This is a genomic window from Marinobacter sp. SS13-12, from assembly GCF_030227115.1.
In the GTDB taxonomy this organism is placed as follows: Bacteria; Pseudomonadota; Gammaproteobacteria; order Pseudomonadales; family Oleiphilaceae; genus Marinobacter.
Genome location: NZ_JASSUA010000001.1, coordinates 1 through 461,373, shown reverse-complemented (window position 1 = coordinate 461,373; position 461,373 = coordinate 1). Strand labels below are relative to the sequence as shown.

Sequence of the window (461,373 nt, the reverse complement as noted above, 5' to 3'; positions counted from 1 at the left end):
TCCAAACAGACCCTGAAAAGCGAACCCCGCGTTATTTTCTTCGATGTTGTGGAAACCGTTTTTTCCCTGACTCCGCTGAAAGATAAAATGGCAGAGCTCAATCTGCCTGCCGGTACGGACCGGCTATTCTTCGCCCAATTGCTGAGGGATGCCTTTGCGCTTTCGGCCAGCGGTGTTTTCCACCCCTTTCCGGACATCGCCAAAGGCACCCTGAAGGTGTTGCTACACAGCCTCGGTCACGAGACCGATGAAACCACGCTGAACGATATTCTTGGGGTTTTCACCCGCCTGCCCGCGCACGAGGATGTCAAACCCGCGCTGGAAAAGCTGAGAGATTCCGATTGTAAGGCCGTCATGCTCACCAATGGCTCCCGTGCCAACACCGAAAAACTGGTCCAGGATAATGGCATCGAAAACCTGGTTGACGACATCATATCGGTGGACGATTTCAACACCTGGAAACCGCAAACCGAACTTTACCGCCAGGCTGCGCTTAAACACTCCTGCGCCCCGGAGAATGCGCTGCTGGTCGCGGCACATGCCTGGGATATCCACGGCGCGATTCAGGCCGGGTTTCATGGCATCTGGATTCAACGCCATGAGTCGCTTTATCACCCCCTGATGGGTAGCCCTGATGAACAGGTTACCGACCTGGTCGATGCTGTGGATCTGGCCGTTCAGCGGCTCAGGTGAGCATGTCCAAAGAGAAAGTATCTAGCAGCCTGTCGGACTTGCACCTGACAGGTCTTATTTAAAGTTGTTTTACTTGCTCGGCTTCCCGAGTTTGACCGTTAGTGGACATAAGGGAGTCCAGGTTGGCCTCTATGGCACTTTGAGGTGCACCAGATAGGCCTTTGGGCGGGTAAAAAAGGCCCTAACTCCGCCATTTTCAACACGTTCATCCGCTTCACATTCCACGCCAGCGTGGCTAACGTCCACTCGCCCGCAACGTTCTCCAGTCCCCTCATCGAGAACTGTCCCAAGCCCATCACCTGTTTGATAATTCCGAACACCGGCTCCAACGTTTGTTTTCGCAGTGCATACAGTGCCCGTCCGGATTGGGTTGTTAACTGGTGTTTCATCTGTGTCACCGGGTCGTCCGTCACAGGTGCCGGATCATCGGGTGCGAACCGATCAAATACGGATAAGTGATGTTGATCGCGCGCCACCGCCAGTGACGGCTGGATGTTCTTCTCCCTGCACGCCTGGACATTGGCTTTGCTGAAGTACCCTGTATCGGCGAGCAGATCAGTAACGGTGCCGAGAGCCTGGGGCAACGCTCCTATCCGGGTGATGGCTGGCGTGATCTGTTGTTTGTCGCCTGGGTCATGTGCGTGCTGATAACCGGCATCGTCTCGGTATCCACCCCCGCCTGAGCGTTGTAACACTGCTCAAAGCCGCCTCCGGAGACGAGCATGATGCGCGATTCTTCATCGGTCAGATTCACCTGATCGGTATCCCGAGGGCCGAGCTGCGGTGGTTTAGCCGCCCGGCCCCGGGGCTTTTTTTCCGGCGTCTCCCTGGGACTGCCGGTTCTTATAGGCGGTGCTCAGACTGTCGGTGCGTAATTGTCGCGCGATAACCGGATAGCCAAGCCGCCCAGACGTTGGTCCTCGGAGAAGGCGTTTGTGAGGTATTGCATAACCAGCTTGATGCGTTCCACTTCGCGGAGATCGGGGTGGGTTAGCAGCCACAGGTTTGACGTCTTTCCCGGAGGGAAAGCAAACAGGGCTTCCAGCTCCGGTCGCTGCTGGTCGTTTGGTAGAATGGCCAGGCCATGACCATTCTGGGCTAACCAGGACATGGCCACCAGGTCGTCGCTGCGGGCAGCGATGCATTGCGCGAGTGAGCGCTCCAGCCAGGTAAATGCCGGTAGTCCCTGCATGCTGCCGCTGGCGCCGATAAATCGATGCTGCTGCAAGTCGTCCAGGCCGGTCGGGAAGCCATGTTTTTCCCGGTAGGTGGGGCTGCCGTAAACGCTCCAGCCAATGGAGCACACTTGTCGGCCAACCAGATGTTCTGGCGGCACATCCGTTACCCTGACGGCGATATCTGCTTGGCGGCTGTTCATGTTGACTTCCAGGTTGCTGACCAGCAATTCGACCGTGATCTCCGGATAATCCTGGTTCAACTCGGCCAGATAGTCGGGCAGGTATCGATAAGCAAGATTATTGGGCGCGGTAATCCGGACTTTCCCCTTTGGCTGCACATCACGACCCGCGATTCGACGCTCCATATCGTTCATGGCTCCGTCAACGCGATTGGCGATCTCCTTCAACTCCTCGCCCAGGGGCGTTAGCGCGTAACCGCTAGGCAGGCGTTCAAACAGGCGGCCACCCACATCTTTCTCGAAGGCGTTCAACCGCCGAAACACAGTCGAATGGTTCACGCCCAGTATTCGGGCTGCGCCAGCCAGGGAGCCAGTTTGTTCGATGGCGAGAAAGACTTTGAGTGAATTCCAGTCCATTTGATAACCCCATGAATTTGCATAATTGCAATTCTGCCTTTCCGATTTTGCGAATGTTACTCGCTCAGTGCAAGCGCGATACTGAACCTGATCTGAATCCAACAAGGAGAACCGTCTATGACTCACGAGTTCGAGTTAATCACTCATGTACTATGCCCATACGTTCAACGCTCAGTCATCGTCCTGAGTGAAAAACGAATTCCTTACCGGCGCACGGACATCGACCTGGCCAACAAACCAAAGTGGTTTCAGGAGATTTCCCCGCTGGGCAAGGTGCCGGTGCTTGTGGTGGGGAAACAACAATCCCTTTTTGAGTCAGCTGTGATCTGCGAATATCTCAATGAGGTGACACCTGGCTCGTTGCATCCGGAGGACCCACTGGAGCGTGCCGATCACCGCGCTTGGATAGAATTCGGGTCTGGCCTGTTGAGTGGCATTGCCCAGCTGTATAACGCACCAACCCAGGAGGAGTTTGATACCTCGCGGAAGATGTTACGGGTACGATTCGGGCAATTAGAAAAGCGGCTGGGCAGTGGTCCTTATTTTTCCGGGGAGAACTTGCACATTATTGATGCCGTCTACGGTCCGATTTTCAGGTATTTCGATGTCTTTGAGTCTGTGATGGACCTGGGCATTCTGGAGAATATGGATAAGGTTCATATGTGGCGGGGCCACTTACGGGCTCGCGAGTCAGTTCGCAAGGCGGTCACCTTTGACTACTCCGATCGTCTGTTGGCTTTTGTCAGGGGGAGGGGTAGTTATATGTCCAAGAAAATCAGCCATTGGGCCAGGTAGCGGGCATAAGAGTGGATAAGCAAATCGAGCTTTCACCAGAGCGGCCATCCTCAGTGCGGGTCAACGACGCCCGTAGCCAGATTCCAGGCCACCAAAATGAACATGGCCAACAATACCACGCATCCAAACAGAAACAGCCGCAATCTCAGGGGCACATAATTGGAGCCTACATGCACGTAGGCATGAGCGTAGCGACTCAGAGCGAACAACCATGCCAGGACGATGGCAACTGTGCCTGCCGCATTGATGCTGTAGATAACCAGGCAGAGAACGTAGAACAACACCGGAGCTTCAAACTGATTCGCAATGTTGTTAGAGACCCTGACCACATCCTCGGGCCATACCCGATTATCCAATGCCGCCTGCTGACGATTTACCTTACCGGTCTTTACTGCTTTAGCCTTCCTGACCCCAAGCATAATGAACAAAGTCAGAGTCAGAAAAATCTGGGCCAGAACAGGCCAAAAAACATCGCTTGAGTTCATTAGATTCCTCGCTATTAACACTTTAATTGAGCGTCTAGACCGAAGCTCTGGATCCACCTCTATATCGGGACTGGGCATCCAGCAAAAAAGCTGCGGCCAATAGCAGCAATCCAAGCCCGTACGCCGCCACGCCTATATTGACAAGCCCAAGCACCATTACTTCGCTACCATCGGTATGTTTCATCGACCCTTGGTAAACATCACGTAGTAAGTACGCGAGCATGAACCCACCCATAACCAGAGTACTCATTAAAACCGGCAGGCGAATTTCGTTCCTTGCCCACACCATCCAAAGACAGCTGACACCGATCAGAGAATTAGTAATGAGCTGCCAGACGTTGTGCAGCCGGGCGTGAGCGGGCCACTCCGTGTTGAATACATGGGTCTCATTCACTTCGAGGTAGGGGACGCCAGCGGCGTATAGCAAAATGCATATGGTGATCATTACGCGAGCAGTCATGACTGTACCCTCCTACGAACTGTTGTTCAGCCTCGCTACAAATGCACGCCGCTGCTAAAATGGACAGTGTCAATTTATGCTGATATATGGACGGTGTCAATTTGAAAATGCAACAGAAACGTACTGTGGGGCAAAAGCATGGTGATCTACGAATGGAACTGCTTCGTGAAGGAGTAATTCTGTTAGATAGCGAGGGGATTGGAGGTGTCACAATTCGTGCGGTAGCACGCAATGCAGGCGTCGCCCATTCAGCGCCAGCCAATCATTTCCCCTCCAGGCGATCTATGCTGACTGCCATAGCCGCAATGATCTTTGCCGACCTGGCTGATTCAATAGCAGAGGCGGTAGCTGATACGGTTGATGAACCCGAACAGTCCATACAGGCATTCGCTGAAACCTGCTTCCAATTTGCTCTTCACTCACCAAATCGCTATCAACTAATCTGGCAACGCCAGTTGGTCGATCATGACGATCCAGCATTAGCCCAGGAAATGGAGCGTGTGTATTCAACCCTGCTTTCACTACTGCGGCAAGGGCAGGTAAACCGCCGTGTGGACATTGAAACCAATGCAATTGCAATATGGTCAATGATTCACGGCTACATCAGTATGCGGCTGGATGGAAACCTGGTGGCTGCTGAAGACACTGTAACGAACCTTCCACGAAGCAAGGCAATTCTGCTGTCGCTCATTGATGGCATCTACTGCCGTGAAACTTGAACCCTATGACGTTCGACTTTCACGAATGTCAGTCGTGCATAATGCCACTGCCGCGCGCCAGTGTCGTTTTCCTTCGAGGTGATGCGGTTAGTCCGACATCTGCGAAGCCAGGGAATGGGTCAGCTTCCGGATTTCCTCTGAGCGATCCAGGCCGTCCAGGAATCGCTTAGGAATACCGGCAAGGCCCACTTGCGCGCCTACCAGTGCCCCGGCCAGCATGGCTCGTGACTGATTCTGGCCGCCGCCATTGATGGCGTGGAGTACGGCGCTTTCGAAATCATCGCTGAACCGCGCCGCCAGGTAATATGCGGCCGGTAACTGATGGTAGAAGGCGCAGGGCATGCCGTACAGATGTGAGACCTTCCAGGCAGGCTCAATGCGAATGGCCGGGTCCGTTGCGGTTGTCGCAATGTCTGAGGCGGCATGCAGTGCGTCACGAACAATGTGGCGCCTGGCCCTGAGGGGCATTTCCGGGTGATCTGGCGCTGGCTGGCGGGTGGTGACCGGCTCGAAAGCCATGGCGCTCTCCGCCAGCCACTTCAGGGGTTGCTGCGAAATCTGTGCGCCCAGGGCGTCGCCCTGAATCAGCCGGGCCAGAATGCAGCCGTAGCCAACGCCCATGGAAAGCATGGTTTCGCTGCTCTGGGTCAGCGCCGTGTTATCGGCGATGGCCTGGGACATTCGGGCGGGCTCGGCAGCGTAACGCACGGCAATGGCGAGGGTGCGTTCCATGGCTTCGGTAGTATCGGCGGCGCCGCCAATATCGTGCCAGGGGCGTTTCTCAACGACCCGTCGTTTCCAGGCGTGGCGGATGCACTCGTTGGTGTAGTGTCCAGGCCCGCTTCGGGGCGTGCCATCCAGCAGCGGGAACAGGTCGTTATCCAGGCGCTGGCAAAAATCGGCTTCGTCATAGCCGTCGCACTCAACCAGCGAACGCAGCATAAGTTCCAGAATAAAACCGGCCTGGCTGTTCTGGCCGGCCTTCAGCCCATGGTGGAAACGCCCGGGTGCTGGTGTTTTGTAGTCGTCAATCCAGTCGCCGTAGGTGCGCCGCAGGTCGTTCAGATCGTAATACCAGTGGGGGCCGACACCCAGGGCTTCGCCTACGAAAGCGCCCATAATGGCGCCCATGGCACGGTCTTGCAGGGTCTTGCTCATGTTGATTGATGCCTCTCTGCTTTTAGGAAAGCGGGAGTATTCATCCTGCACAACAGGATAATTGGCTTACGTCTTTGGTGAAGCTCTGTGCGCAAAGCTTGAGGCCTTCCACCATGGTCAGGTAGGGAAACAGTTCATCACCGATTTCCTGTACCGTCATACTGGCCCGTAGCGCCATAACCGCTGTCTGGATCAGCTCCCCGGCTTCTGCCGTGACAGCCTGCACCCCCAGCAGTCGTCCCGAATCGCGCTCAGCGACCATCCTGATAAAGCCATGGGTGTCGAAATTGACCAGTGCGCGCGGCACGTTCTCAAGTTCCAGCATACGGCTATCCACGCTGAAACCCCGCTTTAGCGCCTCCGCTTCCGTCAGACCAGCGGTGGCAACCTGTGGGTCAGTAAACATCACCCCCGGCATGGCACTGAGATCAAGGGTAGCCTCGCCTCCTGTCATGTTCACGGCCGCCCGACTGCCCCCGGCAGCGGCGACGTAGACAAATTGCGGCTGATCGGTACAGTCACCGGCCGCATAGACACCGGGGACGGTGGTTTGCAGATGCTCATCCACCTGAATCGCACCACGCGAGGTTTCCACGCCGATGCCTGCCAGGTTCAGGGCTTCGGTATTGGGTGCCCGGCCGGTCGCCACCAGCAGTTGATCCGCTCGCAATGAGCCCGAATTGGTGTCGACCGTGAACTCATTGTCGCTATAGTCCACGCGGCTAGACTGGGTCTGCCTGAGAACCTTGATTCCCTCTCGCTTGAATGCTGCTTCTATGGCCTCACCGATGGCGGGGTCTTCACTGGACAGCAATCGGCTTCGGGCCAAAACAGTGACGTCGCTGCCCAGCCTGGCGAAGGCCTGAGCCAACTCCAGGGCAACGAAACCGGCACCGATCACAATCAGCCGTTCGGGCACGGTATCCAGTACCAACGCGCTGGTGGAGGTCAGGTAGGGCGTATCGGCCAGCCCCGGTATCTGCGGTTCTGCCGGGCGGACGCCAGTGCCAATAAAGGCGCGGTCGAAGTGAACGGTCTGCTCACCGCCATCGTTCAGATTGACCTCCAGGTTATTGGCATCGACAAACCGGGCCTCACCTTTCAGGACGGTGATGGCTGTGTGGTCGCGCAGTATGCTTTCATACTTGTTGTCACGCAGCTCCTCGACACGTGCCTGCTGTTGCTGGAGCAGTTTTGACCGGTCTACCTTTGGAGCCTTGGCGCTTATCCCCTCGTCAAAGGGGCTTCCCTTGCGCAGGTGGGCGATATGAGCGGCGCGGATCATGATCTTCGAAGGGACACAGCCGGTGTTAACGCAGGTGCCGCCGATAGTGCCGCGTTCGATCAGGGTAATGCGGGCGCCGCGCTCGACCGCTTTCAGGGCGGCTGCCATGGCTGCGCCGCCGCTGCCAATGACGGCGATATGCAGGTTGGTGTCATTACTCATTCGGGGAACTCCTTGAATCTGTGGACGCTTTCTCACAGTAAGCGTCGTATTGCTTTTTGCGCCATACGGCGTAGGCGGTCAGACCAATGAATAAGGCCAGGGCTGGAAGCAGCACGTAGTCGAGATAACCGATCAGGGCTGCCAGGCCCACAGTGCTCAGCAGAATCACCAGAATCGGCGTGAAGCAGCACAACGCCACCAGGACAGTGCCAATCACGCTCACGCGTAGCAGGGTTTTCGGGTTCTTCATGGTCACTCCCGGTCCGGGTAGCTCACGTCGACTTGCGAAACTCCGTCTACCTTATTTAAAGCCAACTTGACGGTGATCGGGCAAGCAGCGCAATTCATACCTGGTACCGAGAGTGTCACGGTTTGCATCGCGGCCAGCGCAGGCATGCTGAACAGGGTCATGACCAATGTGAGGACAAAGCGCATTCTCATGGAAGATCTCCTATCAGTAGAAAAGGGGAAGAACATAAGGGAACACCAGAGCGATCAGCACCAGTACTGATATCCCCCAGAACATTACCTTGTAGGTCGTTCGCACCTGAGGTACCGCACATATTTCTCCTGGCCGGCACTGTTCCTCTGGCCGATAGATCCGGCGCCAGGCGAAGAACATGGCCACTAGTGCAACGCCGATGAAAAGCGGACGATAAGGTTCAAGAGCCGTGAGATTACTAATCCAGGCACCGGAAACCCCCAGCGTGATCAGTACCAGCGGCCCAAGGCAGCAGGCCGAGGCGAGAAGCGCCGCGACCCCGCCAGCAGCCAGGGGACCGCGCCCTGATCTGGAATTCGACATAACGCCTACACCTTTCATGACTTTGTTCGATCGGATAAGGTTACTTCCGTAGTCAGCTACGGAGTCAAGCCACATGTCGTATAACGCAAATTCACTGACCATCGGTGGTCTGGCCAGGGCAGCCAAGGTTCATATCGAGACGATCCGCTATTACCAGCGGCGAGGGTTATTACCGGAGCCCCAACGTCCTCCGGGTGGTATCCGGCGTTATGGCGATGCCGATATCGACCGGTTGACGTTCGTGAAAACGGCGCAGCAGTTGGGCTTCAGTCTCGACGAGATCGGCGACCTGCTCCGGCTTGAAGATGGCACCCACTGCCAGGAAGCCAGTGCACTTGCCGAGCACAAGCTGAGGGACGTGCGAGAGAAGATCGACAGGCTGAAGAAAATCGAGGTGGTACTGGGTGAAATGGTCAACCGATGCCACGCTCAACAGGGCAATATCAACTGCCCCCTCATTGAGTCTTTACATGGGGGGATCAAAAGGACAGGAGCTCATGGGGGTGACCCAATGGCAATCCCTGGCGATCAATCCGTCGAGTGATCTGCGCTCATGGGAGTTGATCCCGTAGTCAGGTACGGAAGTAAGATCAGTAGGCCGGTCCCAGTTGCACCATCTGGCAGGGTGGATGCAGCTTGACCTGGGACCAGGTACAGGGTTCTAGACTGGCTATACACTGACGAGGATATTGCCATGATCAAGAAACTTTCCCTGCTGGTAGCGACGTTGGTGTTCAGCATCGCCGCGCTGGCCGACGACAATGGCTATGTATTGGGTGTGGACGGCCTGGCCTGTCCATTCTGCGCCTATGGCATTGAAAAACGTCTGAACAGGATCGACGGTGTCACTGATGTGCAGGTCGATGTGGGCGAAAGCGTGGTCCATGTAACCATGCAGGAAGGTAAAACACTCACCGAGGCCAGGGCAAGTCAGGCGGTTGATGAGGCTGGCTTCACGTTGCGCTCATTCTCGGAAGCCGAAGTCGAAACAGGGGGCAATGATGCACAGTAACCGCCCCTCAGCTGGTGTGTCACTGCTGATTGGTGCCCTACTGCTGACTGTTGTGTCTTGGGTGCAGGCGGCCCCCAACACGTTCAACACCGCCCTGCCGGTGGCCGAAGGACAATACCTCTGGCGTGAGCAGCTTGTGTTGCGTGAACGCTCGGACAATGGGCCTATGGAACGCGACGTCTCGGTGCAGGCGCTGGGCAGCGTGCTGGGTTATGGCGTCACTTCCAGGTTCGCCGTGTTTGGCATAATCCCCTACTTCTTCAATAAAGAGCTGGACGTCACCACGCCCCTGGGCAGGGTTGAGCGTGACACCAGCGGCTTTGGTGACGTTTCACTGTTCGGCCGCTACACGCTCTACAAGAAGGATTATACGGGCAGCACCTTCCGCGTGGCACCGGTGTTCGGCCTCACCGCCCCTACCGGCGATGATAACGACAGCGATCGTTTCGGCGAACTGCCAAGACCTCTGCAGGCCGGAGACGGCGCCTGGGACGGTTTCGGCGGTGTGGTCACCAGCTATCAGACCCTCCAGTACCAGGTGGATGGGCAGTTGCTCTACCGCGAAAACGGGCGCCATGACGGTTTCGCACGAGGCGACGAGACGCGCTTCGACGCTTCACTGCAATACCGGATCTGGCCGCGAAGCCTGAAGGGCGTGCCTGGCACGCCGGGCTTCGTCTACGCCCTGCTGGAATCCAATGTCATCCATCGGGAACGCGACGAACTGCAGAGTGGCACCGACGCCGATTCCGGGGGCACCCAGTGGTTGCTCGCGCCGGGACTGCAATACGTCAGCCGAGGCTGGATCGTCGAAGGCACGGTACAGTTGCCTGTGGCCGAAGACTCGAACGGTGACGCCATAGAAGATGATTACATTGTGCGCGTCGGCTTTCGTCGTAATTTCTAGTTTCCGGGGCAGATTATGAAAGCAATCGGGAAATGGCCGGGTTACGTCGTTCTTGCTCTTGTGGCCATGCTGGCATTGCTTGCCTGGGTGGGCGGGGCCATCAACTGGAATCAGGAGCCGCCGTATGCTCCCGTTCATAGCTGGGGTGAAAAGGGCAGCGGCCCGGGACAGTTGGACGATCCTACCGGCATTGCCGTAACGGACACCGAAGTCTTCGTGTCCGACGCGCGCAACGGGCGAATCCAGGTTTTTGACCATGAAGGGCGGTTCAAAAGGGAATTCGGCACCACCGGCGATGGCATCGGCGAACTCGGGCGACCGATGAACCTGACGATCCACGGCCAAAAGCTCTACGTTCCCGAATACATGAACGACCGCATCCAGGTATTCAGCCTCGCGGGCGAGTCTCTTGCAGTAATCGGCAGCCCCGGTGAGGAACCGGGGCAGTTCGATGCACCGGGCGGTGTTGCCGTCGCGGAAAATGGCGACCTTTTCGTGGCTGACTTTTACAATCACCGTGTGCAGCACTTGCGGGCGGACGGTACCTTCGTCAAACAGTGGGGAACCACCGGGGAGAACGGAAAGGGCATTGGGGAATTTACCTACCCTACTGATGTAACGTTTGCCGATGATGGGACTCTCTATGTGGCAGATGGTTATGGAAATCGTGTCCAGGCTTTCGATACCGGGGGCGATTTCCTGTACAAGTGGGGAGGGCCGTTTGCGCTGGGCCTCTACGGGCCGTTCAAGGGCTGGCTCACCACCGCAACATCCATTGCCGTTGGTCCCGAAGGCAGTGTCTTTGTGGTCGATTTCTATAACGATCGTATACAGAAGTTCGCGGCGGACGGGGGCTACCTCACCGCATTCGGCAGCGAGCCGGAAAACCCCGGCCACACGGCCATAGCTGTCGCCATCGGGAATGACGGAACCGTGTGGAGCGTGAACTTTGCCGATAATCGGGTCGAGAAGTGGGAACCCGTGAAGTAAGGTGGCAAAGAGGGGATCGAAAGAAAGACAAGTCACTTACGCAGAAGATCGAGGAGACTCACCATGGGCAAAACCTATCAATCAGTTGTGGTCAATGCGCCGGCTGAAACAGTCTGGGCAAAGCTTCGCGACTTTCATGATCTGAGCTGGGCGCCGGATGTGGTAACCAGGGTTGATGTTGTCGGGGACAAGGCAGGCGACCAGCCGGGCGCCAAAAGAGTACTGAACGAGGCGTTTCACGAGACCCTGCATGCACTCGACGACAACAACCGGGAGCTTACTTACAGCATCGACGAAGGCCCTTCACCGGTTTCTTCCAATGAAGTTAGCAACTATGAAGGGCATGTCCAGGTTCGTCCGGTAACGGAAGGCGACGGCGGCACCTTTGTGGAATGGTATTCACACTGGAAAGGCAATGACGAGTCCGCCGCTGAATTCTGTCACGGCATCTATGCCGGACTGCTGGGGCAGCTCAAGAAAACGCTGGAGCATTAAGCAATCAAGACCGCTGCTGTGCGGCCCCAGTGTTGTGCTGTTCTCTCCGGTAACAATTGCCCTGTTTGTGTGTCCTGAGCATCAGGATACGGAGGCAGGGCGCTCATGTTTTCAGTTGTAATCGCATTGACCATTGCAGCGGTGATTGGTTACACCGCCCAGGTAACCGGCCTCTGTATGGTCCGTGGCGTCAGTGACTGGATCAGGGGCCGGCGTCTGCGCCTGACGGCCATTCTTATCGCCGGGTTCTGGATCTACCTGTTCACACCTCTGCTCGAATATCACGAGTATTCCTTCCTGGCGGTCTACCCCTTTCACTGGTCAATTCCCCTGGGTGGTTTCGTGTTCGGGGTTGGGGCGGCGATCAATGGCGCCTGTTCGATTTCCACGGCAACGCGTCTTTCCAGCGGCGACCTGCGCATGGTGCTGACCATGCTGGGCTGGCTGGCCGGATGGGTGCTGCTGATCATTGCGGACGTGGAGCCGGACCTGCGCAGAACAACCTACCAACTCGGGCTTCTGCCCTGGTTTGCCGTGGGCGCCCTGGTGCTGGCGTCGATACTGGTTTACTGGAAATTTCGCTACCGCTGGCGCATGTGGAGTGGGATCATGCTGGTGGGGATTTTTGCCGGCGTCCTCTTCCTGTATGAACCGGCCTGGTCACCCAGTGATTTTGTGCGGGACGCGGGGCTGAATCTGATGACTGGCGCCTCATCATCTCCTTCGCTTTCCCGGGCACTGATTCTGGTCGCCATGTTGCTGGGCATGACAGTCGGTGCCTGGCGTTTCGGACGCTTCCGCTGGGTGCTGCCTGGCGGCGGTGAAATCGGCAAACACCTTGGCAGTGGTCTCATGATGGGCATCGGCTCGGCGCTCGCGCTGGGGGGGAATGATTTCCAGTTGTTGCTGGCCCTGCCCGCGTTATCCCCTGCCAGCCTCTCTGCCCTTGCGGGTATGCTGGCGGGGATCTGGCTGGGTGCCTGGCTAACCATGGACCGGCCGAACCCTCACTTCACTCTCTGACGCTCAGCTTGGCCTTTTCGTGAGCAGGCCGGAAAGGCTGGATCAGCATCCGGTCCAGGCGCAGATCCTGCACCGTGCGAAAGTCCTCGATTCCAATGGTCATGCCCAGATGGCCCTTTTCCGGCTGGGCTCGGTAGGTGCCGAACAGCCGGTCCCACCAGGGCAGGTTGAAGCCGAAGTTGCTGTCGGTCTCCCGCACGATGACCGAGTGGTGGACCCGGTGCATGTCGGGTGTCACCACGAACAGCCGCATATACCGATCGAGCCAGAGGGGCATCCGGACGTTGCCATGGTTGAACATGGAGGTGGCATTCAGCAATACCTCGAAAATCACCACCGCCAGCGCCGGGGCACCCAATGCCAGCACCACGGTCAGTTTGATGGCCATGGACAGAACGATCTCGATGGGATGGAAGCGCAGGCCGGTGGTCACGTCAAATTCCAGATCTGCGTGGTGCATCCGGTGAAGGCGCCAGAGCCAGGGCACGGCATGGAACAGTCGGTGCTGGAAGTAGATGGCGGCGTCCAGCACCAGTACCGATACAATCACCGCAAACCAACCTGGCAGCGATACCAGATTCAGCAAACCCCAACCGTTTTCCGATGCCATAAAGGCAGTGCCGACGGCCGCCGCAGGGAATACCAGGCGTACGGCCAGTGTGTCCAGAACAACGATGAGAAGATTGTTGGGCCAGCGTGTCAGTCGCCCGATCTGCTGTGGCCTGCGTGCCGCAAACACTTCCCATAGGGCCATCATGGCCAGCACCGGGAGGAAAAAGCTGACCCGGATGAGGGGTTCGTTAGCAAGCAGAGTGTCGGTCACAGGAATGCCTCGGGTTAATGACCGGTAGTCCGGCGGCAGTAGGCAATGATCTCCCTGTCCCCGGGCCAGGGCGTTGAACGAACCCCGTCGGGGTGTCACTGCCGTCCCCTCAGGGTGACTCTATCATACTCGAACAGTCATAGAATGATGGTAAGAAGAGTGGGTCAGCAGGCGGAGTACTGGTGAAGATGTTTCCTCGCCGGTCAGATTGATGTGTGTCACCCACCCTCCCGGTTTATGGGTTCACAATGCAAAGATACTTACCTCACAGGAAAGGAGATCCTTTAATGGCCCGCTCGGATATCCCCGGAACAGCGCCCTCGAAACTCAAAGCCCATATCGACGCACTGGAGGCCCAGGGCGTTGATGTCACCCCCGACGCTTCCTCCCGGCATCTGCACAACGGTATTGATACGCCGCTGCCTCCGGCGGACCTGCACGGTGCCTATGTCAACAATCGCCCGCTTCCCACCGACGGTATCGTAGACCGGCGCGCCTGGATTGTGGGCAGTGGTATCGCCGGCCTGTCCGCCGCTTTCTTTCTGATCCGTGACGGCCATATGCCGGCTGGCAATATTACCTTCCTGGAAGAGCAGGACATTGAGGGCGGCTCCCTTGATGGCGCCGGTAACGCCGAAGACGGTTACATCGTGCGTGGCGGTCGGGAAATGGAAATGACCTACCAGAATTTCTGGGATGTGTTCTCGGAGATACCGGCTCTGGAGTTGCCGGAACCTTTCACCGTGCTGGATGAATACCGCATCGTAAACGATGCCGACAAGAACTGGTCAAAGGCAAGGTTGCTGGAGAAACAGGGCCAGATCAGGGACTTTTCGACCATGGAACTGACCAAACGGCAGCAGTTGGAAGTGGTCAGGCTTCTGCTGGCGCGCAAGGAGGACCTGGACGACATCACGGTGGAGGAGTGGTTCAGCGAAGGGTTTCTTAACAGCAATTTCTACACCTTCTGGCGGACGATGTTTGCCTTCCAGAACTGGCATTCCGTGCTTGAAATGAAACTCTACATGCACCGTTTCCTGCACCTGATGGACGGGCTCAACGACATGACCTCGCTCGTCTTTCCGAAATACAATCAATACGATGCTTTCGTGCGCCCGCTGATGAACTGGCTCAAGAACCAGGGTGTTAACATCCAGTACGACACCATTGTCGAGAACCTGGAGATGGAAACTTCTGGTGACGCCAGAACGGTCACGGCGATCCAGTGCCATGGCAGCGAAGGAGATAAGACCTTTAACGTCGGCGGGCGCGACCTGGTGTTCATCACCACCGGCTCAATGACCGAAGACACCGCTTACGGCGATGACGACACGGCGCCAGAACTGAAAGATTACGCTAAGGCAGGCCCGGGTTCCGGCTGGCAGTTGTGGACAAACCTGGCGCAGCAATCGGACGTGTTTGGCCGGCCGGAGAAGTTTTGCGGCGACATCCCCGGCTCAACCTGGGAGTCCGTCACCCTCACCTGCAGGCCCTCCCCTTTGATGGACAAGCTAATGGAGCTGTCGGTCAACGACCCCTATTCCGGATTCACGGCAACAGGCGGAATCATCACTTTTACCGATTCAGCCTGGCTGATGAGCTTCACCTGCAACCGCCAGCCACATTTTCCGGACCAGCCTGATGACGTGATTGTGCTGTGGACCTACGCTCTGTTGATGGACAAGCCCGGCGATTACGTGAAAAAGCCGATGCCCGAATGTACCGGCAAAGAGGTGCTGGCCGAGATGTGCTATCACCTGGGCCTGATCGATCAGCTCGACGAGGTGATGGCCGCCACTAGAACCCGGATTGCGCTGATGCCCTACATCACCGCGCAATTCATGCCACGCGCCAAAGGTGACCGGCCCTGGGTCGTGCCGGAAGGCTACAGCAACCTGGCCTGCATGGGCCAGTTTGTGGAGACCCACAACGATGTGGTGTTTACACTGGAAAGTTCGGTGCGCACAGCCCGGGTCGGCGTCTACAGCCTGTTGGGTATCAATAAACAGGTGCCGGACATCTATCCGGGCCAGTACGATATCCGCCGGCTGCTGCGGGCGACCCGTACCCTGAATAACGACGAGGCATTTCTGGGCGAAGGCTTCCTGCGTCGCATCCTCGGCGGCACCTATTTCGAACATATCCTGCCGCTGGGCCCGGATGAGAAGGCCGAGGAGCTGAGCCGGCCGGGTCTGTTCGAGCAGCAGGTCCAGGCGCTTCGAGGTCTTGTTGAAGACAACCACACACTCGAAGAAGCCAGGGACTGGGTTCAGGGTGTATTGAGCAAGTTGCGCGGGCGTCGCTGACGCCCTCCTCGGTTAATTTTTCAGATATTTGATCAGTGCCAGAACTCCCAGCACCAATAGAATGATCAGGAGCAGAGGCATGATCATCATGGGCAGCATCATCCAGCCCATGCCTGACATCATAGAATTGCAGAATTCCCAAAAACCTGTCTCCGGGGCCGCCAGTGCGGTTGCGGGGAACAGGGCAAGTATGGACAGAATTGCGAGTAATAGTTTCATGGTGGAGCCTCTTTCAGTTTGATAGTGCGTTGGTTGGCATGGGTGACAAGGCCTCGTAACGGGCCCTGGCGCTGAACAGGTCGCGGATGACCGCAGTCCGTGTGAGTTGTACTCCGGTGAGCTGTCGTGCGCTGGTGATGGCGTCTTCCAGCCGGTCGGCGCCGCTGGCCAGTTCGTTCAGGCTGGCTTCCCAGTGCGCACGCTGGTTGGGAATATGCCGCTCATCAAGAATTTCCAGGCGTCCGTGGCCGGCTTGCACAGCTGCCGTCATATCGCCAATGGAAGCGAGCAGGTCACGGTGGGCCTGGGTGGTTTGCCACTGGTGCCTCGATACTTCCGCCGCGGCCTTGCGAACGGCACTTTTCTGTCGCTGCCCACTCAAAGGAACCTGTACGCCAACGCCAACGATCCAGCGTTTGCTTTCGTCCGCCCAGAGGCCGTTGTAGCCAGCACTGGCGGTAAATACAGGTCTGCGGCTGACTTCTGCAGCGTCCAGTCGGGCGCGCGCTTCGGCCGTTCGGGCCTCGGCGGCCTGAACCAGTGGGTGATCGATTTCCGCCAGGCTGTCTGTGGCCATGGGTGTGCGAGGGGGTACGGTTAGCGCCAGTCCGGACGGTTGGGGGCGTCGGCCCAGCAATGGGATGAAGCTGGAGGAAATCCGGGCCTGTTCGCCCTTTAGTCCGACCAATTGCGTGTCCAGGGTGTCCAGCTCCGTTGCTATACGGAGTAAGTCGCTCTGCGAGCCCTCGCCATAATCCAGTCTCTGTCTGGCGATTTCGGTTAATTGTTCCACCAGGGCGCGGGTTTCGTGATGCAGCTCAATGGCCTGGTTCGAATACCACCAGCGGGCATAGGCTTCCTTGACGGAGGCGGTCAGTTTTCGGGTTTGCCAGAGGCTGTCGTGTCTGGCCGCAACTACGCCAGCTTCCGAGGCTTCGCGGGAGGCCGACAGCTGGTCCGGCCAGGGCAATTTCTGGCTGACCTCAAACCGGTGCCCGACCATGTTCGGGCCCTCCAGGGTTTCGGGAGCCAGGCCATACTTGACAACAGGGTCTGCCCAGGTGCCCGAGCCTTCCACTTCGGCTTCTGCCGCTTCGATGGTTGATTGTAAGGCGCCCAAGGTAGCGTTGTTGGCCAGTGCCTCATCAACCCATTGCTCCACTGTTTCAGGCGATTCGGCCATTGCCGGTGCAGATAGTGTGATAAAGACCGCCAGAACGGTCTGAATTCCGGTATGTCGGATCATTGGGTAGTTCCTTTTCTGGCGAGAGTTTTCAGACGCGCACGCTGCCAGAGATAGAAAATCACCGGAATCAGCAGCAGCGTCAGCATCAGGGTGGTGATCATGCCGCCGATCATCGGGCCGGCGATGCGTTGCATCACTTCCGAACCGGTGCCACTGCTGAGCATGATAGGAATCAGGCCGGCAACGATGGCGGCAAAGGTCATCATGATCGGGCGCACCCGCTGGGCGGCTCCGTCGCTGATGGCCTGGCGCAGGGCATCTGCCGACAACTCCCCTGGCTGATGATCCACGGTCTCCAGAGCGTTGTGCAGGGACTGGTTCAGGTACACCAGCATCAGTACGCCAATTTCAACGGCTACTCCGGCCAGGGCAATAAAGCCGACGGCCACGGCTACAGAAAGGTTGTAACCCAGCAGATACATCAGCCAGATACCGCCGATCATCCCGAATGGCAAGGTGCCCAGGATGATGCCCACCTCGGTCAGGTTACGAAAGTTCAGGTACAGCAGGATGATGATAACGGCCAGGGTCAGGGGCACCACCATGGTCAGGCGTTCCTTGGCGCGCTGCATGTATTCGTACTGGCCGGACCAGGTGAGTGAGTAGCCTGCGGGCAGCTCCACTGTGTTTCGCACCCGTTCCTGGGCTTCTTCGACCCAGCTGCCCAGGTCCCGGCCCTCTATATCCACCAGGGTCCAGCCGTTGATGCGGGCGTTTTCCGACTTGATCATCGGGGGGCCTTTGTCGATCCGGATATCGGCTACGTCCGCAAGGGCGATGCGTTGACCGTTGGGTGTCACCATGGGCAGCAGGCGCATCTGCTCCACCGAATCCCGGTAGCCCTGGGGATAACGCAGGTTGATGGGATAGCGTTCCAGGCCTTCCACGGTGCTGCCCACGTTCATGCCACCAATGGCGGTGCGGACCACGGCCTGGATGTCTTCAATGTTCAGGCCGAACCGGGCGGCAGCCTCCCGTTGTATGTCCACCTTGATGTAGCGCCCGCCCGCCACCCTCTCGGAAAAGACCGAGGCGGTACCGGGCAGATCGGCCAGTACCCGTTCCAGTTCCTCCCCGATCCCTTGAATCACGTCCAGATCTGGCCCGGCCACCTTGATGCCGACCGGGGTCTTGATGCCAGTGGAAAGCATGTCGATGCGGGTCTTGATGGGCATTACCCAGGCGTTGGTCAGGCCGGGCAGCCTGACGGTTTCGTCCAGTTCCCGGCGCAGGGATTCTGGCGTCACGCCTGGCCGCCACTGATCCCGGGGTTTGAACTGGATAAAGGTCTCGATCATGGTCAGCGGGGCTGGATCAGTGGCGGTTTCAGCGCGGCCGATCTTGCCGAACACGGTCTCCACTTCCGGAATAGTCGCGATCAGCTTGTCGGTCTGCTGCAGAATCTGCCGTGCCTTGCCGATGGAAATGCCGGGATAAGTAGTGGGCATGTACATCAGATCGCCCTCATCCAGGGGCGGCATGAATTCACTGCCCAGTTTGTTGGCGGGCCAGAAGCCAATCACCAGCACCACCAGGCCACCCGCCAGCATCAGCGCCGGCCGCCGCAGGGCCCAGCCGATCACCGGCCGGTACAGGGCGATCAGCAGCCGGTTGATGGGGTTGCGATGCTCGGGCAAGACCTTGCCACGGATGAAATATCCCATCAGCACCGGCACCAGGGTGATGGCCAGCCCTGCCGCCGCTGCCATGGCGTAGGTCTTGGTGAAGGCCAGGGGGGCGAAGAGTTTGCCTTCCTGGGCTTCAAGAGTGAACACCGGCAGAAAGCTCACGGTGATGATCATCAGCGAGAAAAACAGCGCCGGCCCGACCTCGCCAGCGGCCCGTGACATCACGGCCCACCGGTTTTCCGGTGTCAGCGGGGTTCGCTCCATGTGTTTATGGACGTTCTCCACCATCACGATGGCGCCGTCCACCATGGCGCCGATGGCAATGGCGATACCCCCGAGGGACATGATGTTGGCGTTGATGCCCTGGGCATGCATCACCACGAAGGCCGCGAGAATGCCCACCGGCAGGCTGACAATGACCACCAGTGAGGAACGCAGGTGGAACAGGAACACCGCGCAGATCACGATGACCACCAGGAATTCCTGCAACAGCTTGCCGTACAGGTTGTCCACCGCGTTGTTGATCAGGGTGGAGCGGTCGTAGGTGGGGACCACTTCCACTCCGTCTGGCAGGCTGGCCTTGATGTCCTCCAGGCGTTGTTTGACGCCTTCAATGGTTTCCAGGGCATTCTCCCCGAAGCGCATCACCACGATGCCACCGGCCACCTCGCCTTCCCCGTTCAGTTCTGCGATCCCCCGACGAATCTGGGGGCCAAGCTGCACATCCGCCACATCCTTCAGTAACAGGGGCTTGCCATTGTCGTTAACACCCAGGGGAACCTGCCGCAGATCCTCTTCGTTTTGCAGGTAGCCGGTGACCCGCACCATGTATTCCGCCTCGGCCATCTCCACCACCGAGGCGCCGGTTTCCTGGTTGGCGTTGTTGATGGCCGCGTGGATGCGCTGCAGGGTAATGTCGTGGGCCCGCAGCCGGTCCGGGTCCACCACCACCTGGTACTGTTTGACCATGCCGCCCACGCTGGCCACCTCGGATACGCCGGGTACGGTCTGCAGTTCAAACTTCAGGAACCAGTCCTGAATGGCCCGCAGTTCTGACAGGTCGTGCTGACCAGTGCGGTCCACCAGGGCGTAGGAATACACCCAGCCAACGCCAGTGGCGTCGGGCCCCAGTTCCGGTCTGGCGGCGTCGGGCAGGTCCCCGGACACCTGGCTCAGGTATTCCAGTACCCGGGAACGGGCCCAGTACAGGTCGGTGTCGTCATCGAAAATGACGTAAACGAAGGAATCACCGAAGAAGGAAAAACCCCGAACGGTCTTGGCCCCCGGCACCGACAGCATGGCGGTGGTGAGCGGGTAGGTCACCTGGTCTTCCACCACCTGAGGCGCCTGGCCCGGATAGGTGGTTTTGACGATCACCTGCACGTCCGACAGGTCCGGTATGGCGTCAATGGGCGTTTCCTTGACGGCATAGAGCCCCCACCCGGTCAGGATCAGGGTGGCAAGCAGCACAAAGAATCGGTTATGAAGCGACCACTGGATAATGGCGTTAATCATGAGCTGAATCCGGTCAGGTGGTGGCCGGGGCGCTTGTGATCGCGCCCCGGATGATCGCTATTGCTTGCTGATGTCGGTGATCGTCTGGCTCTTGCCTTCCGGCTTAAGAGAGAAGGTGACCTCGTCGCCTTTGGCCAGGCCTTCCAGATCAACCTCTGGTGCTACGGAAAATCCCATGGTCATCTGTGGCCAGCCCAGTTCGGGGATGGGCTCATGATTCAGGGTTATCTTCTGTTTGTCCGGATTGACGGCGGTCACAACGCCTTTGCTCTGGATGGGCTCGGCCATGGCCGATGCAGATGCAAGGGTGACTGCCAGAACAAGGGCGCTTATCAATGTTTTCAGCTTCATGGTTTTCTCCAGTAGTTATTGCGCGTCTTGCGCCGGTTCAATACGTTCAACGAGGTAGCCTTCCGGGGTCTCGCGGAATTCAAAGCGGACTGTCTGGTCCGGGGCCAGGGCACCGGTATCCACGGAATCGGCAAGAACAAACGCCATGGTCATGGCGGGCCAGTTCAGTTCCGGTATGGGGGTGTGATCGAGGGTGATTGAGGCGCCCTCGTTATCCAGTTCGGTGATTCGGCCGACGCCTTCAATCAATTCCGACGGTGAACTGTCTGACTGGGTGTCACTGCTGCTTTGCTCATTCGCTTCAAGTCTTAACATGGCGGCTTCAAGGCTGGTTTCGGAGTCGATCAGGAACTGGGCGGACACTACTACCTGCTGGCCTTCTTCCAGGCCCTCGGCAATCACGACCCGGTCGCCGGCTTCCTGGCCGGTTTTTACGGGCACCGGGCGGAAGTAGCCACCCTCTTCGGCCAATAGCACATGCTGGCTGTCGCTGAGCTGGATTAGTGCCGGGCGCGGAATGGTGAGCAGGTCATCGCCGATGGGTGCGTCCATGGTGAAGTTCACGAACATGTTGGGGCGCAGCCGGCCGTCGGCGTTTGGAACACGTACCCGTGCCCGCAGGGTTCGGGTTCTGGCATCCAGCTCCGGGTAGACATAGTCAATGCTGCCCTGCCAGTTGGTGCCAGGCATGGAGGGCGTGGTGAATGCCACTGACTGGCCTGCCACGACCAGGCCGGCTTGCCGCTCGAAGAACTCGGCGATCACCCAGACGGAATTGCGGCTGCCAATGGCCATGATTTCGGTATCCGGGCGCACGTACATGCCGGCACGGACTGGCAGGGCGGCCACATAGCCGGACCCGGGGGCAAACACGGTGATGCGTTCGCGGACCTTGCCGGTTTTTTTCAGGTTGGCGATCTGTGAGTCAGTCATGCCGAGAGACCGCAGTTTTCCGCCAGTTGCCGTAGCCTGGGAACCCCGGCTCAGTCGTTCTGACATCAGGAATTCCTGCTGGGCATTCACCAGCTCCGGCGAATAGATCTCGTACAGCGGCTCGCCCCGGCTGACTTCCTCTCCCAGCGAACGTAGGTGCAGAACCTCTACCCAGCCGGCAATGCGGCTGTGCACGTGGATCAGCTCGTCCTCGTCGTCGGTGACATAGCCGACCGTGCGGACCGGAATGGTGACCGGCCCACGGGAAACAGCCCGGGTTCTGACCCCCAGATTATTCCTGACGGCAGAGCTTATCTGCACTCCGCCATCGCCCCTGCCGGTGTCCTCTTCTTCATAAACCGGCACCAGATCCATTCCCATGGGGGACTTGCCGGGCTTGTCGCGGCGGTAGTCGGAATCCATGGGGGCAACCCAGTACAGGGGTTCTTTCTCTGCTGATTCAGCAGCCTGATTACCGGACCCGGCTGATCCGAACATTGGCATGATTTGCTGACTGGCCAGCCAGCCAAGACCAAAGGCCATGGCGATCACGATCGCCATCAGGGCAATGCGCATTGATGTTTCCTCATTCAAAGCTTGTTAACGCTCGCTCGTGGCCCGCAGGCCTAGATAAACGTGCGTACGAATCGAAAAGACCCGGGTCAGGCTTTGGAGGAGTTGGGGGGAGGTGTGAGGGTATCGAGGATGATGCTGAGATAGCCTTCCTGAGGCTGAAGGTGTTCCAGGCTGGCAACGGCTCGGGCAGTCACTTCTGCGTTTTCAGGTGCCAGTGCAGACACCGCAGAACCGCAGTTGCCAAGGCTGGCTGCGAGCGCACAATCGGCAGAGGTCAGGTCACCGCAGGCCATGGTCTGATCCGAACGGCTGGAAGGAGTGTGCAAGCCGCCTTTGCAACAAGCCATCAAGGTTGCCTGTTCCGCCCGCAGCGGCGTCCCCGCCGGATTCAACGTGACTTGCCCGAATGCCAGCACCGGCTGCATGACCATGACGATCAGCAGCAGATATTTAACAGCTTGGCGGAAGGCAATGTTTGGCAAGTCAGACTGCTCTCGTGAATTTCTGTGAATGATCAATAGTGGGCGGATGTTAGAACCTGTGTGCTACTCATAGGTCAAGCAAATATTGAATCTGTAACAGTGGCGGATCCCGCGTGTCTTAACTACCAATGAAAGGAAACAGTCAAACGGAAAGAAATTGTCGGAAATCTGTAACACCCGCTGATGTGGTGTGTCCATGCGGGTGTGCAACAGAAAACAAAGACAAGATCAGGGCGCAAGGGAGAACAGTTCGACATGACTCGACACTACTGGATGGGCGGCAACCGCACCTACGAGCAGGACCGCTTTTTCGAATCATCACTGGACAAAGACCGCTGGCAGAAAGGCGACAGCCCGGACGACTGGGATGCGTGCTGGTACACGGGCATGCCCGATCCGGAATTTTTCAGGTACGTTGGGCCTGAGCGCAAGATCAATCACATTCCCGGTAATAACGCCCTGACCGTCAAAAGCCGGCTCTATCAGAGCCTGTTGACGCTTCGTGATCGGGTGAGCCTGCAGGATAACGGACACGACGGGCTGGCCGAGCGCCTGCAGTTTTTCCCGCGGGTCTACTCCATGCCCGGGGACTATCATGCTTTCCAGCAGGAGGCCCTTGATGAACCCTCCAAACGCTGGATCCTGAAGCCCAAGAACGCGGCACGAGGCAAGGGCATCCAGCTGGTGAAAGACCCGGCTGATGTGCCCATGGATTCGTCGTGGATGGTGCAGGAGTACATCGAGAATCCTCATACCATGCACGGGCGCAAGTACGTCTTGCGGCTCTATGTTGCGGTCACCTCGATTGCGCCTCTGCGGGTGTACCTCTACCGCCAGGGCTTCGCCAAGCTGGCCTCTGCGCCTTACGATGAGGAAAACGCAGACAATCCCTACAGTTACCTCACCAATCCCGATGTTAACGCGCTGAACCTCGACGCGGATGTGCCGGTGGAGTTTGTGGATCTGGACCGTTACCGCGCCTGGTTGAGAGAGCAGGGGCATGATGACGAGGCCCTGTTTGCCCGCGTCGAGGACATGGTCGCCCTGACCTGCCTGTCGGCTGTGGAATCCATGCGCGAACGTTCAAGAGTGGTGGGAGCCGATACCCGTGGCTGTTATGAGCTGCTGGGCATTGACTGCCTGGTAGACAGCAAGCTCAAACCCTGGGTGCTGGAATGCAACCTCAGCCCTTCTCTGGAAGTATGCGCCGGACCTGAGAGCGGCGGTGATATTGAAGAAGGCGTCAAGGGATCGTTGGTGTCGGACCTGGTAAGCCTGGTGGGGCTGAATGGCAAGCGTGAAACCGTTCCCGGTGCGTCTGTGGAGCAACGGCTGATCCTGGAAACGGAAAACGAGCAGGCCCGGGCAGGTAACTTCAAGCGTCTGTTGCCTTCGGAAAACCCAGCGGCTTATCTGCCGTTCTATACACTGCCACGACTGGAGGACTGGGTTGTCGCCAAGGCCCTCTCTGGCAACGGTTTAACCCAGCCAACCCTGCAACGGCGACGTGCCGAGGATATGATCAGTGAGGACAGGGTGTATGTCTACGATACCCGGCTGGGGCATCTCAGTGTCCTGAACGAAACTGCATCGCTGATCTGGCTGATGGCCACCGATGGTATCCCGCCAGACGATATCGCCGATGCCCTGACCCAGTCAGCCAGGCAGAACTCTGTCGCAGAGCCCGATGCCTGGGCCATTCGGCGGGATGTCTGGAATTCGCTGGCGGACTGGGCCAACAACGGTTTTCTGGTCCACGCGAATGCTGGGGATACCTCCGCTTCTGATCTCACCTCTACAGGGAATATTCCGCTTCCACAGGTGTCTGAGCCCTATTCGTCCGTTCTCGAATGCGGTGGATTCCACGTGGAGCTTTTTACCGACAGCCCCGCGGTGGTGGGCCGGATCGGCTCGTTATTGGTTCCGCTTGAATCGAAAAGCAGCCCGGGTTCCCGCTCAAGACTTGAGGTCGTGCGAGACACCCCGGGCTACACCCTGATCCTCGACGGCAAGGTTATGCAGTCACGGCTCGCCCTGTCCCGGGTGGCGCCAGCGATTATGGTTTGCCTCACCGGGCACGCGGCAGACGAGGGCGACATCATCATTGACGCCGGCCTTGTTACCCGGCCGGAGGATCCATCCAGTGCCGTGCTGGTTGCCAACGGTGACCCCGGGCTTGGCGACGGGCCGGCATTGGCCCTGGCCAAACATCTTGATGCGAACTTTGGTCGGGCCCTGAGGATTCCTGCGGAGCCTGGCACGGCCATGTCTGCACTTGGTCTGCCAGCGCAGGTGCCTTCAGCCAAAGCCGGTGATCCTGAGGTGCCGGGCCGTTTTTCCCTGCATTCCCCGACGGAGGGTCACGAAATTGCGCTGCAACCAGCATCGCTGGGAGTGGCTGCACAGGAATACCGCATTACTACGGTTCTGATACCTGTTCCGACATCGGATCAACACGAGAACGGTCTGCAGGCGGTATCGGTGAGTGAGGCCCTGCGTTATCTCATCCCCGGCTGTTGTGGCCCTCAGGGCCGTCCGCTGGATACGGCCGGTTTCTCGCGGTTGGCCGAATGGCTCGAGACAGCAGACCGATACCTGGTGGCCACAGATAATCTTGATGCTGTGGTGCACCAGCTGTCGGGTGCGGACAGGTCAGAGGTAGATCAAGCATTCGGGCAATAGCCCGAAGTTCCGGGCATACCTGTGCCCGGTGTTAACCAGAGAAATGGAAAGGAGATTAAATACCATGTCCAGAGATACTCAGAAAAGACAGTTATTGCGCAAGCTTGCCAGGGGTATCACCTATACCGGGCCAATGCTGGCTGTTGTGGTTGGTGCTTCGGCTTTCGGCACGGCTACCGCTGCTGAAGTGAATGCCGAGAGCGAGTACATGATGCTTGCCGCAGGTGAAGCAGAAGCCGAGGGCGAGGCCAAAGGCGAAGCTGAGGGTGAAGCCAAGGGAGAAGCTGAAGGCGAAGCCGAGGGCGAAGGAGAAGGTGAAGGCGAAGGAGAAGGTGTAGGTGAAGCAGAGGGTAAAGCTGAAGGCTGAGCCGGAATCTGCGGCACCTGAACAAGGCAGTGGCCCGGCCAGGGGTGAACCGGATTCCTCCGTGACCCTGGTGCCGGGGCCAATCTGCCGCTTTCAGTGAACGAATCAACCCAGACGATACGGGTGAAGAACAATGCCAAATTCAAGTTCCGGGTCTTTTAATTGCGAAGAGCTCGTTGCCGAAAATGCCCACGCCATCAATCAGCTTGCAGAGCTGCTTTTTGTGGTGCCTGGACAGCTGTATCGGCAAACGTTCGGAGCGAAAAATCAGCATGTAATCGGCAAACACGTGCGCCACATCATTGATCATTACATGGCTCTTCTGACTGCCGCTCACAGACAATCCGCAGGGCCCCTTGATTATGAAAAAAGGGAGCGTGAGGAAAGGCTCGAGCTGGATAATCACGCTGCCTGCAACAAGCTTCTTGCGATCATCAATTCGCTGGGGCGCCTTGCTGAAGTGCCACAGAACACGCTACTGACGATGGAGCATCTCAGTGACGAGCAGCGGCGCACGGTTTCCACCAGCATTGACCGGGAACTGGTGTTCCTGGCCAGCCACACCATTCACCACATGGCGATCATTGCGATGCTGGCGGAGCAGGGTGGGGTTGAAGTCAGTGACGGGTTTGGCGTTCACCCTTCAACCCTGCGTCATCAGCAGCAGTTGCAAATGCAGATGGCGAGAATCGCGTGAACCCGAAGTTCACGCCAAAAAAAACAGGAATCAATGACGATCGGAGAGTGCTCATATGAATACTGACAGTCATCGTAAAGAACTCCTGCGTAAGCTTTCCCGAAATCTTATGGTGTCGGTGCCCGTGATGACGGTAGTGGCTATGGCGGGTATGTCAGCCGTATCGGAAAACGGACTGGGGCTGATTCCTTCGGCGGAAGCTGCCCAGGGTGAAGCGGAAGGTGAGGCAAAAGGAGAAGCGGAAGGTGAAGCAAAGGGAGAAGCTGAAGGTGAAGCTGAGGGCGAGGGTGAAGGTGAAGGCGAGGCCGAGGGCGAAGGGACTTCTGAAGCCATGAAAGAGGCGGTCCGCCGCCCCGAAGGTTACGAACCCTATGAGGGAGATGCCGAATCCCTGGCCAAAAAAGGGGAGGCCCTGTTCAGCAATACCTCATTGTCTTCCAATGGCCTGTCCTGTGCGACCTGCCATACTAACGGTGCCGGCTACGCTGATACCTTCTCCAACGAATACCCGCATTTTGTGGCCATGGGCAAGAGCGATTTCGGCATGGACAAGGTTCACCTGGATGAGATGGTGCAGATCTGCATGGTTGCTCCCATGGCAGCGGAGCCCTTGGAATGGGATTCCGAAGAGCTGGCTGCCCTGACGGAGTACATGCGCATTGAACAGGAGAAATTCAAGCAACGTTGAGGCCTGTTGGTCTGTAACAACCTGGTACCTCCAGTGTCCATAAAGTGTGGAACATAAAGCAGTTTAATGCCCTGGAGGTGCCCTATGAAATCTGTTTTTTCGTTCGCTTTTTTACTGATGGTTTCAGGTTCATTGTTGGCCAGTGAAGGAGGTCTTCGGGAAGAATCGCAGCCTGGATACGTCAATTACGACTATCCGGCAGAATCTTCCGGTGAGGCTTTCAGTATTCTTCGCACTGGCTCCGTGGATGGGGCCGGGATCTATGAACCGGCCTACCTAAACTATCGCACCGACGCCAGCAATGGCGACGGGGACGGAAAGGCTCACAGCGGAAAGTATCTGGCCTCTGGTGTGTTTGAGCCAACCTATGTGAATTATTGCGCCGGATCTGTGTGACTCTCTGCATTGTTGGTCGTCACGACCTCTTGGGTGGAGCTTGTCTCCACCCTTTTTTTGATTTCCTCCTCAATCAGCCATAAACGATCCTGGCCCCAGCAACCGATGTCTCCATAACGGAAGCTTGGAACGCCCCATAGCCCGAGATCATACATCGCCTTGCGGTTCTCTTCCGCCCACTCGCGCCAGCCCTGATCTTCCAACAGGGCCCGGGCTTTGGGCCAGTCCAGCCCGGCACGCTCTACGATGGTCCGCAGGCCCGAATCGGTTTCCGAGCGAATGCCCTCGGCATTGACGGCTCGCGCATAGGCGAGCATGTAGTCGATTTCGCGCCCACAGGAACGGGCGTGTTCAAAGAGCGCGTAACACCGCTCTACCCCCGGCCCCAGTGGGTCGGCGACAAAGCCATAGGGGATGCCGAGTTTGGTGGCCTCTCGCTTGGTGTCCTGGAAGATGTACCACTTTTTCGCATCGGGGACGGATTGACCGCGCATCAGCATGGGTAGCACCGGGCGCAGCCGGACTGGAATGTTCCAGGCGCGGGCGAGCAGGACAGCCCGCTCCAGGCCGAGGTAGGAGTAGGGGCTGCGTATGGAAAAGAACACTTCCAGGGTCTGGCCCGGGTTTTCCAGAGGCTGGGCATCCTGGCCGAGTGTTGCCCAGGTCCGGTCCCATATCGGGGCCTGCTCGGGTTGATGTGCCCGCCCTTCACGAATCAGCAGGCGTTCCAGGTGGTCCAGCCTGTCGACGCCCCAGAACCACTCACCCCGGAAATGCACCATGCTGCCCTGGCAATGGCCAAGGTCACCCAGCCGCTGCTCGTTTGCTCGCAGTCTTTCTGTCAGTTCGGTATTGGCCGTGGTGGTAATGTCGTCGCCCGACGTTACTTCGCCCTGCCAGACGCCTCTCATCGCCTCTGTCGCACAGGTAAGGTAACTGTCGCTGTCCTCAAGGGCGAGCAGCTGATCGCGGCAGCGTTCCAGAGCGTTTTCGGTAGGCAGACCGGATGACTTTGGCGGCGCCAATCCATAGAGACGCGCGATCTTGGCGGCATCGGTAATGGCCCAGTCAGTCCACATTGCGGGTTCTGGAAACATCTCCCGGGGCTGGTGCCAGACAGTGAAAAAGCGGAGCTGAACATCGTATCGGCAAGTCAGCTGGGGCAGGGCCTGCAAGAATACGAAACTGAAGGGGTCGCGGGGGTTGATAAAAACATCAACCACATTGCCCTCACCTTTCCTGATTGCCCGCAAACGGTGAATGGCCTGCCGGCAACGTCGTGTTGCAGGGCTCGATAGGGCTCTTGCCATCCAGGGCATGGTGTCGGCTTTTTCGGGCAATCGCATGGTGGCGACCTCGTGATGATTATTCTGTAACCGGGGCCCCGTGGGTTACTGGAATGTAACAATCCTCATTCCTGAGTGTCGATAGTACGTCGAATCTTTATTTACACCAAACAGGAGCGAAGGCGCATGAAGTCGCCGGCAGGGATTCATACAGATCTTGAAGGTGATGAGCAGCTCGCCGGTAGCCCCCGGGATTACTGGCAGTCGGTTTCCCAGTGGGGGCGGCAGCTAATGTCATGCCGTCTTTGCAGAAACCTTACCATGGCAGCGTTTGTGGCCATCCTGCTTATCGAATTTGTCATTCTAATACCTTCCTACCGCAATTACGAAGAGGATCTGTTAAGCCAGCACGCCGCTGTGGCGCGGCAGGCCATGACAACCTACCTTGCGACCAAACCGGACGATGTGACCGCTGAGTCGCTCCAGAAGTTGCTGGATAGCTCAAGGGTGACAGGCCTTGAGTTGATGGTGAATGACCGCTGGTTACGAGTCGGGGAGCCGGTGACCGACGTGGGGGATGCTTCAGGGCGCTTGCGGGACCTGCCGCGCCCTGCGAATCAACGGCTGGACCTGGTCTGGAATTCCGGCCAGTGGCTTGGTGACTATCCGGTCAGGGCCCGTGTCGATATTACCGGCGTTTCCGGGGAGCTGACGGCGTTTGTTGTGCGGATTCTCGGCCTCTCTCTGCTTATAGCTGTGTTTGTCACCATGGTAACTATGGCTGTTGTGGACCGCATGATGCTGTCGCCACTGTTGCGGCTGCGTTCCCGTATCGTGCAGGCGGGTGGTGATGCTGAGCATCCGCTGACGTATGTCCGCGAACCTGAGCGCTGTGACGAATTCGGTGAGGTGGAAGGCGCCTTCAACAGCATGCTTGAGCAGAATGCCTCCTACCTCAATCGATTACAGTCCCTGAATAAACGCCTTGATCAGTTGCTGATGGAGCGTACTCGCTCACTCAAGCAGACGGAACAGGAACTCCGGCTGCGTAGCCTCTATGATCAACTGACGGGTCTGGCTAACCGGAACCTGTTTGAAGAGCGGCTGACCAGATTTCTGGCGGAGGCTGGCAGCAGGGAAGCCATGCCATCGGCACTTGTGGTGCTTGGTCTCAATGATTTTCAGGCTCTGAACGGCCTGGCGGGCCATGAAACCGGAGATCGCGTGCTGCAGGAGATTGCCCGCCGACTGGCTGGGTTCAGTCGCGAGCCAGGATATGTTGCACGGCTGGGGGGTGACGTATTCGGACTGTTGCTGACACCCCATCAGGGCCTGAAGGAAGATCTGCTCGAGACCGACATCGCCGCTGTTATCAATGCCTGCATCGCCCCGGTTCAGGTAGCTGGCAAACAATACCAGTGTGATGTGAGTGCCGGCGTTGCATTGGCACCGCTGGACGGCAATGAGGCTGGTGCTTTGCTCAGTCATGCCGAAATCGCCATGCACCGGGCCAAGAAATCATCAGACTCCCAAGTACAGTTTTTTTCCTCGGACCTGGGTGAACAGATCCAGCGACGCCAGGATATGGTCAAGGATCTCCGTAGTGCCATCGAGAAGCAGCAGCTTGAACTTCATTACCAGCCCCAGTTTGACCGGTTACGGCGTTGTGTGGGTTATGAAGCACTGTTGCGCTGGCGCCACCCGGAATTTGGCATGGTGTCTCCCGACGAATTCGTACCGGTTGCGGAAGAAGCCGGGCTGATCGGCCCTATCGGGTTATGGGTGATTGAGCAGGCGGTCACCACCATGAAGCGTTGGGTGGATCAGGGCTTTTCAGGTCGCATGGCGATCAATATTTCTGCCCGACAGCTGGCGGATCCGTCGCTGGTGGGGCACATACGTGGCGTTCTGGGCAGCCACGATCTTGCGCCTGGTTACCTGGAACTGGAAATCACCGAAACTGCTCTGATGGAGGATGTCACAGCGGCACTGGAGGTTCTGGAAGGATTCCGTTCGCTGGGCGTGTTGCTGGCAGTAGACGACTTCGGCACCGGTTACTCCTCGCTGGCCTACCTCAAGGCGCTACCGGTGACACGCATCAAGATTGACCGTGCTTTTGTCACCGGATTGCCTGATAACGAGCAGGACGAGGTGTTGTGTCGAACGATGATTTCCATGGCCCACAGTCTTGGCTGTGAGGTGATTGCCGAAGGCGTGGAAACAGAAGCTCAGGCCAGTTGGCTGGCAACTTCGGGCTGCGATGAGCTTCAGGGATTCCTGTTGGGGCGGCCGGAGCCGGATGGTTACCGATTACCCCAGTCAATTGCCCGGTAATCAAAATTGTCTTCCAGCGTTGGCTTGATGATTCTGAAATAGGGTGAAGCGTCGAAATCCCGTGGTGTGAACAGGGAGTGATGCCGAACCCGGAACTGCTCGTAAACGCAGTCCTCACAGTCCGGGTCGTCACTGGGCAGGGTTTTGACAACTGGCAGGATTGGGTAGCGCAACTGCTGGAACCCCTCAGCAATGAACGTTGAACAGATCGCCCGTGTCGGGTCGCCGCTTCCGAACGCCAGCAGTTTGTGCCGGTACCGCACAGGAACCGGGGGTGTCGGAAACAGGTAGCGGGCCAGGTCGAACACGTTCTTCATGTCGTACTGATGCCCCAGCCGGGATTTCGAATAGTCGGCAAGCTGGCGGATATCTTCTTCACTGAGCCCGACCGGGCGGCAGACCCGGGTATGGGTGTGGCGATAAAACGATAAAGGGAGGGTTCGAATCCCCTCCTCAAGATCAGCCTCCACCAGCACATGCGGCTCGCCGTTCCCGGTTGCGCCCAGTCCGGCCTCCGGGCCCAGGTATAAGGCGGCATGGGACCAGGTAGACTGGGTCAGGAACTTGATGGCTGCACTGATCCGCGTATTACCCTCCACCAACAGAACATCGCCGGGCTGAAGCGACTTTTGCAGCGTTTCCCAGGTGGAGGTACGCACCGAATGCCGGGTGACCTGTTTCGACAGGTAGGCGGCCAGCCGCCGCGATAGCCAGTTCAGCAACATTACATCGTCCGGTTGTTATTGGAGTTTCAGTTGGAAACAAAGACAAACAACCGGGATGACTGTTACAGCGCCTGGCGGGTCAATCTACGCCGTTGCGGGTACCGGTTGCCTTGAAAGCGTCAGTGTATCGTAATCACGTAGCAGGAACAGTGCAGCGCATGCAGCAAGCATGGGCCAGGCCGCGAAGAACATCAGGTTGTCAAAGGGCTGCAGGTACTTGGCAAAGGCCGAGAGAGTCGAAATACCATGAAAGATCAGAATGGCGCCGTAAGTCCAGGTTTTCAGAAGACCAGCCACAAACAGCAGAATCAGCACCAGTTGTGCAATGCCCATTATGTAGAAGGCGGATTCGCCGAGGCCACCAAGACCGTAGAACGCACCGAACACCTTGGCGGCGTGTTCTGGCTGGACCAGTTTATCCAGAGTCCAGAACAGGAAGACAACAAAGATACCGAGTCGAAGTAGTAACAGGGCGAGGGGTAACTGCTTGGGCATTCCTTTTCTCCTTTTGAATTTTGAGTGAGCGTTCCAGAGACCGTGGGCCTGTGCAAGAGTTCCATGAAATTATTGAGGTTCTGTAACGTTGTTGCCCAGCGTGTGTCAGTGAGCAACCGGTTTCCCATCAGCCTTGCCAAGAGATGACGTACCAGGGTTCCATATTCTGATTAATACTTTTGTCCGTGGAGTATTCATGTCTTTTTCCCGGTCTGGACATTCTCTTCGCCGCTGCAAGGAAGCCTGTCAGTTAGCCGTCAGGGACGGTACTCCAGTACGTGCCGCCAAACTGGCCTTGGTGGTTGGCACCCTGCTTGTTCTGATCAACCAGTGGGAGGCCGTTGTAGGGGAGCCGGAGGTGAATTGGCTCAAAGTGTTGCTGACCTACTGTGTTCCTTATCTGGTATCCACCTATACCAGCGTGAGCAAGGATCTCCATCTGCTGCGCCAGTCCCGGATTGCGGAGCAGGAGGTGCATCAGGAGGCAGAGAAAGCAAGATTTCGGCGGTCCACGCTGTAACACTCGCGGTCATTGGGTGTCTCTGGTTTTAGAGCAAGGCTATTGCAGGCCCGGAAGAGGGGCAATGACTATGTCTTTACGACCAATCAGATCACCCGTTGTCATAGGCGCTTTTCTCGTGGCGATGTTACCGGCCCTTTCCGGTGCGGCTGAGGTCTACGAGAAACCACCAGATCGGGCTGTTCCACAGGTAGCGCTGTTTTCACAGCCTTTCTGTCCAGGCTGCGAGGCGGCGAAAGCCTATTTCCACAATAACGACATTCCCTATCTGGAGTTCGACATCACGGCTTCTACCCAAGCCAGAACGACATTTGAGCGCCTTGGAGGTCGTGGGACGCCTCTGCTACTGATTGATGGTCGTCGAGTGCATGGCTTTTCGATACCTGCGGTTGAGCAGCGATTACAGGAGGCAGGTTTCCTGGAGGAAAACTGATGAAGATGCAATATCAGCTCTTTTTCGTGTTGTCTGTATTACTTCTGGTGGCTGCCCGTCCGGGCCTGGCCCAGGAAAAAAACGGGTTTGACCTGAGCAATTCATTGATACCGGTGGATGAGATTCTCAGTGGCGGGCCACCCCGCGATGGCATTCCCTCCATCAATGACCCGAAGTTTGAACCTGCAGGGGATTCCCTGCCGTGGCGGGAAGACGACCTGTTAATGACCTATGACCAGGGACAGGCGCGGTATGCCTTCCCGATCGGTATTCTGAACTGGCATGAAATCGTCAATCACGAATCGGGCGGTGAGCCGGTGCTCATCACTTTTTGTCCGCTGTGCGGCACCGGTATGGCCTTTGACCCGGTGGCGGAGGGCCGTCATCTGACCTTCGGGGTTTCCGGACTGCTCTATAACAGTGACCTTCTGATGTACGATCACCAGACCGAATCCCTGTGGTCACAGATTGAAGGGCGTGCCATTTCAGGCCCTATGGCGGGCACAGAACTGGAGCCGGTGGCCATTCGCCATGAGCTGTGGCAGAAGTGGCGGGCCCGGGTTGGTGATAACGGCCAGGTACTTTCCACCGATACCGGCCATCGCAGGAATTACCGCCAGTCCCCTTACGGCGACTATGACCACTCGGAACGGCTGTACTTTCCGGTATCCAGCACCAGCCGGAAATACCATCCGAAAACCTGGGTATTGGGCTGGACTCATAACGGTGAGAGCAAGGCGTGGCCTTTCCCGGAGCTTGCAGAGCATGGTGACCGGGAGCTTGAGGACCGGGTAGGTGGAAAGGCAGTCAGCATTCATTATGATCCTGACGTGCCCTCCGCCGAGCTGCGCGATGAATCCGGCGAATTACTTCCCGCTACAAGGGCCTTCTGGTTTGCCTGGTATACCTTCCATCCGGAAACAAAGATATTTGAAGCGGATTAGCAGCAGGGCTCAGGACTGGAGGGGGATCACTCAGGATTGCGGTTTCCCGTGTTCCGCGCATTCAGTGACTCGCTAACGCGTTCTTCGATTCGGCGAAGGAACTCTTCGTCCAAGTTCTGGCTGGAGTGGGCTTGCATCAGGGTGGTGCTGGCGCGAAGGTTACCGATAAACGAGCGGCAGTCCTTGCACATCATCAGATGCATTTTTACCGACAGCTTTTGTGCTGTGCCCAGCTCGTCATCAATGTAGTCACTGGCGATCCTGGCCAGATCCCGGCACATCAGCATTCGCCCGTCTCCTGAAAGGTTTCCACCATAAGAAATATCTTCTGCCTGGCACGGTGTAAAAGTACACGAAGATTAGAGGCACTGACACCCAGAATGTTACACACGTCATCGGACTTATGCTGATGGGCTTCGTAAAGCATCAGGGCGGATCGTTGTGTTTCGGGAAGCCTGGCAAGATGTTGATCCAGGCAGTCGCTCAGGGCACCGTTTTCCATAAGTGATTCGGCGTCCTCATCGAATCTCAGGCTCGGCGGCGTTGCCCAGCGGCCGTTCGGGCGAAAGCGGTTAGCCAGTTCCGGATCCAGGGCTTCGGAAAAATCAGCGCTGACTTCCCGTTTGTGTTTTCTGAGGTGGTTTTTGGCCCGGTTAGCCACAATTCGGTGCAACCAGGTTTTCAGGCCTGACCGGCCTTCAAAATTCTGAATGGCATCAATAACTGTCACCCAGCAATCCTGCACGGTTTCCTCGGAAGAAGCCCTGTCAAGGTAATACCTGGCTACTGCCATCATGCCCGGCGTATAGAGGCGGACTGCTTTTTGAAAATCGGCCTCGCTGCCGGATTTCAGGCCCTGAATCAGGATATCTTCATCAGATTGATGCGTTGCGGTTTCCATTCCGTATACCCCCGGGAGACCTGCGTTAGAGCGTTGTTATAAAGATGTTATTGGACATCCAGAGCCGGCTGGACAATGGTATGTCCATGTTTGGCATGAATAGTTCCGGTCTAAGTGAGCAATTGCTCAAAAAATTCTAGCCGTACGCCGGTGTAACATCCAGCGTTTGGCCGTGTCTTTCTGGGCAACCTGTTTTATTTCTTAACTGATGGATTCTGACATGAACTCGAAAAAGCTCATTCTGATTGTCGCTATCGGTGCTGTGGTTGCACTGTTTATCGGCTTCGGCGGCCCGGAGATACTGACCCTGGAAAACCTGCAGAAGCACCAGTCAACCATTGAGCAATGGATCAGCCAGAATCTTTTGGTCGCAGTGCTCGGTTTTGCCACCGTTTATGTGGTTGTCACCGCGCTGTCCCTCCCTGGCGCAGCCATTATGACTCTTGCCGGCGGCGCCTTTTTTGGCAACATTTACGGTCTGATTGCGGTCTCTGTGGCGTCAACCATCGGTGCCTCTCTGGCGTTCCTGGTGGCCAGATTCCTGATGCGGGACACTCTGCGGAAAAAATACGCGGAAACCGTCGCCAGAATGGATCGAGGCATCGAAAAAGACGGTGCATTCTATCTGGCGACCCTGCGATTGGTTCCGGTGTTTCCGTTCTTCCTGATCAACCTGGCCATGGGCCTGACGGCCATGAAGCTGAAGACCTACGCGCTGGTGAGTTGGGTGGCCATGCTGCCCGGGACGTTTGTTTACGTGAACGCGGGCACGCAGCTGTCAAAAATCGAGTCCACTGGTGACATCCTTTCTGCCGATCTGTTGCTGTCATTCGCACTGCTGGGCCTGTTCCCGCTGATTGCCAAGTTTATTGTCGGTTTTATCCGCAAGCGCCGGGTGTATGCCGGCTGGCAGAAACCGGAGTCTTTTGATTACAACCTGCTGGTTGTTGGCGGCGGCTCTGCGGGCCTGGTGTCGGCCTACATTGCCGCGGCGGTCAAGGCCAAAGTGGCGCTGATCGAAAAAGACAAGATGGGCGGTGACTGCCTGAATACCGGCTGCGTGCCGTCCAAGGCACTGATCCGCAGCGCCAAGGCTGCAGACACCCTGCGCCACGCCAACCGTTACGGCCTGGAGTCCGTGCCGGTGACAGGTTCGTTCAGGAACATTATGAACCGTGTCCAGGACGTGATTGCCAAGGTGGAACCCCACGACTCGCCGGAGCGGTATCGGAAACTGGGCGTGGACTGCATCTCCGGCACGGCCAGCTTCGTATCGCCCTGGGAGCTGGAAGTAGTCCATAACGACGGGCGCACCGAGCGCCTGACCGCCCGCAGCATTGTTGTCGCTACCGGCGGCCGCCCGGCAGTGCCACCGATTCCCGGGCTGGCGGATATGGAGCCGCTGACCTCTGACAACCTGTGGTCGCTGGACATCCAGCCTGAGCGTTTACTGGTGCTTGGCGGTGGCCCCATCGGCTCGGAACTGGCCCATGCCTTTGCACGGCTTGGCAGCAAGGTAACCCAGGTGGAAATGGGTGACCGCCTGCTGGCGAAGGAAGACAGCGATGTCTCAGAGGTTGTCCGGAAACAGTTTGAACAGGATGGCATCGACCTGCGGCTGAACCATGCTGCCAAAGAATTTACCATCGAGGATGGCGAGAAAGTGGCTTACTGCGACCACAATGGCGAGCGTGTCAGGATTCCATTCGACCAGGTTCTGGTGGCCGTTGGCCGTGCCGCCAACACCACCGGTCTGGGTTTGGAGAAAATAGGTGTAGAAACCCTGCCCAATGGCACGGTTCCTGTGGAAGAAGACATGAGCATGCGCTTTCCCAACGTATTTGCCTGCGGCGATGTGGCGGGCCCCTATCAGTTTACTCATGCTGCTGCCCACCAGGCCTGGTACGCAGCGGTAAATGGTCTGTTCGGTCAGTTCAAGCGCTTCCGGGTGGATTACCGGGTGATGCCCTGGGTAACTTTCACCTCGCCGGAAGTGGCCAGGGTTGGGCTGAGTGAGGCGGAAGCCAGGGAAAAGGGCGTTGCTTATGAGGTCACCCGTTACGGCCTGGATGACCTGGATCGTGCCATTGCCGAAAGCGAGGACTATGGCTTCATCAAGGTGCTGACGCCTCCGGGTAAGGACAAGATACTGGGTGTTGTGGTGGTAGGCATGCATGCCGGCGAAATCCTGGCAGAGTTTACCCTGGCCATGAAGCACGGCCTGGGCCTGAACAAGATTCTGGGTACCATCCACCCCTACCCGACCTGGAATGAATCGGCCAAGTATGCCGCTGGTGAGTGGAAGCGTGAGCATGCACCACAGGGCATTCTCAGGTTGCTTGAGAAGCTTCATGGCTGGCGCCGTGGCAAGCAGCCCCGCGACAAGGCCGTAAAAGAAGCGACGACGTAAAACAAAGAAAGCGCACCGGGAATGTAACGCCAGTGCGCCAGGTTTGTCTGTACCAAGAGATTCACTGTATCAACACGGAGCAGCTATGCCCCTGACCGAAACCGCCGAAAGACGTATCCCCGCCGTGGAGGTGTTGGAACCCCGGGCCCGCGATAGCTGGACCCACACCCGCAACGGCGATCCGCGCGGCTTTATTGACTCGGATAAGCTCAAGGAGCTGTGGATTCATACCGGCACTGCCTGCAACCTGGCGTGCCCATTCTGCCTTGAGGGTTCACACCCTGGTGACGGTCGCATTCCGGGCATGAAGCTCAGCGACGTGAAACCGTTTATCCACGAAGCGCTGGACATGGGCGTCGAGCAGTTTTCCTTTACCGGCGGCGAGCCGTTTGTGATCCGCGACTTTATCAATATCCTGGATTATGCCAGCCATCACCGGCCGTGCTTCGTGCTCACCAACGCCACCGACCCGCTGCTGAAACGCCGCCATCAGGTGTTGCCGTTGCTGGATAACCCTTACCCGATCCATTTCCGTGTCAGCCTGGACTTCCCGGACCGCGCCCGCCACGACGTTGATCGGGGCGAGGGCAGTTTCGACAAGGCTCTGGAAGGTATCCGCTGGCTGGTGCACCAGGGCTTCAAGGTTTCCATCGCCCGCCAGACCGACCCGGATGAGATTGTCTCCAATGTGGAGTCCGCGTTTCGCGGCATCTTCCGTGAATGGGGCATTCCGGAAACCCTGGCGTTTACCGCATTCCCGGATCTGGGAACGCCGGGTTCGGAGGACGGCAGCCCGGAAATTACTGAAACCTGTATGGAGAAATACCCTACCAAAGAGGCCCGTTCCCACTTCATGTGCACTTATACGCGCATGCTGGTAAAGCGGGGCGACCAGGTGCGGGTGTATGCCTGTACGTTGGTGGATGACGATCCGCAGTATGACCTCGGGGGGACGCTTGCGGAGAGTATGGATGAGCGCATTATGTTGCGGCATCACCGGTGTTTTTCCTGTTATCGGTTTGGGGCTAGTTGTTCGGCGCCTGGGTGAGTTTTCTGGCTTTTTTTAAGACTGGTTGATGGATATTGGCGGCCTGGGGGTGGTGTTTTATTTCCTTGGGAAAAAGAACTCGCTTCGCTCAGACACCTTTTTCCTGGCGGAAATAAAACACCACCCCCAGACCGCGGTTGAATCACTGCAATTCGTTGGGTAAGGACAAGAACGTTTTTTGCTGTTGCTTTGCCTGCCAGCGAAACCGGGGAAGGCAAGACTGCATTTGGACAAGGGGGCGGTGGGTCGGGGTTCAAAAAATGTGGAGCGCCAGGGATGGCGCGACCAAGCCCCCCATGGATGGGTTCACGGGCGTTTTTTTGAACCCCGACCCACCGGCCCCGATAACTCCCGAACTTGAAGACACGGGGAAAAGCCCCGGACAACAAAGAACGAGGACAGAACAGACAATGAATTTCACGGAAGCCTCCCTGTTTTGGGGATTTTTGGTGGTTTATGGGGTGGTGATGTATGTGTTGTCGCCGAAGAGCAAGAACGCCAATTCTTTCTACAAGGGAGCGGATGACGAGGGCAACCCGGTAGGCCAGTGGTCGCTGACGGCGAGTATTTTTATCAGCTGGATTTTTGCCAAGTCGGTGACCAACGCCGCCAACCTGGGTGCCGCTTACGGGGTGACCGGCGGGCTTGCCTATGCCAGTTACTGGCTGTCGATTCCGGTGGCGGGTTACATCATTTACCTGATTCGTACCCAGACCGGGGCCCGCAGTCTGCAGGATTTTCTGACGTCCCGTTTTGGCCGGCTTGCCAGTCTGGCGTTTGCGGCGGCGATTCTGATTCGGTTGTACAACGAGGTCTGGAGCAATACCGCGGTGGTGGGTGGTTATTTCGGGCTGCCGGGTGAGTGGGAGTACTACGGCGCTGCCATGCTATTTACCATGTTTACCCTGGCCTACAGCCTCAAGGGCGGTTTGCGGTCGTCGATTTTTACCGATGTGATCCAGGCCTTTGTGTTTGTGTTCTTTGTTGGCGCAGTGCTGTTTCTCATTGTCCCGGCCAACGATACCAGTGCACTGCTGAGCAATGGTGAGTTCAAGCTCAACGCCGGATTTGACCTCTTGCTGGTGGCGTTGTTGCAGATGTTCAGTTATCCCTTTCATGATCCGGTACTGACTGACCGGGGCTTCGTGAACAAGGAGAAGACCATGCTCAAGAGCTTCGTGGTTGCCGGGCTTCTGGGTTTTGTGGCGGTGTTTATCTTCAGCCTGGTGGGTGTGCACGCCCGCCTCAACGGTATCGAGGCCATGGGCAATGCGCCGGCGGCGGTGGGTCAGTCGCTGGGGCTGGCGGCGCTGTTCTTCATGAGTGTGGTGATGATGACGTCGGCCGGCTCAACGCTGGATTCCACCTTCAGTTCACTGGCCAAATCCCTGGCGGTGGATCTGCCGCGGCTGGCGAGGCGGGCGAAGGACCGGTTGCCCAGCGTGCGCGTGGGTGCCGTGATCATGATTGTCTTTGCGCTCCTGGGTAACCTGCCGATGTTTGCGGGTACCGACATCCTCAAGGCTACGACTATTTCTGGCACCATGGTGATGGGGCTGGCGCCGGTATTCCTGTTCTACGGCTTTACCCGTTGGTCACCGTGGAGTTTTCATCTGAGTTTCTGGACTGGCCTGGGGCTGGGCGTGTTGCTTGCCCTGGGTCTGATTCCAGCGAGCTGGGCCATTGGTGACGGAGCCTACGCGATGCTCCTCGGGGTCAACGCCTACGGCTTCCTGTTCTGTACGGCCGGCTTCTTCCTGCCACTGGTGGCCCGCAGGCTGGCCGGTCGATCGCTTGCGGCCGGTGAGGCCTAGGAATTGGTATGAACGAAGGCAGAAGCTGCCCCCTGGCTTATCGATACAGACCTTCCGACTTGTGCCGGGAACCCCGGCAGGTCACCGAGGACGTGCTTTATATCATCGGCGGGCTCTACGGAAACCCATACGCTCTTGATGAAATAGAGCGGATGGCGCTTGAAGAGGAACGCCAGGGGCACCGGGTCAAGCTGATCTTCAATGGCGATTTCAACTGGTTCAATGCCAGCGATACCCTGTTCAGGGAAATCAATTGCCGGGTGCTGGATCATATGGTCAGCTTGGGGAATGTGGATTATGAGCTGGCCACCCCGAGTGACGGTGCAGGCTGTGGCTGTGCCTACCCGGACTTTGTTGACCAGGGCGTGGTCGAGCGCTCCAATGACATCATTGAGCGGCTGCAGGGAGTGGCTGGTGACCACCCGGACATCCAGAAACGACTCCGCCTGCTGCCACGCTATCGCTGCCTGTTATTTGGAGGCCTAAAGATTTTAGTGGTGCACGGCGATCCGGAGTCCCTGGCGGGATGGGGGTTGGCCCATGAGTCGTTTGGGGCGGGCAACGAATTGCAGCTGGCGGAATGGTTTGCCGAGTCCGGTGCTGATGTGATCGCCTCCACCCACACCTGCCTGCCGGTGCTCTGGTCAGGAACGGTGGAAGGGCGCAGTTGCGTCGTGGTTAATAACGGCTCCGCGGGTATGGGGAACCTGGAGCAGGACCCGCGGGGCCTGGTTACCCGCATTGGTCTGACAAGTCCGCAGTTTGAGGCCGTTGCCGGTCTTGAGCGGCGAGGGCTGAACGTATCCCTGGTGCCCGTTGCCTACGATCTGGGAGCGTGGCTACCGCGATTCGATCAGCTGTGGCCCGGTGGTTCGGCCGCTGCAGTGTCTTACCGGAGCCGCATCGTCGGCGGTACATCCCTGACGTCAGATCGTATTGTTTTCCCTCCTGCTGTTTAACAAATTTGTCACTGGCGCGCGCCACAATCCGGTCTATTCTTAGAGAGCAGGCCAGCATTCCTGGCAGGGTCGCCAGTAAGCCTGACTTGAAATATATTTTGTGGTCTATATAATTTAACGCTAACTTTTTGAGGCGAATCGATCACGTTATGACATCAGAAGGCTCGAATACCACCGCCATCAACCTCCGCACACCGGTCAAGGATGATGGCTACAGGCTCCACCAGCTGGTGGCACAGTGCCCGCCGCTGGACCCCAACTCGATCTACTGCAACCTCCTGCAGTGCAGCCACTTTGCCGAAACCGGCGTGGCGGCGGAGATAGACGGCGATCTGGTCGGCTTTATTTCCGGATATATTCCCCCCCAACAGCCCGAAACCGTGTTTGTCTGGCAAGTGGCCGTTCACGAGAAAGGTCGTGGTCAGGGTCTGGCCAAGCGAATGCTGAAGGCGATCGTGGCCCGGGACGCGTGCAAAAACGTGACCCATATGGAAACCACCATCACCGAAGACAACGAGGCTTCCTGGGCGCTGTTCCGGTCGTTTGCCCGTGACATGGGTGCCGAGCTCACCTATCACGAGCACTTTGAGAAAGACACCCACTTTGGCGGCAAGCACGACTCCGAGTTTCTGCTCCGCATCGGGCCTTTCACAAAGCCGGCGTAACAGCAGCCTTCCCGAACGATCGATACCCCTGTTTGGACTGGCCGGCAGATTGCTGAGGTGAATCTGTCACAACGGCCTCAACCAACGTGCCACCGCACAACTACCTCGAACCTGACATGCTAAGAGGCAAGACCATGGAACTTTTCAAGTCGACTGAATCCGAAGTACGTGTTTATTCCCGTGCCTTTCCGGTGATTTTCAACCGCGCCAAGAATGCGCACCTTTACACCGAAGATGGCAAGGAATACCTGGATTTTCTGGCTGGCGCCGGGTCACTGAACTATGGCCACAACAACGACATTCTCAAGAAAGCCCTGCTGGAGTACATTGAAAACGATGGTGTCAGTCAGGGCCTGGATATGTTCACCACCGCCAAGCATGATTTCATTGAGTCCTACAAGAATCGCATCCTGGACCCCCGTGGCCTGAACTACAAAATGCAGTTTACCGGCCCCACCGGCACCAACTGCGTGGAAGCAGCCTTGAAGCTGGCCCGCAAGGTGAAAGGTCGAAATGGCATCATTTCCTTTACCAACGGTTTCCATGGCGTGACCATGGGTGCAGTTGCCGCTACCGGTAACAAGCACCACCGTGGTGGTGTCGGTACCCCGCTGGGCAATGTGGACTTCATGTTCTACGACGGCTATCTGGGCGAGAACGTCGATACCCTGGAGATCATGGACAAGGTGCTGTCCGATGGTTCGTCCGGCTTTGAGCTGCCGGCTGCGGTGATTGTCGAGGCGGTCCAGGGTGAAGGCGGCCTTAACGCCGCCCGCGCCGAGTGGCTGCAAGGGCTTGAGAAGCTTTGCAGGAAGCACGATATCCTGCTGATTCTGGATGACATCCAGGCGGGTAACGGCCGTACCGGTGAGTTCTTCAGCTTTGAATTTGCCGGTATCAAGCCGGACATTGTCACCGTTTCCAAGTCGCTGAGTGGTTACGGCCTGCCCATGGCGCTGGTGCTGTTCAAGCCGGAGTTTGATATCTGGAGTTCGGGTGAGCACAACGGCACCTTCCGTGGCAACAACATGGCTTTCGTGACGGCTCGGGCAGCCGTCGAGACGTATTGGAAAGACGACGCTTTTGCCAACGAGGTGAAGGCCAAAACCGAGGTGCTGGGTGAAGGTCTGCAGGCCATCTGTGACAAGTATCCGGGCGAGTTCAAAATGAAGGGCCGCGGCCTGATGCGTGGCATCGAAGCGACCCACGCCGAGCTGACAGACAAGATTACCAGCCGTGCCTTTGAAAAGGGGCTGATTATTGAAACCAGTGGCCCCAACGACGAAGTGATCAAATGCCTGATGCCGCTGACCACCAGCGAGGATGATCTGCGCAAAGGTGCTAAACTTCTGGCACAGAGCGTGGACGAAATCATGCAGGAAGGGATGAGCAAGGCGTCCTGAGACGCCTGCCATTCCCCAACCATTCATTCTGCAGGATAACAACGGTAACACTATGACTAGCGAACGACATACCGTAGAGAAGATCGGCGGCACCTCGATGAGTAACTACGAGGCCGTGCGCGACAATATCATTCTCGGCGGGCGCGAAAAGGACGACCTCTACCAGCGCATATTCGTGGTCTCCGCCTATGGCGGTGTCACCGATGAACTGCTGGAGCACAAGAAAACCGGCGAGCCGGGCGTTTATGCCCTGTTTGCCGATGCGGAGTCCGACTGGGCCTGGGGTGACGACCTCACCAAGCTGATCAAGTTCCTGACCGACATCAACGGCGAACTGTTCGGGGACCCCATGCTCAAGCAGCAGGCGGACCAGTTCATTACTGATCGGATTGAAGGTGTTCGTGGTTGCCTGATCGATCTGCAGCGCCTGTGTTCCTACGGCCAGTTCCAACTGGAAGAACACCTGCTGACGGTGCGTGAAATGCTGGCTGGCATTGGCGAGGCACACAGCGCCTTCAACACCGCCCTCAAGCTTCAGCAGGAAGGTATCAACGCACGCTTTGTGGACCTGACAGGCTGGCGCGACAACGAGTTGTTGCCACTGGACGAAAAGCTCAAACAGGCCTTCGATGCCGTGGACCTGACCCGTGAGTTGCCCATCGTCACCGGGTATGCACAGTGCAAGGAAGGCCTGATGCGCACCTTTGACCGGGGCTATAGCGAGATGACCTTCAGCCGGGTGGCGGTCATCACCAACGCCCGAGAGGCTATCATCCACAAGGAATACCATCTCAGCTCTGCCGACCCCAACATTGTCGGCGCAGACAAGGTGGTGCCCCTTGGCCGTACCAATTACGACGTGGCGGACCAGCTGGCGAACCTGGGAATGGAAGCCATCCATCCCCGTGCCGGCAAAGGCATGCGCCAGAATGAAATTCCGCTGCGGGTGATGAATACCTTCGAGCCAGAGCATACCGGTACTCTGATCACCGGCGACTACGTCAGTGAGAAGCCGCAGGTGGAGATCATCGCCGGCAACAAAGGCGTGTTTGCCATTGAGGTATTTGACCAGGACATGCAGGGCGAGCCGGGCTCGGACCGTCGCATTCTGGAAGTGCTTGGCCGTTTCAAGGTGCGCTTTATCTCCAAGGACACCAACGCCAACACCATTACCCATTACGTCGACAGCACGCTCAAGCACGTCAAGCGGGTGGTACGGGCGTTGAAGGATGAGTTCCCCAACGCGGAAATCAGTACCCGCAAAGTGGCGATTGTTTCTGCCATTGGTAGTGATATCAAGATACCGGGCATCCTCGCAAAGTCCGTCAAGGCCCTGGCGGATGAGGAAATCAGTATTCTGGCCCTGCACCAGTGCATGCGCCAGGTCGACATCCAGTTTGTGGTGGATGAAGACGCCTACAAGAAGACCATCGTGGCGCTCCACGGCGTGCTGATTGAGCCCTACAATCACGAGTACGCTATCGTCGCAGCATAACCGGGCGGGATTCATCCCGTCCGTAATTGCCGCAAGTAGCTACTGAACCCCCGGTAGCCGGGGATCCACGGCACTGTTCCGCGCGTATCTTTTATAAACTTACGATCGGAACCTGTGCCATGACTGAAGTTCAGAGCCCGGGGCCATCTCCGACCATAGCCCACTCCGGCGAAACGGACTCCCTTGTAGGGCTGTACTTCAGGGATGCGTCCCGTTACGAATTGCTGACCAACGAAGGTGAGCGTCGCCTTTCCCGCAGATTATCTTTCTGTTATCGGGTCATCTCTGCGGAGATGGGCTTGCCGGAGGACACTCCCCAAACCTTTCGTGAAGTTATCGGAAGCCTGGGGGATGCCTGCGCCTTCTCTACCCGGTGCCGTCGCGCCTACCATCTTGCCACCGACAGCCGGCAGCGGCTGATCCGCAGTAACCTGCGGCTTGCCGTCCATATTGCGCGGCGTTACGCCAACCGCGGCATCCCGATGTCGGATGTGATCCAGGATGCCAATGTTGGCCTTATCAAGGCCGTTGAGCGATTCGATCCCACCAAAGGCTTCCGTTTCTCTACCTACGCCTACTGGTGGATAAGCGAAGAGGTCAAACGTTGCATGAAGCGGGGCACCCGTCTGGTGCACACCCCCGAGAACGTGGTGGATGAAATCCGTCTGCTTCAGAAAACCTCCCTGGCGCTTCACCAGACCCTGGGCCGTACGCCGTCACAGAGCGAGCTGGCACGGGAAATTGAGGTATCGCCATCGCGCATCGGAGAACTGCGGGCCCTGGCGAGCATGGAAGTGTCTGTGGATATGCCGGTGACCACCGAAGGTGGCATCACCCTTGGTGACAGCCTCAGTGCGGGTGAGCAGTCCGCGCCGGACCATGACATGCTCCATCGGGACCGCAAGCGCACACTGGCGGCGCTGCTGGCCGATCTGAGTTCACGGGAACAGGACGTACTGGCTCGGCGCTTCGGGCTTGGCCTGCCAGAGCCGGAGACCCTGCAGGTGATTTCCGACCATCTCGGTATCAGCCGCGAACGGGTAAGGCAGATTGAAAAGGGCGCCCTCAAGAAACTGAGAAATCTGGTTGAAAGCCCGGAAGCGGCACTCCGGAGCTAGGCTCCGGAGGTTCAGGCTGGTTCTCAGCCATGAGCGATAAAAAACCAGGTACCGGCCGCTACCTGACACAACAACACAACGGCGGTCAGTAACAATCTCAGTTTCAGGTACCAGTCCGGCCAATAGACCCTCATCCAGCGTGCATCAACCACATACAGTGCCATATAGGCGACGGTGTAAAGCACGATCTGCGCTGCAACGGGCAGCAAAAGCCCGATACCAGCCGAGACGAAGAAGACCTGGCTGAGCAGCATGGTCACCAGTGGTGAAATCGGGTAGCAGCGGTTCTCCAGTTGCATTGCCAGTGGCCAGTAGATACCCGCCATAAAGGCCAGGATACCGGCGCTGTAAAGGTAGAAGTAACTGATAATGGCCACACTTTTGGCGGGCATCATGAACAGGCCGAGTATGGCTGCAAGGAAAGGCAGTAACCCGGCAATGCCAACGACAATCGCCAGCCTGGCGACCGCAATCACGAGCCGCGCCCCTGCACCCGTATTCTCATGGGTTCGATGTCAGCCGGCTCCATACCAACCATTTCGTGGTAGGCAGACGGGTGAACCACGTCGGTGGAGATAATACTGAATGCCGCCAGGGTGTCCTGAATCTGCCAGCTACTGCGAAACAGTCGGGTCTGTCCCCCGGCGTCGGATAGCAGGTGGTATTTCTCATCGATTACCAGCCTTGCCATATACTGCTGGCCCTCCAGAGAGATGATTTCCAGCAGGTCTATGGTCAGGTCAGGTATGTGCCTGAGTTCTTCCAGGGTTAGTCTCACCGTTTTGCTCTCATTAGTGCTCGAGGGATGATGTGCTACCCACGGACTTACGAGCGACGGATGGTTTGGGATCATCTGGCGGCCTGGAAGCGGCAGGAAAAACGGGGGTTCACACCTTGTCGGCAAGCTCCCGGCATACTGCATGTTGGGGACAATAGGTCAGGTGGTCGTTCACCATTCCCACCGCCTGCATGAAGGCATAAACAATGGTGGGACCCACAAAATTGAACCCCCGCTGTTTCAGCGCTTTGGACATGGCCTCTGCTTCCGGGGTGTATATCGGGACCTGATCAAAGCTTTCCCAGTGATTCTGGATCGGCGCGTGGTCCACAAACGACCACAGGAAGTCGCTGAACGAGTGGCCCTGGTCCCGCAGTTCCAGATAACCCCTGGCGTTCCGGACTATGGAGTTTACCTTCAGGCGGTTGCGGACGATGCCCGGGTCCTGCAGCAACGATTCAATCTTGCTGTCGTCGTAAAGGACGATGCGTTGCGGGTCGAAGTGGTCGTAGGCTGCGCGGTAATTTTCCTGTTTTCTAAGGATAGTAATCCAGCTCAGCCCTGCCTGCTGGCCGTCGAGACACAGTTTTTCGAACAGCGCCAGATCATCGTATTCCGGCCGGCCCCAGACGTTATCGTGGTAATCCATGTAGAGAGGGTCGTCGCCGCACCAGGGGCAGCGTTGCGGATTTTCCATAATCACTCCTGCTCGCGAATGATGACGGGATTGTGGAACAGCCAGTCTACCGGAGCAATGGGCCGGGCCGGCTGGCTGGCCTGCAATTGCCCCGCCGGGGTCTGTAAAAGGGACCCCGAAGGTAACGAATGCCCGGATTGATGGTAGACCAGCGCCACCAGGAAATCGCCAGCCTGGCCTGCGGAGGCCATCCAGCGCTTGTCGCCGCGATCGCCGAACAGCTGGAAATCAGCGGTTACCTCCAGTGTCTGCAGATTGCCGGCAATACCACGCCCGGTTGCTTTCAGCCAGGCTTCCTTGAGAGTCCAGACTTTGAGGAAGTCTTCACAGCGGTTGGCGGCGAGCAGCCAGGCCTGCTCACCGGGTGTGAACCATCGCTGAACCACTTTCTGCCAGTGTGGATGCCGGTTGCGGGGCTCGATATCCAGCCCCAGGCCCGGCGTGGCGGACACGGCACAGGCTGATAGTCCGTGGCTGTGGCTGAGGGACAAATGCCATCCCGGGGGATGCTCCGAGCAAACCGGGCGACCGTTAACGGGGCGACACTCCCCGCCGGCGGTGCCGGAGGTGCCAGCCAGTGCCTGGCGAATCAGCCAGCGGCTGCACAGGTATTCCCGCCGCCGAAGGCCACTGAAGCCGGCAACTGTGGCCTGCTCGAAGGCGGTCAGCCATTGCGGTGCGGCCGGGCTCTGTGACTCCGGTTCCCGGCACAGCCAGACGGTGGGGGCGGTGTCAGGGTTGGAGCCGGTCAATGATCCACCCATCGTTCTGTTTCACGTATTCAAACCGGTCATGCAGCCGGCTCGGCCTGCCCTGCCAGAATTCTATGCGTTCAGGCACTACGCGGTAACCACCCCAGAAATCTGGCAGAGGAATCTCGCCGGCGCTGAAGCGACGCTTCATCTCCGCCACTTTCTGCTCCAACAGCCCCCGGGAGGTTATCGCCCGGCTTTGTTCCGATACCCAGGCACCGATCTGGCTGCCCCGTGGGCGGGAGGCAAAGTAACGTAGTGACTCGGACTTGCTCACCTTCTCCACCTTGCCCTGTATCCGTACCTGGCGATTAAGACCAATCCAGGGAAACAGCAGGGCCGCTTTCGGATTTTCTGCCAGCTCACGGGCCTTGCGGCTGCCATAATTGGTGTAGAACACAAAGCCGGATTCGTCGAAATATTTCAGCAATACCGTTCGTATGTCCGGCATGCCGTCGCTGCCGGTGGTGGCCAGTGACATCGCATTGGGTTCGAGAATACCTGCTTCACGGGCATCGCCGAACCAGGTCTGGAACTGTTTGACCGGGTTGCTATCGAGAGCGTCGCGATCCAGGCCTTCGCTCTCGAAGTCGCGGCGCATATCGCTAATGTCCATTCAGGTTTCCTGTATAGGGGATTCGCTGGTTAATACGGTCAGGACAGAATATCGGGTTCATCGGGCCTTGTCAGTCCGCCAGCGGTTCTGGCTGACAAAACCGTCACTTGCGGACTATCCTTGTTAAACTGGAATGGGTTGCGCTGGGCCCGTCACCGATAACCAACAAGGAGAACAGGGTGGTTGTAAACCGCACACGACGATTGTCCGCCAGAAATATCTCGGTAGTTGTACTGGTTCTGGTCGTGATCTATGCCCTTATCGGGTTTGTGGGTCTGCCCTGGTGGTTGGAGCGGGCCTTGCCAGAGCGGCTGGAACAGCACATGGGATGGCAGGCAGAGGTGGAAGACATCCAGGTGAACCCGTTCACCATGAGTGTTGAGATTCTGAACCTGACAGCGGATGACAGTGATGGTGAGCGTGTTGTCGCTTTTGATCGCCTTTTCACCAATCTCGGGCTCTGGCGGCTGGTTACCGGTGTGGTTGCGCTACAGAATATTGAGCTGGAAGAACCCTACATCCGCCTGGACCTGCTGGAAGACTACAGTGTGAATTATGCCAGGGACTGGCAGGCGAACAACCCGCCGGGTGAGGAAACCGGCAACGACGAGAGCGCATCCGCAGAGCCGGTTCGTCTGTACTTTGACCGTGTCAGGGTCGCCGGGGGTGAGCTGTTGTTCCGGGATTTCAGCCAGGAGGGTCAGGAAGAGTTCCGGGTGTCACCGCTGGATCTGGCGATCAACGATCTGGCCACCTGGCCCCGGGACGAAGCCGACAGCAACTATTACCTGTTGGCCGCGGTCGGCAGCCAGACCATCGAGTGGGAGGGGGACCTGAGCATTGCTCCGCTGTATTCGAAGGGGTTTATCAAGCTGGGCGGAGTGACTCACACCACGCTACAGCACTTCCTCAAACCCTATCTTCCCTATCAGCTCCGCAACGGTAGCGTCACTCTGAGCTCCGAGTACCAGCTGCAGTCTGTCGATGAGCTGTTCCTGAGCACCTCCAATGGACAGCTCATCATTGAAAACCTGGGTCTTGGCCTGGCGGATAGCGATGACGAACTGCTTACCACGCAGAGCATCCGGATCGGCGATATACGGTTCGGACTGAATAGCCGTGAAGCCGCCACCGGAACCGTCAATATCGACGGTGTAAACCTGTCACTGCATCGCGACCCGGATGGGTCAATCAACCTGCTCGAACCGTTTCAGCGAAGTGACGACGATGAGCCGACAGAGGACTCTGGAGACAGCGACATGCCTTTCCGCTGGTCGGTGGCTGGTGTGGAACTTGGCAACAGTACCGTGAACTGGCGGGATGAGCAGTTGCAGACCGAGGCGAATCTGTCGTTAAAGGATCTGAATATCCAGGTTGACGAGCTTTCCCATCACCTGGAAGACCCGGTTAACTATAAGGCTGAGTCCACTCTGGGCGATGGCGGCCGCCTGGTGTTCAACGGCCAGACCACACTGGTACCTTTTACTCTGGAAGCCGGAATTGCCGGTTCCGACATTGTCCTGGCCCAGTTCGGTGCCTATATCAGCGAAATGGCGAACCTGGATATCAGGGACGGGCGCCTGAGTGTGGACGGAAATCTGGATCTGGACCAACAGCAGGATCCGTTGACGGGCACCTTCAGCGGCACCGGTGAGGTGGTGTCGCTGGATGCTCGTCTCGGTGACAGCGATGAGAGGCTGATTGGCTGGCAGAACCTGCGCCTGGCACCGGTGGAGTACAATGTGGCCCCGGCACGGCTGGAAATCGGAACGGTCACTCTGGCGGGGCCCACGGTCAATGTGGTTCGTGCAGGGGACGGGGTTCACAATCTGCAGCGTATGGTGCGGTCGACGGCGACGGAAGACTCCGCCGGGAACTCTGTGGCGGATGACAGCGAGTCAGAGTTTATCTTCCGTATCGGTCAGGTCATGCTGGAAGAAGGCACTGTGTCCTATACTGACCGCACCATGGATCCGACTTTTGCCACCCGGTTTGATCAGCTGCGTGGCTCCGTAACCGGCCTGAGCAACATTGCACCGCAGCAGGGTAAGGTATCGATCCAGGGCCGCGTTGGGGACGTTGCCAGCATGACCCTTGATGGTTCCGTGGGGGCTCTGGGAACAGACGATACCAGTGAACTCAAGCTGAGTATGGAGAATGTTTCCCTGCCCATGTTATCGCCCTACTTCGGCCGCTATCTCGGTTATGGGGTCGACAGCGGCAAACTGAACCTCGACCTGGATTACACATTTACCGGTAGCACTATTGATGCCGGCAACAGTGTGATCCTGGATGGTCTTGAGCTCGGCGAAGCGGTAGCCAGTGACGACGCGGTCAGCGTGCCGGTCAAGCTAGGCCTGGCCCTGCTGAGAAACCGCGACGGGGTCATTGATATCAATCTTCCCGTCAGTGGTGATCTCGACAGCCCGGAGTTCAGTGTCAGCCAGGTGGTCATGAACGCCTTCGTCAACCTGGTTGCAAAAGCGGCAACATCACCCTTCAGCATGCTGGGTTCCATTGTGGATCTGGCCGGGTTGTCGGGAGAGGATCTGGGCGAAATCAGCTTCGAGCCCGGCCGGGTGGAACTGGCCGAAGGCGAAAACGTCAAACTGGAGGCATTGGGCGCAGCGCTGAACGATCGGCCAGCGCTGGTGTTGAAGGTTCGTGGTGCGGTTTCACCGGAGGCCGATGCCAGCGGACTGAGGCGGCAGCGGCTGTTCGATCAACTGGGTATCGCAGACACAGCACCCGCCGCCGAGCGTATCACCGGGCTGGAACAGGCCTACGGCCGCTCGGACAACCGTGCCTCGCTGGGGGCCTTCCGCGACAACGTTGCCGGTGAGGATGGCCGGGTCAGTGAGTCGGAATGGGAGCAGGCGCTGGTGGAAAGGCTGGTTACGGATATCGAGCTGCCGCCGGAGGCCCTTGGTAATCTGGCCTCCGCACGGGGGGTCTGGCTGCGCCGGCAAATGCTGGAGGATTACGAGGTGCCGGAAAGCCAGGTCTACCTGCTCGATCCCGTGCGTGATGCAAGTGCCGATGAGAATGGGAATGTCACCATCAGCTTTGAGCTGGATGCCCGCTGAGTTTCCGGGCTCAGCGCCCAGCCAGTTCGGGCGGTAACTGAAGCCCGTGACGCTCAACCATGCGCTGATAACGCCCGTCTTCGATCAATGGTAATAACAGCCGCTCCACAGTCGCGGCCGTTATCGGCCCGCCTTTGCGGGCCATGATACTGAGCTGATAGGTCTGGTCAGCCACTTCGGACACCAGGAATCGACCCCTGTCCTCCGGGTGTTGCTCCAGATACATCTGGATATAAGAGCGGTTGATGATAGCCACTTCCGCCAGCGACGGCCGGTCGGCCTTTATCAGATTCAGGTTGCGGTCGTGACTGTGGGAAAATTCGATCCGGAAGCGTTCTTCCAGATCGGCGTTGTCTGTGGAAAGGCCCGCAAAGCCATAGTGGTAACCGGAAATCGCCACAATAGCCCGGTCAGTAACATTATCGAAAAAGCTCTGATCCCGACCGGGCTTGTCGAGGGCTACGTAGACGTCTTCGTCCATCAATATCGGGCGCGTGGCAGAGACAGGCCGAGACTTCCAACCCCAGTCCAGGCTCTCAAAGAAGATGACGTCGTATAATCCCGCTTCAAAATCCAGGTGCCTGCGCTTGGGAGAGGTGTGTACGATGCGAAAGGTGATGTCCCGATCAGCAGTTTCAAGTTCGGTAAGGAGCTCGCCCAGCAAACCTTCTACCTTGGTGTTTTCATGCACGGCAGCCAGAGGTGGGAAATCATAGACGCCGACAGCGATCTCGGTCCCCGACGAGACGCCGGTTGCAAAACCCAGGACCACCGGCAGGCAGAGAAACGGAAGGGCGGTTTTAAGCAGGCGTCTGAAGTTCAAAATTGCAGTTCCGCATTGGTAAAAGTTGAACGTGTATTCAGATTAGCACTGTTAGTTCATTGTCATAAGGGGTCAATTATAAACTCATGCAAAACGGGAAATCTCTATGAGCCGCCCTCTCAGCCATTTTTTTGCCTACGTATCACGGCTTCGCTGGATCAGACGCTGGGGGTTGATGCGCAATGCCATCGAAGAGAACGTTGCCACCCATTCCTGGGAGGTAGCAACCCTGGCCCATGCCCTTGCTATTATCCGCAACCGGCACTTTGGAGGGCAAGTGGATGTTGACCGGATTGCGGCAGCCGCGCTCTATCACGATGCCACCGAAGTCATAACGGGTGATATGCCAACACCGGTCAAATACCACTCCAGGGTCATGCGGGAAGCTTTTGGGGACATAGAGCACAAAGCGGAGGGCGAATTGCTGGCTCTGTTACCCGACGATCTCCGTGATGAATTTGACCCCTACATCCGCGAATCCCGTTGGGCACCGGAAGAAAAGGAGCTGATCAAGGCAGCGGACCGGCTGTCGGCACTGTTGAAATGCCAGGCGGAAATGCAGGCGGGTAACAAGGAGTTCGAGCCAGCCGCAGGTCACATCCTGAAAAAGCTGGAAGACGAGGGCTTGGCGGAAGTGATGTACTTTCTGGAGGTGTTTGCGCCGGGTTACCAGCAGCCGCTCGACAGCCTTCTGGAATAAGGCTTTCGGCGGCTGCGTCAGTTACCCGGAAGGACGTCAGCTGTTACCGGCTGAAGCCACCATGCCACCGCGAAGGCCATCCTGCTTTACGCTCTGGCGTACGATATCCTCGGGGCTGCCGGCCAGTTCCCGGAACATGCCCATGGAGCCCAGCAGAGCGGAGGATTCGTATGGCACGAAGACGCGCTCGCCGTCCTTGGCCATATTGGGCAGCACCTTGATGTAGCTCTGACCCAGCAGGTAGCCGATAACGGTCTGCTTGTTGTCCTCGGTATCGCCTATGGCGCTGAGCACCAGGCGAATGGACTCCTGCTCACCCTGGGCGCGCAGGATCGCGGATTCCTTGTCACCCTCGGCATTGAGAATGGCCGATTCACGCTGGCCCTGGGCCATGGCAATGGCGGCGGACTTTTCACCCTCTGCCTCGGTGACCGTGGCACGGCGCTTTCGCTCGGCGGCCATCTGCAGGCGCATGGCCTCTTCCACCTCTTCGGGCATACTGATGTCCTGAACCTCAACGCGGGTCAGTTTTACACCCCATTTGGAAGCGGCTTCTTCCATCTCCGCCTGAATGGCGTTGTTTACTTCACTGCGGGATTCGAACAGCTTGTCCAGCTCCATCTTGCCCACTACGGAACGCAGTGTGGTTTTTGCCAGTACCTCCACGGCCTGGCTCATGTTGGCCACTTCATACACCGCACGGCGCGGGTCAATGATCTGGTAATACAGTGCGCCATTGATGTTCACGGTTACGTTATCGGTGGTCACTACCGGTTGGCCGGGAAAGTCCATGACCGTTTCGCGGCGATCAATCCGGGTCTCGAAGCTGCTGCTGGGATGGTACTCGTCGCCGATGCGGACGTAGCGGGTCATGATGATGGCGCGGGGGCGCTCAATGAACGGAATGATGATGTTCACGCCGCTTTCCAGGACCCGGTTGAATGAACCCAGCCGTTCGATAACCATCACCTCGGACTGGCGCACGATAACCAGGCCTTTGGCGATGATGAAAATGCCAATGACCACGAGAATGAGGCTGATAACCAGCCCGGGGGAAATAACCGATTCCATGTTTACTGTTCCTTGTGATTGATCGTGTGAACAACGGCGGTGGTGCCGTCAAAACGTTCGAAAATGACTTCGGTGCCTTGCGGCAACTCGGTCATGTCGGTATCGCTGGTGCGCAGGCGGTAAAAATCGCCGTTGACTTTAATGCCGCTGGCGCCGTCAAAATCCCGCTTCACCGTCCTGTAGGGCCTGCCCTGCTCGACACCCGTGCCGGTGGTCCCGTATGCCACGCCTTTGGGCGAAAATCGTGGCTTGATCCAGCGAATGGCGACGGGCACCAGAATGCCGGAAAACACGCCCATGCCCACCAGTTGCCACTCAAACGGAGCACCCAGAACAGTCAGCAGTGCCGTCAGCGCGGCCGCGATACCCAGAGCCAGCAGCACCAGTACGCCTGACGTCAGCTCCGCGAGGCTCAGCACGAGGGCGAGAATCAGCCAGAAATGCGTAAGACTCCATTCCATACAGAAACATCCGTTGGTGACAGACAAGTGATGAGAGGCGGCAATTGTACCCTGTCACCGGTGCGCGGGTCACAGAAAGTGGCTCTATTGCCCCCGGGGGGAGTGCATTATTGCCATATCCCCTGGCCCGACACCTGTTAGAGTAAGTCACCCATCGCATAACAAGAGGTCATCGACGATGAAGGATCTGAACAACAGGGTAGCTGTGGTAACCGGCGCGGGTTCCGGTATTGGTCGGGCACTGGCCGTGGCACTGGCGGCAAAGGGTTGTCGTCTGGCGATATCGGACGTCAACGAAGCTGGTCTTGCCGAAACGGCAGCCGAATGCAGCGCTGCCGAGGTCAGAACCTACCGTCTGGATGTGTCGGACCGTGATGCGATCTATGCCCACGCCGATCAGGTCGTGAGTGATTTCGGACAGGTCAATCTGGTGATCAACAATGCCGGGGTGGCCCTGTCGTCCAGTGTGCGGGAAATGACCGACGAGGACTTCAAGTGGATCATGGATATCGATTTCTGGGGCGTGGCCCACGGCACCCGGGCATTTCTGCCGCACCTGATTGCCTCCGGGGACGGCCACGTGGTTAACATTTCCAGTGTGTTTGGTCTGATTGGTGTACCCAAACAGAGCGCCTACAACGCAGCCAAGTTCGCTGTTCGCGGCTTCACCGAGTCCCTGCGCCAGGAAATGAAGCTGGAAGAGCAGCCGGTTGCAGTGAGTTGCGTACATCCCGGTGGTATCCGCACCAATATTGCCAATTCGGCCCGCATGGGCAAGTCCGAGAATGCCGACGCCCAGCGCAAGGGGTTCGACAAGATTGCCATGACCACGCCGGAAAAAGCGGCCACGACCATTGTGAAAGGCATTCTGAAGGATGAATCGCGCATTCTCGTGGGGCCGGATGCCTGGGGCATTGATGCCCTGAACCGGGTGCTCGGGTCAGCCTATCAACCTCTGGTGGAGCGGTTTTCCCGCAAAAATCTCTACATCTGACCTGCCAGGCAGTCATTGCCGAAGACCCTGGTTTGCAGTCCGGTTGCCGGAGTGATTGATGCCCGGTAACTGGCCCTGTATATTTTACGTACAGGGGGAGTTCCCGCCCGCTGTAATTCAGGGAAAGAGGCAGCATGAAAACACCACAGCACCCGGACCTTGGTGCGTCGCTTGAGCAAAGCCGCTCAGGGCTGCGGGACACCCATCGCCGCTCACTGATGCGGGCGCTGTTCCTGGTAACCGGGTCCGCCCTGGTTATTTTCGGCAGCCTGCAGATTCTCAACGGCTACCTCTGGCTCGCTGCCGGGGAGTTTGTTGCCAGTGGGGTGTTGTTCCTTGGAGTCGCCCGGATCAACCGGACGCCGCATCTGCAGGGCTGGATATACGGTTACCTGGTCACCGGATTTTCCTTCTTTCTGCTGATCATGCTGGTGCCCGACGCCTCGGTAACCGCCTTCGTCTGGGTGTTGATGATGCCGGTCCTGGCCTATCTCCTTCTCGGCAAGAAGGAAGGCTTCTTTCTCAGTGTGCCTTTCATGGTAGCGGGCTGTGTCGCCTTTTATTTCCACCTCGAATTCATTGCCAACGCACGTAGCATGATTGACCTGCTGAACATGGTGCTCTGCGCCGTGCTGATGCTGGGCTTCATCCATCTCTACGAAACCCGCCGCGAAGAAGCCGAACAGAAACTGTTCACCCTGGCGCAGACTGACGCACTCACCGGCCTGTCCAACCGCTCAAGCTTCCAGAGCACCCTGGGCCGGACCCTCGCCGAGTGCAAACGCAGCGGTTCCGGGTTTGCCCTGGTGATCATGGATATCGACTACTTCAAAGTCGTCAACGACACCATGGGGCATGACGCTGGCGACCAGGTGCTGCGTAACATAAGCCGCCGCCTGACCGAACGTCTGCGCACGACCGACTCCGTCGGGCGATTGGGTGGAGAGGAGTTCGGACTGATTTTGCGGGATGTAAAGCCGGAGGATTCGTTCGAACTGATGGACGAACTGCGCCAGCGCATTGCTGACAGCGAACTATGCTACGGCGAAGCCGTTATCCGGGTAACAGCGTCTTTCGGTATTGCCCACTACCCCGAGCACGGCAGCGACGCGGAAACACTGTTCCGAACTGCAGATCGCTGTCTTTTCAGCTGCAAACGCGCTGGACGCAACATGGTTGCCAGAGCTGGTATGTCTGCCGTCAAAGGGCCGCGTCTTGCGGGCGGACCTGTTTAATTCAAGAAGCTGAGCTTCTTTCAGTATCACTCCCAAATTCGGGTCGTAAGCGGGCACCTTCTGCCAAAACCGTGCGGAGCCATGGATGGCGGAGCCCGAGCCGCACAGGGACGTCTCGAGGCGTGTTTTGGCAGAAGGTGGCCGCTTGCGACTGCACGGACTTATAGATCACTGAATGGTCCGACGATTCCCCTTACGATACTCCGGCGCAATATACTCATTGATCTGTTCCTTGAACCGGGCAATCAGCTCACTGTTGTCGTGGTCCCAGGGGTGGAAGCCAGGCTTGAAGTACTCCAGCCAGGTCGGAATCAGGCTGGAAAAGGTTCCGTTCTTGCCCCACAGCTGCCACAGACCACGGGCGCTGTCCTTCAGTGAAAAGTTCTTACGGTCGTTCAGCATCATCCGCGTGGTGAAGTAACTGGCCATCATGCCCAGTGCCGCGGTGCTGAACGCCAGGTAGAAGGTGCGCTCGGCGTAGGTGCCACCGGCCTGGTTGAACACATCGTAGGCCACCGCCTTGTGCTCGGTTTCCTCAATGGCATGCCATACCCAGAGCGGGCGCATGGTCTCGTGCATGTCTTCGCGTACGTCATCCCGAGCCAGCAGCATGTCCGCCATCATCGCCGTCATGTGCTCCAGGGCACAGGTGATGGCCAGCTGGTGGCGTTCAGGCAGCTTTTTGGCAATGCCCAACACCACTTCCAGATGCTCTTCCAGCTCTTCCACCGGCATACCCTGATCCCGCACATGCTGGTTCATGGATTTGTGCTCCAGGGAATGCATGGCCTCCTGGCCGATAAAGCCCCGCACGTCCTTTTTCAGCTTGGGGTCCTTGATCTGGTCCTGGAAGTAGCGGACCGAATCCACGAAAAACTGTTCGCCCTGTGGAAACAGCACGGAAAGAGCGTTCATGGTGTGGCTCAGGGTGTAGCTGTTGTCCACCCAGTAGTGCGGCACTTTCTCCCCGAACTCGAAACCCATGCGTTGAGGCTTGATGGCGACGTTCTCCGGTGTGCGGGCAACCGGCCTGGACTCAGTGGTTTTGGTTCTCAGCATGTCTGTACTCCTGCGCTTGGCGCTATGGCTGATGTGATGATTCCAGTGTGGGTGAGTCAATGCAGCCTTTGAATGCGAAAAGGGGACGGCCATCGTGGAGTAGGGGCCAGCGCTGGCCTCAATTGACTGTGCTGACGTGCCTGCAGGTGCCTCCAGTCACAGTGCCGCTGTGTCGGGCTTCTGATAGCATCGGTAGCAATGAGTGCTCCCACAACAACAAAAGGATCCTGCATGGCGAACCCGGGCCCGGAAAAAGAACGGCAGATGCTGGGAGTGTTCCTGGTTCCCGGTGTGTATCTGCGGGTGCTGGCGGATGTGGTGCGACAACTGGGTTACAATGACCGCAGCCTTTACGAGGGCATGGACGTCGCCCCCCAGGACCTGAAGTCCAACGACAGCCGGGTGTTCGTCACCGACGCCATTGTGATGGTAGAGCGGGCCCTGGATCTGGCCGGTAAAGACGGCCTGAGCTTCATGCTGGCCCGCGAGCTGCGGGTCACCATTCACGGCACACTCGGGTTCGCCGCCCTGACCAGCCCCACCCTGGCAGGCGCGCTGGATTCGGTGCGGCGTTATCTGCAACTGCGGGTGCCTTTCCTGACCATGACCCTGACCGACACCGGTGACCACGTGCTGGTGCGGTTACGGTCCGAGTTCGACGTACCTACCCAGTACCGCTTCCTGTCAGAAACCGTAAGCGCGACCCTGATGATGCTGGCAGAGCAACTGATCGACCGCGAAGATGCGGAAAAACAGGGATTTGCGCTGGTGGATGGCAAACTTCCCGGTGTGAAAGTGCAACTGACATCACCGGAACCGGCTTACTACCGCAAATTCGCTCCCCAGCTGCCGGTGCCGTTCGAATACGGCCAGCCGGAAGAAACCATGGTGTTCCCCAAGGGCCTGCTGGACACCCGGATGCGGCTGGCAGACGCGGAAGCATCCCGGATGGCCCGGGACCAGTGCGAATTCGAGCTGCAAAAAGCCCTGAAAGACCAGGGCGACATCACCTACGCCATCCGCAACATGCTCCACATGATGCCGGGCCCACTGCCCTCCCTGGAGGCCATGGCTGAACGTTTCTGCGTATCGTCCCGAACCCTGAAGCGGCGGCTGGCGGAAAAGGACACGACTTACCGGGAGATAGTAGAAGCCGTACTGAAAGACCGCGCCATTCAGCTGTTGCGCTACACTAACCAGTCAGTCAGCGAGATCGCCTACGAGCTGGGGTACGCCGACCTGTCCAACTTCAGCCGCGCCTTTCGCAAGTGGACCGGCAAGTCCGCCAGCGAATTCCGCGAAGGCGGTCCCGACCCTGCTCCTGAAGTTGGGCCGTGACTTTGGTGCCCTGGCCTGCTGTGCCTCTGGCTTGGGAGCGTGGTTGCGGGGTGGGGGTATTTATTTTTTCGAAAAATGAACTCGCTTCGCTCAGACACCATTTTTTACGAGAAAAATAAATACCCCCACCCCACACCCAGTGACCGTGGGAGAAGGCTGTCTTTCGTTTCGTTCACTTGCTTTCAGCTTGTAATCGGGGACTATGCCCTAACTGTCTGACGGATGGGGGGCTGGATTATTTTTCCGCCAGGAAAAAGGTGTCTGAGCGCAGCGAGTTCTTTTTCCCAAGGAAAAATAAACCAGCCCCCCAGCCAGGCACCAGCACCAGCAGGCTAGGGCTAAAGATTCAGGCCAGCAAACCGCCAAAAGGAAACCAAATGGAAATCAATCAGGATACCCACAGCAAACTCATCGGCTACCTGCTCTGGATCTTCGGATTCCTGGGCGCACACCGGTTCTACTATGGCAAGCCGATTACCGGCACCATCTGGTTCTTGACGCTCGGGCTGCTGTTTATCGGCTGGTTCATCGACCTGTTCCTGATTCCCGCCATGGACCGGGAAGCCGACATACGGTATGAGTCCGGTGAAGTGAGTTACAACATTGGCTGGATTCTGCTGACCTTCCTGGGGGTGTTTGGGCTCCACCGGATGTACATGGGCAAGTGGATCACCGGGATCCTCTACCTGCTCACCGGTGGTTTGTTCCTGGTGGGCGTGCTCTATGACTTCTGGACGCTGAATGACCAGATTTCGCAGCGTAACCGGGAGGTAAGGTTCGGTTAAACCTCAAATCCCGGCTGCGCTTTCCAGTTCGGCCAGGCCCTCTTCCAGATAGTCCAGCATCCGCTGCAGGCTGGGGAGGGTGCGGCGGCAGCCGATCAGGCCGAACTCGATCTGGTCGCAGTAGCTGGTCAGGGTCATGTTCAGGGCGATCCGGTCCATGGCAATAGACACCGGATACATCCCCTCAAGCCTCGCTCCGTTCCAGTAGCTGGGTTCCTTTGGCCCGGGTATGTTGGAAATTACCACGTTGAAGGTCTGCCACTTCGGCGCCAGGCCGGTCAGCAGGTTGAAGCCTGCCGGTGCCAGCAACAAAGCGGTGTAGTTCAGGATTTCCTCTGCAGACATGTTGGCGTAGCGCTCTTTGGAGGCTTTCACGTCTTCATGGATATAGCGCAACCGCTCAGCCGCGTCGTTCAGATGAGTGCCCAGCGACGCCAGGATGATGCCCACCTGGTTCCCGCCCGAGCTGTCATCCTTGCGCAGGGAGACGGGCACCATCGCCACCAGTGGCTTCTCCGGCAGTGCATCCTGGTTCATCAGATAGGTTCGCAGTGCCGTGGCGCACATGGCCATGACCACGTCATTGACTGTTGTTTCGTAGGCCTTGCACACCGCCTTGATGCGCTTCAGGCAGTAGGACTGGGCCGCAAAGCGTCGGGAGCCGGTGATCTTGCCGTTGAGGACACATTGGGGGGCGTGGAAAATGGAGTCGTAGGCCGGGTCCTTTCGCGCGCGGTTGACGGTACTCAACAGTGCCTTGGACACAGCCGGCACCGTACCCAGCTGTTTACCGGACTCCCCCAGCAGATGGGCGACGTTGCGCCACATGGACGGGCCGTTGTCGCCATTGTTGTTGCGGCTGCGCAGCGGCAGTGCCCATATCGGGGGCATGTTCCGCTGTTCCGGGTCCTGGGACAGCATGCGCTGGAACAGCCGCATGGCGGAAACGCCGTCCACCAGGGAGTGGTGTATCTTGATATAGACGGCGAACTGTCGGTCTTTCAGGCCCTCAATGAGGTGGAACTCCCACATCGGCCGTTCCCGGTCCATCAGGTGGCTGTGTTCTGCGGAGACGAACGCCAGCAGTTCCCGGATACGGCCCGGGGTGGGCAGGGCTTCAAACCGGAAATGGTGCTCCAGGTCCAGGTGCTCGTCTTCCACCCAGAATGGTTGGCCGAACCGGTTGTTCAGGCGCCGGTCGAACGGCGGGGTCACCGTACACTGTTCCCGCAACTGGTCTGCCAGCTGTGCGACATAGTCGTCCGGTGCATCTTCAGGGAACGAGAACAGCTGCAGGCCACCAACGTGCATGGGTTGCTGGCGTTTTTCCAGCCACAGAAACACCTGGTCTATCGGGCTCAGTGGTTTCACGGTATGAATCTCGCATTGTTCTGGTTGTTGTCTGGCAGACAGTGTTGCAGCATTTAGGAGTCGGTGGAAGTACCGGTTGCTGGCCGAACAGGCCTGAAACTCCGACTTTGACAGGTCTGCCCGGGATTTCACGACGTAGGTTCATGGTGGCTTCAAGAGACAGAATTCAGCGCGGCAGCAGCGCAGGACAAAAGGGGACATTCAGTGAAACCACTCGTCATGCGACTGGGCTTTCTGGCCGGATTGTGGTGTTTTGCGCTATCGCAGGTCCAGGCGCAGGATCGCCCCGGGGTTGAACTGGAGCAGGTTGAAACATCCGATATCATCAGCGAAGTCAGCCTGAACGGTACCGTCAATGCCCTGCGTACCTCCCGGCTGTCCACGGCGGTGGCAGGGCTTGTTGACGGTGTGCGGGTCGAAACCGGGGGCAGGGTTGCCCGGGGCGATCTGTTGATGAGTCTGGACGATGAGCAGGCAGAGTTCGAGCTCGAAAGCGCCCGTGCGGAGGCGTCAGAAGCCCGTGTCCGGCTGGAGGAGGCGCAACGCCGGCTGGCCGAAGCCCGTTCGGTGGGGGCAGGCCGTAATATTGCGGCGACAGAAGTCAGCGCCCGCGAGAGCGAGGTTGCCGCCACGGAGGCCGCCCTTGCCCGTTTGCGTGCCGAAGAAAAGCGGCGCCAGGTTGTGCTGGACCGTCATCGCATTGAAGCGCCGTTCGATGGCGTTGTCAGCAACCGTGCCAGTGACCTGGGAGAGTGGGTGACGCCTGGTGACGAGTTGCTGACCCTGGTGGATATCACCAACCTCAGGCTGGATTTTCGGGTACCCCAGGATTACTACCAGCGCATCACTGACGCTTCCGAACTGCTGGTTCAGGCCAAAGGTGTGGACCAGAAACCGGTTCCGGTCACCATCGAATCCCTGGTGCCGGTCAGCGATACCCGGGCCAGAACGTTCCTGCTGCGGGCCACCGGGCCGGAAGCGCTGAAGGTACTGCCCGGCATGGCAGTACAGGCAACATTAAGGGTGTCCACGGGTGAGCAGGGACTAACCGTTTCCCGGGATGCCATTAACCGCTATCCCGACGGCCGCGTCACAGTGTGGATCGCCGATCCGGCAGATGAAGATCTCTACGAAGTGCGTGAAAAACGGGTGGAAGTGGGCGCCAGCTTCGATAACCGCATGGAGATTCTCAGTGGTCTCGATGGCGACGAGCGGGTGGTGATCCGCGGCAACGAATCCCTGGAGGATGGCGCCAGGGTGCGGCTGGCAGAGCGGGGATCGCGCTGATGTTTGCCGGAGTCATTCGCCACGGCACCCTGGTGACCGTGGTCACGCTGATTATTGCGGTTATCGGTGCTGCAGCGGCATTGCGCATTCCGGTGCAGATGATTCCGGACCTGGAAACCCGCACGGTCACCGTGGAAACCCAGTGGCCGGGGGCAACACCTCAGGACATCGAGAAGGAAATCCTGATTGAGCAGGAGCGGTATCTCCGCAACGTACCGAATCTCAGCGAGATGGCATCCTCTGCTTCCAGCGGCGCCGCTGAAATCGAGCTGGAGTTTCCCTTCGGTGTTGATATTACCGAGACCCTGATCCAGGTGAACAACGCCCTCAGCCAGGTTTCCAACTACCCCACCAACGTCGACGAGCCGCGTATTGTGGCGGCTTCGTTCTCCTCCAATGCCTTCATGTATTTCCGGGTTTCCACCTTGCCGGGCAATCCCCGGGAGCTGGATATTGACCTGATGCGCGATTTTGTGGAGGACCGTGTCCGCCCCCGCATGGAAAGCGTGCGCGGGGTTTCCGAAGTGTCCGTGGGTGGCGGCGCCGACCGGCAGATGCAGATCACCGTGGATGAAGCAAAGCTGGCTCAGCGTGGCCTTAGCCTGCTGGACCTGCGGGATGCCATCACCAGCCGCAACCAGGACGTGTCAGGGGGTGAAGTGGATGCCGGCAAACGCCGCTACCTGCTGCGTACCGTCGGGCGATTCCGCGACATCGAGGAGCTGCGTGCTCTGGTCGTCTCCCGTACCGGAGACAGTGTGGTCCGGCTGTCTGAGGTGGCGAGCGTGCGACAGGATCATTCCCGCATCCGAGAGCTGTCGTACATCAACGGCCAGAGGGTCTTGGGCCTGCAGGTGCGGCGGGAGAGCGGCTCCAACGTCATCGATATCAAGTGGGCGATGATGGAGGAGGTGGAGAACATCAACCGGGAAGTGCTGGAGCCGGAAGGAATGCGGCTGGCCCTGACCGCCGACGATGCCCGCTATGTGGAAGCGTCAGTTGCCAATGTCTGGACCAACCTGGGCATCGGTGCCGTGTTTGCCACCCTGGTGATGTTCCTGTTCTTGCGTTCATCCAGGGCAACCTTTGTGGGCGTGGTGGGTATTCCTTTGTGTGCCATCGCGGCGTTCCTCGGTCTGATGATCACCGGCCGTACCATCAACGTGATTTCCCTGGCCGGCGTTGCCTTTGCCATTGGCATGACGGTGGATAACAGTATCGTGGTGCTGGAGAACATCGAGCGGCATCGTCGCCTGGGGCTGGACAAGTTCGAGTCGGCGCTGAAAGGCGTGCAGGAGGTCTGGCCGGCCGTGCTCGCCTCCACCATGACCACCATCCTGGTGTTTCTGCCGATCCTGTTTATCGAGGAGGAAGCCGGGCAGCTGTATTCCGACGTGGCGATTGCCATTTCCTCAGCCATTTTCGCGTCGATGCTGGTGGCCGTCACCGTCATTCCGATGCTGAGTGCACGGCTTGATTTTGGCATCAGTGAAACCGACACCGACCAGTTCGGCAATACGGTATCTGGCGGATGGGCTGGCGCCATCGTGGGTGCCGTGCGGCGGATGGTCAGCGGGCCGTTCAGGCGCGCCGTGGTTATTCTGGGCACCATTGCGCTGAGTACCTGGATCATCCTGTTCCTCACCCCGCCGGCTGAATACCTGCCTGAAGGCGAAGAGCCAAAAACCTTTGCCTCCATGAATGCCCCGCCGGGTTACAACCTGGCCGAGATGGAGAGCATCGCCAAACAGGTGGAAGACCACTTCCTGCCCCATGTGCAGGCAGACCCGGAAGCCTATGAACGCGGCGACACCCCGATACCGCCCCTGGCCTATCTGAACATGCAGGTGAGCCCCACCAACGTGCGGATCATCGCGGAAACGGTTAACGCCCGACACATCGAAGTGCTGATGGACCAGATCACCGGTTTCTACGAGCAGTTTCCGGGAATGCGGGCTTTTGCCGCCAAGGGCTCCATTATCTCCAGCAACGACGGCGGTACCCGCAGCATTAACCTGGATATCTCCGGGCCTGACCTGGTATCCATCTACGAAGTGGCCAACACCGCATACGGCCGCGCCCGGGAGATTTTCGACAACCCCCGCATCCAGACCCAGCCCGTCACCCTTTCCCTGGCCCAGCCGTTGATCCAGGTGCGGCCAGACTGGGACCGGGCCGCAGAACTGGGCCTTGGCACCGAGGCCATCGGTTTCACCGTAGCGTCGCTGACGGAGGGATCCTATGTCGACGACTTCTTCCTGGATGACGACAAGATCGACATTTACATTTATGGCAGCGAGGGCAGGAACCCGAGCCTGGACGAGCTGCCGGATGTGATGGTGCACACGCCCCAGGGCGCCACCCTGCCGTTGTCGAGCCTGGCGACCATCGAGGAAACCGTGGACACCAGCACTGTGCGCCGGCTGGATGGCCGCCGTACCGTGACCCTCAACGTCATCCCGCCGGATGATGTGCCGCTGGAGGCCGGGGTTGAACGGGTGCGGACAGAACTTCTGGGTGCCATGCGCGACAGCGGCGAGTTGCCAACCGGTGTGTCCATAGACATCTCCGGCGCCAGCGACCAGCTCAACGCCACCCGTGATGCCCTGAGTGGCAATTTCATGATTGCGGTGGTGATCGTGTACCTGCTGCTGGTGGCCATCTTCGCCCACTGGGGCTTCCCGCTGCTGATCCTGACGGCCATTCCCCTGGGCATTGCTGGCGGCATCGTCGGCCTGGCGCTGATGAACCTGGTGGGCGGTCTGTTGCCAAAAATCGGCCTGCTGCCTCTGAGCCAGCCCTTCGACATGATCACCATGCTGGGCTTTCTGATTTTGATGGGAACGGTGGTCAACAACCCGATCCTGGTGGTGGAACAGGCAAGGCAGAATCTGCGGCACAAGGACGTGTCGGTGGTGGATGCAGTCATCGGCGCCGTGGAAACCCGCCTGAGACCCATCGCCATGACCACCCTGACCACCATCTGCGGCCTGTCCCCGCTGGTCTTCCTGCCGGGCGAAGGCACCGAGTTATACCGCGGCGTGGGTGCCATCGTGCTGTTCGGTCTGGCTGGTGCGGCTACGGTGACTGTTACCTTCTTGCCGGCGCTTACGGTGTTTGTCCTCGGGTGGCGTGCCAAGCGGCCCGTTCGGTAAAGGGGAGTCGCCGCTTCGGGGGTGGGGGTATTTTTTCTTTGGGGAAAAGAACTCGCTGCGCTCAGACACCTTTTCCCTGGCAGAAAAAATACCCCCACCCCCAAATCGGCTTTTCGGGCATTGTGCCGGGCCGCTTTCAGGACATGGTGATGAACGGTTACGCTGCGACTGATTCTTTGTTCGCTGCCGGGATTTCTACCCGGACGTTGGTGCCATCCAGCAGGACCGGGTAGGTTTTAACGGCTACCTCCTCATCTTCCAGGCATTGACCGGTCTGCAGGTTGAAGTGCTGTTTGTAAAGTGGTGAAGCCACCACCGGCTGTCCTTTCAGGTCGCCGGTAATACCCCGCGCCAGCAAATTCTTGCCGGTAAACGGATCGGTATGGCTGATGGCAAACAACGCCGGCAACCGATGCGGCAAGTAAAACACCGCCACCGGCCCATCCTCGGTCCAGACCGCCACACCGGACTCCGGCACAAGGTCCTCAACGGTACAAACAACATCCCAGGAAGTGCGTGCTTTCATAACATTCTCCAATTTCAATACGGTTTACTCAAAATGTTGGCTTGGGCCCGTTCGAGTCTGCGAGCAGCGATAACTCGTGACCCGATGAGTGTGGGGGTGCGTTGTATTTTTCCGCCAGGAAAAGGTGTCTGAGCGAAGCGAGTTCTTTTCCCAAGGAAAAATACAACGCACCCCCGCGCTCCACCCCGAGCTCTAAGTCTTAAGCAGGCTCCCCCTCAAGCAGAGGCCGACGCTGATCCCTCTCGGTGGTCCACTCCTGAACCGGATCCTTCTTCTCCGGAGCGTTAACAAACTCCCGGAACCGCTTCCTCTTCTCAGGATCCTCAACGGCCGTCTTCCACTCGCACTGATAGGTGTCCACCAGATCCGCCATGTGCTGCTCCAGCTCGTCACAGATGCCCAGGCTGTCCTCCAGAACCACCTGCTTCAGATAGTCCAGACCCCCTTCCAGGTTTTCCATCCACACACTGGTGCGCTGCAGGCGGTCCGCCGTGCGTACGTAGAACATCACCACCCGGTCAATGGTGCGGATCAGTTCCTCGTCCGACAGATCGGTGGCGAACAGGTCGCCATGGCGCGGGCGCATGCCACCGTTGCCGCAGACATACAGGTTCCAGCCGTTTTCCGTGGCAATCACGCCGAAGTCCTTGCTCTGGGCTTCCGCGCATTCACGGGTGCAGCCGGACACCGCCATTTTTACCTTGTGGGGCGCTCGCAGGCCCTTGTAGCGGTTCTCCAGGGTGATCGCCATGCCCACGCTGTCCTGTACGCCGTAGCGGCACCAGGTGTTGCCGACGCAGGACTTCACCGTGCGCAGGGACTTGCCGTAGGCGTGGCCGGTTTCGAAGCCGGCGGCGATGAGTTTCTCCCAGATTTCGGGAAGCTCGCTCAGGGTGGCGCCGAACAGGTCCACCCGCTGGCCGCCGGTGATCTTGGTGTACAGGTTGTATTCCTTGGCCACCTCGCCCAGCACGATCAGCTTGTCCGGGGTGATTTCGCCACCGGGAATGCGCGGCACGATGGAATAGGTGCCGTTCTTCTGCATGTTGGCCATGAAGGTGTCGTTGGTGTCCTGCAGGGGTACGTGGTCGGTGGCCAGAATGTGTTCGTTCCAGCAGGTGGCGAGAATGGAGCCCACCGCCGGCTTGCAGATGTCGCAGCCGTGACCCTTGCCGTGTTCGCGGATCAGCGTACGGAAGGTGCGGATGCCGTTGACCTTGACGATGTTGAACAGGTCCTGGCGGCTGTACGGGAAGTGCTCGCAGATGTCCTTGCTGACTTCCACGCCGCGTTTTTCCAGTTCGTTATCCACCACGTTCTTCAGTAACGCGGCACAACCGCCGCAGCCGGTGCTGGCCTTGGTTTCGGCCTTGACCGAACCCAGGTCGCTGCAGCCGGCATCGATCACGCCGCAGATATCGCCCTTGGAGACGTTGTGGCAGGAGCAGATCGAGGCCGTTTCCGGCAGCGCATCGGGGCCCAGGGCCGGAGCACCGCCCTGGCTTTCCGGCACGATCAGGGTTTCCGGCTGTTCCGGCAGTTCAATGCCGTTAAGGGCGTATTGCAGCAGAGTGTCGTAGTGGCTGTTGTCGCCCACCAGGATGGCACCCAGGAGGGTCTTGCCGTCTTCACTGATCACCATGCGGCGGTAGTGGCCGGCCTGCTCATCGTTGAAACGGATGTTGCGGGAACCCGGGGTCTGGGCGTGGGCATCGCCGATGGAGCCCACATCCACACCCAGCAACTTGAGTTTGGTACTCATGTCGGCGCCGGTGAAGGCCGCTTCCTCGTCACCGTTGAGCACGGAGGCCAGGGTGCGGGCCATGGTGTAGCCGGGGGCCACCAGGCCAAAAATCTTCTCACTCCACAGGGCGCATTCACCAATGGCGTGGATGTGCGGGTCCGAGGTGGTGCACTGGTCGTTGATGACAATGCCGCCGCGCTCGCCCATGGCCAGGTCACTACTGCGGGCCAGGGCATCCTGGGGCCGGATGCCGGCGGAGAAAACGATCAGATCGGTTTCCAGGTGAGAGTCGTCACTGAAGTTCATCCGCAGGCGGGCGTCTTCGCCTTCGATGATCTCGGTGGTGGCTTTCTCGGTGTGCACCTGCACCCCCAGTTCCTCGATCTTGTGCTTGAGCAGGGCGCCGCCATCGCTGTCGAGCTGCACCGGCATCAGGCGGGGTGCAAATTCCACCACGTGGGCATCCAGCCCCAGAGTCTTGAGGGCATTGGCCGCCTCCAGACCCAGCAGGCCGCCACCCACCACAACGCCGGTTTTCGCGCCGTCAGCGCTGGCGCGGATGCTGTCCAGGTCTTCCAGGGTTCGGTACACCAGGCAGTGGGGGTGCTCGTTGCCCTTGATCGGGGGGACAAACGGGTAGGAGCCGGTGGCCAGCACCAGTTCGTCGTAGCTGTACTCGCCCATCGGTGTGGTGATGGTCTGGTTGTCGCGGTCGATGCCGGTGACTTGTTCGCCCAGGCGCAGGTCGATATTGTTTTCCGCGTACCAGTCGGCGGTGCCCATGGCCAGGTCGGCGTGGGTGGAACCGCCGAAATATTCGGACAGGTGAACCCGGTCATACGCCAGCAGCTTCTCTTCGCCAAATACCTTGATGTCGAAGTCCGCTGCAGCGGGCGTTGCCACCAGTTGCTCCAGGAAATGGTGGCCGACCATGCCGTTGCCAATCACGATCAGGGTTTTTTTGCTCATGGTAATTCCTCTCTCTGTTCCCGGCCGCCTTACGCGGCTTCGCAGTAGTGCTTGCCAAAGGCCAGATGGGCCCGGTAAGGGCTGATGTCATCGGCCTGTTGAATACGTTCGCTGTACCAGGGGCCGTCGCTGGTTTCGCCGAACAGCACGGCGCCAGTCAGGCGCTGGTTGCGAACCAGCAGCCGGCAGTAACGATTGGTTTCATAGTCCTGCCAGACCACGGATTCGGTATCCGCGTCCGCTTCAGTCTGGCCGCAGGAAAAAATGGGAATGCCGCTGATTTTCAGGCGTGTGGCAATAATGGATGGCTCAAAGGCAGCCTGGCTGTCCGGATCGCACAACACCTGGGCCAGCACTTCCGCCTGTTGATAGCCTGGCTCTACCAGTCCAAAGGTCTGGCTTTCGACCTGGCAGCATTCGCCCAGCGCATGGATGTGGGGATCACTGGTTTGCAGTTGCGCGTTCACCCGGATGGCCCTGTCGCAGTCCAGGCCGGCCCCCCGGGCCAGTTCTGCGTTCGGGGTGATACCGGCTGCTGTCACCACCAGGTCGGTGCTTATCAGGGTTTCGTCATCCAGTTGCACCGCGCGCACCAGATTGCGGCCAAGCAGGGCCACGGGGCAGGTGTTGGTGCGAACCGACAGTCCGCGGTCAGTCAGGGCATCTTCCAGCAGCGCCCCGCTGGCGCGATCCAGTTGCCGGTTCAGCAGGTGGCTGCTGCGGTGCAGAACCGTGACCGCCATGCCGCGGCTTCGAAGCCCCTCGGCGGCCTCCAGGCCCAGGAATCCGCCACCGATGACCACAGCCCGGCGCTGGCGCTGGCTGATGCTGATGAGCTGGCGGGTGTCCTGCAGGTCCCGGAAGCCCATCACGCCTTCCAGGTGCTCGCCCTCCAGGCCCAGGCTGGCCGGGCGGGAACCGGTGGCCAGAACCAGGCGGGAGTACGGCTGAACCACCCCGCTCTCGGTGCTGACGGTTTTCTTCGCGCGGTTGATGGCAATAACCGGATCGCCCTGGTGCACCTCAATATTGTGCTTCCGGTACCAATCGGGTTGCTGCAGTTGCAGGCTGTCCTCACTGGCATCGCCCGCCAGTACGGCCGAAAGCTGGATGCGGTTGTAGGCCGGCGTTGCTTCACCGTTAAACACCACGATCTGCTCGAAAGGGTTCTGCGGCTGCTCAACCAGCTTTTCGAGCAGACGCTGGGCCACCATGCCGTGCCCGCAGATAACGAGAGTCTGTCCTGTTGCTGCTCTCACGATCGTCATCCCCTTCTCTGCCCAAACAAAAAAAGCCGGAGCATCTGATCCCCGAAGGGACTCGATGGTCCGGCGCCAATGCCAACAACAATGATCTGATGGTCCGGCCGATCCGTGGCCGGGACGTTCTTCCCTATGTTTGTAATAGCGAAGGCCGTGCCAACATAATAATTCTAGTATTTACAGCTAGTTATGCCGGAAGGCTTTGAGGCTGGCACGGAATTCATGCGCTTTGACAGGGCGACGTGCACCGGATGAGTGCTTTGAACCGGCGCGAGAGCCCGCGATGCCCCAATGAGCTCAGGCGATGCGGCGAACCGGGATTTCCGGCTGGCTGCTTTCCACCTCCGGCGTTTCTTCAGCTTGAGCCGGGGCAGTCTCCTCGGTGCGTGCCTCTCCCTGTTCTTCCTGGCCTTTGCCGGGGAAGCGCTGCTTCTCATAAAGGAAGGACAGCACGGCCTGCCGATAACGCACGTACTCGGGGTGATCGGCCAGGGTGACCCGGTTGCGGGGCCTCTCCAGTTCAATGTGCAATTCCTCGCCGATGGTGGCAGCCGGTCCGTTGGTCATCATCACAATCCGGTCCGACAACAGCACCGCTTCGTCCACGTCGTGGGTGATCATGATCACCGTGCTGTTCAGGTCCTGCTGGATTTTCATCAGCGAATCCTGAAGGTGGGCCCGAGTCAACGCATCCAGTGCCCCGAAAGGCTCGTCCATCAACAGCACACTGGGCTTCATCGCCAGTGCCCGGGCAATACCCACCCGCTGCGCCATACCTCCGGAAATTTCACCGGGGCGCTTGTCGAGCGCGTGGTCCATATTGACCAGCTTGAGATTGTGCAGAATCCAGTCCCGTCGCTCGGTCTTAGTCATGGTTTTACGGAATACCTGCTGTACGGCCAGCTCCACGTTCTCGTACACCGTCAGCCAAGGCATCAGCGAATGATTCTGGAACACCACAGCTCGCTCCGGCCCCGGCGTATTCACCTCATGCCCGTCCAGCACACAGCCTCCACGGGTGGCCTGTAAGAGCCCAGCGACGATATTGAGCACAGTGGATTTACCGCAACCGGAATGCCCGATTAGCGATACAAACTCGCCTTTACGAATTTTAAGATCGATATTCTCCAGTGCTACGAAAGGCCCTCCAGGCGTGTCGAAGGCCATCTGTACATTGGTCAATTCGAGGTGTGACTTACTCATGTTCTTTCTCCTCTTGTTTCGGAGTACGAGCTGGCAGGGAGGGTGGTCCGGGGCACGCTGTGAATACGTCCCTGTACGCTGGACAAAAACATCCCTGTTTTTGACGTCCCCGGACCACCCTCCCTGCCAGCTCTATGCCGAGTCCTATTCGTTCCAGGCTACTTTTTTCTGAATCAGTAGCATGATTCGGTCCAGTAAAAATCCGATAAAGCCGATAGCGAGAACGGCGACCATAATGCGGCTCAGGGATTCACTGCTGCCGTTCTGGAACTCGTCCCAGACGAATTTGCCGAGTCCCGGGCTTTGGGCCAGCATTTCGGCGGCGATAAGGACCATCCAGGCAATACCGAGAGACACCCTCAGACCAGTAAAGATCATGGGGACCGAAGATGGCAGCACCACTTTTCGGACATGGGTCCAGAAAGACAGTTGCAGCACTTTGGACACGTTCAGCAGATCCGGATTGACTGCTGAAACACCCACACTGGTGTTGATCAACGTGGGCCAGAGGCTGCACAAAGTGACGGTGATCATCGAGGTCAGGAACGACTTCTCGAACATCGGGTCGTCGCTGACGTAGGTGGCCGAGACCACCATGGTGACCAGTGGCAGCCAGGCCAGCGGTGATACCGGTTTGAAGATCTGGATCAGCGGGTTCACGGCCGCTGAGAAGTGGCGGTTCAGGCCGATGATGACACCAAGTGGTACGGCGATGATGGTGGCCAGAACAAAACCGGCCAGTACGGTACCCAGGCTGGTGACGACCTGGTCGATAAACGTTGGCGCACCGGGGTAGTCGCGGATCTTTACTTCCGCGTCCGGGTTCTCCGCCAGGATGCGTTCATTGCGTTGTTCCTGCATGGTGACGAACTGGGCGGCCCGGTCCCGCTGGTTGCTGTGTTCCTGCCAGAGCTGACCGGTTTGCTCCAGTACCTGGGCCGGGCCCGGAAATGCACCCAGGGAAGTCTGCACCTGGGGTGCGGCGAGGTGCCAGAAACCCAGGAACAGCGCGATACCGATGGCCGGCAGCAGCAGCTGGCGGCCGGTTTCGGCCAGGTTCTGGCCGGACAGTTTTTCAGTCAGCGCACGAAGCCATCGTTGGCCTTGTGATAACGAGTCGGTCTGGCTGAGCGTGGTCATGTGATGTCTCCTGACACTCAATGCTTAAGGGGTTTGCGAGCCTTTGAGGCCAATCTCGAAACTGTCGATGTAGGCGTTAGGCTCCCTCGGAGTGAAGGCCACGCCGTCGATCAGCTCACCCTGGTGTGGGCGGGTGAAGTTTTCGCCGTCCAGGTCAGGAAAGTCGTCGGCACTCAGGGTGCCATCTTCAATCAGCGAGCGGGCGGCTTCCTTGTAGATGTCGGCGCGGTAGACCCTGGCGGCCGTTTCCATGTACCAGTCGTCGGATTTCGGCTCCGGGATCTGGCCCCAGCGGCGCATCTGGCTCAGGTACCAGATGGCATCGGAGGGGTAGGGGTAGGTGGCGTAATAGCGGAAGAAGACATTGAAGTCAGGTACTTTCCGCACATCGCCTTTCTCGTACTCGAAGGTGCCGGTCATGGAGTTGGCAATCACTTCCTCGTCAGCGCCAACGTAGCTGGAGCGGGACAGGATTTTCACTGCTTCCTCGCGGTTGGCGTTGTCGTTCTCGTCCAGCCAGTGGGCAGCACGAATCAATGCCCGCAGCAGTCGAAGGTGGGTGTTGGGGTTCTCTTCGGCCCAGGCTTCCGTAACCCCGAACACCTTCTCCGGGTTATTGGGCCAGATCTCGTAATCCGTGATGACTGGCACTCCGATGCCCTTGAAAACCGCTTGCTGGTTCCAGGGTTCGCCCACGCAATAGCCCTGGATGGTGCCGGCCTCCATAGTGGCCGGCATTTGCGGTGGCGGGGTGACGGACAGGTGCACATCGGCGCCTATGTTGCCGCTGGTGTCACCCCGTTGCGGGGCATAGAAACCCGGGTTCAGGCCGCCGGCCGCCAGCCAGTAACGCAACTCGTAATTGTGGGTGGAGACCGGGAACACCATCCCCATGCGAAAGCGTTCACCCTCGTCACGGTACTGTTCGATTACCGGTTTCAGGGCGGCAGCACCGATGGGGTGGACGGGCTTACCTTGTTCATTCTTGTCGATGTGTGGGGTCATCTGTTCCCAGACGTCGTCAGAGACGGTGATTCCGTTGCCGTTCAGATCCATGCTGAACGCGGTGATGATGTCTGCCTGGGTGCCGTAGCCGATGGTGGCCCCCAATGGCTGGCCGGCGAGCATGTGGGCGCCGTCGAGAGTGCCGGTCACCACGCCGTCCAGCAGCACTTTCCAGTTGGCCTGGGCTTCCAGTTCCACAAACAGGCCCTCATCCATAAAGAAACCTTGCTCCCAGGCGATGGCCAGTGGCGCCATGTCGGTCAGTTTGATGAAACCGAGCCTCAGGTCCGGCTTCTCCGCAGGGCCGATTTCGGCCTGTGCCGTGCCGGTTCCTGTCAGGATCAATAATGTGGCTGCCAGTGTTTTCAGTTGCATGGTGCTCTCCCGGTGTTATTTCAGGCAAAAAAAAGCCTGCCCTCCGTTTCCGGAGCGCAGGCGCCAATGCCTGATGATTTTCAGTTTCTCTCACTGCCGATTAACCGTGCAGTGGATGCAAGATCGTCTGTAGTCTATTAAGCAGACGTCGTGCCAGTTCTCCAATACGTTGAAATTTATAGATTTATACAGACTTCCGGTTTCAGTTTCCCTGTTCCGGCCCGGTTCTGGTGGCCGTTTTAGTGCGCAGCGCCTCATTGTTGGGCGGGCTGGTATGGTCCTGGTTGTCCGCCCTCCAGTCGTGAAGCCGTTCTCCCAGTAGTCTGTCACTGGCCACGGCAACGGGGCCGTAACGCCCCGACAGAGTAAACGGCAGCTGGTGTCGCCCCTCCATCTTGCTGTCGATAACCGGCGTGTCTATACCCATGGAGGCCGCAGCATCCCGGAACAGGTCAGGCCGGATTACCTGGCGCACCATGGCACCGCTGACGGGGCCCAGTTGTCCCCGGAGTGTCAGCCGTGAGGCCAGCCAGTGCGCCTGGGAGAGCCAGGGAAAGTTGGCGGAATGACGGAAGAAGTGTTGTTCCAGCCGTGGATGGAACAGGCTGTAGGGATGGTCATCCAGTACGTTGATCTGCTCGCCGAGGTATTCCGGTTTCGCCAGAATCTCACGCAGCAGGCGATGATTGTGGCGGTTGTCCAGCCACCGGCAGCCAGCGAGCAGGGCGCGCACCAGGTGTCGGTACATCACGCCGTGCTGCGACATCCAGTCTGCCCGCATGCCCAGGACTTTTTCCGGCGCGTTCTGCCATATCTGGTGGCCGGAATGAAGGATGCGCCCCAGATTTTCGTACTCAAGCAGGCTGTTCCAGGGTTCGCCAACGCAACAGCCTTCAATGGCATTCGAGCGGAAGGCATCGACCATCTGAATCGGGGACACCGGGATAATCTGGATATGATGTTCCGCATCCGGGCCGGCGGATGCCAGCCAGTCACGAAGCTGGAGGTCGTGGCTGGACCAGGGAGCGACAGAGGCCAGGCGTATTGGTTCCCCTCTGTGTCTTGCCAGGCTGATCAGTTCGCGAGCAGTGGCGATGGGATTGTCCAGATTCGTTGCCGAGCGCTGCAGCTCGCCAAACAGTCTGTTACCCAGGGTGATGCCATTGCCATTGCGGCTCAGCACCATGCCCACCACGACCGGTACTTTCGGCCGGTCAATAGCCAGGGACATGCTCAGCGGCATGGGTGCCAGCATGTGGCCGCCATCGATAAGCCCGAAGGTGACCTTGTCCCGCAGAGAAGCCCAGGAGCCCTCCCGCACCAGTTCTACGTCGAGCCCCTCAGCATCAAACAGACCCAGTTCGCGGGCCACAATCAGTGGAGCGCTGTCCAGCAGTGGCACAAAGCCAAGCCGGACATGGAATCCGGGGTGTCTGTGAAGCGGGGTGGGGTGAACCATTGCGACTCCGTCCGGGGCAGTTACGAGGCTTTCTGGATTGGTCTGCCCGATTTCTGGCTGCGGCTTTCGATCAGGGTAATAACGCGGCGCGCCATAACCGCCAGGCGTTCGCTGTGCTCCATGGCGGAACTGCGCAGCATGCGATAGGCCGTTTCCTCGTCACAGCGCTCATGCCGCATGATCATGCCCTTGGCCTTCTCGATCGTCTTGCGATCTTCCAGTGCCGAGCGGGTTTCCTCTAACTCGGTCCGCAACGCCTGAAAGGACTCGAACTGAGCAACCGCCGAATCAATAATCGAGCGAACCCGTTCCGGCTGTATGCCGTCCACAACGTAGGCGCTGACGCCTGCCTTTACTGCTGCATGAATGGTGGCACGGTCGCCAGGCTGGTCGGCAAAAAAGACGATGGGCCTGGGTGCGTGGGCATTGAGGGTGCTCATGTTTTCCAGGGTGTCCCGGTCTGGCGAGTCCATATCAATGATCACCATGTCCGGCTGGTCACGGGCCACCGCTGCAGTCAGGCCAGTGGCATCCGGGCGCTGGCGGATTACCTCATGGCCCTCGTGCCTGAGTGCGGCACAAACCTGGCTTGCCCGTTCGGGGTCCTTGTCGATCAGAAGGATGCGAAGGGGTTCTGGCGAATTCATGGTGGTTTCCTTAACTGAACAGTCGTTGACTGCGAATGGCTAATCATTCGGCAAAGCGTTTTCTGCCTCGTACAGAGGTGAAAGCAATAAATCTGCCAGGGTGTTGGAGGGCCCTTGTTATCGGGACGTCAGCCGAATTCACCATTCTTTTTCAGTCCTTCACGGATGAAAACCTGCGCGGTCGTTGGGCATTTCCTGCGGTTTTGCACTGTTTTGAGTCCGGATTGCCCGGTAAATCCCCCGCTCACAGGGGCGGAAGTGCTGTCGGCGATACGTTCTGCCGATGATGGCCCTGGAATTGCAAGGCCCTGGAATTGCAAATAAGCGAGAACACCTCGTGAAAACACCGGGCAAGATGCAGGCCCGGTGCTTAATTGTGGCAAAGAAGCCCGCATGCCCAGTCTGTTCCGCAACAGATCGGGCATCGCGGGCTTTTTTGTGTGTTAGTGATGCTCAGGAGATATCGTGGATTCGCAGAAAGCCAGCAACCCATCTGTTCACACCACCTGCCCCTATTGCGGGGTCGGGTGTGGCGTTATGGCAAACCCTGACGCCCGCAAGCCGGTAGCCGGAGACGCCAACCATCCCGCGAACTATGGGCGCTTGTGCGTCAAGGGTGCCAGCCTGCACGAGACCACCGGGCAGGAAGGGCGATTGCTGTATCCGCTGGTCAGGGGGCGGAAGTCTGACTGGAACCATGCGCTTGACGAAGTGGCGGGCGCTATCCGCAACAGCATTGAAACTTACGGGCCGCAGTCTGTGGCCTTCTACCTGTCGGGCCAGTTGTTGACGGAAGACTATTACGTGGCCAATAAACTGGCCAAGGGCTTTCTGCGCACGGCCAATGTAGACACCAACTCCCGGCTTTGCATGTCGTCTGCGGTTGCGGCCCACAAGCGGGCGTTTGGTGCCGATGTGGTGCCCGGCTGTTATGAAGACCTGGAGCTGGCGGATCTGCTGGTGCTGGCGGGCAGTAATGCGGCCTGGGCACACCCGGTGCTATACCAACGCATGAAAGCCGCGGCCCGGGAGGGGCGCCGGGTAGTGGTCATCGACCCCCGTCGCACCGCAACCAGCGAGCTGGCGGACCTGCACCTGGCCCTGCGCCCCGGTACTGACACGGTATTGTTTAACGGCTTACTGAGCTGGCTGTCTGATCAGGGTGGGCTGGACGAGCCCTATATTGATGCCCATTGCCAGGCATTCGATGAAGCTCTGGTGAGCGCGCGGGCTGCAGCCCCGGATGTCGGGTCAGTGGCCGAGCAGTGTGACCTGTCGCCGGAAGATGTGGAAACCTTCTATCGCTGGTTTGCATCGACGCCACGCACGGTCACCGGCTTCTCCCAGGGGGTTAACCAGTCCGTCGCCGGCACCGACAAGGGCAATGCCATCATCAACTGCCACCTGGCCACCGGCCGTGTTGGCAAGCCTGGTGCCGGGCCCTTTTCGCTGACTGGCCAACCCAACGCCATGGGTGGCCGGGAGGTGGGCGGTCTGGCCAACACACTGGCGGCCCACATGGATTACGACAGCCCCGGGGCAAGATCGCGGGTGGCAGAGTTCTGGGGAACCAACCAGGTGGCTGATGGTCCTGGCCTGAAGGCCGTGGACATGTTTGAAGCGGTTCACCGGGGCGATATCCGGGTGATCTGGATCATGGGCACCAATCCGGCGGTCAGCCTGCCGGATTCTGCACGGGTCCGGGTCGCTCTGGCACGTTGTCCGACGGTGATTGTGTCTGATTGCGTGGCTCATACCGATACCACCGCCCTGGCGGACATCCTGCTTCCTGCCGCAGGCTGGGGTGAGAAAGACGGCACGGTAACCAACTCGGAACGGCGGATTTCCCGCCAGCGACGCTTCCTGCCCCTGCCAGCCGAGGTGAAACCGGACTGGTGGATAATCAGCGCGGTGGCGGGAAAGCTGGGCTTCGGAGGTGCCTTTGATTACGGCAAGCCTGCTGACATATTCCGTGAACACGCCGCCCTGTCGGCCCATGAAAACCGTGGCGAGCGCATCCTCAATCTCGCCGGCCTGGTAGGCCTGACTGACAATGACTACGACGCTCTGGAGCCGGTGCAATGGCCCGTACTGGCGGGCTCTGGTGCCACCGACTCGACACGGCTTTTTGCGGACGGTCGTTTTGTTACCGACAACCATCGCGCCCGCTTCATTGCCATCAACACCGTACTGCCCGAACAGAAAATCTGTGACGACTACCCCATGGTGGTCAATACCGGTCGTATCCGGGACCAGTGGCACACCATGACCCGAACCGCCAATGCACCGCGATTACTAGCTCACCGTTCAGAGCCATTTGTTGAAATTCATCATCACGACATGGCCAGGCTGAACCTGGTGGAAGGCCATCTTGCACGGCTGACCCTGAACAATGAGCAATTCGTGGGGCGTGTGCGTCAGAGTGGTGGGCAGCGACCGGGGGAAGTCTTCATTCCCATCCACTGGAACCGCCAGTTTGCCTCCAGCGGCGTGGCTACCGTGTTGACTGAACCGGTAACGGATCCCGTCTCCGGCCAGCCCGAAGCAAAACACGGTCGCGCTGCCATAACGCCATTCCGTGCCCGCTGGCACGGGCGGCTACTGGTTCGATGTGAACGCCCCCGGCGCTGGACGTCGGATTACTGGTGTCATGTACCGTTGAACCACTGTGAAAGTTGGTGGATTGCCGGCCGCCAGCCCATCAAGTGGCTGGATGCGATGCATGACTGGCTTGGCGGGACGGCCCATGTGGTTATGTCCGACCCGGCACAGGGGTGCTTCCGTGCAGCCCGTATCGTCAATGGCCAGCTGGAGGCCGTGTTGATGGTGGATAAGGACCCCGCCAGAATTCCCGACGCAGGCTGGCTGGATGACTGTTTTTCCGAGCCGACGCTGTCGGAATCCAGCCGGCGAGCCCTGTTGGCGGCCCGGGATGTGGATGTGGAAGACCCGGGAGCCATTATCTGCAGTTGTTTTCAGGTGGGTGAACACCAGATCGGAGCCGCCATTGCCGGCGGTGTTGGATCCGTGGCAGCGCTGGGAGAACAGCTTCGCTGCGGGACCAACTGCGGCTCCTGCATTCCGGAGCTGCGACACCTGATTGAAGCCTCAGTCGGCGAGAGCGCGTAACAGAACCACCGGCACCCGGTACCTTAATCCCCGGCACGCCCCGGTACCCTCCACCGTGCAGGTCTTGCGGTTCACCCGGATAATCGTGCCTTGCAGTTGGCGCCTGCCGGCACCAAAGCCAACCGCGTCCCCTACCGCCCACTTCAACATTAACTGGCGAGTATCCGGAGCTTGGATGGTCTCGTCGGGTACCGGAATGCCGGCACTCTCTGCCTGCTCTGCCAGATGGCGCCTGGCGGCGTCGGCCCCGCCGCTGCCGTGGAGTTCATCCAGTATCCGGTAGAAGTGCGTGTTGTGCACGGAGCCACGATAGCGCTGGCCGGATACATGCTGGAGCAGGTGGGCAAATTCGTGGCAACAGGTGTGCGCCAGCAGGTTCAGTGTGGTGACCTCGCCGTCAAAATACTTGCGCTGCCGTATCTCACGCCCGGAAAGCCAGCCGGCCACCGCGTCAGGCTGGTGCTTGGCCATGATCATGCGTTTGCCGTAGGTGATCTGGTGCTGTTTCAGGCGCGGGTCAAATCGATGATAGGTAGCCTGGCCGGAGCCGACCCGGCATAGCAGGGTTGTGGCCGGGGCCTGTTTGCGGACCCAGTCTTTTGCGGGGGGCCAGAGAATGGCACTGGTCGTTTCGCACATAAGCTGGCCCAACCTGTGGGCTTTGGAAGGTTCAATAGTCATGGGCCAGACGCGTGCAGAAGGAGGGGAAAGCAACCATCCCCTGATAATACCTTGTACTGGGCTTCCCGTAAAAACAACAACGGCCAGCAAGGGCTGGCCGTTGTGACTGACTGGACCGGAGGGCTTAGCCTTCGATCGGCGAGCGCCAGTCGTCAGCACCGGAAGTGCCGGCAACAGCGTGTTCCCAGGTCACTTTGCGGTAGGACAGGGAAGCGGTGACCAGCTGGGTGAAGTCAGCGCTGGCGGCGTCCTGGCAGTGCGGCATGTTGCACTGGATGTCAATGATGGTGGCATCTTCCAGGATAGTGGAGAAGAAGTGCTCCTGCTTGCCCTCAACGGAGGTGCGGTACCACTTCAGCTCTACCTTCGGCAGCATTTCACCGGACGCCAGGGCGTTGTACATCAGCGGTGTGGCTTTGTTCAGCGCAGAGGTGAACTTGAACGGCTTGTGAACGCGCTGACCGGAAGGCTGACCGGACTGGGGGTCAGTCGGAACGGTTACAACGTGGCTGAATTCCTGAACCAGCACTTCGTCTTCGTGACCTTCAACGTAGATGTTGCCTACGGAATCGGACGTGAATGCGCCGGCGGTGATGTTACCCTGGGTCTGGCCTTCGATGCTGATATAACAAGGAGTTGGCATAGTCTGCTCCATGACGATTGAATGAATAAGTGTCCTCGGGTTCTCCCTGGACGCTTCCCACGTAACAAGGGCCGTGCCAGAAATGAAAAAGTGTTTAATAACAGTGAGTAAGATTATTCTGGCAGATGGATCGAGGTTGCTCAGGCAATCTGTTGCTGGCTTCGGGGCGAGATATTGCTGGCCGGGCAATAAGTTGCTCAGCGCAGACGGAATCTTACCGGCAGGGCGTAGGTAAAGGTCTCGCCTTTCATGGAGTCCGGCACCGGGGGCAGAGGTTCGGCATCCTCAAGCATGTCCAGAGCGGCGTAGTCCAGCAGTGAGTGCTCCGAGGACGTGCGCAGAAAATACTGCACCAGTTTGCCGTCGCGGCTGAATTCGAACACCAGTACCGGAGAGCCCTCCTGTCCCAGGCGGCGGGCACGGCGCGGGTATTCGTAGAACCGGCTGAGGTGCCGGCTCAGTTCGGTGAGGTAGCTGTCCACATCGGAGGAGTCTCCGGCAGTGAGTTTCACCTGTTGATTGGGGTTCTCTTCCCCAGCAGTGTTTTCCGTGGGCTCTTCTGAAATGTTCTCACTTTCCGTTGTCTTGGCTTCGGCCACCGGCTCCACTACTTCAGGCTCAGGCTCAGGCTCAGGCTCAGGCTCAGGCTCAGGCTCAGGCTCAGGCTCAGGCTCAGGCTCAGGCTCAGGCTCAGGCTCAGGCTCAGGCTCAGGCTCTGGTTCTGGTTCTGGTTCAGGTTCAGGTTCAGGTTCCGGTTCCGGCGGTTGTTCCTGAACCTCTGTTTCGGGGGTATCGGGTTCCTTCGGTTTCCGGGCTCCAGCCAGGGATATCCGCAGCGCCGGAGCGGAATTGACCGCCGAATCCCCCAGCGGTTTCAGTTCGGGCACCCGTTCAGGCGTAGCGATCACCAGGGCTGTGGCGGTAATGATAATGGCAATGATCAGTAGCAGACTGCGGACGGTTTTACTGGCACCCATCAGCTGGCAGGCTCCGTCAGCAGGATGACTTCCCCGTAGCCGTTGTCCTCAAGCACGCGAAGCAGGGTTTCCAGGTCTGTCATGGCAATGTCCTGTTCGGCCGCTATTTTAAGGGGGGACTGTTCATCCGGAGCCGGCAGCGCGTATGGAAAGTCTCGGGCCTCAACGGTTCTCCCCTCTACCAGCCACTCCCCGGCTGCGGTAACGATCAGGTCCGCGTGGGGCTGTTCATTGCCTGCCTGATCCCCGGTGCCGGGAAGATCCGGTAACGGCGTATCCGACAACTGGCCTGCCACGATAAAAAACATCAGCAGCAGGAACACCAGGTTGATGAGCGGCAGCAGGGCATCTTCCAGGCGCTCCATGAGGGACTTGCCGGAGGTGACCGGCGGTGGTACCAGATCGTTCATGGTTGCTCCGCGGGCTGCGGTGTACGCTTCCAGTGGGTGGTGATGCCGCTGTCTGATAACCGGCTGTAGGCGGTGGTGAAATCTGTCAGGCGTGTAGCGGATGCAGTTGCCAGATTGATCTCGTTCACACCGCTGGCTCTCAGCTCGCTGACAAGCGCCTCAACTGCCCAGGTTTCCCCTTGCCACTGAGCTTTGCCATCCCGCTGTACCGTTACTTCGGGCACGGGTTCTCCAGTGACCTGGCTGGTATCGCCGGTGCTGTTGCTCAGCTCCATGAAACTCACGGGCAGCAGGCGGCTGGTGAGCATGAAGAACACCAGCAGGATAAAAACCACATCAATCAATGGGGTAATACGGATGGGAACCGGCCGTGCCGGTCTTGGTTCAACCAGTTGCATTGGCCAGGCGGCCCTGCTGTCCGGTTCCGGAATAATCGGCAAAACGACGGGGGGCCTGCGTGGTGTCTGTGGCAGGCTCTGCGTTCTCCGTGGCTTCGTAACTTTCGGGCGCTCCCAGTGGCACGGATAATACGCTGACAAGCGCACTGTTGATGGTTTTCTGGATCCGCCGAAGGCGGAATTCAATCCAGGCTGCCAGCGCGGCAAACGGAATGGCAATCACCAGGCCCGCTGCGGTGGTGGTCAATGCTTCGTATATGCCTCCGCTCAACTGGGACGCATTGGCCCGGCCTTCGGTGGCGGCCATGGCGCTGAAGGCTTCCATCATGCCTATTACCGTGCCCAGCAGTCCCAGCAGCGGTGCCAGTGCAGCGATCACCTCAATGATCTTCAGCGGCGCCTCAAAAGGCTCGAGGGCGTGATGGGCATCTCTGGCGACGGTTTCCCGTATCTGCTGTGGGTCGGTGCCTTTCAGGCGGGCGTTCATGGTATCAACAACCAGACCATGCAGCGGGTTCAGACGGCGGTAGCGGCCGGCGCTGCGCTGCAGCTGAACGGGCACTTCACCGCCGGGCTTTTGTTGCCAAACCGTAATGGCCTTTTTAAGTTTTGCGGTGAATCTGGGGGCAAAAAAAGTCCCGAATAACATGAGGTAAACGAAGGTCACCATGCCCGCAACGGCAATTGCCAGCAGCACCATCATTACAGGGCCGCCCATTTCCATCAGCTGGCTGACCGGGCCGGCACTGAGTCCGGTGGCGTCGGTGAGCAGGGGGTCTGACATCAGGAGAACCTCAATCGTTAAATAGATCTAAATAATAACGATTATCATTGAATTTGCAAGTCCGTAACCTCCTGGATGCCAACTGTCTGTTAAACTGCTGAATGACGATCAATTACAACTAATTACAACAAACGGTGCTTTGCCCTGTGAGCCAGATCTCTGGTAAACCCTGTGAAAAAATCATTGTGTCCCGTCAACGGTTTTCGGAATCGGGGGGCTGCTTGCCGTGTTGAGGAAGCGCTGGTTTGTCAGTCTCGTCAACCGGGCTGTCGCCTTTGTGCTCTTTGCCATTGTGCTTTCAGCAGTGGTAGTGGCGGTGGTCAGCTCGCTGGTCAGTCGTGCTGAACTTGAGGCCCAGGCCAGCGAGCAGGTGGGGACGATCGCAGATCTCGTCGCTGGTGATCTGGATACGCGCCTCGCGCAACGAAGGAATATGCTCGCCCATGTTGCCGAGGGGTTTGCCATGGAAGAGAGCGTACTGACCGCCCGGGCCCGCGTACTTATCAGACGTGAAATTGCGCTCCAGCATCTGTTTGATGGGATCTACCTGTTCGATACCAGCGGCGATGTTATTGCCGAATACCCGGAGCAATACCAGCAGGTCGGGTTGAACGTGAGTGAGCGCCAGTATTTCCAGCAAACCTCGAACCAGCTGACTCCGGTTATCAGCGAACCCTATGTGTCGAACTACCAGGACCAGCCGGCGATCATGATTACCTCGCCCATTTTTGATCATCGTCAGCGGTTTATCGGGGTTCTCGGTGGTGCGGTGTTTCTTGCCGGAGACAATTTCATGAAGGAAATAAGCGGGGTGCGCATCGGCAAGACCGGCTATATCGGCATTGCGACCCGCAACGGTGTGACCCTTGCCCACGGGCGAACCGGTGAAACGATGACCCCACTACGGCTCGAAAACCCGGTACTGCGTGATGCCATGGGAGGATTTGAAGGCACACTGAGAACCAGCAACCAGGAAGGTACGGATACCATAATGTCGGTACGGCAGATGTCTCAGGTGCCCTGGTTTGTGGCTGCCGTATGGCCCGAACGGGAAGCCTACGCACCCGTCAGCCGGCTGACTGACAGTTTTGTGCAGGTGTTGCTGATTGTCATTCTGGTGGCGGCGCCGTTGGCGCTGGTGGTGTTCCGGCGCCTGATGGCGCCCCTTCACAAACTCGGGCTGCAGATCAGTGAGCGTCACCTGGGGATCCGCACCGAGCCTGTGGACGTTGCCGGTGGTTCGGAAATCCGCCAGGTGGCAGAAACTTTCAACACCGTTATGGAAGAGCGGGATGAAGTGATGGCATCGCTGGCGGAGCGCGAGGCGTTCTTCCGTTCTCTTACCCAGAGTGCGCCAATTGGCATTATCCAGACCGATGTGCTGGGCCGGATTGAATTCGTTAACCCTGCTTTCGAACGGATTGTCGGCATAGACGCCAATGATCTGCTGCATACTCCGCTGCTTGGAAAGGTGTATGAGGAGGACCGTGCCAGTGCCGTGGACGACTGGCGGGGGGCGCTGAATAACAACGCTGTTTTCCTCGGTCGTTTCCGCCTGAAGACCCGGAACGACCAGCAACTGGTGTGGGCGGATGTGATGACGGCCGTATTTGGTACGGAAGAGCGAACGCTGGGTACCATTACGGTGGTCCGGGATATCACCCATGAACTGGAAATCGAGGCGGAGCTGGCTGAAGAGCAGGAGCGGGCCGACAGCATTCTTGGTGTCCTTCAGGAAGGTGTGTTGATGCTGGATGTTGACGGTGTTATTCGCTATGCCAATGCGGCTGCCTGTGGTTTCCTGGGGTTGCCGGAGGGGTGCGAGCAGGCCAATTTCTTTGAGCGCGTCGAGATAGAAAGCGAAAACCACCGTTGGGAGCCAGACGACTACCTGCGCAGCGCGGATGCAGACAGCCTTTACGCGACGATGAGGAACAATCGCGGGCGGGCCTTCGATGTGGACCTTGCCATGCTGCATCTGCACCGGGGCAGTGACAATCATCAGCTGACACTGGTGATCCGGGATGACAGCGAGCGCCGCCGTGAAGAAGAGCGGCTGTCCTGGGAGGCAACCCACGACAGCCTCACCGGGTTGCTCAATCGACGTGCTTTCAACTCATCCCTGGTGAAATGCCTGGGTGATGCTAGCAAAAAGACGGTTTCCAGTGTGTTGATGCTGATTGACCTGGACCACTTCAAACCGGTCAATGACGAAGGTGGGCACCTGATGGGGGATGACCTGCTCGGACGTCTTTCGGATCTGCTCAGGGCATCCGTGAGGCAATCCGATACAGCAGCTCGCCTTGGTGGTGATGAGTTCGGCATTATTCTGCCCGCCTGTGGCCTGCAGCGGGCTGAGGAAATGGCAGAGTCCATTCGCCGGGGCATTGAATCCATCCGCATCGAGCAGGACGGCAAATCCTTTGGTGTCACGGCGAGCATTGGCTTGACGGAAATGTCCAAAGCCGATTCCGGCCCACGTGAAGTTATGGCGAGAGCTGATGATGGTACATATGCCGCCAAAGCCCGTGGTCGCAACCAGGTAGTCACTGTTCCTCTGCCGCACCAGAACCGCACTGTCTGACCATGCCCCGGAAGGTCTCTACCACCAGCCTGCGGAGCCCCCTGCCTGCCAGAGCAGGCGCAGGGCGAGTAGAGTGAGCAGGATATTGAACATGCGGCTGAAGTGCCGGTTGCTCATGGATCTGAGCACATGAAGCCCCAGCCAGGTACCGGCAAAACCGAAGGCAATCATTGCCAGGATAAACAACAGCCAGTCCCGGAACATAAAGCCGGCAAGCCCGAACACCAGGGCTTTCGGAGCATGCTGAAGCGTCATGGCCGTGGCAAAAGTAGCCACGGTGGTGAATCGGTCAGCGTGCATCTGTTTGATAAAGGATGCCACCAGCGGGCCCGTTGCTCCCACAAACAGGCTGATGAAACTGGTCAGGCCCGACGCCAGGAATATGCCGCTGCTGCCAAAGACTCCCCGCGGCAATGCCGGCCCCCAGCACAGGTAGAGTACGAACAGGCCGATGGTCAGCTGCCAGAGGTAGGTTGGCAGATCCACCAATACCCAGGCGCCCAGTGCAGCGCCCACCAGTACCCCGGGTGCGAACGCCGCTATGGCTTTCCAGTCGGTATGGCGCCAGGTCAGGGTTGCCCGTCCGGTATTGGAGCCCAGCTGGATCATGCCGTGGACCGGAATGATCGCCGCAGGCGGGATCCACAATGCCATCAACACCAGTAACAGCACGCCACCACCGGCGCCCAGGCTGGCGGTGATCATGGAGGTTATGACCGAACTTATCAGCAGGATACCGGCGGTAGTGGTGGTCAGGCCCTCCGGAATGAATGTCAGTTCCAACGCGGACTCCCGGTATTACTCGCAGAAAGGCGTTTTGCCAAGACGCGCAGTTTTGCACAGAGCTTCCGTGGCGAGCTGAACGTCCGCCACATAGTACAACGACGCCAGGCCGAAACGGTCCCGTCCCAGATTGTGAAATACCATACCAAACGCGATATCACCGGCACTGAAGTTCTCATGCTCACGGGCAAAGTAGGCGGCAGGCCTGGACAGGGTGTCATCGTCCAGCAAGGCTTCTACACGGCCCGCACCGCCGTGATAGGCCTGAACCAGCAGCAGGGTAAAGAGCTGGTCGCGTTTGTCTGCAGGTAACTCGCCAAAGCGCCGGTCAAACGGTTCCTGCAGGTTGCGCGCATTCTGGTTCATTAACCTGAGGGCACAATCAATCTGTGCCAGTCGGTGCCAGTGGTTGGACGGCTTGATCTGGCAGTCGCTGAGCGCCGACGGTGACAGCTGCAGTATGCCTTTGGCATCCGCAGTGGAGTGGGCCCTTTGCTGGCCGCTGCTTTCGATCAGCACCTGTCCGGCAAGGTATTTTGGCAGTGTTGCCGGCACGTTGTTTCGTTGCTGTTGCTGGCGTGTTCCATAGACATACATCAGGGCATCGTGGAGGGGCTCGGGTTTACCCTGTGACGCAAACGAAAGGTCATCCCAGGCACCCCAGATCAACTCGGAGGGCAGCGTGCCGAGATAACGGGCCACGGCTTCGTCCAGATTGACGTGGGGCTGGTCGCAGGCGAGTGCAAAAGGGTAGCCGGTTGTGCCAGGGCCGCCGATGGCCCAGTTTTCGGCACGCCCGCTGGCGGCCAGTGAACGCCTGGTGTCATTCAGCCGCTTCTGGGTACCTTCGCGGCTGCTCTCATCGTCAATATAGCCAAGGAACTGGCCGTGCATATCGAACAGAATATGGCGGTCTGTGTCAGAGCAGTACCCGGACTCCTTCAGCACCCAGCGCCGGATAGTGATGATGTTGTGATAAACCCCCTGGCTTACCCAGTAGGGAGAGCTGCGGACGATACTGGTCCAGTTATCTGCTGGCTCCGGCGGTTGTTCGCTGGCGCACAGAATCGGTGCAATAATGGACGTGACTACGAAAGCGACAGCAAGTGAGCGACGCCCGGGACTCTTGTTCATAGACGCTAGTTCCCTCAATCTCCAGAGTTAAGAATAACAAACGGAATCGATCATGAAGCAATCCGAATACCTCCGGTACGACGCGGTAGCGCTTGCCGACCTGATTCGCCGTAACGAAGTGTCAGCCCGGGAAGTCTCTGAGGCGGCTATCAGCCGGGCAGCTGCAGTAAACGGCAAGCTCAATGCGATCTGCTATCCCCAGTTCTCCGAGGCACTGGGCCAGGCATACCCGCCTGATGGTACCTTTTCCGGCGTTCCCATGCTGCTTAAAGATCTGTCCCAGGAGCAACAGGGCCATCCCTGTACATTCGGCAGCCGTGGGCTGAAAAACAACGTTGCACGGCAGGATTCCGAGTATGTTCGGCGGGCCCGTGCAGGCGGGCTGGTGTTTCTTGGCCGTACTGCCACCCCCGAGTTTGGTCTCAAGGCGGTTACCGAGTCCAGACTCTGGGGGCCCTCCCGTAATCCCTGGAATACCGAACTTACTCCCGGCGGCTCCAGTGGTGGCTCCGGCGCTGCCGTGGCCGCCGGCATCGTGCCCATGGCGGGTGCCAATGATGGTGGCGGGTCCATTCGTATTCCGGCTGCCTACAACGGGCTGTTCGGGCTCAAGCCCTCCCGTGGCCGTATTTCCTCTGGCCCCTTGGTTGGCGAAGCCTGGACCGGTGCCTCAACCGACCACGTGGTAACGCGAACTGTGCGGGACAGTGCCGCCATGCTCGACGTGTTGTCCGGTCCCGCGGTGGGAGATCCGTTCGTTATTGCACCGCCGGCAGCGCCCTATGCAGAGCTGATGCAGCAGTCACCGCGACGCCTCAGAATCGGCGTCTTTACGTCTTCTCCCTATGACACCGATGTGGCGCGGGAGTGTGTGGATGCGGTTGAAGACACTGCCCGTGTGCTGGAGGCTCTCGGGCACGGCGTGGAGTATGCGCGCCCGGAATTTGATGGTATGGCGTTGGCCCGGTGTTATCTGGGCCTTTATTTTGGTGAAGTATCGACCCTGATGGACAAGGCGAAGGCCGAATTTGGCGCCAGGGACGAAGATTTTGAGCTGGATACCCGGCTGCTTGCCATGCTTGGCAGGACCATGCCGATGCCGGATTATGTCCGGCGGCGCCAGCAGTGGAATGACTTTGCCCGGGCGCTCGGGACGTTTTTTCAGGGTTACGACATGTATCTCTGCCCCACTGCCGGCCAATTACCGGCAAAAATTGGTGAGCTGGAGACGCCGGGCCATCTTCAACTGGCGGCCCGCCTGATGCTGATGCTCAAGGCCGGTAAACTGGTGCATCGCAGCGGGCAGGTAGATCAGATGGCCCTGGAAAGTCTGGCCCGCACCCCGTTTACCCAACTGGCGAACCTGACCGGGACACCGGCCATGTCGGTCCCTATGTACTGGACGGCCTCCGGGCTGCCTGTCGGGGTGCAATTCGGCGCTCCCCATGGCGACGAGACCACGTTGCTGCAACTGGCGGCGCAACTGGAAGAAGCGAGCCCCTGGTTTGGTCGCTATGAGCTGCTGGAGGCGATGGTGTGATGCTACGTTCTGAAACAATAAATGACGTATTGTGATCCGTGATCACCGCATCCACGTTTATCTTTGTGGCAGTAACAGGCTATGCTGTGAATCAGGGAGAACCCTTTCTCTCTGATAGACCCTGATGGCATCGAGGAGGCGAGCGTATTATGAACCAACCGATGGCAATCGACGAACTGGTGTCTGTAGCACAGGCCGAGGCCATGGGGGAGCTTGATGCCCCGATGATGGCCATTGTCCTGTCCAGTGAACAAAGCTACGACTTGCCCATTAACTCTCTTGAAACCGATGCCGACAAGGCCCGCTGGGGACTGATCCTCCGCGCCGCCCGCGAGCATGTAGAAGCCGATGCGGTGGCCGTGCTCTATCCGGCGTGGACCACCATCCGCAACAAAAAGCCGGCGAAGGCCGATACAGTGTCTGAAGAATCCCTGGCTGCTGAAGACAGTGACGATGAACCGGTGCGCGGCGAAGATCCGGCCGAGCCCATCGACACACTGTTTGTCCAGCTGCACACCCGCGACCGGATCTATTGGCGTGGCTTTGAGCAGATCCGTGATCCGAAGCACCAGCGGATCATCGGGTTCCGCCGCATAAAGGCCCTGTCCACGGAGTATGGTCGTGATGAAGCGCCTTCTGTGACCTCATGGCTGAACACCCTGTTCGAGCCCCTGCCTGACGAAGGCCAGGAAACCGAGGTGGATATGGAACTGGCGGATCTGCTGGAGGAACCGGAAGTCAGTGCGGCATTGTATCCGCGCCAACTCCGGGCCCTGCACTGATCAAGTAGCCCACTGCAGCCCCCGGCTATCGCAAGATACCGGGGCCTTGAACCTCAGATCGCAGTTACTCGCTGCGCAACCCAATACAGGCTGATGGCGCCAACGGCAATCAGCATCACCGGTACGGCGGCCTTGCCGTAGTGGTTCGTTTTCCCCCACAGATAGAACAGCGGGAACAGAAGAATCAGCAGCGCCAGTTGCCCGAGCTCCACACCGATGTTGAATCCGGCAAGGGCCAGGACAGTCTGCGATATGCCGCTGGTGAGGTCTCCCAACACGCTGGCAAAGCCGAAACCGTGTATCAGCCCGAACCCGAACGCCAGCTTCCAGGTCTTTTTGCCCAGGACTGGCCACATCACGTTAATCGCCGCTACTGCAATGGATAGCGCAATGACGGTCTCTACCCAGGCAATCGGCAGGCGCACGATCTCAAGCACCGCCAGCACCAGGGTAATGGAGTGGGCAACGGTAAAGGCGGTGACGATACCGATCAGTTCCCGGAGCCGCGGTTTCAACCCGGCCCGCTCGGTGCCGTTCGGCTTGCCCAGTGTGGCCGGCAGCATCAGCACCAGCAGGAACAGGATGTGGTCAAGGCCGATCAACAGGTGGACGATGCCCTGGTACACAAAAGTGCCGAACAGTGCCAGGCTGCCCGGCGCGCCTTCGGTCGTCAGCGAAAAGCGGCGGTTGTCCGGTGCCAATACGCCCAGGGTACTGAATTCACCGGATTCAAGGCTGACCAGGCCACGATGCAAGGGGTCCTGGGCAAACAAAAGCTGGTATTCCAGGGTATCGGGTACCGAGCCGTCAGGGCAGTTCACGGTGTAGCGACCGGCAGCATAGGGCCCGTCGCTATGGCTGGAGAGACCCCATTGCTGCCCTGTCATCCGACAGTCGCCACTGGCATTGGAGAGCGTGATCCCCTGCTCTGTCCATCGGGTTATCCGGTCGCGGCTGGCCCGTAGTTCGGAACCGCTGAGTTTCTGGTCCCCGTTTCGGTCCAGTGGCAACACCAGCGCCAGGTCCCGCAACGCCACATCAATACGGATTTCGGACTGGCCCTGATCCACGTAGATAAAGCTGTCGCTGGCCTTATGGGCCCGCACAGCACTGGAAATCAGCAGCAATAGCAGACCTGTCAGAAGCGCAAATGTTGCCAGGTGCTCCGATTGTTTCATGATCCAGACTCCGGGTAACGGGCATCGGTTTGAGCGTGTTCCTGCAGCCACAACCTGACCTGCTGTGCTGGCTGGTCATCACCCGCTGCGTGTGCGGCGCGGAGCAGCAGGCGGGTATCGGGGGGCTCACGCTGTTCACGCCAGTTGCTTTGCGCAAACGACAGTGCTGTTTCGGCATCTTTCTCGATATCAAGCTGGAAGCGGGCCATATCCCGCTGGTGAAGAAGGTTGCCGCGCCACCGGGCTTCCGCGAAACGCTCCCTGAGACGCTGTGCCAGTGCCCCGGCAGCCGGGTGTCCCGAACGGGCCATGGCGATTGCCCTGATAACTGCAAGGGCGTCCACGTCTTCGTAGCCTTCCGTCAGGGCCAGAGTTCTTTCGGTCTGATTGTGGCCAAGATGCCAGTCCGCTAACTGGGTACGGGTGTAAAGGTCGTCGGGGCTGACGCTGAGCACTGCCTGCCAGTGGTCAGCCGCCTCGGGCATGCCCAGTTGCGCCGCAATATCGCCCAGAGTTCCCTCTGCCCACAATTGGCTGGTGGTGTCGGATCTTGCAGCGGCGGCGTGTTGCTGGAGGGCCTGATAGGCTTTCCGGGGGCTGCCTGTGCGGGCATCCACCTGAGCGAGGCAGCTAGCGGCAATCAATCCGGGGTAGCGTTGCTGTAAGTGCTTACAATGCGTTCGGGCGACCGTGTAGTTTCCCTGCACGGTTTCCAGGTTGGCAAGCAACAGCATTGCCTGAGTCTTTTGTTGTGGGTTGCCGGCTCCGGAGAGGACGGTGTCGAGATCGTTCCTGGCGCTGTCAAAACGGTGTAGGCTTTGCGCCAGGGTGGCTCTAAGTACCAGTAACCGGTCAGTCATCTTTCCCTGCCACTGCTGCAGTGCGCCTTCGGCATAGCCGAGGAAACGTGGATCACCACTGCTTCTGGCCCGGTCAATCTGGCGGCGAACAAGGTCTGCCAGCTGTTCCGCTGAATCCGGTGTTGTCGGAGCGGTCAGTGCCGGCTCCGGCAACTCAACGAGAATGTCGGTATTGTCGAAATCTGTCTCAATGGGGCCCGGCGCGGCGGTTGCACTGGTGCTGAAACCAGTCAGCCCTATCAGCCCTATCAGCCCTATCAACCCCGTGAACAACAGCCCAACACAAAAAGCCCTGCCCGGCCGGGCAGGGAATGTGCTCGCCGGCTTCAGATGTACTGAGAGCCGGCGTCGGGTCTTATTGCATGAACAGATCGTCGAAGGCCTGTTCATTATTCTGGTCATTGAAGCTGAACTCCTGTTTGTTGATCTGGACCGCTTCGCGAGTGTTATCGGTGTTTTCGATCTGTGTTTTCACGAAAGCCGTGAAATCAACAGACGGATCCGGCCTTGGTGACCGGTCGCTGCTGGAGCCGTTAAAGCAACCAGCCAGCGACGCAGCAACAATAACCAGGCATGACGTTTTCTGAAAAAATCCCATCATGGCCTCCTGTTAGCTGTTGGGTGAGCCCGCGATCGGGGTGGCCAGGTACGGGAAGGTTTCCCTGAGTTCGGTCGGGTCCAGCTGGACGCCGTCTGTGTACTCAAGATCACCATCCGGTGCGTCGGCGGGGTCCGCCAATACGCCCATGGCGACACGCAGCGAGATGTCTACGGTGTCATCCACCGGGCGACGGCCATTGGGGAAGCCGGCATTGTCACCACCAAGCACGCCCAGATCGTTCTGGCTGGCCGCTGCGGTGGTTGCAATGGCCGGGTTCAGGCGCAACATTTCCGACGCTGTGACGCCATCAGGCCCGTTAAGGTCCGGCACACCGGTGAGGAACGCGGTGACAAGGTCATTGCGCGGGAAATTATTGGGTGCGGTTACACCGAACAGTATCTCCAGCAGCTCCGGCAGTGTGGGGTGGGTGACATAGGTGGCAAACTGGCCGTCATCCTTGGGTTCGCTGGCGTTGAACCCGTCCTTGTCTTTCAGACCGATGACCACCTCGTTGACCAGCGGCATACCCAGTCTGGATACCTGGGTCCAGGCGCCGCCCTCTACGGTAGCACCCTTGTCGTTTGCCGTCGGTGCCGGGTTGATTACCCGGGCCTGACGCACGCTGGCGGTAGTCCATCCACCAATTACCGGGTCGCCGGACGCCGTTGCTGCAGTGCCTGTCAGGCAATCGGTGGGCACTTCCAGCGCAAATGAGGTCACGTTCTTGTCGGCAAGGTCGCCCGCGCCTTCGCCGTTGCGGGGGCCGAGGGGGTTGGTGTTTACCAGATCGAAAATCTCGCCGAGGTTGACGGCGAAAGCTTCCTTGCGTTGTCCCACAAACACCTGGCCGTTGGTGCCACAGCCGGGTATGGCGATGTCAAAGATATGCCCATTGGCATAGCCTTCGTAGTCCGCAAAGGACTTGCCTCCAATGTTGTCCAGCGGTCTGGCAAAGGTCTCCGTGCCGGTGCTGGCATTGGTGGCGGTCTGCACCGTGCCGGTACGGCGGTCACCACGGATCACCGATACGGTGTATTCCTGGCTGAACTGAACATTATCGCCATTGCTGGCATCACCGATGTTCTTGAGGGGCACCGAAACCATTTTCTGCTGGCCGTCAGGCCCGACCGCCAGCTGGATGTCGTTCAGTATGTCGGAGAACTGGAAACGAAAGGTGAGGTCTTCCTGCGCGTTACCGCTGTTATCAATGTGGATTTCGTAAACGGCATCCTCGTCCAGATCGAAGTAATTGGGGCCGCCGTAAGCGTCCTGTAACGGCAGGTAGTTGGCGATAAGGGTGACGAAGTCCTCACGTCCGGTCTCGTAACTGCGGAACATGTAGAAATCGGTACCGTCGACTTTGGGCACTTCTGTGATAAAAGGTGCTTCACGGTGGCTGGAAGCCTGTGTCAGGCCGGTGGTAAGACAAAGTCCGGCTACCGCAAGTGCGAGGCCGGAGCGTTTAAACAGTGTGTTCATTCCGTTTTCCTCTTCTGTTTTGGATGTTGCAGAGGAGGGAACGGATCCGGAATGGAGAAAGATGCAGTGATCATAAAAAATGTTCACGGGGATGTATCCGGTGTGCATCTTTAAGGCGATACCCGACGTACTGCTGATATAAACCATAAAAACAGGTGGGAATTCGCAGATGATGGCCATTGATGTAGAGCAGGACGAACTCATGGGGCTGCTAATCGCAGTTGCCCGTGAGGACCGGCAGGCGTTCCAGCGACTGTATGACAAAGTCTCTGGCAGGATGTTCGGGCTTTGCCTGAAGCTGGCCAGCCAGCGGGATCTCGCCGAAGAGGCGGTACAGGATGCCTTTGTGCAGATCTGGCACCATGCCGGTGAGTATCACAACGAGCGTGGCGCACCCCTGAGCTGGATGCTGACCATTGCCCGTTACCGCACTCTGGACCTGATGAGGTCCCGTAAGGCGAAGCAGACATCCGGCGATAGCCACCTGGACCATATGGAAGACGGGCGGGAAGGGCCACTGGATGTCTCACTTCGCAGTGCCGGCGCAGCGGAGCTTACCGGCTGCCTTGAGGAATTGTCCGAGTCACAGCGGGACAGCATTCTGCTGTCGTATTACCGGGGCTTTACCCACGATGAGCTGTCAGAGGCGTTGAGCTCTCCTGTTGGAACCGTCAAAAGCTGGATCAGACGCGGGCTGATGGCTCTGAAGAGGTGCCTGGAGCGATGAAAAAGACACCGGAAAGAATTGAAGCATTGGCCGCAGAATATGTTCTGGGCTCCCTCCGGGGTCACGCTCGCCGCAGGTTTGAGCGCTGGATGATGGAGTCGGTCCGGGTCCGTCAGGAGGTCTGGTTCTGGGAAGAAAAACTGGGGCACCTGGGGGCGCGGATAGAGGAAGAATCACCTCCAGCCTCGGTATGGTCGGGTATTGAGCGGCGGCTATGGCCGCAAAGCGGGGACACGAAGCCGGTGACTGCGGCCAACGACGGTGCTGGCCGCTGGATATGGCCCGGCTGGAGCCTGGTGGCAACGGCGGCGGCACTGGTGCTGGCGGTTATCCTGCTGCAGCAGCCGACGCCCCGTGATGATCAACGGCTGTCTGGCGCCATTGTGCAGGCGGAGCTTGACGCCCCGTTATGGCTGGTGAGCGAGTCTGCTCTCGAACGTCGGCTGAAACTGCGCCCCGTTGCCGCCACCGCCGCTGAGCAGGGCAAGGATTACGAATTGTGGATAGTGCCCGAAGACGGACAGCCAGTATCGTTGGGGGTAATGCCAGTGGGTGATACCTACCAGGTTACTCTCGACGACGAGACCCGGGAACTGCTCAGCAGCAGCCGGACCCTGGCCATCAGTCTGGAGCCCCTGGGTGGGTCGCCAACGGGCACACCCACTGGTCCGATCCTGCACGTAGCCAAGTTGTATGAGCTCTGATCTGCCGATAGCGGGTCAGTTACTCGACAGCAGCGTAATGCACAGCTGGGCGTTCTGGACAAAGTGGCCGAACGCCGTCAGCTGGTCGTCAGAAGGCACGTAGTCGGCGGCTGCATTGTCGGCATAGAACAGGCCCACAAGCCGGCCTTTGGCCTTAAGGGGGCCGACCAGTGCCGGCACATTGCCCAGCCAGCGGTCATAGGGGACGGTTTCTGTCCCTGACTTGGGCTGATAGACGTAACAGCTGGCATGGGGCAGCAAAGCGCCCAGCGGACCGGTTCCGTCCTTGCGGACGGTGAAACTGTCTTTCCAGCTCTCGGTACCCTTGCCCCCCAGTTTTCGGGGAATCAGTTCCAGTCCGCTGCGGTCACTCATCAACAGCACCACCCGTTGCATCCCCACGGCCCGGTGTATACCTTCGATGACCAGTTGACACACTTCGTTGATATCCGGTTTGTCGGTCAGGCTGTGGGTTAGGTCCCGGAGAATCTGCAGCTGCAGAACAGGGTCCACCTCTGGTGCTTGCGCGGCTTCCTTGCCGGTATCCGACTGGCTGCCGGGCATCAGCGCGGTCACCTGAGGAATGCCCAGTGAAACCGCCACCCGGGCCGCTTCGCCGGCATTGACCTTGAGCTGATCCCGGACCGCGGCGGGGTTTTCTCCGATGTCCTTGCCCAGCGCTTCCATCACGGCTTCCATTTCCTTGCCGCGCCATCCGTTTTCGGACAGCTTCGCCATCTCAACGGAGTGACGGACCAGGCTGGCTGCCTTTGAATTGGGCTGCCCCGGTGCGACCACTTCCTTGATGAACGGCCCCAGTGACCAGGCGTCAACCAGGCCCCGGGTGATCTCGGAAAAGGTGGTGTGAAGCACCGCTTTCTGCGCTTCCACCGGTGGTTCATCTGCGCGCAGTTTTGCTTCCAGCTCAGCGGCCTGCTCGGTCTCACAGGACCAGAAGGCCAGCTCGCCAATGTTCATCAGCAGCGCCCCGATGAAAACCTCTTCGAGTGCATGTTCGTTACGCTTTGGCAGCAGGCAGCGGGCCTGAACGGCGGCGTGAATGGCGCGGGCCAGGCAGCGAAGCAGGTGGGGCCGGTCGTTGCGTGCGAGCAGGGAATCCACGATCAGTGATGAAATGGCCATGGACTTCACCGCGTCAAAACCGATCAGGGTGATGGCCCGGCTGACGGTGCTGACCTGAGTGCGGGTCTGGTTGTAAAACACCGTGTTGGAAAGTCGCAGAACCTGGGATGTGAGCTGGGCGTCATTGAGAATGACGTTGGCCAGTTCATTGACAGTACTGTTGCTGCTATCGGTGAGCTCGTCGATCCTGCGGAGCGTGTTCGCCAGCACCGGCAGCTCAACCTTGCTCAGATAGGTGACCCATGCCTGGGTGGAATTCATCCTTGAGGGCGGAGTCTCGGTTTTTGTGGTCAAAATATCGTGCGCCTCGGAGGGGGTATTAAAAGGTTCTTTTAAAGGGTGAGTTTAGTTCAGTAAGGCGGCTCATGTCAGGTAACGAATGGTGTACGGGGATATACCAAGGCCCCGGATTCGGGTTTGATGGCCGATTGGTTTATAATCGCGCGCTTTAACGTTGCACCCACGAAGTGCTGACAACGCGCTCACAAGGCAAAGCTGTGATTGTATTTGACCAGGTACAGAAGTCCTACCAGGTAGGCGGGCGGGCGATCCCTGCGTTGCACCCGACCAGTATGACCATTGAAACCGGCGAAGTGTTTGGCATCGTCGGCCACTCCGGGGCGGGCAAATCCACCCTCGTGCGTCTGATCAACCTGCTGGAGCCTCCTACCGGCGGCCGCATCCTGATCGATGACGAAAATATCACCGGCTACAACGCCAGTGACTTGCGGGCCTTTCGCCGCAAGGTGGGGATGATCTTCCAGCATTTCAATCTGCTGTCCTCTAAAACCGTGGCGGATAACATCGCCTTCCCCATGAAACTGGCCGGTATCTATTCCCGCACTGAAATCCGTGATCGTGTGGACGAGCTGCTGCAGCGTGTCAGCCTGGTAGACCAGGCGAACAAATACCCGTCGCAGCTCTCCGGCGGGCAGAAACAGCGCGTGGGTATTGCCCGCGCCCTCGCTTGCCGCCCGACAATCCTGCTGTGTGACGAAGCCACCAGCGCCCTGGATCCGCAAACCACCCAGTCGGTACTGAAGCTGCTGGCAGACATCAACCGCGAGTTGGGCCTGACCATTGTGCTGATCACCCACGAAATGGACGTGGTGCGCCGCGTCTGCGACCGTGTCGCGGTAATGGACGCCGGTGAAGTCGTTGAAATGGGCGCCGTCAGCGACGTCTTCCTGCACCCGAAGCACCCCACCACCCGGGATTTTGTCTTCGAGAGCGAGAGCATCGACCGGGAGGACATGCAACGGGACCTGGCACAGGCACCGGGACGCATCCTGCGCCTGACCTTCCGCGGCGAATCCACCTACACGCCGCTGTTGGGCAGTGTCGCGAGGGAATCCGGCGTGGATTTCAGTATCCTGTCCGGCCGCATTGATCACATCAAGGACACCCCCTACGGCCAGCTGACCCTGTCACTGGTGGGCGGCGATCTCGATATCGCCATGAACGCATTTGAAGCCGCGGATGTTCACGTGGAGGTACTACGCTGATGGAAGCCTTGATGGGAGACCTGCTGACCAACGTAGACTGGACAGAAATCGGCTGGGCCAGCTGGGACACCCTGGTGATGGTCGGCATGTCACTGCTGTTCAGCGTACTGATCGGTTTGCCGCTGGGAGTACTGCTGTTCCTGTTCGGCAAGCGCCAGTTGCTTGAGCAGCCCGTCGCTTATGCGGTGCTGTCGTTCGTGGTAAACGTGTTACGGTCCGTACCCTTTATCATCCTGCTGATCGTAATGATCCCGTTCACTGTAATGCTGATCGGAACATCGTTGGGTGTGGCTGGTGCTATCCCACCGTTGGTTGCAGGTGGTGCGCCATTCTTTGCACGCCTGGTGGAAACCTCCCTGCGAGAGGTGGACCGTGGAATTATTGAGGCCACGCAGGCCATGGGCGCCACGGTAAAGCAGATTGTTTTCGGAGCTCTGCTGCCTGAGGCCCTACCGGGCATCATCGCTGGCATTACCGTAACGGCCATCACATTGGTTTCCTATGCGGCAATGTCCGGCGTTGTCGGCGGCGGCGGCCTGGGCGATCTGGCCATCCGCTTCGGTTATCAACGATTCCAGACCGATGTAATGGTTATTACTGTGGCGTTGTTGGTTATTTTTGTGCAACTTCTGCAAATGGCTGGCGATCGCCTTGTTTTATATTTCAGCCGCAGATAACAACAGCTCTGCCGTACTCCCAAGACTGGATACATTGTTTGCAGTACTCAACAGGAGAACAGATCTATGAACTTCAAGAAAGCAATAGTAGGACTAGCCGCAGCGGCCACTTTCGCTGGTGCTGCGTCCGCTGAAGAACTGTCAGTAGCCGCCACTCCGGTACCCCACGCCGAGATCCTGGAATTCGTGAAGCCCAAGCTGGCGGAGCAGGGCGTGGAACTGGACGTTAAAGTATTCACTGATTACGTCCAGCCCAACGTGCAGGTGGACCAGAAGCGGATGGATGCCAATTTCTTCCAGCATCAGCCGTACCTGGACGAGTTTAACGATGGCCGTGGTACCAACCTGGTGAGTGTTATCGGTGTGCATGTTGAGCCCTTTGGTGCCTACTCCAGCAAGATCGACTCTCTGGACGAGCTAAAAGATGGCGCTACCGTAGCCATCCCCAACGACCCCACCAATGGCGGCCGTGCACTGCTTCTTCTGCAGAAAGCCGGGCTGATTACTCTGAAGGACGGCAGCAAGATCACCGCCACGCCCCGTGACATCGCTGACAACCCCAGAAACCTGGACTTCAAGGAACTGGAGGCCGCAACCCTGCCTCGCATCCTCAACCAGGTGGACCTGGCGTTGATCAACACCAACTACGCACTGGAAGCGGGCCTGAAGCCGACAGAGGATGCGTTGGTGATTGAAGGTGCAGAGTCACCTTACGTAAACATTCTGGTGGCCCATGAAGACCGTGCTGACGAAGAAGCCATTCAGAAGCTGGCGGAAGCGCTGACGTCTGAAGACGTGAGGAGCTACATCGAGAAGAATTACGAAGGTGCCGTGGTTCCGGCATTCTGAAGGAAGCCCGGAAACAGACCGAAAAAAGCCGGGCAAGTGCCCGGCTTTTCTGTTTTAGCTGATCAGATTTTCAGTGATCAGTCACCACTCCAGTTGGAGCGTGGATCCGGCGTCATCCGCAGGTAGGACTTCACTACCTTGTAGCCTTTCGGGAAACGTTCCTTGATCTCGTCTTCATCCTGCAGAGACGGCACGATGACCACGTCGCCACCGGCTTCCCAGTTACCCGGTGTGGCTACTTTGTGTTCGTCGGTCATCTGCAGTGAATCAATCACCCTGAGCACCTCGTTGAAATTACGGCCGGTGCTGGCCGGATAGGTGATGATCAGGCGGATTTTCTTGTTCGGGTCGATCACGAACAGCGAACGAACCGTCAGCGTGTCGTTGGCGTTGGGGTGGATCATGTCGTAAAGATCAGACACTTTTCGATCATGGTCGGCAATGATCGGGAAATTCACTGCACAGCCCTGGGTTTCGTTGATGTCCTTGATCCACTCCTTGTGAGAATCCACCGGGTCGACACTCAGGGCGATTGCCTTGACGTTACGCTTGGCGAACTGATCCTTCAGTTTGGCGGTCAGCCCCAGCTCGGTGGTGCATACAGGCGTAAAATCCGCCGGGTGCGAAAACAATACGCCCCAGCCGTCGCCCAGCCAGTCGTGAAAACGGATCCTGCCTTCACTGGAATCCTGTTCAAAATCCGGAGCGGTATCTCCCAGACGTAAACTCATGGTGTTTCCTCCTTTGGCGATACAAAACCCGGCCTCTCAGAAACGCCGGCATAATAGCTCAGTCTATACGATAAACAATGGTGACGAGTGAGAGAAAACCAAGGGTAGTTGATCTACCTCACCCGTCACCAGCGGTTCACTGATTCACACTGACAGAACGCTCTTTCTCGAAATGTTCGCGGGTCAGCTTGAACACCACCGGACTGAGTAACAGCAATGCCACCAGGTTGGGCAGGGCCATCATGGCGTTGAGCGTGTCTGCGATCAGCCAGATCAGGCCCAGGTTGATGGTGGCGCCGACCGGGATAGCGAGGATCCAGACAACGCGGTAGGGCACAATGGCCTTTACACCAAACAGGAACTCAATACAGCGCTCACCATAGAAGGACCAGCCGATAATGGTGGTAAAGGCGAAAATTGCCAGGGAAATGGCGACAACGTAATTGCCGAACCCGGGCAGACCGGTCTCGAAGGCCAGCGAGGTAAGCGCGGCACCGGTTTCGCCGGACGTCCAGGCCCCGGAACTGATGATGACAAGGCCGGTGATGCTGCACACGATAATGGTGTCGATAAAGGTGCCCAGCATGGCGACCATGCCCTGGTTGATCGGGTTTCTGGTCTGCGCTGCAGCGTGAGCGATGGGGGCAGAGCCGAGGCCGGCCTCGTTGGAGAAAATACCCCGGGCCACACCGAAGCGAATAGCAGCCCATACCGCGGCACCTGCGAAGCCACCCTCAGCCGCAACCGGGCTGAAGGCGTGGGTGAACACCATGGCAATGGCGCCCGGAAGCTGGTTGACGTTAATAGCCAGTACCACCAGGCCCACCAGAACATAAGCGATGGCCATAAATGGTACCAGGGCACTTGCAACGTGCCCGATGCGCTTGATGCCGCCAATCAGTACCAGGCCCACCAGAACCATCAGGATCAGGCCCGTTACCCAGTGCGGCAGGGCAAAGTTGGTCTGGAGGACATCGGCTACAGAATTGGCCTGCACGGTGTTGCCTATGCCGAAGGCAGCCACCGCAGCGAAGATGGCAAACAGCACGCCCAGCCAGGCCCACTTTTTACCAAGCCCGTTACGAATGTAATACATCGGGCCACCCACGTGGGCGCCGCGCTCGTCCACTTCCCGGAAACGGACTGCCAGTACCGCCTCCGAGTATTTTGTGGCCATCCCCACCAGGGCTGTCAGCCACATCCAGAACAGGGCTCCCGGCCCGCCCAGAAATACCGCGGTTGCGACACCTGCAATATTACCGGTACCGACTGTGGCGGACAGGGCCGTCATCAGGGCCTGAAACGGTGGTATTTCACCTTCTGATTCCACACCGGTACGGCCTTTCCACATCAGCCGGAAACCGGCACCGAGTTTCAGAACCGGCATCAGTTTCAGCCCGATGCTCAGGAACAGTCCGACACCGAGAATCATCACCAGCATGGGGGGGCCCCATACCAGTGCGTTTATGCTGCCAAAAAAAGACTCTAAGGCTTCCATGGGAATCTCCCTGTGTTTCTGCCATGGTTTGAAGGCGTCATCCGCGAAGACAGCCGGAACGGGTTTCGGCTTCGCGGAAGCGTGTAACCTTCTGAGTTTATACGCTTATTTTTGTCTGTAAATATTCACTTTAAAGAATTCCCGGTTCTGGCGACCTTCAGGCCTTCAGAGCTATTGGTTAAGCGGGTTCACGGGTTAAGCTGTAGGTTGGTTTTGTCCGGAGTCTTATTCATGCCTGAAAGCGTTCATGTCCAGGCCGGTGCCCTGTCCTTTTGTGTGGAAACCCGTGGCAATCCCGACGGCGAACCGGTCATATTTATCATGGGACTGGGGGCGCAGATGACCCTCTGGCCGGAGGCGTTGCTGGACCAGTACGCAAATGAAGGCTTCCGGGTCATTCGTTTTGATAACCGTGACATTGGCCTGTCCTCTCATTTGAAAGACCGCCTTGTGGGGCACCCGGTAGCCGTGATGGCAAGGCACCGGATGGGACTGCCAGTCGATGCACCCTATACTCTCCACGATATGGCCGATGACGTCTGTCAGGTGATGGATGCTCTGGGCCTGGCCAGTGCCCACCTGGTGGGTGTTTCCATGGGCGGCATGATCAGCCAGCTGGTGGCAGCGAACCGACCGGAACGCGTGCGCTCAGCGACCCTGATCATGACATCCACTAACAGTCCGCGCCTGCCAATGCCAAGATCGACGCTGATCTGGCGCCTGGCCGGCGTTGGTGCCAGAGGTCACGATGAGGCATCGGTTGTGGCCCGCTCCCTGGATTTCTGGAAGGCCATCCAGAGCCCCGGTTTCCCGCCCCGGGAACAGGAAGTGCGGGATCGGATCGTTCGGGATTATCGGCGCAGCTATCATCCTGCCGGAATCCTGCGACAGACCCGTGCCATCCTGGCCACTGGCAGCCTGTCGTCGGCGACACGGCGTATCCGGGTACCGGTCTCGGTGATTCATGGCAAGGCTGATCCGCTGGTACGGCCGGTGGCGGCGGAACAGCTGGCTTATCTGATGCCCCATGCCCGTATTGAAATGATTGAGGGTATGGGCCATGACCTTCCTGAACCGTTGCTGCCGCATTTTGCGGCCATCGGCTTTGAGACCATGGCGCAGTCGTTGGTCCACGGGCGTTGATCATCGCCCGTGAACGCGAAACCGATCGCAGGAGCGGGGTTTATACTTCCAGTTTTCGCCCCCATTGCCTATGTTTATAGAAGGAAGTATCCGGAACATTACTGGTCAGGGAGCCTGCCAATGCAATCATTGAAAGTATCCGATGTCATGTGGAATCACATCGAGCCTGTTCGCTGTGGCACGCCGTTAACCAAAGTGGTTAAAACATTGCTTCACAACCACGTTACGGGCCTGCCGGTTGTAGATGACCACCGCAAGGTTATCGGTTTCATCTCGGAGCAGGATTGTATCCATGCGCTGCTGGTGAGTAACTATCACCACGAAGGTGATCCGTTGGTAGATGACGTCATGTTCCGCAATCCGGTGACCATATCACCGGAAATGTCCGTGGTGGATCTGGCCCAGAACCTGGGGGCCGGAAAACCCAAGGTCTATCCGGTGGTGGACCACAACCGCCTGATTGGCATCGTAACCAGAACGGCGATTCTGTCGGAGCTGGCAAAGGCCGGTTTCGGTATCGATGTGCCCAGATACGCGTTGTGAAATTCCTATAGACCCAGAGGTGACCATGGAACTGCTCTCCACCAACGTCTGTTTTGACGGTGAACACCGTCGCTACCGGCATCATTCGGCGGCGCTGGACTGCAACATGGAGTTTGCGGTGTACCTGCCCCCGACTGCCCTGGGCACCAATGCGCGCCCGGTGCCGGTGCTTTACTGGTTGTCAGGGCTGACCTGCACCGACCAGAATTTCATGCAGAAGGCCGGCGCCCAGAAGAAAGCCGCCCGGCTCGGTATGGCCATCGTTTGCCCGGATACCAGTCCCCGGGGGCTGGACCTGCCCGGCGAGCATGACAGTTATGATTTTGGTAGTGGTGCCGGGTTTTATGTAAACGCCACCCGTCAGCCCTGGGCGCCCCACTACCGCATGTATGATTATGTGGTCAAAGAACTGCCGCAGCTGGTGGAAGGCCACCTGCCAGTAACGGAGGACCGCTGCATCAGCGGACATTCCATGGGCGGGCACGGTGCCCTGATTGCAGCGTTGAAGAATCCGGGGCTGTACAAGTCGGTGTCTGCCTTTGCCCCCATTGCCAATCCCGGCGAATGTCCCTGGGGGCAGAAAGCCTTTAGTGGATATCTGGGTGACGACAGGACAGCCTGGGAGGAGTGGGATGCCACGATGCTGATCCCTACGGCCCGGGAGCGGTTGCCGCTGCTGGTAGACCAGGGCACCGCAGACGAGTTTCTCGACAGCCAGCTTAATCCGGATGCGCTGGCAGACGCCTGTGAAAAAGTGCACCACCACATCAATTTGCGGATGCATCGTGGGTACGACCACAGTTACTTCTTCATTGCCTCGTTTATCGACGATCACCTGGAGCATCATGCCGAGGCGTTGGGGCTGAAATAGTGGTCTGGCGCTAGCGAAATCCCCATAACAGCCCGAAATCCATGGACGGCATGACTTCGGGTTGCTCTATGGCCCTGACGTTGAATTCCAGCAGGCTGCAGTCCCGCTCGAACGTGCCACTGTAACGATTGCCCCGTGGACCGATGATCGCTTTGGCAAACGGTCCCCGGTGCCGGTGGGGGCGCCTTACGATCACGGCGACCTCGTTATTGGCCAGCCTTACCAGTGTGCCTGGCGGATAGTCGGTGAGCACCGCCAGCAGCGCGCGCGGTATTGCCGGACGAAACTTGCCGTTGGCCAGCGAGGTGATCAGTTTACGGGCCTCCACAACGTTCATTCGCTCACGATAGGCGCGGCGCGTAATCATCGCGACATAACGTTCTGCCAGCGCGAGGATTTCCGCCTCACCACGGATCTCAGTGCCACTGAGCCCTTGCGGATAGCCAGAACCGTCTGCTTGCTCGTGATGCTGGGCAATGATTTTCAGCAATATGGGGCTGGTTATGTCGGCGTCTTTCAGTGCCTGGACGCTACGTGCCGGATGCTTGCGTATGACGGCGCGTTGGTCATCGGTCAGAACCCGGTTGGAGGCATTCAGCTTGTCGGCCACCGGCACCAGCGCCAGGTTCGCTGTCAACGCGGCGCTGATCAACACGGCGGTCCGTTTGTCATCAAGCCCAAATCGGCGTGCGGTAAACTGACAGAGGATGGCGTAGAACAGAATCTGTTCGTGGATGGTGGGCTCGATGGAATACAGGTGCACCAGCGCCAGGCTGGCTTCCGGCGACTCCTGGCACATCTGGTCAATCATGCGCGACAGGCCCAGCACTCGCTTCAGAGCACTCTCTTCCCGCCTGGTAATGGCATTGAGAGTCGATTCCAGTGTCTGCAGCAACAACGGGTATTCCGCAAACGGATTGAGGACCCGGGTATCCTCCAGAACCTCATCCTGCGGGCGTTCAATTTTGCGGGGCTGGAAAAGACCACGCTCGAACAGCTGCTCAAGCTGGATGTCATTCTGAATGACGTAACCCTGACGCAAAAGCACATTGCCATCGGCGTCGAAGACCGTCCAGGGTAAGGGCTTTCCAATGGTCAATGCGCCGGGTGCGATACGGACAAGATTCGGCACTCTGTCGCTTCCTGATGCTTGTTTTAATGATGCTTAAGTCTAACTCTGAACCCGTGTTCAACTCCAGAAAGAACCGGTCAGCCGCTCCGGTTAATCAACTGACCGTAGCCCGGTAATAGAGAAACGCCTGCTGGATATGTTCACGTATCTGCTTGTCGTCCCAGGGTTTCGTGAGGAACTTGTAGATGGCCCCTTCGTTGATGGCGTCGGTGACCGACTTCAGGTCGGTATACCCTGACAACACGATGCGGACGGTTTCCGGGTGAATCGTTTTGACCTCACTCAGAAAATCGGTGCCGGACATCTCCGGCATACGCTGGTCAGACACAATCACCTGCACCTGGTTTGCGGCGAGCAAACTGAATGCTTCTTTGACACTGGTAGTGGCCAGTATGCGATAACCATCACGCCGCAGTAACCGGGTCAGTGCACGCAGTATGTTTTCTTCGTCATCCAGCAGGAGCAGCGTACGCTCCTGCTCGCTACGGTCACTGCTACCGGTTGCCATTGTGTTCCCCGCACCCTGGTCATTCAGAAATGCCAGCAGATCATCAAACGGCATGGGCCTGGCAAAAGCGAAACCCTGAAGAAGGTCGCAATGGTTTTTCCGCAGGTAGGTGGCGTGTGCTTCGGTTTCAACCCCTTCGGCGACCACTTCCAGGCCCAGGTGATGGGCCATGGAGATAACACCCTGAGTGATGGCGGCATCACTGCGGTTCTCGATAACATCCTTGATAAAGGACCGGTCAATCTTGATCTTGTTGGCGGGCAGCAGCTTGATATAACTGAGACTGGAAAATCCGGTTCCGAAATCATCAATGGCAATGTGGACCCCGAGCCCGCGAATGGCATGGAGGGTCTCGATAACACGATCTGTATCCAGAAGTATGGCAGATTCCACCACCTCCAGCTCCAGGCTCTCCGGCGGAAGACCGGACGCCTTGAGGGCGTTGGTGACCGTGCGGATAAAGCCTTCTTTGCGTAGCTGGATCGGCGATACGTTGACCGAGATCGAGCAATGTCGGAAGCCCCGTGAGTGCAGATGAACCATGTCGCGACAGGCCTTCCGCAGAACCCATTCGCCCAGGGCGATGATCTGCCCGGTTTCTTCCGCCAGGGGGATGAAATCGGCGGGGGAGATCAGTCCCCGGGTCGGGTGTTGCCAGCGAACCAGAGCCTCGACGTTCCGGGTCTGCCCGGTGCGGGCATCAATCAGCGGCTGGTAATAGACGGAAAGCTGCTCCTGGTCGATGGCGTCCTGCAGTTCATTTCGCAGGGCAACCCGGTAGCTGGCTTCCTCGTTGAATTCCTGGGAATACCATTGGTAAGTGTTGCGCCCCTGCTGCTTGGCACGATACATGGCCAGGTCGGCCTGCTGCAGCAGCGCCATGGGTTTTTCGAGACTGCCGTCGGTGGTGGAGATGCCGACGCTGGCGGTCAGGTGAATGGTTTTGCCATCCAGGTGGTAGGGGTTGGCAATCTCATGAATGGCCGTCTCCACCACAATCACGGCGTCCTCGGCCTGGGCCAGGTCCGGCAGCAATATGATGAACTCGTCACCGCTGATCCGGGCAACGGTGTCGCCGGAGCGCACCAGCGCCTTCAGGCGCCTGCCCACTTCAATCAGCAGCTGGTCGCCAAAGCGGTGCCCGAGAGAGTCGTTGATCAGCTTGAAACCATCCAGGTCGAGAAACAACAGGGCGATGGTCCGTCCATAGCGCCGGGATAACTGGCATGCCTGGCTCAACCGGTCTTCCAGCAGGGTGCGGTTTGGCAGCCCGGTGAGGACATCGTGGCTGATGTTGAACGCCAGCTCGTGTTCGGCTGATTTACGCTCCGAGATGTCGTTCTGAACACCGATAAAATGGGTGATCTCACCCTGCTCATCGCGCATGGGCGAGATGTACAGATCGTTCCAGAAAGGCGAGCCATCCTTGCGGTAGTTTCTCAGCACTGCCGAGATGTCGGTACCCTTTTTCAGTCCGCGTCTTATTTCCGACAGGCCCTGCTCGTTACTCAGGTCAAAGTCATTACCCTGCAGAAAACGGCAATTCTGGCCGATCGCTTCCTCTGCGCTGTAGCCGGTGATCTTCTCAAACGCCCTGTTAACATAGATGATGGGCGAGTCGTCCTGCCGGGCATCGGCGATGACGATGCCGTTGGAGCTCGATTCGATACTGCGTTTGAACAGCCTTAGCTGGCGGCTGTTATCCAGCTGTGAGGTGACATCCGTGATCATCAGCACCTGCAGGGGGCGGTGGTTGATGGTCATGTTGGTGCTGACCATTTCCACGATCATTTCCTCACCGTCGCGGCGCTGGTGTCTCTCCAGTGTCCCGCCTTCGCGCAAAAGAATGCCCTCGGAGGATAGCCTGGGCGGTGCGTGAACAGGAGCGCGAAGTTTATCCAGGGTCAGACGGTCGAGTTCATCGTTGCTGTATCCGTAGAGTGCCCTGGCAGCTTCGTTCATGGAGACCAGGACCAGCGACCCCGGGGCCACCAGGCACATGGGCGCAGGGTTACTCTCAAACAGCAGCCGGTAGTGACTCTCACTGTTCGCCAGGTTTTCTGTCGCCATGGCCCGGTCGATGGCGTAGCGGATACTGCGGATCAGGGTATAGCCATCAAGGCTTCCCTTGACCAGGTAATCCGCTGCTCCCAGCTCGACGGCGCGCGCGTCCAGCTCTTCATCTCCCTGGCCTGTCAGCAGAATGAAGGGGGTGGTGATGCTCCGCTCACGGGCTTCCCGGATCAGATCAATCCCGGAATCCGGGCCCAGGCGGAGATCCACCAGCGCTATGGCGTAATCGCCTGTCTCCAGTGCAGCCATGCCGTCGCTGGCGGAGTCCACCCAGTCCAGCCGGGTGTTCACCGGGCTACTGTCCTGCAGCAGGTCGCGGGTAATCAGGTAATCGTCTTCGTCGTCTTCAATCAGCAGGATGCGCAGCAGGGGCTCAGTCTCGGTCATAACGCTCCGGTCTTCCTGGCAGGATTGCGGTGGTTGCCCAGTAGCTCGTCAGCGAGGAAACAACATCCAGCAGCCCTGAATAGCTTGATGGTTTGACAATGTAGGAGTTGGCACCTGTCTGGTAACAATAGCGAACATCATCTTCATTGCCTGATGTGGTCATGATAATCGTCGGGATGGTGCGCAGCCTGGGGTCGGACTTGATTTCCTGCAGCGCCTCCCGACCGTCTTTCAGTGGCATGTTGAGATCCAGCAGTATCAGGTCCGGGCATACAATGGACGCATCAGGATCATCCGGTAGTTGCTCCTCTCCGTTAAGGAAGCGCATCAGTTGAACGCCATCGTGGGCGAAGCAAATCCGACAGTTGTGACAGCGCTCTGCGAACGCCTCTTTCATCATCAGCCGGTCGTCAGGATCATCCTCGGCAATCAGAATCATCGGTATTGTTCCGGGATCAGTCATTGCTGCTTCCTTTCGTCTGATTGCTGGTTGGAAAGTGGATTCGGAAAGTCGTTCCATGATCGACTTTGCTTTCAACGGATACCGTTGCGCTGTGGCGGTCCAGTATCTTTTTCACAATTGCCAGACCGATGCCGGAACCCTGGAAGGCCTGTTTATGCAAGCGCTGAAACGGCTGGAACAGTTTTTCAACGTATCGATTATCAAACCCTACCCCGTTGTCCCTGACGACCAGAGTCCAGTGCTCATCCGTATGGTCTTCAGGGTAGACCCATACCTGGGGGCTTTGGCCAGGCTTGTGGAACTTGACCGCATTGCTCAGCAGGTTCTGAAAAACCTGTCGAAGCTGAGTGGCGTCCCCGGTAATCGGTGGAAGCGGACTGATGTCGATCACGGCATTTTCCCTGGAGACGGACGTTTCCATATCCTGCAGTACCTCGCCGAGAATGCGATTGCTATCGCAGACGGTTAATGGCTGTGCCCGGGTTGTCACTCTGGAATAGGTTAGCAGGTCCTGGATCAGTGACTGCATGCGCCTGGCGGCCGATTGCATCCGTTGCAGATAATCCTGTTCCTGATCGTTAAATCGGTCTGGCCGCGACAGAAGCCGGTCCGAGAAGGCCTGAATCTTGCGTAGGGGCTCCTGGAGGTCGTGGGAGGCTACGAAGGCGAAATCCTGAAGCTCACGGTTGCTGCGCTCCAGTTCAGCCATGGTCTCTTCCAGCTTCTTTTGCGCCTGTTTACGATCATTTATGCTGCGATAGTAGACGGCCAGGCCTTCATCCGATGGGTAGGCACTGACCTCCAGCCAGTTATCCAGGGGGGCGTAATAGGCCTCGAAGGATACCGACTCGCCGGTCACCATGGCGTGTCGGTAGTGCCTTTCAAACTCGCTGGCCTGCGCCGCGGGGAACATCTCCCAGAGGGTGTTGCCCAGAAGTGCCCCACGGCTCTCCCTGAGCAACTCCTCCGAACGCTGGTTGACGTAGGTGAACCGCCATTCACGATCAAGGGTAAAAAAGGCGTCGGTAATGCTCTCGAAGATGATGGCCTGACGCTCGGCAAACCGCCGGATCTGCTCCATGGCCTGGTGGGAAGCAGTGATGTCCTGAAGGCCGCCCTGTATTTGCACAATCCGGCCATTTCCATCCTTCACCGCCTGTCCGATAGCCCGGACCCATCGTAAGCGGCCCAGCCGGGTGCGGATCTGAACTTCTTCATCGAAGGGGATTCCCGTGTGCATGCACATGTTCATGGCGTGGGTTATTGTTTCCCTGCCGTCCGGTGTATAGAACCCGAGTCCCTCTTCAAGGGCTGGCACTGCGCCAATCGGCATCTCGAAAATATCGAACATGGCACGGGTCCAGCGGGTCTCGCCGGTGCTTGCCTCGACCACCCAGCCGCCTATGCGGGCGGCTTTCTCAGCAATTTTCAACAGCGTTTCACTTTCCCGCAGTTTTTCCTGCGTGTGGCGAATTTCTGTGGTATCACGGGCGGCCACATAAATCAGATCATCTGAGCTGAGGGTGGCGCTGAGTTCAAGCCAGTGCTCTGAACCGTTTTTGTTCATTATACGGACATGAAGATCCCTGATGGTTTCTCCGGCTACCAGTGCAGCCACCGCTTCCTCAACCCTGGCCTGATCATCCTTTTGAATCAGTTGCATGTAGGAAGCACCCAGCAGTTCTTCCCGCTCGTATCCGAGCACGTCCACAAAGGCATTGTTGAGTTCGAAAAAGTGGCTGTTCAGATCAACGATGCAGAACATGTCCGGTGAGAGGGAGAAGAACTGGTCTCTCTCCCGCATCAGTGTTTCCGCAACCAGCTGGTCGGTCATGTCCCGGCCCACACAGAACAGCGCCCGGTCTGCCTCTGACCATTCGGCTGTCCATGAAACGGTCACAATGTGGCCGTCCCGGTGACGCAGGTGGTTGCGAAAACCATCGCTGATCTGGCGTTCGCCCGCCATCAATTTGCGCATCTCTTCGGCTGTGGCTTCTCGGTCTACGGGCGGGATGAGAACGTGGTAGGGTTCTCCGATTAGCTGGTCCGGTCGGTAGCCGAGGATATCTTCCGCGGCGGGATTGATGGACGTGAACAGACCCTTTGAGTCGACGGAACACAGAATGTCGCGGGAAAACTCCATGATGCGTTCATTGGTCTGTCTGAGTGACAGTTCGCGGGCCAGATGGGCGTTCACGGTGCTGTTGAGTTTTCGCAGGCTGTGGGTGCGCCGTTCGGACTCCTGCCAGAACAGATGGCTGAGCATCATCAGGAAGCTGAGTATCAGGCCGGTAAACAGTACCACTGGAGGAAGATACAGCACAGTGGCGGCAAGCCCGCCTTCCCGGGTGTACACTTCAATCCGCCACGCGCTGTCGTGGTGAGGGTGGGTGTCTCGGGTTGCCAGTGGGATGCGGGTTCCCGTTGCGGTCTCCGGGGAACGATCGAAAATCAGAATGTTCCGGTAATAAACCCTGAGGCTCAGATCGCCATCGTAGTGCTTTAACAGGCTGCCGTAGGCGTCTTCCAGATCAATCACCGCAAAAATGACCCAGGGCTGTCCGACAATTGCTCTTGCGGGATAGGCGACCATGGCATGCATGCGGCCGGCTTCATCCGGCTTGGGCGGGCTGAGATGCGGCCGACTGGTATTGGTCACGTGATCCAGCCACGTCTGGTTGCCCGGTGTTGCCAGGAAACTGTTCAGCCAGTGCCGGTGCTGCTCGGTGCGGGAATGAATACCCACGGGTTGCCCGTCCGGGGTCAGCATGCCGATAAGCTGTATTTCACGGAAGTCATTCAGGTAACTCTGTACTTCCTGTGTCCATTCCCGTTGCGCGGGTGCCCCTGTCAGCAGTTCCTGTCGCTCTGCAAGCCTGCGAATCAGCGCCAGGTCGTCATTGAAAGTTGCCGTGCTGGAGGCTTTCAACTGCTCAGCCAGAATTTCCGCCCGGTCTTGCAGGCTATCGCTGTTCTGTACACGCATGGCGTGCCATATGATGGTGGTCAGCGCTATGCTGCAGACGCCGACCAGTACCAGTCGGGCCGAAAAATCGGGCAGGTTACGCCTGTTAATGGTGTGAAGAAGGGGCAGAACCATGCCCACCAGAATGGCCAGGGGGCTGACAATGATGGTGGATTCCGGAATAGTGCCAAGACTGAAATTCTGAAGGGGCGGGTGCCAGTAGGAAAGCAGGGACAACAGGCCCTGGGTCACGACGATTAAGCCGCACAGCAGCCCCACACGCTTCCTCCAGCGACCGTAAATCGCCGCAAGCAGGGACAGCTCCGTAAGAAGTACCACCACCAGAAGAGGCTTGCTGATGGCCAGCATTGCCAGTGAATCCGCGGCTGGAGTCCAGGGCAGCACAACCTGAAACAGGGCGATGATAATGGTGACGCAGGCCAGTACAAGAGCTGCCGGGATTCTGCGAAACACCAGCGCCAACAGCGAGGCCCCGATCAAAACGGACACCAGCCCGCCGCCGGGCGATAGCGAAACCCGCCCATTGGCATTGCCACCCAGGGAGAAATGATCGACAAAAATCACCAGCCCGATGGCTATAAGTGCGATCGCCAGGGACAGCACCAGGCAGAATCGCCCAACCACGGGGTTGCGCTCCTCTTTCATTCGTTCAGTACCTGCGGCCCCAGCAACCTCAGGATCTCGTCCGCCGTAGTCACGCCGCCGCGGAGTTTTTCCAGGGCATCGTCCAGAAGAACCCGCATACCCTGCTCCCGGGCAATGGATTCAATCTGCATGGCGCTGGCGCCCTCGGTGATGGCAATCCGCAACTGATGATTCATGGTGAGCACTTCGTGGATGGCCACCCGACCCTTGTAGCCTTTATGGCACTTGTCACAACCCTTGCCCCGGTAAAAGATCAGTTCCGGCGACATGAATTCGGGCCCCAGCTGTTCCAGTATTTCCGTAGGGGCCTCCGTCTGCTCGCAGCAATGGGGGCAGATTCGCCGCACCAGACGCTGGGCGATGATGGCCTCCAGGGTAGAGGCGAGCACGAATGGCTTCAGGTTGAGGTCCAGCAGGCGAGCCACAGTGGCGGCAGCGGAACTGGTGTGCAGCGTGGAGTAGACCAGGTGGCCGGTCATGGCAGCATGGAAGGCGACGTCGGCGGTTTCCTCGTCTCGGATTTCGCCCAGCAGGATTACGTCCGGATCCTGTCGCAGAATCGCACGCAGTACGCTGGCAAAGCTCAGGCCGATACGATCCTTTACCGGTACCTGGCCCGCCATGTCGACATGGAACTCCACCGGGTCCTCGATGGTGACGTAATTGCGCTCCGGTGAGGCATTGTGCTGCAACAGGGCATACAGGGTGGTGGTTTTGCCGCTGCCGGTGGGGCCGGTGGCCAGGATAATGCCCTGGGGCTTGGCGACCACATGGAGCAGGCGCCTGAGGTTGTGCTCTGACAGCCCCATGTCCTCCAGGGACTGGGCGGACGACTGCCGCTCCAGTACCCGCATGACGACTTTCTCGCCATTAATGGTGGGCAGGGTGGAAATCCGCAGGTCAACGATTTTCATCGGCGTCTTGACGGTGATGCGCCCGTCCTGGGGCTTTCGCCTTTCGGTAATGTCCAGCTCCGCCATCACCTTGATACGGGACACTACCGACATCAGCAGGTTGGTGGGGATGTGGATCTTGTCCTGCAACACTCCGTCAATGCGATAACGCACCACCAGCGACTTGGTGCGGGGGTGAACGTGAATGTCGCTGGCGCCCAGGCGCAGGGCTTCCAGAATGATGGCATTGACCAGACGAATCGCCGGAGGCTCTTCGGAGCTTCCCAGCAGCTGCTCCAGGGACTCGTTGTCACTGTCTTCGTCCAGGACGATTTCAATACCCTCGTAAGGGTCATCGGTACCCACCTTGGTGGCGATGTCGTCCAGATCGCTGGTTTCCCCGAAAATTTCTGTCAGCTTTGCCTGCATCTGGCTGGTTTCGCACAGCAGCGGGTGAATGGTGTAGCCGGTCATGAACCCCAGTTCGTCAATAAGATTCACGTCCATGGGGTCGACCATGGCCAGGCGTAACCGCTGGCCCTGGACTCTTAGTGGCAGCACCAGCTGGCGGGTGCAGATCTTCTGAGGTACCAGGGACATCAGCGCCGGGTCCGGCTGGAATTCGCGGAGATCGATTTCCTCGAACAGCATGTCGTCCCGCAGCATCTCGAAGACTTTGCGGAAGTCGACCCACTCATGCTTGAGCAACTGGCGGACCACGGGGGTTTTGTGGCTCTGCATTTCCCGGTGCAGCTGCTGGATCTGCTGGGGGTTGAGCCAGCCTTTCTTGTGCAGCAGGATGGCAAGCTGGCTGCGGTTGGTGGCCGTCAGCTTGCTGATGGTTTCCAGGTCCTTGTGCTGCTTTTTGGTCTGTTGCTCCAGGGCCCGTGTGCGCTGGATGAGTTCGTACTGCTCCAGGGCCAGGGCGATGGTCAGGCGAATGTCATCATCATTCCAGGGTTTGAGAATGAACCGGTAAACTGCCCCTTCCTTGATCGAGCCCATCACGGCATCGGTATTGGCGTGTCCGGTCAGCATGATGCGGATGGTGTTCGGCCAGCGTTCGCGAACGTCCTTCAGTAATTCGCTGCCGTTCATGCCGGGCATCATGAAGTCGGTCATGATCAGCTCGACCGGCTGCTTTTCCATGATACGCAGGGCTTCATTGCCATTGCTGGCAAACAGCAGCTCGTAGTTCTCGCGCTGGAACACCCGCCGCAGGGACGCCAGGATGTTGGGTTCGTCATCCACCAGCAGCAGCCGGTAGGGCGCTTTTTTCTGCTTGGTTACCGGATCGGATCTGTCATCCGGCTCCTGGTTGAAGAACAGCGAGGCGTAGCGTTTAGCCATGATCAATCCTTAACTGACCGGCAGCAACAGGGTGACACGGGTGCCCGTGCCTTCCCTGCTCTCGATCTGAATGGTGCCCCGGTGAGCGCGTACCGTATCCCGGGCAACGGTCAGGCCCAGGCCGGTGCCCGACCCTACCGGTCGGCTGGTATAAAAGGCGTCGAAGACCTGTTCGCGAAGGGCTTCCGGAATGCCGCAGCCGTTATCCTGAATCACTACCCGGATACCGTCGCTGTCGACACTGGTTTTCGCGAGGATCCGGCCGGCCCTGCCCTCAGCCCCGGCGTCCTGTTCCTGACCTTTGAGCGCCTGTGCGGCATTGTCGAGCAGGTTGTAAAAGGTTTGCGACAATCGCGACGGATGTCCCGAGATCTTTGGCAGTTCGCCCGGCTTCTCCAGAATCTCCAGATCCTGGCCATAGTCGGTCTGGAGCAGATGCACGGCACTGGCCAGCAACTCATTGACGTCACACAGGGTATAGTCGGCCTGGTCAATGCTGGAGAAGGTTTTCAGGTCGGAGACAATGCTGGCGATACGGCGGGCGCCATCGGAAGACTCTCGGATCAGGTCGTCGAAATCATCCAGCAGTTCCCGGTTCTGATCGGAATCCGGAACCAGCTCCCGCAAATCGTTAACGTATTCATCAGCCACCTTGAGGTTGCTGGAAATGAAACCGATCGGGTTGTTGATCTCATGGGCCACGCCCGCCGCCAGCTGCCCGACGGAGCGCAGTCGCGCGCTCTCGTACAGATCCATCTGCGCCTGTTTGATCACCGTTACCTGCTCATCCACCTTGTCCTGCAGCTGGTCGGACAGCACACGGTAACGGGCTTCCGAGGCCTTCAGGGCCTCGTTCTGCTTCTGCAGTTCGGCGTAGCTGGCCTCGGTGGTGTCGTGGTGCAGGTTGGCAGCCAGCCGATACTTGGCAATGAACATCATCAGAAACGACACCAGGTCCGCGGCAGCAAGACGCTCCTGTTCGGAGCTGCCGCCGGACAGCCAGCCCACGGTTTCCAGATTGAATTCCAGCGCCAGCGCATCCGCTTTTCTGTCGCTGCCAATCTCGACGGGGTTACGGCACAGGGTGCTGAGCATCCGGTTCAGGCGCTGCAGTTGATCGCTGGTAAGCAGATCTTCGAGTGTGGGGTCGTCTTCAAAGTTACGCACGAATTTCCTCGCTGGCGGCGCTCAGTTGCCGGATAAACGTGTCGCGGTCAATGCCGTGGTCAGTGTCCAGGGCGAATTCCCGGTCCACTTCGGTGTAGAGCCGGTCCAGCAGTATCCGGAAAGTCTCCAGAACCCCCTTGCCATGAAGGGCGGATGCCATTTGCAGCGGTGCCCAGGGCGTTTCCGCCCAGCGCTGCTGGAGTTCAGTGTCGCCAACCACGCCGGGGAGATCGCGCTTGTTGAACTGGACTGCCATGGGCAGGGTGTCGATATCCAGCCCGACCTTCTCCAGGTTTTCCTCCAGATTTCCGAACGCCGTGGCGTTATTGTCCTGCTGGCTGGTCTGGGAGTCCGCCACAAACACCACGGCGTCCGCGCGGGACAGCACCGCCTTGCGGGTGCTGTCATGCTGCACCTGGCCCGGCACGGTATACAGCTTCAGGCGCAGATCCAGCCCGGAATCGCCTTTCAGGCCGATGGGCAGCATATCGAAGAACAGGGTGCGGTCGTCGCGGGTCTCCAGCACCATCAGTTCGCCCTTGCGCTGGGGGTTCAGCAGGGAGTGCAGCTGCATCAGGTTGGTGGTTTTGCCACTCAGGGCAGGGCCGTAAAACACCACCTTCAGGGCCAGCCTGTTGTCTTCAGGACTATGATCCGCCATCAGAACCTCATTGGTCGCCGATCAGCACGGAGCCGTCAGCATCGCGATGAACGCGGGTAATGCCCGGGTTATTCTTTTCCAGGCGCAGCAGTTCCTGCTCCCGGGCCTTGATCATCTGGCGCTGGGCGGTCACTTCATCCAGCAGGCGCTGGTTTTCGGACTTCAGCTCGTAGATATCAATGGCGGATTTAATGGCAGCGACTACCTCGTAGTCATCCCAGGGCTTGGACAGGTAGCGATAGACCTCCGCCTGATTGATGGCCTTGATCATGGAATTGCGGTCGCCGTAGGCGCTCAATACCAGACGAACGGCGTTTGGCTGGCGCTGTTTGGCAAACTGCAAATAGGTTACACCATCGGCAGTCGGCATCTGATAGTCGGAGATGATGACGGCATAATTGTGCTCCAGTAGCCCGCCCAGTGCGGCTTCGACGTTGTCGTAGGTATGAATCTCCCAGCCGTTGGGGCGCAGCAGGCGCTTGAGGGCACTGAGGATGTTGGGTTCATCGTCCACCAGCTGAATTTTGATCATGATGCTGTCTCCGTTTCTTCCTCGGCCGGACGGTGCACATACACCGTGTAGTGGGTACCGTCCGGTTCGCCTTTTTCGAACGCCACCAGTTTGTCGATAAGTAGGGATGTCAGTTCCTTGCCCTCGTTCAGCAACAGCATGCCGGACGCCGCATAAAGGTTGCGGGCCAGTACCATGCCTGCCTTCAGTCGCAGGGTGTCGAGCGCCGCGATATCCGGGTCTTCATGCTCTACATCCGGAGCGACCTCAATGCACACTTCCAGGAAACGGTCCGCAATCTCCGGATCGTAAAGCCGTTCCCGGTAGCGTTTGATCAGTTTCAGGGCGTTATCACGGGAAACCCGGCGCTCCAGGATCAGGCCGTACTGGAGTTCGATGAAATCCACGGCCAGCCGGAGGATGCGGGACGCCAGGGGAATCTCGGTACCTTCGAGCCTCTCGGGAACGCCGTAGCCGTTCCATTTTTCCTGATGGTGGCGGATGATTCGCGCGGTTTCTTTCAGCGGCTCCAGGGCCATCAACAGCTGTTCACTGTTGACCGGGTATTTCAGGAACTCCAGGCGCTGCTCTTTGGTGAGCAGATCGGACGGGGCCTTGAACAGCTCGTCGGGCCAGCTCAGCTTGCCGAGATTGTAGAGGGCGGCCGCCATATACAGGTTCCGGGAGAGGTCTTCGTCCAGCTGGTGGTATTCGGCATAGGCCTTCACCAGGCCGATTACCTTGGCGTTGGGCTGGCGGTTGGCCGGCAGCCGCTTGTTGATCAGCGTGGAAAAGACTTCGGTGGTGGTGACATAGCTTTGCTTCAGTTCGGTGTAAGCCGCATCCAGCATGTCTGCGGTTTCCTTCAGCTCTTCGGTGCGGGCCTGTACCTTCTCTTCTAGGCCCGCATTGAGCGCCTGCAGCTCCTTGTTCTGCTTGCGGGTCAGCTTCTCCAGTGCCAGCCGGCGACGTTCCGAATACTGGAAGGCAAGGGCCTGGCGAATCACCAGTTTCAGCTCTTCGTCGTCCCAGGGCTTGCTGATGTAGCGGTATATCTGGCCATCGTTAATGGCCTTGATGGTGGAATTGATATCCGCGTAACCGGTCAGCAGTATGCGAATACACCAGGGCCACTTCTTCTTGATCTCGGACAGCAGGGTAGGGCCATCCATGCCGGGCATGCGGGCGTCCGAGATGACCAGGTCGAATCTCTGTTCATTGAGCAGCGCCAGCGCTTCCTCACCGGAGGCGACCGCGCGGATGTCGTAGGGCTCCTTGCGGAGTATCCTTTGCAGGCTACGGAGGATATTTTCCTCGTCATCCACCAGTAGCAGGCTGGCATTGGAGGGTAGAGACTCTGCCATGTTCAGCCCCACTCGTTGTCCGCTGTGGCCTCTGGCTGCGTCAGTGGCAGTGATATGCGGAAACAGGTGCCCTTGCCGGTGGAGGCGTGTTCCGCCGCGATGCTGCCATTATGTTTCTGGACGATGTTGAAAGACAGGGACAACCCCAGACCGGTGCCTTTGCCAACCGGTTTGGTGGTGAAAAAAGGCTCGAAAATCCGGTGCAGGTTCTCTTCGGCAATACCCTTGCCGTTGTCCTCCACTTCAACGATTGCCCAGTTGCCGTCGCAGCGGGTACGAACGATGATCTCGCCAAAATCGTCGATAGCGTGGGCGGCGTTTACCAGCAGGTTCATGACCACCTGGTTGATCTGGGAGCTGATGCACTCCACTTCAGGGAGCTCGCCAAATTCTTTGACCACAGTGGCTTTGTATTTCAGCTCGTTGTTGACCACGTTCAGGGTGGTTTCAATACCACGGTGCAGGTCCGCCAGTTTGAATTCCTCATCGTCGATATGAGAGAAATCCTTCATTGCCGAAATGATGGTTTTGACCCGCTCGATACCCTCCCGGGATTCCGCCAGAAGATCCTTGAGATCATCCTTCAGAAAGCTGTAATCGATATTCTTTTTGATCGCACTCAGATCTTCCAGTGATGCTCCTGCGTCCACCGCATCGGTAAGCCTGAAAAGATCTTCCAGATAGGTGCCCAGGCTTTGCAGGTTGGAATAGACATAGCCCACGGGGTTATTGATTTCATGGGCAACCCCGGCCGCCAGTTGGCCAATGGCAGCTAGCTTCTCAGACTGCAGCAACTGCCGGTTTGCCTGCTCGAGCCTGGCGTTCAGCTGATCCTGCTCTGATGGATTGGGGTTGAGGTCCGACATAGTGATAGCCCGTTCGGCGGAGTGTTGCGGATGTCCGGGAAAAGCCAGCTTGAAGTGCCGCGCAATACCTTTAATCGAGATATGGGTTTATTCTTTTGAGCGTGGTTTCAGTATAGTGGTTTTGATCACCTTTCAACGTTACGTTTGGTATCCGGAATATTGGTTTTTATTGCCCGGTTATGCTGATCAGGAGATTGGGTATGGCGGCTGCGGATGTTCACTACCGGTTCCGGTTTGGCGACGACTCCGTTTGGGAGTGTGATGTGACATCCGCGGACGGTGATCAACCTGCTCTGACGGATAACCTGCCGGACTGGACGCGCCTGGGATTTCACCAGTGCAGCCACTGCCCGCTGTCCACTGAGGAGTACCGCCATTGCCCTTATGCTGTGGCGCTGGTTGAGCCTGCCAGGGCAACAGCCATGCGCGCCTCCCATGAACCGGTTACGGTCACGGTGACCTCCCGCTCACGAACCATAACGGCTGATACCACCCTGCAACGGGCCATGGGCTCGCTTATGGGATTGGTGGGCCCTTTTTCCGGTTGCCCGGTCACGCGCATCCTGCGGCCAATGGCGCGATTCCACCTGCCCCTGAGTTCACCGGACGAAACCCTGTTCAGGACCTTCGGCACCTATCTTCTGGGGCAATATCTCAGACAGCGCCAGGGCCTGGAAGGCGACTGGCAGATGACCTCGCTCAGCCAGGTGTACAGTGATTTACGTCTACTCAACCATGGTATGAGCAGCCGCCTGAGGGCCAGCCAGGACGAGGATGCAGGGGTGAACAGTTTTGTGTTGCTCGACCTGCTGGCTGCGGATGTCCGCTATGCGCTGGAGGAGTACGAGGGAGACCTGGATGACAGTTTCCGGGAATTTCTGGAGTGAACTCCCGGAAACTGGCGAGAAACGTTGAGGTTTTGTTAAATCTTGTTGAGTGCATCTTCAACAATCGGATCTTGCGCTATGATAGTTTGCTAATAAGACTAAGGTCGGAATGTGCCCTGAGCGACGATAAAGTCGGAAAAAGTACTCGGGGCGTTCCCGGTTCCGGTAGAGACTATGTTATATCGCCTGAAAACTGATTTTCGGCTGTCCATTATTACCCTGCTCGGAATCAGTGCGCTTCTGGGTATCAGTCCGTTTGCAGTGATGCGATTTGCTCAGGGCAACATGCTGGCAGGCATCGTTGATACGACGATTATGCTCGCCATCATGGCGGGCATGATCTATGCGTGGATAACCGGCGATACCGCTCGTACCGGCCTGGCAATGGCCATTATAGCCTGCGCTGGTGCCGTTACGGTTGGCGCTGTCGTTGGGGAGCCTGGCCTGTTCTGGTTATACCCCTGCCTGGTGACCAGCTTCTTCCTCACCGAGTCCCGCTACGCCATAGTCATTAATCTGGCTGCTGTGATCACCTTGATGGTACATGGCGTTGCTTTCAGTTCCACCATCCAGATGTGGTCATTTTCCGCCACAGCCGTAGTGGTCAGTTGCTGCGCCTATGTCTTCGCCCACCGCAACGAAAACCAGCGTGAGCGTTTGGAGCATCTGGCCACCATTGATCCGCTGACCGGGGTCAAGAATCGCCGTTCCATGGACGAAGAATTGGCAATGGCGGCCGCCAGTGCCGCCAGAACGGGGATTTCCTATGCCCTGGTGTTACTGGATATTGATCACTTCAAAAAGATCAACGACGCCCACGGCCACAGTGTGGGGGATGACGTACTGACGGAAATGGTGGCTCTGATTGAGCAGAATATTCGCAAATCCGATCAGATGTTCCGGTTCGGTGGTGAGGAATTCGTGTTGCTGATGAGTGGTGTGGATGAAACCGGGCTGAGGGCGGTGATGCATAACCTGCAACACATCATGCACAAGTTTCTGAAGCATCCAGGCGGAAAGGTGACCGCCTCGTTCGGGGTTGCCCTGCTAAAAGACGGCGAAACGCCTGACAACTGGCTGGCGCGGGCCGATGAGGCACTTTATAAAGCCAAGGCCAGCGGCCGCGACCAGATTGTTTATGCGGACGACATGGCTGCTCAGGAGCCGGCACCAGAGACAGCCTGACGGTTTTATGTTTCCGGTTCTGGTGCGAACAGGAACAACCGCAACCCGAGCAAGATACTGGCGGATGCCAGACCACTTGTCAGTCCCACCCAGAAACCGGCAGCGCCCATAGCCGGCAACAGCCAGTCGGTAAACGTCAACACCCAGCCCAGGGGCAAACCAACGATCCAGAATGAAAACAGCATGATGAACATGGGAATGCTGGTGTCCTTGTAGCCCCGCAGGGCACTGATGCAGGTAACCTGGATGACATCGGCGATCTGGAAGAAGGCGGCGTATACCAGCAGGGTGACGGTGACGGCGCGGACGTCCGCATCACTGGTGTACAGCGCCGCAATGGCGTCGGCAAAGACAAACAGCATAACGGCAAACACCAGCGCCACCGCCGACGCAAGAATCAGCGAGCTGCGGGCAATGAGCCGGGCGGTGTCCGGCGCCCTGGCCCCCATCAGAAAACTCACCCGCAAGGTCAGCGCCATACCGATGCTCAATGGCAGCATGAACAACAGTGAGACCACGTTCAGGGCAATCTGATGTCCCGCTACAATCACTGGCCCCAGGGGCGCCAGAAACAGAGCAATTACCGAAAACATGCTGGCTTCCACAAAAATGGTAAAACCAATGGGAATGCCCAGGCGCAGGATGTAGCGGATGCCGTCGGCGTCCGGTTTTGCCCAGTCGGCAAGCAGGTGAAACCGGCGGTAGACAGCGCTCCTGTTCAGGTAGACCAGCAGTGCAATGGCCGCAATGCCGTTGGAGATCGAGGTGGCCCAGCCGCAGCCGATACCGCCCATGGCGGGGAGCCCGAGCTTGCCGTAGATGAATATGTAGTTGAGGGGCAGGTTGATCAGGGTGCCGAGCACCGAGAATGCCATAATCACCCGGGTATGCCCCAGCCCGTCCGTCAGCCCCCGCAGTGCCATCATCAGCAGCATGGCAGGAATGCCCCAGGCAAAAGCATCCAGGTAGCCCTGGCTGATACGGGCGGTGTTGGCTTCCAGGTTCAGGGCGCTGAGCACCGGGTGCACGTTGGTCAGCAGCAGGATCATGATCACCGAGCCAGCAGCGGCTATATACAACCCCTGCCAGGTAGCGGGCATGATCTTTTCAGTGGTGCGGGCGCCGTTGTAGCCGGAGATAATCGGTTGCAGAGCACCCAGCAGCCCCATGAAGAACAGGAAAACGGGCATCCACAGGCTGCTGCCGATGCCTACGGCGGCCAGATCCTCGGCGCTGGCATGGCCGGCCATCACGGTATCGATAACGCCATTGGCCATCTGGGCGACCTGGGCAATCAGGATCGGGCCGCCAAGAATCGCCAGCGTGCGCCACTCGGTCAGCGTGCGGCTGACCAGCGGCTGACGGGCTTCGGGTAACGGCTGATGGACTTCATCCATGGATCGCCTGCCTGGCTCTGGGTAAAACGGAATGAATCAGAAAGGCGGGATGGTACCTTATTCACTGCCCGGGGTGGCATAGGGTGTTTCCGCTGCGCCTGTGTACAAGGCGGCCCGGGAACGGGTAAAGTGCCGCACTCACGGTTTTCAGGTATCGCTAGCATGGGTCTTCTGGTCTTTGTCACAGTTCTGTGGGCGTTTTCATTCAGCCTTATCGGCGAATTTCTGGCCGGGCGAGTGGACAGCGATTTCGCTGTGCTGACCCGGGTATTGCTTGGGGCTCTGGTGTTCCTGCCCTTTACCCGCTGGCGCGGAGTGCCTGGCGGCTTGAAGCTGGGTGTTCTGGTGACTGGCATGCTGCAGTTCGGCATCACCTATTTATGCCTGTACCGCTCATTCAGCTATCTGACGGTACCGGAAGTTCTGCTGTTCACTATCTTCACGCCACTGTATGTCACCCTGATTGACGATGCGCTCTACCGTCGGTTTTCGCCGGTTGCCCTGGTGGCTGCGGCGGTTGCCACCCTTGGCGCGGGCATTATCCGCTACGATGGTCTCAGCCAGGGCTTTATCACCGGTTTCCTGTTGCTGCAGGTGGCAAATTTCACCTTTGCAGCGGGCCAGGTGGGCTACAAGCACACCATGATGCGGTTCCCGACCGAGGTGCCAGCGTATCGCACCTTCGGCTACTTCTTCTTCGGCGCTCTCATTATCGCCCTCCCTTCTTTCCTGATATTCGGTGATGCCAGCCGTCTGCCAACCACTTCCCTGCAATGGGGCATTCTTGCCTGGCTGGGCCTTGCCGCATCGGGCGTGGGTCTGTTCCTGTGGAACCGCGGCGCTTGCGTTGTGGATGCCGGCACACTGGCCATCATGAACAATGCCCTGGTACCTGCGGGGCTGATCGTCAATTTGCTGATCTGGAACCGGGACGCCGACCTGTTGCGCCTCGCCCTTGGTGGCAGCGTTATTGCGTTTTCCCTTTGGGTAAACGCCCGCTTCCACCCACGGGCTCGGCTCGCTGTTTCGGCATAAGTACCTGCACGGACTAAGGTTCTCCAGACTTCCGCCGTTACACTCCTTCACGCAGGGTAACCCTTGATGAACGTCAATAATGTTCGTCAGGGGCTATCATTGCGCTCCCGTTTTTCCCCTGTAGTCAGCCCCCGAGTCAGAAGGTCCGTTTATGCGTAATAATCTCCCGGTAACCCAGCGTGAAATCAGAATGTCCGAGGGCGGCCGGTTGATCACTACCACCGATACCAGAGGGGTGATCACCTACTGCAATGATGAATTTGTGGAGATCAGCGGCTTTGCCAGGGAAGAATTGGTGGGACAGCCCCACAATGTGATTCGTCATCCGGACATGCCACCGGTGGTCTACAAGGGCATGTGGGAATACCTCAAGGCCGGCAAGCCGTGGATGGGTGTGGTGAAGAACCGTGCCAGATCCGGAGACCATTATTGGGTCAGCGCTTACGTCACCCCGATTCTAGAGAACGGCAAGATGGTCGGCTACGAATCCGTGCGGGTCGCGCCCACTCGCGAACAGGTGGCCCGGGCAGAAAAGCTTTACCTGAAAATTTCCAGGGGCAGCAGTGCCGTCGATCTCCGTGGCCGACTGGTTTCCGTGCTGAAGTCGTGCTGGCCCTTTGCACTTTCGCTGGTTCTGAGTCTGGTGGCGTTAACCAGCCTGGGTAATACAGGAATGGCAGTGCTGGTTATTGTAGTGGCTCATGCGCTGGCTGCCGGGTTGACCCTGAAATCGGTTACCAGTCGGTTACAGCGGGTCCTCGATCTGCGCCCCGATGCCTTCAGCGATGCAGTTGTGGCAAGAACTTACAGCGATGAAAGCGGGCTGTTTTCGCGGCTGGTTATGCTGATGATGAGCGAGCAGGCGCGGATTCGTACCGCCCTGGCCCGTATCGACGACCAGGCAGAGCTGCTTTATGAGCAGGCCAGGGTGAGTCATCGCTACATCAATGAAGGGGCTGAAGCGATTGCCAGGCAGCGGGCAGAAACAGACCAGACGGCTTCTGCCGTGAATGAGATGACGGTTTCCATTCAGGAAGTGACACAAGCGGTTAACGACAATGCCCGGGTGGCGGATGATGCCAACCGCATGGCAGCGACTGGCAGCAAACGCAGTGGCGAGGCCCTCACAGCGATCGAGCAACTGGTTACCCGCGTCAACGGTATTGGCTCAGCGATTCAAAAGCTTGGCGAGTCCACCGAGAGCATTGGCGAAGCTGCCAGTCTGATCTCCGACATCGCAGAGCAGACCAACCTGCTGGCGTTGAACGCGGCCATCGAGGCCGCCCGTGCCGGCGAGCAGGGGCGTGGCTTTGCCGTGGTGGCGGATGAGGTCAGGTCATTGGCCCGCCGTACCCGTGATTCTACCGTGCGCATCCAGCATGTTATCGATGACTTCCGCACCCAGGTGGAAGAAGCTGTTCAGGCGACCCGCGAAGGTGAGCAGGATGCCGGCAGGGGCCTGGATAAAGTCCGGGAAGCAGAAACCTCGCTGCAGGAAATTGTGTCTTCAATCCAGGATATATCGGACAGCTTTATCAGCATGTCAGCCGCTTTCGAGGAGCAGAGCCAGGTCTCGGAGGAGATCAACCACCAGATCGTCAACATTGCCGAGCTGGCCGACCATAGCACTCAGAAAGCGGAATCGGCCAAGGAAAGCAGCGACCACCTGAGCGGCATGTCCAGAGGCCTGAAGGATCTGGTTTCCCGCTTCGTCAGCAAAAACGGCTAGTTAACAGCACAAGCGCCGACTGCGGGTACGCGCCGGTGCTGCTGTCGGCTGGCATCCTGTGCCCACTGCTGGCAAAATCCCGCCCCAATAGCTGAAGCAAGTCTTCGGTGTGCCTCTTACAATCGATTCATCAGCCTAAGCACAGGATGAGACAATGACTGATTCAAAATCGAACCCTATCCATCGGGGCCTGTGGTCTTCCCGGATGGCCTTTATCCTGGCTGCGACCGGTTCGGCCGTCGGGCTGGGTAATATCTGGAAATTCCCCTACGTGACCGGCGAGAATGGCGGTGGCGCCTTCGTGCTCGTCTACCTGCTGTGTATTGCTATCGTGGGTATTCCCATCATGATGGCGGAGGTGTTCATCGGCCGGAATGGCCGGCATAACCCCATCACCAGTTTCCGCCTGGTGGCCGAGCGCAACCTGGCGTCACCGGCGTGGCGAATCTCCGCCATTGTGGGTGTGTTGGCCGCGTTCATTATTCTGTCGTTCTATTCGGTAATCGGTGGCTGGGCCGCCTCCTATGTTGGCCACGCCGCCATGGGCGATTTTACCGGCCAGAGCGCGGATGCCATCGGTGAGTTATTTGGTGGCCTGCTCGCCAGTCCGGTTACGCTGCTGATCTGGCACAGTATCTTTATGGCACTGGTCATTTTTGTCGTGGCTCGTGGCCTCAAGTCCGGCCTGGAGCGGGCAGTGACCATTCTGATGCCGGCACTGTTTGTGCTGCTACTGATTGCGGTTGGCTACGCCACCACCACCGGCCACTTCGGCGAAGCGGTTGCCTTCCTGTTTACGCCCGACTTCAGCGCCCTGACCGTGGACGGTGTGCTGGTCGCCCTGGGCCATGCCTTCTTCACCCTGAGTCTGGGTATGGCCATCATGATGGCCTATGGCTCTTACCTGGCGGATGACGTCTCGATCGGACGTACCGCGATCACCGTTTCCATCATGGACACGGTTGTTGCGCTGATGGCCGGCCTGGCGATCTTCCCGGTGGTGTTTGCCAACGGCCTGGAGGCTGGTGCCGGCCCCGGCCTGATATTCCAGACCCTGCCGCTGGCCTTTGGCCAGATGCCGCTGGGTAGCGTATTCGGTGCCCTGTTCTTTGTGCTGCTGCTGTTTGCGGCCTGGACGTCGGCCATTTCCCTGCTGGAGCCGGTGGTGGAATGGCTGGAAGACAAGCTGATCTTCGGCCGTGTCGGCAGCACCGTTGTGGTGGGGCTGGCCTGCTGGCTGCTGGGTATTGCCTCGATTCTCTCCCTGAATGAATGGTCCGGCTTTGCACCCCTGGGCATGTTCGAGCGCTTCGAAGGCAATACCATTTTCGACCTGCTCGACTTCTTTACCGCGAACGTCATGCTGCCGTTGTCCGGCCTGCTGACCGCCCTGTTCATTGGCTGGGTGGTGGCAAAAGAGTCACTGAAGAGCAACCTGGCACTGGAAGGTGGAAGCTTTACCCTCTGGTATAACCTGGTTCGCTTCGTGACGCCGGTGGCGGTTGCCATCGTGTTTGTTTATAACCTGATAGCCTAGTAGCCCCGGCTGCGAAGGCAGATCAGGACGTCAAGAGAAGCCCGGCCGATAAATGGCCGGGCTTCTCTGTTCTACTCGTCTGACTCGGTAGCAGCTCGCGAATTTTCATCACATTATCTATCCCCCTGACTGTATTTGATAATCAGAAGGTTTCCTTGGCGCTAACGTCGTCCTCATTTTTGTCAGTGTCTGCAGGCAGGGCTTCAGTCCCAACGTTGATTGACGCTGGGGAATGTGACGCCCGTTTTTGTAGTAATTCAGCAAACTCCAGTAGCAGTTGCTGATCCTCTTCAAGCAGGGAAATGAAGACCGCGTTGAGGGAAACCTGCCTGGCGTTTAACTGCCGGTTTTCAGCAACAGAAAAGATATCAGTTATCGAGAACCCCAACGATTCCGCGAGGCGATACAGCAGATCAAGACTTGGCCTTGCCAGGCCTCTCTCGATACGGGACAGGTTCCCTACGTGAGAGTGCGTTTGATCCGCCAGTTCGGCGAGAGTCAGTCCCTGCTTTTTCCGTAACTGCTTTAATGCCTGACCTAGACTCATGACATATCTCATCGGTTAAGAGGATGATATTACAGGCAAAATGTCAGGTATACAAAGTTGCAAATATCACATAATCGAGTTCGTTAATAAGCTTTAAGGGCATAAAATATCTTGCATTACCAGCGTAAGGTATAGTTGTGTTACTGCTTTGCACAAGCTACATCACAAGCTACATGGAGAAGGCTCAACTTGTGAACGAACCTGTCGCCCAATACACGAAGCACGAGCCAGTTATCGAGTTGCGTCCCTTTGTGTCTCCCGGAAGTTTTGCCGCTCCCAGTTTTGAGGTGCTGGCATGGTCTGCCCGGTCTGTGGTCGGCGTGGCCCCGGCCATTCTGAATTTTTTTGATTGTAGCCTCCCAGCAATTTATCGAGGCACGACCCGTGTCTCTTTCAGTCTTGACGCCGGAGAGGTTTTCGACAAGTCATTTCCTCAAGACTTACTGAAAGAAATCGAATGGCATAACATCGATCCACCTAGGCTATGGCTGGAAATATGTGAAAGCTCCGTATTGAATGAAACAGCCTGGCAGCGGGTCATTCCGGAATTGGCTGATTGCGGCTTTAAGGTGGTGGTGAAACGTTTTATTGCAGATTATTCCGGTTTCGATATTCTTGCCAGCCCGCACATTGCAGGGATCAAGGCTGCCCCACCTGTAGTTGCAGCATTGCCGTATTCCATTCTGCCACGCCGATTTTTAAAAGGTCTGCAAAGCTTGGCCAATGCCGTCAACAAACAGCTCATTGTCGACGGAGTGGAAACGCTCGGACAGGCCCTTTGGCTGGAAGCAATGGGTTGTGAAATGCTTCAGGGCTCGTTCTATGGCCCTGCGATGGACGCCAGCAAGGCCCGCAGCTTCATACTTGAGGGACGGCAATGTATCGCTCCAATCGTTTTTAATCCCGTCACAGCCTAGCTCTCTGCCCTCAACCGCTCCAGAAGCTCGCGTTCAGCCATGGGTCTGGCAAAATAGAAGCCTTGTCCCAAGGGGCATCCGAGGGCCTGAAGCATTCGCCATTGTGCTTCTGTTTCAATGCCTTCAGCGAGAACTTCGATACCCAGGCTTTCGGCCATCTGCCGTATGGAATTGACCATTTTGACTGCGTTCTGGCAATCAGGGGTAGCAAGAAGAAAACTTCGGTCGATTTTCAGAGTGTTGATCGGGAGTGAGCGTAGTCGTGCCAGGGAAGAGTAACCGGTGCCGAAGTCATCAATGGCGACCTCAATATTTGCCTGACGGAATTCCTGTACGATCCCCTCCATCCGTTGGACGTCGGTCATAAGGGAACCTTCTGTCAATTCAACCTTGAGGGCCGTCGGCGGCACATTGAGCTGATCCAGCATATTGATGATCTCTGAAACCAGGTTTGGCTTCCATAGCTGGCCAATCGCCAGGTTCACCGACATTTGCAGATGGGTGTCTCCGTCTGATCGCCATCTTTTGAGAGCCGTCAAGGCTTCTCTTATCACCCAGCTACCAATGCGAATAATAAGGCCTGTTTCCTCTGCAATTGGTATAAACTCGCCGGGTGAAATGTAGCTGCCGTCGGCCTGAGGCCAACGGATCAACGCCTCTACGCCGACTGTTCGGGTTGTGGTCAGGTCAATCAGTGGTTGGAATGCCAGCCTGAACTCACCCGCCTCAATGGCGGTATAGAGCCTGTTTTCCATATCAAGCCGATGCTGTTGTTTTCTGGACAGTTCACAGGAGAAAAACCGGAAGCTGTTTCCTCCGATGTTCTTTGCCTGGTACATGGCACTGTCTGCCCTGGTCATAAGGGTTGCGGCATCACTTGAGTGGCCCGGGCACAGACTGATACCAATACTGGCGCCAATATGGTATTCCCTTCCCCTCACCATAAAGGGCTTTGCGATTGCCTCCAGTATGCGCTCGGCGATCGCTGACATCACGTTTATCAACTCGGGTGAATCGACCGTCGATAAACTGTCCTCGGGCTCATAGGGTGCGAGAATGATGAACTCATCACCCCCTTGCCGGGCGACCAGGTCAGACTCCCGGACCGCAGCGCTCAGGCGCTGCGCAACCTGGATCAGAACTTCGTCACCGGCATCATGGCCGAGGGCGTCATTGATCAGTTTGAAGCCATCAAGATCCAGGTACAGGAGCCCTGCCGCCGGTGGAAAAGGCCCCGTCAGCCTGAGGTGCCGATCGAGTGCTTCCAGGGCTGCTGATCGGTTGGCCAGGCCAGTAAGGGCATCGCGAAAAGCCATATCATGGGCTTTCTTTTCGCTCCTCCTCCGGCGGGACTTTTCTCGCAAGGCACCCATACCGTGGACGATGTTGTCTGCCATGCGCTGTAACAACCGGGTTTCCGCATCATCGAACCGATCCGTGTTCACGGAATATATAGCCAAGTAAGCTTCCGGCTCTCTACCACGGATAGTCAGCGGGAAGGCAATAATAGCCTGCAAATTGTGCGCTTCTGTCGAATTGTCCAGCAAGGCGATATCTCCTGGAAAACGAGAGATTGTGGACTGATGCCGCCTGCGGGTACTTAGGGCCAGCGCAATGGGATCCTTGTCCGACGACTTTATGCAAGCGCCGTTTTCAACGTCATCAACAGTGTCACTGGCGACACCGGATATCGCCAGAGGTTTTATCCGCCCGCCATTATAGGCCTTTGCTTCACCAACACAGGCGAGAGCATAGCCTCCCTCTTTGACGAGGCTATCACAGATTCCGAACAGCATTTCTCTTTCACTACGAGCGCGGATAACGCGTTCATTGCAGGCACTGAATGCCCTCAGGGCACGATTTGCGCCTTTTAATGCCGACTGTGTGTTTTCTGTCTCCAATTTTTGGAGTTCAGAGATTCTTCCCAGTCGCAGCAGATTGCGGACTCTTGAAGAGAGCTCAACCTGGCGAATCGGCGTTCGGATAACATCTTCTGCAAGGTCGCCAAGGTAACCGTTGGCTCTTTTCAGTTGAGACTCGGACGCGGCCAGTAAAATGGGTTTTAGAGCGGGAGCTGCTCTGGATCGGAGCTCTCGAATTTCGGTCTCGCAAGCAAGGAGTGTATCTAAATCAATGATACACAGATCGAAGCTGGCTCCATCAAGCGTGCAAGGATCAGGCGCTACACATGGATGGCCAACAGAACGGGAGAGCACTCGGTAATCGGCTGCTTTGCTTAACATAACCGCAACGACGGGCTGATCGGTCTGTAACGCAGGCTCTTTTACAAAGAGGTTCGGTTTATGCACGGGCATTCTCGATTGATGTGGTGGCTTCGGGTTCTGGTTCTCCACGAAGGATGCCTCGAAGCCCCGTTAACTCACTTCCAACCCTGATGCCGTTCGGGGTTATATCAAACTCTCGCAGGCTTTTCTCGAAGTCGCCGGTGCGCTTTTTGAGTACGCCTATGGTTTTCCGGATTTCACCGGCCCTCTCCATATACCGAAGCAGGATGATGGTATCTGCCAGGTAGCTGACACCCATTTCAGTCGTTTTTACCTCGCCGCCTGTAATGGCCTCAACTTCGTTCAGCAAAATGACGGTAACACCCATGTTGACCAGATAGCGACACAGAGCGTGCAGCCTTCTAGTAACATTGTCGCCGCCGATGGAGAGTCTATATCCAGCCAGGCTGTCAATCATGATGATACGGGTGCCACGTTCCTCGACTTCTTCGCGTACCTTGGCGGCGAATTCGTCAGCGGAATAGTACAAAGGCTCTATCGCCTCAATGGCAAATGAACCTGTTTCGAGAAGCGGCGAAAGCGACAGATTGATCCCTTCCACTCTAGAGCTAAGGGTGCTGGTTAACTCCTCGAAGGTATAAACCACTGTCCGCTTTCCCTCTTCACAAGCGTTTTTCATGAACTGGATACCAAGGGACGTCTTTCCTACCCCTGTAGGGCCGGAAAGAATAGTGACAGTACCGCGACTAAGCCCTCCCTTCAGTTGCCTGTCCAGCTCAGGAATGCCGAATGGCATGTCGACCTGGTCAAACGCGATGCCATGATCACCGGGCTCCAGGCGAGGGAAGCAGCGCATGCCACCGGATCCCAGGCGGATGCTGTGAGGACCTGATGTAAAACCGGAGCCCCTGAATTTAGTGACTTCCAGTGAGCGCTTGTCATCTCTGTGATCGAGTTGGATAACACCGTCAGCGAGGAAAGCCAATGCTTCACTGTCTTTGCCTGAGTTGGCATCTTCAGCGGCACAAATCACCGTTGCGCCCTGGTTGGTCAGGAACCGCAACAGTGTGATGACTTGCTTTCGATACTGAAAAGCGTCCGGGGAAAAATACTGCAGGTAGGTGAGGGAGTCGATAAAGATCCGCGTTGGGCGGACGGCTTCAAAGGCCTTGCGAATCCGTTTGGGCAGGCCAGGATCCTCAACGTCCTCAGTCGCCATGATGCTGTAGGGTTCAGCATCATCCATACCTGAGCCCGAGGTCGAAAAGTCAACAATACTTACTTTGTCGAGATTGAAACCCTGTCGGTGGGCATCGGCCCGCAGTTGCGACTCATCCTCGCCCATGCTGACGAAGAGGCTCCGGGCGCCTGGAGCAGCAGTCAGAAAGTGGAGGCCAAGGGTGGTTTTCCCCGACCCGGGGCCACCGCGAACGATGTAACTACGCTGTTGCAGGAGACCGCCATTCAGGACTCGGTCGAAGCCAGTAATACCACTGGTGAGTCTTTCATTCTTTGGGTTGTTCATATGTCTGGCTCTTGTACGATCAGATAGTTATGTACCTGGTGAGGGGTTCAGTTAGTAGTAACCGTTGCGGAATAAATTTGATTTCGCGGCAATTGACGAATTAATTGATCTCCTCAGTGAGGAAGTTTCCATAAAAAGCATATTTCACAATAAATATTTTTATTAAAGGCACATTCTGTTGTTTAAATTTTCATTGAACTTAAAGAAAGTCGAGCGAATTGTATAAAGGAAAGTATGATAAATGATGAAGTACTCGATATTCAGGGGGTAAAAATATTATCGGTAGGATCTAGGATATATGTTGTCGTTTTTTTTGTCTAATTTTAAACAAATTTACTTTTATATATGTATACAAAGCATAAGTGAACATAATAAATGTAATGAGAGGTTTATATGCTATCTCTTAGAGAAAAAGGTCAGCTACTATTGGACGGTGAATTCATTTGTATTGTTTATGAAGACAGAAGCGAACCGAGGGGAGGAGACAGAGAGTGTGAGTAGACGGGGGCGCCACCCCGTCCAACTCGAGATTGCCCTCAGACTTTGAAGCGGGCAACTTGCGTACTGAGGCCTTCGGCAAGCCGTGCCAGTTCTTCGCTGGCAGCAGAGACCTGTTCGGTCGAGGCAGCAGATTGATCACCCACATCACGGATCAGTGTGACATTTTGATTGATCTCTTCTGCTACCGAACTCTGTTCTTCAGCAGCTGTTGCAATCTGACTGTTGTGCTGTCGGATTTCCTCTACGCTTTCCGCCATTTCCTGAATGGCAGTGCCCGCCAATTCTGCTTGTTCAAGTGTCTGTTCTGCAAGCTTGTTGCCAGTCTCCATGCTGGTAACTGAAGTTTCTGCACTGGTCACCAGGTTGCTGATCAGAGTTTCAATTTCGGTCGCAGAGCTCTGGGTGCGTTGAGCCAACGACCGCACTTCGTCTGCTACCACGGCAAATCCGCGCCCCTGTTCGCCCGCGCGGGCAGCCTCTATGGCTGCGTTCAGTGCAAGCAGGTTGGTCTGTTCGGCAACCGATTTGATCACGTCCAGGACAGTGCCAATGTTGTTGGTTTCTGATTGCAGGCTGCTGAGCTGCTTCGTCACAATAGCACTCTGTTCGTTCAGATCCGCGACAAACTCAAGGGTTTCCCTGACGGCTTTTTCGCCGTTGCCGGATTTTTCGCTGGCGTTGTTGGCTGCCTCGAAAGCGGCTTCGGCACTTTTGGCGACATCATTGACTGTTGCGACCATCTCATTCATGGCGGTGGCGACCTGATCGGTCTGGGATTGTTGCTCCGCTACACCCCTGCTGGTCTGGTTGGTGACTGTGGATAGTTCTTCTGAAGAGGAGGCAATGCTTGACGCTCCGGAGTCGATTTCGCGAATCAGCTCTCTGAGATTGGTTATCATGGTGGCAAAAGCGGCGAGCAACTGTCCGAACTCATCGCCGCGCTGACTTCGGACATCCACAGTAAGATCGCCCGAGGCAACTTTGTTAGCAATCTCCACCGATTCGTTTATTGGCCGGGTGATCGATTTTGTCAGTATCCATGCGATGACGGAAGCAATGAGGATGGCGGTGACTGTAACGATGATGATCTCTGCAACCGTGAGGTCATATCGTTCTGCCATGAGCGCCTGTTCGCGCTTTTTCAGGTCTTCTGTCTGCTCAATGGCGCTGCGAGCGGAGGCCAGCATCTGCTCTTGAACCGCGGAGACAATATCAGGCTGCGCGGAAATATTGGCTTCATACCGCTGAAGCAGATCCTTGTAAGACTGTATGTCGGCAAGCACCCTGTTCACCAGTTGCTCATCCTCGGCTTCTTCGATCAGTCCGATAAGCGGTCGCAGGGTATTATCGGCTTTTTCTGCGTGTTCGACCGCACTCGCGAGGTATTGAGATTCCCTCCGGATCTCAAAGTTCTTTTCAGCTATGCGTGCTTCAAGGAGTGCGATTTCCGCTGTATTAGCCCGCTCTACAATTAATGCACGGTGATTGTATTCATCGAGGGAAAAGATGCTGACTGCGGAGATGATAAGAAGAAGGAAAAGAAGGATGGCAAAGCTAGCAGTCAGTTTTTTACCGACGGCTAGGTTTCCCAGAAAGTTGCGGAGTAGCATTTGAGGTTCCTTGACGTTATTAGCAATAGAAAGGATTCTGTATCTGACCGATATTGGTTTTTAGAACGGCTTTAAGGCCAATAACTTTAGTTGTTTTTTCCGGTTATTTTAATTTTGGGATAGATGTATTTAAGATCAGCGGTCATACAAGCTGAGAAACCCTTAATATGAGTATTAGCTCCTGATTGATGTAAATAGTTTATTACTGATTAATGCTGAAGTTTGACATTATTAAACTGGACATGTCCCTGGTGCGTCATATAGACCGCAGCCCCCCTATGCTATCGGTGGTCAGGGCGCTGGTTAGGTTTGCTGAAGATCGGAGCCTTAATCTCCTGGCCGAGGGCGTTGAGACCCAGGCGAAACTATCTGTGCTGAGATCACTCGGCATCAGATGTGTGCAGGGTTACCTTTTTGACAAGCCAATGCCTCAACCCCGGCTTTAGATCTCTTCCGTTCCAGCTATGAGCAATATCAGTGGTCCCTTGCCCATTGTTGATACTCAGGCAACGGAAGAGGTCTGGAGTAATGAAACCCCTGTGCCAGGTCTGCTCCCAGATCGGTGACTATCTTCCTTTGTTGCTCTGTCTCAATGCCCTCTACAGTCACCTCAAGTTTTAATGCTTTGGTCATAGAGATCATGGATTCCATGATCGTTCGGGCTTCTGCGCTGACTTCCAGATTGCTGACAAAAGCGCGGTCGATCTTCAATCCCGACAGCGGCAGGTGAGTCAGGTACTGAAACGAAGAATAACCTGTGCCGAAATCGTCCAGACTGACCTTAAAACCCTGGTCGCGCAGACTTCCAACGGCCTCTCGTGCTTGTTCCGGGTCCTGAATCAGTGCGCCTTCTGTAATTTCAATTTCTAGAGATTCAGGGCTTACTCCGTATGAAGAAACCAACCTCCCCAGATCATTTATTAACGAGAGGTTCATCAAGTTGTTGATCGCAAAGTTGACGCTGACTGGCATTAGGTTCTGCGACTTTATATTTTCACATGCTCTCGCGATCACGAAGCGCGTCACAGGGTCTATCAGTGTCGTACTTTCCACCTTTGGCATAAATAGCCCGGGCATAACCATTCTGTTTTCATGATCGAACCAGCGCAGCAAAGCTTCTGAACCAACGTGTTGCCCGGACTGCATACAAATCTTGGGCTGGTAGAATAACTGAAACTCCTGATTGGCCAATCCATCACGAACACGCGCTATAAGCTGTACACGTTCAGCGGTTTTCTGGTCGAACATCGGATCGTAACGGCGGTAGGGAACATTATTCTCGATTGCTACCGACAAACCGGTTCCTGCGCGGTTGATAACAATTTCCGGATTCTGATCGTTTTCTCGAATAAGGTAGCTTCCGGCAACAATCTGAACGCGCAGTGAAATGCCTTTTACAATTGTTTCTTCTTCACCAACTCTCTGAGCCACTTCAAAAATGGAGCCCACTTCTTCCTGAGCGCTAACTTCCTCCTTAGATACAACAGAGAATAAAATTGCCAGTTCTGATTTGCTGAACCTGTAAACTTGGTGGGGTATTTTGATGTTTTGGCTGATTCGTTCGGCCAGGTCTTTCACCACCTGTTCAGCAGTATCAGCGCCCATTGACTGAAGAATTTCCCATAAGTCCTGCATCCGGACCAGGAGTATCGCTGACGAAGAAGATCTATCCTGGCCTGCCCTTCGAAACAGTCTTTCAATATCCCGGGTTAGGGCAGCTTGTGTCCAGAGCCCGGTTTTATGATCGATTTCAAGTGCCTGAACGCGGCGTTGATTGGCCTGTCTCAGGCTCTCGAAAAGCCCTGCTGAAAATACGCCGATAAGAAGGAAAAAGGCGATACGCGCCAGCCAGTTTTCCGTTGACTGGTAAGTGCCGGTTGAGACGTCCAAAGGCATCCACGGCCCGAGCAGAAGCCCTGCTGTTATCGAGCTCAAGACTGCTCCCGGTAATCCAAACCATACAGCTGACAGCAGCACCGGTAGCAGGATTACATAGGGGTACGCGTAGCCAGTACCTCCGGTGAAGTAAACAACCCAAGTGCCAGCGGTTAAAAAAACGACAATAATCAGTAGCCTGCAAACCTCTCTAGCAAATCCCGACAATTGTGGCCATTTCTGTGAATGCCATATATTTTCGAAGGTAGGAAGATAGTTACTGCTCTCTCTATTCATTTGACTGCCTTGTGAATAAATCAGTCTTTAAAAATTCTGGACTTCACTCTCAATCATGGGGCCAATAGGCGGCTCAATTCAGCGACCTGCGTATTCGTGACTAAGTACTAGCAGCGTAGTTCAAAAAAGAACCATCATTGTGTAAAAAAATGTTACACAATTTGTAGCTGTCAGGGCATTTGCGCCTTGCTTTGACCTTGGGGGACGAACGTCGGATTTCGCTTAAGCCCGAGCGATCGATGCTTTCTTTCAGTTCCACCAGGGCTAGCGTTCTAGACTATCAAAGAAGGCGGGATGACAGGCTGAAGATTTGAGTTCTAAAATTGCTGTGACTAAGCTCAAATACAGAATGTAGCTAAATGCGGGGATTCTTAACTTCGGAGTTGCAGGAGCTGCTTCATGGCCGACGTGCAGAAAATCATTCCCTCCCAATAACGCGCCCCAATTAGGCCAAGCTTACGTTCGAGATCTGCTACGTACTTTCACCAAACACAACAAGCCACTAAGAGGCCAGCATGGTTTTTCCTTCCCAGTCCATGTCCATTTTAGTCGTAGAAGACATGGCCGCGATGCGGAAAATGGTGAGAGACAGCCTTCGTTTGATGGGGTTGAACAATGTTTTGCTAGCTGAAAACGGTGAACAGGCACTATCCCTGTTGGCGGCTAATCGTGTCGACCTAATTATTTCTGATAGCAACATGCCCAAAATGAACGGCATGGAATTACTGAAAATAATACGCAAAACCCCTGCTTGGCGCAGCATTCCTTTCATGATGGTGACGGCGGAAAGTGACAGGACGTTGGTGAGTGCGGCGATTGAGGAGGGCGTCACCCAATTCCTTATTAAGCCCTTTACCTACTCAGATCTCCAGAATCGGGTCAACAAAATTACCAGTCAGATTAAACCCTCTGGCCGTGCAGAGAGCACCGCAACCGCGGAAGAAAGTCATGAAACGCCTAACGAAGCGTTTGGCCATGATTTTGGCAACGCCACGGTAATGCTGGTGGGCGATCTAACGACAGACAAAGCTGTGGCCCCTATTTTAAAGCGCTTTCATGAGATCCGATCAGCCATCAGTGGTGATCAAGCCTGGGAAATGGTTCATGATCTTGCGGCACCAGACCTTATCCTGATGGAGGTGACGCTGCCCGATACAACCGGGTATGATTTCTGCTATCGGCTAAAAAACGACCCTTCAACCGCGGCCATACCGGTTATATTCCTCACCGCACATGCAACGTCAAAGGAGATCACCCGGGGATTCAAGGCGGGCTGCGTGGATTACATCACCAAACCGGCTGATCCAATGGTCCTACAGGCTCGCGTTGCGACACACATTGAAATCCGCCACGCAAAGGAAGACTTGCGTAATCACATTGATACGCTGCTGGAGAACGCCCGACTGCGAGAGGATGTTGAACGCATGACACGCCACGACATTAAAAGTCCTTTGTCTGCCATCATCTCTACCGCCGACGCGCTGTTGCAAAATGGCCCATGGGCCAAACATGTCGCGGGCGCACTGGAGACTATGCGAGACGCTGGTTTTGACGACCTCAATATGGTGAACCGAACCCTGGATCTCTACAAAATGGAGAGAGGTGCCTACCGGTTCGAGCCAACGTCTGTGGATTTGGTCAAATTAGCAAAGCGTGTCATTCGGGAGATGAGGAGTGAAGCGGATCAAAAACAGGTCCGTATAGCGCTTCGCCCGGGTTCGAAATGTCTTTGTCTCGGGGAGGAAAGTCTGTGTCTTTCTTTGTTGCGAAATTTACTTAAGAATGCCGTTGAAGCTTCCCCACCCGGCGATATCGTTTACATTATGTTGAATAAAAAAGCTAAAATTAACCTAATGATCCACAATAAGGGGACCGTCCCTGACAACCTAAGAGACACTTTTTTCGACAAGTACACAACTGCTAATAAGGCACAGGGGACGGGCTTGGGAACCTATTCCGCTAAACTGATGACAGAGGTGCAGGGCGGAAAAATACGCTTTATGTCCAATTACAAACGAGGGACCGTTTTACACGTGGCACTGGAGCCAGCCCTCAGCGATCAGGGCAAGCAACAGCTGGTTTCATAAGCAACATACTGAACGTCAGGTGGTTGCGAGAAGTTCTGACTCGTGATATCCCACGCAAAAATAGGATCTTAAGCAATACCAGGTTCAGAAGTCTTCATCCTCTCCTGTCACTGAACGGAGCGCCTCCATGTGAGGCCGGACCGCCTGCTTGTCGGCCTCGGGCGCGTTTGCAGCCTGTTCAACGGCTGACATGGCACCGCCCATCATTTCCCGCATCTGCTGTTTCTGGGCTTCGCTCATGTGAGGGTTGTTGTCGATTTCCTCCATGGCCCTGGCCATTTCCTGGTTCATATCCCCGGACTGCTTGCCCATTTCCAGGGCCCCCCAGGCGTGAAAGATGCGGTCGCCGATTTCGCCCCACTGTTCCGGACTGGAAAAGCCGTGTTGCTGCACCACATCCTCCAGCTCGTTATACATATCGTGACCTTTCATCTCTTCAACAGACGACGAGAATATACGGGACATATCCGGCATTTCTCCGTCGTTTTCTTCGGTAGCCAGCTCGTCATAATCGTCTTCCATCCCCTGAAGAGCCTCAAGGCTGCTGATGAACGAACGAATGGTCTGGTCGGTCAGCGCTTCGGCGTGAACGGTCAACGGGGATAGTGTAAGCAGACAGGCAAGGGTAAACAGGATCGGATGTAACCGGTTCATGAGAACGTCTCCTTGTGATCGGGAACTCCCGGTTCCATCAGCCGGGAGTTCCCTAAAGGTAGTTCTCTGTTAACCAGCTCGCAACAGGCTGGCGTATTGCGTCAGAAGAGCAGATCCGGCAGGTAGGTAGCAATCTCAGGAAACACCATGAGACAGCCGATACCCACGATCTGGATGAGCACGAAGGGTATAACCGATCGGTAAATGTCGCCCATGGTTATCCCCGGCGGCACCACCCCTTTCAGGTAGAAGAGGTTGAACCCGAACGGCGGCGTCATATAGCCGATTTCCATGTTGATCACGAACAGTATGCCGAACCAGATCGGGTCGAAGCCCATGGACGAAACAATGGGCGTGAACACCGGCAGGGTGATCAGCATGATGCCAACCGGGTCCAGCACCATCCCCAACAGGAAGACAATCAGCATCATGAAGATGATGACCGCCCAGGGGCCGCCGGGAATGGACTGGATCATGCCCTCAATCATCGGTTGCGCGCCCATGCTCTGGTAGGCGGCACTGAACGCGTGTGCCGCAAACAGGATCCACATGATCATGCCCGTTAGCTTGAACGTCCGCACTGACGCATCTTTGATCAGTTCGATGTTCAGCGCGCGGTAGACCGCGGCCGAGATAAGAGCCCCCAGTACACCCATGGCAGCCGCCTCGGTGGGCGTGGTGATGCCTCCGATGATCGAGCCGAGTACCATGAACACCACCATTATCGGTAGCACCACGGAGCGCAGGGCCGCAAATTTTTCAGACCAGGTGCCCCGCTCTTCCTTGGGCAGGTCCGGAGCCAGGTGCGGCTGCAGGTAGCAGCGGATCAGCACGTACGCAGAGGTAAGGATCATCAGCATGATGCCCGGCAGTATGCCGGCGGCAAACATCTTGCCCACCGACACACCGGTGATCAGGGCATAGAGAATCATCAGGATGGAGGGCGGGATGAGTACGCCCCAGCCACCGCCGGTGTTGATGACACCAAGCACCATTTTCTTGTCGTAGCCACGCTCCAGCATGGCCGGCAGGGCGATGGTACCCATGGCGACAACGGCGGCGCCACTGATGCCGACCATTGCCGCAAATATTGCACAGATGACCAGGGTGCCAATGGCCAGCCCGCCGCGGACGCCACCGAACCACAGGTGCATCATCCGGTAGAGGTCCCGGGCGACCCCGGTTCGCTCCAGAATCATGGCCATGAACACAAACAGCGGTATGGCGACCAGGGTAAAGCTTCCCATAGTGCTCCAGATCTGTGAAGCCACCAGGTAGAAGGAGTCGAAGCCCCAGGTAAAGTAGAGAAATACCACGGAAACGCCGCCGAGGACGAACGCCAGTGGCAGGCCCAGTACCAGGAAAAACAGCAGGGAGCCGAAGAAAAGCAGGGTCAGCGCTTCAATGCTCATGCCTTGTCCTCCGGCAGTTCTTCTGGTTCAGGTTCGGGCTGGTAATAACTGAGGTTGAAGGCAATGGCTATGTCCTGCAGCAGCTTCACAATGCCCTGCAGGATCAGTAGCAGGGTGGCCAGCGGTATAAAGGCTTTCACCGGCCAGATGGGGGGGTTCCAGGCCGAATTCGATGTTTCCCGGCCACTGAAGGATTCCCAGGCCATATCGACGGCAAAGTAAAACAGCGCCAGAGTGAACAGGAAAAACAGGATCGAGGTAAACAGGTCAAGAAACGCCCGGGTTCGGCGGCTGAATTTTGAATAGACCAGATCCACATTGACGTGGCCGTTGTGTGACAGCAGATAACCACCGGCCATGAGCCCGTAAATCCCGAAAAGCAACTGGGTCAACTCGCCCGTCCAGGACAGTGGTGCCTCGAGCAAATATCGAAAAGCCACGCCTGTAATCAATAACAGGAACATGATCATGACCAGATAGGAGAACCATCGTCCGAGCAGGTCGTTGAGCCTGGTCACTCCAGTCATGAATGCGGTTAGAGCGCGCATGTTGTCCCCCCGCCTTTAAGGGCTTGGTTGAGAAGGATTTGATCGGCAATGAAAAACCGGGCGTAGCGCCCGGTCCTGTTATTGCCTGATTAAAGACGGCCGAGTTGCGCCAGGTATTCCTTGACCATCTCGACGGCCTTGGCAGCGTTATCGCTGGTCTTGGCTTCTTCATCCCAGAACTTCTGTGCCGCTTCCAGCATGTGATCCTGGACATCCTGCGGAAGTGTGTTGATCTTGACACCTTCTTCTTCAATGGCTTTCTGCAGGGTTACTTTTTCTTTGTGTTCGTACTCGTTGGTTCGCACCCAGAACTGCTCAACCAGGGCGTCCTTGACGGTTGCCTGCATTTCTTTAGGCAGCGCGTCGAGCGCTTTCTGGCTGATGATGATGACGTCGGTACCCGCTACGTTCAGAGCCGGCTTGACGTGGTACTTCGCGACTTCGTACAGGGACATGCTATAAGCGCCTTGAGCAGCACCCCAGTGGGCTCCGTCGACAATGCCGGAATCCAGCGCTGAGTAAAGCTCGGCACCCGTAATGTAAGTGGTGGCCGCACCGGCTTCCGCCAGGAATTTTTCCAACGCGCCTGAGGAGCGGATTTTCAGTTTCTCCAGGTCCGCAACGCTTTCGATCGGTTCCTTGACCACCATCTCGGTCTGGTAGACCTTGTCAGTGGCCCAATAGACGTTATGTTCAGCGGCTTCTTCCCGCAGCATCTCCTCAAAACCCATGTTCATATGGAAATAGGCAGCTTCGGCCGGAGTCTGGAACGCCAGCGGCAAACCGGAGGCAACGCCGGCCAGGCTGATCTTGTTCTGAGCGTAGGCCGGAGAAATGGTACCCATCTCCAGAATGCCACGGCTGACGGCGTTGAATGTCTCCGTGGGCTTGAACAGGGCACCAGACTCGTACAGTTCCAGTTTCAGGCGGCCATCGGTACGCTCCTCCAACACATCCTTGAGGCGGCCCAGGCTGTCCTTGTAGGAAGAGCTGGCGCCCGGCCAGTGGGACTGGACTCTCCAGGTGATAGTATCTTGGGCGGCAACGGGTGCGCTCGCCAGGGCGGCGCTCAGGCCCAGGGTCAGGGCTGAGGCATAAACAGTAAGGGTTTTTCTGGCGGTAAATAGCATCTTCATTGTTGGACCTCGATCATTATTGTGTTAATCGTCCCGTACTTAGTTTCGCTCTGCAGAACAACTGACTGCAGAATGAATCCGTGTACCTGAATCTATCACACACTTTGCGTTTTGCAATAGGATAGAAGTGGATATTCTGTTACCGATCTTCAGATCACAGGGGTAAGTATAGTGATAATTGCTAAACGTGAAGCCGGACATGTCCATCTCGTCATCTCGCGCGCAGAAAAGAAAAACGCTCTCACCCGGGCCATGTATCAGCAGTTATCGGATGAGATCGTCAGGGCCGCCGCCGACACGGGCGTTAACGCCATTGTGCTCAGTGGCGAAGGGGGCGTGTTCACTGCAGGCAACGACCTGGACGATTTCCGTGCCAGGGCGACTGACGCGCATCCCGCACCCTCAGCCGGGCTGGCGTTCATCGAAACCCTGATCAATTGCGACACGCCTGTCATTGCAGCGGTGGAGGGGCTGGCCATCGGCATCGGTACCACCCTGCTGCTGCATTGCGATTCGGTGATTGCCGGACGTTCCACCCGTTTCAAGACCGCCTTTGTGGATCTCGGACTGGTGCCAGAGGCAGCTTCCACAGTGACCATGCCGTTGCACCTGGGGGCGCGACGTAGCGCGGATCTGTTGCTGATGGGCGATACCCTGAACGGTGAGGAAGCCCGGGAGTGCGGCCTGGTCAGCCGCATGGTGGAGGACGGACAGGCGGTCGCTCAGGCCCTGGTGCAGGCTGAGCGGCTGTCTGCCAAGCCCCGGGACGCGCTGATCGCCAGCAAGAGGCTTATAAAGGCGCCCTGGCGGGAAATGATCAGGGACGCCCTGGAACGCGAGCGCCCGGTGTTCAGCGAGCGCCTGCGTTCCGAAGAATGTCGGGCTGCATTGGCCAGGATGGGCAAGCGCTAGCTCAGGACCAGTAAGGCGCCCGCAGCTCCCGTTTCAACACTTTGCCGATGGCGGAGCGGGGCAGATCCGGGCGGAACTCAATGGCGGCCAGGCGCTGGGCCTTGCCCAACTGGTCGTTGGCCCAGTCCAGCAGCTCAGCCTCGCTTGGTTCACTGCCTTTACTGCCGGGGTCAAGCACCACCAGCCCCAATGGCGTTTCGCCCCACTGCTCGCTGGGAATCCCGATGACAGCGGCATCGGCCACTGCCGGGTGTGCCAGTAGTACGTTCTCCAAATCCACGGCATAGATATTGAAGCCGCCGGAGATGATCATGTCCTTGCGACGGTCGAGAATGTAGACGAAGCCGTCCTCGTCGACCCGGCCCATATCTCCGCTGCGATAGAACACCAGGCCCTCTGCGCTGGTCCAGAGCATCTCGCGGGTCTGGTCGTCGCGGTTGACGTAACCGCGCATCATGGAAATGGCGCGGCCCACGATTTCTCCGGTTTCTCCCCTTGGCAGCTCGTTGCCCTGTTCGTCGATTACCCGCACCTCGGCGCCCTCGGTCGGTACCCCCACGGAATCCCATTTATCGGGGTGGGCGGCACAGTCCAGGCAGGTGGAAATGCCGCCTTCGGTGAGGCCGTAGACTTCACGGATGTTGCCGGGCCAGCGGGCCATGGCGTCGCGGATGACCTCGGCGCGCAGTGGGGCGCTGGTGCACAGCTTGAGCTGGAAAGAGGACAGGTCGAAACGGTCGAATTCGGGGTCCGCCAGAATACGCTGGTACTGCACCGGCACCAGCATGGCGTGGGTAACACGGTGGTGCTCGGCCAGCTCCAGAAAGCGCCGGGCATCGAAGCGGGCCATCAGGATCAGGGTGCCGCCATAGAACAGCGTCGGCAACATCGACACCAGGGTGGTGTTGGAATACAACGGTGTGGATACCAGATTCACCGCGTTGCCATCCAGCCCGAAGCGGCTCATGCGCACCATCTGGCGCTGGCGGAAGCGGTAATCGTGGAGGATGCCCTTGGGGGTTCCGGTGGTGCCGGAGCTGTAGATGATGTTGAACGGATGATCCAGGGTCACCTTTGCCGGGTGTGCCTCGGAGCCGATGTTTCCGAGCCACTGGGTCAGGTTGGTCAGCGGGCCACCGTCGTCTGTGCCCAGACCGATGCAACTTTCCCGGGTAAGGTTGTCCAGCTTGCCCGTCATGGCGTCCAGCAACGGCAGGTTCTTTTCTGACACAAACACAAAGCGGGCTGCGCAGTCGTTGATCATCAGCGCCAGGCTGTCCTCACTGGCCATGCCTGATAACGGCACCATGCAGCCGCCGGCAACGAGCGTGCCCAGGTAAAGAGCCACGGCATCAATCCGGTTCTCCGACAGCAGTGCCACGGTATCCCCTTCCTTCAGGCCCTCCGCGCGCAGCCGGTTGGCAATGCAGTTGGCGAGGCTCACCAGTTCGCGCCAGCTGACGCTGTCGTGATCGTCGATAAGCGCGGTTTGGTGGGGGCGCTCCGCAGCCAGACTCTGAATGCGCTCGCCGATCGCCTCCATGGTTTCTTCGGGATCCACCGGCGCGTGCACGGGCATTTGCATCAAGCTTTCCATTTTTCGGCCTCTCGGTGTTATTGTGTTTTATCTAGTGAAATTTACTTTCGTTTATATTGACTCAAAACCGGAAGGCGTGACAAATTACCTCGAAGTGATTTTGTGACGACGCGAATAAACCACAACAAGGAGCATCGGCATGGGGCGTTTCGACAACCGGGCAGCCATAGTCACCGGAGCCGGCAGCGGCATTGGCAGGGCTACCGCCGTGCGTCTGGCCCGTGAGGGCGCGAGGGTGATGATGGTTGATCGCTCCGAGGCCGGCCTGCTGGATACCGAAAGCCTGTTGCCGGAGGGCGCGCAGGCCCTGCGACGGATTGCCGACGTGGCTGATGAGTCCCAGGTTAAAGCGCTGGTGGATGAAGCCGCCAGGACTTTCGGCAAGATTGACGTGCTCTGCAACATCGCCGGCATCGCCAGTACGGGCAATGGTCATCCGGATATCACCGGCAACGACCGGGAAGAATGGGAAAAAGTGCTGTCAGTGAACCTGATCGGCACCATGCTCTTCATCAAGCATGTGGCACCCCACATGAAGGCCCGCAAACTGGGCTCGATCGTGAACACGGCTTCCGTGGCCGGCATTCGTTCCGGTGCCGGCGGTAATGCCTACAGTGCGTCCAAGGCCGGTGTGATCAACCTCACCATGACTGCCGCCTGTGACCTTGGCAACGATAACGTGCGGGTGAACGCGGTGTGCCCGGGACTGGTGGAAACCGGAATGACCCAGGCCGTGTTCGACTACGCCCGCACCCATGAAAAGGCCCACAAGCTCGGTTCACGGTGTGAGTTGCGTCGATATGGCGCACCGGAAGAGATTGCTGCGGCGATCCTGTTTCTGGCCAGCGACGATGCCAGCTATATCACCGGCCAGGCCTTACCCGTGGACGGCGGCAATACCGCGTCCCTGAACCTGCCAGGAATGAAAGTGTAATGAGTGAGCAAGAACCTCTGTTTGCCGATGGAAAAGACCTGCCGGGCTTTCACAGCCTGCTGGGTTATCGTCAGGTGTCCTGGGAAGAGAACGAAGCGGTGCTGGAACTGGAGCTGCAATCCCGGCACCTGAACCTGGGCGGAGTGATCCACGGCGGTGTGCTTACCTCCCTGCTGGACATTGTGCTGGCCCAGGCGGGCACCCACTGCCCTTATCCCGGTCGGATGCGCAAGGCCATCACCCTGACCCTGACCACCACTTTCACCGGCCAGTGTTCCGGTGGAACCATAAGGGTCACTGGCCGCAAGCGCGCCGGCGGCACCCGCATATTCAACAGCACCGGCGAAGTCCATGATGATCAGGGCAACCTGCTGGCCATCGCCGAGGGTACATTTCGCATCCGTTCCGGCAGCGCAACACCGGAAGGTGTACCGATCTGACTATATTAACAACAAGAGACACGCCGGTTCTGACCACCGGCCAATGATTATCAACCAACGAGGTACCGGACATGTTTGAGCTGTCTGACAAAGCCAAAGAACTGCAGGCGCAACTCCACGAATTCATGGACGCTCATATCTACCCGAATGAGCACAAGCATCATGAACAGATCGAGCAGGCGGAAAACCGCTGGGCTCCGGTACCGATCATCGAGGAGCTGAAGGTCAAGGCCAGGGCCGCGGGCCTTTGGAACCTGTTCCTGCCGGAAAGCGAATTCGGTGCCGGCCTGACCAACTACGAATACGCCCATCTGTGTGAAGTGATGGGGCGCTCCGCCATGGCGCCGGAAGTGTTCAACTGCTCCGCACCGGACACCGGCAACATGGAAACCATCGCCCGCTATGGCAATAAAGAGCAGCAGGACAAGTGGCTGAAGCCCCTGCTCGACGGCGAAATCCGATCCTGCTTCTCGATGACCGAGCCGGATGTGGCCTCTTCGGATGCTACCAATATTGCCTGTGAAATCCGCCGTGATGGTGATGAGTACGTGATCAATGGCAAAAAGTGGTGGTCTTCAGGCGCCATGACCACCACTTCGAAAATTGCGATCGTGATGGGGAAGACGGATCCGGATGCGGAGAAGCATCAGCAGCAGTCGATGATTCTGGTGCCCCTGGATACGCCCGGCGTGAAAATGATTCGTTCGTTGACCGTATTCGGTTATGACCATGCGCCTCACGGCCATGCGGAAATCCATTACGAGAATGTGCGGGTGCCTGTGGACAACATCTTGCTGGGTGAGGGTCGTGGTTTCGAAATCGCCCAGGGTCGCCTGGGGCCGGGCCGTATCCACCACTGTATGCGCACCATTGGTGTGGCGGAACGCGCGCTGGAGCTGATGTGTAAGCGCGCAAATGCCCGTGAAGCCTTTGGCAAGCCGCTGTCCGGCTTTGATTCCATCCGCAAGGACATTGCCCGCAGTCGGATCGAGATTGAACAGGCGCGGCTGCTGACTCTGAAGGCGGCACACATGATGGACACCGTCGGTAACAAGGTGGCCCGTCAGGAAATTGCGATGATCAAGGTGATTGCGCCGAGTATGGCGTTGAAGGTGCTGGATCGTGCCATTCAGGTTCACGGTGGTGCCGGTGTGTCCCAGGACACCTTCCTGGCCGAAGCCTGGGCCAAGGTGCGGACCCTGAGGCTGGCGGACGGACCGGATGAGGTGCATCTGGACGCTGTTGCCAAGATCGAGCTTCGTCAGTATCGCTAAAGATTTTCGGCCCGATTCGTCGGGTGCATGAACGAACGGGGAGGAACCTGCCGGGACACGCCGTGAATACGTCCCTGTAGGCTTGAGCAAAACATCCATGTTTTGCACAGTCCCGGCAGGTTCCTCCCCGTTCGTTCCCCAAGCATTGAGCATGAGGATTGAACCATGACTAATCCGCTTTTTGATATGACTGGAAAAGTCGCACTGATCACCGGTTCCACCAAAGGCATCGGCCGTTCTATCGCCGAAGAAATGGCCCGACTGGGCGCCAAAGTGGTGATCTCCAGCCGCAAGGCCGACGCCTGTGAGCAGGTCGCCAACGAGCTGAAAGCACAGGGCTACGACGCCATCGCCATCCCTTGCCACGTAGGCAAGAAAGACGACCTGCAGAACCTGGTGAACAAAACCAACGAAGCCTGGGGCACCATCGATGTTCTGGTGTGTAACGCCGCCACCAACCCGGTGTACGGCACCACCGCCGAAATGACCGACGACGCCTGGGACAAGATCATGGACACCAACGTCAAAGGCACCTTCTGGCTCACCAATATGGTGCTGCCGCAGATGGCTGAGAAAGGCGAAGGCGCAGTTGTTCTTCTGTCCAGCATAGCCGGTATCCGTGGCAACACCACCATTGGTACCTACGGCGTGTCCAAGGCGGCAGAAGCAGCCCTGGCCCGTAATCTGGCCGTGGAATGGGGCCCGAAAGGCATCCGTATCAACAGCATCGCCCCCGGCCTGATCAAAACTGACTTTGCCAAGGCGCTTTGGGAAGATCCGGTGCGCGTCAAACGTGCCGAAGACAAGACCCCACTCAGGCGAATTGGCGAGCCGGTGGACATTGCCGGCCTGGCTGTCTTTCTGTCGACGAAAGCCAGCGCATATATCACAGGCCAGGTCATCGTAGCCGACGGCGGCGAAACCATTTGTTAAGAAGAGGCATCACCGAAAGTATGCCGAGGTAGGTGGGTGGGGGTGTCTTTGTGCAGGGAACAAAGGTGTCTGAGCGCAGCGAGTTCTTTTTCCCGGAACAAAGACACCCCCACCTACCTGCCGCTGCCCCCATAACCGGGCTGCCACGCTATAAATGAAGGGCAACTATAAAGATGAGCATGAACCCTGAACTGGTGGACGTCCTGCCAGCCCATAAGTTCGACGAGTCCAAGCTGCTGGCTTGGCTCCAGGAAACATTGCCGGATTTCGGTGATCGTATGGAGGTCAAGCAGTTCCAGGGCGGCCAGTCCAATCCTACCTTCCTGCTGAACACCGATAGCGGCCAGTACGTGCTGCGCAAAAAGCCGCCCGGGAAAACCCTGCCTTCGGCTCATATGGTCGAGCGGGAATACAAAGTCATGCGCGCTTTGTCTGAACACACCAAGGTGCCGGTGCCGATAACTCGGGCCCTTTGTGAAGACAGCAGCGTTATTGGTACGCCGTTCTACGTCATGGATTATCTGGAAGGTCGCATCGTCAGCCATCCGGCGCTTCGGGCACTGGATCGTTCGGAACGAATGCCGGCTCACTTGTCGGCTATCGATACCCTGGCCGCGTTGCACTCGGTGGATGTTAATCAGGTCGGGCTCGGGGACTATGGCCGTCCAGAGGGCTATGTGGCACGTCAGGTCGCTCGTTGGAGCAAGCAGTACCTCGCGGCCAAGACCGATGACATGCCGGCCATGGATAAACTCATGGAGTGGTTGCCGGAAAACCTGCCTTCCACCGACGAGTGTGCCATCGCCCACGGCGACTACCGTTTTGGCAATCTGATGCTGGCTCCAGATAAGCCAGAAGTTATCGCCATTCTGGACTGGGAACTTTCTACGCTGGGGCACCCGCTGGCGGATCTGGCCTATTACTGCCTGCCGTATCACCTGCCGTCGGACATGGAAGGCATGCGCGGGCTGCAGGGTGAAGATCTGGAAGCATTAGGCATTCCCGACGAGCAGGAAACCATCGCCCGGTACTGTCAGAAGAGCGGTCGTGACGGCATTGCCGACTGGCATGTATTCCTGTCGTTTTCGCTGTTCCGGCTCGCGGCCATCGTGCAGGGGGTCTATGCCCGGGCGTTGCAGGGCAACGCCGCCAACGCCGACGCCCTGCAGGTTGGTAAACGTGCCAGCTTGCTGGCCGAGGCCGGGTGGCGGATTGCCAGTGAGGGGGAGCGATCATGAACGAGCCCATGGTCAAGCGCATCCTGATCACCAACGACGACGGCATCAACGCGCCGGGTCTGAAGGTGCTGGAGCAGATCGCCCGTAATCTGGCCGAGGAAGTCTGGGTGGTGGCGCCGGAGCACGACCGCAGTGGTGCCGGCCAGAGTATCTCCATCCATGATCCGTTGCGGGTGTATGAGCAGGGCGACAGGCGTTACGCGGTCTCCGGGACGCCAGCGGACTGTGTGCTGTACTCGCTGGCCCAGTGGTTCGGGGAGACGCTGCCGGATCTGGTGCTGTCCGGAGTGAACTGCGGCGCCAATATCAGTGACTCGGTGCAGTATTCCGGCACCGTGGGTGCGGTGCTGAGTGCCGAGCACATGGGCATACCCGCCATAGCACTGAGCCAGGCTTTTTTGAGTCGGGAGGGCGTGGATTGGTCACCAGTCTCGGCGTTCGGAGAGTCCGTGGTGCGTCAATTGTGGCAGCCTGGACAGAGCTACGCCTGGAATGTGAATTTCCCGGCCTGCGAGGCGGCGGCAATCAGCCAGGCACGCTGGTGCAAGCAGTCCAACGGCTCGATCCAGCGCGCCCGCCTGCTGGCGGGTCAGGATGCCCGCAGCCTGCCGTACTGGTGGCTGGGATTTGATCGCAGCTCCCGCCACATTGTGGCGCCTGATGAAGACGTCAGCGTGCTGCGGGACAAGGCCGTTGCTATCACGCCATTGCGCCACCGGGAGCCTCTGCCCGGTGGCACCGAAGTTTTTGATCTGGCCGCCTCGGCGGCTCACTGAACCGAATAAGGGGATCACAACAATGACATTTACACGCCATTACGCCGTTTGGCCAAAAGAACTGCCCAAAAGCATGGCGCTGCCCCAGACCAGCGTGTTTACCAATCTGGAAATCTCTGCGCGGCGTTACCCGGATCGCACCGCGATCTTTTTCTACGATGCACCGATGACCTACAGCCGTCTTTTTCGGGAAGTGGAGACGATGGCCGGGTATCTGCAGGCCCAGGGCGTTGCAAAAGGCGACCGGGTGCTGCTGTACATGCAGAACTCCCCCCAGTATGTGATTTCCTACTACGCCATCCTGCGTGCGGATGCCGTTGTGATTCCGATTAACCCGATGAACCGGTCGGCGGAGCTGGAGCATTACGTGGCGGATACCGGCGCCAGTGTCTGCCTGGCGGGTCAGGAGCTGGTCGGCTTTATTGCCCCGCTGCTGGAAATCACCGATCTCAACCACATAGTGGTGGCCTCCTATAGTACCTATATCAGCCCGGATACCGATCTGGATCTGCCGGCGGAAGTCGCTGCTCCGGCCTGGTCGCAGGAGATGGCTGGTGTGGTCAGCTGGGAGCAGGCGCTGGCGGCGGATCATACCCCCTCAGCCCACACCGCCGTCCCGGACGATCTTGCCGTTATCCCCTACAGCTCCGGGACCACCGGCGCGCCCAAGGGCTGCATGCACACCCATCGCAGCGTGATGGCCACCGCCGTGCACCGTGCGTTCTGGAACCTGAGCACCGCCAACACGGTGCAACTGGCCACCTTGCCGTTCTTCCACGTCACCGGTATGACCGGCTCAATGAACAGCCCTATCTTCAGTGGTTCCACCACGGTGATCATGACTCGCTGGGACCGCACCACCGCCGCGCGGCTGATCGAGCGTTACCAGGTTACCGGCTGGACCAACATCGTCACCATGGCGGTGGATTTCCTGTCCAATCCGGACATCGGCCAGTACGACCTCACCAGCCTCAACACCATCGGCGGTGGTGGTGCGGCCATGCCGGAATCGGTGGCGGCCAAGCTCAAGACCATGACCGGCCTGGACTACATCGAGGGTTACGGTCTGTCGGAAACCATGGCGGCCACGCACATCAATCCGTCGAACCACCCCAAGCCCCAGTGCCTGGGTATTCCGGTGTTTGATGTGGACAGCCGCATCATTGATGTGGAAACCCTGGAAGAGAAAGGCCCGGGCGAAGTGGGGGAAATTGTCTCCAACGGGCCCCAGGTGACCCTGGGCTACTGGAACCGTCCGGCGGAAACCGAACTCGCCTTCGTGGAGCTCGATGGCAAGCGTTTCTTCCGTACCGGTGATCTCGCCTACTACGACGAAGAGGGTTATTTCTTCATGGTGGATCGGGTCAAGCGGATGATCAACGCGTCGGGCTACAAGGTCTGGCCCTCGGAAGTGGAAGGGCTGATGTACCGGCACCCGGGCATTCACGAGGTGTGCATCATTTCCTCGCCGCACCCCAAGCGAGGGGAGACCGTGAAGGCCTGTATCGTGCTCACGCCTGAGGCCGACGGTACAACGAGTGAGGCGGATATCATCAGCTGGTGCAAGGAGCAGATGGCCGCTTACAAAGTGCCTGAAATCATTGAGTTTGTGGATGAGCTGCCGAAGTCGCCCACGGGCAAGCTGATGTGGCGGGCGTTACAGGAAGAGGAGTGGAAGGCCAAGGGCTGAGTGACGATTTCTTCCGCCGTGTTCCGCATGGCGGAATACTATTCTAAATATTGACATGTGAGACGTTCGGTGTAACTGTTTCAGAATGCCGACGCAGGGCCAGCTGGTCCTGTCCGAAACCGCATAGATCACTACAACAACAAAACAGCGGAGGACCACACTTGAGCCTTTTCTTGCAACAAATCATCAACGGATTGACCTTGGGGAGTATCTACGGTCTCGTAGCCCTGGGTCTGACCCTGGTCTACGGCCTACTCCATATCCCCAACTTCGCCCACGGCGCCCTGTATATGGTCGGGGCTTTCATGTCCTACTTTTTCATGGTGGACCTGGGTGCCCATTACTGGGTTGCCATGGCCGGTTCGGCTGCGGTGGTCGCCATACTCGCCGTGCTGTGCGAGCGCCTGGTGTTCCATCCCCTGCGAAACTCGCCGCCGATCCACGACAAGATCGCCGCGATCGGCATTCTGCTGTTTCTGGAAGCGGTGGTGCAGATGTTCTGGGGCTCGGATTTCCGGCGCATGTCATCGCCCTTCGGCGGCATCCTGAATTTCGACGGGTTGATCATTCCGGAGCAGCGCCTGCTGATCATTGCCGGTGCCTTCGTGCTGGTGGTGGCACTGCAACTGTTTTTGCGCAAGACCATGACCGGGGCAACCATCATTGCCATGGCCCAGAGCCGCGATGGCGCCTTCCTGGTGGGGATTGATGCCAACCGGGTGGCGATGATGACCTTTGCCATCTCCGGCATGCTGGCAGCGTTTGCCGCTACTCTCTACGCACCCATCAACCTGGTGTACCCCACCATGGGGCACCTTGTGATCATGAAGGCCTTTGTCATCATCATCCTTGGTGGCATGGGCAGCGTTCCAGGCGCCATCGTCGGGGGCATGATCATTGGCTTTGCCGAGGCGCTGGGTGGCTTTTACATCTCCACTTCCTACAAGGACATCATCGCCTTCGGCCTGCTGGTGCTGATCCTGTCTATCCGTCCACAGGGCCTGTTCGCGAAGGGGGCGCACTGATCATGTTCAAATTCGCATCCCTGCTGATGACGCCAGCTGCCAAATACCTGATGCTGGCCTTCGCTGTTCTGTTCCCGTTTTTCGCGGCGAATGAGTACCAGGTGTACGTGATGGCAACCGCTTTCGTCTGGGCCATTGCCGTATACGGTCTCAACATCATCACCGGCTTCTGCGGCCAGCTGAACCTGGCCCACGGCGGTTTCTTCGCCATCGGCGCCTACACGCTGGGCCTGCTGACCGTCGACTTTGGCTGGAGCTTCTGGCCCGCGTTCCTGGGCGCGCTGGTGATGACGGCAGTACTGGGGTTCCTGGTGGGTATTGTCTCGCTGCGCCTGAAAGAGCACTACTTCGCCATCTTCACCCTGTGTGTGGGCTTCATCATCTACCTGCTCATCGACAAGTGGGAAGAGCTGACCCACGGCGCCATCGGCGTCCGTGACATTGCCGCACCCTACGGCTTCGGCCTGGTGGATTTCACCGAGACCACTCCATTCTACTACCTGGTGCTGGTCTTCCTGGTGTTCGCCATCTGGTTCATGGGGCGGCTGTCGAAATCCCTGCTGGGCCGCACCTTTATTGCCATCCGCAACGGCGACGAGCTGGCCCAGTCCCTGGGCATCAACCTGATGCGCAACAAAGTCCTGGCGTTTGTGCTGTCCACCACCTATGCCGGCCTGGCGGGTGCCCTGTATGCCGGCATGGTGCGCTTCATCGGCCCGGAAGAGGCCAATGTCCAGCATACGTTCGATATGATTACTTACCTGCTGGTGGGCGGCATCGGCACCATTATGGGGCCGCTGCTGGGTACTATCGGTCTCGTGTGGATTACCCAGTCGCTACAGTTCCTGGAAGAGTACCGGATGATCATTTTTGGGCCGCTGCTGGTGCTGCTGGTGATCTTCTTCCCTCGGGGTATTACCGGTTCTTTCCTGACCTGGATGCACCGCAAGTCCCAGTCACTCGCTCCCGCGAAAAAGCGACAGGAGAGCAAGGTAGCCACCGCACAGAACCGGGAGGCAGAGAGCAATGCTTAAGGTAGAACATCTGACCAGAATGTTTGGCGGCCTGGCGGCGGTGAACGACGTGTCGGTTGAGTTTGAGACCGGCAAGATCAACGCCATCATCGGCCCTAATGGTGCCGGCAAGAGCACCTTCTTTAACCTCATCTCGGGCCTGCACCAGCCCACCTCAGGTCGTATCCTGCTGGACGGCGTGGACGTGACCAGGCTGCCCAGCGATCAGGTAGCAAGGCTGGGCGTGGGTCGTACCTTCCAGACCACCAACCTGTTCGAGCAGGCCACCGTGCTGGACAACCTGATCGTGGGGCATCGACTGCGCACCCGATCCGGACTGTGGGACGTGCTGATCAACAGTAAACGCCTGCAGCGGGAAGAAAAAGCCGCGCGGGAGAAGGCCATGGACGCTCTCGAATTTGTCGGCCTCGCCCATGTGGCCGGCCAGTTCATCGCCGATATCACCCAGGAAGAACGCAAACGGGTGGCCTTTGCGCTGGCGCTGGCGACGGATCCGAAGCTCGTGCTGCTGGACGAGCCGGCGGCCGGTATCAATCCGGAAGAGACCGTCGGTTTCGCCGCCCTGATACGCAAGATGGCGGATGAGAAAGGCCTGACCGTGTGCCTGATCGAGCACAAGATGGACATGATCATGAGCCTGGCGGACAAGATCATGGTGTTGGACCACGGCGAGAAGATCGCCGAGGGCAGCCCGGAAGAAGTGCGCAACAATCCGGTGGTGATCGAGGCCTATCTGGGAGGTGACGAAGATGCTGCAGCTTGATCATGTGGATGTCTGCTACGGCAGCTTCAAGGCCCTGACCGATATATCCATGACTGTGGACACCGGCGAACTGGTCGTGCTTCTGGGAGCCAATGGCGCCGGTAAAACCAGCCTGTTCAACGCTATCAGTGGATTGGTGAAGCCGACCGCCGGTGACATCCGTTTCGAAGACAAGCAGCTCAATGGCATGAAAGCCAGCGCCATTGTCGCCAGCGGCGTGGTGCAGTGTGCGGAGGGGCGCAAGCTGTTCCCGCAGATGAGCGTGATGCAGAACCTGATGATGGGCGCTTACGTGCACCGCCGTGACCGCCAGGGTAACAGGAAGCGCCTGAATGAGGTGCTGGAGCTGTTTCCGATTCTGACGGACAAGGCCAATGAGGAGGCGGGCTCACTGTCCGGCGGTCAGCAGCAGATGGTGGCCATCGGTCGCGCGCTGATGAGTCGGCCACGGCTACTGATGCTGGATGAACCATCCCTGGGCCTGGCTCCATTAGTGGTCCGGCAGGTGTTCGAAACCATCAGGCAGATCAATAGCCTGGGGACAACCGTACTGCTGGCTGAGCAGAATGCCTTCGCCGCCCTGAAAATTGCCCACCGCGCTTACGTTATGGAAAACGGCCACCTGGTGATGGAAGGCGACCGGGAAGCGATGCTTGGCAATGAACAGGTTCGCAAGGCGTATATCGGTGCCTGACCAGCCCGAGGCAATAATCAGAGTGACACGCGCAACACAACCAGGAGATAACAATGAAAATAGCCAGAAAACTGGGCCAGGCTGTCGCAACAGTGGCCCTGGGCATGAGCCTGTCCGCCGGTGCAATGGCCGGTGAAGTGAACATCGGATTCACCGGCCCGTTAAGCGGCGGCGCCGCCCTTTACGGCGAAAACACCCTGTCCGGACTGCGGATGGCGGTGGACGAAATCAACGCCGCTGGCGGGTTTGACCTGAACGGCGAGAAAACCACCGTTAACCTCGTCTCCCTGGACGACCGCTACTCACCATCCCAGGCTGCCACCAACGCCAAGCGCCTGAAGCAGGAGTCTGACGTGTCGGCGGTGTTCGTGCCGCATTCCGGTGGCATCTTTGCCCTGCAGGATTTCAACGAGAAAGACGACTTCCTGGTGATGGCCTATTCCAGCGTGCCCAGTATCACCGAGCAGGGCAACAGCCTGACCCTACGCATTCCGCCCACCTTTGACGGCTATGTCAAAGCCTTCACCGACTACGCCCTCGAGCACCAGGGCAACAAGCTGGGCATGGGCGGTGCCACCCACGAATACGCCAAGATCTGGGCTTCCATGATCAAGGACGAGTGGCAGGCCAAAGGCGGTGAAGTCGTGGCCGACACCCCCATGGATTACAACAAATCGGCAGACTTCTTCACCGGCGTCAGCCGCATCATCGCCAACGCACCGGACGTCATGTTTGTTGGCGGTGCCTCCGAACCCACTGGCCTGGTGGTACAGCAGGCGCGACAGATGGGCTTCCAGGGCGGGTTCATCGTGATGGACCAGGCCAAGATTGATGAAGTGGCTGAAGTGGCCGGAGGACTCGGGATGATGGAGGGTGCCATCGGTGTGGTTCCACTCAGTGTATATGACACCCCGGCAGCCAAAGACTTCATAACGCGCTACAAAGCTGAATACGACAAGACCCCGGGGTCGGAAGCCGCTTATAATTACCTGGCCCTGCACGCCCTGGTAGAAGCCATGGACGCCACTGACTCCACAGACCCGAAAACCCTTCGTACCGCCATCGGCGATGCCCTGAAAACTATGGATGCCAGCAAGAATCCGTATGAGATTGTCGAAGTGACCGAGAATGGCGGATTTGTCACCGAAACCACCCTGGCAGTGGTGAAAGACGGTGAGATCGTGCGGGAGGAAATTGAATGATCGGGTATCCGCGCCCGTTGTTATAAAAAAAGGGGCCTCCGGGCCCCTTTTTCAGTTCATGGCGACGCTTTTTTAAGCCACGTACATCACCAGATTCTCCGCCACACAAGCGGGCCTGTCCTCGCCCTGGATTTCCACGGTGGTCCTGTAAGTGGCCAGGGTGCGCTGGTCGTCCACTCTGGTCACATCCATCAGCTCCATTTTGCTCCGGATAGCCGACCCGGACTTCACCGCGGCGGGGAAGCGTAGCTTGTTTATCCCGTAGTTGATGCTGGCGCTTTTGCCCTGCACGTTAATCACCTGCTGATTCAACAGAGGAATCAGGGAGGCCGTCAGAAAACCGTGGGCCACAGTACTCTTCCAGGGTGATTCACGCCTTGCCCGTTCAACATCCAGATGAATCCACTGATGGTCACCCGTGGCATCGGCAAAAGCCTGAATCATCTCCTGGGTGACGGTTTTCCAGGGGCTGTGGCCAATCAAAGACCCCGTATGTTTTTCCAGATCCTTGAGCTCAACCGAAAGCATGCCTGCGTCCTTCCATGGCGCACCAGGCACCAGCTTGCAAAAAAGTCACGCTGCGTACCCGGAATTCCTGCTATCAAGCAGCCGAACCAGAGCAGGCCAGGTCAGAGCCGCCGCAGCACCCAGTGACTGAGACTGGTCCGCCGTGGTCTGAATGGCCTGCTCCGAAGGCATATAGGTCGGCCCACAACTCTGGGCCTTGACCTGAATCTCGCAGGCTTTCATCAGGAAATACAGATAGGTGAAGGTCTCAGGCACGTCCTTACCGGCCGTCAGCACACCATGGTTGCGCAACAGCATCATCGACTTGTCGCCAAGATCGTTGATCAGCCGCTCGCGCTCATCCAGATTCAGGGCAACACCCTCGTAGTCGTGATAGCTCAGGTGATTCAGGCACAGCATGGCCGTCTGGCTCAGGGGCAGCAGGCCGTCCCGGTGGGCGGATACGGCGACGCCATCGGGTGCGTGCAGGTGCATAACCGCGCCTGCGTCTTCCCGGCCCATGTGCACCGCACTGTGAATGGTAAAGCCGGCCGGATTGACACGGCTCAGGCCGCCGGATTCCACCACCTGGCCGTCCCGGTCCACCTTCACCAGCGAAGACGCTGTGATTTCATGGAACAGCAGGCCGTAAGGATTGATCAGGAAATGATGCTCCGGGCCCGGCACCCGCGCGGACAGATGGGTGAACACCAGATCGTCCCATCCAAACAGCGCCACCAGGCGGTAGGCCGCGGCCAGCTCGGTACGCACCTTCCTTTCGGCTTTCTTCAGATCCTGCTGCGCCGACTGATCGCTCGTCGTTGTCATGGTCATGTCCATCGCCTGTTAGCTTGCCTGCAGCAGGGAGGCATAACGTTCCAGGTGGAAATCGTCGTCCCCGAGGTGGTGGTTGATACCGATCAGCCGCTTGGCGTAGTGGGCAAAGTTGTATTCCCAGGTCATGCCAATGCCGCCATGCATCTGGATACCGCTTTCGGAAATGAACTGACCGGCACGTCCGATCACATTCTTGGCGCCCGCGAGCACACGACGACGCTCATCACTCTGTTCACCGTCGGCAACGCTGGCGGCCAGAATGGCCATGGAACGGGCCTGTTCCAGCTCTGACATCATGTCCACCATGCGGTGCTGCAGCACCTGGAACTTGCCGATGGGTACGCCAAACTGCTTGCGCTGTTTAAGGTACTCCAGGGTCAGCTCGTTGGCCATCTCCATCACGCCCACAGCTTCGGCACACAGGGCAGCGATGGCGCGACCGGCCTGGTATTCGATTACCTCGGCAGCCTTGCCTTCCTCGCCCAGCAGCCCGTCTGCACCCACCTGAACGTTGGTCAGGGTGATGTCACAGCCTTTGGCACCGTCGATGGTGGGGTAAGTGCGGCGTTCAACGCCGGCGGTATCCGGGCTCAGTGCAAACAGGCTGACGCCGTCGGCGTCGCGGCTGTCGCCCGAGGTGCGGGCCGATATCACGATCACGTCGGCACAATGTCCACCGATCACCACCGCCTTGCGGCCATTCAGTACGTAACCCTCTCCACTACCGCCACCGTTTTTCTCGGCACGGGTTTCCACGTTGTTCAGGTCGTAGTAGCTCTGGGGTTCCTGCAGGCCGACCGCGGCTTTCAGTTCGCCGCTGGCGATACCGGCCAGCCAGTTTTCTTTCTGGCTGTCGTTACCGGCCTGACCGATCAGACCGCCGCCAAGTATGATGGACTGCATGTACGGCTCGAGGCACAGGCCCCGGCCGAGCTCCGCCATGACAGAGCGGACTTCTACGCCGCCGCCACCGAAGCCCCCGAGCTCCTCGGAGAAGGGCACGGCCGTGAGGCCCAGTTCGCTGAGCTGGTTCCAGAAATCGGCGCTGAAGCCCAGGTCGGTTTCGCTGAATGCCAGGCGCTTTTCAAAACTGTATTCACCGCGCACCAGACGGGCCACGGTGTCCTGCAGCATCTGCTGCTCTTCGTTGAGTCGGAAATCCATGGTCGCCTCCTTAAAGCCCGAGAATCATTTTCGACACGATGTTTTTCTGGATCTCGTTGGATCCGCCGAAAATCGACAGCTTGCGGTTGTTGAAATACTGGGCTGAAAGCGGCGCAGCATCTTTGTCCGACAGGAACTCGCCGTCGTAATCCAGGTCCAGTTCCTCTTCTAAAAACGGCAGCGCGTAGGGTCCGATGGCGCGTCGGGCCAGATCGTTGATCGACTGGCGGATCTCGGTGCCTTTCACTTTGAGCATTGAGCTCTCCGCACCCGGCACGCCACCACCTTCAACCGAGGCAATGATGCGCAGGTTGCTGATGGCTGCAGCGGTGAGGTCAATTTCCACCTTGGCGATGCGCTGGCTGAACGACGGGTCCTCGATCAGCGGTTTGCCGTTTTTCACCCGGCGGCCGGCCAGTTGCTTGAGGTGCGAAAGCGCTGCCCTGGACATACCGATACCGGCCAGACCGGTGCGCTCGTAGGTGAGCAGGAACTTGGCGTAGGTCCAGCCCTTGTCTTCCTCGCCGACGAGGTTTTCCACCGGAACCTTCACGTCCTCGAAGAAGACTTCGTTGACTTCGTGCTCGCCATCAAGGGTGATGATCGGGCGCACGGTAATGCCCGGGGTGTTCATGTCGATCAGCAGGAAAGAGATGCCTTCCTGCTTCTTGACCTCGGTATTGGTGCGCACCAGGCAGAAGATCATGTTGGCGTGCTGGCCCAGGGTGGTCCAGGTCTTCTGGCCGTTGACGATGTAGTGATCGCCGTCACGCACTGCACGGGTCTTGAGGGAAGCCAGGTCGGAGCCGGCGCCGGGCTCGGAATAGCCCTGGGCCCACCAGTCCTCACCGCTGAGGATGCGCGGCAGGTACTTCTGCTTCTGTTCTTCGTTACCGAATTTGATGATCACCGGCGCGACCATGTTCACCCCGAACGGGATGGAGCGGGGAACGCCGTAACGGGCGGATTCTTCGTCCCAGATGTGCTTCTGAACCGGGGTCCACTTGACGCCGCCGTACTCTTCCGGCCAGTGAGTGGCGTACCAGCCCTGTTTGCAGAGAATTTTCTGCCATCGCAGATGGTCCTCTTTGGACAGGTGGCGGAATCCTTTTACCTTGGCGGCGATGTCCGCCGGCAGCTTCTCATCAAGGAACGCCCTTACCTCGTCACGGAAGGCCAGTTCCTCAGCCGTGTAGTTCATGTCCATGGATAAAACCTCTCGGTCTGTCTCTTTAAACGTATATAACGGAGCACACTGCCGGCGGTGCCGGCTGTGTGGCAACTATGATCAGCCGGCGACGAAGGCGGGAATCCCGGTCTGGCCACGGCCCAGAATCAGGGCGTGGACATCGTGGGTGCCTTCGTAGGTATTCACCGCTTCCAGGTTCATCACGTGGCGAATCACGTGGTATTCGTCGGAGATGCCGTTACCACCGTGCATGTCACGCGCGACGCGGGCTATGTCCAGGGACTTGCCGCAGTTGTTGCGCTTCATCAGGGAAATGGCATCCGGCGCGGCTTCCCCCGCATCCATCAGACGCCCCAGTTGCAGCGCGCCCTGCAGGCCAAGGGTGATCTCTGTCTGCATGTCCACCAGTTTCTTCTGGATCAGCTGGTTGGCGGCCAGGGGCTTGCCGAACTGCTTGCGTTCAAGGGTGTAGTTGCGGGCGGCGTGCCAGCAGAACTCTGCGGCACCGAGGGAACCCCAGCTGATACCGTAGCGGGCCTTGTTCAGGCAACTGAAGGGACCTTTCAGGCCTTCCACGTCGAGTTTGTTCTCGTCGGGGCAGAACACCTCGTCCATGAAGATGGAACCGGTTTCTGAGGCGCGCAGCGAGAACTTGCCTTCAATCTTGGGTGCGTCCAGGCCCTTGGCGCCGCGTTCCAGCACAAAACCGGTGACGACACCGTCAAGCTTGCCCCAGATTACAAATACATCGGCAATCGGCGAGTTGGTGATCCAGGTCTTGGAGCCGCTTACCAGGTAACCGCCGTCGACCTTCTTGGCACGGGTTTCCATGTTGCCCGGGTCGGAACCGTGGTTGGGCTCGGTCAGACCGAAACAGCCCACCAGCTCACCGGAAGCAAGCTTGGGCAGAACCCGTTTTTTCAGCGCTTCCTGACCAAACGAGTAGATCGGATGCATGACCAGCGAAGACTGCACTGACAGGGCAGAGCGGTAGGCCGAATCGACACGCTCCACTTCCCGGGCAATCAGCCCGTAGCAGACGTGGTTGAGGCCCGGGCCGCCGTATTCTTCCGGCAGTGTGGCGCCGAGCATGCCCAGTTCGCCCATGTCGGTGAAGATGGAACGGTCGAATTTCTCGTGACGGTTCGCCTCGATGATACCGGGCATCAGGCGCTGGTCACAGAAGGAACGGATGCTGTCGCGAACCTGACGTTCGGTCTCGTCCAGCTGTTTGTCGAATTTAAGCAGGTCATCCCAGGATGCGGAAGCCATGGTGTGTCTCCTCAGAAAATTAGTCGGTTACTCGTTCAATCACAGCAGCAATGCCCTGGCCGACGCCAATGCACATGCTGATCAATGCGTATCGACCGCCACTGCGCTCAAGCTGGCGCGTGGCCGTCAGTGCGATCCGTGCGCCGGACGCCCCCAATGGGTGGCCGACAGCAATGGCGCCGCCGTTGGGGTTCAGCCGGGAATCGGTCGGGTCAATGCCCAGTCTGGTGGTGCAGCCGAGAACCTGGGCGGCAAACGCCTCGTTAATCTCGATCACGTCCATATCGTTGATATCCAGCCCGGCGCGGGCGAGGGCTTTTTCGCTCGCCGGCACGGGGCCATAACCCATCACCCGGGGCGGTACCCCGGCAATGGCAGCGGATACAATGCGGGCGCGGGGGCGTATGCCAGCGCGCTCACCCGCTTCACGGGAACCCACGATCAACGCTGCCGCGCCGTCATTGATGCCGGAGGCATTGCCGGCGGTAACCACACCGCCTTCGAACAGTGGTCGCAGGCCTGCCAGCGCTTCGACAGTGGACTGGGGGCGCGGATGTTCATCGCGGCTCACGCTGACCGGCGGCTTCTTGCGGCCCTGGGGCACATCAATGGCCAGTATCTCTTCATTATAGAAGCCATCGGTCAGGGCTGCGTTGTAACGGGCCTGACTCTGGGCGGCGAAGGTGTCCACCGCGTCGCGGCTCAGGTTCAGTTCCCGGGCGATGTTGTCGGCGGTTTCGGGCATGGTGTCTGCGCCGAATGCCGCTTCAACGCGGGGGTTGGGGAAACGCGCGCCGATGGTGCTGTCGAAGGCGCGGAAGTCCCGGCTGAACGGACTTTCGCTCTTGGCCATTACGAACGGTGCCCGGCTCATGCTCTCGGTACCGCCGGCCACGAACAGCTCACCTTCGCCACAGCGCACCGCCCGTGCGGCGTCGATAATGGCCGCCAGGCCGGAACCGCACAGGCGGTTGACGGTCAGGCCACCGGCCTCAACCGGCAGGCCGGCCATCAGACCGGCGTGGCGGGCCAGGTTGCGGGCGTCTTCGCCGGCCTGGTTAGTACAGCCGGCAATTACGTCTTCGTAGAGCTCAGGGGGGAATGCGTTGCGCTCGACCAGGGTCTGGATGACGCTGGCCAGCAGGTCATCCGGGCGTACTTTCGCCAGTGCCCCGGCGTGTCGACCGAAGGGGGTTCTCAGCCCATCGTAGATAAATGCGCTCATGGCATCTCCCGTTTCATCAGCAGACAAGTTCCTATTGTGGTCCTCTCTTCAAAAGTAAGAAAGGTTTCGGACTTGTCTTGTCATTAATGTTGATATAGTTTCGTATAGCGGAATTAAGTTTTGTATATCGACAGCTAAAGACTAATCCGGGTCTGTGTGAAATGCAACCGATACCATCATTGAGGTCGTGAATCTTATATGAGCCGTTTTCTGGTTCCCGTTGCCGTATTGCTGGAGCTTGTGGCGCTGTGTTTGGCCAACCCCTGGCTCAGCGCGTTGTCCGGCGTGTTGTTCGTGCTGTACTTCCTTTCGGTGCTTGGCAGCCTGCAGATGTACTCTCGGGCCCTGTTCGTGTTGTCCGTGGTTATGGTTGGTGGCCTGGGGTTAGCGGGTAAGCTGGGGGCCGACGAACTCATGAGGGCGGCATCCAACGCGGCTTTCTACGCCGCCTTTCTGGGTAGCCTGGGCATGATGCAGTGCCTGGTGCGCCGGCTGGAAGTGCTGCGGCGCATCCACGACGTGCTGTTGGGCGGCCGCCCGGGGTTGCTGTACCCGAAATACGCGGTGGTCAGCTGCGGCATTGCCTCGGTGCTAAGTTTCGGAGTGATGAACCTGCTTTGTGGCACCCTGGCAGATACCCTGCGGGAGCGGGGTATTACCGGCGCCTCACGGCTGCGCTGGTTACGCAGTGTGTTGATCAGTACCCTGCGGGGTTTTGCACTGGTGCCGCTGGTCGCGCCGACCAGTGTGGCCGTGGCCATTATCACCCGGGAAGTGCCGACCCTGAGCTGGTCAGGGCTATTGCCTTACGGTATCGGCAGTGCCTTGCTGCTGGTACTGGTTGGCTGGTTTCTTGAGCACAAACGCTTTCGCCTGGTCAGCAGCGAGCGTGAGGCACTGGAGCACTGGCCTGACGGCAGTGGCCAACTGGCCCTGCTGGTCGCAATCATTTTCGTGGCCATGGCGCTGCTGGTGCAGTTTTCCGGCCTGAAAGTGTCGGTGGCGGCAATGCTCACGGTGCCGGTGGTGACCTTCCTTTATATGTGGTGGCACGACCGCTCGCTGCCGGGGGTGGCTCGGGAGTCGGTAGATAACATGCTGGGCATGAGCAACGAGATGTCCATCTTCGCCGGGTCCGCCGGCCTGGGTGTTGCCCTGGTGTCGGTGATTCCGGCAGACGCCCTGGCGGGCCTGGCGTCCGGAGAGCTGGGGGTGTTCCTGTTGGCCGCGGGCGGTATGTTGATGATGCCCATGCTTTCGGCCATTGGCATCATTCCGATTACCGTGTTGAGTGTGCAGGCGGGGCTGATGCCGCAACTGGTGGCGGAAGGGGTAGATCCCCTGCCCATTGCCGTTGCTCTGGTGATCGGGTTTTCCCTGGCGATGATGCTGTCGCCGTTCGGCCCGGCGGTGATGTTACTGTCGCGGTTCGGGCAGGTGTCGCGCTGGGTGGTGGCCTTCGCCTGGAACGGGCTGTTCGTGCTGCTGTCCATTCCGTTGTTGCTGATAATGCTGTGGGGCCTGTTCGTGGTTGCGCCGCGGTCAGTAGCCGCGGCTGGTGTCTACGATGCCGGTGATGGGCTGGCCATTGTGATGGGCTCGGATCTTCCCGGTGATTTGCTCCAGCGTGGCATCCCGCAGGGTGCGGGCGGAAATGTGCGGGGTGATGGTGATCTCCGGCCGCTGCCAGAACGGGTGCTCGGCGGGTAGCGGTTCCTGGCGGAACACATCCAGCGAGGCCCGTGCCACATGGCCGTCGTCAATTGCCTTGAGCAAGTCGTCTTCCACCAGATGCTCGCCGCGGCCGACGTTGATCACTACGGCGCCTGGCATCAGCTGGCTGAATAGCTGGTGGTCGAGGATGTCGCGGGTTTCATCGGTCAGCGGCAGGGTGTTCACCAGCACGCGGGTTGAGCCCAGGAAGTCGGACAGCTTGTCGGCACCGGCATAGGTCGTCACCTTGTCCAGGGTGTGTTCACTGCGTGCCCAGCCGTGGACCCGGTAATCCAGATCGGCGAGCGTGCGCGCCACCCGCTTGCCAATATGGCCCAGCCCCATGACTCCCACTGGCCATTCACTGCGTTTGATCGGGCGGTGAATTTTCCAGACGCCTTGCCGTTGTTGCTCGCGGTAGGTTTCCATGCCGCGGCTGGCTTCTACCAACTGGTGCAGTACGTATTCCGCCATCTGTACCGACATTCCGGCGTCTTCCAGGCGCACCATGGGCAGGTGAGGGGGCAGGTTGGGCACTGCCAGCAGGCCGTCGATGCCGGCGCCAAGGTTGAACACCGCCTTCAGCCTTGTCTCCCGCTCGAACAGTTCCGCCGGCGGCTGCCAGACAATGGCGTAATCGGCGTCCACGGCGGGGCCGTTAGCGTCCCACACATGCACCTCGGCCTCCGGAAGCAGTTCCTTGATGGGCACTGTCCAGCGCTCTGGCTTGGGGTCTCCGGCAACAAACAGAACCTTCATGTACTCTCCCGGGATCGTCAGATGAATAAAAAATGCTTATAATGTTTCGCTTTGCAGAATAATATACCGAAATAGATTCGTAAACCCGGGTCTGAGTGTCGCAAAAATTGGTCGAGAGTGAAACATTGAGTAACAGTGTTCCATGTTTGGCATGACTTTTGACTCTTTTCAGTACACCTTGTGGTACTTGACACTTGCAGCCATTAAAATAGCGCAACTTTTCTTCTATCTGACCAAGTTCCCAGCACTGTGGGCTTACCGGATCAGGCAATGCTGTTGGAGGATGCCCGATTATGAACAATGCAGAAGTCACCCCACCGGAACTGTTGGCGGCGTCCGGCGACGGTGAGCCGGTAAAGCCGGAAAAGGACCGCAAGTTTGTAGAGGCGCTTTCCCGCGGTCTCGACGTGCTTCGTGCCTTCAGCCAGGGCTCGGTCATTCTGGGTAACCAGGACATCTCGCGCCTGACCGGTTTGCCGAAACCTACGGTTTCACGCATGACTTACACCCTGACCAAGCTTGGTTACCTCAGCTACAACCCGCAGCTGGAGAAGTACCAGCTCAGCTCCGGCGTTCTGGCCCTGGGTTACGCCTACGTGTCCAACCTCAAGGTGCGCCAGCTGGCCAAGCCGTACATGGACGAGTTTGCCCGCCAGACCAACATGTCTGTCGGCCTGACCTGCCGTGACCGCCTGCACATGATCTATGTTGAGAACCGGCTACCACCGGAAGCCTCGCTGTTGCGCATGGACATCGGCCTGAAACTGCCCATGGCTACTACCTCGGCGGGCCGCGCCTATTACTGTGCCATCTCCGAGAAAGGCCGTAAGGTGATCGATGACGCCATGGAAGCCAAGTATGGCGACGCCTGGCCGGAGAAGAAGGAAGGTCTGGAGCGCTCAATGGAAGATTTCAAGAAGCACGGCTTCTGTCTCTCCCTCGGCGAGTGGGACCGCAACATCAATTCTGCCGGCGTGCCCATTCACCTGCAGGACGGCACCATTATGGCGCTGACCTGTGCGGCACCTTCTTACCTGGTGCCGGGTGAAAAGCTGCGTCAGTCCATCGCCCACCAGCTGGCAATGCTGGCCAGCGATATCGAATCGCTCGGCGTCTGATTCGACACCGGAGCAAGGAGCTGCCCGCCAGCTACCCGAACTTCTGTCTAAAGCCCTGGGATTTGTCTCAGGGCTTTTTTTGTATCCGCGATTTAAATGGAGGTTGAAACCAGTGGTAAACTTGTATTAAATCGTACTTATGTTTCGCTTGTTAAAACTACATTCCATATAAAGCGAGGAGAAATTATGTCTGAGGTCGTAACCTACAGCCGGGAAGGCACCATTGGCGTGATCACCGTGAACTATCCGCCGGTGAACGCCCTCAGCCACGCGGTTCGTTCCGGCCTGGTGGCTGCGCTGGAGCAGGGCCAGAAAGACGCCGACGCCAAGGTGCTGTTGCTGGTGTGCGAAGGTCGCACCTTTATTGCCGGCGCCGACATCCGCGAATTCGGCAAGCCCATGCAGGAGCCGGGGCTGGCCGCGATGATTGAACTCTACGAAAACAGTGACAAGCCGATTGTCGCCGCCATTCACGGCACCGCGCTGGGCGGTGGACTGGAGACCGCACTGGGTTGCCATTACCGGGTGGCCCTGAGCAGTGCCAGGGTTGGCCTGCCGGAAGTGAAGCTCGGGCTCTTGCCGGGTGCCGGTGGCACCCAGCGTTTACCGCGGCTGACCGGTGCGCAGAAGGCTCTGGAAATGATCACCACCGGCGACTTCGTGGCTGCTAAAGACGCTCTCGCGTTGGGCATTGTGGACTCAGTAGAAGAAGGCAGCGATATCAGGGCTGTTGGTTTGGCCTACGCGCAGAAAATTGCCGATGAAGGCAAGCCGGCTCGCCGGGTTCGTGATCTGAACGACAAGATCGAGGCCGACAAGGGCAGCGATGTGTTCGAGCAGTTTCGCGCCGGGCTGCAGAAGAAAGCCCGCGGCCTGTTCTCGCCGTTCAAGTGCGTGGACGCCGTGGAAGCGGCCTTCAACCTGCCATTTGATGAAGGCATGAAGCGTGAGCGCGAGCTGTTCATGGAATGCATGGAATCACCGCAGCGGGCCGGACTGGTTCACGCCTTCTTCGCCGAGCGTGAGGTCTCCAAGGTCAAAGGCCTGCCCAAGGACACGCCGGTTCGTGACATCCGCAAAGTGGGTGTGATCGGCGCCGGCACCATGGGCGGCGGCATCGCCATGAACTTTGCCAACGCCGGTATTCCGGTGACCATCGCCGAAGTGAAACAGGAAGCGCTGGACAAGGGTCTGGCCGTTATCCGCAAGAACTACGAGAACACTGCGAAGAAAGGCCGCATCACCCAGGCCCAGGTTGAGGAGCGCATGAGCCTGATCAGCGGCACCCTGACCTATGATGATTTCGGCGATGCGGACCTGGTGATCGAAGCAGTTTTCGAGAGCATGGACCTGAAGAAGAAGATCTTCGGTCAGCTGGACGAGGCCTGCAAACCGGGTGCGATCCTGGCGTCCAACACTTCCACACTGAGCATCGACGACATTGCAGCGGCCACCAAGCGCCCTCAGGACGTCATCGGGCTGCATTTCTTCAGCCCCGCCAACGTGATGAAGCTGCTGGAAATTGTGCGTGGCGAACAAACCTCCGACGAAGTTAAAGCCACTGCCATGGCGCTGGCGAAGAAGATCGGCAAGGTGGGTGTCATGGTGGGCAACTGCTACGGTTTCGTTGGCAACCGCATGTTGCACAAGCGTGGCGCCGAGGCCATGGCGCTGGTCAATGAAGGCGCGAGCCCGCAGCAGGTGGACAAGGTGCTGACCGATCTGGGTTTCCCCATGGGGCAGTTTGCCATGTCGGATCTGGCCGGTATCGATATTGGTTACAGTATCCGTGAGGAGCGCCGCAAGGCCGGTGAGGATGTGCCGGCGAGCTGGATGGACAAGCTGGCGGAGCAGGGTCGTCTCGGGCAGAAGACTCAGGCGGGCGTGTACAAGTACGAGGAAGGTAACCGCAAGCCGATTCCCGATCCGCAGGTGGATCAGATCATTGCCGAGTTCCGGCAGGAGCAGGGTATTACGCCCCGTGAGATCACTGACCAGGAGATCCTGGAGCGGTGCATGTATGTGATGATCAATGAGGGCGCGAAGATCCTGGAAGAGGGCATCGCCGACCGGTCGCTGGATATCGACATTACCTGGATCTACGGCTATGGCTTCCCGGCTTACCGCGGTGGCCCGATGTTCTGGGCCGATCAGATTGGTCTGGACAACATACTTGGCACCGTTGAACAGTTCTACGATGACCTGGGCGGCGAGCAGTGGAAGCCGGCAGCCCTGTTGCAAAAACTGGTCAGCGAAGGGCGCAAGTTTTCGGACCTTTAAAAGCCTGGCCTGCTGGTGTGGTGGCTGGTCCCGAGGTGGGGTGCCTTTTCTTCTGGGAAAAATAACTCGCTTCGCTCAGACATCTTTTTCCCGGCATAAAAGGCACCCCACCCCGGGCCCGACGTTACTACCGGGGTTTGAACCCGTAGGTCGGATTAGGCGAAGCCGTAATCCGACAGAACACCAATTTTGAAGGACACTGTTATGTCTGATGCCGTTATTGTTTCCACTGCCCGTACCGGTCTTGGTAAATCCTACCGTGGCGCACTGAACAACACCCACAGCGTGGATCTGGCCGGCCATGTGATCCAGCAGGCTGTGCAACGTGCGGGTATCGACCCGAATATTGTTGAGGACGTCATCCTCGGCGCCACTTTCCATGAAGGCGCCCAGGGCAAGAATATCGCGCGGTTGGCGGCGATTCGTGCCGGTCTGCCGGTGACGACTGCTGGCCTGTCCATCAACCGGTTCTGCAGCTCCGGCCTTCAATCCATTGCCATTGCCGCTCAGCGGGTGGTCTCCGAGAAAGTGCCGGCCATGGTGGCTGGTGGTGTCGAATCCATTTCCATGGTGCAGAACGACAAGCTCAACAGCTTCCACGCCACCAATGACTGGCTGATGAAGAACAAGCCTGAGTTGTACCTGGCGATGATTGAAACCGCTGATATTGTGGCCCAGCGCTATGGTGTCAGCCGTGAGTCCCAGGACGAGTACGCGTTGATTTCCCAGCAGCGCACCGCTGCCGCTCAGGAAGCTGGCAGGTTCGACGACGAGATTGTGCCCTTCGACGCCACCATGATGCTGAAGGACAAGGAAACCGGGGACATCAGTTATAAGGATGTCACCCTGACCCGTGACGAGTGCAACCGCCCGAACACCACACTGGAAGGCCTGCAAGGCCTGAATCCGGTGCGTGGGGACAATCACTTTGTCACCGCCGGTAATGCGTCGCAGCTCTCGGACGGAGCGTCTGTGTGCACGGTGATGAACAGCACTTACGCAGAGAAGCACAACATCGAGCCCATGGGCATCTTCCGTGGCTTTGCGGTTGCTGGCTGTGAGCCCGATGAGATGGGTATTGGTCCGGTCTTCGCCATTCCGCGCCTGCTGGAACGCAACGGCCTGACGATGGATGACATCGACCTATGGGAATTGAATGAGGCCTTTGCCTCTCAGGTGGTCTACTGCCGCGACCGACTGGGTATTCCGATGGAAAAACTGAATGTGAACGGTGGCTCCATCTCCGTTGGCCATCCATATGGTGTCACGGGTTCTCGCCTGACGGGCCATGCCCTGATCGAAGGCAAACGCCGTGGCGCAAAATACGTTGTCGTAACCATGTGCATCGGTGGTGGCCAGGGGGCTGCTGGGCTCTTTGAGGTGGTGTAACTTCGTTGGCCTGCTTGTTTGGGGGCTGAGCCCGCGGCGGGATGTCTTTTCTTCTGGGAAAAATAACTCGCTGCGCTCAGACATCTTTTTCCCGGCAGAAAAGACACCCCACCCCGGGCCCGTCCGGACGGCACGGTTATCGCCATGTGGCCCCATTACCACGTAGGTCGGATTAGCGAAGCGTAATCCGACAACACTGCTAACAGATACCAAGAGTGCGAGGCCATGCAACAAAAAATCATCAACACCCAGGACCTGGCATTCCAGCTTTTTGAACTCCACGACGTCGAACAGGTCCTGGGCTACGAGCGCTATTCGGAGCACAACCGGGAAACGCTCCAGGCCGCACTTGAACTGGCACTAAAGGTTGCGTCAGAAGAATTCGCCCCCCACGCCCGCCTGGTCGACGAAGAAGAACCCCGGTTCGAAAACGGCCGGGTGGAAATGCGCCCGGAAGTCAAAAAGGCCCTGGATGTTCTGCGGGATACCGGCCTGATGGCGGCCGGTCAGGACTTTGAGCGCGGCGGCATGCAGCTTCCGGCAGCGGTGGCACAGATGTGTGTGGGCATGCTCAAGGGCGCGAACGTGGGCACCCAGGGTTACGCCGGGCTGACGATTGCGGCGGCGAATCTGATCATGGCCCAGGGCAGTGAGTATCAGCAGCAGAAATACGCGGAGCCGATGATGGCCGGCCGGTTCTTCGGCACCATGTGCCTGACGGAGCCCCAGGCCGGATCGTCCCTGGGCGATTTGCGCACCCGCGCGGAGCCTCAGGACGATGGCAGTTATCGCCTGTTCGGTAACAAGATCTATATTTCTGCGGGCGATCATGAGCTGAGCGACAACATCATCCACATGGTGCTTGCCCGCTTGCCAGGAGCCCCCGCCGGGGTGAAAGGCATTTCCCTGTTTATCGTGCCCAAGATCCTGGTCAATGACAATGGCAGCCTGGGTGAGCGTAACGATGTGGCGCTGGCCGGTCTGATTCACAAGATGGGCTATCGCGGCACGACCTCCACCATGCTCAACTTCGGTGAGAAAAACGGTGCCGTGGGCTATCTGGTTGGCGAGCCCAACAACGGTCTGGCGGCGATGTTCCATATGATGAACGAAGCCCGCATCGGCGTCGGTCTGGGTTCTGTCATGCTGGGTTATACCGGCTATCTGCACGCGCTGGACTACGCCCGTGATCGCAAACAGGGGCGTCCCGTTGGCGAGAAAGACCCCGACACACCGCAAGTTCCGCTGATCCGCCACGCCGACATCCGCCGCATGCTGCTGACCCAGAAAGCCTACGTGGAAGGTGGCCTGGCGCTGTGTCTGCAGGGTGCGATGCTGGTGGACGAGAAAAAGCACGGGGCTACCGACGAACAACGCCAACTGGCCGCTGGCCTGCTGGATCTGTTGACGCCGGTCATCAAATCCTGGCCGTCCCAGTTTTGCCTGGAAGCCAACAGCCTGGCGATCCAGGTGCATGGCGGCTACGGCTATACCCGCGAGTATCCCGTCGAGCAGTTCTACCGCGACAACCGCCTCAATCCCATTCATGAAGGCACCCATGGCATCCAGGGCATCGACCTGCTGGGCCGCAAAGTGTCCATGGCTGGCGGCAAGTTCTATCAGGAACTGATGGACCGCATCGAAGCCACCATCGGCGAGGCCCGTGGTATTGAGCGTCTGGTACCCTGCGCCGACCATCTGGATCGCGCCGTGAAAGCCATGGCCGTGGCGACGGACACCATCAACGCGGAAAAAGCCAACGGCAACGTGGAAAAAGCCCTGGCCAACGCCTCGCTCTACCTCGAAGCATTCGGTCACACCGCGGTTGGCTGGCTCTGGCTGCGTCAGGCCATCAAGGCCATCGCCGGATTGGCGGGAAGTGGTGAGCAGGCCGCAGAATTCTACGAGGGTAAGGTGAAATGTTGTGAGTATTTTACCAGGTATGAATTGCCGAAAGTGGTTGGTCTGGCTGAGTTGCTGAGCGCTGTGGATACCACAGCGCTGGGTATGCAGGATTCGGAGTTTTAACGCAGATTTTGTTTGTCGGATTACGCCTTTGGCTAATCCGACCTACGATTGTTTTCGATGCCCCCATGTAGGTCGGATTAGCCAAAGGCGTAATCCGACAGATATAGATTTGTCAGAACGGCCGTGGGGTGGGGTACCTTTTCTGGCGGGAAAAAGATGTCTGAGCGCAGCGAGTTATTTTTCCCATAAGAAAAGGTACCCCGCCCCGCGACCAGCCCCAAAACAAGAAGGCTAAGTAAACTGAGGAGCTAAACAGAATGGACAGACAGGCAAAGGCAGTCATCTGTCGCGAATGGGGCCAACCCGTTCAGGTAGAAACCATCACCGTGGAAGGCCCGAAACGGGACGAAATCACCCTAAAAATCGGTGCCTGCGGTGTTTGCCACAGCGACCATTCAGCCACCACCGGAAAAATCCAATACCCCGCTCCACTGGTTCTCGGCCACGAAGCCGCAGGTGTGGTCATAGAAGTGGGCGAGGGCGTCACTGCCTTCAAGGAAGGCGACCATGTTGTCAGCTCCTTTATTTCCATGTGCGGCAAATGCCGCCAGTGCGTTCGTGGCCGCCCGGTGCTCTGTGAAAACGCACGCAAGGCGATGTTTACTCTGCCCGATGGCACCGTTCGCACCAAGGGAGCGGATGGCGAGGATCTCAATGTTTTCGGTGCCTGTGGCGTGATGGCGGAATACGCCACCATGCACGTGGACAACTGCATCAAGGTGGACGACACCATACCCATGCAGAACGCCGCCCTGGTGGGCTGCGCGGTGATGACCGGGGTTGGTGCTGTGTTCAATACGGCGAAAGTCGAGCCTGGTTCCCGTACGGCTGTGTTCGGTATTGGCGGCGTAGGCCTGAACGCCATTCAGGGCTGCGTCACTGCTGGTGCTGAAATGATCGTCGCGGTGGACAACAACGAGAAGAAGCTGGAAATGGCCCGTGAGTTCGGTGCCACCCACACCGTCAATATCAGCGAGGTGGAAGACGGCGCCAAGGCCGTGAAGAAACTTACCGGCGGCGTGGACTATGCGTTCGAGTGTGTCGGTGCCGGAGCGGTGGTGGAGCAGGCCTACAAGAGCCTGGGCCGTGGCGGTACCGCTGTGGTGGTGGGCGTGTCCGACCCGAAAGACAAAACCTCGATCACCACCCTGACGTTGCCAGCTGACGAGAAAACCCTCAAGGGCAGCTGGCTGGGCTCTGCCCGGCCCCAGTATGACTTCCCCCGTATCCTGGGGCTGTACAAGACTGGCAAACTCAAGCTCGACGAACTTGTCACCCGCACCTACCCCATTGATGACGCACCCCAGGCCTTCGATGATATGTTGGCCGGCAAGAACGCCCGTGGCGTGATTGTGTTCGACTGATTCAGGAGCAGAACCATGAACGATCTCAGCAAGAACTACATCAACGGCCAGTGGCAGCACTGGCAAGGCGAGACCATCGACGTCCATGAGGCCGCCACTGGCGACGTCATAGCCAGGGTCCCCGCTTCCGGACGTGAGGAAATGGAGCAGGCCATCGCCGCCGCAAGTGGCGCCTTTGAAAGCTGGTCCGAAAGCACCCTGGAGAAACGTCTCCACGTGCTAGAACAGCTCCACGCCGGCCTGAAAGAACGGGCACCGGATATCGCCGAAACCGTGGCCCGGGAAGTGGGTATGCCGATCAAGCTGGCAACCGGCATTCAGGCCGGACTGCCCGCCACCATCACCAAAAGCTACCTGAAGATGCTGCCGGATTTTCCGTTCAGCGAACAGATCGGCAATTCGGAAGTGCAATACACTCCGGTCGGTGTGGTCGGCTGTATCACCCCCTGGAACTACCCCCTGCACCAGGTGATCCTCAAGGTCGTCCCGGCCATTGCCGCCGGCTGTACCGTGGTGCTGAAACCGTCGGAAATCGCACCTCAGAGCGCGTACATCCTGGCGGAGATTCTCGATGGAACCGACCTGCCAGAAGGCGTCTTTAACCTGGTATGCGGCGAAGGCCAGACGGTTGGCGATACCCTGATCAAACATCCGGATGTGCGCATGGTCTCCTTCACCGGTTCCACCCGCACGGGCAGCCTGATTGCCCACGCCGCGGCGGATGACTTCAAACGCTTTGCCCTGGAGATGGGCGGCAAATCCGCCTCGGTGATTCTGTCGGACGCCGACCTGGCCAAAGCGGTCAAGGGAACGGTCAACAACTGTCTGCTCAACTCGGGCCAGACCTGTACCGCGCTTACCCGCATGCTGGTGCCCGCAGACAAGCACGATGAGGCCTGCGAGCTGGCTTCCGCGGCAGTGGCGAAAATGACCCCGGGCAACCCGCTGGAAGAAACCACCCGCCTTGGCCCGCTGGCCTCGGCACAGCAACGTGACAAGGTGATTGATTACATCAAGCTCGGCATCCAGGAAGGCGCAACCCTGGTAGCCGGTGGCCCGGAAGCCCCGGATGGTTGTGACCAGGGCTACTTCGTCAAAGCCACGGTATTTGGCAACGTCAAACCGGACAGCCGCATCGCCCAGGAGGAAATCTTCGGCCCTGTGCTGTGTGTGATTCCTTACCAGGACGAAGCCGAGGCCATCGAAATTGCCAACGGCACCGCTTATGGTCTGTCTGGCGCCGTCTGGTCAGGCGATGATGCCCACGCCAGGAAAGTGGCTGGAAAACTGCGTACCGGCCAGGTGTTTGTCAATGGTGGAGATTTCAACCCGTTGGCACCGTTTGGAGGTTTCGGGCATTCCGGCATCGGGCGAGAGTTTGGTAAGTGGGGATTGGAGGAGTTTCTGGAGGTACGGTCGTTGCAGTTGTGATGGTCGGGAGCTGGGTGTCGGATTACGCGTCGCTAATCCGACCTACGGGGGTGTATGAGGGCTGCATCATGTAGGTCGGATTTACCCGTAAAGGGCACAAGAGGCGGCAGCCGTAATCCGACAGAGATGCGCGGGACCAGCCCTCAAACCAGGAACCAGACTCAGGCTTGCCCGCCAAGCAGAATCCGCACAGCAATACAGGCGTCCTCCAGCTCCTCATCGCGGGGTTCGCGGCCGTTGATGATATCGCTGTACAGACAGGATTCGGCGAGGCGCACCATGAAGTAGGACAGGCTGTTAACATTCAGAGGCGGGCTGATATGCCCGGACGCTACCTGGTCCTGAAGCGTGCGGGTATTGGCCTCTACAGCGCGGCTGTGAATCGTGGACTGGGAGGAAGTCAATATCTTCAGCGCGTACTCCGGGTCCTCATGGATAAAGCGTCGCAGTGGCTCGGAGTGCAACAGAGTGGAGTTAATGTGCCGGTATACGCCAACCACGAAATCCACGCCTTGCCCTGGCGTCGTGCTGAGCGCTTCATGCCTGAGGGGCTCGTAGAGTGACCAGAGCACTTCCCCCAGCAGTAAATCCTTGTTGCCGACCCAGCGAAACAGGGTGGCCCGCCCGATATTCAGTTCTGCCGACAGTGAAGCCAGGTGAATGCGTTCGCCCTTCAGCCACATACTGCGCGCCCGCCGGAAGGCATCGGCAGGTGTTGCCCTTGTTGTTTTTTCTGTCACTGCGACCTCGTATCGGTATTCGAATTCATTCTAACGACAAACCAGGAAACCCGCTATGAAGACCAGAATCACCGAACTGTTTGGTATCCGTCACCCGATTATCCAGGGTGGTATGCATCATGTCGGCTATGCGGAGCTGGCGGCGGCTGTCTCCAATGCCGGTGGTCTCGGTATTATCACCGGACTGACCCAGCCTACCCCGGAAGACCTGTCCCGGGAAATTGCACGTTGTGCTGAGATGACCGACCAGCCCTTCGGCGTGAACCTGACGTTCCTGCCGTCCTTCAAGGCGCCTCCCTACCCGGCCTACATCCAGGCCATTATCGACGGTGGTGTGAAAGTCGTGGAGACCGCCGGGCGCAGTCCCGAGCAATACATGCCACAGTTCAAGGCCGCCGGTATCAAGGTCATCCACAAGTGCACCTCGGTGCGCCATGCCCTGAAGGCCGAGAAAATCGGCTGTGATGCGGTCAGCGTGGACGGCTTTGAGTGTGGCGGTCATCCGGGGGAGGACGACATCCCCAATTTTATCCTGCTGCCCCGTGCGGCGGAGGAACTGACCATTCCATTCGTCGCCTCCGGCGGCATGGCCGATGGTCGCAGCCTGGTGGCGGCCATGGCCCTGGGTGCCGATGGTATGAATATGGGGACCCGCTTTCTCGCCACCACCGATGCGCCCATTCATGACAACGTCAAACAGGCCATCGTCGAGGCCGATGAGCGGCAGACCCGGCTGATCATGCGCAACCTGCGAAATACCGAGCGGGTGATGAACAACGCCGCCGTAGAGGAAATCATCCGCATCGAGAAAGAGAAAGGCGAGACCGAAACCATCGATGATATCCGCCACCTGGTGACCGGCGTGAAGGGCCGGCTGGTGCTGCAGGAGGGCAAGATGGATGAGGCGGCCTGGAGTTGTGGCATGGTGGCGGGGCTGATCCACGATGTGCCCAGTTGTGAGGAACTGATCGGGCGCATCATGGATGAGGCCGACACTATTATCCGTCAGCGCCTGCTGGGCAGCCTGGAGGCCTGATATCGGCGTGATACATTTGTGAACTTTCCGCTATACACTGGTATCAACAGACGGTGATTTTGCGAGTTGCCCAGGGCCAGTGAGCTATGACACGAAACATACTGATTGTTGAGGACAACCCGGGAATTGGCGAACTGGTGCGCATGCACGTGGCCGACCTGGACATGAACCCCATTCTGTGTGACCGGGGCGATACCGGGCTTGAGCGTTTTCTTGAGGGCGACATTGACCTGGTGGTTCTCGACCTGATGTTACCCGGAATGGACGGCCTCTCGGTGTGTCGCGAGATCCGCTCCGGCCCCGGTTATGTGCCGGTGCTGATGCTGACCGCAAAAACCACCGAGCTGGACCGGGTTCTGGGCCTGGAAATGGGGGCGGACGACTACCTCACCAAACCCTTCAGCGTGGCTGAACTGTCCGCACGGGTGAAGGCCCTGTTCCGGCGCGTGGATGCCATGGCATCCGCATCAGCCGCAAACGCCGGTCACGAAAAGAGCGGAGAGTTGCGCACCGATGGATTACGCATCGATCCGGATCGCCGTCGGGTGTTCGTGCGAGAGCAGGAAGTGGAGCTGACCGCCCGGGAGTTCGACCTGCTGTGGCATTTTGCCAGCCATCCGGGCCGGGTGTTCAGCCGTGTCCAGCTATTAGACAAAGTCTGGGGTTACAACCACGAAGGCTACGAGCACACCGTCAACACCCACATCAATCGCCTGCGGGGCAAAATCGAGAAGGACCCGGCCCGCCCGGAGTTTATCGAGACCGTCTGGGGGGTGGGCTATCGCTTCCGGGACTGACCCATGGTGAGAACACTCTACACCCGGCTGGCGGTGGGCCTGTTCCTGCTGTTACTGGCCGTTGGCCTGCTGCATACCTTTATCAGCCTCTATTCGTTGCGGGAGTACACCGCCTCGGTGAATCAGGAGCTGCACCGTGACCTGGCGAAAAACCTGGTGGCGGACAGGAATCTGGTCAGCGAGGGACAGCTTGACCGAAGTGCCCTGAAAGAACTCTTCGCGTTGTACATGACCATCAACCCCAGTATTGAAATTTATCTTCTGGACCTGGATGGCACCATCCTCTCTTATTCAGCCGACCCGGCGAAAATCAAGCGCAAACAGGTTTCACTGGAACCCATTCAGCGGCTGATGGACGATATGAGTCGCTACCCCGTGCTGGGGGACGACCCCCGCAGCCATGACCGGCAGAAAGTCTTTTCGGTCACCCCGGTGCCGTCGGCCGACAAGCCGGAAGGTTATCTCTACGTGGTGTTGCGGGGAGAAGAATACGATGCCGCGGAAACCATGGCGCGGGGCGGCCAGTTGCTGGAGCTGAGTGCCTGGGCCCTGCTGGTCAGTCTGGCGGTGGTGATGATTGCGGGGCTTGCAGTATTCCGGCTGCTGACCCGTCGGTTGACCTTGTTGACCCGGCTGGTGGAAGATTTCGAGCATAGCGACATGAGCCACCAAGCTCTCCACAGTACCTGGCGCGACAGGCGGCCCGTGGTTCGGGACGAGATCGATTACCTGGGTGCCACTTTTGACGACATGGCCAGCCGGATTGCCTCCCAGATTGAACAACTGACAGAAAAGGACGCCCAACGCCGTCAACTGGTGGCCCGGGTGTCCCACGATCTGCGCACGCCCCTGGCCTCCATGCAGGGATACATTGAAAGCCTGAAACTGCGACGGGATCGCCTCAGTCCGGAAGAGCAGGACCGCTTTCTCGATATCGCCCTTAAAGAAGGTCGGCGCCTGAGCCGCCTGGTGGACGAGCTGTTCGAGCTTGCTGCCCTGGAAGCCCGGGAAAAGCAACCAGTGCCCGAGCCATTTCCGCTGGCAGAGCTGGTGCACGATGTGGTCCAGAAACACGGCCCGGAGGCCCGCAACCGGCAGCTTGAACTTGCCGTCGACGGCGATACCGATCTACCGCTCGCCTACGCGGACCTGGCCATGACCGAGCGCGTGCTCGACAACCTGATCGGCAACGCCATTGCCTACAGCCCAGCCGGGGGGCGCATTGAGGTGGCGATCAGACACGCCGACGGCCTGCCGGAAGTCTGCGTGCAGGACAGCGGCCCGGGCGTCCCCGAGCAGGACCTGCCCCATATTTTTGATCCGTTCTACCGCGGCGAATCCTCAGGCGGGGCCGGTGGCCATGCCGGTCTCGGTCTGGCAATTGCCCGCCGGATCATGACGCTGCAAGGGGGCGATATCCGTGTTGAGAATCCGGCCTCCGGGGGCGCATGCTTCTGCATACGGCTTCCGGTCAGGTAATCAACCCGAGCCAGTTGCATCCACAATGATCTCTGCGGTGGACAAGACGCACCAAGGCATGCCGACCCGGCACCCGTGACAGATTTGTGAGCATTTCATTACACACTCTTTAACGCCGTGTGATTCTCTCGTGATGGCGTGCACTCAGGATGGTTAACGAACCCGCCAGTCCGGTGGGCTGAAACCCTTGGGGAGATATCGCTATGAAAAAGTTCACTACGATTGCAGCAATGTGCCTGTTCGGCCTGATGGCCAGTGCCGTCCACGCGGATGAAATGGCATCCGACGATGGCATGATGGATGACGACATGGAACAGTCCATGGACCAAAAAGACATGAAGAAGGATGACATGTCCGACTCCATGGACCATGGTATGAAAAACGACGACATGGCTGGGGACAGCATGAAGATGAAGGACGACGGAATGGGCATGAAAGACGACAAGGCCATGCACGATGATATGAAGGACGATGGCATGGGCAAGTCGGATTCCATGAATTAACCGCGCATCTGCGAGTGCCGCCAGATCCGCTCCGGCACGGGGTATGTGCCGGTGCTGATGCTGACTGCATCCACATTGATCTCTCCGGCGTTATACAAACGTAATAAACAGGAGAAGATGCTGTGACGAATGCCGTGCAAACTGGTCACAGTACTCAAAGGGCAAGAGGTTAAGGTTATGAAACGGTATCTGTTACTGATGTCCATGGCAGCAGCCATTGCACTGACCGGGCTCCAGGTTGGTGCCTCCAGTGAGACGGGCTCACAATATGCTCCGGACGACCCGGATCTGGCGGTTGCTACCTTCGCCGGCGGGTGTTTCTGGTGCGTTGAGGAAGCCTACGAGCAAAAAGTGCCGGGTGTTGTTGAGGCAGTGTCCGGTTACAGTGGTGGTGACGAAAAAGACCCCACCTATCAACAGGTTTCCGGTGGGCGTACCGGCCACACCGAGGCGGTGCAGGTCTATTATGACCCGGATGTGATCACCTATGAAGGGCTGCTTCAGGCTCTGTGGCGCACCGCCAACCCCACCGATGTGAACGGCCAGTACGTAGACCGCGGCAAACAGTATCGGCCGGCCATCTTCTATCACAACGAAGAACAGAAACGCGCTGCCGAAGCCTCGGTGAAGGCGCTGGAAGCGTCCGGCCGCTATGATCATCCGGTAAAAATTGAAATCGTACCTTTCGAGGCTTTCTACGACGCGGAAGAATACCACCAGGATTATTACAAGAAAAACCCGGTGCGGTACAAGTTCTATACCTTCAACTCCGGCCGTTACCAGTTCATCGAGAAGGTCTGGGGTGAGGACGAGGAAGTGGATTACGCCCAATACCGTCCGGAAGAAAGTAGCGGTGCCGGCATGAACCAGAGCCAGGTCGAGGGGTTCAATCCGGAGACCTTTGAAAAGCCGGATGACGAAACGCTGAAAGCACGGCTGACCAAGGAGCAGTATTACGTCACCCAGGAAGACGGCACCGAACCTGCTTTCAAAAACGAGTATTTCGATGAGAAGCGGCCGGGTATCTATGTGGATGTTGTTTCCGGTGAGCCGCTGTTTTCATCCAGGGACAAGTACAAATCCAACACCGGCTGGCCGAGCTTCACCAAGCCCATCAGCCCGGACATGGTGGTTGAGAAAGAAGACAATGCCTTCTTTATGAAGCGAACCGAGATCCGCAGCCGATACGCGGACTCTCACCTCGGGCATGTCTTCAACGACGGCCCCGCCCCCACTGGTCTGCGCTACTGCATGAACTCCGCAGCCCTGAAGTTCATTCCGCTGGAGCAGATGGAAGCCCAGGGGTATGGCGCATTGATCAGTGAAGTGGAAGAAAGTAGCCGCACTGCGTCCAACTAGTTCATAAGCCGGTCACAGCCAGAGATCCCCGATGGGGGTCTCTGGCGAAAAGTGGTGCTGAACCTGAGCCATCAGTAGTTCCGCACTGGACAGCGCGTCCACCAGGGCGTTGTGGGGAGGATAGTGCGGCAGGCCATATCTCAGCCGGCTGTCTGCTAGACGGATGGAGACAGGTTGTTGTCCCCTGAGCCTCTGCCACCAGTTGGGGTGCCGGCGGGGATGCAGATGCGCCTCGATGGCCATGGTGTCGATCACCGGAAAACGTATTTCCTGCCCGATTCGCCACTTCAGCGCGACATTCAGAAACGGCCGCTCAATATGGCGGTAGTGGACCACGGGAATGCGACCGGCCAGGCTCTCGAGAACCTCATCAAGTATTTCCATCAGATCCGGCGCTTTATCAATATCGGTGTGAGTAATGCCGTGTATCGTAATGGACGTCTGATGCAGCGGCAGTTGCGGCTTCACGAGCCAGTGCCGGGAGCCTCCGAGTTGTACCCGGTCGATGGTGAATGGCACCACGCCGATGCTGACAATGGAGTGCTTGTTGGGATCCAGCCCGGTGGTTTCAAAATCCAGGCCCACGAAAGGAACGTCTTTCAGAGGTGTTTCAGGCGCGACGCAACCCGCTTCGTAGAATGCCTTCAGCCGCTCATCTTCCGCCTGTTTCGCGAGCTCCCGAAAACGCTCTGGCCACGGCAGTGTCTCGGCCGCGGCTTCGATAGTCATGGATTCATGCTCCTCAGACATTCCGGGCTACCTGCGCATGATAACGGAATTTGAGGAATTTCTGAGCCTGACTGACCACCTGGAAGGCATCTTTGAGGTGGCTGCGCTCGAACGGCGACAAATCCTCCGGTCGAACGTTGTTGTCCGGCTCGCGGCCGGCTTCGATGGCAAGGGCCTGATGGCGAATCCGCACAATGGCGATGAATTCGAAGGCGTCCCGCAGGTTATCCACCCCGTCTTCGGGAATCAGCTTGGTTTCGGCGATGGCCCTGAGGCGGTTGAAGGTATTCTGCGCCTTGGAGCCACAGGCCAGGGAATGCACCCGGATCAGATCCGAGACAGGCGCCGTTCCCCGACGCTTCAGGTTGAAGGTTTTGGCCTGCTTGCCACTCTCTTCCATCACAAAGGTGCGGAAAAAACCTAGTGGTGGCGTGCGGTTAAGGGCGTTACGCGCCAGCATCGCCAGAAACCGCTGGCTGTTGCTGGCCCTGTCTGCGATGAAGGTTTTGAGCTCTTCGGTGAACTCGGTTCGGCCGTGGATGCCGTCCAGATCGAAGAAAATATTGCTGTTGAGCAACGCTTCGGCCTTGGGGTTGTCGGTCCAGTCGGCGAAATAGTCCTTCCACACCCGCAAGGGCTGGCGCCATTTCTGATTGGTGGCCATGATATCGCCGGTGCAGTAGGTGTAACCGCATTCCGCCAGGCCGTCACTGACGAACTTCGCCAGGGCCAGAAAGTATTCATCGTGTAGCGCCGGGTCGAAGCTGTCGTCCAGAACCATGGCGTTGTCCTGGTCGGTCACCACCAGTTGTTCGTCCCGGGCCATGGAGCCCAGCGCCATAAAACAGTAAGGCACCGGTGGTGGCCCCAGTTTCTCCTCACCCAGTTCCAGCAGCCGCTGGCTGAAACTGCGGCCAATGCCGGCCATGGCACTGCCGATCATATGGGAGTTGGCGTCTTCATGGACCATGCGGACAAAGGTGTTGGGCACTTCCTGGCTAAGGCGTTTGAGGCCTTTTACATCCTGTTGCTGGTAGATGTTGCTGACCAGGTAGAGGCTACTCTGGGATTCATGCTTGACGATATCCGACAGTGCAATCACCCCCCGGATCTTGTCACCCTCCATAACCGGCAAGTGATGCACGTTATTATGAAGCATGGTCAGCATGGCTTCGAAAATGAACGAATTAGAGCTGGTGGTGATCAGGCGATCGGTCATGATGTCGCTGACCGGTGTTTCCGACGGCAGGGCCTCGCTGAGTGCGCGGGTGCGCAGATCTCGGTCAGTTATGATGCCGGAGAGCTTGGCCCCGTCGCCACTCCCGTCCATGAGGAGCAAGGCTGAAACACCTTGATCGGTCATGATGCGGGCGGCTTCCTGCAAGCGAACGGTGATCGGCGCAGTGACCGGCTCACGGGAAATCAGTCGGGTGACCCGGGCGGTCATGGGCTGACTGGACCTCCGCCGCCGGGACAGCGCAGAGCGTAGGCGTGAGCGGTCTTCGACTTCCACGAAATCGGTGAAGTTGTCGTCGTTTTTCCACAGATACTGGAAAATCTCGTCGGGGATCAGGTAAATCAGGGAGTCCTCAATGGCCTTGACCGGGAATCGCACCGTTTTGCTCATCAGCAGGCCATACTGGCCGAAAATCTCGCCTTCCCCCAGGCGGTTGTAGAGTTCGCCGGTACGGCGGTACATTTCGACAGCGCCACTGCGGATGTAATGCAGGTAGGTGTTGCGTTCACCAAATGTCAGGATATCGGCGCCTGCGCGGAAATAGGCAACCTCGATACCCGAGACGATTTTGTCGAGGGTTTCTTCCGCCATCTCATCAAACGGAGAGTGCTGGGCCAGGTGGTTGCGTATTTCGATGAGCTCTGCCTGCATTACTCGCTTCCTTTTCGCACCGGTCGGGCGTGGAGAATTCAACACGCAATATAGCAGTGGCGGGGTTTTACGGCCATGATGGGAGGTAAGACGTTAGCTGTAGGTTAAAAGGGATTGGTTGTGTCTGGAAATTGTACGCTCGTTCTGGGAGGCATTCGCTCCGGTAAAACCGCACTGGCCGAACAGGTCGCCGGCGATTCGGGGGAGCCGGTAGTGTATCTGGCTACAGCGACCGCCGGCGATGAGGAAATGGCCCGGAGGGTGGCACGCCACCAGCAAAGCCGGCCGCCGGAATGGGGGCTGGTGGAGGCACCGTTAAGACTGGCAGCGGTGCTGGACGACCAGGGCCGCGGGCCACGGCCGCCATTGTTGCTGGTGGACTGCATGAGCCTGTGGGTCAGCAACCTGCTGTTTGCCGGAGACGAAGTATTCAGCCGCGAGCGCGCTGCGTTCCTGCAGGCACTGAGCGGCTATCCCGGTCAGGCTGTGATTGTCAGTAACGAAGTGGGCCTGGGCACTATCGGCATGGAGCCGCTGACCCGTCGCTTCTGTGACGAGCTGGGCTGGTTGAACCAGGACCTTGCCGCCTGCTGTGACCGGGTGGTGATGAGCGTGGCGGGGCTGCCGCTGACGCTGAAAGGCTGACTACTTGCCGTGGCTTTGCAGGCAACTGAGGACGCCATGTTCGGATTCATCCACCCGGATACGGCTGCGACAGGCGTAGGGAACAGCAATGGCGGCAAACGAGCGGTGCAGCGGAATGCCCATCACCTCCGCCACAATCATGCGAATGACACCCCCGTGACAAACCACCAGTACCCGTTTACCAGCGGCTTCCTGCTGCCAGTGCAGCCAGGCGTCGGCGACCCTTTTACTGAATGCGGCGATTGCCTCCCCCCCGGGAGGAGGATGGTTCACCGGGTCACTCCAGAAACCGGTCAGTGCATCCGGAGTGTGAGCCATAATATCGGCAGAGGTTCTGCCTTCCCAGTCGCCAAATCCGATTTCCCGTAATTGTGGCTCTTCGTACAGCGGCAGCTGTCGTTGTTGCGCCAGTTGCCGGGCAAAGGCATTGCAGCGCAGAAGCGGTGACGTGACGACAAGGTCCCAGCGGTCCTCTTCCGTTATGGCGGCATTCACCTGCTGCCAGCCGGTATCACTCAGGGGATCGTCCTGGCTGCCCCGGAACATGGGTCCGCCTGCTGGCTCGCCGTGGCGTATCAGATCGAAAAACGTCGTGGTATTGCCGCTCATGGTGATCCTTCCCGGCTCTCGCCCTGATCCCTGTCGCTGACGCCCGCATCCGCAAAGCTGGCCATCCGGTTGTGGAGCTCACAAGCCGCACGCAGCAAGGGCACTGCCACCGCTGCGCCACTGCCTTCGCCCAGGCGCATGCCAAGATCCAGTAACGGTTTGGCATCAAGCGCTTCCAATACGGCCTGGTGCCCTGGCTCGGCGGAGCGATGGGCGAACACGAGCCACTCCCTGAGATCCGGCTGTTGACGAACTGCCACCAGGGCCGCGACGGAAACGATAAAGCCGTCCACCAGCACGGGAATGCCTCGCGCCGCGCAGCCCAGAATCGCGCCGGTCAGTGCGGCGATTTCAAAACCGCCCAGAGAGGCCAGTACCATCAGGGGGTCGGTGTTATCACCGTGTCGCTTCAGTGCACGGCTCACCACTGCGCTTTTATGGGAAATGCCGGCAGTGTCCAGGCCTGTGCCCGGACCAACCAGCGCCTCCGGTGACCGGTTGAGCAGCGCGCAGGCCAGGGCAGCTGCGCTGGTGGTGTTGCCGATGCCCATGTCACCGCCAATAAACAGCCGGCAGCCTGCGTGGGCAGCACGCCCGGCAGCCGCATCGCCACTTGCGAGGGCAGCACATGCCTGGGCTTCGGTCATCGCGTCGGTCACCGCCAGGTTGGCCGTGCCCGTTGCAATCTGTTGATCCAGCACGCCGGGTAGTACCGGTACCTCGCCGACAGTGCCCAGGTTCACCACTTCCAGCGAAGCGTTCAGGTGACCTGCCAGCACGCTGATGGCAGCGCCACCATCGGCGAAGTTGGCAATCATCTGCGCCGTCACCTCCTGGGGAAACGCTGACACGCCTTCTTCACACACGCCATGGTCACCGGCAAACACGGTGATACGCACTGGATCGACGGTAGGCTGCTCAACGCCTTGTAGCCCCGCGAGCCGGATAGCGAGTTGTTCCAGTTGTCCCAGGGATCCCGGTGGCTTGGTCAGTGTTTGTTGGCGTTCTGCTGCTTGCCGGGAACTGTGTTCGTTGGGCTTCGGGAGGGGTTGGGTCCAACACGGGGGCAGAGAATGCATGGGCGAATCCTGGCAGGTGAAAACATGGAATGGTCTACCCGGCCGGAAAAGGTGTCAAGGCTGATGGTCACTCGGTTAAACTTCCCTGCTCCCACGTTTTTCTGATTCAAGAGATGCTGCTGATTTGGACCAATTCGCTTTTTCAGTAATCGTATGCCTGGTTGCCGTACTGTTGGACCGCTGGCTGGGGGAGCCCCGACGGTGGCATCCGCTGGTGGGGTTCGGTCGTTTCGCCGGGTTGATAGAGCAGTGGTTGAATCGGTTGCCTGAACACAGGGGGCGGTCGATATCGCTGGGGCTGCTGGGGGTGTTGATTGTTGTGATACCCGTACTGACGGTGGCAGAAGCCCTGAAATGGGCCACGGATGGCTGGGCGTACCGGCTGCTGGAGGCCCTGGTGTTGTATTTCGCTCTGTCAATCCGGGGGCTGACAGAACATGGCCGGGCGGTGTCGGCTGCCTTGCATGGCGGTGATATTGAGCGTGCCCGGGAACAGGTGGGCCGGATTGTCAGCCGCAAGGTCAGCGAACTGGATGAACAGGGTGTAGCGACGGCAGCGAGCGAGTCGATGCTGGAGAACGGGGCGGATGCGGTATTTGCCAGCCTGTTCTGGTTTCTGGTGGCGGGTATTCCCGGGGTATTGCTGCACCGGATAGTGAATACCCTGGATGCCATGTGGGGCTATCGCAATGAACGTTACCTGTATTTCGGGCGGGTCGCCGCCAGGATGGACGATGTCATGAACTGGCTGCCTGCCCGGCTGACTGCGCTTACCTATGCCATACTGGGCAACACACGCCTGGCCTGGCGTTGCTGGCGAACCCAGACGCCGCGGTGGGACAGCCCGAATGCCGGCCCGGTGATGGCAGCGGGCGCAGGCGCTTTGGGAATATCACTCGGCGGCCCCGCCCCCTATCAGTCCGGTATCCGGCAACGACCGGTGCTTGGAATGGGCCCGGTAGCCACGGCAGGTACGGTCGATGAAGCCATCGGGCTGGTGCGCCGGGGAGTATGGCTCTGGCTCGGTCTGCTTGGGTTAGTTGCTGTTGTCGCTGAGCTTCTGTGCGTTTCCGTACAGACCGGATGAGGCTGCCAGCCTATTTTGGACTGCTAGCAGTTCAAGGGGGCACCTAGAAACATATGGCCAGGACTATTCTATCCACTGATGGTGCCATTACCTTTGGTGATTTCTCGTTCGAAGATATGGCAAAGATCACGCTTGACGCCATCGGTGATGGCGTATTGGTTGTTGACCCCAAGGGGGATCTGATTTATCTCAACAGGGGGGCAGAAAAGCTGACAGGCTGGTCTCGTGAAGAAGCACTTGGGCGACCAGTCGAGCAGATCTTTTTCATTTTCGACGGTGTTACCCGTGAGCGGGCGAAGAGCCCGGCACAGCGGGCAATTAATGAAGGTCGGACGGTTGAACTGGCCCTGGGCAGCGTGCTGGTCCGGCGCGACGGTTCCGACATGGCGATAGAGGACTCTGCGTCTCCCATCCGCAACCGTTTTGGCGAGATAGCCGGTGCCGTCATTGTGTTCCACGACGCCCGCCAGTCCGGCGCCGCGATGGAGAAAATGAACCATCTTGCCCAGCACGACTTCCTCACCGGTCTGCCCAACCGGATGCTGCTTACGGAGCGGCTTACCCAGGCCATCGGCATGGCTGATCGACACCGCAAGCAACTTGCCCTGCTGTTCCTGGACCTGGATTACTTCAAGCAGATCAATGATTCCTACGGCCATGGGGTAGGTGATCATTTATTGCAGGAAGTGGCCCTGGAGGTCGAGGCTTGTGTGCGTGGTACTGACACCGTGAGCCGTCATGGCGGCGACGAGTTCGTTATCCTTTTGAGCGAAATCAAAGAACGGCAGGATGCTATCCATGTTGCCGAAAAATTGCTGGCGCAATTTGCCATGCCACGGATTATTGATGGCCACGAGCTCCAGGTGAACCTGAGCATTGGTATCAGCGTCTACCCGGAAAACGGGACGGATGCGCAAACCCTGATGCATAACGCCGACACCGCCATGTACACCACCAAGGGCAACGGCAGAAACAGCTACCAGTTTTTCAAGCCAGTGCACTAACCGCCAGCCAGGCCCAGTAACAGCACCAGTTCGGCGAACACCACACTGGCACCCAGAGTGTCCCCGGTGTAGCCGCCGAGTTGCTGGCGAATATAAAGTCCCCATACCGTGGTGACGCCCAGTGTAGCCGCCAGACTCCACAGCCAAACCCCAGGCTGGAAACCGGTCAGAAACAGGAGTGCCAGGGCTGTGAAACCCGCGGCAATGGCCAGCCGGGTTCGCGAGAAATCCTCTGCCACCGGCTTACTCCTGCTCTTGTCCGGGTCGGTCACATACGGCAGGTAGCCCATGATCAGCAGTGGAGCCAGGCGGGACACCATGGGGGCCAGAAGGAGTCCGAGCCAGACCGGCTGTACGTCAGCCAGCAAAGCGACCTTCAGCCCCAGCGCCATCACCAGTGCCACCGTGCCATAAGTGCCGATACGGCTGTCCTTCATGATTCGCAGCCTGGCTTCCACAGAATACCCGCCGCCCAGCGCATCCACACTGTCTGCCAGCCCGTCTTCGTGAAAGGCTCCGGTAATCCAGAGGTGAAACCCCGTAACCAACACAAGACACACCGGTGGGCTCCAAATCTGCACGAGGGCGACATACAGCGCGGCATAAATGGTCCCCAGTAACAGCCCCACGAGTGGGAAATAGACACTGCACTGATTCATCAGGCGCGGGGAGTAGTCGATACGTACCATCATGGGAATGCGGGTGAGAAATCCGATAGCCAGCCAGAGGGCCTGCCACTCCCTGTCGATGATTGGTTTAATATTGGTCAATGACTTGCCCTGTTATTGAGGATCCTGTTGGTTGCCCGCCAGTTTAGCATCATAGGGGTTCGCGCCAGCCAGAGGCGGAATCCCGATGCCCGCATCAACATCAGGCAGTCTTCCAAGGACCTTCGGGCGCTACAGCACCATTGAGGTGGCCAGGAACAGCATCAGGCCCATGCCGATAATGTCGGTGAACGTGGTCAGGAAGATACTGCTGGCGGTGGCCGGGTCAGCGCCGAAGCGTTTGAGCAGCAAGGGCACCGCTACGCCGAAAATGCCGCTACCCATGCAGGCGCCGACCATGGCGATGAAGATGACCAGGCCGAGCATGGCCGGGTTGGCGGAGTCGGTGGACACGGCGTAGGCGAACATGGCGATGCCGGCAATGACGCCCACGGCGGCGCCATTGAGCGCGCCCAGCAGGATTTCCTTGCGCAGCAGCTGGCTGATCGGATAGTCCTTGATTTGTCCCAGGGTGATACCGCGGAGGGTGATCGCCAGTGCCTGGCAGCCGGTGTTGCCGCTCTGCCCGGCAAGTACGGGCAGGAAGGCGGCCAGGGCGACGATCTGGGCGATGGTGCTCTCGAACATGCCCACCACGAAGGCAGCGGCGAAGGCAGTGATCAGATTCACCTGCAGCCAGGGGTGGCGCATGCGGAAGGCGGCGAGCACCGGTGTGTTGATCTGCTCCTCTTTTGCCACACCGTACTGGGAGCCGGCCTGGGCGCTCAATTCTGTGGCGATGCGCTCATACAGCTTCCAGCCTCGCACTTCGCCGACCACGTGCTGTTGTTCGTCCACCACCGGGTACATGCGGTAGTGCCGGTAAAGCACCTCGCTGACAGCGTCCTCGACGCGGGTGTCCTGTTGGAAGGCGAAGGGCTCGGGCACCATGATGCTGGCAAGGGACTCGGAGGGCTTGGAGAGAATCAGGTCGCGCATGCCCACTACACCCACAAGGCGATCCTCATTGGTCACGAATATATAGCTGATCTCGGACACGTCGGCGCTTTTCACCATGAAGGTCAGCGCTTCGGCGACGGTATAGCTGTCCGGCAGCGTCGCCGTTGGTGGGGTCATCAACTCACCAATGGTTTCTTCCATGCCAGAGAGCACCGCGCGGGTGGCAGCGTCGTCCGGGGCGGCAACTTCGCCCAGGTGGGAGGCTATCACCAGCGCCTGCTCCGCAGGCAACCGCGAAAGAATAAACTGGATATCGTCTGCCGGCAGCCGGACCAGTTCCTCGGCGGCATCCCGGGGTGCCAGTTCGCGGATATGCTCCACCCGCTCGGTCAGTCCCATACTGTGTGACATGTCTCGGTCCGCCCTCTGTATCTGTATCCAGACTATAACAGGCGGCGCCACCGACGGCATGCCGCAGCCATCACAGTGGAATCACGCTGATGGGCTTTCGGGTTTCCTGGTTTCGGTCACAGGCACCTTCAACATCAACAGGAAGCCAATGACCAGGAACACCAGGATGGTGCTCATACCCCAGCGCTGGCTGTCGGTAACCGCGGTAACCCAGCCTACCAGCAAGGGGCCCGCAAACGCGGTGGCTTTGCCGGAAAAGGCGAACAGGCCGAACATCTGGGTTTGCAGGTGGGGTGGGGCCACGCGGGCCAGATGGGAGCGGCTGGCCGATTGCAGTGGCCCCACGAAAATGCCCAGGATCATGCCCCATACCCAGAAGGCTGTGGTGCCGTCTACCACCAGGATGCCCAGCGCACTGGTGCCCAGCCCTGCCAGCGATAGCAGGATGGTGTTGCGACCACCAAGAGCATCGTCAATCCAGGCAAAACCCAGGGCGCCCAGCCCGGCCGTTACGTTCAGGGCAATGGCGAACTGCAGCACTTCCGTGGCGCCCATATTGAAGGTGCCGGCGGCGTATACACCGCCGAACGTAAAGATGGTGGCCAGGCCGTCGGTGTACAGCATTCGGGCAATCAGAAAACGCACAATGTCTTTGTACTGACGAACGTGGGCGATGGACTCTTTCAGTTGTACGAATCCGGCACGGGTGGCAGCTGCCAGGCCCAGGCCGGTGGATGGGCGGTCAGGGATGAAGAAAAAGGCAGGGAGGGCGAACACCAGGTACCAGACAGCAACGAGAACGAAGGTGGCGCGCACGTGCTCGGCTTCGTCCCGGTTCAGGTTGAACAGGGTGGCATCGGTTTCGATAAAACCGTACAGCGCAACCACCAGGCTCAGAACACCCCCGACATAACCCAGCCCCCAGGCCCAGCCGGACCAGCGCCCGGTGCGTTCCGGGCTGGCCAGGTCCGGCAGCATGGAGTTGTAGAAAATGAAGGCGAATTCCGCACCAAGGGTGCCAAGGCCCACCCACAGCGCGGCGTTCCAGAACTGGTCCTGTTCCGGCGTGACGGTCCACAGCATGGCGCAGGAAACCACACACAACAGGGTGAAGGTGATAAACCAGGGTTTGCGTCGGCCCGACTGGTCGGCGATGGCGCCGAGAATGGGCGCCAGTACGGCGATAATCACGCCGGAAATGCCCACGATATAGCCCCAGGCCTCGGTACCTTTCACCTCGTTCTGCATCACTGACACACTGAAGTACTGGGCAAATACAAAAGTGAGGATGATGGTGAAAAAGGCGCTGTTGGCCCAGTCGTAAAAGGCCCAGGCCCAGAGTGCGCGTTTGTCTTCCTGCTGCGCGCGCGAGGGCTGGGCTAAGGGCGTTTGCGGTGGCATGCGGGCGGGGCTCCTGTTCCTTGCAAGGGATATCCGTGCGCTGATTGTCGCCGGTATCGGTGCCGATGCCCAGCCCTGTCTGGTTAAACCGCCTTCAGGCTCTCAGCCTCATGGTCGAGCAGCCAGGCCTTGCGTTCCAGGCCGCCGGCGTAACCGGTTAGTGTACCGTCAGCACCGATTACACGGTGGCAGGGGATCAGGATGGCCACCGGGTTGAGAGCATTGGCCCGCGCTACGGCACGCACGGCCCTGGGGTTGCCCAGAGTTTCGGCCAGTGCCCGGTAGGAGCAGGGCTTTCCCGTGGGAATGCCGGTGAGCCCCTGCCACACCTGTTGCTGGAAGTCGGTCCCGGTTAACTGGAGATCGTTCCATGGCAGCGGCTGAAAGACCCCGGCGAAGTAGGCCTCCAGCCACTGCGTAATGGCCTCGGGGGCGGACTGGAGCTGTTCCTGCCATTGGGCGTCACGGAAGCGCCGTGTTTGCAGGGTGTGCATGCGCTGGTCGTTGCCGTCAAAGTCCAGGTGAACGAGTTTGCCGTTTACCGTGGCCAGGCTGAGTGGGCCAATGGGGCTGGGGTAGCGGCTGACAGTGATTGTTGTGCTCATGACATTGTCTCCTCCCGGGCTGGGTGACTGGCCAGTGATGTCCACAGGTACTGGGCTGCATAGGCCCGCCATGGACGCCAGCGCTCGGCATAATGGGTTAGAGTCTTGGCGTTTGTCGGGCCGCCAAGATGGGCAGAGGCCTTGAGTATGCCCAGGTCGCTTGCCGGGAAAGCATCCGGATCGCCCAGGCCACGAAGTGCCAGGTAATTGAGTGTCCAGGGGCCGATACCACGCAGGGTGGCCAGCTGCTCCAGCAGGGTGTTGCCGTCCAGTTCGGCAAAACCGGGCTCGGCAAACCGGGCTGCGACTTGTGCCAGGGTGTCTGCGCGGTTACGGGGCAGCCCTATGGTGATTGGCGGCTGGTCTGCTATCGCTTCTGGCTGCGGGAATCGGTGGGTGATTCCTGTACCAGCCGTCAATTCATCAGGAAGTGGGGTGCCCTGGCTGGCAACCAGCCTGCCTGCAAGCGTGCGGGCGGCGGCAATGGATATCTGTTGTCCCAGGACAGCCCGAAGAGCGAATTCAAACCGGTCCCAGCAACCGGGTACCCGCAGGCCGGGATGTTGCGCAACCAGGGGTTGCAACAGTGGGTCCTGGGACAGGTGGTCGGTGATGCCGGGAAGGTCGGCATCCAGATCAAACAACCGGCGTACTTGCGCGCTTACCTCCAGGATGGCCTGGCGTGCCGGACCCCGTAGGATAACCTGCACGCCCTGCGGGTGGGTTTGCGGGCGGCAGATCACCAGCCCCGGTTGCCCCCGCACATACACGGATCGCGCATAATACTGTTTGCCCACCGCCTCCAGCCCGGGTATGGCGCGGGCGCGGAAATGCGTCAGCAATTGGTCGCCGTCAAAGGGCGAGCGTGCCTGGAGGAACAGTACAAGGTCGTCGCGGGCTGGCAAAAAGGGGGCGTCGGGCGTGTGCGTGGCATCGTTTGCAATGGGTTTAAGCCCACGACGGTAGGCCGTGGGCGCGTCGCCATAGGTTTCTTTCAGCGTGTGATTGAAGCGTCGCAGGCTGCCAAAGCCGGCGATATCAGCAATTTCGGTCATGCTCAGGTTGCTGTCCACGAGAAGCTGTCGGGCTCGTAACAGGCGCCGGGCCTGGGCATGTTGCTGTGGGTTCACTCCGGTGTGGCGCTTGTAGAGTTGGCGCAGGTAGCGATCGGTAATGCCAAGGCGCTCCGCCAGGTCGGATACTGTGCCTGTGTCCAGGGCGCCTTCCTCCACTAGCCGCACAGCTCGTGCCAGCGTGGTATGTACGCCGGCAGCGGCGGGGCTGCCAGGAGCCGCTTCAGGACGGCACCGCAGGCAGGGGCGGAAACCATTGGCCATGGCGGTTTCTGCCGATGGGTAAAAGTGCACATTGCCCCGCTTGGGGGTAACAGCGGGGCAGATCGGGCGGCAGAAAATTCCGGTGGTCAGCACAGCGGTGTAGAAGCGTCCGTCGAAGCGGGCGTCCCGGGTTTTCAGTGCCCGGTAGCAGAGGTCGTCAGTCAGTGTCTCCATGTCTGGAAGTGTACCAGTGCGGCGCGGGAAAACTCGCCGAATTCGGAACTGATGATCGATTAATATGAGGGCCCGTTTCTGCGCCCCGCAGTGCCTGGTCGGCATCAGGTAGATCTGGTCAGAACAGAACTTCCGCCCGTGCAAATCCTAGCTCGTCCAGTATCTCGACGGCCGCATCCAGGGTTGCATAGCTACACACCTGATCATCGTCAGAGACCAGGAAAAAGCTTTTTCCTTCAACTTCTTTAAAGAGCACGACCCATTCCTGGGGATCTGACGGAGACCTCACGATCTTCACCGCGTCGACGCCGCTCTTGCTCCGAAGTGCTTTTATCTCGTGTTTTTTCATCGCTCATTTTTCTGTTAATGCGATTGGTCGGTATTGATGTACGGTCGGCTCAATTCATCCAGCTACCGGGCCCTGGTGTGGTAAACCGTTTGACTGAATTCGGCGGGGCGCAATCAGGCTTCATATGTTCTTCGCTCAATAGAAGGTAGCTCTCCCGGTGGGCCGTCCCCAGGCGAATAGCTCCTGCTTTGCTGAAGCATAGTAACGCATGTTGGTCTTCGACAATGAGGTAGCTGTCCGCCGTTTCGTCCATCCACAGCCATGCATTGCGCTCTTCCTGTTCACGGTTGCTGAAATAGCTGAAATGCGTGAAATCGAGTCGGGAGAACAGGATGAACTGCTCCTTGAAATCAATCATGCCGATCTGTGCATTGGAGGGAATTACCTGTTCGGCGGCAGCGAGAATATTGCGAGGGGTACGCAGGGGTTCGAGAATGCGATACCCCAAGGTTGTGTAGAGCAACCAGCTGACCATCAGAGCAATAAAGAAGCGCCGCAGCGCATCAGTGCGCCAGAATACACCGAGACTCAGCAGCCATATCACGCCAACGCCGAAGACGAGTGTTCCGGCTTCATGCAGGCGCGCCGGGTCCTGGCTGTAATCAGACACTTTTTTAACCAGTCCGGGGTAATCGTTCCAGGCCATGATGCCCACGCTTATCAGGGCAAAGGCGAGCAGCAAATGCAGGCCTGTCAGTATTGGAGGAAACCACCGGGCTGGCCGCCGGGTGCTCAGTGCCGGTGCAATGGCGAGGGCGAGCATGGGCAATGCAGGCAGAACATACACTCCCCGCTTGCCGGGGCTGATGCTGAAAAACACGATAACCAGAACGATCCAGGCCAATAGAACCACGATGACTGGGCGTTGCCGGATCGTTTCTGCCATTGGCCTTAGCAAGCCCAGCAGCAATAACGGCAGCGGGAACCAGAGTGAGGGAATAACACTGGTCAGGTAGTAGTGCCAGGGCTGGATATGGCCCCACGAGTCTGCATAACGTTCGCCGGTCTGTTTGAACAGGATGTTGTCTCTGTAGGCTAGAGCTTCTTCTGTGCCCAGGCTGTTCACATAGAGCGCCATGGGGATCAGCCAGGCTGCGACGACGGCGAGCATGGCAAGTGGGCCGAGGGCGCAGCGCCAGGTGAGTGTGTCGGAAAAAAGCTGGCGGTCCCGGAGCCCGAGTAACAGAATCGGGATAAGCATGAAGGCGGGCAGAAACCCGACACCCTTGGTGATAACCCCGAGCCCCATGAATGCCCAGGCGGCAAAGTACCAGCCCCAGGCCGGTCCAGTGAAAAAATGCCGGCTCAGGCCATAGCAGGCGACGGTAATCCAGCAGGCCACCATGGCATCGATCTGGGCCTTCTGGGCCTGAATCAGAAACTGTGGTGCGAGCATCAACAGCAACACCGCGATGGTGCCGGTACGCGGGTTCCATAGCCTTGCACCCAGATCAAACACCAGCCCCAGGGTCAGCAGGCTGCAAAGCGCGTTCGGCAGCATAAAGGCGACTTTCAGGCTGCCAGTCAACCAATAGAACAGGGCAATGCTCCACATGAAGACAGGAGGCTTGTCCGGATAGAGCTCGCCACCTCTCATGGGGATCAGCCAGTTACCGGAAGCCACCATCTCCCTGGCGACCTCGGCAAAGCGCGGTTCGTCGGCAGGCCACGGGGATCGCAGGCCGATGCCGGTGAAGATCATCACTGCAGCAAATGCCAGCAACACCAGCAGTAGCCGGTTCCGCGAGAGGTTGAATACGTATTCGGGGAGATGGCGAACAAGGGGTGATGCGGGCATGGTCCAGTCTCAGGGATGATCAGAAACAGAGTCGGCCAGGGCTCGGGCCCTGTGATTTCGGTAGAGTGATGCCCCCATCAGTGAGGCCAAGGCAAACAGAACAATGCTGAGCAGCAATTGGTAACGGTCAGCGTTGCCGATCCCGGACCCGGCCAGGGCGAAAATCGCCATCTGGGGCAGGTATCCAAGCGTGCTGCCCATCAGAAACGGGACGAAACGGATGCCGGAGCTACCGGCGACCAGATTGGTCAGCAGATTGCTACCCACCGGCAGCAGGCGAACCATCACTATTTTCTGCAGGGGCTGCTCGCGAAACAGGCCATCAAACTGACGCATCTGGTGACTGAAGCGGTGGCTCAGCGAGTCACGCAGCAGCCAACGAGCGGCGAAAAAACAGCCGCTGGCGCCGATGGACGTAGCCAGTGATGAAAGTAACGCGCCGTTGATGCTTCCGAGGGCAAACCCCATTGCAAATGCGAGTACTTGCCGGGGCGCACCGAGGCCGGTGAACAGAGCCCCGGCCACTGTGATAAACACAATGCCGGCCGCTCCATGGCTGCCGAGGTAGCTGGCCAACCGGTTTTCATCGGTCAGGACGTTCAGCCAGCCGGCATCAACGGCCAGGTAGCCCGCCAATGCCAATGCTGCGAAGAACAGCCCGCGGACGAGGTTCTGCATGTCAGACTGCTTGCGAATTCAGAATCCGGGAAATGACGGGCACCCGGGTTCTGCGCAATAGCCACATAACGCCGACAAGATCGAGCATCCCGGCCCAGGTCCTGTTCCAGGCGTTGTACTTGGAAACACCGCCATTACGCGGCCGATGATTGACTTCCACAACTCTGATTTCACCGCCGATCGCCTTGACCAGGGCGGGGATGAACCGATGGCCATGGTCGAACCAGGGCAGTTTGAGGAAGGTATCCCGTGGAAACAGCTTGAGCCCGCACCCCGTGTCCGGAACACCATCGTGCAGCAAGGCATTACGAACCCGGTTGGCAAGCCGCGACTGGAAACGTTTCCAGGCAGTGTCCTTGCGCTTTTTGCGATAGCCGGCGATGCAGAAATCGGGTGCCAGGATTGTATTGGCTTTTTGCAGCAGTGCGGGGATGTCGGCCGGGTCGTTCTGGCCGTCGCCGTCCATCGTTACGATCAGGCGACCACTGGCGTGCCTGATGCCGGTGGCGAGGGCTCCGCTCTGGCCGATACTCCGCTCGTGCCGGACTGTCACCAGCCGGCCACTGGCGGCTTGGGCCGCTCCCAATGCCGTGTCCAGCGTCTGGTCACTGCTGCCATCGTCAACCAGAACCACTTCAAAGCCCCGGTAATCCTGCATCACATCAAAGGCTTCGGTCAGCAGGCTGGCGATGTTTGTCTGTTCGTCCCGGGCGGGGATCACCAGTGATAGCGTTTGTTCCTGGCTCATAAAGGCATTCCTTCGGTAGCAGGCGTGGCATCGGGGCCGGCTTTGGCCCCATCGTCTGGAACCGCAGTATCCGCCTGCAACCTTAATTCAACCTTAACCCCTGTGGATTTGCCGGGCAGGCTGTGCCGGAAGCCAGATGCTGACACAGAGTCCACACTGACCGTCGGTTCGGTCGCTGAGGGTCAATTGGCCACCATGGAGTTCGGCGATGCGGCGTGCGATGGCGAGTCCAAGCCCGGCACCGCCGCCTCGTCGCTGGTCAAGCCTTACGAAACGGCTGAGCGCCCGCTCGCGTTCTTTTGGGGGAATGCCCGGGCCCTGGTCGCACACGGTTATGAGGTAGCCGTCACCGGAGGGCACCAGGCGGGTGGTAATGGCAGTGTGCTCCGGGCTGTACTGAATGGCGTTGGCGAGCAGGGAGCGCATCAGTGTGTTGACCAGGGCACTGTGGCAGCAGGTCAGAGCCTCACCGGCTTCGTCTTCGAGTATGGGGTCGATGTCCTTTTTCAGGGCCAGCGGCGCGACGTCTGCAATGCTCTGTTCCAGAATCACCGAGAGGTTATGGTAGCCCGGGCGGAAGTCGGTACCTGCATCGACCTGGTTGAGCAACAGCATTTGCTCAACCAGATGCACCATGCGGTCGACGGACTGGATCAGGTCCCGGAATTGTTCCGGATCCTTCTCACAGATCCTCTCGAGGTTCAGCCGCAACGCCGTCAGTGGTGTCCGCAGTTCATGGGCGGCATCGGCGGAGAACCGGCGTTCCCGCTCGAGAGCCTGGTTCAGGCGCTTGAGCAGGCTGTTCACCGCCTGTACCAGCCCTGCCACCTCTCTGGGTGCCTGCCGGTCGTCGATGGGATGGATGTTTTCCGCGGCCATGTGGCGGATGGGGCGCTCCAGTCTCCGCAGGGGGCGGAATCCCAGTTGGATGGCGGCACTGGCGGCAATCAGCAGCAGCGGCAGTGCCAGCAGCAGAGGAAGTACGTTGCCAAGAGCCAGTTCCTGACTCAGCTCCTCACGGATGTCTTCACGCTGGGCGGTACGGATCCAGAAGCCGGTGGCCGGGTCCTGGAGCGTGAAAACCCGCCAGCGGTGGCCGCTGGACTCGGCCCAGGAGTATCCCGGAACCAGTCCCTCGGCATCATCGGCCTTGAGGGTGTCCAGCAGCGGTTCGCGATCAGGTGTCCAGACCTCAAAGGCCAGTTTTTTTTCATATTTGTGCCCGGTTCCGTCCGGCAGGATTTCATCATCGTCGGCCTCGAAATCGATGTCCATATCGTCGGTGCGCGGCAGTGCCAGTGTTTCACTGAGAGTTTGCGGTAACTGTTCCAGCGACTGGGTATCAGCCAGGTGGCGAACCAGGCCCTGGACGATCCGTGTGCTCTGGGCCAGTTCGGCATCGAACAGCTCTTCCAGCTCATGGTTGCTCTCGATGTAACTCCAGGCGGCGGCGATGAGCGCAACCAGCAGAACCGTTGAGGTAACCAGCAGTGTCAGGGTGCGGGTCAGGGACATTCCGGTGCCCCGGCTGCAGCCTGGCTGTCGAGCAGGTAGCCCACGCCACGAATGGTACGGATGGAAGCCTTGCCAACCCGGCGACGAAGGTGATGGATATGCACTTCAAGGGCATTGCTTTCCGCACCCTGATCCCAGCCGTACAGCTGTTCTTCGAGGCGCCTGCGGGTGGCAACCTGGTCGGGATGGCGCATCAGGTAGTACAGAATCTGGAACTCACTTCGGGGCAACGTGATGGTCTCATCGCCCTTGATGAGCTGACCGGATTCCGGGTTCAGTACCAGCTGTCCCACCGTCAGGCCCTGTTGAGGCACAGAGGTGCCCCGGCGCGTTACCGCCCGGATGCGGGCCTTGAGCTCGGCCATGGCAAAGGGTTTGGTCAGATAGTCGTCTGCACCGGCATCAAGTCCGTTGAGTTTTTCATCGAGATCTGCCCGGGCGGTAAGAATGATCACCGGTGTCTGTATGCCCTGTTTCCGGGCACCCTTCAGAATATCGAGCCCGTCCACTCGTGGCAGGGTGAGATCCAGAATGGCCAGATCAAAATGTTCATTGATGAGGGCGTTCATGGCCTGCTGGCCATCGTCCAGCCAGTCAACTGTGTTCTGGTCGTCGCGCAGCATGTCCAGCATGGTGTTGGCCAGGTGGTGGTCATCTTCTACGAGCAATATCCGCATGGCAGGTCCTGTTACTGGTCTGGAAACCATTCTGGCATAGAAATCTTAAGGCCAGCTTAAGAAAAATCCCGGATTCTCTTAAGCCCTGGTTAAGGCTGCTCCCCTAGTCTGGTCCCTGTAGCCAAAGGGAGGCCCTATATGACAGACCCGCTGATGATGTCGACCTGTTGTCCCCCGGACTCCGGGGATGTGGTTCCGGTCATCCGTTGTGCCGGTCGCTGGTTTTGCCAGATCCATCCTGGTACCGCAATGGCAGATACGGTTGTGGGATTCATTCGCCGGCGGTTTCTGCATGCCTACGGCGCCGAGCCTTCGTTGCGCATTCCGGCCTTGCTGGCCCTGACGACCGCACAGGGAACGTTGCTGGCGGCGGTTGGCGTGCGCAATGCAGCGCAGGAAAGACTGTTTCTCGAGGATTACCTGTCGGTGCCGATCGAGTCGGTGATGCCGGTAACCGGCATTGAACGCTCCAGGATTGCAGAGATTGCGCACCTGGCCGGTGTCGAAGCCGGTGTCAGCCGTTATCTGTTTGCTTCCCTGTCGGTCTGGCTGAACGGTGCCGGCTATGACTGGGTGGTGTGCACCGGCACCGATCAGTTGCGTAACAGTTTTCACCGGCTCGGTATTGCCACGGAAGTGCTGGCCGAGGCCGACCCGGCACACCTGCCTGATAGCGGCGCTGGTTGGGGACGATATTACGACCACCATCCGGTGGTAATGGCGATTCGCGTGGCCGATGGCATGTCCGCGTTGCGCACCGCCGGCTTGCTGAAACTGGTCCAGCCGGTAGCGCAGAACAACGGTGAAGGAAGATCGATGTCGGGAGGTTCCTATGGCCGCACTGCCTGAACTGCTGGGGCGCCAGGCGGGTATTCTCCCCTCTCGCGTTGCTTTGCGGGGGCCGGATTCGGCCTTCAGTTATGCCCAGATGATGCAGGCGGCGAATGCCCTGGCCGATCAGTTGAACCGGTCGGGCGTTCGGCGTGCGGGGCTTTGCGGCGACAACTCTGTGGCCTGGGTTCTTGCGGATCTGGCGTGCCTGCTGGCAGGCGTGGTTTGTGTGCCGATGCCCGTGTTTTTCTCCCACTCCCAGACGTCACACCTGATTGAAAGAGCGGGTCTGGACTGTCTGCTGTCTGTGGAAGCCAGTGCAGGTGCAGAACACCTTGGGCATGGCATCTGGTTACGACACTTGCCGGTGTCAGCCGCCGCGGCGAGGATGCCGCGAGAGACTGCAAAAATCACCTTTACGTCAGGCAGTACCGGCACGCCGAAGGGTGTCTGCCTGTCTGTCGAGCAGATGACAGCGACCACCCTGGCCCTGAAGGAGCGGTTGGGTGGTGTTGAGCTTGAGCAGCACCTCTGCCTCCTGCCGATGGCTACCCTGCTGGAAAACATCGCCGGTATCTATCTGCCGTTGCTTATGGGCGGTACCGTCAACATTGCTCCTCTGCAGAGTCTGGGCATGACCGGCAGCAGCGGGCTGGATCCTGCCCGCCTGGTGCAGGGGATTAACCAGGGTGAACCACATTCACTGATTCTGGTGCCGGAACTGGCCATGGCGCTGGTGACGGCCGCAGAACACGGGCAACTGGACAGCCGGTCGTTCCGGTTTCTGGCGGTTGGCGGAGGCCGGGTGTCGTCCGGGTTGCTGGCCCGTGGCCACGCTGCAGGTTTGCCACTTTATGAGGGTTACGGCTTGTCTGAATGCAGCTCCGTCGTTGCGCTCAATGTTCCCGGAGCCGAGGTGGAGGGAACCGTAGGCAAACCCCTGTCCCACGTTGAGGTGAGGGTGGATGACCGCAGGCATATCCTGATTCGGGGCAACACCCACCTTGGCTACCTGGGCGAGCAGCCTGATGACCATGAATGGTTGGATACCGGGGATCTGGGTGCCGTGGATACGGCCGGTTTCCTGTCGGTGAATGGCCGCGCCAAGAACCTGCTGATCACCAGCTTTGGTCGTAATATCAGTCCCGAATGGCTGGAGAGCGAACTGGTTCAGGCTCTGGGAGCTCATCAGGCCGTGGTGTTCGGGGACGGTGATCCCAACCCCAGTGCACTGGTGGTTATCCGGGATGGTCGTTCGCCGGAGCAGTTACGCGGGGCACTGGCCACACTCAATGCCGGACTGCCCGATTATGCCCGGCTGGAGGCAGTGTATATCCGTCGTCAGCTACTGACCCAGGCGCAGGGCCATTGGACCGCAAACGGTCGGCCGGTGCGCCATCAGCTTCAGGTCGACTTGCCAAAATTGTTGGCGGGGGCCTTTCCGGTTTTCATGAATCTTTCTGTTGACCAGTCAACCTTTTCAACCCCGCCAGGAGACACTGATATGGCATTTTTCGACCGTCTGCAATCCGAGACTGCGCAAGCCCGCGCCCATGTAACCGGAGCCCCGGTTGTTGAAGCTATCCGTGAAGGGCGCTTTGACATCAAGGGCTATACCTGGTTTCTGACCCAGGCCTATCATCACGTAAAACACACCGTTCCGCTGATGATGGCTTGCGGTGGTCAGCTTCCGGAGCGTCTGGAATTCGTACGCAAGGCTCTTGTGGAGTACATCGAGGAAGAGTACGGCCACCACGAATGGATACTGAATGACCTGGAGGCCTGTGGCGAGGATAAGGACGCCATCCGCCATGGTAATCCGGATACCTCCATTGAACTGATGGTGGCCTACCTGTATGACCGTATCCAGCGCGGCAACCCTGCGGCTTTTTTCGGCATGGTGCAGGTCCTGGAAGGCACGTCCATCGAGCTGGCCACACCGCTGGGTGAAGCCATCCAGAAACAGCTGGGGCTGCCGGACGAAGCCTTCAGTTATCTGTACTCCCATGGTGCCCTGGACCAGGAGCATTTCGAGTTCTTCCGCAAGCTGATGAATGAGATCACCGATGCGGATGACCAGCAGGCAATTATCGACGCCGCCCGTATGGTGTATCGCCTCTACGGTGACATGCTTCACAGCATCCCGCTGCCGGCCAACCGCAAGGAGCAGCGCCATGAGGCTGCATGACCGGGTATTCCTGCTGCTGGGAGGAACCGGCGGTATCGGCAAGGCATTGGTGGATCCGTTGGTAAGATCGGGAGCCCGGGTCATCGTGGCATCCCGGCACCCGGAGAATCTCGGGCACCGGGAGGGGGTGTCCGTGGTGCATCTGGATCTTGCCGCCGTCGATCTCGATCAGCAGTTGGTGCGGCTGAGCGAGGCCTATCCGGATATCGACGGGGTGATCCACTGTGCCGGCCAGAACCGGTTTGCCGGGCTCCCTGCCATGGCCGTCAGCGAACTGGATGCCCAGCTCACTGTCAATCTTCGCTCTGCCATGCTGGTAGCGAGGCACTTCGTGCCCCGGTTCGATAAGGTCGGCAGCAGTGCCCTGGTATTTGTAGGGTCTACTTTTGGCAGCATCGGTTTCCCCGGCTATACCGCCTACTGCGCCACCAAGTTCGGTTTGCGCGGGTTTACCGAGGCGCTGCGTCGGGAGCTGGCGGATACCACCGTTCAGGTGGTTTACGTGGCGCCCAGAGCCACCGCCACCGAAATGAACCCCGAAGAGGTGAATGAGCTGAATCGCGCCCTCGGAAACAGCGTCGATACACCGGAGACGGTGGCGTCACAGATCCTGGAAGCTATGAAACATGATGACCGACGGCGGTTCCTTGGCTGGCCGGAGAAACTCTTCGTGGTCATCAACGGAGTACTCCCGCGTATCGTCGATAAAGCCATGCTCAAGCAACTGCCGATCATCCGGCGTTTTCTCAATTCAGGAGTACTGTCATGAAGTGGATCGTTCTGATGATGGCCTGGGTGGTCGCCATGCCGCTCTGGGCCGCGGATTTTGAGACTGACCTTGCGGGCATTCAGCACCGCTGGGCGGAAATTCAGTATCAGCTGCCGGAAGACCAGCAGGAGAAGGCGTTCAAAGACCTTGTGACTGACGTTGAAGGATTTGTGGGGCAATACCCTGACCGCGCTGAACCGCTGATCTGGCAGGGTATTGTGCTGAGCACCTATGCTGGCGCCAAAGGAGGATTGGGAGCCCTGGGGCTGGTCAAGGATGCCCGTCAAGCTCTGGAAGCGGCGCTCGCGATAGATGAGGGTGCGCTCGACGGCTCGGCCTACACCTCCCTCGGCAGTCTTTATTACCAGGTGCCAGGGTGGCCATTGTCGTTCGGAGATGACAAGCAGGCGGAAAAATACCTGCAAAAGGCCCTGGCTATCAACCCCGACGGCATCGACCCCAATTACTTTTTCGGTGATTTCCTGCTTGAACAGGGCAAGAAATCCAGGGCAAAGGTTTATCTGAACAATGCTCTCAGGGCGTCACCCCGGCCGGGCCGGGAAATTGCGGATACAGGCCGGAGGGAAGAGATAGCCGACCGGCTCGCGAAGCTTTGATCCTGCCCGGCTGTTACGGCTCGCAGCTCCTGTCACCTTGCTCTACACTCCATTTAAAGGGGGGCCAGACCAGGCCCTCTGCATCCGGAGTTACTGAGCGTCTATGCCGCAATTTGATGACGACTGGCCGGGAAACCTCCGGTCGACGGAACTGTTTCCGAAGCTGGCGTCGGGAGTGCCCGGGGTTTTGTTCATCTATGAGCGCAGTGCTGACGGGCAACACCACCGGTACCCCTTTGTCAGCGAGCGTGTGCGGGAGCTGTTCGGGATAGATCCCGCAGATCTGCAGAAGGATGGCGAAAGGGTATTCTCTGTTATCCACCCGGAGGATGTAGCCGGTGTGGCCGCCAGTATTGCTGAGTCTGCCAGCAAGCTCACGCCGTGGCAGCATCAGGCCAGAATGCGCCTGGCCAGCGGAGACTACCATTGGTTTGAATCCGACTCGATTCCCGAGCTCCAGGCCGATGGCAGCATACTGTGGTTCGGCCAGTTCAATGACATCCAGCCGTTCAAGGATCTCGAGTTCTCCCTGCGGGAGAGTGAGGCCGAGTTTGCTTTTCAGGCGGGTTTCCAGAAGCTGATCGCACGATTGTCCTCGGATTTTATTACCCGCGGGTTTGGCAATATTGACGAGAGCATCAATCAGGTGCTGGAGGCTATCGGCGAGTTTTTTGGCGTAGACCGGGCTTACCTGTACCGTTTTTCAGAACAGCGTTCCGAAATGACCAATACCCATGAATGGTGTCGCAAGGGCGTTGAGCCGCTGATCGCCACCCAGCAGCAGGTGCCGATTGATACCTTCGCCTGGTGGCATAGCCAGATAGACCGGATGATCTGGGAAAACGGGGTTGTGTTTATCGAGGATGTGAATGCATTACCCGTGGAAGCGGGTCCGGAGAAAGCCCTGCTGATGGAACAGGGGGTCAGTTCCATGTTTTGTGTGCCGGTTCGTACCCGGGGAATCGTGTCCGGCTTTTTTGGCGTGGACTCTCTTAGCCAGAGGGTTTGGCGTACTGATCAGGCGGATCTGTTGATCATTGTCTCCGGGCTGCTTTCTGGCGCCCTGGAGCGTCACCGGCTGGAAGAGGAGTTGCTGAACCAGTCGATAAGGGATCCGTTGACCGGGCTTCACAACCGCCGCTATCTCCATCCCCGCCTGGATGAAATGATTGCCCTCTGGAACCGCGAACAGCAGTCATTCGCTCTGGCACTGTTCGATATTGACCACTTCAAAGTGGTCAACGACACCCTCGGCCACCTCGCCGGTGATTACGTGTTGAGGGAGTTTACCGGTATTCTGCTTGAGCACACCCGTGCCATGGATGTGGTGGCCCGCTTCGGAGGCGAGGAATTTGTCGTTGCCTTTTCGGCTACCGACAGTAAGGCCGCGGGGGCGATGGTGAACCGGATTATTACCAAGGTCCGGGGGTACGACTTTGTTTTTGAAGGGCAGAACATTTCCCTCACCGTCAGCGCTGGAGTTGCAGCGATCGGCGATAATGGTACTGCCGACCCGACATCGGAAACGTTGATAGGCGAGGCAGATAACCGCCTCTATCTTGCCAAAGAAGCGGGGCGTGATTGTTTCGCGAATGCATCAGGGCCATCGCGGCTATAACAAAAGATCATTTCCCTCTATATTTCATTTTAGTATATGCTTAGAACTAAATATGAATGACCCGGGAGATGAGTACCATGGCTAATCCACTCGTCCAGCACTTTTTCGACGAACCTACCAATACGTTCAGCTACGTGGTCAGTGACCCTGACAGCAATGCCTGCGCCATCATCGATTCTGTTCTCGATTTTGACTATGCCGCAGGCAGGACCGATGTGCGTTCTGCCAACGAGATCATTGACTATATCCGTGGAAAGAACCTCAAGGTGGAGTGGGTCATCGAAACCCATGTTCACGCCGATCACCTGTCTGCCGCACCCTACCTGCACACGGAGCTTGGCGGTAAAACCGGCATTGGTGCCCATATCGTTGAGGTACAGGAGATTTTCGGCAAGGCTTTCAATGCCGGTACCGAGTTCGCCCGGGATGGCAGCCAGTTTGATGCTCTGTTTGAAGAAGGTGATCGCTTCCGGATTGGAGGTCTGGAGGGCCGGGTGTTGCACACACCGGGTCATACTCCCGCCTGCCTGACGTACGTGATCGGTGACGCTGCCTTTGTCGGGGATACCCTGTTTATGCCGGATTACGGCACCGCACGCTGTGATTTTCCCGGTGGTGATGCCCGGACGCTGTATCAGTCAATCCAGAAAGTCCTGGCGTTGCCGCCAGAAACCCGCATTTTCCTTTGCCACGACTACCAGGCTCCGGGGCGTGAGGAATACCATCATATGACCACGGTGGCAGAGCAGCGCCAGGCCAACATTCATGTCCATGAAGGTATTTCCGAGGAAGATTTTGTGAAAATGCGGACTGAAAGAGACGCGACACTGGACATGCCCCGGCTGATTCTGCCTTCGGTGCAGGTCAATATGCGGGCAGGGCACATGCCACCAGCGGAAGATAACGGCCAGGTCTATTTGAAAGTGCCCCTCAACCTGTTCTGAGGCACGGATGAAACTGAAACAGTACCTGCCTTTTCTGGGTTGGTTGCCCGGCTATGGGCGCGAGCATGCGGTCAGTGATCTGGTAGCGGCCGTCATCGTCACCGTGATGCTGATCCCCCAGTCGCTGGCCTATGCCTTGCTGGCAGGGCTGCCCGCCCAGGTGGGTCTGTATGCCAGTATCCTGCCGCTGATGCTCTATGCCCTGTTCGGGACCAGTCGTACGCTGTCCGTTGGCCCGGTTGCCGTGATTGCCCTGATGACCGCCGCGGCGCTTGCTCCGATCGCCGATGCTGGCAGTCCGGAGTACGTCGCCGGTGCGGTGTTGCTGGGTGTGATGTCAGGGCTGATGCTGTTTGTGATGGGCGTGCTGAAGCTGGGGTTTCTCGCCAATTTTCTGAGCCACCCGGTGATTTCGGGGTTTATCACGGCGTCCGGGCTGGTGATCGCCGCCAGTCAGCTGAAACATATTCTGGGGATCGAGGCGTCGGGCCATAACCTTCTGGAGATCGGTTCGTCATTATTGGCCAATATAGGGAATACCCATCTGCCCACCGTATTGATGGGTATCGGCGCGCTGGTATTCCTCGTTCTGTCCCGCAAAAAACTCAACCCCCTGCTCAGACGTCTGGGCCTGGGGTCGCGAATGGCGGATATCCTCACCAAGACGGCACCTATTCTTGCAGTATTCGTGACCACCCTGCTGGCCTGGTGGCTGGGGCTGGATGCAAGGGGAATGAGCGTTGTTGGCGACATTCCCCGGGGGCTGCCGGAATTTACCCTGCCGCCGATGGAGCTGTCGCTCTGGAAACAGCTGGCGATGGGCGCGCTGCTGATCAGTGTTGTCGGGTTTGTTGAATCGGTGTCCGTCGGGCAGACACTGGCGGCCAAACGGCGCCAGCGTATTGATCCGGACCAGGAACTGATCGGCCTTGGTGCTGCAAACCTCGGGGCGGGTTTTTCAGGGGGCATGCCGGTAACGGGTGGCTTCTCCCGGTCGGTGGTGAACTTCGATGCCGGCGCCGAAACTCCGGCTGCAGGCCTGTTCACCGCCGTTGGTATCGCTCTTGCGACGCTGTTTCTGACACCCGCTATCGCCTATCTGCCGGTGGCCACCCTGGCTGCAACCATCATCGTGGCCGTGACCACCCTCATTGATCTGCCCGCACTGGCTCGAACCTGGCGCTATTCCCGGTCGGACTTCGGAGCCATGCTGGCCACCATCCTGCTGACGCTGCTGTACAGTGTGGAGGCCGGTATTGTCGCTGGCGTGGCTCTCTCTATCGGTCTGTTCCTGTACCGCACAAGCCGCCCACACAGCGCGGTGATTGGCCGTGTGCCGGGTACCGAGCATTTTCGCAACGTGCTGCGGCACCAGGTGGAACTGTGCCCGAAGGTGACCTTCCTGCGGGTGGATGAAAGCCTGTATTTTGCCAATGCCCGCTTTCTGGAAGAAACCGTGATGGACCTGGTGACCCGGCAACCGGAACTGCAGGACCTGGTGCTGGTATGCCCGGCAGTCAATCAGGTTGACGCGTCAGCTCTCGAAAGCCTTGAAGCGATCAACGAAAGGTTGACGGATGCCGGTGTTCGCCTGCATCTTTCAGACGTAAAAGGCCCTGTTATGGACCGACTTGGTGGCACCGAGCTGTTGGCGAACCTTGGGGGGCAGGTCTTTCTGAGTGCCTACGAGGCCTGGCAGGCACTGACCAGATCCTCTGCAGAGGCGGCTCGACGTTCTGAACCGGAGCATCGAAATCATGGGAATGACCGAGAACCTGCTCTCTGTCAGCCAACTGATCATCACGGGTCTGATATTCCTGGCGATTCTGGTTAACGCCGTGCGGGGCACAGACTGGGCGGCATTCCGCCGCGACCAGGCACTGCAACATTCCTTCTTCGGGGCGGCAGTGGTTCTAGGTTTTGTCTGGCATTTACGGGCGGGAATTTCTCCCGGGCTATCCATTCATGTGTTCGGCATCACTCTCATCACCCTGATGATGGGATGGCGGCTGGCGGTGTTGTCAGGATTGCTGGCGCTGGTGATTACCGTGATTACCGGGCAGGAGCCGCTGGTCGCCTTCGCCGCAAACGGGCTGGTGACGGTGATGGTGCCGGCCCTGGTCAGCAACGGCATCATGCTCTGGGAGCGAAGACGCAATTTCAGGAATTTTTTTGCCTACATCTTTTTCTGCGGTTTTTTTGGTGCTGGTATTTCTGTAGCCGTGGCAGGTGTGGTGATGTGTCTGATGCTGTGGTCTGCCGGGGTGTATACCTTTGGCGAGCTGATCTACGAGTATCTGACGTACCTGCCGTTGTTCATGATCCCGGAAGGCTTTGTGAACGGCGCCTTCGTCACCGGGTTGATGGTGTTCCACCCCGACCGGCTGACAACGCTGGATCAGAGCCGCTATCGCTGAGTGACAGATAGCCGGCTAGTTTCGCCAGCGGGAATGTTTCTGCAATTTTCGCTGCAGGGTGCGGCGATGCATGTTTAGGGCCCGGGCAGTGGCTGACACGTTGCCTTCGTTGTCGTTGAGTATCCGCTGAATGTGTTCCCATTCCATTTCTTCCACCGAGGGCGGCTCGTTGCGGAGATTCGGCGGGGCATCCAGCGGCTCGAAACCCGCAAGCAACTGATTGACCGTCACCGGTTTACACAGGTAGTTCACTGCGCCCCGCCTCATGGCCTCGACCGCTGTAGCGATGCTGCCGTAACCGGTCAGAACGAGGATCTCCAGATCCGGCCTTATCTCCAGAAGGTCCGGCAACAGCTGCAGGCCGCTTTCTCCGGCGAGGTTCAGATCCAGAACGCAGCGGTGAACGTCCCCGGTTGTCAGCGCCTCTCTGGCTTCCTGATGGCTCCTTGCGAGTCGCGATTCTATGCCCTGGCGGCTCAGCGAACGCTGAAGAACCTGCAGAAAGGCATCATCGTCATCAACAAGAAGCCACGTTCGGTATTCGCTCACGCGCCGCCCCCTTTTTGTCCGTTGTGACCGGTTGCCATCGGCAGGTCAATAATCATGGTGGTTCCCTGTGCAGTTACCCGGGCTTTCAGGGTTCCCCCGAGCCGCTGGATGGTTGCGTTGGACAGGAACAGGCCAACCCCCAGGCCATTTTCCGAGGTCACAACCTGTTCGCCCAGGGCGCCCTCAAGGGCTGACTCCAGCCCGTCACCACGGTCCTCCACAATCACCTCCAGCCGCCCCCCGCCTCCCTCGCGAGCGCTGATCGCGACCCAGGACGGGCTGGCGGTCACGGCGTTGGCGAGCAGGTTCAGGACGGCCTGATCAAGCGTGGCATCCACGGCCACCAGGCAGTCGGGAAACGGCTGTTGCCATTCAATGGTTGCGCCGGGCCAGAGCAGGGTGGCGGACTCCCGCAGCCGCATCATCCAGTCATGGGCAGTCAGGATCTCCAGTTGCGCGGTTCTTGCCTGCATCGCTGCCGAGGAAAGTTGTTGCAGGTGGCCGCTGCAGAGCCCCAGTTGCTGTTCCATCAGCGCCAGGTCATCCGCAATAAGGTCGTTGTCCGGCACTGCGGCCTTCATCTCATCCACCAGCAGAGTCATGGTGTTCAGCGGTGTACCCAGGCGGTGGGCTACGGCGGCAGCGGAAAGCCCCAGGGCAATGACCTGTTCATCCCGCAGACGGGTTTCCCGCACCTGTGCCAGCAGTGACTGTTGCTGTCGCAGGCGGCGGGCAAGTGCGCCAACAACGAGAAGCAGAATGGCGGCAGTAATGGCAAAGGTTACCCACATGCCCACCAGGTGCAACTGAGCCAGATTGGCGCTGTGGTGTTCGTGGGTAAGCGGCGTATGCCAGACCACCAGGGAGGTATAGACCGCCACACCGGCAACGGTTACCGCGATGCTATGGCTCAGTGGCACCAGAATAATGGCAACGGCAATGGGCAGCAGCAGTAGCGAAACGAGCGGGTTGGTATAACCGCCGGTGAAGTAAAGCCAGGCGCCGATCAGCAGCAGGTCGATGGTCAGAACCAGGCTGACCGTCGCCGTGAAACGAGGCGGCCGTCGGGTAAACCAGAGCCAGCCCAGCGTCGCCACAACGGCATAGACCAGGCACAGGATCAGGGCTTCGGTCCGGTGCGCCAGAGTTACCATGGCCTCCGCAACGCCGATTGCGATCAGCTGAAGCACGACAAGCGTCAGCCGCATCCCCAGCAGGTAGCGGGCGGACTGTTGAAAACCGGTCTGAGAGTGGGTGAGCCATTCCATGGACGGGATTCTAGCAGCAGACACCGGGAATCGGTGGGAAATTGGGTGCCTGATTGCCGGGGGTCAATCGGGGAAGTAACAGACCAGTTGCTGGCGGATAATATCGCCCTGCAATTGAAGTGGCCGGTGGCTGAAGTCATGAACCTCGACAGCGGTGGCGGGTGTGTGTGGTGGCTTTGCGGGAGCAGATGCGTCGGTCAGATGCTCCGGGAAATACCGGCAGTGGCTGTTTTCCGGAAACAGGGCGGCATAGGCAATGCCCGTTTCCACCAGGTCCTGGAAAAAGTGGGAGCCATAGGACAGGTCCGGCACCATGTGGCCCGCTTTTTCCGATACTTCAACCAGAGCGGCTACACCGGAAATATCTGAGAAGCGAACCGGCACGCCCAGCTCCGGGCTACTGGTGCCCCATCGGCCGGGACCGATCAGCAATGTCGGGGTGCTGGCGGATCGGACATACTCACCTACCAGCCGGGCGACCTCATAGCGCTGGCTGGTGTTGAGCTCCCCGTAAACGGTCGCATCCACCCGGATCACACGCTGTATGGACAGGTTGATGTTGCCGCCCATAAAGTGGCCTTCGGTGCGGAAAAGAAGTCTGTCCTGCGGCACGTTTTCCGGAAGTTTCACCGGCCCGGTCTCACCAATCGTGGCCAGGGGCCGGCATTGCACAAGGTTGAAGGACGGGTCGCCCTCGTCGTCGAGGTGCAGGGTGAATTCCACATCCACGGGGTGCCGGTAGCCGGTCTCAAGTGTTTGCAACAGGTTGGACAGCCTTGAAATGAAGGGACCCCGTTGCACAAGCGGCCGGAAAGTCAGGCGCCAGACAGGGCCCTTCAGCCCGATCTGTTCGGCACGGGTGGTGGCCGCCCGGTCCACTTCCGCGAGGTGTGCCATGGGCAGATCGGTTGCGGTTTCCAGCAGCTGGCTCAGGGGCCGGGTATCCAGCGTGCCATCCTGCAGGTCCAGCAGGTCTACCAGATGCTGGGAGTCACGGTAGGATTCGTCCTGGTTGCGGAAGGGTTGCCGGGTAGGCTGGTCCAGGGCCATGACACAGGCGTGGTCACCTTCGATCCGGTCCACTGCCCGCGTGCCAAGCCCCATGACCATTCGCACCATGCCGGCTTTGGGGTCCATCGTATGGTCCCAGGCGAAGGTGTTGCGAGATACGCCCACGCCTGCCGCATCCGGCAGGTAGTAACGGCCATGAAAGCGGCCGTTGACCCGCTGGATCAGCAGGGCCATGGGCTCTTCCCGATGATCCAGCCCCCGTTGTCTGCGGTAGCGCAGGGCATCTTCACTCATGGAGGAGGCATAGACCTTGCGAATGGCATCTTCGAGAGCCGCCAGGCGTTGGTCAGGGGCGCCCTGGTTGACCAGGAACACGCTCTCGTACTTTCCGGCAAAGGCATTGCCGAAACCGTCTTCCTGCAGGCTTGATGAACGTACCAGGATGGGGTACTGGCCATAATGGTCCAGCAGCCGTTCCAGTTCGCTACGGATTTCATCGGGGAACTGGCCGGCCAATATGCCCTCTCTCAGGGCTGGTGCCTCGGTCAGGTAGCCCGCTTCCGACCGCTGGCGCATGGTCGCGGGCCACAGCCCGTTGTGCACCAGAAAGGCGTAGTAAGCGTCGGTGCCGAGATAACTGGAATCATGGGGCTCCAGATGCTGCTGCCACTGTTCCGGCGCCTCCTTCAGCAGAATGTTCCGGGCCAGCAGCATCCCGGTGGCCTTGCCGCCGATGTAGCCGCTACCCACCAGTCGGGCGCGGATACTGAGCAGATCTTCCAGCGACAGGTAGCGCCGCGCCAGTTCCAGTATCTGCGGATCCCTGCTGATCATTACCTGCAGTACCTGCTCCTGTAAGTCGGCAATGCAGCCTTCATCCTGTTCGGAGATCGCCCGACTGGCTTCCTGGAACAGGCGGTCCCAGTAGTCCAGCAGCGGCTGGCGGTGCGGGTGTTCCAGTTCCAGGCTGGCCTGTAGCCGGGTCGCATCGCTGCTGTCGGTAATCGGCTGGAACTGCCCATCCCGTTCCCGGTGGGGCAGGAACATGGTGGGGGATTGCCGGCGCCAGGCCTTGATGGGGTGAATCTGCACGTTGTCACCGTGGCGGTGCACGTCGATCATCACCTGGGTAGTCTCGCGGATGCGATCCAGGGTCATGCGGGAGTGCCGGTCCGGATGCAGCGCAAACCAGGCCACGGTGTCCAGTTTAAACAAGAACGGGCATACCACCCGGAAGAAGTTGCCCACCATGGCGTCGGTGGCCCAGGCGTTGAGCAGTTCGCTGAGGCTGTCGCATACGTAAAAGGCGCCCCGCCCGTGCTGCTCGATCAGGTGCCAGACTCTGCTGGTAAAGCTTTCGAAGCCACCCAGCGCATCAATCTCGATGGTGCGAACAGCGGGGTGTTTCTCAATGATGGGCGGGTGTTCGCCAAAGCGGAGATATAGGATCTGCCGGCCGGAATTGGCGGCGGCATCCAGGAAAGGAAGTACGAACCGGCGATAGTCATTGAGGTCAGAGACCCGCCAGACCACGTTGTCGCCGATGCGTAAGCCATCAAGAACCTCATCCAGCCCGGTCAGGCCGGTGGATACCCGGTCTGCGGACTGGAGAGGCTCGCCGCTGCTCATGGCCGGATCAGATAACGCCCATTGCGTTCATTGCTCTGGCAACCCTGAGGAACCCGGCAACGTTGGCGCCCAGTACGTAGTTGCCTTCGGAGCCGAACTCGGCGGCGGTTTCATAACAGTTCTTGTGGATATCAATCATGATTTCCTCAAGCCGCCTCTGGGTATGATCAAACGTCCAGCGGTCGCGGCTGGCGTTCTGTTGCATTTCCAGCGCGGAGGTGGCAACACCACCCGCGTTGGCAGCCTTGCCCGGGCCATAGGCCAGTCTGGCATTCTGGAAGATATCAATGCCTTCTGGCGTGGTTGGCATGTTGGCGCCTTCAGCGACAGCAATACAGCCGTTTTCAACGAGAGTCTTGGCGTCGTTGCCATTGAGCTCGTTCTGGGTGGCGCAGGGAAGAGCCACATCGCAGGGAACGGTCCAGATATTGCCGCCTGCCACATATTTCGCATCCTTGTGGAATTCAGTGTAGGTGCTGATGCGACGGCGTTCCACTTCCTTGATGCGCCGGAGAGTCTGCAAGTCGATGCCTTTCTCGTGCACGATCATGCCGCCGGAGTCAGAGCAGGCGATCACCTTGGCGCCCAGTTCGTGAGCCTTTTCGATGGCATAGATGGCGACGTTACCGGAGCCGGAAACGACCACGGTCTTGCCGTCGAGGGAATCGCCCCGGGCCTTGAGCATTTCATGGGTGAAGAAAACGGTGCCGTACCCGGTGGCTTCGGTGCGTGCGCAGCTACCGCCCCATTCCAGTCCTTTGCCGGTCAGCACGCCCGACTCGTAACGGTTGGTGATGCGCTTGTACTGGCCGAACAGGTAACCGATCTCGCGGCCGCCTACGCCGATGTCGCCGGCCGGAACATCGGTGTATTCGCCCAGGTGGCGATAGAGTTCCGTCATCAGGCTCTGGCAGAAACGCATGATCTCGTCATCAGACCGGCCCTTGGGGTCGAAGTCGCTGCCGCCTTTGCCTCCGCCGATGGGCAGGCCGGTGAGGGCGTTCTTGAAAATCTGCTCGAAGCCCAGGAATTTTATGATGCCCAGGTAAACGGACGGGTGGAAACGCATGCCACCTTTGTAGGGTCCCAGAGCGCTGTTGAATTCGACGCGAAAGGCGCGGTTGATATGGATCTCGCCGCTGTCGTCCTGCCAGGGCACCCGGAAAATAATCTGGCGTTCGGGTTCGCAGATGCGCTGGATAATCTTCTTGTCAGCAAACTCGGGGTACTTCACCAGAACAGGGCCAAGAGTCTCAAGAACTTCATGGACAGCCTGGTGGAATTCGCTTTCGCCGTGGTTGCGGTGCAGCACGTCCTGGAAGATGGGTTCCAGCTTTTCATCAAGTTTTGCAGTCATATGGGTTAAGCCCTCGGGATACGCGTTATTGAGCGCCGTAAGACGGCGGCTGCACAAGAAAAAGGGTATTGATTGCACCACAAGGGTGCGTATTTTGGCAAGCGGCCTGGATATTTAGATGTACCTGAAATACTCCTAAATGGGTGCGACATTGTGTCTCAAGCCATGATCGGCCCGGCCCCTTACACTTCCGCCTATCCAGAACATCTGTCTAGCGACTCGTACATCAATAAGGACCCCCTCCTAATGGTAATCAGACACCTGGCTCGTTGTATCGGCCTGAGCCTGGCCGGTTGTGCCATCATCCCGTTGGTTCAGGCAGAAACCGAATCAGCGGACCAGCTGTTGATCCGGGTTACTGAGGGCCGTTCGGCGGAAATGGCCCGGTTGAACGAGGCGGCGGTGTCGCCCGAGCCTGTGGAGCGCCTCTCCGCTGACCCTTCGGTGTCTCTCTCCCGCATGGGTGGCCGGGGCCTGGATCCGGTGGTCCGAGGCCAGGGCCGGGAGAGTGTGGATGTGCTTCTGGATGGCATACGGGTGGAAGGGGCCTGCCCCAATCGCATGGACCCGCCAACCAGTCGCCTGAGTGCAGCGCTGGCGCCATTACTGGAGGTCCGTACCAGCAATCAGACCCTGCGCTGGGGCCCCATTACTGGTGGGCAGGTGATCGCAACCACCGCCGAGCCATCTTTCAATGGCACCGCTATAACGGGCCACCTGACTGTGGGCGGCTCAGACAACGGCAATGGCAAACTGATCAACGGCAGTGCCGCTGTTGGCAACAAGAGTGCGTGGCTAAGGCTGGCGGGCGGTTACGACGAGGCCGACGATTATGAGGATGGCGACGGCAATGAGGTTCGCACTGCTTACAAAAACGCTGAAGCTCGGGTTGATGCGGCGTGGAAAGCGGACAACGGTTTCTATATCGAGGGGCTGGTGAGTCGTCAGGAGGAGCGGGACGTGAAATACGCCGGTTCCGGCATGGACGCGCCGAAAACGGATACAGACATCCTGCGCCTGGAACTGGGCGCACCGGTGGGCAACGGGGACTGGAACCTGCTCGCCTGGCAGGCAGATGTGGATCACATCATGGACAACTTCAGTCTCCGTGACGCCACCATGAAAATGCTCACTGCTTCCGAGACTGAAACCCGAGGCCTGCGGCTGACCCTGGACCAGAGCCCCGATGCCAGAACCGACTGGGCCATTGGTGCGGATGTTGAAACCAACAACTGGTACGCGGAGCGTTTCGGCGGCGCCAGTCTTGTCAGCCTTACCTCGGTTCTCTGGCCCGATGTGGACCGGGACCGGTTCGGAGTCTTTGCCGAACGATTTTACCGCGTAACACCTGCGTTCAGGTTCGGCGGGGGTGTCCGGTATGATCGTGTCGAAATGTCCGCTGCTGCCTCTGGCAAGGTTTTCGGCAGCGGCATGATGGCCATGTCAGCGGCGGATGCCTACCGGAGTATCTACGGCACCACCAGCATCGACGTTGCCGATGATAATGTCAGTGGTTTTATCAGCAGTGACTGGCGTTTCTCACCCATCCAGTCGATGGTGGTTACGGCGAGCCATAGTGTGCGGAGCCCCGGCGTGACGGAGCGTTATATTGCCAGCTGGAACAACATGGACCCTTCCCGGCGCTGGGTTGGCAATCCCGCTCTGGATACCGAGAAGCACCACAAACTTGAACTGGCTTTGCCGGGCCGGAGCAACGGCTGGCACTGGCGCCCTGCGGTGTGGGTGGATCAGGTCGATGATTTTGTCCTTCGCACCCGCAACCAGGATCAGGTCAGCGTCTACCGCAACATTGATGCCCGCCTGCTGGGTGTGGAGGCACAGTTGGGCTGGAGCAATGGCTCCTGGAGCGCCAACAGCAGCCTGGCGTCCGTCCGCGGTGAAAACCGGGACGACAACAAGTCTCTGCCACAGATTCCGCCGGTGCAGTTCATCCAGACCCTCGTCTGGCAGCATAGGGGCCATGCTGTTGAGGCGGAGTGGGTGCTGGCCCGCCGCCAGGACCGCATTGATCCCCAGTCCGGCCAGGACGCCGGCACCTCCCCCGGCTACGGCGTTTTCAACCTCTCCGGCAGCCACCCGCTGGTGGACTACCTCAGCGTTAGCTGGGCGGTGGATAACCTGTTCGATAACACCTGGGCGCCCCATGTCAGCCGGGCCAATACCGATCCATTCAATCCGGAAGCCGTAAGGGTGAATGAGCCTGGCAGAACCCTTCGTGCCGCACTGACGGCCAGGTGGTAAGTCCTCAAATGGCGGTTACCCGCTTCTCATAGCGGGCGGGTAACATTGTGCCCCGGGTGGAACCAACTCCTTCACCCGGGGCTTTTTTGTCCAGGCTCAATGTAAGACTCTTGCCTACCTGTTAGACTTTGATTAATTAACGGAATAACCTTATAACCTTGCTGAGAGGTTGACATGCGTCATCCTGGTCGCCTTTTTATCACTCTGCTGCTCATGGTGCCTGCACTGGCAGCTTCGCAACCTGCCTTTGAGGCCGTCGAGCGCCGTTCCTTTCATGAAACCATTCACCTGGACGGCGTTATCGAAGCGGTCCAGCAGAGCACCGTCTCGGCCCAGACCAGTGGCACAGTCCAGCGCCTGCCATTCGATGTCGATGACTCGGTTGCCGCCGGGGATGTGATCGTCCAACTGGAAGACAGTGAGCAGCGTTCCCGCTTGCGCCAGGCCCAGGCCGGGCTGGAAGAGGCGGAAGCGGCGCTCACGGATGCGCGGCAACAATTCGATCGCATTGAAGCTGTTCATGAGAGGGGGCTGGTGTCCCGCCAGGAATTTGATCAGGCCCGCAACAATCTGGCCGCCGCCCGGGCCAGGGTGGAGCGTGCCAGCGCAGCGGTTTCCGAGGCACAGGAGCAGCTGTCCTATACCCGGGTGGTGGCGCCCTATGGCGGCATCCTCACCGAACGTCATGTGGAGCTGGGCGAGTCCGTAAATCCTGGTCAACCGCTGCTCAGCGGGCTGTCCCTGGAACAGCTCCGGGTCGTGGTTGAGTTGCCACAGAAGTATGCGGAACTGGCACGCACCGAGCGCCAGGCCTTGGTTACCCTCACAGACGGCCGGGTGTTGGAAACCGGCGACATGACGTTCTACCCCTATGCCAATCCGCAAACCCATACGTTTCGGCTGCGGATGCGTTTGAACGAGCCCAACGGTTCCCTGTTTCCCGGCATGCTGGTGAAAGTCGGCGTACCGGTTGCCAGTCGCGAGGCCCTGTGGGTGCCGGCCAGCAGCCTGATCCATCGCAGCGAACTCAGGGCGGTGTTTGTGCTGGATGATCAGGATCGACCACGGCTGCGCCAGGTGCGTACCGGGGTGAGGGACAACGGCCGGCTTGAGATTCTGGCAGGGCTCAGTGAGGGCGAGCGGGTTGTGACCAACCCCTCCGGGCTGGTTGGCAGTGAACGACTGAATCTTGCCACCGAGCCGGGCGGGGAGGCGACTCCGTGAGCCGGGAACTGCCGCCCGTTGGGCCATCCGGTGCCATTGCCCGGGTTTTCCAGAACAACCACCTCACCCCGTTGCTTGCCATTCTGGCCATTATTCTGGGCATTCTCGCCGTGGTGGTCACCCCGAAAGAGGAAGAACCCCAGATTGACGTCACCATGGCCGACATCATGGTGGCGTTTCCCGGGGCCAGCACCCGCGAGGTGGAAAGCGCCATAGCCACGCCCGCCGAACAGGTAATGAGCGAGATCCAGGGCGTGGAGCATGTCTATTCGGTGTCGCGACAGGGCCAGGCGGTCATCACCGTTCAGTTCGAAGTGGGCATTCCGCGCCAGGAAGCGCTGGTGCGGTTGTACAACCAGGTCTATTCCAACCAGGACTGGTTGCCAGCCAACCTGGGTGCGACCCAGCCGGTCATCAAACCCAAGGGGATTGATGATGTTCCGGTGATGACCCTGACGCTCTACGATCCGGTCAACGGACACACCGGTGAGGAGCTTACCCGCCTGGCTCATATGCTGGAAGTGGCGCTGAAGCGGGTTCCGGGTACGCGGGATGTTTACACGACCGGGGGTATTCCTGACCGGGTCGATATCCGTTTTGACCCGGCGTTGCTGGCCGGCTTCAACCTGACCATCGACGATTTGCGTAACGCGCTGGCCGCTGCCAACACCAGCAGTCAGGAGGCCCGGATTACCCGGGATAACCTGTCCATTCCGGTTCAGGCCGGCACCCTGCTGAAATCGGTAGAGGATGTTCGTCGCCTGGTGGTGGGCATGCACAATGGCTCGGCGGTGTACCTGGAGGATGTAGCTGACATCAGCCGCGGCGGTACCGTGGCCGACCAGAGCGTGATGACCGGCTTCGGGCCGGCACACGAGGCCGGGGAAGCAGGCCAGCCCGGCGACGTGTATCCCGCAGTCACCCTGGCTATCGCCAAGAAACCCGGTGAAAACGCCGTCAATATCACTACCGCCATTGAAGAACGGTTGGAGCGGTTGCGCAATCGGGCCTTGCCAGTGGGTGTGGAAGTGCTGGTTACCCGTGACTACGGCGCCACAGCCTCCCAGAAAGCCCGCAAGCTGATTACCGATCTTATTTCCGCCACCCTGTGCGTGGTGCTGCTGGTATTGGTAGCCATGGGCTGGCGCCAGGCCCTCATTGTGGGTCTGGCCGTTCTGATTACCCTGTTGCTGACCCTGGTGTTTTCCTGGGCCTGGGGTTTTACCCTCAACCGGGTATCGCTGTTTGCGCTGATTTTCTCCATCGGCATATTGGTGGATGACGGCATCGTGATCACCGAGAACATCAACCGCCGGATCCAGAACTCCCGGTGGCCGGTGAAGGACATCATTCCGGTGGCGGTAGACGAGGTCGGAACGCCCACCATTATGGCGAGCCTGACCATCATGGCAGCGCTGATTCCAATGGCCTTTGTCAGTGGTCTGATGGGGCCCTACATGAGCCCGATTCCGATCAATGCCTCGGCGGGTATGGTGCTGTCCCAGATTGTGGCTTTTGTCGTCGCGCCCTGGCTGGCATTCCGGTTGCTGAAACACAAGAAGGGTGAGCTGGCCGCAGAAGCGGATGAGGCGTCCAGTTCTGCCGATGGTGTCAGCCCGCTGTCTCTGCGCATCTTCCGCACGGTGCTGGACCCGTTCCTCGGTGATCATCCCTGGCGCCGTCGCCTGCTCGGGCTGGGCGTGGTCGGACTGACCATTGCGGCTGCGTCATTGCCGGTGTTCCTGGCGGTTATTCTGAAAATGCTGCCATTCGACAACAAGTCCGAGCTGCAGGTGGTCGTGGACATGCCGGAGCGCACGCCGATGGAGCAGACCCAGCGGGTGCTGATGGAAATGGGCAGCTACCTGGAAACGGTCGGGGAAGTGGCCAACTGGCAGACTTACGCCGGCACAGCATCCCCCATCAATTTTAACGGCCTGGTACGCCAGTATTATCTGCGCAGCGACCCCTATCAGGGGGACATCCAGATCAATCTGAGCCACGAGGACAACCGGGACCGCCAATCCCATGACATCGCCCAGTCCTTGCGGGCGCCGCTTACGGAGATTGGTGACAGGTACGGTGCCAGCGTGAAGATTGTGGAGGTGCCGCCGGGGCCGCCGGTGTTGTCTCCGGTGGTGGCCGAGATCTACGCCGTGGATGAATCCCGACGGGCAGAGCTGGCGCGCCTGGTGGCAGAGGGTATGACAGAGATTGACGGGCTGGTGGATATAGACACCACCCTGGAGGCGCCGACGAAGCAGTGGGAAGTCGTGGTGGACCGGGATCGCGCAGCACGGCTCGGGGTATCGCAGGCCCAGGTGGTCGGTGCCTTGCAGACGGCCCTCGGCGGAACCAGCGTCAGCTTCCTGCACGATGACCACGCCAAGTATCCCGTGCCCATCCGGGTCATTCTGGGGGAAGGGGATAAGGCTCAGCCCTCGGTGCTGCTGTCGCTGAATGTGCGCAGTCGTGCCGGTAACCTGGTCCCGCTGGCAAGTATCGCCGAGGTTCGGGAAGCGGACTGGATGGGGGCCATCTATCACAAGGATTTGCTGCCGGTGACCTACGTCACGGCGGACATGGCGGGAGAGACCGATTCACCCTTGTACGGCATGTTTGCCATGGTGGACCGCCTGAAGCAGCAGGAGGGTGCCCCGGAGCAGTACTTTATCGATCAACCACCGCTGCCGGAAAAGGGCACCCTGAAATGGGACGGCGAGTGGCAGATTACCTACGAAACCTTCCGGGACATGGGTGCCGCCTACAGTGTGGGCATATTCATGATTTTCGTGCTGCTGGTGGCGCAGTTCCGGTCCTACATTCTGCCGCTGGTGATCATGGCGCCCATCCCGCTGACGCTGATCGGGATCATGCCCGGCCATGCCTTGCTGGGGCGTGAGTTCACCGCAACCAGCATGATTGGAATGATCGCCCTCGCCGGCATCATCGTGCGCAATTCCATCCTGCTGGTGGTGTTTATCCGCCAGCTGATTGAGGAGGGCGTGGAGCTGGACGAGGCCGTGGTACTGGCCGGGGCGGTGCGCATCAAACCCATTGCTCTGACCGCCATTTCAGCGATGGTGGGAGCCTACTTCATCCTCAACGATCCGATATTCAATGGACTGGCGATATCCCTGATTTTTGGTCTCGCCATGTCCACCTTGCTGACGGTCGTTGTGGTGCCATTGCTTTACTACACTCTGGCCCGTTGTCGTTGGGTCTGATCAGGTCCGGGCTGTGGCGGTTGATGGGGAAAGCGCGGGGATTATCCGGTTACGCCCGTCCTCTTTGGCCTTGTAAAGGCGGATATCTGCCTCGCGGACCAGCTCCCGCAGGGTGTCGCCATCGGTGCCAAGTTCTGCAACGCCGCCGCTGAGCGTCACTCGAATCACATTGTTGGCGACGGTCAGGGGGGTGGACGCAACGGCTATGCGGATTTTTTCAGCTACTTCCATAGCCTGCCGGCTGTTGGTGTTGCTGAGCAGAATGCCGAATTCCTCGCCCCCCAGGCGTGCGGCCACATCGGTGGCGCGCAGGCATTGCCGGAAAATACGCGCAACGTGTTGCAGCGTCAGGTCACCGGTTTCGTGGCCATGGTTGTCGTTAACATCTTTGAAGTGATCCAGATCGAGAATCAGGACAGACACCGGAGAGCTGTATCGTCGCGCCCGTTGTTTCTCCTGCTCAAAAACATCGTTGAGCCGGGCCCGGTTGGCAAGACCGGTTAGCGGGTCAGTCTGGGCGAGTTTCATGAGCTGGCGTTCGGAGGTTTCACGGGTAACTTCGTATACGTGTGAAAACACCAGAATACACAGGGAGATAACCGCGATGTTGGTAATCGGAAGAGCCTGCATCATGTCGGGCTGATCCAGATGCCTGTACACGAAAATCACTGCGGCTATTCCCATGTAGAAAACGGAAACGGCGAGCCCGAGACGACGTCCCATCAGCAGGTGCGAGATAATTGGTATCAGCAGCACCCAGGCGTGGACAGCAGAAGTGGCCCGCGGGGTCGCCATTGCGAACACCAATGCGGTGAAAAATGGAATCAGATAGGCGATGATCCAGCGTTCCAGATGCCGGGTGTTGCGGATCGCCCGATAAACAACAATGGAATAGATGCCCATTGCGATTTCCACAAAGGCCAGCGGATAACTGCCTTTCAGGAGATTCATCGACGAGAACAGTGTCGCGCCAATGACGCACAGCACCAGCAATGCCTTCAGTACCGCCTTGCGGTAAGGCCGCGCCAGTTCTTTCAGGGGGTCTTTGTAGCTGTCCATGCGCGAGATCTGTAGCGGCCGGGAAGGGGCTGATTCCGATCCCTGGAATGTGTAGATAAAGTGAGCATAACTCAGAAGTGTGAATTAGATCAGATTTCCGACAAAAAGTGATGATGCCCGAGACTAAAGTCTAAGTGTTCCTGACAAAGATCCCACATGCGCTATATTGACGCACCATGCCGGATCCGGATCCAAAACCGGGTTGGGGCTGTATAGTAAGTAGCCTGATTTCTTCGAGGCTTACACACCGTGATTGGCCAGAGAACCATGAAAAAACGCTTTATTCCCCTGCTCATACTTGCCATCGGTATTGCCGGCTTCGTTCTGCTGAAAGTTACCCGGCCAGAGCCGGAAACGGCCAGCGCCCGGGAGCGTAGCTGGCTGGTTGAAGTGATGACCGTGGAGCCCGGTACCCACACACCCGTGCTGCCCCTCTATGGTCAGCTTATGGCGCCGGAACAGGTAACCATTGTCGCGCCCCTGGCAGGGCGAATTGGAAGCCGGCCGGTGCGGGAGGGGCAGCGCGTGACCAAGGGCGAGCTTCTGGTCGCTCTGGATGAAGCGGATGTCAGGCCGCTGGTTGCTCAGGCAGAGGCGGATGTAAAAGATCTCCAGGCCCAACTGGCCTCGGAACAGGTGCGTCATGCCAATGACCGCGAGGCGCTGGAGGGAGAAAAAGCCATTCTGAGCAACGCCAAACGCCAGTTTGAGCGAACACAGTCCCTGGTCAGCCGCAACCTGTCCTCTCAGGAAGACCTGGATGCCGCCTCGGATGCCCTGGCACGGGCCCGCCTCACGGTTACCGCCCGGCAGCGGGCAGTAGACGAACACCCCTCCCGGCTGCAAAGTCTGGAAGCCAGGCTTGCCCGGGCCCAGGCAGCATTGGCTTCCGCGCGCCGGGACGCCGGGAGAGCGACAGTGACTGCTCCTTTCGACGGTATTGTGACGGATATTCAGGTGGCCGAGGGTGACCGGATTTCGCAAAACGCCCGGCTGCTTTCCGTCTACCCGGACCAGGGGCTGGAGCTGAGGGCCAGGGTGCCGGATGTCTTCCGGCAGGAGTTGCTGGATGCCCTGGACGCCGGTGAGGAACTGCAGGCGGAAACCGAAAATGGCCGGCACCGTTTTGTCCTGTCCCGCTTCGCCGGTACCAGTGATCCTGCGGGCACCGAGGCGATACTGATATTGAGCGGCGAGGCCGGTGGCCTGCGTCCGGGTGGGTTGCTCCCGGTTACGCTGGAACGGCCGCCGAGGCAAGACGCCATTGCCATCCCCTACAGTGCCCTCTATGGCAGTGACAGCGTGTACCGGATGACCAATGACTCCCGTATGCAGCGTGTCACGGTGAAACGCCTGGGGGAGGCCAGAGGTTCGAACGGCGAGCGCTATGTGCTGGTGTCGGCTGAGGGGCTGGACGCCGGCGACTCCCTGATTACCACCCATCTTCCCAATGCCATGACGGGCCTGAAAGTGGAGCTTGCGGGCGGCGCGCAGGAGGCGGGCGAATGAGGCGCCGCCGCGGTGTGATCGGTTTCTTTGTTCACCACCGGGTCGCGGCCAACCTGGTCATGCTGGTGATGCTGCTTGGGGGCACCCTGGCGCTGAGCCGGATGAACATCCAGTTCTTTCCCAATTTTGCCCTCGATATTGTCAGTGTGCGGGTGGTGTGGAGTGGTGCCTCCGCCGAGGACGTCGAGCAGGGCATCACCAATCCCCTGGAACAGCGCTTACGCAGTGTTCAGGGTCTGAAGAAAATGACCTCCACCTCCGCCCAGGGGGTGTCATCCATCACTCTGGAATTTACCGAGAACACCAACCCCATCCAGGCCCTGGATGACGTTCGCCAGCAAGTGGATGAGTTCACTAACCTGCCTGCTGAAGCGGAAGAGCCCCAGGTAACCCGCTTTGAACGATACGAACCTGTTGGCCGGTTGCTGGTGTACGGTGATATGGACCGGACGGAGCTACGTCAGCTGGCCTATCGATATGAAGATGAGCTGCTGTCAGGGGGTATCGACCGGGTATCCATTCGCGGCCTGCCGGAGCAACAGATCAGCATTGATGTGCCGGTGGAGCGCCTGGAAGCCCTGGGCCTGTCCCTGGACCAGATTGCCGAGCGTGTAGGATCCATCTCCCGGGATCTGCCTGCCGGCATGATGGGGCAGCAGGACGCCACTCGGGAGCTGCGGTCGGTAGAGCAGCGCCGCAGCCCCCAGGCCTTTGAAACCATACCGGTGCTCAGTGGTGAGCGTATTCAGCTGCGTCTCGGTGATATTGCCATTATTCGCCAGGAAGCACGGGAGAGTCAGGTGAACCTGACCCGGGATGGGCACCCGGCGGTGGAACTCCAGCTTCAGCGTGCCGAGGATGGCAACTCCCTGGAAGCGGCCGGCGTACTGGAGGCGTGGCTGGCAGATACCCGGCCGGTGCTGCCGCCCTCTGTTGAACTGGAGGTCTATGACGAGACCTGGCAGTTACTGGATGACCGCATTTCCCTGTTGATCAAGAACGGCATGGGCGGCCTGGTGCTGGTCATTATCCTGCTCTACCTGTTCCTGCCGGGCCGGGTAGCCCTGTGGGTGGCCATTGGTATTCCCACCGCCTTTCTGGCGGCATTGGCCGTGCTCTGGGGTATTGGCGGCTCCATCAACATGATTTCCCTGTTCGCGCTGATCATGGCGCTGGGGGTAATTGTGGACGATGCCATTGTGGTGGGGGAGGACGCCGACGCCCACGCCCGCATGGGGGAAGAGTCCATCTATGCCTCCGAAGGGGCCGCCAAACGCATGGTGTGGCCGGTTCTGGCGTCATCGCTCACCACCGTGGCTGCCTTCATGCCGTTGCTGGTGGTGGGGGGTGTGATCGGCAATATCCTCGGGGATATACCCCTGGTGATGATCTGCGTGCTGATTGCCTCGTTGCTGGAGTGCTTTATCGTGTTGCCGGCTCATCTGCGCCATGCCTTTATTCCCGGCAAACGCAAGCAGACGCAAGCCGGCCCGGTGGAGCGTGTGCGCAAACGGTTTGAGTCAGGCTTTGATCGTTTCCGTGAGGGGCCTTTCCGCCAGGTGTCCCGCTACACACTGCAGCATCGTGGCCTTACCCTGGCTTCTGCCCTGGCGGTGGCCCTGCTGACAGTGGGGCTGCTGGTAGGCGGCCGGCTCGGATTCAACTTCTTCCCGACACCGGAACCGTCGGTGCTCTACGCCAATGCCAGCTTCGTGGCCGGCACCAACCGCGAAACCGTGGACGATTTCGTCGCCAGGATGCAACAGGCCCTGAACGAAACCGAAGAGGCACTGGGGGGCGACCTGATCCTGCACGCTGTCGCCAATCACGGCACCAGCCAGGGTGCTGAGGGCACCACACGGACCGGGGACGAGCTGGGCTCCATCATGGTGGAACTGGTGCCATCGGACCGCCGCACGATTCGTAACCCGGAATTCATTACTGCCTGGCGGGACCGGCTGAACCGGCCCGCCGGCCTGGACAATCTCACCATCTCCGAGCGCCAGTCAGGTCCGCCAGGCAAGGATGTGAACGTGCGGCTGACGGGAGAGAACGCCATCGACCTCAAGAAGGCGGCTGAAACCCTCAATGAGTCCCTGCGTACCCTGCCCGGTGTGCTGGATACCGAAGACGACATGCCCTGGGGTCGGGAGCAGCTTATCTATCAGGTCAGTGCCCACGGTGAGGCGCTGGGCCTGACCACAAATGATCTGGGGCGCCAGCTGCGGGCGGCGTTCGACGGCCGTATTGCTCAGATCTACCAGGATGGGCGGGACGAAGTGGAGGTGCGGGTACAGTTACCTCGCGAGCAGCGGGAAAGCATGGCAACCCTTGCACAGCTGACCGTGCGGATACCGGACGGGCGATTTGTGCCACTGGCACAGGTTATGAATCTGGACCATCGCCAGGGTTTCCAGGCACTGCGGCACGCGGAGGGGGAATTGTCGGTGGAGGTCACCGCCTCCCTGAACACCCGCATCAGTACCTCAGACCAGATCATCGCCAGTCTGGAGGAAAATGTACTGCCGTCCCTCGCCAGCCAGTACAACCTGCGATACAGCTTCGAGGGCCGGGCGGCCGACCAGCGTGAAACCATGGACGACATGAAAACCGGGCTGATTATCGGCCTGGGGCTGATGTATGTGGTTCTGGCCTGGGTGTTCGCGTCCTGGAGCATGCCATTGATCGTAATGGCCATTATTCCTTTTGCCCTGGTCGGGGCGCTGATCGGCCACTGGTTAATGGGGCTGCAGCTCACCATTCTTTCCCTGTTCGGGCTGTTTGGCCTGTCCGGCATTGTGGTGAATAACGCCATTATTCTCGTGGCCTTCTACAACCAGCAGCGGACGAAAGGGCTGAGCATTACCGATGCCCTGAACGAAGCGGCAGTACAGCGTGTGCGCGCGGTATTGCTGACCTCACTCACCACCATTGGTGGCCTGCTGCCCCTGCTGTTCGAAACCTCCCTGCAGGCCCAGTTCCTGATTCCCATGGCCACTTCCATTGCCTTCGGCCTGGGGCTGTCTACGCTGCTGGTTCTGGCGGTGATTCCGGCGTTACTGTCCTACCTTGAGCAGTTTCGAGAGTGGCGGGCCTACCGCCGGGGTGAGGAGCCCGAACCCACTATCCAGCGGAGCGTGTGATGTCGAACCCGGTACTGGCCGTTGAAGGGTTGAGCAAAGGGTTTACCAGCGGTGAGCAACGGGTGGCCGTGCTGAGTGACCTGTCGCTGAGTGTCTGCCCGGGTGAGTCCCTGGCGGTTATCGGGCGCTCCGGGTCTGGCAAGAGCACCCTGTTGAACCTGTTGTGCGGTCTGGAAATACCGGATGAGGGAACCATCACGGTTGCAGGAGAATGCTTTGACGGGGCTGGCAGCAGCGATGCCGATGCACGCTGGGCGGAACTGCGGCGACGCTCCATTGGCGTGGTTTTCCAGGACGCCAACCTGATGCCGGCGCTGTCGCTGTTGGAGAATGTTCGACTGCGGGGGCATCTGGCCGGCCAGGCCGCGGGTGGCGAGCGCGGCTGGTTGGAACGTCTGGGCGTGGGGGCAGAAGCCGACCGCTATCCCGATAAGGTCTCCGGTGGTCAGGTCCAGCGTGCGGCACTGGCCATGGTGTTCGCCATGACGCCGGCTCTGATACTGGCGGATGAGCCCACTGGCAGTCTCGACCGCCATACCGCCGATGACGTCGCCGACTGTCTGTTTGACATGCAGCGGACGACGGACTGCGCTTTGGTACTTGCCACCCATGACAGTGAACTGGCTGCCCGCTGTGATCATCTGCTCGACCTGAGCGCTCTCGACCCGATGGGGCGTGAGTAGTCCATGATGCTGGTCCGCGCCTTCGTCAGCCATTATCGCCGCCACCCCTTCCAGCTTGCGGCGCTGGCAGTGATGATTGTGCTGGCCACCATGCTTTGGACGGGCGTCACCATGCTGACCGATCAGGCCCGCAACAGCCTGTTCGAAAGCGAGGAAGCCGTGGCACCCCGTGTTCATGTGGTGCGCACGGATGGCCAGCGCATCGGTGTTGATGAATTTGCCGAGCTGCGTCTGGCCGGCGTGTGTGTCGCGCCCTGGCTGGAGATAGAGCGCCCGCCTCCGGAGGGTCGGGTGATCGGTATCGACCCGCTGGCCATGAGCTGTTTTCGCGAGGACGCTCCCGGCGGTGATGCCGACGAACTGGACGGTGCTCCTTTTCTGGATATCAGTGAAGCGGCGAGGCTCTCCCGTAAGGGTCACGACAGCCGGCTTTACCTGCTGGCCGCCAATGAAAACGTCGAGCTACCCGATGGCTACACCCTGCGGGACTTTTCACTTGGCCCGCCCACGGGCGAGTTGGCGGACAGCTTCCTGCTTAACCTGGACGCCCTGAGCCTGCTGGTGCTGCTGATCACCGGCTTGCTGGTGCGCAGCGTTCATCGTCTGGGCATCGCCCAGCGCCAACAAAGCTTTGACCTGCTGTACCGATTCGGGGTGCCCCGCCAGACGGTGAAGCAGTTGCTGGCGGCGGAGTTGGTGGTGCTGACCGGTGTTTGCGTGCTGCCCGGGCTCTGGTTGGGTACGCAGCTTGCAGGAACACTGGGTGGTGGGTTCGGGCAGGCTCTCGACAGCCTGTTTGATGTAACCCTCTACGCGGGTTCCGCGGAATCTCTGCCCTGGCAGGCTGCCGGCGTTATGGTACTGCTTGTGTTGACGGTTTGCCTGCTGGACTGGGTGGTGCCCCAGGGCTGGCAGGGTGCTGCTGTGTCAGGCCGGAGACGATTGATCGCGGTCACGGTTCTGCTTGTGGGGCTGGCGAGCGTTGCCCTGGCTCCGGGCCTGGCCTGGGTCTTCGTGGGAACAGCGCTGGTGTTCGCGGGTACCGGTTGGCTGGCGCCCGGATTACTGGCGTTATGGGCTGAGAGGCGGTCTGATCAGACCGATTCGGATGGAAACAATCCTCTTACACGCTGGCGACGCCGGGAACTGGCGGTGATGTTCCGACATCTTGCACTTCCTGTGGTGGCCCTGCAGTTTGCCATGGCAACGGTGCTGGCGGTGCAGGCGCTGGTGACAACGTTCGAACGTACGTTCGACGAATGGCTGTCTCAACGCCTGGAGGCTGAGTTCTATGTCGAGGTGCCTCGTGGAGCGGATGCCGGGCTGGCGGCAACAACGTTACGGGGGCTTGAAGGTATCGGGGCCTGGCATCAGGTGATCCGTGGCGAGGCACGGATCATTACAGACGGATTGGCCAGTGAAGGTAGCACGGTTGCCGTTGATCTTTTGGCGCTGGCTCCCATCAGCGATCTGGTGCTGGGCTGGACGTTGCTGGCCAGTATTGACCGGCCCTGGCAGAAGCTTGAACAGGGCGGCGTGATGGTCAATGAGCAACTGGCCCGGCGTGATCAGCTAGAGGTGGGTGACACCCTGAACGTTGTCATCGCAGGCACCGAAACCAGTGCTCATGTGACCGCCATTTACGCGGACTATGGACGTCCGGCAGGGGAAGTGTTGATGTCCGGCGCCGCCTTGCCGGACGGTTTCAGCCCCCATTTCGAAAGTTTTTCGGTGAATCCGGGCGAGCTGGCCATGACGGATATCCGGGAACGGTTGGCCGCTGTTTGGAATACGCCTGACGTGACTGTCCGGGATAACGCCAGCATTCGCGCCCTGGCCTCCCAGGTGTTCGGCCAGACCTTCCTGCTCACCCGCGCCATCAGCCTGCTGACACTGGCGCTTGCCGCCGTCGCTCTGCTGATTATGGGCTGGGTGTTTTTCACCACGCGGGTCTGGTACTTCCAGTTGCTGGGTATCTGGGGCCTGCCGGCCCGAAAGGTCTTTGGCCAGCTCCGGCACCTGTCGGTCACGCTGACGATGGCGGTCACCACCGCCGCCCTGCCGCTTGGCATCTGGTTGGCCTGGGTGCTGGTCAGTCGAATCAACCCGTTGGCTTTTGGCTGGTCACTGCCTATGGATCTGTATCCCCGGTTCTGGCTTGAGCTGGGCCTGGTGGCAGCGGTGACCGGCCTGGTGGTTGCGCACCTGATGCGCAGGCAGCTGGTTCACCGGGCAAAGGACAAACAGGTGAAGACATGAGAGCCCATTTCGCCTTCGTTGCATGGTTACTGATGGCTGCTGTTGCAGGTTGTTCGGATTCATCCAAAGAGACTGGTTTCGCAGGCCTGGCTCAGCAGGTCGGGGAGGTGGATGAAACCGGGTTTCTGCAGCCCCGGCCCGGCGATACCCTCGTATTCCCCGATGATTGGGGCCCTCACCCGCAACATCGCATTGAATGGTGGTACCTGACGGCCAACCTGGAAACCCGGGGCGGCAAACCACTGGGCCTGCAATGGACCCAGTTCCGTCAGTCCCTTCAGCCCCGGCCGGCTGAGAGTGAGGCTCCCGATCCGGAGGCCTGGCCCCTTGAGGCGGCCTGGATGGCCCATGGTGCGGTGTCGTATGAGGGGGAGCATCGGTTTACCGAGAAGCTTGCCCGGGGTGATGTGGGCCATGCTGGCGCCAGGGTAGATCCGTTCCGCGTTTGGCTGGATGACTGGCGGGTGGAAGCGGTGCCAGGGTCGGATATGTGGCGCCTGCAGGTGACAGGGGATGGCTGGAGCTATGACCTGCAGTTGACGGGTACCAGGGACGTGGTAGCCCATGGTGTCGAAGGCTTCAGCGCCAAGTCCGCCAGTGGTGAGGGCTCCATGTATTTCAGCCTGGTGGATTTACAGATCGGGGGAACGGTGACACTCGGGGATCGGTCCCTGGAGGTTTCCGGCAAGGGCTGGTTTGACCGTGAATGGAGCAGTCAGTTTCTCAAGGCAGGCCAGCAGGGCTGGGACTGGTTCGCGCTGCATCTGGAAGATGGAAACAAGCTGATGGCCTTTCGCCTGCGCGAAGACGGCGGTGCCTATTCGTCTGGCAGCTGGATCGGGGCCGATGGCCAGCTTGAAGCGCTGGATCGCGATGATCTGACCCTGTCACCGACCCGTTGGCATGAATCTCAACGTGGCCGAGTGCCCGTTGAGTGGCGACTGACGATTCCTCAGCATAAGGTGGACCTGACTGTCGCAGCACCGCCCGGCAACTACTGGAACGACGGGCTCTATCCCTATTGGGAGAGCCCGGTGTCTGTTGCCGGCTCCCACCAAGGTGTGGGTTATATGGAACTGACCGGCTACAGGGAGTAAAGGGCGGGGACGGTATCAGCGGATGACTGGTGGTTGAAGCCCGCTGACCAGCTCCTGAATGCCCTGATGCCATTGCTGGCGGAGTCGCTGGAAGTAGTCGTTGTGTTCGTCCACCCGGTCGATGAAACAGGGCTTCAGTTCATTATTACGATAGATGGCCACGTCCAGCGGCATGCCTACCGACAGATTGCTTTTCATGGTGGAGTCGAAGGAGATCAGGGCGCACTGGTACGCCCGGTCCAGGGGGGACTGGTAGTTCACCACCCGGTCAAGAATCGGCTTGCCGTATTTTGACTCGCCAATCTGGAAATAGGGGGTCTCTCGGGTAGCTTCGATGAAGTTGCCTTCCGGGTAAATGTTGAACAGCCGCGCTTCTTCGCCGTGGATCTGGCCGCCCAGGATCAGCGAGCAACTGAAATCCACGTGGTTGATCTTGCCCTCCGGGTTGTCCCGATGGATAACTTCGCGAATGGTCTTGCCGACAATCTCCGCGGTCTCGAACATGGAAACCGTGGAAAAAACGTTGGGCACCTCGGAGCCGGCGCGCTTTTCCAGCAGGCTGATCACACTCTGGCTGGTTGCGAGATTGCCGGCGGACAGAATGACCAGCTCCCGCTCGCCCGGCTGCTCAAAGACATGCATTTTGCGGAAGGTCGAGATCTGGTCAAAACCCGCATTGGTGCGGGAGTCGGACGCGAACACCAGGCCATCGGCCAGCCGCATCGCCACACAATAAGTCATCGGGCTACCCTCGGGTGATTCGGAATCCGGCCAGTTTACCCCTTTCACTGCAGAATACATGGGGTGATGTGTCGATTTTGCAAAGCTTTTTGTTACTGGCTCTCCCCGGCTTTGGTTACCCAGGCGCGGGTCTGCAGACTCTCCATGCCACCACCACTGCGAATGCCTCGCACCGGAGCGGCATCCCGGTAATCCAGGCCCGTTGCCAGCTTGATATGGCTTTCCGCTACATTGAGCAGGTTCACCACATCAAAGGTATGCCAGTTGCGGCCCAGCCACGCCTCTGCCCAGGCGTGGGTGGCCAGGTGGTCGTCGCTGAAGGTGTGTATGTAGCCGCTGACGTAACGCACCGGAACCCCGATGTGGCGGCAGCAGGATATGAAGATATGGGTATGGTCCTGACACACCCCGGCTTTCTGATTGAAGGCCTCGGCGGCGGTGTGGGTCACAGTGGTGGCGCCGGGCAGGAACTGAATGTGCTCCAGGATGCGGTTCATCATTCTTACCAGGCTGCGTTTGTTGGGGGAAAACTGGCTGGCGAACGCCTTGATGGCGTTGTCGGCTTCCGTCAGCGGGGTGTGGCGCAGGAACACTTCCGGCGGGAAGGGTGAATCGTCCCGGGTCAGTGGTTTGCCGGTGAGGTCAACCACGCCTTCGGCGGTCAGGGTGATCTTCGAGACCGTCTTGTCCATGGTCATGACAGTAACCTGGTTGCCGAAGCCGTCGATCATCTGGCTGGTTTCCCCCGGGGCGCTCACGTGCCACTCCAGGATTCGCTGTTGTGGCGTGTTGCGGGGTGTCAGGCGCAGGTACTGGATGCTGTTGTGCATCGGCGCATCGTAGGTATAGGTCGTGTCGTGGCGGATGTTCAGTTTCATTGTTTCCACCCCATGTAGTCCTTCTGGATCTGGCCGGAAATGCGCTGGATGCGTTCCAGGAAGTCGGTCAGATATTCGTGCAGGCCACGCTCTTCAATGTACTCCCGGTCGCCATAGTGGATATTGGCGTACAGGCTGGAGGCCAGGCGCCTGGCCCGACGAGCGTCACCACTCTGGATCTGCTCCAGCAGGCTGGCGATTTCCTGCAGACAGGCGCGGAGTGAGCGGGGAACATCCGGCTTGAGAATCAGCAGTTCCGCCACGTTCATCGGCTCGATGTTGTGGCCGTAGGTATGCTGGTAGGCCTCGAAGGCGGCCAGTGAGTGCAGCAGGGCGGTCCACTCGAAGAACGATTGCGTGGGATGGCCTTCCAGGGATTTGGTGGCCATGTGATGGCGGATATCCAGAACCCTTGCGGTGGTGTCGGCCCGTTCGATAAAGGTGCCCAGACGCAGGAAGTGGAAGGCATCGTTACGCAACAGAGTGCCGTAGGCTGCACCCCGGAACACGTGGGAGCGTTCCCGGGTCCAGTCGAACACCCGGCTGGCGTTGGACTCGGTAACCCCCTTGTGCCGAAGCTCCTTCAGTTCCATCCAGGCTGAATTGATGCTTTCCCACACGTCGGCGGACAGGTTGCCCCGAATGTGCAGCGCATTGTCCCGGGCGCTGCGTATGACGCTGAACACACTGGCAGGGTGGCGGTCATCCAGTAGCAGGAAATCGATCAGGTTCTGGGGCGTGATGTCGTTGTAGAGTTCGTCGAATACCTCTCGTGTGCCGGTAACCAGCAGCGGGACCGACAACTGCTCTTCACGGTCTTCCGGCACGTCGATAAGCGCCATGGTCAGGCTGACGTCCAGTAAACGGGCCTGGGTTTCGGCACGCTCCAGATAGCGGGCCATCCAGAACAGACTTGATGCGGCGCGGCTCAGCATTCGTCGCCCTCCAGTACCCAGGTGTCTTTGGTGCCGCCGCCCTGAGACGAGTTCACCACCAGTGATCCGGCTTTCAGTGCCACCCGCGTCAGGCCCCCGGGCACCATCTGTATCTTTTTGCCTGAGAGCACAAAGGGCCGCAGGTCCAGATGCCGGGGTGCCACGCCTTCATCCACAAAAGTGGGGCAGGTGGACAGGCTCAGGGTGGGCTGGGCGATGTAGTTGTCAGGTCTGGCTTTCAGCAGGCTGCGGAAGTGGCTGAGCTCCTTCTTGCTGGCCCTGGGACCGATCAGCATGCCGTAGCCGCCCGCACCCTGGGTTTCCTTGACCACCAGATCGGGAAGGTTGTCCAGCACGTACTGCAGGTCCCTGGGTTTGCGGCACTGCCAGGTGGGTACGTTCTTCAGAATGGGTTCTTCCCCCAGGTAGAAGCGGATCATGTCCGGCACGTAGGGGTAGATGGACTTGTCGTCCGCCACGCCGGTGCCCATGGCATTGGCCAGCACCACATTGCCGCTGCGGTAGGCGGCATAAAGGCCGGGCACGCCGAGCATGGAATCCGGATTACCGGCCAGGGGGTCGAGGAAGTCGTCGTCAATCCGGCGGTAAATCACGTCCACCTGCTGGGGGCCGATGGTGGTCTTCATGTAGACCCTGTTCTGGCGAATGAACAGATCGGCCCCCTCTACCAGTTCGATGCCCATCTGGCGTGCCAGGAAGGCGTGCTCGAAGTAGGCGCTGTTAAAGCGCCCGGGGGTGAGCACCACTACCGTGGGGTTGGGCTTGAGGGAGGCGGCGCGAAGGGTTTCCCCGAGCAGTGCCGGGTAGTGCTCCACCGGCGCAACCGGCGCCTGTGCAAACAACTCCGGAAACAGGCGCATCATCATGCGGCGGTTTTCCAGCATGTAGGACACGCCGCTGGGGCAGCGCAGGTTGTCTTCCAGCACATAGAAATCACCGTCGTTATGTCGGATCAGGTCTATGCCGGCGATGTGGGAGTAGAGGTTCCTGGGCAGTTTCAGGTTCTGCATGCCGGGCTGGTACTGGGGGTTGGCAAACACCTGTTCGGCGCTGATCACCCCGGCGCGGATAATGTCGAAATCGTGGTAGATGTCGAACAGGAAGCGGTTGAGGGCCTGAACCCGCTGCCTTAGCCCGGCCTGCATCCGCTGCCAGTCGGTGGCAGAAATCACGCGGGGAATCAGGTCAAAGGGGATCAGGCGGTCGGCGCCCTGGTCTTCGCCATACACGTTGAAGGTGATGCCCAGGCGCTGGAAAAGCACGTCCGCCTCGCGGCGTTTCTCGGCGAGCAGGTCCTCGTCGGACTTGATCAGCCAGTCTTCCAGCATCCGGCAACTGGGCCGTACCCGGTTGTCTTCGTCGAACAGCTCGTCGTAAATACCCTCGGGCGGGGTTTGTATCAGCATAACCATGACCCTCTCCTGAACACGCCCTCCACCGGATGTGAAGAGTCGGTATCCAGCCGTTCCCATTCAAAAAAGGAACAGCAAAAGCCAGGCCACTCTGGCGGTAGACGTGCGGGTTTTGGCCAGGGCGGGCTATTTAAGAAAAGGCCAGGAGGGAGAATGTGTCAACAAAAGAGACTGTCAGCCGCCCCATGGCGGCTGACAGTCAGGGCTTATTCCAGCGATGTGGCACCAATGCGGTGAATGCTGACATCTGCACCGTTGAACTCCTCTTCATCGGTCAGGCGCAGCCCGGAGATGGCGCTGACGATGCCGTAGACGATCAGGCCGCCGACAAAGGCCACGACAACGCCGGCAACCGCGCCGATGATCTGGGACATCAGGCTGACGCCCCCCAGGCCACCAAAGGCTTCCTGGCCGAAGATGCCGGCTGCAACAGCACCCCAGACACCACAAACACCGTGCAGGGGCCAGACACCCAGTACGTCGTCCAGGCGTTCGATTTTGTCCTGCGCCCATTCAAACATGTAGACGAAGACCGCACCGGCAATACCTCCGGTGATCAGCGCACCAACCGGGTGCATCAGGTCCGAGCCGGCGCATACGGCCACCAGGCCGGCGAGCGGCCCGTTGTGGATGAAGCCCGGGTCCTTGCGGCCCACAAGCATGGCTATCAGCACGCCACCGACCATGGCCATCAGGCTGTTTACCGCCACCAGGCCGCTGATGCCATCCAGGGTCTGGGCCGACATTACGTTAAAGCCGAACCAGCCCACGGTAAGAATCCAGGCGCCGAGGGCGAGAAAGGGAATGTTGGAGGGGGCAAAGGCCACCACCCGGCCGTTGCGATAACGACCGTTACGCGCACCTAACAGCAGTACCGCGGCCAGGGCAATCCAGCCGCCGACAGCGTGCACGACAACGGAGCCGGCAAAGTCGTGGAATGCTGCACCAAACTGGATCTCCAGCCAGGCCTGGAAGCCGTAATTGCCGTTCCAGATCATGCCCTCAAAGAAGGGATACACGAACGCCACAATCAGCCCGGAGGCGATCAGCATCGGGTAGAATTTTGCGCGCTCGGCAATGCCGCCGGAAACAATGGCGGGTATGGCAGCGGCGAAGGTCATCAGGAAGAAGAACTTGACCAGATCGTAGCCGTTGGCGGCTGTCAGCTCTGTGGCGCTGGCCATGAAGTGGCTGCCATAGGCGATGTAGTAACCGATAAAGAAATAGGCAACGGCGGAGATGCCGAAATCCGTCATGATCTTCACCAGGGCATTTACCTGGTTCTTGTGTCGCACGGTACCCACTTCGAGGAAGGCGAAGCCGGCGTGCATGGCCAGTACCATAATGGCACCGATAAGAATGAAGAGGGTGTTGGCGCTTTCGGTCAGAGTATGTACTGCACTCGTGATATCCACGGGTTGGTTGCTCCTTCTTGTGCATTGATAGCGTGCACAACAAGCAAGGAGTGTTCCGTTTTGATGCAATGCCAGGAGGGGTAACAGATTAGAGGGATTTTACGCCCGATATAAGTGCGCCCGGCGGAAGAATCGTAGTCGCCGGCGCCCTGAAATTGTGCGTTATTGGTGGTCTTGCACTATTGTGGTGGGCCCCTGCTCGGACTGCTCCTTCCAGGCAGCATAACGAAGCAGGTCGGATTCCACGAAGGCCAGGCAGGCGGCCACAACACCGGCGTCGTCCAGGAAGCCAATCCCCAGGAGCAGATCCGGAATCAGGTCCAGGGGATTAAGTACATAGATAAGGGCACCGGCGATCGCTGCGATGCTTTTCCACGGCACTTCTCGGTAATTCCCCTGCCAATAATCCCGCAGCATGGAAAACATCAGGCGGATGTCGGTGCCGAAACGGCGCAGCTTGCCGCTTTTTCTGACCTTGTCCTCGATAGCCTTCTGACGGCGAAGCAGATCGGCCAGGTCATCGCGGCGAACCTTGGCGGCCTCGGTATCCAACTGTTCGTTAGCCTTGTATTCGCTGAATGTTGCCATTGGTCGTTACCTGTATTGAAGTGCCTGTCCCGCTCCATGATCCATCAAGGTTGCGATAAAACCAAGGGGTTTGCGGGGTGTTTCCTTATCGTGGTTATACTGACGGTATGGCCGATTTCATCAAACACAATTCCACGTCCTTTCCCGATGCGCTGTTCTACGAGGCCAGGGGCCTTGAGGTGTTGGCAGACACCCTTAAAACCGCTGGTGTTACCGAGTTACGTGTGCCGGAGGTGACATCCGTCTCGGAACAGGAGCTGGTTATTCCGCGGATAAACCCCGGCCCGGCAACCGAGGCAACCATGGCAATACTGGGCGAGGGGCTTGCCCGCATGCATGCGATTCGTCAGCCACAATACGGGTTTGCAGATGACAACATGATCGGGTTGTCGCCACAGAAGAATCGCCTGACGGACGACTGGGGCGACTTTTTCCTCGAAGATCGCCTCGGTGTACAGGTGGGGATGATTCGTAACCGGCAGGTGAAGGAGGAGTTCGAAGCTGTGCTCAGGACAAAAGGCGATGCTCTGGCGCAGTTCCTGAATGCGCACTGTGAACACCCCAGCCTGCTTCATGGTGACCTCTGGTCCGGGAATGTGCTGTTCGACACCACCGGCCCCTGGCTGATTGATCCTGCGGTCTATTACGGTGACCGGGAAGCAGACATCGCCATGACGGAGCTCTTTGGTGGCTTTTCAACGGCTTTTTACCGCGCCTATGATCGTATTTATCCAAGAACGGGGGTTTACGTTACCAAGCGGGCTATCTATAACCTTTATCACACCCTCAACCACTACAACCTGTTCGGCGCATCCTATCTCGATGCCTGCAGGCGTAATCTGGGAGTTATCGCATCGCAGGTGTAACAAAATCGGGGCACTTGATCAGTGCCCCGATTGTTACGCTAGTGCAGTATCAGGCGGATTTACGGCGACGGGTATACACAAGGCCGGCCAGGCCAAGGCTGAATAATGCCAGGGTGCCGGGCTCTGGTACCGTGGCATAGGCGTGGTTGTCGCTCTCGAAGGCGAAACCGTTACTGGCAATTTTGACGGCAGTAAAGAATTCGCTGCCGAAATTGAAGTTGATATAACGGTTAGTCTGCGAAGAGGTCTGATCACCGTCGGCAGCACCCGGGATCTGGTTTGCGACGTCCGTGCCCGTGAAGTTCTGATAAATACCATCGATCAGAAATGAAATGGTGTTGTAGCTGTCGATTGAACCCCAGAGAAGACCGAAGTAATTTGCTGACGTGCCCAGCTCGAAAACCGCAGAGCCATTCTGGTTCGGATTGGGGACGGTCAGGTATTGACTGTCGATACCGGCGGGCTCTGCGTACTGGCCGTTGACGGAGCCGGTAACGTACTGGAAGTCTCCAGAGCAGCTGGCATAGGGGCAGGTGGGTTCGGTTATGCCGTTGAAATCGATCACGGTGGCGCCTGCAACAGAGGTTGTAGTGTCACCTGGAGCGGACGCGGTAATCAGGACAGCGCTGGCTGAGCCTGAAAAAACAAGTGCAAATGCACCGGCAAGAAGAGAACTGGAATACTTGTTCATTGGATTACCTCAATCTGACATTTCATGGGTATGCACATGGCATGTATAAAAAGTAAGCAGATTGGGTGCCATTTCAGAAAAAACTTTCGATTTCAGTTGACTATCGCTTTTTATCTGTGTGTGATTTTCTGATATGTAAAATAACCCGACGCATTACTGTAGTGGTTTTACCACCAGGCCTTGCCCCACATTTCCGGGTTGGCCCAGTTGTCGGGGTTGTTCCAGGCGCGTTTGTGGTTGTAGCTGTCGATGTTGTAGGTGTAAAGGGTTAACGGGTTGGTTTCATCTCCCAGCTCTGCCTGGCGGCGAAAGCCCAGGCCGATGAAGTCGGTAAATGCCCACTGGGGGCTGTCTGCCACTACCACGGCGATCTGGTGAGTGCCGTAGTTGCGAAGCTGGCCCAGCAGGATTTCCCCCTGTTCATGGCTCAGGTGTTCCAGGGTGTCGGTCACCAGCGCCAGATCCTGGGTTTCGGATAGCGGGAAGGCATCGTTGGGGGCGTCTGTGTCCAGGGTTGTCATCGCGGACTCGCTGTGATGATGGCACCAGTGATCGCCCACCTGGCCGGCCACTTTGCCGCAGACAACCAGAGTACCGGGTTGGCAGGTGTCGATAATGCGGGCCAGGGCCTGATGGGGAGTTGTCATGGTCGGGCGTGTCCTGTCGGGATTGAACCGTCAGTATCCCACTGGCCAGTCGGCGGCATCAACCAGGTGAAGGCCAACCGGTTGCGCCGCGTTCCCATTCCAGTGCTTCACAAACATACCATCAGGGTCGAACTGTTGCGCCTGTTTCTCAAGGTTGAAGTGCCGTGGTCCCCTGGGGTCGGCGCCAACTCCGGCCTGGTACTGCCAGTTGCCATAATTGCTGGCAACGTCGTAATCCACCAGTTGCTCTTCAAACCAGGCGGCGCCGTAGCGCCAGTCCAGTTCCAGTTCGTTCACCAGGCAACTGGCGACGATCTGTCGACTGCGGTTGCTGATGTACCCGGTTTCCCGCAGCTGGTTCATGGCTGCATTTACCAACGGGTATTCGGTGCTGCCCGCGCACCAGGCCTTGAAACGATGGGGGTAGAAAGACGCAGAGCGTTTTTTCTGCTGTACCCCGTCCCGGCGAAACAGATCGGAGCCGTGCTTCATCGCGTACCAGTAAAAGTATTCCCGCCACAGCAACTCGAACCACAGCCAGTAGGTGGATTCGTTCTTGACCTGACTGTCTTCATACCTGGTGATGGAATCGGCCACTTCCCGGACGGACAATGAACCGTTTGCCAGCCAGGGTGACAACCGGGAAGACGCCTCGGTATCGTCCAGAGCGTTCCGGGTCTCCTTGTAGGTGGCGATGTGGTGATTGACAAAAAGATAGTCGTCAAGGCGTTTCAGGCCTGCCGACTCGCCACCGGTAAACGGTACAGGCTGTCGGGGTTCTGGGATGGGGGGGCATTCGCCCCGGTTGTCTTCCGGGTAGCCGGGTGCCGGCGGCAGCGCGGTCAAAGTGCGTATGCGCAGGCTTCCGGAATTGCGCTCGCCAGTCTTTTCAACCTGCTTCCGGAAGCCGGAGAAGGTGCCCGGCAGACTCTCAAGCGTCATTGGCAGAGAGCTTTCGGTGAACAGGCTGAGGGTTTCGAACTGTTGGAAAACCGTTTCCGGAAGCTTGTTTTTGATGGCCTGCCACTCATCCGCTTCGCGTGTGCCGGGCAGGCGCGAACGTATTACTCGCCCGATCCGGTGGTTATGTACCAGTTCCGGGATCACCGCTTCAGGCTCACCGAAGGCAATGTGTAAACGTTGCCCCAGCGGCCTGAGGCTGCGCTCCAGCTCCATAAGGCTTTGCCACAGAAAACGCCAGCGGTGATCACCCATGGTTCTGCACTGGAATGGACCGGGTGCAAACCAGCGCGGGTTGACCACATATACGCAAAGCAGCATGTCTGACTTTGAGGCGGCCAGCAGGGCTGCGTTGTCGTGAAGTCGTAGGTCCCGTGTGAACCAGTAGAGAGTGGTCAAGATCAGAGAACCTCATCGAATAACATGGACGAGGAATAGTACGTTACGTGTGTGGGGATAGATTGGCACGATGAAGTCGAAGTGGTTCGCCTCAGGTGCCCCCCATATAGATTGACATCAAATGATTGTCGTCCCTGATGTCCTCTTGTGTACCTGCAAATTTACGTTTCCCACCTGCAAAGATATAAACACTGTCGGCGACGGGTAACGCTTCACGAATATTCTGCTCCACCATGATGACGCCGACCCCTCGCTCCTTGAGGCCGACGACTCTTTCCATGGTTTCGTGAACCAGCGCGGGCGAGAGCCCGGCCGATGGCTCGTCGAGCATCACGAAAGCAGGGTCTGTTACGAGGGCGCGGGCGATGGCCACCATCATCTGTTCCCCGCCTGACAGTGAGCCCGCCGGGGTATTTCTGCGACGCTGCAGGTTCGGGTAATCAGCAATCAAGGATTCAATGCGTTCTTCGATGAGCTGCTTGTTGTTTAGCGCATACCCACCCATCCTGAGATTTTCCATGACGGTAAATCGCGGAAACACCCCCCCGCCCTGAGGCATCATCACAATGCCTTTGCTCACCATGTTGTGAACCGGTAATCCGGTGAGCTCGGTATCGCCAAGTGTTATCCGCCCCGACCAGGCTGGCAGGAGACCGGCAATAGCCTTTATGACTGTGGACTTTCCGCTGCCATTGGGTCCGAAAATACAGGTTATCTGTCCTGGAGGTGCAGAGACGGTGATGTCATGCACGATCTCCTGCTTGCCGTAACCGGTAACCAGATTGTCGACTCTCAGCTCGTTGCTCATGTGCGCCCCAGGTAGGCTTGTTGGACATTGCGGTCGCTGGCGATGGTTTCGAAATCGCCTTCCGCTACCACTTTCCCCTGATCCATTACCACAAGCCGGTCGCAGATTTCCTTTACCATTTCCATGTCATGTTCGATGATCAGGAAAGTGATGCCGGTTTTTCGTAAACGCTGTATGGCGTCCAGAATTATCTGACGAATGTTGGGATGCACGCCAGCAGTGACCTCATCAAGCAAAATGACTTTCGGGTCCCGTACGCAGACCCGCCCGAATTCCACCAGTTTCTGCTGACCGCCGGAAAGCTCCGAAGCCAGGTTGTCGACTACGTGGCTGATCTCCAGCATCTCCAGAGTACGTTCCATCCTCTCGCGGGCACGCTTCCAGTCCCCTTCGACGGCGGCCGCCAGCAGGTTGTCCCTGACCGTCATGTTGAGAAACAGGGAGGGAATCTGAAAGGTTCTGCTTATGCCGGTACGGGCGATTTTCCAGGTGGGCCAGCCGGTAACGTCGATTCCCTGCAAACGTATCTTCCCGGCGTCAGGCTTCTGTCCACCTGCGGCAAGGCTGAACAGCGTCGACTTACCGCTACCATTGGGGCCAATAACCCCGACGACTTCACCAACCTCGGCGGAGAGTGACACGTCGTCGACTGCGGTAATGCCCCCAAAGTGCTTGCTAACTGACTCGATGGCCAGCGGCGGATACTCTGGTGACTCGGCTTTGTGGGACGCAGATGACATCAGAAGCCCCCTCCTAAAGTTTGCCGAGAATTCTGGAAATAAGTTCCTTGCCGCGTTGGCGCCCCACGATAAGGCTGATCAACCCGTTGGGAAGGAACAGAACCACCAGCGCTATAATAACGCCGAGTATGGGGAGATAGATGACGGTGTCCCCGAACGTCGACCAGATGTAACGATTGGTGATCCAGAGCAATACCCCGCCCAGGGCCGGGCCCCAGACGGTTCCAAGCCCGCCCAGAAGCACCATGACCACCATCTGGTCGGTAATCTCTGGCCCCATAACGGAATAGGGGTCTATGTAAGTTGTCCAGTAGGCGTAGATGCTTCCGAAAAGCGCGGTGATGGCTGCCGAAAGTGCAAAAGACTGGACCTTGACCAGGTTTGTCCGGATACCCAGTGACTCGGCGGCCGGCTCGTCATCCCGCAATGCCTTGATTCTGAACCCGAAGCGTGAGCGTTCGATTAACAGCCAGACTCCGATGAAACTGGCCGCTGATGCAATCAGCATGATGTAGTAGAAGAAAAACTCATTGAGGTAGGCGGGCAGCGAGAGCCCGGCAGTGCCACCCGTAAAATCGAGTACCGTGACCAGTTGCATCAGCATTTCGGCGAACGCCCAGGTTGCGATGGCAAAATAGGCACCCCTGAGCCGCATGGTCGGCCCGCCAATAGCCACAGCGACGGCGATGGAAAGAATGATCGCGGGCAGCAGGGTAACAAAGAATGAGGCGCCAATATTGGACTGCATCAGTATGGCCGTGGTGTAGGCGCCGATACCGAAGAACGCCGAGTGCCCGAAGCTGATATAGCCGGCATAACCCCCTACGATGTTCCAGGCACAGGCCAGCCCCGCCCACATAAGCGCCCCGGTGGCAATTCTCAGGGTGTAAGAGTCAATAAAGGCGGGCAATACCGCAAGAGCGATCACAATGGCGCCGATCAGGAGTGCCCGGATGATGAGTTTCGGGGTCAGAACAGGTTTAGATGCCACGGCCCAGAACTCCTTTGGGTGCGACCAGAAGGACAAGGTACAGGGTTCCGAAAACAATCAGTAAGGAATATCGGGCCCCAATATAGGTGGCGACATAGGCTTCAAGCAGGCCGAGAGCCAGGCCGGCGACCAGAACGCCACCAACGGAACCGAGGCCGGCGAGTACGGCCACAAAGAATGCAAAGAGCGTGTAGCGAACGCCAACGCTGGGGTTGACGGAATAAATGGTCGCAATCAGTACCCCGGCGGATGCTGTCAAAGCGGTATAAATACCATATACCCAGGCGGAAACTCGCTTTACGTCAACCCCCATCAAGCCGGCATGGTCGTGGTTTTGCGCAAGCGCTCTGACGGCCATGCCAAAGCGACTCCGGTAGAGCAGAATAAACAGCCCGAGGCTGAACAGCATCGCCAGGAGAAAGGCAGACAATCGCATCAGGGGAATGGTCACCGGGCCCAGGCTCAGGAACTGACCCGACAAAACAGAATCGACGCTCCGGCTGTTGTAGGACCAGAGCCAGAGGGCGCCTCCACGCATGAACAGGAATATGCCGAAAGTAAAAGCCAGTGCCATCAGGTCAGGTCGCGCATACTTGCTGGTTCTGACATGGTAAATCAGCGGGCCAAGCCCACGACCGATCAGCAGAAATAGCGCGAAAACCAGGAAAATACTGATGAAGGGGTCGATGCCGGCCAGAGTTACCAGCCAATAGGCGGTGTAGCCACCGAGCATGGTCCAGCCCCCGACAGCAAAGTCGATCACATGGAGCACGCCGAAGGTCAGTTGGAATCCGATGGTCAGACAAATCAGGATGCCGCCAATCAGGATGCCGTTTACAAGTGTCTGCAGGAAAAGGTCCACCTCGGTGCTCCTCAGCCAAGCTTGCCATCCACGCTTGTTACCGTCGCCGACAGCCCTCCATTCAGGAGAACTGTCGGCGGCTGTACATCCGGCTGTGTGTCATGAAGTGCCGGGGATTGGGTAAACAAGCTCTCCCTTGGACGCATTTTCCGGAGCCACTGGCACCACATCGCCGCTCTTGATCTGAACGACAGCCGGCACTGGTTTGGTATTGTTGTGGTAGTGGCTGCCTTCCTTGGCAAACCCCACCGGGCCGTAGAAGGTTTCAATGTCAGTATCTTCAATGGCCTTGGCGAGTTCCGCCCGGGTTCCCTGATCCCAGGGTGGCGCTTTTCCGAGCCGGCGTGCGGCGTCCTGAAGCACCAGGCCGCTGGCTGAACAGGCCGCTTCGGTGTAATCCGGCCGTGTTCCCCACCGGGAAAAGGACAGTTCTGAATAGTCGCTGGCGGTTCCGAACAGTTCGTCCTTGTAAGGTAATCCTTCTGTCCACACGGAAACGCCAAGGATACCGTTTGACTCGGCTCCGGTTTCTTTCATAAAGGCTGCCGATGTTACACCGTAGTGCATGATCAGGGCCTTGGGCTTGTAATTCAGCGCCTTCGCCGTATTTACAAAATTGATAAAGATATCTTCATGCCCGCCGACAGCCACAATATCCGGATTGCTCGACTTCAGCTTGGATATAATGGCCGAGAGATCCGAGCCGGCGGGAAACAACTCGTAACTCAGGAGATCCAGCCCCGACTCTTCCACACCTTTGCGGAAGCCTTCTGCCGTTTCCTTGGAGAAGGGCTCATCAACCCCGATAACCGAAGCGGTTTTTGCCCGGTCGCCAAGGTTCTCCGCCAGTACTACCATGGATTTATCAGTGGTGAGATCTACAGCGGGAATCATGCCGAAATTGAAAGCCGGCTTTGCCAGCCAGACATTCGGAGACTCTGCGGAACCGGATATCATTGGCACCCTGTATTTCTGGCTGATGGGTTGTACTGCGAGGGTGACACCGGAGGTATAGGGCCCGAACAGGACATCGACTTCGTCCTGTATGATCAGCCTTTCCGCGGCATCCGCACCGGAAGCGGGTCGTGATTGGGCATCACCATAGAACATTTCCACGGGATATCGCTTGCCCTCAATCTCGATGCCTCCAAGCTTGTTGATCTCTTCGGCCCATAGATCGTAGCCCCGGCGTGTCAGGTTACCGCCGAAACGATTTGCGCCTGATAACGAAGTAACGACACCAACACGAATCTTGTGCTCTTGCGCGTTAACGTTCAACGCTGGAAAACCAAGGGTCATTGCGCCGGTGCCGAGTATAGAGTTCCTTAGAAACTTCCTGCGGGAAAATTTATGATTCATGAGCCTGCTCTCCCCAATGGGTGCATTCAGTGGCTTGTTGTAGATCTGAATACTTCGTGCTGCCACTCAAAAATCAGTAGATGCAGTTATTCCAGATACATATTAATGGTTAGTCCAGATTTCCGGCGATTTCAAACCGGATAATCGAACGTACCTGGAGAATATTGGGTCTTGGTGTGCGAAGACAGGCGATGGAAGGAGGGGAAGTCCTTGAATAGGATGCCGCAACGCCGCCAAACGGAAGGCGGCGCTGCGAAATGAAAAATTTTCAGGCGGTGGTTTCGAGCTCTTTGAGAGTCGGGTAATCAGTATAGCCGCGCTCATCGCCACCGTAGAAAGTACTGTCGTCCCATTTGTTCAGTTCTGCATGCTGGCGAAACCGCTCTGGCAAATCCGGGTTGGCGATGAATGGACGGCCAAAGGTAACCAGGTCACAACGGCCACTGCCGATGCGCTTGCGGGCTTCTTCAGCAGTGTAGGCACCGTTTGCAATATAAGTGCCGTGAAATCCGGCTTGAATGGCATCAATCACTGACTCCGGGCGGCCGTTCGCATGGTTGCCCTGGAAGGAGTCTTCCACGACCTCGAGGTAGCTGATGCCCAAAGCGTTCAGTCGCTTCGCGAATTCACCAAAGGTTTCTTCAGGATCTTCGTCGTACATTGCGTTGAAACTCCCGGTCGGGCTGACCCGAACACCGACATTGTCCTTGCCCCATACGTCGATCACGGCTTCTATGACCATTAGTGGCAGGCGCATTCTGTTCTCGACGGAGCCGCCGAATTCGTCGCTGCGCTGGTTGCTGCCGCTCTTGAGAAACTGGTCGAGCAGGTATCCGTTGGCGGCGTGTACCTCAACACCATCAAAGCCGGCGGCTTTGGCGTTCAGGGCGCCCTGGCGATACTGCTCTACGATGTCTTCCATCTCGCTCGTTTCCAGAGCTCGGGGCTCGGGAACGTCCACCATGCCGGAGTCGGCACTGATGAAGGTTTTGGCGCCCTCTGGTTTGATCGCCGATGGCGCTACAGGCTTATTGCCGTCGGGCTGCAGAGCCGTGTGGGAAATGCGGCCGACGTGCCAAAGCTGCATATGAATGCGACCGCCTGCCATATGCACCGCACTGGTCACCTTGCGCCAGCCCTCAATCTGCTCTTCCGAGTGGATGCCTGGCGTGAATGCATAGCCCTTGCCCTGGGGAGAGACCTGGGTGGCCTCGCTGATGATCAGGCCGGCGCCCGCACGTTGTTGGTAGTACTGGGCATTCATGTCATTCGGTACGTCCCCAGGCTGGCCGGAGCGGGATCGGGTCAGGGGTGACATCAGCACACGGTTGGGCAGTGTGAGAGTGCCGATATCGTGCGGTTGAAACAGTGCATCATTTACATTGTTCATTAACCATTCTCCTTCGGGATTAGCAAGATTTAATTAGACCAGTCTACTAGAGACTTTGGAAAAAAAGTGTGTGGTCAGCGAATACCAAGGCACTGATGGAAAAAGACCCGCACAAACCGGTCCATGGGCTCGGTAGACTTCAGAACCTTGGCCCTGAGAATAGCGCCTTCCCAGCCGGACAGCAGGAAGCTGGCCACGTCGGCGGGATTGACGGATTCATCCACATCCCCTGCCTGACGGGCTTCCTCAATGCAGCGTTCGAAGCGTTGTTCCCAGCCCCGGAACACCGTGTCCAGGCGCTTGCGGAAGGTCTCGTTCTGCCCGGCCAATTCCTGGCCAAGATTGCCGATCAGGCAGCCGCGGGTGAATTCGCCGCTGGTCATGGTTTCCCGGCCACTATCGAAGTAGTCACGCAGGCGATCCACGCAGGAGCGGCTGCTGTCGTTGAGGATCCGATCCAGTTTGGTGTCGTATTCCTGCGCAAAGGTGTCGATGACAGCCAACCCGAAATCGTTCTTACTGCTAAAGTAATGGTAGAACGACCCCTTGGGTACACCGGCAGTGGTCAGCACGGCGTTGATGCCCGTGGCACCAAAGCCTTTCTGGCCGATCAGGTCGGCACCGGTGTGGATGATGTGATTGCGCGTGTCGTTCGATGTCATGGTTGTTATATTAGACCGGTCGTCTACAATGCGTCAAACCCGTAGAACCCGAGATGTTTCATTCCGAATTGCGTTCAAGGAGTCTGCCAGTGATTAAATCCCGTGCTGCGGTGGCGTTTGCCCCCAATAAACCGCTGGAAATAGTAGAAGTGGATGTTGCCCCGCCCCAGAAAGGGGAAGTGCTGGTGCGCATTGTTGCCACCGGCGTGTGCCATACCGATGCCTACACCCTTTCCGGTGCCGATTCCGAAGGCAACTTTCCGGCCATCCTGGGGCATGAAGGCGGCGGTATTGTTGAAGCCATCGGCGAAGGTGTGACGTCCCTGGAAGTGGGCGACCACGTCATTCCCCTGTACACGGCCGAATGCGGAAAGTGCAAGTTCTGCACCTCCGGCAAGACCAACCTGTGTGGTGCCGTGCGTGAAACCCAGGGCAAGGGCGTAATGCCGGACGGCACTTCCCGCTTCTCCTACAAGGGGGAACCCATTTACCACTATATGGGCTGCTCCACCTTCTCGGAATATACCGTGTTGCCCGAAGTTTCCTTGGCGAAAATCCCCAAGGAAGCGCCGCTGGAGAAAGTCTGCCTGCTGGGCTGTGGTGTTACCACCGGCATTGGCGCGGTACTGAACACCGCCAAGGTGGAAGAGGGCGCAACCGTGGCCATCTTCGGCCTCGGTGGAATCGGTCTGGCCGCCATCATCGGCGCCACCATGGCCAAGGCCAGCCGCATCATTGCCATTGATATCAACCCCGGCAAGTTCGACATCGCGAAGCAGCTGGGTGCCACCGACGTGGTCAACCCCAGGGATTACGACAAGCCGATCCAGGAAGTGATCATTGAAATGACCGACGGCGGCGTGGACTATTCTTTCGAGTGCATCGGCAATGTGGACGTGATGCGTTCGGCGCTGGAATGCTGCCACAAGGGCTGGGGTGAATCCATCATCATCGGCGTGGCCGGCGCCGGCGAGGAAATCCGCACTCGCCCGTTCCAGCTGGTGACAGGCCGGGTCTGGAAAGGATCCGCCTTCGGCGGCGTCAAGGGGCGCACCGAACTGCCGGGCTATGTGGAAAAAGCCGAAAAAGGGGACATCCCCCTGGATGTATTCATTACCCACAACATGCCCCTTGAGGACATCAACGAGGCGTTCGAGTTGATGCATGAGGGTAAGAGTATCCGGTCAGTTATTCACTTCTGAAATGGTTCGAACAAAGCCCCGCGTTAATGAAACGGGGTTCAGGAGCAGTTGATGACCGCAGGTAGTTCTTTCCGCTTCCGTTTCCGCGTCCGCTACGGCGAATGCGATGCCCAGAGCGTCGTCTTCAACGCCCGCTACGCGGACTACGTGGACATATCCGTCAACGAGTACATCCGCACCCTGTTTGGCGACTATCAGAACCTTCTGGATCAGGATCTCGACATCCAGGTGGTGAGCCTCACGGTGAACTACCGGGCACCGGCGCGTTTTGATGATGTGCTGGAGGCGAGAATAAAGGCAGGGCGCATAGGCAACACCTCGTTCACGCTGCATCTGGAGTTTTACCGTTACGCAGAGGAACTTCTGGTGGCGGAGGCGGATATCACTTATGTGCTGATTCAGCCCTCCAGAATGACGAAGACCGCGGTACCGTCATCCATAAGGGAACAACTGGAGGTGGGAGCCCCCGGCGTGCTTGTCAGTCACGCCGGGGAATAGCCGTCAGGAGGGTTTTCAGCCTGCCTGAAACGCCTGTACCACGGCCTTGGCCGCGCCTTCGGAGGAGGCCGGGTTCTGGCCGGTGATCAGTTTGCCGTCCACCACGATGTGTGGCGCCCAGTCGTCACCTTTGGAGTAAGTGGCGGTGTTTTCCTTCAGCATGTCTTCCAGCAGGAAGGGTACAACACCGCTCAGGCCCACGGCTTCCTCTTCGCTGTTGCTGAAACCGGTTACTTCACGGCCGCCTACGATGTTCTGTCCCGGCTTGATTTCAACCTTCTTGAACACGGATGGCGCGTGGCATACGGCGCCGATAACCTTGTCCTGTTCGTACGCCGTCTTGATCAGTGCAATGGACTTGTCGTCATTCACCAGATCCCACATCGGGCCGTGGCCGCCGGGATAAAACAGGGCGTCATACTCGTTCATATCCACATCCGCCAGTTTCTTCGTGCTGGCCAGGGCTTCTTTGGCGTGGGCATCCTGCTCGAAGCGGCGCGTGGTTTCGGTCAGCGCCTCGTCTGTTTCGCTGTTGGGGTCAACCGGCGGCTGGCCACCTTTCGGCGAGGCAATGGTAATGTCTGCGCCGGCATCCCTGAATACATAATAGGGTGCGGTGAACTCTTCCAGCCAGAAGCCGGTCTTGTGTCCGGTGTCGCCCATTTGATCGTGCGAAGTAAGAACCATCAGTACTTTCATCCGGTCTGTCCTTTTGATTCGGGAAATGAATTCGGTATTACTGCCTTATACAACCTTTGTTGCGGCGATAGCTCGGTAAATCAACCGTGAGACTGTCTTTACGGAGGGAGACATCAAACAGATGCTGCGGATGTCCCTTACTGTATATCGACTATACTTTCAGCGATCATGGATAAAAGACTGAACCGGAATTCCTAATTACTTACTGTCTTCATAATAATTTCATGGAAGGATCTGCACGTTGCGTCATCTTGTTTCTTGCTTCATAGCAGGTCTGTTTCTGGTTGTTCCACCGGCGTCTGCCGAGGATGAGGGGCACTCGATAACCGTGGGCATTAACCATGCTCCTCCGTACCGGATTGTGGGCGACGAGGTCGTCACCGGCCTTTATGTCGACATATTCAATGAAATCGCCGACAGGATTGGCTGGGAAGTGCACTACGTTGAAGCCCCGTTTCGCCGGGTGCTGCTGATGATGGAAGAGGGCAAGGTGGACGTCATGCTCGGCCCCCTGAAAACCGAGGAGCGGGAAAAGATGATGGCCTTTGTGGCGCCGGCTTTTCCGCCGGAACGGAAACTGTTTTTCTATTACCATGACGAAAACCGGATCACGGAGTACGACGACCTTTACGGCAAAAGAATTGGCGTACTCGCCGGTGCCAGCTATTTTGAAAAGTTCGACACCGATGAAGAACTTACCAAGGAGCCGATTGCACGCTATGAAAACCTGATGCAAATGCTGGAAATGGAGCGTGTTGACGTGGTGGTTGCCCCCGAGCTGGTGGGTCGTCATACCGTCAGTCAATTGGGTATTGATGTCTCTGAATCGCCCTATCAGGTGCCCGGTGAGCATTCGTATATAGCCATTGCAAGAAATTCGCCCGTGCTCTCGCTGCAGGATCAGGTCACTCAGACGTTTGAGCAGATCAGGCAGGATGGCACTTACGACAAGTTGGTGATGGGCTATCGAGACCACGCCAGTAAATGACGCCGGATCAGCATGATTTGTGGTTCCTGCCTCCAGACATCACTGCCGACAATTTCAGCGCCCGCCACGCAGCATGAACAAATTTGCAATAGTCGTTCGCAGCCTAACTGTATAAACTCGGTTTTAACGCTCGCTTATTTACCGACATCAGGAGGCAGTACCCCCATGGCAATCTGGACCCGCAGCATTCCCACCCTTGAGCAAATGGCCGAGGGCAGCAAGAACACGGCTGTCGCAACCATGGGCATTGAATTCGTGGAAATTGGTGACGACTACCTGATTGGCCGTATTCCTGTGGACGAGCGCACGGTGCAGCCATTTGGCATCCTGCATGGCGGGTCATCGGTAGTGCTGGCGGAGACGCTGGGCAGCATGGCTGCCAACTATTGTCTGCGTAAGGAAAACCAGATTGCGGTGGGGCTGGATATCAACGCCAACCATATTCGTTCCGCCACCAAAGGCTGGGTCTACGGTACGGCACGGCCCGTTCACATTGGCGGCACTACGCAGGTCTGGGAAATACGGCTGGAAAACGAGGAAGGTAAGCTGACCTGTATCTCAAGGCTTACCATGGCTGTCATCGACCGGGGCTGAGATTTCGGGAGCCTTGCGGTTGAGAATGCCCTGTTCAATAAAATCCTTCATCACAATGCCGTAGCTTTCGTCCGGCACTTCCCGGGCAATCTTGTAGGGTTGCCCGGCACTGTCGGGAACGCCTTTCAGAAGGTCCACTTCGCGGAAGGTGGCCAGTGGCTGCTTGAGCGCGTCACGCACCAGCAGAACCCGGGGTTTGAGTTTGCTGGTAGTGTGAGTGGTGACCACAATGCCTACTTCCTCGTTGGTCATTTCCACGATTGAACCGGGCGGGTAAACGCCGATCATGCGGATGAATTCTACCGCCAGGCCTGCATCAAACTGGGCGCCCCTGTTCCGATGAATGATCTGCAGTGCCTCCATCGAGGCCCGACCCTTGTCGTACACGCGGGAACTGGTAATGGCATCGTAGGTATCCACCAGCCCCACAATTTTCGCAAACAACGGAATCTGTTGCCCGGCCAGCCCACGTGGGTAGCCCTTGCCATCCATCCGTTCATGATGCGAATAGGCCACGTCGACCGCAGCATGGGCCAGCCGGGGCAGGGCGGCTAACACATCTCGCCCGTAGGTGGTGTGGTTCTTCATAACGGCGAACTCTTCGGGTGTGAGAGCCCCGGGTTTGTTCAGGATGTCGTCGTCAATTCGCATCTTGCCCACATCGTGAAGCAGTCCGCACAGGGCGACGGTTCGAATCTCTCCTTCCAGTAGCCCCAGGTGCTTGGCGAATGCCGCTGAAAGGATAGACACGTTGATGCAGTGTTCGGCAGTGTATTCGTCCTTGTTCTTGATCTTGGTAAGCAGCAGCAGGGCGTTGTCATTTCGCAGCACACTGTCCACACAGCTATCCACCACCTGGTGAATCTGGTTCATCTCAAGTGTGCGACCAAGCCGCAGGCTGGACATGATGTTCTTTGCGGTGGCCTTGGCGTCTGTGTAGCTTATTCTTGCCGCGGCCATTTCACGGCTGGCGTCGACCTTGTTGATGTAGGTGACTTTGCGTTTGGGAACCGACGATGACGGTTTTGAGGTGTAAGGTGAGGTGGGCTTTTCCGGTGCAACATCCACCCGCCCTTCCACAACGACCGTTTCGCAGTGTTGCTGAACAGCAAGCACGTCCTCTTCGTTCTGGAGGATAAAACCCTGAAGCAGGAAGTCTGTTTCTTCCCATGGCCGATCCAGACGAATGACATGCATCCCGATCTTCAGCTGGGATACAGGGATTTCAGTCTCTATGATGTCCTGACGGGCCGTGTACATAATGCAGCGTCTCAAAACCGGAAATGGCATGCTGACCAAACGGCACCCTGGTCACACTTCAAGCACTGTGACTAAAGTATGAGTGAATACTGCTTCAGTGTATCGCCCGACTTTTAAAACATTGTTAAATGCTGTAACGGGATGCAATGTCTGATGGAGCGGGGAGAGCATCATGATCAACGGCAAAAACGGAATTCCGCTCTGGTGGCTGGCCATGGCCGCTGCCTTGACGCCTTTGGTGACCATTCACGTGACCTTCGCCGTATCGATTCTGGAGGGTCATATTTCCTGGTGCATCCCGTATTGGGACAGCTGTACCAGTATCAGCCGTACCGGCCGCTACGGGACCAGCTATTTTATTTTCAAGGGAACCATGCTGCCGGCGGCGATCCTCGGCATTATGTTCTGGTACCTGAACGGCCGCTGGCTTCTGCAGCTGGGCGCGACCAGCCGCGGTCGCCCCTGGATTCCCTGGCTGGGCTTCGTCGCCTGTGTATCGCTGGCGGCCTATACTCTGGCGCTCGGCCACGCAGGAGACGGGTTCAACCTGACCCGTCGGATAGGCGTGGTGCTTTACTTCTCGCTCACTTTCATTGCACAGTTGCTGATCAGTTCGGCACTGATGGGACATCCGCGATGGCACCACAGCGGTAAGCACCTGTTATGGCTGTGCGAACTGGCGCTGGCGGTTGGCATACTGTCGGTTATCCTCACCGCCGTAGCGCCGGAGATCTATAGCCAGATAGACGATGCCTTCGAATGGGTGCTGGCATTCCTGATCAACCTGCATGCGATCTGGATTGCCGTTCTGTGGAAACAGAGCCGCTTCCGGGCACGCTTGTGGGCGGAGTAGAGTTAGCAGAGTTGCCTGCTATAACGACATCAGGCCGCGAACCAACGCTGCTACGCCAGCCACAGCAGCAATACCCAGGATAACGGGCTTCAACCCGTCAAAGGGCATTCGATTGACCAGCTTTCCGGAAAGCCAGAATCCTGTCAGTACTCCCGGGAAGGTGACTGCAAACAATTGCAGTTCCCGCTGCCCCAGGTAGCCGGATGCCAGCAGGGCGGCAATGCTGAAAAAGCTCGCTACCAGAAAGAACGCCGACATATTGGCTCGCACCAACGGGCCTTTCTGGTTCTGGTAGATCAACGCAATCGGTGGCCCCCCAACGGCAGTGATGGTTCCCATGTAGGTTGAGGCGGCCCCGGCCAGAACGCTGTTACGGGCATTCAGTGCCGGCCGTAAACCGGCCACGCTGAGCAGCACGCCCATCAGGATGAGTATGCCGAACACCAGCTCGAATCCCTTGGGTGAGATCAGCATCAGCGTGACCCCGGCCAGGAACATCCCGGCAACCCCGCCACCGATGGCAAAGCGCACTTCCCGTATCTGCAGCGCACCCCGGTTTCGCAACACCATGAAAATTGTCAGCACTACCGCATTAAGCACCAGTGGCGCCGGCACCAGTACGGGGCTGATCAGAAAAAGCAGCGGTGCAGCCAGGGTTCCAATGCCATAACCTGCCACTCCCTGCAGACAGGAACCGGCCAGCAGGGCAAGGTTGGCTAGGAAAATCTGCAGCAGGGAAAGATCAGTCACATTCAGGTTACTCGAACAGATGGATGAGTGTTGTTATCACAGCGCCGGGACAACCAAAACTGTTAAAATGAATCTTTTACCCCGGCTTGGAGGCGTTGGCAGATGGTTGCACAAGGTACCCAGGAGCGTTGTCCCTGTGGCAGTGGTGAATCGTACAGTGCCTGCTGTCAGGGTTACCATCAGGGCAAACCGGCACCAACGCCGGAAGCACTTATGCGGTCCCGCTACAGTGCCTTTGTACTGAAGCTGGCCGATTACCTGCAATCCACATGGCATACCAGCACCCGCCCACAAAACCTGGGGCTGGAGCAAACGCCCCGGTGGGCCTCATTGAAGATGCTGTCGTCAGATGAATCGGGTAACGATGGCACCGTGCATTTTCGTGCCATCTATCGTACTGACAACGGCTGGGGATACCTGGAAGAGAAATCCGACTTCCTCCGGGAGGGTGGCCGCTGGTATTACGTCAGCGGTGACACCAGCGAAGGCGCGCTCAAGCCTGGCAGGAATGAGCCCTGCCCCTGTGGTAGCGGCAGAAAATACAAAACCTGCTGCTTCTGATCCGCACAGCTACTCGAAAGAGGGCATTTCAGGCTGCACCACGTCTTTGCCGGCCTCTTGCCAGGCATCAAACCCTCCGGCAATCGAGGTGACATGCAGGTACCCCATTTCCTGCAATGCTTTCGCGCTGAGCGCGGCCCTGCCAGAGGTTTTGCAGTAGCACACAATGTTCAGGTCACGGCTTTCCAGCGCCGGATCGTTGCTGAACTTGAACTCCAGCATACCTCGCGAAATATTCACTGCCCCGGGGATATGGCTGGTGCGGTATTCGTCCGGGTCTCTCACATCTATCAGCATATCGGCTTTCCGGATCGCATCCTCCGCCTGGTCCAGCGGGACTTCGTGAATATCCTGTTTGGCTTGCGCAACCAGATCGTGGGCCGTTTTCATGGGGGTTCTCCAAAGCGCTGAAGTAATACACCGAGAGTAAGGCATTTGCCGGGCAGGCGTCACCAGCAGTGTGCTAAATTGACGCACCGGACCATGAGGAAGCTATGAAAACAGCCACACCCGAAGCCACCAAAGGCGTCTTGTACGGCCTTTCCGCCTATACTATCTGGGGCTGCTTTCCGCTGTACTTTGCCCTGTTCGCAGGGGTGCCCTCGTACGAAGTGCTGATTCACCGGGTTATCTGGTCCTGCGTTTTTCTGGCTGTTGTGGTGACCATTCTCAAGCGCTGGCAGCCGATAACAGCGGCATTGGCACGTCCCAAGAAACTCGGCTTTGTACTCGGGTGTGCGGTATTCATTGCGGTGAACTGGGGTGTCTACATCTACGCTGTGGAAACCCGCCACGTACTCCAGGCCAGCCTCGGTTACTTCCTCACGCCGCTGGTGAATGTGGGCCTGGGCATGCTGGTATTGAGAGAGACTATCTCCCGCTTGCAGGTTGTGGCCGTTGCATTGGCCGCCATCGCCATTCTGTACCAGTTATTCCTTCTGGGCCTGGTGCCCTGGATAACCCTGGTGCTGGCCTTCAGTTTCGGTACCTACGGCTTGCTGCGCAAACAGGTAGAGCTTGATGGCCTGTCGGGCCTGTTCGTGGAAACCTTGCTGCTGCTGCCTGTCAGCCTGCTGGCACTCGCATGGTTGGGCTCTGCCGGCCAGTCCCATTTCAGTGACAGTTCAACCATCACATTGCTGCTGATCTCCAGCGGTATGGTCACCGCTATCCCGCTGCTGTTCTTTGCCGGCGCCGCCCGCCGGTTACGACTGGCCACCGTGGGCTTTCTTATGTACATCAACCCCACGCTACAGTTCTTTATCGCGCTGTTCGTGTTTGACGAGCCCATGAGCGGGGAAAAACTGTTGAGCTTCGTGATGATCTGGGTGGCACTGGGGCTCTATTCCTGGTCGGCCTGGGCTGGGCGTGAACGCACTGTGTAGTATGCCTGCTGTGTGCTTGCCGCCCTTCAGCCACGTTTTTTGCAAAACCCTGTAAAACCTCCTGATGTTGGCGCCATTGTTCCGTCCTCGACGTGTACCATCTCCGACCCTGAGAGAATCATTCCCCGTACACAAGGAAATCAGTATGTTGAAGGCAAGCAGGGTTTTGTCGTGCGTGTTTGTTGCTGGCGTGTTTTCAGGTGTTTCCGGCAATGCAGCCGCCGAGTATGTCTATGCAGGTTTCTCTTTGGGCCAGGCAGAAGTGAAAGATTTTTGCGAAGGCCTCGGGTCTGGTTGTGATGATACAGCGACAACGGGCCGCCTGTACGGGGGCGGTTTCCTGGACGAGCAGTTGGCGTTCGAAGGTGGCTACCGCTACATCGATGATGTGTCTGCCAGCGCCTCCATTCCGGGCATGAGCGCCTCGATCGATGCCAGCTACCACATGTTCGATGGTTCGTTGCTGGTTTTCACTCCCAGATTCGGAATGTTCCAGCTGTTTGCCAAGGCGGGTGTGCAGTTCTGGCAACAGGATGTGAGCGCGTCTCTCACGGGTTTTGGCAGCGCCAGTGACTCGGAGCGTGGTATTTCATTCCGCACCGGGGTGGGCCTCAAGGCAGACATCACCAAGTCTCTGGGTTTGCGTCTGGAATGGGATTATCTCCGGAACATTGGCGATAACATAGGGGATGTCGAGAACTTCGAATCCGACATTCATGTGTTCTCGGCTGGCCCTGAGTACCGGTTCTAGATAGTTACACCTCACAGGTCCCGCAGGCGTATTTCCGATCGTAGCGTTTGTCCGCCCAGCTTTCGTAGATGCGCTCTGCAACGGGGTAAATGACCGGCCAGAGTAATGGCTTGAAAAAGAAGCCAAGGCGGGTGTGAGACCAGGCGCGCACGTTGGCGGGCAGGCCAATCACCCAGTGGCCGTTACCGGTCAGCAGGTGGAGCCGGCGTAGCAGCGCTTCCCGATCTGGCAGCATACCCTTGCGGTTCTGCTGGGCGTGGATATCCGCGAACACAAGATCCCCCCGCTGCAATTTCCTCAGGGTACCGATTTCCTTTGCACACAAAGGGCACTGGCCGTCATAGAACAGGGTGTCCATCAATACCTCCAAGGGTCAGTATGTCATTTCGCACGCTGGTCTTTGCGGCCGCCAGGCCTGCTATCAGGTCATTCAGTCCTGCGACGGGCTCAAGCATGTCGGGTTCGGTGGCGATGCCGTTGCGAAAGGACGTCAGCATGTCGATCTGCACGTGCAGATCCTGAAAATCACCGAATCGTTGTTGGCGATGTTTCAGTTGTTTGAGCATTTCCCGGAACGCAGGTTTGTCCAGCTCGGCCAGGTAGCGTATGCGTTTCAGCAGTTTCCGCAGGCTATGATAGTCCTCGTCTGGTGCGTGCTTGCTCAGTTGCTGCGTTAGCGTGTTGTATCGGGTTATACGCTTGTTCAGCGCTTTCCGGATGTCTGCCGTTGTCAGTTTCCGGGTAATTTTTTCAAAGTGGCGAGATGTGATGAGCTGGTGCCAGCTGTCCATGTCCTTGCGGTATTTCTTGCCGGCCATTCGCTTGGCGAGCGCGCGGTGCTCAGCGTCTGCCAGGTTGGCGAAATGGCTCCTGGCGCCTGAGCTAACCAACGCCGATTGTGTACCTGCTTTCAGCTGCCACCGTTCCAGGTCCGCAAGGAATACATGCAGGTCTCTGAGCTGGCTGGTGGCCTTGGCATGCCTTTTCAGTACCTTGACCGCTTTACGGAGATCAGAGTCACCGCTGATTTCGCTGACAGATTCTGCGATGGCGCGGCTGCGGCGGATGGCTATGCGGTACTGGTGCAGGAACTCGTCATCAAAGCCCCGGATAACCCCGGTTTCGAGATCCCGTATGCGCTGGTACTGGTGTTGCAGTGTTTCGGGGATGTGTCGGGTCAGGGGTGTGTCTTCGTTGCCCGGGAGCTTCAGGCGCTTGCGGTTGAATTGCTCATAACTGACATCTTTGGGCGTAAGGAACTGCTCCAGCCGGCCTTTGTTCCGCGCCAGCTTGTGCCAGTTTTTTACCGGCAGTGCGATCTGCATGAAGCCGCATGTCGGGAAACTTTCCGGCGCCTGTTTCAGCAGGTAGTCCGCCAGCTCTTCCAGGGCGGGGTTGTGGCCAATCAGGGTGATGCTCTCCTCTTCCTGCCGCTCCCGTAGCCAGTCAATCAGCGCCTTGTGGTTAAAAGTGTAGAGCGCAGGTTCTACGTAAGTGATCCGGCGCAAATCTCCCGGAATCAGGCCATCCAGGGTCTGCTGCGCACGGGTCGCATTACTACAGAAGATAGGACCAGCCAGAACGCCGGCTGCACGCACAGCTTTGCTCATGGGGCCAAGCTGTTTTCGCCCCCTGCTGTTCAGCGGGCGCTGGCGATCATCGAGGCTGTCATCGGCCCAGCTCGATTTGGCATGTCGAATCAGATACAGGTATTTCATCCGCGCCTCTGAGCAGGAGCCAGGCCTTTCGTCTAAATCCGGTTCAAGCCCTTCAGCTATTGGCCGATAACCCTTTATACACGAAGTGCCGGGACGTTAACGAATTGCGTCATGGAAGTACAAGGATGTGGCCTGCCTGTTTACATACGTTTTACAAACTGGAACACACCCGGGCGCACCATTGTGGATAATTGCGCAGAGTATCCAACATTTTTCGGAGTAATAACCAATGAACCTACTGAGCCGGCTACGCATTCGTTCCCGTCTGTTGCTGGGCGTTCTCGTCCCGGTATTGATTACGGCGGCGACCCTTGCCTGGATTACCGTTGCCCAGATAAAGAGTGGGGGCGAGGCCGAGCTTGAGCGACTGGAGGCCAGTCTGCTGGAGGCGCGCAAAGAGGGTTTGAAAAACCTGGTAGACACAGCACGTTCTGTAGTTATGGAGGCAAAGAACAATCCGGATTTTTCAGATGCTGAGGCTCGGGAGGAAGCGCGCAACCGCCTACGTTCGATCAGCTTTGAGGGCGGCAACTATGTGTTTGCGTACGCCCGTGACCTGGAAAATCTCGCCTACGCCCCTGATCCTTCAAGGGAAGGCGCCACTACCAATCCTGATGTCCAAAAGCTGGTGCGGTCACTGTTTGATGCCGCCGAAGCAGAGGGCTTTTTCGGCTATGACTGGCCTAATCCCGAATCCGGTGATGTGGAACCAAAAGTGTCTTATTCCGTTCTCATTCCGGAGTGGGACTGGATGATTGGTACCGGGGTTTATGTTACCGATGTCGAGAGAGTGGTGTCTGCCGCTCGCGCCAATATTGAAGAAGAGATGGCGCAGACTCTGAGCTTTATTGTACTGGTCACCGTAATCGTGGTGATTTTTGCCCTGTTAATCGGCATCTTCGTTGGCCGCACCGTCACCAACCCGCTGAACAGGGTCATTGCCCTGATGAAGGACATTGCCGAGGGTGAGGGTGATCTCCGCCACCGCCTGCCAGATGAAGGGAACGACGAACTGGCGGAGCTGGGCCGCCGATTCAATGCCTTTATCGTGAAAATCCAGGACACCATTCGGGAAGTGGGGGCGACGACCGATCAGGTTGCCTCCGCGGCGGAAGAGCTCAGCCGGGTTGCCACGGAAACCCGGGCCTCGGTTCAGGAGCAGGGCTCGGAGACCGACCAGATTGCCTCGGCCATCAACGAAATGGCCGCGACCATTCAGCAGATCTCCGGCAATGCCAACGAAGTGGAAAGTGCCGCTTCCGATGCCGACAAGCTGGCGCGGGATGGTGGCGAGACTATTGCCAATGCGCAGTCTTCCGTGAATCAGTTGTCGGAAGAAATTGATGCCAGCTCTACCCGCATCAGTAACCTGGCCGAAAAAACCGACGAGATTACCCAGGTGCTGGATGTGATCCACGCGGTTACCGACCAGACCAACCTGCTGGCACTCAATGCCGCCATTGAAGCTGCGCGTGCCGGCGAGCATGGCCGTGGTTTCTCGGTAGTTGCCGATGAGGTACGGCAGTTGGCCAAGCGCAGCGCGGAATCCGCAGACCAGATTCGTGGCATGATCGATGGCTTCGTGACCGAGTCCCGCGCCGCCGTTGAGCGGATGGACGCCTCCCGCACCCGTTCCACTGAAACGGTTGAGCGGATCAATCACGCCACGGATGCCTTGCGGACCATCGAGAAATCCGTAGGCCATATCCACGACCAGGTCACCCAGATTGCCACGGCGGCTGAGCAGCAAAGCCAGGTGGCCGAGGAAATCAATCAGAACGTGGTGCGTATTGTGGATGCCGCTCAACGCAGCGATACCGGCGTGACCCAGACCAACGAAGCCAGCCACGAGCTAGCGCGGCTGGGTGAGAGCCTGCGGGATCTGGTGGGGCAGTTCAAAGTATAAAACCTTTGCGAATGGCCGGTTGACGATTGGCGTCAGCCGGCCAGCAAGCTATGATGTGAGCCGTATGTTCCAACTCCAATAATAACGGAAAAGGGCTCGCTTATGTTTTCTTTCAAACCCCTCCTGACCGCCCTGGCTTTGATGCTGTCTTTGACAAGCACATCACTGCTGGCACAGGAAACCTACACTATCCGCCTGGCAGAAACCTGGGGTCCCAACTCCCCGATCCTGGGCGAAACACCGCGCAACATGGCGGCCATGGCCGAGAAAATGTCCGGTGGCCGGCTGAAGTTCCGCATTGATTCCTCCAACAAGCACAAGGCGCCATTCGGCATCTTCGACATGGTGAAAGCGGGCCAGTACGACATGGGGCACACCGCGTCCTACTACTACAAGGGCTCGATTCCCAACGCCATGTACTTCACTACTGTGCCTTTCGGAATGATCGCGCCTGAGCAGTACGCCTGGTTCTACCACGGTGGCGGCATGGAGCTGATGCAAAAGGTCTACCAGCCCCATGGGCTGCTGTCGTTCCCGGGCGGTAACACCGGCAACCAGATGGGTGGCTGGTTCCGCGAGGAAATTGAAACCGTGGAAGACCTTGAAGGTCTGAAAATGCGTACACCCGGATTTGCCGGCGAGGTGATGTCTGAAGTGGGTGTTGCAGTGACCAACATCCCGCCGGGTGAGCTGTACAGCGCGCTGGAAAGAGGCACCATCGATGCTCTGGAGTGGGTAGGCCCGGCACTCGATTTCCAGATGGGTTTCCACCAGATTGCCAAATACTACTACTCGGGCTGGCAGGAGCCGGGCGCGGAAGTGCAGTTCCTGATCAACGAGAAAACCTGGAACAAGCTCCCGCCTGAACTGCAGGAAATCCTGCGGGTTTCCATGCGCACCGCCGCCTATGACATGTATATCCAAAGCACCCATGAAAGTGGTATAGCCTGGGATCGCATGAAGGAAGACTATCCGGACGTAACTCACAAGACGTTCCCACCGGAAGTCATTGAGGCGCTGCGAGAGGCGACCGACAAACTGCTGGCGGAAGCAGCACAGAAGGATGAACTGGCAAAGGAGATCATCACCTCACAACACGACTACCTGCAACAGGTTCGCCAGTGGACGAATATTTCCGACAAGGCCTACCTGAACAGCGTTTCGAGTGAATGAAGGAAGCGCTCCTCTCGCTGAAGAACGTCTCCAAGGCGTTCGACGGCAAAACCGTGCTGAACTCGCTGGATCTGGACATTCTGGACGGCGAGTTCATCACGTTGCTGGGACCATCCGGCTGCGGTAAAACCACACTTCTGCGGCTGATGGCCGGCTTCGAGCAGCCGGATACCGGATCGGTGATCCTGTCAGGCCACGATATAACCCATGCTGCCCCAGAGCATCGCCCCCTCAATACCGTATTCCAGAATTACGCGCTGTTTCCCCACATGCCAGTGTACGACAACGTCGCCTACGGCCTGAAAATGGAGAAGCGGCCAAAGGATGAAATCCGTCAGCGCGTGGACGACGTGCTGGCGATGGTGCAGTTGCAGGACTTCGCCCACCGCAAGCCACACCAGTTATCCGGCGGCCAGCAGCAACGGGTGGCTATTGCCCGCGCCGTGGTCAAGCGGCCGCAACTGTTGTTGCTGGACGAACCGCTGTCTGCCCTGGACTACAAGCTGCGCCGTACCATGCAGGTGGAACTGAAGCGCCTGCAGCGGGAATTGGGGATCACCTTCGTGTTCGTCACCCATGACCAGGAAGAAGCCCTGTCGATGTCAGACCGGGTGGTGGTACTGAAAGACGGAGAGATTCAGCAACTGGGCACACCCCGGGAAATCTACGAGCGGCCCGCCAACCTCTTCACAGCGCGGTTCGTGGGCGAAACCAACCTGTTTCCCGGTTATCTTGCGTCTGTGGCTGAGGATGCCATTACGGTCGACATCCTGGGCCTGCGCCGTACCCTGCAGAAACCGCCTTTCGATGTCCGTAATGGTGAGCAGGTCAATGTGCTGCTGCGCCCCGAAGATATTCGCGTGCTTGCTCCCGAGGATGATCACGGTCTGGCCGGAAAGATCGTGGAGCGCAACTACAAGGGCAGCACGCTGGACTCGGTGATTCACCTGGAAGATGGCACTGAGGTGCTGGCCAGCGAATTCTTTGATGAGGACGACCCCACCTTCGATTATAAACTGGGTGAGCCGGTAAGGGTCAGCTGGGTGGATGGCTGGGAGTGGTTACTACCGGTGGAACTGGTGAACGAAGAGGCGGAAGGGCTGGCCACGGATGCATAGAGTGCTTCAGCAGCCCTTCAAGACTGCTGTGCTGATTCTGGTCTGGGGCTGGCTTCTGCTCCTTGTGCTCACCCCCAATCTGCTGGTAGTGGGTGCCAGTGTGATGACCCGGGATCCGGGCACCTTCCTCTCGCTGCCACTGAATCTGGACAGTTACCGGCAACTGTTTGATACCCTGTACCTGGATGTCTTCCTCAGCTCCCTCTATATGGCGGGAGTAACCACCTTTTTCTGCCTGCTGATCGGCTATCCCTTTGCCTGGGCTCTGTCTGGCCTGGGCAAGCAGCGCCAGACCCTGCTGATTTTCCTGTTGATCGTTCCCTTCTGGACCAATTCCCTGGTGCGCACCTACGCCCTGAAACTGCTGCTGGCCACCAACGGTCTGATCAACAATGTGCTGATGGGGATGGGGATTATCGACGAGCCATTGAAAATGCTCTACACCGAAGGCGCGGTGATTATCGGGCTGGTTTACCTGTTGCTGCCATTCATGATCCTGCCGCTGTATTCCGTGTTTGATGATCTCAGGCAGGAGCTGTTGATGGCCTCACACGATCTGGGGGCAGGCAAGCTGTCCACCTTCCTGCACGTAACCATTCCGTTGACCCTGCCCGGTGTATTGGCAGGCGTGATGCTGGTGCTGCTGCCGGCCATGGGCCTGTTTTTTGTGGCGGACATACTGGGCGGCTCCCGCAATCTGCTGGTGGGCAACGTTATCAAGAACCAGTTCCTGGATGCCCGTGACTGGCCCTTCGGCGCAGCTGCCAGCATTCTGCTCACGGTGGCCATGGCGGTATTGCTGTTTGCCCACAAGCTCAGCCAGCGGCGGCTGGGTGAGGAGGTGCCGACGTGACCCGCTGGCTGCCGAAAACCTACCTCACCCTGGTGTATGTGTTGCTTTATCTGCCAATCCTGGTGCTGGTAGTGTTTTCCTTCAACAGTTCCCGTACTGGCTATCGCTGGGGCGGGCTCAGTCTCGAGTGGTATGAGTCGCTGTTCAACAATCACGCCATGGTGCAGGCCATGTGGAATTCCCTGTTTCTGGCACTGACAGCTGCCACGGTGTCGACGTTTATTGGTGCACTGACGGCGCTGGCCCTTCATCGTTATCGTTTTCGTGGCAAGCGCATGCTGCGGGGCATGCTGTTTGTGGTGATGATGTCGCCTGAAATTGTGCTGGCTATTTCACTGCTGGCGCTGTTCCTGTTGGTGGGTCTGCAACTCGGATTCGTCTCACTGCTGTTGGCACACGTAACCTTCTGCCTGCCGTTTGTGGTGATAACCGTTATGGCCAGGCTCAGTGGCTTTGATGAAAGCCTGCCCGAAGCGGCCCGGGATCTGGGGGCCAATGATTTCACCATGACCCGCACGGTACTGATTCCGGTGATCATGCCGGCGTTGCTGGCCGGCTGGCTGCTGGGTTTCACATTGTCTCTGGATGATGTGGTGGTCAGTACGTTCGTGAGTGGCCCCAGCTATGAAATTCTGCCCTTACGCATCTACTCTATGGTGCGTGTGGGTCTGAAACCCGAAGTCAATGCTTTGGGTACCCTGTTACTGGTATTTTCCCTGACCATGTTGATGCTGTCCCAATGGATACTGACAAGGAGCAAACGATGAAGAAACTGGCGCTGGCAGGCCTGGTGATTGCGACTCTGACCGGATGCAGTTCCCAGGAGGAACCAAACGTACTGAATCTGTACAACTGGTCTGAATACATGCCTCAGGAGGTATTGGACCGCTTCGAGGAAGAAACCGGTATCCAGGTGGTTTACACCACCTATGACAGTAACGAAGCCATGTACGCGCGGCTCAAGCTGCTGGACGAAAGCGGGGATTACGACCTGGCGTTGCCGTCCACCTATTACGTCAACAAAATGCGTAAGGAAGGTCTGCTGGAGAAAATTGATCACGATAAGATAGAAGGCTTTGAGAAGCTGGACCCCGAGCTGACAAACCTGGAGATCGACCCTGATAACGAATACAGCGTTCCCTACCTCTGGGGCACCACGGGCCTGGCCTATGATGCCAACGATGTCGATGGCAGCGAAGTAACGGCGTGGGAAGACCTCTGGAATGAGAAATACGAAGGCCGCGTGATGCTTACCAACGACATGCGTGAGGTTTTCCACATCGGTCTGCGGGTTCTCGGTTACTCCGGCAACAGCACCGACCCGGATGAGATCAGGGAAGCCTACGAAAAACTGACCGAGCTGATGCCCTCGGTACGCACCTTCAACTCGGACGCCCCAAGGATGCCCTACCTGGAAGGTGAAACCGATATCGGCATGATCTGGAACGGTGAAGCCGTCATGGGCAAGGAAGACATGCCCTCACTGAAATACGTCTATCCGGAAGAGGGCACCATTGTCTGGCTGGACAGCTTTGTGATTCCCAAGAACGCGGGGAATCCGGACGCCGCTCACCAGTTCATCAACTTCGTGATGCAGCCGGAGATTTCCGCGCTGATCAGTGAGGACATTGGCTATGCCACGCCCAATCTTGCTGCCCGTGAATTGTTGAGCGACGAAGTCGCCAATGACCGCACCAGCTATCCAACAGCAGAGGATCTCACCAACGCCGAATTCCAGAAAGACGTGGGCGATGACGCCATGCAGGTGTACACCAGGTACTGGGAAATGCTGAAGTCCGGGCAGTAACTGTTTTTCCCGGGAAGTACCCCGAAGTTGATGCTCCGGGTCATGAAAATGATTGCTGACCGGCGCAATTAAGGCTTGAGTTTATCGTGCCCTTGAGAGAGTTTAATGGCACGGGTGTTCTATAATACAAGCACTGTATCCTCAAGCGACAGGCGCCGTACTGTATGCAGAAGCTGTCCCCCCCACAGGTCGGAAGCCTGATCCTCCTCGTTATCCTGAGCTTTTTCGGAGCGCAGGCGGCTAAGGCCGCCGTTGACCTGGAAGAGGGCTGGGAATATCGCTGGGGTGATTCGCCGTTTACTGAAGACGGCATTCCGGAATGGACACAGGTAGACGAGCCGGATCAATGGCAGGCCATCGGTTTTCCGTCCAATCCCCCGGGGCGTAATGGGCGTGAACATGTCTGGTATCGGATTGCTTTGCCCGGCGGCGAATGGCAGGAACCCTTGCTGTACATATTCAGCGTGGATCTGATCGTTCAGGTCTGGCTGGATGGCGAGAATATCTACCAGTACGGTACGTTTGATCATGAGGGCAAGGGGCGATTCGAGGGCTGGCCCTGGCATGCCATTCCCCTGCCGGAGGGGTTCGAGGGCAAGCAGATTTACTTCCGTGTCTTCTCGGATTACACCGATATAGGTCTGTGGGGCGAAGTCTCCATCATGAACCGCCCAGACCTTGTGCTGTTTATCCTCGAAAACTCCCTTGATGCGCTGGTTATTGCCGGTTTTTCAGCGCTGATTGCGTTGTTGTCCCTGATTTTTGCCCTGCTTCAGACCGAGAAAAAGAGCTTCGGCAGCATTGCTTTGTTCTCTTTGTCGTCTGCGCTGATGCTACTGTCGGAAAGTCAGGCAAGCCAGCTGCTTTGGGAGTCTCCTCTGGCCTGGGATTATCTGGCGGCCGGTTCCTATTATATGTTGCCGGTGGCAATGGCGTTGTTGCTGGAGCAGTGGTTTTCGGAACACCGCCCGTGGCTGATCAACCTGGTGTGGAAAATACACCTGGTGTATGTGGTTGCCGCCATCGGGTTGGCCTTAACAGGGGCTGTGGACCTGTCATCCACATTCCCGCCATTCGATGCACTGCTACTGGCCTCCCTTGTCACGATCGCTGTTGTCGTGGTCAGGCGCTTTCGTGACCTTCGGATTGAGCAGCAAGTCATACTCGCCGCCTACGGCATATTCTGCAGCCTGCTGGTGGTGGATATGGCGGTCGCTCATGGCTTTCTCCCCTGGTGGCGGGTGCCGGTCAGTTGGGGCACGCTGATATTCTCATTGGCGGTGGTGCTGATTTCACTGTGGCACTATGCCCGCACCCAGCAGGCGTTGCACCAGTTAAACCTGTCGCTTGAGCAGCAGGTTGCTGAGCGAACGGAAAAGGCAGAGGCCCTCGCTCGTCTTGAACAAGCCAGGGTTCGGTTGCTGACTTTCGAGAATGAGAAAACCCGCGTTCTCAATGACATCATTGCGGAGTTACAGGATTGCATTACCCTGAACCAGACATTCCCTGTTATGGCGCGCCGGCTTCCGGATCTCTGCAGCCCTCTCAGAGGAAGACTTTACCAGAGGGTCGATGACGGCAGGGCCTACGTGTTGCTCACACGCTGGGGCTACGCGGGGGAACCAGAATCGCCTGCCCGGATCGAAACCCCCGATGGTCCACCGCCCCAGAATCAGATTCCAGCCCGTTACAGTGCCGACTCCGGCCAGTCCTGGTCTGAGTGGCAAGAAGATGTGAATGGCTCCCTGTGCCTTTGGATTAATATCCAGTCGGCAACAGAAGGGCAGATAACCATGGCTTTGTTGTTCGTCGAGGTGCCGGAGGAATTCGCTGGAGAAAGCACGGATTACGGTGCTGCCAGGCTATTTCAGGCACTGAGCCAGGGGCTCCAGAAAATCGGCATTGCGCTTTCAAGCATTGGCTTGCGGGAGGAATTGCATAAATACTCCTATGAAGACGCGCTGACCGGGCTGAAGAACCGCCGCTACTTCGATCAATTGTTCGAGCACGAGTCCGCGGTTGCCCTGAGGAGTGATCAGCCACTGTCCTTGCTGATTGTGGATATTGATCTCTTCAAACAGTTCAACGATACCCATGGTCACGAAGCCGGCGACTCGGCCCTGAAAGCGGTAGCGGACAGATTGGCCAGGCACTTCCGCGACAGTGATGTGGTGTGCCGCTTTGGCGGCGAGGAATTCGTCATTATCATGGCTGGCTCCAGTGCCCAAGCCGCCTGTGACAAGGCAGCGGAGCTTGCCCGGGCGATCCGGTCGATGCCCGTAGAGCACGGTGGTACCGACCTGGGCCATGTCACTATCTCGGTAGGTGTTGCAAGCTGGCCCGAATGCAGCAAATCCCCGGATAGCCTGCTGGGGCTTGCCGATCGGGCACTTTATCGGGCCAAGGCGGCCGGGCGGGACAGGGTGGAGGTGTCCGATCCCGGGAGCTAGTGCCAGATATTGCTGTCTATCTTCTCGTGCAGTTCCGGGTAGTCCTTTGACTTGAAATGTGGCACACCGCCCTGTTTGCGTTGGGCAAGGTAGTCTTTGGTGAGCTTGACCACGGTGCCGGATAGCATCACGATCGCAACCAGATTGATGGTGGCCATCAGGCCCATAGACGCGTCGGCTGCATTGAAAACCGTTACCACTGCTTCGTAACCGCCCCATATCACCATCCCGAGCACCGCCATGCGCAGCATCGTGATGGCAATGTTATTGTCGCCGCCGAGGTGAATCAGCGCATTTTCCGCATAGGTGTAGTTGGCAACGATCGAGGTGAAAGCAAAGAACAGGATTGCGATGGCGATAAAGTAGGCGCCGGATTCTCCGATATGGCTTTGCATGGCATCCTGGGTCAGCTGGGTTCCGGTAATGCCGGACCCCGGTTCCATAACGCCGGACAACAGGATCATTACCGCTGTGGCGGTACAGATAACGATAGTGTCGATGAAAACACCGAATGCCTGAACCAGGCCCTGGGAAGAAGGGTGATGGGGTGCTGGCGTGGCGGTTGCCGCAATGTTGGGGGCAGAGCCCATGCCGGCCTCATTGGAAAAAAGGCCGCGCTTGATGCCGTTGAGCATAGCGGCGGTAATGGAGCCGGCAGCGCCACCGGCGGCTTCTTCCAGTCCGAACGCGCTCTTCACAATGGTGGCCAGCACGCCCGGCACTTCGGTGATATTGATCGCCATAATAACCAGCGCAATCAGGACGTAAATGCCAGCCATCAGCGGCACCACCAGCTCCGCGAAACGCACGATAGAGCGCAGCCCGCCAAAAATAACGGCACCCGCCAGAATGGCGATTACGATACCGACCCAGAGTTTGGGCACGCCAAAGGCACCCTCCATGGCATCGGCGATGGAATTGGCCTGTACGGCGTTGAAGACCAGCCCAAAGGAAATAATCAGGCAGACGGCAAAGATACTGCCGGCCCAGGGAGCCTTGAGGCCTTTGGTGATGTAAACCGCCGGGCCGCCCCGGTATTGCCCTTTACCGTCACGCACTTTATAGAGCTGCGCCAGTGTGCTTTCCGCGTAGCCGGTTGCCATACCCACCAGCGCCACCATCCACATCCAGAAGATGGCACCGGCGCCGCCGAGATAGAGCGCGACCGCGACACCGGCGAGGTTACCCGTGCCCACTCGCGAGGCCAGACTGGTGCACAGGGCCTGGAACGGAGAGATGCCATGGACATCGCTCTCCCGGGAGCCGCGGATGGCCCGGATCATTTCACCAAAATTGACGAATTGCAGAAAGCCCAGGCGAATGGTGAAAAAGACACCAACACCTAACAGGCCATAAACCAGAACATAACCCCAGAGTATGGAGTTCAGAAAATCCACGATAGTGGTCATTGTTCGTCCTTAAACGGTTGTCTTCCTTTTCCTTAAACGACCAGCACCGGGCACTTCGCCTTGGAGGCGACGCGGTGCGACACGCTGCCAAGCAGCATGCCGTCCTTGTCGCTGTGAGTGCCCCGGGTGCCGAGCACAATCAGGTCCACGTCTTTTTCCTGGGCAAACTTGACGATAACGCTGGAGGGCCGCCCGGCCTTGACGAACCCCCGGACTTTCACCGCACCCATCTCTTTTGCTTTTTCCTTGGCATGGTTGACGATGTCCTTGGCGTATTCCGATAACGCCTGGTCAGGAATATCCATACCCTCGGGGCGCTCAATCGACATGGATGCCTCAAACAGGCTGTGATGCTTATAGACGCAGAGCAGATAGATCTCGGTATCCATAAGCTTCTGCAGTTCAATGGCCTTATCCATGGCCTTGAAGGACGACTTGGAACCGTCAACGGCCACGAGGATTTTTTTGAACATGTTCTTCTCCCTGAAATGGGTCTCTACAGCCCTCAGCGGAACGCCAGGTCACGCAGGAACAGTGCGATTTGCGGGAAGGCGATGATCAGGCCCGCAGATGCCACCAGCATAAAGACAAACGGTGGTGTGCCGCGAATCACTTCCCAGTAGGGGCGCTTGAATATGGCTATGGCGGTGAATATGTCACAACCAAAGGGCGGCGTTGCCGAGCCTATGGCCACCTGGAGTGTGATCAGAACCCCGACAAGAACCGGATCCAGGCCGGTGGACTCAATGGCCGGTGCAAAGATTGGCGTCAGCACCAGGATCACCACGATCGGGTCGACAAACATGCAAGCGACGAAGAAGGCGACACAGATCGCAACCAGTACGCCGACCGGACCGGCCTCATTGACGCCGACAGATTCCAGTATGGCCTGCGGAATCTGAGCAAAGGAGATAATCCAGGAAAAGCCGTTGCCGACCGCAACCAGGATGAAAACCACAGCGGTAATCAGGCCTGTGGATTTTGCGATCCGGTAAATGTCCGGCAATTTCAGCGAGCGGAAAACCGCGAATTCCAGCAAGAAGGCATAGAGTACGCAAACGGCCGCAGCTTCAGTCGGGCTGAATATGCCGCCATAGATACCGCCCACAATGATAACCGGGAAGAACAGCGGCCATAGAGCCTCACGGACGGCGACTCCCCGCTCTCTCCAGCCGGCCCTTTCCTCGGTGGGAACCTTTTTGACGTAAGCGTAGATCAGGCAATAGATGGAAAACATGGCCAGAATCATCAGGCCGGGGCCGATGCCGGCAATGAACAGCTCGGCAATAGAGGTGCCGGAGATAACCCCGTAAATAATGAAGCCGATACTGGGGGGAATCAGGAAAGCAATGTCACTGGCATTGATGATCAGCGCCAGTGAGAACGAGTCGGAATAGCCCGCTTTGAGCAGTTTTGGCCTCAGGGGAGAACCAACCGCTACAACCGTGGCCTGGGTGGAACCGGAAACAGCACCGAACAGGGTACAGGAAGTCGCCGTACTGATGGCGAGCCCGCCCTTTATGTGCCCGATGAACGCCATCACCATATGGATCAGGCGGTCGGCGGACTGGCCGCGGGTCATGATATCTGCCGCGAGAATAAACATGGGCACAGCAATAAGAGAGGCGGGTCGAATACCCCCCATCATTTGCTGAATGAAAGTACCCATCTGGCCGAAGCCATCAAACATCATTACAAAACCGACCACCGCACCGGCAATCAGCGGAACCATCATCGGGAAGCCCAGCAGTAGCAGCCCGATCATGATCACCATCATTAGAGTCGCCATGAGTTTTTATCCTTTGTTATCGCAGCTGCAGGGTTCAGACTTCGGATTCACTGTCTGCGTAGCCGTCGACCACACCCGTGGAGAGGTACACATCCTTGCTGGTGAAGTTCTTGATGGCCGTGAGGAAATACTGGATACCAGTGATTGCAAAGCCCACGGGCGCCCAGATGTAAATCCACCAGATCTCAAATCCCAGTGCCGGAAGAATCCGCCCGCGGCTATGGAGAGTTTCGATGTAAAAATAGGAGTGGTAGCAGAGAAAAAACATCACCACCGATGTAAACAAGGCGATAAAAATCATCAGGACTTTGCGGCCCTTCGGGGGTATCGCATCGTAAACCGCAGACATACGGATATGGCGGCCATGGCGGGCCGCGTAGCCAATACCAGCAAAGGTAATCAGGATGATGAGAATCCGGTTGATCTCACCGGAGAAAAACATCCCTTCACCGAAGACAAAGCGCGCAATGACGTTGGCGCATGTATTGAGAGCCATCAAAATCACGCCAACCGCGAGCATGACGGCCTCTGCCTTGGCAATGATTTCATCTATGGTTCCCAGAAACCCGGGCAGGCCGGACTCATAGGTACCGGTGTCGTCTTCTAGATCCGGGGAGTTCTCGGACATGGGTTCTGCTCCAGAACGTATCGCTCCCGGCCGGTGGGAGTTCCCCGGCGGGGCGGGGTTAGTACAGCTTCCCGCCGGGCACTGCCGGCGGGAAAGGTCCCTTCAGGTTCAGTTGCTCTGAACTTCCTTGAGATCTTCCTTGAACTGGTTCAGTAGCTCTTCGCCACTGTCGCCCGTCATCTCGATAAACGCTTCCTCAACCTGAGGCGCTCGGTCGCGGAACGCCTGGATCTGCTCTTCGTTCAGGCGGGTAACCGTTACCTCATCGCTGGCTTCCTGGATCTTGCCGAGGGCTTCGTCAGCCAGGCCGTCGATATGAACCAGGATTTCTTCGTAAGCGTAATCCGCTGCTTTACGAACAAGCTCCTTGTCTTCGTCGGACAGGCCGTCGAAGAAGTCCTTATTGGCCATCATGGCCGTGGTGAACCAGCCGTGGCCGGTAAAGATCAGGTTCGGGGATACCTCGTACAGACCGCCGGACTCGATCCAGAAGATCGGGTTTTCCTGGCCTTGAATCATATTGGTCTGCAGGGCGCCGTACACCTCGCCCCATGGGAGCGGAGTCGGAGTGGCACCGAAGGCCTCGTAGGTTTCCGACAGCAGCGGGTTGGTCATAACCCGGATTTTTTTGTTATTGAAGTCTTCAGGGCTGGTGGCTTTCTCATCCAGAGTCACAACCATTTCGCCCTCAGGGTACATCTTCAACAATTCAAGACCATTTTTGGCGTAAAGCTCCGGGAAATCCTCGTTGATGGCTTCACTCGTATTGAAAAACTCGATCACGGTTTCGAAATCCGTAGGCAGCAGGTAGGGAATGAAGAAAATCTGCGCCTCCGGAATCAGGGAGCCGGTGAAGCCAGGGGACTGGTTTACAAAGTTGAGGATGCCAGCCTGGGTCTGCTCCATGATGTCGTCGGATTCGCCCAGCTCACCAAACCGGAAAACCTGAACGGTGTGGTCAGAGTTGTCTTCGATGTATTCCTTGAAGTCGTAAGCGAATACGTCCTGAACGTCACCTTCGTACTCTTCGTGCGCATAGCGCCAGTTGGCGGCATTTACCGAATTCGCCGCCGTCATTGCTGCAAAGGCAAACGCAGAAATTCCTGCCACTTTCTTGAACTTGCTCAAGCTACTCATCGTGTCGTCTCCGTTTATTTTTCGCTGCAAATTATTGTTACATTAATAAAGACTGGCAAAACAATGCTGTTTTCGCAAGAAATTGAGTGAATAGATTTTCATGAATCGCCAGCTTTGGGCAGAATACGGTAAATATTCGGAATAAAAGAACTAATGGCTGAGAGCTGCCCCGAAACGGTGCGGGATTTGGTTTCAGGGCCCCGGCCGGAATCCGTCCAGACTTGTGATAGGCTTTGCTTTCTTACCCCGGACGACGACACAGAGCAGGTATGCCAGCAGCGCCAACCATCGAGCCCGGCTTTCACGCCATCCATGCGAACCACCTCGAAGACCTGCGTCGGGCCGTGGTCTGGATCTGTCGGAACAGCCCCTTGCCACCCCTGGAAAGTGAAACCTTTCTGGTGCAGAGCAACGGCATTGCCCAGTGGCTGAAGCTTGCCCTGGCGGAAGATTCGTCTGACCCTGGCAAAAGCGGCGATGGCGGTGGCATGGGCATTGCCGCAGGTATGGATTTCCTGTTTCCTGCCCGCTTTATCTGGCAGGCCTATCGGGCAGTGTTGACGTCTGCCGGGGTGCCGGAACAGTCGCCTTTCGACAAGTCCCGCCTGGTCTGGCGCCTGTTCCGGTTGCTGCCGGATCTGATTGCCGAGGACGACGTGTTTGCCCCGCTGCAGCGATTCATGGCCGGCGCGGATACCGAAACACGCCGCTACCAGTTGGCGGGCAAGATTGCCGACCTGTTCGACCAGTACCAGGTGTTCCGTGCCGACTGGCTGGCGGACTGGGAAGCGGGGCACGACCGACTGCAAATGGCGCGGGGTGAGCACCGCGAGCTGGGTGAAGAGTTGCGTTGGCAGCCAGTGCTGTGGCGAAAACTGGTGGAGGATGTTGGCGAACTTGCGGGTACCAGCCGCTCTCGCATCCACACCCGGTTCATGGAGGAGGGACAGAGGCTCACCGCGGCTGATCGGCCGTCTGACCTGCCCCAACGTATTGTGGTTTTTGGTGTCTCTTCGCTGCCGAAACAGGCACTGGAGGCTTTATCGATCCTCAGTCGGGTCAGCCAGGTGGTGCTCTGCGTCCACAATCCGAGTGAATTCTACTGGGCGGACATTATCAGTGATCGTGACCTGCTGAATGCCGATCGCAAGCGCGGGCTGGCCCACCCGAAACTGGCACAACTGACCGACCCTGATGATCTGCACCAGCACGCCAACCCGCTTTTGGCCGCCTGGGGCAAGCAGGGGCGGGACTACATTCGCTTGCTGGACGAGTTTGATAACCCGGAGGCGTACAAAAGCCGCATCGCCACGCCCGACGGCCGGATTGATATCTTCACGCCTCACGGCGAACCGGAACAGCCAGTGCTGCTGCACCAGATCCAGAACGATATACGCACGCTCACATCGCAACAGGAAATGCTGGACCAGAAGCGCAGCCTGGATCCGTTCCGGGACGATTCCGTGGTGTTCCACAACGCCCACAGCCCGCAGCGGGAAGTGGAAATTCTCCATGATCAGTTGCTGGCGGCGTTCAACAGCAACCCGGAACTTCGGCCCCGGGATGTGATTGTCATGGTGCCGGATGTGGATACCTACGCACCCCACATCCAGGCAGTCTTTGGCCGCTACCCGTCGTCGTCCCGCCGCTATATCCCATTCACCATTTCCGACCAGGGTCAGCGTCACCGTCAGCCGGTATTGATTGCGCTGGATACCCTGATGGCCCTGCCGGAAAGCCGTTTTGGCGTCAGCGAGATCATCAGCCTGCTGGAAGTGCCGGCGGTCAGGAGCCGGTTCGGCATTGCCGAAAGCGACCTGCCCCTGGTGCGTCAGTGGGTGGAGGGCGCCAATATCCGCTGGGGCCTGCACAGTGACCACCGCAGTAGCCTCGACCTGCCCGATGGTCTGGAGCGCAACACCTGGCAGGCCGGCCTGCGGCGGATGTTGCTGGGCTATGGCACCGGCCGCGACGACCCCTGGCAGGGCATTGAGCCCTTCGAGGAAATTGGCGGCCTGCAGGCCAGTGTGGCCGGCAATCTGTGCCGCTTCATCGACCGGCTGGAAGATCTCTGGCGCGAACTCCGGGCTACCGCAACACCGGTAGGCTGGCTGGACCTGCTGCAATCGATACTGGAACGTTTCTTCGATGACCTGTCGGACGACGAGCTGCTGCTGGTGAACCGTTTGCTCCGGCAGGCGGAGCAGTGGCTTCAGGACTGCGACAGCGCCGGCATGGGAGAGGTAGAGCTGCCCCTGAATATCGTTCGCGAAATCCTGCTGGAAGGGTTGGAGGAGGGTGGTCTCAACCAGCGCTTCCTCGCCGGCAAGGTCAATTTTGCCACGCTGATGCCGATGCGGGCCATCCCGTTCCGGCACGTGTGCCTGCTGGGCATGAACGATGGCGATTACCCCCGCTCCCGCCCGCCAGTGGATTTTGACCTGATGGCCCTGGATTACCGGCCCGGCGACCGTTCCCGCCGGGAAGACGACCGTTACCTGTTTCTGGAAGCCCTGCTGTCCGCAAGGGAGCAGCTTTATATCAGCTGGGTAGGGCGCAGTATTCGCGATGACTCGGAACGTCCGCCATCGGTACTGGTCAGCCAGCTCCGGGATCACCTTGATGCGGTCTGGCAGGTGGCGGCATCCGACGAGTCGGCCTCCGTTGCCCTGACCATTGAACACCCGCTGCAGCCCTTCAGCCGCGAGTACTTTCCTGATGTGAACGACGTTCCGTCCGCGCGTCGGCTGTTCACCTACGACAGCGAATGGCTCAGTGCGCACCAGTCCCGGGCAACTGAGTCGGAACAGCCGGTGCTGAGCTATCTGGTGCCGGCAGACCCGATCACCCTGAGTGAGATAGGGGCCTTCCTTAAACGGCCGGTAGAGATCTTTTATCAGCGTCGACTACAGGTACGTTTTACCGATGTGGAGAGCCTGGATACCGACAACGAAGCGTTCGCCATGGATGGCTTGCAACACTGGCGCCTGGAGGATGAGCTGATTCGTCAGGCAGTGATGAAAGCCGATAACGAAGATGAACTGCAGCAACGTCTGGACAGCTCCCTTGCCAGCATGGCCCGCCGGGGCGAGCTGGGCATGGGACTGACGGAGTACGCTCTGACCCGGCAGCTGGAAAGCCGAATGCCTGACCTGCACCGGCGCTACCAGGAAGCCCTGGCGCTCTGGCCTGAAGCCATTGAAGACGAGACGGGCTTCGACTACCACCATCAGCGTGGTGAAGATTCCGTGGCTGTCAGCGACCGTCTTGGCGATCTGCGCACCCGGCCGGATGGCGCGGTGTGCAGGGTAGTGATTGCCAGCAGCAACCTTCTGGAAGGGTCCGGGGGCTCTCGCCAGCTGCGATTCCCGGCCCTGCTCGACCACTGGGTGACGCACCTGGCGGGCAACCTGCGCTTTGAGGCTTTCCATACCCTGGTCATCGCCAAAGAAGAACAACGGGTCGTCAACCTGTTGCCCATGGACAGTGCTGCCGCCGGGGAATGCCTGGCGAGGATACTGGATGCCTGGATGCAGGGCCAGACACGGCCGCTGCCGGTGGAGTCCGGGGCAGCCTTCGCCTATCTGCGGGCTCTGTATCCCGCCAGGGGCGAGGGCAATGAAGACAAAGCGCTACAAAAAGCCGAGGAGGCCTATAACAAAGCCCTTGCCCGGGATCGCGGCTACCTGCACAGGGCTTACCCGGAGTTCGAACAGTTGCTTGCCAGTGAGCAGTTCGTGCAACTGGTGTCGACGTTGTACGAACCGTTCTGGCATGCGGAGCAGGCGGGTCGGGCAAAGACCAGCGGCGCTAACAGGGAGAAAGCGTCATGACCGGAAGCGTTCGCAAACTCGACCCCCTGACACTACCACTGCGCGGCAGCCAGCTGATCGAAGCAAGCGCCGGCACCGGCAAGACCTTTACCCTGGCGCTGCTCTATGTGCGCCTGGTGCTCGGGCACCGCACTGCCGAAGAGCCCCTGGCAGAGGGCATCATGCCCCCCAACCTGCTGGTGGTCACCTTTACCGAAGCCGCCACCAAGGAACTGCGGGACCGTATCCGCGCGCGCCTGACTGAAGCCGCCGCCCTGTTTGCAGTGCAACCGGATACCGTGGATACCGCCGCAACGGCGAAAGACCCGCTGGTCAACCTACGCAATGCGTGTCCACCGGCGGACTGGCCGGCCTGTCGTCGCAAATTGCTGCTGGCCGCGGAATGGATGGACGAAGCGGCTGTTTCCACCATCCATGGCTGGTGCAACCGCATGCTCAGCGAACACGCCTTCGACAGCGGCAGCCTGTTTCGCCAGACCCTGGAAACCAGCCAGACCGATCTGCTGGACAACGTGGTGCGGGATTACTGGCGCACCTTCGTGTATCCGCTGCCGCCTGAGTTGATGAGCGAGGTGCTGGACAACTGGAAAACCCCGGAAAGCCTGCGCCAGTCCGTTCGTAACCTGTTGCCTCATGTCGATGCCCTGCCTGTGCCAGAGCGTGATCCGGTGGCGGCCGCGGAGCACGCGAAAACCCGGCGTGAGCAGAGACTCAAGGAGCTGAAAGCCCCCTGGCCCGCGTGGTGTGATGAGCTGGATGAGTTACTGGTGGAAACCGCAAAGCGCAAACCAAAGCCATTGCACGGCGGCACTAAAAATTCCATCCAGAAGGCCGTGGACTGCCTGCGGGAATGGGCCACCACCGACGCTGCCGAACCCCATGATTTCCTGTCCAGAAGTCGCCCCAAAGGCTTCGACACCCTGGAAGCCGACGCCTTCGCGGAAAAATGGACCGGCGATGACGAGCCGCCCCATCATCCGGCCATGGACGCCATCGCCGAGCTCAAACCGGCCCTGAAAGCCATGCCGGTGGCAAAACCGGACATCCTAAACCACGCTGCCTGCTGGATTGCCAAACGTCTGGACAGTGAAAAACAGCGTCTCGCCAGTATGGGCTTTGACGACCTGCTCACCCGCCTGGATGAAGCCCTTGGCGGCCCCCAGGGCGGGCGACTGGCCGAGACCATTCGCCGCCAGTTTCCGGTGGCGATGATTGACGAATTCCAGGACACCGACCCGGTCCAGTACCGGATCTTTGATCGCATCTACCGGGTGGCCAGTAATGATCAGGACACCAGCCTGCTGATGATCGGCGACCCCAAACAGGCCATTTATGGTTTCCGGGGTGCGGATATCCATACCTACCTGGACGCCCGCCGTGCCGTCAGCAGCCGCACCTACACCCTGGGCACCAACTTCCGCTCCGCTGTTGCCATGGTGGATGGCGTCAACCGAGTGTTTGCCCGGGCGGACCAGTCGCTGCCGGAAGGGGCATTCCTGTTCCGTACCGGTGAAGACAACCCGCTGCCGTTCAGCCCGGTGAATGCCAGGGGCACGGACCAGCAGTGGTGCGTGCGGGGCCAGCCACAACCACCACTGACGTTCTGGACCCTGGCGGATGACCGACCTATTGCCAAGGAAGCGGGCAGGGAGGCGATGTCGGATGCCTGCTCGGCGGAGATTGCCCGCCTGCTGAATATGGGGCAGGCCAGTGAGGCCGGGTTCGGGGCTGACGGCAAGCCGCTGGAGCAGTTGCGACCAGAACACATTGCCATCCTGGTGAACAAGCGTGATGAGGCGGATGCCGTCAGGCGGGCATTGAGTGCACGGGGCATTCGTAGTGTGTACCTGTCAGACCGCAATTCGGTGCTGCAATCGGCGCAGGCGATGGAGTTATTGCAATGGCTGCAGGCCTGCGCCGAGCCCGGCCAGCTGTCACTGATTCGCGCGGCGCTGGCCACACCCACCATGGGCCTGGCCTACCAGGACCTGGACCGGCTGCTCAGCGACGAGAACGCGCTGGACAGGGAGATCAACCGCTTCCAGGGCTACCGGGAACTCTGGCAACAGCAGGGCGTGCTGCCGATGCTGCGACGCCTGCTCATGGACTACGAAGTGCCGGCCAAATTGCTGGCGGGGCCGGACGGTGAGCGCGGGTTGACTGACATCCTGCATATTGCCGAACTGCTGCAGCAGGACAGCCAGCAGCTGGACGGTGAACATGCCCTGATCCATCACTACACCGAGATGCTGCGGCAATCCGACGACGAGGACGAACACCGCACCATGCGCCTGGAAAGTGACGCCGGGCTGGTCAAGGTGGTCACCGTGCACAAGTCCAAAGGTCTGGAATATCCGCTGGTGTTCCTGCCGTTCGCCACCGAATTCCGTGAGGAGAAACCGAACCAGGCCTTCATCAAGTACCACGACGATGAGGGCAAACTCCGTATTTCCCTGGAACCGGATGACGACACTCTCGCCCGGGCTGACCGTGAACGACTGGGTGAGGATATCCGCAAATTCTATGTCGCCCTGACCCGCTCCCGCCACGCCACCTGGGTAGGCGCCGCCGGTATCAAAGGCTGGCGCCAGAGCGGCCTGGGGCACCTGGTGGGCCGTGAGGCCAGTGAGGACGACACTGATCTGATGCCCTTCCTGCAGACTATGGCCGCCGGTGAGCCCGCGATCAAGGTGGCGCCGGTGCCTGAGCCCGGGGACGATGTTTATCCCGGTGAAGCGGAGCCAGAGCTTGGTAAGGCTCTGGAGCCCGTGCGTGAAGCGAAGGAAAACTGGTGGATTGCCAGCTACTCCGCTATCACCTATGGCGCCCGCAGTCGTATTGGTGACGATTTTGCCCCCGCCAGTGAGGACCCGGAACAGGAGAACCTGCGGGAGGAATATGAAAACACAGGCACCGATATCGCCGCCTCAACCGAGGCATTGGCCAAAGGCCCGCTGCCCTTCAACCAGCACAGCTTCCCCAGGGGGGCAGGCCCGGGCACCTTCCTTCACGATATTCTGGAGTGGTGCGCCACCCAGGGATTCCGAAAGGTAGCCGACACACCGGATGACCTCCATGAACTGCTGGAACGTCGCTGCAAGCTGCGCAACTGGAGCGACTGGGCGGAGACCCTGAAAACCTGGGTCCACACGCTGGTCACGACGGACATTCCCCTGCCGGATAGCGGGGGGACCTGCTCCCTGGCAGGTCTGGAAACTTTCCGACCGGAGCTGGAATTCTGGTTCGAAAGCCACCAGGTGAATACCCGCACCATGGACAAACTGGTTCGCCAGCACACCCTGAATGGCGAGAACCGGCCGGAAGCCCACGAAACCACTTTTAACGGCATGCTCAAGGGCTTTATTGACCTGGTGTTCGAATATGGGGGCCGCTACTACGTGCTGGACTACAAGTCCAACGTCCTGGGGGAGGATGACCAGGCTTATACGAACGACGTGATGAGAGAGAAAATCCTCGAACATCGATATGACCTGCAGTACGTCATTTACCTGCTGGCACTGCATCGCCTGCTGAAGTCGCGACTGCCGGACTATGACTACGACACCCACGTTGGCGGCGCGGTCTACCTGTTCCTGCGAGGATGTGACGCACCTGGCGCCGGCGCCTTCACTGAGCGGCCGCCCCGTGAACTGATCGAGCAACTGGACCGGCTGTTTCGTGGCCAACAGGAGAAGGCAGCATGACGGGGGAAAGCGGATACATCCAGGACCTGTTCGACGAAGTGCCGGCGCACACGGCACCCTTGCCTGGCAGTGCTCCTGACGCGCTGACTCTGTTGGACGTCTGGGTCGAGCGCGACTGGATCCGTGCCCTGGATCATGCTTTTGCGGCTTTTGTCTGCGACATTGTCAGTGAACAGGGTGAGCAACCGTCGGCCATGCTGGCATTGCTGGCCGCCATGGTTTCTCACCAGGTGGGGCGTGGACATGTCTGCCTGGATATAAACCACCTTTGCCGCGACACCGAGCCCACGCTGGTGCTGCCCCCGGAAGGCGCGGGCGCACTTCCGGCTGATAGCCTGCGGCCTTCTGACCTGTTTGCCGACGTCAGCCCGGGCGAACTTGTCGCGCTGCTCGGGCAAAGCAGTGCAGTGGGTGACGGCGAGCAGGCGACTCCACTGATACTGGATGGCTCCCGGTTATACCTGCGCCGGTTCTGGCGCTACGAGCAGGCCATTGCCGCCGGCATACGGGTGCGTCTGGCAGACCGCACGGAGTTGGTGGATTCAAGCCTGTTGGCCCGTGCGCTGGATACCCTGTTCGGGACTGGCCAGGAGCCGGATTATCAGAAAATCGCCTGTGCTCTTGCAGCCCGGAACCGGTTCAGCGTGATCACCGGCGGCCCCGGTACTGGCAAGACCACCACGGTGGTGAACCTGCTGGCGGCCCTGCAGTCGGTGGCCCGTGAGTCGGCTGGCGCTGATGGTGTCAGCCCCTACCTGCGTATTCGCCTGTCGGCACCTACGGGCAAGGCCGCTGCAAGGCTGAGCGAGTCCATCGGTGGTGCGGTGGATCGCCTGCCCCTGGACCGGCTGCCGGGCCGGCCCGACAGGAGCGCTATTCCCACCCAGGTCACCACACTGCACCGGTTACTGGGTAGCCGGCCAGGTTCGCGGACGTTTCGTCATAACGAGGATCACCCTCTGCCGCTGGATATTCTGGTCATCGATGAAGCCTCGATGGTCGATGTGGACCTGATGGCCTCGGTGTTCGCGGCGTTGCCCCATAAGGCCCGGCTGATCATGTTGGGCGACAAGGACCAGCTGGCCTCGGTGGATGCCGGCGCGGTGCTGGGGGAGCTCTGTCAGCGTGCCGAGGCTGCCCACTACCTGCCGGAAACGGCGCAATGGCTGGAATCGGTCACCGGATGCCAGTTGCCATCGCCGTTGACGGATACCGAAGGCCTGCCCCTGGACCAGGCGGTTGCCATGCTCCGCAAGAGCTATCGCTTTGACGAACACAGCGGTATCGGCGTGCTGGCCACAGCCACCAACGCAGGCAAACTGGACAGGCAGCTGATCAGCCAGTGCCGGGAACAGGCCTTTGAAGACGTGGCCTGGCTCACGGCGGATAGTGGTTCTGCCCGCGCTGGCGAAAACGCACCGGGCACGGAGCTGTTGGCGAACCACGCCCTCACAGGCAGCCGGGAACGTTTCCGGAACAATGGTGAGGGGCGTCTGGTCAATAACGAGCCGGTCGACCCGCCCGTGGGTTATGGCCATTACCTGCGTATCATCCGCGACCAGAAACCCGGCGCCGCCGGTGAAACCGAAGGGCGCGAACAATGGGACCACTGGGCCACCCAGGTGCTCGAAGGGTTTAACCACTTCAAGGTGCTGTGTGCGCTGCGCCAGGGCCCATTCGGGGTGGAAGGGCTTAACCGGGAAATCGCCGGGCGCCTGTGCAGTGCCGGCCTTGTCGATCGAACCGAGGGCTGGTACGAGGGCCGTCCGGTACTGATCACCGGAAACGACTATAATCTGGGCCTGATGAACGGCGATATTGGTGTCACCCTGAGTGTGCCCTGGGATCGCAACGACGCCGGCGAGTCGGTCGATACCCTGCGGGTGGCCTTTCCGTCCAGTGACGGCAGTGGAACCATCCGGTGGATATCCCCAAGCCGGTTGCAGTCAGTGGAGACCGTCTACGCCATGACGGTGCACAAGTCCCAGGGCTCCGAGTTTACCCACGCCTGCCTGGTGATTCCGGACCGCCTGACCCCGGTGCTGACCCGGGAGCTGGTCTACACCGGCATCACCCGTGCCCGTCACTGGCTAAGCCTGGTGGTGAGCCAGCAAGGTGTACTCAAAGAGGCCGTGGGCCGCGGGGTGATCAGGGCATCAGGACTGGCAAGATTGTTGTCGTGACTTGCCGGCCATTACTAACCTGCAGCAGGGAGGAATGGAATGAAAGGAACCATGCGGATACCGGGGTATCTGGTAACACTGTTCGCTGTGCTATGGCTGGCCGGTTGCACAAGCTCGCCGGCCAGGCATGGCTCGGGCGGCGATGTGGTCGCGATGCCGCTGACCAATACCTACTGGCAGCTGGTGAGTGTTGCCGGTGAACCTGTGCCGGAAACCGACCGTGAGCAGAAAGCCCATATTCTGTTCCTGGATGATGGCCGGGTGAGCGGCTTCAGTGGCTGCAACCAGTATATGGGCGACTACCGGGTAACGGGCGAAAACCTGCTGTTTGATTCCATGAGCAGCACCCTCCGGGCGTGCCCGGATAACCTGACGGAAGAATTGCTGTTCGCGGCATTCGCCAAGACCGTGGGCGTTAACCTGGACGGTATCGAGTTAAGGTTGCTGGGTGAGGCCGGAGAAGAGCTGGCGGTATTCGAGGCCTCGCGGATGAGATAGGACCAGCCCGCCTGTCAGTTTGTCGCCAGGCAGCCGGTCATGAAAATCCTGAATTCACTCACCAGCCGCTCCAGGCTGTTTTCCAGCCGATGCCCGTCCGGCAGCACCAGCAATGGCAGCTTCTGTTCCCGGGCCAGTTCCATCACCGGCATGGGTAGCACCACATCATCGTCCCAGCCGTGAATGATCTGGGTATGCCGGGCCTGAATCCGCGGGCTGGACTGGGGATAGGCGGACATTGCCAGCGCGGGTGCCAGCAGGAAACACCCCAGCACCGGGGTTTCGGCACTGGTACGGGCGCACACCCAGCCCCCCATGCTGGAACCGACCAGGACGGTGCGCTCCGGACTGGCCCCCGCCTCTGCCATGGCCTCTTTCATTTGCTGCAGGCGCTCCATGGGGACTTTCGTGTTGCGATGGTCCAGCGCGATTGCGGTGACCCCGGGGAAGGTTTCCGCTTCCGCTTTCAGGGCCTGCACCTTGGTACCTCCGGGGCCGCTCTCCAGTCCGTGGGACAGGAATACGTGAATGTCAGATGTCGCCATGATCACCTCCGGTGAGCGGGGTCAGTGTCGGGTTGCCGCGAGAATGTCCAGCGCGTGCCGGCGTTTCTCCGGATCGTAGAGGTCCACGGTGAACATCAATTCGTTCACCTCTACGGTCTGCAGTAAACGCTCCAGCTGCTCGCGAATGCTGTTCTCGCTGCCCAGCAATTGCAGCGACAGGAAATCCTTCACGCCGGCTTTCTCGCCACTGTTCCACAGTCCGTCCATGGATTTCACCGGCGGACGCATCCACAAAGGCTGGCCCCGGAACAGGGACAGAATACGCTGGTAACTGGTGGTGGCGAGGAACTGGGCCTCCTCGTCGGTATCCGCCGGCACCGCCGGAACAGCCAGTATCACGTAGGGCTTGTCCAGCTGCTCCGAGGGCTGGAAGTTATCCCTGTAGGTCTGGATCGCCTCGCGGTAGAGCCGTGGCGCAAAGTGGCCGGCAAAGGCGTAGGGCAGGCCCCGCATGGCGGCGAGCTGGGCGGTGTAAAGGCTGGAGCCGAGCAGCCAGATGGGCACGTTGGTGCCGGCACCGGGGATGGCCTTTACCTGTTGGCCTGGCTGAAGCGGGCCAAGCAGGGTCTGCAGTCGTGCAACATCCTCGGGGAACTGCTCCGCCCCCAGGCCTTCCCGGCGCAGGGCGCGGCTGGTAATGGGGTCGGTTCCCGGTGCCCGGCCCAGGCCCAGGTCGATGCGGCCGGGATAAAGGCTTTCCAGGGTGCCGAACTGCTCGGCGATCACCAGGGGAGGGTGATTGGGCAGCATGACGCCGCCCGAACCCACGCGGAGGGTTTTGGTGGCGCCGGCGATGTGTCCCACCAGAACGGCCGTTGCGGAACTGCTGATGCCTTCCATGTTGTGATGTTCGGCCAGCCAGAAGCGCTGAAAACCGAGGCTCTCCGCATGCTGCGCATAGGCCACGCTGTTGGCCAGGGTCTGGCCAACAGAATCACCTTCGCGTACCGATGCCAGCTCGAGAAGCGAGTAAGCCGGGGATTGTGCGGAAAATTGGGCGTTGGAAGACTGCGACATTGAATGCTCCGGTTTTGAACTATCCCGCAGCATAACAAAAAGCGGCGGGTATGCCGCTATAGGGGGTGGCCGGTATTGCTGTCCGACATCCACCAACCCGGCAACAGCTGACGGATGTCGGGCTGAAGAAAGCGGTCGTCGATGAGCCAGATCACGCCCTGGTCCTCTGGTGTGCGGATTACCCGGCCTGCGGCCTGGGCGACTTTCTGCAGACCGGGGATCAGGTAGGTGTAGGCCTGGCCGGCGCCGAAGCGCTGTTGCAGTCGCTGGCGCAGGATCTCGTGCCAGGCATCAAACGGTGGCAGGCCCAGGGTGGCGACAAAGGCGCCGATCAGGCGGTCGCCGGGCAGGTCGATGCCTTCGCTGAATACGCCGCCGAGTACGGCAAAGGCAACGCCGGAATTGTCTTCCCGGAAACCGTCCAGGAATGCCCTGCGTTCCTCGCCGGACATGCCTGGTTGCTGGGCTCGCAGGGGGATGTCAGGCGCTAGGTCAGCCAGGGCATTGCGTACGCGGTTGAGGTAGGCAAAACTGCTGAAAAAGGCCAGGTAGTTGCCGGGCCTCTCGTGGTATTGGCGGGCAATGAGTTCTGCAATGGGTACCAGTGAGCGTTCGCGATGGGCCTGGCGGGTGCTGATGCTTGGGGTGAAATGCACGCTGAGCTGGTCGGCAGAAAACGGACCGGGCAGCGACTGGAAGCAGGTGTCTTCCGGCATGCCCAGCAAGTCACGGTAATAGATGCCGGGTGACAGGGTGGCGGAGAACAGCAGGGTGCTGTCAGCAGCCTCGAAGCGAGGCCTGAGGAAGTCTGCCGGGATGAGGTTACGGATGGCCAGTTGCGCCTTGCCACGACCGGGCCTGACCAGTTCGCACAGGGAGTGGTCGCCGAACACCTCCGCCAGTTTGGTAAAGGCCAGGCTTTCGAACATCAGTTCCTGCAGCGCCAGGTCCGGTGGATGGTCGGCCAGGTAGTCGGTAATGGCCGAAACCAGGCGGTTCAGCGCGCCGGTCAGTGAGCCGGGCAGGTTATCCAGAATCACCGGTTCACGCCTGATATCAGGGGCATGATCCCGGATCACCGATTGCCAGGCCCGGGACACCCCGTCCAGGCTGGGCTTCAGTGCCCTGGGTGCCTGCCGCCGAATCCGCAGCAGGCGGGTCTGGCTCAGTTCCACCGAGTACATGCCCCTGGCCCGGTCCACCAGGTTGTGAGCCTCGTCGATCAGCAAGCTGGCTTTCCAGTCATTCTGCCGGACCAGCGCGTGGAGCAGGGCGGACTGGTCGAACATCCGGTTAACATCGGCAACGACGACATCACACCAGCGGGCCATTTCCTGGGCCAGGAAGTAGGGGCAGATGCCGTGCTGGCTGGCGATGTCAGCCAGTACCGGCTGGGTCAGGGCGCCGGTGTGATTGGCGGCGTCTGCCCGAGCCTCTGGAAGCCGGTCGAAGAAGCCCTTGGCCAGCGGGCAGGCGTCGCCGTGGCAGGCCTTGTCCGGGTGTTCGCAGGCGTGGTCCTTGGCGACCAGTTCCAGGGTTCGTAAGGGCAGCGCGCCCGGTTGCTTCTCCCGCAAAAGATGAACGGCATCCACCGCCAGGTGGCGAGCGGTGTTGCGGCTGGTGAGGTAGAACAGCCTGTCCTGTTTGGCCGCAGGCATTGCCATAAGGGCCGGGAATAGAGTGCCCAGAGTCTTGCCGAGACCTGTGGGGGCTTCCAGCAGCAACGTTCGGTGGCGAAGGGTGCTCTTGTAAACGGTTTCCGCCAGAGCGCGTTGCTGAGGGCGGAAGTCAGGGAAGGGAAATGTCAGCCGTGCCAGCGCCCCGTCCCTTTCCTGCCGGTGACTGGCCTCCTGTTCCGCCCAGTCGCTGTAGATGGCACAGAGTTGTTCCAGTTCCTGCCAGAGTTCGTCGGCGCTGGCGGTTTCGGTGATGGGCGTCTCTTTGTCCTTGCCCACATCGTAGTAGATCAGCGCCAGATCGATCGTTTTCAGCGTTTCCTGACGGCACAGCAGCGCCCCGTAAACCCTCAGCTGCGCCCGGTGCAGGTTGCGCTGGGCCTCCCGCACCCGGGACAGGTCGCCACGGTGAGTCTTGATTTCTTCCAGCCGGCCGGCGATCGGGTCGTACCCGTCGGCCCGGCCACTGACCATCAGTTTGCCGCACTGGCCGGCCAGTGCAACCTCGCTTTGATACCTTGGCCCGCGACGTGCCTGCACGGCGCCATGGCCGGCAATGCCTTCTTCCGACGTGGGTGCCGGCGTGTAGCGCAAGTCCAGGTCACCCTTGCGGGCGGCGAACTCGCAGAGAGTGCGCACCGCCACCTTGAGTTCGCTCATTCGCCAGTCCCGGTCCAGCGGACGTAGCAGACGGACACCGGAATATCCTGTTCAACGCAGAACTCCAGCCAGCGGGTCTGGTGATCCTGCAGACGATCACCGGGGCCTTTTACTTCGATCATCTCATAGCGCCGGTTCGGGTCGGAATGGCCGGGTTGAAAGCGGATCAGGTCGGGAAAACCGCTGCGGTGTTCCCGCAGGTTATCCAGCAGGCGCCGGAACATCGGCTCCAGGTGGTGGGTGGGGATGCATTCCAGCGCCAGGTTTAACAGGTCCTCAGAGAGCACCGGCCAGATTACGAAGGGCGAAGCAGTGCCCTGCTTCTGCCGCCAGGTGTTACGGATCCGGGATTTATAATCGTTGGTGGCAAGGGCGCCCAGGCAGTCGTCAAACAGTGCTTGCCGGCGCTCCACAAAATCCTCCCGATACAGATCCACCGGCCCGGTGTGGAAGGGATGGAAGAAGGCGCCGGGAACAGGGGCGAACAGGGCCGGCCAGCACAGCAGGCCAAACAGGCCGTTGATCAGGGTGTTTTCCACGTAGGCAACCGGCGCTTCCGGCTGGGACAGGTGTTCCATGGCCACCCATTCCACCGAGTGGCCCTCCGGATTGTCCAGCTCCAGGGTAAAGGCTGTTAGCGCCGGGCGTGCGGATGGCGGAGGCGGGGTTTTACCCAGTTTTTTGGCCAGGCGTGACTCGATGCGTTCAAGCCCTCGTTCTTCCGCGCCAAACCTTGGCTCCTCACCGGCGGCCATGATTAGCTGCCAGGCTTCGCGGTATCGCTTCAGCCGTTCCAGCAGGCGCAATTGCCGCAGGCGGGCTTCACGGTGGCCACTTTGCTCATAGGCGGCCAGTGCCAGCTCTGTGTTCCGGCCACGTTCTGCCAGCTTGCCCAGTTCAAACAATAAGCGGCCACGCCGACTTTCCAGCCAGGAATTGTCGGAGGCGGCCGGCACCTCCTGCCATACGGTTTCCGGTGATTCGCCGTTGTCCAGGCGTTCGCGGCAGTGATGCATGACCAGGTAGCGATCCACATCGTCGCGTTCGTCAAAGGCGCGGGATTCAGCAGAGAGGGGGACCTGTTCGTATTGTTGGTGACCCAGTTCCACCAGCACGAAATCGGACCAGCTCTGGCGCAGATTGCCGAAGAACATCAGCCTCAGGCAATCAAACAGGGGCATGTGGTTCAGTCGGATTACCCGGGTGGGCAGGTTTGGCAGCCAGTGTTCCACGGGAGCGGGATCTGGATGCAGGGGGATCAGTGTGTCTTTCAGCAGTCCCTTGGCGGCAGCGGCCGGCAAGCCAGTCGCGGAGATCCGGTCGGCCAGGGCAGGGCGAAGTTCAGCAAGGGTGAACAGTCGAAAGACCTCAGCCAGGAGGATGTCCGGGGCGTCATCAATCCAGCCGCTGCGCGACAATCCGCTGGCAGCGTCAGCCACCGGGATGCCAAACTCGGGGTAGTTAAGCTTTTCCACCCGGAACAGCTCGCCCGTGCGCATCACCAGCCGCGCCACCAGTGCCCGCTCCGGCTGGTTCAGCGCCAGCAGGCTGTCTATGTGCCCGGTTTCCTCTGCGGTCAGCAAATCACTGTGGTGCCGGCGTACCCAGCGTACCACCGTCTCGAAGTTTTCGAGATAGTACAGCGGATTGTCCAGGTCGGCGGTGCCGGGAATGGAGGAATGTGGGGTTGATACGGGCGTCATAGAAACTGTTTTGCTGGCCAGAGCGTAAGCATAGAATGATCAATGATGATGCCCTATGGAGAAGCCGATATGCGAGCCCTGATTGCCGTGATTTTCATCTTGTCCTCAGCGTCGGTGATGGCCGCTGAGTGTCCGGCCTTCCTCAATCATGACCTGCGAAAGCTGCATTCGTCGGATTCCGTCAACCTGTGCGACATCGCCGCCGGTAAACCCATGCTGGTGGTCAATACCGCCAGCCGCTGCGGCTACACCGGGCAGTTTGAGGGGCTCGAAGCGCTGCACAAGGAGTACAGCGACAAGGGCCTGGTGGTCGTTGGCTTTGCCAGTGATGATTTCCGCCAGGAGGCGGCGACCGAGGAAGAGGCTGCCAACGTCTGCTTCGTTAATTTTGGCGTCAGCTTCACCATGATTGCGCCCTCGGCGGTGACCGGAGGCGAAGCCAATCCGGTATTCCGGGCCATCAACAGCCAGAGCAGTCAGCCCCGCTGGAATTTCCACAAGTATGTGCTGAATGCCCGGGGCGAGGTTGTGGAGGCGTTTCCCAGTCGTGTAAAACCGGATGCCCCTGAACTTCGCAGTGCGGTTGAGCGGGTAGTTGCGGACCGCTGAGCCGGAACCCTCACAGGTCCACGACGATTGGTGGATTCAGCGGTTTGAAACTGCCGTCGCAGGTGCTGGCATTAACGAACAGGCAGTCATTCCGATTGAGTTGACCATGGCTTTCGTGAATATGTCCGAACACGTGCATTTTCAGCCGTAACCGCTCCAGTTCCTGTGTCAGGTCGTCGCAGCCCACGGACTGGGAGTGGGTGGCTGTGATCACCTGGTCGAGAATGCCCGCCGGTGGGCCGTGGGTGATCAGGATATCGGTATCGGCGGGAATCTGTTCCCATCGCTCCGCGATGACCGGGCCGCGCGAGAGGTTGAAGGCCCAGTCGAAGAACACCGGCGTCCAGGGACTGCCCCAGAACTTCAGGCCCTCAATGTCAGTGCCAGTATCCCGCAGGTAAATCGCGTTACTGATCAACGCTTCGGCCTCTGCCGGCTCATCCTGCAGGCACCAGTCGTGGTTGCCGGCAATCAGGATCTTGTGGCGGTGGGGCTGTTCGGCAAACCAGTTGTCCAGGTCTTCCAGCTCCTCAAGGGTGCCAACGCCCAGGCAGTCACCGGCGTGGATCAGGATGTCGCCATCGGGCACCGTTATCTGGCGGTGCATGCTGTGAGTGTCCGAGATACAGACCAGTCTCATGAAGTCTCGCCGGGTTTGTCGTGGTTGTTGAAAGCGCCATGGCGCCCGGCGCCGCCGGCAAACCGGCCGGCACCTTCGATAGCTTCTTCGAACACCACAGGATAGCCCCCCGCACCCTCGGCAGCCAACGCTTCCGGCAGTTTCATGTCCCACTGATGAATGGCTGAGTGGCGATCGGCACGCAGGCATGTCTGGGGAAATGCGGCAATGTCCGCTGCCAGGGCCTCCGCGGCGGATCGGGCCTGTCCATCGGGTACAACCCGGTTCGCCAGCCCCATGGCTTTGGCTTCTTCGGCGTTGACCGGCCGCCCGGTGAGGATCATGTCCATGGCATGGCCATGGCCGACAATTCGCGGTAGCCGTACCGTTCCACCATCAATCAGCGGCACGCCCCAACGGCGGCAAAAGACACCGAACGTCGCCGTTTTCTCCGCCACTCTCAGGTCGCACATAAGCGCCAGTTCCAGGCCGCCGGCCACCGCATATCCGGTCACCGCTGCAATGACGGGCTTCGACAGTTTCATGCGGGACGGGCCCATGGGGCCAGCCGCTGTCCCTGTGGCCTCAATGTCGTTGCGCCGTTCCGGGTCGCCGACGGCTTCCAGGTCGGCACCCGCGCAGAAGTTGCCGCCTTCGCCCCAAAGCACGGCCACTTTCAGCCCATCGTTCTGTTCAAAATCGGTGAAGGCCTTGTGCAGGGCGTTCGCGGTTTTGCGGTCAACGGCGTTACGTTTCTCGGGGCGGTTTATAACAATGGTAACAACAGCGCCAGTGGTTTCAGTGTAAACGGGGGGGCGTGTCACAGGGGGCCTCCTGGTGGTTATTGTTATCGGGTCTGACAACCGGAGTTACTACTGTGTACTCTGCAAGATAACGACACCAGGCCGGGTAGGCAAGCCGCCAGCGGGGCTGGCGGCATGTTTCGTCAGGCGGCTTTCAGGGTTTTCATGTCAATCACGAAGCGATACTTCACATCGCCTTTCTTCATGCGCTCGTAGGCTTCGTTGATGTTTTTGATATCGAGCATCTCCACGTCACAGGTGATGCCGTGCTCGGCGCAGAAATCCAGCACTTCCTGGGTTTCCGGCATGCCGCCAATCAGTGAGCCGCCCAGCACCCGGCGTTTCATCACCAGGGCGCCGGCCTGCAGTGCCGGGTCGACGGGCTCCAGCAGACCAACCAGGATGTGGGTGCCATCGTACTTCAGGCAGTTCAGGTACGGATTCAGGTCGTGCTGGACGGGTACCGTGTCCAGCATGAAGTCGAAGGTCTCCGCGGCCGCCTCCATCTGACGGTCATCGGTGGAGATGATGACATGGTCAGCGCCCTGTTTCTTCGCTTCGGACACCTTGGCTTCGGAGCGGGTAAAGATCGTCACTTCCGCGCCCAGCGCCTTGGCGAATTTCACGCCCATATGGCCAAGGCCGCCCATGCCGATCACGCCGACCTTGTCGCCGGCTTTTACACCGTAGTGGCGAAGGGGGGAATAGGTGGTGATGCCGGCGCAGAGGATGGGAGCGGCGGAGGCCGGGTCCAGTTTTTCCGGTACCTTGACCACGAAGCGCTCGCTGACGACCACCTTGTCGGAATAGCCGCCATAGGTAATGGAACCGTCGTGACGATCCACGCCGTTGTAGGTGCCGGTCATGCCGTCCAGGCAATACTGTTCAAGGCCGGATTCACAGGCCGAACAGCTGCGGCAGGAATCCACCATGCAGCCGACACCTACCATGTCACCCACCTTGTAGCTCTTCACCTCGGGCCCGACAGCGGTCACCCGGCCGATAATCTCATGGCCTGGTACCAAGGGGAATTCGGTCATGCCCCAGTCGTTCTGGGCAAAGTGGATGTCGGTGTGGCAGACACCGCAGTAGTCGATCTCTATGGAGACATCGTCCGGGCGCGGCTCGCGACGGTCGAAACTGAACGGGGCCAGCTTCGAGTCTGCGGATTTCGCCGCGTAGGCTTTTGTATTCGCCATGGTCAGTGTGTCCTTCTTTGCCAGTTAATGTTCGAGCGTATACGTAATGAATTCGGGTTTGATTCAGTATTTCAACCGTAAGCCCTTTTCATTAAAGGAATATCACGAACATTAATGGCGGTGGGTGTGGCGGTAGTCTGTCGGAGACTGGCCCATGACTTTCTTGAACAGGCGGGAGAAATAATAGTTGTCGTCGTACCCCAGCATATTGCTGATCTGGGTGAAGGAATGGTCCGTGGTGTCCAGCATCTGGCAGGCCTGCTCCACCTTCAGGTGCAGGAAATGCTGGATGGGAGACACTCCGGTCAGGGCCCGGTAACGGGTGGCGAAGTGGGCGGGCGAGAGACCGGTCAGGTCCGCCAGCTGGCCGAGGGTAATGCGTTCGTCCAGGTGTTCCCGCATGAAGTTGTGGATGATGTCCAGGTCCGGCTGCTGGGCGTGACTGGCCTCGCCAACGCTCAGGGGAACCGCTGCCAGTAATTGCCGCAAGCGGTTGGCCACGTGGACGAGGCCGGGGGTACGGAAGCCGGTTTGCCTCACCGATAACAAACCATTGAAGTCCACCAGCAACCTCGGCTGCCGCCCGATATGCTGGATGCGGATGTCATCGGTAAACCCCATATGCTGACGGAAATTTTCCGCCAGCGGGCCAGCGTAGTGCACCCAATGGATTGTCCATGGGTTCTCCGGCGCGGCGGTATATCGGTGGGCGGCTCCTGCAGGAATCAGTACCAGGTCGCCGGCCCGGACCACGCAGGGTTCGTCTTCGACACTGAGGTAGGCCTCGCCCTCCGTGCAGTGGATCAAAAGATCGTCGTTATGGTGTTCCCGGTGCATGTGATGGCCCGCGGCGCGGCGGTAGTGGCCAAAAGCCAGCGGGTACAGGTCACGGGTCAGGGGGTGCCGCGACAGGCTACGTATAACCGGGTCCGGGATGACATAACGGATACTGTCTGGTGGCACCGGCCATTGGGAGGTTCTGGTCATATTCGTTGGCTGCATTCCTAGTGTAACGAAAGATAATCCATCATGGTCGAAACTTAGTCAATCATGAAGCGACAGAGGGCTGTGCTAGGATCGATGACAACCTGAGGGTAAAGACCCCAATACCTACAACAATGACAGGGAACATCGCTATGAAAAACGTACCCCTTTATATCGCTGGTGAGTTCGTAGAAAGCCAGACTGACCAGTGGATTGACGTTACTGATCCAGCCACCAACGAAGTAATTGCCCGCGCGCCGTGCACCACTGCCGACGAAATGCGCCGTGCCATCGATAATGCCGGTGAGGTGTTCAAGGCCTGGAAAGAAACCCCGGTTTCCGAGCGTGCCCGGGTGATGATGCGTTACCAGGCACTGCTGAAAGAACACCACGACGAAATCGCCGAGATTCTGTCCAGTGAAACCGGTAAGACCTTCGAGGATGCCAAAGGCGACGTATGGCGTGGCATTGAGGTTGTCGAGCACGCGGCCAACATTCCGTCCCTGATGATGGGTGAGACTGTTGAGAACGTGGCCCGTGGAGTCGACACCTATTCCTACACCCAGCCCCTGGGCGTCTGCGCCGGTATCACCCCGTTCAACTTCCCGGCGATGATTCCGCTGTGGATGTTCCCCATGGCCATCGCCAGCGGCAACACGTTTATCCTCAAGCCGTCCGAGCAGGACCCGCTGACCCCGATGCGCCTGGCTGAACTGTTTGAGCAGGCCGGTGCACCCAAGGGTGTGCTGCAGGTAGTACATGGTGGCAAGGAACAGGTGGATGTGCTGCTGACCGATCCGGCCATCAAGGCGGTGTCCTTCGTCGGTTCCGTACCGGTGGGCCGTTATATCTATGAAACGGGTACCCGCAACATGAAGCGTGTACAAAGCTTCGCTGGTGCCAAGAACCACATGGTCGTTCTGCCGGATGCGGACAAGGATCAGGTGGTCAAGGCCCTGGTGGGCGCGTCGGTTGGTGCCGCCGGCCAGCGTTGCATGGCCATTTCCGTGGCGGTCTTTGTGGGCGAAGCCCAGGAGTGGATCCCGGAAGTGAAGGAAGCTCTGGCCGCAGCCAAGCCCGGCGCCTGGAACGATAAGTCGGCGAGCTACGGCCCCATCATCAGCCAAAAGGCGAAAGAGCGCGTTGAGTCGCTGATTACCCGCGGTGAGCAAGAAGGCGCCAACCTGCTGCTGGATGGCCGCAACTGCACCGTCGACGGCCTGCCGGACGGCAACTGGGTTGGCCCTACGCTGTTCTCGGGCGTCAAGGCGGATATGGATATCTACAAGGAAGAAATCTTTGGCCCGGTGCTGACCTGCATGGAAGTGGATACCCTGGCGGATGCCATCGCCCTGGTAAACGACAACCCTTACGGTAATGGCACCTCCATCTTTACCAACTCCGGTGGTGCGGCACGCCACTACCAGCATGAAATCGAAGTGGGCCAGGTGGGTATCAACGTACCCATTCCGGTACCTCTGCCGTTCTTCTCCTTCACCGGCTGGAAAGGCTCCTTCTACGGTGACCAGCATGCCTATGGCAAGCAGGCGGTGAAGTTCTACACCGAAACCAAGACCATCACGGCGCGTTGGTTCCATAGCGATGCAGTAGCCGAAACCAACTTCTCCATCCGCATGCAGTAAGGGGAAGTCATGAACTTTGATCTGACGGAAGATCAACTGGCCTTCCGTGAGGCTGCCAAAGCCTTTGCGGAAAAGGCCATGGCGCCCCACGCGGCGAAATGGGATGCGGACCATGTGTTTCCGGTAGAGGTGATCCGCGAAGCGGGCGAAATGGGCTTCTGTGGTATCTACACCCCGGAAGCCCAGGGCGGCATGGGGCTGTCACGGCTGGATACCAGCGTCATCGTGGAGGAGCTGGCTGCCGCCTGCCCTTCCACTGCCGCCTATATCACCATTCACAACATGGCCACCTGGATGGTGGCGCAATTCGGCAGCGCCGACATCCAGAAACAGATCGCCCCGAGAATGGCCAGTGGTGAATGGCTGGGCTCCTACTGCCTGACCGAACCGGGTGCCGGCTCCGATGCCGGAAACTTGCGCACCAAGGCCACCCTGGACGGCGACAGCTATCTGCTTAACGGCAGCAAGGTGTTTATCTCTGGCGCCGGCGCCACCCAGATGCTGGTGGTCATGGCCCGCACCGGCGCGCCGGACAGTGGCCCCAGGGGCATCAGTGCCTTCGTGGTGCCTGCCGACAGTGACGGTATCCACTACGGCAAGGCCGAGGAAAAGATGGGCTGGAACAGTCAGCCCACCCGCCAGATTACCTTCGAGAACGTTCGCGTGCCGGCCAACAACCGGCTCGGTGAGGAAGGCCAGGGCTTCATGATCGCCATGAAAGGGCTGGACGGCGGCCGCCTGAACATTGCCACCTGCTCTATCGGTGGCGCTCACGCAGCCTTGCTCCGTGCCCGTAATTACATGCACGAGCGTGAGCAGTTCGGCCAGGCCCTGGCGGGCTTCCAGGCGCTGCAGTTCAAGCTGGCGGACATGGCCACCAACCTGGTCGCCGCCCGGCAGATGGTCCGTCTGGCGGCCTACCGGCTGGATCAGGGTGACAATGAAGCCACCCTCCATTGCGCCATGGCCAAACGCTTTGCCACCGATGCCTGCTTTGATGTCTGCAACGAGGCGCTTCAGCTTCATGGTGGGTACGGCTACATCCGTGAATACCCGCTGGAGCGTTATGTCCGTGACCTGCGGGTGCACCAGATCCTGGAAGGCACCAACGAAATCATGCGGCTGATCGTGGCCCGCCGGCTACTTGAGCCCGGTGTGGCCGAGGCCATCCAATAACAAGGAAACTCTCATGAGCGAACTGATTCAGCTGGAAAAACGCGATCACACCGCGATTATCACCATCAACAATCCACCGGCCAATACCTGGACGCTGGAGTCCCTGAAGGCGCTGGAAGAGACCATCGCAGCGCTGAACGAAGACCTCAATATTTTCGCACTGGTGGTGACCGGCCAGGGCGAGAAGTTTTTCTCGGCCGGCGCCGATCTCAAGAGCTTCGCTGACGGTGATATCGCCAATGCCGATCTGATGGGCAAGGCCTTCGGCCGGGCCTTCAGTGCCCTGAGCCGTTTCCGTGGTGTGTCCATCGCGGCAGTCAACGGTTACGCCATGGGTGGTGGCCTGGAATGTGCCATGGCCTGCGATATCCGCATCGCCGAAGAACACGCCCAGATGGCCCTGCCGGAAGCCACCGTGGGGCTGCTGCCCTGTGCCGGTGGCACCCAGAACCTGCCCTGGCTGGTGGGCGAGGGCTGGGCCAAGCGAATGATTCTCTGCGGCGAACGCATCAAGGCCGACAAGGCGCTGAGCATTGGCTTGGTGGAAGAAGTGGTGCCAGCTGGCGCAGCTCTGGACAAGGCTCTGGAGCTGGCGCAGATGGCCAGCAAGCAGAGCCCCTCGTCTGTCGCCCGCTGCAAAACCCTGGTGATGAGCGCCCGCGATGGCCGCAGCCACGACGACGGCTGGCGCATGGAGCGGGAATTGTTTGTGGATCTGTTCCGCACCGAAGACCAGCGTGAAGGAGTGAATGCGTTCCTTGAAAAGCGCACGCCTGAATGGAAAAACCGATAAGAAGCACCGATAAACCGGGCCGGACTACTGAGTTAATGGTATGAGCAATCAAGCAGTCATTTTTGAAGAACTGGAAGCTGCCGGCGGCAAACGCATCGGTGTTGCGCGGCTGAACACACCTCGTTCCATGAACGCACTGTCGCTGGAAATGATCCATCTGCTGAAGCCCAGGCTGGACCAGTGGGCCGCGGACGACGCCGTTGGCGCAGTCTGGCTGGAAGGCGAGGGCGACAAGGCCCTGTGTGCCGGTGGCGACATTGTGGCGCTGTACCGGGATATGACCGAACCCCGGTCCGACAGTCGTGCCGCCAGTGAAGGGGATACGTTCTTTACCGACGAGTACGAACTGGACTACCAGATACACACCTACCCCAAGCCGTTTATCGTCTGGGGTAACGGCCTTGTCATTGGCGGTGGCCTGGGCCTGATGTCAGGCGGCTCTCACCGGGTGGTAACAGAACATACCCGCGTGGCAATGCCGGAAGTGAGCATTGGCCTGTATCCGGATGTGGGCGCAGGCTGGTTCCTCAATAAAATGCCGGGGCGCACCGGGTTGTTCCTGGGGCTGACCGGCGCCCGTATGAACGGCGCAGATGCCATCTTCACCGGGCTTGCGGACCGTTTTATTCGCCATGACATGCGCGACGAGGTCAAGCAGGCGCTGCAACAGTCCGACTTTGGCGACGAAGCCCATGGTGCTGTCAGTAAGGTATTGCGACGGTTCGAGGCAGGCTCCCGCGAGGCAGTGCCGCAATCCGTGGTGCGCGAGCACTTTGATGTGATCCAGGCGCTTACCGATGGCGATTCGTTAATGGAAGTGGTGGATAACCTGGGCCAGTACGCCGGCGAAGACCCGTGGCTGATCAAGGCGGTCAAGACCGTTGTGGCGGCGTCACCGGCTTCCATGACACTGACCTGGCTGCACTATCACAACACCTTGCATGACAGCCTGTCCCAGGTTTTCGACAAGGAGCTTCGGATATCAAAGCGCAGCCTGAAAATGGGTGAATTTGCAGAAGGCGTACGGGCATTGCTGATCGACAAGGATCTCAAGCCACGCTGGCATTTCCCCACACTGGAAAGCGTGGACCCTGAGTGGATCGACCGGTTCTTTATAGAGTCCTGACTGACACCGAACAGACCAAACCTGATCAAAAACGGAGAACAATAATATGGCGACTATCACGTTTATCGGTCTTGGCAACATGGGCGGACCCATGGCCTCCAATCTCGTCAAGGCAGGCCACAACCTGACGGTGTTTGATCTGTCCTCAGAGGCGGTCAAGGCACTCACCAGCGAAGGCGCGAAATCCGCGGCGACCATCCAGGAAGCGGTGGAAGGCGCCGAGGTGGTGATTTCCATGCTGCCAGCCGGCCAGCACGTGGAATCGGTTTACCTGGGTGACAATGGCCTGCTGAAAATCCTGCCGTCCAGCACGCTGGTGATCGACTCGTCGACCATCGCGCCGGAAACCGCAAAGGGCGTGGCCGAAGCCGCCGTTGCCGCTGGCATTACCTTTATGGACGCACCGGTGTCCGGGGGTGTCGGTGGTGCCAAAGCCGGTACTTTGACGTTTATCTGCGGTGGCGAGGCAGATGCCTTCGAGCGTGCCAGGCCCATTCTTGATGGCATGGCCAAGAACATCTTTCATGCCGGCCCTCACGGCGCCGGCCAGATTGCCAAGATCTGCAACAACATGCTGCTGGCCATCCTGATGAGCGGCACCAGCGAGGCCCTGGCCCTGGGTGTCAAGAACGGGCTGGACCCTGCCGTGCTCTCGGAAATCATGAAGCAGAGCTCTGGCGGCAACTGGGCGTTGAACGTCTACAATCCCTGGCCGGGTGTGATGGAAGGCGTACCGGCTTCACGCAATTACGAAGGTGGTTTCCTGGTTGACCTGATGAACAAGGATCTGGGCCTGGCCTTCGACAACGCCGTCAAGAATCACGCGCCCATTCCCATGGGTTCGCTGGCCCGTAACCTGTTTGAGCTGCATGCCGGTGAGGGTAACGGTGGGCTGGATTTCTCCAGCATCCAGAAATTCTATTACCGCGGGCAAAGCTGAGCAGGCAGCGCCTTCGGAATCTGAGGAGCGGGGGTTTTCGCCCATGCCGTCAGGTTCTGAAGGCGTTTATTTCCAGCTTAAAGTTTACCTTTACGTAAACTATAGCCTGTGCTAAACATTGAGAACAGAAATCGTCCACAACAATAAAAGGACTGGACTATGAGCCTCCCGGAATACCAATCAGTCTATGACAATTTCGATCCCGCCAGTCTTGAAGCGGAGATCCTGGAGGGCAGCCTGGATGCCGGCCTGAACGTCTGCACGGAGATCTGTGACAAGTGGGCGGACGACCCCCAGCGCGTTGCCCTGTATTACGAAAAAGCGGACGGCGGCTCGGGCAAGCTCACCTTTGCCGAGCTGAAAGAACAATCCGCCCGGTTTGCGAATTACCTGACGTCCCGGGGCATCGGCAAAGGCGACCGGGTTGCTGCCCTGTTGCCCCGCAGCCCGGAGCTGCTCATCGTCATCGCCGGTACCCTGAGGGCCGGCGCTGTCTACCAGCCTCTGTTCACCGCCTTTGGCCCCGGCGCTATTGAATACCGCTTCGAGCGGGCCAGCACAAAGCTGGTGGTCACTGATCCCGTCAACTACCCCAAACTGATTGAAGTGAAGGACTGTGCACCGGTGGTATGTGTCAACGCCGCCGAAGTGAGTGGTGACATCCCGGACTTTGACAAGACTCTGGCAGACCAGTCAGCGGAGTTTGAGCCAGTACTGATCAAGGGCAGTGATCCGTTCCTGCAAATGTTCACCTCGGGCACCGTGGGCAAGTCCAAGGGTGTGGCGGTGCCGGCCAAGGCGCTTTTGGCGTTCTATGTGTACATGAAGTACGCCATCGATTTGCGGGACGATGACGTGTTCTGGAACGTGGCTGATCCGGGCTGGGCTTACGGCCTTTATTACGCGGTGATTGGTCCGCTGCTGATGGGGCACGCGACCCACTTCAATCCGGGTGCTTTTACCCCGGAAACGACCTACGACATGATCCGCAAGTACAAGATTACCAACCTGGCGGCGGCACCCACCGCCTACCGGCTGCTGAAGGCCAATGACCATGTGCTGCCCGAGGGTGAAAACCTCGGCCTGAGGGTGGCCAGCAGTGCCGGCGAGCCGCTGAACCCGGAAGTAGTGAACTGGATCGAGCGGCGCCACTTCTGCCCGGTCAAAGACCACTACGGCCAGACTGAAACCGGTATGACCTGTTGCAACTTCCATGGCCTTGAGCATCCGGTGCGCCCGGGCTCCATGGGCTATTCCTCACCCGGCCACAAAGTCGTCGCCCTGAACGAGAAGAACCAGGAAGTGGGCGAGGGTGAAATCGGCCAGTTGGCGGTGGATGTGAAAGCTTCCCCTCTGTTCCACTTCGATGGCTACACGTGGGGCGAGAAAGACCCGTTTGTGAACGGCTATTACCTCACCGGCGATATGGTGGTGAATCACGGGGGTGGCTGTTTCTCCTTCAGCGGCCGCGATGATGACATCATCACCACCGCCGGTTACCGCGTCGGCCCGGCAGACGTGGAAAGCACACTGCTGGAGCACAAGGCGGTTGCCGAATCCGGTGTGGTGGCCAAGCCTGATGAAAAGCGGGGCTCCATCATCAAGGCCTATGTGGTCATCAAAGGTGACCAGCAGCCGGAGAACGAAGACGCCCTGAAGGATGAGCTGCAGGAGCTGGTGCGCCACCGACTGTCCGCCCACGCCTACCCGCGGGAAATCGAATTCGTGGATGAGCTGCCGAAGACCCCCAGTGGCAAGATCCAGCGCTTTGTTCTGCGTAACCAGGCGAAAGAAGAGAAGCACTGATGATTGTTACCTTCGAGGAGCTGCAGGCCTTCCTCGCCGACCAGTTTCCCCAGGGTGCCCGTTACGGCAGCCTGGAGAAGCTGGGCGACGGCTGGGCCGAAATGAAGCTGGATGTGGACGACGAGCACCTGCGCCCCGGTGGCACCGTTGCCGGCCCCGCGATGATGGGGCTGGCAGACGTCGCCCTTTACGCCGCTCTGCTGGGAAAAATAGGCCTGGTGCCATTGGCGGTGACCAGCAACCTGAATATCAATTTCCTGCGCAAGCCGGTGGCCCATAGCCCCATTCGGGCGCAGGCAAGAATGCTGAGAATTGGCAAGGCCAGCGGCGTGGGCGAGGTTTATATCTACTCAGATGGCCTGGAAGACCCGGTGGCCCATGCCACCATCACCTATGCCATTCCGGCCAAGCGGTGATGGCATGAATGTCAGTGACATCTCTGTCCCGCTGGGGGATGGGGCCAGGGTTCAGGTGCAGCGGCTGAGCCACGAAAACAGCTCCGGACCGGTACTGGTTTTCCTGCACGAATCCCTGGGCAATATCGCCCTGTGGAAACAGTTCCCCCGCCGGCTCGCGGAGGCCACAGGCCTGGACGCGCTGGTCTATGAGCGCCAGGGCTATGGCGCCTCCAGTGACGAGCCATTGCCACGCCCCTACGACTACCTGGAGCAGGAAGGCGCCGTGTGGCTGCCCCGGCTGCTGGATGCGCTGGAAATCGACAAGGTCATTCTGGTGGGTCACAGCGACGGTGGTTCCATAGCCCTGATTGCGGCGGCAGAGCTGGGCACAAGAGTAAAAGGGTTGATCACCATGGCCGCCCATACCTGGGCGGATCACCTGACCCTGGCGGGCATTCGCGACATGGGGCAGCGTTATAGGGAAGAGGGCATTCGCGAAAAACTGATGCGCCACCATGGCGAACGCACGGATTCGCTCTTCAACGCCTGGCAGGAGGTGTGGCTGGATGAGGGCTTTCAACAATCACTGAATTTTGCGCCCTGGCTGGACGCCATCCAATGCCCGGCTATGATCATTCAGGGGGATGACGACGAATATGGGGTTCCCGAGCAGGTGACCCGCATCGTGGAGGGCATTGGAAGCGGGGCAACCCCGGTTTTCATGCCCGAAACCGGTCACTCTCCGCATTTGCAGCAGCCCGACCGGGTGCTGTCGCTGATATGCGACTTTTTGCGAATAGAGATTGACCAAAAAAGTGCGATTTACGGTTGACGTTTACGTAGACGTCAATCTACTCTGTAGTTAGTATAAATGCACAACAATAACAAAAGGTAGAATGGCTCATGAGTGACCCGTTCGTTCTGGAGACCCAAAACCTCGTCAAAGAGTTCAAGGGCTTTGTTGCGGTCAATGACGTCAACCTGAAGGTGCAGCGTGGCCACATCCATGCGCTTATCGGACCCAACGGTGCGGGCAAGACCACCGTATTCAATCTCCTCACCAAGTTCCTTATTCCTACCCGCGGCAAGATCCTGTTCAAGGGGATGGATATCACGTCCATGAAGTCCGCTGCCATTGCCCGCGAGGGTGTGGTGCGTTCCTTCCAGATTTCCGCCGTGTTCCCCCACATGACCGCACTGGAAAACATTCGTGTGGCTCTGCAGAGCTTCGAAGGACACTCCTTCCGGTTCTGGAAGTCCGGCGAGTCCCTGAACAAACTCAATGACCGCTGCATGGAACTGCTGGACAGCGTGGGCCTGACCGAATTTGCCAACACCACTACCGTAGAGCTGGCCTATGGCCGCAAGCGCGCGCTTGAGCTGGCGACGACGCTGGCCATGGAGCCGGAACTGATGCTGCTGGACGAGCCCACCCAGGGCATGGGTAGCGAAGACGTGGAGCAGGTGGTGGAACTGGTGCGCAAGGCCGCCCAGGGCCGCACGGTGCTGATGGTAGAGCACAACCTGGGGGTGGTCAGCAAACTCTGTGACCGGGTCACCGTGCTGGCCCAGGGCTCGGTGCTGACCGAAGGCGATTACCAGGACGTGTCCGACGATCCCCGGGTCCGTGAGGTGTACATGGGTGGTACCGCGACCAAGAAGCAGGAGACAGCGGAATGAGCCCGACCCCCCACAAAGAATACGAACAGCTACGCATCTCCGGGCTTCACGCGTTTTATGGCGAGTCCCACATCCTCCATGGCATTGATCTGGAGGTTAAGCGTGGCGAGCTGGTGACCCTGCTGGGCCGTAACGGTGCCGGCCGCAGTACAACCCTGAAAGCCATCATGAATATGGTGGGCCGGCGCACCGGCTCCATCATGATCAACGGTGAGGAGACCATGTCCTGTGCGCCTCACCACATAGCAAGGTTGGGAGTCGGGTATTGCCCCGAACACCGGGGCATTTTTTCCGGGCTTAATGTCATGGAGAACCTGACACTCCCTCCGGTAGTAAGAAGCGGCGGTATGGGGCTGGAAGAAATCTTCTCCATGTTCCCGAACCTTTACGAGCGCCGCACCAGCCAGGGTTCCAAGCTCTCTGGTGGAGAGCAGCAGATGCTGGCGATGGCCCGGATACTGAGAACCGGCGCCAACATGCTGCTGCTTGATGAGATTACCGAGGGCCTGGCCCCGGTCATCGTCGAGAAGTTGGGCGAGGTGCTGATTCATCTCAAGGAGAAGGGTCTGACGATTGTCCTGGTAGAACAGAATTTTCATTTCGCCGCACCCCTGGCGGACCGTCATTACGTGATGGAACACGGCCAGATTGTGGAGGAGATCAGCGCCGACGAGCTTGAGAGCAAGCAGTCGATGCTGGATAGATACCTGGGCGTTTAATGTCCGGGTTCGAGAGTGCAACAAAAGCAACAAGAAAGAATCCCGAAAACCAACGCAAAGACAGTAGCGGAGAAACAACAATGACAATTACCAAAAAGCTTCTGACCTCAGCGGTTGCCTCAGCCCTTCTTGTGGGCGGTGCCCAGGCTGAGATATCCGATAACACCGTAAAGATCGGCTACCTGGCCGATATGTCCGGTACCTACCGTGACCTGGCCGGCCCGAATGGCCTGAAAGCACTTGAAATGGCCATTGCCGATTTTGGTGGCAGTGTTAACGGCGCAAAAATTGAGGTTGTCAGTGCCGATGACCGCAACAGCCCGGACTCGTCTTCAAGCACGGTTCGCCGCTGGGTTGAGAACGAAGACGTGGACCTGGTGGCAGGCCTGGTTGCATCCTCGGTCACTATCGCCGTAAGCAACATCCTGGAAGAAAACAACAAGCTGGGTATCGTTTCCGGCTCTGCTGCTTCCAGCATCACCAACGAGCACTGTACCCCCAACCACATCCATTATGTGTATGACACCTATCCGCTGGCCAACGGTACCGCCAGCGCTGTGGTGAAAGAAGGTGGCAAAACCTGGTTTATCCTGACCGCTGATTACGCCTTCGGCCATGCCCTGGAAGGTGACGTAACCCGCGTGGTGGAAGAAAACGGCGGCGAAGTCATCCAGACTGTTCGTCATCCGTTCCCGACATCCGACTTCTCGTCCTTTATCCTGCAGGCGCAGTCATCCGGTGCTGATGTGGTTGCCCTGGCTAACGCCGGTGCAGATACCACCAATGCCATCACCACCGCCGGTGAATTCGGCCTGACCCAATCCGGCCAGACCCTTGCAGCCCTGTTGCTGTTCCTGACTGACGTGCATGCACTGGGCGCCCAGAGTGCTCAGGGTATCCAGCTGACTACCGGCTGGTACTGGGATATGAACGACGAAACCCGTGAATGGTCTGACCGTTTCATGGACGAAACCGGCGTTCGCCCGACCATGGTCCATGCAGGTATCTACTCCAGCACCATCCAGTATCTGAACGCCGTCAAGGCCACCGGATCCGACGATTCCCAGACCGTACGCAAGCAGATGATGGATACACCCATCAACGACATGTTTGCCAAGAATGGCGTCATTCGTGAGGACGGCCGCATGGTGCATGACATGTACCTGGCGGAAGTAAAGACCCCTGAGGAATCCGAGAACGAATGGGACCTTTACAAGATCGTGCGTACCATTCCGGGGGACGAGGCTTATCGTCCGCTGTCCGAGAGCAAGTGCAAGCTCGTCACTCAAAACTGATGTACTGACCGACTGGGCCGTCCCGCACGCAGTTCCTGCGGGGCGGCCACTGACCTGCAGCCACGCAATTCGCCTGTGTAAGTTGAGCATTGCGCTGCTTTTGGAGTTTGTAACATGACCGAGATTCTGGGAGTCCCCGTGGCTGTGCTGTCTGGCCAGTTAATGCTCGGGATTATCAATGGTTCCTTCTACGCCCTGTTGAGTCTGGGGCTGGCGGTCATATTCGGCCTGCTGAAAATCATCAATTTTGCCCATGGCGCCATGTACATGCTCGGCGCCATGGGCACAGTGCTCCTGTTTGATGCCTTCGGGGTCAACTACTGGGTTGCCCTGTTCCTGGCACCGGTGATAGTTGGCTGCTTTGGTATCGTGCTGGAGTATTTCCTGTTGCGGCGCATTGCCGGCCAGGACCATATCTACAGCCTGCTTCTGACTTTCGGTATTGCCCTTATTCTCCAGGGTGTGCTGACCAATATTTACGGCGTTTCCGGCCTGCGTTACTCCATGCCGGAAGTGTTCAGGGGCGGCATGAACCTCGGGTTCATGTTCCTTCCCTACTATCGTGCCTGGGTGATCGTGGCCGCCCTGCTGGTGTGTTTCGGTACCTGGTTCATGATTGAAAAAACCCGGCTTGGCTCCTACCTGCGGGCCGGCACGGAAGATTCCCAACTGATGCAGGGGTTCGGCATCAACGTGCCACTGCTGATCAGCCTGACCTATGGCTTCGGCGTTATGCTGGCCGCCTTTGCCGGTGCCCTCGCGGCGCCCATCTACTCGGTATCCCCGGTGATGGGTTCCAACATACTCATCGTGGTGTTCGCCGTGGTGGTGATCGGTGGCATGGGCTCCATTGCCGGTGCCGTGATCACCGGCCTGATGATGGGGGTTGTGGAAGGCTTTACCAAAGTGTTCTACCCGGAAGGGTCAGCAGCCGTGATCTTCCTGGTGATGGTGGTTGTTCTTTTGATTCGGCCATCGGGCCTGTTCGGTAAGGAGGCGTAATCATGGCGACCACAACTACCCAGACTGATATTCAGCAAAGTATTGTCAAACAACAGAAATCAGAACAACGCAAGAAGCAGATCCTCAATCTGGTGTTGCTGGTACTGCTCCTGCTGGCACCGGCGGTCCTGTACCCGGTGTTCCTGATGAAAATCCTGTGCTTCGCCCTGTTCGCGGTGGCATTGAACCTTCTGCTTGGTTATACCGGCCTGTTGTCTTTCGGGCACGCCGCGTTCCTGGCGGCCGGCTCTTACACCACCGGCTACCTGCTATCGAGCTTCCCCGCGCTGACCACGGAAATGGGCATTGTCGTGGGCACAGCGGCGTCATTGTTGCTTGGCCTGGGGTTTGGTCTTGTGGCCATACGTCGACAGGGCATCTACTTCGCGATGATCACCCTGGCCCTGGCGCAACTGGTCTATTTCTTCTTCGTGCAGGCCCCCTTCACCGGTGGCGAGGACGGTATGCACGGGGTTCCCCGAGGCTACCTGTTCGGCATGGTGGACCTGAGTGACAACAACGCCATGTACTACTTTGTGCTGGCGGTGTTTCTGGCCGGTTACCTGCTGGTTCAGCGCATCGTTGGCTCGCCGTTCGGCCAGGTGCTCAAGGCGATCAAGCAGAACGAACCAAGGGCGGTATCCCTGGGATACAATGTGGACCGCTACAAACTGCTGGCCTTCGTGCTTTCCGCCGGCCTTGCCGGCCTGGCCGGTTCGGTGAAAACCGTGGTATTCCAGCTGGCATCCCTTAACGACGCCCACTGGCACATGTCCGGCGAGGTCATCCTCATGACACTGTTGGGCGGCACTGGCACCCTCCTGGGTCCGGTGGTGGGCGCTGGCTTCGTGGTGACGCTGGAGTACCAGCTTTCCCAAGGGCCGCTGGGCGACTGGGTTGATCCCATTCTGGGCGCCATCTTCGTATTGACGGTAATGGCTTTCCGCTCCGGTATTGTGGGGGAGATCCAGAACTTTATGCGGAAGAATATGAGTTGACCGGGGCTCTGCCCCCGGTGACCTTTACTCCTCAGCCGCCCAACTGCCATACCCCAGCTCCATAACCCTGGCCACTTCCTCCTCCGGTATGGCAGCGAGATCACCCAGCTCCAGGGTGTCGTAGTGGAAGGCATACAGCCGTGAGGTGAATTCCGCGATGGGCAAGGAGGCCTCACCGCGAATTTCACCGTTTCCCCGTGTTGCGCAGGTAATGCCCTGGCCCCAGTCCTGGCCGCTGTCGTTGTTGGGGTTAAAAAAGTACACCCGCATCTCGTTGGTTGGGCTTAGGGCTACCCGCTGTATGGTAATGGCGTGGCGCCCGACAAAGCGGGCGGCGCTGTCGGTTACGGCAATTCCAGCTGGCTGGGGGTGAACGATCGGCAGGTTACCGTTGTAGTAGGGGTGGTAGCCGGCATAAAAGTGGCGAACAAAGTCGTCATAGTCCTTCACTTCACCGGTATGGATGTCCGCCACTACCTTGAAACCATGGCTGACCCACCAGCCATAGAATTCCGGGTTGATCCAGCGGTGGGCGTCATCGTCCCGGTCCTCACAACGGCGCCACATCTCGCCGTAGATGCGGTCCAGGTGGGGAATCAGAATCAGGGAAACCGGGTCTACATCCACCGGTGCTTCCTTGACCAGCCCCGGCTCCAGGTTCCTGGACGACACTTCCCAGCCCTCGAATCGACCCAGTACTTCATTGTCCCGGGCGGCCCAGGCCAGCACCTGGAGCAGGTAATCTGCCTCGTTGGCCGCCCACATGGACAACCCGATGGCCGACTGGCAACTGGGATTGTTGCCCTGGCCCACGCCCAGTGGCTGTCCAAGCAGGTTCAGCACACCGGCCAGCAGGAACACCCGGGGAGGTACGGCATCGCCGAACACTTCTGTCAGGGCCTGTTCGGTTTCCACCGAGAGTTTGAGCTTGATCTGTCGCCAGAGCGCCTGGGCAACCGCCGGGGTAAACAGTGAACCACGTTCCAGCATCATGGTGAGGCCGTAGACCGCCTGGCAGGTATCCGGGTAGATGGCTTCGTCGATCAGGGAATGAACCAGCTGGCTGTAACAATAGAGGTCATCCAGACCAGTCATGGTCAGCCCCAGGGCTTTGGGGATCAATTCGTCTTCATTACTGGTGCGAAGAAACCGCAGAAAAACGGCATGATAGGGCGATGCCAGCCCGGTGTCGTGCATATTACGGGCGAATTCCTTGGCCTCCACCGAAAGCGCTTCGTCCTCCATCTTGGCCAGGCGTAGTTGGTAAACATCCAGGCCGGGGTCTTCCTTGCTGCCGGGAGTGGGGGCGAACAGGGCTCGTACCAGGCGGGTGGCAGCCGCAGTGCCGGTGGTCTCAAGGTCCGGGTCGTACAGGCATTTGGCGATCTGGCCGATCATGTCGCAGATGCTGTCCACCTGTACCGGCCCCTGCTCCAGGAGCCGCCATACTTCAGCTACCAGGCTGTCCAGCAGACTTTCGTAGCCAAGGTGGGAAATCAGGTACTGGTAAAGGCCCTGTACGACGGTGCCGAGCTCCTTCGGCCGCTCACGGTCAGCTTCGGTGAGCGTGCCGGAAAGCAGATCCAGGTTCAGGGCCATGACCTGGGTGAGGAAGTGCCGGGCCTGCTCCGAGGAAATGCCGCGGTGAAAGTAGTCGCCACGAACCACCGCCAGCAAGCGGATTTCGCTGATCGCCTCCACAACCGTGGTTACAGCGCCTGCTTCGCGCAATGAATGCTTCGCCAGGGCGGGCTGGAGGATGGCCGGTGTAGACCAGTCGCTGGTGCCGAAAATGCCTGCTGATTCCAACGCACCAACCCGACGGTACAGCACATCAAAGCCGTCCGGCATTGTCATCAGCAGTCGTGCCCGCTCCAGCAGGTTGAGGCTGGACGCCTGTGAAGAAACGCGCCGGGCGCGGGCAAAATCCGCGAGGGCCGCATCAAATTGCATGGAGGCCTTGGCGATATTCAATAGTCAGCTCCTGTTGTGTTATTCCGCATTTTTCTGGACAGGCGAGAGCGCCAACATTGGCAGTGTAGTTCCACCGGGGCCAGAAACGAAGCCGCTGGCTACCGAATCTTTGCAAACGGCTGCAAAAATCCGGGAACAAGACTGCCGGTTCATGCGTCCTTGCGCCACCACACACCACATGGGAGGGCACCATGAACGAGCTTGCAACCAAACTGACCGAACCCACCGAATACGTGCAGTTCTGGAACGACACCCTGGCGGACAAGTTTGACCGCTTCCGCCACATCCTGATGGAAGGTCTCAGCTACCACAGCCGGGTGCCACTGGAACGGCTGACCATAACGCCCGGTAGCCGCATTCTGGATGTAGGGTGTGGCTGGGGAGATACCACCATCCAGTTGGCGCGCAAAACCGGCCCCGAGGGCTATGTGCTTGGCGTGGACTGCGTGGACCAGTTTTTAACCAGGGGCCGGGCGGATGCCCGCAAGGCCGGCCTGGACAATATCCGGTTTATTACCGAAGACGTCGAGCGTTACCCCTTTGATCCGGATTTCGACCTGTGCTTTTCACGGTTTGGCATGATGTTCTTCGAAAATCCGGTACGGGCTATGAAGAACATCCGCCGGGCGTTGAGGTCGGGAGGTGAGTTGATGTTCATTGTATGGCGCAGTAGCGAGTACAACCCCTGGCTGGGTATGGCGAAAGAGGTGGTCCTGCGTTTCCTGCCGGAACCCGGAGAGGGAGCCCGCTCCTGTGGCCCGGGGCCATTCTCCATGGCCAACACCGAGGTGGTGTCACAGCAGCTTGAAATTGCCGGGTTCCGGGACGTGAATTTCGAACAGGTTGACGGACCGGTGACTGTGGGGGATTCGCTGCAGGACGCCATTAACTTCCAACTGGCCATCGGGCCCGCAGGGGAGGTTTTCCGCGAGGCCGGGGAACTGGCGGAGCGACAACGCCCGGAAATTGAAGACGCTCTGCGAGAGGCGCTGACGCCCTACCAGGATAAGTCCGGGCAGATTGTCATGCCTTCCAGTTCCTGGTGCATTACAGCCCGTAATCCAGCGAATGCCTCGTGAATTTGCGGGTGCAGGAGCCGGTTTGGGCCGGGCTCCTGTGCCGTTAACCGAAGAAGGGGTCAGGCTTCCCGTCGTCGTTTATGGTCCGCCCGCAGCATCAGATACCATGCAATAAAGGCGATCAACGACACCGCCAGGATGATCAGTGCGGCCAATGCGTTGATCTTGGGCGACACCCCCATCCGCACCGATGAGAACACCACCATGGGCAGGGTGGTGGCCCCAGGCCCTGACACAAAACTGGCAATTACGAGGTCATCCAGCGACAGCGTGAACGCCAGCAGCCAGCCCGACACCAGCGCCGGGGCAATCACCGGCAGGGTGATCACAAAGAATGTCTTCAGGGGCGTGCAGCCCAGATCCATGGCCGCTTCCTCAATGGAACGGTCCACTTCACGCAGGCGGGCACTGACCACGACAGCCACATAGGCACTGCAGAAGGTGGTGTGGGCAATCCATATCGTCGCCATGCCCCGGTCTGCCGGCCAGCCGATGGTTTGCGCCATCTGTACGAACAGTAGCAACAGCGACAGTCCAGTAATAACCTCTGGCATTACCAGCGGTGCACTGATCATGCTGGACAACAGGGTGCGCCCGCGAATGCGCTTGAAGCGGGTCATCACGAACGCACACAGGGTGCCCAGGCACACCGCCATGCTGGCGGAGTAGAAAGCAATCTTCAGGCTCATCCACACCGCCGAAAGAATCTGCTGGTCGCGGAACAGTTCGCCATACCAGTGCGTGGAAAAGCCCGCCCACACCGACACCAGTCTGGAGGCATTGAACGAGTAGACAATCAGCACGACCATCGGCAGGTACAGGAACAGCAGCCCTAATATCAGCATGACTTTGGAAAAACTGACGGAGCGGGCGTTAACCATGCTTTTCCATCTCCCTGGCCTGGAAGCGATGGAACAGGATGATGGGTATCAACAGCAGCGCCAGCATCACAATGGCGAGCGACGACGCCACCGGCCAGTCACGGTTATTGAAGAATTCCTCCCACAGCACTTTGCCGATCATCAATGTATCCGGCCCACCCAGCAGCTCCGGGATCACGAACTCACCCACCGCCGGAATGAACACCAACATGGAGCCCGCGATAATGCCGGCTTTTGATAGTGGCAGGGTGATGGCCCAGAAGGTGGTCAGGCTGCGGCAGCCAAGGTCCGACGCGGCCTCAAGCAATCGCACATCGAGCTTCACCAGATTGGTGTATATCGGCAGCACCATGAACGGCAGATAGGCGTAGGCAATGCCCAGGACCACCGCAAAGTTGGTATTCAGCATTTTCAGGGGGCTGTCGATGACCCCCAGCCCCGTCAGCAGGTTGTTCAGCAGGCCCTGGTTGCCGAGTATACCCATCCACGCGTACACCCGGATCAGGAACGAGGTCCACGACGGCAACATCACCATTAACAGCAAGACCAGCTGCATTCGGGCCGAGGCGCGGGCCATCGCATAGGCCATCGGATAGCCGATCAACAGGCAAGCCAGTGTGGATATGAAGGCGATCTTGACCGAGCCCCAGTAGGCGGCGATGTACAGGCTGTCGGACAACAGGAACAGGTAGTTGCTGAAATTCACCACCACCGAAAAGGTGTTGTCCACGAAGGTGAACACCGGCTCGTAAGGCGGGATGGCCATCACCGCCGAGGAAAAGCTGATCTTCAGCACCAGCGCGAATGGCAGCAGGAAGAACAGCAGCAACCACACAAAGGGAATGCCAAACACTACCCGGCGATGAAACAGAACGGCACGTAGCCGCTCCATCAAAGGGTTGGGCATCAGCTTGTTGGCCATGGCATCAGTTCCACAACAGCATTGGACTGGAAGCTTCCCAGGACACAAACACCGTATCGCCCCATGCTGGCCGCTCACCCCGGCGTTCCACGTTAGCCATGGTGGCCTGAACGCGCTTGCCGCTGTCCAGTTTCACGTAATAGGAAGTGATGTCTCCCAGGTACGCGATGTTGTCCACGGTGCCGCGGCTCCAGTTGTTATCGCCGTCCGGTTTGTCGGTCGTGAGGTAGATTTTTTCCGGACGAAGGGCAATCAGCGTGTCGGTGGATTCCGCAGGCGTGGTCACACCCCGGTCGATGAATACCGGGACATCCAGCGCCTCACTGATGAGCGTGATGCTATGGGCTTCGTCGTCGCGGATGCTGGCCTCAAAGATATTAACGGAGCCGATGAACTCGGCCGTCATCCGGCTTTCGTAGATATCGATGGGCGAACCCACCTGGGCAATGCGTCCCTGGGCCATGATGGCGATGCGGCTGGCCATGGTCATGGCCTCTTCCTGATCGTGGGTAACCATCAGGCAGGTGGCGCCTACCTGTTCAAGGATTTCCACCAGCTCCAGCTGCATTTCCGTGCGCAGTTTCTTGTCCAGCGCGCCCATGGGTTCGTCCAGTAACAGCAGTTTCGGGCGCTTGGCCAGTGAACGGGCCAGGGCCACGCGCTGCTGCTGGCCGCCGGATAACTGCTGCGGTTTGCGCTTGGCAAAGGCCTCCATCTTGACCAGTTTCAACATGGCCTCTACCCGGTCGCGAATCTCGCTCCTTGGCAGTTTGTCCTGTTTCAGCCCCATGGCGATGTTCTGCTCGACCGTCATGTGGGGGAACAGCGCGTAAGACTGGAACATCATGTTGGTTGGGCGCAGGTACGGCGGAAGGTCGGTAATGTCCTGGCCATCCAGCACCACGCGACCGGTGTTGGGCGCCTCAAAACCTGCCAGCATGCGTAGCAACGTGGACTTGCCGGAGCCGGAACCACCCAGCAGCGCGAAAATCTCTCCCTTCTGGATGTCCAGGCTTACGTTGTCCACGGCCAGGGTGCCATCAAAGCTTTTGGAAATGCCCTGAATTTTGAGTAACACCTCCGCTTGCGCGGAGATGTTGTTATCGTTTTCCACCCCTTAACGACCAGACTTCACGTTGGTCCAGGTGCGGGTCATCAGGCGTTGGATGTTCTGAGGCCGACCTTCCATGATGTACAGCTTCTTCATCACCTCATCGGTGGGGTAGATGCTGGTGTCATTGAGGATCTCCGGATCAACAAACTCGTTCGCCGGCTTGTTCGGGTTGGCGTACCACACGTAATTGGTCACGTCCGCGATGATTTCCGGGCGCATCAGGAAGTCCATCAGCTTGTGGGCGTTTTCCACGTTGGGAGCGCCCGCCGGAATGGTCATCATGTCAAACCACAGCACCGCACCTTCCTTGGGGATGGTGTAACGGATCACGTTACCATTGCCGGCTTCTTCAGCGCGGGCAGCGGCCTGCAGTATGTCACCGGAATAGCCGGCGGCGACGCACAGATCACCGTTTGCCAGGTCGGCGATATAACGGGACGAGTGGAAGTAGGTCACGTTCGGGCGGATGGCCCTGATCACCTCGCCGCCTTTTTTGATGTCCTCGGCGTTGATGCTGTTCGGGTCCAGGCCAATGTAGGCCATGGCTGCACGTACCATTTCCTCACCGGAATCCAGCATGGCAATGCCACAGCCGCCGGCGGCCAGTTTGCCGGTCACCTCGGGATCAAACACCAGGGCCCAGGAGTCCGTGGGCGCGTCGTCACCCAGGATTTCCTGAATGCGGCCTTCGTTGTAGCCATAGCCATTAGTACCCCACAGATAAGGCAGGGAGAATTGGCTGCCCGGATCGACCTTTTCCAGGTCGTCCATCAGGTCCGGGTTCAGATTGGCCATGTTCGGCAACTTGTCCTGGTCCAGCGGCACAAACGCCTGGGCAGAAATCTGCTTGGCCACATAATGGTTGGAGGGCACCACCAGATCATAGCCGGAACGGCCGGAAAGCAGTGCCGCCTCCAGGATCTCGTTACTGTCGTAAACGTCGTAGATCACCTTGATGCCGGTTTCCGCGGTGAACTTCTCCAGCGTGTCTTCGGCAATGTAATCGGACCAGTTGTACACACGCACTTCTTCTGCCGCGAAGGCAGACGGCGCACCCAATGACACAGCAATAGCGGCGGCAAGGGCCGCTGGCTTATACAACTTCAACATCGGTAGTGTCCCTCGTAGAAAAGGGATGGATACAAAGCGTGCAGGACGCACGCAGTATTTTGCAGGTCTTTCGCGCGATATTTATCACGAGAACGCAAGGTACGCTACATAATTTTATTCAAACGTTCGTGGATGAACCGATTCCGGCTGCAGGAAGTCCTTATCGCCTGTATTGGAATGGTCACCCAGCACCTTGCCGTCGGATTCCCGGGTCTGGCCGTACAGTGAATGCTTGTGGAAGGTCGGGCCGTATTTCTCGAGGGTTTCCTCTATATCGCCGGTGTAGCGGGGGTCCTGAGGGCGCTCCTGGCTGTTCATATAGTAGGCGATATTCCAGGCTTCCTGGTCCGTCAGGGATAACGGTTGACCCAACGGCATGTTGTTCTTGATAAAACCGGCTGCGGTAACCAATCGCACGATGCCGGCACCCCAGTTATTGGAGCCGTCACCCCAGGGCGCAGGAAACACCGTCTGCCCATCAACGCGAAGGCCCTGGCCGTCTTCCCCGTGACATGCGGCGCATTTGTCATTGAACAGCTGCTCACCGTTCGCGTAACTCAGTTGCTCCGGGCGCTCCGGTGCCGGGAAACCGCGACCATAGATCGGTTTTTCCGGGTACATTTCCACGCCCTTGGCGAGCCACTGATGATACGCCGTTATGGCGACCATATTGTCGCTGCCATACGCGGGTGGTCTGCCGTTCATGGAGTACGTAAAGCAGCCGGCAATACGCTCCTCCAGGTTATTGACGTGGTCATTCTTGCCTCGGTAGCCGGGCAAAGTGACCGCTGCCGGCCAGACCGGGGCGCTGAAGGGCATACGGCCTTCACCAAGGTGGCAGTTGGAACAGTTCATATTATTGAAAACGTTCTCGCCGCGAAGCTGCTGTGTATTGGTGAACAGGTCGTGGCCCCGGCGAATCACCCGCTTGAGCTCCGGGTGCATGTCGGATTGCTCAAGATCTTCCAGGGTCGGCGGGATATGGACCAGTTCATTGTCTTCCGGCGCTGGAAAACCCAGTTCGGTCAGGGTATTGATGTAGTCCTCTGTGTGGTCGCTCGCAACAACCCCCGTCGAACAAAGAAGAGAACCTGACAGCACGGCATAAGCAAATGGTGACTTCATGGCTGCGACTCCTCTGTATTAAGCACGGGCGGTTGGGCTGCAAGCCAGGCGGCGACAGCCTGGATGTCCTCGTCGTTCAGACGTCTGGCAATGGAGCCCATAAGGTCCTGCGGGTCGTTCTTGCGGGTCTCTGACTGCCAGGCCTTCAGTTGCGCCTCGATATACCGGGCATGCTGCCCGGCAATGCCTGGAAATGCTGCGCCGGCGCCCTGGTTCTCAGGGCCGTGGCAACTCTTGCAGGAAACAATATACTTCGACCAGTCACCTCTTTCGGCCAGCTTCTGGCCCCGCTGGAGAACCGCCTCGCTGGCATCTGTGCTCTCCTGGCCGTGCGTGGGGGTCATCTCACTGTAGTACCGGGCAACATCCAGAATCTGCTGGTCCGACAGCATGTTGGCAAAGGATTTCATGGTGGCGTTCTCGCGCTCACCGGATTTGTAGTCACGCAACTGCTTGGCAATGTACTCGGCGTTCAGGCCGGCCAGCCGAGGCCAGGATTCGCCCTGTTCGTTATTCTTGCCGGAGCCATCAGGCTGGTGGCAAGCGGTGCAGGTGGCCGCAGCTTCGGCACCACGGGAGGCATCCCCCGTGGTGGCCGCCTGAGCCCAGGAGGTAAGAGCCAAAAGGCCCAAAGCAAGAATGGTGGTTGGCATGTAGTTCATGGTCGGTGTCCCTCCCTGACCGCCGGCGGTTGGTAATGCATTGAGCATAGTATGCGCCGGGAAATAGGGCGAGGTATTGAGCGTGGTTTATCCCTATATTGCAAAATGCCCCGGAAAGCAGGATAAAGGAGCCTTGAAACCCCCTGTGCCGGCCCCTCGCCACAGGCCTGTTCGAGTTCTGGAAGGCTTTCCTTATGGGTTCTGGTTTTGCGAGTGCTAACGCATTTCTTCAGGCGCATCCCGAGCTGCAGTTTGTTGACCTGCTGATTCCGGATATGAATGGCATTGTTCGCGGCAAGCGGGTGGACCCGTCGTCGCTTGCGAAAGTGTTTGAGCGGGGTGTGGCCATGCCGGCCTCGATCTTTGCCCTGAACATCCAGGGCACTACCGTCGAAGAAACCGGCCTGGGCCTGGACATTGGCGAGGCGGACCGGGTGTGCCTGCCCATCGACGCCACCCTGACCATGGAACCCTGGCAGAAGCGGCCGACTGCACAGCTGCTTTTGACCATGTACGAGCTGGATCGGGAAACGCCGTTCTTCGCGGACCCTCGCGTGGTGCTGCAGAACATCGTCAGGCGTTTCGAGGAGCTGGGGCTGACCCCGGTTGCCGCCTATGAACTGGAGTTCTACCTGATCGACCAGGAGAACCTGGCCGGCCGCCCCCAGCCGCCCAAGTCGCCCATTTCCGGTAAGCGTCCGGCAGGTACCCAGGCCTATTCCATAGATGATCTGGACGAGTACGCGGAATTCCTGGCGGATGTGCTGGATGCGGCCCATGAGCAGGAATTGCCGGCGGATGCACTGGTGGCGGAATCCGCCCCCGGCCAGTTCGAGGTGAACCTGCATTACGTGGACGATGCCGTGCGAGCCTGCGATCACGCCACCCTGCTCAAGCGCCTGATCAAGAACATGGCCTACGACCACGAGATGGACACCACCTTCATGGCGAAGCCTTACCACAGCCAGGCGGGCAGCGGCATGCACCTGCATGTGAGCCTGGTGGATGGGGAAGGGCGCAACGTGTTCGCCGGCGATGCGGAGCAACCAAACGATATTCTGCGGTGGGCAATCGGCGGGCTGGTGGCCACCATGAACGATGCCATGGCGCTGTTCTGCCCCAACATCAACTCGTATCGCCGGTTCAGCCCGGAGTATTACGTGCCCAGCGCGGCGACCTGGGGTGTGGATAACCGTACCGCATCGTTACGCCTGCCTGGTGGAGATCCCGAAGCACTGCGCATTGAGCACCGCGTCGCTGGTGCGGACGCCAACCCATACCTGCTGATGGCAGCGGTGCTGGCGGGCATTCACTATGGCATTACCAACAGGATCGAGCCGCCGCCGGTGACAGTGGGCAACGCCCATGAGCAGCACGAGGCCAGCCTGGTGAACAACCTGCGGGATGCGTTGCGGGAGCTTGGCCAGTCAGCGGTGATGGCTGAGTACCTGGGCAGCCAGTTCCTGGATGTGTTCGTGGCCTGCAAGGAGCACGAACTGAACGAGTTCGAGATGACCATCTCGGACCTGGAATACCTGTGGTATCTGCACACGGTGTAAAGCCTTGACTACTCAATCACCAGCCAGGTGGCCTTGATTTCGGTGTACTTGTCGAAGGCGTGCAGGGACTTGTCGCGGCCGTTGCCGGACTGCTTGAAGCCACCGAAGGGCGCGGTCATGTCCCCGCCGTCGTAATGATTGATCCACACGCTGCCTGCCCTGAGCGCCTTGGCCACTTTGTGGGCGGTGTTGATGTTGGAGGTCCACACCGCCGCCGCCAGACCGTAGATCGAATCGTTGGCAATGGTAATGGCTTCCTCAGCCGTCTTGAAACCGATCACTGACAACACCGGCCCGAAGATTTCCTCCGAGGCGATCCGCATCTTATTATTCACCCCATCAAACACCGTGGGCTGAACAAAAAGGCCGCCCGTTTCTTCCATCACTCGCTTGCCGCCCTCCACCAGTGTTGCGCCTTCGGACTGGCCGATGCCGATGTATTCAATGATGCGGTCGAGCTGGGCCCGATCGACAATGGCACCACAGGTCGTTGCCGGGTCCAGGGGATGGCCGGGGTGCCAGGTTTTCAGGGCTTCGCGAATCAGGCCGATGAACTCGGCACGAATGCTTTCTTCCACCAACAACCGGCTGCCGGCAGTGCACACTTCGCCCTGGTTAAAAGCAATGGCGGTGGCCGCTTCTGCCGCGGCTTTTTTCAGATCCGGCGCATCCGCAAAGACGATGTTGGGGCTTTTGCCGCCGGCCTCCAGCCACACCCGTTTCATGTTGGACTGACCAGCGTAGATCATCAGTTGCTTGGCAACGTTGGTGGAGCCCGTGAACACCAGGCAGTCCACATCCATATGCAGGGCCAGGGCCTTGCCTGCAGTGTGGCCATAGCCGGGCAGCACGTTGAATACGCCAGCGGGAATGCCGGCTTCCTCTGCCAGGGCAGCCAGGCGAATAGCCGTGAGTGGGGATTTCTCGGAAGGCTTGAGGATGACCGAGTTTCCTGTGGCGAGGGCCGGGGCAATCTTCCAGGACGCCATGATCATCGGGAAGTTCCAGGGCACGATGGCGGCCACCACACCCATGGGCTCCCGGGAAATCATACCAATCTGGTCGTGGGGTGTAGCAGCCAGTTCGCCATACACCTTGTCGATGGCTTCAGCAGTCCAGCGAATAGCGCGGGCGGTTGCCGGTACATCCACGGCACGGGCGTGGCTGACCGGTTTGCCCATGTCGAGGGTTTCCAGCAGGGCCAGTTCGTCGCCATGGGCCTCGATCAGTTCAGCGAAGCGAATGAGAACGGACTTGCGTCTGGCGGGTGCCAGTTGGCTCCAGTCGCCGCTTTCGAAAGCTTTCCTGGCGGCGGTTACAGCAAGGTCGGCATCGGCCTGGTCGCAACTGGCAACCCGGGTCAGCTCACGCCCGTCCACCGGGCTGATGCAGGAAAAGGTCTCTCCGTTAACAGCCCATTGAAAAGCACCATTCACATAGGCTCGGCTTTCAATGCTGAGTTGATCTGCCATGGCCTGCCAGCCGGCCTGGTCAGCGGGTGTTGTGGAGGGCGCGGTGGAACGTTCGGGATGGCTCATGGCAGGCTCTCAGGCAAGGGAATTGGTCAATCATAGCAGCACTTTCGCGGACAATCGCGGCCCCTGGTATAGGTAGAAGAACCTGTCTTCCCGAATGTCGGGTCCTGGCATAAACTTGTGTCGGCGTCCGCTTTTCCCGGCCGCCTCCGGATTGCTCTCTGTTCTACCCCCTGATCAACCCCTGATCAGCTCGTCACCCTGTACGGCGCCCATTATGACCCAGTATCCCCCGGTTCCTTCCTATTACGCAGCCTCGGCGAACAAGGCACCCCGACGCCCGGCATTGCAGGGTCAATGCGAGGCGGACGTGTGCGTAGTGGGTGCCGGTTACACCGGCTTATCCACCGCGCTGTTTCTGGCAGAGGCCGGTTTCCGGGTGGTGGTGCTGGAAGCGGCAACGGTGGGCTGGGGTGCTTCCGGCCGCAACGGCGGCCAGATCGTAAACAGTTTCAGCCGGGATCTGGACAGTATCGAACGCCAGACCAGGCCAGACCATCTGCGACTGCTGGCGGACATGGCTTTTGAAGGCAGCCAGATCATCCGGCAGCGGGTGAGGGATTACCGTATCCGGTGCGACTTGAAAGAGGGTGGCATTTTCGCGGCCCTGAACCCGCGCCAGCTCAAACATCTGGAAGCACAGCAGGCGCTGTGGCGACGGTTCGGCTATGACAAACTGGAACTGCTGGACCAGGAAGCTATCCGCGCCCGTGTCGGCACCGACCGTTACGTCGGTGGCGCCATTGACCACACGGGCGGGCATATCCATCCGCTGAACCTGGCGCTGGGCGAGGCAGCAGCACTGGAATCCCGGGGCGGAGTCATCCACGAACATTCCGAAGTCTTACAGATTCTTCCCGGCCAGCCGGCAACGGTGAAAACCAGGGAAGGAGAGGTGAAGGCACAGTTCGTTGTTCTGGCCGGTAATGCCTACCTGGGCGGACTGGTGCCGGAGCTGGGCGCCAAGTCCATGCCCTGCGGCTCGCAGATCATCGCCACCGAGCCTCTTGATGAGGCCACCGCAAAACGACTTTTGCCCGAAGACAACTGCGTGGAGGACTGCAACTACCTGCTGGATTACTTCCGCCTCTCCGGCGACAAGCGCCTGATCTACGGCGGTGGCGTCGTCTACGGTGCCCGCGACCCGGCCAACATCGAGCGGCTGATCCGCCCCAACATGCTGAAAACCTTCCCGGAGCTGGCGCAAGTAAAAATCGACTACGCCTGGACCGGCAACTTCCTGCTCACCCTGTCACGCCTGCCACAGATGGGCCGGCTACAGGACAACGTATTCTATTCCCAGGGCTGCTCTGGCCATGGCGTTACCTTCACCCATGTGGCGGGCAAAGCCCTGGCGCTGGCTGTCCAGGGCCAGGCAGAATGCTTCGACGCCTTCGCCAGCCTGCCGCACTACCCGTTCCCGGGCGGGCGGGCATTCAGGGTGCCGTTAACGGCATTGGGAGCCTGGTATTACGGGTTGCGGGATCGGTTGGGGGTGTAATTGCTCAGTTGCCGTTCTTCTGCTGACCGTAAATCGACAACTCCCGCTCATGTCGACCGGGCCTGGGATCGTCGATGGATATCACGGCTTCAATCTGCGCAATGTAGTCGGCCGGAAGGCCGTTTTCCCGGGCACCGATGAGGACGTGGTCCTTATACCAGTGGAAGGGTTTCAGCGAGTCATTGATGCGGGTGGCGTAATACATCCAGGCTCCAAGAGCACCTTCCCCGGTTGTCAGCTTGACCTGCTTTTCATCATATCCCCGCCCCAGCGCCTCATGTCGGTCCAGGTCCGGCTTTTCATTGTCGGCGATCTCGTACACCACGCCCATGACCCGATCTTCCGGATCACCGGTCTCTTCTGCGTCGCATTTGGCGGAGCCGTCCATCGCCGCCTTGTGGAAACGCAGCCGATGAGTGGGGAGCTCTGCCACGGCTACGAATCGTGCCGATGGAACCCGGGCCTGAAGCCGTCGTTGTGACATATTCGAGCCGTAGCAGAAGCAGAGCATTGCGCCTCCTTGTCTGAATTTACCCGATCAGGGTATCACGCCGTTTCAGGTTTCATCTTTTCTGCCAGCGCATCGTCCAGTTCATTGGCACGCCTGGCGGCCGGTCTGCTTTCCGTACGCTTGATGTAGTCCTGGAAGACCTCGTTCGGCGGGATGTTCTTCTGCATCGTTTCCCACCAGAGATAGCTGCTGACCAGCACATCCGCAGCGGTGAACTGATCGCCACAGATATAGGGCGTCTGGCCCAGTACTTTCTCCAGGGTATTGATGGGATCTTCCACGCGACCACAGCCGACGGCCTGTACGTTGTCGCTATCGATTTTCCAGCCGTAGGCCAGTGCACTCGTTGCCATTTCAAACGGGCCTGCCATGAAAAACAGCCAGCGGTAGTAAGCGCCGCGTTCAGGGGATTGCGGCGGTGGCGCCAGCTTCCTGTCCGGAAACTGGTCTGCCAGGTAGGCGCAGATGGCCGCCACTTCGGTCACCACGGTGTTGCCGTGCTTGATGGCGGGCACCTTGCCCATGGGGTTGATGGCCAGGTATTCCGGGGTTTTCATGTCCGGGCCGAATTCCATGGTCTCAACGGTGTAGGGAATGCCGACTTCTTCCAGCATCCAGCGTACAACGCGCCCGCGGGACATGGGGTGGGTATAAAACGTGAGTTCTGACATGTTGATCTCCTTTTCCAGTCAGTGTTCCAGGTGGTGTGAGGTACTGCGGGATCAGATTAATTTGTAACTAGGTGAGAATCGGTCCTAAATAAATCAGACAATACAATTATTCGTGTAAATAACCGGAAAATGCTGCCAGGAGGAAGGCGACGATGTCTGGTCCTACAACCCGTGTGCTAACCGTGTTGGAATTATTGCAGACCCATGGCCAGATAGGCGGGGCGGAGCTGGCAGAACGCCTCGGTGTGGACCGGCGAACGATCAGGCGCTACATCACGGTGCTGGAAGAACTGGGCATACCGGTAATGACAGAGCAGGGGCGTTACGGCGGTTACCGGTTGGTGGCGGGTTTCAAGTTGCCACCGATGATGTTCACCGAGGAAGAAACCCTGGCAGTGTCCCTGGGGTTGCTGGCAGCCCGGCAGCTAGGGCTGACGGATGCGGCGCCGGCCATCGCCAGTGTGCAGGCGAAGCTGGAACGGGTGATGCCGGCTAACCTGAAAAAGCGGGTGCGTGGTGTCAGCGATACCACCCGGGTAATCCTGCCCCGGGGAGAGCCCAGTCTGGACGACCGCGCGCTGCAAACGCTGTCGGTTGCCACAGAAGCAATGCGTAGAGTTGGATTTACCTATCATTCCCCGGATCGCGGAGGCATCGACCGCAGCGTTGATCCCTATGGCCTGGTGTTCCGCCAGGGGCGCTGGTATCTCACCGGCTTTTGCCACCTCAGGAACGCCATGCGGTCATTTCGGCTGGACCGCATCAGCAGCGTTCACCTGGTGCCTGACACCTTCCAGCGGCCGTCGGATTTTGATGCGGCGGAATTCCTGAGCGAGAGCTTCCTGTCCTGGGGCCGAACCCATGAGGTGTCGCTGTTGCTGCACACAGACCGTGAGTCTGCCGCCACCGTGTTTGATTTCCATTCATCCTGTGCGGATGGATTCGAACAGCGTGATGACGGGCTGCTACTCACCACACGAACGGATAGCTTCGAGTGGTTCGCCTGGTGGCTGGCGCAGCTCCCGTTCCGGTTTACCATCCTGAAACCAGAGGGCCTGAAGGATGCCTTGCGGGAGCACGCTACCCGGTTGCTGGCCTGTTGTGACTAACTGTCAGGGCTAGTCAGGAGTTGACAATGGACAGTTTTTTAAGAGAATGTGTCCGTAGTCCGCGGACAGTGGACGATGGACGATGGACGATGGACGATGGACGATGGACGATGGACGATGGACGATGGACGATGGACGATGGACGGTGGACATAAATAAGCGAGGTCGGCGTTGAAAAGTCAAGATCTACTAATTCTGCTGAAGCTGGTAAGTCTGAGTAAGGATGAGCAGCAATTTCGGTCCTTGGTTCCTCCCAGGCAAGAATATCTCAAGTCTTCCTGGGAAGGCTGGGACAGTATTGAAGAAGACTATATGTTGCTTGAAGGTGATCTGGGTGTGTCGCTTGATACAGATTTGAATGCTATTGATGTCAGTCCTGAGTTGACGGCCCAACGGTACTCCGTGCGTTCGCTTGCTTCATCAACAGGTATTGGGAAGACGGAGGTGAACAACTCCATTAAGCGTATGAAGCAGGTAGGGTTGGTCAGATCAGACCGAAAGACAGGGATGCCGAAAGCGAATACGAAAGCTCTGGTTGAGCTAATTGTTCATGCTGTTCGCTACGTCTTCCCTGCACAGATGGGTACCGTTACCAGGGGCATACCCACAGCATTTTCTGCGCCAATCCTCGCTTCAGAATTAAGTTCTCCCGGCGAGTTGGTGCCAGTGTGGCCCGATCCATATGGAAAAACCAAAGGCCAGGCCGTTGAGCCTCTCTACAAGAGCGTCCCCCATGCCGTGCGCCGGGATCCCTTTCTATATGGCCTTCTCGCGCTGACTGATGCAATACGCATTGGCAGCGTTCGTGAAACCACTCTGGCGGCCGAGCAACTACGAAGGGAAACAAAAGATTTATGACGACTGGGTATGAAAAGACTCGGGAGATGTTGGCCTGGGTAGCCAGCAAGCTGGGTGCTGACCTTTTGCAGGAGGTAGTCTTTGTCGGAGGGTGCACCACAACTTTCCTGTTAACCGATGAGGCCACACAGGAAGATGTGCGGCACACCAAGGACGTTGACCTGATCGTCGATGTTATAGGACCGCACAGTTGGAGTGTCTTCAAAGATAAACTACGGCAGCGGGGGTTTACTGAAAGGATGGATATGGATGCGCCAACCTGTGCTCTTTTTCTGGATGAATTACGGGTCGATTTCATGCCAGACGATCCTGGCATTCTTGGGCATACCAACCGTTGGTATGGCCACGCACTCAAAACTGCTAACTGGCACGAAGTAACGCTGGGAGATCAACGGTTTGATATAAGAATCGTGAGTCCATTGAGCTTTGTCGCAACGAAGCTGGAAGCGTTTCTCGGGCGTGGAAAAGGAGATATCAGCGCTAGCCACGATCTGGAGGATATGCTGCTCCTGTTTTTCGGGCGAGAGGAGTTGGTTGATGAGATCCTTCGGGGGGAGCCCGATATTGTTGAGTTTGTCGCAGGGGAGTTGAGGGATTTATTAGCAGCTCCCGAATTCGAATGGCTTGTGCAGTCAACTGTCCGGGGCGATGTCCCAAGCGAGCAATATCTATTTGAGCGACTGGAAAAAGTAACGGGATAGTTACCCTTCAGCCCATCACCTCTGTGGATGAGGGCTGCACGGTAGATTGGTATTAACTAACCCACAAACATCTTCTTCGCCAACGGCAACCCCTTGAGGCCACTAACCGCAACTGTCGCCAGTAGCCCGCCAATCATGGCTCCGGCCACGCCGCAGGTCATCACATCCTGGCCGGTGAGGTAGAGGCCGGGGATGCGGGTTTTGGGCTTCAGCCAATCCTGTTCGAATCGGCTCGGGGTGTGGTTCAGGCCGTAGATCTCGCCCTTGCTGTAGCGGCAGAAGTAGTCGGTGGACAGGGGCGTGGACAGCTCGTAGTAGTCCACCTTGCCTTCCAGGTGCGGGAACTTCTCGTACAGCTTGGCCAACAGGCGCTGGGCGTAGGCTTCCTTCTTGGCTTCGTACTCTTCGCCGCGCTTGCCCCAGGTTTTGTCGGCCCAGTCTTCGTACCAGTCGTAGGGCCCGGGAGCGACAATCTCGATGGTGGCGCGGCCGGGGTAGCGTTCGGCAAAGCTCGGGTCCTTGGCGGAAGGAAAAGAGATGTACGTCAGCGGAATATCGGTGTCGTCGGGTGCAGCCATGAAATCGCTCACCTGCTTTTCATAATCGGCGCCGGGGTAGATCCAGTAGTTGGTTTTCGGTAGCTTCAGGTTCTCGGCAGTGTCCTGCAGACCAATGTACAGGCAGTTGCTGGCCATGGAGCGTTCCACGGTTTTCAGCTTCTGCTGGTAATAGTCCCGGTGGGGTGCGGATTCAGGCAGTAGCGTGTCGAAGGTGTTGAACACGCCGGCGTTGCTGATCACCAGCGGGGCGCGGACCTCTTCACCATCCGCCATGCGCACACCAACCGCCTTGCCCTTTTCGATCAGGATTTCCTTCACATCGGCGTAGGTGAACACCTCACCGCCGCTCTGCTGGATGACCGGGATGATCGTCCTGGCCATTTCCGACGCGCCGCCGATGGGGTAGTAGCCACCGTAGAGATAATGGCGTGCAATCAGCGCATGGATGATGAAGCTGGATTCCGCGGGTGGCAGACCGTTGTCGCCCCATTGACCGGTGAGCACGGCAATCAGCTCCTGGTTGCTGGTCAGACCTTCCAGTACTTCACGGGTGGGCCGGTTCAGGAATGAAGGTGCCGTGCGGTTGACCAGCTTGCGCAGGGGGCTGGCGGCCAGGTCGGGCAGCACTTTGCCAATCACCAGCCCCGGCATGGCTTTGGCCACCTGCTTCAGGTAACCCAGGTAAGTGTCGATGGCTTTTTCTTCACCAGGGAAGGCCTTCTTCAGTTCGGCCTTGAAGTTGTCCGGCCCGGCTACCAGGTCCACATGGCGGTCGCCGATGAAGATGCGGTCGAAGTGGCTGTCCATCGGCGCCCACTTCAGTTGACCATCAGTAATATGGTCGAACAGGCGCTTGGTCAGCGTGTGGTCTGCGCCCACGTCGCCGATGTAGTGCACGCCCACATCCCACTCGTAGCCGTTGCGGTCGTAACTGTGGGTGAATCCGCCGGCGGTGTAATGCTGCTCGAACACCACGACTTTCTTGCCCAGTTTGCTCATGCAGGCGGCGGTGGTCAGCCCGCCGATGCCGGAGCCTATAACAATGGCGTCGTAGGGGCCGTTCAGGCGATTGGCGCGGTAACGATGGCCGATACGAATGGTGCTGGGTTTGGGGCTGCTCATGAGGTGGTGTCCTTGTGAGGTTGATCATTATTGTTCGCGCGCGAGCCGTCCAGAAGCAGAGTGACAACGCCTTCCGCCAGGTGGGGTTCCACTTTGGCACTGGGTAGATGGCCATCAATGGTCAGTTGCGAAAGCCCATGCACCAGCGACCAGGCGGCAGCGGTCATCAGTGAAAGGGGAATGGGCTTTACGTACCCCGCCTGCTGGGCCCGGGCAATGGTGTCTTCCAGCACCTGGAACGCGCTCTTGCCCGCCGAGTCCAGGCGCGGGTGAACACCCTTGGGCAACACCCGCCCGCCAAACATCAGCCGGTAAAGATTGGGCTCGTCCTGTGCAAAAGATACGTACACCAGGCCAATATCTACCAACGCCAGCCTGGGGCTCGATTGATCCACTGCCAGCAGGCGCTTTTGCAGGGCTTCAAAGCCGGTAACGGCCAGTTCTGCCAGCAGGCTTTCCCGGTCGATAAAGTGCCGGTATAACGCCGGGGCACTGACCCCGATCTGTTTGGCCAGGGCGCGCAGGCTGATGGCGGAGTCGCCGTGTTCGCGAAGTGTTTCCAGAGCTAGCTGATGCGCCTGTTGTGGCAGGTCACCATGGTGGTAGCTGGCTTTCAGTGCGGTTGGAGTGTCAGGCATAAGTTATCACCAGTAACATTGTTACCGGTGATAACATCACGAGAGAGGGAGGGTTGTCAAATGAATTATTTGAGCGGTTACTCGGCTGTAACCGTAGCCATGACCAGCTTTCCATCTTTACGGATTGGGCCGTCTTCTTTCGCTCCCAGTGTGTATTCGAAGATGCCCGTCTTCATGCCACCGTCTTCGCTGTGCAGCATGAGCATCAGCCTGTCACCGGAGGCGACTTCTTCGGTGAGTATGGCTGCCACATCCATATTCTTGCCCTTTTTCAACGGCGCGTGGCCAACTACCGGGCCAGGCTTCATGGCTTCGTCAGTGCGGTGCACCACCAGCCAGCCGTTCTTTTCGGCCATGACTTTCTTTGCAGTCACGGTACCCTCAGAGACGGATTGATCGTCGCCCCATACGCCGACTTTGGAATGGTTGCCCGCCAGTGCAACGCCGGAAGTCAAAGCGGTGGAAACCAGGGTGGCGGTCAGAAATGCTGCGATCTTTGTGTGCTTGTTCATTGCCTTCTCCTTGCAGTCTGTAGTTCCCATCCGTTCGGTTGTATTCAGATGGGCTACAAGCAACTACGGGCTGAGCGATCACAAAGTTGCAGGCACGGGCAACTATTTCCGAAAAGTCCGTCGTCTCCTAGTCGTCCTGTTTGTTTTTCTCCTCTTTTTCGTCATCAGAGGGGCGTGGCTTCTTGCTGGAGAAATCGGTGTCGGCAAAGACTTCTGACAGGATGGATTGCTCGATGTAACTGCGCTGTCCGGATTTGGCGGGCAGCCGCACGGTGAGGTGGATTTCGCTGGCCACCGGCGCCTGGATGGTCACCCGCGGGTCTACCGAGGGGACTTCCAGGCCTCGCAAAACGCCGACCTTGTTCATGTGCTTGCGAACCGCCTCAAGATAGGGCTCGCAATGGCGATTGGCGGCATCCAGCAGGGCTTTCTGGGCGGCATGCCAGTCGTCTTCCCGTTTGAAAGGCACCGTGAAAACATGGAAGTCCCAATGGTCAGTAAAACTCTCATTGATGACCGGTTCAGACACGAACAGGGCGTTGGGAACCACGATCATCCGCCCGGTGCGCTGGTGACCCGTCTTGCCGGGGCCAACCTCAAGGATGGTGGTCGCCAGGAGGGTCTGGTCGATGACATCACCGCGGAAATCCTTCACCTGTATGCGGTCTCCCAGATTGAAAGAGCCGGCGCCGCTTTTCAGGATTGCACCGGATACACACAGGATCAGTTCCTTGGTGGCGACCACAAAGGCAACGGCAATGGCAACGATAGACAGTGCCAGGGAACGGATCTGGTCACCCCAGATCAACGCCAGGCCCAGTATCCCCAATAGCAGGAAGCCGTTGCGGAAGTTCACCAGCAACCGGCCCCGCAACTCCGAAGACGTCACGTTTCGCCGTATAAAGCGCGCAGTCAGAGTCCGCAGGATGATGATGGCCAGAATCAGTAGCCCCGTACTGATCAGCAGCCTCAACATGGAGTCCGGCAGCGTAAAACTTTCAGGTACCATGGCCAGGCTCTCTAGCATGTTTCAGTTCCGTGACAGGTAAGTGTGACAGTGTATTGTCGAGGGAAAACCGGGATGTAACAAGCCGCAAAGGCTGCTCTCGCGAAAGAATCAGCTTTGCTGCTTGCGCCAGCGCACCGGCGGAAAGCCCGTCCAGCGCCTGAAGGCACGATAGAACGTGCTCACCTCCGCGAACCCCAGTGACTCCGCGATCTCGGGTAGGGTAGCTGCAGTATCAGCCACCGCCTGAAGCGCCTTTTCCCGGCGTACGTCGTCCAGCAAGCCATCGAACGTATGACCCTGGTCCCGGAGCTTTCGTGCCAACGTGCGCTCACTGATTCCCAGTGCCTCCGCAGCTTCGGCCCGCCGCGGCAGAACCGGGCCAAGCCGGGAAGCGAGCCATCGGCGTATTTCCGGAACGGATGCACTGTTCATGGAAAGGGCGGCCAGCCGGGCCTTTGTGTAGCGTTTGTGCACCTGCGCCAGTTGAGGATCTGCCTGGGGCAGGGGCTGATCCAGAACGGCGTTGTCCACCAGCACACCGCTGAAGGCCTGCTCGAATTCCACCGCGCAACGGAATGCCGCCTGGTACCCCTGCAGCGGCCCCAGCCGGGGCTGGCTGAACTGCACCCGCATCGGCTCCATTCGGGTTCCCGTTACCCAACTGGCGAAGCCCACTACCGCCGCCAGAACCGCTTCAATCTGGTGAGGGCTGAATGCCAGCTTCCCCTGCCGTGGATGATAAACCAGCCATGTGGCTGAATCGCCGGCAAGAATCTGGAACCGCCCGCCATCAGAGATCAGCCGCTGGAAACGCTGAACCATCACCACCGCCTCACGCAGGGTTGCCGCGGACTGCAGGGCAAACCCCACACCACTGATACTCATCGGGGTGAATTCCGCGCCCACCTTCAGGCCAAAGCCGGGGTCACCGGTGCAACGCTCCGCCGCATGCCAGAGCCGTGTGATGTCATCAATGGGCCAACGTTCATGCTCCTGGGCAGCAGCCGGAATACCGGCCGTGGCCAGCAGGGTGTCTGCGTCCACGGAGAGTCGTTGTGCCGCAGCAATGACGGTATTCACCCAGCCCAGGGAAACGGTGGCCTCTAAAGTCAATTTTTGTGGCCTCTGAAGTCAATTTTTAAACCATGGTACCGGTATATCTTGGAAACTGACAACAGAGCTCAATCAGGTCGGATGTGCACTATGGTCAAGGTGATTGATTCAGATGTTCTGGTGGTTGGCGGAGGGCTGGCAGGTATTGTTACGGCACTCGAAGCCCTGCGTGCCGGAAAGACGGTCACCCTGGCGGACCGGGATACCGCTGAGCGTATGGGCGGCCTGGCACTCTGGGCCTTTGGCGGCATGATGCTGGTGGACACCCCCCTTCAGAAGCGCATGAAGATCACCGATTCACCGGAGATTGCCCTTGCCGACTGGCTCAGCTTCGGTGAGCTGGCTTCCGGTGATGAGTGGCCGCTGCGATGGGCCCGCTACTACGTCGAGCACTCCCGCACGGAGGTTTATGACTGGCTTAGCGACGAAGGCATCAAATTTCTGCCGGCGGTCAACTGGGTGGAGCGTGGCCGCTTCGGCGATGGCAACCGTGTGCCCCGCTACCATGTCATCTGGGGCACCGCCCGGGAGCTGGTGCGTTGCCTGCTGGAAGCACTGCATCGTGAAAACGGCGCCGGCAAGCTCACTGTTCTGCATCAGCATCGGATAGTCGCACTGGACCATGAAGGCGGCAAAGTCTGCGGCGCCCTGGCGATCAACGAGGCCAACAGCGTGGAAGTCCGGCTGACGGCGTCTGCGGTGGTACTGGCCACTGGCGGTATCAATGGCAGCCATGAAGAATGCCGTGCGAACTGGCCTGGCAACCGCGCCCTGCCAGCCAGCATGCTGAACGGCGCACATCCCTACGCGGATGGCCGCATGCACCACTGGGTTGCAGACAGCCTCGGTGGCCGGATCACCCACGCCGGGGAAATGTGGAACTACGCGGCCGGCTTCCCGCATCCTTACCCGCACTTTCCCGGCCACGGTCTGTCTACCATTCCCTGCAAATCCGCCCTGTGGCTGAATCACCGGGGCGAACGCATCGGCCCGGAGCCCCTGGTGACGGGGTTTGACACTCACTGGTTGTGCCAGCGCGTCGCCGAACAGGAAAAACCCTGGACCTGGCACCTGCTTAACTGGCGCATCGCCGCCAAAGAATTTGCCATCTCCGGCGCCGAGCACAATGCCCGCATACGGGACAAACAGTTCCCCCTGTTTGTGAAAGAGCTGCTGCTGGGCAACCATCCGCTGGTTCGCCAGATGCAGCGGGAAAGCCGCGACTTCCTGGTGGCAGACAGCCTGAATGACCTGGCCGGCAAGATGAACGCGCTGACCTGTTCCCATGACATTGAGCCCGCCACACTCCAGGCCACCGCGGATGCGTTCGATGCCAACTTTGCCGCGGGCACCCAACTGCACAACGACCCCCAGATCCGTCTGATCCAGCACGCCCGGGAATGGAAGCCGGACCGTCTGCGCACCTGCAAACCGGCGCCCCTGCAGAAGCCCGGCGCCGGGCCCTACATTGCCATCCGCATGCAGCTGATCACCCGAAAAAGCCTGGGCGGCCTGCAAACCGACCTGCAAAGCCGCGTGCTCGATGCCGGTGGTGTTCCCGTGGAGGGCCTGTACTGCGTGGGAGAAGCCGCCGGTTTTGGTGGCGGTGGCGCCAACGGCAAACGTTCCCTCGAAGGCACCTTCCTGCCCGGCTGCATCATGACCGCCCGGGCAGCGGTGCGATCCATTGTTGCAGGAGGCTGACGCCCATGACCCCGAAGTTTGGCTACCCGGCCACCGCTGACGACTACCGTGAAAAGGCCCGCGCCCGCCTGCCCGGGTTCCTGTTTGATTACCTGGACGGCGGCGCGACCAACGAGCAAACCGTCCGTGCCAACGAAGCCGACTGGGCCAACATCCACCTGCGCCAGCGGGTTCTGGTCAACGTTGATCAAGTGGATACGACGGCCACCCTGGCAGGGCAGGCCTGCTCCATGCCGGTGGTGCTGGCACCCCTGGGGCTGGCAGGCATGATGGCACAGCGTGGCGAAGTTCAGGCGGTACGCGCCGCCAACGCCGCCGGCATCCCCTTCACCCTGTCCACCGTGGGCATCTGTCCGGTGGAAGAAGTACAGGCTGCCGCGACGGAGGCCGCCTGGTTCCAGCTCTACATGATTCGTGACCGGGCCCGCGTAGAAGCATTGCTGGAGAAAGCCTGGTCAGCCGGATGCCGCACGCTGGTGTTTACCGTCGACCTGCCACTGCCGGGTATGCGCCATCGCGATTTTCGCAATGGCCTGGCCAGCACCGGCCCGCGCTCCAAGCTACTGAAAATCCAGCAACTGCTGTCACGTCCGGGCTGGTTATGGAACGTCGCCGTGCGCGGTGGCCCTCTCAGCTTTGGCAACCTCAGTGATGCCCTGCCGGATGCAAGCAATCTCGATGCCTTCAAAGACTGGATCGATACCCAGTTCGATCCCACCGTCACCTGGGCAGACATTGAATGGATACGGCAGCACTGGCAGGGCAAGTTGCTGCTCAAAGGCATCCTTGATGAGGAAGACGCCCGCCAGGCAGTGCAGGTGGGGGCGGATGGAATTGTCGTGTCCAACCACGGCGGCCGACAGCTGGACGGTGTTGCCTCGGGCGCTGGCAAGCTGCCGGATATTGTTAACGCCGTCGGTTCACAGACCGAAATCCTCGTGGATGGCGGCGTTCGCAGCGGTACCGATGTGTTTCGTGCCCTGGCCCTGGGCGCCCAGGGCGTGATGATCGGCCGCCCCTGGGCGTATGCACTGGCCGGCGGTGGTGAGGCCGGGCTGACCAGACTACTGAAAAGCTGGCAGCAGGAATTGCGGCTGGCCATGACCCTGACAGGCGTTACCCGCATTGCCAATATTGGCACTGACCATCTGGACAGGCCCCATAAACCTGAACTCCCGAAGGCTGGAGAATGACAATGACTAACGGCGCACAAGCTCTGATGAAAACACTGGTGGATGCCGGTGTCGAAGTCTGCTTCAGCAACCCCGGTACCAGTGAAATGCATTTCGTGGCAGCCCTGGACGACGAACCCCTTATGCGAGCAGTGCTGGCTCTGTTCGAGGGCGTGGCTACCGGCGCAGCGGATGGTTATGCTCGCATGGCAGACAAGCCTGCAGCCACGTTGCTGCACCTGGGTTGTGGGCTGGGCAACGGGCTGGCCAACCTGCACAACGCCCGTAAGGGCAAGGTGCCGGTAGTGAATATTGTCGGTGACCACGCCACCTACCACGTGAAATACGATGCCCAGCTGCAGTCTGATATCGAAACCGTCGCCCGCAACGTATCCCCGGGTTTTGTGCGCACCGCCAGGAGCACAGAAACGCTCTGCCAGGACGCCGCCGAGGCCATAGCGGCCGCCCGCAGCGCACCCGGCCAGGTCGCAACGCTGATTCTGCCGGCGGACGTGTCCTGGGGTGAGGGAGGCGTGCCCAGCGCACCTGTGGTACCGCCCACGCCAACGCCAGCGGACGATGCCACGGTTGAGGCCATCGCCTCAGCCATTCGCTCCGGCAAGAAAACCGCCCTGCTGATGGGGGGGCATTCATTACGGGAACCCAGCCTGCTGGCTGCAGCGAAGCTTGCCGCCCACAGCGGGGTGATATTGATGGCAGAAACCTTCCCGACGCGTATGGAAAGGGGCGCGGGCCTGCCGCCGGTAGAGCGCCTGGCGTACCTGGCAGAACTGGCCACGGTGCAACTGACGGACATTGAACACCTCATCCTGGTAGACGCCAAGGCACCCGTTTCCTTCTTCGCTTACCCCGGCAAACAAAGCTACCTGGTACCCGATACCTGCGAGGTCCACACCCTGGCGGCGCCGGATCAGGACATAACCGGGAGCCTGAACAGACTCAATGAAGCCCTCGGCGCCAGCCAGGCTGAACCCAGGCTGCAACCGGCAAAAAGACCCGACCGGCCAAGAGGGAAACTCACCGCAGAAAAGGTCTGCAAAGCGGTGGGCCACCTGATGCCCGACAACGCCATCATTGTGGACGAAGGCATTACCTCCAGCCTTATGCTATCGGTCATGACCGAAGGAGCGCCGCGGCACGATCTCATCACCCTCACCGGTGGTGCCATCGGCCAGGGCCTGCCCAATGCCGTCGGTGCCGCCGTTGCCTGCCCCGACCGGCCCGTACTGGCGCTGATCGGCGACGGCACCGCGATGTACACCATCCAGGCCCTGTGGACCATGGCCCGTGAGCATCTCAACGTCACCACCGTCATCTTCAACAACGCGTCCTACTCGGTGCTGAGCATCGAGCTGGATCGGGTCGGGGCCGAACAGGCGGGCGCCAAGGCCAAGTCACAACTGGATCTGCGCGGCCCGGTGCTCAACTTCGCCGAAATGGCCCAGGGCATGGGTGTGCACGGAGTGAGAGTCGATACCGCCGAAGACATGGCAAAAGCCATGGAGTATGCCCTGAGCATGCCGGGGCCACACCTGATCGAAGTGATGATTCCGGAGTCATTGAGCGGCGTGAAGCGCCGGATACTGCCGTGGATGCTGCGCGCGCTGCCGAGCCTGCCACTGTCAGTTACCAGGGCGTTGAAGCGAAAGCTGGCGCCATAACAGCGGGGACCCGGCTGCCCGACAGCCGCCCATCTGGCCCGAAATCAGTCAGGCCAGATGGGCGGCCATTCCCCGTTGCGCTCCGCAAACCGCTCGATTGGCTCACTCTGGTATCCGCTGTTGTATCGCGCTCTTACGCTGGCATGCACCCAGGTTCGGATCTCGTTCAGTGGGGGGATCTCCCGCACCAGTTTCCCCAGTAACCGGTATTTGCCCTTGTATTCGTTGTGCTGCTCGGCGGTGGTGTGGGTAGTGGTTGGCAGGGTATCGTTGAACACCAGCTTTTGTTTTTTCGCTTCATTGGCCATCCATAGCAAGGGAATGTCGGCCAGAATGCGGCCCTGTTTGTCCGGGCCATAGCCGCCGCCGACATCGGAATGGGCACCCGCGAACCAGACCTGCTCGATGTCCGTTCCGGCGCGGGGTTCCCAGAGAGTCGGCTCGAAATCCTCCCGGTGTTCGTCCAGGGACAGGGCGTGCCGTGCTGTCCTGATGTTGCTGCCAATCTCCCGGTCGTAAAACAGGTCCTGGTCTTTGATCAGGCCGAAGAAGGTAAAGGGCAGGCCCAGGGCGCCGACGGTGTCCCACACGCCCACGAACTCGATCGGGGTGCGTTCTTCAACGGCGAACCGCTGCTTCCACTTCATGGCGTGGTCGCTGTTGGCCTTGTGCTTCTTGGTTTTGTAGAGCCTGAACGCGTTCTGGATCAGGTAGGCGTTTTCTTTTCGCAGAATACTGCAGTTGTTGATCATGCCGCACAGGCTGCGGGCTGTGTAGGCACCACGGCTGAAGCCGAACAGGAAGATGTTGTCGCCGGGTTCGTAGTTGTGGACCAGAAAGCGGTAGCCGTCCATCACGTTCTTTTCGAGACCGTGACCGGTGGCGCCGGCCAGGATCTCATCGTGATAGGAGCCAATACCCCAGTCATAAAAAACAACCTGTTCGACGCCGCTGCCATCCGATGGACGAATGGCGCGGGCGAACTGCAGCACGTTGGTGGGGAATTCCTCGCCAATGTTTACTTCTGGCCGGTTCCAGGTGCCATCAAAGCAGATCGCGATGCGTTTCATGGCGTTGACCTCCCGTCAGTAAGATTCCCTTACTACCACTATAGACAATCCCACGGTTTGCGAATGAAACACGACCTGGCCAGTATTCAGGAAATCAGTCGTATCTCTTCAGGCCCTGGAGCACGATGGTGTACTCGCCTTTGCCGGCATCAAACCCGACTCGGTAAGTCGCCGGGTACCATGCCGGGTAGCTATATCTCTGCGGTTTCTTGACCGGTGACGCTATCTCCGGAAGTGACTGCAGGAAAGCCAGGGACACCATTGGCTCAACAAATATCAGCTCGCCCTTGTAATAGCCGTAAATGAAATTGTGGCTGAAGGGTTTGCCATGGAATTCACTCCCGGCCGGATCAAGGCCGTGCATTCCCATCCTGTCCACCGCCGCATCGGGCGGGATGACATAGCCGGTGGGCACGAGTTGTTGGTCTGGTGCCGCCATGGCCATTTCACGGCCTTCGCCATGGAAGGTAATTGCCTCACGCTCTCCATGGCTGATCAGATAAAAATGCACATCAAAATGGGGAACAGAGTAGACACCCTCAGGAATGTGTCCGGCAGGATTCCAGTCAAGAACGACGTGATCATATCCCGTCTGCGGGCCGTCACCCGGCATGGGCAACGTAAACTCCCAGACCATCTTGTCGCCATTAGCTTCCGGAAGGCCCTGGAGCGCATCCTTGCTCATAACCACAGACACGGAGTCAGGTTCGTTCATCCCATTGGTTATTACCATCACTCGCGCGTTGCCATTCCCCACCGCTACGGGCGTTCCGGTGAAAACCGATGGGTCGGCCGCGAAGGCCAGGCTGGTAACGCTCAAAAGTGCCAAAGAACAAATGGAACGGATAGGGCGAGATAGACAAAGAGCAGCTCTCATGTGCGCACTCCTCAATGACGTTGGTGGGGTTTGATCAATATATCACCAGACTCAGAGGTAGGAAGAGCTTTAGTTTTGCATCAACCGGAGAGCCCTGAGACTCTCCGGTTATATGGCAGGCGTTTCGGAGTCTGGTGCAGGATGATCGCAAGGAACTTGGCAAGCATCACGGAAAACGCATGGTCATCTCCTGCACACTTACTGGCATTGCTCGAGGTCGGCGCTGATCATCCACTGAACCCCGAAGCGGTCCTGCACCATTCCGAAACGGTGTGCCCAGAAGGTCTGTTCAAACGGCATGATCACTGTGCCCTCTTCGGACAGTGCATGGAAAACCCGCTCCGACTGCTCAGTGTCCGCGTAGTCAAGATGAACCTGGGCACCCTGGGGTGGTTGATAGCAGTCGCCAGCCATATCGGCTCCCATCAGCCGGCGGCCCCGGATGTTGAGAGAGGAGTGGACAATGCGATCATGCATCTCTGCCGGTACATCCTCTGCTGCAGGTGTTTCCCCATAGGTAATCATGGCTTCCAGAGTGCCTGCGGTCACCTCCGCATAGAACTCCATGGCTTCCCGACAGTTACCGCCAAATGCCACGTGCACGTTCATCTCACGGGGCAGCTTTCCGTGAGCGCGGTGTTTTTCAAGCGCAGCGCCGGGCTCGAAGTCCTCAAGCGTGAAATACCGGCGCAGCTCCAGGGTGACATTGCCGCCGGCATCTTCCCGGGGCCACTGTTTTGCCCATGCGATGGCGTCTTCCAGCGAATCCACTTCCAGCACGCTGTAGCCAGCCAGCAGCTCGCTGGTGTGCTCGAATGGCCCCTGCAGCACAGTGGGCTCGCCATTGCGGAACTGAATACGGCAGCCTTCGCTGGTTGGTCGCAAGCCATCACCATCGATGAAAACCCCGGCCTGAGTCATACGTTCATTGAAGTCCGCCATGGCCTGCAGGATGTCTTCGTTGGGTAACACACCTTTCTCGGTGTCTGAGTCGGCCTTGCGCATCAACATGTATTTCATAATGTCGTTCTCCAGTGATTGTTGTTTGTCTTCACTGGTAAGTCGCGCAAGTCCGATGGAAATCGACAGGGTCTGGAATATTTATCCGGGCAACAGTTTTTGCGACGTCATCCCCGGCGTGCCGCTTCAATGGCCGCAATATCGATCTTTCCCATCTGCATCATCGCCTCGAACGCCCGCTTGGCGGCCGCACGGTCGGGGTCGGTTATCGCTTCTGTCAAAGCCAGCGGCGTAATTTGCCAGGACAGGCCCCACTTGTCCCGGCACCAGCCGCACGCACTCTCTTCGCCATCGTTGTCTACAATCGCATTCCAGTAACGGTCGGTTTCCGCCTGATCGACGGTGGCAACCTGAAACGAGAAGGCTTCGCTGTGCGTGAAAGCGGGGCCGCCATTAAGCCCGAGGCAGGGAATACCCAGAACCGTGAACTCCACTGTCAGTACATCCCCCTGTACCCCCGAGGGATAGTCGCCCGGGGCGTAATGAACAGCATCGACAGAAGAGTCGGGGAAGGTCTCCGCGTAAAAACGCGCCGCCTCTTCGGCGTCGCCGTTGTACCAAAGGCAAATGGTATTCTTTGGGTGTCTCATCCTGTTGTTCTCCAGTGATTGTCTTCACCGGTAAGTCGTGCATCGGAAGTGGAAATCGACAGTGCGAGGAAAAATCCAGGTTTGCATAACAGATCAGTTCTGCATACGGATGTCATCTTTCCACCGAAATCCCACGCCACCGGCTAGCCAGACGCCATCCTTATTGAAGGGATGAGGGCCGTTAATATTAATATACTGGGGTAACCCGAAGTGAGGAGCCAGGTCCTGTTTCGACTTGATAGTGACACGATCCATGATCCTCAATCCCTGTTTTTCAGCCGGCATATGCGCTTCGGGCGCTGCCCTGTGAGCGACTGCCCAGTTATCGATGTAGAGTAAGTCGCCAGTGTCATAGTGATAACGTATCCCGTATCCCTTCTCGAAGGAGTCATTCATGAGATCGTTATAGTCATTGAAAAGCTGCTTCATTTCATCTTCTGTCAGCAAACGAAATTTATCCGCGGTTGCTGGTTCTTTCTTCAGTTTATCGATCGATAAATCATCTTCCGGCAACCTCTCGATAACGGCACCGGTCATCCCCAGGTGAAGCCATACACTTTTTCGTCCGGAAACAGGGTGCATGTGTACGACCGGATGAGTCACGCTGGAAGCGGAGTTTACGGAGACAAGGCGTTCCCAGAATTCCTGTTTTTCCTCTGGCAGTGCGTCAAAAGCCGCGCCCTGATGAGCGAAATGCGTACCACCCCCTTGTTCAGGCGCTCGCGCCATGTAGTACGCTGAATGGGAAAACGTAGCTGCTTCAAAACTGCCATCGTTGTGCCATTGAGGGCCAACACCAAGGATTCCCTGGCGGCTGTCATTGGAGCAGCGGAAGATATGCCGGTTCCCTCCGGGCGTTGCAGGGTGGACGCCATGGGTAGAATGAATCTGGTGAGCGCCCCACCATTTGCTCGCCTCAACCAGTTCATCAGCGGATAGACCAGTCTGGTGTTTAAAGACGATGAAGCCCCGATTCGCCATTTCCACCTCCAAAGCCTCGATGACAGGCTCGGGGAGTCTGGAACGAACATCAGCACCGTATATCTCAACACCAAGAGGCTCCAGCTGTTTGACCGACAACCCCTCCCTCTCAATCAGCGAGACACGGCCAGGGTCCAGTGGAGGTATTGTCGGCAGGGTGCTGCCGAATGTTCCGGATTGTTCTTGAGGTACTTCGGTCATAAAAAAATCCTCGTGAGCCAAAGCTCACCGTAACAGGAATCGTTTTATTTTCCTCGCTTCGAGGCGGGATGTGTTACAACATGCCGGCCTCGCGTCTGTAACAAACGCCATTGAATCCTGGGAGATCCAATCTGTGAAACTGAAAAGTCTTATGTTTTTTCTGGCAGTGGCTGCATTGACCGGCTGTCAGACTTCGTCCCACGTCTCGTCAGCTGCCACTAGCGGCGAAGGCGTTACCTGCAGCAATATCTATCAGGCTTTTTCCGCCTATCAACAGGACCGTCAATCTGCCGAGGCCTGGACTCAGCTGGCCCAGCTGATCAGCCCCACCGCTGGCAGCTACGCTGATATGGGCGTACAAACCGCTGCCAGGTATTACGATCAGATCAAAGCGACCACCGATCTAGCGCTTGCGGTACGCGGTTGCCAGCCGGTGCAGTGAAGCAACCGGGTTGACCGTTGCCGGGGTCACTTCCGGGCAACGAGAAACACCGATGCCTTGTTTGGCTGCCACTCGTATTCGATGCTGAAGCCGGCGTTGGTCAGCATCGATACCAGTGTCTCCCGGGTAAAGCGATTCACAAACGGAGCCAGCCCCACCATCTGCATGGCCGGAATCAGCAGCCGCCAGAGAACCAGCATGTCGGCCACCAGCGCAGTACTGGAAACAAAAATGCCGCCCGGTCTCAGCACCTCGTAAACGCGGGAAACTGCCACTTCTGCGTTTTCCAGCAGATGCAGGATGTTAAGCCCCAGCACGGCATCAAAGTTTTCCGGCTCCAGCTCCAGACTCTCCAGCGTTCCCTGCTGAAAGCGTACATTCTCAATGCCGGCATCGCGGGCCTTCTGCGCGGCGATATCCAGCATCTTGCCGGATATATCGGTAGCGAGAATCTCGTTCACGTAGGGCGCATGAGCAAGGGCGGTGCTGCCGGTGCCACAGCCGAATTCCAGTACTGACCAGTCCTGCCGGAAATACCCCTGGGTAATGGCCAGTTTTTTCTGATAGGTGTCCACATCCCGCACCGGGCTTTTGGCGTAGCGGCGTGCGGTCTTGTCCCAGAATGCTTTTGACTCCTTCACCTGGCGGGCGCTCCTCGTGGATGAGAACGTTATGTGGGGGCATGTTGGCTACCTGTTTAGCACACTCAGTCCGTATGCAGCTCCCGAACCGCCTGCGCAAACAGCCCGGCCACCGCTATAGTGGTGACCTGTCCCTGTTCCTCTGGTGCCTGCTGCGGTGTCACGCTGTCTGTAATGTAAAGCTGATCCATAGCTCCCGCGCGGTAAAGTTGGTCCGAACCCGGGCCGAACAGGGCATGGGTGATGACCCCGAACACTTTGGTGGCGCCCTTGTTCTTGCAGGCCTCGGCGGCGCGCAGCAGGGTGGTGCCGCTGGCAACCATATCGTCGACGATGATAGCAACCTTGCCTGTCATGTCCCCGACCACGGCATCGCCGGTGATTTTGCCTTCGCTCCGCCGCTTTTCCAGGAAGGCGGTGGGTGGCTGTTCGCCAGTGGTATCGGCCCAGGCATCCCGGAACCGGTCCACGCGTTTGGTGCCACCGGCGTCCGGGGACACAATAACGACATCCTCGTTACCGATACGGTCCATGATGGCGTTGACGAACAGGCTGCGGGCTTCCAGGTGCACCGTCCGGCAGCGGAAGGCGTTATCGAATGCGCCCTGGTTGTGGACTTCCAGTGCCACCACGCAGTCCACGCCCATGGCTTCGAACAGTTGCGCCACGTAGCGTGTGGTGACCGGGTCCTGACTCTTGGAACGACGGTCCTTGCGGGCATAGGCCAGGTACGGCACCAGTGCAGTGACGCGTTTCGCTCCGGCATCTTTGATGGTGGCGATGAAAAACAGCAGGCGCAGCAACTTGTCGTTAACGCTCAAGCTTTCCTCGCCAAACAGGGTGTGGAGAACGTAAACGTCCCGGCCCCGCATACTTTCCAGGGGCCGGGACTTGTGTTCGCCATCGTCAAAGGCGCGATCTTCAATGTCGGCCAGATTAACCCCGAGCTGTGAGGCAACGGCATGACCAAATGCCTGGCTACCTTCCAGGGCAAACAGAACCGGCTCACTGCTCATGGCATTTCCTTGATGGTGTTTGTTCGTTACCTGTTCAACCCGCAAAGTGAAGCATGGCGACGGGTTGCTGACAAGCATTGAGTCAGGCGCTTGGCTTATACCGGGGACGTAGCGCCGTAAGCAGGGCGGCTAAGGTCATGGTTGTATAGGGCTGCAATCAGGTCGGACTGAGTCACCATACCGACAAGTCGCCGTTCATGATTAATAACAGGAATATGATGAAGTCCCCTGTCAGACAGCAGTGGTACCAGGGCGGCGATGTGGTCGGTATCGCGGGCGGCGAATACGCCTGTTGCCATGATCTGGCCAACCACCTCCGGCTTGTCCGAGCGGGTAAAAGGTGAAGTTTTACGGAGAAACGCCTGGACGTCTTCTGCGAAGGTCCGATAGGTATTGAGGTTGGCCCGCTGCAGGAAATCCACCAGTGAAACCACGCCGATAATCCGGTGGGCCCTGTCCACCACAGGAAGAATCTTGACCTTGTGATAGCGTAACAACCCCCAGGCCTCTTCCAGTCCTGTGCCGTATTCGATGGTGATCAGGTCGCTGGACATGATGTCTGCACAGGTCACTTCCCCCATCCGGCGTTTGTAAGCAATGTTCTGAGCCATGCTGTACAGCTGGTTCAGGTCCTGTTCGTTGACATCCAGAAAGGAGGAAAACTCGCCCAGTGCCTGGTGCAGGTCGTCAGGCCGAATGCCCAGGCGCTTCATCGGGCTCAGGTCGTTATGCCTGTGCACAGGGTCGTGTTCCGTTACAGGTCGCGCGGGGTACGGTTTCCGAAGCCAGTAGCGGTTGAGCGCAATGGCGATCCCCAGCATGGCCAGCACGTTCAGGCCGACAGGGTAGAGCACGAAGTCATAGCCCAACGGCTGGTCGCTGGCAGCGATAACAGGCACCAGAGCCGCAGCCCCGCCAGGAGGATGCACGCATTCGAATATGTACATGACAAACAGGCTCACGCCCACCGTGGCAGCCGCCGCCAACGCAAGATCCGGTACCCACTGTGCACAGACCACGCCGATGGTGGCGGGCACAAGGTGACCCCCAACAAAGCACCAGGGCTGGGCCAGCGGGCTGTTAGACAGGGCGAACAATAGAATCGCCGAGGCGCCCATAGAGGCAACCAGCACCGGCCAGTGGGGTGTGGACGAAAACTGCTGGCTGATCAGGATAACGGCGAGAATGGCAATGGAGGCAGCTATGCCAATCTTGAGCCGCTCCGCCAGCGGGGTAGCGGAGAGCGACTGCCGGCCATGGGGGCCGATGCCGATGAACTGCTCAAACCTGAGGAGGAAGGACCATCCGCCCGCCCGATTTTGTGTTTTGTCTGGCATAGCTGATCAATTGTGTTAGCCGGGGTGGATTCTGCGTGCTCTAAATTGGTGCGGCATCATACACCAATAGGCCATGGAAAGAAGCACCAGCCCCGGAGCCGAACTTCGGTCCACAGCGACGGGTTGAAAGAAACGTCTCCTGCCCTCAGGTGTGGTATTAGCGCACGATAAAAGATCAAACATGGACAGGTAGATACCAGTAGGAGACAGACAATGGTAAATACGCGCGAATGGAAATCCGAACGGGAGCGGTACGAGGCGGCCTGGACCAAGTATCAGGACGTGGCAGAACGGATTGATGCGGCCTATGAGAGCCTCGACAGTGGTACCCAGGACCAGGCACCTGCCCAGGAAGATCTGGCCGAATTACAGGAAGCCTGGAAGGAACTGGAGTCCGCCCGCGAGCGCCTTGGCAAGTATATGAATCAGTTTCACGAGAACCAGATGACCCAGGGCAAGACGGTCCGCGGCTAGTCCGGGAGGCTACCCGCCGTTACGAAAACGCCGGATAAAGGCCTCGGACTCTGCAATCGACTGCTCCATATTACGAATCAGCGCATCGACGTCCTGGCGAATACCCACCAGCTCGTTCTCTAGCGAGCCGATCGCCTGGGCGTTGAGGTTATGCTTGAGATACAGCACCTGATCCTGAAAGGCCTGAAGCACCGGGTCCATGCGCTCTTCGGCAGCGTGCATGCGGCGAATCAGCTGGCCATACTGAGCGCGGGTTTCATCAAGCTGCTGCTCGCTGCTGCGACGCAGAGAGGCACTCTCATATTTATCGAGCTCATCCTCCCATTCATCGAACAGATCTTCCGCAACATCTTCCACCTTCTCGATGCGGTCACGGACTTCCTCGGCACTCGACTGACTGTCTTCGTAGGCATCGCTGATCTCGGCATACCGTTCCTTGAGCTCGGTATCCGGCGTATCCACCACGCTCTGGAAGCGCTCCAGAGAAGAGCGGAAGGTTTCCTGGGCATCATTCTGGCTGTCCCGCGCATCTTCCACCCGGTCTACCAGGATGTCGCGCTTTTCATACCCGAATTTTTCCATGGTGTCGTAGTACAGCGAGGAACACCCACTCAGAATCGCGACACTGAACAGCGACAGCCATAGTCGCCGGGCACCGGATGGTAGTATTGAACTGACAGTGACAGGGCTGGACATAAGTAGTCTCCTGTTGATGCACGGGTGCGAGTCTGGAAAGTGAAGCATGGCGGCGGGACGCTGACAAGCGCTGATTCAGACGCCGGCTTCCCGGGACAGTTCGAACGGGAGGACATCCGATGAGCAAGGACAGCAACAAAGAAAACCCTGATACAAACCCTGCGGACGAAGAGGAGCTGAAACGGGAGCGATACGAACTGCTTCAGCGCCTTGAGGGCTGACCGCCATAGCCCTGCTGCTCCCCGCCCTGCGGATCTTCCGCATCTTCCGCGTATTCCGGTTGCTCCGCATCGCCAGGGCGGGGCGCGGGTTGCGGCTGGTGCGGGTGGTCAGTTCCCTGAACCGTGGAATGAAGGCGCTGGGTGCCAGCCTGAGCCGACGGGGTTTCGGGTATGTGATCGCCCTGACGGTGCTGGTCACGTTCGCTGGCGCGGCCGGCATGTACGCGTTCGAGAGCGAGGTACCCGGCGGCCTCGACAGCTACGGCGAGTCGCTGTGGTGGACGGCCATGATCATGGCAACTATGGGCTCGGAATACTGGCCGCAAACGGCCGAGGGGCGTGTGCTTTGCGGTTTCCTGGCGCTGTATGCCTTCGGCGTCTTCGGCTATGTGACAGCAACGCTGGCCACCTTCTTCGTGGGTCGTGATGCCGAGAGTAACGACGCCGAATTGGCCGGAGCCAAACAAATGATCGCGCTCCGGGATGAGGTGAGCGCCTTGCGCAGTGAGATCCGCGCCCTGTCGCGACAACCGTCGCAATCGTGACATTGTCGTCAGGTCGGGCTGGCCTCCCGGTAGGACACCATGCGCTGTTTGTCCTCATCCCAGAGGGCGAACCGGAAGCAGTCAACAATGTCGCCGGGTGCCAGGGTCGTTACCAGCGGTGATTGCAGTTCCGGTATCGCGTCCATCACTTCGGGAAGGCGGTAGAAGGGAATCCGCACGTTGAGATGGTGAATATGGTGGTAGCCAATATTCCCGGTAAACCACTGCATAACCTTGTTCATCCGCATGTAGCTGGAAGACTCCATGGCTCCCCGGTAATAGGTCCAGGCTTCAGGCGAGGCAATCAGCATGCGCCGGAAACTGTGCTGGGCAAAGAACAGATAGCACCCCATCGCAGAGGCCAGGGTAATGGGCAGCAGGACGACAAAAAACACCAGACTGAACCCGCCCAGCATCCACAGCACGACGATCAACCCGAAATGACTGACAAGCGCTGTCAGCGAATCCATGTGTTTGCGGGGGTTCTTCAGCAACGGCATGAGCGTAATGTTCAAACCGAACACAACGGGGTAGCTCAACAGTACCACCAGGGGATTGCGCTGGGCGCGATAGGTAAAGCGTTGCCACGGCGTTGACTCCCGCCACATCTGGGCGGTTATCAGCGGAAAAGCGCCCACACTGGCATCCGAAATCTGGCCCACATGGCCGTGATGGTAATTGTGGCTGGCGAGCCAGGAGCGTGTTGGCGTCAGCATCAGGGCGCCAAAGCCATGGAAGAGCCAGTAGGCAATACGGGAGTTCTGGAGAATCGCCCGGTGCAGGTAATCGTGAAAGGTGATGAAGGCGCGCACCATCAGCAGGGCGCCCAATACCGAAAACACCACCTTGAGGGGCCACCACTGGATCAGCCCGGCGGCCGTCAGTGCGGCAATCATTAACACAAAAGTAGAGCCAACGAGCCACCAGCTTCTGGCAGTAGACTCTTCAACATAAGGTTTCGTGGCCGCGAGCAAGTCCCGGCCGACCTGGATGCCTTCGCTGTGTTCCGGCAAGCTGTCGTCCGGTTCCTGGACATGTTCCTGACGCATGGCACGCCACCTCCCTGCCTATAAAGTTAGATCTTTTAGAAGGTATTTTCCAACGGCAGGGAAGCGCCTGTTGCTCAGCATCACGGTTACTGTCGCCGGTCCGGATTTCCCGGTTTCCTCGTAATTCGGGGAATACTGCGCTTTACTACTTATATTCACGTCTCAGCGACGGACAGCAGTTCTATCTTGATCCAATGGCGCACGAGGAGGGTGACCTCGGCGACGGCCTCTTAGGTGCGGCGACAGGGAGGGCAAGATATGGCAAAAGACATCGTGTTCGTACTACACGGCATTGGCAAGTACGACAAGGGCTGGCTATCCGAAGAGACGGGCGCGGTAAATGCGCTCAAAAAAGCCTCGGAGCAGTACGGGTTTTTCAAGAACCAGTCGATCGATTCCTACGTCGAGTTCGTGCCGGTTCTTTATGACGACGTTTTCCGGCGTATCATGAGTCACTGGGCGTCACAGGCGGAGGGGCTGAAAAACAGTCTTCCAGTGCTGCCGGAGCTCGCGAGTGAGGTACTCGATTTCGTCTCGGATCTCGATGAGGACGACTGGGAGAAGACGTTTGCTGCCGATGTTGTGCTGTATCGTGGTTTTCGTCTCTTTCAGCAGCGGGTATCGCTGCGCGTCATCAAGCAGATTGTCGACAAAGTCGTTGAAACCGCAACGATGGGCGATGCCGTTCCCGATTATCACATCCTCGCACACTCGCTCGGTACGGCGGTTGCCAATGATGCACTGTGCCATCTCGGCAATGAATCGTGGATCAACGGTCTCGCAGCGCGGCACGCAGCCGAAACGAACCCCGAAATCAGGCAAGAACAGCAAGATATCCTCCACGCGTTTGAACGCCTGAAGGAGCAATGGAATGTCGTCAATCCGTTCTCGCCAACCTTGTTTACTTTCGAGTCGGTTACGATGATCTCGAACGTGTCGGGATTCATTTATGCTACCGAGAAGCCCGAAAGGACGATTGTCCGCCCCGGTACGTCGTCAGCCGAGGGCGCCTATGCGAAAACCTACATCAACGCGAACCATATCGCCGATCCGGTTTCGATCGCGACCGACTTTGACCCACCCGCCGATTGGGAACTGACCGATCGCTTCCGCGACCTGAAGTTCAACCACTTCCTGCCGAACGACGACCTAAGCGGTGCCGCCGACATCGGAGCGTGGATTCACTGCGCATCTCACTACATGGCGCATCCAAATCTGCACCTGCGCCTTTTGAGCAAGTACGTTAATCCGTATGTGCCGTCCGATGACGATATGAAGTCGCTGAATGCGTTCCCTCGCAAATTTGGTCCGTCGTCAATAGGGGCACCGTTCAAAGCGGGTTTCGACAAGCTTAAGTCGAAGGATATCTCCGGTCTCGACGACATCATTAACGCGATCGACAAGCTGAAGGAGGTTCTCGATGTTTAAGACGATCAAGACGTTGCTCCTTGGCGGTGCATTACTCGTTTCAGCCACAGCACTGGCTCAGCAGGATTACACCGTTTGCGGCATTTCGCTGGACACGGTCGACGCGTTCAACTGGTCCGATTTTAAGTCTGGTCCGGGGGAAAGCGCGTTCGCGGCCGGCAGCCGGCTGGCGACAGTTGGCGCACTCGGAGAAGAACTCAACGCGAAGTCGGCTTCCTGGCCGCAAACACTCGCCGACCATGCGAAGGCGCGTCTCAATGATTTCGCGGATGGCACGATTGTACTGGGAGACTGGATCATAGAGAAAGGCGACTTCGGCCGAGACCAATTCGTTTTCGACGGCAATCGCAAGGTGCAGCTTCCGGCCGACGCAGACGCCTGCGAGGAATCCGCAGCCATGCGCCAGGCAAGGGCGGAATTTGCCCAGTTTGTGCGTCTCGTCAGCCGGGCTGGGAATGAACTGCTGGTCACACCTCGGCAGGGGTTTTCGACCAACCTCGCGGCGCTGGAAACCCTCTACGATCGCTACCTGTTCGAAGGCATGCCCATGTACCCATGGGAGGCCGCGGTTAACAGCTGGTTCCTCACCGACAAACATATCGCAAACGGGCCGCCGCGGTCACAGCTCGTTCTGATGCATCCGTCGGTGGGCCTGCTCGCAAACGTCGAGTCGCACACCGACGGCGACCTCGGCGGCACACTGCTCGTCGAGGCCATTGGCTTCGTCAGGTACTCGAGCAACTACAGGAGCCGGTGGGGCGCATCTATTGTGGGCGCGTTCCCGACCGATCGTGAACCCGGCATCGGCATCGGGCTGAACTATCGGCAGTTCAAGCTCGGTGTAACGTGGCACGACGACCCTGACGGTGCCTACGATGGCGCAGCCGTCTTTCTCGGTGTCGACCTGTATCAATTCGTCGGTAAGCAGAAGCGACGTTACGACGGTTACCGGCAGCGGCTCGACGAACTTCTGGTGTCGGACAGGGATAATGGCCTTTAGTGACTGGTTACACATCCTGATCCCGTGCATGGCGAACAAGCTTCGTTAGCCAGGAGCCACCAGCGCACCAGTTTTCGTCTGTATCTTCAGCCGATACCACCGCCACAACATAGGGACCGTCGCTCCAGAAAGCGAACATCGGGCCGCCGGAGTTTCCGGGCGTCAGGTCCGCATGAGTTTCCATGGAGCGAGCGGGGCCAAGATCATACCAGGGCTCGTTCAGCTTCTTGTCGCGCTGAAAGGTCGGGCGCAAGGCGCTGCCAATACTTGCGGGATAGCCGATATTGAACCAGAAAGGTTCGTCATCCCATGAACTGTTGTACGTCCGCGTGCCCATCCATCCGAACAGATCGCCAATACGATCAGCGGTGACCAGAACCGCATAGTCCTCGTCGAGTTCAAACCAGCCAACGCTGCCGGTCACTTTTGTATAAAACCAGACCCTGGTGATGGCTGTGACGGCACGGACTGAACCGCCGGATCGATGAACCTCAACGGTGCCTGCGCCATTTGAACTCCAGTCAACCACATGACTTGCCGTCAGCACATGCCTGGGCCCAACAATGACACCTGATCCGGTGCCGGACGAGGTCAGCACCTTGCAAATGGTTCCCCATGGATAACTGATGTCGTTGTAGATTCTGCGGTCCTCCGGATTAAAAACCGTAAGAGGCCGGAGATCTTTTCCATTCAGAAGAACGCGGGGCGGTTTTAGCTGCCTCTCCCTGCAGGGTATGGCGCTTGCCCCAAACCACTTGGGAATCATTGGTACGGTCGGTGTTACGTCAGCCTGCGCATCCCGTTCAACATCAATTCCTTTATGCTTGTAGGGCTTTAATTCCGGCAGCAACATGGACTGCAAATCTTTCGGTACCTTGCCCTTCGGACGCTTGTCGAAACGTTCGGCAACCTGTGACGCAGAGAGAGGGGATTCATCGTTCGCTTTATCTTTGCTAGCCATTTTAAAGTTCCTTTTAAAATGCCAAACCACGGTTTTCAGCGCCAGACGATGCCAGCGCTGAACCTGTCCCGGTTTTGTGTGCATTCAGAAAAATCGGCGATGACCAGCTAAATGGGCGGCGTTATCCAAGAGACAGCAGGCGAGCGCAGCAACATCGTCTTGTGAACCCCCGGGGGCAAGACTCTCCAGCGAAAATCAGAGTCATTATTAGTCTAGTTCTTCCTGCGTGGCGGTCAAAGATTGAATGGTTTGTAAGTACAGGCGAAGCCACACGGGAAAACGCATCGCCAAGGGCTAGTAGTGCTCGGATAGTTGTGATATTTCCTTGAATTAGCTGTTGAGCGTCAAGTTGAAAACAGTGCAGAGTCGACCAAAACATTGAGGGCAATATTATGCCGTACATAAATACAATTGATAGACCGAGGTTGGATGAAGGCGCAGTTCCGCGCACGGCTGGAGAACTAAACTATGCTATAACAAAACTTGTAGACGCCTATCTTTTGGAGGCTGGTCTTAACTACGCACATTTAAATGATGCGATTGGAGTTCTAGAGTGCGCGAAATTGGAGCTCTACCGAAGAATTGCCGCACCCTATGAAGATCAAAAAATTTCGACGAACGGAGATGTTTATTCCATAGACAAATAAAAAATTGGAGATAAAGCCATGGCTGGTGAAAAGAGGGAACCAGAAAGTCAGGATACTACGCCGGAAATGATGCTGGAACATGCCCGAGCGCTTTTTATTTACCACGCCGCGCAACGCCATCGGTCTCTTAACTTCTATTTTGTTGCAATAGCGGCGTTTATAACGGCACTGGGCTTTCTATGGCAAGCTGAGGTATCTCATCCCGTGATGGCGGTAGTGGGTATATTTCTTTCAGTGTCTGCGATACTGGTTACTCTGTGTTTTTCGCAACTAGATCAGAGAAACGAGCAGCTGGTGGATTGTGAAGTTCGCAGCCTGAAAGCCCTGGAGAACAAAGTTCTGGCCGATTCGGACTTAAATGACTGCCACATCACTCAGGCTTGGGAGAATGAACGGGCCGGCGGAAAATATAGGACCATAATTCCAAATCTTTTCCGTATATATATTGGTATTTTGGCGATTGGTGGTTTGTTGATTTCAGGGCCTTGGCTTCTGCCTCATCTTTGCAGTTGATGCCCCCGACAGGCGAGCCTCACCGCTGCATCTAAGTCCGGCGCTTCGATGATGACCACGCCGCCCACAACCTCGCGCTGGAAGGAGTCAGACACGTACTTGCTCCCTTTCTACGTAAGGACGCAGCTCAGGGCGTAAGGCCTTCTCTGTAACCAGGTCAACGGGGCAGCCAAGCAGATCTTCCAGATAGAATTGCACGCCAAAATAACGCTTGGAGGTAGCCGGGCCGTCGAAGGCCACCAGCACATCAATGTCGCTGTTGCTAGTTGCTGTATCACGGGCGGTGGAGCCAAATAGCGCCAACTGGGTTACGCCGAAACGGGCCTCCAGCTCAGGCTTGCTGCGAGTGAGCAATTCAAGAGCTCGCTTTCGGTCCATCGTTCAACCTCCGGGGCGCATTTCCAACGGTGTCGTATCTGGCAGTCTATCAAAAAGCCTCTCTAGAGGGCGGGTTAGATACCGTAGTCCCGCTCTACCTTCGCAATCCGCACCCGAAAACTGGAATACCATTGCTGATGGCCAAGCCGCTGGGCCTCCCGATGCTCGGCGTTATGCTTCCAGTTGCGGATGGCATCAAGGCTTTCCCAGTAGGAGACCGTAATGCCCAGACCCTCCCGGGCGGATTCCATGCCTAGATAGCCGGGTTGCTGGGCTGCTAGTTCTGCCATTCGTTGGGCCATTTCGGTATAGCCGTTGTCGCCGTCTGTGCGGAGGCTGCTGAAAATGACGGCGTAGTAGGGGGCATTAGGGGTGTTCGTGATTTCTGACATAGAGCGCTCCGGGCAGCGGGTTGGAAAAGCTTTTCACAGAGCCTTCATGTTTCAGGAGGCTGATAGATCTGAATAAGGTTCCCGCAGGTATCGGAGAAAATTGCAATCCATACAGGCCCCGCCTGCAGTGGCTCAGTCGTAAACTCGACTCCTTTGGTTCTCAGGCTCTGAAATTCCGCTTTCACATCGTCAACCTCGAAGGCCGTTAGCGGAATACCTTGCCCAAACAGCGCTTCCTGATATTCCTTCGCTGCCGGGTTGGCATTGGGCTCCAGAATCAACTCGGTTTCCCCACCTTCAGGCGATCGTACTGTCAGCCAACGAAACTCACCAACCGGCACATCCTGGCTTACGACAAAGCCGAGGACCTCCGTATAAAAGGTGAGGGCCTTCGATTGATTGTCGACGAGAACACTATTCAGCTTGATCCGCATCTTTTCTACCTCAATTCGTCAAAGCAACTAGCCTAGCTGGTCTTCAGTCTCAGCCAGACCTACTCGCCGCGCGGCCTCCGCCTCGCGGATCGCGGGGCAGTAGTCCATCGGGCGGAGTTCGATGCCCCAGCCCAGCTCTTCACCGATGCGCGCTGCCGGGTGCAGCGAGGCGAGCTTCACCGCTGCGTCGAAGTCCGGCGCTTCGATAATCACCACGCCGCCCACAACCTCCTTGGTTTCCGCGAACGGCCCATCGGTGACCGTCAGTTTGCCGTCCTTGAGGCGCATCGACTTCGAGCTCCAGCTAAGGCTCCCGCCCCATGTGACCTCGCCCGCCGCCTGCATCTCGGCGTCGAAGCCCTTGCACTTCTCGCCAATATCGGCCAGCTCGTCTTTGCTCATCTGGTTGAATTTTTCTTCGTTTCCGTAGGCCAACAACATGTATTTCATGGCGTTTCTCCCGATCGTTGTTTCATCAAAAAGCTGTGAAAGGCTCATCGGGTAGTCGACTGGGCACCGGGGTTTTCGACAATTGTGCGATTTTGTCGATGCGTTGGCTTAGATACCGTATTCCCGCTCTACCTTCGCAATCCGCACCCGAAAACTGGAATACCATTGCTGATGGCCAAGGCGCTGGGCCTCCTGGTGCTCGGCGTTCTGCTTCCAGTTGCGGATGGCCTCAAGGCTTTCCCAGTAGGACACCGTAATGCCCAGACCCTCCCGGGCGGATTCCATGCCCAGATAGCCTGGTTGCTGGGCTGCCAGTTCCGCCATTCGGGCGGCCATTTCGGCGTAGCCGTTGTCGCCGTCTGTGCGGTGGCTGCTGAAGATGACAGCGTAATAGGGAGTTTTAGGTGTATTGGCGATGTCGGACATTGGCCACTCCAGTGATAACGGGGAGTGTTTGAGTTTGCATTCATGCTCTCCATTAGCAAGTTATGTGGCCGGAGCGTTTGCCACACGCTATCCGGCTCCCGTACTCACCATACGGCGTTTGCGGTAGATACAAACGTCCCAGCCACGGTATTTGGTATGGGTATCAATTCTGAATCCCACTTTCTCCGCCACACGAGCAGAAGCTACGTGGCGGGTAGCGATGATCGCTATGATCGAGTCAATGTGGCAGTGCGAGAAGCCATACTCCAACGCCGCCTCCGCGGCCTCTGACGCCAGGCCTTGCCCCCATGCATCCGGCGCAAGGCGATAGCCAATCTCGATCTCCTGAGCGCCATCAAGCTCTACCTGGCTCAACCCGCAAAAGCCAATCATTACCCGGGAAAGACGATCGACAACTGCCCACTGGCCAAAACCATGGTTCCGGTAAGAGTCCAGGCACCAGTCGATAAACTGCTGGGTACCATCCTCGGTGCATGGCCCGTTGGTCGAAAACTCCATTACCTTCGGATCACCAAGAACCTCCGCAAGTGCGCCAACATCATCCGATGAAAACTCACGCAGTAACAATCTGGGTGTTTCAGCTATGACCATGCGTCTGTCCGTGATGCATTTTGTGTACAGTTCCTGGTGGCCTTGGGACTGGGAATAACCGTCTTGTTAGGGCCCTTGAATCGGGATAGCATACTTGTATCGCCATTCGTGGAGGCACCATGACTACCAAAACATTAGACCACCTACGCTCCCAGATTTCGACTCTCTCAGAGTCGGAACGTGCAGCGCTGGCTCGGGAGCTAATAATGAGCCTGGACGGCCCCCGTGACGACTCAGTCGAGCAGGCTTGGAACGATGAAATTGTTCGCCGTGTGTCCAAGGTCAAAAGTGGAAAAGCCGCGTTGCTCAGCCGTGAAGAATTCCGGTCAACGATGCGAGCGAGGTTAGGCCATTAGCAAGATCAATCCGTCTGAGAAACCGGCGCGGCATTGAACCCCTCATGAAACACCACCATCCCTTGCGGCACGGAATCGCCGAACGGTAAAACAAAGAAATACTCTGCTGGCACACCTTCGTGGGCCAGGGCGTCCGTATTCACGAACCCGAATTGGCGGTAATACTCGGGATGCCCCACCAGGCAGCAACCCTTCGCGTTCATCCCCTTTAACCGTTCCAGGCCCTCGTTGATCAGGGCCTTGCCGATGCCCTTGCGCTGAAACTCCGGAAGCACCGACACCGGCCCCAGGCCATACCAGCCTTCAGAGCCATCCGACATGGTGACCGGCGAAAACGCAATATGCCCCACAATACGCCCGTCCACCTCCTCAGCCACCAGTGAGACCGATAGCGCGCCGGCGGCTCTCAGGGCGTCAATGATGAAGTGTTCCGTGTGGTTGCTGATGTCCAGCGGCTGGAAAGCGGCGAGGGTAATGGCCGAGATAGCCGGAATGTCTATCTCGCTCTCTTCCCTGATCATGATGTTCTGTGAGGTCATGGCCCTTCCCTTCGCGAAAAAAATCTTCTCCGATAATTATGGCACCGCCACCTTGTACGTGCATGAGTTTGCTATAGTGTATTTTCCCCGCTTCAAGGAAGAACGACCGGTGAAAACAGCAAGACCGCAAGATCAACGTTTTTCTGGTAAGTCCTCACGCCTACCTGAGCCCAAAGAGCCCGAAGAGGTTGTTGTGTATCTTTGGGGGCGCATCTTTGCTGCTCTTTTCGTATTAATTCTGGTGGTGGGGGGCATAATCTGGGGCGCTTTAGAGATCTTTGGCTCCGGCGAGCAAAAGGAAGCGCTGGCAGAGAACCAGGGAGTGGAGTCGCCTTCTCTCCCGTCGGTATATGTCGACCAGCCCGCGTCCGCCGAGCCTGCATCTATCCAGTTACCGAAGACCTCATCACGCGAAACATCGGAATCTGACGCAAACGCTGGCATGCCGGACGAGACAAATTCAGTTCAAACTGAAGTGGCCGAGACGCCTGTTGCCGTGTCCGAAACTGCATCGGGAGCAGCATCAAGTGATTCCAATGCAGAAAGTGATGCCACTGCAGAAAGTGATGCCACTGCAGAAAGTGATTCCACTGCAGAACCCGACTCCCCTCAGTTGGCCAGTCAGGTGAGCGAACCGGAACCATTGGTAGAGCCCGACTCCCTTCCGGCGCCGGCTGCAGGAGTATCCGAACCGTCCGGGGAAGATGCTGCCTCCATGAAGCTACTTTCTGATCACGTGATCCGGGCGCAACTGAGTACCGGCCTGGAGGAAAAAGAGCCAATTGACGAAATCCCGAACGTTTTGACGATGGATAGTGACGGACTGATTCGAATTTACCTGTTTACCGAAATCCAGGGCATGGAAGGTCAGCTGCACTTTCACGACTGGTACCTGGGGGGTGAACGGGTTGCGCGGGTGGAAATTAGGCCGTCGGTTGACCCCATGCGCGCATCCTCAGCCAAGTATATCGACCGACACATGGTGGGAGACTGGCGAGTTGAGGTGGTCACAGAGGAAGGCGAGCTTTTGGCCAAAGGGGAGTTTTCGGTTCTGCCTCTCTAACCGAAGTGGGGGAAGTGCAACCGTTGCCTGAGTAGGGTGTTAGATGCCGTATTCACGCTCAACCTTCGCAATCCGCACCCGAAAGCTGGAATACCGTTGCTGATGGCCAAGCCGCTGGGCCTCCTGGTGCTCTGCGTTCTGCTTCCAGTTGCGGATGGCCTCAAGGCTTTCCCAGTAGGACACCGTAATGCCCAGACCCTCCCGGGCGGATTCCATGCCCAGATAGCCTGGTTGTTGGGCTGCCAGTTCTGCCATTTGCTGGGCCATTTCGGCGTAGCCGTTGTCGCCGTCTGTGCGGTGGCTGCTGAAGATGACGGCGTAGTATGGGGGCTTGGGGGTGTTGGAGATTGCTGACATTGAGTGCTCGGGGTAGCAGGCTGGAAAAGCTTTCGTGCTGTTGGCTGCTCATGACAATTCCTCCTATGCTCTAATCATAGGCCAGGAGTGTCTACTGCACCGGGGTAAGTCCAAGATCCACAGCGGCCTGATAATTCGGCAGAATTCCCCAATTATCCTCAAACTCCGCAACGTCTTTGATATTGAGAATCGCTTGAGGTGAAGCGCCGCCCCCAGGCCGACGATAACCATGTTTCTCCATAAAAGCTGAGTACCGCGCGACAACCTTTCTCTGTATATCTGCCTCAGTGCAAATGAAAAACCTGGCTTCGTTTATCCCTGCGTTACTCAGTCGCACCAAAATCCAGATCAAGTTGGGATGCCTTAGCGCTTTCTCGGCACCAATAGATTGGCGGTTTTCTTCGCCGATACTATGCGTGCACCATTTGTCGATTGTGGATTGAACCAGAGCACCCTTAGTGCTGGTTTTTACCTGAACGGGAAAGGATTCGAGAGATTCGGAGTGCACAGCGGTGACGTCAAATCCTGGAACATTTCCAGAGTACGGAGAGGCGTAATAACCCAGCGTACCCAAGACCGCCGACACCAGATGCTCTCCGACTTGTCCTGTTAGCTTATTTCCAACCCCAGATGCCATACTCTCAATTAATCCTTAGCGCAAAGCCCTGAAATAAATATGTCCCGGTTCCGTCAAAATCAACAACTATGCGAACGCATCGTTCGTTTGTATTTTGTTGTTTTGCGGGTCCCATTTCTCGGCAACGTTATCAATCATTGCTTGAAGCGCGGAGGGTGTTTTAATGAACACCGGGAGACCATGATCATCGATCTCATCGGTAATCATCACTCCATCAAAATAGCTCGGACTAAAGACTCCTAACTGTCCTGACCACATCTGTTTAAGATAGCTCAACCATTCAGGTTTATTCTCATCAAACTCAACTATTCTTGCTGTCGAGTTAAGATACGTCGATATCGCAGACTGTGGAATCCATCCCTTCAAGTAATCACTAAAATATATCTTTTCACCAATAAATTTACTCTTAGCCAATGACACAATGTTTGCCGTAAAGTAATTGGCATTTCTTAGATACAGATCCGACGCAGCACAACAAGCATTTCCGTCTGAATTCAGTAGAAGATCGTTGTCAGCGAAGCCGAAAGTTATTCCGTTTTTCCTTGCTAGATTGGCCATAATTGCTAATTTTTGACCTCTGTATTCTAGAGGAAGGATATACTCACGGCCCTCCTTCTTGGAACCTAAATCCCTATATAATTTAATTGGATTTCCGTCCAGAATGCTTACCAAGCGCTTCCCAAATTTTTTGTTAGCATCTATTGGGCATTTTAAATATTCAGCCGAAATATGCTTAACGTTTGAAAAGCAGGCTAGCTCTAACAAATAATCGTAACTTGCTTCGTGTCCCGGAATTATAGGTTGACACCTAAAACAAACTGGTATTCCTTCATTGTGAAGAACCTTCGCTGCTTCCGCGAGGTTTTCTAATTCCGGACAGCCCCTGTCGATCAGTTTTCTTGAGTTATAATCTACAACAGTGGTTGAAAATCTAATATAAACATTTGACCCACAAATTACATCGAGATATTTTTTATCAATGATTTCATCACTTTTTGTGCTTATAATTACCGGATAGTCGAATTTTTTTAGTATCTTTAGGTATTCTAAAGTGACTCGTTCTCTAGTTTCTATTTTTGTAAACGGATCTGACATGCCACCGAGCTGGAAGGGGACCTTTCGACTAATTAACTCGTCAAGTGCTGAACATACCTTCCCATCAAAAACCCTTTCCAGCCTGTTCAGCAGGGATGATGGATTACCTATTTTTAGCACCCCATTCCGCCCAAAACCTTGTCGGGTTGAAGCAAAACAATACTCGCAAGAAAACTGACATCGGTTGTATGGGTCCAATCTAAGTGGTGTGGCACAAAAGCCAACCTGGCTAGTGAGACCTGCATAGTATTTATACGAAGTCATACTTGGGTCATCCCTACGAACCATTTCCAAGATAATACTGCACCACTGAATATATGCTGACCCAATACGATAATGAAAAGTACTAAGCTAAATAGTAGAAAGATTTTTATTGTTGCTCGTGCAATGCAACGACTGGCAGAATATCGCCCAAACAGTTCGTAGAATATGTCTTTCTCTGACTCTTGGTCTTCCGAAGTGCTTAGAATTGGCATTCCGAATTTATATGACGCGCCATCCACCTTGAATTCTATAGTTGTTTGCTTATCTTCAACTTTAGGTTTTGAACAGAGTTCTTCGCTCAGCTCTTCTTTTAGCTTTTCTAAATAACCTTTGTCAGACAATCTCTCCGACAGTATTTTCTTTTCTTTGGCACTCGCAATTTTCAATAAGTTGTGAGCCTCCCAAGCAAGCCATCTAGGATGGTGTTTGTACTCGGAGTAATCGGAGTAGTTGTTGTATTTTTTGATAAATTTTGGACATCGCACTTTATAAATGCCAAGTGCAATTACGAAAAAGAGCGAAGAAACCCAGAGGATTTGCCAATGGAATGGCAATGCTAGGTTGATCGTATAAGTAACCCCCGACAGTGTAATTGGAAGGGGATTAGGGAGTTGGCCTACCAATGCAGCTACGATCGGAACCAGGGTGAACCAAGCAACTAAATACCTCAATATGATTAGTTGAAAAAATTCTTGATACTCTTCCCATCTGTCAATCTTCATCGTATTAACGACCTCATAACTCTGATAGCCTCATAGACATTATGACTCCCCAGCTAGGAGGCAGCACCACGAAAAAAACATAGCCTACTATTCATTGGCCGGGTAAGCACAAAGACTGCATCGCCATGGTCTGGGGTTCTTATCAACGTTTGAAGCAGGGGCCGCGACTTCAGGAGCGCCCCTTGCCTGAATTTGTTAACTGTTTTTCTCTAGTGTCGAGTGTGAACTTCTCTCCGTATGCGGATGAATATTTAATTATTAAGTCAAACACGTCCAACTTCGCCTCGAAAGCGTCCACTTCCTCCCAGTTGTCCGCGCGGAATTTTACCGCTAGCAAAACTACGTTTTCGTTGTGAGGCATCGCATAGCCTTCACGCAAAACGGTATGGGTTGAATTTTTTGCTTGCGGACCAAGCGTTTCCTCAACTGCTTTCTCGAAATCGCACGTTTTTCCGTTTACCAGCACTGAAAATTCATTTACGAATGCAGGTCCTAGGCCGCTATTGGTCAGAGTAATCTGTAACCTCGCCGCCTGATTATATTTATCTCTATCTGTATGAGTAAGCAAAAGCGGCTTTACTGATATTTTATTGTGCTTTCGCTGGGTAATCGCTTGCCATGCTGTAAAAATTAACGCGCAAAGAGCTATTACCTCTGCTGAATGATCGGAAAGAAAATCCATACTCGATACTCTTACAGTTAACGCAAAGCATTGTGGAAATTTCGGCGCCGCGAAGCGGTGGAAAAATTGTCAGGTAACACGACTTATTAGATTTCATTCGCACGGCTCTACTGGAACAAACAAAAAGCTCAATCCCGTCTCAACGGCTCGCCATGAAAAATCGTAGTTATTTTTCAATGTGATGGGCGGTCCATATGGATTTTGAGTCCTATAAACTAGCTCCGTTCCAGCTCCATAACGTCGGCCCTCTCGGAAATCGAAATCTTTAGTGTCCTGCGAAAAGTCTTCCTGATTGATGTAGTGAGGATGGTCCCTCGCCACTAATAGGTAGCCGGCATCTACAAAGCCACCATAGCGCTCGAGATTATGGAGATCCTTGAAGACATCATATCGATTATTGGGCTCTCGGTGATTAGATTTTTTGAAGTACTTGAGCTCGATCGCGCAAGAGTGTTTCTCTCCGCTTTTAACGTTCTCTAAAGAAAACCAGATATCGATTTTCGCTTTCTCAGTTCTACTCTTCACAAATGCTCCGCCACTTAGCGTCACATTTTTCTCAAGTTCGATATTGAATCGCTCATCTGGCGTTTCCTCGTAGAGCTCACCAAGTGTTTTCAAGATCGATGCAAGCTGCAACTGCAAAGAAGCTTCATTACATACATCAATACGCTGTCCTGTGACTTTGCCACACAAGCGATCGTACGCAATTTCGACGATTTGCTTGATTCGCTCCTCATGATTCATGCGATTCGGTTCCAGTGAAATTTAACGCCTTGGCTTTGCGGCGTACCGGAGCGCCAGCGTGGGTACCTCCGGCAACAGCCACTTTTTAATTCTTAGCGGCCAATCGCGAGAAAAGATCGATAACAAAACATTGCATTGTTATGAGCAGATTCATAACAACCTGTCGGGAATACCTTTGTCGCTCTCTATCTCCTGGCCTATACCCGTTTCGATGAACAATATCGTGGCGGCTATCTACCGCCTTCGAAAGGTCACCAAAGTCAGGTAATTCCATCCCAAAAGCCGACTTGTATATTTTTGAGACTAAAGGCAAGTTATGGAACACGGTGTTTTCAAAGTGCTCACTGGCTAGCTCTAAAGGAGTTTTATTCTCGCTGATAAGTGCTTTAAGGGAAAATTTCTCATTCTTGAACTTCTCATAATTGGATCCGAGGCTTTCAAGGACTTTGGGGTCACTATTTAGAGAATCTATCAGGTGATCATAAAGCAGGGATTCCAAAGCGGAAAATGCATTAGCAAAAAGCATGCGCCTGAGATGATCCTCTGTAGGTCTTGTGTGCTTGTCTGCATTTCTGTTGAGTGCTGCGATCTGCGCCACAGCTGAACGGAAAAATCCAAGAGGGTTTTTATTGGAACCTTTGGGCGATTTTGCCAATTCCTCGATCGTTTCCTGTTTAACCCTAAGCGCCACTTCAAGCTGATCGTTCAGATGATATTTTTCGATTATTGACCGACTTTCATCGGTTAATCCTTCAATTGAGCCGTCTGAGTTTTTTCGTATCTGATACCGCTTGGAGGAGGAAAACGTAATCGTCCCGTCTTCACTCACTGAAAGCAAAGCGGGAATTATTTTATTTTCTTTGTACGCTGCTGGCATTTATGTTCCTCCGCCCGCCTTACGCGAATTGTTAGAAGTCTATTTGCCCCTGAGAAGGTGGGCGTATTACCTCGTAGACTTTTTCAATTTCATAGTGGCAATGTACTACCTCTTGCTCATAGCCATAAGATGTTTCTTCATAAAGCAGTACACGCAGTGAGTCACCCGGACGGACGTCGATGGCACGCTTCTGGAAGTCATAGAGCCAGTCCGTATGTGAGATCTTGGCATCGATCGAGTGCCCAGCGTATTGGAAAGACCACATCGATTGTCCAAGGTAATCCGGCTTTTTAACTTTAATTACCTGTCTGGAAGAGTGCTTAACCACTTCTTTCGTGAGCACGTCCCGCACAATCTCACTAGATATCTCTAGATCCCGGTTAAATAATATTTTCTGACCGTCATATTCGTAAACTGCGGTATCGTTCCTCTCAAGATGACCCAGGCTTTCCTGAATGGAACGGACATCTGAAAGTAGGATATCAGCGCGGGGAGCACCGTAGGCAGGCAACTGCTTGATATTTGTATCTTCCGCAATTTTTGCGATTTCGTTTTCAAGGTCTCTTACATTTTCTCGGCTTACGCTATCATCTTGATCATTCAACCAACCTAAAACTGCATACTTAGCGCGAAGAAGGAAATGCCCCAGAACCTTTTTCCACTCCCCATCTTTGAGTGCCTCGTCCGGCACACCCTCGACTAAGTCGCGGAAACGCGCCTTCAGTGACCCTGTCTCCACTTCGTCTAGAACGAGGGAAGTATTCAGTGCCACATCAAATGAACTCAGGAGGTGCTTATCTAGGGATTCGAACGCTTTTATGAGGTCGGACATCGTCCGGAACACTCTGGTGGGATCACCGCTCCCTCGCTCGAAGTCGATAACAACTTCAAAGTCGTTTTTGTAATTGGTATCCATTCCACTCCCTTAGTACTACTTCTAACAGCAGCTAGATAGCTGGCACATCGCGACAAAACTTTGAGCGCTTCATTGCCAAGCCATAGTTTGTTAGCTAACCACTAAAATAGCCGTTAAATCATGTGTCTGCAAAGCTATCGATCGAAAACCCCGCAATATCGCAACGCAATAAAGAAGCGCGCTCCATGGTCCCAACTACTCTAGGAGCGTATACGCAGAGTACACAAAGCACAAACCCCAGCACATGGCTGGGGTTTGAGGCAGTAACGGAATGAAAGAGGCGAGGCGCCTACTTCTTCAACCCCATCTCCTCAATAGAAATCTCCCGCATCTTGAACTTCTGGATCTTCCCGGTGACCGTCATCGGGAATTCATCCACGAACTTGTAGTTCCTGGGGATCTTGAAGTGGGCGATCTTGCCCTTGCAGAATTCCCGCAGCTCGTCGCCGGTGACCGGGTCTGCGTCCGGGGCCAGTTTTACCCAGGCGATAAGTTCTTCGCCGTACTTGTCATCGGGGATGCCGGTTACCTGCACTTCCTCGATGGAGGGGTGGGTGTAGAGGAATTCCTCGATTTCTTTCGGGTAGATGTTCTCACCGCCGCGGATGACCATGTCTTTGATGCGGCCAACGATCTGGATGTAGCCTTCGTCGTCCATGGTGGCCAGGTCGCCGGTGTGCATCCAGCCGGCTTCGTCGATGGCCTCACTGGTTTTTTCTTCGTTGTTCCAGTATCTCAGCATCACGCTGTAGCCGCGTGTGCAGAGTTCGCCGGTTTCGCCACGGGGCAGGATGTTGCCGTTGGCGGGGTCGACGATCTTGGTTTCCAGGTGGGGCTGGGTGCGGCCCACGGTGGTTACCTGCTTCTCGAACGGGTCGAGGGAGCTGGTCTGCGTGGATACCGGGCTGGTTTCGGTCATGCCGTAGGCGATCTGAACTTCCTTCATGTTCATCTTGCCGTTGACCTTTTTCATCACTTCCGCCGGGCAGATGGAGCCAGCCATGATGCCGGTGCGCAGGCTGGAGAGGTCGTAGCTTTCAAACTCAGGCTCGGCCAGTTCGGCGATGAACATGGTGGGCACACCGTAGAGAGCGGTGGCTTTTTCCTGGTGCACGGCCTGCAGCACGGATTTGGGCTCGAAGCCTTCACCCGGGTAGATCATGGTGGAACCGTGGGTGATGCAGCCCAGGTTACCCATCACCATGCCGAAGCAGTGGTACAGGGGCACGGGGATGACCAGGCGGTCTTTCTCGGTCAGGCGCTGGCTCTCGCCCACAAAGTATCCGTTGTTGAGGATGTTGTGGTGGGTGAGGGTGGCGCCTTTGGGGTTGCCGGTGGTGCCGGAGGTGAACTGGATGTTGATGGGGTCATCAAACTGCAGCACGCTCTGGCGCTCGTCCAGTTGCTGCTGGGGGACGTCGCTGGCCTTGGCGACGAAGTCGTTCCAGGTCCACATGCCTTCGTGGCTGCGCTTGTCGAGGTTGATCACGCCTTCGAGCTTTTCCAGGCGGCGGGACTTGAGCTTGCCGGGTTGGCTGGCGTTCAGTTCCGGGGCCAGTTCGTAAATCATCTTGCGGTAGTCGGAGGTCTTGAAGCTGTCTGCGGTGACCAGGAAGCGCATGCCGGCCAGGTTCAGGGCGTATTCCAGTTCGTGCACGCCGTAGGCCGGGTTGATGTTCACCAGGATGGCGCCCACCTTGGCGGTGGCGAACTGGGTGACGGTCCACTCGTAGCGGTTCGGGGACCAGATGCCCACCCGGTCGCCACGCTCAACGCCGATGGCCATGAACGCGCGGGCCGCTTCGTTGACCTTGTCCAGGAATTCCCTGTAGGTCCAGCGGATGTCCTGGTGCAGGGAGACAAGGGCTTCGGTGTCTGGATGCTTCTCGGCGGTGCGGTCGAGCATTTCGCCGATGGTCATGCCCAGCAGCGGGCTTTCTGAGGTGCCACTGGTATAGCTTGGAAGAGTCATGCGCATTATCTCTGCCTCCATTGTTGTTGTAGTCGAGGGCGAGCAGTGTCGAACCTGCTAGCGACTCTGGCTGTGATATTCAGTATTTGGTTGCATATCGCTGGCGATGGCCACGCGATTGGACATGTTGTAGAAGCCGATCAGGTTACTCAGGTCCCAGATGCCGCGGTCACTGAGGCCGACATCCCGCAGGGCCTGGATATGTTCTTCGGTGACGGTGGCCGGGGAGCGGGTCAGGTGCGATGCAAAGTCGAGCATCGCCCGCTGGCGTTTGTCGAGTTTGGCCGTGCGGTAGTTCATCACCATGTGCTCGCCCAGCTCGGGGTCGCCGCTCAGTACCCGTACGGCGGCGCCGTGGGCGACCAGGCAGTAGTAGCATTTGTTCTCGGAGGACACGACCACGGCGACCATTTCCCGCTCGAGTTTGCTGAGTTCGCCTTCGCCCATCATCAGTTCGTTATACAGGCGGGTGAAGCCTTCGAGCTGTTTGAGGTTCTGGCTGTAGGCGGTCAGCACATTGGGGATCATGCCGAGTTTTTCCTGGCAGATCTGGAAGTACTTCTGGGTGTCTTCTGGCATGTCTTTGATCTCCGGGATTGGGAGATCCAGGGCTACTACGTTCTTCTTGTTCATGGTGTGCTCCTAGCCTGTGGATTGGGTGCGGTGGGGAGCGGGCCGGGCTGTCCGGGACACGCCGTTAATACGTCCATGTAGGCTCGTAAAAAACATCCTTGTTTTTTACGGTCCCGGACAGCCCGGCCCGCTCCCCACTCGATCATTTGCAGTTACCGCCTAATGCCTGGCCTACTTTTGAGCCGTTGTGGCGACTTAACTGCGCACTTATCCATTCACCTGTTGCCACTAGTTTGTCCAGATCGACGCCCGTTTTTATGCCGAGACCGTTAAGCAGGTATAGCACGTCTTCGGTGGCTACGTTGCCTGATGCACCTTTGGCGTAGGGGCAGCCGCCGAGGCCGGCTACGGAGGAATCGATTACCGCAACGCCTTCTTCCAGAACCGCATACAGGTTGGCCAGGGCCTGGCCGTAGGTGTCGTGGAAGTGGGCGGCCAGTTTTTCGATGGGCACTTCGGCGGCGACGGCTTCGAGCATGCGTTTGGCCTTCAAAGGCGTGCCTACGCCGATGGTGTCGCCGAGGGAGATTTCGTAGCAGCCCATTTCCGCCAGGGCTTTCGCCACTTTTGCCACCTGTTCGGGGGCGATGTCGCCTTCGTAGGGGCAGCCGAGGACGGTGGAGACGTAGCCGCGTACCGGTATCTGGTGCTGTTTGGCGGCTTCCATCACCGGCAGGAAGCGTTCCAGACTTTCGGCGATGGAGCAGTTGATGTTTTTCTGGCTGAAGGACTCGGACGCAGCACCGAAGACGGCGACTTCGTGGGCCCCCGCCGCCAGGGCGTTCTCGAAGCCCTTGAGGTTGGGGGTGAGTACGGAATAGCGCACGCCGGGTTTGCGTTTGATGCCGGCCATGACGTCGGCGGCGTCACCCATTTGTGGTACCCATTTCGGCGACACAAAGCTGGCGGATTCGATGTGGTTTAGGCCGCAGTCGGCCAGCCGTTCGATCAGGCTGGTTTTGATGTCGGTGGCGATGACCGCGCCGGGCTCATTCTGCAGGCCGTCGCGGGGGCTCATTTCAACCAGTCGTACGTTTTGGGGAAAGGCCATCAGCCTGCCTCCTCTTCCGCGTCTGCAGTGACTTCAATCGCAATCAGCTCGGCACCTTCGGAGACCTGGTCACCTTCGGCGAAGAAGATGTCGGTGACCACGCCGTCGGCCGGGGCCTTGATGGCGTGTTCCATTTTCATGGCTTCCATGATCACCAGGCTCTGGCCGGCAGTGACCTTGTCGCCGACTTTCGCCTGTACCGCCACGATGGCGCCGTTCATCGGGGCGGCCAGGCTGCCTTCGCCGGCCATTTCTTCGAAGCCGTAGGTTTCCCGGTACAGAATGCACTGGAAGGTGTCGCCTTCGTAGAAGAGCACCAGCTGGTCGTTGTGCAGGTTGCCATGGATACTGATGCGGTGGCCGTTGATGACCGCCTGCAGGTAGTCGTCGTCCAGGCGGGCGGTGAGGTTGTACACGCTGCCGCCAACGAATACCTGGTAGCGGTCATCCCGTTCCAGCACCTTGAGTTCGTGAATCTCTTCACCCACCTGCAGTTGCAGGGGCTGGGCGTATTCGGAGTTCATGCGCCAGCTGTTCTGGCGGCCGAACGGCGACCAGGGGTCGGTGCTGATTACTTCCCGGGACTTGCGCTGTTCCAGCACGAAGCCGGCGGCCAGTACCAGGGCCTTGTGGGTATCGAGCCGTGATTTCGGGAACAGCAGTTCCCGGTGGTCGTCGATGAAGCCGGTGGTCAGCTCCGCTTCCCGGAACGGCTGGGAATCGGCCAGCGCGTGGAGAAAGCGGATGTTGGTTTTCACGCCGGCGATGCGGTAATGCTCCAGGGCCTGGACCATGCGGTTGATGGCCTGGTCCCGGGTTTCGTCCCAGACGATGAGTTTGGCGATCATCGGGTCGTAGTTGATGCTGATGTCGTCGCCTTCGGTGACGCCGGTATCCACCCGCACATGCGCGCTTTCATCGGGCGTGCTCAGGTAGCGCAGGTTGCCGGTGGCGGGCAGGAAGTCCTGGTCCGGGTCTTCGGCGTAGATGCGGGCTTCCAGGGCGTGGCCCCGGGTTTTCACCTGGGACTGTTCCAGTGGCAGCGGGTCGCCCCAGGCCACTTTCAACTGCCATTCTACCAGGTCCTGGCCGGTGACCATTTCGGTGACCGGGTGCTCTACCTGCAGGCGGGTGTTCATCTCCATGAAGAAGAAGGAGCCGTCCACGTCATAGAGGAATTCCACGGTGCCGGCGCCCACGTAATTGATGGCCTGGGCGGCTTTGACGGCGGCTTCGCCCATGGCTTTGCGGGTGTCGTCGCTCAGGCCCGGGGCCGGGGCTTCTTCCAGCACTTTCTGGTGGCGGCGCTGCACCGAACAGTCCCGCTCGGCCAGGTACACGCCCTTGCCGCTTTTGTCACAGAACACCTGGATTTCCACATGGCGTGGCTGGGTCAGGTAGCGTTCGATGAGCATGTCCGGGTTGCCGAAGGCGTTCTTCGATTCCCGTTTGGCGGCGGCCAGGGCGTCATCAAATTCTTCCATGCGTTCTACAACCCGCATGCCTTTGCCGCCACCGCCGGCGACGGCTTTGAGCAGCAGCGGGAAGCCGCATTTTTCGGCTTCCTTGCGCAGGGTGTCCGGGGCCTGGTCGTCACCGTGGTAACCCGGCACCAGTGGTACGCCGGCTTTTTCCATGATGGATTTGGCGGCGGATTTGGAGCCCATGGCCGCGATGGCGGAGGAAGGCGGGCCGATGAAGACAATGTTGTTGGCTTCGCAGGCTTCGGCGAACTGGGTGTTCTCGGAGAGAAAACCGTAGCCCGGGTGAACGGCCTGGGCGCCGCTTTCTTTCGCCACTTCGATGATCTTGTCGGCTTTCAGGTAGCTCTCGGAGCTGGGGGCCGGGCCGATGTTGAAGGCTTCGTCGGCCATCGCCACGTGCCGTGCGTCGGCGTCGGCGTCGGAATAGACGGCGACGACACGGATGCCCATGCGATGGGCGGTCTGTATGATCCGGCAGGCGATTTCGCCGCGGTTGGCGATCAGGATTTTGCTGAACATTAGTCTTCCTCCGGAACCCAGTTGGCTTTGCGCTTGTTCAGGAAGGCATTGAGCCCTTCCTGCCCTTCGGCACCCACCCGGATGTCCGCGATGCGTTGTGCGGTGTCGTCGATGACGTCGTTGCCGATGACCTTGTGGCTGACGGCGAACACCAGGTCTTTGGCGGATTGCATGGCCTCGGGCCCGTTCAGGGCAAGCTGCAGCAGCAGTTCGTCGCAGCGGCGCTCCATGGCGGCCACGTCTTCACACACTTCGTGCACCAGGCCGAAGTGTTCGGCTTGCTGGGCAGTGAAGATCTCGGCGGTGATGAAGTAGCGGCGGGCCTGGCGTTCGCCGATGGCACGCACCACGTAGGGGCTGATCACCGCCGGAATCAGGCCGAGCTTGACTTCGCTCAGGCAGAAGCTGGCTTTCTCCGTGGCGAGCACAATGTCGCAGCAGGCGGCCAGGCCGACGGCACCGCCGAAGGCCGCACCCTGTACCAGGCCGATCACCGGTTTGCCGAGATGGTTCAGGGTGTCCATCAGCCGCGCCAGTTCCCGCGAGTCGTCCAGGTTTTCCTGGCGGCTGTTGTCCGCCATGCGGCGCATCCAGCCCAGGTCCGCCCCGGCGGAGAAGTGCTTGCCTTCGGAACGCAGGATTACGATGTTGGTGTTGTCGTCGGCATTCACTTTTTCCAGCGCGTTGATCAGTTGCTGGATGATGACGTCGTCAAAGGCGTTGCGTTTGTCCGGGCGGTTGAGCACCACTTCGGTGACACCGTCGGCGCGTTGGTTGAGCAGTACCGCTGATTCCTGATCGGTCATGGCGTTGTCCTCCGTTACATGCGGAACACGCCGAAGCGTGTTGGCTTGGCCGGGCGGTTAAGGGTGGCGGACAGGCTCAGGGCGACCACTTCGCGGGTCTGGGCCGGGTCAATCACGCCATCATCCCACAGGCGGGCGCTGGCGTAGTAGGGGTGGCCCTGGTGTTCGTAGGAGTCGACGATGGGCTTCTTGAATTCTGCCTCTTCGTCGGTGCTCCAGTCCTGGCCCTTTCGCTCCATGCCTTCGCGCTTGACGGTCGCCAGTACGCCGGCGGCCTGTTCGCCGCCCATCACCGAGATGCGGGCGTTGGGCCACATCCACAGGAAGTCGGGGCTGTAGGCGCGGCCGCACATGCCGTAGTTGCCCGCACCAAAAGAGCCGCCGATCAGTACGGTGATCTTGGGCACTTCGGCACAGGCCACGGCCATCACCATCTTGGCGCCGTGCTTGGCGATGCCTTCGGCCTCGTGTTTCTGGCCCACCATGAAGCCGGTGATGTTCTGCAGGAACAATAGTGGGATGTTGCGCTGGCAGCAGAGTTCAATAAAGTGCGCGCCTTTCTGGGCGGACTCGCTGAACAGGATGCCGTTGTTGGCGATGATGCCCACCGGGTAGCCGTGGATATGGGCGAAGCCGGTGACCAGGGTCGGGCCGTAGTAGCGTTTGAATTCGTCGAATTCGGAGCCGTCGACGATGCGGGCGATGACGTCGCGCACGTCGAACTGTTTGCGCAAATCGGTGCCGACGATGCCGTAGATTTCTTCGGCGTTGAACAGCGGCGCCTTGGGTTTGCGGATCTCAACGTCGGTCGGTTTGCGGCGGTTGAGGTTGGAGATGCAGCGCCGGGCGATTTCCAGGGCGTGGGCGTCGTTTTCGGCGTAGTGGTCGGCCACGCCGGAGATTTTGCAGTGTACGTCGGCACCGCCCAGGTCTTCGGCGGTTACCACTTCACCGGTGGCGGCTTTTACCAGCGGCGGGCCGGCCAGGAAGATGGTGCCCTGGTTGCGCACGATGATGGACTCATCCGCCATGGCAGGCACGTAGGCACCACCGGCGGTGCACAGGCCCATGACGACGGCGATCTGGGGGATGTCGTCGGCGGACATGCGGGCCTGGTTGTAGAAGATGCGGCCGAAGTGGTCGCGGTCCGGGAAGACTTCGTCCTGCCGTGGCAGGTTGGCGCCGCCGGAGTCCACCAGGTAGATGCAGGGCAGGCGGTTCTGCAGGGCGATTTCCTGGGCACGGAGGTGTTTTTTGACCGTCAGCGGGTAGTAGCTGCCGCCTTTTACGGTGGCGTCGTTGGCGATGATCATGCATTCGGTCCCGGACACACGGCCTACGCCTGCGACCACGCCAGCGGCGGGGACTTCTTCGTCATAGACGTTGTAGGCGGCGAACTGGCCCACTTCAAGGAAGGGGGAGCCGTCGTCCAGGAGGCGGTTGATGCGTTCCCTTGGGAGCAATTTGCCTCTTGCCAGGTGGCGTTCCTGGTAGGTGGGGCCGCCGCCTTGCTGAATCGTGGCTACTTTATCCCGCAGGTCTGCCACGGCTTTGACCATGGATTCCTGGTTGGCCTGGAACTCGTCGGACCTTGGGTTTATTTTGCTTTGGAGTATCGTCATGGCTTGTTAGTCCGTTTTTTTAGTCCGTGCGTCGGGCCTGGTGCCGGACAGCCCCGGCACCAGACCCTCGTCGTTCTTGGGTGCTGGCCTCCCGATACTGGCCCTTACTTGTTCAGGTACAGCTCACGACCGATCAGCATCCGGCGGATTTCGGACGTGCCGGCTCCGATTTCATAAAGCTTGGCGTCCCGCAGCAAACGGCCTGTGGGGTATTCGTTGATGTAGCCGTTACCGCCCAACAACTGGATCGCGTCCAGGGCCAGTTTGGTGGCCATTTCCGCGGAATAGAGGATCGCGCCAGCAGCGTCTTTTCTGGTGGTGTTGCCGCGGTCGGCGGACATGGCGACCATGTAGACGTAAGACTTGGCGGTGTTCATCCAGGTGTACATGTCGGCGACTTTGCCCTGGACCAGTTCGAATTCGCCGATGGCCTGGCCGAACTGTTTGCGTTCGCGGATGTAGGGAACCACCACGTCCATGGCGGCCTGCATGATGCCCAGGGGGCCGCCGGAGAGGACCAGGCGTTCGTAGTCGAGGCCGCTCATGAGGACTTTGGCGCCGTTGCCGAGGCCGCCCATGACGTTTTCCTTGGGCACTTGTGCGTCTTCGAACACCAGTTCACAGGTGTTGGATCCGCGCATGCCGAGTTTGTCCAGCTTCTGGGCCTGGCTGAATCCCGGGGTGTCGCGTTCAACGATGAAGGCGGTGATGCCCCTTGGGCCGGCGGCCGGGTCGGTTTTGGCGTAGATGACGTAGACGTTGGCATCGGGGCCGTTGGTGATCCACATTTTGCTGCCGTTGAGCACGTAGTGGTCGCCGGCGTCTTTGGCGCTGAGTTTCATGGAGACGACGTCGGAACCGGCGTTGGGTTCGGACATGGCCAGGGCGCCGATGTGTTCACCGCTGATGAGCTTGGGCAGGTACTTTTCTTTCTGCTCGTCGGTGCCGTTGCGGTTGATCTGGTTAACGCACAGGTTGGAGTGTGCGCCGTAGGACAGGCCAACGGAGGCCGATGCACGGCTGATTTCTTCCATGGCGACCACGTGTGCCAGGTAGCCCATTTCGGAGCCGCCGTAGGCTTCATCGGCGGTAATACCCAGCAGGCCCATGTCGCCAAACTTCTTCCACAGGTCGTTGGGGAAGAGGTTTTCACGGTCGATGTCTTCGGCGCGGGGTGCGATGTCTTTGGCGGCGAAGCCGTTGATCTGCTCGCGGAGCATGTCGATGGTCTCACCGAGGCCGAAGTTGAACTCTGAGTATTGTGATTTCATTGTTGGCTACCTTTTGATCTTCGCAGAGAGTTGGCTGACAAGGTAGGTGGACAGGCCCTGTCATTCCCGTTACTTCTGTTCAAGTGATTCTGGTTCTTCTGTCTGTGCCTTGTTCTGTTGGCGCTTTTTCTTCTGTAGATCAGCAAGCGCTTCGCGGCATCTTGCTTCTGCCGTATCCATTTCCATTTCCGCCTGGGCGATGTCGTTTTTCTGCTGCTCAAGCTGTGCCCGTTTGTTGGCCAGGGTGTCCAGCATCAGCAGGAGTTGTTTCTCGTTACCGCTGAGGGTTTCGTCCCAAAGGTCGAACAGCTCCTTGGTTTCCGACAGGGAAAAGCCCATGCGTTTGCCCCGCAGGATCAGCTTCAGGCGAACCCGGTCTTTGGAGCTGAAGATGCGGGTCTGGCCGCGCCTGGTGGGGTGGAGCAGGCCCTGGTCTTCGTAAAAACGTACGCTTCGGGTGGTCACGTCGAACTCCTTGGCGAGCTCGCTGATGCTGTAAGTTTTCTTGATGTCCATGGCGGTTTCCTTTTTTAGACTTAGGTTAGATAAAGTTTACGTAAACGTAAAGTATTTTTCGGGCCCAATTTAAACCAGGAGGGTTAAACAGAAGAGGGTGTTGAATGGCGTTCAACTAATGTGGCGGCCATTGTAACAGTGGAGCTTGGGGTTGGGAGGAGGCTGTGCGGCGCTGAATGCACCACTTGAGGGCGACTGTTTTCTCAGCACAGTTTCGTATAACGACCGTGCCCACGATCGGGTTCCATGCGGAAAATAGCGCCTGATTCGATTTTTAAATAACTACGTTTCTTTTGTTGCGAAAATGAAATAGATAGAGCTTATTCTGGCTCCATCCAGGCAGTTTGCCCGCCATCAACAGCCAGCCTTATCCCGCATCAAGCCTTACCGGGCCGGCAGTTAAAGGTTATCTGTATCCTTTGATTCCGCGGTTAAAAAAATGACATGTATCTGAATTATGTATTCTTGATTATTGTTTCGTAACAGGTATTTAACTTCGAGTTGCGATAATTTCCTTGTGGCTGGAGCGCAGTGGAGTTCTCCGAGAACACCAATTGACGATAACGCAAGGGCCATAGTCATGAAGACGGCAGCAGCTGCACCGCACTTTGTCCACGAAGCCGAAGCGCAACAACAGTATGCCCGGATTAGAATTCCGGCTCGGCTGCATGTAAACCTGGACGGCAGAACACAGGAATTTCCGGTGGCTGATTTATCGGCTGCCGGCTTCAGTGTGAACGCAGCGCTGGAGGCCCTGCGACTGCGCCAGGTGTATAACGGTCAACTGGTGTTCGAGGTCGACGGCGTTGATGTCGCCATCAACGTGAACTTTGTCCCGCGCAGTTTCGATTCGATGAATAGTCGCTGCGGTTGTGAGTTCCAGAACCTGGGGCACCGCGAGTTTTCAGCCCTGCGATACCTCATTACCGCCTCCCTCAGTGGTGAAGTGGTTTTCGCCGAAGACGTGCTCAACACCCTGTCCCGTGAAGACATTACCAGGGGCCACAAGGGCAAGGACAGCAATGATCCCGGTTTTTTCGGCATGCCTCGGGCCATGGTCGGCAGCCTGAGCGTGATGCTTGTTGCTCTGGGTGCCATCAGCTTTGGATCCTCTGCGCTCTGGGACCTCTATTTCATGACCGAGGCGGAGTCCGCGATGGAGGCTTCCGACGGCGCGCCCACGTGGTCGTACGGAGATGAGCTGATTGAAGAGGGCGACTACATTGTCGGTCAGATTGAGGGATTGCTGGACCCGCCCACCGAGAGCAGGGAGTGGTCAACCGCAAACTGCTGCGGTATGGGAATGGCCGATACCGAAGATACCTATTGGGTGGAGCCGTTGAACCATTCCGGCGAGGGTGAAGCGGCTTCGAAGACTCGCTGAAACCTCTGCTGTGCCCTATAGTCAGGTGTTAAATAACAACACCAGGAGACCGGTATGAACTCCATCTTTGACGCGGGCCTGCAACCCAACGACGCCAACCGGGCCACCCTGAGCCCACTGGACTTTCTGGCACGCACAGCCAGCGTTTACCCGGAATATCCGGCTGTGATTCATGGCCAGACACGCCGTAACTGGCAGGAAACCTATGAGCGTTGCCGTCGCCTCGCTTCCGCCCTTGCGGCGAAAGGGGTTGGTAAGGGGGATACCGTGGCGGCGATGCTGCCCAATATTCCCGAGATGCTGGAATGCCATTTCGGCGTTCCCATGCTGGGCGCAGTGCTGAATGCGCTGAACACGCGCCTGGACGCAAAGACCATTGCCTTCATGCTGGAACATGGCGAGGCCAAGGTACTGATTGTAGACCGCGAGTTTGGCGAAGTGATCAATGAAGCGGTCGGCCTGCTGGATAACCCGCCGCAGGTGATTGACGTTAACGATCCCGAATTTGGCGGTGGTGGCACCCGGGTGAGCGAGCTGGATTACGAGGATTTCCTGGCCAGTGGCGACCCGGAATTCGAATGGCAGATACCAGCGGATGAGTGGGACGCGATTTCCCTGTGCTATACCTCCGGCACCACCGGCAATCCGAAGGGGGTGGTGTACCACCATCGCGGCGCCTACGAGAACGCCATGGGCAACCAGGCGGTGTGGTCCATGGGCATGCACCCGGTGTACCTGTGGACGCTGCCGATGTTCCACTGCAATGGCTGGTGTTTCCCCTGGACCATCACCGCCTTTGCCGGAACCCACGTGTGTCTGCGCAAGGTGGACCCGGAAAAAATCCTGAACCTGATCAGTGAGCACAAGGTCAGCCATATGTGTGGCGCGCCCATTGTGCTGAACACCCTCCTGGGTGCATCGGACGCCCTGAAATCCAGCTTCAGCCATACCGTGCAGGCAATGACGGCTGGCGCCGCACCCCCGGCCAAGGTTATCGAGGCCATTGAAGAAATGGGCATTCAGGTGACCCACGTATACGGCCTCACCGAGGTGTATGGCCCGGTCACTGTGTGTGCCTGGAAATCCGAATGGGACGACCTGCCGGTGGAAGACCGCGCCCGCATCAAGGCGCGGCAGGGGGTTCGTTACCATACCCTCGCTGGCATGATGGTGGGGGATCCGGACAGCATGGAGGCCGTGCCGAAAGACGGTAAAGCCATCGGCGAGATCTTCCTGCGTGGTAACACGGTGATGAAGGGCTACCTGAAAAATCCCAAGGCCACCGAGGAAGCCCTGCGGGGCGGCTGGTTCCATACCGGCGACCTGGCGGTGTGGCATCCGGATGGCTACGCGGAGATCAAGGACCGCCTGAAGGACATCATCATCTCCGGGGGCGAGAACATCTCCACCATTGAAGTGGAAGACGTGCTCTACCGCCATCCGGATATCCTGGAAGTCGCGGTGGTGGCCAGGCCGGACGAGAAGTGGGGCGAAACACCCTGCGCCTTCGTGACCCTCAAACCGGAAGCCGGGGATGTCAGCGAAGACGACATCATCGCCTTCTGTCGCGAGCGGATGGCCAAGTTCAAGGTGCCCAAGACCATTGTGTTCAGTGAGCTGCCAAAAACCAATACCGGCAAGGTCCAGAAGTTCGTGTTGCGGGACGACGCCAAAAAGCTCTGACCGCGAGCTGTAAACGCCGGGGCCGACAGGGTTGTGGCCCCGGCGTGTCAATTTTTATCAAATTTCCTGCCCGGTTATGTCATGGCGCCCAGGAGGTGACTGAGACAGACTGATCCCATACCCGAATTCAAATTGTTCGCCGGCGAGGCCATGGGTGTCGCCGGCGACGCTGATATCAGGAGATAACCATGGAATTTAAAGGTGTACCAGCAATAGTAACCGGTGGCGCTTCAGGTCTTGGGGAAGGCGCGGCCCGTGCACTGGCAGCCGCCGGCTGCAAAGTAGCGATTTTTGACCTGCAGAAAGAGCAGGGCGAAGCCGTGGCCAAGGATATTGGCGGCGTGTTCATCGAGTGCGACGTGTCTTCCGCCGAAAGCGCCGAAGCTGCGGTAAAAGCCGCCCGTGACGCCCACGGCCTGTGCGGCATTGTCGTCAACTGCGCCGGCATCGCCCCGGCTGCCAAGATCCTCGGCAAGGAAGGCCCCATGCCTCTGGAGAACTTTAACAAGGTTATTCAGGTCAACCTGATTGGCACCTTCAACATCATGCGCCTGGCCGCCGCCGACATGGCCCAGCGCGAGCCCAACGCCGATGGCGAACGGGGCGTGGTGATATCCACCGCATCCGTGGCGGCCTTCGAAGGCCAGATCGGCCAGGCCGCCTACAGCGCCTCCAAGGGCGGCGTTGTCGCCATGACCCTGCAGTCCGCACGGGAACTGGCGCGGGAAGGCATCCGCGTAAACACCATCGCCCCGGGCATTTTCATGACCCCGATGATGGCCGGCATGCCCCAGGAAGTGCAGGACAGCCTGGCTGCCACACTGCCGTTCCCCAAGCGCCTGGGCAAGCCGGAAGAATTCGGCATGCTGGTAGACCAGATGGTGCGCAACCCGGTCCTCAACGGCGAAGTCATCCGCCTGGACAGCGCACTGCGCATGGCGCCCAAATAATTGCAGGAGACAACCATGACCAGCGTTGTTGATAAAGAAGAACTCGAGATGTTCCGGGAATCCGTCATCAAGGCCCTGGAAACCGAGGTAACACCCCACTACGAAGCCTGGGAAAAATCCGGCATCGTGCCTCGGGAACTCTGGAACACCCTGGGCAACGCCGGCATGCTGTGCGTCGACGTGCCCGAAGACTGGGGCGGCTGCGGCGCGCCCTTCCTGTACTCCGTTGTCGTGGGTGAAGAAATGGCCCGGATGGGCTTCGGTGCGCTGTCCACCAACGTCATGGTGCACTCCGACATCGTCGCCCCCTACCTCAGCCACATCGGCAACGAAGAGCGGCGGCAGCACTGGCTGCCGAAAATGGTCTCCGGCGAAGCCGTCGGCGCCATCGCCATGACCGAGCCCGGCGCCGGCAGCGACCTGCAGGCCATTCGCACCAGCGCGGTGAAAGACGGCGACGACTACATCCTCAACGGCTCGAAGACCTTCATCACCAACGGCCAACACGCCGACATGGTCATCGTCGCCGCCAAAACCGACCCCAAGGCCGGTGCCCGTGGTATCAGCCTGTTCCTGGTAGACACCTCATTGCCCGGCTACAGCAAAGGCCGCAACCTCGACAAAATCGGCCAGCACTCCGGCGACACCTCGGAACTCTTCTTCTCCGACATGCGCATACCTGGCTCGGCGCTGCTGGGTGAAGAAGGCCAGGGCTTCATGTACCTGATGCGCGAACTCCCCCGCGAACGCCTGGTCATCGGCGCCCTCGGCGTCGCCGCCGCCCGCGGCGCCCTGGACCTGACCATCGCCTACTCCCAGGAACGGGAACTGTTCGGCCAGAAACTGGCCCAACTCCAAAACACCCGCTTCGAAATCGCCCGCATGGAAACTGACTGCAGGGTCAACCGCGCCTTCGTCGACGAATGCATCGCGCTGTACGAAAAAGGCGAACTCGACGCGCCGACGGCTTCCATGGCGAAATACAGCGCCACGGAAATGCAGTGCCGGGTAGCGGATGGTTGTTTGCAGTTGTTCGGCGGTTACGGCTACACCAGCGAATACCCGATTTCGCGTGCGTTTATCGATGCGAGGGTACAAAGAATCTACGGCGGTACATCCGAGGTGATGAAAGAAATCATCGCAAGGTCTGTTCTAGGCAAAGCGTAAACACAATCCTGAATCAGGCCAGGAGATAACTCACAAGCCGGAAGCTGGGTGGCGCCCCTCCCCTCCGGGACCGTAAAAAACAGGGATGTTTTTTACGAGCCTACATGGACGTATTAACGGCGTGTCCCGGAGGGGAGGGGTGCCACCCAGCCACCTCCCGACTAGCAGTCTTACCAGACAAAGAGGGCACGAAAAATGTCAAACACAGAAGTAGTCATAGCAGGCTCCGCCAGAACCCCAATGGGCGGAATGATGGGCGACCTGAGCTCCGTGCGCTCCCCGGACCTGGGCGCCACCTCCATCAAGGCAGCCATCGAAAGAAGCGGCCTGCAACCCGCTGACATCCAGGAAGTCATCATGGGCTGCGTGCTGCCCGCCGGACTCGGCCAGGCCCCGGCACGCCAGGCTTCCCGCGCTTCCGGCATCCCGGATTCCAGCGGTTGCACCACCATCAACAAAATGTGCGGCTCCGGCATGCAAGCCGTCATCATGGCCCACGACCAGATCAAAGCCGGCACCAACAACATCATGATCGCCGGCGGCATGGAAAACATGAGCCAGGCGCCGTACCTGCTGCCCAAAGCCCGCGGCGGTTACCGCATGGGCCACGGCCAGGTCATGGACTCCATGTTCCTCGACGGCCTTGAAGACGCTTACGAAGGCGGCCTTATGGGCGTATTCGCCCAGCGCACCGCGGACAAATACGATATCAGCCGCGAAGCCATGGACAACTTCGCCATTGCCTCCCTCGAGCGCTCCCTGGCGGCCATCAAGAATGGCGGCTTCGCCGACGAAATCACCCCCGTGACCGTCTCCGGCCGTGGCGGCGACACCGTCGTCGATACCGACGAACAACCCGGCAAAGCCAAACCCGAAAAGATTCCCCAGCTCAAACCGGCCTTCGCCAAAGACGGCTCCGTGACCGCCGCCAACTCCAGCTCCATCAGCGACGGTGCCTCCGCCATGGTACTGGCGAGCCGTGAAGAAGCCGAAAAACGTGGCCTCACACCCCAGGCCCGTATTGTGGCCCACGCCACCCACGCCCGCCTGCCGGCCGAGTTCACCCTCGCGCCCATCGGTGCCATCGAAAAAGTCCTGAAAAAAGCCGGCTGGAGCCGCGACGGCGTCGACCTGTTCGAGATCAACGAAGCCTTCGCCGTGGTCACCCTGGCGGCCATCAACGAGCTTGGGCTCGACCCCGACAAGGTCAACGTCCACGGCGGCGCCTGTGCCCTTGGTCACCCCATCGGCTCTTCAGGGTCGCGGATCATGGTCACCCTGATCAACGCCCTGAAACAGCGTGGCCTCAAGCGCGGTGTGGCATCCCTGTGCATCGGTGGCGGCGAAGGTACTGCGGTAGCGATCGAACTGCTGTAATCGCAGAATGAACTACTGGTCCTGCTTGCGGTAGGCCAGTGGGCTGAGCCCGGTCCAGTGCTTGAAGGCACGTGAAAAGGCACCGGGCTCGGTAAACCCAAGCTGGGATGAAATCTCCGATATCGTCAGGTTCTGCCGCGTGAGCATGATCACCGCCTGGTCCCGCCGCAGGTTGTCCTTGATCTTCTGATAGGAACTGCCTTCCGCCTTCAGCTTCCGTGACAGGGTATAGGCTGTCATGTGCAGCTGTTCGGCCATCTGCTCCTGAGTGGGTAACCGCTCGTCTTCCACACTCTCCAGAACCTGCCGTACCCGGGTGGTGAGGCTGTCGTCCTCGTCGGTCCAGATCAGCAGGTTGCGTGGCGACTGCGCCATGAACTCGTCCAGCTCTGCCGGCGTTCGTGTGACCGGCATGTCCAGGTAGTTGTGGCTGAAGAACAGGCTGTTGCGGTCGCGATTGAAGAAACACTGGCAGGGAAACACAAAACGGTATTCATCGAAGTGGTTCGGCAGCCCGTGTTGAAAGGTGGCGTGGCTGAGCACGATCTTGCGGCCAATCAGCCAGCCCACCAGGCGGTGCCACACCAGTAACAGCCACTCCACCAGAAAGTTGTCCGGGTCCAGCTCCGGGTGGCGATGGGTGATGCTCAGCTCCACTTCCTCGCCGCTGGTGTCCAGCTCAATCACGATATCGTCGGAAAACAGCCGGTAACAGCGGATACTCTGGCGGATCACCTGCTCCAGATTATCGCTGTGAACAGCCAGCGATCCCATCAGGTGAAAATGCCCGACCCGGCAGGGCTGCGTGGTGCGGCCCATGAACTCGTCATCCAGCTTGCCCCAGACCAGCCGGAACAGACGTATAAACTGCTCGGTAGGCACCCGCGCCCGCGGTGAACTAATGAATTCCGGGTCGATGCCGTTATTACACAATAGTTCATCGGAATAGCCGCCCGCCTTCTCAAGACCGTACAACACGGCCCTGGCGTAGTGGGAGGAGAAGGTCAGGTGCTTCATCGGGCGTTCATCTCGGGTGAGGCTACCGGCTGCAAAATCTTACAATTTCGGACGTTCCGGCATGCTATTGTCGGCGTCATATACTTTTCGCAAAGTTTGAGACAGGTTACAAGGTTATGGCCGAGGGCACCAAGCACCCCCAGAAACTGTTGCTGTTCTATCTGACCAGTCACCGGCCTTTTGGCCTGGGCACCCTGAAAATCCGCGAGATCATGCCGTTTGTTCCGTTGACCAAACTGCCACATAGCCATTCGGCGGTGGTGGGCACCATGAGTTTCCGTGGCTCAGCGGTGCCGGTGATCGACATGGCGGCGGCAGTGGGTTCGCCACCGCTATCCGCGGAAGAGCGCAAGACAGCCTCCATCATCGTGACCGACATCCAGCGCCGGGAAATCGGCTTTCTGGTTCGAAGCGTGCGGAAGATCGTCGAGACGGACTGGAAGGATGTGATGTCACCGCCCCGGAGTCTGGGCGACCGGGCTTTCATTACCGGATTGGTGAATATCGAGGACGAGATCGTCCAGTTACTGGATGTGGAACTGCTGCTGGCGCGGGTGTATCCGGAATCCGTCAATCCCCGTGAAGTGGTGCTGACCGATGTACAACGGGAAACCCTGAAAGGCCTGAACATTCTGTTGGTGGACGATTCCCAGGTGGCGCGCAAGCAGTTGTCCGACGCGCTGGACAGCAAGGATGTGACCTATTTTGTGACCACCAACGGCCAGGACGCGCTGGACCTGATGATCAACGCCAATAACGATGGCAAACCCATCGATATCCTGGTGAGTGACATCGAGATGCCAGGGCTGGATGGCTACGAGCTGACCTTCAATGTGCGGGACAGCAGTTCCCTCAGACAGCCCTACATCATTCTGCACACCTCGCTGAACAGCGAAATGAGTGTGAGCTACGCCAAACAGGTCGGGGCGGACGAAGCGCTGACCAAGTTTGATGCGGAAGAGCTGCTGCACGCTATTCTGCGCGGCGCCGAGCGCGACTGAAAGCCGGGCGGAGCTGAAACTTAATGCTCCCTGGCGGATTTGTCGGTTTCAGCTGCCATGCCCGGGCCGCTCCGGCGCAGGGATCGCTCCATCCTCCTGTCACTTTCGTACTGTTCGGATAACACATTCTGGGCGTACTGAATGTGCTGCCCGGCGAAATGCCGTGCATCGTCGGCACGGCCTTCGATAATGGCCTCAAACAGCAGGCGATGCTGTTCCATCAGCTCACTTCGGGTCTGCTTTTCCCGCGCGTACAGGCTGCCAATGGTGTTGACCACGTTGGTTTTCAGCAGGCTGAACAGTCCCCGTATGGTATGCAGCAGAATGACGTTGTGACTGGCTTCGGCGATGGCCAGGTGGAATCGCGCGTCGGCTGACCCTTCCTCGCTCAGGTCACTGCTGCCCTCGGAGGCATAGCAGGCCTGCAAGGTTTCGTAGGCGGTTTTAAGGTGTGCCTTGTCCAGCGCCGTTGCCCGCAGTGCGGCGTAGTAGGCGCAGTCCGCTTCCAGGGTGCGGCGGTATTCCAGCAGGTCTCTCTGGGCGTCCGGACGCCCTTCCAGCAGGGTGATCAACGGGTCGGTAAAGCTCGACCCCAGCGATTCCGACACATAATGGCCGCCCCCCTGGCGACTGGCCAGCAGGCCTTTGGCGGCCAGCCTTTGAACAGCTTCCCGCAGTGACGGCCGCGACACCCCGAACCGTTCGGCCAGAGTACGCTCTGCTGGAAGACGCTCCCCGGGCTGCAGGGTGCCTTCCAGAATCATGTTCTCCAATTCCTCGACGATGCTGTCTGCGAGGCGTTTTGGTGCAATCTTTCCGATGCTCATTGTGTTCCCGGTGTGGTCTACCATTGTCTAGGCGTTTTTCTTTGAAGTTGTCACAGATTTTCCCTATCTTATTACCCCAGACAGTATAAATTGGTATTACCAATTATCCAATATTCTTTGATGGACAGAGTCCAGGGGTAACTGATGTCACCTGACGTCCTCGCGGCGATACGAGAGCTGATCCCGGCGACACGGGTTTATGACGACCCGCTGTCGACGCTGGCCTACGGTACGGATGCCAGCTTCTACCGGCTGATTCCGGGCGTTGTGGTGAAAGTGGAAAGCGAGGAGGAAGTGGTCGGGGTGCTGAAGATCGCCCGGCACTTCGCGGCACCGGTCACCTTCCGGGCCGCGGGCACAAGCCTGTCCGGCCAGGCCATCAGCGACTCCATACTGCTGGTGCTGGGGGATCAGTGGAAGGACTATGAAATTAGGGCCGAGGGCCGCCAGATCCGTCTGCAGCCGGGCATTATCGGTGCCGAGGCCAATGCCTGGCTGGCCCCCTACGGCTACAAGATCGGCCCTGATCCCGCATCCATCAATGCCTGCAAGATCGGTGGTATTGTTGCCAACAACGCCAGTGGCATGTGTTGCGGTACCGCCCAGAATACCTACCACACCCTTGCCAGCATGCGCCTCGTGCTGGCCGACGGGGCGGGGGTGGATACCGAGGACTACGACAGCGTCAAGGTCTTCCAGTCCAGCCATGCCGGCCTGTTGTCGGAACTGGAACAGCTGGCGGCCGCGACCCGGGCCAACACCGAACTGGCAGACCGCATCCGGCACAAATATCGCCTTAAAAACACCACCGGCCTGTCACTCAACGCCCTGGTGGACTACAGCGACCCGATGGATATCCTTACCCACCTGATGGTGGGCTCGGAGGGCACCCTGGGGTTCGTCAGTTCGGTTACCTACAACACCGTGCCGGATTACCCCAACAAGGCCACTGCGCTGCTGGTGTTTACCAATGCCGACAGCTGCTGTCGCGCGGCTGCGCTGCTTCGTGCACAACCGGTAGCCGCCGTTGAGCTGCTTGACCGGCGAAGCCTGCGCTCGGTTCAGGACAAGCCCGGCCTTCCTGAGTGGATACACGGCCTGTCGGAGGAAGCCTGTGCGCTGCTGATTGAAACACGAGCGCCTGACCAGGCTGTGCTGCAGGAGCAACTGGTTCAGATCAAGGCCGCCCTGGCTGATTTCCCGGTGGAAGAGAAAGTGGATTTCACCACCGACCCCAGGGTGTCCGACCAGCTGTGGGCCATCCGTAAGGGTACCTTCCCCGCCGTCGGCGCGGTGCGGCCCACCGGCACCACGGTGATCATCGAGGATGTCACCTTTCCCCTCGATCAGTTGGCCGAAGGTGTAAAGAGACTGCAGGCACTGTTTGTAAAACACGCCTATGACAACGCCATCATCTTTGGCCACGCCCTGGAGGGGAACCTTCACTTTGTGTTTCCCCAGGGTTTTGATGACCCCGATGAGATAGCACGCTACGACGCCTTCATGAAAGACGTCTCGCAGCTGGTGGCGGTTGAATTCGGTGGCTCCCTCAAGGCCGAGCATGGCACCGGCCGCAATATGGCGCCCTTTGTGGAGCTGGAGTGGGGGCAAGAAGCCTGGGAACTGATGTGGAAGATCAAGGGCCTGCTGGACCCGGAGAACCTGCTCAATCCGGATGTGGTTCTCTCCCGGGATCCTGATATTCACCTGAAAAACCTGAAGCCGCTGCCCGCCGCCGATCCTTTGATCGACAAATGCATCGAATGTGGTTTCTGCGAGCCGGTGTGTCCGTCTGAAGGGCTGACCCTGTCGCCGCGCCAGCGCATTGTGATCTGGCGGGATATCCAGGCAAAGAAACGGGCGGGGAAAGATACCTCGGAACTGGAAGCGGCCTACCAGTACAACGGTATCGATACCTGCGCAGCCACAGGTTTGTGCGCTCGGCGCTGCCCGGTGGATATCAACACCGGCGACCTGGTGCGCAAGCTGCGGGCACAGCAAACGGGCCACCCCGGCACAGCGAATTGGGTGGCCGACCATTTTCAGACGGTACTGCGTGGGACACGCTTCGTGCTGACCATGGCATCCGGTGTAGAAAAACTGCTGGGTGCGCCCAGGCTGGCCAAGTTGAGTGCGGGTTTAAGTAAAGTGTCCGGGCAGCGACTGCCGCAGTGGGACCCGACCATGCCGCAGCCCATCCGTTTTGTGCCACCTGCGCCGGCCCCGGAGAGTGACGCCCCACGAGTCGTGTATCTGCCAGCCTGCGTTTCCCGGGTCATGGGGCCTGCCAGTGGCGACGCAGAACAAACAACGTTGCAGGACAAGACCCGCCAGTTACTGGAGAAAGGTGGCTACCAGGTGGTTCATCCCCAGGGGCTGGATGCCCTGTGCTGCGGCCAGCCCTTTGCCTCTAAAGGGTATCCGGAACAGGCAGACCGCAAGAAATCCGAATTGCTGCAGGCGTTGCTCGCGGCCACCCGTAACGGCAAGGACCCGGTGTACTGCGACACCAGCCCCTGCACCCTGCAGATTCAGGAGGCGGCGCGTGAGCTGGGCCTGGACCTGTATGACCCGGTGAAATTCATTCGTGAGAAACTGGCGGACCGCCTGGTGTTCAAGCCTGAAGACACGGCGATTGCTGTGCACGTTACCTGCAGCACCCAACACCTGGGGGAATCACAGGGGCTGATCGACATCGCGCGGCGTTGCAGTACCAACGTGGTTATTCCGGAGGCTATTCACTGCTGCGCCTTTGCCGGCGACAAGGGTTTCAATGTGCCGGAGCTGAACCGTCACGCCCTGCGGACGCTGCCACGCCAGATAGAGGGATGCACGGAGGGGATCTCCACCAGCCGCACCTGCGAGATTGGCCTCAGCCGCCATGGCGGAATTGATTACCACGGGCTGGTCTACCTGGTGGACCGGGTAACGGAAGCGTCACCTCACTGATCGGGCTGGTCAACCAGCCTTGCACGAACCCGGGGCAGCTGGTCCGGGAACTGCTCCTGAATGAAGGTGATCATGCCTTCGCGAATGGCGCAACGGAGATCCCATAGTCCGGAGGAGTCTTTGGCGCTCATCAAAAGGCGAACCTCGATGTTGGTGTCGCCGGCATCAGTGACCTGAACTGTGGCCGTGTGTCCGTTCCACTGCGGCGCCTGGTGTAGCAAGCGGTTGAATTCTGTTCGCAGGGGTTCAATGGGCATGGAATAGTCCACGTGGATAAACACCGGCCCCGTCAGTTCGGTGTCGTTTCTCGACCAGTTCTGGAACGGGTTCTCGATAAACCATTGCAATGGCACCACCAGCCGCCTCAGGTCCCAGACTCTCAGCACCACGTAAGTCGCCGTTACTTCCTCCACCCAGCACCACTCGCCCTGTACGTGCAGGACGTCGTCGATGCGGAAAGGCTGGGTCAGGGCGATCTGCATGCCTGCCAGCAGATTGCTGAGCACCGGTTTGGCGGCAAAGCCGAGGATGATGCCGCCAATACCCGCCGAAGCCAGCAGGCTGCCGCCAAGGTGTTGAACCGGTTCAAAGGTCATCAGGGCGGCACCCAGGCCCAGGATGACAATGAGAATATTCAGTATCCTGACCAGAAACCGGGTTTGCGTTTCCACCTTGCGGGCCCGTTTCCACTGGCCCTCCAGAACCGGGTTCATGGCAACAATCACATTGCCGATGGAAGACGTGCACCGGACCACTGCCCAGGTGAGGGCAATAATCAATAACAGCGTCGCCGCATGTTGAACGTGGTCCAGCAACGGTAGCTCGGGAGAAGCGGCCTCCAGAACGCCATTAAGGACCAGAAGTGCGATAACGATGCCCAGTGCCGTCGCAGAAGCGTCCAGAAAAATCCGCGGAACCGTTTTGCTGCGGGTGAGGCGTTGAATGATTGACAACACACCCTTGTACACCACAAAGGTAACAACCACGGAAAGCAGGGCAGTGACGCCGGGCCGAAACCAGTCTTCAAGGCCTGCCTGCAGTACGTTCAGGGTTTCAAAGTCATTCATGGGCAACCGGCATTGAATCAGCGGGTGGGTCAGCTTTTTATTGTGGTCAGTTTAAACTGCTTTTTAACGTCGTGATATGGTTGCGGCCTGTTCCCTGGCACTAAACTGCATATATGAAACGTCGTGGTTGAGGAAGATCGTATGAAAGTGATGCTACTGGGTGCCACCGGCCTGACGGGTGGCAAAGTACTGGAGGGGTTGCTGTCCAGGGATGAGGTTGCATCAGTGGTTGCGCCGGTGCGGCGGGAACTGCCATTGAACCATGCAAAACTCGAACAGCACGAAATCGATTTCGACCGCCTGGACGAGCACGGCGAACTGTTCGCTGTGGATGCTATTATCTGCTGCCTGGGTACTACCATCAAAAAGGCCGGTTCCCGGAACCAGTTCCGCAAGGTGGATTTCGGTTACCCGCTGAAAGCGGCCGAGCTTGGCCGGGCAAAGGGCGTAACGGCTTTTATGCTGATGTCAGCTATTGCTGCTTCGTCATCGTCCACCGTTTTCTACAACCGGGTGAAAGGGGAACTGGAAGACGCGGTGAAAGCGCTTGGTTATCCTGTGCTGGCGATCTACCAACCCAGTCTTTTGCTCGGGGAAAGGGACGAGCAGCGCACCGCCGAAGCCCTGGGAATGAAAGCCATGCCCCTGATCAACCGCGCACTGATTGGCCCTCTGGAAAGGTTCCGGGGTATTGAAGCGGCGTCCGTGGCCAGTGCGATGGTCAACGAGGTTTGCGCTCTCGCTCAGGAAACTCCCGCTGCGCCAGTGGTCCGGGTACACGAGTACCCGGACATTGTGGCGTTGGCCAGGGCCTGAGCGTCACTTCTCGACCGATCTCTTCCTTCTTCGCGCCCTGCGGCAGGCTTCCAGTGCCTTCAGGGCGTCCACTTTCAGTGGCAGCTTGAGCGCCCACTGAATGTCCGTTCTCTCGAAGCCGATATCCGACAGTAGCTGGTCGTCCTCATCCAGCAGGGGCACGAACAGCCGCCGAAAATGATACCGGCGCCGGAAGATCCTGATCCAGAACTCCAGATTTGCCATGAAAGCCAGCGGCGGTGTTGCCGGCATGTACAGCTCCAGTTCGGGAGGCTTCGCCGGGGAATCGGGGGGCAATTGAGGACGACGGAATTCTTGCTGGTTGCTCATTCTGAGGGTCTCCTTGTCAACGATGGGCGTGTTCCAAGCATGCAACTCCGTCTTTGATCAAACAAACGAAAAGATTTAACATCTAAGTTAAGAAAAATTGAAAGGTCGGAAACTGAAGGGCCAAGAGATGGACAGTTCAAAGCCGGTGATCACCCGTGAGTCTATTCCGCTGCTGGATACCGATGTGTTGCGAACCTTTGTGGCGATTGCCGAAAGCGGAAGTTTTACCCGGGCGGCAAAGCAGGTCTTCCGCACTCCCTCGGCACTGAGCATGCAGATAAAGCGGCTTGAGGAGATCCTCGGGCATGTTCTGTTTGTGCGCGAGGCCCGCCACGTTCGCCTGACGCCGGAGGGTGAGGTATTGCTGGGCTATGGGCGACGACTGTTGCGGTTGAATGAGGAAGCCATACAGCAGTTCCTTGCGCCGACCCTGGAAGGCCGGGTCAGTTTTGGCACCTCCGATGATGTAGGCAGCCGTATTCTGCCCAGGGTGCTTGCACAGTTTGCCCGCTCCTACCCGGCTGTGCAGGTGGATGTGGTGGTGGGCTCAAGCCAGCAGAATCTGGATCGCCTGGACACCGGCGAACTGGATATGGTGTTGGTTACCATCGGCAACGAAGGCCAGGAGTGGCGGGGGGAAGTCGTGCACACGGAGCCTTTGGTGTGGGCAGGGCGCGAAGGAGGCATAGCCGCCAATCGTTCACCCCTGCCGGTGTCCCTCGCCAACAATGGCTGTGCCTGGCGCCGCATGGCCCTGAATGCGCTGGATGAAGCTCATATGCCCTATCGCATTGCCTACACCTGCGACAACTGTTTCGGCCAGGAGGCAGCCATGCTGGCGGACCTGGCAGTAGCGCCTTTCCCGCTCAGCCTGGTGCGGCCACCATTGCGGAAACTGGACAGGGACGGCCTGCCGGCGCTCGCGGACTACCAGATCGCCCTGGTGCGCAGTGGCAGCAATCCGATTAATGATGCGTTGGCTGGTCACGTCAAAGAAGCGTTTGCTGATCTGAGGTGACGGTAAAGGGGCACGTTGAGGTTGCGTTCCTGGTACCCGAGAATAAGATTACGGAGGTAACAACGGTCAGAAAGGGAGCTCAGAATGGATTACATCGGACCCGTAAGCAGCGCCGTTATGGCCGTCATCTGGATTGTCTATTTCCAGTTGTTCTTCTTCCAGTACAAACGCAACAACCGTCCCTACCTGGTCATTCACCACGCCCAGAACGAGAACCCGGATGCCCTGTGCCTGCTTGTAAATATGGGCAAGGAAACCGTGCATGTGCAGTGTGTGCAGGTGGTACTGCGAACCAGGGCCGGCGAAGAGAAAACACTGACGGTAACCGAGTATCGCCGGGTTGGCGCGGACGACAGCAATGTACACCAGGTGCTGCGGCAGGGCCCCTTGCAGCCCGGTGGCTACCTGGTGCTGGGCTCGTTCCGCAATATCATTCTTGGCCGACGAAGTGAGGATAGCGACAGCGACTACCTGTTTGAGGACATCGCTGCGGTAGAGATACGCGCTGCCGTGGTTCATGGCCCCAGTCGATACCCGGTAGGCGTGCGCAGGAGTTTCCGGTTGGAGCACGAAGGGCAAACGGAAATATTTCCCCGCAACATCCACAGTGAACAGCTTAACCGCCGCCGCGACCGCCATGAGATTCGCCGCTGGCTTGAGTCAGAGCTTTGCCCCGAGAGGAAAGGGCAGTCGGAGTCTGACAGTTCTGATCAGTCCGGGTAGTCCGCGACCGGTTGACCTTTTTGTAACTGCTCCTTGAATATTTCGAGCGCTCGTTCTATTTTTAGAGCGTGGAGGTCGAAATATGAACAATTCCAATAATACGAATCCTGAAAACACAAACGGGTCACTGCGCCTTGAGGGCAAGACGGCACTGGTCACAGGAGCCGCTGGTGGCCTGGGTCACAGCTTTACCCGGTGCCTGCTTGAGGCCGGTGCAACGGTTATTGCCAGTGGCCGTCGCCGCGAGGCACTGGAATCCCTCAAAACCGACCTTCCCGAATATGCTGATCGGATCCATGTCGTCACCATGGATGTGACCGATGAGGCCAGCGTCGCGGAAGCGTTCGATACCATGGCCGACGCCATCGCCATCCCGGATGTGGTGGTTTCCAATGCCGGAGTGGCCACCAGCAAGAAGGCTCTGGATCTGACCGTTTCGGACTGGGACCGGGTGGTCGACACCAATCTCAAGGGCTGCTGGCTGGTGTGCAACGAGGCCGCCCGCCGCCTCTACGCAATCAACCGGGGCGGCAGCATCATCATGATTTCTTCCATTCTCGGTCATCGCGTGGCTGGTAACGTGGCGCCCTACGCTGCTGCCAAGGCTGGCGTCGAGCAACTGACCCGAGCGCTTGCCCTGGAGTGGGCCCGTTTTGGTATCCGTGTCAATGCGTTGGCACCGGGGTATATCGAAACCGATCTGAACCGTGATTTCTTCGCCAGTGAACCCGGCCAGAAAATGATCCGCCGTATACCTCAGCGCCGTCTTGGCCAGGCTGGGGATCTGAGTGGCCCGTTGTTGCTATTGGCCTCAGACCTTTCCGACTACATGACCGGCAGCACCCTTGTGGTGGATGGCGGCCATCTTCAATCCTCGCTTTAAGGAGCAAGCTGTGGACTTCAATCTTAGCCCCGGGAACGAGTCGTACCGAAAACGCATCAAGGACTTTGTGGAACAGGAGTTGTTGCCTCTGGAGCAGAACCCGGAGGCCTATGATGAACATGAGAACATTGCGCGCGACTGCCTCGAGCAGATGCGTGCGAAGGCAAAACAGCAGGGCTTGTGGTGCCTGCAGATTCCTGAGCATCTGGGCGGTCAGGGGCTCGATATTTCCGGTATGGCGGCCTGCTACGAAGAGATGAACCGGTCGATATTCGGGCCGGTGGTGTTCAATTCCGCGGCGCCGGACGACGGAAACATGATCGTGCTGGCGAAGGTGGCGACCGAAGCTCAGCAGGAGCGCTGGCTCAAGCCCATCGTGGAGGGAAAAGTAAGTTCCGCGTTTGCGATGACCGAACCACCTCCCGGCTGTGGCTCGGATCCCGGCATGATGCAGACCACTGCTACGCGAAAGGGCGACCGGTGGGTTATCCACGGCCACAAGCATTACATTACCGGCGCCGCCGACGCATCGCATTTTATTCTGATTGCACGGACTTCCGACGATACCCGCAAGGGTCTGAGCGCCTTCCTGTTCCACAAGGATGATCCTGGCTGGGAAATCCTCCGGCGGATTCCGATCATGGGGCCAGAAGAGCACGGAGGCCATTGCGAGCTCCGGTTCGACGGCCTGGAAATCCCGGACGAGAACCGGCTGATGGAAGTCGGCGATGGCCTCAAGCTCACCCAGATCCGCCTCGGTACGGCCCGTCTTACCCACTGCATGCGCTGGCTGGGCCTGGCCCGTCGTTCCCTGGAGATTGCCACCGAATATGTCAATAACCGGGAATCCTTCGGTCAGTCCCTGGCCCAGCGCGAAGGTGTGCAATGGCTACTGGGCGAGGCGGCCATGGAGATCCAGGTTGGCCGGCTGCTTACCATGCATGCCGCATGGAAGCTGGACCAGGGTGACTTCGCCCGCAAGGAAGTTTCCATGGCCAAGGTCGCTGTGGCCGACACCCTGCACAAGGCGGTGGATACGGCCATCCAGCTTTGCGGCGCGCGGGGCTATTCCAAGGATACTCCTCTGGAGTGGATCTACCGTTATGCCCGCCAGGCGAGACTGGTGGATGGTGCCTCGGAAATACACAAGATGGTGTTCTCGAAGACCTTGCTGGCGGAACGTACCGATTTCTGGCATTGGGGAGTGAAGGCGTAATGTCTGCGCTTGCCGACACCTTCAGCGCGTTCATTGTCAGGCAATGCGGTGCCCGGGCGGCCCGGGTTATCGAGTTCGACAAGCTCTCCGGCGGCGCCATCCAGGACAACTTCGGATTGACGCTGGATCTGGAGGGCGGCAGCCGGCCAGGTCGGCAGGAATTTGTGGTCCGGCAGGACGCCCCTTCGGGGGTCGCAGAAAGCCTGTCCAGGCCCGAGGAATTCCGGGTTCTTCAGGCGGCGTTCAGGGCCGGGGTAACCGCACCGGAGCCGCTCTGGCTTTGTGAGGACCCAGAGGTCAGCGGGCAGGTGTTCTACGTCATGACCCGGGCAGCGGGGAGCGCGTCTCCGCGCAAACTGGTCAAGGCGGACTTCTCCGAAGAGCAGCGTCGGAACATTGTGCGCCGGCTGGGTGCTGAGCTCGCCAGGTTGCACACAGTGCGGCCACCGCAGGCTTCGCTGGTGTTCCTGGTGATGCCCGATCCGGACAATCCGGCCCTGAGCCGGGTAGCGCTGTATCGCCGCTATCTGAAAGAAATCGGTGAACCTCATCCGGTATTGGAGTGGGCGCTGAACTGGTTAGAGGATCATGCGCCGGAACCGGGCCCAACGGTGCTTTGCCACTGTGACTTCCGGACCGGTAACTACATGATGGACAGTGATGAGCTGACCGCTGTCCTGGACTGGGAGTTTGCCGCCTGGAGCGATCCTTGTGAGGACCTGGGCTGGCTCTGTAGTCGCAGCTGGCGGTTCGGAGCTGATGACCGGGAAGTTGGCGGGCTCGGAGACAGGCAGGATCTTCTTGACGGCTACCGGGAAGTAAGCGGCGTCGATCTTGATCCGGCGACGGTCAGCTACTGGGAAGTCATGGCGCTGGTGCGTTGGGCGATGATTGCGTTGCAGCAGGCGCGCAGACACATGTCTGGTGAGCAGCGTTCGCTGGAACTGGCGCTGACTGGCCGCATGGTGGCGCAGATGGAGCTGGACCTGCTGAACCAGGTTCAGGAACTGGAGGATGGGCAATGATCAATCAACCAGAAACCCGGGATCTGCTTGCCGAGGCTCGCCAGGTGTTGCTGGAATCAGTGGCCCCGGAGCTTGCCGGGGAACACAAATACCAGGCACTCATGATTGCCAATGCCATGGGCATGGCCATCCGGGAGCTTGAGCAGCGCGAGCAGGGCCAGCCAGAGCAAACCGACCGGGCCGTGCGGGCATACCTTTCAGAGCAATCCCTTGATGAAACGGCTACTGAAGCAGAGACAGACCTTGCCCGGGTTATTCGCGAGCGTCGCCTGGATGGAACTGATCCGGCTCTGCGTTCTGTGCTCCGTACCCTCACCGAGTCCCGGTTGCTGATCAATAACCCTGGCTATCGGAAACGGTGAACCATGAATAAGTACAACAGCCTCGACAAGAAAGCCGCCAATCACTCTGCCCTGACGCCTCTGAACTTGCTGCGGCGCTCGGCACTGGTTTTTCCCGACAAGCGGGCGGTCATTGATGACGACCGAACGTTGTCTTACCGGCAGCTCTACCAGCGCTGTTGCCAGATGGGCGATGCGCTTCGTCGCCGCGGCATTAACTCCGGCGATACGGTGGCCATCCTGTGTCCCAACAGCCATGAAATGCTCGAATCTCATTATTCCGTGCCCATGTCCGGTGCGGTGCTCAATTCAATCAATATCCGCCTCGATGCGGCAACGTTGACCTTCATTCTGGGCCATGGTGAAGCCAGGGTTCTGTTCTACGACACCCAATGGGAGAACCAGGTCAGGGCTGCCATAGCCGAGCTGGAGGCGCCGCCGCTGCTGGTGTCCATCGAACGCAAGGCAGGGGCGAGCGAAGGCCTGGCGGACCTGGACTACGAGAGCCTGCTGGCGGAGGGCGGGCCCGAAGCTGACTGGCAAACGCCCTCCGACGAATGGGCCGCCATTTCACTGAACTACACCTCCGGCACCACCGGCAATCCGAAAGGCGTGGTCTACCATCATCGCGGTGCCTACCTGGCGGCCATGACCAACGCCATGGTATTTGATATGACCGCCGAGACGGTCTACCTGTGGACCCTGCCGATGTTCCATTGCAATGGCTGGGCCTACACCTGGGCGATCACGGCCGTAGGCGGCACCCACGTCTGCCTGCGGGAGGTCGACGCCATGGAAATCTACCGCCGGATCGAGGACTACGGAGTCACCCACATGTGCGGTGCGCCGGTGGTGATGAATATGCTGCTACAGGAGCTGGGGCGCGAGGGCCTGAAGCTTTCCCGCCCGGCCCACTTTGCCCTGGGCGGCGCAGCGCCCCCCAGCAGCGTGATTCGCAAGGCCGAGGAAATCGGTTTCCGGATTACCCATTTGTATGGCCTGACTGAAACCTTCGGGCCCGCGACACTGTGTGTGCCCCAGCCGGAATGGCAGCAGCTGCCGCTGGAAGAACGGGCGGTGAAAATGTCCCGTCAGGGTGTTCCTGTTCAGGGCCTGGACGAGGTCGCGGTGATGGATGTCGTCAGCGGCGAACCAGTGGCTGCGGACGGAAACTCCATGGGCGAGATCTGTATCCGTGGCAACACGGTGATGAAGGGTTACCTGAAAAATCCGGAAGCCACAGCTGAGGCTTTTAAAGACGGCTGGTTTCACACGGGTGATCTGGCCGTTATGCACCCGGACCACTATGTGGAAATCAGGGACCGGGCCAAGGACGTGATCATCTCAGGTGGCGAGAACATCTCGAGCCTGGAGGTGGAAGAAGTCCTTTACCGGCACCCTAAAGTCTCCGAGGCGGCGGTGGTGGCAATGGCCGATGACAAATGGGGTGAAGTGCCCTGTGCCTTTGTCAATCCGGTCGACGACGGCGAGGAACTCACGGCCGAGGAGATTATCACTTTTTGCCGGGATCACATGGCGCACTTCAAGGCGCCGAGAAAAGTGGTGCTTGGTGAGCTTCCCAAAACCGCCACCGGCAAGATCCGCAAAAACATTCTGCGGGACTCTCTGTCTTGATGGCCGGGCTGTCCCGATGACTGGGCTGACCATGGTCAGCAGGAGGTTGCGATAACGCGAATAACGCACTCAGAAAAACGAAACCGGCCCTGATTCAGCGGGCTCACAAGTTCCAGTGACAACAAAGACAAGAACACAGGAGCAATACCATGAAAAAAATGAGCATCAGGAATCTTCTGGTTGCGATGACCGCAACCGCGACGCTTGGTACCGCCGGCACCAGCTATGCCGAGGATCCGATCCGGATCGGCGGGCTCTACATTCTCTCCGGCAGTGCTGCCACCTACGGCGAGTTCGCCCAGAGAGGCATCAACCTGGCAGTGGATGAAATTAACGACTCCGGCGGCATCCTGGGTCGCCAGGTCGAAATGATCTATGAGGACACCCAGGGAAAGGCTTCGGTAGCCATCCAGGCCGCGCGCAAGCTGGTCTACTCGGAGAATGTGGACGCCCTCGTGGGGCTCGACAGCTCGGGCGTTGCCCAGGGTATGGTTCCGACCATGCCGGAGCTGCAGAAACCCCTGATCATAACCCACGCCGCCACGCCGGATGTCACCGGCAAGCTGTGTAATTCGTTTACCTACCGCATCAGTGTAAACGTGGCCCAGAACATGAAGGCTGCCGCTATGGTGGCTGCAGAAACCGACGCCACTAACTGGACCACCATCGGTCCGGACTATGCGTTCGGCCATCAGTCCTGGGAGTTCTTTGGTAACTATCTCAAAGAGATCAATCCGGATGTAAACCTGATGTCGGAGACCAACTTTCCGCGCTTCGGTGCCGAGGATTTCACCCCGTTCATTGATAGGGTCATGGACTCTGACGCCGAGGGCGTTCTGATCTCCGTCTGGGGTGGTGACCTGGTCAACTTTATCCGCCAGGCCAATACCCGTGGTTTCTTCGAAGAGGACCTGGAGGTGATGTTCACAGTTGGCGCCGCGACTGAAGTACTGACCGCTCTGGGCGAGGAAATGCCTGAGGGAGTGCATCTGTCTACCCGTTACTGGTACGAAGCCTACGACAACGACATTAACGACCGCTTTGTGAAAGCCTACCTTGATGCCTACGGCAATCCGCCGAGCTACAACGCTGAGGGTGCGTATGCCGCCATCTACGCCTACAAACAGGCGATGGAAGCGGCCGGCACCACCGATGGTCCTGCCGTTGCCAAGGCGCTGAGCGGCATGAGTATGGAAGCCCCGAACGGAACGGTTACTTTCCGCAAAGGCGATAACCAGGCCATGGTGAGCCCGAACTGGGGTGTTTCCGGCCCCATGCATCCGGAGCATGGCATCCGCACGCTGACCAACCTGCAGATCTTTGACGGCGAAAAAGTAGCCCGCACCATCGAAGAGACCGGCTGCAAGCTCTGAATTGACTGTTGTTCTTTTGCTTGCCGTGGCGCCCTCCGGGGCGCCACGAATCCGGCCCTAACGTAATGAGGTAATCCATGTCTGGCATCGGAGCGGCGTTGCTGAACAGTCTCGATATCGGGCTGCTGCTGTTCATTATCGCAGTGGGTCTGAATATCGTGTTCGGTGTGTTGAACATTATCAACTTTGCCCACGGGGCACTCTACATGCTGGGGGCCTATCTGGCCTTCACACTGATCAATATAGCGGGTATGCCCTTCTGGGCGGCCCTGATCCTGGCGCCAATCGGCGTCGCTATCCTGGCAGTCATCATCGACCGGGTGCTGCTGCGCTTTATCTATTCCCGGGACGTGGCAGACAGCCTGCTACTGACTTTCGCTATCCTGCTGATCATCAACGAGAGTGTGAGGATGATCTGGGGCAGTGGCATCCATGTGGTCCAGCCGCCGGATTTGCTGTCAGGTTCGGTGCGCCTGTTGGGCAGCTCCGTTGCCACCTACAGCCTGTTTGTGATCGTCATCGGCCTGTTGCTGCTGGCCGGTCTCTGGTACCTGTTCAACCGCACCCGTGTTGGCCGCATCATGCGAGCAGCGGCACTGGACCGCGATATGGCCGAGGCGCTTTGCATCAACACCCGGCTGGTAGTCACCGGCGTTTTTGCGTTTGGCGCATGGCTGGCCGCTGTCGGCGGTGTCATGGCCGCACCCATGCGGGCACTTGATCCCGGTATGGGGGACAAAATCATTATCGAGTCGTTCATCGTGGTGGTGATCGGAGGGCTGGGCAGCTTCCCGGGCGCCTTGCTCGGAGCCATCATCCTGGGACTGATTCACGGCTTCGGTGGACGCTACCTGCCGGAAGTGAACCTGTTATTGCCGTTCGTGGGCATGGCGCTGGTTCTGTTGTTCAAACCAAACGGCATTATGGGTAAGGGGGCAAATGCATGAAGACCAAGGTTCTGATGGCCATTCTGGCTGTGGTGATTGCCGGGCTGATTGCTGTGCCCTGGATTGCTTCCTATTTCTATGTGTTTATCTTTACCGAAATCCTGATCCTCGGCCTGTTCGCGGCCAGCTTCAACCTGATTTTCGGTTATACCGGCATGCTGAGCTTCGGGCATGCGGCATTCTTCGGTATTGGCGCCTACGCCACAGCCCTGGTGCTGATCCACCTGGAGTGGCCGTTCCTGGCCTGCCTGCTGGTTTCCATGGGTGCGTCCGCACTGCTGGCGCTGATGATCGGCTTCCTGAGCGTCCGGCTCAATGAGGTGTACTTTGCCATGCTCACCCTGGCCTTTGGCATGATGGTCTTTGCCATCGCCTACCAGTGGCGCTCGGTGACCAACGGCAGTGACGGCCTTGCCGGGTTTACCCTGGGCTCCTTCGGGCTTGGACTTGATCTGACTCTGGGCAATCCGTCGGTTTATTATCATGTGGTGCTGGGTATTGTGGCCATTGCCTCGATCGTGCTTTACCTGATTTGCCGCAGCTCCTTCGGCATGATCCTCAAGGCTATCCGCCAGAATCCCGAGCGGGTATCCTTCGCCGGGCTGAATGTGCGTACTTACCGTCTGGTGGCTTTCGTTATTGCCGGCATTTTCGCAGGCCTGGCCGGTGGTCTGATCGCCCCGTTCCTGCGTGTGGCGAGCCCGGAACTTCTGCACTGGTCCATGTCCGCCGAACCGATTCTGATGGCCATTCTCGGTGGCACCGGGTTTTTTCTGGGGCCATTCATCGGGTCCGCGGCGTTCGTATTGCTGGAAACCTGGATCACCACTTATACAGAGTCCTGGATGCTGGTTCTGGGCATCATCCTGGCATTAATGGTGATCTTCTTCCGCAAGGGGCTGCTGGGCACCGCCATTGACTGGTGGATGGAGGTGAAAAAATGAGTAACCCGGTCCTTACCATTTCTAACCTGACCAAGCGTTTTGGCGGTGTCACTGCGGTTTCCGATATCAACCTGGAAGTCATGCCCAAGGAAACCATCGCTATCATCGGTCCCAACGGTGCCGGGAAAACCACCTTTTACAACATGGTTTCCGGCCGGATGCAGCCGACTGAAGGCAAGATCATGCTGGACGGCAAGAATATCACCGGCCTGCCACCCCACAAGATCAGCCGCCTGGGAGTCTCCCGCTCGTTCCAGATCAATAACATCTTCCCGGAGATGACGGTGCAGGAGAACGTGGAAGTCGTGCTGTCGGCCTATCATGGCCACAGCCGCAAGCTGTTCAATATTGCCTCCCGTAATACCGGAATCCAGCAAGAGGCAGTCGATTTTCTGAAGCGGCTGGGCATCGACAGCCTGAAGGAGCAGCGCGCGGAAGTCATCAGTTACGGCGACAAACGATTGCTGGAAATTGCTATGGTGCTGGCAACACAACCCAAACTGGTGCTGCTGGATGAACCCACAGCCGGCATGACCCCCGATGAAACCCGGCGCACCACCCGGCTGATCAAGAAGCTTGCAGACAGCGGTGACTACACGTTCATGATCACCGAGCACGATATGGACGTTGTCTTCAATCTGGCGGACCGCATTCTGGTCATGCACCGTGGCGAAAAGCTGTTTGCCGGTTCGCCCGAGGAAGTGAAGAACCATCCGGAGGTTCGTGTTGCGTACCTGGGGGAGGAAGACGACGAAGCGGTCGAGGAGGCCAAACCATGATTCTTGATGTTCGCAATATCCAGACGTTTTATGGTGAGAGCCAGGCGCTCCAGGGTGTTACCCTTCAGCTCGAAGCGGGTGAGACGGTTTGCATTCTCGGCAGGAACGGCGCGGGAAAGAGCACCACCCTGAAAAGTATCATGGGCCTGACGCCTCCGCGATCCGGTGAGGTCATCTATGATGGCAAGCCGGTCCAGGGCTGGCCGGCCCACCGGATTGCGCGCGCAGGCATCGGTTATGTACCGGAAGACCGCCGGATCTTTCCCGGGCTGACAGTGCGGGATAACCTGGATGTGGCCTCTTATCAACGCAAGGGCAGTAACGCCCGCTGGACGGTGGATGGCATCCTCAAGAAATACGAGATGCTTGGCGAACGGGCGGACCAGGACGGTGCCACCCTCTCCGGTGGCCAGCAGCAGATGCTGGCGGTGGCGCGCTCCCTGATGATCCAGCCACGGCTGTTGTTGCTGGACGAGCCCAATGAAGGCCTGGCCCCGGTTATCGTTCAGCAGATTGGTGAGCTGATTGATGACCTGAGCCAGACCACCACTATCCTGTTCACAGACCAGAGCGTGCGGTTTGCCCTCAAGCACGCCCAGAGAGCCTATATCCTTGAAAAGGGACAGGTAGTGCATGAGGCAACCAGTGACGAGTTGCGCACCGATCAGGCCACACAGGACCGGTATCTCTCGGTAGCATAGTCTGGCGGTGGCATAATCTGGCTTATAATCACCGCCGCAGGAGCAGGCAGTCGTGGCAGCTATGATTGAGAATTACGAAGCATTCCGTGGTGAGCTCAGCATATCCAAGGAGGATGTGATCCGTGATGTTTACCGCCAGAACAAGGATCGAATCAGCATCAAAAAGGAGGCGACGGCGGTCAAGAATCTGACCCGGATCATCGACTCGACGCTGCGGCTGGCCAACTCCAAGGGGTTCCATGCCATGACGCTGAGGGACCTGTGCGGAGATTCCGGCATGAGCATGGGTGGGCTCTATGCCTATATTCGCAACAAGGATGACCTGATCCATTTGATCCAGAGCCACGGATTCATTATCACGCGCCGGACCCTGCTCCATTACACCAGGGAGGTCGAGGACGTCCGCGACCGACTGTTCGCCGCGATCAAGGCACACCTGTATCTGAGCGAGCTGATGCGGGCCTGGTTCTACTTTTCCTACATGGAAGCGAAGAGCCTGCCTGCTGAGGAAAAACGCGACGCCGTTGCCATTGAGTTGGAGATTGAGGAAATCTTTCTCCGGTTAATTGAAGACGGCATCGAGGCAAGGGTTTACCGCTCCAGAAATGCCCGTCTTGTGGCCTCGATGATCAAGGCCCTGTTGCAGGACTGGTACCTGAAGCGAAGAAAATACCGGGATCAGAATGTTGCCGTTGACGACTATGCGGCGTTTGTCAGGGATGTGATTGAAAGCTATCTGCTCTGAGGCCAATGATTCCCTTTTTTAAGGACCGTGAGGACTGTGATGATGATCCGATTGACGAATCCGGAACTTGTGCGCGAAAGCGCCTATATCAACGGGGAGTGGGTCCGGGCCCGTTCAGGCAACCGATTCCCGGTGACCAACCCGGCCAATGGCGAGCACCTGGCCGAGGTGCCGGATATGGACGCAGAAGACACCCGGCAGGCCATCCGGGCAGCCGAGGCTGCATGGCCGGAATGGCGTGCACGCCCGGCCAAGGAGCGAGCGGGTATCCTGCGCCGGTGGTTCGATCTGGTGATGCAACACCAGGAAGACCTGGCCCGGCTGATGACGGCGGAACAGGGCAAGCCGCTGGCGGAAGCCCGTGGTGAGGTAGGGTACGGCGCCAGCTTTATTGAGTGGTTTGCCGAGGAAGCCAAGCGGGCCTATGGCGACGTGATTCCCGGCCATGGCCGGGACAAGCGCATCGTGGTGATCAAACAGCCCATCGGGGTGGTGGCGGCAATCACGCCCTGGAACTTTCCGGTGGCTATGATCACCCGCAAGGTGGCACCGGCCCTGGCCGCCGGTTGTCCGGTAGTGGTCAAGCCCGCAGAGGATACCCCGCTGTGTGCCCTTGCCCTGGCGGTGTTGGCGGAGGAGGCGGGTGTTCCCGCCGGCATCCTCAATATCATCACCTGCTCAAAGGCCCGGGCGCCGGAGGTGGGTGAAGAACTGAGTACCAACCCGGTGGTCCGCAAGGTGTCGTTCACCGGCTCTACGCCAGTGGGCAAACTGCTCATGCGTCAGGCCAGCGGCACGGTCAAGAAAGTGAGCCTGGAGCTGGGTGGCAATGCGCCGTTCATCGTGTTTGACGATGCCGATCTTGATGCTGCGGTGACTGGGCTGATGGCCTCCAAGTACCGGAATACCGGGCAGACCTGTGTGTGCGCCAACCGCATCTATGTGCAGTCCGGAGTGTATGACGAATTTGTTGAAAAGCTGAAAGTGGCGGTCGGCCAGATGGTTGTGGGCCCCGGTCTCGACGGCGAGACTCACCAGGGCCCGCTGATTAACCGGGCGGCCCTGGACAAAGTCGAACGTCACATCGCCGATGCCACCGGCAAGGGCGCAAACGTCGTCCTGGGAGGCCAGGTGCACGCGCTGGGCGGCACCTTCTTCGAGCCGACCATCCTCACCGATGTCACCCAGGATATGCTGGTGGCAAGCGAAGAGACGTTCGGTCCGGTGGCGCCGCTGTTCCGGTTTGATACCGAGGAGCAGGCCATCGCCATGGCCAACGACACGGAATTCGGTCTGGCCGCCTACTTCTACAGCAATGACATCCGGCGCATCTGGCACGTGGCTGAGGCCCTTGAAACGGGTATGATCGGTATCAACGACGGGATCATTTCTACCGAGACCGCACCTTTCGGTGGCGTCAAGGAAAGCGGCCTTGGCCGGGAAGGCTCCCGCTATGGCCTGGACGAGTTCATGGAACTCAAGTATCTGTGCCTGGGCGGCATGCGCTAAGCCCCCCGGTTGCTAGGAGAGTCAAATGGCAGGCCCGCTGTCTCACCTGCGCGTCCTCGATCTTTCCCGGGTTTTGGCCGGCCCCTGGGCCGGTCAGGTCCTCGGAGATCTGGGTGCGGAGGTTATCAAGATCGAACGTCCGGAAACCGGCGATGACACCCGCTCCTGGGGACCGCCTTATCTGCAGGGGGCCGATGGCAGCTCTGAGCTCTCCGCCTACTTCCTGGCTGCCAACCGGAACAAGCAGTCCCTGGCGATCGATATCGCCCATCCCGAGGGACAGGAACTGGTCCGCAAGCTGGTGGCTGAATCGGATGTGGTACTGGAAAACTTCAAGGTGGGCGGCCTCAAGCGCTATGGTCTGGATTACGACAGTCTGAAGCGAGTTAACCCGAAACTCATCTATTGCTCGATTACCGGATTCGGCCAGGATGGCCCCTATGCGAACCGGCCCGGTTATGATTTTCTGATCCAGGCCATGGGCGGGCTGATGAGCGTTACGGGGCAACCAGATGGCGAGCCCGGGGAAGGGCCAATGAAGGTCGGTGTGGCACTGACGGACATCGTGACCGGGCTCTACGCCACCATCGGTGTACTTGCCGCTCTCAGCCACCGGGACCGGACCGGGGAGGGCCAGTATGTGGAGACCGCCCTACTGGATGCCCAGGTGGCCTGTCTGGCCAACCAGGCGATGAATTACCTGACCACGGGTAAGGCCCCGACAAGGATGGGGAATGCCCATCCCAATATCGTGCCTTATCAGGATTTTCCCACTGCGGACGGCAATATGGTGCTGACAATCGGCAATGATCAGCAGTTTTCCCGGCTGGCTGACGTGCTCGGGCATCCGGAGTGGGTAAGCGATGAGCGCTTTGCGACAAATCGCGCCCGGGTGGCCAACCGCCGGGCGCTGATTCCGAAACTGAGACAGGCCACGGTGATGCGCTCTACCCGGGAGTGGGTCGAAATCCTCGAGCGGAAAGGCGTGCCCTGCGGGCCAGTGAATACCCTGGATCAGGTATTTGACGATCCCCAGGTTCTCGCGCGGGGCATGAAACAGACGGTCTCCCATCCGGATCTGGGCGAGGTGCCAACGGTCGGCAATCCAATCAAGCTGAAACTGACACCCGTAACCTACCGCACGGCACCGCCGCTGTTGGGGGAGCAGTCGGATCATGTCCTGCATCAGGTTGCGGGCCTTTCTCCCGGGGAGATCAAGGTACTAAGGGAAAGGGGAGTCGTCTCCTGACCCACGCCATACACCTTTACCGCCCCTGGAATTGCGCAGGCCGCTTGGCCAGAAACGCTGACACACCCTCTGCAAAATCCTCGGTCCGGGTCATTTCAAGAAAGGCCGCTCGCTCTGCTTCCAGGTGGGCGGCCAGCTGATTGCCATTGGCCCGGTCGCTAAGCTGGCGGAACGCGCCAAAGGCACGCGTGGGTCCGCTGGCAACTTTGCCGGTGATGTCCGTCAACAGATTTTCATAGTTGGGTTCCGGGGCAAACTCGGTGATCAGGCCCCAGTCTTTGGCTTGCGCAGCACTGAGGGTTTTCCCCAGTAACATCAATTCCGCTGCCCGACCCGAGCCTATCTTGTGGGCCAGGAACCAGCTGCCGCCACAGTCAGGTACAGCGCCGATGCCGTTGTAGGCCACCAGGAATTTTGCATCCTCCCGGGCGATCACCAGGTCTGACATCAGCGCCAGACTGAGCCCCGCGCCAGCGGCGACGCCCCTGACCGCGGCAATCACCGGCGCATCCATGCTGCGCAACAGCAGGATGGCTGGGTTGACCGCATCCAGAATGGCGCTGATTGCATTACCCGCCTGCTCTGGAGAGCCTGCCATACTGGATACGTCACCGCCTGCCATAAAGGCCCGCCCCGCCCCTGTCAGAACCACGCATCGCAGGCCCGATAAGGATGTCAGCCCCTGGACAGCGGCCAGAAAGGCCTCCGCCAGGGGCACATTGATCGCGTTCAGGGCCTCCGGTCGGTTGAAGGTCAGTGTTGCTATACCGGTCTCAGGGTCAAAATCGGTGGTTACCAGTTGTTCTGCCATATCTGATTTTTCTCACGCTATGGTGCATCTGAAGGTCAGTTCCCTGCGTATCGTCGTTATCAGTCGTCAGGTAACAGAGTAGAAGGGTTTGCCTAATGTTGCCTGCATGGACTACTTTAAGTCTGGGTCGGGGCGTGCCCTGATCACAAGAAAAAACAAGAATTACAATCATCTTTAGGCGTAAATGGGGTAGCTGCAAGGCGTGTTCACATGCCGGTGTTCCCGTCGCCAGGGGTGCCAGGAGGTGAAGTGAGCATCCTCGATATCAGCAACCTGTCCCTGTCGTTTGGTGGTGTGAAGGCCTTGCAGGACGTCAGTTTCCGCGTGCCTGAAAGCACCATCACCACCATCATCGGCCCGAACGGCGCCGGCAAGACGTCGCTTTTCAACTGCATTTCCGGTTTCTACAAACCCCAGCAGGGCACGATCAGCTACGAGGGGCAGGTGCTTTCAAGCGGTATCAAGCCGCCGCGCCGGGCCGCACTGGGCCTGGCCCGAACCTTCCAGAACATTGCCCTGTTCCGGGGCATGACCGTTCTCGACAACATCAAGCTTGGCGCCCACGTTCACATGAAAAGCGGCCTGCTGAGCGCACTGGCCTATTTCGGTCCGGCGCGCCGGGAAGAGATGGCGGTCCGCAAGGATGTGGAACAACGGATCATCGACTTCCTGGAAATCGACCATATCCGTCGCCAGCCGGTAGCGAGCCTCTCCTACGGATTGCAGAAACGGGTGGAGCTGGCCCGGGCACTGGCCATGCAACCGAAAGTGCTGATGCTGGATGAACCGGTTGCCGGTATGAACCGGGAGGAAAAGGAGGACATGGCCCGATTTATCCTGGATATCCGGGAGGAGTGGGGCATTACCGTGCTGATGGTGGAGCACGACATGGGCATGGTGATGGATATTTCCGACCACATTGCGGTGCTCAATTTTGGTCAGGTTATTACCGAGGGCCTGCCGGCGGACGTTCAGAAGAACCCCGAGGTGATCAAGGCCTACCTGGGCAACAGTGACATCGACAGCCTGCGCAAGAAGCTCAATCCGGAAGGGGAGGCCGCCTGATGGATTGGATTTTCTTTGGTGAAATCAGCCTGGCGGGCCTGGCTATGGGCGGCTTGTATTCGCTGATCGCCCTGGGGTTTGTGATCATCTACAAGGCCACACGGGTGATCAATTTTGCCATCGGCGAAATCATGATGTTTGCCGCCTACCTGTTCCTGGCCTTTGCGGGTGGTATGGAGCTCTCCGCGTGGATCGCGCTGCCGCTGGCGGTGATCGGCGGCAGCCTTCTGGGCGGGGTGATCGAGAAAACCATGATCCGGCCGATGCTGGGTGAATCGCCCATTTCGGTCGTGATGGTGACCATCGGTATAGCCAGTATCCTGGTGGGCCTGGTGGAATTTATCTGGACCGCCGACCCGCAATTGCTGCCGAGCTTCCTGCCCCGGGAGCCGGTTTTCATTGGCCCCCTCTATCTGGCTCCGAAGATCGCCTATGGCTTCCTGATCGGGGCTGCCCTGTTGATTATCTACCTGCTCTATTTCCGGTTCTCCCGGGGTGGGGTCGCGCTGAGGGCGACGGCCTCTGACCAGGCGGCGGCCTATTCCATGGGCATTAACGTGCGCAGGGTATTCAACATGGCCTGGGTGTTTGGTTCCCTGGCCGCTTCACTGGCCGGTGTGCTGGTGGCCGCCACCGGTGGCCTCAGCCCGCAGTTCGGGATCATTGGCCTGAGTGTGCTGGTGGTGGTGATTGTCGGTGGTCTGGACAGCATCCTCGGAGCACTGATCGCCGGTGTATTCATTGGCTGGCTGGAGACCGTGGCCGGTGCCTATCTGGGTGGCGAATACCGGATGCCGGCGACCTTCCTGGTGCTGGCAGTGATTCTGGTGATCCGGCCCTACGGCCTTTTTGGCACCCACGAAATAGAGCGAGTGTAAGATGCGCATCGGTGACGCAAAACAGAGTTACGAGGCCGATGAGGCGATCTGGACCACTTCAACCCAAAAACTCTGGTTCGGGTTTTTCCTGCTGGTTCTGCTGGTGTTTCCGTTCATGGCGGATTCCTATCTGCTGTACCTGGGATGCCTGGTTGGCATAGCCGTGATCAGCACCACCGGATTGAATATCCTGACCGGCTTTACCGGCCTGATTTCCCTGGGGCAGGCGGGGTTCATGGGGGTTGGCGCTTATACCGTGGCCTGGCTCTCTGTTAATACCGGCCTGCCATTCCCGGTAACCCTGGTCCTGGCCGGGCTCATGGCTGCCGCCGTCGGTATTCTGGTGGGCCTGCCCTCGCTGCGGGTCAAGGGGTTGTACCTGGCCATTGCCACGCTGGCGGCCAGCGTTTTCCTGCATTTCATCTTTGCCGAGTGGGAATCAGTCACCGGCGGTATGGGCGGCCTGAGCCTGGAACCGGCACACCTGTTCGGGTGGTCTTTCCAGAGCGACTTCATGATGTATTTCATCATCGTGCCGCTGGCGGTGCTGATGGTACTTGCCGCCGCCAATGTGTTCCGGACCCGGATTGGCCGGGCCTTCATTGCCATCCGCGACCGGGATATTTCTGCCGAAATTCTGGGTATTGACCTGCTTCGATACAAGCTGATGTCCTTCGCGCTCAGTTCGTTCTATGCCGGGGTGGCCGGTGGTCTGTTCGCCTATTTTTACCGGGTGGTGACGCCGGAGAGCTTCCCGCTGTCCATGTCGATTTTCTATCTCGCGGCGGTGATCGTGGGCGGCATGGGCAACCTGCTGGGAGGCATACTCGGCGCGGCCTTTATGACTCTGGTGCCGGAAGCGCTGAAACTGCTGACTGCAGCCCTGACGCCGTTTTACCCCAACGCCCCCGTGTTCATGTCGCCAATGCTGGAGATTATTTTCGGCGCCCTGATTGTGGGCTTCCTGATTTTTGAACCCCATGGCCTCGCGGAGATGTGGCATCGCATCCGCCGTTTTTTCCGCCTGTGGCCCTTTAAAAACTAACGGTTTCCCAATGAGCCTTTCACCGGGAAACCGCGCAACACCAACAACAAGAAGCAGCAAGGAGAATCAATATGTTCAGAAACATCCTCAACAAAGGTCGCCGGCTTGCCGGGCTTGGTAGCCTGGTCGCTGCATTGACCGTGGCCACCCCGGCCATGGCCCAGGACAAGGAGCCCATCGTCTTCGGTGGCTCCATACCACTGTCCGGCGTATTTGCTTTTGCCGGCATTCACATCCATGCGGGCCTGACGGATTACACCGACTGGATCAACAGCGAGGGTGGTATCAATGGCCACCCCGTGAAGTACGTGATGGAAGATACCGCGTACGAGGTAGACCGTTCGGTGGCTGCTTTCAAGAAGATTTCCGGCAGTGAATCTCCGGCCACCTATTACGGTGACAGCACCGGTTTTATGAAGGCCATTGCTTCGGAGCTGAACAGCCAGGGGGATACCCTGATGAGTGGCGCGTCGTTTGCCACCGCGCTGACGGATAACGAGCAGTACCCCTACCAGTTCATCCCGGGCCCCAACTACAGCCAGATGTTCGGCATCATCCTGGAGTACATTGCAGACCAGGGTAAGGACGGCGACATGCCGACGGTTGCCTTTGTCTACAGCGATACCGAGTTCGGCAAGGACCCCATCGAGAATGGCAAGGCCCGGGCCGCGGAGCTGGGTATTGAAGTGGTTGAAGACATTGTCACCAAGCCTGGCAGCGTGGATGTCTCCGCAGAAGTCCTGAAGCTGCGCCGGGTACGCCCGGATTTCGTGGTGTTCCACGGCTATGTGCTGTCGCCGATCAACGAGTTCATGGTGCAGATGCGCCAGATGGGGCTGGACACCCAGTTCATGGGTACCTTCTGGTCTTCTGACAAGCTGATCATCGACAAGATGGGCGCAGATGCGGACGGCTACATGGGTGTTATGCCCTACAACTACTATGACAGCGAAGAAAGTGGGCCGATGCTGGACGCACTCAGGGCTCAGGCCGAAAAGAGTGACCCGGAGGCCGATTACCGCCCGACCGGCTACATGCAGGCCTGGTTCAACGCCATGGTGTGGACCGAAGTGATCAAGCGCACCCTTGACGCCGACAAGGAGCTGACCGGAGACAACATGGCCGAGGCACTGGCTTCCATCAAGGACTGGGACACCGGCGGCATCATCGGTATTCCGGTTACGGTCAGGGACATGTCCTTCCCGGTCGGCCGTATCTGGCGGGTGAATGCCGAAAAAGGCCGTTACGAGCCGGTATCGGACTGGATTCACCTCGACTGAGGGGCTGTATGGAAGCCTTACTGGAAATCGATAACATCGAGGTGGTCTACAACAAGTCGGTGCAGGTCCTGCGGGGCCTGTCACTGCGGGTGCCGGAGGGTGCCATTGTGGCGCTCCTCGGCTCCAACGGCGCCGGCAAATCCACCACACTGAAGAGTGTTTCCGGCCTGCTGACCCTGGAAGACGGCGAAGTGACCGCCGGAGAAGTCCGTTTCCGGGGCAAGGATGTAAAGGGCACGCCGCCCGAGAAGCTGGTGCGCAGTGGGTTGTTCCATGTGATGGAAGGTCGCCGTGTGTTCGAGGACCTGACCGTCGAGGAGAACCTGGTTGCCGCCACCTACGCACTCAGTGGCAGCAAACCCTCCCTGAGCGACAGCTATGAACTGGTTTACAACTACTTTCCGCGCCTGAGGGATCGCCGCAAGCAACTGGCCGGGTATCTGTCGGGCGGGGAACAGCAGATGCTGGCTCTTGGCCGGGCGCTGATTGCCCAGCCGAAGCTGATCATGCTGGATGAACCTTCGCTGGGGCTGGCGCCGATGCTGGTGGAGGAGATCTTCACCATCGTGGCGCGAATCAACCGCGAGCAGGGCACGGCCATTCTGCTGGTGGAACAGAATGCTGCGGTCTCACTGGCGATAGCCTCTTACGGTTACATCATGGAGAACGGCAAAATCGTGATCGATGGCCCGGCGGACAAACTGACCGCCAACGAGGATGTGCGGGAGTTCTATCTGGGGGTGGGTGGCAAGGAAGGCGAAGCCCGCAGTTACCGTGACATCAAGCACTACAAACGCCGTAAACGGTGGCTTTCATGACAACACCATCCATACCCGAACTGACCCTGACGCAGATGTTGCGGGCCCACGCCAAAGAGCGGCCCGAGAGATTGGCACTGCGCCAGAAAGACTTCGGTATCTGGCAGGCTTACTCCTGGCAGGATTACTACGAGCGCGCCCGGCATTTCGGGCTGGGGCTCCGTGCCCTGGGGCTGAAGGAAGGTGGACATGTGGCCATCATCTCGGAAAACCGGGTGGAGTGGGTCATTGCCCAGATGGGTATCGGCATGGTCCGTGGCATCTGTGTTGGCGTTTACCCGACCAGCCCCTGGAATGAGGTGGCCTACGTTCTTGAGCACAGCGATGCAGAGTTCGTGGTGTGCGAGGACCAGGAGCAGACCGACAAGGTGCTGGAAGCCTGGCCGGAGCTGCCAAAGCTGAAGCACAACATCGCCATTGATATGAAGGGGCTGCGTTATTATCCGGAACCGCCAGCGGCGTTCGAGGATATCGAGGCCAGAGGCCGGGAATTCGAGAAAGAGCACCCGGGGCTGGTGGATGAATTGCAGGACAGCCAGCAGATGGATGACACCGCCCTGATGATCTATACCTCCGGATCGACTGGCCGTCCGAAGGGCGCCATGATCAGCTGGGGTAACCTCCATGCTGCGGCGCCCGGCCTTATTGAGCTGCTACAGGCAGACGAGCATGGCTCCAGCCTGTCCTACCTCCCGCTATGCCATGTGGCGGAGCAGGCGGTTACCAACATTGCACCGGTTTATGTGGGCAGTACGGTCAGCTTTGGCGAGAGCCTGCGGACGATCCAGGAAGATCTGCGGGAGATTGCACCGACCTTCTTTCTGGGGGTGCCCAGGATCTGGGAGAAGCTGCATTCCTCCATCTATATCAAGATCCAGGAAACCGGACGGGTCCGGCAGGCGTTATTTAACCGAGCGATCCGGGCTTGTGCACCAATGGCGACCAAATCCCGGGCACAGTGGAGCCTGAAAGAAAAATGCCTCTTCAGCCTCAATTACTGGTTGGTGTTCCGTGCACTGCAGAATTTCATCGGCCTTCGCCGGTGCACCCTGGCGATGACCGGCGCTGCGCCCATTTCCACCGGGATTCTCGAGTTCTTCCGGACTATCGGTGTTCCCCTGGTGGAAGTCTACGGCCAGACGGAAAGCACTGGCGTGGCAACGGCCCAGCAGGTGGATGATGTGCATCTCGGAACCGTGGGGGTTGCCGTCTCCGGCGTAGAGGTCAAGCTCGGTGAACACAACGAAATCATCATGCGCGGCGGCAGTATGTTCAAGGGCTATTACAAGAACGACGAGACAACCGCCGCAACCCTGAAAGACGGATGGCTGCACACCGGGGATGTGGGTGAATGGCGGGGCGGCCAGCTCAAGATTGTTGATCGCCTGAAAGACATCATCATTACCGCAGGGGGCAAGAACCTCTCGCCCACCGAGATTGAAAACACCGTCAAGGCCAGCCCTTACATCAAGGAATGCATCGTGATTGGTGAGGCCAGGAAGTATGTCTCTGCCCTGATCCAGATCGACTTCGACACGGTGGCCAAATGGGCGGAACAGGAGCGGATTGCCTACACCACCTTTCGCAGCCTGACCGAGCACGAGCGGGTGAACGAACTGATTGAGGCCGAAGTGAACAAGGCCAACGAACAGTTGCCCCAGGTGGCGCAGATCAAACGTTTCCACCTGCTCACCAAGGAACTCGACCACGACGATGATGAAGTGACGGCCACCATGAAGGTGCGCCGCAGCAAAATCTATGAGAAATACACGGACGTGATTGAGGCCCTTTACGCCTGATGGGCGCAAAGGGCAAAGGTGGTTCTATCAGGCTGCGTTCTGCTTGCGCCAGGCCAGTTCATTGGTGATGGTGGCTTTGGGTTGTAGCATTCCAAAGTCCAGATCGGCAATTTCCTTGCCGTCCTTGAGGCGCTGCACGAAATCCGGGTTGGCCAGAGCTTTTTTGCCGACTGCCAGCAAGGCGCCGGGGAACTGGTTGGCCACGTCCTGTACGTTGGTTTCTTCAATGCCACCATTTACGATCAGCTCGATGCCCTGAACATCGGCTGCAACACGAGCCAGGCTCTGGTCACCACTGATGAAGTGCTGTCGATTAACATCTCCGTCGGTGGTGTGGACGAAGTCCGCACCGGCATCACGAACGGCTTCGACAATCTCGCGGAAGCCTGCCGCACCTTCCGGCAACTGATAGTCGGGGTCTGTCACGGTACCCTGAGAAAGCCGAATCCCCACTGGGTAGTTCTCGCCAACAGCGTTCCGCACGGCCTGAACAACTTCTACCGTCAGGCGTAAGCGGTTCTCCAGCGAGCCGCCATAGTTGTCCTCCCGCGTATTGAAATACGTGCTCAGGAACTGGTTAAGCAGGTAGCCGTTGGCACCGTGAATCTCGATACCGTCGAAGCCAGCGGCCTTGGCATTCACGGCGGATTGGGCGAAGCCATCAATAGCTGACCGGATATCGGAATCGGTCATGACGCTGGGCGTCTGCCAGACCGTTTGATCTCCGTAAAAGCCAAGTGGAGCGCCTTTGGGGGTAACCTCGCTGGGGCCTAGCGGCTGGTCGGTATAGCGGTTGGCCTGGAACTGGGCGCCGGCGTGCATGAGCTGAACAAACATCTTGCTGCCGGCTGCATGAACACGGTTAACAATCGTTGTCCAGGCTTCGACTTGGGAGTCATTGATGATACCTGGCTGGTTTGCATACCCCTGGCTGGCTTTGTCGTCGGTGTAGGTGCCCTCCGTGATCACCAGGCCGAAACCGCCTTTGGCGTAGCCCTCGTAATGATCAGCCATAAGAGTATTGGGTGTGCCATCGGCCTCTGCGCTGGTGCGCGTCATCGGGGCCAGAGCAAACCGGTTCGGCACTTCAATGGAATGGAAACTGACAGGCTGCATTGCGTCGCTCATTTGAACCCCTTTCGTTGTTGGAAAACTATAAGGTCTGCATTGTCCGTGGGACCAGAGAATTCTTAAAGCGAAGATAATCGACCTAGCCCGTCAGTATTTTTGAATGAGTGCTCAGGCGGCTGTTTTGCTGCAGCGCCGGAATTCCGGTATAGACTGAGCGTATGAAACAACCGATTACCGGCTATCACAAAGACGAAGAGAACCACTGGGTGGCCCAACTGGTGTGCGGCCATAACCAGCATGTGCGACATACGCCGCCGTGGGTAAACCGCCCCTGGGTTATCACCGAGGAGGGCAGGGAGTCGATGCTGGGGTTTGAGCTTGACTGCGTGAAGTGTGAAGAGGGTGCACCGCCGGATGACAGGCCCTGCTGAACGAACCAGGAGGTGATCTTGCGGGTAGCGATTGGTAACCGATTGAACCGCGGGCTGGGCCTGTTACGGTCGTTTATCATTTACCGACGCCCCGGCCGCCAGCGGTCTTTACGCCGGCTGTACAGTGAATTCATCCGCAGCGGGGACCTGGTCTTCGACATCGGCGCTCATCTCGGGGACCGCAGCTCCGCGTTTGCCGCGCTGGGGGCGCGGGTGGTGGCGCTGGAGCCGCAGCCACAATTGCAGCGCTGGCTACGGCGGCTGACGCGGCATCAACCTGAAATAGTGTGCCTGCCACTGGCCGTGGGACGGGCCCCGGGCAACGCCGAACTGGCGCTGAGCTTGCGCAATCCCACCGTGGCGTCAATGGACAGCCGCTGGCGCGAACACCTGCGTTCAACGACTGCCGGTTTCCGACATGTGCGCTGGGAGGACTCGGTTACCGTGACGGTCACTAACCTGGACGAGCTGATACGGCAGTATGGTCGGCCCAGCTTCTGCAAGATCGATGTGGAAGGCTTTGAGGTGGAAGTGCTGGCGGGGCTGAGCCAGCCACTGCCGGCACTGTCCTTCGAATTCGTGGACGGCACCCTGGGTCAGGCCCTGCGATGCCTGGAGGAGCTCGAGCGGCTGGGCCGGCACGAGTTCAATGTTATTGCCGGCGAGCAACGCCGGTTTATATGGTCGTCATGGCAGGAGCCGGAGTCGCTCAGGCAATGGCTTGATGCGGGAGCTGAGGGAATTGCCTCTGGGGACATCTATGCGCGGCTTCTCACCTGAACACTCCTCTTGCGGAGAACCCGAATAAATCCGATGATGGATTCAGCACCGAAACGACAGGGAATAACGTGGAGGGAAGAGTATGCCGCAGGTTCAGAAATACCCCGCAGGCTGGCGGGTACTGCATTGGGTAATCGCGCTGCTGGTCCTGACGCTGATACCCGTTGGGCTCTGGATGGCTTCACGCGCGGAAGCAGACATCTGGGGGGCGCTGACGAACACATTGTACAGTGTGCACAAAGCCATTGGCTTCAGTGTGCTGCTACTGATGATCCTGCGGATCGTGGTGAAAATCCGGTTAAAGGGCCCGCCTTACCCGGATGAAATGCCACGCACATTGCAGATTGCCGCCAAGAGCTTGCATCACCTGATGTATATAATGCTGGTGATAACACCGCTGTTTGGCTGGGCCGGTGTGACGGCGTATCCGGCGCTGACCATACTGGGTGACTTCAGCCTGCCTGCCATGCCTTTTGTACCAGAGGACGAAGAACTGGCTGGGCGCCTGTTTTATATACATGGGTGGCTTGCAATAACCCTGGGTGTACTGATCGCCGGCCATATCGCAGCGGCTTTGCGCCATTTGCTTCGCAAAGACGGTATCTTCCACCGGATGGTTTGACGTGACCACTACGCCAGACAGATACGATACCGGAGAACTCCGGCATCCTCTTCGCGGACCCATTCAATCCTGTGCCCGGTCAGCTCACACAGTGTCTGCAAGTCCCGGCGGCCACTGGGGTCATCGGCGAGGAAATCGACCAGCGTGCCGCTCGGCAAATGCCTGGTGCGTTTTTTGAAACGCAGAACGGGAAGCGGGCACACAAGGCCGACAGCGTCGACCAGGTGTACCTCCTCATTTGCTTCTGATTGATGATCAGTCAAGCCGCACGCTCTCACTGCTGTATTGCTCGGCTGAAGACCACCCGAACTGATCCAGAACGACCGGGGCGAGTGCGGCGATCACCAGGGCTGCGACAAATCCCAAAATCATGACTTTCACGGTGATTCTCCCTTGCCTTGTTTGCCCAGACGCTCTTCCACCCACAGATCGTGGTGTTGGCGAGCCCACGCCAGGTCAACCTGACCGTCACCCATGGCATCGTACGCGCCTTCCATACCAACCGTACCGATATAGATGTGTGCGATGATGGCCAGCATCATCAGGAACGCCACAATCGAGTGCCAGATGTTGGACAATTGCATCTCTTCATGCGGAGCCAACGCTGTCGGAAAATCGGTTCCCAGAATGCTGTTCATGAACTCGAAGGTCGAGGCAAACATGGGCATCTCAAACGGAAACAGGAGCGACAGGCCCGACAGTGAGACTGAAAAGCCCAGCACCATCACCGTCCAGAAGATAATCTTCTGGCCAGCGTTAAACTTCTTTGCCGAAGGGTGGGACTTGGTAAAGATGCCGCCGCCCGCCTTGAGCCACTGCCAGTCAAGCTTGTTGGGGATGTTGTGTGCCACCCACATGACGAACGTCATCACCAGGCCCAGCATAAAGGCCCAGGCAATGTTGTTGTGAAGCCACTTGGAGCCGATGGCCAGAGGGGAAAAGGCTTCCTGGCCGATAACAGGGATCAGGAAACTGCGACCCATGAGGGTGAGCAGCCCGGTCAGGGCCAGCGCAATGAACGAGCCGGCCAACAGCCAGTGGCCAAATCGTTCGATGGCCTTGAATCGTTCGATCTTGGTGCCTGAAGGGCCGCCGTCGATCATGATTCTGCCGCGAACAAAATAAAACACCACCAGCAGCAATACGAAGCCCAGGATTGCACCGCCGCCATAGGTGATGACTGGTCCCTTCCGTAACTCGTACCAGGGCATGCCACCGTCCTGAATCAGCACGTCAACTGCGGGGCCCCGAACCTGGGTGCTGATGTCAATCTCGTTGTAGCGAACGCCTCGCCAGGCATCGGCCTGAGAGCGTCCTCCGAGAGTGCCAAGTTGCTCGTCGATCGGTGCCGCGCTGGCAGGATCGCCCAGGTTTTCTGACCGGAAGGACTCGTCAATTTCCAACTGCTTCTGACGAGCCATGATGTCTTCCAGGGTTTGAGCGCCCCCGGTACTTGTCCGGTCAACCTCGGGGGCTTCTTGTGCCCAACCCGGGTTGAAAAGCAGTGTCGCCAATACGAGGAAGACGGCACCGAATATTTTAACGTTCATGAGAGCACTCCAGCGGAATGAACAAAAAGAATCCATTGCCTCAATGAATTCCGGGGCGCTAAGGCCCCGGAATTATCAGGTGGGCTTAAGCGCCCTTCTTCTCGTAGGCTGTGCCCCATCCCCAGGCGCCTGAACCGAAACCACGGTTCACCACACGCTGGCGATAGATGTCTGCCACGTCGTTGCCATCACCGGCCAACAGCGCTTTGGTCGAGCACATTTCCGCACAGATCGGCAGCTTGCCCTCCGCGATACGGTTGCGACCGTACTTGTTGAATTCGGCTGTCGAATTGTCTTCCTCTGGACCACCTGCACAGAACGTGCATTTGTCCATCTTGCCCCGGCTGCCGAAGTTGCCCGCCTGGGGGAACTGGGGCGCGCCGAAGGGGCAGGCGTAGAAGCAATAGCCACAACCAATACACAGATCCTTGGAATGCAACACGATTCCGTCTTCGGTCTGGTAGAAGCAGTCTGTCGGACAGACGGCCATGCAAGGCGCGTCTGAACAGTGCATGCAAGCCACCGAGATCGAACGCTCGCCAGGTTTGCCATCTTCGATGGTTACCACGCGGCGACGGTTGATGCCCCAGGGAACTTCATGCTCATTCTTACAGGCCGTAACGCAGGCATTACATTCGATGCAGCGTTCGGCATCGCAAAGAAACTTTGCGCGTGCTTGTCCTTCAAGTGCCATGTTGTACACCTCTTATTGTTATGCCGGCATGATCGAACACAGGGTGCACTTGGTCTCTTGCATCTGCGTGACCGAGTCATACCCGTATGTCTGAACCGTATTGGAAGATTCGCCCAGAACATAGGGGTCGGCGCCCTTGGGATACTTGTCCCTCAGATCCTTGCCTTCCAGGTGCCCACCGAAGTGGAAGGGCATAAAGACCACACCTCTGCCGACGCGTTCTGTGAGCATCGCCTTCACCTTGATGCGAGCGCCTTCTGGGCCAGAAACCCAGACGTCATTACCTTCACGAATGTTCAGGTTGTTTGCATCGTACGGATTCACCTCGATGAACATGTCCTGCTGTAGCTCCGCCAGCCAGGGGTTCGAGCGAGTCTCGTCACCGCCACCTTCATACTCCACCAGACGACCTGACGTGAGAATGAGGGGGAAGTCCTTGCTGAAGTCCTTCTTCTGAATGGACTCGTACAGGGTCGGGACACGCCAGAAGTGCTTGTCTTCATAGGTCGGGTAATCTTCGACCAGATCACGACGGCTGGTGTATAGCGGCTCACGGTGAAGCGGCACGGGATCCGGGAAGTTCCAGACAATCGCGCGGGCTTTGGCGTTGCCAAAGGGTGCACACTCGTGCTTGATGGCAACCCGTTGTATACCGCCTGAGAGATCGGTCTTCCAGTTGGTCTCGGGGCCTGCAACCGCGTCAATACTGGCACGCTCTTCGGCCGTGAGGTCACCATCCCAGCCCAGGTCCATCAACATCTGCATGGTGAACTCGGGGTAGCCGTCCTTGATCTCGGAGTTTTTCGAGTAGACGCCTTCGGCCAGCAGGTTTTCACCGTCGCGCTCGACACCGAAACGGGCACGGAAGGTGAGGCCTCCCTTGGACACCGGCAACGACATATCGTAGAGGTTGGGTGTTCCGGGGTGGTTCATCTCTGCTGTACCCCAGCTCGGCCACGGCAGACCGTAGATATCACCGTCGCACGGACCGCCGACTGCACGCAGGGTGGTCTTGTCGAAGTGATGCTGGTTCGCCATGTGCTTTTTCAGGCGTTCAGGCGATTGACCGGTATAGCCGATGGTCCACATGCCGCGGTTGAATTCGCGGGTGATGTCCTCGATAACCGGTTCGTCGCCTTCAATGGCAATGTTGCGGAACATGCGATCGGTAAAACCGAACTTGTCCGCAAACAGCTTCATGATTTCGTGATCGACCTTCGAGTCAAACAGCGGCTCGATGACCTTTTCACGCCACTGCAGCGATCGGTTGGAAGCGGTGACTGAGCCTGAGGTCTCGAACTGGGTTGTTGCAGGCAACAGGTAGGCACCGTCCTTGCGATCGTGCAGCACCGCTGACACGGTGGGGAAGGGATCCACGACGACCAGCAAGTCGAGCTTTTCCATGGCTTCCTTCATTTCCAGCATTCGGGTCTGCGAGTTGGGTGCGTGACCCCACAGAACCATCGCCCGGGTGTTGTCGGGCTGTCCCAGGTTTTCCTTGGCTTCCAGAACACCATCGATCCAGCGGGAAACGGGGATGCCTTTTTCGTTCATCATCGCGCGGGACTTGCCATCTTTGTCCCAGGTCGCAAAGCGACCCTTCAGCCAATCCAGATCTTCTTCCCAGACGCGAGCCCAGTGAGCCCAGGAACCAGCGGCCAGGCCGTAGTAGCCGGGCAGGGTGTCGGCAAGGACGCCCAGGTCGGTGGCGCCCTGAACGTTATCGTGACCGCGGAAGATGTTGGTGCCGCCGCCGGGAACGCCCATGTTGCCAAGGGCCAGCTGCAGTATGCAGTAGGCACGGGTGTTGTTGTTGCCGTTGGTGTGCTGGGTACCACCCATACACCAGATCACAGTACCCGGGCGGTTGTTGACCAGGGTACGGGCGACACGCTCGAGTTGCGCACCGGGTGCGCCGGTAACGCGCTCTACTTCCTCGGGGTTCCAGCGCTTCACTTCTTCGCGGATGTCGTCCATGCCGTACACCCGGGTACGGATAAACTCCTGGTCTTCCCAGCCGTTCTCAAAAATGTGCCACAACAGGCCCCAGATCAGCGCAACGTCAGAACCCGGCCGGAAACGCACGTACTCATCGGCATGAGCCGCAGTGCGTGTGAAGCGCGGATCACAGACAATGAGCGGCGCGTTATTCTGTTCCTTGGCTTTGAGGATATGCAGCAGCGACACCGGGTGAGCTTCTGCAGGGTTGCCCCCGATCAGGAAGATCGCCTGGGAGTTGTGGATGTCGTTGTACGAGTTGGTCATCGCACCGTAGCCCCAGGTGTTGGCTACGCCGGCGACCGTCGTTGAGTGACAGATGCGGGCCTGGTGATCGACGTTGTTGGTGCCCCAGTAGCCCGCAAATTTGCGGAACAGATACGCCTGTTCGTTGTTGAACTTTGCGCTTCCCAGCCAGTAGACCGAGTCAGGGCCGCTTTCGTCGCGGATCTGCAACATCTTGTCGCCGATCTCGTTGATCGCCTGATCCCAGGGAATCTTCTGCCATTGGCCGTTGACCATTTTCATGGGATATTTCAGGCGGCGTTCGCCATGACCGTGCTCTCGCACCGAGGCGCCCTTGGCGCAATGGGCACCCATATTGAAGGGGCTGTCCCAGCCGGGCTCCTGCCCGGTCCATACGCCATTCTGAACCTCAGCCTCGACGGTGCAGCCGACCGAACAGTGCGTACACACTGATTTTTTCAGAGTGACCTCGCCACCCCCCGTCGTCGGGGTCGCAGCCTTGACGCGCGTTGACGGCAGCGATAAAGCTGCCAGGCCGCCCACTGCGACGCCGGAGGCCGTCAGAAATCCGCGGCGGTCCATGGTCGTTGCAGCGAGGGATGAAAGTAAAGAGCCCGCACGGGAGCCTTTCGCTACCCCGTTTGTTTTCTTCCTCAACATGTCTCGTACCTCTCTCTTTTTTATTCTTCTCGTTTTCCCGGAAATGCGGTCACCCAAGAGCCTTTCGCAACCTTGAATGACTCACGCTTCCTCAAAAGCGAGCCGATTCCAGATACTTACGTGTGTGTTCAGTGTCGCGTAGACCGCTGCTTTTGGGGGCCTCTTCAGAGACGACCTCGGCTGCGGCGTTCGGTGCTACTGCCACGGCAACGGCAGCTGGAACTGCTGTTGCTGCCATCCGCAAGAAGCGGCGACGGCTGTTATCACGCTGTTGGTTGTCCATAGGACACCTCCACCCGGGTTAAGGGATCCGGCAGATCCCGGTTATTGAAGTGCAAACGCCTCGGCTTCTATAGCCATGAAAGCCCGCCCCAGCGAGCCCACAGGCGCGTAGAAAACCGCGGTTTGCGCTTTCTCCAAATCGGTAAAAAACAACGCCGCCCACTTTGCCAGGTGCGCGTCAAAAAAAGCTTTTTGCGAAGACAGATCACTGTCGCACTCGAACTCGCCCGTAATGATGCCCGCCATGATTTCACACAGCGTGCCGATATGATCTTCCGGTTCTTTAACGTCGTCACTGGCCTTGATGCCCCTGGCCATCAGGTCGCCGCGCAAATTTGCCAGGGGTTTCTCGTTCAGGAATCCGGTGAGGTAATAACTGGCGTAGGGGAGTAGTTCACCGCGGCCAACTCCGATGAAGAGATTGTTGTATTCCCGGTTGGCGTCTTCAGGGGAGGTGCGCTCGGCAAGAGCAGCCAGTGTCCTGGAGGCGGACCCCAAAGTGGTGTCATCACCCTGCAGGGATGCCAGCCCCCGAAGCAGCTCGCTCGTAGGTGGGCCGCTCAGCAAGACGCCGAGCAGCTGATACATCTGGGCCCTGGCACGCTCTTCGTCGGTGATGGAGCGAGGGCACTGAATTTCAGCCGTGTTGTTCAAATCTTTGTCCTTTACGTTATTTTTGTATGCTTCTGCGACATTAATTTATGAACACTTGTTCATTATATATACGCTCAATCAGGGGCGGGGGCAATTGCACTTCCAATCGCTCCTGATAGCCAAAACTAATGATCAAAACGCATCCGGGGGCGATAACGCGGTGCCGGTTCCGCCTCGGCCTCGGCCTGAGCAATCCCGGGGGTCGCATGGCCAGCAATGGTCGGTTGCTCGGCGGCGATTTCGGGCTCAGGCTTTTCCGGCAGCTCTTGTTCATCCTGCCCTCTATCAGCTATCCGGGCAGGTGCAGTAACTTCCGACGCCTCGGCCCGCGCCTGAATCTGTTCCCCGGCCCGGTCGTCAGCTTTCTCATCAACCACTGGTGTTCGGTCAAAACCCTGCCCCACCTTGTACAGGGTTTTCATGGCGTTGGTCGCAACAGCAGCGTCGGTGAAATCTTCATCGTAATCATTAAGACCATCCAGCACTGCCAGCACGGGATTGGATTTCCAGAGCGAGCGCAGGGCCCGGCGGCGCAGGAGTTCCGGGATCTCTTTTCGCATGAATCCGGTGATGTCGGTGCCCAGCTCGATGGCGTCCGGGTCAGGCAGGTCGTACTTTTCCAATACCTCCCGTTCCGGCAGGGCTTCATTGATGGCAAGTTCCTGCTCTTCGGGGGAGGGCTCGGGCTCGATAGCCGCAGGAGGGGGGAGCTCGGCTTCTTTGCTGGCGCCGGTTTTTTTGCGTGACCAACGCTGTAATCGTGATTCAGTCATCAGTGCACTCTCGGTTTTTTCATGCCGGAGGGGGCGCGGAAAACGTCGCTCTCCTGACGAATACGGGCATCGCCTTTGCCGTCCTCGCTACCATCCACACGGACCTCGTCACGGCGACGTTTCTTGAACGGCTCTTCGATATAGTGCATGTCGACAAATTCGTTGATCCAGGCCGCCATGGACTCGGGAATCGGTACGGCCTCGACGATGCTTTCGCCACTGTCCAGAGCGTCCAGTGCTTCGTGGGCGCTGGCCGTTACGGTACTGACAACCCATCCTGACGGGGACTGGCTGGTCTGGTCCCTATCCATTATCACCCAGACGGAGGGAACGGCCATATTCAGGGATACAAGATATCCCTCTACATCGGCGCGAAATAATTCCATGGACACCGTGCCCGCGTGGTAATCGACGACGTCGCCCTCGCGCACCAACTCTTTCCAGAATGCCTCTGGCGCGCCGGGGATGACGGCCACTGGTTTCCAGATCTCCCGCGCCCACTGGGTCACGCCGGGAGACCGTCGAACAACAGCGCCGATCTTCAGCTCGCGCTTCCAACTACCTGTGTTACGGCTCATGACAGCTTTACCTGATACTGCGCTTCATGCGGCTTATGACGGCTCCCTCTTTTAAGAAGCTAGCAGAAGGCCAACAATTAGCCAATTATTCAATTGTCGAAAGACAAACGGGTATGGCATGCTCGAGAGACGGCATTGAATACGCATACGTATAAAAATAACTAGAAGAGCAGAATTCTGATGAGTGCACACAAAACCCTACTGATATGCACCTGCGACAAGACCCAGTCCCTGGATCCTGAGGCACTGCGAACGGCCGCGGCCGCTGAACAGGTGATCACGGTGGATCAACTGTGCGGCGCCGATATGACAACTGCGGCGGAGCACCTCGGCGGCAGTAACGACGTGATCATTGCCTGTGGCCAACAGGCCGCCCTATTTGAGCGTCTGAGCGAAGACGTACAGGCGGAAACCGGGCAGTCTGCTCCTCTGAGTACCATCGACATCCGGGATCGCGCTGGCTGGAGTGCCTCGAGTGCGAAACCGGCCCGCTTGCATGCCAAGCAGGCGGCCTTGATGGCCGCGGCTCAGATACCGGCGCCTGTAGCGCCCGTGAAAACGATTCAGTCCAGTGGGGTGTGTTGCATTGTCGGCCCCACCGAGCAGGCCATCAGGATGGCCGAACTGGTACAGGAAGAACTGGGCGTTACCTGTATCGTCAATGATGCGGGGCCGATACAGCTGCCCTCCGCCAGTTACGATTTGGCCAGGGGGCGGTTGACCGGCGCCTATGGCGCGCTGGGCAACTTCAAACTGGACTTTGCCCAGCTTCAGGCGCTGAACCCCGCAGGTCGCGGCGCTCTTGGCTTTGGCGAGGTCAAAGCCACCGCCCATAGTGAGTGCGATGTGTTCATCGACTTGCGTGGCGGTGCGCCCGCGTTTCCCCACCATGAAAAACGCAACGGCTACTTCTGGGCGGATCCGGCCAAAACCGGAGAGCTGGAGCGCATTGCCCTGACGGCCAGGGATCGGGTCGGTGAATTTGAGAAAACCGTGTATTTCAATCTGGAAACCTCCCTGTGTGCGCACTCCCGGGCGAACCAGCCCGGTTGCACCCGCTGTCTGGACGTTTGCAGCACCGAGGCGATTTTCTCCTTCGGGGAGCATGTACAGATCGATTCGGATATATGCGCTGGCTGCGGGACCTGTGCGGCAGTCTGCCCGACCTCAGCCATCACCATGAACGAAACCCCCTTCGAGGCCCTGACCCAGGCCATGGACATTATGGCCCGGGTTTATCGTGAACATACCAACGAATCCCCGCGCCTGGTTTTTCATACGTTGGGCGCAGGTACTGACGCCATTGCTTACCTGGCACGGTACCACGATGGGCTGGCAGACGATCTGATCCCGCTGGGGCTGGAGCAGGTCGATCGTATCGGCCACGCAGAAATTATGGCCGCGTTCGGCGCCGGTTACGCCGAAGTCCTTTTGCTGGCGGATACCGAACTGGATCGCCGGGCGGTAGCTGCGGAAGTTGAACTGGCTCAGGCCATGTTGAAAGGTACCAAAAACTCTCCCAGCCGGGTCCGGGTAATCTCAGCCGAAGAACTTGGCGAGGCTGGGGATAACGCCGGGCGAGTCAGCGAACCGGTTTTGCTGGTTGGTGGCCGCCGGGACATCACGCGGGTCACCGTTGGCGCTATGGCGGACAGGCTCGAGGCACCGATCCCTCTGCCAGCGGGTGCACCCTACGGCGCTATCGAGATCAACTCCGACAAATGCACGCTCTGTCTGGCCTGCGTATCGCTGTGCCCCACCGGAGCCCTTGGTGATCATCCGGACCGTCCGGAGGTTCAGTTCACGGAAAACGCCTGTGTTCAATGCGGCGTCTGCGAGAGCACCTGTCCGGAGACGGCCATTAACCTGGTGCCCCAGCTGGATGTGTCGAAAGACGCACTGAGTCCGCGAGCATTGCATGGTGAAGACCCGTTTGAATGTATCAAATGTGGCAGGCCCTTTGGCGTAGCGAGCACGATTAACCGAATCGTTGAAAAGCTGGAGAACAAACACTGGATGTACAGCCAGTCTGATAATGTTCAGCTCATCAAGATGTGTGACGACTGTCGCGTCAATGCCCAGTTTCACGGTGATACCGCGCCCATGGCCGGAGGCGAGCGTCCCCGGGTTCGCACCAGTGACGACTACCTCGACAGCTGAAAAATCAAACAGGACTCAACATGGTTCAATACACCGAAGTGGGAAAATCCAACCTGATCGGTACTGACGCGCCCCGGCCGCAGGACAAGAATCCGAAGGGCATTGATCGCATCATCGCCATTGCCTCGGGCAAGGGCGGCGTAGGCAAGTCCACAGTGGCGTCCAATCTGGCGGTAGCGCTGGCCTCGAAAGGTCTCAAAGTGGGCCTGCTGGACGCCGATGTCTACGGGCCCAGCCAGCCCCGCATGCTGGGTGTTTCAGGTCGCCCGTCCAGCCCCGACGGGCATACCATCCTGCCCCTGCGCAATCATGGCGTGACTTTGATGTCCCTGGGTCTGATGGCCCCGGATGGCGAAGCCATCGTCTGGCGCGGGCCCATGCTGATGGGCGCCCTGGAACAGATGATGAACCAGGTGGACTGGGGCCGGCTGGATGTGCTGCTGGTGGATCTGCCGCCGGGTACCGGTGACGTGCAGATGACCCTGAGCCAGAAATTCTTTGTGGCGGGCGCCGTTGTGGTCTCGACCCCCCAGGACATCGCCCTTATGGATGCCCGAAAGGGTATCGATATGTTCAACCGGATGGACGTACCGCTGTTTGGCATCATAGAGAACATGGCATCCTTTATCTGTGACGGTTGCGGGAAAGAACACCACCCCTTTGGTTCCGGTGGTGCCCGGGCTGAGGCCGAAAAGCTGGGAGCGCCCTTTCTGGGTGAAATCCCGCTCGATCTGGATATCCGGATTGGTTCGGACGGTGGCGTTCCCATTGTGGTGTCCAAGCCGGACAGTCCCCAGTCCCGGTCTTTCCAGCGCATTGCCGATGAACTCGTTGCCTCCGACGCATACGCACAGGCCATTCGATGATCGAGTCACCTCAGTTCCCACCGCTATTGTCGGGCCGGGTCGTGCCCAAAAACACGGACCCTTTTGACAAGGCCGTCAGCCAGGCCATTGCAGGCGTCGATTCCGGCACGATTTTTTACTCTGAAGCGGGCGATATTTTACGTGCCGCCCTGGTGCTGGCACCGGAAACACCTCTGGAAGAAGCTATTCAGGCCGTCTATGTGGCCCAGATAGGCCTGGCGGAGAGTCTCGGCGCACTGGCTCCGCCCGAAGTGCCCGTGCATTTTCAATGGCCCGACCGAATCAAGGTCAATGGTGCGGTTTGCGGTCGCGTTCGTTTTGCAGCGGATGGGTCGGATCCCAAGGCGCAGCCCAGGTGGCTGGTTATCGGTATCGAAGTGCCCTTTATACCGGCGAACGACGAGCCAGGCCAGAACCCGAATGAAACCTGTCTGCTGGAAGAAGGATGCAGCGATGTCGATCCAATGGCGCTGCTGGAAAGCTGGTCCAAACACACGCTTCTGTGGCTGACCTACTTCATGGACAGCGGGTTTGAGCGCGTACACAATGAATGGCGGCCACGCTGCGACACCCTGGGCAAAATGATCGAGCAACCTCGGCCCGGCATTTTTGTCGGGCTGGATGAGAAAGGCCGGATGCTGTTGCGCCAGGATGTCATGACCGAAACAGTGAGTTTGATTGAATTCGCGGAGCACACATGAAACTGGCCCGAACCCTGCGACTGGATATATCCGATGAGAATGTGTACGAACACCCTGCTCCCAGCGGGGAGTGGGCCATTTCAGGCGGGTTCGAGTTCTCCAACTGGACCGAAGCGGACCTGAAAGGCAAAGCCCGTCAGGCCTTTACCAATGGTTGGTACAGCATAGAATCGGGTGGCCGCGCCAGTTTCGTCGGTGTCTGTAACATCACCGAAGCCGAACTGGAGCAGCTGCAGCAGACCCTGGCGCAAACCTTTGTCGAGGTATACGGCGCCCCGGATATCGACGCCGCCTTCCCCGTCGCCTGCGAGGAAATCGACCAGATGCGCAGGATGTGCGAGGACTTTGAGGAGAACACCCTGCTGATGGTCAGCCGTACGCTGACCGAGCTGGGTGTGGAGGAAACCTACCGCTCCCGGGCGCCGCAGGATGCCTCGTTAGAGGCCTTTGCCGTACACGGCGGCTATGAGTGACTAGAGCCCGAAGCTGGCGTAGGGGATAAACCGCACTGGGGTCCCCGGCTCTATCTGTTGGGCGCTCTCGTCCAGCTCCACCATCCCCTCGGACCAGGCCAGGCCGGTCACCCGGCCCGAGCCTTCAGAGCCGAAAACCTCAACCTTTCCATCACGGACCCGGGCGCGCAACATCTCGCTGCGCCCCGGCTTCTTGTTCTTGGAGAAGTTGGCGGGCAGGACGTAGCCCAGGGGTTCGAACCATTCACCCCCTGCCAGTAGTGCCATTGCCGGTGCGCCAAAACGCAGCGCGCAGACCCAGGCGGCAACCGGGTTTCCCGGCAAACCCACTACGGGTGTTCCCTGGAACATGGCCAGCGCAAGGGGGCGGCCCGGCTTGATCGCGATGCGCCAGTTACTGATCTCGCCATGGGCTTTCAGGGTTTTCGACACATGATCCTCGTCCCCTGCTGAAACACCGCCACTGGTCAGGATCAGGTCGCACTGCTCGGCACCGCGTTCCAATGCTTCCCTGACGTCCTCGGCCCGGTCGAGCACATGGCCCAGGTCCACCAACTCGTAGCCCAGCTGCGTGACCAGAGCGCTCAGCATCGGGCGGTTGGCATCGTAGATTTGCCAGTCGGTGACCGCTGAGCCGACAGGTTTAACCTCATCACCGGTGGACAGGACGCCGACGCGAAGCCGCTGATAGGCATCGACCGACTCGACGCCGACACTGGCAAGGACGGAAATCTGGGTAGGCGTCAGGCGGGTTGCCGCCGTCAGGATTCGGTCCTTTGCTTTTATGTCCTCACCGGCTTCACGTGCGTTGGCGCCCGCCTTTAACGTGCCGTTCAGATGTAGCTGCCCGTCCTTAACTTCGCAGTCCTCTTCCAGGACCACCGTATCGGTGCCGGCGGGTATGACCGCTCCGGTCAGAATCCGGATAGCGTGGCCCTGGGGCACGCGGTCGGTGTAAGGCGCCCCGGCGGCACTCCGACCCTCGACCAGGGGAATGACGCAGGGAACCTCGGTTACCGGTCCCGCCAGCGCATAGCCATCGACCGCAGAATTTCGGCTGGGGGGATGGGCACGAGGGGCATAGACGTCGCTTGCCAATATCCTTCCGTTCACCTGTGACAACGGGACAGCGCGCTCTACGCCCACCACCGGGTGCAAACGCGAACGTAACCGTTCCAGGGCCTCGTCCACCGGTGTCCAGTTTACCCCGGGGGGCAGTGCAAAACAGTCGTTACGAAGCGGTTTCATGGCTGTCCCGTTGCTGGTTGAATCGTTCATGGTTTTTCAGCGCCCAGAATAAAGTTGGCGATTCCGGGAACATCGTTCACATCGAAAACGGGCCCCGAAAAATCCGCAGCATAGTCTGCAGCTACCGCAATGATGTTGGGGTCTTCCCGGTAGAGGGGCGTGCGGGAACCTTCCTGCCTGTGCACTTCTATCTTGGGGTGTGAGTGGGTTTTGAAGCCCTCAACCACAACCCAGTCGCACGGACCCAACCGAGCCAGCAACTCATCGAGCGTGGGCTCCTGTGCGCCTCGCAGCTCATGCATGATGGCGAAACGCTGCCCCCCCGCCAGGATGACCTCCCGGGCGCCGGCATCACGGTGTTTGTAACTGTCGGTGCCGGGCTGATCCACATCTACCGAGTGATGGGCGTGCTTGATCGAGTTAACCGTCAATCCCCTGCCGGACAGCTCGCGAATCAGAGCAGCGGCCAGCGTGGTTTTTCCGGAGTTTTTCCAGCCCACAATGCCTATGACATTCACTTCAGGTGCTTCTCCGCCCAGGCCAGGTCTTCCGGTGTATTGATGTTGAAAAAGTCGTCCTCACCAAACACCACCAGCGTCTCACCCTGAGCCTGTGTCCACTGGCGTATCTTGCGAACCCCGTCGTTCAGGGCGGCTCGCAGGTCATGCCGCAATGCCACCTGCCAGCGGCCAAAGGTGGGTTGGGGCAGTTTTCCGCGCTCCGGGTCCGGCGTGGCCGCCAGCACCACCGGGGTATCGAATTCGGCCAATCGTTCTGCCAGGTCCAGAGGGAACGAGGGGGTATCCGCCGCAACGCTGATCAGCCATTCATGGCCCTGTTCAGCGGCCCAATCCATACCGGCAAGCACCCCCGCCAAGGGGCCCGGAAAATCGCCAATCGAGTCGGCCACCACCGGCAAGCCCAGATCATCAAAACGGCTCAGATCCCCGTTGGCATTCAGCACCACGGCGTCGACCTGCGGGGTGATCCGGTCGATGACACGCTGGATCAATGACTGATCACCCAGCATCAATCGTCCTTTGTCACCACCGCCCATGCGGTTGGCCTGGCCACCGGCCAGAATGACGGCGCACTCAGTCATGCTCTGCCCCTTTACGACGCATTTTTTTCTCTTCATCAGGAACCTGCGACAGGTCCTGGTCGAAGACCAGCCGGTGCTGGCCACTGAGACAGGTGAATTTCTTGCCTCGCATCCGTCCGATCAGCGTCAATCCCACCTGCCGGGCAATATCGACGCCCCAGGCGGTAAAGCCTGACCGGCTGATCAGGGTAGGGATGCCCATGAGGGAGGTCTTGATGACCATTTCGGAGGTCAGGCGGCCAGTGGTATAGAGGACTTTGTCGGCTGCCGGGATGTCATTCAGATGCATCCAGCCTGCGATCTTGTCGACCGCGTTATGGCGACCGACATCTTCCATATAGGCGAGGACCTCAAGCCCCTGGCACAGAGCCGTACCATGAATGGCGCCGGTTTCCATGTACAGGCTGGGGGTGTGGTTAATCTGATAGGAAAGGTCGTAAAAGGTACTGGTGTGCACCGGTGTGTCCGGTAACTGAAGCCCGTCCAGTCCGGCCATCATGTCACCAAACACCGTGCCTACGGCGCAACCGGAGGTACGGGTTTTCTTTTCCAGCTTGTCCTCGACATCCGTGACACCTTCAGTGCGGACCACGGCGACTTCCAGTTCCTCGTCGTAATCAATCCCGGTGACCCGGTCGGTGTCACGCAGCATGCCCTGGTTCAGGAGGAAACCGAGCGCCAGATACTCCGGGTGATCGCCGATGGTCATGGCCGTGACGATCTCCTGGCTGTTCAGATAGATGGTCAGGGGGCGCTCTTCGATCACGCTGATCGACTTCGCCTGACCGTGTTCATCCACGCCCTCCACAGCGCGGGACAGCCGGGGATCTTTGGGGTCGGGAAGCAGGGGATTGATCGTCATTCTTGTTATAGCCCTTTAAGGAACGCCGTAGATGTAAAACGCTATGAAGCTCGGCAGAGATTAGCCTATTTGGCATTCGGGAAAAACAGTTGTTGTCCGTCCACCCTGAAGTCGACAATCGCTTGTTGGCCCTCTTTGGAAATCAGCCAGTTGTGCCACTGCCTGGCCAGATCGTGCTTGACGTGCGGATGCTTCTCTTCGGAGAGCAGCAGGCTGCCGTACTGGTTGAACAGCACGTCGTCGCCTTCAAAAAGCAGCGTCAGGTTCTGACGGTTTCCAAAGGCCACCCAGGTGGCGCGATCCGACATCACGTACGCATCCATGGCGGCGGCGGTGTTGAGAGTAGGCCCCATGCCGCTGCCCAGTTCCCGGTACCAGTCGCCGTCGGGTTCGACACCGGCCTTTTCCCAGAGTCGCAGTTCAGCGCGATTGGTGCCGCTGTCATCGCCCCGTGACGTGAAGGTTGCCTCGGCATCGGCGATAGCCGCGAATGCTTCGGCGGCACTTTGCGCATCACTGACATTGGCGGGGTCATTGGCAGGGCCAATCAGCACAAAGTCGTTGTACATGACGTCGGCGCGTTCGGTGGCATAGCCGTTTTCGACAAATCGCTGTTCGCCGGTGGTGTCGTGCACCAGAAGGCTATCGGCGTCGCCGCGGCGGGCGAGCTCAAACGCCTGCCCGGTGCCCACGGCGACAACTCTCACCTCGATGCCGGTGGTGTTTTCGAACTGGGGTAAAAGGGCATCGAACAGCCCCGAGTTTTCGGTTGAGGTCGTCGAGGCCAGGGTAATGTAGTCATTGGCGTAAGCGTTGAGCGCCAGGCTCATGCTGGTTACACCTGCAAGTATCAGGGCTAGTGTTTTTTTCATCTTGTTGTTCTCCTGTAGCGTCCAGAGCTGATTTACTCGACCAGTTCTCCGGCAATATAGGCTTGCGCCTCTCGCGAGACAGGCGTCTCAAAAAAAGCGTCAGCGAGGGTGTGTTCGCGGACTTTACCGCCAGAGACAAACAGTACATCCCCGGCGAGGCGCCTGGCCTGGTGCAGGTCGTGAGTGGTCATCACGATGCGGGTTCCCCGCTGATGAAACTCCCGCACCGCAGCCTCTACGGCTTTAATTGCCGCCGGATCGAGGGCGGAGGTGGGTTCGTCCAGAAACAGCACCTGCGGAGAAAGCACCCAGGCGCGCGCCAGTGCCAGGCGCTGCTGTTCACCACCGGAGAGTACCCGCGCCGGCGTGTTGCTACAGGCGGTGAGACCAAAACGCTCAAGCGCATCGTACGCGAGCTTCACACGTGTCCTGCGCGGGACGTTATTCACTGCCAACGCGTGAGTGAGATTGGCCACGGCCGAGCGACGCAGAAGCACCGGTTGCTGGAACACCATTGCCTGTCGAGGGCGCCCATCACATGACCAGGCCACCCGCCCCTGAGTGGGTGAGAGCAGGCCGTGAGCCAGTCGCAAAAGAAGGCTCTTGCCAGCCCCGTTGGGTCCCATCACCAGGGTAGGGCCGGTGCAATCCAGATTGAATGAGCATGGCCCGAGAAGTACCTTGTCCTCGTGGCTGAAAGCGACGTTATCAAAGCACAGCGCCGGTGGCGGCACCAGCGTGGAAGACGCGAGTAAAGGAACGTTAAACGAGCTCATCCGGTCCGCCTTCTGGTCAGTTCACCCAGCAGGTAGGCGCCTGCATTGATCAGCATCACCAGAAAGAGCAGCACAATGCCCAGACCCAGCGCCAGGGGCAGGTTGCCCTTGCCGGTTTCCAGAACAATTGAGGTGGTCATTACCCGCGTAACACCCTCAATATTGCCGCCTACCATCATCACCGCCCCCACCTCGGCACTGGCGCGGCCAAAGCCGGCAAGCAGGATGGTTAATAGCGCAAAGCGGGCATCCCACAACAGGGTGGGCATCATGCGTGGCCGTGACATACCCAGGGAAACAAACTGCTCGCGGTATTCGCCCAGAAGCTCTTCTACCTTCTGGCGCGAAAGTGCGGCCAGAATCGGCAACACCAGAACCACCTGCGCAATAACCATGGCGCCGGGTGTAAACAGCAGGCCCCACTCGCCCAGCGGTCCGGCCCGGGAAAGCAGTAAATACACCATCAGCCCGGCCACCACCGGAGGCAGTCCCATCAGGGCATTGAGCAGCACAATCATCGCGCCGCGCCCAGGGAAGCGCCACAGTGCCACTGCCGCACCGAGGGGAAACCCCAGCACTGCTGCGATCAGTACCGCGAGAATCGATACCTGCAGCGACAACGCCACAATCTGAATCAGCGAAGCGTCGAGATTGAACAATAGCGACAACGCCACGTAAAACGCATTATTATTTTCCAAGGCTGCGCCTCCTTTATATTGAGCATCGTGGCGTTTATGACTACGCTTTGCACAACATGCTGAAAAATATGCAGCCAGAAACAGCTTTGTGCTGTTCCCGCACGCCAGGAGAGATTGATGCCCCTTCCCGCTTACCTGACCACGGCCGAAGCTGCCGAGTATCTGCGCCTGAAAGAGCGCAAAGTCTACGATCTGGTCAGCCAGGGCGTTATTCCCTGTGTGCGGGTGACGGGAAAGCTATTGTTTCCCCGCCAGCGTATAGATCTCTGGTTGATGAACCATCTGGAGGGTGACGACGCCGTCAGCTCGCCAATCCCGCCGGTTCTCGCGGGCAGCCAGGATCCGTTGCTGGAGTGGGCGGTGAAAGAGAGCAACGCAGAGTTGGCTTTGCTGTGTCAGGGGAGCGGGGATGGTGTGCAGAGATTGGTCGACGGGCGCGCGCTGCTCGCCGGGATGCATATCTGGCATGCGGAAACCCAGCGCTATAATGATCCCGCCACGCTAGGGTTGAGCGGAATGCGCGACCTGGTGCTGATTCGTTGGGCAAAACGCCAGCAGGGGCTACTTCTGGCCGCCGATAACCCTCATCAGATTATACGACTTGAGGACATTGCGGGCTCCGGCATACGTATTGCGCATCGCCAGCCGGATGCCGGCGTCAGCCATTTATTGCAGAGTCTGCTTGCTCGCCACCGCATTGATGCCAGCCACCTTGCATGGACCGCTCACCCCTCGCTCAGCGAGGACGATCTTGCTTTGGCCATTCGTCAGGGCGAGGCAGATGTCGGCGTGGGAATTGAAGCTGCGGCGCGGCGCCAGGGGCTGGCTTTTATTCCGCTGCAACAGGAGCATTTTGATCTGGCCATGCGCCGGCGTCACTACTTTGAGCCGGCCATCCAGCGGCTGCTGGCGTTTGCCGATAGTGAGCGTTTCGTCCAGCGCGCAGAGACGCTTGGCGGTTACGACATCAGTGAACTGGGGAACGTTGTCTACAACGCTTGAACAGCGCCAATAACAACAAACAGGCGAATTAATCATGCCTTCAGTACAAAAAAACCTGTTGAAGGATACCAGCGGGGCGTTGGGTGACATTGGCACCCTGATTCCACTGGGTCTGGGGGCTATCGGGGTGGCGGGACTGGCTCCGGTGCCCGTACTGCTGGGGTTTGCCGCCTTCTACATCGCAACGGGACTGTATTATCGTCTGCCGATACCGGTGCAGCCCATGAAAGCGGTTGCTGCGTTGTTGCTGACTACCCAGCTGAGTTCCCAGAGCCTGGTCGCCAGTGGCGTGCTGATCGGGGCGATACTGTTGGTACTGGGCCTGACCGGCTGGATTAACGGCGCAGCCCGTCTTATTCCAAGATCCGTGTTAAGCGGCCTGCAGCTGGGGCTGGGGTTGATGCTGGCCACCATGAGTATGGGGTTGATGGCCACTTCCGTGCCCCTGGGCGTGATCACGTTGGCGATGCTGGCCATTACCCTGAAGATGCTGCCAAACTGGCCAGCGGCGCTGATCGGACTTGCTGGGTCTGTCGCAATCGGTACATTGCTGGGGGCGCCCGGACTCACGCTTCCTGTGTCGGATTCGGCTGTACTCTCATTGCCTGAACTGCCGGGGATTGATGATTGGCAACAAGCGGTTTCCACGCTGGTGTTACCCCAACTGGCCCTGACCTTGACCAACGCCATTGTACTGACTGCGCTGGTGGTTGGGGATTACTTCGGCGAGCCATCGCATCGTGTCACGCCAGCCCGGCTGTCGGTGTCCACCGGCCTGGCCAATCTCTTTTTGGTGCCGTTCGGTGCATTGCCCATGTGCCATGGCGCGGGTGGTGTGGCGGCGCACTATCGCTTCGGCGCCCGGACCGGCACGGCGCCCGTTTTACTGGGGACAGCTCTGCTTGTGGTCGCCTTCATACCGGGAGGCCTGTCAGTCATTGCGGCCATTCCCATGGCTGGTCTCGGGGCCCTGTTGTTTGTGGCGGCTGTCGAGCTTGCCCTGTCCAGGCGTCTCTGGACCGCCAAACCGTCCTGCTGGCCTGTTATCGCAATAACCGCACTGGTGACCGTCTGGGCCGACCCGTTTTTCGGGCTTCTGGCCGGGGTGGCTTCGGAAACTTTCCGGGCGGCCTGGGTGCGGGGAAGCAGGGTAGAATCCGACGATCCTGCGGACGGTTAGGTGTCCTTCCGCAGCTAACCTTACATATTGGACTTGTGCTGGGCGCCGTCTACCGGAATGCAGGCCCCGGTGACCCAGCTGGCGGCGTCAGAGGCCAGGAAGACCGCTACGTTGGCCACTTCCTCCGGGCGTCCGAAGCGGCCCCAGGGGATTTTCTTCAGGGTGTTGTGGTAGCGGTCGGAGCCGGCCTTCTCCGCCTTGTCCCAGATGCCGCCGGGGAATTTGATGGAGCCAGGGGCAATGCTGTTGACGCGGATGCCATCGGGGCCATGGTCGACCGCCAACGATTTGGCGTAGCTGATCAGAGCCGCCTTGGTGGCTGCGTAGGGTTGGGTGGTTCCCACCTCAATCCCGGAGATGGACGACAGGATAATGATGTTGCCGCTGCCGGCTTCCTTCATCCAGGGCAGTACCTTGTCTACCGCACGGACCGTCGACAGCAGATCCAGGGTGATATTGGCATCCCAGGCCTTCAGATCATTGCCCGCACCCAGTGCGGAAACGTTGCACACCAGGATGTCCACGCTGCCAAAGGCGCCTTTCACGTTATCCAGAAATGCGTCCAGGCGGTGCTTGTCGCCAACATCGCAGGCCTCCCGGTAGCCCTTGACGCCCAGCGCCTCAATCTCCTTCAGTGTGTCGTCCAGCGGCCCCTCACTGCGGGCACAAATTGCCACGTTAACACCCTCGGCCGCCAGTGCCAGCGCGATGGAGCGACCGATACCCTTGCTACCGCCGGTGACGACGGCGTTCTTGCCTTTCAGACCCATTTCCACGGAGATACCCTCCTTTAAAATGTGTTTGGCCACCGATGATCTTCTATCAAACCTGCTCGGGTGCCCGTATCCAATTGTACAACCTCTCCTTGGATGGACTCCTCCTTACTTCACCTGACACTCCTCACTATTATTCAAACCGATCCCAGTACGGAGGTTCGCCGAAAAACCCGTCGATAAAGTCGATAAAGCTACGAACCTTGCTGGCCAACAGTTGCCGGTGTGCGTACACCGCATAGAGTGCCATGGGTTCTGGTTCATGCTCAGGCAGGATGACTTTCAACTTTCCTTCCCTGATCGCCGCGCCGGCAATGAAGGTGGGCTGCAAGGCGATGCCGGCGCCGGCAATTGCCGCTTCTATCAGCACGTCACCGTTGTTGCTGATCATTTCCCTGGTGTCATCGCGATCACGCCCTTGCAGCCATTTGTGGACCGCAGGGCCGGCGTCCATGTCCATATAGCTGTAGCGCAGGTAGCGATGGTCGCGGAGATCTTCCGGGCGTTCTGGCGTGCCGTATTGTTCAAGGTAGGCCGGCGCTGCGCAAAGAGCCAGCCTTACCGGGGCGAGCCGTTTGGCGATCAGTGAAGAGCTTTTGAGGTGGCCGATCCGCAGCGCGATATCGAACCCCTCTTCCACGATGTCGACCTTCCGGTCGTTCAGCTGCAGATCAATGCCCACGGCGGGGTGGGCCTGCTGGAATTCGCTCAGCAGGGGCGCCATGTGGCGAATGGCAAAAGAAACGGGAGCGCTTACTCGTAGCAGGCCCTGCGCCCGGGTTTGCAGATCGTCGAGCTGGTTCTCCATATCGTCGATGTCGTTGAGCACCTGCTGGGCACGCTGATGGAAGCGTGTTCCCGCTTCGGTCAGGTGGATCTTGCGGGTGGTGCGGTTGAGCAGGCGTACGGCCAGGTGTTGTTCCAACTGGGAAACGTATTTGCTGACCAGTTGTGGCGACAGGCCCAGCCGGTCTGCGGCACGGGTGAAAGTCCCTTCATTCACCACTGTCACGAAAGCGCGCATGGCATCGATGCGGTCCATTGGGTCATCCTGTAGCGGAGTTCACTATCATCGATTTGTTGATAATAAAACAACAGTGGCCATCTTAGTCTATCGATTTGGTGATAGTACAGTGGGTCCATCACCTGAGGCACAGGCTTCGGGACAAACCCAAAACAGAAAGATTCGAGGTGACTACCATGAACTCAAAAATTACACAGGCGCTGTTCCATTCCACCGGTGGTTCTGCCGCCCTGATTCTGCGGGTACCGGTCGGGCTGATTCTGGCGGCCCACGGTGCGCAGAAACTCTTCGGTTGGTTCGGCGGCTACGGACTCGAAGGCACGGCGAACTGGCTGGCGAGCATCGGCCTGGAGCCCGGCTACCTGATGGCGTTACTGGCCGGCGGTGCCGAGTTCTTCGGTGGTCTGGCACTGGTGCTTGGCCTGCTAACACGTCCTGCGGCGCTGGTTGCAGCCTTTACCATGCTGGTGGCGATATTTTCCGTTCACATCGGCAACGGCCTGTTCATGTCCAACAATGGCTACGAGTATGCCTTGACCCTGTTTGTGGTCTCGCTGGCGCTGGCGGTTCAGGGCGCCGGCCGGTTCTCGCTGGATAACGTGCTGCACAAAGGAGCCTGAATCATGCTGGTGAACGGTGTCTGGAAAGACAACTGGCAGCCGGTGCAGTCGCAGGATGAGGAGGGGCGGTTTATTCGCCAAGCCTCTCCCTTTCGCAACTGGATCACACCGGATGGTGCATCGGGACCCACCGGGACGGGTGGCTTCAAGGCGGAGAAGGGGCGGTATCACCTGTACGTGGCGTACATTTGCCCCTGGGCGTCGCGAGCACTGATGGCCCGGGAGCTGAAAGGGCTCAAGGATGTGATTGGTGTTACCGTCGTCAACCCCCGGCTGACAGATCAGGGCTGGCAGTTTGGCGGCTACCCCGGTGCGGACGAGGACATGCTCAACGGTGCGCGCTATATGCACGAGCTGTATACCCGTGCCGATCCACAAATCTCCGGTCGCGCCACCGTGCCGGTGCTCTGGGACAAACACGCCGGCACCATCGTCAATAACGAGTCCGCGGATATTCTGCGGATGCTGAACAGTGCTTTCGCAGAGATTGTGGATGAGGGCCCGGATTTATACCCAGAGACGTTGGCGAGCGAAATCGATAGCCTTGACGGCTATCTTTATACAAACCTGAACAACGGTGTGTACCAGGCCGGCTTCGCTTCCAGCCAGGAGGCCTACAATGAAGCCTACGCCGGGGTGTTTGCCGCCCTGGATGAAATGGAGTCCCGGCTGGCGGATGGACGCACGTACCTGTTTGGTAATCACCTGACAGAGGCCGATATACGCCTGTTCGTGACCCTGGTGCGCTTTGACGTTGCCTACCACGGCCTGTTCAAGTGTAATCGCAATACCCTGCGAACCATGCCCCGGCTGCACGCCTACATGCACCGGATACTGGCGCTTGATGGCATTCCCGATACGGTCAACCTTGACCACATCAAGGCGGGGTATTACTCCATCAAGGCGCTGAACCCAACAGGTATTGTGCCGGCAGGGCCGGGTGAACTCTGATCACAGGAGCAACCGCCATGAAAGCTGAAATCGATGCGCTGTTCATTTCCCATGGCGGCGGGCCAATGCCGCTGTTGGGGGATCCAGGGCACCGGGAAATGGTAGACCGGCTAACGGAGCTTGCCGGGAAGCTTCAGAAACCGTCGGCGATACTGGTGATCAGCGCTCACTGGGAGGAGGCGGTGCCGACAATCACCTCCGGCACCAATCCTTCGCTTATCTACGATTACGATGGCTTTCCATCGGAGGCCTACAAGATCGAGTATCCCTGCCCGGGTGATCCGATGTTAGCGCAGCAGGTCTATCAGGCGCTGGATCAGGCCGGGATCCCGGCGCGCCTTAACGACCAGCGGGGCTTTGATCATGGATTGTTTGTGCCGCTCAAGCTGATGTATCCGGATGCAGATATTCCGTGCGTTCAGCTGTCCCTTGTGAACAGTCTGGATGCCGGCATCCACCTGGCGATTGGTCGTGCTTTGCAGGCGCTGGACTATGACAACCTGCTGGTGATCGGCTCCGGTTTCTCGTTCCATAACATGCGGGCGTTTTTCTCGGCCCAGACGCCGGAGATTCAGGCGCGTAACCAGGCATTCGAAGACTGGCTGGAAGAGACCTGTGCTGATGCCAGTCTGCAGGAAACAGAGCGGGCTGAGCGTCTGGCTCACTGGGAATGCGCGCCCTATGCCCGTTTCTGCCATCCGCGGGAAGAGCACCTTCTGCCTTTGCATGTGTGCTACGGGCTCGCGAGCAAGCCCAGCGATACGCATATATCGGCAACCATTCTCGGGAAAAAATCGGGGATGTTCTATTGGAGAGTTGAAACAGCCAGTTGCGCTGCTATGGAAACTGGCCCGAAATAGTAAGGACATGTCATGAACAATTCATTGAACACGATCGTCAATGCCCGTCTTCAGGGCCGCGAAGGGCTGCACCGGATAGCCATGGTCGATGGCCGCTTTACCGATATCTCGCCCCAGGCAGGTTTTGATGATGCCCAGGCGACGGAATTCGATGCGGCCGGAAACCTGATCGCTCCTCCTTTCGTGGAGCCGCACATCCACCTGGATGCGGCCATGACCGCCGGCGAGCCACGCTGGAACCAGAGTGGTACCTTATTTGAGGGTATTGAATGCTGGTCCGAGCGCAAAGCCAGCCTGACGCGGGAGGATGTGATCGGCCGGGCCGAGCAGACCCTGAAACTGTTTGCCGATAACGGTATTCAGCACGTCCGCACCCACGTGGACGTGACAGACCCCAAGCTGACAGGGCTGAAGGCTATGTTGGAAGTGCGGGAGCGCATGGCTGACACAGTCGACCTGCAGATTGTGGCTTTCCCCCAGGAAGGTCTCTGGTCATTTCCACAGGGCAAGGAGCTGATGGAAGAGTCGGTGCGTCTGGGGGCCGATGTGGTCGGTGGCATTCCCCACTTCGAATTCACCCGGGATTACGGCGTTGAATCGGTCCAATGGCTGGTGGCGTTGGCCCACAAACACGACCTGCTGGTCGATGTGCACTGTGACGAGATTGATGATCCCGAATCCCGATTCCTGGAAGTGCTCGCTGCCGAGGCGCTCAAGCTGGATTATGGCTCCCGGGTCACCGCCAGCCATACCTGTGCCATGGGCTCCTACAACGACCATTACTGCAGCCGGCTGTTCCGGCTGTTGAAGAAATCCGGTCTTCGTTTCCTGTCGATGCCTACCGAAAGCCTGCACCTGCAGGGCCGATTCGATGGTTATCCGAAACGCCGTGGCCTGACCCGGGTCCCGGAACTGCTGGATGCAGGACTTAAGGTAGCTTTCGGACAGGATTCCATTCGCGATCCCTGGTATCCACTGGGCAACGGCAACATGCTCCGTACCCTGGATGTGGGCCTGCACGCCTGCCACATGCTCGGTATGGGCTGGATTGACCGGTCGCTGGAACTTATTACCGACAACGGTGCTGCAGCATTGGATCTGGAAGAATACGGCATCGAGGAGGGGCTTCCTGCTCGCTGTGTTGTTCTGCAGGGGCGGTCGCCCTACGAGGTGCTGTTGGGCCAGTTGCCGGTTGCCGCGTCTATTCGTGATGGTCGGGTTCTGTTGAACCGGCAGGGTTGATGCCCGTTGCAGTAGAAGCTACAGATTCCCCGGTTTGCTGACCGGGGAATCTGTTCAACTACTCTGGTGTTTAGCGAAGCGACTTCAGGGCCGTTGCCCATTTCGCCATTTTGTCCAGCATGGCATTGGCAGAGCCGGTGTGATGGTCGGCCGGGAGGAAGTTGCGCTGGTCATCCAGTTTCTCCCACGGCATCTGCACCATCACTCCTTCCACCATCGGCATCATTTTCAGCGTGGGTTTACTGCTTCGCATGGTTGCCATTTGTTGGCGGGTGTCGCTGCCGGTTTTCAGTTATTCGCAGACCCGCTGGGAATGATAGCCGCCGTTCAAAGCCTCTGAATGTCTCCGACGAAAATCGCGGCTTTCTTTTCGCTGTGGAAGAAAAGAGGATAGGAAGCTTATAAGTTCTGTTGACGGCGGTAGATCTAATGTCTGCTCATGTTGTTCGTTTATGGACCTGTGTGGCTGCATTGCTGTTGAATACGGCACTCTCTAACTGCATTTAAACCGATTTAAACCCATTAGGACCGGTGCTGGGCGCCGTCTTTAGGAATGGGGGATTTTTTCAGGGTTAACGTAAACGGAGTATTAGTGTGCTCTAACAAAAATTCATTGAATAATCGGCTTGAGCAATGAGGGTCTGGCCGGGAGAAGTGGCCAGACCCGCAGTATTGACGTCGTGCCAGTCGTTAATTAATTCTCCAAGGTGGCATCCAGGGTAATATCGGCATTGTAAAGCTTGGAGACTGGACAGCCCGCCTTGGCCTTCTCGGCGCACTCATCAAAGGCTGCCTGATCGGCTCCCGGTATCTTCACCCGGGTCACCAGATGAATGCTCGGGATTTTAAAACCACCTTCAGGATCTTCGGTTAGGGCAACGGTAGCCTGGGTATTGATGCTCTCGGCCTCCATGCCGGCCTCGCCGAGGATCAGCGACAGCGCCATGGAGAAACAGCTGGCATGGGCGGCACCGACCAGCTCTTCCGGATTCGAGCCCGGCTGGCCCTCGAAGCGCTCGCGAAAACCATAGGGCGTCTCCTTCAGCACACCGCTCTCGGTGGAGATCGTACCCTTTCCTTCCTTGATACTGCCTTCCCAGTGAGCCGAGGCTGTTTTGGTAATGTTCATGATTCACTCCATTTTATCATCGCATGTACTTACAGCATTATGGCTGACCAGCGCGATTTCAACCCAGGGCGGTCAAGGACCGCCCCAATTCCCGTATTCGATCCTCTAAACCCGCCTCACACGATCATCCGCCGTGGATCAGACAGCAGAGATGAATAACGTGCAGAAAAACGTGCAGCGTCAGCCCCGTTGATCACCCGGTGGTCATAGCTCAGGTCCACCGAAACCATTGGTACAGGCTGGAAAGCGTCACCATTCCAGACCGGTGTGGTTTCGGGGCGGGTGAGGCCCAGGATCGCCACCTCGGGCGGATTGACGATGGGGGTGAAACCAATGCCGCCGATTCCGCCCAGATTTGTGATCGTCATGGACGCACCTCCCATTTCGTCAACGCCTACTTTGCGGCTCTGCGCACGGGTGGCCAGGTCAGCAATCTCAGTTCCGATCTGCCACAGCCCCTTGGTCTCCGCGTCGCGGATCACCGGTACCATCAGCCCGTGAGCGGTATCCACGGCGATACCGATGTGCACATACTGTTTCAGCACCAGTGTCTTGCCATCAGTTGAAAGCGAGGAATTGAAGTGCGGGAATTCCTGCAGGCAGCGCGCTAGCGCGACAACGTGGAAGGCCAGCGCCGTGAGTTTCACCCCGCGCGCCTGTGCCTCTGGCTTCAGCTCACGGCGCCAGGCCTCGACTGCTCTGATATCGGCGCGCTCATGATGCGTCACGGCCGGAATAAGCGTCTGTGCAGCGGCCAGGTTAGCGGCGGCTACTTGCGCGAAACGGCTCATGGGTTCCTCGCTTACCTTGCCGTGCCGGGAATGATCCACGTCCCAGAGCGATGTGCCGCCAACCGGTCCGTTGGCGGCAGTTGGTCTTTGGTCATCGAGATCCTCACGCACGATATTCGTGCGGCCCAGATCGCGGGCAAGTGCTTCGAGATTGATACCCTTTTTCCGGGCCAGAGCCCGAACTGAAGGCGGTGCAATAATGTCAGTCATGATTGGCTTCCACTCCATAGCTCAGAGCAGGTGACGGAGCGGCTGCTCCATTCGACCTGCAAAATCGGAAAGAAGGGTAATGGCCGCAGAGGCATCCAGTTGCTCTGCGGTACATTCCAGTGTCAGCTTCAGCCCCGCACCCGAGGTGAGGACACTGAGCACCGGGGTATCCTCAGGGCCCGCCTGAATCGTGCTCAGGCGGCCAAATCGCAAATCGCGCAGCCGCAGATCGGGGACGGCCTCAGGCTCGACCTCTGCGAGGTCCCCCAGTCGCCTTCCGTGCATCGCAAAAATACGCGTCTTGCCAAAAGTTTCCAGTGCCACGGTCGCCTCGTTCTGGCCCAGGCTTGATCCTGCGAACGCTGCCAACAGGGAGCTGGCATCCGTCAGGCCGGCTTCTTTGGCAGCCCAGACAGCAAACTCGTCGAAGCCATCCGCGGTCACCTCGGCAGACAGGTAACGACCAGGTGCCGCAGTAGAAGGTTGCGGTGCAGTCGCCTTGGGCAGGCTCTCCAGAACTTCCAGGTCCTTGACATGATAGGGCTGCGGGTAACCATTTTCGGCCAGTCGCTCCAGGTCCAGACCCCGCTCGAGGGCAAGCCGCCGGGCCTTCGGTGACGCAAGGATGCGCCCCCTCACTGCCCGAACACCGTGGGCGGGTCCCGTTTGCCGGGGCGCGGAAGGTTGCTTCACGGCAGGCGCGGGTTCGACTGATTCTGCTGGCTTCACTTGTTCCGCAGCTTCCGCCGACTTCCCACTGGCCAGAAGACTTAGCTGGACAGGCGATTCCGGCTTTTCGCTGGAGATGATGGCGATGACATGGCCTACCGGCGCCTCCTCGCCCTTCTCTGCCAACAGGGCCGCGATGAATCCATCATGACCGGCCTCGACTTCCACGATGGACTTATCCGTTTCCACTTCGAACAGAATGTCGCTGGCGGTTACGGAATCGCCGGGAGATTTGCGCCACGCAACGATCAGGCCGGCATCCTGCGCCATACCCAGCGCGGGCATAATGACCTGTTCACCTTCAGGAATTGCCGGACTGGCCTGATTATCAGGTTCGCTGGGTTTTTCCTGAGCGAGCTCAGGTTTGGTACCGGTGTCTTCAGGTGTTTCCGAGATGCGCGCAACTACGCGTCCCACCGGCACCTCTTCGCCAGCGGCGGCGGTAACATCTGTCAGGAAGCCTGAGCCCTGAGCTTCGACTTCCATCGCTGCTTTATCGGTTTCCACCTCAAACAGGGCCTCCCCTTCTGAAACCGGGTCCCCGGGTGATTTGTGCCATGTAAGGATGACACCAGTGTCCTGCGCCATCCCGAGTGCTGGCATGATGACGTCAAGCGGCATGGATCATCTCCCCCGCGCAGAGCCGGCGAGCATTCTCGGCAACGCGTTCTGGTGTTGGTACTGTGAGATCCTCTAGTACGGGGCTGAAGGGCACCGGCACATCCATTGCGCCCATGCGTAGCACGGGTGCATCGAGATAGTAGAAGGCCTTTTCGTTGAGGCGACTGGCGATTTCACCGGTTATGCCATAGTTCTGGTGGCCCTCATCAATGACGATGGCACGACTAGTTTTACGGACGCTCTTCAGCAGGGTGTCTTCGTCCAGTGGCACAATGGTGCGCGGGTCGATCACTTCGGCGCTGATGCCCTCGGCTTCCAGAATACGCGCGGCTTCCTCGGCTACCTGCACCATGGAAGAGGTGCCGATCAATGTGATGTCGCTACCTTCACGCTTGATATTGGCCTCACCGAATGGAATCAGGTATTCCTCCTCGGGCACCGGAGCCTTGTCCTGGTACATCAGCTTGTCTTCGATGATCACCACCGGGTTGTTATCCCGGATGGCTGTTTTCATCAGCCCTTTGGCTTCATAAGCCGAAGACGGCAATGCCACTTTAAGCCCCGGAATATGCGCAACCAGCACCTGCAGGGACTGGCTGTGCTGCGCGCCCGAGCGCCGAGTAGCGCCGAGATTGGTGCGCAGTACCATGGGCACGCTCAGCTTGCCACCTGACATATACTGCTGCTTGGCCGCCTGGTTGCAGAGCTGATCCATGACCAGATAGATAAAATCGCCGAACATCAGGTCGACGATGGGCCGAGCGCCGGTCAGGGCCGCGCCCACAGCCAGGCCCACGAAACCGGGCTCCGAGATGGGGGTGTCAATCACCCGTTCGGTACCGAATTCTTCAACCAGGCCTGACAGTACCTTGAAGGGTGTGCCTGCTTCGGCCACGTCCTCGCCAAGAATGAAGGTTGTCGGGTCGCGCCGCATCTCTTCGGCCAGCGCCTCGTTTACAGCTTGGGACAGTGTAATTTCTCTCATATCGTGATCTCCCTCAGTGTCCGGCTTGCAGCGTGGCAGGATCGGTTTCCGCGTAGACATGCATGTCTACCTCTGCGACGTCCGGATAGGCGGCGGCTTCGGCATAGGCGACGGCTTCTTTGGCGTCCTGCTTGATCTGTTCGTTCAACGCCTCGATCTCTTCTTCGGTGGCGATGCCCTGTTCGACCAGCCAGCCACGGAATCGAATGATGGGGTCACGGTTTTCCTTCCAGTCAGCCTCTTCCTTTTTCGAACGGTAATACTCGCGGTTGATGTCTCCCACATGGTGCCCGTGGTAGCGATAGGTCATCAGCTCCACAAAGAAAGGCCCCTCATTGTTGCGGCACCGCGCGACCAGTTTCTTGCTCAGTTCGTTGACGCCAAGAACGTCCTGTCCATCAATTGAGAACGCCTCGATACCAAATGCCTCTGCACGTGCTGTGATTGAGCCTGCCGCAATCTCCTCAGTCTTGGTGTATTCCGAATAACCGTTGTTCTCGCAGGCGTAGATAACCGGCAGGTTCCACAGTGCGGCCATGTTCATCACTTCGTAGAGCAGGCCTTGAGCGGTGGCGCCGTCCCCGAAGAAGCAGACGGTGACGTCATCCTGGCCCAGCAATTTGGCACGCAGCGCCGAGCCAGTTGCAATCCCCATGGAACCGCCAACTATTGCGTTGGCACCAAGGTTGCCGTGGCTTTGATCGGCAATATGCATCGAGCCGCCTTTGCCGCGACAGTAGCCTTCCTGCTTGCCCAACAATTCGCAGAACATCTGTTTGTAGTTTGCGCCCTTGGCGACACAATGCCCGTGGCCCCGGTGGGTTGAGGTGATGCGATCGTTATCGGTCAGTGCCTCACAGATGCCGACAGCAACGGCCTCTTCCCCGGAATACATGTGCGTCAGTCCCTGCATCTTGCCGGCAAGGTAAAGCTGGTTTGCGTTGTCTTCGAAGGTGCGAATGCGCACCATCTGGGTATACATCCGCAGATAGTCGTCCTTGTTCGGGCTTGTGTTGGTCTTGGTCTTGGTCTTGGTCTTTGTTTTTGAGGTCATTGCGATTGTCCAATTTTCGACGGTTAGCGATAGAGGAGTTCCGGCAACCACAGTGATATGGCCGGAACGTAGGTGATAAGGAGGAGCACGATAACCAGGGGGATGAGGAACGGTGCAGTTGCACGTACAGCGCTCTCAAATCTGATATCGGCCACCCGCGCGAGCACATAGAGCACCATGCCTACAGGGGGGGTGAGAAGGCCCAGCATCAGGTTCAGGATCATCATGATGCCGAAGTGCACAGGATCCATTCCCAGTGCAACCACCACCGGCAACAGCACGGGCGTCAGGATGGTGATGGCTGCCACCGGCTCCATGAAGAGGCCGACAACCAGGAGCACGAGATTGATGAGCAAAAGCACAAGAACAATGTTCTGTGTGTGGCCGAGAATGGCATCCGCCACTACCTGGGTGACCTGGTTGGAGGTGAGGATCCACGAAAAGATCGAGGCGGCCGCAACGATCATAAGAACGATTGCTGTCGTTTCGATCGTGTCCAGTGAGATCGCCTTTAACTTGCGCAGATCCAGCGCTCTGTAGACGATTCCACCCAGAAGCAGGGCATAGGCGCAAGCCGCAATGGCAGCCTCGGTCGGCGTAAACAGGCCTGCCAGGATCCCGCCCACAATAATGACCGGTGTCAGCAGTGACAGAAACGCACGCCTGAACGTTTGCCAAAGGACGAACCAGGCGAAACCCGTATCACGGCCATAGCCGCGAACCTTCGCATACCAGGCCACCATAACCATCAGTGCTACTGCCATCAGCAGCCCCGGTACCAGGCCAGCGGCAAAAAGCTGACCTATGGAGGTCGAAGAGATCACTCCGTAGACAACCAGGGGCAGGGAAGGTGGAATCAGTGGCCCGATGGTTGATGAGGCAGCCGTTACCCCAACGGCAAAATCACCGTCATAGCCGCCTTCCCGCATGGCTTTTATCTCGACTGTTCCCAGTCCGCCAGCATCGGCGACTGCCGCGCCTGACATGCCTGCAAACAATACCGAGGCGCCAATATTCACGTGCCCCAGGCCGCCACGCATCCAGCCGACCAGGGCTTTGGCAAAAGCGAAGATGCGATCGGTAATACCGCTATGGTTCATCAGGCTGCCCGCAAGGATGAAGAAAGGAACTGCCAGTAGCGGAAAACTGTCAACGCCATTGACCATGCGATGCACAACCACTACCGCCGGCAGCGGACTTTCAATCAGCAGGAATGCCAGTGAAGCTCCGGCAAGTGCCAACGCCACCGGCAGCCCGATGACAAGAAGCAGTGCAAGTGTTCCAAAGAGGATCAGCATAACGGGCCCCTCACTCCCACAGTCCGGTGGGCACATCGGGTGCCACATCCGCTTTCCGACTGACCAGGTGCCGCCAGGCAACGATGGCCGAATAGACTGTCATTAGCGCAAAGCAGCCGGCAACAAAGCCGTAGAGCACCGACTTTGGCAGCTCAATCGAAGTCATCATCTGCCGGGTATTGCCCGCAAGCTCAACGCTAAGTCCGGTCAGCACGGCAAGCAGCCCGACTCTCAGGAGATCTACCACGGAGGACAAACCGCGAGCTGCGCTGGCTGGCAGATAGCGATAGAAGAACTCGACCGAAATGTGGCTGTTACGCCGAACTGCGATGCAAGCGCCCGCAAAGGTAACAATGACCAAAAGATAGCGGGCGAGCTCTTCAGTCCAGCCGACCGAGTCATTAAGCACATAGCGTGTAAAAAACTGAACGAAGACCACAAGCGCCAGAACCCAGAACAGAGCTATCACCAGCCCTTCATCGAGCGCCGGAAAGCGTGAGTTTTGTTCGCGTTTGTCAGGCGCGGGAGCTGGATTTGGCATGTTGGGACCCTTTTAGGCTTATGTTCTGCCAGGACTCAGGCGGCTGTGCTTGGTCATTTCAGGGCTTGCAGCCTGTCGAAGGTCTCGCGGTCCCAGCTCACCTCTGGACCATTCAAGTCGTCAGCGACCGCAGCGCGGAAGGGCGCTCGATCCACTTCGGTGACGGTCGCCCCCTGCTCACGGAACCAATCCACCAACTCGAGTTCGGAGCTGCGGATATCAGACGAGGCACCTTCGGCGGATTCTTTCAGCACCGCCATCAGCGTTGCATAGTCCTCGTCCGGCATGCTGTCTGAAATGCGGCCGGCAACGATCGTGAGGAGTGCATCGGTGATGTGGCCCGTCAGGGTGATGTAGTCCTGTACCTCGTAGAATTTCTTGAACTGGATCGTGGGGAGCGGATTCTCCTGGGCATCCACAACGCCCTGTTGCAGTGCCAGGTAAACCTCGGAAAATGCCATTGGAGTGGCGTTGGCGCCAACGGCCTCTGGGAACATCTTGTAGAGCGAGGCGTTGGGCACACGGATTTTCATGCCTTCCATATCGGCAGGCGTTTGGATTTCATTGTTCGATGTCACATGACGCTGGCCGTAATAGACCAGTCCGGCGATGTCGTCGCCGGTGGCTTCGGCATATCCGGCGGAAAGATCGAGGAAAAGATCTGAATCGCGATAGGCCTCCCAGTGGGCAAAGTCACGGAACATGAAGGGGGCGCTACCGATTGCCATCGGCCCATAGCGACGGCCTGCAAAGAACTGACCGTCATAGATTATGTCGACGGTACCGAGTTCCAGCCCTTCCGCCAGGTCGGTCTGTTTGCCCAGGGAGGATGCCGGAAAAACCTCAATCGCATACCTGCCATCGGTACGATCTTCGAAAGCCTCGGCCGCCCATTCCGCCCACTCATGGTAAGGTGACTGTGACTCGTAGACATGGCCCCATCTCAACTCAGTCTGCGCCACTGCGTTTCCAGAGCCAGCCATCGCAAAAATGCCGGCTGCAATAACCGACGGTATACCTGATATATTTTTCATTTTTCCTCCCGGGAATCCAATAAATCCAAAAACGAGATCAGACTCAGGTGTTTTAACGTTTGATTGGCAATCCGTTGCCAGAAGCTTTTCCCCCTCGTTATCAGAAGTACAAAGCGCCTACGACGGTGAACTGAGTGTTCCAGGTGTCGTCATCAGGCCCGCCGTTTGCAAAGTCGGCGTTCTTGGACGTATACACACTGACCCAGGTGTTAAAGGCACCTCTTGAGAGGTGGACGCCGGCAATGCTGAACTGTGTGTCGTCAGAGGAAATGCCGTCGTTGCTGTTACTGTCGAGAAAATCGTAATCGTGATAAAACTTGACGGTGTCAAAGACGCCAACGGACGCTGGCATTGTGTAGGAAATCCGGGTTGAGTAGACATTGCCGCTGGCCGGAATCGGTTTACCTTGTGACAGATAAACGGTGTCCGTGGTAGCTGGGCCACCGACAGGTGCTCTGTCCAGGTTGTAGTCGTACACCATGCCCTGGAGAGTCAATGCAAAGCCACCGGCGTTGTAGTTGGCAAAAGCAGTCGCTGCCCAGTGCTCACCCCCGCTGTCAGTTGTCACCGTGTTGAACAGGTCGCCATATTGACCGTTGGAACCCAGTTGCAGACTCGCCCCGTCCAGGTCAATGGTGTAAGCACCGCCACCGTGAAAGGTATTGTTTAATTCCACCTCGGAAAGGCCGTTCTGGGCGATCAGATCAGGGCGAAAACGGGCCGTGGGTTTGCTGGTCAACTCGGCGTTTTTGGTGAAGGCGAACACCCAGTCGGCGTTGCCCTGGCTGAACTTGGTTTTGATGCCCGGCTCGGAGTTGTTTGCCAGGCCGATCCACAGAGGCACGTCACTCAAAAAGCTGTTGTCATAGTAGGAGCCGTCCACGCCCGCTCCAAGGGGTTGAATAATGACGCCGGCTTCTGTCGACCAGTTGTCGTTGTGTTTCAGCCCGGCGTAGGTCCAGGCAGGGAAAAAGGCCTGCTGGGTTACCTGATAATCCCATCTGGAACGGTAATAGAGTCCGCCGTCGAAATCTCCGCTTATGATCAATTCGAACTTGTCGAGAAAATAATCACCGCTCTTTTCGCGACTGGCTTCGGAATGGTCCGCAAGGATATAAAGTGTCTCGACTCCGACGCCGACTCTGAGAGGTATGGTGTTCTCCAGATCCGCGATCCGGTTTTCAATATCGTCCATCCGGTAACCGGCCGAGTCTTGCGCCATTACCGGTGAACTGCAAAGCATTGCAATCGCGCCAGCGACAGCAGATAAGTTCTGAAAATTAAGCCCAACCTTCGGCATCACACTAGTCATGGTTCTCTCCGCATTGTTTTTGTTTACGTAGGATGTGCAACTGCACATTCAATTTTTAGCAAAAGCTCATCAATAATGCAAACGTTTGCACCAAAAATAAACAGTTTCCACCTTGGATTATTGGTGAAACACTAATGGCCCTGATGCACTGGACTTCGCCTGCAATGGTTACAGCCGGGCAGGGAGGAGTAGGTTAAAAAAAGCGCCAGCAGGTGCTGGCGCAAGCTCCCTTTGACTGACAAGGGGGAGGGTAGAAACAACACAACACAACACAACAACAATGGGATGCCGGTTTAGCGTCAGGGCATCATCGACGAAGATCGACTCCGCAAAGATCCGTGGAGTTCGGGTTCCTTACTGCAGTACGATGCCGCCATCGATCATCAGCAACTGACCCGTCATATAGTCGGATTCGCTGCTGGCGAGGAAAGAGGCTGTTCCCACGATATCCTCTGGGTAGGAGTACCGCTTCATAAGGATCATTTTTTCGGCCAGTTCATCCATCGATTGTCCCTGCTTTTCAAACTTACCGATGGCAACAAGATCCTTGTCCAGTTGTTCCCATAATTCCGTTCTGACGACACCCGGGCCGTAGCCGTTGACCGTAATGTTGTGATCAACCAGTGCTTTGGCGCCACCGTTGATCATTGCCTGGACTGCGTGTTTGCTGCATGAGTAGGGGATAACATCGTCGAATGCCTGTCGGCTGAGAATCGAGCCGACATTGATAATTTTGTAAGGGCCGTTTTCCTTGCCCTGGGCAATCATCTGCTTCGCCGCCTCCTGCATTCCGACCAGGCAACCCCAGCCGTTCACATCCATGATCTGGCGCCAGTTTTCCTCGGTGATATCAAGAAACATAAGGGGTTTGTTGATACCCGCGTTATTCAGCATAACGTTCAGGCTGCCAAAGGCGTCGACAGTAGCCTGGACTGCTGCCTTCATCTGTTCCCGGCTGGTAACGTCCAGAGAAACCGCTATCGCTTCTCCGCCATTTTCCTTGATGCGGGAAACAACCTCCTGGCACCCTTCAAGATTGATATCCGCTACACAGACCTTTGCGCCTTGCGCCGCGTAGTGCTCCGCTACAGCCGCACCAATGCCTCTGGCAGCCCCGGTGATCAGGCAGTTCTTGCCTTGCAAACGTGTCTTATCCATATCTTCTCCCAGCTTTTGTCTTTGTTTGGGTTTCGAGTAGTAAAGCAAGTCTAGCGAAGCGGTTTTACAAATGCAAACGATTGCGCTACATTGATTTGAACAATCTGCTTTGTGTGCAATAAATATAAGCAACAACAAAGAATTTACCAATCGGAGAAATTTATTATGACGCTGCACCCCGCTCCAGACCGTGTTGTTTTGGAATTGATAGAGCAACGGCATGAATCCGCCCAGGGCATTGTTATGTCGAACAGAAGCTCCGGAGAGTCGCCAAAAGGACGTGTTGTTGAGATTGGCTATGGCGCCAGAACCCGCCTGGAAGGTCTTCAGCAGGGCGACACTGTTTTCTTTGTTGCCGGGCAGGGAGACGTAGTGGCGGACTGTGGTGATAGCAAAGTGATTATTCACACCGACGATGTGCTCGCCTGGGCCAGCAACCAGTAAATATTTTTATCCAAATTATTCAGGAGCTTATTGCTTATGTCAGCCAAGCACATCCAGTTCGATCAGGAAGCCCGGAACTCACTGTTGCGCGGAATCAACACGCTCGGCGATGCCGTCAAAGCCACACTCGGCCCCTGTGGGCGGCACGTGGTGATCAGCAAGAAGGATCGCTTGCCATATGTAACAAAGGATGGGGTGTCGGTTGCAAAGGAAACGGAATTATCCGACGAGATAGAAGATACGGGAGCGCGCCTTGCACGCAATGTTGCATCCAAGGTTAATGAAGAAGTAGGCGATGGCACCACAACGGCAACGGTTCTTGCCCAGGCACTGATGAATGAAGGCATGAGGGCGGTTGCGGCAAACATGAGCCCGGTTGCTATCAAGCGGGGTATAGAGAGGGCAACAAAAGATGCGGTGGATGCTCTCAATTCCATGTCACGGCCGTGCAATGAGCCTGAATCCATCCGCCGTATCGCGACTATCTCTGCTAACGGCGACACAGCAATCGGTGGAATGATTGCTGACGCCATGAGTGAGATTGGTATTGAAGGCGTGATCACGGTTGAGGATGGTACCGGTCTTGATCTGGAGCTGAAGCTGGTCAAGGGCATGCAGTTTGACCGCGGGTATGCCTCGCCTCATTTCATAAACGATCACAAAAGCATGTCGGTGGATCTCGAAAATCCGCTGATTCTGCCGATCGATGGAAAGTTCGATTCGTTCAATGACCTGGTCCCTCTGTTGGAAACAGTAGGGAGGGAGCGACGCCCACTGCTGGTCATTGCCGAAGAGTTTGAGCACGACACGCTGCCTACGCTGATCGTTAACCACATGAAAGGCCGGGTAAAAGTGGCGGCTGTTAAATCACCGGGGTTTGGTGACCGGCGTAAAAACATGATTGCCGACATAGCCGTATTGACCGGCGCCCGGCTGGTATCAAGTGAGCTGGGCGTCACCATCGCTGACCTCCAGGAGCCGGATCTGGGCAGCGCCAGGCGAGTCGTGGTAACCCAGGATACCTGCACCATTATCGATGGCGCCGGTGACCCGGAAGCGATCACCGATCGCATCGACCAGATCAAGCAGCAGATACCCGATGCATTTTCAGACTACGACCGGGAAAAACTGATGCAGCGAAAGGCGAGGCTTTCCGGTGGCATTGGCGTTATCAAGGTCGGTGCCGCGACAGAAGTCGAGCTGGAAGAGAGAAAGGATCGTATTGGTGATGCCATTCAGGCTACGCGTGCAGCTGTGGAAGAAGGTTATGTGCCGGGAGGTGGTGTATCGCTGATACGGGTGATCGAAAAGATGCAGTCACCGGCAGAGCTGACGCCTGATGAAGCGGCCGGATACGCGCTTACCATCAGGGCCCTGGAGGCTCCACTCTCAACCATTGCGGAAAATGCCGGCCTGGTCCCCGGGGTTATCATCGAGAATATTCTGGGCGGGAGCCTGGACTACGGTCTGAACGCCGCAACCGGAAACATAGAGCACCTGTTTGAGTCCGGCATAATCGATCCTACCAAAGTCACCAGGTTGGCACTGCAGACGGCATCCTCACTGGCGACATTGTTAATTACGACGGAAGTTCTGCTTGTCGAGAAAGGACAGGTGGAGGAGGGACATCAGCACTGATGGTCAACCCAAAAATTTGTAAAAATTGAGTGCAAACGATTGCATTATTGCGTGCACTCTGCAACGATTAACAATGAGGTTTCCATTAACTCTCATGTCCGTAAAAAAACAAGCAACGGAGTCAAAACAATGAAAGTTCAGATCAGTTCAGTTCGCACTATCCGGGAGCTCGGCAAAATTTCTCTACTCGCCGGATCGCTCAGTCTGGGATTGTCAGGGATGGCGCAGGCAGAAACTTTCAGGATTGGGATTACCCAGAACAATGTAGGCGTAGACAGCTACCAGACTACCTATGAGCAGGCCTTCGAAGAGGCCGCTGATGAGGCAGATAACGTGGAAGTCGTCGTTCTTGATGCTGGCGGTGATGTTGCCCGCCAGATTTCACAGGTAAGGAATCTGATCCAGCAGCAGGTTGATGTGATCATCATCTGGCCGACAGATGGCCAGGCTGTAGTTCCTGCAATTAACGGTGCCAAGAATGCAGGCATTCCTGTAGTGGTAACCAATTCGAATATTGCTGAGGCAGGTCAGCCGCTGATTGCTGCTTTTTCCGGACCTAACAATATCCAGCAGGGCGCTTATGCCGCAGAAATGATGTGCGACCAGCTTGGTGGCCAGGGCGATATTGTTCAGATTACCGGGCAACCCGGGTATACCACTGCCATTGAGCGGCAAAAAGGCTTTGAGGACCGTCTTCCCGAAGTATGCCCAGATGTGAGAATTCTCGATTCACAGCCAGGCGACTGGAATCGTGCGAAAGCCCAGCGCACGATGGAGGACTTCCTGACCCGATATGACAAAATCGATGGCGTTTACGCTGCCGACGATAATATGGGGGTCGGTGCACTGAATGCTGCGAAATCGGAAGACCGTGCCGACGAGATCGTCTTCATTGGTGCCACCAACTTCGCGGTTGGTTATGAGGCCATGGCTCGGGGTGAATACCATGGCTCGGTGTACCAGTCACCCGCAGAGGATGCGCGCAATGCTTTAAACATCGCTATTGCCGTAGCTCAAGGGAAAGAAGTCGAAAAGATGAGTTATTTTGAGACTCCAAAAATTACCCAGGAAAACATGGACGAATTCGAAAAGCCTGTTTTCTGAGTCGAGATATCTGACAGTAAAAGGAGCCCTTGCATCAAGGGCTCCTGTTAGTGGGGTCAAATAATGAAAGCTTTATTGGATTCTTTCAAACCGGGATTTAAAGGTGGCGAAATATCTGCGCTTCAGTTTTTTGGAAAGCATGGTATTTCGGTGGCCTTCGTCCTATGCGTCGTTATTTTTTCGCTGTCGACTCAAAAATTTCTCAGTACTGATAATTTCCTGACCGTGGTGATGCAGGCGTCCATCATCGGGACCATTGCGCTTGGTGTGACTTTTGTTGTCATCGGGGGAAATCTGGATCTGTCTGTAGGTTCCCTTTTATCTTTTGCCACTGTTCTGGTGGTTGACCTTCATGACAAGGTGGGGCCTGGGATGGCAATCCTGCTGATGTTTGTCTTTACGTTGCTGATTGGTTCCGTTAACGGATATTTAATCGGTTATCTACGTTTGAATTCACTGATTGTAACCTTGGGTATGTTATCCGCTATACAAGGCATTACCCTCGTTTATTCAGGTGGTAAAAATGTTGATATATCCGATCAGACAAACACCTGGTTTGCATTTTTTGGAAGAGAGGAGCTCTTTGGAATTCCGGTTCCGGCAATAATATTTATAGTACTGGGTATTGTTTTACAGATTGTGCTCCTGAAATCCGGTTTTGGGCGCAAGATATTTGCTATTGGCGGTAACGCAACCGCTTCATTATTTTCCGGCCTACGCAGAAATCGTCTTGTATTCAGTACCTATTTGCTATCAGCGTTCACCACGGCTTGTGCTGCCCTGATTCTGGGCTCCCGTGTGATGGGATCTCAGAATAATGTCGGTGAAGGCTACGAGTTACTTGTACTTGCCGGTGTCATCCTCGGCGGGACCAGCCTTCTGGGCGGCTCAGGAAGTATTGCGAGAACCGTCATCGGGGTACTGATTCTGGCAATGATTCAGAATGGACTGCTGCTGCTGGGCTTCCCCTACTATACCCAGTGGCTCGTTACCTGGGTGGTTATTATTGTAGCAGTCTGGCTAGACATAGCTGCCAAGCGTGGCAAGCTATTTAGCACTTATTAAAACCCGAAATATGACGGGGATAATGACAATGAATCGTATAATTAACTTGATAACAAGACAGCCGATATGGATATTTGTTTTTATCTGTATTGTCTTCTTCAGTTTTTCATCACCTTATTTTTTGGACATCAGGAATTTCAGTAATATTCTGTTGCAGGCGTCGACAATCGGCTTGATTGCTCTTGGGATGACGTTCGTCATGATCAACGGCAATATCGATTTATCGGTTGGAGCGACCCTCGCGCTTGCAGCAAGTCTTGCCGTAGGTTTGCAGCCGCAACTGGGAATTATGGGAGCGGTATTGGTAGGACTGCTCTCCGGTATTCTGGTTGGCGCGCTGAATGGAATAATCGCCTGGAAAACCGGTGTTGACGCATTTATTGTTACTCTTGGCGCAATGATAGGGGTGAGAGGGCTGGTATTCATTTATACCGAAGAGCAGGCTTTCTACGCGTACGATTTGGCCTACTCGGATTTTGGTGCCAGCTCGTTGTTTGGCATACCTGTGCTGGCGCTCATTTTTATATTTTTAACAATAACTGCACATCTGGTATTGAAATATACGATCCATGGACGAAATGTTTTTGCTGTTGGCGGTAACCGGGTTGCTGCCAAAGAGGCCGGCATTCGGGTTGGGCCGCATATGTTACTGAATTTTATTCTAATAGGCTTCCTGGCTGCTCTCTCGGGTATTCTGCTATCTACTCAAATGGGCGCATCAACGCCGAATCTTGGCCGCAATTATGAGCTTTGGACGATCACCGCGGTCGTCCTGGGAGGGACGCGTCTTACGGGTGGCTTTGGTAGCATCATCGGAACCCTTGGCGGCGTTCTTGCCATCGCGATACTCAGAAATGGAATGAACCTGCTTCAGGTGCCGTCGTTCTATGTGCTTATTATTCTGGGCTCGATTTTAATCATTGTTCTGTGTATTGATAAGCGCTTCTCGGAGCCGAAAGGAGTGGGAGCATGAGTACACAAGCCGAGTTGAAAGGATCGATAAACCCTCAGTCAAAAGAAAACTGCTTACTGATACTGAAAAATGTCAGTAAATCGTTCCCTGGTGTAAAGGCACTGGACGGTGTGGATCTTGATGTCCGCGCGGGAGAGGTTCATGCACTTCTTGGTGAAAACGGCGCCGGTAAATCCACCCTGATGAAGATCCTGGCCGGCATCTACCAGCCGGACGGTGGTGAGGTTATTCTTGACGATCAGCTGGTACACATGTCCAGCCCTATTGAGGCGAGGGATCATGGTGTGTTGCTGATCCACCAGGAGCTTTCCCTGGTTCCAGACATGACAGTGGCCGAGAACGTATTCCTCGGGAACATTCCCCGATTTGCCCACATGTTTGTCAATAATCGCCATCTGAATGATCGCTGCGGAGAAATCCTTGCACGCCTCAATTGCAAATTCCAGCCGACGGAACGCCTTGGTAATCTTTCCATTGCCAACCAGCAGATGGTGGAAATCGCTCGCGCTTTGGTGTTCCAGCCAAAGGTTGTTGTGTTCGATGAGCCCACCGCTTCGTTGACCGACTATGAGAAGGTAGTGCTGTTCGGTGTCATCAGGGAGCTGAAGGAAAGCGGCACCGCCATTGTTTACATCTCACACCGGATGGATGAGATTTTTGAGCTTTCTGACCGTATTTCGGTGTTACGCGACGGCACCTACCAGGGCACTTTTGAAACCGCGCAAACCAATGAAGACGAAGTGACGCAACGTATGATCGGCCGCGACCTGGATGCCGATATCGAGCATCAGCCGCCGGAGCTGGGAATCAAGGCTCTGAAGGTCGATGGCCTGGGTATTGAGGGGTTGTACTCCGATATCTCATTCGATGTTCATGTGGGCGAAGTTGTCGGATTCTATGGTCTGGTCGGGGCTGGCCGAACCGAGGTCATGGAAACCATTTTCGGCCTGCGCAAGCCTGATACCGGAAGCGTTCAGATCAACGGCGAGGACCTGGCCATCAACTCTCCCTCTGATGCCATTGACCATGGCCTTGGCCTGGTGCCGGAGAGCCGCAAGGAACAAGGCCTGGTTCTTGGTATGAGTTGCAAGGACAACACCACGTTGGCCAATATCAGCAAATTTACCAGATTCGGCTGGATAGATACCGCTGCGGAAAGAACCATATTCGAAGAGTACATGGAAAAACTTCGTATCAAATGCCCCGGCTGGGAATATGAAACTCTCAACCTCAGTGGTGGTAACCAGCAGAAGGTGGTCATTGGCAAATGGTTAAGTACCTCGCCAAAGATTCTTATCCTCGACGAGCCCACCAGAGGTATTGATGTTGGTTCCAAATCAGAGATCCATCACCTGATCAGGGAGTTGGCAAAATCCGGCCTGGCTGTGATCGTTGTCAGTTCTGAAATGCCGGAGGTGCTGACTGTCAGTGACCGGATTATCGCAATGTACGATGGCACCATAACCCAATGCTTTGACCGCAGTGAGGTAACCGAAGACACGCTGATCAGGGCGATCACCGGCCAGGCTGTTTGAAGGTCACGTTGGCTATGTCAGTCTAGCGACGCTAGGTCGCGTCGCTTTTTTTCTTGGGGCGGATAACGGGTGCAGTTGACCCTCTGATGACGAGTTTTGGCTTCAGCAGCACTTCCTCGTTGTAGTCTAGATTCTCGGATTTTATCCGCTTCAGCAGCAGTTCCGCCGCCCGTTCTCCCATCTGGAAATGTGGTATCGAGACCGTGGTCAGAGGCGTCGCAAACCAGTCAAGGTAGGGCATATTGTTAAACCCTATTATGGAAAGCCTCTTTGGGCAGGTATAGCCAAACTGTTTCAACGCGGTAAAACAGCCCAGGGCAATCAGGTCGTTGGACGCGATAATGGCGGTAGCGTCAGGGTTTTGCCCAAGAAAGACGGACATTGCCTGTTCGCCTGCGTCCTCTGATAAAGCATGGGCCTCGACGATGCGATGGGGTTCTACTTCAAGGTCATGTTCCGCCATCGTTCGCGTGAAAGCACGAAGCCGGATGTAGGAAACCGAGATCTCTTTTGGGCCGGCAATAAAGCCGATCTTACGGTGGCCCAGTTCAAGCAGGTGATCCACGGCCATCTTGATACCGAGTGAGTCGTCCACTTTTACCGTGTCCACGTCACCCTGATCGACCACCCGGTTGACCAGCACCAGGGGCACGCCCTGACTCTTGCACAACTCCACGACGCTATCCTTGCGAAATGCCGCTGCGTAGATGATGCCGTCGACGCCCCGGCTGATAAGCCTCTCCACTTCGGTATGGGCGGTGCCTTCGTTGTTCTGACTGTAGGCCAGGAACGCTGTGTACCCATATTGATCGAGGACGCTCTGTATACCCCGTATGATCGGCGGAAACACGGGGTTCATCAGGTCCGGGATAATCATGCCAATGGTTTTTGTGCTTCCCATCTTGAGGGCATATGCGGCGGCATTCTGTTTGTAACCCATCTCCTGGGCAGCTTTTCTCACACGCTTTACGACATCAGGGGAAATCATCTCACTCGATTTCTCACTCAAGGCGCGTGAAACCGTGGAGGTGTTGATGTTGAGGTGTTCTGCCAAATCGCGAAGTGTTACCCGTTTCCTGTGTACCAAAACCAAATTCCAGTATTTGAGAGGGAGTTGGAAAACGACGTGACACCACGTCGCGAGCTTCTGCGTTCGATTATCTCGAATACCTAGCTCCTTGAATTATACACGAACCTGGCTACCCAAACGCCTTTCGAGACCTTTTTAATTGAATAACGCAAACGTTTGCACTAGAGTATGGATTGTTAGTTCCATAAGCAGAACAGGCTTATCTTTGCCGCCGCATTGAGGAGGAGTCATGGCTAAGACCGTAAAACCGAGCGAGCCAACCATTGTTCGTTCTGAGGATGTCGATCCTCACTGGGTATGGGGACGCCCTATACCCGCACCGGGCAGGATGAATGTAGATTTTGAAGAGCGGGTAAACTATGACCGCCTGCATCGCTACAGAACAGCCAGAGCGCGGGAAGCTCTGGCTGGCTCCGATCTGGGGGCTATTCTGTGTTTCGACAACAACAACATCCGGTATCTCACCAGTTCCGTTATTGGTGAATGGACCAGAGACAAGTTCTGTCGCTATGCCTTGTTCACGGGGAATTCCGATCCCTACCTTTGGGACTTCGGTTCAGCCGCTGCCCATCACCGTATTTATGCCCCCTGGCTGAAGCAGGAGCGGTGTCGTGCGGGCATGCTCGGACTGAGAGGGTCCATTGGTAAGGAGGCTGGCCTTTTCAAGCGCGCTGCCGAAGAGATCCGGGATATCCTGAAAGCCGAGGGCGTTGCCGACATGCCGGTTGGCGTGGATGTTTGCGAACCACCTATGTTATTCGCGCTTCAGGAAGCCGGTCTGGAAATCAGGGATGTGCAGCAGGTCATGCTGGATGCGCGCCAGATCAAGAGCCAGGATGAAATCACGCTCCTGAATATGGCGGCCACGATGGTGGATGGTGCCTACGATCACCTGGCTGAAAAGCTGCGCCCGGGCACCCGGGAAAACGAGATGGTGGCTCTGGTCAACAAGTTCCTTTACGACAACGGCTCCGATGATGTAGAGGCAATCAACGCCGTATCCGGTGAGCGCTGCTGTCCGCACCCCCATAACTTCACCGACCGCATGTACCGGCCGGGGGATCAGGCATTTTTCGATATTATTCAAGCCTTCATGGGGTATCGCACCTGTTACTACCGCACCCTGAATATCGGCAGTTCGACCAAGTCGCAGGAAGACGCCTACAAACAGGCGCGGGAATGGATTGATTCAGCCATTGAGCTGGTTAAACCGGGTATGACCACCGATAAGATTGCTGCTGTCTGGCCCAAGGCGACTGACTTTGGCTTCGCTAACGAGATGGAGGCCTTTGGCCTGCAATTTGGCCACGGCCTGGGAATGGCGCTGCACGAACGTCCCATTATCAGTCGGCTTGTGTCGTTTGATAGCCCGTTCGAGTTGCAGGAGGGAATGGTTTTCGCACTGGAAACGTATTGTCCTGCTGCTGATGGCAATGGCGCCGCTCGTATCGAGGAGGAAGTTGTGGTGACTCCGGATGGTTGCCAGGTGATCACGTTATTCCCGTCAAAGGAATTGTTTATTGCTAACAAATATTGATCGGTAATAGATCCAAAGGCGAATCCAGAATCAGGGAGTCTACGGTTTGAAAGCATATATTGAAGAAATTGGGCAAAGCATACCTAACGGGCTGTTTATCAACGGCGAGTGGATCACTGAAACCAGTGGCAAGATTGAGGTGGTTAATCCTGCCACCGAGAAAGTCGTCGCCATTGTGCCCAGTTGCACGTCTGAGCATGCAAAGCTGGCTCTGGACGCCTGTGAAGGGGCCGCGAAGGAGTGGATGGCGCTGACCCCACGAGAGCGCTCCGAGGTCTTGCGATCTGTTTTCGACACCATGCAGAAAGAAAAAGACACCATTGCCAGATTAATCACGCTTGAGGAAGGAAAAACCCTCAAGGAGTCTACTGGTGAGGTCGATTATGCCTCGGAGTTCTTTCGTTGGTATGGCGAGGAATCCTTGCGTCTCGGTGGTGAAATGCGCCCATCTCCCAGCGGCAAGCACACGATTGTTGTGACGCATCAGCCGGTTGGCACGGCTTTGTTAATCACGCCCTGGAACTTTCCGGCAGCGATGATCACCCGGAAGATCGCACCGGCCATTGCCGCCGGTTGCGGCGTCATCGTCAAGCCGCCAAAAGAGACACCTCTCACATCCATGTATCTTGCAGATCTGATGCAACGATGCGGTGTTCCTGATGGCCTTGTTAACGTCCTAACAACAGATGACGCAGGCGCTCTCACAGAGACGCTGGTAAGGGATCCGAGGCTGCGTAAAATTTCATTCACCGGAAGCACAGGTGTCGGGCGACTGTTGCTCGGTTCCGCTGCCGAAAGAATCCTCAATACATCAATGGAACTTGGCGGAAATGCACCATTGATTGTCTGCGACGACGCAAACATCGACACGGCTATTGAAGGCGCTTTCCTTGCCAAGATGCGCAATGCTGGCGAGTCCTGCATTGCCGCGAACAGGCTTTACGTGCACGATTCCATATACGACGAGTTCTGCAGCCGACTGGTAGAGCGATTTTCCAACCTGAAAGTTGGCAATGGTCTCGACTCTGACGTGGACGTCGGCCCCATCATTTCCCGTAAAGAACTGGATAAACTGCAGGCCATAATTGCTGAGGCAGTAAGCGACGGCGCCACCGTTGAAACCGGTGGTACGACTCTCCACGAGAACGGGTTTTTCTTTGCGCCAACCGTGCTCAGCAACGTCGAACCGGATGCGCGTATTCTCGGTCAGGAAGTGTTTGGTCCAGTTGCGCCACTGGTGCGTTTCCGGGATGTGGAGTCGGTTATCCAGCAGGCTAATGACACACCTTATGGCCTGGCCGCCTATGTTTTCAGCCGTGATGTCGGTAAAGCCATGAGAATCGCACAGAGGCTTAACGCGGGCATTGTCGGCGTAAACCGGGGGTTTGTGTCCGACCCGGCCGCTCCGTTTGGTGGTATGAAAGAGAGCGGTATAGGCCGGGAGGGTGCACAGGACGGTATAAAGGAGTTCCTTGAGACTCAGTATATAGCCACCTCATGGTGACCGACGCGTCCTACGCCTGAGTAACATTTTTCGGGTTGGACGCAGGCCCTCATCCAAGCTAACGATCAGACCGTCTTTCACAAAAAAGCCCCACACATAGCGGGGCTTTTTTGTGAAAGATGGCCCGCCCGAGAGGATTCGAACCTCTGACCTCCGCCTCCGGAGGGCACTGTACCAAGGTGTTTTAGCGAGGGGTAAAACGGTGTAAAGTGAGGCAATCCAAGTGGTTACGTTTCAAGTTCGACCTTCTGTAAAACCCTTTTAATACCCATATTTACACGATTTACGCCGGATTGGGCACGGAGTTGTCCGGTTATGATTGTCGCAAAACTACCAAAATGACTGCTTGCCCTGTGCCCTTGATTTAATACTTTACTCGCCCTGACAGTCCTAAACAACCTGCTGAATTTTGTCCGGTTTTGACTGTCCTAAAATGGACAGCCAGCTGATGTACTGCGAACGGACAAATTCCCCTTTAAGCATAATTAATGTGTCGCCGGTCCCGATATAAACATAGAGGCGCACCGGAGTCGATTACGTAAATCTGCCAGCGGATTTATGAGGCCAAATGTATCTATCACCTGAAGAGCGACTGGATACCATTTTGGAAGGCAGGCACATAACCAGGCATCTGGGAACGGAATCATGATAACGATGAGTTCACCAGTAACGAGCGTTGGGCAGACATGTTGGGTTATAGCCTTGACGAGCTTTCTCCGATATCGAAAGACACTTTCGTCAGTCTGAGTCATCCCGATGATAGGGAGCTTGGTGAGTCGGTATTAAAGCAATTCCTATCTGGAAGAGAGGCTCGCTACGAAACTCTCCGGTTCAGACACAGGAGGGATGGTTGGCGTTACGTTCACACAAGAGCTGTGTTAGCGAAGCGATCTTCTTCTGATGTCTCCAGGTGGTTGGTAGGAACGAATGAAGATGTAACGGGTGAGCATGCTGCCAAGCACGAGGTGGAACCCCTGGCTGAATCTATGTCTGGTCTCATTTATAGCTGCTTGTGCGACCGGATGGTCAGGATGCGGGCTTGCGCCCGTCTTGCTTAGAAATACAATACTTTGCAGCCAGTTCTGCGGTCAATCAGGTTTTCGTGGAGGAAGGCAGCATTGTTCACCAAAACGTCGAGGTGTTCCTTATCTCGCTCGACACGAGCTAGAAAAGCTGGCGGACCTGTTCATCAATGGTATTATCGGTAACCGTCCTGCGATCCCATCTTGAGCGGTGAACCAATGTCATCACGATAGTGTCCACGATTCTTTCATGGATATTTCTAAGGAGCCCCTTAAGCGTGACGAGACCGATACCAACGGCACCGGCAATTCTGTTACTGTCCTGGGGTATCATGTGATAAGCGCTGTTTATACGACTCGGTCTTCGAAGAAGTTCCGGGTGCTAGGAACATATTCCGGTGTAGTGGTCAACTAATCCCGGACAGTATTTTAAGGTTTTCCTCAGCCGCAACGGGAGAAATGCCACCGTTGAACGTATGAGGTCGTTGCCGGTTGTAGTAGTCCATCAGATAGTTACCAACATCTTTTTTGGCCTCAGGCAGGTTCCGGTATCCACTCAGATTTCAGACTCCGGAACAGTCTCTGCATCGGTGCGTTGTCCCAGCAGTTGCCACGTCGGCTCATGCTTTGTGTCATTCGATAGCGCCAGAGCCTCTGACGGAACTTACGGCTGGCATACTGGCTTCCCTGGTCCGAGTGGAACATAACTTTCTCTGGCTGACCGCGCTGTTCCCAGGCGTGGTCCAGAGCTTTAACTACCAGATCTGCATCCGGACTGGATGACATCGCCCAACCAACAACGCGGCGAGCATACAGATCCAGCACGACAGCCAGATAACTCCAGCGCTGGCCGCTCCAGACGTAGGTGATGTCACCGCACCAAGCCTGATTGGGCCGGTCTACCGTAAACTCACGGGCCAGGTGGTTTGGGATATCCGGTCGTTCAACGGTGGCCTGCTTGTAAGCGTGAGGACCTGGCTGCTTACAGATCAGCCCCAGCTCGCTCATCAGTCGTCGAACCTTGAAGCGGCCAACGGTGATGCCTTCCTCGCTGAGCATGCCTTTAATCGTCCGGCTGCCGGCAGAACTCCGGCTCTTGGTAAACAGTCGATTAACTTGAGCCTTCAGAGCCAAACGCTCAACATCCACGTGCTTCCGCCGTTGGCGGTACTCGTAATAACTAGAACGGCTGATATCGAACGCATTACAGACCATTTCAACAGGCATTTGCTCACTCAACTGGTCTATCAGCGCGTACGATTCATGTCGTCCGACATCAAGAGAGCGGTAGCCTTTTTTAGTGTGTCTTTCTCCTGCTCAAGGCGCTTGCAGCGGGCTTCCAACTCCTGAATCCGGCGTTGTTCCGGGGTTAAGGCCTTGCCCTTGGGGGTAACCCCCGCACGCTCGTCCGTCAGTTGTTGAACCCAGCGCCGAATAGCACTTTCGCCCACACCCAGAGACGTACTGGCCTGGGGAATGGTGTAACCTTGGTCCAGCACCAGGCTGGCTGCTTCCTGCTTGAACTCAGGAGAAAAGGAACGTCGTTTTCTGGTGATCAGACACCTCGTTTATGATGGCGATATTACCACCTACGTTGGTGTCCGGAATCATTGAACCACTACACTCGGTGCGGGGTCAGTTCCACAAGGAATCCCAGGTTCTCTTTGTATATGAAGTTTACGGCGCTGAGAACTTGAACACGCGGAACTCGAATGTGGTTGAGTTTTTTGATCCCAGATTTGCTGAGCGACAGGCAGGTAAAGGTGGGGTGCTCAAGAAGCAGCAGTGCCTGCAAACCAGGCACTGATTAACGATGACGAGTTGCCACCCGTCGGCGAACCGGGGCCGCAGAAGGACTGGAAGAAGGTAGTGAAACAGGCGGCGATCAAACAGAAGTCAGTACCGACGAACCAACAATCCAGGGTCAGTTACCGGCCGAAGGGTTCAATGCTATTGATGATCAAAGTGATGACTTGCATCTATATGCACATAAGTTTGAGGCGTTTGTTGCGGTTGTTGAGCTACTCAAAACAAAGGGCTGTCGACATGTTTTTGGGGGCGGGAGAAAGTTACCGGCGCTTTCAGGTTACTCCAAAAATTTACTGAAGGACGGTAATCCGTGGTGTATACCCATTAACCTATTGAATAGAAATGGAAAACGATATGTTCTTCTGGAAGTTGATACATCTGAGTATAAAAATCGGTTATCAACGCGGCTCTTGAAGCAACCCAGCCGCGACTTTGATTGGCAGGCCGCGCTTGACACTTTAGAGCAGCGTTTATTGCAAAACTCATTGAGCTGGCCAACCCCTTATATCAACCATGTATTTTCCGGCCACCACAAGCGCATCCAGCACCAGACCACCTTCAGACAACAAGGCATTTATAGAGGCTAGTTCATTGCAACATTGGGCAGTTCGGATAGATTTGGCGATGTGCTGAAATTGATCGTTGGCCGCCGATATTGAAAGTGGTTCAATTGGCTAGCCAACGTGACCCTGACCCCGTATTAGGTCCACCCAGAGTTGGAAAAATCCGGCTCCAGTTGGTGCTGTTTTCGCCGAGAAACCGCATGTTTCCTGGCGTAGTCCGAGGGCGTGGACCACTCCAATGC

General features: G+C 58.1%; 424 protein-coding genes and 4 pseudogenes (1 of these 428 only partly in view). 204 read left to right on the top strand and 224 right to left on the bottom strand.

Features of this window, described 5'->3' with window-relative positions; all coding sequences use genetic code 11:
• Nucleotides 1-693: the 3' portion of a haloacid dehalogenase type II gene (locus tag QPL94_RS02120; RefSeq protein ID WP_285355195.1), read on the top strand. It extends 3 nt beyond the left edge of the window; only the last 693 of its 696 coding nucleotides appear in the window; its start codon lies off the left edge, out of view; the stop codon is at nt 691-693.
• 188 nt (nt 694-881) lie between these two features.
• Here QPL94_RS02120 and QPL94_RS02115 read toward each other — a convergent pair.
• Nucleotides 882-1,532: pseudogene (locus QPL94_RS02115) on the bottom strand (transposase); the annotation flags it as partial.
• 17 nt (nt 1,533-1,549) lie between these two features.
• Nucleotides 1,550-2,467, bottom strand: a complete 918-nt coding sequence (locus tag QPL94_RS02110) for a LysR family transcriptional regulator (RefSeq protein WP_285355194.1) — start codon at nt 2,465-2,467, stop codon at nt 1,550-1,552.
• Nucleotides 2,468-2,584: 117 nt separating this feature from the next.
• Between QPL94_RS02110 and QPL94_RS02105 the strand changes: the two genes are divergently transcribed.
• The gene (locus QPL94_RS02105; RefSeq protein WP_285355193.1) at nt 2,585-3,262 is read left to right on the top strand and encodes a glutathione S-transferase family protein; all 678 of its coding nucleotides are present in this window, start codon (nt 2,585-2,587) and stop codon (nt 3,260-3,262) included.
• Nucleotides 3,263-3,312: 50 nt separating this feature from the next.
• Here the strand turns inward: QPL94_RS02105 and QPL94_RS02100 are convergent, their stop codons facing one another.
• Nucleotides 3,313-3,747, bottom strand: a complete 435-nt coding sequence (locus QPL94_RS02100; protein WP_285355192.1) for an MAPEG family protein — start codon at nt 3,745-3,747, stop codon at nt 3,313-3,315.
• Between the two features lie 34 nt (nt 3,748-3,781).
• On the bottom strand, nt 3,782-4,207 hold the full coding sequence (locus QPL94_RS02095) for a hypothetical protein (RefSeq protein WP_285355191.1): 426 nt from the start codon (nt 4,205-4,207) through the stop codon (nt 3,782-3,784).
• A gap of 152 nt (nt 4,208-4,359) precedes the next feature.
• Between QPL94_RS02095 and QPL94_RS02090 the strand changes: the two genes are divergently transcribed.
• Nucleotides 4,360-4,926, top strand: coding sequence for a TetR/AcrR family transcriptional regulator (locus QPL94_RS02090; protein ID WP_285355190.1), 567 nt, complete (start codon nt 4,360-4,362; stop codon nt 4,924-4,926).
• A gap of 87 nt (nt 4,927-5,013) precedes the next feature.
• Here QPL94_RS02090 and QPL94_RS02085 read toward each other — a convergent pair whose 3' ends face one another.
• The 5 genes and pseudogenes from QPL94_RS02085 to merT all read right to left on the bottom strand — a co-directional run bounded on the left by QPL94_RS02085 (nt 5,014) and on the right by merT (nt 8,336).
• Nucleotides 5,014-6,084, bottom strand: coding sequence for an ADP-ribosylglycohydrolase family protein (locus tag QPL94_RS02085; RefSeq protein WP_285355188.1), 1,071 nt, complete (start codon nt 6,082-6,084; stop codon nt 5,014-5,016).
• Between the two features lie 40 nt (nt 6,085-6,124).
• Nucleotides 6,125-7,531: a mercury(II) reductase gene (merA, locus tag QPL94_RS02080; protein ID WP_285355186.1), complete on the bottom strand. Its 1,407-nt coding sequence runs from the start codon at nt 7,529-7,531 to the stop codon at nt 6,125-6,127.
• Nucleotides 7,524-7,781 carry a mercury resistance system transport protein MerF gene (merF, locus tag QPL94_RS02075; protein ID WP_285355185.1) on the bottom strand — a complete coding sequence of 86 codons (258 nt, stop codon included), beginning with the start codon at nt 7,779-7,781 and terminating at the stop codon, nt 7,524-7,526. Before merF ends, merA begins: the two co-directional genes overlap by 8 nt.
• Nucleotides 7,782-7,786: 5 nt before the next feature.
• Nucleotides 7,787-7,972: pseudogene (locus QPL94_RS02070) on the bottom strand (cation transporter); the annotation flags it as partial.
• A gap of 13 nt (nt 7,973-7,985) precedes the next feature.
• Nucleotides 7,986-8,336, bottom strand: a complete 351-nt coding sequence (gene merT, locus QPL94_RS02065) for a mercuric ion transporter MerT (protein ID WP_285355184.1) — start codon at nt 8,334-8,336, stop codon at nt 7,986-7,988.
• Between the two features lie 73 nt (nt 8,337-8,409).
• On the opposite strand from merT, the gene merR reads away from it, so the two are divergent.
• The 6 genes from merR to QPL94_RS02035 all read left to right on the top strand — a co-directional run bounded on the left by merR (nt 8,410) and on the right by QPL94_RS02035 (nt 12,763).
• Complete coding sequence (merR, locus tag QPL94_RS02060) at nt 8,410-8,880, top strand: mercury resistance transcriptional regulator MerR (RefSeq protein ID WP_285355183.1); 471 nt, start codon at nt 8,410-8,412, stop codon at nt 8,878-8,880.
• Between the two features lie 150 nt (nt 8,881-9,030).
• Nucleotides 9,031-9,348, top strand: coding sequence for a heavy-metal-associated domain-containing protein (locus QPL94_RS02055; protein WP_285355182.1), 318 nt, complete (start codon nt 9,031-9,033; stop codon nt 9,346-9,348).
• Nucleotides 9,338-10,255: a transporter gene (locus QPL94_RS02050; RefSeq protein WP_285355181.1), complete on the top strand. Its 918-nt coding sequence runs from the start codon at nt 9,338-9,340 to the stop codon at nt 10,253-10,255. The genes QPL94_RS02055 and QPL94_RS02050 overlap by 11 nt, the downstream gene beginning before the upstream one ends.
• A 15-nt stretch (nt 10,256-10,270) precedes the next feature.
• Nucleotides 10,271-11,245: an NHL repeat-containing protein gene (locus QPL94_RS02045; RefSeq protein ID WP_285355180.1), complete on the top strand. Its 975-nt coding sequence runs from the start codon at nt 10,271-10,273 to the stop codon at nt 11,243-11,245.
• A gap of 63 nt (nt 11,246-11,308) precedes the next feature.
• Entirely contained in the window at nt 11,309-11,740 is a 432-nt protein-coding gene (locus QPL94_RS02040; protein ID WP_285355179.1) for an SRPBCC family protein, read from the top strand.
• Between the two features lie 105 nt (nt 11,741-11,845).
• Nucleotides 11,846-12,763 (top strand): YeeE/YedE thiosulfate transporter family protein, encoded by a 918-nt coding sequence (locus QPL94_RS02035; protein WP_285355178.1) that lies wholly within the window; start codon nt 11,846-11,848, stop codon nt 12,761-12,763.
• Here QPL94_RS02035 and QPL94_RS02030 read toward each other — a convergent pair.
• Nucleotides 12,753-13,685 (bottom strand): sterol desaturase family protein, encoded by a 933-nt coding sequence (locus QPL94_RS02030; RefSeq protein ID WP_285355177.1) that lies wholly within the window; start codon nt 13,683-13,685, stop codon nt 12,753-12,755. The two genes, QPL94_RS02035 and QPL94_RS02030, sit on opposite strands and share 11 nt — an antisense overlap.
• Nucleotides 13,686-13,873: 188 nt before the next feature.
• Between QPL94_RS02030 and QPL94_RS02025 the strand changes: the two genes are divergently transcribed.
• Nucleotides 13,874-15,892, top strand: coding sequence for an oleate hydratase (locus tag QPL94_RS02025; RefSeq protein WP_285355176.1), 2,019 nt, complete (start codon nt 13,874-13,876; stop codon nt 15,890-15,892).
• A 12-nt stretch (nt 15,893-15,904) separates the two neighbouring features.
• Here the strand turns inward: QPL94_RS02025 and QPL94_RS02020 are convergent, their stop codons facing one another.
• The 6 genes from QPL94_RS02020 to QPL94_RS01995 form a co-directional block, all read right to left on the bottom strand.
• On the bottom strand, nt 15,905-16,111 hold the full coding sequence (locus QPL94_RS02020; RefSeq protein ID WP_285355175.1) for a hypothetical protein: 207 nt from the start codon (nt 16,109-16,111) through the stop codon (nt 15,905-15,907).
• A gap of 13 nt (nt 16,112-16,124) precedes the next feature.
• Nucleotides 16,125-17,357 (bottom strand): TolC family protein, encoded by a 1,233-nt coding sequence (locus QPL94_RS02015; protein ID WP_285355174.1) that lies wholly within the window; start codon nt 17,355-17,357, stop codon nt 16,125-16,127.
• Nucleotides 17,354-20,500: an efflux RND transporter permease subunit gene (locus QPL94_RS02010; protein ID WP_285355173.1), complete on the bottom strand. Its 3,147-nt coding sequence runs from the start codon at nt 20,498-20,500 to the stop codon at nt 17,354-17,356. Before QPL94_RS02010 ends, QPL94_RS02015 begins: the two co-directional genes overlap by 4 nt.
• A 57-nt stretch (nt 20,501-20,557) precedes the next feature.
• Nucleotides 20,558-20,851, bottom strand: a complete 294-nt coding sequence (locus QPL94_RS02005) for a copper-binding protein (RefSeq protein ID WP_285355172.1) — start codon at nt 20,849-20,851, stop codon at nt 20,558-20,560.
• Nucleotides 20,852-20,866: 15 nt separating this feature from the next.
• A complete protein-coding gene (locus QPL94_RS02000) occupies nt 20,867-22,360 on the bottom strand; it encodes an efflux RND transporter periplasmic adaptor subunit (RefSeq protein ID WP_285355171.1) in 1,494 nt (497 codons plus the stop codon).
• An 86-nt stretch (nt 22,361-22,446) separates the two neighbouring features.
• A complete protein-coding gene (locus tag QPL94_RS01995; RefSeq protein ID WP_285355170.1) occupies nt 22,447-22,842 on the bottom strand; it encodes a hypothetical protein in 396 nt (131 codons plus the stop codon).
• 255 nt (nt 22,843-23,097) lie between these two features.
• On the opposite strand from QPL94_RS01995, the gene QPL94_RS01990 reads away from it, so the two are divergent.
• From QPL94_RS01990 to QPL94_RS01970, 5 genes are all read left to right on the top strand, one after another.
• Nucleotides 23,098-25,524 (top strand): amylase, encoded by a 2,427-nt coding sequence (locus QPL94_RS01990; RefSeq protein ID WP_285355168.1) that lies wholly within the window; start codon nt 23,098-23,100, stop codon nt 25,522-25,524.
• Nucleotides 25,525-25,588: 64 nt separating this feature from the next.
• Complete coding sequence (locus QPL94_RS01985; protein ID WP_285355167.1) at nt 25,589-25,891, top strand: hypothetical protein; 303 nt, start codon at nt 25,589-25,591, stop codon at nt 25,889-25,891.
• Between the two features lie 133 nt (nt 25,892-26,024).
• The gene (locus QPL94_RS01980) at nt 26,025-26,588 is read left to right on the top strand and encodes a DinB family protein (protein WP_285355166.1); all 564 of its coding nucleotides are present in this window, start codon (nt 26,025-26,027) and stop codon (nt 26,586-26,588) included.
• A gap of 55 nt (nt 26,589-26,643) precedes the next feature.
• Nucleotides 26,644-27,276, top strand: coding sequence for a hypothetical protein (locus tag QPL94_RS01975; RefSeq protein ID WP_285355164.1), 633 nt, complete (start codon nt 26,644-26,646; stop codon nt 27,274-27,276).
• Between the two features lie 84 nt (nt 27,277-27,360).
• A complete protein-coding gene (locus QPL94_RS01970) occupies nt 27,361-27,672 on the top strand; it encodes a hypothetical protein (protein WP_285355162.1) in 312 nt (103 codons plus the stop codon).
• On the opposite strand, the gene QPL94_RS01965 is transcribed toward QPL94_RS01970, so the two are convergent.
• Nucleotides 27,651-29,018, bottom strand: coding sequence for a DsbA family protein (locus tag QPL94_RS01965; RefSeq protein ID WP_285355161.1), 1,368 nt, complete (start codon nt 29,016-29,018; stop codon nt 27,651-27,653). The genes QPL94_RS01970 and QPL94_RS01965 overlap by 22 nt on opposite strands.
• Nucleotides 29,019-29,144: 126 nt before the next feature.
• Between QPL94_RS01965 and QPL94_RS01960 the strand changes: the two genes are divergently transcribed.
• Complete coding sequence (locus QPL94_RS01960; RefSeq protein WP_285355160.1) at nt 29,145-31,292, top strand: putative bifunctional diguanylate cyclase/phosphodiesterase; 2,148 nt, start codon at nt 29,145-29,147, stop codon at nt 31,290-31,292.
• On the opposite strand, the gene QPL94_RS01955 is transcribed toward QPL94_RS01960, so the two are convergent.
• Nucleotides 31,262-32,017 (bottom strand): YiiX/YebB-like N1pC/P60 family cysteine hydrolase, encoded by a 756-nt coding sequence (locus tag QPL94_RS01955; RefSeq protein ID WP_285355159.1) that lies wholly within the window; start codon nt 32,015-32,017, stop codon nt 31,262-31,264. The genes QPL94_RS01960 and QPL94_RS01955 overlap by 31 nt on opposite strands.
• An 84-nt stretch (nt 32,018-32,101) precedes the next feature.
• Nucleotides 32,102-32,512: a hypothetical protein gene (locus QPL94_RS01950; RefSeq protein WP_285355158.1), complete on the bottom strand. Its 411-nt coding sequence runs from the start codon at nt 32,510-32,512 to the stop codon at nt 32,102-32,104.
• Nucleotides 32,513-32,708: 196 nt separating this feature from the next.
• Between QPL94_RS01950 and nrtS the strand changes: the two genes are divergently transcribed.
• The 3 genes from nrtS (at nt 32,709) to QPL94_RS01935 (ending at nt 34,409) form a co-directional block, all read left to right on the top strand.
• Nucleotides 32,709-33,032 carry a nitrate/nitrite transporter NrtS gene (nrtS, locus tag QPL94_RS01945; protein ID WP_285355157.1) on the top strand — a complete coding sequence of 108 codons (324 nt, stop codon included), beginning with the start codon at nt 32,709-32,711 and terminating at the stop codon, nt 33,030-33,032.
• Nucleotides 33,033-33,102: 70 nt separating this feature from the next.
• Nucleotides 33,103-33,465, top strand: coding sequence for a glutaredoxin family protein (locus tag QPL94_RS01940; RefSeq protein ID WP_285355156.1), 363 nt, complete (start codon nt 33,103-33,105; stop codon nt 33,463-33,465).
• A complete protein-coding gene (locus tag QPL94_RS01935; protein ID WP_285355155.1) occupies nt 33,465-34,409 on the top strand; it encodes a DUF3179 domain-containing protein in 945 nt (314 codons plus the stop codon). The genes QPL94_RS01940 and QPL94_RS01935 overlap by 1 nt, the downstream gene beginning before the upstream one ends.
• A gap of 26 nt (nt 34,410-34,435) precedes the next feature.
• Here the strand turns inward: QPL94_RS01935 and QPL94_RS01930 are convergent, their stop codons facing one another.
• Both QPL94_RS01930 and QPL94_RS01925 read right to left on the bottom strand, forming a co-directional pair.
• On the bottom strand, nt 34,436-34,696 hold the full coding sequence (locus QPL94_RS01930; RefSeq protein ID WP_285355154.1) for a zf-HC2 domain-containing protein: 261 nt from the start codon (nt 34,694-34,696) through the stop codon (nt 34,436-34,438).
• Entirely contained in the window at nt 34,690-35,310 is a 621-nt protein-coding gene (locus tag QPL94_RS01925; RefSeq protein WP_285355152.1) for an RNA polymerase sigma factor, read from the bottom strand. The genes QPL94_RS01930 and QPL94_RS01925 overlap by 7 nt, the downstream gene beginning before the upstream one ends.
• A 220-nt stretch (nt 35,311-35,530) precedes the next feature.
• Here QPL94_RS01925 and QPL94_RS01920 point away from each other — a divergent pair, with 220 nt between their 5' ends.
• The 8 genes from QPL94_RS01920 (at nt 35,531) to QPL94_RS01885 (ending at nt 46,222) form a co-directional block, all read left to right on the top strand.
• Nucleotides 35,531-37,720, top strand: coding sequence for a dihydrolipoyl dehydrogenase family protein (locus QPL94_RS01920; protein ID WP_285355151.1), 2,190 nt, complete (start codon nt 35,531-35,533; stop codon nt 37,718-37,720).
• 85 nt (nt 37,721-37,805) lie between these two features.
• On the top strand, nt 37,806-38,768 hold the full coding sequence (locus tag QPL94_RS01915; protein ID WP_285355150.1) for a radical SAM protein: 963 nt from the start codon (nt 37,806-37,808) through the stop codon (nt 38,766-38,768).
• A gap of 410 nt (nt 38,769-39,178) precedes the next feature.
• Nucleotides 39,179-40,582, top strand: coding sequence for a sodium:solute symporter family transporter (locus QPL94_RS01910; protein ID WP_285355149.1), 1,404 nt, complete (start codon nt 39,179-39,181; stop codon nt 40,580-40,582).
• Between the two features lie 8 nt (nt 40,583-40,590).
• The gene (locus tag QPL94_RS01905; RefSeq protein WP_285355148.1) at nt 40,591-41,541 is read left to right on the top strand and encodes a metallophosphoesterase family protein; all 951 of its coding nucleotides are present in this window, start codon (nt 40,591-40,593) and stop codon (nt 41,539-41,541) included.
• Nucleotides 41,542-41,690: 149 nt separating this feature from the next.
• Nucleotides 41,691-42,206 carry a diaminobutyrate acetyltransferase gene (gene ectA, locus QPL94_RS01900; RefSeq protein ID WP_285355147.1) on the top strand — a complete coding sequence of 172 codons (516 nt, stop codon included), beginning with the start codon at nt 41,691-41,693 and terminating at the stop codon, nt 42,204-42,206.
• Between the two features lie 134 nt (nt 42,207-42,340).
• A complete protein-coding gene (gene ectB, locus QPL94_RS01895; protein ID WP_285355145.1) occupies nt 42,341-43,609 on the top strand; it encodes a diaminobutyrate--2-oxoglutarate transaminase in 1,269 nt (422 codons plus the stop codon).
• A 52-nt stretch (nt 43,610-43,661) separates the two neighbouring features.
• Entirely contained in the window at nt 43,662-45,104 is a 1,443-nt protein-coding gene (locus QPL94_RS01890; protein WP_137436651.1) for an aspartate kinase, read from the top strand.
• 119 nt (nt 45,105-45,223) lie between these two features.
• Nucleotides 45,224-46,222, top strand: a complete 999-nt coding sequence (locus QPL94_RS01885) for a sigma-70 family RNA polymerase sigma factor (RefSeq protein ID WP_285355142.1) — start codon at nt 45,224-45,226, stop codon at nt 46,220-46,222.
• Nucleotides 46,223-46,245: 23 nt separating this feature from the next.
• Here QPL94_RS01885 and QPL94_RS01880 read toward each other — a convergent pair whose 3' ends face one another.
• The 5 genes from QPL94_RS01880 to pdxH all read right to left on the bottom strand — a co-directional run bounded on the left by QPL94_RS01880 (nt 46,246) and on the right by pdxH (nt 49,065).
• Nucleotides 46,246-46,698 (bottom strand): DUF3429 domain-containing protein, encoded by a 453-nt coding sequence (locus tag QPL94_RS01880; RefSeq protein ID WP_285355140.1) that lies wholly within the window; start codon nt 46,696-46,698, stop codon nt 46,246-46,248.
• The gene (locus QPL94_RS01875) at nt 46,695-47,000 is read right to left on the bottom strand and encodes a DUF6482 family protein (protein ID WP_285355138.1); all 306 of its coding nucleotides are present in this window, start codon (nt 46,998-47,000) and stop codon (nt 46,695-46,697) included. The genes QPL94_RS01880 and QPL94_RS01875 overlap by 4 nt, the downstream gene beginning before the upstream one ends.
• 109 nt (nt 47,001-47,109) lie before the next feature.
• On the bottom strand, nt 47,110-47,697 hold the full coding sequence (locus QPL94_RS01870) for a DNA-3-methyladenine glycosylase I (RefSeq protein ID WP_285355137.1): 588 nt from the start codon (nt 47,695-47,697) through the stop codon (nt 47,110-47,112).
• A gap of 2 nt (nt 47,698-47,699) precedes the next feature.
• Complete coding sequence (locus QPL94_RS01865) at nt 47,700-48,461, bottom strand: 4'-phosphopantetheinyl transferase family protein (protein WP_285355136.1); 762 nt, start codon at nt 48,459-48,461, stop codon at nt 47,700-47,702.
• Nucleotides 48,430-49,065 carry a pyridoxamine 5'-phosphate oxidase gene (gene pdxH, locus QPL94_RS01860; RefSeq protein WP_285355134.1) on the bottom strand — a complete coding sequence of 212 codons (636 nt, stop codon included), beginning with the start codon at nt 49,063-49,065 and terminating at the stop codon, nt 48,430-48,432. Before pdxH ends, QPL94_RS01865 begins: the two co-directional genes overlap by 32 nt.
• A gap of 179 nt (nt 49,066-49,244) precedes the next feature.
• Between pdxH and QPL94_RS01855 the strand changes: the two genes are divergently transcribed.
• Complete coding sequence (locus QPL94_RS01855; RefSeq protein WP_285355133.1) at nt 49,245-52,151, top strand: DUF748 domain-containing protein; 2,907 nt, start codon at nt 49,245-49,247, stop codon at nt 52,149-52,151.
• A 10-nt stretch (nt 52,152-52,161) separates the two neighbouring features.
• Here QPL94_RS01855 and QPL94_RS01850 read toward each other — a convergent pair whose 3' ends face one another.
• Nucleotides 52,162-52,974 carry a transporter substrate-binding domain-containing protein gene (locus QPL94_RS01850; RefSeq protein ID WP_285355132.1) on the bottom strand — a complete coding sequence of 271 codons (813 nt, stop codon included), beginning with the start codon at nt 52,972-52,974 and terminating at the stop codon, nt 52,162-52,164.
• A gap of 106 nt (nt 52,975-53,080) precedes the next feature.
• Here QPL94_RS01850 and yfbR point away from each other — a divergent pair, with 106 nt between their 5' ends.
• On the top strand, nt 53,081-53,674 hold the full coding sequence (gene yfbR / locus QPL94_RS01845) for a 5'-deoxynucleotidase (RefSeq protein WP_285355130.1): 594 nt from the start codon (nt 53,081-53,083) through the stop codon (nt 53,672-53,674).
• Between the two features lie 36 nt (nt 53,675-53,710).
• Here the strand turns inward: yfbR and QPL94_RS01840 are convergent, their stop codons facing one another.
• The gene (locus QPL94_RS01840) at nt 53,711-54,745 is read right to left on the bottom strand and encodes an SPFH domain-containing protein (protein ID WP_137436659.1); all 1,035 of its coding nucleotides are present in this window, start codon (nt 54,743-54,745) and stop codon (nt 53,711-53,713) included.
• 2 nt (nt 54,746-54,747) lie between these two features.
• Nucleotides 54,748-55,206 carry an NfeD family protein gene (locus QPL94_RS01835; protein ID WP_285355128.1) on the bottom strand — a complete coding sequence of 153 codons (459 nt, stop codon included), beginning with the start codon at nt 55,204-55,206 and terminating at the stop codon, nt 54,748-54,750.
• Nucleotides 55,207-55,384: 178 nt separating this feature from the next.
• On the opposite strand from QPL94_RS01835, the gene QPL94_RS01830 reads away from it, so the two are divergent.
• Together QPL94_RS01830 and QPL94_RS01825 are read left to right on the top strand one after the other, a co-directional pair.
• Complete coding sequence (locus tag QPL94_RS01830; protein WP_285355126.1) at nt 55,385-56,200, top strand: SDR family NAD(P)-dependent oxidoreductase; 816 nt, start codon at nt 55,385-55,387, stop codon at nt 56,198-56,200.
• A gap of 134 nt (nt 56,201-56,334) precedes the next feature.
• On the top strand, nt 56,335-57,435 hold the full coding sequence (locus tag QPL94_RS01825; RefSeq protein WP_285355124.1) for a GGDEF domain-containing protein: 1,101 nt from the start codon (nt 56,335-56,337) through the stop codon (nt 57,433-57,435).
• 168 nt (nt 57,436-57,603) lie between these two features.
• On the opposite strand, the gene QPL94_RS01820 is transcribed toward QPL94_RS01825, so the two are convergent.
• A complete protein-coding gene (locus QPL94_RS01820) occupies nt 57,604-58,494 on the bottom strand; it encodes a metal-dependent hydrolase (protein ID WP_285355123.1) in 891 nt (296 codons plus the stop codon).
• Nucleotides 58,495-58,725: 231 nt separating this feature from the next.
• Here QPL94_RS01820 and QPL94_RS01815 point away from each other — a divergent pair, with 231 nt between their 5' ends.
• A complete protein-coding gene (locus tag QPL94_RS01815) occupies nt 58,726-59,832 on the top strand; it encodes a helix-turn-helix domain-containing protein (RefSeq protein ID WP_285355122.1) in 1,107 nt (368 codons plus the stop codon).
• Nucleotides 59,833-60,209: 377 nt separating this feature from the next.
• Entirely contained in the window at nt 60,210-60,617 is a 408-nt protein-coding gene (locus QPL94_RS01810) for an NINE protein (protein ID WP_285355121.1), read from the top strand.
• A 3-nt stretch (nt 60,618-60,620) separates the two neighbouring features.
• Here the strand turns inward: QPL94_RS01810 and QPL94_RS01805 are convergent, their stop codons facing one another.
• Nucleotides 60,621-61,988: a WS/DGAT/MGAT family O-acyltransferase gene (locus tag QPL94_RS01805; RefSeq protein ID WP_285355120.1), complete on the bottom strand. Its 1,368-nt coding sequence runs from the start codon at nt 61,986-61,988 to the stop codon at nt 60,621-60,623.
• Nucleotides 61,989-62,192: 204 nt separating this feature from the next.
• On the opposite strand from QPL94_RS01805, the gene QPL94_RS01800 reads away from it, so the two are divergent.
• Together QPL94_RS01800 and QPL94_RS01795 are read left to right on the top strand one after the other, a co-directional pair.
• Nucleotides 62,193-63,275 carry an efflux RND transporter periplasmic adaptor subunit gene (locus QPL94_RS01800; RefSeq protein ID WP_285355118.1) on the top strand — a complete coding sequence of 361 codons (1,083 nt, stop codon included), beginning with the start codon at nt 62,193-62,195 and terminating at the stop codon, nt 63,273-63,275.
• A complete protein-coding gene (locus QPL94_RS01795; RefSeq protein ID WP_285355116.1) occupies nt 63,275-66,430 on the top strand; it encodes an efflux RND transporter permease subunit in 3,156 nt (1,051 codons plus the stop codon). The genes QPL94_RS01800 and QPL94_RS01795 overlap by 1 nt, the downstream gene beginning before the upstream one ends.
• Nucleotides 66,431-66,587: 157 nt before the next feature.
• On the opposite strand, the gene nirD is transcribed toward QPL94_RS01795, so the two are convergent.
• The 8 genes from nirD to QPL94_RS01755 form a co-directional block, all read right to left on the bottom strand.
• Nucleotides 66,588-66,956 carry a nitrite reductase small subunit NirD gene (gene nirD / locus QPL94_RS01790; RefSeq protein ID WP_285355115.1) on the bottom strand — a complete coding sequence of 123 codons (369 nt, stop codon included), beginning with the start codon at nt 66,954-66,956 and terminating at the stop codon, nt 66,588-66,590.
• Nucleotides 66,957-67,155: 199 nt separating this feature from the next.
• Nucleotides 67,156-69,669: a nitrite reductase large subunit NirB gene (nirB, locus tag QPL94_RS01785; RefSeq protein WP_285355114.1), complete on the bottom strand. Its 2,514-nt coding sequence runs from the start codon at nt 69,667-69,669 to the stop codon at nt 67,156-67,158.
• Between the two features lie 29 nt (nt 69,670-69,698).
• Complete coding sequence (locus QPL94_RS01780; protein ID WP_285355113.1) at nt 69,699-70,928, bottom strand: NAD(P)/FAD-dependent oxidoreductase; 1,230 nt, start codon at nt 70,926-70,928, stop codon at nt 69,699-69,701.
• 300 nt (nt 70,929-71,228) lie between these two features.
• Nucleotides 71,229-72,098 (bottom strand): ABC transporter ATP-binding protein, encoded by an 870-nt coding sequence (locus tag QPL94_RS01775; protein WP_502881530.1) that lies wholly within the window; start codon nt 72,096-72,098, stop codon nt 71,229-71,231.
• 180 nt (nt 72,099-72,278) lie between these two features.
• Entirely contained in the window at nt 72,279-73,274 is a 996-nt protein-coding gene (locus QPL94_RS01770; protein WP_285355110.1) for an ABC transporter permease, read from the bottom strand.
• A 24-nt stretch (nt 73,275-73,298) separates the two neighbouring features.
• Nucleotides 73,299-74,654, bottom strand: coding sequence for a CmpA/NrtA family ABC transporter substrate-binding protein (locus QPL94_RS01765; protein WP_285355109.1), 1,356 nt, complete (start codon nt 74,652-74,654; stop codon nt 73,299-73,301).
• Nucleotides 74,655-74,856: 202 nt separating this feature from the next.
• The gene (locus QPL94_RS01760; protein WP_285355107.1) at nt 74,857-76,113 is read right to left on the bottom strand and encodes a CmpA/NrtA family ABC transporter substrate-binding protein; all 1,257 of its coding nucleotides are present in this window, start codon (nt 76,111-76,113) and stop codon (nt 74,857-74,859) included.
• Between the two features lie 20 nt (nt 76,114-76,133).
• The gene (locus QPL94_RS01755) at nt 76,134-76,760 is read right to left on the bottom strand and encodes an ANTAR domain-containing response regulator (protein WP_285355106.1); all 627 of its coding nucleotides are present in this window, start codon (nt 76,758-76,760) and stop codon (nt 76,134-76,136) included.
• A gap of 465 nt (nt 76,761-77,225) precedes the next feature.
• On the opposite strand from QPL94_RS01755, the gene QPL94_RS01750 reads away from it, so the two are divergent.
• Nucleotides 77,226-79,889, top strand: coding sequence for a nitrate reductase (locus QPL94_RS01750; protein ID WP_285355105.1), 2,664 nt, complete (start codon nt 77,226-77,228; stop codon nt 79,887-79,889).
• Here the strand turns inward: QPL94_RS01750 and QPL94_RS01745 are convergent.
• From QPL94_RS01745 to QPL94_RS01720, 6 genes are all read right to left on the bottom strand, one after another.
• Nucleotides 79,869-80,570: a hypothetical protein gene (locus QPL94_RS01745; protein ID WP_285355104.1), complete on the bottom strand. Its 702-nt coding sequence runs from the start codon at nt 80,568-80,570 to the stop codon at nt 79,869-79,871. The two genes, QPL94_RS01750 and QPL94_RS01745, sit on opposite strands and share 21 nt — an antisense overlap.
• A gap of 124 nt (nt 80,571-80,694) precedes the next feature.
• Nucleotides 80,695-81,213: an Hcp family type VI secretion system effector gene (locus QPL94_RS01740; protein WP_007155157.1), complete on the bottom strand. Its 519-nt coding sequence runs from the start codon at nt 81,211-81,213 to the stop codon at nt 80,695-80,697.
• 197 nt (nt 81,214-81,410) lie between these two features.
• Nucleotides 81,411-82,190 (bottom strand): energy transducer TonB, encoded by a 780-nt coding sequence (locus QPL94_RS01735; RefSeq protein ID WP_285355103.1) that lies wholly within the window; start codon nt 82,188-82,190, stop codon nt 81,411-81,413.
• Entirely contained in the window at nt 82,190-82,600 is a 411-nt protein-coding gene (locus tag QPL94_RS01730) for an ExbD/TolR family protein (protein ID WP_285355102.1), read from the bottom strand. The genes QPL94_RS01735 and QPL94_RS01730 overlap by 1 nt, the downstream gene beginning before the upstream one ends.
• Nucleotides 82,597-82,998: an ExbD/TolR family protein gene (locus tag QPL94_RS01725; RefSeq protein ID WP_285355101.1), complete on the bottom strand. Its 402-nt coding sequence runs from the start codon at nt 82,996-82,998 to the stop codon at nt 82,597-82,599. Before QPL94_RS01725 ends, QPL94_RS01730 begins: the two co-directional genes overlap by 4 nt.
• Nucleotides 82,985-83,782 carry a MotA/TolQ/ExbB proton channel family protein gene (locus QPL94_RS01720; RefSeq protein WP_285355099.1) on the bottom strand — a complete coding sequence of 266 codons (798 nt, stop codon included), beginning with the start codon at nt 83,780-83,782 and terminating at the stop codon, nt 82,985-82,987. Before QPL94_RS01720 ends, QPL94_RS01725 begins: the two co-directional genes overlap by 14 nt.
• Before the next feature lie 226 nt (nt 83,783-84,008).
• Here QPL94_RS01720 and QPL94_RS01715 point away from each other — a divergent pair, with 226 nt between their 5' ends.
• Nucleotides 84,009-86,366, top strand: coding sequence for a diguanylate cyclase domain-containing protein (locus tag QPL94_RS01715; protein WP_350310598.1), 2,358 nt, complete (start codon nt 84,009-84,011; stop codon nt 86,364-86,366).
• An 18-nt stretch (nt 86,367-86,384) separates the two neighbouring features.
• On the opposite strand, the gene QPL94_RS01710 is transcribed toward QPL94_RS01715, so the two are convergent.
• Together QPL94_RS01710 and QPL94_RS01705 are read right to left on the bottom strand one after the other, a co-directional pair.
• On the bottom strand, nt 86,385-87,149 hold the full coding sequence (locus tag QPL94_RS01710; protein ID WP_285355097.1) for a sulfite exporter TauE/SafE family protein: 765 nt from the start codon (nt 87,147-87,149) through the stop codon (nt 86,385-86,387).
• Between the two features lie 15 nt (nt 87,150-87,164).
• Complete coding sequence (locus tag QPL94_RS01705) at nt 87,165-88,283, bottom strand: transglycosylase SLT domain-containing protein (protein WP_285355095.1); 1,119 nt, start codon at nt 88,281-88,283, stop codon at nt 87,165-87,167.
• A gap of 52 nt (nt 88,284-88,335) precedes the next feature.
• Here QPL94_RS01705 and QPL94_RS01700 point away from each other — a divergent pair, with 52 nt between their 5' ends.
• Both QPL94_RS01700 and QPL94_RS01695 read left to right on the top strand, forming a co-directional pair.
• Nucleotides 88,336-89,823, top strand: a complete 1,488-nt coding sequence (locus QPL94_RS01700; RefSeq protein WP_285355094.1) for an amidase — start codon at nt 88,336-88,338, stop codon at nt 89,821-89,823.
• Nucleotides 89,824-89,972: 149 nt separating this feature from the next.
• Nucleotides 89,973-90,605 carry a hypothetical protein gene (locus tag QPL94_RS01695; protein ID WP_285355092.1) on the top strand — a complete coding sequence of 211 codons (633 nt, stop codon included), beginning with the start codon at nt 89,973-89,975 and terminating at the stop codon, nt 90,603-90,605.
• A gap of 53 nt (nt 90,606-90,658) precedes the next feature.
• Here QPL94_RS01695 and QPL94_RS01690 read toward each other — a convergent pair whose 3' ends face one another.
• From QPL94_RS01690 to QPL94_RS01675, 4 genes are all read right to left on the bottom strand, one after another.
• On the bottom strand, nt 90,659-91,783 hold the full coding sequence (locus QPL94_RS01690) for a HupE/UreJ family protein (RefSeq protein ID WP_285355091.1): 1,125 nt from the start codon (nt 91,781-91,783) through the stop codon (nt 90,659-90,661).
• Nucleotides 91,780-92,916, bottom strand: a complete 1,137-nt coding sequence (locus tag QPL94_RS01685) for a tetratricopeptide repeat protein (protein WP_285355090.1) — start codon at nt 92,914-92,916, stop codon at nt 91,780-91,782. Before QPL94_RS01685 ends, QPL94_RS01690 begins: the two co-directional genes overlap by 4 nt.
• Before the next feature lie 82 nt (nt 92,917-92,998).
• The gene (locus QPL94_RS01680) at nt 92,999-93,241 is read right to left on the bottom strand and encodes a hypothetical protein (RefSeq protein WP_285355089.1); all 243 of its coding nucleotides are present in this window, start codon (nt 93,239-93,241) and stop codon (nt 92,999-93,001) included.
• A 12-nt stretch (nt 93,242-93,253) separates the two neighbouring features.
• Nucleotides 93,254-94,723 carry a DUF4331 domain-containing protein gene (locus QPL94_RS01675; RefSeq protein WP_285355088.1) on the bottom strand — a complete coding sequence of 490 codons (1,470 nt, stop codon included), beginning with the start codon at nt 94,721-94,723 and terminating at the stop codon, nt 93,254-93,256.
• Nucleotides 94,724-94,892: 169 nt separating this feature from the next.
• On the opposite strand from QPL94_RS01675, the gene QPL94_RS01670 reads away from it, so the two are divergent.
• Nucleotides 94,893-95,450, top strand: coding sequence for a sigma-70 family RNA polymerase sigma factor (locus QPL94_RS01670; RefSeq protein ID WP_285355087.1), 558 nt, complete (start codon nt 94,893-94,895; stop codon nt 95,448-95,450).
• Nucleotides 95,447-96,154 (top strand): anti-sigma factor, encoded by a 708-nt coding sequence (locus QPL94_RS01665; RefSeq protein WP_285355086.1) that lies wholly within the window; start codon nt 95,447-95,449, stop codon nt 96,152-96,154. Before QPL94_RS01670 ends, QPL94_RS01665 begins: the two co-directional genes overlap by 4 nt.
• 15 nt (nt 96,155-96,169) lie before the next feature.
• On the opposite strand, the gene QPL94_RS01660 is transcribed toward QPL94_RS01665, so the two are convergent.
• Nucleotides 96,170-97,591, bottom strand: coding sequence for an HDOD domain-containing protein (locus QPL94_RS01660; RefSeq protein WP_285355085.1), 1,422 nt, complete (start codon nt 97,589-97,591; stop codon nt 96,170-96,172).
• A 203-nt stretch (nt 97,592-97,794) separates the two neighbouring features.
• Between QPL94_RS01660 and QPL94_RS01655 the strand changes: the two genes are divergently transcribed.
• The 3 genes from QPL94_RS01655 (at nt 97,795) to QPL94_RS01645 (ending at nt 100,328) form a co-directional block, all read left to right on the top strand.
• Nucleotides 97,795-98,802: a methionine ABC transporter ATP-binding protein gene (locus tag QPL94_RS01655; RefSeq protein ID WP_285355084.1), complete on the top strand. Its 1,008-nt coding sequence runs from the start codon at nt 97,795-97,797 to the stop codon at nt 98,800-98,802.
• On the top strand, nt 98,802-99,479 hold the full coding sequence (locus tag QPL94_RS01650) for a methionine ABC transporter permease (protein WP_285355083.1): 678 nt from the start codon (nt 98,802-98,804) through the stop codon (nt 99,477-99,479). Before QPL94_RS01655 ends, QPL94_RS01650 begins: the two co-directional genes overlap by 1 nt.
• Nucleotides 99,480-99,545: 66 nt before the next feature.
• Nucleotides 99,546-100,328, top strand: a complete 783-nt coding sequence (locus QPL94_RS01645) for a MetQ/NlpA family ABC transporter substrate-binding protein (protein WP_285355082.1) — start codon at nt 99,546-99,548, stop codon at nt 100,326-100,328.
• A 77-nt stretch (nt 100,329-100,405) separates the two neighbouring features.
• On the opposite strand, the gene QPL94_RS01640 is transcribed toward QPL94_RS01645, so the two are convergent.
• On the bottom strand, nt 100,406-101,059 hold the full coding sequence (locus QPL94_RS01640; protein WP_285355080.1) for a peroxiredoxin: 654 nt from the start codon (nt 101,057-101,059) through the stop codon (nt 100,406-100,408).
• 136 nt (nt 101,060-101,195) lie between these two features.
• The gene (locus QPL94_RS01635; RefSeq protein WP_285355078.1) at nt 101,196-102,557 is read right to left on the bottom strand and encodes an alanine/glycine:cation symporter family protein; all 1,362 of its coding nucleotides are present in this window, start codon (nt 102,555-102,557) and stop codon (nt 101,196-101,198) included.
• A 231-nt stretch (nt 102,558-102,788) separates the two neighbouring features.
• Between QPL94_RS01635 and QPL94_RS01630 the strand changes: the two genes are divergently transcribed.
• From QPL94_RS01630 to fghA, 3 genes are all read left to right on the top strand, one after another.
• Nucleotides 102,789-103,700, top strand: coding sequence for an alpha/beta fold hydrolase (locus tag QPL94_RS01630; RefSeq protein WP_285355076.1), 912 nt, complete (start codon nt 102,789-102,791; stop codon nt 103,698-103,700).
• Between the two features lie 120 nt (nt 103,701-103,820).
• Complete coding sequence (locus tag QPL94_RS01625; RefSeq protein WP_285355074.1) at nt 103,821-104,243, top strand: CBS domain-containing protein; 423 nt, start codon at nt 103,821-103,823, stop codon at nt 104,241-104,243.
• Between the two features lie 25 nt (nt 104,244-104,268).
• Nucleotides 104,269-105,114, top strand: coding sequence for an S-formylglutathione hydrolase (fghA, locus tag QPL94_RS01620; protein WP_285355073.1), 846 nt, complete (start codon nt 104,269-104,271; stop codon nt 105,112-105,114).
• A gap of 10 nt (nt 105,115-105,124) precedes the next feature.
• On the opposite strand, the gene QPL94_RS01615 is transcribed toward fghA, so the two are convergent.
• The 10 genes from QPL94_RS01615 to QPL94_RS01570 all read right to left on the bottom strand — a co-directional run bounded on the left by QPL94_RS01615 (nt 105,125) and on the right by QPL94_RS01570 (nt 120,120).
• Nucleotides 105,125-106,246 carry an HD-GYP domain-containing protein gene (locus QPL94_RS01615; protein ID WP_285355071.1) on the bottom strand — a complete coding sequence of 374 codons (1,122 nt, stop codon included), beginning with the start codon at nt 106,244-106,246 and terminating at the stop codon, nt 105,125-105,127.
• Nucleotides 106,247-106,340: 94 nt separating this feature from the next.
• Complete coding sequence (locus tag QPL94_RS01610) at nt 106,341-109,214, bottom strand: EAL domain-containing protein (RefSeq protein ID WP_285355070.1); 2,874 nt, start codon at nt 109,212-109,214, stop codon at nt 106,341-106,343.
• Nucleotides 109,201-109,677: a response regulator gene (locus tag QPL94_RS01605; RefSeq protein WP_285355069.1), complete on the bottom strand. Its 477-nt coding sequence runs from the start codon at nt 109,675-109,677 to the stop codon at nt 109,201-109,203. The genes QPL94_RS01610 and QPL94_RS01605 overlap by 14 nt, the downstream gene beginning before the upstream one ends.
• Complete coding sequence (locus tag QPL94_RS01600) at nt 109,670-113,308, bottom strand: PAS domain S-box protein (protein ID WP_285355068.1); 3,639 nt, start codon at nt 113,306-113,308, stop codon at nt 109,670-109,672. Before QPL94_RS01600 ends, QPL94_RS01605 begins: the two co-directional genes overlap by 8 nt.
• Complete coding sequence (locus QPL94_RS01595) at nt 113,305-115,551, bottom strand: ATPase, T2SS/T4P/T4SS family (RefSeq protein WP_285355067.1); 2,247 nt, start codon at nt 115,549-115,551, stop codon at nt 113,305-113,307. Before QPL94_RS01595 ends, QPL94_RS01600 begins: the two co-directional genes overlap by 4 nt.
• Before the next feature lie 9 nt (nt 115,552-115,560).
• On the bottom strand, nt 115,561-116,718 hold the full coding sequence (locus QPL94_RS01590; protein WP_285355066.1) for a sensor histidine kinase: 1,158 nt from the start codon (nt 116,716-116,718) through the stop codon (nt 115,561-115,563).
• A complete protein-coding gene (locus tag QPL94_RS01585) occupies nt 116,711-117,379 on the bottom strand; it encodes a GTP-binding protein (protein ID WP_285355065.1) in 669 nt (222 codons plus the stop codon). Before QPL94_RS01585 ends, QPL94_RS01590 begins: the two co-directional genes overlap by 8 nt.
• 7 nt (nt 117,380-117,386) lie before the next feature.
• Entirely contained in the window at nt 117,387-117,911 is a 525-nt protein-coding gene (locus QPL94_RS01580) for a response regulator (protein ID WP_285355064.1), read from the bottom strand.
• Entirely contained in the window at nt 117,908-119,254 is a 1,347-nt protein-coding gene (nosR, locus tag QPL94_RS01575) for a response regulator c-di-GMP phosphodiesterase, NosR family (RefSeq protein ID WP_285355063.1), read from the bottom strand. The genes QPL94_RS01580 and nosR overlap by 4 nt, the downstream gene beginning before the upstream one ends.
• Nucleotides 119,255-119,256: 2 nt before the next feature.
• Entirely contained in the window at nt 119,257-120,120 is an 864-nt protein-coding gene (locus QPL94_RS01570; protein WP_285355062.1) for a sensor histidine kinase, read from the bottom strand.
• 200 nt (nt 120,121-120,320) lie between these two features.
• On the opposite strand from QPL94_RS01570, the gene QPL94_RS01565 reads away from it, so the two are divergent.
• Both QPL94_RS01565 and QPL94_RS01560 read left to right on the top strand, forming a co-directional pair.
• Nucleotides 120,321-121,007 carry a DUF6901 family protein gene (locus QPL94_RS01565; RefSeq protein ID WP_285355061.1) on the top strand — a complete coding sequence of 229 codons (687 nt, stop codon included), beginning with the start codon at nt 120,321-120,323 and terminating at the stop codon, nt 121,005-121,007.
• 174 nt (nt 121,008-121,181) lie between these two features.
• Nucleotides 121,182-122,192 (top strand): GGDEF domain-containing protein, encoded by a 1,011-nt coding sequence (locus QPL94_RS01560; protein ID WP_285355060.1) that lies wholly within the window; start codon nt 121,182-121,184, stop codon nt 122,190-122,192.
• A 5-nt stretch (nt 122,193-122,197) separates the two neighbouring features.
• On the opposite strand, the gene QPL94_RS01555 is transcribed toward QPL94_RS01560, so the two are convergent.
• The gene (locus tag QPL94_RS01555; protein ID WP_285355059.1) at nt 122,198-123,589 is read right to left on the bottom strand and encodes an MATE family efflux transporter; all 1,392 of its coding nucleotides are present in this window, start codon (nt 123,587-123,589) and stop codon (nt 122,198-122,200) included.
• Between the two features lie 162 nt (nt 123,590-123,751).
• On the opposite strand from QPL94_RS01555, the gene QPL94_RS01550 reads away from it, so the two are divergent.
• The 3 genes from QPL94_RS01550 to QPL94_RS01540 all read left to right on the top strand — a co-directional run bounded on the left by QPL94_RS01550 (nt 123,752) and on the right by QPL94_RS01540 (nt 127,890).
• Nucleotides 123,752-124,624 carry an EamA family transporter gene (locus tag QPL94_RS01550; RefSeq protein ID WP_285355058.1) on the top strand — a complete coding sequence of 291 codons (873 nt, stop codon included), beginning with the start codon at nt 123,752-123,754 and terminating at the stop codon, nt 124,622-124,624.
• A gap of 151 nt (nt 124,625-124,775) precedes the next feature.
• Entirely contained in the window at nt 124,776-126,353 is a 1,578-nt protein-coding gene (locus QPL94_RS01545) for a methyl-accepting chemotaxis protein (protein WP_285355057.1), read from the top strand.
• Nucleotides 126,354-126,507: 154 nt separating this feature from the next.
• Entirely contained in the window at nt 126,508-127,890 is a 1,383-nt protein-coding gene (locus tag QPL94_RS01540) for a sodium-dependent transporter (RefSeq protein WP_285355056.1), read from the top strand.
• Between the two features lie 142 nt (nt 127,891-128,032).
• Here the strand turns inward: QPL94_RS01540 and QPL94_RS01535 are convergent, their stop codons facing one another.
• Nucleotides 128,033-128,437, bottom strand: coding sequence for a helix-turn-helix domain-containing protein (locus tag QPL94_RS01535; protein ID WP_285355054.1), 405 nt, complete (start codon nt 128,435-128,437; stop codon nt 128,033-128,035).
• Nucleotides 128,438-128,628: 191 nt separating this feature from the next.
• Between QPL94_RS01535 and QPL94_RS01530 the strand changes: the two genes are divergently transcribed.
• Entirely contained in the window at nt 128,629-129,354 is a 726-nt protein-coding gene (locus QPL94_RS01530) for an EAL domain-containing protein (RefSeq protein WP_285355053.1), read from the top strand.
• Here the strand turns inward: QPL94_RS01530 and QPL94_RS01525 are convergent.
• From QPL94_RS01525 to QPL94_RS01515, 3 genes are all read right to left on the bottom strand, one after another.
• A complete protein-coding gene (locus QPL94_RS01525) occupies nt 129,351-131,708 on the bottom strand; it encodes a putative bifunctional diguanylate cyclase/phosphodiesterase (protein ID WP_285355052.1) in 2,358 nt (785 codons plus the stop codon). The two genes, QPL94_RS01530 and QPL94_RS01525, sit on opposite strands and share 4 nt — an antisense overlap.
• A complete protein-coding gene (locus tag QPL94_RS01520; protein ID WP_285355051.1) occupies nt 131,656-133,125 on the bottom strand; it encodes an ATPase domain-containing protein in 1,470 nt (489 codons plus the stop codon). The genes QPL94_RS01525 and QPL94_RS01520 overlap by 53 nt, the downstream gene beginning before the upstream one ends.
• A 536-nt stretch (nt 133,126-133,661) precedes the next feature.
• Nucleotides 133,662-135,236, bottom strand: coding sequence for a methyl-accepting chemotaxis protein (locus QPL94_RS01515; protein ID WP_285355050.1), 1,575 nt, complete (start codon nt 135,234-135,236; stop codon nt 133,662-133,664).
• A gap of 212 nt (nt 135,237-135,448) precedes the next feature.
• Here QPL94_RS01515 and QPL94_RS21355 point away from each other — a divergent pair, with 212 nt between their 5' ends.
• On the top strand, nt 135,449-135,682 hold the full coding sequence (locus tag QPL94_RS21355) for an EAL domain-containing protein (protein WP_350310597.1): 234 nt from the start codon (nt 135,449-135,451) through the stop codon (nt 135,680-135,682).
• Between the two features lie 28 nt (nt 135,683-135,710).
• Here the strand turns inward: QPL94_RS21355 and QPL94_RS01510 are convergent, their stop codons facing one another.
• Nucleotides 135,711-137,408, bottom strand: coding sequence for a putative bifunctional diguanylate cyclase/phosphodiesterase (locus QPL94_RS01510; protein ID WP_285355049.1), 1,698 nt, complete (start codon nt 137,406-137,408; stop codon nt 135,711-135,713).
• A gap of 515 nt (nt 137,409-137,923) precedes the next feature.
• Here QPL94_RS01510 and QPL94_RS01505 point away from each other — a divergent pair.
• Nucleotides 137,924-139,495, top strand: a complete 1,572-nt coding sequence (locus QPL94_RS01505) for an ATP-binding response regulator (protein ID WP_285355048.1) — start codon at nt 137,924-137,926, stop codon at nt 139,493-139,495.
• A gap of 84 nt (nt 139,496-139,579) precedes the next feature.
• On the opposite strand, the gene QPL94_RS01500 is transcribed toward QPL94_RS01505, so the two are convergent.
• The 4 genes from QPL94_RS01500 to dctP all read right to left on the bottom strand — a co-directional run bounded on the left by QPL94_RS01500 (nt 139,580) and on the right by dctP (nt 143,245).
• On the bottom strand, nt 139,580-140,149 hold the full coding sequence (locus tag QPL94_RS01500) for a hypothetical protein (RefSeq protein ID WP_285355047.1): 570 nt from the start codon (nt 140,147-140,149) through the stop codon (nt 139,580-139,582).
• A 101-nt stretch (nt 140,150-140,250) separates the two neighbouring features.
• On the bottom strand, nt 140,251-141,561 hold the full coding sequence (locus tag QPL94_RS01495; RefSeq protein ID WP_137436715.1) for a TRAP transporter large permease: 1,311 nt from the start codon (nt 141,559-141,561) through the stop codon (nt 140,251-140,253).
• The gene (locus QPL94_RS01490; protein ID WP_285355046.1) at nt 141,558-142,109 is read right to left on the bottom strand and encodes a TRAP transporter small permease subunit; all 552 of its coding nucleotides are present in this window, start codon (nt 142,107-142,109) and stop codon (nt 141,558-141,560) included. Before QPL94_RS01490 ends, QPL94_RS01495 begins: the two co-directional genes overlap by 4 nt.
• 89 nt (nt 142,110-142,198) lie before the next feature.
• Nucleotides 142,199-143,245 (bottom strand): TRAP transporter substrate-binding protein DctP, encoded by a 1,047-nt coding sequence (gene dctP, locus QPL94_RS01485; RefSeq protein WP_285355045.1) that lies wholly within the window; start codon nt 143,243-143,245, stop codon nt 142,199-142,201.
• Nucleotides 143,246-143,416: 171 nt separating this feature from the next.
• Between dctP and QPL94_RS01480 the strand changes: the two genes are divergently transcribed.
• Entirely contained in the window at nt 143,417-144,157 is a 741-nt protein-coding gene (locus QPL94_RS01480) for an enoyl-CoA hydratase/isomerase family protein (protein WP_285355044.1), read from the top strand.
• Nucleotide 144,158: 1 nt separating this feature from the next.
• Here QPL94_RS01480 and QPL94_RS01475 read toward each other — a convergent pair whose 3' ends face one another.
• The gene (locus tag QPL94_RS01475; protein ID WP_285355043.1) at nt 144,159-145,742 is read right to left on the bottom strand and encodes a class I adenylate-forming enzyme family protein; all 1,584 of its coding nucleotides are present in this window, start codon (nt 145,740-145,742) and stop codon (nt 144,159-144,161) included.
• Nucleotides 145,743-145,893: 151 nt separating this feature from the next.
• On the opposite strand from QPL94_RS01475, the gene QPL94_RS01470 reads away from it, so the two are divergent.
• The 12 genes from QPL94_RS01470 to QPL94_RS01415 all read left to right on the top strand — a co-directional run bounded on the left by QPL94_RS01470 (nt 145,894) and on the right by QPL94_RS01415 (nt 157,757).
• On the top strand, nt 145,894-146,688 hold the full coding sequence (locus QPL94_RS01470) for an SDR family NAD(P)-dependent oxidoreductase (protein ID WP_285355042.1): 795 nt from the start codon (nt 145,894-145,896) through the stop codon (nt 146,686-146,688).
• Nucleotides 146,688-147,128 carry a PaaI family thioesterase gene (locus QPL94_RS01465; protein WP_285355041.1) on the top strand — a complete coding sequence of 147 codons (441 nt, stop codon included), beginning with the start codon at nt 146,688-146,690 and terminating at the stop codon, nt 147,126-147,128. Before QPL94_RS01470 ends, QPL94_RS01465 begins: the two co-directional genes overlap by 1 nt.
• A 71-nt stretch (nt 147,129-147,199) precedes the next feature.
• Complete coding sequence (locus QPL94_RS01460) at nt 147,200-148,402, top strand: acyl-CoA dehydrogenase family protein (RefSeq protein WP_285355040.1); 1,203 nt, start codon at nt 147,200-147,202, stop codon at nt 148,400-148,402.
• Nucleotides 148,403-148,567: 165 nt separating this feature from the next.
• Complete coding sequence (locus QPL94_RS01455) at nt 148,568-149,335, top strand: SDR family NAD(P)-dependent oxidoreductase (protein WP_285355039.1); 768 nt, start codon at nt 148,568-148,570, stop codon at nt 149,333-149,335.
• A gap of 173 nt (nt 149,336-149,508) precedes the next feature.
• Entirely contained in the window at nt 149,509-150,573 is a 1,065-nt protein-coding gene (locus QPL94_RS01450; protein ID WP_285355038.1) for a phosphotransferase, read from the top strand.
• Nucleotides 150,570-151,349, top strand: a complete 780-nt coding sequence (gene surE, locus QPL94_RS01445; protein ID WP_285355037.1) for a 5'/3'-nucleotidase SurE — start codon at nt 150,570-150,572, stop codon at nt 151,347-151,349. The genes QPL94_RS01450 and surE overlap by 4 nt, the downstream gene beginning before the upstream one ends.
• A 22-nt stretch (nt 151,350-151,371) precedes the next feature.
• A complete protein-coding gene (locus QPL94_RS01440; protein WP_285355036.1) occupies nt 151,372-153,039 on the top strand; it encodes a long-chain fatty acid--CoA ligase in 1,668 nt (555 codons plus the stop codon).
• 161 nt (nt 153,040-153,200) lie between these two features.
• A complete protein-coding gene (locus QPL94_RS01435) occupies nt 153,201-154,064 on the top strand; it encodes a branched-chain amino acid ABC transporter permease (protein WP_285355035.1) in 864 nt (287 codons plus the stop codon).
• Between the two features lie 2 nt (nt 154,065-154,066).
• Complete coding sequence (locus tag QPL94_RS01430; protein WP_285355034.1) at nt 154,067-155,098, top strand: branched-chain amino acid ABC transporter permease; 1,032 nt, start codon at nt 154,067-154,069, stop codon at nt 155,096-155,098.
• Complete coding sequence (locus tag QPL94_RS01425) at nt 155,091-155,861, top strand: ABC transporter ATP-binding protein (RefSeq protein ID WP_285355033.1); 771 nt, start codon at nt 155,091-155,093, stop codon at nt 155,859-155,861. The genes QPL94_RS01430 and QPL94_RS01425 overlap by 8 nt, the downstream gene beginning before the upstream one ends.
• Nucleotides 155,848-156,555, top strand: a complete 708-nt coding sequence (locus QPL94_RS01420) for an ABC transporter ATP-binding protein (RefSeq protein ID WP_285355032.1) — start codon at nt 155,848-155,850, stop codon at nt 156,553-156,555. Before QPL94_RS01425 ends, QPL94_RS01420 begins: the two co-directional genes overlap by 14 nt.
• A 53-nt stretch (nt 156,556-156,608) precedes the next feature.
• Entirely contained in the window at nt 156,609-157,757 is a 1,149-nt protein-coding gene (locus tag QPL94_RS01415) for an ABC transporter substrate-binding protein (RefSeq protein ID WP_285355031.1), read from the top strand.
• 72 nt (nt 157,758-157,829) lie between these two features.
• On the opposite strand, the gene QPL94_RS01410 is transcribed toward QPL94_RS01415, so the two are convergent.
• The 6 genes from QPL94_RS01410 to QPL94_RS01385 form a co-directional block, all read right to left on the bottom strand.
• Nucleotides 157,830-158,285, bottom strand: coding sequence for a MaoC family dehydratase (locus QPL94_RS01410; protein ID WP_285355030.1), 456 nt, complete (start codon nt 158,283-158,285; stop codon nt 157,830-157,832).
• 45 nt (nt 158,286-158,330) lie between these two features.
• Entirely contained in the window at nt 158,331-159,092 is a 762-nt protein-coding gene (locus QPL94_RS01405) for a class II aldolase/adducin family protein (RefSeq protein WP_285355029.1), read from the bottom strand.
• Nucleotides 159,093-159,110: 18 nt separating this feature from the next.
• The gene (locus QPL94_RS01400; protein WP_285355027.1) at nt 159,111-160,265 is read right to left on the bottom strand and encodes an acyl-CoA dehydrogenase family protein; all 1,155 of its coding nucleotides are present in this window, start codon (nt 160,263-160,265) and stop codon (nt 159,111-159,113) included.
• Between the two features lie 10 nt (nt 160,266-160,275).
• Nucleotides 160,276-161,472 (bottom strand): acyl-CoA dehydrogenase family protein, encoded by a 1,197-nt coding sequence (locus QPL94_RS01395; RefSeq protein ID WP_285355026.1) that lies wholly within the window; start codon nt 161,470-161,472, stop codon nt 160,276-160,278.
• A gap of 81 nt (nt 161,473-161,553) precedes the next feature.
• Nucleotides 161,554-162,726, bottom strand: a complete 1,173-nt coding sequence (locus QPL94_RS01390) for an acyl-CoA dehydrogenase (RefSeq protein ID WP_285355025.1) — start codon at nt 162,724-162,726, stop codon at nt 161,554-161,556.
• 19 nt (nt 162,727-162,745) lie between these two features.
• Nucleotides 162,746-163,951: a 3-oxoadipyl-CoA thiolase gene (locus tag QPL94_RS01385; RefSeq protein ID WP_285355023.1), complete on the bottom strand. Its 1,206-nt coding sequence runs from the start codon at nt 163,949-163,951 to the stop codon at nt 162,746-162,748.
• A gap of 198 nt (nt 163,952-164,149) precedes the next feature.
• Between QPL94_RS01385 and QPL94_RS01380 the strand changes: the two genes are divergently transcribed.
• Nucleotides 164,150-165,661, top strand: a complete 1,512-nt coding sequence (locus QPL94_RS01380; protein ID WP_285355022.1) for a hypothetical protein — start codon at nt 164,150-164,152, stop codon at nt 165,659-165,661.
• Here the strand turns inward: QPL94_RS01380 and QPL94_RS01375 are convergent.
• Nucleotides 165,662-166,093 (bottom strand): annotated as a pseudogene (locus QPL94_RS01375) (NAD(P)-dependent oxidoreductase); the annotation flags it as partial.
• A gap of 623 nt (nt 166,094-166,716) precedes the next feature.
• On the opposite strand from QPL94_RS01375, the gene QPL94_RS01370 reads away from it, so the two are divergent.
• The 6 genes from QPL94_RS01370 to QPL94_RS01345 all read left to right on the top strand — a co-directional run bounded on the left by QPL94_RS01370 (nt 166,717) and on the right by QPL94_RS01345 (nt 176,033).
• A complete protein-coding gene (locus QPL94_RS01370; RefSeq protein WP_285355021.1) occupies nt 166,717-167,541 on the top strand; it encodes an IclR family transcriptional regulator in 825 nt (274 codons plus the stop codon).
• 186 nt (nt 167,542-167,727) lie between these two features.
• Nucleotides 167,728-169,821, top strand: coding sequence for a 3-hydroxyacyl-CoA dehydrogenase NAD-binding domain-containing protein (locus QPL94_RS01365; RefSeq protein WP_285355020.1), 2,094 nt, complete (start codon nt 167,728-167,730; stop codon nt 169,819-169,821).
• Between the two features lie 204 nt (nt 169,822-170,025).
• Nucleotides 170,026-171,210 (top strand): acetyl-CoA C-acyltransferase, encoded by a 1,185-nt coding sequence (locus tag QPL94_RS01360; protein ID WP_285355018.1) that lies wholly within the window; start codon nt 170,026-170,028, stop codon nt 171,208-171,210.
• A 225-nt stretch (nt 171,211-171,435) separates the two neighbouring features.
• Entirely contained in the window at nt 171,436-173,238 is a 1,803-nt protein-coding gene (locus QPL94_RS01355; protein WP_285355017.1) for an acyl-CoA dehydrogenase family protein, read from the top strand.
• A gap of 257 nt (nt 173,239-173,495) precedes the next feature.
• Nucleotides 173,496-174,602, top strand: coding sequence for a zinc-binding dehydrogenase (locus QPL94_RS01350; RefSeq protein WP_285355016.1), 1,107 nt, complete (start codon nt 173,496-173,498; stop codon nt 174,600-174,602).
• Between the two features lie 15 nt (nt 174,603-174,617).
• Nucleotides 174,618-176,033, top strand: a complete 1,416-nt coding sequence (locus tag QPL94_RS01345; protein ID WP_285355015.1) for an aldehyde dehydrogenase family protein — start codon at nt 174,618-174,620, stop codon at nt 176,031-176,033.
• 161 nt (nt 176,034-176,194) lie between these two features.
• Here QPL94_RS01345 and QPL94_RS01340 read toward each other — a convergent pair whose 3' ends face one another.
• A complete protein-coding gene (locus QPL94_RS01340; protein WP_285355014.1) occupies nt 176,195-176,773 on the bottom strand; it encodes a QsdR family transcriptional regulator in 579 nt (192 codons plus the stop codon).
• Between the two features lie 55 nt (nt 176,774-176,828).
• Here QPL94_RS01340 and QPL94_RS01335 point away from each other — a divergent pair, with 55 nt between their 5' ends.
• The 5 genes from QPL94_RS01335 (at nt 176,829) to msrB (ending at nt 181,947) form a co-directional block, all read left to right on the top strand.
• Nucleotides 176,829-177,809: an NAD(P)H-dependent flavin oxidoreductase gene (locus QPL94_RS01335; protein ID WP_285355013.1), complete on the top strand. Its 981-nt coding sequence runs from the start codon at nt 176,829-176,831 to the stop codon at nt 177,807-177,809.
• An 86-nt stretch (nt 177,810-177,895) separates the two neighbouring features.
• Complete coding sequence (locus QPL94_RS01330; RefSeq protein WP_285355012.1) at nt 177,896-178,606, top strand: winged helix-turn-helix domain-containing protein; 711 nt, start codon at nt 177,896-177,898, stop codon at nt 178,604-178,606.
• Nucleotides 178,607-178,609: 3 nt separating this feature from the next.
• The gene (locus QPL94_RS01325; RefSeq protein ID WP_285355011.1) at nt 178,610-180,085 is read left to right on the top strand and encodes a sensor histidine kinase; all 1,476 of its coding nucleotides are present in this window, start codon (nt 178,610-178,612) and stop codon (nt 180,083-180,085) included.
• Between the two features lie 203 nt (nt 180,086-180,288).
• Nucleotides 180,289-180,588, top strand: coding sequence for a hypothetical protein (locus tag QPL94_RS01320; protein WP_285355009.1), 300 nt, complete (start codon nt 180,289-180,291; stop codon nt 180,586-180,588).
• Nucleotides 180,589-180,765: 177 nt separating this feature from the next.
• Nucleotides 180,766-181,947, top strand: a complete 1,182-nt coding sequence (gene msrB, locus QPL94_RS01315) for a peptide-methionine (R)-S-oxide reductase MsrB (RefSeq protein WP_285355008.1) — start codon at nt 180,766-180,768, stop codon at nt 181,945-181,947.
• Between the two features lie 12 nt (nt 181,948-181,959).
• Here msrB and QPL94_RS01310 read toward each other — a convergent pair whose 3' ends face one another.
• A complete protein-coding gene (locus tag QPL94_RS01310; protein ID WP_285355007.1) occupies nt 181,960-182,676 on the bottom strand; it encodes a 3'-5' exonuclease in 717 nt (238 codons plus the stop codon).
• A 13-nt stretch (nt 182,677-182,689) separates the two neighbouring features.
• Nucleotides 182,690-184,564 carry a putative nucleotidyltransferase substrate binding domain-containing protein gene (locus tag QPL94_RS01305; RefSeq protein WP_285355005.1) on the bottom strand — a complete coding sequence of 625 codons (1,875 nt, stop codon included), beginning with the start codon at nt 184,562-184,564 and terminating at the stop codon, nt 182,690-182,692.
• A 120-nt stretch (nt 184,565-184,684) separates the two neighbouring features.
• On the opposite strand from QPL94_RS01305, the gene cobU reads away from it, so the two are divergent.
• Nucleotides 184,685-185,209: a bifunctional adenosylcobinamide kinase/adenosylcobinamide-phosphate guanylyltransferase gene (gene cobU / locus QPL94_RS01300; protein WP_285355004.1), complete on the top strand. Its 525-nt coding sequence runs from the start codon at nt 184,685-184,687 to the stop codon at nt 185,207-185,209.
• On the opposite strand, the gene QPL94_RS01295 is transcribed toward cobU, so the two are convergent.
• Together QPL94_RS01295 and cobT are read right to left on the bottom strand one after the other, a co-directional pair.
• Nucleotides 185,210-185,818: a histidine phosphatase family protein gene (locus tag QPL94_RS01295; protein WP_285355003.1), complete on the bottom strand. Its 609-nt coding sequence runs from the start codon at nt 185,816-185,818 to the stop codon at nt 185,210-185,212.
• On the bottom strand, nt 185,815-186,888 hold the full coding sequence (gene cobT / locus QPL94_RS01290; RefSeq protein WP_502881529.1) for a nicotinate-nucleotide--dimethylbenzimidazole phosphoribosyltransferase: 1,074 nt from the start codon (nt 186,886-186,888) through the stop codon (nt 185,815-185,817). Before cobT ends, QPL94_RS01295 begins: the two co-directional genes overlap by 4 nt.
• Nucleotides 186,889-187,021: 133 nt before the next feature.
• Here cobT and cbiB point away from each other — a divergent pair, with 133 nt between their 5' ends.
• Both cbiB and QPL94_RS01280 read left to right on the top strand, forming a co-directional pair.
• Entirely contained in the window at nt 187,022-187,984 is a 963-nt protein-coding gene (gene cbiB, locus QPL94_RS01285) for an adenosylcobinamide-phosphate synthase CbiB (protein WP_285354999.1), read from the top strand.
• Nucleotides 187,985-188,037: 53 nt separating this feature from the next.
• Entirely contained in the window at nt 188,038-188,988 is a 951-nt protein-coding gene (locus QPL94_RS01280; RefSeq protein WP_285354997.1) for a diguanylate cyclase domain-containing protein, read from the top strand.
• Here the strand turns inward: QPL94_RS01280 and cobS are convergent.
• The 11 genes from cobS to QPL94_RS01225 all read right to left on the bottom strand — a co-directional run bounded on the left by cobS (nt 188,985) and on the right by QPL94_RS01225 (nt 200,348).
• Nucleotides 188,985-189,758: an adenosylcobinamide-GDP ribazoletransferase gene (gene cobS, locus QPL94_RS01275; RefSeq protein WP_285354996.1), complete on the bottom strand. Its 774-nt coding sequence runs from the start codon at nt 189,756-189,758 to the stop codon at nt 188,985-188,987. The two genes, QPL94_RS01280 and cobS, sit on opposite strands and share 4 nt — an antisense overlap.
• 129 nt (nt 189,759-189,887) lie before the next feature.
• The gene (locus QPL94_RS01270; RefSeq protein WP_285354995.1) at nt 189,888-191,066 is read right to left on the bottom strand and encodes a magnesium transporter; all 1,179 of its coding nucleotides are present in this window, start codon (nt 191,064-191,066) and stop codon (nt 189,888-189,890) included.
• A gap of 81 nt (nt 191,067-191,147) precedes the next feature.
• Entirely contained in the window at nt 191,148-192,467 is a 1,320-nt protein-coding gene (locus tag QPL94_RS01265; protein ID WP_285354994.1) for an MFS transporter, read from the bottom strand.
• 83 nt (nt 192,468-192,550) lie between these two features.
• The gene (locus tag QPL94_RS01260) at nt 192,551-193,072 is read right to left on the bottom strand and encodes a methylated-DNA--[protein]-cysteine S-methyltransferase (protein WP_285354993.1); all 522 of its coding nucleotides are present in this window, start codon (nt 193,070-193,072) and stop codon (nt 192,551-192,553) included.
• A complete protein-coding gene (locus tag QPL94_RS01255) occupies nt 193,069-194,583 on the bottom strand; it encodes a DNA-3-methyladenine glycosylase 2 family protein (protein WP_285354992.1) in 1,515 nt (504 codons plus the stop codon). Before QPL94_RS01255 ends, QPL94_RS01260 begins: the two co-directional genes overlap by 4 nt.
• A gap of 118 nt (nt 194,584-194,701) precedes the next feature.
• Nucleotides 194,702-194,932 carry a hypothetical protein gene (locus QPL94_RS01250; RefSeq protein WP_285354991.1) on the bottom strand — a complete coding sequence of 77 codons (231 nt, stop codon included), beginning with the start codon at nt 194,930-194,932 and terminating at the stop codon, nt 194,702-194,704.
• A 49-nt stretch (nt 194,933-194,981) separates the two neighbouring features.
• Nucleotides 194,982-196,730: an ArnT family glycosyltransferase gene (locus QPL94_RS01245; RefSeq protein WP_285354989.1), complete on the bottom strand. Its 1,749-nt coding sequence runs from the start codon at nt 196,728-196,730 to the stop codon at nt 194,982-194,984.
• Nucleotides 196,731-196,739: 9 nt separating this feature from the next.
• On the bottom strand, nt 196,740-197,408 hold the full coding sequence (locus tag QPL94_RS01240; protein WP_285354988.1) for a TVP38/TMEM64 family protein: 669 nt from the start codon (nt 197,406-197,408) through the stop codon (nt 196,740-196,742).
• Nucleotide 197,409: 1 nt separating this feature from the next.
• Nucleotides 197,410-198,156, bottom strand: coding sequence for a glycosyltransferase family 2 protein (locus QPL94_RS01235; RefSeq protein ID WP_285354986.1), 747 nt, complete (start codon nt 198,154-198,156; stop codon nt 197,410-197,412).
• A 93-nt stretch (nt 198,157-198,249) separates the two neighbouring features.
• A complete protein-coding gene (locus QPL94_RS01230) occupies nt 198,250-199,671 on the bottom strand; it encodes an ATP-binding protein (protein WP_285354984.1) in 1,422 nt (473 codons plus the stop codon).
• Nucleotides 199,662-200,348 carry a response regulator transcription factor gene (locus QPL94_RS01225; RefSeq protein WP_285354982.1) on the bottom strand — a complete coding sequence of 229 codons (687 nt, stop codon included), beginning with the start codon at nt 200,346-200,348 and terminating at the stop codon, nt 199,662-199,664. Before QPL94_RS01225 ends, QPL94_RS01230 begins: the two co-directional genes overlap by 10 nt.
• 138 nt (nt 200,349-200,486) lie before the next feature.
• Here QPL94_RS01225 and QPL94_RS01220 point away from each other — a divergent pair, with 138 nt between their 5' ends.
• From QPL94_RS01220 to QPL94_RS01185, 8 genes are all read left to right on the top strand, one after another.
• Complete coding sequence (locus QPL94_RS01220; protein WP_285354980.1) at nt 200,487-201,197, top strand: thermostable hemolysin; 711 nt, start codon at nt 200,487-200,489, stop codon at nt 201,195-201,197.
• Nucleotides 201,181-203,367, top strand: a complete 2,187-nt coding sequence (locus QPL94_RS01215) for an AMP-binding protein (RefSeq protein ID WP_285354979.1) — start codon at nt 201,181-201,183, stop codon at nt 203,365-203,367. The genes QPL94_RS01220 and QPL94_RS01215 overlap by 17 nt, the downstream gene beginning before the upstream one ends.
• A complete protein-coding gene (locus QPL94_RS01210; RefSeq protein ID WP_285354978.1) occupies nt 203,354-204,136 on the top strand; it encodes an SDR family oxidoreductase in 783 nt (260 codons plus the stop codon). The genes QPL94_RS01215 and QPL94_RS01210 overlap by 14 nt, the downstream gene beginning before the upstream one ends.
• Nucleotides 204,133-204,753 (top strand): tetratricopeptide repeat protein, encoded by a 621-nt coding sequence (locus tag QPL94_RS01205; protein WP_285354977.1) that lies wholly within the window; start codon nt 204,133-204,135, stop codon nt 204,751-204,753. The genes QPL94_RS01210 and QPL94_RS01205 overlap by 4 nt, the downstream gene beginning before the upstream one ends.
• 103 nt (nt 204,754-204,856) lie before the next feature.
• Nucleotides 204,857-206,371 carry a sensor domain-containing diguanylate cyclase gene (locus QPL94_RS01200; RefSeq protein WP_285354976.1) on the top strand — a complete coding sequence of 505 codons (1,515 nt, stop codon included), beginning with the start codon at nt 204,857-204,859 and terminating at the stop codon, nt 206,369-206,371.
• Between the two features lie 77 nt (nt 206,372-206,448).
• On the top strand, nt 206,449-207,315 hold the full coding sequence (locus QPL94_RS01195) for an MBL fold metallo-hydrolase (RefSeq protein ID WP_285354975.1): 867 nt from the start codon (nt 206,449-206,451) through the stop codon (nt 207,313-207,315).
• A gap of 7 nt (nt 207,316-207,322) precedes the next feature.
• Nucleotides 207,323-209,149, top strand: coding sequence for a SulP family inorganic anion transporter (locus QPL94_RS01190; protein ID WP_285354974.1), 1,827 nt, complete (start codon nt 207,323-207,325; stop codon nt 209,147-209,149).
• Nucleotides 209,073-209,732: an energy-coupling factor ABC transporter permease gene (locus tag QPL94_RS01185; RefSeq protein ID WP_285354973.1), complete on the top strand. Its 660-nt coding sequence runs from the start codon at nt 209,073-209,075 to the stop codon at nt 209,730-209,732. The genes QPL94_RS01190 and QPL94_RS01185 overlap by 77 nt, the downstream gene beginning before the upstream one ends.
• Before the next feature lie 15 nt (nt 209,733-209,747).
• Here the strand turns inward: QPL94_RS01185 and QPL94_RS01180 are convergent, their stop codons facing one another.
• From QPL94_RS01180 to gdhA, 4 genes are all read right to left on the bottom strand, one after another.
• Nucleotides 209,748-210,281, bottom strand: coding sequence for a response regulator transcription factor (locus QPL94_RS01180; protein ID WP_285354972.1), 534 nt, complete (start codon nt 210,279-210,281; stop codon nt 209,748-209,750).
• Nucleotides 210,278-211,549 carry a sensor histidine kinase gene (locus tag QPL94_RS01175; RefSeq protein ID WP_285354971.1) on the bottom strand — a complete coding sequence of 424 codons (1,272 nt, stop codon included), beginning with the start codon at nt 211,547-211,549 and terminating at the stop codon, nt 210,278-210,280. The genes QPL94_RS01180 and QPL94_RS01175 overlap by 4 nt, the downstream gene beginning before the upstream one ends.
• A 63-nt stretch (nt 211,550-211,612) precedes the next feature.
• Nucleotides 211,613-214,189, bottom strand: coding sequence for a PEP/pyruvate-binding domain-containing protein (locus QPL94_RS01170; protein WP_285354970.1), 2,577 nt, complete (start codon nt 214,187-214,189; stop codon nt 211,613-211,615).
• A 7-nt stretch (nt 214,190-214,196) separates the two neighbouring features.
• On the bottom strand, nt 214,197-215,546 hold the full coding sequence (gene gdhA / locus QPL94_RS01165) for an NADP-specific glutamate dehydrogenase (RefSeq protein ID WP_285354969.1): 1,350 nt from the start codon (nt 215,544-215,546) through the stop codon (nt 214,197-214,199).
• A 246-nt stretch (nt 215,547-215,792) separates the two neighbouring features.
• On the opposite strand from gdhA, the gene QPL94_RS01160 reads away from it, so the two are divergent.
• From QPL94_RS01160 to QPL94_RS01150, 3 genes are all read left to right on the top strand, one after another.
• On the top strand, nt 215,793-217,808 hold the full coding sequence (locus QPL94_RS01160; protein WP_285354968.1) for a TonB-dependent receptor domain-containing protein: 2,016 nt from the start codon (nt 215,793-215,795) through the stop codon (nt 217,806-217,808).
• Nucleotides 217,809-217,982: 174 nt separating this feature from the next.
• Nucleotides 217,983-219,032, top strand: coding sequence for an efflux RND transporter periplasmic adaptor subunit (locus QPL94_RS01155; protein ID WP_285354967.1), 1,050 nt, complete (start codon nt 217,983-217,985; stop codon nt 219,030-219,032).
• The gene (locus tag QPL94_RS01150; protein WP_285354965.1) at nt 219,029-222,259 is read left to right on the top strand and encodes an efflux RND transporter permease subunit; all 3,231 of its coding nucleotides are present in this window, start codon (nt 219,029-219,031) and stop codon (nt 222,257-222,259) included. Before QPL94_RS01155 ends, QPL94_RS01150 begins: the two co-directional genes overlap by 4 nt.
• Here the strand turns inward: QPL94_RS01150 and QPL94_RS01145 are convergent, their stop codons facing one another.
• Nucleotides 222,260-223,318, bottom strand: coding sequence for a GGDEF domain-containing protein (locus tag QPL94_RS01145; RefSeq protein ID WP_285354963.1), 1,059 nt, complete (start codon nt 223,316-223,318; stop codon nt 222,260-222,262).
• Nucleotides 223,319-223,585: 267 nt separating this feature from the next.
• Here QPL94_RS01145 and QPL94_RS01140 point away from each other — a divergent pair, with 267 nt between their 5' ends.
• From QPL94_RS01140 to QPL94_RS01120, 5 genes are read left to right on the top strand one after another with little or no spacing between them, the layout of a single operon-like run.
• Nucleotides 223,586-224,827: an efflux RND transporter periplasmic adaptor subunit gene (locus tag QPL94_RS01140; RefSeq protein ID WP_285354962.1), complete on the top strand. Its 1,242-nt coding sequence runs from the start codon at nt 223,586-223,588 to the stop codon at nt 224,825-224,827.
• Entirely contained in the window at nt 224,824-227,970 is a 3,147-nt protein-coding gene (locus tag QPL94_RS01135) for an efflux RND transporter permease subunit (RefSeq protein WP_285354961.1), read from the top strand. Before QPL94_RS01140 ends, QPL94_RS01135 begins: the two co-directional genes overlap by 4 nt.
• The gene (locus QPL94_RS01130) at nt 227,970-228,653 is read left to right on the top strand and encodes an ABC transporter ATP-binding protein (protein WP_285354960.1); all 684 of its coding nucleotides are present in this window, start codon (nt 227,970-227,972) and stop codon (nt 228,651-228,653) included. The genes QPL94_RS01135 and QPL94_RS01130 overlap by 1 nt, the downstream gene beginning before the upstream one ends.
• A gap of 3 nt (nt 228,654-228,656) precedes the next feature.
• A complete protein-coding gene (locus QPL94_RS01125) occupies nt 228,657-230,912 on the top strand; it encodes an FtsX-like permease family protein (protein WP_285354959.1) in 2,256 nt (751 codons plus the stop codon).
• Complete coding sequence (locus tag QPL94_RS01120; protein WP_285354957.1) at nt 230,909-232,009, top strand: lipocalin-like domain-containing protein; 1,101 nt, start codon at nt 230,909-230,911, stop codon at nt 232,007-232,009. The genes QPL94_RS01125 and QPL94_RS01120 overlap by 4 nt, the downstream gene beginning before the upstream one ends.
• Nucleotides 232,010-232,024: 15 nt before the next feature.
• Here QPL94_RS01120 and QPL94_RS01115 read toward each other — a convergent pair whose 3' ends face one another.
• The 6 genes from QPL94_RS01115 to QPL94_RS01090 all read right to left on the bottom strand — a co-directional run bounded on the left by QPL94_RS01115 (nt 232,025) and on the right by QPL94_RS01090 (nt 237,999).
• Entirely contained in the window at nt 232,025-232,750 is a 726-nt protein-coding gene (locus QPL94_RS01115) for a proteasome-type protease (protein WP_285354956.1), read from the bottom strand.
• Between the two features lie 92 nt (nt 232,751-232,842).
• Nucleotides 232,843-233,628, bottom strand: a complete 786-nt coding sequence (locus tag QPL94_RS01110) for a transglutaminase family protein (protein ID WP_285354955.1) — start codon at nt 233,626-233,628, stop codon at nt 232,843-232,845.
• Complete coding sequence (locus QPL94_RS01105; RefSeq protein ID WP_285354954.1) at nt 233,625-234,563, bottom strand: alpha-E domain-containing protein; 939 nt, start codon at nt 234,561-234,563, stop codon at nt 233,625-233,627. The genes QPL94_RS01110 and QPL94_RS01105 overlap by 4 nt, the downstream gene beginning before the upstream one ends.
• A complete protein-coding gene (locus tag QPL94_RS01100; RefSeq protein ID WP_285357810.1) occupies nt 234,557-235,990 on the bottom strand; it encodes a circularly permuted type 2 ATP-grasp protein in 1,434 nt (477 codons plus the stop codon). The genes QPL94_RS01105 and QPL94_RS01100 overlap by 7 nt, the downstream gene beginning before the upstream one ends.
• 212 nt (nt 235,991-236,202) lie before the next feature.
• Complete coding sequence (locus QPL94_RS01095; protein ID WP_285354952.1) at nt 236,203-237,411, bottom strand: ammonium transporter; 1,209 nt, start codon at nt 237,409-237,411, stop codon at nt 236,203-236,205.
• Nucleotides 237,412-237,573: 162 nt separating this feature from the next.
• Nucleotides 237,574-237,999 carry a YkvA family protein gene (locus QPL94_RS01090; protein ID WP_285354951.1) on the bottom strand — a complete coding sequence of 142 codons (426 nt, stop codon included), beginning with the start codon at nt 237,997-237,999 and terminating at the stop codon, nt 237,574-237,576.
• Nucleotides 238,000-238,106: 107 nt separating this feature from the next.
• Here QPL94_RS01090 and QPL94_RS01085 point away from each other — a divergent pair, with 107 nt between their 5' ends.
• Entirely contained in the window at nt 238,107-238,865 is a 759-nt protein-coding gene (locus QPL94_RS01085) for a fructosamine kinase family protein (RefSeq protein WP_285354949.1), read from the top strand.
• A 49-nt stretch (nt 238,866-238,914) separates the two neighbouring features.
• Here the strand turns inward: QPL94_RS01085 and QPL94_RS01080 are convergent, their stop codons facing one another.
• From QPL94_RS01080 to QPL94_RS01035, 10 genes are all read right to left on the bottom strand, one after another.
• Entirely contained in the window at nt 238,915-239,556 is a 642-nt protein-coding gene (locus tag QPL94_RS01080) for an Npun_F0296 family exosortase-dependent surface protein (protein WP_285354948.1), read from the bottom strand.
• 167 nt (nt 239,557-239,723) lie between these two features.
• Nucleotides 239,724-240,203, bottom strand: a complete 480-nt coding sequence (locus QPL94_RS01075; RefSeq protein WP_285354947.1) for a DUF6231 family protein — start codon at nt 240,201-240,203, stop codon at nt 239,724-239,726.
• Between the two features lie 30 nt (nt 240,204-240,233).
• A complete protein-coding gene (locus tag QPL94_RS01070; protein WP_285354945.1) occupies nt 240,234-241,562 on the bottom strand; it encodes a DASH family cryptochrome in 1,329 nt (442 codons plus the stop codon).
• A gap of 91 nt (nt 241,563-241,653) precedes the next feature.
• Entirely contained in the window at nt 241,654-242,370 is a 717-nt protein-coding gene (locus QPL94_RS01065; RefSeq protein ID WP_285354944.1) for an ABC transporter ATP-binding protein, read from the bottom strand.
• Nucleotides 242,367-243,110 carry an ABC transporter ATP-binding protein gene (locus QPL94_RS01060; RefSeq protein ID WP_285354943.1) on the bottom strand — a complete coding sequence of 248 codons (744 nt, stop codon included), beginning with the start codon at nt 243,108-243,110 and terminating at the stop codon, nt 242,367-242,369. The genes QPL94_RS01065 and QPL94_RS01060 overlap by 4 nt, the downstream gene beginning before the upstream one ends.
• A 13-nt stretch (nt 243,111-243,123) precedes the next feature.
• Complete coding sequence (locus QPL94_RS01055; RefSeq protein WP_285354942.1) at nt 243,124-244,101, bottom strand: branched-chain amino acid ABC transporter permease; 978 nt, start codon at nt 244,099-244,101, stop codon at nt 243,124-243,126.
• Nucleotides 244,091-244,963 carry a branched-chain amino acid ABC transporter permease gene (locus tag QPL94_RS01050; RefSeq protein WP_285354941.1) on the bottom strand — a complete coding sequence of 291 codons (873 nt, stop codon included), beginning with the start codon at nt 244,961-244,963 and terminating at the stop codon, nt 244,091-244,093. Before QPL94_RS01050 ends, QPL94_RS01055 begins: the two co-directional genes overlap by 11 nt.
• A gap of 99 nt (nt 244,964-245,062) precedes the next feature.
• Complete coding sequence (locus tag QPL94_RS01045) at nt 245,063-246,322, bottom strand: amino acid ABC transporter substrate-binding protein (protein ID WP_285354939.1); 1,260 nt, start codon at nt 246,320-246,322, stop codon at nt 245,063-245,065.
• Between the two features lie 268 nt (nt 246,323-246,590).
• Entirely contained in the window at nt 246,591-247,712 is a 1,122-nt protein-coding gene (locus QPL94_RS01040; RefSeq protein ID WP_285354937.1) for an alkene reductase, read from the bottom strand.
• Between the two features lie 74 nt (nt 247,713-247,786).
• Complete coding sequence (locus tag QPL94_RS01035) at nt 247,787-248,374, bottom strand: TetR/AcrR family transcriptional regulator (protein WP_285354935.1); 588 nt, start codon at nt 248,372-248,374, stop codon at nt 247,787-247,789.
• 89 nt (nt 248,375-248,463) lie between these two features.
• On the opposite strand from QPL94_RS01035, the gene QPL94_RS01030 reads away from it, so the two are divergent.
• Nucleotides 248,464-249,576 (top strand): S-(hydroxymethyl)glutathione dehydrogenase/class III alcohol dehydrogenase, encoded by a 1,113-nt coding sequence (locus QPL94_RS01030; RefSeq protein ID WP_285354934.1) that lies wholly within the window; start codon nt 248,464-248,466, stop codon nt 249,574-249,576.
• Between the two features lie 51 nt (nt 249,577-249,627).
• Entirely contained in the window at nt 249,628-250,074 is a 447-nt protein-coding gene (locus QPL94_RS01025) for an acyl-CoA thioesterase (protein ID WP_285354932.1), read from the top strand.
• Nucleotides 250,075-250,089: 15 nt separating this feature from the next.
• Here QPL94_RS01025 and QPL94_RS01020 read toward each other — a convergent pair whose 3' ends face one another.
• On the bottom strand, nt 250,090-250,773 hold the full coding sequence (locus QPL94_RS01020) for a type 1 glutamine amidotransferase domain-containing protein (protein WP_285354930.1): 684 nt from the start codon (nt 250,771-250,773) through the stop codon (nt 250,090-250,092).
• Between the two features lie 241 nt (nt 250,774-251,014).
• Here QPL94_RS01020 and QPL94_RS01015 point away from each other — a divergent pair, with 241 nt between their 5' ends.
• Together QPL94_RS01015 and QPL94_RS01010 are read left to right on the top strand one after the other, a co-directional pair.
• Nucleotides 251,015-251,761 (top strand): substrate-binding periplasmic protein, encoded by a 747-nt coding sequence (locus tag QPL94_RS01015; protein WP_285354929.1) that lies wholly within the window; start codon nt 251,015-251,017, stop codon nt 251,759-251,761.
• Between the two features lie 165 nt (nt 251,762-251,926).
• Nucleotides 251,927-252,355, top strand: a complete 429-nt coding sequence (locus QPL94_RS01010; RefSeq protein ID WP_285354928.1) for a hotdog fold thioesterase — start codon at nt 251,927-251,929, stop codon at nt 252,353-252,355.
• Here the strand turns inward: QPL94_RS01010 and QPL94_RS01005 are convergent.
• Entirely contained in the window at nt 252,320-253,615 is a 1,296-nt protein-coding gene (locus QPL94_RS01005) for a cyclic di-GMP phosphodiesterase (protein ID WP_285354927.1), read from the bottom strand. The genes QPL94_RS01010 and QPL94_RS01005 overlap by 36 nt on opposite strands.
• A 172-nt stretch (nt 253,616-253,787) precedes the next feature.
• Between QPL94_RS01005 and QPL94_RS01000 the strand changes: the two genes are divergently transcribed.
• Nucleotides 253,788-254,468: a hypothetical protein gene (locus QPL94_RS01000; RefSeq protein WP_285354925.1), complete on the top strand. Its 681-nt coding sequence runs from the start codon at nt 253,788-253,790 to the stop codon at nt 254,466-254,468.
• A gap of 18 nt (nt 254,469-254,486) precedes the next feature.
• On the opposite strand, the gene QPL94_RS00995 is transcribed toward QPL94_RS01000, so the two are convergent.
• The gene (locus tag QPL94_RS00995; protein ID WP_285354923.1) at nt 254,487-255,218 is read right to left on the bottom strand and encodes a sulfite exporter TauE/SafE family protein; all 732 of its coding nucleotides are present in this window, start codon (nt 255,216-255,218) and stop codon (nt 254,487-254,489) included.
• A gap of 102 nt (nt 255,219-255,320) precedes the next feature.
• Here QPL94_RS00995 and QPL94_RS00990 point away from each other — a divergent pair, with 102 nt between their 5' ends.
• Complete coding sequence (locus QPL94_RS00990) at nt 255,321-255,779, top strand: YchJ family protein (RefSeq protein WP_285354922.1); 459 nt, start codon at nt 255,321-255,323, stop codon at nt 255,777-255,779.
• A gap of 9 nt (nt 255,780-255,788) precedes the next feature.
• Here QPL94_RS00990 and QPL94_RS00985 read toward each other — a convergent pair whose 3' ends face one another.
• Nucleotides 255,789-256,169: a rhodanese-like domain-containing protein gene (locus tag QPL94_RS00985; RefSeq protein WP_285354921.1), complete on the bottom strand. Its 381-nt coding sequence runs from the start codon at nt 256,167-256,169 to the stop codon at nt 255,789-255,791.
• A gap of 104 nt (nt 256,170-256,273) precedes the next feature.
• Between QPL94_RS00985 and rarD the strand changes: the two genes are divergently transcribed.
• Nucleotides 256,274-257,164: an EamA family transporter RarD gene (gene rarD, locus QPL94_RS00980; RefSeq protein ID WP_285354920.1), complete on the top strand. Its 891-nt coding sequence runs from the start codon at nt 256,274-256,276 to the stop codon at nt 257,162-257,164.
• Nucleotides 257,165-257,309: 145 nt separating this feature from the next.
• The gene (locus QPL94_RS00975; protein ID WP_285354919.1) at nt 257,310-257,915 is read left to right on the top strand and encodes an outer membrane beta-barrel protein; all 606 of its coding nucleotides are present in this window, start codon (nt 257,310-257,312) and stop codon (nt 257,913-257,915) included.
• Between the two features lie 4 nt (nt 257,916-257,919).
• Here the strand turns inward: QPL94_RS00975 and QPL94_RS00970 are convergent, their stop codons facing one another.
• Nucleotides 257,920-258,273, bottom strand: coding sequence for a thiol-disulfide oxidoreductase DCC family protein (locus QPL94_RS00970; RefSeq protein WP_285354918.1), 354 nt, complete (start codon nt 258,271-258,273; stop codon nt 257,920-257,922).
• On the bottom strand, nt 258,254-259,633 hold the full coding sequence (locus QPL94_RS00965; RefSeq protein ID WP_285354917.1) for a CHAD domain-containing protein: 1,380 nt from the start codon (nt 259,631-259,633) through the stop codon (nt 258,254-258,256). The genes QPL94_RS00970 and QPL94_RS00965 overlap by 20 nt, the downstream gene beginning before the upstream one ends.
• 229 nt (nt 259,634-259,862) lie before the next feature.
• On the opposite strand from QPL94_RS00965, the gene QPL94_RS00960 reads away from it, so the two are divergent.
• From QPL94_RS00960 to QPL94_RS00930, 7 genes are all read left to right on the top strand, one after another.
• Nucleotides 259,863-261,539, top strand: a complete 1,677-nt coding sequence (locus QPL94_RS00960; protein WP_285354915.1) for a methyl-accepting chemotaxis protein — start codon at nt 259,863-259,865, stop codon at nt 261,537-261,539.
• 102 nt (nt 261,540-261,641) lie between these two features.
• Nucleotides 261,642-262,712 (top strand): TRAP transporter substrate-binding protein, encoded by a 1,071-nt coding sequence (locus tag QPL94_RS00955; RefSeq protein WP_285354913.1) that lies wholly within the window; start codon nt 261,642-261,644, stop codon nt 262,710-262,712.
• Nucleotides 262,709-263,830 (top strand): spermidine/putrescine ABC transporter ATP-binding protein PotA, encoded by a 1,122-nt coding sequence (gene potA, locus QPL94_RS00950; RefSeq protein ID WP_285354911.1) that lies wholly within the window; start codon nt 262,709-262,711, stop codon nt 263,828-263,830. The genes QPL94_RS00955 and potA (QPL94_RS00950) overlap by 4 nt, the downstream gene beginning before the upstream one ends.
• A complete protein-coding gene (gene potB, locus QPL94_RS00945) occupies nt 263,823-264,683 on the top strand; it encodes a spermidine/putrescine ABC transporter permease PotB (protein WP_285354910.1) in 861 nt (286 codons plus the stop codon). The genes potA (QPL94_RS00950) and potB overlap by 8 nt, the downstream gene beginning before the upstream one ends.
• Entirely contained in the window at nt 264,680-265,450 is a 771-nt protein-coding gene (gene potC / locus QPL94_RS00940) for a spermidine/putrescine ABC transporter permease PotC (RefSeq protein WP_285354909.1), read from the top strand. Before potB ends, potC begins: the two co-directional genes overlap by 4 nt.
• The gene (locus QPL94_RS00935) at nt 265,447-266,490 is read left to right on the top strand and encodes an ABC transporter substrate-binding protein (RefSeq protein WP_285354908.1); all 1,044 of its coding nucleotides are present in this window, start codon (nt 265,447-265,449) and stop codon (nt 266,488-266,490) included. The genes potC and QPL94_RS00935 overlap by 4 nt, the downstream gene beginning before the upstream one ends.
• Nucleotides 266,491-266,654: 164 nt before the next feature.
• Nucleotides 266,655-268,940, top strand: a complete 2,286-nt coding sequence (locus tag QPL94_RS00930; RefSeq protein WP_285354907.1) for a sensor domain-containing diguanylate cyclase — start codon at nt 266,655-266,657, stop codon at nt 268,938-268,940.
• Here the strand turns inward: QPL94_RS00930 and QPL94_RS00925 are convergent.
• From QPL94_RS00925 to QPL94_RS00905, 5 genes are all read right to left on the bottom strand, one after another.
• Nucleotides 268,937-270,349: an alanine/glycine:cation symporter family protein gene (locus QPL94_RS00925; RefSeq protein WP_285354906.1), complete on the bottom strand. Its 1,413-nt coding sequence runs from the start codon at nt 270,347-270,349 to the stop codon at nt 268,937-268,939. The two genes, QPL94_RS00930 and QPL94_RS00925, sit on opposite strands and share 4 nt — an antisense overlap.
• Before the next feature lie 32 nt (nt 270,350-270,381).
• The gene (locus tag QPL94_RS00920) at nt 270,382-270,822 is read right to left on the bottom strand and encodes a universal stress protein (protein ID WP_285354905.1); all 441 of its coding nucleotides are present in this window, start codon (nt 270,820-270,822) and stop codon (nt 270,382-270,384) included.
• A 32-nt stretch (nt 270,823-270,854) separates the two neighbouring features.
• Nucleotides 270,855-272,138 carry a TRAP transporter large permease gene (locus tag QPL94_RS00915; RefSeq protein ID WP_285354904.1) on the bottom strand — a complete coding sequence of 428 codons (1,284 nt, stop codon included), beginning with the start codon at nt 272,136-272,138 and terminating at the stop codon, nt 270,855-270,857.
• Nucleotides 272,139-272,172: 34 nt separating this feature from the next.
• Nucleotides 272,173-272,766: a TRAP transporter small permease gene (locus QPL94_RS00910; RefSeq protein WP_285354903.1), complete on the bottom strand. Its 594-nt coding sequence runs from the start codon at nt 272,764-272,766 to the stop codon at nt 272,173-272,175.
• A gap of 108 nt (nt 272,767-272,874) precedes the next feature.
• Complete coding sequence (locus QPL94_RS00905) at nt 272,875-273,903, bottom strand: TRAP transporter substrate-binding protein (protein WP_285354902.1); 1,029 nt, start codon at nt 273,901-273,903, stop codon at nt 272,875-272,877.
• 269 nt (nt 273,904-274,172) lie between these two features.
• Between QPL94_RS00905 and recC the strand changes: the two genes are divergently transcribed.
• Genes recC through QPL94_RS00885 form a run of 4 tightly spaced genes read left to right on the top strand, consistent with a single transcriptional unit; the run spans nt 274,173 to nt 284,121 of the window.
• Nucleotides 274,173-277,736, top strand: coding sequence for an exodeoxyribonuclease V subunit gamma (recC, locus tag QPL94_RS00900; RefSeq protein WP_285354901.1), 3,564 nt, complete (start codon nt 274,173-274,175; stop codon nt 277,734-277,736).
• Nucleotides 277,733-281,440, top strand: coding sequence for an exodeoxyribonuclease V subunit beta (gene recB, locus QPL94_RS00895; protein ID WP_285354900.1), 3,708 nt, complete (start codon nt 277,733-277,735; stop codon nt 281,438-281,440). The genes recC and recB overlap by 4 nt, the downstream gene beginning before the upstream one ends.
• Nucleotides 281,437-283,623, top strand: coding sequence for an exodeoxyribonuclease V subunit alpha (gene recD / locus QPL94_RS00890; protein ID WP_285354899.1), 2,187 nt, complete (start codon nt 281,437-281,439; stop codon nt 283,621-283,623). The genes recB and recD overlap by 4 nt, the downstream gene beginning before the upstream one ends.
• Nucleotides 283,624-283,662: 39 nt before the next feature.
• Complete coding sequence (locus tag QPL94_RS00885) at nt 283,663-284,121, top strand: META domain-containing protein (protein WP_285354898.1); 459 nt, start codon at nt 283,663-283,665, stop codon at nt 284,119-284,121.
• A gap of 14 nt (nt 284,122-284,135) precedes the next feature.
• Here the strand turns inward: QPL94_RS00885 and QPL94_RS00880 are convergent, their stop codons facing one another.
• The 4 genes from QPL94_RS00880 to QPL94_RS00865 are packed head-to-tail and all read right to left on the bottom strand — an operon-like array spanning nt 284,136 to nt 289,743.
• On the bottom strand, nt 284,136-284,666 hold the full coding sequence (locus QPL94_RS00880; RefSeq protein WP_285354897.1) for a YqiA/YcfP family alpha/beta fold hydrolase: 531 nt from the start codon (nt 284,664-284,666) through the stop codon (nt 284,136-284,138).
• Nucleotides 284,667-284,687: 21 nt separating this feature from the next.
• On the bottom strand, nt 284,688-285,704 hold the full coding sequence (locus tag QPL94_RS00875) for an LLM class flavin-dependent oxidoreductase (RefSeq protein WP_285354896.1): 1,017 nt from the start codon (nt 285,702-285,704) through the stop codon (nt 284,688-284,690).
• Nucleotides 285,705-285,760: 56 nt separating this feature from the next.
• Nucleotides 285,761-288,040 (bottom strand): ATP-dependent DNA helicase, encoded by a 2,280-nt coding sequence (locus QPL94_RS00870; RefSeq protein WP_285354895.1) that lies wholly within the window; start codon nt 288,038-288,040, stop codon nt 285,761-285,763.
• Nucleotides 288,037-289,743, bottom strand: coding sequence for a VRR-NUC domain-containing protein (locus QPL94_RS00865; protein WP_285354894.1), 1,707 nt, complete (start codon nt 289,741-289,743; stop codon nt 288,037-288,039). The genes QPL94_RS00870 and QPL94_RS00865 overlap by 4 nt, the downstream gene beginning before the upstream one ends.
• Nucleotides 289,744-289,812: 69 nt before the next feature.
• Between QPL94_RS00865 and QPL94_RS00860 the strand changes: the two genes are divergently transcribed.
• Nucleotides 289,813-290,352: a glutathione peroxidase gene (locus tag QPL94_RS00860; RefSeq protein WP_285354893.1), complete on the top strand. Its 540-nt coding sequence runs from the start codon at nt 289,813-289,815 to the stop codon at nt 290,350-290,352.
• A 10-nt stretch (nt 290,353-290,362) separates the two neighbouring features.
• Here QPL94_RS00860 and QPL94_RS00855 read toward each other — a convergent pair whose 3' ends face one another.
• From QPL94_RS00855 to QPL94_RS00840, 4 genes are all read right to left on the bottom strand, one after another.
• Nucleotides 290,363-290,992 carry a metallophosphatase domain-containing protein gene (locus tag QPL94_RS00855; protein ID WP_285354892.1) on the bottom strand — a complete coding sequence of 210 codons (630 nt, stop codon included), beginning with the start codon at nt 290,990-290,992 and terminating at the stop codon, nt 290,363-290,365.
• Nucleotides 290,989-291,795: a crotonase/enoyl-CoA hydratase family protein gene (locus QPL94_RS00850; protein WP_285354890.1), complete on the bottom strand. Its 807-nt coding sequence runs from the start codon at nt 291,793-291,795 to the stop codon at nt 290,989-290,991. Before QPL94_RS00850 ends, QPL94_RS00855 begins: the two co-directional genes overlap by 4 nt.
• A gap of 122 nt (nt 291,796-291,917) precedes the next feature.
• Nucleotides 291,918-292,973, bottom strand: coding sequence for an NAD(P)-dependent alcohol dehydrogenase (locus tag QPL94_RS00845; protein WP_285354889.1), 1,056 nt, complete (start codon nt 292,971-292,973; stop codon nt 291,918-291,920).
• 111 nt (nt 292,974-293,084) lie between these two features.
• A complete protein-coding gene (locus QPL94_RS00840) occupies nt 293,085-293,960 on the bottom strand; it encodes an AraC family transcriptional regulator (protein WP_285354888.1) in 876 nt (291 codons plus the stop codon).
• 149 nt (nt 293,961-294,109) lie between these two features.
• Between QPL94_RS00840 and QPL94_RS00835 the strand changes: the two genes are divergently transcribed.
• The 13 genes from QPL94_RS00835 (at nt 294,110) to QPL94_RS00775 (ending at nt 307,533) form a co-directional block, all read left to right on the top strand.
• On the top strand, nt 294,110-295,600 hold the full coding sequence (locus tag QPL94_RS00835; RefSeq protein ID WP_285354886.1) for a CoA-acylating methylmalonate-semialdehyde dehydrogenase: 1,491 nt from the start codon (nt 294,110-294,112) through the stop codon (nt 295,598-295,600).
• A 9-nt stretch (nt 295,601-295,609) separates the two neighbouring features.
• Nucleotides 295,610-296,776, top strand: a complete 1,167-nt coding sequence (locus tag QPL94_RS00830) for an acyl-CoA dehydrogenase family protein (RefSeq protein WP_285354885.1) — start codon at nt 295,610-295,612, stop codon at nt 296,774-296,776.
• 13 nt (nt 296,777-296,789) lie between these two features.
• Nucleotides 296,790-297,569: an enoyl-CoA hydratase gene (locus tag QPL94_RS00825; protein ID WP_285354884.1), complete on the top strand. Its 780-nt coding sequence runs from the start codon at nt 296,790-296,792 to the stop codon at nt 297,567-297,569.
• A 40-nt stretch (nt 297,570-297,609) separates the two neighbouring features.
• On the top strand, nt 297,610-298,695 hold the full coding sequence (locus tag QPL94_RS00820; protein WP_285354883.1) for an enoyl-CoA hydratase/isomerase family protein: 1,086 nt from the start codon (nt 297,610-297,612) through the stop codon (nt 298,693-298,695).
• Between the two features lie 46 nt (nt 298,696-298,741).
• Nucleotides 298,742-299,635 (top strand): 3-hydroxyisobutyrate dehydrogenase, encoded by an 894-nt coding sequence (gene mmsB / locus QPL94_RS00815; protein WP_137436852.1) that lies wholly within the window; start codon nt 298,742-298,744, stop codon nt 299,633-299,635.
• 159 nt (nt 299,636-299,794) lie between these two features.
• Nucleotides 299,795-301,441, top strand: coding sequence for an AMP-binding protein (locus tag QPL94_RS00810; protein WP_285354882.1), 1,647 nt, complete (start codon nt 299,795-299,797; stop codon nt 301,439-301,441).
• Nucleotides 301,441-301,857 carry a PaaI family thioesterase gene (locus QPL94_RS00805; RefSeq protein ID WP_285354881.1) on the top strand — a complete coding sequence of 139 codons (417 nt, stop codon included), beginning with the start codon at nt 301,441-301,443 and terminating at the stop codon, nt 301,855-301,857. Before QPL94_RS00810 ends, QPL94_RS00805 begins: the two co-directional genes overlap by 1 nt.
• Entirely contained in the window at nt 301,820-302,671 is an 852-nt protein-coding gene (locus tag QPL94_RS00800; RefSeq protein WP_285354880.1) for an alpha/beta fold hydrolase, read from the top strand. Before QPL94_RS00805 ends, QPL94_RS00800 begins: the two co-directional genes overlap by 38 nt.
• 71 nt (nt 302,672-302,742) lie before the next feature.
• A complete protein-coding gene (locus QPL94_RS00795; protein ID WP_285354879.1) occupies nt 302,743-303,519 on the top strand; it encodes an ABC transporter ATP-binding protein in 777 nt (258 codons plus the stop codon).
• The gene (locus QPL94_RS00790) at nt 303,516-304,238 is read left to right on the top strand and encodes an ABC transporter ATP-binding protein (RefSeq protein ID WP_137436856.1); all 723 of its coding nucleotides are present in this window, start codon (nt 303,516-303,518) and stop codon (nt 304,236-304,238) included. Before QPL94_RS00795 ends, QPL94_RS00790 begins: the two co-directional genes overlap by 4 nt.
• An 80-nt stretch (nt 304,239-304,318) precedes the next feature.
• On the top strand, nt 304,319-305,533 hold the full coding sequence (locus QPL94_RS00785) for an ABC transporter substrate-binding protein (RefSeq protein ID WP_285354878.1): 1,215 nt from the start codon (nt 304,319-304,321) through the stop codon (nt 305,531-305,533).
• Nucleotides 305,534-305,647: 114 nt separating this feature from the next.
• Entirely contained in the window at nt 305,648-306,535 is an 888-nt protein-coding gene (locus QPL94_RS00780; protein WP_285354877.1) for a branched-chain amino acid ABC transporter permease, read from the top strand.
• 2 nt (nt 306,536-306,537) lie between these two features.
• Nucleotides 306,538-307,533: a branched-chain amino acid ABC transporter permease gene (locus tag QPL94_RS00775; RefSeq protein WP_285354876.1), complete on the top strand. Its 996-nt coding sequence runs from the start codon at nt 306,538-306,540 to the stop codon at nt 307,531-307,533.
• Nucleotides 307,534-307,557: 24 nt separating this feature from the next.
• Here the strand turns inward: QPL94_RS00775 and QPL94_RS00770 are convergent, their stop codons facing one another.
• Complete coding sequence (locus QPL94_RS00770) at nt 307,558-309,486, bottom strand: hypothetical protein (RefSeq protein WP_502881528.1); 1,929 nt, start codon at nt 309,484-309,486, stop codon at nt 307,558-307,560.
• 212 nt (nt 309,487-309,698) lie between these two features.
• Here QPL94_RS00770 and QPL94_RS00765 point away from each other — a divergent pair, with 212 nt between their 5' ends.
• A complete protein-coding gene (locus QPL94_RS00765) occupies nt 309,699-310,586 on the top strand; it encodes a class I SAM-dependent methyltransferase (protein WP_285354874.1) in 888 nt (295 codons plus the stop codon).
• 59 nt (nt 310,587-310,645) lie between these two features.
• Here the strand turns inward: QPL94_RS00765 and QPL94_RS00760 are convergent, their stop codons facing one another.
• The 6 genes from QPL94_RS00760 to QPL94_RS00735 form a co-directional block, all read right to left on the bottom strand.
• Nucleotides 310,646-311,467: an ABC transporter permease subunit gene (locus tag QPL94_RS00760; RefSeq protein WP_285354873.1), complete on the bottom strand. Its 822-nt coding sequence runs from the start codon at nt 311,465-311,467 to the stop codon at nt 310,646-310,648.
• Nucleotides 311,460-312,359, bottom strand: a complete 900-nt coding sequence (locus QPL94_RS00755; RefSeq protein WP_285357809.1) for an ABC transporter permease subunit — start codon at nt 312,357-312,359, stop codon at nt 311,460-311,462. Before QPL94_RS00755 ends, QPL94_RS00760 begins: the two co-directional genes overlap by 8 nt.
• A gap of 34 nt (nt 312,360-312,393) precedes the next feature.
• Entirely contained in the window at nt 312,394-313,485 is a 1,092-nt protein-coding gene (gene potA, locus QPL94_RS00750; RefSeq protein WP_502881527.1) for a polyamine ABC transporter ATP-binding protein, read from the bottom strand.
• 21 nt (nt 313,486-313,506) lie between these two features.
• Nucleotides 313,507-314,613, bottom strand: a complete 1,107-nt coding sequence (locus QPL94_RS00745; protein ID WP_285354871.1) for a polyamine ABC transporter substrate-binding protein — start codon at nt 314,611-314,613, stop codon at nt 313,507-313,509.
• A gap of 114 nt (nt 314,614-314,727) precedes the next feature.
• Nucleotides 314,728-315,738, bottom strand: a complete 1,011-nt coding sequence (locus QPL94_RS00740; RefSeq protein WP_285354870.1) for a c-type cytochrome — start codon at nt 315,736-315,738, stop codon at nt 314,728-314,730.
• Entirely contained in the window at nt 315,735-316,400 is a 666-nt protein-coding gene (locus QPL94_RS00735) for a c-type cytochrome (protein WP_285354869.1), read from the bottom strand. The genes QPL94_RS00740 and QPL94_RS00735 overlap by 4 nt, the downstream gene beginning before the upstream one ends.
• Before the next feature lie 194 nt (nt 316,401-316,594).
• Here QPL94_RS00735 and QPL94_RS00730 point away from each other — a divergent pair, with 194 nt between their 5' ends.
• Nucleotides 316,595-317,959: a glutamine synthetase family protein gene (locus QPL94_RS00730; protein ID WP_285354867.1), complete on the top strand. Its 1,365-nt coding sequence runs from the start codon at nt 316,595-316,597 to the stop codon at nt 317,957-317,959.
• An 8-nt stretch (nt 317,960-317,967) separates the two neighbouring features.
• Here QPL94_RS00730 and QPL94_RS00725 read toward each other — a convergent pair whose 3' ends face one another.
• Nucleotides 317,968-319,431 (bottom strand): aldehyde dehydrogenase, encoded by a 1,464-nt coding sequence (locus tag QPL94_RS00725; RefSeq protein ID WP_285357808.1) that lies wholly within the window; start codon nt 319,429-319,431, stop codon nt 317,968-317,970.
• A gap of 280 nt (nt 319,432-319,711) precedes the next feature.
• Between QPL94_RS00725 and QPL94_RS00720 the strand changes: the two genes are divergently transcribed.
• Nucleotides 319,712-320,995 (top strand): NAD(P)/FAD-dependent oxidoreductase, encoded by a 1,284-nt coding sequence (locus QPL94_RS00720; RefSeq protein WP_285354866.1) that lies wholly within the window; start codon nt 319,712-319,714, stop codon nt 320,993-320,995.
• A 4-nt stretch (nt 320,996-320,999) separates the two neighbouring features.
• On the opposite strand, the gene QPL94_RS00715 is transcribed toward QPL94_RS00720, so the two are convergent.
• On the bottom strand, nt 321,000-321,506 hold the full coding sequence (locus tag QPL94_RS00715) for a gamma-glutamylcyclotransferase family protein (protein WP_285354865.1): 507 nt from the start codon (nt 321,504-321,506) through the stop codon (nt 321,000-321,002).
• A 35-nt stretch (nt 321,507-321,541) separates the two neighbouring features.
• Complete coding sequence (locus tag QPL94_RS00710) at nt 321,542-322,177, bottom strand: glutathione S-transferase family protein (protein ID WP_285354864.1); 636 nt, start codon at nt 322,175-322,177, stop codon at nt 321,542-321,544.
• A 152-nt stretch (nt 322,178-322,329) separates the two neighbouring features.
• Here QPL94_RS00710 and QPL94_RS00705 point away from each other — a divergent pair, with 152 nt between their 5' ends.
• From QPL94_RS00705 to QPL94_RS00695, 4 genes are read left to right on the top strand one after another with little or no spacing between them, the layout of a single operon-like run.
• Nucleotides 322,330-323,286, top strand: a complete 957-nt coding sequence (locus QPL94_RS00705; RefSeq protein ID WP_285354863.1) for a helix-turn-helix transcriptional regulator — start codon at nt 322,330-322,332, stop codon at nt 323,284-323,286.
• A 26-nt stretch (nt 323,287-323,312) separates the two neighbouring features.
• Nucleotides 323,313-323,441: a hypothetical protein gene (locus QPL94_RS21350; RefSeq protein WP_502881504.1), complete on the top strand. Its 129-nt coding sequence runs from the start codon at nt 323,313-323,315 to the stop codon at nt 323,439-323,441.
• Between the two features lie 16 nt (nt 323,442-323,457).
• Nucleotides 323,458-324,144, top strand: a complete 687-nt coding sequence (locus tag QPL94_RS00700; protein ID WP_285354862.1) for a hypothetical protein — start codon at nt 323,458-323,460, stop codon at nt 324,142-324,144.
• Nucleotides 324,141-324,845: a hypothetical protein gene (locus tag QPL94_RS00695; protein ID WP_285354861.1), complete on the top strand. Its 705-nt coding sequence runs from the start codon at nt 324,141-324,143 to the stop codon at nt 324,843-324,845. The genes QPL94_RS00700 and QPL94_RS00695 overlap by 4 nt, the downstream gene beginning before the upstream one ends.
• 56 nt (nt 324,846-324,901) lie before the next feature.
• On the opposite strand, the gene QPL94_RS00690 is transcribed toward QPL94_RS00695, so the two are convergent.
• The 5 genes from QPL94_RS00690 to QPL94_RS00670 all read right to left on the bottom strand — a co-directional run bounded on the left by QPL94_RS00690 (nt 324,902) and on the right by QPL94_RS00670 (nt 329,799).
• The gene (locus QPL94_RS00690) at nt 324,902-326,527 is read right to left on the bottom strand and encodes a phytoene desaturase family protein (protein WP_285354860.1); all 1,626 of its coding nucleotides are present in this window, start codon (nt 326,525-326,527) and stop codon (nt 324,902-324,904) included.
• Nucleotides 326,524-327,165, bottom strand: coding sequence for a TetR/AcrR family transcriptional regulator (locus QPL94_RS00685; protein ID WP_285354859.1), 642 nt, complete (start codon nt 327,163-327,165; stop codon nt 326,524-326,526). The genes QPL94_RS00690 and QPL94_RS00685 overlap by 4 nt, the downstream gene beginning before the upstream one ends.
• A 77-nt stretch (nt 327,166-327,242) precedes the next feature.
• Complete coding sequence (locus tag QPL94_RS00680) at nt 327,243-327,677, bottom strand: DUF7282 domain-containing protein (RefSeq protein ID WP_285354858.1); 435 nt, start codon at nt 327,675-327,677, stop codon at nt 327,243-327,245.
• 127 nt (nt 327,678-327,804) lie between these two features.
• Nucleotides 327,805-328,704, bottom strand: a complete 900-nt coding sequence (locus QPL94_RS00675) for a mechanosensitive ion channel domain-containing protein (protein WP_285354857.1) — start codon at nt 328,702-328,704, stop codon at nt 327,805-327,807.
• A 90-nt stretch (nt 328,705-328,794) separates the two neighbouring features.
• Entirely contained in the window at nt 328,795-329,799 is a 1,005-nt protein-coding gene (locus QPL94_RS00670; protein ID WP_285354856.1) for an AraC family transcriptional regulator, read from the bottom strand.
• A 90-nt stretch (nt 329,800-329,889) separates the two neighbouring features.
• Between QPL94_RS00670 and QPL94_RS00665 the strand changes: the two genes are divergently transcribed.
• The 3 genes from QPL94_RS00665 to QPL94_RS00655 are packed head-to-tail and all read left to right on the top strand — an operon-like array spanning nt 329,890 to nt 334,357.
• Nucleotides 329,890-331,503 carry an FAD-binding protein gene (locus QPL94_RS00665; protein WP_285354855.1) on the top strand — a complete coding sequence of 538 codons (1,614 nt, stop codon included), beginning with the start codon at nt 329,890-329,892 and terminating at the stop codon, nt 331,501-331,503.
• Between the two features lie 5 nt (nt 331,504-331,508).
• Nucleotides 331,509-332,696 carry an L-lactate dehydrogenase gene (locus QPL94_RS00660; RefSeq protein WP_285354854.1) on the top strand — a complete coding sequence of 396 codons (1,188 nt, stop codon included), beginning with the start codon at nt 331,509-331,511 and terminating at the stop codon, nt 332,694-332,696.
• Nucleotides 332,697-332,698: 2 nt separating this feature from the next.
• On the top strand, nt 332,699-334,357 hold the full coding sequence (locus QPL94_RS00655; RefSeq protein ID WP_285354853.1) for an acetolactate synthase large subunit: 1,659 nt from the start codon (nt 332,699-332,701) through the stop codon (nt 334,355-334,357).
• 44 nt (nt 334,358-334,401) lie between these two features.
• Here the strand turns inward: QPL94_RS00655 and QPL94_RS00650 are convergent, their stop codons facing one another.
• The 5 genes from QPL94_RS00650 to QPL94_RS00630 all read right to left on the bottom strand — a co-directional run bounded on the left by QPL94_RS00650 (nt 334,402) and on the right by QPL94_RS00630 (nt 339,096).
• Nucleotides 334,402-335,427 (bottom strand): T6SS phospholipase effector Tle1-like catalytic domain-containing protein, encoded by a 1,026-nt coding sequence (locus QPL94_RS00650; RefSeq protein ID WP_285354852.1) that lies wholly within the window; start codon nt 335,425-335,427, stop codon nt 334,402-334,404.
• Nucleotides 335,428-335,521: 94 nt separating this feature from the next.
• On the bottom strand, nt 335,522-336,142 hold the full coding sequence (locus tag QPL94_RS00645; RefSeq protein WP_285354851.1) for a DUF5602 domain-containing protein: 621 nt from the start codon (nt 336,140-336,142) through the stop codon (nt 335,522-335,524).
• A gap of 360 nt (nt 336,143-336,502) precedes the next feature.
• Entirely contained in the window at nt 336,503-337,324 is an 822-nt protein-coding gene (locus QPL94_RS00640; protein ID WP_285354850.1) for a YciI family protein, read from the bottom strand.
• 107 nt (nt 337,325-337,431) lie between these two features.
• The gene (locus tag QPL94_RS00635; protein WP_285354849.1) at nt 337,432-337,914 is read right to left on the bottom strand and encodes a VOC family protein; all 483 of its coding nucleotides are present in this window, start codon (nt 337,912-337,914) and stop codon (nt 337,432-337,434) included.
• A gap of 93 nt (nt 337,915-338,007) precedes the next feature.
• Nucleotides 338,008-339,096 (bottom strand): TauD/TfdA dioxygenase family protein, encoded by a 1,089-nt coding sequence (locus QPL94_RS00630; protein ID WP_285354848.1) that lies wholly within the window; start codon nt 339,094-339,096, stop codon nt 338,008-338,010.
• Between the two features lie 133 nt (nt 339,097-339,229).
• Between QPL94_RS00630 and QPL94_RS00625 the strand changes: the two genes are divergently transcribed.
• A complete protein-coding gene (locus tag QPL94_RS00625; protein ID WP_285354846.1) occupies nt 339,230-339,538 on the top strand; it encodes a lipoprotein in 309 nt (102 codons plus the stop codon).
• 26 nt (nt 339,539-339,564) lie between these two features.
• Here QPL94_RS00625 and QPL94_RS00620 read toward each other — a convergent pair whose 3' ends face one another.
• The 3 genes from QPL94_RS00620 to QPL94_RS00610 form a co-directional block, all read right to left on the bottom strand.
• A complete protein-coding gene (locus tag QPL94_RS00620) occupies nt 339,565-340,179 on the bottom strand; it encodes a class I SAM-dependent methyltransferase (protein WP_285354845.1) in 615 nt (204 codons plus the stop codon).
• A 65-nt stretch (nt 340,180-340,244) separates the two neighbouring features.
• A complete protein-coding gene (locus QPL94_RS00615; RefSeq protein WP_285354843.1) occupies nt 340,245-341,195 on the bottom strand; it encodes a ribose-phosphate diphosphokinase in 951 nt (316 codons plus the stop codon).
• Nucleotides 341,196-341,290: 95 nt separating this feature from the next.
• Nucleotides 341,291-342,532, bottom strand: coding sequence for an HPP family protein (locus tag QPL94_RS00610; protein WP_285354841.1), 1,242 nt, complete (start codon nt 342,530-342,532; stop codon nt 341,291-341,293).
• Nucleotides 342,533-342,745: 213 nt separating this feature from the next.
• Between QPL94_RS00610 and QPL94_RS00605 the strand changes: the two genes are divergently transcribed.
• Nucleotides 342,746-343,006: a hypothetical protein gene (locus tag QPL94_RS00605; protein ID WP_285354840.1), complete on the top strand. Its 261-nt coding sequence runs from the start codon at nt 342,746-342,748 to the stop codon at nt 343,004-343,006.
• A gap of 9 nt (nt 343,007-343,015) precedes the next feature.
• Here the strand turns inward: QPL94_RS00605 and QPL94_RS00600 are convergent, their stop codons facing one another.
• Nucleotides 343,016-343,702 (bottom strand): DUF2959 domain-containing protein, encoded by a 687-nt coding sequence (locus QPL94_RS00600; RefSeq protein ID WP_285354838.1) that lies wholly within the window; start codon nt 343,700-343,702, stop codon nt 343,016-343,018.
• 217 nt (nt 343,703-343,919) lie between these two features.
• Between QPL94_RS00600 and QPL94_RS00595 the strand changes: the two genes are divergently transcribed.
• Nucleotides 343,920-344,468, top strand: a complete 549-nt coding sequence (locus tag QPL94_RS00595; protein ID WP_350310623.1) for a potassium channel family protein — start codon at nt 343,920-343,922, stop codon at nt 344,466-344,468.
• Between the two features lie 8 nt (nt 344,469-344,476).
• Here QPL94_RS00595 and QPL94_RS00590 read toward each other — a convergent pair whose 3' ends face one another.
• Nucleotides 344,477-345,517, bottom strand: a complete 1,041-nt coding sequence (locus QPL94_RS00590; RefSeq protein ID WP_285354836.1) for a fatty acid desaturase family protein — start codon at nt 345,515-345,517, stop codon at nt 344,477-344,479.
• A gap of 258 nt (nt 345,518-345,775) precedes the next feature.
• On the opposite strand from QPL94_RS00590, the gene QPL94_RS00585 reads away from it, so the two are divergent.
• Nucleotides 345,776-346,945 carry a hypothetical protein gene (locus tag QPL94_RS00585; RefSeq protein ID WP_285354835.1) on the top strand — a complete coding sequence of 390 codons (1,170 nt, stop codon included), beginning with the start codon at nt 345,776-345,778 and terminating at the stop codon, nt 346,943-346,945.
• Nucleotides 346,938-347,945 (top strand): hypothetical protein, encoded by a 1,008-nt coding sequence (locus QPL94_RS00580; protein ID WP_285354833.1) that lies wholly within the window; start codon nt 346,938-346,940, stop codon nt 347,943-347,945. The genes QPL94_RS00585 and QPL94_RS00580 overlap by 8 nt, the downstream gene beginning before the upstream one ends.
• A gap of 7 nt (nt 347,946-347,952) precedes the next feature.
• Here QPL94_RS00580 and QPL94_RS00575 read toward each other — a convergent pair whose 3' ends face one another.
• Nucleotides 347,953-348,990, bottom strand: coding sequence for a trypsin-like serine peptidase (locus QPL94_RS00575; protein ID WP_285354832.1), 1,038 nt, complete (start codon nt 348,988-348,990; stop codon nt 347,953-347,955).
• Nucleotides 348,991-349,298: 308 nt separating this feature from the next.
• Between QPL94_RS00575 and QPL94_RS21460 the strand changes: the two genes are divergently transcribed.
• Together QPL94_RS21460 and QPL94_RS00570 are read left to right on the top strand one after the other, a co-directional pair.
• On the top strand, nt 349,299-349,553 hold the full coding sequence (locus QPL94_RS21460; RefSeq protein ID WP_502881503.1) for a DUF6899 family protein: 255 nt from the start codon (nt 349,299-349,301) through the stop codon (nt 349,551-349,553).
• An 18-nt stretch (nt 349,554-349,571) separates the two neighbouring features.
• Nucleotides 349,572-350,066, top strand: a complete 495-nt coding sequence (locus QPL94_RS00570; protein ID WP_285354831.1) for a RipA family octameric membrane protein — start codon at nt 349,572-349,574, stop codon at nt 350,064-350,066.
• A gap of 87 nt (nt 350,067-350,153) precedes the next feature.
• On the opposite strand, the gene QPL94_RS00565 is transcribed toward QPL94_RS00570, so the two are convergent.
• From QPL94_RS00565 to QPL94_RS00540, 6 genes are all read right to left on the bottom strand, one after another.
• A complete protein-coding gene (locus QPL94_RS00565) occupies nt 350,154-350,444 on the bottom strand; it encodes a nucleotidyltransferase family protein (RefSeq protein WP_285354830.1) in 291 nt (96 codons plus the stop codon).
• A 74-nt stretch (nt 350,445-350,518) separates the two neighbouring features.
• On the bottom strand, nt 350,519-350,836 hold the full coding sequence (locus QPL94_RS00560) for an antibiotic biosynthesis monooxygenase family protein (RefSeq protein WP_285354828.1): 318 nt from the start codon (nt 350,834-350,836) through the stop codon (nt 350,519-350,521).
• 44 nt (nt 350,837-350,880) lie between these two features.
• On the bottom strand, nt 350,881-351,270 hold the full coding sequence (locus tag QPL94_RS00555; RefSeq protein ID WP_285354827.1) for a VOC family protein: 390 nt from the start codon (nt 351,268-351,270) through the stop codon (nt 350,881-350,883).
• A gap of 27 nt (nt 351,271-351,297) precedes the next feature.
• Complete coding sequence (locus QPL94_RS00550; RefSeq protein ID WP_285354826.1) at nt 351,298-351,720, bottom strand: YciI family protein; 423 nt, start codon at nt 351,718-351,720, stop codon at nt 351,298-351,300.
• 108 nt (nt 351,721-351,828) lie between these two features.
• On the bottom strand, nt 351,829-352,146 hold the full coding sequence (locus tag QPL94_RS00545; RefSeq protein ID WP_285354825.1) for an antibiotic biosynthesis monooxygenase family protein: 318 nt from the start codon (nt 352,144-352,146) through the stop codon (nt 351,829-351,831).
• A gap of 87 nt (nt 352,147-352,233) precedes the next feature.
• A complete protein-coding gene (locus tag QPL94_RS00540; protein ID WP_285354823.1) occupies nt 352,234-352,758 on the bottom strand; it encodes a GNAT family N-acetyltransferase in 525 nt (174 codons plus the stop codon).
• A gap of 119 nt (nt 352,759-352,877) precedes the next feature.
• On the opposite strand from QPL94_RS00540, the gene QPL94_RS00535 reads away from it, so the two are divergent.
• Nucleotides 352,878-353,114, top strand: coding sequence for an addiction module protein (locus QPL94_RS00535; protein WP_285354821.1), 237 nt, complete (start codon nt 352,878-352,880; stop codon nt 353,112-353,114).
• A gap of 5 nt (nt 353,115-353,119) precedes the next feature.
• Here the strand turns inward: QPL94_RS00535 and QPL94_RS00530 are convergent, their stop codons facing one another.
• Nucleotides 353,120-353,653 carry a GNAT family N-acetyltransferase gene (locus QPL94_RS00530; RefSeq protein WP_285354819.1) on the bottom strand — a complete coding sequence of 178 codons (534 nt, stop codon included), beginning with the start codon at nt 353,651-353,653 and terminating at the stop codon, nt 353,120-353,122.
• Between QPL94_RS00530 and QPL94_RS00525 the strand changes: the two genes are divergently transcribed.
• Nucleotides 353,652-354,716, top strand: coding sequence for a DUF2914 domain-containing protein (locus QPL94_RS00525; protein WP_285354818.1), 1,065 nt, complete (start codon nt 353,652-353,654; stop codon nt 354,714-354,716). The two genes, QPL94_RS00530 and QPL94_RS00525, sit on opposite strands and share 2 nt — an antisense overlap.
• 39 nt (nt 354,717-354,755) lie before the next feature.
• Here QPL94_RS00525 and QPL94_RS00520 read toward each other — a convergent pair whose 3' ends face one another.
• The 16 genes from QPL94_RS00520 to QPL94_RS00445 form a co-directional block, all read right to left on the bottom strand.
• On the bottom strand, nt 354,756-355,073 hold the full coding sequence (locus tag QPL94_RS00520) for an antibiotic biosynthesis monooxygenase family protein (protein ID WP_285354817.1): 318 nt from the start codon (nt 355,071-355,073) through the stop codon (nt 354,756-354,758).
• 91 nt (nt 355,074-355,164) lie between these two features.
• Entirely contained in the window at nt 355,165-355,710 is a 546-nt protein-coding gene (locus QPL94_RS00515; RefSeq protein WP_285354816.1) for a hypothetical protein, read from the bottom strand.
• Nucleotides 355,711-355,776: 66 nt separating this feature from the next.
• A complete protein-coding gene (locus QPL94_RS00510; protein WP_285354815.1) occupies nt 355,777-356,925 on the bottom strand; it encodes a radical SAM family protein in 1,149 nt (382 codons plus the stop codon).
• Between the two features lie 140 nt (nt 356,926-357,065).
• Nucleotides 357,066-357,791, bottom strand: a complete 726-nt coding sequence (locus QPL94_RS00505) for a hypothetical protein (protein WP_285354814.1) — start codon at nt 357,789-357,791, stop codon at nt 357,066-357,068.
• Between the two features lie 169 nt (nt 357,792-357,960).
• Nucleotides 357,961-358,473, bottom strand: a complete 513-nt coding sequence (locus tag QPL94_RS00500; RefSeq protein ID WP_285354813.1) for a hypothetical protein — start codon at nt 358,471-358,473, stop codon at nt 357,961-357,963.
• Nucleotides 358,474-358,566: 93 nt separating this feature from the next.
• Nucleotides 358,567-359,217 (bottom strand): hypothetical protein, encoded by a 651-nt coding sequence (locus QPL94_RS00495; RefSeq protein ID WP_285354812.1) that lies wholly within the window; start codon nt 359,215-359,217, stop codon nt 358,567-358,569.
• A gap of 85 nt (nt 359,218-359,302) precedes the next feature.
• Entirely contained in the window at nt 359,303-360,094 is a 792-nt protein-coding gene (locus QPL94_RS00490; protein ID WP_285354811.1) for a hypothetical protein, read from the bottom strand.
• A gap of 31 nt (nt 360,095-360,125) precedes the next feature.
• Nucleotides 360,126-361,010 carry a hypothetical protein gene (locus QPL94_RS00485; RefSeq protein ID WP_285354810.1) on the bottom strand — a complete coding sequence of 295 codons (885 nt, stop codon included), beginning with the start codon at nt 361,008-361,010 and terminating at the stop codon, nt 360,126-360,128.
• Nucleotides 361,011-361,299: 289 nt separating this feature from the next.
• Nucleotides 361,300-362,982, bottom strand: coding sequence for an AMP-binding protein (locus QPL94_RS00480; RefSeq protein WP_285354809.1), 1,683 nt, complete (start codon nt 362,980-362,982; stop codon nt 361,300-361,302).
• Between the two features lie 57 nt (nt 362,983-363,039).
• Entirely contained in the window at nt 363,040-363,615 is a 576-nt protein-coding gene (locus QPL94_RS00475; RefSeq protein ID WP_285354808.1) for a peroxidase-related enzyme, read from the bottom strand.
• A 142-nt stretch (nt 363,616-363,757) separates the two neighbouring features.
• Nucleotides 363,758-364,666, bottom strand: a complete 909-nt coding sequence (locus QPL94_RS00470; RefSeq protein WP_285354807.1) for a hydroxymethylglutaryl-CoA lyase — start codon at nt 364,664-364,666, stop codon at nt 363,758-363,760.
• A complete protein-coding gene (locus QPL94_RS00465) occupies nt 364,666-366,669 on the bottom strand; it encodes an acetyl/propionyl/methylcrotonyl-CoA carboxylase subunit alpha (RefSeq protein ID WP_285354806.1) in 2,004 nt (667 codons plus the stop codon). The genes QPL94_RS00470 and QPL94_RS00465 overlap by 1 nt, the downstream gene beginning before the upstream one ends.
• A complete protein-coding gene (locus tag QPL94_RS00460; RefSeq protein WP_285354805.1) occupies nt 366,669-367,475 on the bottom strand; it encodes an enoyl-CoA hydratase-related protein in 807 nt (268 codons plus the stop codon). Before QPL94_RS00460 ends, QPL94_RS00465 begins: the two co-directional genes overlap by 1 nt.
• 14 nt (nt 367,476-367,489) lie before the next feature.
• Nucleotides 367,490-369,097 (bottom strand): carboxyl transferase domain-containing protein, encoded by a 1,608-nt coding sequence (locus tag QPL94_RS00455; protein ID WP_285354804.1) that lies wholly within the window; start codon nt 369,095-369,097, stop codon nt 367,490-367,492.
• Nucleotides 369,098-369,201: 104 nt separating this feature from the next.
• The gene (locus QPL94_RS00450; RefSeq protein ID WP_137436921.1) at nt 369,202-370,368 is read right to left on the bottom strand and encodes an isovaleryl-CoA dehydrogenase; all 1,167 of its coding nucleotides are present in this window, start codon (nt 370,366-370,368) and stop codon (nt 369,202-369,204) included.
• Nucleotides 370,369-370,437: 69 nt separating this feature from the next.
• Entirely contained in the window at nt 370,438-370,884 is a 447-nt protein-coding gene (locus QPL94_RS00445; protein ID WP_285354803.1) for a MerR family transcriptional regulator, read from the bottom strand.
• A gap of 580 nt (nt 370,885-371,464) precedes the next feature.
• Here QPL94_RS00445 and QPL94_RS00440 point away from each other — a divergent pair.
• The 5 genes from QPL94_RS00440 (at nt 371,465) to QPL94_RS00420 (ending at nt 377,445) form a co-directional block, all read left to right on the top strand.
• Nucleotides 371,465-372,268 (top strand): PilZ domain-containing protein, encoded by an 804-nt coding sequence (locus tag QPL94_RS00440; RefSeq protein WP_285354802.1) that lies wholly within the window; start codon nt 371,465-371,467, stop codon nt 372,266-372,268.
• Between the two features lie 54 nt (nt 372,269-372,322).
• Nucleotides 372,323-373,951 carry an acyl-CoA synthetase gene (locus tag QPL94_RS00435; protein ID WP_285354801.1) on the top strand — a complete coding sequence of 543 codons (1,629 nt, stop codon included), beginning with the start codon at nt 372,323-372,325 and terminating at the stop codon, nt 373,949-373,951.
• A gap of 188 nt (nt 373,952-374,139) precedes the next feature.
• The gene (locus QPL94_RS00430) at nt 374,140-374,901 is read left to right on the top strand and encodes a 3-hydroxyacyl-CoA dehydrogenase (protein ID WP_285354799.1); all 762 of its coding nucleotides are present in this window, start codon (nt 374,140-374,142) and stop codon (nt 374,899-374,901) included.
• 15 nt (nt 374,902-374,916) lie between these two features.
• On the top strand, nt 374,917-376,068 hold the full coding sequence (locus QPL94_RS00425; protein WP_285354798.1) for an acyl-CoA dehydrogenase family protein: 1,152 nt from the start codon (nt 374,917-374,919) through the stop codon (nt 376,066-376,068).
• 195 nt (nt 376,069-376,263) lie between these two features.
• A complete protein-coding gene (locus QPL94_RS00420) occupies nt 376,264-377,445 on the top strand; it encodes a thiolase family protein (RefSeq protein ID WP_285354797.1) in 1,182 nt (393 codons plus the stop codon).
• A 12-nt stretch (nt 377,446-377,457) separates the two neighbouring features.
• Here the strand turns inward: QPL94_RS00420 and QPL94_RS00415 are convergent, their stop codons facing one another.
• Nucleotides 377,458-378,462 (bottom strand): AraC family transcriptional regulator, encoded by a 1,005-nt coding sequence (locus tag QPL94_RS00415; protein WP_285354795.1) that lies wholly within the window; start codon nt 378,460-378,462, stop codon nt 377,458-377,460.
• 116 nt (nt 378,463-378,578) lie between these two features.
• On the opposite strand from QPL94_RS00415, the gene QPL94_RS00410 reads away from it, so the two are divergent.
• Nucleotides 378,579-379,463, top strand: a complete 885-nt coding sequence (locus tag QPL94_RS00410) for a chemotaxis protein (RefSeq protein WP_285354794.1) — start codon at nt 378,579-378,581, stop codon at nt 379,461-379,463.
• A 20-nt stretch (nt 379,464-379,483) separates the two neighbouring features.
• On the opposite strand, the gene QPL94_RS00405 is transcribed toward QPL94_RS00410, so the two are convergent.
• A complete protein-coding gene (locus QPL94_RS00405; protein WP_285354793.1) occupies nt 379,484-380,290 on the bottom strand; it encodes a GntR family transcriptional regulator in 807 nt (268 codons plus the stop codon).
• A 144-nt stretch (nt 380,291-380,434) separates the two neighbouring features.
• Between QPL94_RS00405 and QPL94_RS00400 the strand changes: the two genes are divergently transcribed.
• Entirely contained in the window at nt 380,435-383,239 is a 2,805-nt protein-coding gene (locus QPL94_RS00400; protein ID WP_285354792.1) for an FAD-binding and (Fe-S)-binding domain-containing protein, read from the top strand.
• On the opposite strand, the gene QPL94_RS00395 is transcribed toward QPL94_RS00400, so the two are convergent.
• Nucleotides 383,233-384,306: a mechanosensitive ion channel family protein gene (locus tag QPL94_RS00395; RefSeq protein ID WP_285354791.1), complete on the bottom strand. Its 1,074-nt coding sequence runs from the start codon at nt 384,304-384,306 to the stop codon at nt 383,233-383,235. The genes QPL94_RS00400 and QPL94_RS00395 overlap by 7 nt on opposite strands.
• Before the next feature lie 141 nt (nt 384,307-384,447).
• Here QPL94_RS00395 and QPL94_RS00390 point away from each other — a divergent pair, with 141 nt between their 5' ends.
• Nucleotides 384,448-385,122, top strand: a complete 675-nt coding sequence (locus tag QPL94_RS00390; protein ID WP_285354790.1) for an NAD-dependent epimerase/dehydratase family protein — start codon at nt 384,448-384,450, stop codon at nt 385,120-385,122.
• A gap of 3 nt (nt 385,123-385,125) precedes the next feature.
• On the opposite strand, the gene QPL94_RS00385 is transcribed toward QPL94_RS00390, so the two are convergent.
• Nucleotides 385,126-385,452, bottom strand: a complete 327-nt coding sequence (locus QPL94_RS00385; protein ID WP_285354788.1) for a hypothetical protein — start codon at nt 385,450-385,452, stop codon at nt 385,126-385,128.
• 127 nt (nt 385,453-385,579) lie between these two features.
• Here QPL94_RS00385 and QPL94_RS00380 point away from each other — a divergent pair, with 127 nt between their 5' ends.
• The 15 genes from QPL94_RS00380 to QPL94_RS00310 all read left to right on the top strand — a co-directional run bounded on the left by QPL94_RS00380 (nt 385,580) and on the right by QPL94_RS00310 (nt 400,540).
• The gene (locus tag QPL94_RS00380; protein ID WP_285354787.1) at nt 385,580-386,470 is read left to right on the top strand and encodes a LysR family transcriptional regulator; all 891 of its coding nucleotides are present in this window, start codon (nt 385,580-385,582) and stop codon (nt 386,468-386,470) included.
• 84 nt (nt 386,471-386,554) lie between these two features.
• Entirely contained in the window at nt 386,555-387,193 is a 639-nt protein-coding gene (locus QPL94_RS00375) for a hypothetical protein (protein WP_285354786.1), read from the top strand.
• Nucleotides 387,194-387,275: 82 nt separating this feature from the next.
• Nucleotides 387,276-388,076 (top strand): SDR family NAD(P)-dependent oxidoreductase, encoded by an 801-nt coding sequence (locus QPL94_RS00370; protein WP_285354785.1) that lies wholly within the window; start codon nt 387,276-387,278, stop codon nt 388,074-388,076.
• Between the two features lie 10 nt (nt 388,077-388,086).
• Nucleotides 388,087-389,292 carry an acyl-CoA dehydrogenase family protein gene (locus tag QPL94_RS00365; RefSeq protein ID WP_285354784.1) on the top strand — a complete coding sequence of 402 codons (1,206 nt, stop codon included), beginning with the start codon at nt 388,087-388,089 and terminating at the stop codon, nt 389,290-389,292.
• Nucleotides 389,292-390,317 (top strand): phosphotransferase family protein, encoded by a 1,026-nt coding sequence (locus QPL94_RS00360; protein ID WP_285354783.1) that lies wholly within the window; start codon nt 389,292-389,294, stop codon nt 390,315-390,317. The genes QPL94_RS00365 and QPL94_RS00360 overlap by 1 nt, the downstream gene beginning before the upstream one ends.
• Entirely contained in the window at nt 390,314-390,679 is a 366-nt protein-coding gene (locus tag QPL94_RS00355; RefSeq protein WP_285354782.1) for a DUF6285 domain-containing protein, read from the top strand. Before QPL94_RS00360 ends, QPL94_RS00355 begins: the two co-directional genes overlap by 4 nt.
• Nucleotides 390,680-390,682: 3 nt before the next feature.
• Nucleotides 390,683-392,293, top strand: coding sequence for a long-chain-fatty-acid--CoA ligase (locus QPL94_RS00350; RefSeq protein WP_285354781.1), 1,611 nt, complete (start codon nt 390,683-390,685; stop codon nt 392,291-392,293).
• Nucleotides 392,294-392,442: 149 nt separating this feature from the next.
• Nucleotides 392,443-393,666, top strand: a complete 1,224-nt coding sequence (locus QPL94_RS00345; RefSeq protein ID WP_285354780.1) for an ABC transporter substrate-binding protein — start codon at nt 392,443-392,445, stop codon at nt 393,664-393,666.
• Nucleotides 393,667-393,743: 77 nt separating this feature from the next.
• Nucleotides 393,744-394,613 (top strand): branched-chain amino acid ABC transporter permease, encoded by an 870-nt coding sequence (locus QPL94_RS00340; RefSeq protein WP_285354779.1) that lies wholly within the window; start codon nt 393,744-393,746, stop codon nt 394,611-394,613.
• Entirely contained in the window at nt 394,610-395,557 is a 948-nt protein-coding gene (locus QPL94_RS00335) for a branched-chain amino acid ABC transporter permease (RefSeq protein WP_285354778.1), read from the top strand. The genes QPL94_RS00340 and QPL94_RS00335 overlap by 4 nt, the downstream gene beginning before the upstream one ends.
• Nucleotides 395,554-396,336 carry an ABC transporter ATP-binding protein gene (locus QPL94_RS00330; RefSeq protein ID WP_285354776.1) on the top strand — a complete coding sequence of 261 codons (783 nt, stop codon included), beginning with the start codon at nt 395,554-395,556 and terminating at the stop codon, nt 396,334-396,336. Before QPL94_RS00335 ends, QPL94_RS00330 begins: the two co-directional genes overlap by 4 nt.
• On the top strand, nt 396,333-397,037 hold the full coding sequence (locus QPL94_RS00325) for an ABC transporter ATP-binding protein (protein WP_285354775.1): 705 nt from the start codon (nt 396,333-396,335) through the stop codon (nt 397,035-397,037). The genes QPL94_RS00330 and QPL94_RS00325 overlap by 4 nt, the downstream gene beginning before the upstream one ends.
• A gap of 61 nt (nt 397,038-397,098) precedes the next feature.
• Entirely contained in the window at nt 397,099-397,782 is a 684-nt protein-coding gene (locus tag QPL94_RS00320; RefSeq protein WP_285357806.1) for a TetR/AcrR family transcriptional regulator, read from the top strand.
• 45 nt (nt 397,783-397,827) lie between these two features.
• Nucleotides 397,828-399,291 carry an NAD-dependent succinate-semialdehyde dehydrogenase gene (locus tag QPL94_RS00315; RefSeq protein WP_285357805.1) on the top strand — a complete coding sequence of 488 codons (1,464 nt, stop codon included), beginning with the start codon at nt 397,828-397,830 and terminating at the stop codon, nt 399,289-399,291.
• A 25-nt stretch (nt 399,292-399,316) separates the two neighbouring features.
• Nucleotides 399,317-400,540 (top strand): CaiB/BaiF CoA transferase family protein, encoded by a 1,224-nt coding sequence (locus tag QPL94_RS00310; protein WP_285354773.1) that lies wholly within the window; start codon nt 399,317-399,319, stop codon nt 400,538-400,540.
• Nucleotides 400,541-400,556: 16 nt separating this feature from the next.
• On the opposite strand, the gene QPL94_RS00305 is transcribed toward QPL94_RS00310, so the two are convergent.
• The gene (locus tag QPL94_RS00305) at nt 400,557-401,351 is read right to left on the bottom strand and encodes an enoyl-CoA hydratase-related protein (protein WP_285354772.1); all 795 of its coding nucleotides are present in this window, start codon (nt 401,349-401,351) and stop codon (nt 400,557-400,559) included.
• 249 nt (nt 401,352-401,600) lie between these two features.
• Here QPL94_RS00305 and QPL94_RS00300 point away from each other — a divergent pair, with 249 nt between their 5' ends.
• The 6 genes from QPL94_RS00300 (at nt 401,601) to QPL94_RS00275 (ending at nt 408,236) form a co-directional block, all read left to right on the top strand.
• Nucleotides 401,601-402,416 carry an ABC transporter ATP-binding protein gene (locus QPL94_RS00300; RefSeq protein WP_285354771.1) on the top strand — a complete coding sequence of 272 codons (816 nt, stop codon included), beginning with the start codon at nt 401,601-401,603 and terminating at the stop codon, nt 402,414-402,416.
• Nucleotides 402,416-403,294, top strand: a complete 879-nt coding sequence (locus QPL94_RS00295) for a branched-chain amino acid ABC transporter permease (RefSeq protein WP_285354770.1) — start codon at nt 402,416-402,418, stop codon at nt 403,292-403,294. Before QPL94_RS00300 ends, QPL94_RS00295 begins: the two co-directional genes overlap by 1 nt.
• Before the next feature lies 1 nt (nt 403,295).
• Nucleotides 403,296-404,339: a branched-chain amino acid ABC transporter permease gene (locus QPL94_RS00290; protein ID WP_285354769.1), complete on the top strand. Its 1,044-nt coding sequence runs from the start codon at nt 403,296-403,298 to the stop codon at nt 404,337-404,339.
• 71 nt (nt 404,340-404,410) lie between these two features.
• Nucleotides 404,411-405,619, top strand: coding sequence for an ABC transporter substrate-binding protein (locus QPL94_RS00285; RefSeq protein ID WP_285354768.1), 1,209 nt, complete (start codon nt 404,411-404,413; stop codon nt 405,617-405,619).
• Between the two features lie 8 nt (nt 405,620-405,627).
• Nucleotides 405,628-406,437: an ABC transporter ATP-binding protein gene (locus QPL94_RS00280; protein WP_285354767.1), complete on the top strand. Its 810-nt coding sequence runs from the start codon at nt 405,628-405,630 to the stop codon at nt 406,435-406,437.
• Nucleotides 406,434-408,236: an AMP-dependent synthetase/ligase gene (locus tag QPL94_RS00275; RefSeq protein ID WP_285354765.1), complete on the top strand. Its 1,803-nt coding sequence runs from the start codon at nt 406,434-406,436 to the stop codon at nt 408,234-408,236. The genes QPL94_RS00280 and QPL94_RS00275 overlap by 4 nt, the downstream gene beginning before the upstream one ends.
• 27 nt (nt 408,237-408,263) lie before the next feature.
• On the opposite strand, the gene QPL94_RS00270 is transcribed toward QPL94_RS00275, so the two are convergent.
• On the bottom strand, nt 408,264-409,364 hold the full coding sequence (locus tag QPL94_RS00270) for an oxidoreductase (protein WP_285354764.1): 1,101 nt from the start codon (nt 409,362-409,364) through the stop codon (nt 408,264-408,266).
• Nucleotides 409,365-409,525: 161 nt separating this feature from the next.
• Here QPL94_RS00270 and QPL94_RS00265 point away from each other — a divergent pair, with 161 nt between their 5' ends.
• The 3 genes from QPL94_RS00265 (at nt 409,526) to QPL94_RS00255 (ending at nt 411,140) form a co-directional block, all read left to right on the top strand.
• Nucleotides 409,526-409,738 (top strand): DUF3565 domain-containing protein, encoded by a 213-nt coding sequence (locus QPL94_RS00265; protein WP_285354763.1) that lies wholly within the window; start codon nt 409,526-409,528, stop codon nt 409,736-409,738.
• Between the two features lie 18 nt (nt 409,739-409,756).
• On the top strand, nt 409,757-410,518 hold the full coding sequence (locus QPL94_RS00260; protein ID WP_285354762.1) for an FkbM family methyltransferase: 762 nt from the start codon (nt 409,757-409,759) through the stop codon (nt 410,516-410,518).
• A gap of 82 nt (nt 410,519-410,600) precedes the next feature.
• On the top strand, nt 410,601-411,140 hold the full coding sequence (locus tag QPL94_RS00255; RefSeq protein ID WP_285354761.1) for a cytochrome b: 540 nt from the start codon (nt 410,601-410,603) through the stop codon (nt 411,138-411,140).
• An 8-nt stretch (nt 411,141-411,148) separates the two neighbouring features.
• On the opposite strand, the gene QPL94_RS00250 is transcribed toward QPL94_RS00255, so the two are convergent.
• The 9 genes from QPL94_RS00250 to QPL94_RS00210 form a co-directional block, all read right to left on the bottom strand.
• On the bottom strand, nt 411,149-411,403 hold the full coding sequence (locus QPL94_RS00250) for a sulfurtransferase TusA family protein (RefSeq protein WP_285354760.1): 255 nt from the start codon (nt 411,401-411,403) through the stop codon (nt 411,149-411,151).
• The gene (locus tag QPL94_RS00245; RefSeq protein WP_285357934.1) at nt 411,396-411,521 is read right to left on the bottom strand and encodes a hypothetical protein; all 126 of its coding nucleotides are present in this window, start codon (nt 411,519-411,521) and stop codon (nt 411,396-411,398) included. Before QPL94_RS00245 ends, QPL94_RS00250 begins: the two co-directional genes overlap by 8 nt.
• A complete protein-coding gene (locus QPL94_RS00240; RefSeq protein ID WP_285354759.1) occupies nt 411,518-412,690 on the bottom strand; it encodes a formate dehydrogenase subunit gamma in 1,173 nt (390 codons plus the stop codon). Before QPL94_RS00240 ends, QPL94_RS00245 begins: the two co-directional genes overlap by 4 nt.
• A gap of 85 nt (nt 412,691-412,775) precedes the next feature.
• Nucleotides 412,776-413,384, bottom strand: coding sequence for a formate dehydrogenase FDH3 subunit beta (gene fdh3B, locus QPL94_RS00235; RefSeq protein ID WP_150994113.1), 609 nt, complete (start codon nt 413,382-413,384; stop codon nt 412,776-412,778).
• An 18-nt stretch (nt 413,385-413,402) separates the two neighbouring features.
• On the bottom strand, nt 413,403-416,288 hold the full coding sequence (locus tag QPL94_RS00230) for a formate dehydrogenase subunit alpha (RefSeq protein WP_285354758.1): 2,886 nt from the start codon (nt 416,286-416,288) through the stop codon (nt 413,403-413,405).
• A 91-nt stretch (nt 416,289-416,379) separates the two neighbouring features.
• On the bottom strand, nt 416,380-416,571 hold the full coding sequence (locus QPL94_RS00225) for a twin-arginine translocation signal domain-containing protein (protein WP_285354757.1): 192 nt from the start codon (nt 416,569-416,571) through the stop codon (nt 416,380-416,382).
• Between the two features lie 41 nt (nt 416,572-416,612).
• Nucleotides 416,613-417,224: a TorD/DmsD family molecular chaperone gene (locus QPL94_RS00220; RefSeq protein WP_285354756.1), complete on the bottom strand. Its 612-nt coding sequence runs from the start codon at nt 417,222-417,224 to the stop codon at nt 416,613-416,615.
• 125 nt (nt 417,225-417,349) lie between these two features.
• Nucleotides 417,350-417,997, bottom strand: a complete 648-nt coding sequence (locus QPL94_RS00215) for a DUF3306 domain-containing protein (RefSeq protein ID WP_285354755.1) — start codon at nt 417,995-417,997, stop codon at nt 417,350-417,352.
• Entirely contained in the window at nt 417,997-418,575 is a 579-nt protein-coding gene (locus QPL94_RS00210) for a DUF3305 domain-containing protein (RefSeq protein ID WP_285354754.1), read from the bottom strand. Before QPL94_RS00210 ends, QPL94_RS00215 begins: the two co-directional genes overlap by 1 nt.
• Nucleotides 418,576-418,755: 180 nt before the next feature.
• Here QPL94_RS00210 and QPL94_RS00205 point away from each other — a divergent pair, with 180 nt between their 5' ends.
• From QPL94_RS00205 to QPL94_RS00190, 4 genes are read left to right on the top strand one after another with little or no spacing between them, the layout of a single operon-like run.
• A complete protein-coding gene (locus QPL94_RS00205) occupies nt 418,756-420,735 on the top strand; it encodes a 4Fe-4S binding protein (RefSeq protein WP_285354753.1) in 1,980 nt (659 codons plus the stop codon).
• Between the two features lie 20 nt (nt 420,736-420,755).
• Entirely contained in the window at nt 420,756-421,601 is an 846-nt protein-coding gene (locus tag QPL94_RS00200) for an Mrp/NBP35 family ATP-binding protein (RefSeq protein ID WP_285354752.1), read from the top strand.
• Nucleotides 421,598-422,302: a biotin/lipoate--protein ligase family protein gene (locus QPL94_RS00195; protein ID WP_285354751.1), complete on the top strand. Its 705-nt coding sequence runs from the start codon at nt 421,598-421,600 to the stop codon at nt 422,300-422,302. Before QPL94_RS00200 ends, QPL94_RS00195 begins: the two co-directional genes overlap by 4 nt.
• Nucleotides 422,299-422,775, top strand: coding sequence for a DUF6505 family protein (locus QPL94_RS00190; RefSeq protein WP_285354750.1), 477 nt, complete (start codon nt 422,299-422,301; stop codon nt 422,773-422,775). The genes QPL94_RS00195 and QPL94_RS00190 overlap by 4 nt, the downstream gene beginning before the upstream one ends.
• Here QPL94_RS00190 and QPL94_RS00185 read toward each other — a convergent pair whose 3' ends face one another.
• The 7 genes from QPL94_RS00185 to QPL94_RS00155 all read right to left on the bottom strand — a co-directional run bounded on the left by QPL94_RS00185 (nt 422,776) and on the right by QPL94_RS00155 (nt 428,333).
• Nucleotides 422,776-424,053 carry a molybdopterin-binding protein gene (locus QPL94_RS00185; protein WP_285354749.1) on the bottom strand — a complete coding sequence of 426 codons (1,278 nt, stop codon included), beginning with the start codon at nt 424,051-424,053 and terminating at the stop codon, nt 422,776-422,778.
• Nucleotides 424,050-424,541, bottom strand: coding sequence for a molybdopterin-guanine dinucleotide biosynthesis protein B (gene mobB, locus QPL94_RS00180; protein WP_285354748.1), 492 nt, complete (start codon nt 424,539-424,541; stop codon nt 424,050-424,052). The genes QPL94_RS00185 and mobB overlap by 4 nt, the downstream gene beginning before the upstream one ends.
• A complete protein-coding gene (gene mobA, locus QPL94_RS00175; protein ID WP_285354747.1) occupies nt 424,538-425,125 on the bottom strand; it encodes a molybdenum cofactor guanylyltransferase MobA in 588 nt (195 codons plus the stop codon). Before mobA ends, mobB begins: the two co-directional genes overlap by 4 nt.
• Nucleotides 425,118-425,987 carry a formate dehydrogenase accessory sulfurtransferase FdhD gene (locus QPL94_RS00170; RefSeq protein ID WP_285354746.1) on the bottom strand — a complete coding sequence of 290 codons (870 nt, stop codon included), beginning with the start codon at nt 425,985-425,987 and terminating at the stop codon, nt 425,118-425,120. The genes mobA and QPL94_RS00170 overlap by 8 nt, the downstream gene beginning before the upstream one ends.
• Nucleotides 425,988-426,052: 65 nt before the next feature.
• The gene (locus QPL94_RS00165) at nt 426,053-426,859 is read right to left on the bottom strand and encodes an ABC transporter substrate-binding protein (protein ID WP_285354745.1); all 807 of its coding nucleotides are present in this window, start codon (nt 426,857-426,859) and stop codon (nt 426,053-426,055) included.
• A 32-nt stretch (nt 426,860-426,891) separates the two neighbouring features.
• Entirely contained in the window at nt 426,892-427,635 is a 744-nt protein-coding gene (locus tag QPL94_RS00160; protein ID WP_285354743.1) for an ATP-binding cassette domain-containing protein, read from the bottom strand.
• Nucleotides 427,632-428,333, bottom strand: coding sequence for an ABC transporter permease (locus QPL94_RS00155; RefSeq protein WP_285354742.1), 702 nt, complete (start codon nt 428,331-428,333; stop codon nt 427,632-427,634). Before QPL94_RS00155 ends, QPL94_RS00160 begins: the two co-directional genes overlap by 4 nt.
• A 117-nt stretch (nt 428,334-428,450) precedes the next feature.
• Here QPL94_RS00155 and QPL94_RS00150 point away from each other — a divergent pair, with 117 nt between their 5' ends.
• Both QPL94_RS00150 and QPL94_RS00145 read left to right on the top strand, forming a co-directional pair.
• Nucleotides 428,451-429,335 (top strand): substrate-binding domain-containing protein, encoded by an 885-nt coding sequence (locus QPL94_RS00150; RefSeq protein WP_285354741.1) that lies wholly within the window; start codon nt 428,451-428,453, stop codon nt 429,333-429,335.
• A 34-nt stretch (nt 429,336-429,369) separates the two neighbouring features.
• On the top strand, nt 429,370-430,515 hold the full coding sequence (locus QPL94_RS00145; RefSeq protein WP_285354739.1) for a putative sulfate/molybdate transporter: 1,146 nt from the start codon (nt 429,370-429,372) through the stop codon (nt 430,513-430,515).
• A gap of 20 nt (nt 430,516-430,535) precedes the next feature.
• Here the strand turns inward: QPL94_RS00145 and QPL94_RS00140 are convergent, their stop codons facing one another.
• Nucleotides 430,536-431,285, bottom strand: a complete 750-nt coding sequence (locus tag QPL94_RS00140) for an SDR family NAD(P)-dependent oxidoreductase (RefSeq protein ID WP_285357804.1) — start codon at nt 431,283-431,285, stop codon at nt 430,536-430,538.
• A gap of 136 nt (nt 431,286-431,421) precedes the next feature.
• Complete coding sequence (locus QPL94_RS00135) at nt 431,422-432,330, bottom strand: LysR family transcriptional regulator (RefSeq protein ID WP_285354738.1); 909 nt, start codon at nt 432,328-432,330, stop codon at nt 431,422-431,424.
• Nucleotides 432,331-432,488: 158 nt separating this feature from the next.
• Between QPL94_RS00135 and QPL94_RS00130 the strand changes: the two genes are divergently transcribed.
• Genes QPL94_RS00130 through codA form a run of 4 tightly spaced genes read left to right on the top strand, consistent with a single transcriptional unit; the run spans nt 432,489 to nt 435,985 of the window.
• On the top strand, nt 432,489-432,932 hold the full coding sequence (locus QPL94_RS00130; protein WP_285354737.1) for a DoxX family protein: 444 nt from the start codon (nt 432,489-432,491) through the stop codon (nt 432,930-432,932).
• Nucleotides 432,933-432,935: 3 nt separating this feature from the next.
• Nucleotides 432,936-433,883 carry a glutathione S-transferase family protein gene (locus QPL94_RS00125; RefSeq protein WP_285354736.1) on the top strand — a complete coding sequence of 316 codons (948 nt, stop codon included), beginning with the start codon at nt 432,936-432,938 and terminating at the stop codon, nt 433,881-433,883.
• Between the two features lie 17 nt (nt 433,884-433,900).
• Nucleotides 433,901-434,743 carry a DODA-type extradiol aromatic ring-opening family dioxygenase gene (locus QPL94_RS00120; RefSeq protein WP_285354734.1) on the top strand — a complete coding sequence of 281 codons (843 nt, stop codon included), beginning with the start codon at nt 433,901-433,903 and terminating at the stop codon, nt 434,741-434,743.
• 12 nt (nt 434,744-434,755) lie between these two features.
• The gene (gene codA, locus QPL94_RS00115; protein WP_285354732.1) at nt 434,756-435,985 is read left to right on the top strand and encodes a cytosine deaminase; all 1,230 of its coding nucleotides are present in this window, start codon (nt 434,756-434,758) and stop codon (nt 435,983-435,985) included.
• A gap of 70 nt (nt 435,986-436,055) precedes the next feature.
• Here codA and QPL94_RS00110 read toward each other — a convergent pair whose 3' ends face one another.
• The 11 genes from QPL94_RS00110 to QPL94_RS00060 all read right to left on the bottom strand — a co-directional run bounded on the left by QPL94_RS00110 (nt 436,056) and on the right by QPL94_RS00060 (nt 446,847).
• Nucleotides 436,056-436,238, bottom strand: a complete 183-nt coding sequence (locus tag QPL94_RS00110; RefSeq protein WP_285354731.1) for a hypothetical protein — start codon at nt 436,236-436,238, stop codon at nt 436,056-436,058.
• 441 nt (nt 436,239-436,679) lie between these two features.
• Nucleotides 436,680-437,114 carry an OsmC family protein gene (locus tag QPL94_RS00105; RefSeq protein ID WP_285354729.1) on the bottom strand — a complete coding sequence of 145 codons (435 nt, stop codon included), beginning with the start codon at nt 437,112-437,114 and terminating at the stop codon, nt 436,680-436,682.
• Between the two features lie 116 nt (nt 437,115-437,230).
• Complete coding sequence (locus tag QPL94_RS00100) at nt 437,231-438,115, bottom strand: 2-oxo acid dehydrogenase subunit E2 (RefSeq protein WP_285354728.1); 885 nt, start codon at nt 438,113-438,115, stop codon at nt 437,231-437,233.
• A gap of 21 nt (nt 438,116-438,136) precedes the next feature.
• Nucleotides 438,137-439,465 carry a biotin/lipoyl-containing protein gene (locus QPL94_RS00095; protein ID WP_285354727.1) on the bottom strand — a complete coding sequence of 443 codons (1,329 nt, stop codon included), beginning with the start codon at nt 439,463-439,465 and terminating at the stop codon, nt 438,137-438,139.
• Entirely contained in the window at nt 439,455-440,450 is a 996-nt protein-coding gene (locus QPL94_RS00090) for an alpha-ketoacid dehydrogenase subunit beta (protein WP_285354726.1), read from the bottom strand. The genes QPL94_RS00095 and QPL94_RS00090 overlap by 11 nt, the downstream gene beginning before the upstream one ends.
• 13 nt (nt 440,451-440,463) lie before the next feature.
• Entirely contained in the window at nt 440,464-441,504 is a 1,041-nt protein-coding gene (locus tag QPL94_RS00085; protein ID WP_285354724.1) for a thiamine pyrophosphate-dependent dehydrogenase E1 component subunit alpha, read from the bottom strand.
• A gap of 23 nt (nt 441,505-441,527) precedes the next feature.
• The gene (locus QPL94_RS00080; RefSeq protein ID WP_285354723.1) at nt 441,528-442,802 is read right to left on the bottom strand and encodes a TRAP transporter large permease; all 1,275 of its coding nucleotides are present in this window, start codon (nt 442,800-442,802) and stop codon (nt 441,528-441,530) included.
• Between the two features lie 10 nt (nt 442,803-442,812).
• Nucleotides 442,813-443,343 (bottom strand): TRAP transporter small permease, encoded by a 531-nt coding sequence (locus tag QPL94_RS00075; protein ID WP_285354722.1) that lies wholly within the window; start codon nt 443,341-443,343, stop codon nt 442,813-442,815.
• A gap of 53 nt (nt 443,344-443,396) precedes the next feature.
• Complete coding sequence (locus tag QPL94_RS00070; protein WP_285354721.1) at nt 443,397-444,377, bottom strand: sialic acid TRAP transporter substrate-binding protein SiaP; 981 nt, start codon at nt 444,375-444,377, stop codon at nt 443,397-443,399.
• A gap of 100 nt (nt 444,378-444,477) precedes the next feature.
• Nucleotides 444,478-445,599, bottom strand: a complete 1,122-nt coding sequence (locus tag QPL94_RS00065; protein ID WP_285354720.1) for a hypothetical protein — start codon at nt 445,597-445,599, stop codon at nt 444,478-444,480.
• A gap of 444 nt (nt 445,600-446,043) precedes the next feature.
• Complete coding sequence (locus QPL94_RS00060) at nt 446,044-446,847, bottom strand: SDR family NAD(P)-dependent oxidoreductase (RefSeq protein WP_285354719.1); 804 nt, start codon at nt 446,845-446,847, stop codon at nt 446,044-446,046.
• Nucleotides 446,848-447,012: 165 nt separating this feature from the next.
• Here QPL94_RS00060 and QPL94_RS00055 point away from each other — a divergent pair, with 165 nt between their 5' ends.
• The 6 genes from QPL94_RS00055 to QPL94_RS00030 all read left to right on the top strand — a co-directional run bounded on the left by QPL94_RS00055 (nt 447,013) and on the right by QPL94_RS00030 (nt 453,606).
• Nucleotides 447,013-447,291 (top strand): hypothetical protein, encoded by a 279-nt coding sequence (locus QPL94_RS00055; RefSeq protein ID WP_285354717.1) that lies wholly within the window; start codon nt 447,013-447,015, stop codon nt 447,289-447,291.
• Between the two features lie 36 nt (nt 447,292-447,327).
• Nucleotides 447,328-448,929 carry a chaperonin GroEL gene (gene groL / locus QPL94_RS00050; protein ID WP_285354716.1) on the top strand — a complete coding sequence of 534 codons (1,602 nt, stop codon included), beginning with the start codon at nt 447,328-447,330 and terminating at the stop codon, nt 448,927-448,929.
• Between the two features lie 129 nt (nt 448,930-449,058).
• Nucleotides 449,059-450,033 (top strand): sugar ABC transporter substrate-binding protein, encoded by a 975-nt coding sequence (locus QPL94_RS00045; RefSeq protein ID WP_285354714.1) that lies wholly within the window; start codon nt 449,059-449,061, stop codon nt 450,031-450,033.
• 63 nt (nt 450,034-450,096) lie between these two features.
• On the top strand, nt 450,097-451,098 hold the full coding sequence (locus QPL94_RS00040; RefSeq protein WP_285354713.1) for an ABC transporter permease: 1,002 nt from the start codon (nt 450,097-450,099) through the stop codon (nt 451,096-451,098).
• A 28-nt stretch (nt 451,099-451,126) separates the two neighbouring features.
• Nucleotides 451,127-452,071: an ABC transporter permease gene (locus QPL94_RS00035; protein ID WP_285354712.1), complete on the top strand. Its 945-nt coding sequence runs from the start codon at nt 451,127-451,129 to the stop codon at nt 452,069-452,071.
• Nucleotides 452,068-453,606, top strand: a complete 1,539-nt coding sequence (locus QPL94_RS00030; protein ID WP_285354710.1) for a sugar ABC transporter ATP-binding protein — start codon at nt 452,068-452,070, stop codon at nt 453,604-453,606. The genes QPL94_RS00035 and QPL94_RS00030 overlap by 4 nt, the downstream gene beginning before the upstream one ends.
• 31 nt (nt 453,607-453,637) lie before the next feature.
• Here QPL94_RS00030 and QPL94_RS00025 read toward each other — a convergent pair whose 3' ends face one another.
• On the bottom strand, nt 453,638-454,660 hold the full coding sequence (locus QPL94_RS00025; RefSeq protein WP_285354708.1) for a LacI family DNA-binding transcriptional regulator: 1,023 nt from the start codon (nt 454,658-454,660) through the stop codon (nt 453,638-453,640).
• A 265-nt stretch (nt 454,661-454,925) separates the two neighbouring features.
• Here QPL94_RS00025 and QPL94_RS00020 point away from each other — a divergent pair, with 265 nt between their 5' ends.
• From QPL94_RS00020 to QPL94_RS21345, 3 genes are all read left to right on the top strand, one after another.
• On the top strand, nt 454,926-456,233 hold the full coding sequence (locus QPL94_RS00020) for a M24 family metallopeptidase (protein ID WP_285354706.1): 1,308 nt from the start codon (nt 454,926-454,928) through the stop codon (nt 456,231-456,233).
• Nucleotides 456,234-456,279: 46 nt separating this feature from the next.
• Entirely contained in the window at nt 456,280-457,737 is a 1,458-nt protein-coding gene (locus QPL94_RS00015) for an NAD-dependent succinate-semialdehyde dehydrogenase (RefSeq protein ID WP_285354704.1), read from the top strand.
• Between the two features lie 629 nt (nt 457,738-458,366).
• Nucleotides 458,367-458,795, top strand: coding sequence for a PAS domain-containing protein (locus tag QPL94_RS21345; protein ID WP_350310622.1), 429 nt, complete (start codon nt 458,367-458,369; stop codon nt 458,793-458,795).
• 371 nt (nt 458,796-459,166) lie between these two features.
• Here QPL94_RS21345 and QPL94_RS00010 read toward each other — a convergent pair.
• A pseudogene (locus QPL94_RS00010) lies at nt 459,167-460,315 on the bottom strand (IS3 family transposase).
• Between the two features lie 417 nt (nt 460,316-460,732).
• On the opposite strand from QPL94_RS00010, the gene QPL94_RS21340 reads away from it, so the two are divergent.
• Nucleotides 460,733-461,155, top strand: coding sequence for a Tn7-like element transposition protein TnsE (locus QPL94_RS21340; protein ID WP_350310595.1), 423 nt, complete (start codon nt 460,733-460,735; stop codon nt 461,153-461,155).
• Nucleotides 461,156-461,373: the final 218 nt, after the last annotated feature.

Bases quoted from the DNA above. Each gene is read 5' to 3' on its own strand.
- QPL94_RS01120 (WP_285354957.1), top strand. From the start codon at position 230,909: ATGAGAGCCCATTTCGCCTTCGTTGCATGGTTACTGATGGCTGCTGTT.
- QPL94_RS00505 (WP_285354814.1), bottom strand. From the start codon at position 357,791: ATGAAGATTGACAGATGGGAAGAGTATCAAGAATTTTTTCAACTAATC.
- QPL94_RS00910 (WP_285354903.1), bottom strand. From the start codon at position 272,766: ATGTCCGAGAACTCCCCGGATCTAGAAGACGACACCGGTACCTATGAG.
- QPL94_RS01100 (WP_285357810.1), bottom strand. From the start codon at position 235,990: ATGCTGATACAAACCCCGCCCGAGGGTATTTACGACGAGCTGTTCGAC.
- QPL94_RS00400 (WP_285354792.1), top strand. From the start codon at position 380,435: ATGTCACCTGACGTCCTCGCGGCGATACGAGAGCTGATCCCGGCGACA.
- QPL94_RS00935 (WP_285354908.1), top strand. From the start codon at position 265,447: ATGAAGAAACTGGCGCTGGCAGGCCTGGTGATTGCGACTCTGACCGGA.
- QPL94_RS01190 (WP_285354974.1), top strand. From the start codon at position 207,323: ATGAAACTGAAACAGTACCTGCCTTTTCTGGGTTGGTTGCCCGGCTAT.
- QPL94_RS01890 (WP_137436651.1), top strand. From the start codon at position 43,662: ATGACTAGCGAACGACATACCGTAGAGAAGATCGGCGGCACCTCGATG.
- nirD (WP_285355115.1), bottom strand. From the start codon at position 66,956: ATGAAAGCACGCACTTCCTGGGATGTTGTTTGTACCGTTGAGGACCTT.
- QPL94_RS00645 (WP_285354851.1), bottom strand. From the start codon at position 336,142: ATGAACGAACCTGACTCCGTGTCTGTGGTTATGAGCAAGGATGCGCTC.
- QPL94_RS01025 (WP_285354932.1), top strand. From the start codon at position 249,628: ATGACCGCAGGTAGTTCTTTCCGCTTCCGTTTCCGCGTCCGCTACGGC.
- QPL94_RS01605 (WP_285355069.1), bottom strand. From the start codon at position 109,677: ATGACTGATCCCGGAACAATACCGATGATTCTGATTGCCGAGGATGAT.
- QPL94_RS01060 (WP_285354943.1), bottom strand. From the start codon at position 243,110: ATGTCATCTGCGTCCCACAAAGCCGAGTCACCAGAGTATCCGCCGCTG.
- QPL94_RS01810 (WP_285355121.1), top strand. From the start codon at position 60,210: ATGGAAATCAATCAGGATACCCACAGCAAACTCATCGGCTACCTGCTC.
- QPL94_RS01920 (WP_285355151.1), top strand. From the start codon at position 35,531: ATGAACTCGAAAAAGCTCATTCTGATTGTCGCTATCGGTGCTGTGGTT.
- QPL94_RS02105 (WP_285355193.1), top strand. From the start codon at position 2,585: ATGACTCACGAGTTCGAGTTAATCACTCATGTACTATGCCCATACGTT.
- QPL94_RS00775 (WP_285354876.1), top strand. From the start codon at position 306,538: ATGGCGACCACAACTACCCAGACTGATATTCAGCAAAGTATTGTCAAA.
- QPL94_RS01005 (WP_285354927.1), bottom strand. From the start codon at position 253,615: ATGTACACGGCCCGTCAGGACATCATAGAGACTGAAATCCCTGTATCC.
- QPL94_RS01045 (WP_285354939.1), bottom strand. From the start codon at position 246,322: ATGAATCATAAATTTTCCCGCAGGAAGTTTCTAAGGAACTCTATACTC.
- QPL94_RS01515 (WP_285355050.1), bottom strand. From the start codon at position 135,236: ATGCTACTCCGCAACTTTCTGGGAAACCTAGCCGTCGGTAAAAAACTG.
- QPL94_RS00780 (WP_285354877.1), top strand. From the start codon at position 305,648: ATGACCGAGATTCTGGGAGTCCCCGTGGCTGTGCTGTCTGGCCAGTTA.
- yfbR (WP_285355130.1), top strand. From the start codon at position 53,081: ATGAGCCGCCCTCTCAGCCATTTTTTTGCCTACGTATCACGGCTTCGC.
- QPL94_RS02010 (WP_285355173.1), bottom strand. From the start codon at position 20,500: ATGATTAACGCCATTATCCAGTGGTCGCTTCATAACCGATTCTTTGTG.
- QPL94_RS01115 (WP_285354956.1), bottom strand. From the start codon at position 232,750: ATGACTTATTGTGTGGCGATGCGGCTGGCCGATGGCCTGGTGTTCGCG.
- QPL94_RS01555 (WP_285355059.1), bottom strand. From the start codon at position 123,589: ATGGATGAAGTCCATCAGCCGTTACCCGAAGCCCGTCAGCCGCTGGTC.
- ectB (WP_285355145.1), top strand. From the start codon at position 42,341: ATGGAACTTTTCAAGTCGACTGAATCCGAAGTACGTGTTTATTCCCGT.
- QPL94_RS02005 (WP_285355172.1), bottom strand. From the start codon at position 20,851: ATGAAGCTGAAAACATTGATAAGCGCCCTTGTTCTGGCAGTCACCCTT.
- QPL94_RS00765 (WP_285354874.1), top strand. From the start codon at position 309,699: ATGAACGAGCTTGCAACCAAACTGACCGAACCCACCGAATACGTGCAG.
- QPL94_RS00355 (WP_285354782.1), top strand. From the start codon at position 390,314: ATGATCAATCAACCAGAAACCCGGGATCTGCTTGCCGAGGCTCGCCAG.
- QPL94_RS01625 (WP_285355074.1), top strand. From the start codon at position 103,821: ATGCAATCATTGAAAGTATCCGATGTCATGTGGAATCACATCGAGCCT.
- QPL94_RS00745 (WP_285354871.1), bottom strand. From the start codon at position 314,613: ATGTTGAAGTTGTATAAGCCAGCGGCCCTTGCCGCCGCTATTGCTGTG.
- QPL94_RS01740 (WP_007155157.1), bottom strand. From the start codon at position 81,213: ATGCCAACTCCTTGTTATATCAGCATCGAAGGCCAGACCCAGGGTAAC.
- QPL94_RS00470 (WP_285354807.1), bottom strand. From the start codon at position 364,666: ATGGCCTTTCCCCAAAACGTACGACTGGTTGAAATGAGCCCCCGCGAC.
- QPL94_RS21460 (WP_502881503.1), top strand. From the start codon at position 349,299: ATGCCGTACATAAATACAATTGATAGACCGAGGTTGGATGAAGGCGCA.
- QPL94_RS00130 (WP_285354737.1), top strand. From the start codon at position 432,489: ATGAACTCAAAAATTACACAGGCGCTGTTCCATTCCACCGGTGGTTCT.
- QPL94_RS00295 (WP_285354770.1), top strand. From the start codon at position 402,416: ATGGATTGGATTTTCTTTGGTGAAATCAGCCTGGCGGGCCTGGCTATG.
- QPL94_RS00100 (WP_285354728.1), bottom strand. From the start codon at position 438,115: ATGACTGACATTATTGCACCGCCTTCAGTTCGGGCTCTGGCCCGGAAA.
- QPL94_RS01475 (WP_285355043.1), bottom strand. From the start codon at position 145,742: ATGCAAATGCCCGTGCACGCGCCGGTGGATCCCGAAGAAACCATGGAG.
- QPL94_RS01075 (WP_285354947.1), bottom strand. From the start codon at position 240,203: ATGACAACTCCCCATCAGGCCCTGGCCCGCATTATCGACACCTGCCAA.
- QPL94_RS00460 (WP_285354805.1), bottom strand. From the start codon at position 367,475: ATGACCGATCAGGAATCAGCGGTACTGCTCAACCAACGCGCCGACGGT.
- QPL94_RS01570 (WP_285355062.1), bottom strand. From the start codon at position 120,120: ATGTCGGACCTCAACCCCAATCCATCAGAGCAGGATCAGCTGAACGCC.
- surE (WP_285355037.1), top strand. From the start codon at position 150,570: ATGAACGAGCCCATGGTCAAGCGCATCCTGATCACCAACGACGACGGC.
- QPL94_RS01775 (WP_502881530.1), bottom strand. From the start codon at position 72,098: ATGGCCTTCGACACGCCTGGAGGGCCTTTCGTAGCACTGGAGAATATC.
- QPL94_RS01160 (WP_285354968.1), top strand. From the start codon at position 215,793: ATGGTAATCAGACACCTGGCTCGTTGTATCGGCCTGAGCCTGGCCGGT.
- QPL94_RS00370 (WP_285354785.1), top strand. From the start codon at position 387,276: ATGAACAATTCCAATAATACGAATCCTGAAAACACAAACGGGTCACTG.
- QPL94_RS00825 (WP_285354884.1), top strand. From the start codon at position 296,790: ATGAGCGAACTGATTCAGCTGGAAAAACGCGATCACACCGCGATTATC.
- QPL94_RS00600 (WP_285354838.1), bottom strand. From the start codon at position 343,702: ATGTCCAGCCCTGTCACTGTCAGTTCAATACTACCATCCGGTGCCCGG.
- nrtS (WP_285355157.1), top strand. From the start codon at position 32,709: ATGTCTTTTTCCCGGTCTGGACATTCTCTTCGCCGCTGCAAGGAAGCC.
- QPL94_RS01170 (WP_285354970.1), bottom strand. From the start codon at position 214,189: ATGAGCAGCGGCGAGCCTCTCCAGTCCGCAGACCGGGTATCCACCGGC.
- QPL94_RS00690 (WP_285354860.1), bottom strand. From the start codon at position 326,527: ATGAGCAGCCCCAAACCCAGCACCATTCGTATCGGCCATCGTTACCGC.
- QPL94_RS00840 (WP_285354888.1), bottom strand. From the start codon at position 293,960: ATGACCAGAACCTCCCAATGGCCGGTGCCACCAGACAGTATCCGTTAT.
- QPL94_RS01705 (WP_285355095.1), bottom strand. From the start codon at position 88,283: ATGAACAAGAGTCCCGGGCGTCGCTCACTTGCTGTCGCTTTCGTAGTC.
- QPL94_RS00120 (WP_285354734.1), top strand. From the start codon at position 433,901: ATGAAAGCTGAAATCGATGCGCTGTTCATTTCCCATGGCGGCGGGCCA.
- QPL94_RS02040 (WP_285355179.1), top strand. From the start codon at position 11,309: ATGGGCAAAACCTATCAATCAGTTGTGGTCAATGCGCCGGCTGAAACA.
- QPL94_RS01425 (WP_285355033.1), top strand. From the start codon at position 155,091: ATGCTTAAGGTAGAACATCTGACCAGAATGTTTGGCGGCCTGGCGGCG.
- QPL94_RS01205 (WP_285354977.1), top strand. From the start codon at position 204,133: ATGAAGTGGATCGTTCTGATGATGGCCTGGGTGGTCGCCATGCCGCTC.
- QPL94_RS00730 (WP_285354867.1), top strand. From the start codon at position 316,595: ATGGGTTCTGGTTTTGCGAGTGCTAACGCATTTCTTCAGGCGCATCCC.
- QPL94_RS01400 (WP_285355027.1), bottom strand. From the start codon at position 160,265: ATGGATTTCCGACTCAACGAAGAGCAGCAGATGCTGCAGGACACCGTG.
- QPL94_RS00785 (WP_285354878.1), top strand. From the start codon at position 304,319: ATGACAATTACCAAAAAGCTTCTGACCTCAGCGGTTGCCTCAGCCCTT.
- QPL94_RS00310 (WP_285354773.1), top strand. From the start codon at position 399,317: ATGGCAGGCCCGCTGTCTCACCTGCGCGTCCTCGATCTTTCCCGGGTT.
- QPL94_RS01240 (WP_285354988.1), bottom strand. From the start codon at position 197,408: ATGCAGAACCTCGTCCGCGGGCTGTTCTTCGCAGCATTGGCATTGGCG.
- QPL94_RS01940 (WP_285355156.1), top strand. From the start codon at position 33,103: ATGTCTTTACGACCAATCAGATCACCCGTTGTCATAGGCGCTTTTCTC.
- merR (WP_285355183.1), top strand. From the start codon at position 8,410: ATGTCGTATAACGCAAATTCACTGACCATCGGTGGTCTGGCCAGGGCA.
- QPL94_RS00415 (WP_285354795.1), bottom strand. From the start codon at position 378,462: ATGAAGCACCTGACCTTCTCCTCCCACTACGCCAGGGCCGTGTTGTAC.
- QPL94_RS00720 (WP_285354866.1), top strand. From the start codon at position 319,712: ATGACCCAGTATCCCCCGGTTCCTTCCTATTACGCAGCCTCGGCGAAC.
- QPL94_RS01970 (WP_285355162.1), top strand. From the start codon at position 27,361: ATGAAATCTGTTTTTTCGTTCGCTTTTTTACTGATGGTTTCAGGTTCA.
- QPL94_RS01695 (WP_285355092.1), top strand. From the start codon at position 89,973: ATGAACCAACCGATGGCAATCGACGAACTGGTGTCTGTAGCACAGGCC.
- QPL94_RS01965 (WP_285355161.1), bottom strand. From the start codon at position 29,018: ATGCGATTGCCCGAAAAAGCCGACACCATGCCCTGGATGGCAAGAGCC.
- QPL94_RS00345 (WP_285354780.1), top strand. From the start codon at position 392,443: ATGAAAAAAATGAGCATCAGGAATCTTCTGGTTGCGATGACCGCAACC.
- QPL94_RS01010 (WP_285354928.1), top strand. From the start codon at position 251,927: ATGGCAATCTGGACCCGCAGCATTCCCACCCTTGAGCAAATGGCCGAG.
- QPL94_RS01185 (WP_285354973.1), top strand. From the start codon at position 209,073: ATGGGAATGACCGAGAACCTGCTCTCTGTCAGCCAACTGATCATCACG.
- QPL94_RS00795 (WP_285354879.1), top strand. From the start codon at position 302,743: ATGAGTGACCCGTTCGTTCTGGAGACCCAAAACCTCGTCAAAGAGTTC.
- QPL94_RS01175 (WP_285354971.1), bottom strand. From the start codon at position 211,549: ATGGAATGGCTCACCCACTCTCAGACCGGTTTTCAACAGTCCGCCCGC.
- QPL94_RS01680 (WP_285355089.1), bottom strand. From the start codon at position 93,241: ATGGGATTTTTTCAGAAAACGTCATGCCTGGTTATTGTTGCTGCGTCG.
- QPL94_RS01500 (WP_285355047.1), bottom strand. From the start codon at position 140,149: ATGAACCGGTTACATCCGATCCTGTTTACCCTTGCCTGTCTGCTTACA.
- QPL94_RS01560 (WP_285355060.1), top strand. From the start codon at position 121,182: ATGTTATATCGCCTGAAAACTGATTTTCGGCTGTCCATTATTACCCTG.
- QPL94_RS00070 (WP_285354721.1), bottom strand. From the start codon at position 444,377: ATGAAAAATATATCAGGTATACCGTCGGTTATTGCAGCCGGCATTTTT.
- QPL94_RS01200 (WP_285354976.1), top strand. From the start codon at position 204,857: ATGCCGCAATTTGATGACGACTGGCCGGGAAACCTCCGGTCGACGGAA.
- QPL94_RS01415 (WP_285355031.1), top strand. From the start codon at position 156,609: ATGAAAATAGCCAGAAAACTGGGCCAGGCTGTCGCAACAGTGGCCCTG.
- QPL94_RS00135 (WP_285354738.1), bottom strand. From the start codon at position 432,330: ATGGACCGCATCGATGCCATGCGCGCTTTCGTGACAGTGGTGAATGAA.
- QPL94_RS01125 (WP_285354959.1), top strand. From the start codon at position 228,657: ATGATGCTGGTCCGCGCCTTCGTCAGCCATTATCGCCGCCACCCCTTC.
- QPL94_RS01350 (WP_285355016.1), top strand. From the start codon at position 173,496: ATGGACAGACAGGCAAAGGCAGTCATCTGTCGCGAATGGGGCCAACCC.
- QPL94_RS01330 (WP_285355012.1), top strand. From the start codon at position 177,896: ATGACACGAAACATACTGATTGTTGAGGACAACCCGGGAATTGGCGAA.
- QPL94_RS00440 (WP_285354802.1), top strand. From the start codon at position 371,465: ATGAAGACGGCAGCAGCTGCACCGCACTTTGTCCACGAAGCCGAAGCG.
- QPL94_RS02035 (WP_285355178.1), top strand. From the start codon at position 11,846: ATGTTTTCAGTTGTAATCGCATTGACCATTGCAGCGGTGATTGGTTAC.
- QPL94_RS01490 (WP_285355046.1), bottom strand. From the start codon at position 142,109: ATGCGCGCTCTAACCGCATTCATGACTGGAGTGACCAGGCTCAACGAC.
- QPL94_RS01090 (WP_285354951.1), bottom strand. From the start codon at position 237,999: ATGGCAACATTCAGCGAATACAAGGCTAACGAACAGTTGGATACCGAG.
- QPL94_RS01305 (WP_285355005.1), bottom strand. From the start codon at position 184,564: ATGCAGGCAGAGCTCATCGAAATACGCAACCACCTGGCCCAGCACTCT.
- QPL94_RS00095 (WP_285354727.1), bottom strand. From the start codon at position 439,465: ATGCCGCTTGACGTCATCATGCCAGCACTCGGGATGGCGCAGGACACT.
- QPL94_RS01975 (WP_285355164.1), top strand. From the start codon at position 26,644: ATGAATACTGACAGTCATCGTAAAGAACTCCTGCGTAAGCTTTCCCGA.
- QPL94_RS01950 (WP_285355158.1), bottom strand. From the start codon at position 32,512: ATGCCCAAGCAGTTACCCCTCGCCCTGTTACTACTTCGACTCGGTATC.
- QPL94_RS01080 (WP_285354948.1), bottom strand. From the start codon at position 239,556: ATGAACAAGTATTCCAGTTCTCTTCTTGCCGGTGCATTTGCACTTGTT.
- QPL94_RS02095 (WP_285355191.1), bottom strand. From the start codon at position 4,207: ATGACTGCTCGCGTAATGATCACCATATGCATTTTGCTATACGCCGCT.
- QPL94_RS00915 (WP_285354904.1), bottom strand. From the start codon at position 272,138: ATGGCGACTCTAATGATGGTGATCATGATCGGGCTGCTACTGCTGGGC.
- QPL94_RS00855 (WP_285354892.1), bottom strand. From the start codon at position 290,992: ATGAGACTGGTCTGTATCTCGGACACTCACAGCATGCACCGCCAGATA.
- QPL94_RS01755 (WP_285355106.1), bottom strand. From the start codon at position 76,760: ATGAATTCGCCAGAACCCCTTCGCATCCTTCTGATCGACAAGGACCCC.
- QPL94_RS01990 (WP_285355168.1), top strand. From the start codon at position 23,098: ATGACTCGACACTACTGGATGGGCGGCAACCGCACCTACGAGCAGGAC.
- QPL94_RS00545 (WP_285354825.1), bottom strand. From the start codon at position 352,146: ATGTCCGACATCGCCAATACACCTAAAACTCCCTATTACGCTGTCATC.
- QPL94_RS00835 (WP_285354886.1), top strand. From the start codon at position 294,110: ATGAAAAACGTACCCCTTTATATCGCTGGTGAGTTCGTAGAAAGCCAG.
- QPL94_RS02050 (WP_285355181.1), top strand. From the start codon at position 9,338: ATGCACAGTAACCGCCCCTCAGCTGGTGTGTCACTGCTGATTGGTGCC.
- QPL94_RS01455 (WP_285355039.1), top strand. From the start codon at position 148,568: ATGACTAATCCGCTTTTTGATATGACTGGAAAAGTCGCACTGATCACC.
- QPL94_RS01000 (WP_285354925.1), top strand. From the start codon at position 253,788: ATGATCAACGGCAAAAACGGAATTCCGCTCTGGTGGCTGGCCATGGCC.
- QPL94_RS00390 (WP_285354790.1), top strand. From the start codon at position 384,448: ATGAAAGTGATGCTACTGGGTGCCACCGGCCTGACGGGTGGCAAAGTA.
- QPL94_RS00230 (WP_285354758.1), bottom strand. From the start codon at position 416,288: ATGTTGAGGAAGAAAACAAACGGGGTAGCGAAAGGCTCCCGTGCGGGC.
- QPL94_RS00280 (WP_285354767.1), top strand. From the start codon at position 405,628: ATGGAAGCCTTACTGGAAATCGATAACATCGAGGTGGTCTACAACAAG.
- QPL94_RS00965 (WP_285354917.1), bottom strand. From the start codon at position 259,633: ATGAAATACCTGTATCTGATTCGACATGCCAAATCGAGCTGGGCCGAT.
- QPL94_RS01865 (WP_285355136.1), bottom strand. From the start codon at position 48,461: ATGGGTGGATCATTGACCGGCTCCAACCCTGACACCGCCCCCACCGTC.
- QPL94_RS01155 (WP_285354967.1), top strand. From the start codon at position 217,983: ATGCGTCATCCTGGTCGCCTTTTTATCACTCTGCTGCTCATGGTGCCT.
- QPL94_RS01980 (WP_285355166.1), top strand. From the start codon at position 26,025: ATGCCAAATTCAAGTTCCGGGTCTTTTAATTGCGAAGAGCTCGTTGCC.
- QPL94_RS01550 (WP_285355058.1), top strand. From the start codon at position 123,752: ATGGGTCTTCTGGTCTTTGTCACAGTTCTGTGGGCGTTTTCATTCAGC.
- QPL94_RS00105 (WP_285354729.1), bottom strand. From the start codon at position 437,114: ATGAACATTACCAAAACAGCCTCGGCTCACTGGGAAGGCAGTATCAAG.
- QPL94_RS00885 (WP_285354898.1), top strand. From the start codon at position 283,663: ATGAAAGGAACCATGCGGATACCGGGGTATCTGGTAACACTGTTCGCT.
- QPL94_RS01035 (WP_285354935.1), bottom strand. From the start codon at position 248,374: ATGACATCGAACGACACGCGCAATCACATCATCCACACCGGTGCCGAC.
- QPL94_RS01720 (WP_285355099.1), bottom strand. From the start codon at position 83,782: ATGTCAGACCCCCTGCTCACCGACGCCACCGGACTCAGTGCCGGCCCG.
- QPL94_RS02020 (WP_285355175.1), bottom strand. From the start codon at position 16,111: ATGAAACTATTACTCGCAATTCTGTCCATACTTGCCCTGTTCCCCGCA.
- QPL94_RS00495 (WP_285354812.1), bottom strand. From the start codon at position 359,217: ATGAATCATGAGGAGCGAATCAAGCAAATCGTCGAAATTGCGTACGAT.
- QPL94_RS01245 (WP_285354989.1), bottom strand. From the start codon at position 196,730: ATGCCCGCATCACCCCTTGTTCGCCATCTCCCCGAATACGTATTCAAC.
- QPL94_RS00555 (WP_285354827.1), bottom strand. From the start codon at position 351,270: ATGCGGATCAAGCTGAATAGTGTTCTCGTCGACAATCAATCGAAGGCC.
- gdhA (WP_285354969.1), bottom strand. From the start codon at position 215,546: ATGACTGCAAAACTTGATGAAAAGCTGGAACCCATCTTCCAGGACGTG.
- QPL94_RS01065 (WP_285354944.1), bottom strand. From the start codon at position 242,370: ATGAGCAACGAGCTGAGAGTCGACAATCTGGTTACCGGTTACGGCAAG.
- recC (WP_285354901.1), top strand. From the start codon at position 274,173: ATGCCAGCAGCGCCAACCATCGAGCCCGGCTTTCACGCCATCCATGCG.
- QPL94_RS00055 (WP_285354717.1), top strand. From the start codon at position 447,013: ATGACGCTGCACCCCGCTCCAGACCGTGTTGTTTTGGAATTGATAGAG.
- mobA (WP_285354747.1), bottom strand. From the start codon at position 425,125: ATGACTGAGTGCGCCGTCATTCTGGCCGGTGGCCAGGCCAACCGCATG.
- QPL94_RS02000 (WP_285355171.1), bottom strand. From the start codon at position 22,360: ATGCGCATTGCCCTGATGGCGATCGTGATCGCCATGGCCTTTGGTCTT.
- QPL94_RS00385 (WP_285354788.1), bottom strand. From the start codon at position 385,452: ATGAGCAACCAGCAAGAATTCCGTCGTCCTCAATTGCCCCCCGATTCC.
- QPL94_RS01470 (WP_285355042.1), top strand. From the start codon at position 145,894: ATGGGGCGTTTCGACAACCGGGCAGCCATAGTCACCGGAGCCGGCAGC.
- QPL94_RS01335 (WP_285355013.1), top strand. From the start codon at position 176,829: ATGAAGACCAGAATCACCGAACTGTTTGGTATCCGTCACCCGATTATC.
- QPL94_RS00660 (WP_285354854.1), top strand. From the start codon at position 331,509: ATGACCCCGAAGTTTGGCTACCCGGCCACCGCTGACGACTACCGTGAA.
- QPL94_RS00210 (WP_285354754.1), bottom strand. From the start codon at position 418,575: ATGAGCCGTAACACAGGTAGTTGGAAGCGCGAGCTGAAGATCGGCGCT.
- QPL94_RS00075 (WP_285354722.1), bottom strand. From the start codon at position 443,343: ATGCCAAATCCAGCTCCCGCGCCTGACAAACGCGAACAAAACTCACGC.
- QPL94_RS00585 (WP_285354835.1), top strand. From the start codon at position 345,776: ATGGCAAAAGACATCGTGTTCGTACTACACGGCATTGGCAAGTACGAC.
- QPL94_RS01870 (WP_285355137.1), bottom strand. From the start codon at position 47,697: ATGGAAAATCCGCAACGCTGCCCCTGGTGCGGCGACGACCCTCTCTAC.
- QPL94_RS01905 (WP_285355148.1), top strand. From the start codon at position 40,591: ATGAACGAAGGCAGAAGCTGCCCCCTGGCTTATCGATACAGACCTTCC.
- QPL94_RS01410 (WP_285355030.1), bottom strand. From the start codon at position 158,285: ATGCTTTCGGTTGAGCTCAAGGATCTGGAAAAACATACGGGGTCTTTG.
- QPL94_RS00270 (WP_285354764.1), bottom strand. From the start codon at position 409,364: ATGAGCGACGCAATGCAGCCTGTCAGTTTCCATTCCATTGAAGTGCCG.
- QPL94_RS00325 (WP_285354775.1), top strand. From the start codon at position 396,333: ATGATTCTTGATGTTCGCAATATCCAGACGTTTTATGGTGAGAGCCAG.
- QPL94_RS00475 (WP_285354808.1), bottom strand. From the start codon at position 363,615: ATGAACAAGAAGAACGTAGTAGCCCTGGATCTCCCAATCCCGGAGATC.
- QPL94_RS01665 (WP_285355086.1), top strand. From the start codon at position 95,447: ATGAAAAAGACACCGGAAAGAATTGAAGCATTGGCCGCAGAATATGTT.
- QPL94_RS00800 (WP_285354880.1), top strand. From the start codon at position 301,820: ATGCCACCATCACCTATGCCATTCCGGCCAAGCGGTGATGGCATGAAT.
- QPL94_RS01440 (WP_285355036.1), top strand. From the start codon at position 151,372: ATGACATTTACACGCCATTACGCCGTTTGGCCAAAAGAACTGCCCAAA.
- QPL94_RS01690 (WP_285355091.1), bottom strand. From the start codon at position 91,783: ATGAAACAATCGGAGCACCTGGCAACATTTGCGCTTCTGACAGGTCTG.
- QPL94_RS01405 (WP_285355029.1), bottom strand. From the start codon at position 159,092: ATGACAACGACGAGCGATCAGTCGGCGCAGCAGGATCTGAAGAAAGCC.
- QPL94_RS01295 (WP_285355003.1), bottom strand. From the start codon at position 185,818: ATGAGCGGCAATACCACGACGTTTTTCGATCTGATACGCCACGGCGAG.
- QPL94_RS01325 (WP_285355011.1), top strand. From the start codon at position 178,610: ATGGTGAGAACACTCTACACCCGGCTGGCGGTGGGCCTGTTCCTGCTG.
- QPL94_RS01610 (WP_285355070.1), bottom strand. From the start codon at position 109,214: ATGACCGAGACTGAGCCCCTGCTGCGCATCCTGCTGATTGAAGACGAC.
- QPL94_RS00285 (WP_285354768.1), top strand. From the start codon at position 404,411: ATGTTCAGAAACATCCTCAACAAAGGTCGCCGGCTTGCCGGGCTTGGT.
- QPL94_RS00665 (WP_285354855.1), top strand. From the start codon at position 329,890: ATGGTCAAGGTGATTGATTCAGATGTTCTGGTGGTTGGCGGAGGGCTG.
- QPL94_RS00570 (WP_285354831.1), top strand. From the start codon at position 349,572: ATGGCTGGTGAAAAGAGGGAACCAGAAAGTCAGGATACTACGCCGGAA.
- QPL94_RS01250 (WP_285354991.1), bottom strand. From the start codon at position 194,932: ATGAAAAAACACGAGATAAAAGCACTTCGGAGCAAGAGCGGCGTCGAC.
- codA (WP_285354732.1), top strand. From the start codon at position 434,756: ATGAACAATTCATTGAACACGATCGTCAATGCCCGTCTTCAGGGCCGC.
- QPL94_RS00380 (WP_285354787.1), top strand. From the start codon at position 385,580: ATGGACAGTTCAAAGCCGGTGATCACCCGTGAGTCTATTCCGCTGCTG.
- QPL94_RS00110 (WP_285354731.1), bottom strand. From the start codon at position 436,238: ATGCGAAGCAGTAAACCCACGCTGAAAATGATGCCGATGGTGGAAGGA.
- QPL94_RS01770 (WP_285355110.1), bottom strand. From the start codon at position 73,274: ATGACCACGCTCAGCCAGACCGACTCGTTATCACAAGGCCAACGATGG.
- QPL94_RS00560 (WP_285354828.1), bottom strand. From the start codon at position 350,836: ATGTCAGAAATCACGAACACCCCTAATGCCCCCTACTACGCCGTCATT.
- merF (WP_285355185.1), bottom strand. From the start codon at position 7,781: ATGAAGAACCCGAAAACCCTGCTACGCGTGAGCGTGATTGGCACTGTC.
- QPL94_RS00225 (WP_285354757.1), bottom strand. From the start codon at position 416,571: ATGGACAACCAACAGCGTGATAACAGCCGTCGCCGCTTCTTGCGGATG.
- QPL94_RS01700 (WP_285355094.1), top strand. From the start codon at position 88,336: ATGAAGCAATCCGAATACCTCCGGTACGACGCGGTAGCGCTTGCCGAC.
- QPL94_RS01220 (WP_285354980.1), top strand. From the start codon at position 200,487: ATGACAGACCCGCTGATGATGTCGACCTGTTGTCCCCCGGACTCCGGG.
- msrB (WP_285355008.1), top strand. From the start codon at position 180,766: ATGAAACGGTATCTGTTACTGATGTCCATGGCAGCAGCCATTGCACTG.
- QPL94_RS00735 (WP_285354869.1), bottom strand. From the start codon at position 316,400: ATGAACTACATGCCAACCACCATTCTTGCTTTGGGCCTTTTGGCTCTT.
- QPL94_RS01085 (WP_285354949.1), top strand. From the start codon at position 238,107: ATGGCCGATTTCATCAAACACAATTCCACGTCCTTTCCCGATGCGCTG.
- QPL94_RS00465 (WP_285354806.1), bottom strand. From the start codon at position 366,669: ATGTTCAGCAAAATCCTGATCGCCAACCGCGGCGAAATCGCCTGCCGG.
- QPL94_RS00755 (WP_285357809.1), bottom strand. From the start codon at position 312,359: ATGGAGCGGCTACGTGCCGTTCTGTTTCATCGCCGGGTAGTGTTTGGC.
- QPL94_RS01260 (WP_285354993.1), bottom strand. From the start codon at position 193,072: ATGAGCACAACAATCACTGTCAGCCGCTACCCCAGCCCCATTGGCCCA.
- ectA (WP_285355147.1), top strand. From the start codon at position 41,691: ATGACATCAGAAGGCTCGAATACCACCGCCATCAACCTCCGCACACCG.
- QPL94_RS00740 (WP_285354870.1), bottom strand. From the start codon at position 315,738: ATGAAGTCACCATTTGCTTATGCCGTGCTGTCAGGTTCTCTTCTTTGT.
- QPL94_RS00350 (WP_285354781.1), top strand. From the start codon at position 390,683: ATGAATAAGTACAACAGCCTCGACAAGAAAGCCGCCAATCACTCTGCC.
- merA (WP_285355186.1), bottom strand. From the start codon at position 7,531: ATGAGTAATGACACCAACCTGCATATCGCCGTCATTGGCAGCGGCGGC.
- QPL94_RS00275 (WP_285354765.1), top strand. From the start codon at position 406,434: ATGACAACACCATCCATACCCGAACTGACCCTGACGCAGATGTTGCGG.
- QPL94_RS00195 (WP_285354751.1), top strand. From the start codon at position 421,598: ATGATCGAGTCACCTCAGTTCCCACCGCTATTGTCGGGCCGGGTCGTG.
- QPL94_RS01230 (WP_285354984.1), bottom strand. From the start codon at position 199,671: ATGTCCCTGACCCGCACCCTGACACTGCTGGTTACCTCAACGGTTCTG.
- QPL94_RS00875 (WP_285354896.1), bottom strand. From the start codon at position 285,704: ATGTCGCAGTCTTCCAACGCCCAATTTTCCGCACAATCCCCGGCTTAC.
- QPL94_RS01985 (WP_285355167.1), top strand. From the start codon at position 25,589: ATGTCCAGAGATACTCAGAAAAGACAGTTATTGCGCAAGCTTGCCAGG.
- QPL94_RS00955 (WP_285354913.1), top strand. From the start codon at position 261,642: ATGTTTTCTTTCAAACCCCTCCTGACCGCCCTGGCTTTGATGCTGTCT.
- QPL94_RS01730 (WP_285355102.1), bottom strand. From the start codon at position 82,600: ATGAACGATCTGGTACCACCGCCGGTCACCTCCGGCAAGTCCCTCATG.
- QPL94_RS01320 (WP_285355009.1), top strand. From the start codon at position 180,289: ATGAAAAAGTTCACTACGATTGCAGCAATGTGCCTGTTCGGCCTGATG.
- QPL94_RS00425 (WP_285354798.1), top strand. From the start codon at position 374,917: ATGACCAGCGTTGTTGATAAAGAAGAACTCGAGATGTTCCGGGAATCC.
- QPL94_RS00575 (WP_285354832.1), bottom strand. From the start codon at position 348,990: ATGCACACAAAACCGGGACAGGTTCAGCGCTGGCATCGTCTGGCGCTG.
- QPL94_RS01600 (WP_285355068.1), bottom strand. From the start codon at position 113,308: ATGAAAGAGGAGCGCAACCCCGTGGTTGGGCGATTCTGCCTGGTGCTG.
- QPL94_RS01540 (WP_285355056.1), top strand. From the start codon at position 126,508: ATGACTGATTCAAAATCGAACCCTATCCATCGGGGCCTGTGGTCTTCC.
- QPL94_RS00540 (WP_285354823.1), bottom strand. From the start codon at position 352,758: ATGGTCATAGCTGAAACACCCAGATTGTTACTGCGTGAGTTTTCATCG.
- QPL94_RS00550 (WP_285354826.1), bottom strand. From the start codon at position 351,720: ATGAAATACATGTTGTTGGCCTACGGAAACGAAGAAAAATTCAACCAG.
- QPL94_RS01745 (WP_285355104.1), bottom strand. From the start codon at position 80,570: ATGACTATTGAACCTTCCAAAGCCCACAGGTTGGGCCAGCTTATGTGC.
- potA (WP_285354911.1), top strand. From the start codon at position 262,709: ATGAAGGAAGCGCTCCTCTCGCTGAAGAACGTCTCCAAGGCGTTCGAC.
- QPL94_RS00340 (WP_285354779.1), top strand. From the start codon at position 393,744: ATGTCTGGCATCGGAGCGGCGTTGCTGAACAGTCTCGATATCGGGCTG.
- QPL94_RS00215 (WP_285354755.1), bottom strand. From the start codon at position 417,997: ATGACTGAATCACGATTACAGCGTTGGTCACGCAAAAAAACCGGCGCC.
- QPL94_RS01505 (WP_285355048.1), top strand. From the start codon at position 137,924: ATGGTTTTTCCTTCCCAGTCCATGTCCATTTTAGTCGTAGAAGACATG.
- QPL94_RS00655 (WP_285354853.1), top strand. From the start codon at position 332,699: ATGACTAACGGCGCACAAGCTCTGATGAAAACACTGGTGGATGCCGGT.
- QPL94_RS00710 (WP_285354864.1), bottom strand. From the start codon at position 322,177: ATGTCAGAACTCACGTTTTATACCCACCCCATGTCCCGCGGGCGCGTT.
- QPL94_RS01640 (WP_285355080.1), bottom strand. From the start codon at position 101,059: ATGAGTTTACGTCTGGGAGATACCGCTCCGGATTTTGAACAGGATTCC.
- QPL94_RS01885 (WP_285355142.1), top strand. From the start codon at position 45,224: ATGACTGAAGTTCAGAGCCCGGGGCCATCTCCGACCATAGCCCACTCC.
- potB (WP_285354910.1), top strand. From the start codon at position 263,823: ATGCATAGAGTGCTTCAGCAGCCCTTCAAGACTGCTGTGCTGATTCTG.
- QPL94_RS01635 (WP_285355078.1), bottom strand. From the start codon at position 102,557: ATGGAAGCCTTAGAGTCTTTTTTTGGCAGCATAAACGCACTGGTATGG.
- QPL94_RS00695 (WP_285354861.1), top strand. From the start codon at position 324,141: ATGACGACTGGGTATGAAAAGACTCGGGAGATGTTGGCCTGGGTAGCC.
- QPL94_RS01645 (WP_285355082.1), top strand. From the start codon at position 99,546: ATGAACTTCAAGAAAGCAATAGTAGGACTAGCCGCAGCGGCCACTTTC.
- QPL94_RS00830 (WP_285354885.1), top strand. From the start codon at position 295,610: ATGAACTTTGATCTGACGGAAGATCAACTGGCCTTCCGTGAGGCTGCC.
- QPL94_RS02110 (WP_285355194.1), bottom strand. From the start codon at position 2,467: ATGGACTGGAATTCACTCAAAGTCTTTCTCGCCATCGAACAAACTGGC.
- QPL94_RS00420 (WP_285354797.1), top strand. From the start codon at position 376,264: ATGTCAAACACAGAAGTAGTCATAGCAGGCTCCGCCAGAACCCCAATG.
- QPL94_RS01105 (WP_285354954.1), bottom strand. From the start codon at position 234,563: ATGCTGAGCCGCGCCGCATCAAGTCTGTTCTGGATGGCCCGCTATCTG.
- QPL94_RS00030 (WP_285354710.1), top strand. From the start codon at position 452,068: ATGAGTACACAAGCCGAGTTGAAAGGATCGATAAACCCTCAGTCAAAA.
- QPL94_RS01140 (WP_285354962.1), top strand. From the start codon at position 223,586: ATGAAAAAACGCTTTATTCCCCTGCTCATACTTGCCATCGGTATTGCC.
- QPL94_RS01380 (WP_285355022.1), top strand. From the start codon at position 164,150: ATGAGCCGTTTTCTGGTTCCCGTTGCCGTATTGCTGGAGCTTGTGGCG.
- QPL94_RS01355 (WP_285355017.1), top strand. From the start codon at position 171,436: ATGCAACAAAAAATCATCAACACCCAGGACCTGGCATTCCAGCTTTTT.
- QPL94_RS00450 (WP_137436921.1), bottom strand. From the start codon at position 370,368: ATGAAATCACAATACTCAGAGTTCAACTTCGGCCTCGGTGAGACCATC.
- QPL94_RS01510 (WP_285355049.1), bottom strand. From the start codon at position 137,408: ATGAATAGAGAGAGCAGTAACTATCTTCCTACCTTCGAAAATATATGG.
- nirB (WP_285355114.1), bottom strand. From the start codon at position 69,669: ATGAGCAAAAAAACCCTGATCGTGATTGGCAACGGCATGGTCGGCCAC.
- QPL94_RS00615 (WP_285354843.1), bottom strand. From the start codon at position 341,195: ATGAGCAGTGAGCCGGTTCTGTTTGCCCTGGAAGGTAGCCAGGCATTT.
- QPL94_RS01430 (WP_285355034.1), top strand. From the start codon at position 154,067: ATGTTCAAATTCGCATCCCTGCTGATGACGCCAGCTGCCAAATACCTG.
- pdxH (WP_285355134.1), bottom strand. From the start codon at position 49,065: ATGGACATTAGCGATATGCGCCGCGACTTCGAGAGCGAAGGCCTGGAT.
- QPL94_RS01040 (WP_285354937.1), bottom strand. From the start codon at position 247,712: ATGAACAATGTAAATGATGCACTGTTTCAACCGCACGATATCGGCACT.
- QPL94_RS00190 (WP_285354750.1), top strand. From the start codon at position 422,299: ATGAAACTGGCCCGAACCCTGCGACTGGATATATCCGATGAGAATGTG.
- QPL94_RS00810 (WP_285354882.1), top strand. From the start codon at position 299,795: ATGAGCCTCCCGGAATACCAATCAGTCTATGACAATTTCGATCCCGCC.
- QPL94_RS00500 (WP_285354813.1), bottom strand. From the start codon at position 358,473: ATGGATTTTCTTTCCGATCATTCAGCAGAGGTAATAGCTCTTTGCGCG.
- QPL94_RS00170 (WP_285354746.1), bottom strand. From the start codon at position 425,987: ATGACGATCAATCCCCTGCTTCCCGACCCCAAAGATCCCCGGCTGTCC.
- QPL94_RS01280 (WP_285354997.1), top strand. From the start codon at position 188,038: ATGGCCAGGACTATTCTATCCACTGATGGTGCCATTACCTTTGGTGAT.
- QPL94_RS00020 (WP_285354706.1), top strand. From the start codon at position 454,926: ATGGCTAAGACCGTAAAACCGAGCGAGCCAACCATTGTTCGTTCTGAG.
- QPL94_RS00205 (WP_285354753.1), top strand. From the start codon at position 418,756: ATGAGTGCACACAAAACCCTACTGATATGCACCTGCGACAAGACCCAG.
- QPL94_RS01955 (WP_285355159.1), bottom strand. From the start codon at position 32,017: ATGTTGCTGAACTGGCTATCGCGGCGGCTGGCCGCCTACCTGTCGAAA.
- dctP (WP_285355045.1), bottom strand. From the start codon at position 143,245: ATGAAGATGCTATTTACCGCCAGAAAAACCCTTACTGTTTATGCCTCA.
- QPL94_RS00455 (WP_285354804.1), bottom strand. From the start codon at position 369,097: ATGACGATACTCCAAAGCAAAATAAACCCAAGGTCCGACGAGTTCCAG.
- QPL94_RS00520 (WP_285354817.1), bottom strand. From the start codon at position 355,073: ATGTCAGCAATCTCCAACACCCCCAAGCCCCCATACTACGCCGTCATC.
- QPL94_RS00490 (WP_285354811.1), bottom strand. From the start codon at position 360,094: ATGCCAGCAGCGTACAAAGAAAATAAAATAATTCCCGCTTTGCTTTCA.
- QPL94_RS01935 (WP_285355155.1), top strand. From the start codon at position 33,465: ATGAAGATGCAATATCAGCTCTTTTTCGTGTTGTCTGTATTACTTCTG.
- QPL94_RS00565 (WP_285354830.1), bottom strand. From the start codon at position 350,444: ATGGACCGAAAGCGAGCTCTTGAATTGCTCACTCGCAGCAAGCCTGAG.
- QPL94_RS00145 (WP_285354739.1), top strand. From the start codon at position 429,370: ATGCCTTCAGTACAAAAAAACCTGTTGAAGGATACCAGCGGGGCGTTG.
- QPL94_RS01825 (WP_285355124.1), top strand. From the start codon at position 56,335: ATGAAAACACCACAGCACCCGGACCTTGGTGCGTCGCTTGAGCAAAGC.
- QPL94_RS01465 (WP_285355041.1), top strand. From the start codon at position 146,688: ATGAGTGAGCAAGAACCTCTGTTTGCCGATGGAAAAGACCTGCCGGGC.
- QPL94_RS01910 (WP_285355149.1), top strand. From the start codon at position 39,179: ATGAATTTCACGGAAGCCTCCCTGTTTTGGGGATTTTTGGTGGTTTAT.
- QPL94_RS00865 (WP_285354894.1), bottom strand. From the start codon at position 289,743: ATGACGCCCGTATCAACCCCACATTCCTCCATTCCCGGCACCGCCGAC.
- QPL94_RS00905 (WP_285354902.1), bottom strand. From the start codon at position 273,903: ATGAGTAGCTTGAGCAAGTTCAAGAAAGTGGCAGGAATTTCTGCGTTT.
- QPL94_RS00150 (WP_285354741.1), top strand. From the start codon at position 428,451: ATGCCCCTTCCCGCTTACCTGACCACGGCCGAAGCTGCCGAGTATCTG.
- QPL94_RS01255 (WP_285354992.1), bottom strand. From the start codon at position 194,583: ATGGAGACACTGACTGACGACCTCTGCTACCGGGCACTGAAAACCCGG.
- QPL94_RS00990 (WP_285354922.1), top strand. From the start codon at position 255,321: ATGGTTGCACAAGGTACCCAGGAGCGTTGTCCCTGTGGCAGTGGTGAA.
- QPL94_RS01395 (WP_285355026.1), bottom strand. From the start codon at position 161,472: ATGGACATGAACTACACGGCTGAGGAACTGGCCTTCCGTGACGAGGTA.
- QPL94_RS01630 (WP_285355076.1), top strand. From the start codon at position 102,789: ATGCCTGAAAGCGTTCATGTCCAGGCCGGTGCCCTGTCCTTTTGTGTG.
- QPL94_RS02045 (WP_285355180.1), top strand. From the start codon at position 10,271: ATGAAAGCAATCGGGAAATGGCCGGGTTACGTCGTTCTTGCTCTTGTG.
- QPL94_RS00435 (WP_285354801.1), top strand. From the start codon at position 372,323: ATGAACTCCATCTTTGACGCGGGCCTGCAACCCAACGACGCCAACCGG.
- QPL94_RS01310 (WP_285355007.1), bottom strand. From the start codon at position 182,676: ATGACTATCGAAGCCGCGGCCGAGACACTGCCGTGGCCAGAGCGTTTT.
- recB (WP_285354900.1), top strand. From the start codon at position 277,733: ATGACCGGAAGCGTTCGCAAACTCGACCCCCTGACACTACCACTGCGC.
- QPL94_RS01270 (WP_285354995.1), bottom strand. From the start codon at position 191,066: ATGTCACACAGTATGGGACTGACCGAGCGGGTGGAGCATATCCGCGAA.
- QPL94_RS21350 (WP_502881504.1), top strand. From the start codon at position 323,313: ATGGACAGTTTTTTAAGAGAATGTGTCCGTAGTCCGCGGACAGTGGAC.
- recD (WP_285354899.1), top strand. From the start codon at position 281,437: ATGACGGGGGAAAGCGGATACATCCAGGACCTGTTCGACGAAGTGCCG.
- nosR (WP_285355063.1), bottom strand. From the start codon at position 119,254: ATGGCAGAGTCTCTACCCTCCAATGCCAGCCTGCTACTGGTGGATGAC.
- QPL94_RS00870 (WP_285354895.1), bottom strand. From the start codon at position 288,040: ATGAGCGAACTCAAGGTGGCGGTGCGCACTCTCTGCGAGTTCGCCGCC.
- QPL94_RS02025 (WP_285355176.1), top strand. From the start codon at position 13,874: ATGGCCCGCTCGGATATCCCCGGAACAGCGCCCTCGAAACTCAAAGCC.
- QPL94_RS00395 (WP_285354791.1), bottom strand. From the start codon at position 384,306: ATGAATGACTTTGAAACCCTGAACGTACTGCAGGCAGGCCTTGAAGAC.
- QPL94_RS01815 (WP_285355122.1), top strand. From the start codon at position 58,726: ATGGCGAACCCGGGCCCGGAAAAAGAACGGCAGATGCTGGGAGTGTTC.
- QPL94_RS00165 (WP_285354745.1), bottom strand. From the start codon at position 426,859: ATGAAAAAAACACTAGCCCTGATACTTGCAGGTGTAACCAGCATGAGC.
- QPL94_RS00200 (WP_285354752.1), top strand. From the start codon at position 420,756: ATGGTTCAATACACCGAAGTGGGAAAATCCAACCTGATCGGTACTGAC.
- QPL94_RS00770 (WP_502881528.1), bottom strand. From the start codon at position 309,486: ATGCAATTTGATGCGGCCCTCGCGGATTTTGCCCGCGCCCGGCGCGTT.
- QPL94_RS01130 (WP_285354960.1), top strand. From the start codon at position 227,970: ATGTCGAACCCGGTACTGGCCGTTGAAGGGTTGAGCAAAGGGTTTACC.
- QPL94_RS00970 (WP_285354918.1), bottom strand. From the start codon at position 258,273: ATGGACACCCTGTTCTATGACGGCCAGTGCCCTTTGTGTGCAAAGGAA.
- QPL94_RS01135 (WP_285354961.1), top strand. From the start codon at position 224,824: ATGAGGCGCCGCCGCGGTGTGATCGGTTTCTTTGTTCACCACCGGGTC.
- QPL94_RS00125 (WP_285354736.1), top strand. From the start codon at position 432,936: ATGCTGGTGAACGGTGTCTGGAAAGACAACTGGCAGCCGGTGCAGTCG.
- QPL94_RS00305 (WP_285354772.1), bottom strand. From the start codon at position 401,351: ATGGCAGAACAACTGGTAACCACCGATTTTGACCCTGAGACCGGTATA.
- QPL94_RS00140 (WP_285357804.1), bottom strand. From the start codon at position 431,285: ATGGGTCTGAAAGGCAAGAACGCCGTCGTCACCGGCGGTAGCAAGGGT.
- QPL94_RS01420 (WP_285355032.1), top strand. From the start codon at position 155,848: ATGCTGCAGCTTGATCATGTGGATGTCTGCTACGGCAGCTTCAAGGCC.
- QPL94_RS00320 (WP_285357806.1), top strand. From the start codon at position 397,099: ATGATTGAGAATTACGAAGCATTCCGTGGTGAGCTCAGCATATCCAAG.
- QPL94_RS00035 (WP_285354712.1), top strand. From the start codon at position 451,127: ATGAATCGTATAATTAACTTGATAACAAGACAGCCGATATGGATATTT.
- QPL94_RS01840 (WP_137436659.1), bottom strand. From the start codon at position 54,745: ATGGAATCGGTTATTTCCCCCGGGCTGGTTATCAGCCTCATTCTCGTG.
- QPL94_RS01370 (WP_285355021.1), top strand. From the start codon at position 166,717: ATGAACAATGCAGAAGTCACCCCACCGGAACTGTTGGCGGCGTCCGGC.
- QPL94_RS01365 (WP_285355020.1), top strand. From the start codon at position 167,728: ATGTCTGAGGTCGTAACCTACAGCCGGGAAGGCACCATTGGCGTGATC.
- QPL94_RS01495 (WP_137436715.1), bottom strand. From the start codon at position 141,561: ATGAGCATTGAAGCGCTGACCCTGCTTTTCTTCGGCTCCCTGCTGTTT.
- QPL94_RS01580 (WP_285355064.1), bottom strand. From the start codon at position 117,911: ATGATCAAAATTCAGCTGGTGGACGATGAACCCAACATCCTCAGTGCC.
- QPL94_RS00525 (WP_285354818.1), top strand. From the start codon at position 353,652: ATGGCCCTTCCCTTCGCGAAAAAAATCTTCTCCGATAATTATGGCACC.
- QPL94_RS00445 (WP_285354803.1), bottom strand. From the start codon at position 370,884: ATGGACATCAAGAAAACTTACAGCATCAGCGAGCTCGCCAAGGAGTTC.
- QPL94_RS01960 (WP_285355160.1), top strand. From the start codon at position 29,145: ATGAAGTCGCCGGCAGGGATTCATACAGATCTTGAAGGTGATGAGCAG.
- QPL94_RS00930 (WP_285354907.1), top strand. From the start codon at position 266,655: ATGCAGAAGCTGTCCCCCCCACAGGTCGGAAGCCTGATCCTCCTCGTT.
- QPL94_RS01360 (WP_285355018.1), top strand. From the start codon at position 170,026: ATGTCTGATGCCGTTATTGTTTCCACTGCCCGTACCGGTCTTGGTAAA.
- QPL94_RS00045 (WP_285354714.1), top strand. From the start codon at position 449,059: ATGAAAGTTCAGATCAGTTCAGTTCGCACTATCCGGGAGCTCGGCAAA.
- QPL94_RS00240 (WP_285354759.1), bottom strand. From the start codon at position 412,690: ATGAACGTTAAAATATTCGGTGCCGTCTTCCTCGTATTGGCGACACTG.
- QPL94_RS00580 (WP_285354833.1), top strand. From the start codon at position 346,938: ATGTTTAAGACGATCAAGACGTTGCTCCTTGGCGGTGCATTACTCGTT.
- QPL94_RS00040 (WP_285354713.1), top strand. From the start codon at position 450,097: ATGAAAGCTTTATTGGATTCTTTCAAACCGGGATTTAAAGGTGGCGAA.
- QPL94_RS01595 (WP_285355067.1), bottom strand. From the start codon at position 115,551: ATGGCTAAACGCTACGCCTCGCTGTTCTTCAACCAGGAGCCGGATGAC.
- QPL94_RS00265 (WP_285354763.1), top strand. From the start codon at position 409,526: ATGAAACAACCGATTACCGGCTATCACAAAGACGAAGAGAACCACTGG.
- QPL94_RS00650 (WP_285354852.1), bottom strand. From the start codon at position 335,427: ATGAAACGCATCGCGATCTGCTTTGATGGCACCTGGAACCGGCCAGAA.
- QPL94_RS02090 (WP_285355190.1), top strand. From the start codon at position 4,360: ATGGAACTGCTTCGTGAAGGAGTAATTCTGTTAGATAGCGAGGGGATT.
- QPL94_RS00430 (WP_285354799.1), top strand. From the start codon at position 374,140: ATGGAATTTAAAGGTGTACCAGCAATAGTAACCGGTGGCGCTTCAGGT.
- QPL94_RS00060 (WP_285354719.1), bottom strand. From the start codon at position 446,847: ATGGATAAGACACGTTTGCAAGGCAAGAACTGCCTGATCACCGGGGCT.
- groL (WP_285354716.1), top strand. From the start codon at position 447,328: ATGTCAGCCAAGCACATCCAGTTCGATCAGGAAGCCCGGAACTCACTG.
- QPL94_RS01145 (WP_285354963.1), bottom strand. From the start codon at position 223,318: ATGGACAGCTACAAAGACCCCCTGAAAGAACTGGCGCGGCCTTACCGC.
- QPL94_RS00590 (WP_285354836.1), bottom strand. From the start codon at position 345,517: ATGCGTCAGGAACATGTCCAGGAACCGGACGACAGCTTGCCGGAACAC.
- QPL94_RS00360 (WP_285354783.1), top strand. From the start codon at position 389,292: ATGTCTGCGCTTGCCGACACCTTCAGCGCGTTCATTGTCAGGCAATGC.
- QPL94_RS00515 (WP_285354816.1), bottom strand. From the start codon at position 355,710: ATGGCATCTGGGGTTGGAAATAAGCTAACAGGACAAGTCGGAGAGCAT.
- QPL94_RS00410 (WP_285354794.1), top strand. From the start codon at position 378,579: ATGGCCGAGGGCACCAAGCACCCCCAGAAACTGTTGCTGTTCTATCTG.
- QPL94_RS01265 (WP_285354994.1), bottom strand. From the start codon at position 192,467: ATGCCACCGCAAACGCCCTTAGCCCAGCCCTCGCGCGCGCAGCAGGAA.
- QPL94_RS00760 (WP_285354873.1), bottom strand. From the start codon at position 311,467: ATGGTTAACGCCCGCTCCGTCAGTTTTTCCAAAGTCATGCTGATATTA.
- QPL94_RS00975 (WP_285354919.1), top strand. From the start codon at position 257,310: ATGTTGAAGGCAAGCAGGGTTTTGTCGTGCGTGTTTGTTGCTGGCGTG.
- QPL94_RS00160 (WP_285354743.1), bottom strand. From the start codon at position 427,635: ATGAGCTCGTTTAACGTTCCTTTACTCGCGTCTTCCACGCTGGTGCCG.
- QPL94_RS00605 (WP_285354840.1), top strand. From the start codon at position 342,746: ATGGTAAATACGCGCGAATGGAAATCCGAACGGGAGCGGTACGAGGCG.
- QPL94_RS00985 (WP_285354921.1), bottom strand. From the start codon at position 256,169: ATGAAAACGGCCCACGATCTGGTTGCGCAAGCCAAACAGGATATTCAC.
- QPL94_RS02015 (WP_285355174.1), bottom strand. From the start codon at position 17,357: ATGATCCGACATACCGGAATTCAGACCGTTCTGGCGGTCTTTATCACA.
- QPL94_RS01650 (WP_285355083.1), top strand. From the start codon at position 98,802: ATGGAAGCCTTGATGGGAGACCTGCTGACCAACGTAGACTGGACAGAA.
- QPL94_RS00675 (WP_285354857.1), bottom strand. From the start codon at position 328,704: ATGCTAGAGAGCCTGGCCATGGTACCTGAAAGTTTTACGCTGCCGGAC.
- QPL94_RS01460 (WP_285355040.1), top strand. From the start codon at position 147,200: ATGTTTGAGCTGTCTGACAAAGCCAAAGAACTGCAGGCGCAACTCCAC.
- QPL94_RS02100 (WP_285355192.1), bottom strand. From the start codon at position 3,747: ATGAACTCAAGCGATGTTTTTTGGCCTGTTCTGGCCCAGATTTTTCTG.
- QPL94_RS01450 (WP_285355038.1), top strand. From the start codon at position 149,509: ATGAGCATGAACCCTGAACTGGTGGACGTCCTGCCAGCCCATAAGTTC.
- QPL94_RS00405 (WP_285354793.1), bottom strand. From the start codon at position 380,290: ATGAGCATCGGAAAGATTGCACCAAAACGCCTCGCAGACAGCATCGTC.
- QPL94_RS00715 (WP_285354865.1), bottom strand. From the start codon at position 321,506: ATGCTCTGCTTCTGCTACGGCTCGAATATGTCACAACGACGGCTTCAG.
- QPL94_RS00725 (WP_285357808.1), bottom strand. From the start codon at position 319,431: ATGGCAGATCAACTCAGCATTGAAAGCCGAGCCTATGTGAATGGTGCT.
- QPL94_RS00630 (WP_285354848.1), bottom strand. From the start codon at position 339,096: ATGACCGAAGTACCTCAAGAACAATCCGGAACATTCGGCAGCACCCTG.
- QPL94_RS00535 (WP_285354821.1), top strand. From the start codon at position 352,878: ATGACTACCAAAACATTAGACCACCTACGCTCCCAGATTTCGACTCTC.
- QPL94_RS01385 (WP_285355023.1), bottom strand. From the start codon at position 163,951: ATGAGCGCATTTATCTACGATGGGCTGAGAACCCCCTTCGGTCGACAC.
- QPL94_RS01235 (WP_285354986.1), bottom strand. From the start codon at position 198,156: ATGAGCCAGGAACAAACGCTATCACTGGTGATCCCCGCCCGGGACGAA.
- QPL94_RS00530 (WP_285354819.1), bottom strand. From the start codon at position 353,653: ATGACCTCACAGAACATCATGATCAGGGAAGAGAGCGAGATAGACATT.
- QPL94_RS01675 (WP_285355088.1), bottom strand. From the start codon at position 94,723: ATGAACACACTGTTTAAACGCTCCGGCCTCGCACTTGCGGTAGCCGGA.
- QPL94_RS00485 (WP_285354810.1), bottom strand. From the start codon at position 361,010: ATGGATACCAATTACAAAAACGACTTTGAAGTTGTTATCGACTTCGAG.
- QPL94_RS01820 (WP_285355123.1), bottom strand. From the start codon at position 58,494: ATGCTGAGAACCAAAACCACTGAGTCCAGGCCGGTTGCCCGCACACCG.
- QPL94_RS01390 (WP_285355025.1), bottom strand. From the start codon at position 162,726: ATGGCTTCCGCATCCTGGGATGACCTGCTTAAATTCGACAAACAGCTG.
- QPL94_RS00790 (WP_137436856.1), top strand. From the start codon at position 303,516: ATGAGCCCGACCCCCCACAAAGAATACGAACAGCTACGCATCTCCGGG.
- QPL94_RS01795 (WP_285355116.1), top strand. From the start codon at position 63,275: ATGTTTGCCGGAGTCATTCGCCACGGCACCCTGGTGACCGTGGTCACG.
- QPL94_RS01670 (WP_285355087.1), top strand. From the start codon at position 94,893: ATGATGGCCATTGATGTAGAGCAGGACGAACTCATGGGGCTGCTAATC.
- QPL94_RS01020 (WP_285354930.1), bottom strand. From the start codon at position 250,773: ATGAAAGTACTGATGGTTCTTACTTCGCACGATCAAATGGGCGACACC.
- QPL94_RS00080 (WP_285354723.1), bottom strand. From the start codon at position 442,802: ATGCTGATCCTCTTTGGAACACTTGCACTGCTTCTTGTCATCGGGCTG.
- QPL94_RS01215 (WP_285354979.1), top strand. From the start codon at position 201,181: ATGGCCGCACTGCCTGAACTGCTGGGGCGCCAGGCGGGTATTCTCCCC.
- QPL94_RS00335 (WP_285354778.1), top strand. From the start codon at position 394,610: ATGAAGACCAAGGTTCTGATGGCCATTCTGGCTGTGGTGATTGCCGGG.
- QPL94_RS01930 (WP_285355154.1), bottom strand. From the start codon at position 34,696: ATGCTGATGTGCCGGGATCTGGCCAGGATCGCCAGTGACTACATTGAT.
- QPL94_RS01225 (WP_285354982.1), bottom strand. From the start codon at position 200,348: ATGCGGATATTGCTCGTAGAAGATGACCACCACCTGGCCAACACCATG.
- fdh3B (WP_150994113.1), bottom strand. From the start codon at position 413,384: ATGGCACTTGAAGGACAAGCACGCGCAAAGTTTCTTTGCGATGCCGAA.
- QPL94_RS01545 (WP_285355057.1), top strand. From the start codon at position 124,776: ATGCGTAATAATCTCCCGGTAACCCAGCGTGAAATCAGAATGTCCGAG.
- QPL94_RS00705 (WP_285354863.1), top strand. From the start codon at position 322,330: ATGTCTGGTCCTACAACCCGTGTGCTAACCGTGTTGGAATTATTGCAG.
- QPL94_RS00375 (WP_285354786.1), top strand. From the start codon at position 386,555: ATGGATTACATCGGACCCGTAAGCAGCGCCGTTATGGCCGTCATCTGG.
- QPL94_RS01195 (WP_285354975.1), top strand. From the start codon at position 206,449: ATGGCTAATCCACTCGTCCAGCACTTTTTCGACGAACCTACCAATACG.
- QPL94_RS00925 (WP_285354906.1), bottom strand. From the start codon at position 270,349: ATGACCACTATCGTGGATTTTCTGAACTCCATACTCTGGGGTTATGTT.
- QPL94_RS00960 (WP_285354915.1), top strand. From the start codon at position 259,863: ATGAACCTACTGAGCCGGCTACGCATTCGTTCCCGTCTGTTGCTGGGC.
- merT (WP_285355184.1), bottom strand. From the start codon at position 8,336: ATGTCGAATTCCAGATCAGGGCGCGGTCCCCTGGCTGCTGGCGGGGTC.
- QPL94_RS01110 (WP_285354955.1), bottom strand. From the start codon at position 233,628: ATGAAACTGAACATCCGCCACGACACGACCTATACCTACGATGCGCCG.
- QPL94_RS00065 (WP_285354720.1), bottom strand. From the start codon at position 445,599: ATGGCGCAAGACTCGGCCGGTTACCGGATGGACGATATTGAAAACCGG.
- QPL94_RS01565 (WP_285355061.1), top strand. From the start codon at position 120,321: ATGGCGGCTGCGGATGTTCACTACCGGTTCCGGTTTGGCGACGACTCC.
- QPL94_RS01735 (WP_285355103.1), bottom strand. From the start codon at position 82,190: ATGGGTGCCAGTAAAACCGTCCGCAGTCTGCTACTGATCATTGCCATT.
- QPL94_RS02085 (WP_285355188.1), bottom strand. From the start codon at position 6,084: ATGAGCAAGACCCTGCAAGACCGTGCCATGGGCGCCATTATGGGCGCT.
- QPL94_RS00290 (WP_285354769.1), top strand. From the start codon at position 403,296: ATGCGCATCGGTGACGCAAAACAGAGTTACGAGGCCGATGAGGCGATC.
- QPL94_RS00820 (WP_285354883.1), top strand. From the start codon at position 297,610: ATGAGCAATCAAGCAGTCATTTTTGAAGAACTGGAAGCTGCCGGCGGC.
- QPL94_RS00880 (WP_285354897.1), bottom strand. From the start codon at position 284,666: ATGGCGACATCTGACATTCACGTATTCCTGTCCCACGGACTGGAGAGC.
- QPL94_RS01210 (WP_285354978.1), top strand. From the start codon at position 203,354: ATGAGGCTGCATGACCGGGTATTCCTGCTGCTGGGAGGAACCGGCGGT.
- QPL94_RS00090 (WP_285354726.1), bottom strand. From the start codon at position 440,450: ATGAGAGAAATTACACTGTCCCAAGCTGTAAACGAGGCGCTGGCCGAA.
- QPL94_RS21355 (WP_350310597.1), top strand. From the start codon at position 135,449: ATGCTGAAGTTTGACATTATTAAACTGGACATGTCCCTGGTGCGTCAT.
- QPL94_RS00845 (WP_285354889.1), bottom strand. From the start codon at position 292,973: ATGGCGAATACAAAAGCCTACGCGGCGAAATCCGCAGACTCGAAGCTG.
- QPL94_RS00805 (WP_285354881.1), top strand. From the start codon at position 301,441: ATGATTGTTACCTTCGAGGAGCTGCAGGCCTTCCTCGCCGACCAGTTT.
- fghA (WP_285355073.1), top strand. From the start codon at position 104,269: ATGGAACTGCTCTCCACCAACGTCTGTTTTGACGGTGAACACCGTCGC.
- QPL94_RS00185 (WP_285354749.1), bottom strand. From the start codon at position 424,053: ATGAACGATTCAACCAGCAACGGGACAGCCATGAAACCGCTTCGTAAC.
- QPL94_RS00610 (WP_285354841.1), bottom strand. From the start codon at position 342,532: ATGCCAGACAAAACACAAAATCGGGCGGGCGGATGGTCCTTCCTCCTC.
- QPL94_RS00640 (WP_285354850.1), bottom strand. From the start codon at position 337,324: ATGAAATACATGTTGATGCGCAAGGCCGACTCAGACACCGAGAAAGGT.
- QPL94_RS01535 (WP_285355054.1), bottom strand. From the start codon at position 128,437: ATGAGTCTAGGTCAGGCATTAAAGCAGTTACGGAAAAAGCAGGGACTG.
- QPL94_RS00685 (WP_285354859.1), bottom strand. From the start codon at position 327,165: ATGCCTGACACTCCAACCGCACTGAAAGCCAGCTACCACCATGGTGAC.
- QPL94_RS00255 (WP_285354761.1), top strand. From the start codon at position 410,601: ATGCCGCAGGTTCAGAAATACCCCGCAGGCTGGCGGGTACTGCATTGG.
- QPL94_RS01520 (WP_285355051.1), bottom strand. From the start codon at position 133,125: ATGAACAACCCAAAGAATGAAAGACTCACCAGTGGTATTACTGGCTTC.
- QPL94_RS01345 (WP_285355015.1), top strand. From the start codon at position 174,618: ATGAACGATCTCAGCAAGAACTACATCAACGGCCAGTGGCAGCACTGG.
- QPL94_RS00860 (WP_285354893.1), top strand. From the start codon at position 289,813: ATGCGAGCCCTGATTGCCGTGATTTTCATCTTGTCCTCAGCGTCGGTG.
- QPL94_RS00480 (WP_285354809.1), bottom strand. From the start codon at position 362,982: ATGACTCTTCCAAGCTATACCAGTGGCACCTCAGAAAGCCCGCTGCTG.
- QPL94_RS01830 (WP_285355126.1), top strand. From the start codon at position 55,385: ATGAAGGATCTGAACAACAGGGTAGCTGTGGTAACCGGCGCGGGTTCC.
- QPL94_RS00330 (WP_285354776.1), top strand. From the start codon at position 395,554: ATGAGTAACCCGGTCCTTACCATTTCTAACCTGACCAAGCGTTTTGGC.
- mmsB (WP_137436852.1), top strand. From the start codon at position 298,742: ATGGCGACTATCACGTTTATCGGTCTTGGCAACATGGGCGGACCCATG.
- QPL94_RS02055 (WP_285355182.1), top strand. From the start codon at position 9,031: ATGATCAAGAAACTTTCCCTGCTGGTAGCGACGTTGGTGTTCAGCATC.
- QPL94_RS00635 (WP_285354849.1), bottom strand. From the start codon at position 337,914: ATGAGACACCCAAAGAATACCATTTGCCTTTGGTACAACGGCGACGCC.
- QPL94_RS01925 (WP_285355152.1), bottom strand. From the start codon at position 35,310: ATGGAAACCGCAACGCATCAATCTGATGAAGATATCCTGATTCAGGGC.
- QPL94_RS01915 (WP_285355150.1), top strand. From the start codon at position 37,806: ATGCCCCTGACCGAAACCGCCGAAAGACGTATCCCCGCCGTGGAGGTG.
- QPL94_RS00680 (WP_285354858.1), bottom strand. From the start codon at position 327,677: ATGAACAAGCACACAAAGATCGCAGCATTTCTGACCGCCACCCTGGTT.
- QPL94_RS01585 (WP_285355065.1), bottom strand. From the start codon at position 117,379: ATGGCGGATCATAGTCCTGAAGACAACAGGCTGGCCCTGAAGGTGGTG.
- QPL94_RS00085 (WP_285354724.1), bottom strand. From the start codon at position 441,504: ATGACCTCAAAAACAAAGACCAAGACCAAGACCAAGACCAACACAAGC.
- QPL94_RS01835 (WP_285355128.1), bottom strand. From the start codon at position 55,206: ATGGAATGGAGTCTTACGCATTTCTGGCTGATTCTCGCCCTCGTGCTG.
- QPL94_RS00920 (WP_285354905.1), bottom strand. From the start codon at position 270,822: ATGTTCAAAAAAATCCTCGTGGCCGTTGACGGTTCCAAGTCGTCCTTC.
- rarD (WP_285354920.1), top strand. From the start codon at position 256,274: ATGAAAACAGCCACACCCGAAGCCACCAAAGGCGTCTTGTACGGCCTT.
- QPL94_RS01765 (WP_285355109.1), bottom strand. From the start codon at position 74,654: ATGCAACTGAAAACACTGGCAGCCACATTATTGATCCTGACAGGAACC.
- QPL94_RS01760 (WP_285355107.1), bottom strand. From the start codon at position 76,113: ATGGTTCACCCCACCCCGCTTCACAGACACCCCGGATTCCATGTCCGG.
- QPL94_RS01725 (WP_285355101.1), bottom strand. From the start codon at position 82,998: ATGCAACTGGTTGAACCAAGACCGGCACGGCCGGTTCCCATCCGTATT.